The sequence below is a fragment of the Actinoplanes sp. NPDC049681 genome (genome assembly GCF_044465265.1).
Classification (GTDB): Bacteria; Actinomycetota; Actinomycetes; order Mycobacteriales; family Micromonosporaceae; genus Actinoplanes.
Map to the genome: position 1 here is coordinate 146,921 of NZ_JBITLP010000004.1, position 403,223 is coordinate 550,143.

The 403,223-nt window shown below is 71.7% G+C and carries 366 protein-coding genes, 1 tRNA gene, 4 pseudogenes and 1 riboswitch (1 of these 372 cut by a window edge); of the genes and pseudogenes, 181 read left to right on the forward strand and 190 right to left on the reverse strand.

All coding sequences use genetic code 11. From position 1 onward, the window contains the following. Nucleotides 1-1,367, forward strand: partial view of a cobaltochelatase subunit CobN gene (gene cobN, locus ACIBO8_RS15090; protein ID WP_396115778.1) — the 3' portion only. 2,179 nt of this gene lie to the left of the window's left edge; 1,367 of the gene's 3,546 nt are visible here — the last part of the coding sequence; the start codon falls outside the window, past its left edge; its stop codon occupies nucleotides 1,365-1,367. Here the strand turns inward: cobN and cobF are convergent. Together cobF and ACIBO8_RS15100 are read right to left on the reverse strand one after the other, a co-directional pair. Continuing rightward, nucleotides 1,364-2,116 carry a precorrin-6A synthase (deacetylating) gene (cobF, locus tag ACIBO8_RS15095; protein WP_396115779.1) on the reverse strand — a complete coding sequence of 251 codons (753 nt, stop codon included), beginning with the start codon at nucleotides 2,114-2,116 and terminating at the stop codon, nucleotides 1,364-1,366. The two genes, cobN and cobF, sit on opposite strands and share 4 nt — an antisense overlap. A gap of 62 nt (nucleotides 2,117-2,178) precedes the next feature. Further along, nucleotides 2,179-3,279: an ROK family protein gene (locus tag ACIBO8_RS15100; RefSeq protein WP_396115780.1), complete on the reverse strand. Its 1,101-nt coding sequence runs from the start codon at nucleotides 3,277-3,279 to the stop codon at nucleotides 2,179-2,181. 94 nt (nucleotides 3,280-3,373) lie between these two features. On the opposite strand from ACIBO8_RS15100, the gene ACIBO8_RS15105 reads away from it, so the two are divergent. Next, nucleotides 3,374-4,609, forward strand: a complete 1,236-nt coding sequence (locus ACIBO8_RS15105; RefSeq protein WP_396115781.1) for a YbiU family protein — start codon at nucleotides 3,374-3,376, stop codon at nucleotides 4,607-4,609. Here the strand turns inward: ACIBO8_RS15105 and dinB are convergent, their stop codons facing one another. The 3 genes from dinB to ACIBO8_RS15120 form a co-directional block, all read right to left on the reverse strand. Next, nucleotides 4,610-5,800, reverse strand: a complete 1,191-nt coding sequence (gene dinB / locus ACIBO8_RS15110) for a DNA polymerase IV (RefSeq protein ID WP_396115782.1) — start codon at nucleotides 5,798-5,800, stop codon at nucleotides 4,610-4,612. It lies immediately after the preceding gene. A gap of 95 nt (nucleotides 5,801-5,895) precedes the next feature. Further along, nucleotides 5,896-6,270 (reverse strand): VOC family protein, encoded by a 375-nt coding sequence (locus ACIBO8_RS15115; RefSeq protein ID WP_396115783.1) that lies wholly within the window; start codon nucleotides 6,268-6,270, stop codon nucleotides 5,896-5,898. Nucleotides 6,271-6,537: 267 nt separating this feature from the next. After that, complete coding sequence (locus ACIBO8_RS15120; RefSeq protein WP_396115784.1) at nucleotides 6,538-7,869, reverse strand: hypothetical protein; 1,332 nt, start codon at nucleotides 7,867-7,869, stop codon at nucleotides 6,538-6,540. Nucleotides 7,870-7,887: 18 nt separating this feature from the next. Between ACIBO8_RS15120 and ACIBO8_RS15125 the strand changes: the two genes are divergently transcribed. Further along, complete coding sequence (locus tag ACIBO8_RS15125; RefSeq protein WP_396115785.1) at nucleotides 7,888-8,304, forward strand: cupin domain-containing protein; 417 nt, start codon at nucleotides 7,888-7,890, stop codon at nucleotides 8,302-8,304. Nucleotides 8,305-8,307: 3 nt separating this feature from the next. On the opposite strand, the gene ACIBO8_RS15130 is transcribed toward ACIBO8_RS15125, so the two are convergent. Further along, nucleotides 8,308-8,961, reverse strand: coding sequence for a carbohydrate-binding protein (locus ACIBO8_RS15130; protein ID WP_396115786.1), 654 nt, complete (start codon nucleotides 8,959-8,961; stop codon nucleotides 8,308-8,310). A 348-nt stretch (nucleotides 8,962-9,309) separates the two neighbouring features. Between ACIBO8_RS15130 and ACIBO8_RS15135 the strand changes: the two genes are divergently transcribed. Then, nucleotides 9,310-10,500: a beta-1,3-glucanase family protein gene (locus ACIBO8_RS15135; protein WP_396115787.1), complete on the forward strand. Its 1,191-nt coding sequence runs from the start codon at nucleotides 9,310-9,312 to the stop codon at nucleotides 10,498-10,500. A 56-nt stretch (nucleotides 10,501-10,556) separates the two neighbouring features. On the opposite strand, the gene ACIBO8_RS15140 is transcribed toward ACIBO8_RS15135, so the two are convergent. Beyond that, a complete protein-coding gene (locus ACIBO8_RS15140) occupies nucleotides 10,557-11,087 on the reverse strand; it encodes a DUF3558 family protein (RefSeq protein WP_396115788.1) in 531 nt (176 codons plus the stop codon). Nucleotides 11,088-11,163: 76 nt separating this feature from the next. Beyond that, nucleotides 11,164-12,069: a TIGR03619 family F420-dependent LLM class oxidoreductase gene (locus ACIBO8_RS15145; RefSeq protein WP_396115789.1), complete on the reverse strand. Its 906-nt coding sequence runs from the start codon at nucleotides 12,067-12,069 to the stop codon at nucleotides 11,164-11,166. A 234-nt stretch (nucleotides 12,070-12,303) separates the two neighbouring features. Between ACIBO8_RS15145 and ACIBO8_RS15150 the strand changes: the two genes are divergently transcribed. Then, the gene (locus tag ACIBO8_RS15150; RefSeq protein ID WP_396115790.1) at nucleotides 12,304-12,495 is read left to right on the forward strand and encodes a hypothetical protein; all 192 of its coding nucleotides are present in this window, start codon (nucleotides 12,304-12,306) and stop codon (nucleotides 12,493-12,495) included. Then, nucleotides 12,452-13,345: a hypothetical protein gene (locus ACIBO8_RS15155; RefSeq protein ID WP_396115791.1), complete on the forward strand. Its 894-nt coding sequence runs from the start codon at nucleotides 12,452-12,454 to the stop codon at nucleotides 13,343-13,345. Before ACIBO8_RS15150 ends, ACIBO8_RS15155 begins: the two co-directional genes overlap by 44 nt. 42 nt (nucleotides 13,346-13,387) lie before the next feature. Here ACIBO8_RS15155 and ACIBO8_RS15160 read toward each other — a convergent pair whose 3' ends face one another. From ACIBO8_RS15160 to ACIBO8_RS15205, 10 genes are all read right to left on the reverse strand, one after another. Beyond that, nucleotides 13,388-14,062, reverse strand: coding sequence for a DUF6766 family protein (locus ACIBO8_RS15160; protein ID WP_396115792.1), 675 nt, complete (start codon nucleotides 14,060-14,062; stop codon nucleotides 13,388-13,390). Between the two features lie 82 nt (nucleotides 14,063-14,144). Beyond that, a complete protein-coding gene (locus tag ACIBO8_RS15165; RefSeq protein ID WP_396115793.1) occupies nucleotides 14,145-14,540 on the reverse strand; it encodes a hypothetical protein in 396 nt (131 codons plus the stop codon). Between the two features lie 29 nt (nucleotides 14,541-14,569). After that, the gene (locus tag ACIBO8_RS15170; RefSeq protein WP_396115794.1) at nucleotides 14,570-15,283 is read right to left on the reverse strand and encodes a tetratricopeptide repeat protein; all 714 of its coding nucleotides are present in this window, start codon (nucleotides 15,281-15,283) and stop codon (nucleotides 14,570-14,572) included. A gap of 13 nt (nucleotides 15,284-15,296) precedes the next feature. After that, nucleotides 15,297-15,938, reverse strand: a complete 642-nt coding sequence (locus ACIBO8_RS15175; RefSeq protein WP_396115795.1) for an SDR family oxidoreductase — start codon at nucleotides 15,936-15,938, stop codon at nucleotides 15,297-15,299. Between the two features lie 4 nt (nucleotides 15,939-15,942). After that, a complete protein-coding gene (locus ACIBO8_RS15180; protein WP_396115796.1) occupies nucleotides 15,943-16,638 on the reverse strand; it encodes a hypothetical protein in 696 nt (231 codons plus the stop codon). Nucleotides 16,639-16,671: 33 nt separating this feature from the next. Then, nucleotides 16,672-17,718: a LacI family DNA-binding transcriptional regulator gene (locus ACIBO8_RS15185; RefSeq protein WP_396115797.1), complete on the reverse strand. Its 1,047-nt coding sequence runs from the start codon at nucleotides 17,716-17,718 to the stop codon at nucleotides 16,672-16,674. A 97-nt stretch (nucleotides 17,719-17,815) separates the two neighbouring features. Continuing rightward, entirely contained in the window at nucleotides 17,816-19,063 is a 1,248-nt protein-coding gene (locus ACIBO8_RS15190) for a DUF1996 domain-containing protein (RefSeq protein ID WP_396115798.1), read from the reverse strand. 8 nt (nucleotides 19,064-19,071) lie between these two features. Next, nucleotides 19,072-20,763: a discoidin domain-containing protein gene (locus ACIBO8_RS15195; RefSeq protein WP_396115799.1), complete on the reverse strand. Its 1,692-nt coding sequence runs from the start codon at nucleotides 20,761-20,763 to the stop codon at nucleotides 19,072-19,074. A 176-nt stretch (nucleotides 20,764-20,939) separates the two neighbouring features. After that, nucleotides 20,940-21,554: an alpha/beta hydrolase gene (locus tag ACIBO8_RS15200; protein WP_396115800.1), complete on the reverse strand. Its 615-nt coding sequence runs from the start codon at nucleotides 21,552-21,554 to the stop codon at nucleotides 20,940-20,942. 98 nt (nucleotides 21,555-21,652) lie between these two features. After that, nucleotides 21,653-24,391, reverse strand: a complete 2,739-nt coding sequence (locus tag ACIBO8_RS15205) for a putative bifunctional diguanylate cyclase/phosphodiesterase (RefSeq protein WP_396115801.1) — start codon at nucleotides 24,389-24,391, stop codon at nucleotides 21,653-21,655. A 189-nt stretch (nucleotides 24,392-24,580) separates the two neighbouring features. On the opposite strand from ACIBO8_RS15205, the gene ACIBO8_RS15210 reads away from it, so the two are divergent. From ACIBO8_RS15210 to ACIBO8_RS15220, 3 genes are read left to right on the forward strand one after another with little or no spacing between them, the layout of a single operon-like run. Beyond that, on the forward strand, nucleotides 24,581-27,820 hold the full coding sequence (locus ACIBO8_RS15210) for a GH92 family glycosyl hydrolase (RefSeq protein WP_396115802.1): 3,240 nt from the start codon (nucleotides 24,581-24,583) through the stop codon (nucleotides 27,818-27,820). 26 nt (nucleotides 27,821-27,846) lie between these two features. Next, entirely contained in the window at nucleotides 27,847-28,227 is a 381-nt protein-coding gene (locus ACIBO8_RS15215) for a hypothetical protein (protein WP_396115803.1), read from the forward strand. Next, nucleotides 28,227-28,592 carry a DUF488 domain-containing protein gene (locus ACIBO8_RS15220; RefSeq protein ID WP_396115804.1) on the forward strand — a complete coding sequence of 122 codons (366 nt, stop codon included), beginning with the start codon at nucleotides 28,227-28,229 and terminating at the stop codon, nucleotides 28,590-28,592. The genes ACIBO8_RS15215 and ACIBO8_RS15220 overlap by 1 nt, the downstream gene beginning before the upstream one ends. A 610-nt stretch (nucleotides 28,593-29,202) precedes the next feature. Here ACIBO8_RS15220 and ACIBO8_RS15225 read toward each other — a convergent pair. The 4 genes from ACIBO8_RS15225 to ACIBO8_RS15240 all read right to left on the reverse strand — a co-directional run bounded on the left by ACIBO8_RS15225 (nucleotide 29,203) and on the right by ACIBO8_RS15240 (nucleotide 36,354). Then, on the reverse strand, nucleotides 29,203-29,628 hold the full coding sequence (locus ACIBO8_RS15225; RefSeq protein ID WP_396115805.1) for a PPOX class F420-dependent oxidoreductase: 426 nt from the start codon (nucleotides 29,626-29,628) through the stop codon (nucleotides 29,203-29,205). 127 nt (nucleotides 29,629-29,755) lie between these two features. Continuing rightward, a complete protein-coding gene (locus tag ACIBO8_RS15230) occupies nucleotides 29,756-34,015 on the reverse strand; it encodes a GH92 family glycosyl hydrolase (RefSeq protein WP_396115806.1) in 4,260 nt (1,419 codons plus the stop codon). A 413-nt stretch (nucleotides 34,016-34,428) separates the two neighbouring features. Further along, the gene (locus ACIBO8_RS15235; protein ID WP_396115807.1) at nucleotides 34,429-35,286 is read right to left on the reverse strand and encodes an arginase family protein; all 858 of its coding nucleotides are present in this window, start codon (nucleotides 35,284-35,286) and stop codon (nucleotides 34,429-34,431) included. A gap of 30 nt (nucleotides 35,287-35,316) precedes the next feature. Then, complete coding sequence (locus tag ACIBO8_RS15240) at nucleotides 35,317-36,354, reverse strand: MerR family transcriptional regulator (protein WP_396115808.1); 1,038 nt, start codon at nucleotides 36,352-36,354, stop codon at nucleotides 35,317-35,319. Between the two features lie 83 nt (nucleotides 36,355-36,437). On the opposite strand from ACIBO8_RS15240, the gene ACIBO8_RS15245 reads away from it, so the two are divergent. The 5 genes from ACIBO8_RS15245 (at nucleotide 36,438) to ACIBO8_RS15265 (ending at nucleotide 39,801) form a co-directional block, all read left to right on the forward strand. Further along, on the forward strand, nucleotides 36,438-37,493 hold the full coding sequence (locus ACIBO8_RS15245; RefSeq protein WP_396115809.1) for a LacI family DNA-binding transcriptional regulator: 1,056 nt from the start codon (nucleotides 36,438-36,440) through the stop codon (nucleotides 37,491-37,493). 46 nt (nucleotides 37,494-37,539) lie between these two features. Then, nucleotides 37,540-37,893, forward strand: a complete 354-nt coding sequence (locus ACIBO8_RS15250) for a hypothetical protein (protein ID WP_396115810.1) — start codon at nucleotides 37,540-37,542, stop codon at nucleotides 37,891-37,893. A gap of 4 nt (nucleotides 37,894-37,897) precedes the next feature. Continuing rightward, complete coding sequence (gene ligD, locus ACIBO8_RS15255) at nucleotides 37,898-38,869, forward strand: non-homologous end-joining DNA ligase (RefSeq protein ID WP_396115811.1); 972 nt, start codon at nucleotides 37,898-37,900, stop codon at nucleotides 38,867-38,869. A 78-nt stretch (nucleotides 38,870-38,947) separates the two neighbouring features. Then, a complete protein-coding gene (locus ACIBO8_RS15260; RefSeq protein ID WP_396115812.1) occupies nucleotides 38,948-39,385 on the forward strand; it encodes a hypothetical protein in 438 nt (145 codons plus the stop codon). 11 nt (nucleotides 39,386-39,396) lie between these two features. Next, nucleotides 39,397-39,801 carry an MmcQ/YjbR family DNA-binding protein gene (locus ACIBO8_RS15265; protein ID WP_396115813.1) on the forward strand — a complete coding sequence of 135 codons (405 nt, stop codon included), beginning with the start codon at nucleotides 39,397-39,399 and terminating at the stop codon, nucleotides 39,799-39,801. Nucleotides 39,802-39,936: 135 nt separating this feature from the next. Here ACIBO8_RS15265 and ACIBO8_RS15270 read toward each other — a convergent pair whose 3' ends face one another. Then, on the reverse strand, nucleotides 39,937-40,512 hold the full coding sequence (locus tag ACIBO8_RS15270) for a TIGR03086 family metal-binding protein (protein WP_396115814.1): 576 nt from the start codon (nucleotides 40,510-40,512) through the stop codon (nucleotides 39,937-39,939). A 52-nt stretch (nucleotides 40,513-40,564) separates the two neighbouring features. On the opposite strand from ACIBO8_RS15270, the gene ACIBO8_RS15275 reads away from it, so the two are divergent. Continuing rightward, nucleotides 40,565-40,984, forward strand: a complete 420-nt coding sequence (locus ACIBO8_RS15275; protein WP_396115815.1) for a MarR family winged helix-turn-helix transcriptional regulator — start codon at nucleotides 40,565-40,567, stop codon at nucleotides 40,982-40,984. Here ACIBO8_RS15275 and rnhA read toward each other — a convergent pair. Further along, nucleotides 40,981-41,442 (reverse strand): ribonuclease HI, encoded by a 462-nt coding sequence (gene rnhA / locus ACIBO8_RS15280; protein ID WP_396115816.1) that lies wholly within the window; start codon nucleotides 41,440-41,442, stop codon nucleotides 40,981-40,983. The genes ACIBO8_RS15275 and rnhA overlap by 4 nt on opposite strands. Before the next feature lie 62 nt (nucleotides 41,443-41,504). On the opposite strand from rnhA, the gene ACIBO8_RS15285 reads away from it, so the two are divergent. The 15 genes from ACIBO8_RS15285 to ACIBO8_RS15355 all read left to right on the forward strand — a co-directional run bounded on the left by ACIBO8_RS15285 (nucleotide 41,505) and on the right by ACIBO8_RS15355 (nucleotide 58,921). Beyond that, on the forward strand, nucleotides 41,505-42,419 hold the full coding sequence (locus tag ACIBO8_RS15285) for an ABC transporter ATP-binding protein (RefSeq protein ID WP_396115817.1): 915 nt from the start codon (nucleotides 41,505-41,507) through the stop codon (nucleotides 42,417-42,419). After that, nucleotides 42,416-43,177, forward strand: coding sequence for an ABC transporter permease (locus ACIBO8_RS15290; RefSeq protein WP_396115818.1), 762 nt, complete (start codon nucleotides 42,416-42,418; stop codon nucleotides 43,175-43,177). Before ACIBO8_RS15285 ends, ACIBO8_RS15290 begins: the two co-directional genes overlap by 4 nt. A gap of 80 nt (nucleotides 43,178-43,257) precedes the next feature. After that, nucleotides 43,258-44,085, forward strand: a complete 828-nt coding sequence (locus ACIBO8_RS15295) for an ABC transporter ATP-binding protein (RefSeq protein ID WP_396115819.1) — start codon at nucleotides 43,258-43,260, stop codon at nucleotides 44,083-44,085. Then, nucleotides 44,082-44,882, forward strand: coding sequence for an ABC transporter permease (locus tag ACIBO8_RS15300; protein ID WP_396115820.1), 801 nt, complete (start codon nucleotides 44,082-44,084; stop codon nucleotides 44,880-44,882). The genes ACIBO8_RS15295 and ACIBO8_RS15300 overlap by 4 nt, the downstream gene beginning before the upstream one ends. Continuing rightward, a complete protein-coding gene (locus ACIBO8_RS15305; RefSeq protein WP_396115821.1) occupies nucleotides 44,879-45,991 on the forward strand; it encodes a sensor histidine kinase in 1,113 nt (370 codons plus the stop codon). The genes ACIBO8_RS15300 and ACIBO8_RS15305 overlap by 4 nt, the downstream gene beginning before the upstream one ends. After that, complete coding sequence (locus ACIBO8_RS15310; RefSeq protein ID WP_396115822.1) at nucleotides 45,988-46,605, forward strand: response regulator; 618 nt, start codon at nucleotides 45,988-45,990, stop codon at nucleotides 46,603-46,605. Before ACIBO8_RS15305 ends, ACIBO8_RS15310 begins: the two co-directional genes overlap by 4 nt. Before the next feature lie 442 nt (nucleotides 46,606-47,047). After that, nucleotides 47,048-48,562 (forward strand): sugar transferase, encoded by a 1,515-nt coding sequence (locus ACIBO8_RS15315; protein WP_396115823.1) that lies wholly within the window; start codon nucleotides 47,048-47,050, stop codon nucleotides 48,560-48,562. Between the two features lie 64 nt (nucleotides 48,563-48,626). Next, entirely contained in the window at nucleotides 48,627-49,457 is an 831-nt protein-coding gene (locus tag ACIBO8_RS15320; RefSeq protein WP_396115824.1) for a phosphatase PAP2 family protein, read from the forward strand. Continuing rightward, complete coding sequence (locus ACIBO8_RS15325) at nucleotides 49,454-50,395, forward strand: glycosyltransferase (RefSeq protein ID WP_396115825.1); 942 nt, start codon at nucleotides 49,454-49,456, stop codon at nucleotides 50,393-50,395. Before ACIBO8_RS15320 ends, ACIBO8_RS15325 begins: the two co-directional genes overlap by 4 nt. A gap of 142 nt (nucleotides 50,396-50,537) precedes the next feature. After that, nucleotides 50,538-52,514, forward strand: coding sequence for a hypothetical protein (locus ACIBO8_RS15330; protein WP_396115826.1), 1,977 nt, complete (start codon nucleotides 50,538-50,540; stop codon nucleotides 52,512-52,514). 103 nt (nucleotides 52,515-52,617) lie between these two features. Further along, on the forward strand, nucleotides 52,618-54,291 hold the full coding sequence (locus ACIBO8_RS15335; RefSeq protein ID WP_396115827.1) for a hypothetical protein: 1,674 nt from the start codon (nucleotides 52,618-52,620) through the stop codon (nucleotides 54,289-54,291). After that, entirely contained in the window at nucleotides 54,284-55,198 is a 915-nt protein-coding gene (locus ACIBO8_RS15340; RefSeq protein WP_396115828.1) for a glycosyltransferase family 2 protein, read from the forward strand. The genes ACIBO8_RS15335 and ACIBO8_RS15340 overlap by 8 nt, the downstream gene beginning before the upstream one ends. 2 nt (nucleotides 55,199-55,200) lie before the next feature. Continuing rightward, the gene (locus tag ACIBO8_RS15345) at nucleotides 55,201-56,565 is read left to right on the forward strand and encodes an O-antigen ligase family protein (RefSeq protein WP_396115829.1); all 1,365 of its coding nucleotides are present in this window, start codon (nucleotides 55,201-55,203) and stop codon (nucleotides 56,563-56,565) included. Next, entirely contained in the window at nucleotides 56,562-58,037 is a 1,476-nt protein-coding gene (locus ACIBO8_RS15350) for a lipopolysaccharide biosynthesis protein (RefSeq protein WP_396115831.1), read from the forward strand. Before ACIBO8_RS15345 ends, ACIBO8_RS15350 begins: the two co-directional genes overlap by 4 nt. Next, the gene (locus tag ACIBO8_RS15355) at nucleotides 58,034-58,921 is read left to right on the forward strand and encodes a sulfotransferase domain-containing protein (RefSeq protein WP_396115832.1); all 888 of its coding nucleotides are present in this window, start codon (nucleotides 58,034-58,036) and stop codon (nucleotides 58,919-58,921) included. The genes ACIBO8_RS15350 and ACIBO8_RS15355 overlap by 4 nt, the downstream gene beginning before the upstream one ends. On the opposite strand, the gene ACIBO8_RS15360 is transcribed toward ACIBO8_RS15355, so the two are convergent. From ACIBO8_RS15360 to ACIBO8_RS15380, 5 genes are all read right to left on the reverse strand, one after another. Continuing rightward, nucleotides 58,861-59,169, reverse strand: a complete 309-nt coding sequence (locus tag ACIBO8_RS15360) for a hypothetical protein (protein WP_396115834.1) — start codon at nucleotides 59,167-59,169, stop codon at nucleotides 58,861-58,863. The genes ACIBO8_RS15355 and ACIBO8_RS15360 overlap by 61 nt on opposite strands. Further along, a complete protein-coding gene (locus ACIBO8_RS15365) occupies nucleotides 59,166-60,335 on the reverse strand; it encodes a hypothetical protein (RefSeq protein ID WP_396115835.1) in 1,170 nt (389 codons plus the stop codon). The genes ACIBO8_RS15360 and ACIBO8_RS15365 overlap by 4 nt, the downstream gene beginning before the upstream one ends. Nucleotides 60,336-60,360: 25 nt before the next feature. Further along, nucleotides 60,361-61,857, reverse strand: a complete 1,497-nt coding sequence (locus tag ACIBO8_RS15370) for a family 16 glycosylhydrolase (RefSeq protein WP_396115836.1) — start codon at nucleotides 61,855-61,857, stop codon at nucleotides 60,361-60,363. Between the two features lie 114 nt (nucleotides 61,858-61,971). Then, the gene (locus ACIBO8_RS15375; protein WP_396115837.1) at nucleotides 61,972-62,298 is read right to left on the reverse strand and encodes a TfoX/Sxy family protein; all 327 of its coding nucleotides are present in this window, start codon (nucleotides 62,296-62,298) and stop codon (nucleotides 61,972-61,974) included. Between the two features lie 402 nt (nucleotides 62,299-62,700). After that, nucleotides 62,701-63,261, reverse strand: coding sequence for a TetR/AcrR family transcriptional regulator (locus ACIBO8_RS15380; protein ID WP_396115838.1), 561 nt, complete (start codon nucleotides 63,259-63,261; stop codon nucleotides 62,701-62,703). A 259-nt stretch (nucleotides 63,262-63,520) separates the two neighbouring features. Next, nucleotides 63,521-63,600: riboswitch (cyclic di-GMP riboswitch) on the forward strand. Nucleotides 63,601-63,614: 14 nt separating this feature from the next. On the opposite strand from ACIBO8_RS15380, the gene ACIBO8_RS15385 reads away from it, so the two are divergent. Beyond that, on the forward strand, nucleotides 63,615-66,485 hold the full coding sequence (locus ACIBO8_RS15385) for a Calx-beta domain-containing protein (protein ID WP_396115839.1): 2,871 nt from the start codon (nucleotides 63,615-63,617) through the stop codon (nucleotides 66,483-66,485). Nucleotides 66,486-66,549: 64 nt separating this feature from the next. Here the strand turns inward: ACIBO8_RS15385 and ACIBO8_RS15390 are convergent, their stop codons facing one another. The 5 genes from ACIBO8_RS15390 to ACIBO8_RS15410 form a co-directional block, all read right to left on the reverse strand. Beyond that, the gene (locus ACIBO8_RS15390; RefSeq protein ID WP_396115840.1) at nucleotides 66,550-68,472 is read right to left on the reverse strand and encodes an ABC transporter ATP-binding protein; all 1,923 of its coding nucleotides are present in this window, start codon (nucleotides 68,470-68,472) and stop codon (nucleotides 66,550-66,552) included. 29 nt (nucleotides 68,473-68,501) lie between these two features. Continuing rightward, nucleotides 68,502-70,238 carry an ABC transporter ATP-binding protein gene (locus ACIBO8_RS15395; RefSeq protein WP_396115841.1) on the reverse strand — a complete coding sequence of 579 codons (1,737 nt, stop codon included), beginning with the start codon at nucleotides 70,236-70,238 and terminating at the stop codon, nucleotides 68,502-68,504. A gap of 3 nt (nucleotides 70,239-70,241) precedes the next feature. Then, entirely contained in the window at nucleotides 70,242-70,874 is a 633-nt protein-coding gene (locus tag ACIBO8_RS15400) for a TetR/AcrR family transcriptional regulator (protein WP_396115842.1), read from the reverse strand. 71 nt (nucleotides 70,875-70,945) lie between these two features. Further along, complete coding sequence (locus tag ACIBO8_RS15405) at nucleotides 70,946-72,472, reverse strand: glycerol-3-phosphate dehydrogenase/oxidase (protein ID WP_396115843.1); 1,527 nt, start codon at nucleotides 72,470-72,472, stop codon at nucleotides 70,946-70,948. Beyond that, nucleotides 72,469-73,068 (reverse strand): TetR/AcrR family transcriptional regulator, encoded by a 600-nt coding sequence (locus tag ACIBO8_RS15410; RefSeq protein WP_396115844.1) that lies wholly within the window; start codon nucleotides 73,066-73,068, stop codon nucleotides 72,469-72,471. The genes ACIBO8_RS15405 and ACIBO8_RS15410 overlap by 4 nt, the downstream gene beginning before the upstream one ends. Nucleotides 73,069-73,085: 17 nt before the next feature. Between ACIBO8_RS15410 and ACIBO8_RS15415 the strand changes: the two genes are divergently transcribed. Beyond that, nucleotides 73,086-74,588 (forward strand): FAD-binding oxidoreductase, encoded by a 1,503-nt coding sequence (locus ACIBO8_RS15415; RefSeq protein WP_396115845.1) that lies wholly within the window; start codon nucleotides 73,086-73,088, stop codon nucleotides 74,586-74,588. Further along, nucleotides 74,585-75,463 (forward strand): diacylglycerol/lipid kinase family protein, encoded by an 879-nt coding sequence (locus ACIBO8_RS15420; RefSeq protein ID WP_396115846.1) that lies wholly within the window; start codon nucleotides 74,585-74,587, stop codon nucleotides 75,461-75,463. The genes ACIBO8_RS15415 and ACIBO8_RS15420 overlap by 4 nt, the downstream gene beginning before the upstream one ends. A 6-nt stretch (nucleotides 75,464-75,469) precedes the next feature. Here ACIBO8_RS15420 and ACIBO8_RS15425 read toward each other — a convergent pair whose 3' ends face one another. Next, complete coding sequence (locus tag ACIBO8_RS15425) at nucleotides 75,470-75,991, reverse strand: putative immunity protein (RefSeq protein WP_396115847.1); 522 nt, start codon at nucleotides 75,989-75,991, stop codon at nucleotides 75,470-75,472. A 65-nt stretch (nucleotides 75,992-76,056) separates the two neighbouring features. Here ACIBO8_RS15425 and ACIBO8_RS15430 point away from each other — a divergent pair, with 65 nt between their 5' ends. From ACIBO8_RS15430 to ACIBO8_RS15440, 3 genes are read left to right on the forward strand one after another with little or no spacing between them, the layout of a single operon-like run. After that, entirely contained in the window at nucleotides 76,057-76,581 is a 525-nt protein-coding gene (locus ACIBO8_RS15430; protein WP_396115849.1) for a PadR family transcriptional regulator, read from the forward strand. Next, entirely contained in the window at nucleotides 76,578-77,258 is a 681-nt protein-coding gene (locus tag ACIBO8_RS15435; RefSeq protein WP_396115850.1) for an ABC transporter ATP-binding protein, read from the forward strand. Before ACIBO8_RS15430 ends, ACIBO8_RS15435 begins: the two co-directional genes overlap by 4 nt. After that, entirely contained in the window at nucleotides 77,255-79,444 is a 2,190-nt protein-coding gene (locus ACIBO8_RS15440) for an FtsX-like permease family protein (protein ID WP_396115852.1), read from the forward strand. The genes ACIBO8_RS15435 and ACIBO8_RS15440 overlap by 4 nt, the downstream gene beginning before the upstream one ends. A gap of 29 nt (nucleotides 79,445-79,473) precedes the next feature. Here the strand turns inward: ACIBO8_RS15440 and ACIBO8_RS15445 are convergent, their stop codons facing one another. The 7 genes from ACIBO8_RS15445 to ACIBO8_RS15475 all read right to left on the reverse strand — a co-directional run bounded on the left by ACIBO8_RS15445 (nucleotide 79,474) and on the right by ACIBO8_RS15475 (nucleotide 84,474). Continuing rightward, nucleotides 79,474-80,289: an SAM-dependent methyltransferase gene (locus ACIBO8_RS15445; RefSeq protein ID WP_396115853.1), complete on the reverse strand. Its 816-nt coding sequence runs from the start codon at nucleotides 80,287-80,289 to the stop codon at nucleotides 79,474-79,476. 65 nt (nucleotides 80,290-80,354) lie between these two features. Beyond that, nucleotides 80,355-80,876 carry a GNAT family N-acetyltransferase gene (locus tag ACIBO8_RS15450; RefSeq protein WP_396115854.1) on the reverse strand — a complete coding sequence of 174 codons (522 nt, stop codon included), beginning with the start codon at nucleotides 80,874-80,876 and terminating at the stop codon, nucleotides 80,355-80,357. Beyond that, nucleotides 80,873-81,151, reverse strand: a complete 279-nt coding sequence (locus tag ACIBO8_RS15455; RefSeq protein ID WP_396115855.1) for a YggT family protein — start codon at nucleotides 81,149-81,151, stop codon at nucleotides 80,873-80,875. Before ACIBO8_RS15455 ends, ACIBO8_RS15450 begins: the two co-directional genes overlap by 4 nt. Before the next feature lie 153 nt (nucleotides 81,152-81,304). Beyond that, nucleotides 81,305-81,964 (reverse strand): DUF2306 domain-containing protein, encoded by a 660-nt coding sequence (locus ACIBO8_RS15460; RefSeq protein WP_396115856.1) that lies wholly within the window; start codon nucleotides 81,962-81,964, stop codon nucleotides 81,305-81,307. 88 nt (nucleotides 81,965-82,052) lie between these two features. Then, on the reverse strand, nucleotides 82,053-82,712 hold the full coding sequence (locus ACIBO8_RS15465) for a response regulator (RefSeq protein WP_396115857.1): 660 nt from the start codon (nucleotides 82,710-82,712) through the stop codon (nucleotides 82,053-82,055). Beyond that, a complete protein-coding gene (locus ACIBO8_RS15470; protein WP_396115858.1) occupies nucleotides 82,709-83,869 on the reverse strand; it encodes a sensor histidine kinase in 1,161 nt (386 codons plus the stop codon). Before ACIBO8_RS15470 ends, ACIBO8_RS15465 begins: the two co-directional genes overlap by 4 nt. A 26-nt stretch (nucleotides 83,870-83,895) precedes the next feature. Next, nucleotides 83,896-84,474, reverse strand: a complete 579-nt coding sequence (locus tag ACIBO8_RS15475; protein ID WP_396115859.1) for a DUF1684 domain-containing protein — start codon at nucleotides 84,472-84,474, stop codon at nucleotides 83,896-83,898. A 97-nt stretch (nucleotides 84,475-84,571) separates the two neighbouring features. Here ACIBO8_RS15475 and ACIBO8_RS15480 point away from each other — a divergent pair, with 97 nt between their 5' ends. Next, nucleotides 84,572-88,159, forward strand: coding sequence for a family 78 glycoside hydrolase catalytic domain (locus tag ACIBO8_RS15480; RefSeq protein ID WP_396115860.1), 3,588 nt, complete (start codon nucleotides 84,572-84,574; stop codon nucleotides 88,157-88,159). Nucleotides 88,160-88,338: 179 nt separating this feature from the next. After that, nucleotides 88,339-89,325, forward strand: a complete 987-nt coding sequence (locus tag ACIBO8_RS15485; protein WP_396115861.1) for a hypothetical protein — start codon at nucleotides 88,339-88,341, stop codon at nucleotides 89,323-89,325. Here the strand turns inward: ACIBO8_RS15485 and ACIBO8_RS15490 are convergent. Both ACIBO8_RS15490 and ACIBO8_RS15495 read right to left on the reverse strand, forming a co-directional pair. Further along, nucleotides 89,311-90,126 (reverse strand): PrsW family intramembrane metalloprotease, encoded by an 816-nt coding sequence (locus ACIBO8_RS15490; RefSeq protein ID WP_396115862.1) that lies wholly within the window; start codon nucleotides 90,124-90,126, stop codon nucleotides 89,311-89,313. The genes ACIBO8_RS15485 and ACIBO8_RS15490 overlap by 15 nt on opposite strands. A gap of 66 nt (nucleotides 90,127-90,192) precedes the next feature. Next, on the reverse strand, nucleotides 90,193-91,155 hold the full coding sequence (locus ACIBO8_RS15495) for a DUF1152 domain-containing protein (protein WP_396115863.1): 963 nt from the start codon (nucleotides 91,153-91,155) through the stop codon (nucleotides 90,193-90,195). Between the two features lie 24 nt (nucleotides 91,156-91,179). On the opposite strand from ACIBO8_RS15495, the gene ACIBO8_RS15500 reads away from it, so the two are divergent. Continuing rightward, nucleotides 91,180-91,584 carry a VOC family protein gene (locus ACIBO8_RS15500; protein ID WP_396115864.1) on the forward strand — a complete coding sequence of 135 codons (405 nt, stop codon included), beginning with the start codon at nucleotides 91,180-91,182 and terminating at the stop codon, nucleotides 91,582-91,584. A 37-nt stretch (nucleotides 91,585-91,621) separates the two neighbouring features. On the opposite strand, the gene ACIBO8_RS15505 is transcribed toward ACIBO8_RS15500, so the two are convergent. The 4 genes from ACIBO8_RS15505 to ACIBO8_RS15520 form a co-directional block, all read right to left on the reverse strand. Beyond that, nucleotides 91,622-91,879, reverse strand: coding sequence for a hypothetical protein (locus ACIBO8_RS15505; RefSeq protein ID WP_396115865.1), 258 nt, complete (start codon nucleotides 91,877-91,879; stop codon nucleotides 91,622-91,624). 817 nt (nucleotides 91,880-92,696) lie between these two features. Then, nucleotides 92,697-93,959, reverse strand: a complete 1,263-nt coding sequence (locus ACIBO8_RS15510) for a multidrug effflux MFS transporter (protein ID WP_396115866.1) — start codon at nucleotides 93,957-93,959, stop codon at nucleotides 92,697-92,699. Between the two features lie 119 nt (nucleotides 93,960-94,078). After that, entirely contained in the window at nucleotides 94,079-95,704 is a 1,626-nt protein-coding gene (locus ACIBO8_RS15515) for a beta-1,3-glucanase family protein (protein WP_396115867.1), read from the reverse strand. Nucleotides 95,705-95,840: 136 nt separating this feature from the next. Next, on the reverse strand, nucleotides 95,841-97,367 hold the full coding sequence (locus ACIBO8_RS15520) for a ricin-type beta-trefoil lectin domain protein (RefSeq protein WP_396115868.1): 1,527 nt from the start codon (nucleotides 97,365-97,367) through the stop codon (nucleotides 95,841-95,843). A gap of 165 nt (nucleotides 97,368-97,532) precedes the next feature. Between ACIBO8_RS15520 and ACIBO8_RS15525 the strand changes: the two genes are divergently transcribed. Genes ACIBO8_RS15525 through ACIBO8_RS15545 form a run of 5 tightly spaced genes read left to right on the forward strand, consistent with a single transcriptional unit; the run spans nucleotide 97,533 to nucleotide 102,694 of the window. Beyond that, entirely contained in the window at nucleotides 97,533-98,702 is a 1,170-nt protein-coding gene (locus ACIBO8_RS15525) for an NAD(+)/NADH kinase (RefSeq protein ID WP_396115869.1), read from the forward strand. Next, nucleotides 98,699-98,992: a UBP-type zinc finger domain-containing protein gene (locus tag ACIBO8_RS15530; RefSeq protein ID WP_396115870.1), complete on the forward strand. Its 294-nt coding sequence runs from the start codon at nucleotides 98,699-98,701 to the stop codon at nucleotides 98,990-98,992. The genes ACIBO8_RS15525 and ACIBO8_RS15530 overlap by 4 nt, the downstream gene beginning before the upstream one ends. Before the next feature lie 8 nt (nucleotides 98,993-99,000). After that, nucleotides 99,001-100,659, forward strand: a complete 1,659-nt coding sequence (locus ACIBO8_RS15535; RefSeq protein ID WP_396115871.1) for an FAD-dependent oxidoreductase — start codon at nucleotides 99,001-99,003, stop codon at nucleotides 100,657-100,659. Continuing rightward, nucleotides 100,660-102,132, forward strand: a complete 1,473-nt coding sequence (locus ACIBO8_RS15540; protein ID WP_396115872.1) for an ATP-binding protein — start codon at nucleotides 100,660-100,662, stop codon at nucleotides 102,130-102,132. Nucleotides 102,133-102,175: 43 nt separating this feature from the next. Beyond that, complete coding sequence (locus ACIBO8_RS15545) at nucleotides 102,176-102,694, forward strand: VOC family protein (protein WP_396115873.1); 519 nt, start codon at nucleotides 102,176-102,178, stop codon at nucleotides 102,692-102,694. Nucleotides 102,695-102,726: 32 nt separating this feature from the next. On the opposite strand, the gene ACIBO8_RS15550 is transcribed toward ACIBO8_RS15545, so the two are convergent. The 6 genes from ACIBO8_RS15550 to ACIBO8_RS15575 form a co-directional block, all read right to left on the reverse strand. Further along, nucleotides 102,727-103,227: a DUF664 domain-containing protein gene (locus tag ACIBO8_RS15550; RefSeq protein ID WP_396115874.1), complete on the reverse strand. Its 501-nt coding sequence runs from the start codon at nucleotides 103,225-103,227 to the stop codon at nucleotides 102,727-102,729. A gap of 15 nt (nucleotides 103,228-103,242) precedes the next feature. Continuing rightward, nucleotides 103,243-103,995 (reverse strand): hypothetical protein, encoded by a 753-nt coding sequence (locus ACIBO8_RS15555; RefSeq protein ID WP_396115875.1) that lies wholly within the window; start codon nucleotides 103,993-103,995, stop codon nucleotides 103,243-103,245. 41 nt (nucleotides 103,996-104,036) lie between these two features. Further along, entirely contained in the window at nucleotides 104,037-105,359 is a 1,323-nt protein-coding gene (locus ACIBO8_RS15560; protein WP_396115876.1) for a nitrate/nitrite transporter, read from the reverse strand. Between the two features lie 93 nt (nucleotides 105,360-105,452). Then, nucleotides 105,453-107,231 (reverse strand): S9 family peptidase, encoded by a 1,779-nt coding sequence (locus tag ACIBO8_RS15565; RefSeq protein ID WP_396115877.1) that lies wholly within the window; start codon nucleotides 107,229-107,231, stop codon nucleotides 105,453-105,455. Between the two features lie 20 nt (nucleotides 107,232-107,251). Beyond that, nucleotides 107,252-109,027, reverse strand: a complete 1,776-nt coding sequence (locus ACIBO8_RS15570) for an N-acetylglutaminylglutamine amidotransferase (protein ID WP_396115878.1) — start codon at nucleotides 109,025-109,027, stop codon at nucleotides 107,252-107,254. 55 nt (nucleotides 109,028-109,082) lie between these two features. Further along, on the reverse strand, nucleotides 109,083-111,665 hold the full coding sequence (locus ACIBO8_RS15575) for a glutamate--cysteine ligase (RefSeq protein WP_396115879.1): 2,583 nt from the start codon (nucleotides 111,663-111,665) through the stop codon (nucleotides 109,083-109,085). A 304-nt stretch (nucleotides 111,666-111,969) separates the two neighbouring features. Here ACIBO8_RS15575 and ppdK point away from each other — a divergent pair, with 304 nt between their 5' ends. Together ppdK and ACIBO8_RS15585 are read left to right on the forward strand one after the other, a co-directional pair. Then, nucleotides 111,970-114,645, forward strand: coding sequence for a pyruvate, phosphate dikinase (gene ppdK, locus ACIBO8_RS15580; protein ID WP_396115880.1), 2,676 nt, complete (start codon nucleotides 111,970-111,972; stop codon nucleotides 114,643-114,645). Nucleotides 114,646-114,804: 159 nt separating this feature from the next. Further along, on the forward strand, nucleotides 114,805-115,083 hold the full coding sequence (locus tag ACIBO8_RS15585) for a hypothetical protein (protein WP_396115881.1): 279 nt from the start codon (nucleotides 114,805-114,807) through the stop codon (nucleotides 115,081-115,083). 344 nt (nucleotides 115,084-115,427) lie between these two features. Here the strand turns inward: ACIBO8_RS15585 and ACIBO8_RS15590 are convergent, their stop codons facing one another. From ACIBO8_RS15590 to ACIBO8_RS15615, 6 genes are all read right to left on the reverse strand, one after another. Further along, complete coding sequence (locus ACIBO8_RS15590; protein WP_396115882.1) at nucleotides 115,428-119,000, reverse strand: discoidin domain-containing protein; 3,573 nt, start codon at nucleotides 118,998-119,000, stop codon at nucleotides 115,428-115,430. 14 nt (nucleotides 119,001-119,014) lie between these two features. Continuing rightward, nucleotides 119,015-120,604 (reverse strand): glycoside hydrolase family 13 protein, encoded by a 1,590-nt coding sequence (locus ACIBO8_RS15595; protein WP_396115883.1) that lies wholly within the window; start codon nucleotides 120,602-120,604, stop codon nucleotides 119,015-119,017. 22 nt (nucleotides 120,605-120,626) lie between these two features. After that, a complete protein-coding gene (locus tag ACIBO8_RS15600) occupies nucleotides 120,627-121,595 on the reverse strand; it encodes a carbohydrate ABC transporter permease (RefSeq protein ID WP_396115884.1) in 969 nt (322 codons plus the stop codon). Between the two features lie 9 nt (nucleotides 121,596-121,604). Further along, the gene (locus tag ACIBO8_RS15605; RefSeq protein ID WP_396115885.1) at nucleotides 121,605-122,504 is read right to left on the reverse strand and encodes a carbohydrate ABC transporter permease; all 900 of its coding nucleotides are present in this window, start codon (nucleotides 122,502-122,504) and stop codon (nucleotides 121,605-121,607) included. 14 nt (nucleotides 122,505-122,518) lie between these two features. Further along, nucleotides 122,519-123,880, reverse strand: coding sequence for an ABC transporter substrate-binding protein (locus ACIBO8_RS15610; RefSeq protein WP_396115886.1), 1,362 nt, complete (start codon nucleotides 123,878-123,880; stop codon nucleotides 122,519-122,521). 177 nt (nucleotides 123,881-124,057) lie between these two features. Then, nucleotides 124,058-125,068, reverse strand: a complete 1,011-nt coding sequence (locus ACIBO8_RS15615; RefSeq protein WP_396115887.1) for a LacI family DNA-binding transcriptional regulator — start codon at nucleotides 125,066-125,068, stop codon at nucleotides 124,058-124,060. 162 nt (nucleotides 125,069-125,230) lie between these two features. Here ACIBO8_RS15615 and ACIBO8_RS15620 point away from each other — a divergent pair, with 162 nt between their 5' ends. Beyond that, complete coding sequence (locus tag ACIBO8_RS15620; protein ID WP_396115888.1) at nucleotides 125,231-126,304, forward strand: methyl-accepting chemotaxis protein; 1,074 nt, start codon at nucleotides 125,231-125,233, stop codon at nucleotides 126,302-126,304. A 9-nt stretch (nucleotides 126,305-126,313) separates the two neighbouring features. Here the strand turns inward: ACIBO8_RS15620 and ACIBO8_RS15625 are convergent, their stop codons facing one another. Next, nucleotides 126,314-131,509 carry a diguanylate cyclase gene (locus ACIBO8_RS15625; RefSeq protein ID WP_396115889.1) on the reverse strand — a complete coding sequence of 1,732 codons (5,196 nt, stop codon included), beginning with the start codon at nucleotides 131,507-131,509 and terminating at the stop codon, nucleotides 126,314-126,316. Nucleotides 131,510-131,662: 153 nt separating this feature from the next. On the opposite strand from ACIBO8_RS15625, the gene ACIBO8_RS15630 reads away from it, so the two are divergent. Next, the gene (locus tag ACIBO8_RS15630) at nucleotides 131,663-132,172 is read left to right on the forward strand and encodes a methyl-accepting chemotaxis protein (RefSeq protein ID WP_396115890.1); all 510 of its coding nucleotides are present in this window, start codon (nucleotides 131,663-131,665) and stop codon (nucleotides 132,170-132,172) included. Here ACIBO8_RS15630 and ACIBO8_RS15635 read toward each other — a convergent pair. Further along, nucleotides 132,138-132,638, reverse strand: coding sequence for a hypothetical protein (locus ACIBO8_RS15635; protein WP_396115891.1), 501 nt, complete (start codon nucleotides 132,636-132,638; stop codon nucleotides 132,138-132,140). The genes ACIBO8_RS15630 and ACIBO8_RS15635 overlap by 35 nt on opposite strands. Nucleotides 132,639-132,785: 147 nt before the next feature. On the opposite strand from ACIBO8_RS15635, the gene ACIBO8_RS15640 reads away from it, so the two are divergent. From ACIBO8_RS15640 to ACIBO8_RS15665, 6 genes are read left to right on the forward strand one after another with little or no spacing between them, the layout of a single operon-like run. Next, nucleotides 132,786-133,325, forward strand: coding sequence for a YchJ family protein (locus tag ACIBO8_RS15640; protein ID WP_396115892.1), 540 nt, complete (start codon nucleotides 132,786-132,788; stop codon nucleotides 133,323-133,325). Between the two features lie 43 nt (nucleotides 133,326-133,368). Beyond that, the gene (kynA, locus tag ACIBO8_RS15645) at nucleotides 133,369-134,226 is read left to right on the forward strand and encodes a tryptophan 2,3-dioxygenase (protein ID WP_396115893.1); all 858 of its coding nucleotides are present in this window, start codon (nucleotides 133,369-133,371) and stop codon (nucleotides 134,224-134,226) included. Then, nucleotides 134,223-135,452: a kynureninase gene (gene kynU, locus ACIBO8_RS15650; RefSeq protein ID WP_396115894.1), complete on the forward strand. Its 1,230-nt coding sequence runs from the start codon at nucleotides 134,223-134,225 to the stop codon at nucleotides 135,450-135,452. Before kynA ends, kynU begins: the two co-directional genes overlap by 4 nt. Further along, entirely contained in the window at nucleotides 135,449-136,432 is a 984-nt protein-coding gene (locus ACIBO8_RS15655; protein WP_396115895.1) for an amidohydrolase family protein, read from the forward strand. Before kynU ends, ACIBO8_RS15655 begins: the two co-directional genes overlap by 4 nt. Before the next feature lie 2 nt (nucleotides 136,433-136,434). Then, a complete protein-coding gene (locus ACIBO8_RS15660) occupies nucleotides 136,435-137,256 on the forward strand; it encodes an SDR family oxidoreductase (protein WP_396115896.1) in 822 nt (273 codons plus the stop codon). Between the two features lie 31 nt (nucleotides 137,257-137,287). After that, the gene (locus ACIBO8_RS15665; protein ID WP_396116390.1) at nucleotides 137,288-138,157 is read left to right on the forward strand and encodes a serine hydrolase domain-containing protein; all 870 of its coding nucleotides are present in this window, start codon (nucleotides 137,288-137,290) and stop codon (nucleotides 138,155-138,157) included. Here ACIBO8_RS15665 and ACIBO8_RS15670 read toward each other — a convergent pair. Next, nucleotides 138,154-139,173 (reverse strand): Gfo/Idh/MocA family oxidoreductase, encoded by a 1,020-nt coding sequence (locus tag ACIBO8_RS15670; protein WP_396115897.1) that lies wholly within the window; start codon nucleotides 139,171-139,173, stop codon nucleotides 138,154-138,156. The genes ACIBO8_RS15665 and ACIBO8_RS15670 overlap by 4 nt on opposite strands. A 163-nt stretch (nucleotides 139,174-139,336) precedes the next feature. Between ACIBO8_RS15670 and ACIBO8_RS15675 the strand changes: the two genes are divergently transcribed. Together ACIBO8_RS15675 and ACIBO8_RS15680 are read left to right on the forward strand one after the other, a co-directional pair. After that, the gene (locus ACIBO8_RS15675) at nucleotides 139,337-140,158 is read left to right on the forward strand and encodes a methyltransferase domain-containing protein (protein WP_396115898.1); all 822 of its coding nucleotides are present in this window, start codon (nucleotides 139,337-139,339) and stop codon (nucleotides 140,156-140,158) included. A 41-nt stretch (nucleotides 140,159-140,199) separates the two neighbouring features. Beyond that, the gene (locus ACIBO8_RS15680) at nucleotides 140,200-140,871 is read left to right on the forward strand and encodes an enoyl-CoA hydratase-related protein (RefSeq protein WP_396115899.1); all 672 of its coding nucleotides are present in this window, start codon (nucleotides 140,200-140,202) and stop codon (nucleotides 140,869-140,871) included. A gap of 154 nt (nucleotides 140,872-141,025) precedes the next feature. Here the strand turns inward: ACIBO8_RS15680 and ACIBO8_RS15685 are convergent, their stop codons facing one another. The 5 genes from ACIBO8_RS15685 to ACIBO8_RS15705 all read right to left on the reverse strand — a co-directional run bounded on the left by ACIBO8_RS15685 (nucleotide 141,026) and on the right by ACIBO8_RS15705 (nucleotide 146,991). Continuing rightward, nucleotides 141,026-142,135 (reverse strand): lactonase family protein, encoded by a 1,110-nt coding sequence (locus ACIBO8_RS15685; protein WP_396115900.1) that lies wholly within the window; start codon nucleotides 142,133-142,135, stop codon nucleotides 141,026-141,028. 22 nt (nucleotides 142,136-142,157) lie between these two features. Then, entirely contained in the window at nucleotides 142,158-143,660 is a 1,503-nt protein-coding gene (locus ACIBO8_RS15690) for a glycoside hydrolase family 130 protein (RefSeq protein WP_396115901.1), read from the reverse strand. Then, nucleotides 143,657-144,739, reverse strand: a complete 1,083-nt coding sequence (locus tag ACIBO8_RS15695) for a glycosyltransferase (protein ID WP_396115902.1) — start codon at nucleotides 144,737-144,739, stop codon at nucleotides 143,657-143,659. Before ACIBO8_RS15695 ends, ACIBO8_RS15690 begins: the two co-directional genes overlap by 4 nt. Continuing rightward, on the reverse strand, nucleotides 144,736-145,887 hold the full coding sequence (locus ACIBO8_RS15700; RefSeq protein ID WP_396115903.1) for a glycosyltransferase: 1,152 nt from the start codon (nucleotides 145,885-145,887) through the stop codon (nucleotides 144,736-144,738). The genes ACIBO8_RS15695 and ACIBO8_RS15700 overlap by 4 nt, the downstream gene beginning before the upstream one ends. Before the next feature lie 102 nt (nucleotides 145,888-145,989). After that, nucleotides 145,990-146,991, reverse strand: coding sequence for a glycosyltransferase family 4 protein (locus tag ACIBO8_RS15705; RefSeq protein WP_396115904.1), 1,002 nt, complete (start codon nucleotides 146,989-146,991; stop codon nucleotides 145,990-145,992). Nucleotides 146,992-147,052: 61 nt separating this feature from the next. Here ACIBO8_RS15705 and ACIBO8_RS15710 point away from each other — a divergent pair, with 61 nt between their 5' ends. Further along, nucleotides 147,053-148,747, forward strand: coding sequence for an alpha-glucosidase (locus tag ACIBO8_RS15710; protein WP_396115905.1), 1,695 nt, complete (start codon nucleotides 147,053-147,055; stop codon nucleotides 148,745-148,747). A gap of 34 nt (nucleotides 148,748-148,781) precedes the next feature. Further along, nucleotides 148,782-149,690 (forward strand): NADP-dependent oxidoreductase, encoded by a 909-nt coding sequence (locus tag ACIBO8_RS15715; RefSeq protein ID WP_396115906.1) that lies wholly within the window; start codon nucleotides 148,782-148,784, stop codon nucleotides 149,688-149,690. Between the two features lie 3 nt (nucleotides 149,691-149,693). On the opposite strand, the gene ACIBO8_RS15720 is transcribed toward ACIBO8_RS15715, so the two are convergent. Continuing rightward, the gene (locus tag ACIBO8_RS15720) at nucleotides 149,694-150,086 is read right to left on the reverse strand and encodes an EAL domain-containing protein (RefSeq protein ID WP_396115907.1); all 393 of its coding nucleotides are present in this window, start codon (nucleotides 150,084-150,086) and stop codon (nucleotides 149,694-149,696) included. A gap of 160 nt (nucleotides 150,087-150,246) precedes the next feature. On the opposite strand from ACIBO8_RS15720, the gene ACIBO8_RS15725 reads away from it, so the two are divergent. Beyond that, a complete protein-coding gene (locus tag ACIBO8_RS15725; RefSeq protein WP_396115908.1) occupies nucleotides 150,247-152,292 on the forward strand; it encodes an N-acetylmuramoyl-L-alanine amidase in 2,046 nt (681 codons plus the stop codon). On the opposite strand, the gene ACIBO8_RS15730 is transcribed toward ACIBO8_RS15725, so the two are convergent. Beyond that, nucleotides 152,280-152,873, reverse strand: a complete 594-nt coding sequence (locus ACIBO8_RS15730) for a sigma factor (protein WP_396115909.1) — start codon at nucleotides 152,871-152,873, stop codon at nucleotides 152,280-152,282. The two genes, ACIBO8_RS15725 and ACIBO8_RS15730, sit on opposite strands and share 13 nt — an antisense overlap. A gap of 168 nt (nucleotides 152,874-153,041) precedes the next feature. Here ACIBO8_RS15730 and ACIBO8_RS15735 point away from each other — a divergent pair, with 168 nt between their 5' ends. From ACIBO8_RS15735 to ACIBO8_RS15745, 3 genes are all read left to right on the forward strand, one after another. Then, complete coding sequence (locus ACIBO8_RS15735) at nucleotides 153,042-153,296, forward strand: DUF5999 family protein (RefSeq protein WP_396115910.1); 255 nt, start codon at nucleotides 153,042-153,044, stop codon at nucleotides 153,294-153,296. Nucleotides 153,297-153,305: 9 nt separating this feature from the next. Then, nucleotides 153,306-155,648 (forward strand): ATP-binding protein, encoded by a 2,343-nt coding sequence (locus ACIBO8_RS15740; RefSeq protein ID WP_396115911.1) that lies wholly within the window; start codon nucleotides 153,306-153,308, stop codon nucleotides 155,646-155,648. Between the two features lie 65 nt (nucleotides 155,649-155,713). Next, nucleotides 155,714-156,079, forward strand: coding sequence for a VOC family protein (locus ACIBO8_RS15745; protein ID WP_396115912.1), 366 nt, complete (start codon nucleotides 155,714-155,716; stop codon nucleotides 156,077-156,079). A gap of 19 nt (nucleotides 156,080-156,098) precedes the next feature. Here ACIBO8_RS15745 and ACIBO8_RS15750 read toward each other — a convergent pair whose 3' ends face one another. Both ACIBO8_RS15750 and ACIBO8_RS15755 read right to left on the reverse strand, forming a co-directional pair. Further along, a complete protein-coding gene (locus tag ACIBO8_RS15750; protein WP_396115913.1) occupies nucleotides 156,099-156,578 on the reverse strand; it encodes a TspO/MBR family protein in 480 nt (159 codons plus the stop codon). 59 nt (nucleotides 156,579-156,637) lie between these two features. Beyond that, nucleotides 156,638-157,126, reverse strand: coding sequence for a hypothetical protein (locus tag ACIBO8_RS15755; protein WP_396115914.1), 489 nt, complete (start codon nucleotides 157,124-157,126; stop codon nucleotides 156,638-156,640). Between the two features lie 188 nt (nucleotides 157,127-157,314). Here ACIBO8_RS15755 and ACIBO8_RS15760 point away from each other — a divergent pair, with 188 nt between their 5' ends. Beyond that, complete coding sequence (locus ACIBO8_RS15760) at nucleotides 157,315-159,921, forward strand: glycosyl hydrolase (protein WP_396115915.1); 2,607 nt, start codon at nucleotides 157,315-157,317, stop codon at nucleotides 159,919-159,921. A gap of 376 nt (nucleotides 159,922-160,297) precedes the next feature. Here ACIBO8_RS15760 and ACIBO8_RS15765 read toward each other — a convergent pair whose 3' ends face one another. From ACIBO8_RS15765 to ACIBO8_RS15775, 3 genes are all read right to left on the reverse strand, one after another. Then, the gene (locus ACIBO8_RS15765) at nucleotides 160,298-160,942 is read right to left on the reverse strand and encodes a hypothetical protein (protein WP_396115916.1); all 645 of its coding nucleotides are present in this window, start codon (nucleotides 160,940-160,942) and stop codon (nucleotides 160,298-160,300) included. A 289-nt stretch (nucleotides 160,943-161,231) separates the two neighbouring features. Further along, on the reverse strand, nucleotides 161,232-161,606 hold the full coding sequence (locus ACIBO8_RS15770; RefSeq protein ID WP_396115917.1) for a hypothetical protein: 375 nt from the start codon (nucleotides 161,604-161,606) through the stop codon (nucleotides 161,232-161,234). A 439-nt stretch (nucleotides 161,607-162,045) separates the two neighbouring features. After that, a complete protein-coding gene (locus ACIBO8_RS15775; protein ID WP_396115918.1) occupies nucleotides 162,046-162,513 on the reverse strand; it encodes a DUF6896 domain-containing protein in 468 nt (155 codons plus the stop codon). A gap of 288 nt (nucleotides 162,514-162,801) precedes the next feature. On the opposite strand from ACIBO8_RS15775, the gene ACIBO8_RS15780 reads away from it, so the two are divergent. Continuing rightward, nucleotides 162,802-163,413: a hypothetical protein gene (locus ACIBO8_RS15780; RefSeq protein ID WP_396115919.1), complete on the forward strand. Its 612-nt coding sequence runs from the start codon at nucleotides 162,802-162,804 to the stop codon at nucleotides 163,411-163,413. Nucleotides 163,414-163,667: 254 nt separating this feature from the next. Here ACIBO8_RS15780 and ACIBO8_RS15785 read toward each other — a convergent pair whose 3' ends face one another. Beyond that, the gene (locus tag ACIBO8_RS15785) at nucleotides 163,668-163,991 is read right to left on the reverse strand and encodes a phosphotransferase (protein ID WP_396115920.1); all 324 of its coding nucleotides are present in this window, start codon (nucleotides 163,989-163,991) and stop codon (nucleotides 163,668-163,670) included. A 572-nt stretch (nucleotides 163,992-164,563) separates the two neighbouring features. On the opposite strand from ACIBO8_RS15785, the gene ACIBO8_RS15790 reads away from it, so the two are divergent. The 3 genes from ACIBO8_RS15790 to ACIBO8_RS15800 all read left to right on the forward strand — a co-directional run bounded on the left by ACIBO8_RS15790 (nucleotide 164,564) and on the right by ACIBO8_RS15800 (nucleotide 166,902). Continuing rightward, nucleotides 164,564-164,875, forward strand: a complete 312-nt coding sequence (locus ACIBO8_RS15790) for a hypothetical protein (RefSeq protein WP_396115921.1) — start codon at nucleotides 164,564-164,566, stop codon at nucleotides 164,873-164,875. Nucleotides 164,876-164,979: 104 nt separating this feature from the next. Then, complete coding sequence (locus ACIBO8_RS15795) at nucleotides 164,980-165,360, forward strand: VOC family protein (RefSeq protein ID WP_396115922.1); 381 nt, start codon at nucleotides 164,980-164,982, stop codon at nucleotides 165,358-165,360. 495 nt (nucleotides 165,361-165,855) lie between these two features. Then, nucleotides 165,856-166,902, forward strand: coding sequence for a TolB family protein (locus ACIBO8_RS15800; RefSeq protein ID WP_396115923.1), 1,047 nt, complete (start codon nucleotides 165,856-165,858; stop codon nucleotides 166,900-166,902). 86 nt (nucleotides 166,903-166,988) lie between these two features. Here the strand turns inward: ACIBO8_RS15800 and ACIBO8_RS15805 are convergent, their stop codons facing one another. Continuing rightward, nucleotides 166,989-167,711, reverse strand: coding sequence for an aspartate/glutamate racemase family protein (locus tag ACIBO8_RS15805; protein WP_396115924.1), 723 nt, complete (start codon nucleotides 167,709-167,711; stop codon nucleotides 166,989-166,991). A 225-nt stretch (nucleotides 167,712-167,936) separates the two neighbouring features. Here ACIBO8_RS15805 and ACIBO8_RS15810 point away from each other — a divergent pair, with 225 nt between their 5' ends. The 5 genes from ACIBO8_RS15810 (at nucleotide 167,937) to ACIBO8_RS15830 (ending at nucleotide 171,729) form a co-directional block, all read left to right on the forward strand. Then, nucleotides 167,937-168,506: a hypothetical protein gene (locus ACIBO8_RS15810; RefSeq protein WP_396115925.1), complete on the forward strand. Its 570-nt coding sequence runs from the start codon at nucleotides 167,937-167,939 to the stop codon at nucleotides 168,504-168,506. Between the two features lie 57 nt (nucleotides 168,507-168,563). Beyond that, nucleotides 168,564-169,226, forward strand: a complete 663-nt coding sequence (locus tag ACIBO8_RS15815; protein WP_396115926.1) for a bifunctional 4-hydroxy-2-oxoglutarate aldolase/2-dehydro-3-deoxy-phosphogluconate aldolase — start codon at nucleotides 168,564-168,566, stop codon at nucleotides 169,224-169,226. Beyond that, the gene (locus tag ACIBO8_RS15820; protein WP_396115927.1) at nucleotides 169,223-170,149 is read left to right on the forward strand and encodes a sugar kinase; all 927 of its coding nucleotides are present in this window, start codon (nucleotides 169,223-169,225) and stop codon (nucleotides 170,147-170,149) included. The genes ACIBO8_RS15815 and ACIBO8_RS15820 overlap by 4 nt, the downstream gene beginning before the upstream one ends. A 69-nt stretch (nucleotides 170,150-170,218) precedes the next feature. Further along, nucleotides 170,219-170,815, forward strand: a complete 597-nt coding sequence (locus ACIBO8_RS15825) for a cysteine hydrolase family protein (RefSeq protein WP_396115928.1) — start codon at nucleotides 170,219-170,221, stop codon at nucleotides 170,813-170,815. Then, nucleotides 170,812-171,729 carry a GlxA family transcriptional regulator gene (locus ACIBO8_RS15830; RefSeq protein WP_396115929.1) on the forward strand — a complete coding sequence of 306 codons (918 nt, stop codon included), beginning with the start codon at nucleotides 170,812-170,814 and terminating at the stop codon, nucleotides 171,727-171,729. The genes ACIBO8_RS15825 and ACIBO8_RS15830 overlap by 4 nt, the downstream gene beginning before the upstream one ends. On the opposite strand, the gene ACIBO8_RS15835 is transcribed toward ACIBO8_RS15830, so the two are convergent. Next, entirely contained in the window at nucleotides 171,719-173,047 is a 1,329-nt protein-coding gene (locus tag ACIBO8_RS15835; protein WP_396115930.1) for an FAD-dependent monooxygenase, read from the reverse strand. The genes ACIBO8_RS15830 and ACIBO8_RS15835 overlap by 11 nt on opposite strands. Before the next feature lie 76 nt (nucleotides 173,048-173,123). Between ACIBO8_RS15835 and ACIBO8_RS15840 the strand changes: the two genes are divergently transcribed. From ACIBO8_RS15840 to ACIBO8_RS15860, 5 genes are all read left to right on the forward strand, one after another. After that, nucleotides 173,124-173,693 (forward strand): NTP transferase domain-containing protein, encoded by a 570-nt coding sequence (locus tag ACIBO8_RS15840; protein ID WP_396115931.1) that lies wholly within the window; start codon nucleotides 173,124-173,126, stop codon nucleotides 173,691-173,693. After that, nucleotides 173,686-174,786, forward strand: a complete 1,101-nt coding sequence (locus ACIBO8_RS15845) for an XdhC family protein (RefSeq protein ID WP_396115932.1) — start codon at nucleotides 173,686-173,688, stop codon at nucleotides 174,784-174,786. Before ACIBO8_RS15840 ends, ACIBO8_RS15845 begins: the two co-directional genes overlap by 8 nt. A 19-nt stretch (nucleotides 174,787-174,805) precedes the next feature. After that, on the forward strand, nucleotides 174,806-175,723 hold the full coding sequence (locus ACIBO8_RS15850) for a DUF389 domain-containing protein (RefSeq protein ID WP_396115933.1): 918 nt from the start codon (nucleotides 174,806-174,808) through the stop codon (nucleotides 175,721-175,723). Between the two features lie 66 nt (nucleotides 175,724-175,789). Then, a complete protein-coding gene (locus tag ACIBO8_RS15855; RefSeq protein ID WP_396116391.1) occupies nucleotides 175,790-176,836 on the forward strand; it encodes an AAA family ATPase in 1,047 nt (348 codons plus the stop codon). Continuing rightward, entirely contained in the window at nucleotides 176,836-178,626 is a 1,791-nt protein-coding gene (locus ACIBO8_RS15860; protein ID WP_396115934.1) for a hypothetical protein, read from the forward strand. The genes ACIBO8_RS15855 and ACIBO8_RS15860 overlap by 1 nt, the downstream gene beginning before the upstream one ends. Nucleotides 178,627-178,631: 5 nt before the next feature. Here ACIBO8_RS15860 and ACIBO8_RS15865 read toward each other — a convergent pair whose 3' ends face one another. Further along, nucleotides 178,632-179,417, reverse strand: coding sequence for an LLM class F420-dependent oxidoreductase (locus tag ACIBO8_RS15865; RefSeq protein ID WP_396115935.1), 786 nt, complete (start codon nucleotides 179,415-179,417; stop codon nucleotides 178,632-178,634). Between the two features lie 11 nt (nucleotides 179,418-179,428). Then, nucleotides 179,429-180,115 (reverse strand): HAD family hydrolase, encoded by a 687-nt coding sequence (locus ACIBO8_RS15870; RefSeq protein ID WP_396115936.1) that lies wholly within the window; start codon nucleotides 180,113-180,115, stop codon nucleotides 179,429-179,431. A gap of 24 nt (nucleotides 180,116-180,139) precedes the next feature. Between ACIBO8_RS15870 and ACIBO8_RS15875 the strand changes: the two genes are divergently transcribed. Continuing rightward, nucleotides 180,140-181,015 (forward strand): pyridoxal-phosphate dependent enzyme, encoded by an 876-nt coding sequence (locus tag ACIBO8_RS15875; RefSeq protein ID WP_396115937.1) that lies wholly within the window; start codon nucleotides 180,140-180,142, stop codon nucleotides 181,013-181,015. Here ACIBO8_RS15875 and ACIBO8_RS15880 read toward each other — a convergent pair. The 4 genes from ACIBO8_RS15880 to ACIBO8_RS15895 form a co-directional block, all read right to left on the reverse strand. Beyond that, nucleotides 181,012-182,412: a hypothetical protein gene (locus ACIBO8_RS15880; RefSeq protein WP_396115939.1), complete on the reverse strand. Its 1,401-nt coding sequence runs from the start codon at nucleotides 182,410-182,412 to the stop codon at nucleotides 181,012-181,014. The genes ACIBO8_RS15875 and ACIBO8_RS15880 overlap by 4 nt on opposite strands. A gap of 116 nt (nucleotides 182,413-182,528) precedes the next feature. After that, a complete protein-coding gene (locus ACIBO8_RS15885; RefSeq protein WP_396115940.1) occupies nucleotides 182,529-183,167 on the reverse strand; it encodes a LysE family translocator in 639 nt (212 codons plus the stop codon). Between the two features lie 264 nt (nucleotides 183,168-183,431). Further along, nucleotides 183,432-183,746, reverse strand: a complete 315-nt coding sequence (locus tag ACIBO8_RS15890) for a hypothetical protein (RefSeq protein WP_396115941.1) — start codon at nucleotides 183,744-183,746, stop codon at nucleotides 183,432-183,434. 26 nt (nucleotides 183,747-183,772) lie between these two features. Beyond that, on the reverse strand, nucleotides 183,773-184,237 hold the full coding sequence (locus ACIBO8_RS15895; RefSeq protein ID WP_396115942.1) for an NADPH-dependent FMN reductase: 465 nt from the start codon (nucleotides 184,235-184,237) through the stop codon (nucleotides 183,773-183,775). A 196-nt stretch (nucleotides 184,238-184,433) separates the two neighbouring features. Between ACIBO8_RS15895 and ACIBO8_RS15900 the strand changes: the two genes are divergently transcribed. Together ACIBO8_RS15900 and ACIBO8_RS15905 are read left to right on the forward strand one after the other, a co-directional pair. Next, nucleotides 184,434-185,870, forward strand: coding sequence for a cytochrome P450 (locus ACIBO8_RS15900; RefSeq protein WP_396115943.1), 1,437 nt, complete (start codon nucleotides 184,434-184,436; stop codon nucleotides 185,868-185,870). Nucleotides 185,871-186,274: 404 nt separating this feature from the next. Beyond that, entirely contained in the window at nucleotides 186,275-186,847 is a 573-nt protein-coding gene (locus ACIBO8_RS15905) for a winged helix-turn-helix domain-containing protein (protein ID WP_396115944.1), read from the forward strand. A gap of 13 nt (nucleotides 186,848-186,860) precedes the next feature. On the opposite strand, the gene ACIBO8_RS15910 is transcribed toward ACIBO8_RS15905, so the two are convergent. After that, a complete protein-coding gene (locus ACIBO8_RS15910; RefSeq protein ID WP_396115945.1) occupies nucleotides 186,861-187,721 on the reverse strand; it encodes a hypothetical protein in 861 nt (286 codons plus the stop codon). 204 nt (nucleotides 187,722-187,925) lie between these two features. Between ACIBO8_RS15910 and ACIBO8_RS15915 the strand changes: the two genes are divergently transcribed. The 3 genes from ACIBO8_RS15915 to ACIBO8_RS15925 all read left to right on the forward strand — a co-directional run bounded on the left by ACIBO8_RS15915 (nucleotide 187,926) and on the right by ACIBO8_RS15925 (nucleotide 191,685). Beyond that, a complete protein-coding gene (locus ACIBO8_RS15915; RefSeq protein ID WP_396115946.1) occupies nucleotides 187,926-189,188 on the forward strand; it encodes an FAD/NAD(P)-binding protein in 1,263 nt (420 codons plus the stop codon). 205 nt (nucleotides 189,189-189,393) lie between these two features. Further along, nucleotides 189,394-190,437 carry a S1 family peptidase gene (locus ACIBO8_RS15920; protein ID WP_396115947.1) on the forward strand — a complete coding sequence of 348 codons (1,044 nt, stop codon included), beginning with the start codon at nucleotides 189,394-189,396 and terminating at the stop codon, nucleotides 190,435-190,437. A 78-nt stretch (nucleotides 190,438-190,515) separates the two neighbouring features. Beyond that, nucleotides 190,516-191,685 carry a cytochrome P450 gene (locus tag ACIBO8_RS15925; protein WP_396115948.1) on the forward strand — a complete coding sequence of 390 codons (1,170 nt, stop codon included), beginning with the start codon at nucleotides 190,516-190,518 and terminating at the stop codon, nucleotides 191,683-191,685. 9 nt (nucleotides 191,686-191,694) lie between these two features. Here ACIBO8_RS15925 and bla read toward each other — a convergent pair whose 3' ends face one another. The 3 genes from bla to ACIBO8_RS15940 all read right to left on the reverse strand — a co-directional run bounded on the left by bla (nucleotide 191,695) and on the right by ACIBO8_RS15940 (nucleotide 196,604). Beyond that, entirely contained in the window at nucleotides 191,695-192,570 is an 876-nt protein-coding gene (gene bla / locus ACIBO8_RS15930; RefSeq protein WP_396115949.1) for a class A beta-lactamase, read from the reverse strand. Nucleotides 192,571-192,652: 82 nt separating this feature from the next. Beyond that, the gene (locus ACIBO8_RS15935; RefSeq protein WP_396115950.1) at nucleotides 192,653-195,463 is read right to left on the reverse strand and encodes a glycosyl hydrolase; all 2,811 of its coding nucleotides are present in this window, start codon (nucleotides 195,461-195,463) and stop codon (nucleotides 192,653-192,655) included. 208 nt (nucleotides 195,464-195,671) lie between these two features. Then, complete coding sequence (locus tag ACIBO8_RS15940) at nucleotides 195,672-196,604, reverse strand: hypothetical protein (RefSeq protein ID WP_396115951.1); 933 nt, start codon at nucleotides 196,602-196,604, stop codon at nucleotides 195,672-195,674. 101 nt (nucleotides 196,605-196,705) lie between these two features. Here ACIBO8_RS15940 and ACIBO8_RS15945 point away from each other — a divergent pair, with 101 nt between their 5' ends. After that, on the forward strand, nucleotides 196,706-197,641 hold the full coding sequence (locus tag ACIBO8_RS15945; RefSeq protein WP_396115952.1) for a serine hydrolase: 936 nt from the start codon (nucleotides 196,706-196,708) through the stop codon (nucleotides 197,639-197,641). Nucleotides 197,642-197,649: 8 nt separating this feature from the next. Here the strand turns inward: ACIBO8_RS15945 and ACIBO8_RS15950 are convergent, their stop codons facing one another. The 4 genes from ACIBO8_RS15950 to ACIBO8_RS15965 are packed head-to-tail and all read right to left on the reverse strand — an operon-like array spanning nucleotide 197,650 to nucleotide 200,353. Then, a complete protein-coding gene (locus ACIBO8_RS15950; protein WP_396115953.1) occupies nucleotides 197,650-198,240 on the reverse strand; it encodes a DedA family protein in 591 nt (196 codons plus the stop codon). Beyond that, the gene (locus ACIBO8_RS15955; RefSeq protein ID WP_396115954.1) at nucleotides 198,237-199,013 is read right to left on the reverse strand and encodes an MBL fold metallo-hydrolase; all 777 of its coding nucleotides are present in this window, start codon (nucleotides 199,011-199,013) and stop codon (nucleotides 198,237-198,239) included. The genes ACIBO8_RS15950 and ACIBO8_RS15955 overlap by 4 nt, the downstream gene beginning before the upstream one ends. After that, nucleotides 199,010-199,519: a DUF1990 family protein gene (locus ACIBO8_RS15960; RefSeq protein WP_396115955.1), complete on the reverse strand. Its 510-nt coding sequence runs from the start codon at nucleotides 199,517-199,519 to the stop codon at nucleotides 199,010-199,012. The genes ACIBO8_RS15955 and ACIBO8_RS15960 overlap by 4 nt, the downstream gene beginning before the upstream one ends. A gap of 18 nt (nucleotides 199,520-199,537) precedes the next feature. Further along, entirely contained in the window at nucleotides 199,538-200,353 is an 816-nt protein-coding gene (locus ACIBO8_RS15965; protein ID WP_396115956.1) for a YndJ family protein, read from the reverse strand. Nucleotides 200,354-200,452: 99 nt separating this feature from the next. Between ACIBO8_RS15965 and ACIBO8_RS15970 the strand changes: the two genes are divergently transcribed. The 4 genes from ACIBO8_RS15970 to ACIBO8_RS15985 are packed head-to-tail and all read left to right on the forward strand — an operon-like array spanning nucleotide 200,453 to nucleotide 204,677. Next, nucleotides 200,453-201,424, forward strand: coding sequence for a diacylglycerol/lipid kinase family protein (locus ACIBO8_RS15970; RefSeq protein ID WP_396115957.1), 972 nt, complete (start codon nucleotides 200,453-200,455; stop codon nucleotides 201,422-201,424). Beyond that, entirely contained in the window at nucleotides 201,421-202,413 is a 993-nt protein-coding gene (locus ACIBO8_RS15975) for a YihY/virulence factor BrkB family protein (RefSeq protein WP_396115958.1), read from the forward strand. Before ACIBO8_RS15970 ends, ACIBO8_RS15975 begins: the two co-directional genes overlap by 4 nt. Nucleotides 202,414-202,447: 34 nt before the next feature. Further along, nucleotides 202,448-203,893: a phosphatase PAP2 family protein gene (locus tag ACIBO8_RS15980; RefSeq protein WP_396115959.1), complete on the forward strand. Its 1,446-nt coding sequence runs from the start codon at nucleotides 202,448-202,450 to the stop codon at nucleotides 203,891-203,893. Further along, complete coding sequence (locus tag ACIBO8_RS15985) at nucleotides 203,883-204,677, forward strand: endonuclease/exonuclease/phosphatase family protein (protein ID WP_396115960.1); 795 nt, start codon at nucleotides 203,883-203,885, stop codon at nucleotides 204,675-204,677. Before ACIBO8_RS15980 ends, ACIBO8_RS15985 begins: the two co-directional genes overlap by 11 nt. A gap of 320 nt (nucleotides 204,678-204,997) precedes the next feature. Here the strand turns inward: ACIBO8_RS15985 and ACIBO8_RS15990 are convergent, their stop codons facing one another. The 4 genes from ACIBO8_RS15990 to ACIBO8_RS16005 all read right to left on the reverse strand — a co-directional run bounded on the left by ACIBO8_RS15990 (nucleotide 204,998) and on the right by ACIBO8_RS16005 (nucleotide 210,212). Further along, on the reverse strand, nucleotides 204,998-205,738 hold the full coding sequence (locus tag ACIBO8_RS15990; RefSeq protein WP_396115961.1) for a hypothetical protein: 741 nt from the start codon (nucleotides 205,736-205,738) through the stop codon (nucleotides 204,998-205,000). A gap of 227 nt (nucleotides 205,739-205,965) precedes the next feature. Continuing rightward, the gene (locus ACIBO8_RS15995) at nucleotides 205,966-206,826 is read right to left on the reverse strand and encodes an alpha/beta fold hydrolase (RefSeq protein ID WP_396115962.1); all 861 of its coding nucleotides are present in this window, start codon (nucleotides 206,824-206,826) and stop codon (nucleotides 205,966-205,968) included. A 28-nt stretch (nucleotides 206,827-206,854) separates the two neighbouring features. Continuing rightward, nucleotides 206,855-208,444: a GGDEF domain-containing protein gene (locus ACIBO8_RS16000; protein WP_396115963.1), complete on the reverse strand. Its 1,590-nt coding sequence runs from the start codon at nucleotides 208,442-208,444 to the stop codon at nucleotides 206,855-206,857. 124 nt (nucleotides 208,445-208,568) lie between these two features. After that, a complete protein-coding gene (locus tag ACIBO8_RS16005; RefSeq protein WP_396115964.1) occupies nucleotides 208,569-210,212 on the reverse strand; it encodes a fibronectin type III domain-containing protein in 1,644 nt (547 codons plus the stop codon). Nucleotides 210,213-210,289: 77 nt separating this feature from the next. Between ACIBO8_RS16005 and ACIBO8_RS16010 the strand changes: the two genes are divergently transcribed. Next, nucleotides 210,290-211,162, forward strand: a complete 873-nt coding sequence (locus tag ACIBO8_RS16010) for a hypothetical protein (RefSeq protein ID WP_396115965.1) — start codon at nucleotides 210,290-210,292, stop codon at nucleotides 211,160-211,162. Nucleotides 211,163-211,169: 7 nt separating this feature from the next. On the opposite strand, the gene ACIBO8_RS16015 is transcribed toward ACIBO8_RS16010, so the two are convergent. The 4 genes from ACIBO8_RS16015 to ACIBO8_RS16030 form a co-directional block, all read right to left on the reverse strand. Continuing rightward, nucleotides 211,170-211,343, reverse strand: coding sequence for a DUF4236 domain-containing protein (locus tag ACIBO8_RS16015; RefSeq protein ID WP_396115966.1), 174 nt, complete (start codon nucleotides 211,341-211,343; stop codon nucleotides 211,170-211,172). Between the two features lie 66 nt (nucleotides 211,344-211,409). Beyond that, a complete protein-coding gene (locus tag ACIBO8_RS16020) occupies nucleotides 211,410-211,865 on the reverse strand; it encodes an Rrf2 family transcriptional regulator (protein WP_203766310.1) in 456 nt (151 codons plus the stop codon). A 115-nt stretch (nucleotides 211,866-211,980) separates the two neighbouring features. Further along, nucleotides 211,981-212,904 carry an AraC family transcriptional regulator gene (locus tag ACIBO8_RS16025; protein ID WP_396115967.1) on the reverse strand — a complete coding sequence of 308 codons (924 nt, stop codon included), beginning with the start codon at nucleotides 212,902-212,904 and terminating at the stop codon, nucleotides 211,981-211,983. Between the two features lie 185 nt (nucleotides 212,905-213,089). Continuing rightward, entirely contained in the window at nucleotides 213,090-213,521 is a 432-nt protein-coding gene (locus ACIBO8_RS16030; RefSeq protein ID WP_014446635.1) for an SsgA family sporulation/cell division regulator, read from the reverse strand. Nucleotides 213,522-213,838: 317 nt separating this feature from the next. Between ACIBO8_RS16030 and ACIBO8_RS16035 the strand changes: the two genes are divergently transcribed. The 5 genes from ACIBO8_RS16035 (at nucleotide 213,839) to ACIBO8_RS16055 (ending at nucleotide 216,965) form a co-directional block, all read left to right on the forward strand. Next, the gene (locus tag ACIBO8_RS16035; RefSeq protein WP_396115968.1) at nucleotides 213,839-214,252 is read left to right on the forward strand and encodes a TIGR02611 family protein; all 414 of its coding nucleotides are present in this window, start codon (nucleotides 213,839-213,841) and stop codon (nucleotides 214,250-214,252) included. Between the two features lie 58 nt (nucleotides 214,253-214,310). Further along, nucleotides 214,311-214,385, forward strand: a tRNA-Val gene (locus ACIBO8_RS16040). 477 nt (nucleotides 214,386-214,862) lie between these two features. After that, nucleotides 214,863-215,075 (forward strand): hypothetical protein, encoded by a 213-nt coding sequence (locus ACIBO8_RS16045; RefSeq protein WP_396115969.1) that lies wholly within the window; start codon nucleotides 214,863-214,865, stop codon nucleotides 215,073-215,075. Nucleotides 215,076-215,379: 304 nt separating this feature from the next. Beyond that, nucleotides 215,380-216,051, forward strand: a complete 672-nt coding sequence (locus tag ACIBO8_RS16050; protein ID WP_396115970.1) for a hypothetical protein — start codon at nucleotides 215,380-215,382, stop codon at nucleotides 216,049-216,051. Between the two features lie 221 nt (nucleotides 216,052-216,272). Next, nucleotides 216,273-216,965 carry a hypothetical protein gene (locus ACIBO8_RS16055; protein ID WP_396115971.1) on the forward strand — a complete coding sequence of 231 codons (693 nt, stop codon included), beginning with the start codon at nucleotides 216,273-216,275 and terminating at the stop codon, nucleotides 216,963-216,965. Nucleotides 216,966-216,980: 15 nt separating this feature from the next. On the opposite strand, the gene amaP is transcribed toward ACIBO8_RS16055, so the two are convergent. From amaP to ACIBO8_RS16095, 8 genes are all read right to left on the reverse strand, one after another. Beyond that, the gene (amaP, locus tag ACIBO8_RS16060) at nucleotides 216,981-217,556 is read right to left on the reverse strand and encodes an alkaline shock response membrane anchor protein AmaP (protein ID WP_396115972.1); all 576 of its coding nucleotides are present in this window, start codon (nucleotides 217,554-217,556) and stop codon (nucleotides 216,981-216,983) included. Beyond that, nucleotides 217,556-218,092, reverse strand: a complete 537-nt coding sequence (locus ACIBO8_RS16065; protein WP_396115973.1) for a DUF6286 domain-containing protein — start codon at nucleotides 218,090-218,092, stop codon at nucleotides 217,556-217,558. The genes amaP and ACIBO8_RS16065 overlap by 1 nt, the downstream gene beginning before the upstream one ends. Next, nucleotides 218,089-218,526 carry an Asp23/Gls24 family envelope stress response protein gene (locus ACIBO8_RS16070; RefSeq protein WP_396115974.1) on the reverse strand — a complete coding sequence of 146 codons (438 nt, stop codon included), beginning with the start codon at nucleotides 218,524-218,526 and terminating at the stop codon, nucleotides 218,089-218,091. The genes ACIBO8_RS16065 and ACIBO8_RS16070 overlap by 4 nt, the downstream gene beginning before the upstream one ends. Further along, nucleotides 218,523-218,705, reverse strand: coding sequence for a hypothetical protein (locus ACIBO8_RS16075; RefSeq protein ID WP_396115975.1), 183 nt, complete (start codon nucleotides 218,703-218,705; stop codon nucleotides 218,523-218,525). The genes ACIBO8_RS16070 and ACIBO8_RS16075 overlap by 4 nt, the downstream gene beginning before the upstream one ends. Then, on the reverse strand, nucleotides 218,702-219,064 hold the full coding sequence (locus ACIBO8_RS16080) for a hypothetical protein (protein WP_396115976.1): 363 nt from the start codon (nucleotides 219,062-219,064) through the stop codon (nucleotides 218,702-218,704). The genes ACIBO8_RS16075 and ACIBO8_RS16080 overlap by 4 nt, the downstream gene beginning before the upstream one ends. After that, nucleotides 219,061-219,546: an Asp23/Gls24 family envelope stress response protein gene (locus ACIBO8_RS16085; RefSeq protein ID WP_396115977.1), complete on the reverse strand. Its 486-nt coding sequence runs from the start codon at nucleotides 219,544-219,546 to the stop codon at nucleotides 219,061-219,063. Before ACIBO8_RS16085 ends, ACIBO8_RS16080 begins: the two co-directional genes overlap by 4 nt. Before the next feature lie 937 nt (nucleotides 219,547-220,483). Next, nucleotides 220,484-221,485, reverse strand: a complete 1,002-nt coding sequence (locus tag ACIBO8_RS16090) for an Acg family FMN-binding oxidoreductase (protein ID WP_396115978.1) — start codon at nucleotides 221,483-221,485, stop codon at nucleotides 220,484-220,486. Nucleotides 221,486-221,806: 321 nt separating this feature from the next. Beyond that, nucleotides 221,807-222,799: a slipin family protein gene (locus ACIBO8_RS16095; protein WP_396115979.1), complete on the reverse strand. Its 993-nt coding sequence runs from the start codon at nucleotides 222,797-222,799 to the stop codon at nucleotides 221,807-221,809. A 413-nt stretch (nucleotides 222,800-223,212) separates the two neighbouring features. Here ACIBO8_RS16095 and ACIBO8_RS16100 point away from each other — a divergent pair, with 413 nt between their 5' ends. The 7 genes and pseudogenes from ACIBO8_RS16100 to ACIBO8_RS16130 all read left to right on the forward strand — a co-directional run bounded on the left by ACIBO8_RS16100 (nucleotide 223,213) and on the right by ACIBO8_RS16130 (nucleotide 226,325). Further along, nucleotides 223,213-223,713 carry a hypothetical protein gene (locus ACIBO8_RS16100; protein ID WP_396115980.1) on the forward strand — a complete coding sequence of 167 codons (501 nt, stop codon included), beginning with the start codon at nucleotides 223,213-223,215 and terminating at the stop codon, nucleotides 223,711-223,713. A 99-nt stretch (nucleotides 223,714-223,812) separates the two neighbouring features. Beyond that, a complete protein-coding gene (locus ACIBO8_RS16105) occupies nucleotides 223,813-224,268 on the forward strand; it encodes a universal stress protein (RefSeq protein ID WP_396115981.1) in 456 nt (151 codons plus the stop codon). Between the two features lie 127 nt (nucleotides 224,269-224,395). After that, nucleotides 224,396-224,644: a cation-transporting P-type ATPase gene (locus tag ACIBO8_RS16110; RefSeq protein WP_396115982.1), complete on the forward strand. Its 249-nt coding sequence runs from the start codon at nucleotides 224,396-224,398 to the stop codon at nucleotides 224,642-224,644. A 38-nt stretch (nucleotides 224,645-224,682) separates the two neighbouring features. After that, on the forward strand, nucleotides 224,683-225,036 hold the full coding sequence (locus ACIBO8_RS16115; protein ID WP_396115983.1) for a lipopolysaccharide assembly LapA domain-containing protein: 354 nt from the start codon (nucleotides 224,683-224,685) through the stop codon (nucleotides 225,034-225,036). Nucleotides 225,037-225,138: 102 nt separating this feature from the next. Next, nucleotides 225,139-225,594: a DUF5994 family protein gene (locus ACIBO8_RS16120; protein ID WP_396115984.1), complete on the forward strand. Its 456-nt coding sequence runs from the start codon at nucleotides 225,139-225,141 to the stop codon at nucleotides 225,592-225,594. 54 nt (nucleotides 225,595-225,648) lie between these two features. Then, a pseudogene (locus ACIBO8_RS16125) lies at nucleotides 225,649-225,798 on the forward strand (hypothetical protein); the annotation flags it as partial. A 38-nt stretch (nucleotides 225,799-225,836) separates the two neighbouring features. Then, entirely contained in the window at nucleotides 225,837-226,325 is a 489-nt protein-coding gene (locus ACIBO8_RS16130; protein ID WP_396115985.1) for a transposase, read from the forward strand. Here ACIBO8_RS16130 and ACIBO8_RS16135 read toward each other — a convergent pair. The 3 genes from ACIBO8_RS16135 to ACIBO8_RS16145 all read right to left on the reverse strand — a co-directional run bounded on the left by ACIBO8_RS16135 (nucleotide 226,208) and on the right by ACIBO8_RS16145 (nucleotide 229,023). Then, complete coding sequence (locus tag ACIBO8_RS16135; protein WP_396115986.1) at nucleotides 226,208-226,675, reverse strand: ATP-binding protein; 468 nt, start codon at nucleotides 226,673-226,675, stop codon at nucleotides 226,208-226,210. The two genes, ACIBO8_RS16130 and ACIBO8_RS16135, sit on opposite strands and share 118 nt — an antisense overlap. Further along, nucleotides 226,668-228,575, reverse strand: coding sequence for a SpoIIE family protein phosphatase (locus tag ACIBO8_RS16140; protein ID WP_396115987.1), 1,908 nt, complete (start codon nucleotides 228,573-228,575; stop codon nucleotides 226,668-226,670). The genes ACIBO8_RS16135 and ACIBO8_RS16140 overlap by 8 nt, the downstream gene beginning before the upstream one ends. Before the next feature lie 106 nt (nucleotides 228,576-228,681). Continuing rightward, nucleotides 228,682-229,023, reverse strand: coding sequence for an STAS domain-containing protein (locus tag ACIBO8_RS16145; protein WP_396115988.1), 342 nt, complete (start codon nucleotides 229,021-229,023; stop codon nucleotides 228,682-228,684). A gap of 294 nt (nucleotides 229,024-229,317) precedes the next feature. Between ACIBO8_RS16145 and ACIBO8_RS16150 the strand changes: the two are divergent. The 5 genes and pseudogenes from ACIBO8_RS16150 to ACIBO8_RS16170 form a co-directional block, all read left to right on the forward strand. After that, nucleotides 229,318-229,644 (forward strand): annotated as a pseudogene (locus tag ACIBO8_RS16150) (MFS transporter); the annotation flags it as partial. Between the two features lie 25 nt (nucleotides 229,645-229,669). Continuing rightward, complete coding sequence (locus tag ACIBO8_RS16155) at nucleotides 229,670-229,978, forward strand: hypothetical protein (RefSeq protein WP_396116410.1); 309 nt, start codon at nucleotides 229,670-229,672, stop codon at nucleotides 229,976-229,978. A gap of 238 nt (nucleotides 229,979-230,216) precedes the next feature. Continuing rightward, a complete protein-coding gene (locus ACIBO8_RS16160) occupies nucleotides 230,217-230,849 on the forward strand; it encodes a type II secretion system protein J (RefSeq protein WP_396115989.1) in 633 nt (210 codons plus the stop codon). Then, nucleotides 230,846-231,856, forward strand: a complete 1,011-nt coding sequence (locus ACIBO8_RS16165; protein ID WP_396115990.1) for an RICIN domain-containing protein — start codon at nucleotides 230,846-230,848, stop codon at nucleotides 231,854-231,856. The genes ACIBO8_RS16160 and ACIBO8_RS16165 overlap by 4 nt, the downstream gene beginning before the upstream one ends. An 80-nt stretch (nucleotides 231,857-231,936) precedes the next feature. Then, nucleotides 231,937-233,244 carry a hypothetical protein gene (locus ACIBO8_RS16170; protein WP_396115991.1) on the forward strand — a complete coding sequence of 436 codons (1,308 nt, stop codon included), beginning with the start codon at nucleotides 231,937-231,939 and terminating at the stop codon, nucleotides 233,242-233,244. A gap of 607 nt (nucleotides 233,245-233,851) precedes the next feature. On the opposite strand, the gene ACIBO8_RS16175 is transcribed toward ACIBO8_RS16170, so the two are convergent. Then, nucleotides 233,852-234,358, reverse strand: coding sequence for an HAD domain-containing protein (locus ACIBO8_RS16175; protein ID WP_396115992.1), 507 nt, complete (start codon nucleotides 234,356-234,358; stop codon nucleotides 233,852-233,854). A gap of 186 nt (nucleotides 234,359-234,544) precedes the next feature. Between ACIBO8_RS16175 and ACIBO8_RS16180 the strand changes: the two genes are divergently transcribed. Then, nucleotides 234,545-235,594, forward strand: a complete 1,050-nt coding sequence (locus tag ACIBO8_RS16180; protein ID WP_396115993.1) for a hypothetical protein — start codon at nucleotides 234,545-234,547, stop codon at nucleotides 235,592-235,594. Nucleotides 235,595-235,929: 335 nt separating this feature from the next. On the opposite strand, the gene ACIBO8_RS16185 is transcribed toward ACIBO8_RS16180, so the two are convergent. Then, entirely contained in the window at nucleotides 235,930-236,538 is a 609-nt protein-coding gene (locus ACIBO8_RS16185; RefSeq protein WP_396115994.1) for a tyrosine-type recombinase/integrase, read from the reverse strand. 168 nt (nucleotides 236,539-236,706) lie between these two features. On the opposite strand from ACIBO8_RS16185, the gene ACIBO8_RS16190 reads away from it, so the two are divergent. The 4 genes from ACIBO8_RS16190 (at nucleotide 236,707) to ACIBO8_RS16205 (ending at nucleotide 239,263) form a co-directional block, all read left to right on the forward strand. Further along, the gene (locus ACIBO8_RS16190; RefSeq protein WP_396115995.1) at nucleotides 236,707-237,222 is read left to right on the forward strand and encodes a tol-pal system YbgF family protein; all 516 of its coding nucleotides are present in this window, start codon (nucleotides 236,707-236,709) and stop codon (nucleotides 237,220-237,222) included. Between the two features lies 1 nt (nucleotide 237,223). Next, nucleotides 237,224-237,526 carry a hypothetical protein gene (locus ACIBO8_RS16195; protein WP_396115996.1) on the forward strand — a complete coding sequence of 101 codons (303 nt, stop codon included), beginning with the start codon at nucleotides 237,224-237,226 and terminating at the stop codon, nucleotides 237,524-237,526. Between the two features lie 458 nt (nucleotides 237,527-237,984). After that, nucleotides 237,985-238,833: a MerR family transcriptional regulator gene (locus tag ACIBO8_RS16200; RefSeq protein ID WP_396115997.1), complete on the forward strand. Its 849-nt coding sequence runs from the start codon at nucleotides 237,985-237,987 to the stop codon at nucleotides 238,831-238,833. Nucleotides 238,834-238,882: 49 nt separating this feature from the next. After that, entirely contained in the window at nucleotides 238,883-239,263 is a 381-nt protein-coding gene (locus ACIBO8_RS16205) for a VOC family protein (RefSeq protein ID WP_396115998.1), read from the forward strand. A gap of 30 nt (nucleotides 239,264-239,293) precedes the next feature. Here the strand turns inward: ACIBO8_RS16205 and ACIBO8_RS16210 are convergent, their stop codons facing one another. Continuing rightward, a complete protein-coding gene (locus ACIBO8_RS16210) occupies nucleotides 239,294-239,731 on the reverse strand; it encodes a hypothetical protein (RefSeq protein ID WP_396115999.1) in 438 nt (145 codons plus the stop codon). A 54-nt stretch (nucleotides 239,732-239,785) separates the two neighbouring features. Between ACIBO8_RS16210 and ACIBO8_RS16215 the strand changes: the two genes are divergently transcribed. Beyond that, a complete protein-coding gene (locus tag ACIBO8_RS16215; RefSeq protein WP_396116000.1) occupies nucleotides 239,786-240,133 on the forward strand; it encodes a DUF6221 family protein in 348 nt (115 codons plus the stop codon). On the opposite strand, the gene ACIBO8_RS16220 is transcribed toward ACIBO8_RS16215, so the two are convergent. Genes ACIBO8_RS16220 through ACIBO8_RS16240 form a run of 5 tightly spaced genes read right to left on the reverse strand, consistent with a single transcriptional unit; the run spans nucleotide 240,134 to nucleotide 246,316 of the window. Then, nucleotides 240,134-242,479 (reverse strand): bifunctional salicylyl-CoA 5-hydroxylase/oxidoreductase, encoded by a 2,346-nt coding sequence (locus tag ACIBO8_RS16220; RefSeq protein ID WP_396116001.1) that lies wholly within the window; start codon nucleotides 242,477-242,479, stop codon nucleotides 240,134-240,136. Then, nucleotides 242,476-244,095, reverse strand: coding sequence for an AMP-binding protein (locus ACIBO8_RS16225; protein ID WP_396116002.1), 1,620 nt, complete (start codon nucleotides 244,093-244,095; stop codon nucleotides 242,476-242,478). The genes ACIBO8_RS16220 and ACIBO8_RS16225 overlap by 4 nt, the downstream gene beginning before the upstream one ends. Nucleotides 244,096-244,115: 20 nt before the next feature. Further along, the gene (locus ACIBO8_RS16230; RefSeq protein WP_396116003.1) at nucleotides 244,116-245,027 is read right to left on the reverse strand and encodes an acyl-CoA thioesterase; all 912 of its coding nucleotides are present in this window, start codon (nucleotides 245,025-245,027) and stop codon (nucleotides 244,116-244,118) included. Continuing rightward, entirely contained in the window at nucleotides 245,024-245,485 is a 462-nt protein-coding gene (locus ACIBO8_RS16235) for a cupin domain-containing protein (RefSeq protein ID WP_396116004.1), read from the reverse strand. Before ACIBO8_RS16235 ends, ACIBO8_RS16230 begins: the two co-directional genes overlap by 4 nt. A gap of 9 nt (nucleotides 245,486-245,494) precedes the next feature. Then, nucleotides 245,495-246,316: a fumarylacetoacetate hydrolase family protein gene (locus ACIBO8_RS16240; RefSeq protein ID WP_396116005.1), complete on the reverse strand. Its 822-nt coding sequence runs from the start codon at nucleotides 246,314-246,316 to the stop codon at nucleotides 245,495-245,497. A 59-nt stretch (nucleotides 246,317-246,375) separates the two neighbouring features. On the opposite strand from ACIBO8_RS16240, the gene ACIBO8_RS16245 reads away from it, so the two are divergent. Beyond that, nucleotides 246,376-246,789: a RidA family protein gene (locus tag ACIBO8_RS16245; RefSeq protein ID WP_396116006.1), complete on the forward strand. Its 414-nt coding sequence runs from the start codon at nucleotides 246,376-246,378 to the stop codon at nucleotides 246,787-246,789. 9 nt (nucleotides 246,790-246,798) lie between these two features. Here ACIBO8_RS16245 and ACIBO8_RS16250 read toward each other — a convergent pair whose 3' ends face one another. From ACIBO8_RS16250 to ACIBO8_RS16260, 3 genes are all read right to left on the reverse strand, one after another. Continuing rightward, nucleotides 246,799-247,650, reverse strand: a complete 852-nt coding sequence (locus ACIBO8_RS16250) for a PaaX family transcriptional regulator C-terminal domain-containing protein (RefSeq protein WP_396116392.1) — start codon at nucleotides 247,648-247,650, stop codon at nucleotides 246,799-246,801. 108 nt (nucleotides 247,651-247,758) lie between these two features. Beyond that, nucleotides 247,759-250,590, reverse strand: a complete 2,832-nt coding sequence (locus tag ACIBO8_RS16255; RefSeq protein ID WP_396116007.1) for a M36 family metallopeptidase — start codon at nucleotides 250,588-250,590, stop codon at nucleotides 247,759-247,761. Between the two features lie 151 nt (nucleotides 250,591-250,741). Further along, nucleotides 250,742-251,521 (reverse strand): hypothetical protein, encoded by a 780-nt coding sequence (locus tag ACIBO8_RS16260; protein ID WP_396116008.1) that lies wholly within the window; start codon nucleotides 251,519-251,521, stop codon nucleotides 250,742-250,744. Between the two features lie 198 nt (nucleotides 251,522-251,719). Here ACIBO8_RS16260 and ACIBO8_RS16265 point away from each other — a divergent pair, with 198 nt between their 5' ends. Together ACIBO8_RS16265 and ACIBO8_RS16270 are read left to right on the forward strand one after the other, a co-directional pair. Beyond that, nucleotides 251,720-253,960: an ATP-dependent Clp protease ATP-binding subunit gene (locus tag ACIBO8_RS16265; RefSeq protein ID WP_396116393.1), complete on the forward strand. Its 2,241-nt coding sequence runs from the start codon at nucleotides 251,720-251,722 to the stop codon at nucleotides 253,958-253,960. Nucleotides 253,961-253,976: 16 nt separating this feature from the next. Then, entirely contained in the window at nucleotides 253,977-254,285 is a 309-nt protein-coding gene (locus tag ACIBO8_RS16270; protein ID WP_396116009.1) for a hypothetical protein, read from the forward strand. 262 nt (nucleotides 254,286-254,547) lie between these two features. On the opposite strand, the gene coaD is transcribed toward ACIBO8_RS16270, so the two are convergent. The 4 genes from coaD to ACIBO8_RS16290 all read right to left on the reverse strand — a co-directional run bounded on the left by coaD (nucleotide 254,548) and on the right by ACIBO8_RS16290 (nucleotide 258,885). Beyond that, entirely contained in the window at nucleotides 254,548-254,985 is a 438-nt protein-coding gene (coaD, locus tag ACIBO8_RS16275) for a pantetheine-phosphate adenylyltransferase (protein ID WP_396116010.1), read from the reverse strand. A 269-nt stretch (nucleotides 254,986-255,254) separates the two neighbouring features. Further along, nucleotides 255,255-256,235, reverse strand: a complete 981-nt coding sequence (locus ACIBO8_RS16280; RefSeq protein ID WP_396116011.1) for a hypothetical protein — start codon at nucleotides 256,233-256,235, stop codon at nucleotides 255,255-255,257. Next, nucleotides 256,232-257,449, reverse strand: coding sequence for an MFS transporter (locus ACIBO8_RS16285; RefSeq protein WP_396116012.1), 1,218 nt, complete (start codon nucleotides 257,447-257,449; stop codon nucleotides 256,232-256,234). Before ACIBO8_RS16285 ends, ACIBO8_RS16280 begins: the two co-directional genes overlap by 4 nt. Beyond that, on the reverse strand, nucleotides 257,449-258,885 hold the full coding sequence (locus ACIBO8_RS16290; protein WP_396116013.1) for a discoidin domain-containing protein: 1,437 nt from the start codon (nucleotides 258,883-258,885) through the stop codon (nucleotides 257,449-257,451). The genes ACIBO8_RS16285 and ACIBO8_RS16290 overlap by 1 nt, the downstream gene beginning before the upstream one ends. 277 nt (nucleotides 258,886-259,162) lie before the next feature. Here ACIBO8_RS16290 and ACIBO8_RS16295 point away from each other — a divergent pair, with 277 nt between their 5' ends. Together ACIBO8_RS16295 and ACIBO8_RS16300 are read left to right on the forward strand one after the other, a co-directional pair. Further along, on the forward strand, nucleotides 259,163-260,392 hold the full coding sequence (locus tag ACIBO8_RS16295; protein WP_396116014.1) for a S41 family peptidase: 1,230 nt from the start codon (nucleotides 259,163-259,165) through the stop codon (nucleotides 260,390-260,392). 312 nt (nucleotides 260,393-260,704) lie between these two features. Next, nucleotides 260,705-260,875 (forward strand): annotated as a pseudogene (locus tag ACIBO8_RS16300) (ISL3 family transposase); the annotation flags it as partial. A gap of 13 nt (nucleotides 260,876-260,888) precedes the next feature. Here ACIBO8_RS16300 and ACIBO8_RS16305 read toward each other — a convergent pair. Both ACIBO8_RS16305 and ACIBO8_RS16310 read right to left on the reverse strand, forming a co-directional pair. Next, nucleotides 260,889-261,179, reverse strand: coding sequence for a hypothetical protein (locus ACIBO8_RS16305; protein WP_396116015.1), 291 nt, complete (start codon nucleotides 261,177-261,179; stop codon nucleotides 260,889-260,891). A gap of 251 nt (nucleotides 261,180-261,430) precedes the next feature. Continuing rightward, nucleotides 261,431-261,883, reverse strand: a complete 453-nt coding sequence (locus tag ACIBO8_RS16310) for a DUF4396 domain-containing protein (protein WP_396116016.1) — start codon at nucleotides 261,881-261,883, stop codon at nucleotides 261,431-261,433. 218 nt (nucleotides 261,884-262,101) lie between these two features. On the opposite strand from ACIBO8_RS16310, the gene ACIBO8_RS16315 reads away from it, so the two are divergent. The 5 genes from ACIBO8_RS16315 to ACIBO8_RS16335 are packed head-to-tail and all read left to right on the forward strand — an operon-like array spanning nucleotide 262,102 to nucleotide 266,672. Continuing rightward, nucleotides 262,102-263,283, forward strand: coding sequence for a polysaccharide lyase family 7 protein (locus tag ACIBO8_RS16315; RefSeq protein ID WP_396116017.1), 1,182 nt, complete (start codon nucleotides 262,102-262,104; stop codon nucleotides 263,281-263,283). 30 nt (nucleotides 263,284-263,313) lie between these two features. After that, nucleotides 263,314-264,324: a magnesium transporter CorA family protein gene (locus ACIBO8_RS16320; RefSeq protein ID WP_396116018.1), complete on the forward strand. Its 1,011-nt coding sequence runs from the start codon at nucleotides 263,314-263,316 to the stop codon at nucleotides 264,322-264,324. 2 nt (nucleotides 264,325-264,326) lie between these two features. Next, a complete protein-coding gene (locus tag ACIBO8_RS16325) occupies nucleotides 264,327-264,791 on the forward strand; it encodes an OsmC family protein (RefSeq protein ID WP_396116019.1) in 465 nt (154 codons plus the stop codon). Between the two features lie 31 nt (nucleotides 264,792-264,822). Beyond that, a complete protein-coding gene (locus tag ACIBO8_RS16330; protein WP_396116020.1) occupies nucleotides 264,823-265,761 on the forward strand; it encodes a ribose-phosphate diphosphokinase in 939 nt (312 codons plus the stop codon). After that, nucleotides 265,758-266,672: a glycoside hydrolase family 88 protein gene (locus tag ACIBO8_RS16335; RefSeq protein WP_396116021.1), complete on the forward strand. Its 915-nt coding sequence runs from the start codon at nucleotides 265,758-265,760 to the stop codon at nucleotides 266,670-266,672. The genes ACIBO8_RS16330 and ACIBO8_RS16335 overlap by 4 nt, the downstream gene beginning before the upstream one ends. Here the strand turns inward: ACIBO8_RS16335 and ACIBO8_RS16340 are convergent. Both ACIBO8_RS16340 and ACIBO8_RS16345 read right to left on the reverse strand, forming a co-directional pair. Beyond that, on the reverse strand, nucleotides 266,669-268,744 hold the full coding sequence (locus ACIBO8_RS16340; RefSeq protein ID WP_396116022.1) for a response regulator: 2,076 nt from the start codon (nucleotides 268,742-268,744) through the stop codon (nucleotides 266,669-266,671). The two genes, ACIBO8_RS16335 and ACIBO8_RS16340, sit on opposite strands and share 4 nt — an antisense overlap. Nucleotides 268,745-268,826: 82 nt before the next feature. Then, complete coding sequence (locus tag ACIBO8_RS16345) at nucleotides 268,827-269,756, reverse strand: phosphotransferase (protein WP_396116023.1); 930 nt, start codon at nucleotides 269,754-269,756, stop codon at nucleotides 268,827-268,829. A gap of 178 nt (nucleotides 269,757-269,934) precedes the next feature. On the opposite strand from ACIBO8_RS16345, the gene ACIBO8_RS16350 reads away from it, so the two are divergent. The 3 genes from ACIBO8_RS16350 to tuf all read left to right on the forward strand — a co-directional run bounded on the left by ACIBO8_RS16350 (nucleotide 269,935) and on the right by tuf (nucleotide 273,910). Beyond that, entirely contained in the window at nucleotides 269,935-271,653 is a 1,719-nt protein-coding gene (locus ACIBO8_RS16350) for a serine/threonine-protein kinase (protein ID WP_396116024.1), read from the forward strand. Nucleotides 271,654-271,678: 25 nt separating this feature from the next. Then, entirely contained in the window at nucleotides 271,679-272,449 is a 771-nt protein-coding gene (locus ACIBO8_RS16355) for a L,D-transpeptidase family protein (RefSeq protein ID WP_396116394.1), read from the forward strand. A 273-nt stretch (nucleotides 272,450-272,722) separates the two neighbouring features. Continuing rightward, complete coding sequence (gene tuf, locus ACIBO8_RS16360) at nucleotides 272,723-273,910, forward strand: elongation factor Tu (RefSeq protein WP_396116025.1); 1,188 nt, start codon at nucleotides 272,723-272,725, stop codon at nucleotides 273,908-273,910. Here the strand turns inward: tuf and ACIBO8_RS16365 are convergent. Further along, complete coding sequence (locus ACIBO8_RS16365; RefSeq protein ID WP_396116026.1) at nucleotides 273,907-274,308, reverse strand: winged helix-turn-helix transcriptional regulator; 402 nt, start codon at nucleotides 274,306-274,308, stop codon at nucleotides 273,907-273,909. The two genes, tuf and ACIBO8_RS16365, sit on opposite strands and share 4 nt — an antisense overlap. Before the next feature lie 76 nt (nucleotides 274,309-274,384). Here ACIBO8_RS16365 and ACIBO8_RS16370 point away from each other — a divergent pair, with 76 nt between their 5' ends. Next, complete coding sequence (locus ACIBO8_RS16370) at nucleotides 274,385-275,317, forward strand: NADP-dependent oxidoreductase (RefSeq protein ID WP_396116027.1); 933 nt, start codon at nucleotides 274,385-274,387, stop codon at nucleotides 275,315-275,317. A 7-nt stretch (nucleotides 275,318-275,324) separates the two neighbouring features. On the opposite strand, the gene ACIBO8_RS16375 is transcribed toward ACIBO8_RS16370, so the two are convergent. Both ACIBO8_RS16375 and ACIBO8_RS16380 read right to left on the reverse strand, forming a co-directional pair. Beyond that, the gene (locus tag ACIBO8_RS16375; RefSeq protein WP_396116028.1) at nucleotides 275,325-275,729 is read right to left on the reverse strand and encodes a PLD nuclease N-terminal domain-containing protein; all 405 of its coding nucleotides are present in this window, start codon (nucleotides 275,727-275,729) and stop codon (nucleotides 275,325-275,327) included. Between the two features lie 80 nt (nucleotides 275,730-275,809). Continuing rightward, a complete protein-coding gene (locus tag ACIBO8_RS16380) occupies nucleotides 275,810-276,604 on the reverse strand; it encodes an SGNH/GDSL hydrolase family protein (RefSeq protein WP_396116029.1) in 795 nt (264 codons plus the stop codon). A gap of 238 nt (nucleotides 276,605-276,842) precedes the next feature. Here ACIBO8_RS16380 and ACIBO8_RS16385 point away from each other — a divergent pair, with 238 nt between their 5' ends. Then, nucleotides 276,843-277,226 carry a hypothetical protein gene (locus ACIBO8_RS16385; RefSeq protein ID WP_396116030.1) on the forward strand — a complete coding sequence of 128 codons (384 nt, stop codon included), beginning with the start codon at nucleotides 276,843-276,845 and terminating at the stop codon, nucleotides 277,224-277,226. 5 nt (nucleotides 277,227-277,231) lie between these two features. Here the strand turns inward: ACIBO8_RS16385 and ACIBO8_RS16390 are convergent, their stop codons facing one another. The 5 genes from ACIBO8_RS16390 to ACIBO8_RS16410 are packed head-to-tail and all read right to left on the reverse strand — an operon-like array spanning nucleotide 277,232 to nucleotide 280,134. Further along, nucleotides 277,232-277,516 carry a DUF6510 family protein gene (locus ACIBO8_RS16390; protein WP_396116031.1) on the reverse strand — a complete coding sequence of 95 codons (285 nt, stop codon included), beginning with the start codon at nucleotides 277,514-277,516 and terminating at the stop codon, nucleotides 277,232-277,234. Then, complete coding sequence (locus ACIBO8_RS16395; protein ID WP_396116032.1) at nucleotides 277,513-278,223, reverse strand: ferredoxin reductase; 711 nt, start codon at nucleotides 278,221-278,223, stop codon at nucleotides 277,513-277,515. The genes ACIBO8_RS16390 and ACIBO8_RS16395 overlap by 4 nt, the downstream gene beginning before the upstream one ends. Nucleotides 278,224-278,231: 8 nt before the next feature. Then, complete coding sequence (locus ACIBO8_RS16400) at nucleotides 278,232-278,831, reverse strand: sulfite oxidase-like oxidoreductase (RefSeq protein WP_396116033.1); 600 nt, start codon at nucleotides 278,829-278,831, stop codon at nucleotides 278,232-278,234. Nucleotides 278,832-278,869: 38 nt separating this feature from the next. Beyond that, the gene (locus ACIBO8_RS16405; protein ID WP_396116034.1) at nucleotides 278,870-279,616 is read right to left on the reverse strand and encodes a hypothetical protein; all 747 of its coding nucleotides are present in this window, start codon (nucleotides 279,614-279,616) and stop codon (nucleotides 278,870-278,872) included. Further along, entirely contained in the window at nucleotides 279,613-280,134 is a 522-nt protein-coding gene (locus ACIBO8_RS16410; RefSeq protein WP_396116035.1) for a SigE family RNA polymerase sigma factor, read from the reverse strand. The genes ACIBO8_RS16405 and ACIBO8_RS16410 overlap by 4 nt, the downstream gene beginning before the upstream one ends. A 98-nt stretch (nucleotides 280,135-280,232) precedes the next feature. On the opposite strand from ACIBO8_RS16410, the gene ACIBO8_RS16415 reads away from it, so the two are divergent. After that, nucleotides 280,233-280,838, forward strand: coding sequence for a hypothetical protein (locus ACIBO8_RS16415; protein ID WP_396116036.1), 606 nt, complete (start codon nucleotides 280,233-280,235; stop codon nucleotides 280,836-280,838). On the opposite strand, the gene ACIBO8_RS16420 is transcribed toward ACIBO8_RS16415, so the two are convergent. Together ACIBO8_RS16420 and ACIBO8_RS16425 are read right to left on the reverse strand one after the other, a co-directional pair. Next, nucleotides 280,835-281,680, reverse strand: coding sequence for a patatin-like phospholipase family protein (locus tag ACIBO8_RS16420; protein ID WP_396116037.1), 846 nt, complete (start codon nucleotides 281,678-281,680; stop codon nucleotides 280,835-280,837). The genes ACIBO8_RS16415 and ACIBO8_RS16420 overlap by 4 nt on opposite strands. A 22-nt stretch (nucleotides 281,681-281,702) precedes the next feature. Next, nucleotides 281,703-282,875, reverse strand: coding sequence for a glycoside hydrolase family 26 protein (locus ACIBO8_RS16425; protein WP_396116038.1), 1,173 nt, complete (start codon nucleotides 282,873-282,875; stop codon nucleotides 281,703-281,705). Nucleotides 282,876-282,981: 106 nt separating this feature from the next. Between ACIBO8_RS16425 and ACIBO8_RS16430 the strand changes: the two genes are divergently transcribed. The 5 genes from ACIBO8_RS16430 (at nucleotide 282,982) to ACIBO8_RS16450 (ending at nucleotide 287,100) form a co-directional block, all read left to right on the forward strand. Next, nucleotides 282,982-283,269 (forward strand): DUF1540 domain-containing protein, encoded by a 288-nt coding sequence (locus tag ACIBO8_RS16430; RefSeq protein WP_396116039.1) that lies wholly within the window; start codon nucleotides 282,982-282,984, stop codon nucleotides 283,267-283,269. A gap of 128 nt (nucleotides 283,270-283,397) precedes the next feature. Further along, nucleotides 283,398-284,150 carry an NUDIX hydrolase gene (locus ACIBO8_RS16435; protein WP_396116040.1) on the forward strand — a complete coding sequence of 251 codons (753 nt, stop codon included), beginning with the start codon at nucleotides 283,398-283,400 and terminating at the stop codon, nucleotides 284,148-284,150. Beyond that, a complete protein-coding gene (locus tag ACIBO8_RS16440; protein ID WP_396116041.1) occupies nucleotides 284,147-284,875 on the forward strand; it encodes a molecular chaperone DnaJ in 729 nt (242 codons plus the stop codon). Before ACIBO8_RS16435 ends, ACIBO8_RS16440 begins: the two co-directional genes overlap by 4 nt. Nucleotides 284,876-284,890: 15 nt before the next feature. After that, nucleotides 284,891-285,859, forward strand: coding sequence for a hypothetical protein (locus ACIBO8_RS16445; RefSeq protein ID WP_396116042.1), 969 nt, complete (start codon nucleotides 284,891-284,893; stop codon nucleotides 285,857-285,859). Continuing rightward, entirely contained in the window at nucleotides 285,856-287,100 is a 1,245-nt protein-coding gene (locus ACIBO8_RS16450; RefSeq protein ID WP_396116043.1) for an adenylosuccinate synthetase, read from the forward strand. Before ACIBO8_RS16445 ends, ACIBO8_RS16450 begins: the two co-directional genes overlap by 4 nt. Here ACIBO8_RS16450 and ACIBO8_RS16455 read toward each other — a convergent pair. After that, entirely contained in the window at nucleotides 287,051-288,259 is a 1,209-nt protein-coding gene (locus ACIBO8_RS16455; RefSeq protein ID WP_396116044.1) for an MFS transporter, read from the reverse strand. The two genes, ACIBO8_RS16450 and ACIBO8_RS16455, sit on opposite strands and share 50 nt — an antisense overlap. 54 nt (nucleotides 288,260-288,313) lie before the next feature. Between ACIBO8_RS16455 and ACIBO8_RS16460 the strand changes: the two genes are divergently transcribed. After that, nucleotides 288,314-288,823 (forward strand): MarR family winged helix-turn-helix transcriptional regulator, encoded by a 510-nt coding sequence (locus ACIBO8_RS16460; RefSeq protein WP_396116045.1) that lies wholly within the window; start codon nucleotides 288,314-288,316, stop codon nucleotides 288,821-288,823. Nucleotides 288,824-288,865: 42 nt separating this feature from the next. Here ACIBO8_RS16460 and ACIBO8_RS16465 read toward each other — a convergent pair whose 3' ends face one another. From ACIBO8_RS16465 to ACIBO8_RS16480, 4 genes are all read right to left on the reverse strand, one after another. Next, the gene (locus ACIBO8_RS16465) at nucleotides 288,866-290,065 is read right to left on the reverse strand and encodes a glycoside hydrolase family 64 protein (RefSeq protein WP_396116046.1); all 1,200 of its coding nucleotides are present in this window, start codon (nucleotides 290,063-290,065) and stop codon (nucleotides 288,866-288,868) included. A gap of 115 nt (nucleotides 290,066-290,180) precedes the next feature. Continuing rightward, complete coding sequence (locus ACIBO8_RS16470) at nucleotides 290,181-291,323, reverse strand: DUF5925 domain-containing protein (RefSeq protein ID WP_396116047.1); 1,143 nt, start codon at nucleotides 291,321-291,323, stop codon at nucleotides 290,181-290,183. 149 nt (nucleotides 291,324-291,472) lie between these two features. After that, nucleotides 291,473-291,916 (reverse strand): nitroreductase family deazaflavin-dependent oxidoreductase, encoded by a 444-nt coding sequence (locus ACIBO8_RS16475; RefSeq protein ID WP_396116048.1) that lies wholly within the window; start codon nucleotides 291,914-291,916, stop codon nucleotides 291,473-291,475. Between the two features lie 22 nt (nucleotides 291,917-291,938). Beyond that, a complete protein-coding gene (locus ACIBO8_RS16480) occupies nucleotides 291,939-292,850 on the reverse strand; it encodes a hypothetical protein (RefSeq protein ID WP_396116049.1) in 912 nt (303 codons plus the stop codon). 31 nt (nucleotides 292,851-292,881) lie between these two features. On the opposite strand from ACIBO8_RS16480, the gene ACIBO8_RS16485 reads away from it, so the two are divergent. Together ACIBO8_RS16485 and ACIBO8_RS16490 are read left to right on the forward strand one after the other, a co-directional pair. Next, nucleotides 292,882-293,670, forward strand: coding sequence for an alpha/beta fold hydrolase (locus ACIBO8_RS16485; RefSeq protein ID WP_396116051.1), 789 nt, complete (start codon nucleotides 292,882-292,884; stop codon nucleotides 293,668-293,670). Continuing rightward, on the forward strand, nucleotides 293,667-294,302 hold the full coding sequence (locus tag ACIBO8_RS16490) for a 4'-phosphopantetheinyl transferase (protein ID WP_396116052.1): 636 nt from the start codon (nucleotides 293,667-293,669) through the stop codon (nucleotides 294,300-294,302). Before ACIBO8_RS16485 ends, ACIBO8_RS16490 begins: the two co-directional genes overlap by 4 nt. Nucleotides 294,303-294,305: 3 nt before the next feature. Here the strand turns inward: ACIBO8_RS16490 and ACIBO8_RS16495 are convergent, their stop codons facing one another. Genes ACIBO8_RS16495 through ACIBO8_RS16510 form a run of 4 tightly spaced genes read right to left on the reverse strand, consistent with a single transcriptional unit; the run spans nucleotide 294,306 to nucleotide 301,795 of the window. Further along, complete coding sequence (locus ACIBO8_RS16495) at nucleotides 294,306-295,481, reverse strand: VWA domain-containing protein (protein ID WP_396116053.1); 1,176 nt, start codon at nucleotides 295,479-295,481, stop codon at nucleotides 294,306-294,308. After that, nucleotides 295,478-297,826, reverse strand: a complete 2,349-nt coding sequence (locus ACIBO8_RS16500; protein WP_396116054.1) for a DUF5682 family protein — start codon at nucleotides 297,824-297,826, stop codon at nucleotides 295,478-295,480. The genes ACIBO8_RS16495 and ACIBO8_RS16500 overlap by 4 nt, the downstream gene beginning before the upstream one ends. Next, nucleotides 297,819-298,925 carry an AAA family ATPase gene (locus ACIBO8_RS16505; protein ID WP_396116055.1) on the reverse strand — a complete coding sequence of 369 codons (1,107 nt, stop codon included), beginning with the start codon at nucleotides 298,923-298,925 and terminating at the stop codon, nucleotides 297,819-297,821. Before ACIBO8_RS16505 ends, ACIBO8_RS16500 begins: the two co-directional genes overlap by 8 nt. Then, entirely contained in the window at nucleotides 298,922-301,795 is a 2,874-nt protein-coding gene (locus ACIBO8_RS16510; RefSeq protein ID WP_396116056.1) for an SWIM zinc finger family protein, read from the reverse strand. Before ACIBO8_RS16510 ends, ACIBO8_RS16505 begins: the two co-directional genes overlap by 4 nt. An 87-nt stretch (nucleotides 301,796-301,882) precedes the next feature. Here ACIBO8_RS16510 and ACIBO8_RS16515 point away from each other — a divergent pair. Then, a pseudogene (locus tag ACIBO8_RS16515) lies at nucleotides 301,883-302,134 on the forward strand (epimerase); the annotation flags it as partial. On the opposite strand, the gene ACIBO8_RS16520 reads toward ACIBO8_RS16515, so the two are convergent. Further along, nucleotides 302,129-303,337: a DMT family transporter gene (locus ACIBO8_RS16520; RefSeq protein ID WP_396116057.1), complete on the reverse strand. Its 1,209-nt coding sequence runs from the start codon at nucleotides 303,335-303,337 to the stop codon at nucleotides 302,129-302,131. The pseudogene ACIBO8_RS16515 and the gene ACIBO8_RS16520 sit on opposite strands and share 6 nt — an antisense overlap. Before the next feature lie 92 nt (nucleotides 303,338-303,429). Between ACIBO8_RS16520 and ACIBO8_RS16525 the strand changes: the two genes are divergently transcribed. Further along, on the forward strand, nucleotides 303,430-303,921 hold the full coding sequence (locus ACIBO8_RS16525) for a MarR family winged helix-turn-helix transcriptional regulator (RefSeq protein WP_396116058.1): 492 nt from the start codon (nucleotides 303,430-303,432) through the stop codon (nucleotides 303,919-303,921). 128 nt (nucleotides 303,922-304,049) lie between these two features. Here the strand turns inward: ACIBO8_RS16525 and ACIBO8_RS16530 are convergent, their stop codons facing one another. Both ACIBO8_RS16530 and ACIBO8_RS16535 read right to left on the reverse strand, forming a co-directional pair. Then, nucleotides 304,050-305,051: a glutathione S-transferase family protein gene (locus ACIBO8_RS16530; RefSeq protein ID WP_396116059.1), complete on the reverse strand. Its 1,002-nt coding sequence runs from the start codon at nucleotides 305,049-305,051 to the stop codon at nucleotides 304,050-304,052. Between the two features lie 79 nt (nucleotides 305,052-305,130). Beyond that, nucleotides 305,131-305,766 carry a hypothetical protein gene (locus tag ACIBO8_RS16535; RefSeq protein ID WP_396116060.1) on the reverse strand — a complete coding sequence of 212 codons (636 nt, stop codon included), beginning with the start codon at nucleotides 305,764-305,766 and terminating at the stop codon, nucleotides 305,131-305,133. A 170-nt stretch (nucleotides 305,767-305,936) separates the two neighbouring features. Between ACIBO8_RS16535 and ACIBO8_RS16540 the strand changes: the two genes are divergently transcribed. From ACIBO8_RS16540 to ACIBO8_RS16550, 3 genes are read left to right on the forward strand one after another with little or no spacing between them, the layout of a single operon-like run. Next, on the forward strand, nucleotides 305,937-308,051 hold the full coding sequence (locus ACIBO8_RS16540) for a histidine kinase (protein WP_396116061.1): 2,115 nt from the start codon (nucleotides 305,937-305,939) through the stop codon (nucleotides 308,049-308,051). Next, nucleotides 308,048-308,695 carry a response regulator gene (locus ACIBO8_RS16545; protein ID WP_396116062.1) on the forward strand — a complete coding sequence of 216 codons (648 nt, stop codon included), beginning with the start codon at nucleotides 308,048-308,050 and terminating at the stop codon, nucleotides 308,693-308,695. Before ACIBO8_RS16540 ends, ACIBO8_RS16545 begins: the two co-directional genes overlap by 4 nt. 26 nt (nucleotides 308,696-308,721) lie before the next feature. After that, entirely contained in the window at nucleotides 308,722-309,807 is a 1,086-nt protein-coding gene (locus tag ACIBO8_RS16550) for a calcium:proton antiporter (protein WP_396116063.1), read from the forward strand. 25 nt (nucleotides 309,808-309,832) lie between these two features. Here the strand turns inward: ACIBO8_RS16550 and ACIBO8_RS16555 are convergent, their stop codons facing one another. Beyond that, on the reverse strand, nucleotides 309,833-310,312 hold the full coding sequence (locus ACIBO8_RS16555) for a hypothetical protein (protein WP_396116064.1): 480 nt from the start codon (nucleotides 310,310-310,312) through the stop codon (nucleotides 309,833-309,835). Between the two features lie 163 nt (nucleotides 310,313-310,475). On the opposite strand from ACIBO8_RS16555, the gene ACIBO8_RS16560 reads away from it, so the two are divergent. Both ACIBO8_RS16560 and ACIBO8_RS16565 read left to right on the forward strand, forming a co-directional pair. Next, on the forward strand, nucleotides 310,476-310,853 hold the full coding sequence (locus ACIBO8_RS16560) for a VOC family protein (RefSeq protein ID WP_396116065.1): 378 nt from the start codon (nucleotides 310,476-310,478) through the stop codon (nucleotides 310,851-310,853). Between the two features lie 96 nt (nucleotides 310,854-310,949). Continuing rightward, on the forward strand, nucleotides 310,950-311,411 hold the full coding sequence (locus ACIBO8_RS16565) for a phage tail protein (RefSeq protein WP_396116066.1): 462 nt from the start codon (nucleotides 310,950-310,952) through the stop codon (nucleotides 311,409-311,411). A 4-nt stretch (nucleotides 311,412-311,415) separates the two neighbouring features. On the opposite strand, the gene ACIBO8_RS16570 is transcribed toward ACIBO8_RS16565, so the two are convergent. Continuing rightward, nucleotides 311,416-312,474, reverse strand: coding sequence for a LacI family DNA-binding transcriptional regulator (locus ACIBO8_RS16570; protein WP_396116067.1), 1,059 nt, complete (start codon nucleotides 312,472-312,474; stop codon nucleotides 311,416-311,418). 202 nt (nucleotides 312,475-312,676) lie between these two features. On the opposite strand from ACIBO8_RS16570, the gene ACIBO8_RS16575 reads away from it, so the two are divergent. After that, nucleotides 312,677-314,077 (forward strand): DUF1996 domain-containing protein, encoded by a 1,401-nt coding sequence (locus tag ACIBO8_RS16575; RefSeq protein WP_396116068.1) that lies wholly within the window; start codon nucleotides 312,677-312,679, stop codon nucleotides 314,075-314,077. Here ACIBO8_RS16575 and ACIBO8_RS16580 read toward each other — a convergent pair. After that, on the reverse strand, nucleotides 314,062-314,637 hold the full coding sequence (locus ACIBO8_RS16580; RefSeq protein WP_396116069.1) for a DUF305 domain-containing protein: 576 nt from the start codon (nucleotides 314,635-314,637) through the stop codon (nucleotides 314,062-314,064). The two genes, ACIBO8_RS16575 and ACIBO8_RS16580, sit on opposite strands and share 16 nt — an antisense overlap. Nucleotides 314,638-314,709: 72 nt before the next feature. On the opposite strand from ACIBO8_RS16580, the gene ACIBO8_RS16585 reads away from it, so the two are divergent. The 5 genes from ACIBO8_RS16585 (at nucleotide 314,710) to ACIBO8_RS16605 (ending at nucleotide 320,747) form a co-directional block, all read left to right on the forward strand. Next, nucleotides 314,710-317,685 (forward strand): discoidin domain-containing protein, encoded by a 2,976-nt coding sequence (locus ACIBO8_RS16585; RefSeq protein WP_396116070.1) that lies wholly within the window; start codon nucleotides 314,710-314,712, stop codon nucleotides 317,683-317,685. Between the two features lie 43 nt (nucleotides 317,686-317,728). Continuing rightward, nucleotides 317,729-318,103: a VOC family protein gene (locus tag ACIBO8_RS16590; protein ID WP_396116071.1), complete on the forward strand. Its 375-nt coding sequence runs from the start codon at nucleotides 317,729-317,731 to the stop codon at nucleotides 318,101-318,103. 70 nt (nucleotides 318,104-318,173) lie between these two features. After that, nucleotides 318,174-318,863 carry a response regulator transcription factor gene (locus ACIBO8_RS16595; protein ID WP_396116072.1) on the forward strand — a complete coding sequence of 230 codons (690 nt, stop codon included), beginning with the start codon at nucleotides 318,174-318,176 and terminating at the stop codon, nucleotides 318,861-318,863. After that, nucleotides 318,856-320,205: a sensor histidine kinase gene (locus ACIBO8_RS16600; protein WP_396116073.1), complete on the forward strand. Its 1,350-nt coding sequence runs from the start codon at nucleotides 318,856-318,858 to the stop codon at nucleotides 320,203-320,205. Before ACIBO8_RS16595 ends, ACIBO8_RS16600 begins: the two co-directional genes overlap by 8 nt. Before the next feature lie 41 nt (nucleotides 320,206-320,246). Next, complete coding sequence (locus ACIBO8_RS16605; RefSeq protein ID WP_396116074.1) at nucleotides 320,247-320,747, forward strand: hypothetical protein; 501 nt, start codon at nucleotides 320,247-320,249, stop codon at nucleotides 320,745-320,747. Between the two features lie 70 nt (nucleotides 320,748-320,817). On the opposite strand, the gene ACIBO8_RS16610 is transcribed toward ACIBO8_RS16605, so the two are convergent. Both ACIBO8_RS16610 and ACIBO8_RS16615 read right to left on the reverse strand, forming a co-directional pair. Further along, on the reverse strand, nucleotides 320,818-321,594 hold the full coding sequence (locus tag ACIBO8_RS16610; protein ID WP_396116075.1) for a DUF5995 family protein: 777 nt from the start codon (nucleotides 321,592-321,594) through the stop codon (nucleotides 320,818-320,820). Between the two features lie 160 nt (nucleotides 321,595-321,754). After that, complete coding sequence (locus ACIBO8_RS16615) at nucleotides 321,755-324,580, reverse strand: AAA family ATPase (RefSeq protein WP_396116076.1); 2,826 nt, start codon at nucleotides 324,578-324,580, stop codon at nucleotides 321,755-321,757. A 173-nt stretch (nucleotides 324,581-324,753) separates the two neighbouring features. Here ACIBO8_RS16615 and ACIBO8_RS16620 point away from each other — a divergent pair, with 173 nt between their 5' ends. The 4 genes from ACIBO8_RS16620 (at nucleotide 324,754) to ACIBO8_RS16635 (ending at nucleotide 335,384) form a co-directional block, all read left to right on the forward strand. Next, nucleotides 324,754-325,392, forward strand: coding sequence for an adenylate/guanylate cyclase domain-containing protein (locus tag ACIBO8_RS16620; RefSeq protein ID WP_396116077.1), 639 nt, complete (start codon nucleotides 324,754-324,756; stop codon nucleotides 325,390-325,392). A 58-nt stretch (nucleotides 325,393-325,450) separates the two neighbouring features. Beyond that, the gene (locus tag ACIBO8_RS16625) at nucleotides 325,451-330,649 is read left to right on the forward strand and encodes a diguanylate cyclase domain-containing protein (protein WP_396116078.1); all 5,199 of its coding nucleotides are present in this window, start codon (nucleotides 325,451-325,453) and stop codon (nucleotides 330,647-330,649) included. A 137-nt stretch (nucleotides 330,650-330,786) separates the two neighbouring features. Next, nucleotides 330,787-332,844 carry a type IIA DNA topoisomerase subunit B gene (locus tag ACIBO8_RS16630; RefSeq protein ID WP_396116079.1) on the forward strand — a complete coding sequence of 686 codons (2,058 nt, stop codon included), beginning with the start codon at nucleotides 330,787-330,789 and terminating at the stop codon, nucleotides 332,842-332,844. Nucleotides 332,845-332,861: 17 nt separating this feature from the next. After that, nucleotides 332,862-335,384 carry a DNA topoisomerase (ATP-hydrolyzing) subunit A gene (locus ACIBO8_RS16635; RefSeq protein ID WP_396116080.1) on the forward strand — a complete coding sequence of 841 codons (2,523 nt, stop codon included), beginning with the start codon at nucleotides 332,862-332,864 and terminating at the stop codon, nucleotides 335,382-335,384. Between the two features lie 359 nt (nucleotides 335,385-335,743). On the opposite strand, the gene ACIBO8_RS16640 is transcribed toward ACIBO8_RS16635, so the two are convergent. Further along, nucleotides 335,744-336,181 (reverse strand): MarR family winged helix-turn-helix transcriptional regulator, encoded by a 438-nt coding sequence (locus tag ACIBO8_RS16640; RefSeq protein ID WP_396116081.1) that lies wholly within the window; start codon nucleotides 336,179-336,181, stop codon nucleotides 335,744-335,746. Nucleotides 336,182-336,252: 71 nt separating this feature from the next. Between ACIBO8_RS16640 and ACIBO8_RS16645 the strand changes: the two genes are divergently transcribed. Continuing rightward, nucleotides 336,253-336,627, forward strand: a complete 375-nt coding sequence (locus tag ACIBO8_RS16645) for a cupin domain-containing protein (protein ID WP_396116082.1) — start codon at nucleotides 336,253-336,255, stop codon at nucleotides 336,625-336,627. Between the two features lie 400 nt (nucleotides 336,628-337,027). Here ACIBO8_RS16645 and ACIBO8_RS16650 read toward each other — a convergent pair whose 3' ends face one another. Both ACIBO8_RS16650 and ACIBO8_RS16655 read right to left on the reverse strand, forming a co-directional pair. After that, nucleotides 337,028-337,237 (reverse strand): hypothetical protein, encoded by a 210-nt coding sequence (locus tag ACIBO8_RS16650; protein WP_396116083.1) that lies wholly within the window; start codon nucleotides 337,235-337,237, stop codon nucleotides 337,028-337,030. Between the two features lie 59 nt (nucleotides 337,238-337,296). Continuing rightward, nucleotides 337,297-338,127, reverse strand: a complete 831-nt coding sequence (locus ACIBO8_RS16655; RefSeq protein ID WP_396116084.1) for a class I SAM-dependent methyltransferase — start codon at nucleotides 338,125-338,127, stop codon at nucleotides 337,297-337,299. A 102-nt stretch (nucleotides 338,128-338,229) separates the two neighbouring features. On the opposite strand from ACIBO8_RS16655, the gene ACIBO8_RS16660 reads away from it, so the two are divergent. Continuing rightward, entirely contained in the window at nucleotides 338,230-339,495 is a 1,266-nt protein-coding gene (locus ACIBO8_RS16660) for an ROK family protein (RefSeq protein WP_396116085.1), read from the forward strand. A gap of 236 nt (nucleotides 339,496-339,731) precedes the next feature. Here the strand turns inward: ACIBO8_RS16660 and ACIBO8_RS16665 are convergent, their stop codons facing one another. Further along, on the reverse strand, nucleotides 339,732-340,187 hold the full coding sequence (locus ACIBO8_RS16665; RefSeq protein ID WP_396116086.1) for a hypothetical protein: 456 nt from the start codon (nucleotides 340,185-340,187) through the stop codon (nucleotides 339,732-339,734). 255 nt (nucleotides 340,188-340,442) lie between these two features. Here ACIBO8_RS16665 and ACIBO8_RS16670 point away from each other — a divergent pair, with 255 nt between their 5' ends. Then, a complete protein-coding gene (locus tag ACIBO8_RS16670; RefSeq protein ID WP_396116087.1) occupies nucleotides 340,443-340,850 on the forward strand; it encodes a YjdF family protein in 408 nt (135 codons plus the stop codon). Nucleotides 340,851-340,993: 143 nt separating this feature from the next. On the opposite strand, the gene ACIBO8_RS16675 is transcribed toward ACIBO8_RS16670, so the two are convergent. The 8 genes from ACIBO8_RS16675 to ACIBO8_RS16710 all read right to left on the reverse strand — a co-directional run bounded on the left by ACIBO8_RS16675 (nucleotide 340,994) and on the right by ACIBO8_RS16710 (nucleotide 350,693). Further along, nucleotides 340,994-342,397 carry a GH1 family beta-glucosidase gene (locus ACIBO8_RS16675; protein WP_396116088.1) on the reverse strand — a complete coding sequence of 468 codons (1,404 nt, stop codon included), beginning with the start codon at nucleotides 342,395-342,397 and terminating at the stop codon, nucleotides 340,994-340,996. A gap of 69 nt (nucleotides 342,398-342,466) precedes the next feature. Then, nucleotides 342,467-343,477 carry an ABC transporter ATP-binding protein gene (locus tag ACIBO8_RS16680; RefSeq protein ID WP_396116089.1) on the reverse strand — a complete coding sequence of 337 codons (1,011 nt, stop codon included), beginning with the start codon at nucleotides 343,475-343,477 and terminating at the stop codon, nucleotides 342,467-342,469. Beyond that, on the reverse strand, nucleotides 343,474-344,565 hold the full coding sequence (locus ACIBO8_RS16685) for an ABC transporter permease (protein ID WP_396116090.1): 1,092 nt from the start codon (nucleotides 344,563-344,565) through the stop codon (nucleotides 343,474-343,476). Before ACIBO8_RS16685 ends, ACIBO8_RS16680 begins: the two co-directional genes overlap by 4 nt. 3 nt (nucleotides 344,566-344,568) lie before the next feature. Continuing rightward, on the reverse strand, nucleotides 344,569-345,549 hold the full coding sequence (locus ACIBO8_RS16690) for an ABC transporter permease (RefSeq protein WP_396116091.1): 981 nt from the start codon (nucleotides 345,547-345,549) through the stop codon (nucleotides 344,569-344,571). Beyond that, nucleotides 345,546-346,652 (reverse strand): ABC transporter ATP-binding protein, encoded by a 1,107-nt coding sequence (locus tag ACIBO8_RS16695; protein ID WP_396116092.1) that lies wholly within the window; start codon nucleotides 346,650-346,652, stop codon nucleotides 345,546-345,548. The genes ACIBO8_RS16690 and ACIBO8_RS16695 overlap by 4 nt, the downstream gene beginning before the upstream one ends. 78 nt (nucleotides 346,653-346,730) lie before the next feature. Beyond that, complete coding sequence (locus ACIBO8_RS16700) at nucleotides 346,731-348,413, reverse strand: ABC transporter substrate-binding protein (RefSeq protein WP_396116093.1); 1,683 nt, start codon at nucleotides 348,411-348,413, stop codon at nucleotides 346,731-346,733. Nucleotides 348,414-348,622: 209 nt separating this feature from the next. Next, nucleotides 348,623-349,639, reverse strand: coding sequence for a LacI family DNA-binding transcriptional regulator (locus ACIBO8_RS16705; protein WP_396116094.1), 1,017 nt, complete (start codon nucleotides 349,637-349,639; stop codon nucleotides 348,623-348,625). Between the two features lie 193 nt (nucleotides 349,640-349,832). Further along, nucleotides 349,833-350,693 carry an NAD-dependent protein deacetylase gene (locus ACIBO8_RS16710; protein ID WP_396116095.1) on the reverse strand — a complete coding sequence of 287 codons (861 nt, stop codon included), beginning with the start codon at nucleotides 350,691-350,693 and terminating at the stop codon, nucleotides 349,833-349,835. A gap of 76 nt (nucleotides 350,694-350,769) precedes the next feature. Between ACIBO8_RS16710 and ACIBO8_RS16715 the strand changes: the two genes are divergently transcribed. The 3 genes from ACIBO8_RS16715 to ACIBO8_RS16725 all read left to right on the forward strand — a co-directional run bounded on the left by ACIBO8_RS16715 (nucleotide 350,770) and on the right by ACIBO8_RS16725 (nucleotide 353,125). Next, entirely contained in the window at nucleotides 350,770-351,117 is a 348-nt protein-coding gene (locus ACIBO8_RS16715; protein WP_396116096.1) for a hypothetical protein, read from the forward strand. A 169-nt stretch (nucleotides 351,118-351,286) separates the two neighbouring features. Continuing rightward, nucleotides 351,287-351,979, forward strand: coding sequence for a hypothetical protein (locus ACIBO8_RS16720; RefSeq protein ID WP_396116097.1), 693 nt, complete (start codon nucleotides 351,287-351,289; stop codon nucleotides 351,977-351,979). A gap of 105 nt (nucleotides 351,980-352,084) precedes the next feature. After that, nucleotides 352,085-353,125, forward strand: coding sequence for an App1 family protein (locus ACIBO8_RS16725; protein ID WP_396116098.1), 1,041 nt, complete (start codon nucleotides 352,085-352,087; stop codon nucleotides 353,123-353,125). Nucleotides 353,126-353,128: 3 nt separating this feature from the next. Here ACIBO8_RS16725 and ACIBO8_RS16730 read toward each other — a convergent pair whose 3' ends face one another. Beyond that, nucleotides 353,129-353,308 carry a hypothetical protein gene (locus ACIBO8_RS16730; RefSeq protein ID WP_396116099.1) on the reverse strand — a complete coding sequence of 60 codons (180 nt, stop codon included), beginning with the start codon at nucleotides 353,306-353,308 and terminating at the stop codon, nucleotides 353,129-353,131. Between the two features lie 17 nt (nucleotides 353,309-353,325). Between ACIBO8_RS16730 and ACIBO8_RS16735 the strand changes: the two genes are divergently transcribed. From ACIBO8_RS16735 to ACIBO8_RS16750, 4 genes are read left to right on the forward strand one after another with little or no spacing between them, the layout of a single operon-like run. Next, nucleotides 353,326-353,970, forward strand: coding sequence for a hypothetical protein (locus ACIBO8_RS16735; protein WP_396116100.1), 645 nt, complete (start codon nucleotides 353,326-353,328; stop codon nucleotides 353,968-353,970). Between the two features lie 17 nt (nucleotides 353,971-353,987). Further along, complete coding sequence (locus tag ACIBO8_RS16740; protein WP_396116101.1) at nucleotides 353,988-356,639, forward strand: ATP-binding protein; 2,652 nt, start codon at nucleotides 353,988-353,990, stop codon at nucleotides 356,637-356,639. A 35-nt stretch (nucleotides 356,640-356,674) separates the two neighbouring features. Next, complete coding sequence (locus ACIBO8_RS16745) at nucleotides 356,675-357,199, forward strand: YceI family protein (protein WP_396116102.1); 525 nt, start codon at nucleotides 356,675-356,677, stop codon at nucleotides 357,197-357,199. 18 nt (nucleotides 357,200-357,217) lie between these two features. Beyond that, the gene (locus ACIBO8_RS16750) at nucleotides 357,218-357,589 is read left to right on the forward strand and encodes a VOC family protein (RefSeq protein WP_396116103.1); all 372 of its coding nucleotides are present in this window, start codon (nucleotides 357,218-357,220) and stop codon (nucleotides 357,587-357,589) included. On the opposite strand, the gene ACIBO8_RS16755 is transcribed toward ACIBO8_RS16750, so the two are convergent. Further along, on the reverse strand, nucleotides 357,586-359,115 hold the full coding sequence (locus tag ACIBO8_RS16755) for a DEAD/DEAH box helicase (protein WP_396116104.1): 1,530 nt from the start codon (nucleotides 359,113-359,115) through the stop codon (nucleotides 357,586-357,588). The two genes, ACIBO8_RS16750 and ACIBO8_RS16755, sit on opposite strands and share 4 nt — an antisense overlap. A gap of 253 nt (nucleotides 359,116-359,368) precedes the next feature. Here ACIBO8_RS16755 and ACIBO8_RS16760 point away from each other — a divergent pair, with 253 nt between their 5' ends. Further along, nucleotides 359,369-360,211: a sigma-70 family RNA polymerase sigma factor gene (locus ACIBO8_RS16760; protein WP_396116105.1), complete on the forward strand. Its 843-nt coding sequence runs from the start codon at nucleotides 359,369-359,371 to the stop codon at nucleotides 360,209-360,211. Between the two features lie 65 nt (nucleotides 360,212-360,276). On the opposite strand, the gene ACIBO8_RS16765 is transcribed toward ACIBO8_RS16760, so the two are convergent. Beyond that, nucleotides 360,277-360,792 carry a hypothetical protein gene (locus ACIBO8_RS16765; protein WP_396116106.1) on the reverse strand — a complete coding sequence of 172 codons (516 nt, stop codon included), beginning with the start codon at nucleotides 360,790-360,792 and terminating at the stop codon, nucleotides 360,277-360,279. A 163-nt stretch (nucleotides 360,793-360,955) separates the two neighbouring features. On the opposite strand from ACIBO8_RS16765, the gene ACIBO8_RS16770 reads away from it, so the two are divergent. Beyond that, nucleotides 360,956-363,313: a HelD family protein gene (locus ACIBO8_RS16770; RefSeq protein ID WP_396116107.1), complete on the forward strand. Its 2,358-nt coding sequence runs from the start codon at nucleotides 360,956-360,958 to the stop codon at nucleotides 363,311-363,313. A gap of 57 nt (nucleotides 363,314-363,370) precedes the next feature. Here ACIBO8_RS16770 and ACIBO8_RS16775 read toward each other — a convergent pair whose 3' ends face one another. Then, nucleotides 363,371-364,279, reverse strand: a complete 909-nt coding sequence (locus ACIBO8_RS16775) for a sigma-70 family RNA polymerase sigma factor (protein WP_396116108.1) — start codon at nucleotides 364,277-364,279, stop codon at nucleotides 363,371-363,373. 133 nt (nucleotides 364,280-364,412) lie between these two features. Continuing rightward, nucleotides 364,413-365,048, reverse strand: a complete 636-nt coding sequence (locus ACIBO8_RS16780) for a PIG-L family deacetylase (protein WP_396116109.1) — start codon at nucleotides 365,046-365,048, stop codon at nucleotides 364,413-364,415. Nucleotides 365,049-365,160: 112 nt separating this feature from the next. Between ACIBO8_RS16780 and ACIBO8_RS16785 the strand changes: the two genes are divergently transcribed. After that, entirely contained in the window at nucleotides 365,161-365,658 is a 498-nt protein-coding gene (locus ACIBO8_RS16785; protein WP_396116110.1) for a DUF456 domain-containing protein, read from the forward strand. A 13-nt stretch (nucleotides 365,659-365,671) separates the two neighbouring features. Here the strand turns inward: ACIBO8_RS16785 and ACIBO8_RS16790 are convergent, their stop codons facing one another. Together ACIBO8_RS16790 and ACIBO8_RS16795 are read right to left on the reverse strand one after the other, a co-directional pair. Then, on the reverse strand, nucleotides 365,672-366,997 hold the full coding sequence (locus ACIBO8_RS16790; RefSeq protein ID WP_396116111.1) for a D-alanyl-D-alanine carboxypeptidase family protein: 1,326 nt from the start codon (nucleotides 366,995-366,997) through the stop codon (nucleotides 365,672-365,674). Continuing rightward, nucleotides 366,994-367,443, reverse strand: coding sequence for a hypothetical protein (locus tag ACIBO8_RS16795; protein WP_396116112.1), 450 nt, complete (start codon nucleotides 367,441-367,443; stop codon nucleotides 366,994-366,996). The genes ACIBO8_RS16790 and ACIBO8_RS16795 overlap by 4 nt, the downstream gene beginning before the upstream one ends. A gap of 240 nt (nucleotides 367,444-367,683) precedes the next feature. Here ACIBO8_RS16795 and ACIBO8_RS16800 point away from each other — a divergent pair, with 240 nt between their 5' ends. Then, on the forward strand, nucleotides 367,684-368,034 hold the full coding sequence (locus ACIBO8_RS16800) for an Lsr2 family protein (RefSeq protein WP_396116113.1): 351 nt from the start codon (nucleotides 367,684-367,686) through the stop codon (nucleotides 368,032-368,034). A 212-nt stretch (nucleotides 368,035-368,246) separates the two neighbouring features. Here the strand turns inward: ACIBO8_RS16800 and ACIBO8_RS16805 are convergent, their stop codons facing one another. The 4 genes from ACIBO8_RS16805 to ACIBO8_RS16820 form a co-directional block, all read right to left on the reverse strand. Continuing rightward, the gene (locus ACIBO8_RS16805; protein WP_396116114.1) at nucleotides 368,247-369,122 is read right to left on the reverse strand and encodes an LLM class flavin-dependent oxidoreductase; all 876 of its coding nucleotides are present in this window, start codon (nucleotides 369,120-369,122) and stop codon (nucleotides 368,247-368,249) included. Nucleotides 369,123-369,145: 23 nt separating this feature from the next. Then, nucleotides 369,146-369,610, reverse strand: a complete 465-nt coding sequence (locus ACIBO8_RS16810; RefSeq protein WP_396116115.1) for a MarR family winged helix-turn-helix transcriptional regulator — start codon at nucleotides 369,608-369,610, stop codon at nucleotides 369,146-369,148. Nucleotides 369,611-369,681: 71 nt separating this feature from the next. Next, nucleotides 369,682-370,821: a PP2C family protein-serine/threonine phosphatase gene (locus ACIBO8_RS16815; RefSeq protein WP_396116116.1), complete on the reverse strand. Its 1,140-nt coding sequence runs from the start codon at nucleotides 370,819-370,821 to the stop codon at nucleotides 369,682-369,684. Between the two features lie 125 nt (nucleotides 370,822-370,946). Next, entirely contained in the window at nucleotides 370,947-371,348 is a 402-nt protein-coding gene (locus ACIBO8_RS16820) for an ATP-binding protein (RefSeq protein WP_396116117.1), read from the reverse strand. Between the two features lie 233 nt (nucleotides 371,349-371,581). Between ACIBO8_RS16820 and ACIBO8_RS16825 the strand changes: the two genes are divergently transcribed. Together ACIBO8_RS16825 and fgd are read left to right on the forward strand one after the other, a co-directional pair. Continuing rightward, nucleotides 371,582-373,396: a sigma-70 family RNA polymerase sigma factor gene (locus tag ACIBO8_RS16825; RefSeq protein ID WP_396116118.1), complete on the forward strand. Its 1,815-nt coding sequence runs from the start codon at nucleotides 371,582-371,584 to the stop codon at nucleotides 373,394-373,396. A gap of 9 nt (nucleotides 373,397-373,405) precedes the next feature. Next, entirely contained in the window at nucleotides 373,406-374,410 is a 1,005-nt protein-coding gene (gene fgd, locus ACIBO8_RS16830) for a glucose-6-phosphate dehydrogenase (coenzyme-F420) (RefSeq protein WP_396116119.1), read from the forward strand. On the opposite strand, the gene ACIBO8_RS16835 is transcribed toward fgd, so the two are convergent. Continuing rightward, entirely contained in the window at nucleotides 374,407-375,339 is a 933-nt protein-coding gene (locus ACIBO8_RS16835; protein ID WP_396116120.1) for a glycosyltransferase family 2 protein, read from the reverse strand. The genes fgd and ACIBO8_RS16835 overlap by 4 nt on opposite strands. A 128-nt stretch (nucleotides 375,340-375,467) precedes the next feature. Between ACIBO8_RS16835 and ACIBO8_RS16840 the strand changes: the two genes are divergently transcribed. Both ACIBO8_RS16840 and ACIBO8_RS16845 read left to right on the forward strand, forming a co-directional pair. Further along, nucleotides 375,468-376,340: an LLM class F420-dependent oxidoreductase gene (locus ACIBO8_RS16840; protein ID WP_396116121.1), complete on the forward strand. Its 873-nt coding sequence runs from the start codon at nucleotides 375,468-375,470 to the stop codon at nucleotides 376,338-376,340. After that, nucleotides 376,337-376,993 (forward strand): HAD family hydrolase, encoded by a 657-nt coding sequence (locus ACIBO8_RS16845; RefSeq protein ID WP_396116122.1) that lies wholly within the window; start codon nucleotides 376,337-376,339, stop codon nucleotides 376,991-376,993. The genes ACIBO8_RS16840 and ACIBO8_RS16845 overlap by 4 nt, the downstream gene beginning before the upstream one ends. Here ACIBO8_RS16845 and ACIBO8_RS16850 read toward each other — a convergent pair. Further along, nucleotides 376,962-378,146, reverse strand: a complete 1,185-nt coding sequence (locus ACIBO8_RS16850) for an FAD-dependent monooxygenase (protein WP_396116123.1) — start codon at nucleotides 378,144-378,146, stop codon at nucleotides 376,962-376,964. The two genes, ACIBO8_RS16845 and ACIBO8_RS16850, sit on opposite strands and share 32 nt — an antisense overlap. A gap of 84 nt (nucleotides 378,147-378,230) precedes the next feature. Between ACIBO8_RS16850 and ACIBO8_RS16855 the strand changes: the two genes are divergently transcribed. Continuing rightward, on the forward strand, nucleotides 378,231-378,914 hold the full coding sequence (locus tag ACIBO8_RS16855) for a TetR/AcrR family transcriptional regulator C-terminal domain-containing protein (protein WP_396116124.1): 684 nt from the start codon (nucleotides 378,231-378,233) through the stop codon (nucleotides 378,912-378,914). On the opposite strand, the gene ACIBO8_RS16860 is transcribed toward ACIBO8_RS16855, so the two are convergent. Next, nucleotides 378,911-380,746 carry a Xaa-Pro dipeptidyl-peptidase gene (locus ACIBO8_RS16860; protein WP_396116125.1) on the reverse strand — a complete coding sequence of 612 codons (1,836 nt, stop codon included), beginning with the start codon at nucleotides 380,744-380,746 and terminating at the stop codon, nucleotides 378,911-378,913. The two genes, ACIBO8_RS16855 and ACIBO8_RS16860, sit on opposite strands and share 4 nt — an antisense overlap. A 91-nt stretch (nucleotides 380,747-380,837) precedes the next feature. Between ACIBO8_RS16860 and ACIBO8_RS16865 the strand changes: the two genes are divergently transcribed. The 3 genes from ACIBO8_RS16865 (at nucleotide 380,838) to ACIBO8_RS16875 (ending at nucleotide 383,230) form a co-directional block, all read left to right on the forward strand. Next, complete coding sequence (locus ACIBO8_RS16865) at nucleotides 380,838-382,514, forward strand: sodium:solute symporter family protein (RefSeq protein WP_396116126.1); 1,677 nt, start codon at nucleotides 380,838-380,840, stop codon at nucleotides 382,512-382,514. Nucleotides 382,515-382,539: 25 nt separating this feature from the next. After that, nucleotides 382,540-382,860: a hypothetical protein gene (locus ACIBO8_RS16870; RefSeq protein WP_396116127.1), complete on the forward strand. Its 321-nt coding sequence runs from the start codon at nucleotides 382,540-382,542 to the stop codon at nucleotides 382,858-382,860. A 118-nt stretch (nucleotides 382,861-382,978) separates the two neighbouring features. Beyond that, complete coding sequence (locus tag ACIBO8_RS16875) at nucleotides 382,979-383,230, forward strand: hypothetical protein (protein ID WP_396116128.1); 252 nt, start codon at nucleotides 382,979-382,981, stop codon at nucleotides 383,228-383,230. A gap of 27 nt (nucleotides 383,231-383,257) precedes the next feature. On the opposite strand, the gene ACIBO8_RS16880 is transcribed toward ACIBO8_RS16875, so the two are convergent. Next, nucleotides 383,258-384,361 carry a PQQ-dependent sugar dehydrogenase gene (locus tag ACIBO8_RS16880; RefSeq protein ID WP_396116129.1) on the reverse strand — a complete coding sequence of 368 codons (1,104 nt, stop codon included), beginning with the start codon at nucleotides 384,359-384,361 and terminating at the stop codon, nucleotides 383,258-383,260. Between the two features lie 110 nt (nucleotides 384,362-384,471). On the opposite strand from ACIBO8_RS16880, the gene ACIBO8_RS16885 reads away from it, so the two are divergent. The 5 genes from ACIBO8_RS16885 (at nucleotide 384,472) to ggt (ending at nucleotide 394,782) form a co-directional block, all read left to right on the forward strand. Further along, entirely contained in the window at nucleotides 384,472-387,531 is a 3,060-nt protein-coding gene (locus tag ACIBO8_RS16885) for a M14 family zinc carboxypeptidase (protein WP_396116130.1), read from the forward strand. 101 nt (nucleotides 387,532-387,632) lie between these two features. Beyond that, nucleotides 387,633-389,141: an alpha/beta hydrolase gene (locus tag ACIBO8_RS16890; RefSeq protein ID WP_396116131.1), complete on the forward strand. Its 1,509-nt coding sequence runs from the start codon at nucleotides 387,633-387,635 to the stop codon at nucleotides 389,139-389,141. A 39-nt stretch (nucleotides 389,142-389,180) separates the two neighbouring features. Next, entirely contained in the window at nucleotides 389,181-390,968 is a 1,788-nt protein-coding gene (locus ACIBO8_RS16895; RefSeq protein ID WP_396116132.1) for an ABC transporter ATP-binding protein, read from the forward strand. Beyond that, nucleotides 390,965-392,902: an ABC transporter ATP-binding protein gene (locus ACIBO8_RS16900; RefSeq protein ID WP_396116133.1), complete on the forward strand. Its 1,938-nt coding sequence runs from the start codon at nucleotides 390,965-390,967 to the stop codon at nucleotides 392,900-392,902. The genes ACIBO8_RS16895 and ACIBO8_RS16900 overlap by 4 nt, the downstream gene beginning before the upstream one ends. An 86-nt stretch (nucleotides 392,903-392,988) precedes the next feature. After that, complete coding sequence (ggt, locus tag ACIBO8_RS16905; protein WP_396116134.1) at nucleotides 392,989-394,782, forward strand: gamma-glutamyltransferase; 1,794 nt, start codon at nucleotides 392,989-392,991, stop codon at nucleotides 394,780-394,782. A gap of 43 nt (nucleotides 394,783-394,825) precedes the next feature. Here ggt and ACIBO8_RS16910 read toward each other — a convergent pair whose 3' ends face one another. Further along, nucleotides 394,826-395,992: a helix-turn-helix domain-containing protein gene (locus ACIBO8_RS16910; RefSeq protein ID WP_396116135.1), complete on the reverse strand. Its 1,167-nt coding sequence runs from the start codon at nucleotides 395,990-395,992 to the stop codon at nucleotides 394,826-394,828. Between the two features lie 355 nt (nucleotides 395,993-396,347). Here ACIBO8_RS16910 and ACIBO8_RS16915 point away from each other — a divergent pair, with 355 nt between their 5' ends. Beyond that, nucleotides 396,348-396,575 carry a hypothetical protein gene (locus tag ACIBO8_RS16915; RefSeq protein WP_396116136.1) on the forward strand — a complete coding sequence of 76 codons (228 nt, stop codon included), beginning with the start codon at nucleotides 396,348-396,350 and terminating at the stop codon, nucleotides 396,573-396,575. 11 nt (nucleotides 396,576-396,586) lie between these two features. Here ACIBO8_RS16915 and ACIBO8_RS16920 read toward each other — a convergent pair whose 3' ends face one another. The 5 genes from ACIBO8_RS16920 to ACIBO8_RS16940 all read right to left on the reverse strand — a co-directional run bounded on the left by ACIBO8_RS16920 (nucleotide 396,587) and on the right by ACIBO8_RS16940 (nucleotide 402,597). Then, nucleotides 396,587-397,225, reverse strand: a complete 639-nt coding sequence (locus tag ACIBO8_RS16920; RefSeq protein WP_396116137.1) for a hypothetical protein — start codon at nucleotides 397,223-397,225, stop codon at nucleotides 396,587-396,589. Next, nucleotides 397,222-398,625, reverse strand: a complete 1,404-nt coding sequence (locus ACIBO8_RS16925; protein ID WP_396116138.1) for a selenium-binding protein SBP56-related protein — start codon at nucleotides 398,623-398,625, stop codon at nucleotides 397,222-397,224. The genes ACIBO8_RS16920 and ACIBO8_RS16925 overlap by 4 nt, the downstream gene beginning before the upstream one ends. Nucleotides 398,626-398,683: 58 nt before the next feature. Further along, nucleotides 398,684-400,768, reverse strand: coding sequence for an ATP-binding protein (locus tag ACIBO8_RS16930; protein ID WP_396116139.1), 2,085 nt, complete (start codon nucleotides 400,766-400,768; stop codon nucleotides 398,684-398,686). A gap of 202 nt (nucleotides 400,769-400,970) precedes the next feature. Continuing rightward, nucleotides 400,971-401,654: a tRNA (guanosine(46)-N7)-methyltransferase TrmB gene (trmB, locus tag ACIBO8_RS16935; protein ID WP_396116140.1), complete on the reverse strand. Its 684-nt coding sequence runs from the start codon at nucleotides 401,652-401,654 to the stop codon at nucleotides 400,971-400,973. A gap of 70 nt (nucleotides 401,655-401,724) precedes the next feature. Further along, entirely contained in the window at nucleotides 401,725-402,597 is an 873-nt protein-coding gene (locus ACIBO8_RS16940; RefSeq protein ID WP_396116141.1) for a hypothetical protein, read from the reverse strand. Nucleotides 402,598-403,223: the final 626 nt, after the last annotated feature.

A 403,223-nucleotide genomic window follows, 5' to 3' on the forward strand; every position in this document is an offset into this window, starting at 1 on the left:
CGGACATCACGGACGACGCGCAGGTTCGCGAGATCCTGGCCTTCGCCGCCCGGGAGGTCGTGCCGCGGCTCGCGCGCACCACCGACGAGCTGACGAACGTCCTGCACGCCCTCGACGGCGGGTACGTGCCGGCCGGGCCGAGCGGTTCGCCGCTGCGCGGGCTGATCAACGTGCTGCCGACCGGCCGCAACTTCTACTCCGTGGACCCGAAGGCGATCCCCAGCGCGCTGGCCTGGGAGACCGGCCAGGCGATGGCCGATTCGCTGCTCAAGCGCTATCGCGAGGACTACGGCGACTGGCCGAAGTCGGTCGGCCTCTCGGCCTGGGGGACCAGCGCCATGCGCACCGCCGGTGACGACATCGCCGAGATCCTGGCTCTGCTCGGCGTACGCCCCGTGTGGGACGCGGCCTCGCGGCGGGTCACCGGCATCGAGCCGATCAGCCTGGCGGAGCTGGGCCGGCCGCGCATCGACGTGACCGTACGCATCTCCGGCTTCTTCCGCGACGCCTTCCCGCACGTGGTGGCCCTGCTCGACGACGCGTTCGGGCTGGTCGCCGGCCTGGACGAGACGCCGGAGCAGAACTTCGTCCGCGCCCACGCGCTCGCCGACGCCGAGGACGGCAAGAGCTGGCGGCAGGCGACCACCCGCATCTTCGGCTCGCGGCCGGGCGCGTACGGCGCCGGCATCCTCCCGCTGATCGACAGCCGCAACTGGCGCGGCGACGCCGACCTCGCCGAGGTGTACGCGGTCTGGGGCGGCTTCGCCTACGGCCGGGATCTGGACGGGGTCGAGGCGCGCGCGGACATGGAGACCGCGTACAAGCGCATCGAGGTGGCGGCGAAGAACATCGACACGCGCGAGCACGACATCGCCGACTCCGACGACTACTTCCAGTACCACGGCGGGATGATCGCCACCGTACGGGCGCTGACCGGACGCGCGCCGGCCGCGTACATCGGGGATTCCACCAACCCGGACGCGGCGCGGACCCGCAGCCTGACCGAGGAGACCGCCCGGATCTTCCGGGCCCGGGTGGTGAACCCCCGCTGGATCGCGGCGATGCGCCGGCACGGCTACAAGGGCGCCTTCGAGCTGGCCGCGACGGTCGACTACCTCTTCGGGTACGACGCCACGGCCGGCGTGGTCGCGGACTGGATGTACGAGCAGCTCGCGGCGAACTACGTGCTGGATCCGGAGAACCAGAAGTTCATGACCCAGTCGAACCCGTGGGCGCTGCACGGCATCACGGAGCGCCTGCTGGAGGCGGCGGACCGCAAGCTGTGGGAGGCCCCGGACCCGGACACGCTGGCCGCCCTGCAGCAGGTCTACCTGGAGACCGAGGGCGACCTCGAGGGCGACGCCTAGCGGCGGCGCAGCAGGTACGTGTCCATGATCCAGCCGTGCCGCTCGCGGGCCTCGGCGCGGACCCGGCGGATCTCGTCGGCGACCTCCGCCAGCGGCCCGGAGACCAGCAGCTCGTCCGGCGTGCCGATGTACGCCCCCCAGTAGATGTCGACGTTCTCGGCGTCCACCACCCCGAAGGTCTGGTGGGCGTCGAGCATCACGATCACGTCGTCGACGTTCGCCGGCCACTCCTCGGCGAGCCGGCGGCCGGTCGTCACCTGGAACGGCTGCCCGACCCGGTTCACGCCGATCCGGTGCTTGGCCGCCAGCGCCGAGACGCTGGAGATGCCCGGGATGACCTCGTAGTCGAAGCGGGTCCCGCCGCGGGTCAGGATCTCGTCGAGGATGGCGATCGTCGAGTCGTACAGGGACGGGTCGCCCCAGACGAGGAAGGCGCCGGTCTCGTCCTCGAGCAGGTGCTCGCGGATCAGGGCCTCGGTCACCTCCGAGCGGCGGTGCCGCCAGTCGGCGATCGTCCCCTCGTAGTCGGCGGGGGTGCGGTCCCGGTCCGGGTCGCGGCCCTCGGCGATGCGGCGGCCGGGTTTCCCGTACGCCTTGAGCACCCGCCGCCGGAGCTCGATCATGCTCTCCTTGGCCTCGCCCTTGTCGAGCAGGAAGAACACGTCGGTCCGGCCGATCGCCTTGGCTGCCTGCAGGGTCAGGTGGTCGGGGTCGCCGGCCCCGATTCCGATGACGTAGATCTTCCGCACGCCGTGCAGTCTGCCCCACCGGCCTGTGCACCCTCGCCGGAGGTCCGCCGCGGGTGAACCGCTCAGCCGGCGACGGCTGCCGCCCGGGCGTGCTCGACGGCCAGCTGCAGGGCGCCGGCGAGGGCGGCCTCCGTGCCGAGGGTGCCGTGTTCCAGCCGCAGCGGGCCGGGGAACGTCAGGCCGTCGCGGACCCGGGGGAGCAGCGCGGGATGGGTGCCCACCGGGCCGCCGAGCAGCACCAGCTCCGGATCCACGACCGCCGCCACCGAGATGATCGCCCGTCCCGCCGCCTCGGCGAGCACGGAGAGAATGCGTTCGTCGCCGCGGTCCAGCGCCCGCACCACCGCCGCGACGTCGTTGGACGGTGCGTCCGACCTCGCGAGGCCCCGGGATGCGAGGTCCCCGGCGAGCGTGGCGGCCGAGGTGCCGGGCAGGTAGCCGATCTCGCCGGCGAGGCCGTGGGCGCCGCGGATCAGCTGGTCGCCGATGTAGAGGCCGACGCCGAGGCCGGCGCCGACGTAGACGTACGCGAAGCTCGACGCCCCGGCGGCCTGCCCGCAGCGGTGCTCGGCGAGCGCGGCCAGGTTGACGTCGTTGTCCACCAGGATCGGGGCGGAGACCAGGTCGCCGATCATCTCCGTGGGGCTCAGCAGGCCCTCGGGGAACGGCGTCCCCGCCAGCGGCACCGTCTGGTGGGTGACCGGATCGACCGGGTTGGCGACCGAGACGCCGACCGCCCGCAGCGGGCCCTCGGCGCCGGTGATCTCGTCCACCACCGCCCGTACGCTCGCGACCAGCGCATCCACGTCGCCGGGCGGGGTCGGTGGCCGCCGCACCTCCTCGAGGGTGTGGCCGGCCAGGTCGGCGGCGCGGGCGTGCACGCCGGACTGGTCGAGCTCGAGCGCGAGGACCCACCCGGCCCGCGCGCCCAGCGAGTAGAACGTGCCGACCCGCCCGCGACGCCCGGTCTCCTTGAGGCCGGTCGCGTCGAGCAGACCCACCTCGACCAGCCGCCGCACCGCCTCGGACACCGTCGGCCGGGAGTACCCGGTCACGTCGGCGAGCTCGGCCCGGGTAGTACGGCCCTGGCGGATGGTCTCGTCGAGCAGCCGTCGGTCGGTGGCCTCGCGCAGCACGGTCTGCGGCAGGGCCCGGACAGTCACGCGTACCCACCCCTTGTGATCTTCGGCCTTCGCCTCTTACATTAGGTCAAGCTTCTAGTTAGGTCACCTAATCAAATCTGCAGGAGGCAGGACGATGACCACCGCACCGGCCGACATCACCGCCGCGATCCGCGACACGAAGACCACCCTGCGGGCCCGGATCGGCGACTACGCCGGTGCCTTCGCCCGCGCCGAGGAGCTCATGCGCGCCGAGGTGGCCGACCTCGTCGCCCGCCGCGACGCCGGCGAGGAGATCTGGCCCGTCGTGCAGTACGCCGACATCGCCGCCGGCACGGTCCCGGCCGAGCTGATGGAGGCCGTACGCCGCCGCGGCTGCGCGATCGTCAAGGGCACGTTCCCGCGTGAGCGTGCCGAGGCGTGGGATGCGGAGCTCGTCTCGTACCTGGATCGCAACGACTTCGCCGGCACCTACCGTTACCTGGACGACGGCATCTTCGGCGGGCTGGCCGCAGGCAAGCCGTCCATCTTCCCGATCTACTGGTCGCGGCCGCAGATGGAGGCCCGCGAGGACGACGCCATGGTCGCGGTCCGCGGCTTCCTCAACTCCTTCTGGAAGCACGAGTCCGAGGGCCGGGTGTGGTTCGATCCCCACCGCGACACCGCCTACCCGGACCGGGTCCGGCGGCGCGAGCCGGGCAGCAACTCGGCCGGCCTGTCGCCGCACACCGACTCCGGTTCGATCGAGCGCTGGCTGCTCCCGGCCTACCAGAACGTGTTCCGGCACGTCTTCAGCGGCGACGTCGACGCGTACGACCCGTGGGACGGCGCCTACCGCACCGAGGTCCACGAGTACGAGTCGACGGTGATGTGCTCGGCATTCCGTACCTTCCAGGGCTGGACCGCGCTGTCCGACATGGCCCCCACCGAGGGCGTGCTGCACGTGGTCCCGATCCCGGGCGCCATGCCCTACCTGCTGCTGCGCGCGCTGCAGGACGACGTCGCCGACGACGACCTCTGCGGCGCGGCGAACGGCCAGGCCCTGCCCATCAGCGAGCGCTGGCATCCGGTGCTGACGCCCGCGCTGACCCCGATCCCCGCGGTCGAGCCGGGCGACACGGTCTGGTGGCACGGCGACATGATCCATTCGGTGGGCGCGGTCCAGGACCAGAAGGGCTGGGGCAACGTCATGTACATCCCGGCCAGCCCGTGGTGCGAGAAGAACGCCGCGTACGCCGCCGCGTGTGGGCAGGCGTTCCTCAAGGGAGTCAGCCCCAGCGACTTCGCGGCCGAGGACTACGAGGTGAACTGGGTGGGCCGCCCCACCGCCGACGAGCTCACCGCCGTCGGCCGCGCCCAGCTGGGGCTCTGATCAATCGGGCAGGATCGGTACGGACGGGTTCAGCTCGCGCCCCAGCGACGCCGCACGAGTGACGGATCCGGACCCGAACCGGTCGCGTACGGCGTCGAGGGCGGTGTCGAGGCTGTCGTCGTGCGGATCCTCGAACGGCAGCTCGAGCTGCACGGCACCGTCGCTGTCCAAGTTGCCCACCGCGACCCCGACCAGCGTGATGCCCCGCTCCTCGATCAGTGGCCGGGCGGCCACGAGTAGGCTCCGGGCGGTCTCCAGGATCGCCCGGGTCTGCATCGTCGCCTTGAGCAGGCTCCGGGAGCGGGTCGCCCGGGTGAAGTCACCGAAACGCAGCCGCAGCGTCACGGTCCGCCCGGCCCGCTCCGCCGCCCGCATCCGCCGGGTGACCCGGTCGACCAGCGCGGCGAGCGTCGCGTCGATCTCCGCGAACGGCCGCGGCCGCCGCCCGAGCGCGCACTGCGACCCGATCGAGCCACGCCGGTGCCCGACGCGCACCCGCCGCGGGTCGCGGTTGTGCGCCAGAGCGTGCAGGTGCCGCCCGGCGTGCGCACCGAGGATCGCCACCAGGGCCGCCTCGCCGATCCGGGCCACGTGCCCGACCGTGCGGATCTGCCGGTCCCGCAACTTCCCGGCGGTGATCGGGCCGACGCCCCACAGCCGCTCGACCGGCAGCGGGTGCAGGAACGCCAGCTCCTCCCCGGGTGCCACGACGAGCAGCCCGTCCGGCTTGCCGACCCCGCTCGCCACCTTGGCCAGGAACTTGGTGCGGGCCACACCCACGGTGATGGGCAGCCCCACCCGCTCCCGCACCTGCGCCCGCAGCTCCGCGGCGATCGAGGCGGGAGTGCCCCGGATCCGCGCCAGGCCGCCGACCTCCAGGAAGGCCTCGTCGATGGAGATGCCCTCGACGATCGGCGTGGTATCGCGGAACACCTCGAAAACCGCCTTGCTCGCCGCCGAATACGCCTTCATCCGCGGCGGGACGACGATCGCATGGGGGCATAGGGCGCGAGCCTGGGCGATGCCCATGGGCGTACGCACGCCGAAGGCCTTCGCCTCGTAGCTGGCGGCCAGCACCACCCCGCCGCCGACCAGCACGGGACGGCCGCGCAGGTCCGGGTCGTCACGCTGCTCGACCGACGCGTAGAACGAGTCGAGGTCGGCGTGCAGGATGGTCGCCCGGTCAGCCACCGCGCCATCTTAGAACATATGTGCGACAACCCTGGTTCCTGGTGACCGGGGGGACCCGGTCGGGCACACCGTCGAGCGCCCGACCGGGACTCCGATTACAGGTACGGGCGGGTGATCAGTTCGATCCCGTGACCCGCCGGATCCTTCACGTAGAACCCGCGGCCGCCGTGCTCGTGGTTGATCTCGCCGGGGCGGCGCATCTGAGGATCGGCCCAGTGCTCGACGCCATGGTCGCTCAATCGGGCATAGGCCCGATCGAACAAGTCGTCGTCCACCAGGAAGGCGTAGTGCTGCATCTGAATGTCTACCGGCGGTTCGGCGAATTGGAGCAGCACGCCGTCGCTGAGCTGAACGTTCGTGAACGGGCCCCAGGACGGTGCCGCCGCGACTTCCAGGAGGTCCCGGTAGAAGCGGGCGGACTCCTCGCGGTTTGCCGCGGCGATGATCGTATGGTTGAAACTCGCTGCCATGTGGTGTGACCTCTCTTCGATACGACTCTGAAGCAAACCTGGAAGAGTCGATCGCGGGAGGCCCGCGCGCCATCTGAACCGGGTACCGATACGGCACCCCCGGACCGGTCAGCTACCCACCGGGCAACCCGTCTGTGCGTGGCATGTCGCCGGCCCGATGTTCACGGCACGGGATCATACCGGGCGGAGATCGTGGAGTCGGCCGGAGCGCGTCCAGAGGGTTTCACAATTCATGTCGCTCAATGATTCGTGCGTCGGTGTGGTGTGTCACGGCACCGGGACGGAACCTTCCGGCGGGCCGACACAGGCGATCGGCGCCTCGAGGATCGCGGCCATGAGCTCGACGGGCAGGTTCGGGTTGGCGGCGGCGGCCGCGGTGGTCTCCCGTTCCTCGAAGAGCTCCAGCAGCCGCTCCTGGGACAGCCGCGCGTCGTGGGCGACCGAGCTGCGCACAGCGGGTTCCTCGTCTCGGCTGAGGCGTTCGATCAGCTCGGCCGGCGCCCGGCGGTCGAGGACGACGAGGGCACGCGCATTCCGGTCCGGTGAGTCCGCGTAGCGGGTGAGGTCCGCGCCGACGAACGCCGGATGCCGCAACAGTCGGCCCCGGGTGACGACTCGGGCCTCCAGAAAAGTGCGTACGACGAGGTCCGTGGGAACGGCGTCGTGGTTCTCGCACAGCAGCAACCGAACCGGGAAGTCGTCGTCGGCGGCGAGCGTGGCGATCTGGTCCGCGGTCAGCCTCTTGTTGCAGGCGGCGCTTCGGCGCACCCCCGGGTGCGCCGAGGACACACAGCGCTGCAACTGCTCATCGTCGGCGTCGAGGACCCAGTCGAGCGTGGGCAGGCGGTCATCCGTGGATACCTGATAGCCGATCGCGGCGCGTTGCTGTTCGCTGAATTCGGGGCGCATCGACACGGACGTCCGGACCTTCGGGTCGGGATCCGCGGCCAGCGTCGCCACCACGTCGGCGGGCAGGTCCGGCTCGAGCGCGATGGCCGCCCGCTGCCGGGCCGAGTCGCCGGAGGCGATCATCCGGGCCTGCTCGGCGGTCATCGGTTGCGGTTGCGGTTCCGGCTCCCGCGTGGCCCGTGCCCACGAGGCGATCTCGTCGTCCTCGACGTCGGCGAACGCGGCAACGGCCTCGGGCGACACCTCCATCGGGTCCAAGAGCCGCAACCTCCGCTTGAATCGGGGCTGCGCCGCCAGTTTCCGGTACGCCCATGGCGGCAGTGGCTGGGGTTCCCGGATGTACTGCCTCTCGACCAGCGCCATCACCACCCAGAGGTCAGGGTCGTCGACCATCCTGGCTCGTTGCTCGGCGGTCGCCCCGTGGCACTGGGCGAGCATCTCCCGGACGCGGACGTCGGGATGGGCGGCGACGATGTCGAAGAGTTCGTCGGACCACTCGCGCCTGCACGCTACCGCGGCGTCTCTGTCGGCGGCCGGGTGTTTCAGGAGCCGTCGTGCCAGGGTCTCCGGAAGAACAGGGTTGCGGGACAGGCCGCGCACGCGCGCGTGTGTCGTCTCGTGGGTCCAGGATGGGTGGGAGTAGTCGATCAGCAGGGCGTCGTCCTCCTCGCTCGCGTCGGCGACGGGCACTGGGGTAGACCAGGGGCCATGACTATACGACCGCCGCTCGCCGAGGCCCTCGATCTGCAGCCCCACCCCGAGGGTGGCTGGTTCCGCGAGACCTTCCGGTCCGCGGTCGTCTTCCACCCTTCCGGGTACGCCGGCCCGCGCGCCGCCGCCACCGCGATCTACTTCCTGCTCCAGCCCGGCGAATCCTCGGCGTGGCACGTGGTCACGTCGGACGAGCTGTGGCTGCTGCACTCCGGCGAGCTCGAGCTGCGTCTCGGCGGTGCCGGGACGCAGCCGCGGGAGCCCGGTGAGACCGTACGCCTCGACGTGCGCGCTCCTCAGGCGTTGGTGCCGGCCGGGGTGTGGCAGAGCGCCTTCCCGGCCGGCGACGAACCGGTTCTGGTCAGCTGTGTGGTGTCGCCCGGCTTCGACTTCGCGGACTTCCGCATGGCCTGACGGTCAGTGGCTGAAGGCGAAGTAGTTCAGGTTCAGCAGCTCGGTGTCGCTCTCGCTCGAGAACGTGATGAAAAGCGTGTGCATGCCGGTCACCGGTGTGATCACCGTGGACTGGGTCTGCCAGCTCTGCCAGCCGCCGAGGTTGCCCACCGTCAGGCCGCCGATCGCGGGGCTGGACGGGGTGTCGAGGTGGAGCTCCAGCTGCCCGGTGACGCCGTCGCCGACGTCCGACGAGACCCGCGCCGCGAAGTGGGTGGCCGGGGTCGTGCCGAAGTTGATCTGGTCGTAGCGCAGCCAGTCGCCGCGGTTCACCCAGCCGACGTTCCGGCCGCCGCCGTCGTCCTCGGTGTCCTCGTATTCCACGCCCTGCTGGTTGGTGGCGCTCTCCGCCTGGATGGTGCTGTACGCGTCCGTCCCGCCCTCCGGGGCCGGCGGCGGCTCCGAGGACGGCTCCGCGGACGGGGCGGGTGACGCGGAGGAGCCGGCCGGAACCGCGGCCGCGGCGGGGGCCGGATCGGTGGGGCCGCCCTGGAGGCGGCCGATCAGATAGCCGAGCAGGGCGAGCGCCAGCCCGGCCGCGGCGAGCGCGGCCCGGTTGCGGGTGACCCTCGACCGGGAGGTGTAGACCCCCGGCGAGGGTGTGGCGGGCGTAGTCATCGGATCGAGAGAATAACCCAGCACTGTGATGATGAACGAGATAGCGCACAGTGATCAGGCGCGGTTTCGTCCGAATAGTCCCCAGGATGGGTTCTGACCTGCACTCTCATCGAGAGTGCGAAACATTTTTATCTGTGGTACGGGGCGAATTGTATTGGTTGACATCTTTGAACCGGCGGACCACAGTGGGTGAGAGCGCTCTCACGCCTCCTGGCGATGCGGAGCGTGACGGCCAGGACGCATCCCCCTTCCCGCGTCCGCCTCCGAAGCGTTCCTGGCCGGTGCGGGATCCCTTCCGGCCCCGCGGCCGGGCCCGCGCCGAACCGGAGGCCGGACCGTGGAGTGCGTATGCGACTCAATCGGAAAACCTTGCTGGGACTGGCCGTGGCGGTCGTCGCCGTCCCCGCTGCCATCGCGGTCATCCCCGCCGCCCAGGCGGCGACCTTGCCGGACGTCCTCCCGCTGACGGTCACCAACAACTCCGGCCGCAGTGAGGCCGTGCACCTGTACGTCCTCGGCGAGTCCGGGGGCAGGCTGGGCTACGTTACCGAATCCGGCACCTTCACCCCGTGGAGCGGCGGGGCCAACCCGCCCGTACCGGCTCCGGACGTGTCGATCGACGGTCCGGCGAACGGGGCGAGCAAGACCATCGGTGTCCCGCGCGGCCTGTCCGGCCGCATGTACATGTCCTTCGGCGACAAGCTCGACTTCAAGCTCACCCAGGACGGCGGCCTCGTGCAGCCCGCGCCGTGGGCGGCCGGCGACGCCAACAGCGACGTCCTGTTCGACTGGAGCGAGTTCACCTACAACGACGCCGGCGTCTTCCTCAACAGCTCCCAGGTGGACATGTTCGCCGTGCCGCACGAGGTCAGCGTGACGGGCTCGAACGGGCAGACCCTCGCCACCGGCGAGCTGAAGCCCGGCGGCCGCGACGCCGTCGTGGACGCCATGCGCGCCGACGACGAGTTCAGCAAGCTGATCCAGACCGGTTCCGACGGTACGGTCCTGCGCGTCCTCTCACCCGGCAAGGGCGCCGACGGCGGCTCGTTCGACCCCGCGTACCTGGCTTCGTACATCGACGAGGCGTGGGCCACGTACGCCACGACCGACCTGGTGGTGAAGCCGTTCGCCGACCAGCCGGACAAGATCTTCAAGGGCCGGACCGCCGGGGACGTCATGACCTTCAGGGACGCCACCGGCGCGCAGGTCGCCACGTTCACGAAGCCCACCACCGCGAACGTCTGGGGCTGCGACGGCAACCTGGCCGCCCCCAACGACCTGGTCGTCGGCCCGATCGCGCGCAGCCTCTGCGCCGCCCTGCAGCGCACCACGCTGGGCACGCAGGCCTCGGAGCCGAGCACCGACCCGTCCACCTTCTACCGCAACGACCCGACCAACGAGTACGCGAAGGCGATCCACGAGCAGATGGTCGACGGCAAGGCGTACGCGTTCGCCTTCGACGACGTCGCCAACCAGGAGTCGCTGGTGCACGACGGCAACCCGACGTCGATCGGTATCAGGCTCACCCCGTTCGAGTAGGCGAGGCACGGACGGCAGGGGCGGCCGCAAGGCCGCCCCTTTCCCGCGTACCGTCGTCAGATCTTGGGGATCAGGACCTTGGCGATCCGCTTCGCCTTGTCGATGTTCTCCTCGTCGCTGTCGCCGCGCGAGTAGACGTCGATCGAGACCGTGCCGTGCAGGACGTAGAGGTGGCCGGCGAGCGAGAAGGCGTCCTCGCCGACGCCGTCCACCGGCTCGGCCTCGGCGATCTTCACCTCGAAGTCCGACTCGGTGGTGCGGGCCAGGAACACCGCGAGCTGACCGTCCGGCTGCTGCCACTGGCAGAACCGGGAGGCGTCACCCGCCTGGGCGCCGTCCTCGTCCCGCTGGCTGATGCCCCGCCCGGTGAGGCTCTTGACCTCGGCGTCGCTCAGCAGGGTGCAGGGATCCGGGATGTCGCCGGAGTCCTTGCCGGATTCGGCGGAGCTCGAGTCCTTGCCGGAGTCGCCGAGTCCGGAGTCGGAGGACGGGGTCGGCTGGGGACCGGCCGGGGAGCCGGTGGCGGGCAGGGCGCCGCAGCCGGACAGTGCGGCGATGGCGGCGAGGGCGGCGAGGTAGCGCTTCATGGACGCCAGGGTGCGGGGCCGCCGTGACCCCCGGGAAGGGCCGGCGGCCCCGGCTGACACGTATGCGGGAGAAGTTTCAGCCGTTCGGTGCCAGGGCGGTGAGGATCTGCTCGGCGCGCTCGCCCGCCGCGCGAGGGTCGGCGTCCGGCGAACCGATGAACGGATCCCAGTTGAGGTCGTAGAAGAGCTCCGTCACGCCGGCCTCGGCGTACCGCTGCGCGCCGGCGCGGATCTGCTCCCAGGTGCCCGACAACGGGAACGCCTCGTCGCGCAGCCCGGCACGGACCACCCCACGAACGACGATGCGGACCGAGTCAGGGTCCCGGCCGGCGTCCTCGGCGGCCCGGCGCACGATCCGCACGCCGCGCGCGATGTCCTCCAGGCTCGTACGGCTGCTGCTCACCCAGCCGGCGGCGATCCGGCCGGCCCGGCGCAGGGCACTGTCGGCGACGCCCCCCAGCAGGATCGGAGGTCCGCCGCGCTGCACCGGCGGCGGGGCCATCGTGCTCGGCGGCACCCGGTAGAACTCGCCGTCGAAGGTTGCGGCCTCGCCGGTGAACAGGGCCCGCAACACGGTGAGGTACTCCTCCGTACGGCGGCCCCGAGGATTCGGGTCGGAGCCGGTCGCCGCGAACTCCACGTCGGACCAGCCCGTGCCGAGTCCGAGATCGAACCGCCCACCGGAGAGCACGTCCAGGGTGGTGGCCTGCTTCGCCAGGTACGCCGGGGAGACGTACGGCAGGTTGATCACGGCAACGCCGAGGCGGATCCGGGTCGTGCGGGCCGAGGCGTAGGTCAGGGCGAGCAGGGGGTCGAGCACGCTGCGGTAGACCGGCTCCAGGTTCTGGTTCTCCCCGGCGAGCAGTCGCTGGAAGGCCCACATGCCGTGGTAGCCCAGTTCCTCGGCCCGCATCGCGAAGCCGGTCACGGACAGGGGATCGGCCCACACACCGGACACCGGGCACCCGCAACTGATCAACATCCGGCCACCGTACTGCGGCACCGCAGACCGGGCCACCGAGCGCGGCTCGACCGACCACGGTGATCACGGCGTGACCTCGCCATGACGGTCCGGCGCATCGGTCCGGAATTCCTCAGAAAGTGGGGATCGACGGGTGAACCGGAATCGCGGTCCCTCCGTGGGGGTACTCACGCGCCCCGAAATCGCGCCATCATCGGACCAACCGGTCCGATCCGATCGAAGGAGTACGACCGTATGACCGACCCGCCCCGCCCGCAGCGGCAGGATCCGCTGAGCGAGCAGGACGTCGCCGAGGGCGAACAGTACGCCTCGGCGCACGATCCCGGGCCCGCCGAGCAGTACGCCGGTGAGCCCGTCGCCGATCCCTGGGAGGAGGAACCGGATGGCCAGCTGGATTCTGGTGCCCTGCCTGGTCTCCCTGCGTAACGAGTTCAACCGGCTGGCCCCGGGCCGCGACAAGGCCTCGGACGGTTCCATCGGCGACACGTCGCACTCGGCGAGCTCGTCGGACCACAACCCCGACGAGACCGGCCGGACGCCGTACGAGGACAGCGACCACAAGAACGAGGTCCACGCCATCGACGTGGACGACGATCTGCGCAAGCCTGGCTGGACGATGACCAAGTGTGTGGAGATCATCGTCACCCGGCACCGCGAGGGCCGCGACAACCGGCTGCAGAACGTCATCTACAACCGCCGCATCTGGTCCCGGTCCTGGGGCTGGACGGCCCGCAGGTACACGGGCGCGAGCGCCCACACCGAGCACGCGCATTTCTCCGCGCGTTATACGACCGCCCAGGAACGTGACACCCGCGCCTGGGGATTGCTGGAGGCAGACGACGTGACCAAGAGCGAGTTCACCGCCTGGATGACCGAGTGGGCGCGCAGCGCCGCCGGCCGGGAGGCCCTGGCCCGCGCGGTGCTGGCGTACGACCCCGGCAAGGACGCCCATGGGAAGGTTCCGGCCGGGGGCATCGCCAATCCGGGGGCGGACGCTGCCGGCAACCCGACGGTCGGGGCCGCGTGGGCGCTGAACCGGGCGATCGTCGCGTCCATCCTCGGCTACCAGATCCGGGACCGGATCGACGAGCTTCAGGCCGCGGTGGACGCCCTCGCCAAGACGGCTCCCGGGCCGGTGTCGCCGCAGGTCAGCGCGCGTACGGCGCTGGACGCGATCGGTTCCGGCGGCATGACACCGGAGCAGACCGCCGCGGCGCTGCGTGCCGCCCTCGGCGAGGACGGAGCCGCGAGCGTCGGGCGGTTGCTCACGAAGTAGCGCGCCGGCGGGTTCGGGCCGGGCCGCCACCCGCCCGGGCCGTCAGCCCTCCACCCCGGTCGCGGTGTGCGAGGTGCCGACCGGCTTGGACTGCGTCGAGCCCCGCTGGCGCAGATAGATGGCGAGGATGGCCATCGACGCGACCGCGAGCAGTTCGGACTGCCAGTTCTGCAGGGTGCGGTTCCAGAAGTCGGGCGCCACGAGGTACTGCCCCGGGCTCATCGGGTCCTCGAGGTTGCGCAGCTGCTCCTCGTTGAAGGCCGCCCGGCCGGCGATGAACTGCGCGAGCCAGGACACCACGAAGATGGCGCCCATGACGAAGCCGAGCGAGTTCGAGAAGAGAAAGAGCTTGAACCCGCGGGCGCGGGCCCACTTCGGCGAGTCCGGTTCGGCGTACGGGCCGATCTTCTGGTCCTTCTCCGACTCCCGGCCGACCTTGTCGAGGTTCTTCGACTCGGGGGAACCCTTCTGGACCAGCCACACGGTCAGGAAGATGAAGAGGAAGAACTGCAGGTACTCCGACTGCCAGTTCTCCGCCACGTCCGCGGCGAAGCTGGCCGAGGTGATGTAGCGGCCGAGTGAGATCTCCGGCAGTCCCGCGGTCAGCTGCTGCTGGTTGAAGTCGGCCAGGCCGGCGAACGCCTGCCCGACCAGCACCACGAGGAACAGCAGCCCGAAGGTGAGTCCGAGGGCGTTCTCCTTGACGAAGCGCTTCACCGGTGCAGCACCCCCAGCGTGATGAAGTAGGCGAGCCCGGCCGTGACCACGACGAGCACCAGGATGAACAGCGCGCGCATCGTCAGCCTCCCTGCACGGAACAGTTGTACGGCTGGTCGCCGCGGGACGTGCAACCGGCCGCGAGGACGCGCCATCCGCCGGGGAAGGCGGCGAGGAAGAGGGTGTCGTCGGTGAGCCGGACCTGGGCCACCTGGCCGTAGACGTCGGTGCCGGTCACCGTGCCGGGCGAAGGCAGGTCCTCGTCGAGGATCGCCTGCGAGCAGGACTGCCCGGCGGACTCCTCGACCTCGGCGAGGGTGTCCGGGGCCAGGGTGGCGCAGGCGGCCGCCCCGTCCTTGCTCTCGACGGCCGTCAGTAGTCGCAGCGCCACGTCGGCAGCGGCGTCACCGCGTTCGCTCACCGACGAGCAGCCGGCCAGCCCGGCCAGCAGCACCGCGATCAAGATTCGTTTGAGCACGTGGCGCGGTTTCCCCAACCCGCTTGCTTTCAATCATCGGCAGCTGCCGATAGGGAGGCCTCCTCGAGGAAATGCTCGATCCAGCCGATGCGCTGCGGGCTCAGCCCGGCGTCGCGGGCCTGCTGGAGGGCCTGGCGTACGTGGGCGAGCCCCTGCTCCCGCAGCCCGTCGGCCAGCTCGGCGAGGCCCAGCGCCACCGTGCCCCCGGGGATCCAGCGCGGGTCGCCGAGCTCGGCGCGCAGGTCGTGGGAGATCTTGAGGTGGTGCAGGGCGAGATCCGACTGCAGGTCGCTCGTCGTGTGGTAAAAGCCGATGTGCCGGTGCACCTCGGAGCGCAGGAGCAGGTCGCCGTGCTTCTCCGCCAGCTCGAGGGCCTCGCGGTAATACGGCATCGCCGTGTCCCAGTCGCCGCGCAGCACCTGGTGCACGAGCCCGAGGCCGAACAGCGACTCCGCCGTGCCGGCCGCGTCGCCGATCTCCCGGCGGATGCTCAGCGCCTCCTCGAAGAGGCGCTGCTCGGTCTCGGCGTCCGCGTGCGCGAGGTCGCGCTCCAGCGCCCGGAAGTGAGCGAGCATGCCGAGCCGGTCCAGGGCGGCCGCCTCGAGCGCGCGGTCGCCGGACTCGCGGGCCTGCGCCAGCAGGCCGGTGAAGGTCGCCTCCGCCTCGGCGTAATCACCGGTCCGGAACGCGGCCTCGTAGAGCGCTTCGTTGCCGCTCGTCAGTGTTTCCCCCGTTGTGCCCATAAGCGGAGGCTACTCACAGAGCCGCGATCGCGTCGGGGATGGGCGTGTCACCGCCGAAGAGCTCGAACGTCAGCCCGATCGTCGCGGGCGTCGCCAGGACGTGGGCCAGCACCGCGGCCACATCGTCGCGGGGGACGGGACCGCGGCCGCCGAGCTCGCGGGTGACGCGTACCAGGCCGGTGCCCGGGGAGTCGGTCAGCGATCCCGGGCGCACGATGGTGGCGTCCAGGCCCGAGGCGCGGACGTAGTCGTCGGCCTCCGCCTTGGCCAGCAGGTAGGGCCGCATCGCGTCGCCCGCCGACTCCGGCCGGTCGGCTCCGATCGACGAGACCATCACGTAGCGGCGTACCCCGGTCGAGATCGCCGCGTCCGCCAGCTTGACCGCGCCACCCAGATCGACCGTCCGCTTGCGCTCGGGTCCGCTTCCCGGCCCGGCGCCGGCGGCGAACACCACGGCGTCGATGCCTTTCAGGTACGCGTCCAGCGACGCATCCCGCTCCAGGTCGCCGAGCACGGGTACGGCCCCCACGGCCCGCAGGTCGTCGGCGTGCTGCGGGGACCGGACGAGCCCCCGGGCGGTGTGGCCCCCGGCGGCGAGGAGCTTGAGGAGGCGGAGCGCGACCTTGCCGTGGCCGCCGGCGACGAGGATGTCCATGCCCTCAGTCTTCACCCGTCGCGGGCGCGGTGAACGCGACGTCGCTCACGTCGGCGGCTACCTCGGTGAAGTCGGTGCCGTACGCGTCGGGTTCGCGTACGCGCAGGACGAGACAGAACGGCCGTTCGTCGCCGTGCTCCCGCTGGAGACCGCGGTGGTGGTGGGCCAGGTGGCGGGCGGCTGCCAGGTTCCCGTCGGAGCTGAGTCCGCCGAGGAGGAACACCGGCCGGGCCCCGGACGGCGGCCGGAAGCGGGCCAGGACGGCGTAGCGGTGCTCGGTGGTGTTCACATACTTCTCGCCGCCGACGGTGAAGGACAGACCCGCGTAGTCGACGCCGGGCAGGGCGGTGCGCAGGTGGACGGCCGTGCGCGGGTTCGCCGACGGGCCGCCCACACAGAATTCCGTCATCCGCCCGAGCTCGTGCCGCAGGTCGCTGCCGCCGACCAGGTCCGCGCGGGCGCCGCACTCCCGGGCCAGCGTGGTCAGCTCCACCAGGGCGGCGACGTCACGGCGGTGCACGCTCTCGGTGCTGGGCGAGGCGAAGTGCCGGGAGGTGACCAGCAGGCAGGTGGCGCCGTCGGCCAGGCCGAAGAAAGCGCGTTCCCGGTCGAGCCGGCGCCGCCGGATGGCGAACTGTGCCAGCCACACCGCGGTGCCGGCGATCACGCTGGCGAGAAGATTGATCAGGAGGTCGCCCACGCGGTCATGGTGGCCTATCCCGGTACGCGGTGATCAGGCGGACTCGCGGACCACCAGCGTGGGCTGGAAGGTGACCGACCGGGGCAGCCGGCCCGGGGCGGCGATGTGCGCCATGAGCACCTCCGCCATCTCGGCCGCCATGTCCTCGACCGGCTGGCGGATCGTGGTGAGCAGCGGCCGGCAGTCGAGCGCCGCGCTGCTGTCGTCGAAGCCGACCACAGCCACGTCGTCCGGGACGCGCCGGCCGAGATCCTGCACCGCCCGCAGCGCCCCCTCCGCCATCAGGTCGCTGGCGACGAAGAGGCCGTCGATGTCCGGGTGGTCGGCCAGCAGGCGCCGCGCGCCTTCCTCCCCGCCGTGGCGGGTGAAGTCGCCCTCGACCATCGGTACGCCGGGAAAGCCCTGGTCGGCGAGGTACGAACGGAAGCCGTCGAGCCGGTCCAGCGCGGCCGGCATGTCCAGCGGCCCGCTGATGGTGGCGAGCCGCCGGCAGCCCCGGGACAGCAGGCGCTCGGCGGCGAGCCGGGCGCCGAGCCGCTGGTCGACGTCGACGAAGCTGGTCGCCAGCGGCGTGGCGGGCCGGGCCGACACGACCGCCGGGATGCCGAGGTCGTGCACCTGGCGGGGGAGCGGGTCCTGCTCGTGGCTGCTGATCAGCAGCACACCGTCGACGTGGCCCTGCCGCAGGTAGCGCAGCACGTGGTGGTGATCGGTCGAGTCGGTGGGGATGATCACCAGGTGAATGTCGTGCGGTCGCAGCGCGGCGGTGGCTCCGGCGGTGATCCGGCCGAAGTAGGGGTCGGTGAAGATCCGGTTGAGGAACGAGGAGTCGTACGGCCGGTCGGGCTCGGAGATGACCAGCGCGACCGAGTTGGACTTGCGGGTGACCAGCGAACGGGCCGCGACGTTCGGCACGTAGCCGGTCTCGGCGATCGCCCGCTCCACCATCTCGCGGATCCGGGCGTCGACGGTCGGTGCGCCGTTGATGACCCGCGACACCGTGGCCCGGGACACCCCGGCGGCCTCGGCGACCTGGTCCATCGTGGGGTTCTGACCGCCGCGACCGGCCCGGGTGCTCATGGGCTCTGTTATAGCACCGGCCTTGATCTCACAGAGAGCGCTCTCCAGCCCCCCGCCGCCGGTGCCACGTGCAGCCCCGGCGGCGGGTACGGCCATGTCAGGGACGTCCGTCCGTACCGCACTTCACGATGACGCGGATGCAGTCGTTCACCCGCCGTGCCATCTCCTCCACCGGCCACGCGTTGAAGAAGTCGCCGTGCATGGTGTACCCGGCACCGGAGGCGAGCCGGAAGCCGGCCGGGTTCCCGCTGACGGGATAGCGCATGACCTGGCGCAGCTTCGGCACGACCACCGGGTGGGTGGCCGGGCAGGCGTTGTTCACCGGGTACGCCATGTGGCTCTTGTGGTCCGGCGAGTCCAGGTGCACTCCGTCCCAGCAATGCGGGAAGTCCAGGTACGACTCCAGCATCGAGCCGGGCGGGCAGGTCACGAAGTCGTGCGAGGATCCCACCTCGCCCGCGTGCAGGCAGGACCAGCGGGAGATCGTGTTGTCGTCCGGACCGGTGGCCCGCGCGTTGCCGGCCACGATGCGCAGGCCGAACGGCAACGGCTGGGTCTGGGCGATCAGGGCGTCGCTGACGCCCTCGCCGAGGTAGTAGAAGACGCCCGTGGTCGGCTCCACCGGGACGCCGTTGTGGGAGAAGGTCGGGATCCAGTACGACGACTTGTCGATCGACGGGTTGCAGTTGCTGTTCGCGTCGACCAGGTCGGTCACCGTCGTGGCGGCGTTGGTCACCTCGCTGCCGAAGAAGCTGTGCATGTGCGAGGCGCCGGGCATGTTCGGGAACACGATCGGGTCGTCCGGCAACCGGTGACTGAACGGGCAGTCGGCGAGGAATTCCGCCACCCGTACGGCGCCCGGCGGGATGGTCGGGCCGCCGCTCGTCCCGTATACCTGGAATTCGGTGAGCGAGACGCCCCACTGGGTGGCTCGGGCGAGGGACTCGAGCCGCACGTAGCGACCGGAGCCGGCGACGGCGACGGTCTGCCGGCCGCCGGTGCCGGCGACGCCGGCCTTGAGATTCGTCCACGTCGAGCCGTCGGCGGAGATCTGCAGGTTGAAGGTCTTCGAGTACGCGGCCTCCCAGTCCAGCACGATCGACGAGACGGTAGCGGTGCCACCCAGGTCGATCCGCAACCACTGCGGGTCGCTGAAGGCGCTGGACCAGCGGGTCCCCGGGTTGCCGTCGACGGCGTTCGAGGCGGGGAACGCGGCGGACTCGGTGGACGATGCGGTGGCCGTACCCCCCTGGGAGAGCAGGCCGTCCGCGGCGCCGGCACCGACCTGGGTGATGGCAAGGTAAGCGGTCAGGACCGCGACCACGATCAGGCTTCCTTTGCGCATCGGAATCCTCACTGGTAGACGCGGACGTAGTCGACGAGCATCCGGGCGGGGAAGGGAGTGGAGGCGTCGATGGGACCGGGGAAGTCGCCGCCGACCGCGAGGTTCAGGATGATGTAGAAGGGGTGGTCGAAGATCCACGGCCCGCGGGTCGCCTCGACGGTGGCCTTGCTGGCGTAGAAGACCTGGTTGCCGTCGAGCAGGAACTTGATGCCCTTGCTGTCCCACTCGGCCGCCCACACGTGGAAGTCCTGCGACAGGTCCACCGTGGCGTACTTCTGGCCGTAGCCGCCGGCACCGTTGTACTGCGGCGCGTGCAACGTCGAGTACGCCTCACTCGTGTTGCGGCCCAGGACCTCCATGATGTCGACCTCGCCGTTGTACGGCCACGGCCGCCCGGTGAGGAAGTCGGCGCCCATCATCCAGAACGCCGGCCACAGCCCGTTGCCCTTCGGCACCTTGATACGCGCCTCGACGCGGCCGTACTGGACGTGGAACTTGGTGCCGGTGTTCATCCGGGCCGAGGTGTAGTCGCGGCCGTTGACGGTCTCCCGGCGGGCCTCGATCACCAGCTGCCCCTGGCCGTTCGTCTGCGCGTTGTTGCTGTCCTCGGTGTAGTACTGGATCTCGCCGTTCTGCGGGTAGCCCGGGTCGTACGTCCATTTCGCCGGGTTGGGCCTGGTGCCGGCCGGGTCGTTGAACTCGTCCTGGAACACCAGCCGCGTCGCCGGGAACACCGGGTCGGCGGGCCTGGTGGGCGGGGTGTTCGGCGCGCCGCCGGTGCCGTAGACGTTGAAGTCGTACAGCGAATAGCCGTAGGGGCCGGAGCGGGCGGTGCCGTACATCCGGACGTACCGTCCCGAGCCGGAGACGGTGAGGACCTCCTTGAAACCCTTGCCGGTCGTCGTGGAGTAGATGTCGGTCCAGGTCTTCGCGTCCGGAGAGACCTGGATCTTGTACGCGGTCGCGTACGCCGGATCCCACTGAAGTTCCACCCGGCTGATCTGCGCGGTGGCGCCCAGGTCGACGGAGATCCAGCCCGGGTCCACCCAGCCCGTGGTCGAGCTGGTGGCCCAGCGGGTGGCCGGGTCGAGGTCGAAGGCCTTCGCCGCGGTGCACGGGTTGCAGTTGACGTCGTTCTGCTCGCTGGAGGCCAGGCCGGGCTTGTCGTACGAGAGCAGGACCGGGTCGCTGCTGCCGCCGGCGTACACCTGGAACTCCCACAGCGAGTAGCCGTACATGGGCAGGGCCCGCTCGGTGAGGTTCAGCCGCACGTAGCGGGCGGTGCCGGTGACCGGGATGGTCTGTGCGCCCACGTTCCCGCGGAGGGCGCTCGTGGCGTTGGTGAAGGTGGTGCCGTCGGTGGAGAACTGAACGGTGAACGCCGTGGCGTACGCCGCCTCCCAGTTCAGGTCGACCCGGCTGACCGCCATGGCCGAGCCGAGGTCCACCTTGATCCATTGGCTCGCGGAGAACTGGCTGGACCAGCGCGTGCCGGTGTTGCCGTCGGTGGCGGCGGAGGCCGGGGTGCCGGCCCACTCGTCGGACGACGCGGTGGTGGGCTTGCCCTGCGAGACGACCACCTCGGCGGCGGCCGCGTCGCTCACCGAGGCGACGAGGTAGGCGGCGAGCAGGGCCAGGAGTGAGGCGCAGAGGGCGGCCATGCGGATCCGGCCGCTACTTCGGACGGGAGCGGAGCTCATGCGGAAGTCCTCCTTGCGGGGAATCAAGAAGTGAGGGGGATGGGGATGGGGAGGCTGGGAAAGCGCTCCCTCGTAGGCCACTGTGAACGTCCTGTTAACGGGTGTCAATGCCTGCTAGGCGCCCGGGAAGCGCTTTCTCATCGTGCTCCAGGTGGCGGCGCCCGGAATCTCGGAGATCAGCGCGCGGCCGACCGGGCGCCCAGCGCCTCGGCGACAAACCCCGTGACGAGCCGCGTCCAGAACAGCGGCCGGCGCAGCAGCGCGTGGGTCTCACCCGGCACCGGCACGAACGACGCGCCGATCCGGGCGGCGTACACGGCGGAAGCCGCGGGGCTGGTCACCCGATCGGCGGCACCGTGGGCGATCAGCACCTGCGCCCCCGGCCGCGGCTCCGGCTCCCCGGCCTCCAGCCACGGCGCCAGCGCGCAGACACCCACCACGTCCGGCTCCCCGGCCAGCCGCAGTGCGACCCGCCCGCCCATGGAGTGGCCCACCAGCACCACGGGAGCCCCGGGATGCCGCCGCCGCGCCTCGTGAAGCGCCCACCGGCCGTCGACCACGGGATCCTCGGCGGAGCCGTTCCACCCCCGTACGCGGTACCGCAGCAACCAGGTGGCGACGTCGCGGCCGTGCAGCTCGGAGGCCACGGCCCGGACGAACGGGACCATCCGCAGATACGCCATGCCGCGGCGCGCCGGCGCTGTGCTGGTCTCGCTGCCTCCGTGCAGGAACAGGACGACCGCGCGGGCGTCGCGGGCCGGTCCTGAGGCGGTGAGGCGGGGCGTGGTCACGGGCTCTTGCTTACCCGCATCAGCTGTGGCCATCCCCCGGGAAAGCTGAGCTGGTCCTGATCAAGCGCCACCGCCCGGTCTCACGACCGGGCGGCGGGTCATGCGGACGGGCTGACGCCGGCGCCCTCCAGCAGCAGGCGGCCGGCTTCTCCGGCGGGTACCGGGCGGGAGAAGTAGAAGCCCTGGGCGAACGTGCAGCCCATCGCGCGCAGAGCCGCGAGCTGGCCGTACTCCTCGATGCCCTCGGCCACGGTCGACATGCCGAGGCTCTGGCCGAGCTGGACGATCGTGCTGGCCAGGGCCGCGTCGTCGGTCTGCTCGCCGAGGCGCTCGACGAACGAGCGGTCGATCTTCAGCGTGTCCACCGGGAACCGGCGCAGGTACGCCAGGGACGAGTAGCCGGTGCCGAAGTCGTCGATCGCCAGGGTCACCCCGAGCGCCTTCAGGCTGACGAGCTGGGCGAGGTTCTCCTCGGTGTCGGTCATCAGCACGCTCTCGGTCATCTCGAGGCAGAGCTTGTCGGCCGGCATGCCGGTCTCGGTCAGCACCTCGCGGACCACCGCGGCCAGATCGCTGCGGTCGAACTGGCGGACCGAGACGTTCACGGCCATCTTCACCGGCGGCTGCCCGCTGCGCCGCGCCCACTCCATGGTCTGACGGCAGGCCTCGGTGAGCACCCAGCGGCCGAGCGGCACGATCAGGCCGGTGGCCTCGGCGAGCGGGATGAACGACATCGGCGAGATCAGTCCGCGGACCGGGTGCCGCCAGCGCACCAGCGCCTCGAATCCCACGACGCGGCTGTCCACCATGTCGATGGTCGGCTGGTAGTGCACCTCCAGTTCGCCGCGGGTCAGCGCCATGCGCAGGTCGGCCTCGAGCTCCAGGCGCTCCACGAGGCCGGCCAGCATCTGCGGGTCGTAGACCGCGAAGCCGCTGCCGCCACTCGTCTTGGCCCGGTACATGGCCAGGTCGGCGTTGCGCATGAGCTGCTCGGCGGCGTCCTCGTGCTCGTCACCGCCGAGATCCGCGTAGGCCGCGAGCCCGATGCTGCCGCGTACGTGCAGCTCCCGCTCGTCGATGTGGAACGGCTCGTGCAGGCCGTCGACGATGCGCTGCGCCACGCCCTCGGCGTCGCGCGCGCCGAGCTCGGAGCGGATGAGCACGGCGAATTCGTCGCCGCCGAAGCGGGCCACGGTGTCGCCGTCGCGGACCGCCTCGCGGAGCCGGTCGGCGACCTGGACCAGCAGCTTGTCGCCGGCGAGGTGGCCCAGGCTGTCGTTGACCTCCTTGAACCCGTCGAGGTCCAGGAAGAGCACGGTGACGTCGTCGGCGCCGCGGTTATCGAGCGCCTCGGCGACCCGCTCGCGGAAGAGCGCACGGTTGGCGAGCTGGGTGAGCGCGTCGTGGTACGCCTCGTGCACCAGCTGCTCCTGCAGCTCCTTGCGCTCGCTGATGTCGCGGGTGTTCAGCACCAGGCCGCCGACGTTCGCGTCGGTGAGCAGGTTGGTGATGGTGATCTCGGCCTGACGTTGCCGGCGGTCGCGGTGGCGCAGGGTCAATTCCAGGACCGTGCTCGCGTACGGGCGACTGCTGACCGACCGCAGGGCGTCGGCGAGGCGCGCGGCGCTCTCCGGGTCGAAGACGCTCGTGAGGCGGCGGCCGGTGATCACGTGCGCCGGGAATCCGAAGACGCGCTTCACGGATTCGCTCTGGTACAGCACCTCGGAATCGATGCCCACCACGGTCACCACGTCCGAGCTGTGCTGGACGAGGGCCTGGAAGCGCTGCTCGCTGGCGTACAGCTCGGCGGTGCGCTCGGCGACGCGGACCTCGAGGCCGCGCGTCAGGTTGCGGTTCTCCAGCAGGGTGAGCAGCTGGCGTCCGACCATGAAGAGCATCAGGGACGAGGACGTGTACGCGACGAACGCGCCGCTCTGCCCGGTCCGCGCGAACCACACCCCGCTGGTGACCAGGGCGGCGAGCACCGCCACGTAGGGCAGCAGCACGCCGAACGGCTGTCCGGTGTCGCCGGGCGCCGCGGCGCCGGACGCGCCCGGTGCGACGGGGCGAGCGGCGGCGAGGAGGATGAGGCAGAAGCCCGCGAACCAGCCGATGTCGGTGGGCCCGCCCGCCACGTACGCGTCGATCAGGTGCAGGTAGGCGTACCCGATGTCGGAGGCCGCGAATGCCACGCTGCCGGCACCGACCAGCACGAGGTGGCCGAAGTTGTGCCCGCGGCGGCGCTGCAGGGCCAGCATGTAGACGACGATCGTCACGATGACCACGTCGCCCAGCGGATAGGCGAGGCTCACGGAGAGCGCCAGGACGCTGTCGCCACCGGCCGTGATGAGCGGGTCCACGACGAAGATCCACGAGATGAGCATGAGCGCCGCGGCCACCATGAGGCCGTCGAGCACGCTGCGCGCGCGGTTGGCGACGCCCTGGCTGGCGACCGGGAGTGCCAGCAGGCCGGCCGGCGCGAGCACCACCATGCCGAGGTAGCCGATGTCCGCCGGCGAGGGTAGCGGCTGGAAGCCGGCAAACACGTACATCCAGACGCCGTATGCCTGGCCGAGGCCCCAGGAGAGTACGCCGAGGCCGATCAGTCCCCATCCGGCCCGCGCGCGTCCCCGCAGGGTCGTCGCCCGCAGAAGGCAGACGACCGCCGCGCAGATCGCCGCGGCGCACAGGCCCAGGTTGGAGATCGTCTCGGCAATCTTCGGGCCGCCCGCGCCGGTGCTGAGGACCAGCCCGAACATCCCCACCGTCACGGCCACCGCGATGCACAGGCGAGCCCACGGGCGCAGCGCGTCCGGCGCCAGCGGGGTGGGGGCCATCAGCATCTCCGGTCTGCCAGCGCCGGCCCAGGACGGGACGGCCGCATGTGCCGTGATCGGGTCGCCGGGGCCCGAACTTGAGGACTTCCGCCGCTCGAAAAGGCAGCTCACCGGCTATGCATTGACACGGATCTCTGGAACGTGACAACGTTGTCACCGGACGATGACGCCGTTGACCGGAGGTTTTCCATGGTCCGTCGGTTCTCTGCGGCCTCGACCGCCCTGATCATGGCGACTGCGGTGCTGCACGCCGGCCCGGCGGCTGCGGCCGAACCGGCCCCGGTCGACCTCGTGCACCCCTTCGTGGGCACGCAGAACTTCGGCAACACCTTCCCGGGCGCGAGCGCGCCGTTCGGCATGGTCCAGGTCAGCCCGGACACCGGCGGGCAGGGCGGGTACGACTACCAGCAGACCAGCATCTACGGCTTCAGCCAGACCCACCTCTCCGGCGTCGGCTGCGGCGTGGCGGGCGAGCTGCCCATGCTGCCCACCACCGGCGAGGTGAGCACCGTCGATCCGGCCGCCTACCGGTCGCCGTACTCGCACGCCGACGAGGAGGCGTCGCCGGGCTACTACCGGGTGGGTCTGTCGAAGTACCAGACCCGGGCCGAGCTGACCGCCACCGCGCGCACCGGCTGGCAGCGCTACACCTTCCCGGCCACGGCGGCCGCCAACGTGCTGTTCAACACCGGCAAGGCCAACCAGTCCGTCTTCGACTCCGAGATCCACGTCGTCGGTGACCGCACGGTCGAGGGCCGCGTCCACGCGGGCAACTTCTGCGCCGGGAAGGACGACCACACCGTCTACTTCACCGCCAGCTTCGACCGCCCGTTCACGGCGTTCGGTACGTGGCGCGGCTCCTCGATCACCAGGGACTCGCGCGACGCGGCGGGCAGCGGCGGCAACGGCGCCTACGTCACCTTCGACGCGACGGCCGACCGCGACGTGGTCGTCAAGGTGGCGCTGTCGTACACCGGCGCGGACGGCGCCCGCGACAACCTGGCCGCCGAGACCGGTGACTCGTACGACTTCGACGCCACCCGCGCCAAGCTGCGCGACACGTGGGCGGACGAGCTCGGCCGCATCGAGATCGACGGCGGTCCGGCCGACCGGCGCGGCGTGTTCTACACCGCGCTCTACCACTCGCTGCTGCATCCGAACCTCGCCGGCGACGCCGACGGCCGGTACGTCGGCTTCGACCGCCACGTGCACACCGCCGACGGCTACACGCCGTACCAGAACTTCTCGTTGTGGGACACGTACCGGCCGCAGAACCAGCTGCTGGAGCTGCTGGCGCCGGACGTCGCCCGCGACGTCGCGCTCTCGGTCGTGGCGATCGGGCGCGACGGGGGATGGCTGCCCCGGTGGGCGCTGGCCAACAGCGAGACCAACATCATGACCGGCGACCCGGTCACCCCGTTCCTCGTCGAGGCCTGGTCGAAGGGGCTGCTGGCGGGGCACGAGGAGGAGGCGTACGCGCTGCTGCGCAAGAACGCCACCGCGCAGCCGCCGGCGGACTCGCCGTACAACGGGCGCACCGGACAGGGGTACTACGCCGACCGCGGCTACATCCCGTCCGGGCTGGTGCTGGGCAAGGACTGTGCGCACAAGGGCGGCGACAACGACTGCGTCCACCCCGCATCCGCGACCCTCGAGTACGCCGCCGCCGACGCCGCGCTGGCCCTGATGGCGCAGGGGCTCGGCAAGACGGACGACGCGAAGCTGTTCGCCGGGCGTGGCCAGTGGTACCGCAACCTGTGGGACTCGTCGATCAAGCAGTTCCGGCCCCGGACGGTCGACGGTACGTGGCTGACACCGTACGACCCGGTCGCGGCGGCGGAGCAGTTCCACGAGGGCGGGGCGTACCAGTACCAGTGGCTGGTGCCGCAGGACCCGGCCGGGCTCGTGCAGCTGATGGGCGGCCGGGCGGCCACCGAGCAGCGCCTCGACGACTTCTTCGCGTACGACAAGCTGCTCACCGACCCGGCCGGCACCGCGCGTACGGAGTGGATCGCCAGCCCGTACGACTACTACGCCAAGGCCACCTACAACCCGAACAACGAACCCGACCTGCTGGCGCCGTACATGTATCACTGGGCGGGTGACCCGGCGAAGACCGCGACCGTCGTGCGGGCCGCGATGACGCTCTTCACCACCGGCCCCGACGGCATGACCGGCAACGACGACCTCGGCACGATGAGCGCCTGGTACGTCTTCTCGTCGCTGGGCCTCTACCCGACCATGAGCGGCGCGAACTTCCTCGCCGTCTCCAGCCCCCAGTTCCCGGCCGCCAGGGTGCGGACCGGCGGCGGCACCCTCACGATCACCGCCCCGGGCGTCTCGGACAGCAGCCGCTACCTCCAGCGGGTCCGGCTGAACGGCAGAAACCTGGCCAAGAGCTGGGTCGACTGGTCGCAGATCGCCCGGGGCGGCACCCTCGCCCACACCGTCGGCACGACACCGTCCTCGTGGGGCACCTCGGTCGCCGCCGAGCCGCCGTCGGTGAACCAGGCACCGGCGGACGGCCGCACCCACATCGACGCGACCCTGCGCCCGGCGAGCGCCGTCCTGCCGGCCGGTGCGGCTTCTCCGCAGAAGGCGACCTTCGAGGTCGACGTGCTCGCTCAGGCGCCGCTGGCGATCGCCCCGCGGGTGTCCGCGACGGCACCGGCGGGCTGGACCGTGACGGTCGCACCGAAGCTGCCGAAGATCCTGGTGAGCCGCCACCTTCCGGTCGGCAGGACGGCCACGGTCACCGTGCAGGCTCCGGCCGGGGCGACGCTGGGGGCGTACCCGATCGAAGTGCAGGTCGGCGCCCCTTCCGCGAATACCGTCAAGCGGACCGCCACCATCGCGGTAGTGTCCCCGACAACCTGCGTCACCGACGGCGACACCTGCCGGGTCGATCTCTCGTCCGAACGCAACACCGACGGTACGGCCACCGTCACGTCCCCCGCCGAGGGAGACTTCGACGGCGGTGGCTGGAGCTACGACGCCGACCTGCTGCCCCCGGCCGGCCCGGTGACCTGGGCCGGCGTGACGTACCAGGCGCCCGACCCGAGCGGCACGGCGAAGAACTTCGTCCAGGCCCGCGGCCAGTCGCTGCTCCTGCCGGCCGGCGACCACAGCACGGTGAAACTGATCGCCACGACCCACAACGGTCCGGTGACCGCCGCGCTGACCATCGGCTACACCGACGGCACGTCGGCCCCCACGACCCTGACGATCGCCGACTGGTGCGGCAGCCCCTCGCCCGGAACGACCGTTGCACTCTCCATGCCACACCGGATCAAGGCAGGACAAGGAGTGGACGGACCACCGGTGAACCTCTTCGCGGCCTCGCTACCCGTCGCCGCCGGCAAACAGATCCGGTCCGTCACGCTGCCGGACGACCCCCGCTTCCACCTGTACGCCGTGACGCTCGTCTGAGCCGGCCGGAGCGGTATGGTCGGAGCGTGCAGAGGCTGGCCGGAGAAACCCTGACGGCGATCGGCCGGATGACCGTGGCAGCCACCGAGCTCGAACACCTGCTCGCGTGGATCGGCGCCGACCGGGCCGGAGGCGACGCCGCGGCGGTCTTCGCCCACCCCGGCGAGCCGCTCCGGGCCGCCCGAGGATCGGCCGAGTTCGCCCCGCCGGCCCACCGCGACCAGTTCATCGCCCACATCGAAGGGGCCGCTACGCAGCTGGCCCTGAGCCAGGCCGCCCTGCGCGCCCTGTGGCGCGAGGACGGCGGACGGCGGGACCCGGACATGTTCAACGAGATCGCGGGCCGGCTGCTCCGCTGCTGCGATGCCTTGCAGACGCTGCTGCAGGAATCCGTGGGAGGTCGCTGATGGCCTTCGTGGTCAAGAGAGTCCACGAGGAGCCGTCCCCCGAGGACGGTTTCCGGGTGCTGGTCGACCGGCTCTGGCCACGCGGAGTGTCGAAGCAGCGGGCCCGGGTGGATCTGTGGCTGAAGGACGTCGCACCGAGCACCGACCTGCGCAACTGGTTCCATGCCGAGCCCGGGCGCTTCGACGAGTTCGCCGAGCGGTACGAGGCCGAGCTCGAGGACAACCCGGCGGTGGACGAGCTGCGGGAGATCGGTGCGCAGCATCCGGTGGTGACCCTGCTGTACGGCGCCAGGGCGGCACACGACCGCAATCACGCCGCGGTGCTGGCTCGGTTCCTGCTCCCTCCGGATCGCCGCCGCGGCTGAATCCCGCGTGGTCACTCCGGTTTCCGTCCCAGGCTGCGACCGTCGGGTTTCGGCCTCCGGCCACGACCGTCGGGCTTCCGCCCAGGCTGCGACTGTCGGGTTTCGGCCTCCGGCCACGGCCGTCGGGTTTCGGCCTCCGGCCGCGACCGTCGGGTTTCGGCCTCCGGCCACGACCGTCGGGATTCGGCCTCCGGCCACGGCCGTCGGGCTTCCGCCCAGGCTGCGACTGTCGGGTTCGGGCCTCCGGCCGCGACCGTCGGCTTTCGGCCGCGACCGTCGGGCTTCCGCCTCCGGCTGCGACCGTCGGGCTTCCGCCTCCGGCTGCGACCGTCGGTTTTCGCCGTAGGCCGCGACCCTCGGGTTTCGGCCGTAGGCCGCGACCGTCGGGTTTTCGGCCCCAGGCCGCGACCATCGGCGACGTGGCAAGGCCGAGAACTCCGGCCGCGACGTTGGCGAGATGCTCCTCGATCTCCTCGCCGGGGCCGGATCGGCGCTGACCAGCCGTTCTTGGATCTGGTTGACGGTGGCCGCTTCCAACTGATCGCAAGCCGACCCGGTGATCGGGAAGGAGGCGTCGGCGTCGACGAGTCCCGCCTCGGTCATGCGCCGGTCAGGGCATGAGCCAGCCGTAGAGGCGCTCGACCTTCAACCGCAGCACCAACCGCCCGTCGGCCACCATCGCCCGGCGGTAATCCGCCCAGTCCGGGTGCTCCTTTCCGCCGATGAGACGGTAGACCTCGATCAGCTCCTCGACGGTCGCGTCGTGCTCGTCCGCCGCGGCCGGTGAGAACGACGCGGTGGCCTCGGCGACGACGTATCCGCCGCCCGGCGGGCCGACCCGCAGCGTCGCCCGCGGGTCACGGCGCAGGTTGTGGACCTTGGCGAGGGAAGCCCTGGTCGAGGTGCGCAGGATCCGGGTCGCAGGGTCGGCGGTGTAGTTGACGTCGGACAGCTGCGGCCGGCCGTCCCTCTTGATGGTGGCGAGGGTGCACAGGTCGGCCGCGACGACGGCGGACCACAGATCATCGTCGGACATGTCTCCACCCTAGGTCGACGATCGGAGCGCCGCGGTCCCGCCGGGACCGCGGCGCTCATCGGTCAGCAGATCGTCAGAATCTTCCGCATCATTCGGCCATACGATCGAACACGTGTTCGAGAATTCATCAGATCCTGGCGCACTGGCCCAGGCGGACGCCCGTGCCGGAGGTGTGCAGCCCGTTGTTCACCGGCGCCGGCTGGTTGCCGGAGCAGGTCAGGGGGCCGTTCACCGTGTCGGCCGCGACGACGGTCGCCGTGCCGTTGTGCAGCAGCGTCACGGCGCCCTTGATGGTGGACCCCTCGAGCAGGACCGGGCCCGAGCCGGTCACCGTGACCGGCCCGTTGACCGTGGCGTGCAGCAGCGAGACCGTGCCCGCGCCGGTCGCGGTGACCGCCGCGCGCAGGGTTGCCTCGGAGACGAAGAGCGAGGCGCCCTTGGAGACCGTGACCAGGCCGGTCACGGTCGCGCCGTCCTTGATGCAGGTGACACCCGACTTCACCGAGACCGCGCCGACCACCTTGTCGGCGATCGTGGTGGTGCAGGCCGGAGCCGGCTTGCCGAGCAGTTCGATCTCGGCAAGCGTCGTGCTCGCCTCGCCGCTGTTCGCCGTCACGTCGAGCTTGTAGTGCGAGTAGCGGCCCGGCTTGGTGATCTTGTAAGGCTTCGTCTGCAGCCGCCAGTCGAACGTCTGGTCGGCCCGCTCGTCGATCGTCGTCCAGGTCGTGCCGTCGTAGGAGCCGGAAAGCTTCCACGCCTTCGGATCGCCGGGCACCACACCCGAGGTGAGGGTGTAGTAGTCGGCCTGCTCCCCGCCGCTCGCGAATTGGTACTGCCACGAGGAGACGGCCGCGCGGGTGTCGGACGTGTCGTCGACCAGCGCCGGATCGGACGCCGTTCCCTTGCCGGGGCCGGTCAGATCCCGCAGCGGGCTGGGCACGGCGTCCCCGGTCGTGATCGACGGTGGCGCCGCGTCGGCGTCCGTGCCCCAGGCGGACGGCTCCGGACCCATGGCGAAGTCCAGCACCGCGCCGTCGGCGAGCAGCGAGTGGGGCAGCGAGGTCGACGTGTAGGCCTTCCCGTTGACCTTGAGAGACTGCACGTAGACGTTCTTCGCGCTGTTGTCCGGTGCGTTGATCACGATCTTCTTGCCGCCGGGCAGATTGATCGTCGCCTTGGTGAAGAGCGGCGAGCCGATCGCGTAGGCGGGGCTGCCCATCTGCAGGGGGTAGAAGCCGAGCGAGCTGAACACGTACCAGGCGCTCATCTCGCCGTTGTCCTCGTCGCCGGGGTAGCCCTGCCCGATCTCGCTGCCCAGGTAGAGCCGGGACAGCGCCTCGCGGATGATCTTCTGGGTCTTGGCCGGCCGGCCCGCGTAGTCGTACATGTAGGGGATGTGGTGCGACGGCTGGTTGCTGAAGCCCCACTGGCCCATCCGGACGTCGCGGGCCTCGAGCATCTCGTGGATCGTGCCGCCGTACGAGCCGGGGAAGCCGGCCGTCTCCGGCGTGGCGAAGAACGTGTCGAGCTTCTTGGCGAGCTGGTCCTTGCCGCCGTAGAGGTTGGCCAGCCCCTGACCGTCCTGCGGCACGTGGAACGCCATGTTCCAGCCGTCGGTCTCGGTGTAGTCGTAACCCCAGACCCGCGGGTCGTAGGTCGACGGCGGGTTGCGCCACTTGCCCGCGGAGTCCTTGCCCTGGAAGAACTCCACCGACGGGTCGAACATGTTCACGTAGTTCAGGGCCCGGTTGCGGAAGTACTCAGCCTGCTCGGCGTACTCCTGTGCCCTGGGGCCGCCCTTCTTCGCCAGCGCCGCGGCCATGTTGGCGATGCCGAAGTCGTTGATGTAGCCGTCCATGGCCCACGACATCGCCTCGCCCGTGACGTCGCTCGGGGTGTAACCCTTGAAGATCGACGTGGCCAGGCCCTTGCGGCCCACGTTCTGGTTCGGCGGGGTGACGGTCGCATTCTTCACCGCGGCCTGGTAGGCCGTCTCGGCGTCGATGCCCGGCACGCCCTTCAGGTACGCGTCGGCGAATGCGACGTCCGAGCTGGTGCCCACCATCAGGTTGGCGTAGCCGGGCGACGACCACCGGGAGATCCAGCCGCCGTCCCTGTACTGCTGGACGAAGCCGTTGACCATCTCGCCGGCCGCGTCCGGAGTCAGCAGCGAGTACGCCGGCCAGGTGGTGCGGTAGGTGTCCCAGAAGCCGTTGTTGACGTACACCTTGCCGTCCTTGACCGGTGCTCCGGTCTCCGTCGGCGAGCTGGCCGGGCTGGTGACGGCCGACTGGACGGTGTGCTTGTAGGTGGGGTTCTCCGCGGTGCCGGTGTTCTCGAAGGCCGAGTTCGGATAGAGGAACAGCCGGTACATGTTGGAGTAGAGGGTGACGAGCTGGTCCTCGGAGGCGCCCTCCACCTCGGCGGTGCCGAGCTTGGCGTCCCAGGCGGCCTGCGCCTTGTCCCGGATCGAAGCCAGCGTGGCGTCGCCGGGCACCTCGAGCTCCAGGTTGTGCTTGGCCTGGGCCACGCTGATCAGCGACGTCGCCATGCGCAGCTTCACGGTCTTGTCTTGCGCGGTGTCCACCTTGACATAGCCGGTCGAGGGGCGGTTGCCGGCAGGCAGCATGCCGCTCGCCGTGATCGGTGCGTCGACGGTGGCGTAGAGGAACATCCGTGTCCAGCCGGCGGAGAGGCCGCCGCTGTTGACGTCGGACCAGCCGGTCACCGTACGGTTGGCCGCGTCGATGGTCAGCCCCGACCTGCTGTCGACGTTGTCGAAGACGAGGTTCGAGCTGTCGCCGGTGAACGTGAACTGGAACAGCGCCGCGTGATCGGTGGGTGCCAGCTCCGTCTTGATGCCGTTGTCGAACGTAACGCCGTAGTAGTACGGCTTTGCGACCTCGTTCTCGTGCCCGAAGGCGAGCGCCCGGTTGGCGCGGCTGGCGTCGGGGGTGCCGGTGGCGGCGGAGGGCATGACCTGGAACGTCTGCCGGTCGCCCATCCACGGGCTGGGCTCGTGACTCGTGGAGAACGCCTGCAGCGTCGGGCGGTTGGCCGCGTTGTTCTGGCGGTGGTACTCGTACAGCCACGAGGTGGAGCCGGCGTTGGTCACCGGGGTCCAGAAGTTGAAGCCGTGCGGGACGGCGGTCGCCGGGTAGTTGTTGCCGCGGGAGAAGTCGCCCGACGACTGGGTGCCGCGCCTGGTCTCGGCGTACTCGGAGAGGTGGGCCTTGGGCCGCGCCGGCTCGACCTGCGCGATGGTGATGTCGTCGAACCAGGCCCGGAAGCTCGTGGGGCCGTCCGGCTTGTCGTAGCCGACCAGGATCCGGTCGATCGTCTTGCCCTCGGCAACCTTGCCGATGCGGGCGGTCCGCTTGTTCCACTGCGCGGTGTAGAGCGTCTTCGAGGCGCCCTGCGCGGCGGGGCTGAGCACGACACCGTGCTGGTCGACGGCGTGGAGATCCGACAGGTACGTGCCGTCGGTGAACGCCAGGTCGACCGCCGTGTACGTGGCCGGGTTGCTCAGGTCGTCGCGGTTGAACTCGGGCAGCACCAGGTACGACAACTCGGTGTCCGCGGTGACCGCCACGTCGACGTCGAAGACCTTGTTGTAGGAGTAGGCGTGGCCCTCGGCCGTGTGCCGCCCGGCGATCTGGAACGCCTTGAGCCCGGTGTAGCCGACGCCGGCCTTGGCGGTGGGGGAGCTGGCCGGGCCGTTGCCGATCCGGCTCTGCATCGGCCCGGCCGGCGGCGTGGTGACGTTGGCGTCGGCGAGCTCGAGGTCGGCGAGCTGGGTGAGGTTGCCCGACGGGTGGCCCGTGATGGTCAGGCGGTAGAGCGGGAACGACGCCGGGTGCGCGACCGTGTAGGTCTTCGTCTGGAACCGCTGGTCGAACGTCTGCCCGGTCTGCGAGTCGACCGGGGTCCAGGTCGTGCCGTCCGCGGAGCCCTCCAGCGTCCAGTCCCGCGGGTCCCGCTCGGGGGCGTCGTTGGCCGAGGTGAGGGCGTACTTCACCACCGTGGCGGGGGCGTCGAGCGTGTACTGCGCCCAGCTGGTCGGGGTGTCGACGAGCCACTTCGTGGCCGCGTCGCCGTCGTTGAGGTTGCTCACGCCCTCGTTGGGGTTGGGCTGGGCGTTCGCCGCGATCGCGGTGACGTGCTGGCGCAGGCTGCCCGGCATGCCGACGACCACGGTGCCGTCGACGCCGCTGCTGCGGTCGTCCTCGACCGTGTCCGTCCAGGCCGGCTGGGGATCGTCGGCCTCGAAGGAGGACCGGAATGAGGCGGCCGCTGCCGCTTGGGCTGCGCCGCCGGTGGCGACGGCCGCGGCCGCCGCTACGAGGCTCACAGATAACAGGGCGACACCCCATCGTGGCCGGTGCATGCCGTCTCCTTGTCGCAGGCTGGGAAAAGTGGGCTCGGGCACATCCGCGACACATCGTCACGTGCAACTGCATCGATCCGCAAGGCTTCGTTGACATCGATGTCATCGCGGCGCCGTCCGGCCGCGCCGCCGGGGCGTGGCGCAATCCTGAGCACGATCGAAAGAGATCGAAACGTGATCCGCCGGTCCGAGCGCGGGGCGGCGAACCCGCACCGGCTGTCGTAGCCTGCCCGTGCTCCGCCGGAACCGAGGCCGTGCCGGCGAGCCGCGCTCGGAAGGCGGCGATGGGGTGCCGAACGCCGGGCGGATGCTGCGGTATGTGCGGTGGCACATGGGCAGGTACACGGGCGGCATCCGTGCAGTGCTCGCGTGCCAGAGCGTCTACGCCGTCGTCCCGGAAGGAACGCCGCCGCCTAGCCGAGCGCCGTGGCGAGGGCGTCCACGAGCGGCGTCAGGCCCACCTCCGGCGGCACGTGGTCGGGGTTCACCTCGGTCAGCGTCATACCGGCGAATTGGGGGCTGGCCACCAGGACCGACAGGGTCTCGACCAGCTCCTGGAGGGTCAGCCCGGCCGGCTCCGGCACGTCGGCGAACGGCGCCTGCGCGAACGCCAGCACGTCCACGTCGAAGTGGACCACGAAGCTCGGAGCCAGGGCCTCGGCGGCGAACCGGGCTCGGGCCGCCGCTTTCGCCGGGCCGGTGCGGACCTCGTTGGCCGGCACGTACGTCATCGGCAGGCGGTCCAGCAGGACCCGCTCGGGGTCGCTCGGCGGCAGGTCGAAGCCGTACGCGACCACGCGTTCCGGGGGGAGCGAGGCGACCGCCGCCACCGTCGGGTCGCAGCCCGGCAGCCCGATCATGTGTGCCAGGCCCATCGCGTCGAGGTTGCCGTGCGGGCGGGTGTCGGGGGTGTGGAGGTCCGGGCCGCCGTCGATGTAGATCAGCGCGGGGCTGCCCGTGGCCGCCACCAGGCCGAGCGTGACGGTGCAGTCGCCGCCGAGCACCAGCGGTACGCCGGGCGCGGACGCGACGACCTTGGCCACGTCGGTCGCCACCCGGGCGACCGCGGCGGCGTTCTGAGCCGTGGGGCGGGCCGGGTCGGGACGCCACCGGAAGCCGGGGATGTCGCCGAGGTCCTGCACCAGCAGGCCGCGGTCGTCGAGCGCGGACAACAGGCCCGCCGCGCGTAACGCAGCGGGGGCCCGCTCCACGCCGGGCGTCTGCGCGCCTGCACTCGACGGCGCGCCGATCACACTCCACCGGGGAACCATGCGCCCATGCTGCCTGATGGGCCGGGGGAATCACACCGGCACGACGTCGGCGACCACGCAGGCCACGTTGTCGGGGGCGCCGCCGGCGTACGCCGCGTCGATCAGGTGGGACACCGTCGCCTCCGGGTGCGCACCGGCTCGCAGTGCCCCGGCGAGGTCCGGGACGGTCGTCCACACACCGTCGGTGCAGAGCAGGTAACGGTCGCCCGGCAGCGCCGTGCGCAGCGACAGGTCGGCCTCGCCGTCGACGCCGAGCGCGCGGAGTAGCAGCGGCCGCTGGGGGTGCGCCGGCAGGTCGGCGGCGGCGAGCTCGCCGGCGTCGACCAGCTTCTGCACGTACGTGTGGTCGTCGGTGAGGCGCGACAGCTCGCCCCCGCGCAGCAGGTACGCCCGGCTGTCCCCGATGTGCGCCACGCCGATCCGCGAGCCCGACCACACCAGGGCGGTCAGCGTGGTGATCGGGCGCTCCTCGTCCTGGGACGGTAGCGCCCGCACGGCCTTTTCGGCGTCAGCGACGGCTTCTTCCAGCGTACGGAGCAGGTCGGTGCCGCCCGGGAGCCCGCGGAAGACCTCGACGGCCGCGGCGGCGGCCCGGTCCCCGCCCGGCCCGGCGCCGTCCGCGACGGCGAGGAGGGTGCTTCCGGCGTACGCGAGATCCTGGTCCGTCTCGCGAACCTTGCCGATCGCGGACCGTGCGGCGAATCGCAGGCCCAGGCCGGGTGCGTGCTCGGACATGGGCGTTCCCTTCCCGGTGAGGTAGTCGGTGAGGAAGCCGGCGAGCCGGCTGCGGGCCTCGAGTTCCGCTTCGAGCTCCGCCATGTACGCCGTGACCGCCTCCGCCGCGGCCGCCCCGGGAAGCTCACAGGTGGCGCGGATGCGGTCCAGCGGCATGTCGAGGCGGCGCAGCCAGGCGACCAGGCGGGCCCGGCCGAGCTGGCCCGGGTCGTAGTAGCGGTAACCCGAGTCCGCGTCGACGGCGGCCGGGCGCAGCAGTCCGAGCTCGTCGTAGAGCCGCAACGCCTTCGGCGACAACCGGGCGGCACGCGCGAAGGCGCCGATGGTCAGCATGAAGGTCCATTCGGCGCTGCGGCGTCGGTCCGATCCGACATCGATGTCATACTTTCGTCCTCCACCTCTGCAGAACTCGGAGCATGATGTCCGCTTCCCGGTCCGCCGACGCCGCTGTCGACGGGGCGAACCTGCGCCGTCCCACGCTGACCCAGGTCGCCGCGATGGCCGGCGTGAGCCTCAAGACCGCGTCGCGGGCGCTCAACGACGAGCCGAACGTCGCCGAGGCCACCGGCCGGCGCGTCCGCGAGGCGGCGGACGTGCTCGGTTACCGGCTCAACGGCATCGCGCGGGAGCTGCGCCGGGGTGCTACCTCGGCGCTTGTCGGCCTGATCAGCGGGGACCTGACCAACCCTTTCTACAGCGCCGTCGCCAGTGGCATCGAGCGCGAGCTGCGCCAGCACGGGCTCCAGCTGCTGACCGCCAACAACGACGAGGACGCCGAGCTCGAGCGGGCGCTCGTCGACGCGTTCCTGCAGCGCCGGGTCCGCGCCCTGCTCGTGGTGCCCAGTGGTGACCGGCACGAATACCTCGCGGCCGAGGCGAACCACGGGGTGCCGTTCGTCTTCCTGGACCGGCCGCCGGACGGGCCGACGGCCGACGCGGTGCTCATCGACAACGCGGGCGGCGCCCGGGCCGCCGGGGCGCACCTGCTCGCCGGCGGCCACCGGCGCATCGCCCTCGTCACCGACCTGGCCCGGATGGCGCCGCAGCGGGACCGCTACGACGGCTTCGTGCAGGCGATGGCGGCGGGCGGAAACGACGAGTGGCGGCCGTATCTGCGTACGGATGTGCACGACGTGGGCCGGGCCGAGGAGACCGTGCGGGAGCTGCTCGCCCTGGACCCCGCCCCGACCGCGCTGTTCACCACGAACAACCGGCTCACGACCGGCGCGCTGCGGGCGCTGCGGGAGCATCCCGGTTCCCCGGCGCTGGTCGGCTTCGACGACTTCGACCTCGCCGACGTGATCGGCACGACGGTGGTCGCGCACGACCCGGTCGCCCTGGGGCGGGAGGCGGCGCGGCTCGCGTACGAGCGGATCAGCGGTTTCGCCGGACCGGCCCGGACGGTGACGATCGGCACGACGCTGATCCCCCGCGGCAGCGGGGAGCGGCCTCCACCAGCCCCGGAGGAGTGACACGCTCGACGGGCGACGGCGCGCCGCCTCCCCTAGAGTGCTTCTCGTGACGCTGGAGATCGAGCGGTCGCCCCTGACCCGCGCAAACATGGTGCACCGGACCGCCCAGGAGGTCCGGGAGGACCGGCGGGCCGCGGCCCGGCGCGCGGAGGCCGCGCTGCACATCCTGCTCGTCACCTTGCTGTGGCTCGTGTCCGTGCCGTTCCTGCTCGGGTGGGGCCTGCTGGGCGCCGAGCCGGAGCCCGGCACCCTGTTCTTCGCCGCCCTGCTCGCGGTGGTGCTGCCGTTCGTGGGCGCGGTCATCGCCACCCGCAGCGGGCTGTACTTCACCGGCGGGTGCTACGCCGTGCTCACCCTCGTCATGGTGCTTCCCGCGATCAGCATGGTCCGGGCAGGATGAGGCCATGGCGGCCGAGAAGGAAGAACGCGACGGCGTACCCCTGACCAACCTCGACCAGGAGCTCTTCCCCGGCGCCGGCGCGACCAAGCGGGATCTGGTCGACTACCTCGACGCGGTCCGCGACCGGATCGTCCCGGTCCTGCGCGACCGGCCGCTGTCGGTGGTCCGGGTGCTGCGCGGCCAGGACAAGTTCATGCAGAAGAACCTGCCGAAGTACACGCCCGAATGGGTGCCCCGCACCAAGGTCTGGGCCGAGGCGTCGCACCGCGAGGTCCTGTACGCCCTCTGCAACGACCGTAAGACCCTGCTGTGGTTCGCGAACCAGCGGGCGGTCGAGTACCACCCGACGCTCATGACGATCGCCGACCACGACCACCCGACGCACCTCATCATGGACCTCGACCCGCCGGAGGGCGGCGCCTTCACCCTGGCGGTGCAGGCCGCCCGGCTGGTGCGCCAGGCCCTCGCCGACGCCGGCATGGACGGCGCGGTCAAGACCAGCGGCTCCAAGGGCGTGCACGTCTTCGTCCCGCTCGACGGCACCGCCGCGACCTGGGACGTGGCCGCAGCGACCCGGGCGGTGGCGGCCCGCGCCGAACGGCTCGACCCGGCGCTGGCCACGACGGCGTTCATCCGCGAGGACCGGCACGGCAAGGTCTTCCTCGACGCGACCCGGTCGGGCGGGGCCAGCGTGGTGGCCGCCTACAGCCCGCGGGTACGCCCCGGCGTGCCGGTGTCCTTCCCGGTGGCGTGGGACGACCTCGACGACGTCACGCCCGCGGACTTCACGGTGCACACCGCGCCGGCACTCCTCGGTGACCGGGATCCGTGGGCAGCCGCGATGCCCGCGCCGCAGAAACTCGACGCCGGGCTGGTCGAGGAGGGGCACACCATCCCGGTCGCCCGGGTCGCCGCCATGCACGAGGGCAAGCGACGCGCACGGGCACGGCGGACCGGAACGCCCGATTCACCCTGACGGACCACTTGTCGACCGTTCAGGGTACGCCAATCGGGCTATAGCTCCTGGTCGATGCCTTTGGCGAGAATCATGTTCATGACCGCCCCGGCAAACGACGCCCTCCTGATCACGCTCCTCGCCTCGTTCACCGGCTGCGTCGGGTACGCGGCGGGCCGCCTGCACCAGTGGTACCGGACCGGTCTGGACCGCGACGAGGCGTACCGGGACGGCTACGACACCGCCACCCGCAGCGTTTTCAGCATGGCGGCCCGGCTGATCGGTCCCCGGCGCGCGGTCCGCGGTACGGCGGCCGTCACGTCCGCGGTCATCACGACGGCGCCGGCGGTTCCGGGCGGGGATGTCGCTCCGGGCGGCGGGCGGCACCTCGTGCCGGACGAGCTGGTGCAGGGGCCCACGTACCGCCTGACGCCCGATCGGGTCGCACGGGCCAAGGTTCGCGACGCCGAGGTCGCCGACGAGGGCGAGCAGCAGACGACGAGGCTTCCGTCGGTGCCGCGCCCCCGGTCCTCGTGACAAAGTGAGTCATGGTGACGGTCGAACAGGTGAGGGCGGTGGCGCTCCGGCTGCCCCGCACGACGGAGCATCTGATCCGGGACAGGGTGAAGTTCCGGGTGGGAAAGATCGTCTACGTGGCGTTCTCGCGGGACGAGACGGTGATGGGCTTCGGGTTCCCCAAGGTGGAGCGGCAGGCGCTGGTCGAGGCGCGACCGGAGGTCTTCCACCTGCCCCGCGAGTCCGACCTGCGGTTCCAGTGGGTACAGGCATGGATGTCCGCCCTGGATCCGGAGGAGATGGAGGAACTCGTCACCGACGCGTGGCGCATGGTGGTTCCTAAGCGGGTGGCCGCGGGCTATCTGAGCTGGGCGGGCCGGCCTCGATCCGGTGGCGGATCTCCCGCATGCGTTCCGGTCAACGATGGGTCGCACTGAGCACCCGGCGCAGGGACTTCGGCCGTGGTCACACCGCCACCACTTAGATCGGGATGCGTTCCTGCACCGGCCGGCCCACCTCGGCTAGATCGTCGCGGTCCACCCGGTAGTCGTAGTCGGGGCGATGGTGGAACGTCAGCCGGGACGCCGTCCGAGCAGGGTGAGGATCCGGTCGAACGGGCCGGTGCCCGGGTCCGGGACGGCCGGTGCGAAGGCGGCACCGGGCGCCAGCCGGGCGGGACCGCCGGGCACGGCCTCGGCGATCGGGAGGGCCGCCGCCGGCAGATCGTCGTCCGGCTCGTACGGCACGCCGATCGTGCGGGCGACGTCCCAGCCGTGCACCAGGTAGTCGATGAAGTGGAAGCCGATCGCCGTGCGTCCGGGTATCGGCCGCGGGCCGATCTCGGGCAGGTCGAACGGCGCGTCGAGGCGGCCCGGTGCCGCGAAGGCGCTGATCACCGCCTCGGCGGCGGCCGCGTACCCCACAAGGTCGGGCGGTCCCGGCACCCAGGTCTTCCGGTCGCTGCCGTGGCCCTCGGCCGCCGCCGCGAAGCCGCGGTGCTGGGCGGTCATGTGGGCGAGGAGGGCGCCGAGATTCCATGCCGCGCAGGGGGTGGGCAGCGAGAGATCGTCCGGCGAGACCTGGGCGACGAGGGCCACGGTCGCCCGTACCGCGCGGGCGTCGAAGGGGCGTGGATCAATGGTACGCATGTGCTTACGATCTGCCTCCGCGTACGGTAAGTCAAGCGGTATCGTCCCCGCCGTGGCCGACCGCCCCGACCTCGCCGCGATGATGGTGCGGCTCTCGCGCGCCCTCGTGGCGGCCGAACGCCCCGTACTCGAGGCGCACGGGGTGTCCATGTGGGGATATGTCGTCCTCAGTGCGCTCGCCGACGAGCCGATGCGGACCCAGGCGGCGCTGGCCCGGGCGATCGGGGCGGACAAGACGCGGATCATCGCGGACCTCGACGACCTCCAGGAGCGGGGTCTCATCGAGCGCGAACCCGACCCGGCGGACCGGCGCGTACGGCTGCTGCGCCTGACCACGGCGGGGCGTGAGCTGCACGCCGCCGTCCGTGGGGCCATCCGCGCCGAGGAGGACCGCCTGCTGGGCGCCCTGCCGGCGGGGGACAGGCGGCTCTTCCTGCGCAGCCTCCAGGCCCTCGACCCGGGGGTGCCTTAGCGGGCGGCCAGTGCCTCCTGCAGGCCGCGGGCGGCGAGCCGGTCGGCCCGTTCGTTCTCCGGATGCCCGGCGTGGCCCTTCACCCAGTGCCACTGGACGTCGTGGCGGCGCACCGCGGCGTCCAGCCGCTGCCAGAGGTCCACGTTCTTGACCGGCTGCTTCGCCGAGGTCTGCCAGCCGTTCGCCTTCCACCGGGGCAGCCACTTCGTGATGCCGTCGCGCACGTAGATGCTGTCGGTGTAGAGCAGGACGCTGAGCGGCGCCCGGGTCAGGCTCTCGAGGGCCCGGATCGGGGCCATGAGCTCCATCCGGTTGTTGGTGGTCGGGGTCGCCTCGCCGCCGCACAGGTCCTTCTCGGCGGCACCCCAGCGCAGCACGGCGCCCCAGCCGCCGGGCCCGGGATTCGGCACGCAGGCGCCGTCCGTGAAGATCTCCACCGCGGTGACCGAGCCTGTCATGGCGAGCACCCTACCCGGAGGTGAGCGCGGGTCACCGTGGCCGGGCCAGTACAGTTTCGCCCATGGTCGAGGCCGCCGTCGAGGTGCAGGACGTCGTCGTCAGGTACGGCGCCGTCACCGCCGTCGACGGCGTGTCGCTGTCCGTGCCGCGCGGCTCGATCCTGGCGCTGCTCGGCGACAACGGGGCCGGCAAGACCAGCCTGCTGCAGGTCTGCGAGGGGTTCCGCGGGCCCGACGGCGGATCCGTCCGCGTGCTGGGGCTCGACCCGATCGCCGACCATGACGCGCTCATGCCCCGGCTGGGGATCATGCTCCAGTCCGGTGGCGTCTACCCGTGGGCCACGGCGGGGGAGATCCTCCGGCTCTTCGCCTCGTACGCGGCGAATCCGCTCGATGTGGACATGCTGCTGGACCGCCTGGGCCTGCGGAAGTTCGCCAAGACCACCTTCCGGCGTCTCTCCGGCGGCGAGCAGCAGCGGCTGTCCCTGGCGGTGGCGCTCGTGGGCCGGCCCGAGCTGGTGTTCCTCGACGAGCCCACCGCCGGCATGGACGTCGGTGCCCGGCAGACCACCTGGCAGCTGGTCGACAGCCTCCGCGCCGACGGCGTCACCGTGCTGCTCACCACCCACCTGCTCGACGAGGCCGAGAGCCTCGCCGATCAGGTCGTGATCATGAACGGCGGCGTGGTGGCCGCCACCGGCACCCCCGCCGAGCTCACGGCCGCGGCGGGCATCGACCTCCTTCAGGTACGGGCGGAGCCCGGCCTCGCCCTCGCCGGCCTGGCCGCGCGCCTCGACGCGAAGGTCGCCGAGGAGTCGCCGGGCGAGTACACGGTCGCCGGCGCCCTCGGCACGGAGTCGATCGCGGCGGTGCTGGCCTGGTTCGCCGAGGCCGGGGCCCAGGTGACCGCGGTGAACACGAGGCGCCGCACGCTGGAGGACGTCTACCTGGCCCTGACGGCGGGAGTCAACCGATGAGCACCGGCACCTTCACACCCGCACCGGGCCGGGCCCCGATGCGAGCCATCCTGCGCCGGCAGATCCGGATGGAGCTCGTCCTCACGGCCCGCCGCGGCGAGGCCGTCGTGCTCGCCATGGGCGTCCCGCTGCTCGTCCTGCTCGGCGTCGGGTTGACCAAGGCGACCAACGTGCCCGGTGACGACCGCCTCGGCTACGTGGTCCCCGGCGTCCTGGCGTTGACCGTCATGTCCACCGCGTTCACGGGACAGGCGATCACCACCGGGTACGAGCGCAGCTACGGCGTGCTCAAGCGCCTCGGCGCCTCCCCGCTGACCCGGCCCGGCCTGCTCTTCTCCAAGACCGCGGCCGTCCTGTGCCTCGTCGCCCTGCAGGTGCTGGCGCTCGCCCTGGTCGGCGTCGCCGCGGGATGGCGCCCGGAGCTGTCCCGGATCCTGCCGGCGGCCGGCGTGACGATCCTGGCCACGGCCGCGTACTGCGGGCTGGCCCTGCTCCTCGCCAGCCTGCTGCGGCCGGAGACGGTGACGGCCCTGGCCACCCTGATCTACGTCCTCATGATGGCCGCCGGCGGGATCATGTTCGCCGCGCCGGACCTCGGCACCGCCGGCTACTTCCTGCTGCCCCTGGCCGCGCACGCCGAGGCGCTGCGGGACACGCTGACCGGCGGTACGGCCGTGCCCGGCGCCGTCTGGCTGAGCCTCACCCTCTGGGCCGCGGCCGCCCTCACCGCCGCCGCCCGCGCGTTCCGCTGGGAGTGAGTGTCCACCGATCGGTGGACACCGGCTGACCCTCGCCCGGTCGTCCCGCCGGACCCCTTGCGCCCGCGAAGCTCTTTCCCATGACAGCGATCCACGTACGCGGGCTCCGCAAGACCTACGGTGACCACCTCGCCGTCGCGGGCATCGACCTCGACGTCGCCCAGGGCGAGGTCTTCGCCCTGCTCGGCCCGAACGGCGCCGGCAAGACCACCACCGTGGAGATCCTCGAGGGCCACCGCCGCCGCACCGCCGGCGAGGTCCGTGTGCTCGGCGAGGACCCGCAGCGGCCTTCCCCGGGCTGGCGGGCCCGCATCGGCATCGTGCTGCAGTCCGCCGCCGACGCCACCGACCTCACCGTCGCCGAGATCGTCCGGCACGTGGCCGGGTTCTATCCGAACCCCCGCCGCCCCGCCGAGGTCATCGACCTGGTCGGGCTCGGCGACCGGGCGCGGGCCCGGGTCGGCACCCTCTCGGGGGGCCAGCGCCGGCGGCTCGACGTGGCGCTGGGGATCGTCGGGCGGCCTGAGATCGTCTTCCTGGACGAGCCGACCACCGGGTTCGATCCCGAGGCGCGGCGCCAGTTCTGGGAGCTGATCCGGGCGCTGGCCGCCGAGGGCACCACGATCCTGCTGACCACCCACTACCTGGACGAGGCCGAGGCACTCGCCGACCGGCTCGCCGTCGTCGTGGGCGGCACGGTCGTCGCCGAGGGGACGCCCGCGACGCTCGGCGGGCGGGCCGGGGCCGGCGCCGTTGTGCGGTGGGGGGCGTCCGAGGAGGTCCGTACCGCCGACCCGTCCGCTCTCATCACCCGGCTCGTGGCCGAGGGCGCCGATCTGCGCACCCTCACCGTCACCCGCCCGACGCTCGAAGACACCTACCTCAGCCTGATCGGAGAGAACCGATGACCAGCACGCTCACGATCGGCCGGCGGCGCGGTGGCGTGGAGATCCTGCAGTTCGTCCGGGACCGCACCGCGATGATCTTCACCTTCTTCTTTCCGGCGCTGCTGCTCCTGCTCTTCGGCTCGATCTTCGCCGACGACTACGACCAGCCCGGCCTGGGCGCGGCCCGGGTCTTCTCCGCCAGCATGATCGCGTACGGGATCGTGTCCACCGCCTTCATCACGATGGGCGTCGGGATCGCGACCGACCGCGAGGACGGGACGCTGAAGCGGCTGCGGGGCACGCCCGTCACCGCCACGGCGTACTTCCTCGGCAAGCTGATCCTCGTCGCCGCGCTGGCCGCCGCCGAGGTGGTCGTGCTGCTGGCGGTCGGCGTGTTCTTCTTCGACGTGCCGCTGCCGTCGGAGCCCGGCCGCTGGCTCACGTTCGGCTGGCTGTTCCTGCTCAGCGTCGTCGCCTGTGGGCTGCTCGGCATCGCCGCGAGTGCGCTGGTGCGCTCCGCGCGTACGGCCGGAGCCGTCCTCAACGTGCCCGTGGTGGCCCTGCAGTTCGTGTCCGGGGTCTTCATCCACCCGATCACCCAGCTGCCCGGCTGGATGATCACCGTGGCGTCGGTCTTCCCGGTGAAGTGGATGGCGCAGGGCTTCCGCTCGGTGTTCCTGCCGGACTACGCGGCCGGGCTGGAGGCCGGCGGTGCCTGGGAGCCCGGCCGGACCGCCTTGGTGCTGGGCGCCTGGTGTGTGATCGGATTGGTGCTGTGCCTGGCGACGTTCCGGTGGACCGACCGCCGCGACTCATGAGGGACCGGCCCCTCTGGGACGCGTTCTTCGCCGTCGTCGCGGTCGCTGTTGCGGCCGCGGTGGCGGTGCAGGACCAGCCCGGCCGGCCGTACGCGCTCGCGGCCGTCGCGATGGTCGCTCTGCTCTACGCGGCATGGGGGCGGCGGCTCGCGCGGGGCAGCGGGCAGAGCACCGGGTACGTCGCCGCAACCCTCGCCGTCTTCGGCGCCGGGACGCTGGCCGACCCGACCCTCGGCTACCTGCTCTTCGCGATCTGCCCGGTGGTGTTCCTGGTGCTGCCGTTGGGCCGGGCGCTGACCGCTGTCGTGGTCGCCAACGCCCTGCCCCTGGTCGTCGGGATCGCCGTCGGCGGCTCCCACCGGTCGTACCTCGTCCAGGACGGGCCGATCTTCGTCATGGGGGCGGCCTTCTCCTGCCTCTTCGGGATCTGGATCACACGGGTCATCCGGCAGAGTGAGGAACGCGCCGGCCTGATCGTCGAGCTCGAGAGCAGCCGCGCGGAGGTCGCCCGGCTGTCCCACGAGGCCGGGGTGGCCGCCGAGCGGGCGCGCCTCGCCGGCGAGATCCACGACACCCTGGCGCAGGGCTTCACCAGCATCATCACGCTGCTGCAGGCCGCGGATCCGGCGCTCGCCGACGAGCGGCTCGCGCTGGCCGTGCGTACCGCCCGGGAGAACCTGGCCGAGTCGCGGGCCCTGGTCGCGGCCCTGGCACCGTCCGCGTTGGGATCCGGGTCCCTGCCGGATGCCGTACGCCGTCAGGCGGCGCGCATGTCCGAGGAGACCGGGACCACGGCCTCGTTCCGGACGTCGGGGGAGCCCCGGCCGCTGCCGACCGCGGTCGAGGTGGTGCTGCTGCGTGCCGCCCAGGAGGCGCTGACGAACGTGCGGCGGCACGCGAAAGCCGACGCGGTCGGGGTGCTGCTCGCCTACGGGCAGGACTCGGTGCGGCTGGTGGTGCGCGACGACGGCTGCGGCTTCGCCGCGGGCCGCTCGCGCGGTTTCGGGCTCGACGGCATGCAGGCGCGTGCCGGCCAGGTGGGCGGCACGCTCACCGTGCAGAGTGTCCCGGGCGCGGGTACGACGATCGAGCTGGAGGTGCCGGCATGATCCGGATCCTGCTGGTGGACGACCACCCGGTGGTGCGTCACGGGCTGCGCGGCATGCTGGAGGCAGAGGCCGACCTGACGGTGGTGGGCGAGGCGTCGTCGGGCGACGAGGGCGTCGCGAAGGCGGTCGAGCTGGTCCCCGACATCGTGCTCATGGACCTGCGCATGCCCGGCGGGGACGGCGTCGAGGCCACGGCCCGGATCCTGGCGCAGGCTCCGGGCGTACGCGTGATGGTGCTGACCACGTACGAATCGGACCGGGACATCCTGCGCGCGATCGAGGCCGGAGCCGGCGGCTATCTCCTCAAGGACGCGTCGCCGGCGGAGCTGGCCGGTGCGGTACGGGCCGCCGCCCGCGGCGAGACCGTCCTCGCGCCCAGCGTCGCCTCCACCCTGGTCCGGCAGGTGCGCAGCCCGGCGCCGCCGAGCCTGTCGCAGCGGGAAACGGAGGTGCTGCGACTCGTCGCTCGCGGGTCCACCAACGCGGACATCGGCCGGGCGCTGTTCATCTCCGAAGCCACTGTGAAGACACACCTGCTGCGCGCCTTCCAGAAGCTCGACGTGGCCGACCGGACGGCGGCCGTGACCAAGGCGATGTCCCTCGGCATCATCTGACCGCCCGTCCACCACGGACGGTGACGGATCGATGATCACCTGTGCACTATGGCCGCGTTCCGGCCGGCTGTGCTAGTGTGCGACGCCACGCGCCGCCCTTCTCGGCAAATCACAAGCGCCAATGCGTGAAATTCGGGCATTCGACGTCCGGGCGGCAAGCCTTCCGTTACTCGCGGTGTGGCTGATATTTTGTCCGATGTGGACCTGAGTTCACCCGGATTGAGGCGGATGCCGCCCGCACCGGCATCCGAAAAATGGCGGAGGCCGGAGTAAAGATTGCGACACGCGGGGTCGGCATTTACCCGATCCTCGTCTAGCGTTCACCCTCGGGCGTCCTTGCGCTTGTTTGTTGTGGGCCAAGGGGTGTGAGGGGCGGCGTGGAAAGAGTGGTGTGCACGGAATTGCCGAGTGGGCGTGGGGTCTCACCGGAGGCAGAGACGTCGTGACGGCGACGGGAACGGCGGGCAACGCCGATACGCAGGACATTCCTAAAATTGAAGAGTACGCGGACGTCGCCGATGGGGATCTCGGCGGCGCCTGGGGGCGTGGCCACGCGGACCGCTGGGTCTGGGAGGCGCGCTACGTCAAGCTGCTCCTGATCGTCGACTTCGGAGCGACGCTGGTGGCCACCCTGGCCGCCTTCGTGCTGCGGTTCCAGGGCGCGGCCTACGCGAACTGGTATCTGGTCCTGTCGGCGCTCGTGCCGGCGGTGTGGGTGGGCGTGCTGGCGCTGACGCACGCCTACGAACGCCGGGTCCTGTTCGTCGGCGGAGAGGAATACCAGCGGGTCCTGCGCTCCGGCGTGCGCCTGACCGTGGGCATGGCGCTGGCCTCCTACGTGGCCAACGCCGATCTGGCCCGCGGCTATCTGCTCATCGCCCTGGTGCTGACCACCGTGTTGTCACTGGCCGGGCGGTTCGCGCTGCGCAAGGTCCTGCACCGGGCGCGGCGGCGCGGGGCGTGCATGCACCGGGTGCTCGTGCTCGGGCACGCGCCGGCGGTCGCCCAGCTCACCCGGCAGCTGCACCGCCGCTACCACCACGGGCTGCACGTCATCGGCGCGTGCCTGCCCGCCGACCAGCTGGCCGGCGCGGCGCGGACGGTGGACGTACCGGTGTTCGGGGCGCTGGGAGCGGCCGCGAACTCGGCGGCGGCGGCCGGTGCCGACACGGTCATGGTGCTGTCCTGCCCCGAGCTCGACGGCGCGATGCTGCGCCGGCTCGCATGGGAGCTGGAGCGCGACGACATCGACCTCATCGTCTCGTCGTCGCTGGTCGACACCGCGGGGGACCGAATCACGGTGCGCCCGGTCGACGGGCTGCCCATGATGCACATCGAACACCCTCGGCTCTCCGGCGGGCGGCGGCTGATCAAGTCGGTCTTCGACGTCTCGATCGCCGCGCTGCTGCTGGTCCTGCTGGCCCCCGTCTTCCTGGCGATCGCGCTGATCATCAAGCTGGACACCGGGGGGCCCGTGTTCTTCCGGCAGATCCGGGTGGCACGCGGCGGGGAGCTGTTCCGGATGGTCAAGTTCCGGACCATGCACACCGACGCCGAGGCGCGCGTCGCGGCGATGCGGGATCAGAACGAGTTCTCCGGGGTGCTGTTCAAGATCCGCGACGATCCGCGGATCACGCGGTCCGGCCGCTTCCTGCGCCGGTATTCCCTCGACGAGCTGCCGCAGCTGATCAACGTGCTGCTGGGCGAGATGTCGCTGGTGGGCCCGCGCCCGCCGCTGCCTTCCGAGGTCGAGCAGTACCCGCAGGACATGCGCCGGCGGCTGGTGGTGAAGCCGGGGATGACCGGGCTGTGGCAGGTGAGCGGGCGGTCGGATCTGTCCTGGGAGGACTCGATCCGGCTGGACCTGCGGTACGTGGAGAACTGGTCGCTCACGTTCGACCTGGTCATTCTCATGCGGACCGCGATGGTCGTCATGCGGGGCGCAGGCGCGTACTAGACGCGCCGCGGGGTCAAGGGAATCGTGCGGTCGGGACACCGCTCGGGGATATGGGGACAGTTCGGTGGTAGTGCTGTTTGTCGTGGCGGCCATGGCGGTCGTCGTTCCGGCCGTGGCCGGTCCGCTGCTCGCGTACGGGCCGGGCCGCAGACTCGCCGGTGGCCGCCTGGTGGCCAGGACCCGGGAGGCGGTCGCCGGGCTCGTCACGACGCTCGGCCGGCCGCTGACGGCCGTGGTCTTCGTGCTGTTCTGGGCCGCCCTGGTCATCGCGGTCTTCTGGCCGGTCGGCCTGCTCGCCCACAGCCTCGAGGACGCGGTCGACTGGCCGGTCCTGCTCTGGGTCACCGACCACCGCCACGCCGGCTTCGAGGACTTCAACTGGTTCTACACCGCCCTCGGCGATCGGGAGCCGCTGAAGAAGGTCGTGGTCGTCGCCGCGGTCGTGTTCGCCGTGCTGTGGCGCAGGCGCTTCTGGATCCCGCTGACCGCGATCCTGCTGAGCTTCCCGCTCGAGCAGTACGTCCAGGCGATCCTCTCCGGCATGGTCAACCGCGGGCACCCGCCGACCGGGCTGGGGTCGTACCCGTCGGGCGGCATCGCCCGGGTCGTCATGACCTTCGGGGTCATCGCCCTCTTCACCGCCCTGACCTGGCAGCTGAACCGCCGCTGGCACGTCGTGCTCGGCACGGTCGTCCTCGTGATGGCCTGCTACGAGGGCTACTCGCGGATCTACGTGGAGAAACACTGGCTCACCGACGTCATCAGCGGCATCCTCTTCGGCCCGGCCCTCTTCCTCGGCTACGCGATCGCCGTCACCATCCTCGCGGGCCGCTACCCCCGCGAAGCCGCGCCCGTCACGGAGATCCTGCGTGCCGAGGCGGTGCCGGCGGCGTGACGACCCTGCTCGTCGCCTCGACCGGCGGCCATCTGGCCGAGCTCCACGACCTACGGCCGCGGCTGGGCGTCGGTGCGCGCCGGTGGGTGACCTTCGACAGCCCGCAGAGCCGCTCCCTGCTCGAGGGCGAGGACGTCGTCTACGTCCCGCCCACCACCAGCCGGGACGTCGCCGGGGTGCTGCGCGATCTGGTCGTCGCCCGGCGAATGTTCAAGGCCGAGCGCTACGAGCACGTCATCAGCACCGGTGCCGCCGTGGCCATGGCGTTCTTCCTGCCGGCGGCCGCGGCCGGTGTCCGCTGCTCCTACATCGAGAGCGCCACCCGCACCGGCGGGCCGTCGCTGACCGGCAAGCTCGCCGCCCGGGTGCCCCGCATGCGGCTCTACACGCAGTATCCGGCCTGGGCCGGCGGCCCCTGGCGGTACGGCGGGTCCATCTTCGACGCCTTCGAGGCCGAGGCCCGGCTGGAGCCGGCGCCGGTCCGCCGGGTCGTGGTGACCCTGGGTACCCACGAGCGGTACACGTTCCCGCGCCTGCTCCGGCACCTGGTGGGGCTGCTGCCCCCCGAGTGGGACGTCCTGTGGCAGGTGGGGGCGACGGTCATCGATAGGATGCCCGCCGGCGCCCGCAGGCAGGTGCCGGCCGCCGAGATGCGGCAGGCGCTGGCGGAGGCCGACGTCGTCATCTCACACGCCGGGGTGGGCTCGGCGCTGGCGGCCATGCAGGCCGGCAAGCGCGCGGTCTACGTACCGCGGCGCAGAGTCCACGCAGAGCACGTCGACGACCACCAGGTCGAGATGGCTCGGGAGCTGGAAGGCAGGAAACTCGTCGTGGCCCGCGAGGTGGAGGACCTCACCCTCGCGGACCTGCAAACAGCCGCAGCATGGTCGGTGCGGGCCGCCCCCGGTGTCGCCCCGTTCCGGCTGGCGCCCTCATGAACCGTCGATGCCCGGTGCTCGTCCTCAGTGCACCCGGCACGGTGGCCGATGGGCGTCGTCTGTAGTCCGTACGGTCGATAGCGAACCGCCCGGCACCGCATCAGGCTGCGTCAAATCCTTGAAAATCCGATTAGGAGGGCTCGTGTCCTTGAAACGTCGACTCCGGCCACGGCCGTTCACCAGGATCCTGGTGCCGGTCGCGGTGACGAGTCTGACGGTCGCTCTGACCGCCATACCGGCGAGCGCCGTGTTCGTCCCGCCGAGCGAATCGGCCACCATCGTCACGGCGAACCCCGCGGACAACACGCCGCACGCCCAGAACGGCAGTATGCGCGCGTTCGCACAGATCGGTAACACGGTCTACGCGGGTGGGTCGTTCAGCGGTGTCAAAGCGGCCGGCGCCACCGCCTGGTCGCCCGCCAGCAACCTCATCGCGTACGACATCAGCACGGGAGCGATCAAGACAGGATTCGCCCCGTCGCTCGACGGCGCGGTGCAGACCCTGGCGGTCAGCCCCGACGGCAAGCTGATCGTCGGCGGCAGCTTCGGCACGGTGAACGGTGTCGCCCGCAAGAACCTGGTCGAGCTCGACCCGGCGACCGGCGCCACGATCACCAGCTGGGCCGGCCGTGGCGACGGTGGCGTGGTCCGCCGCGCGATCGTGCACGGCAACCAGCTCTACATCGCCGGCGCGTTCCACTGGGTCAACGGCACCGAGCACTCGCTGCTGGCGCGGCTCAACGCCACCACCGGCGCCATCGACGCGACGTTCCAGGTGGACGCGAGCGGTGCCCGCGCCTACCCGAACTCGACCGAGCTGGTGTGGGGCCTCGCGGTCGCACCCGACGGTGACACGGTCGTGGCGGTCGGCAACTTCACCGACGTCAACGGTGCCAAGCGCAACCAGGTCGTCATGATCGACACTTCGGGTACGCCCACCGTCGCGGACTGGAACACCGACCGCTACGTCGCCGGTTGCTACAGCGACTCGTTCCCGTTCTACGCGCGGGACGTCGACTTCTCGGACGACGGTGACTACTTCGTCATCATCGCCGACGGCGGTCGCGGCGACGCGTACTGTGACGCCACCGCCCGTTGGGAGACCGCGGACCGCGGGTCCAACGTCAAGGCGACCTGGGTGGACTTCACCGGCACCGACTCGGTGACCTCGCTCGAGGTGGCCGGCGGCGTCGTCTACGTGGGCGGTCACTTCCGCTGGCAGAACAACGCCAACGGCAACGACTCGCAGGGTGCGGGCGGTGTCAGCCGCTACGGCATGGCCGCGCTGGACCAGCAGAACGGCGTCCCGATGAACTGGAACCCCACCCGCTCGCCCGGCAGCCAGCTGCCCTCCGGCGGCACCAGCTGGGGCCCGATCATGTGGGAGATCTGGAAGGGCCCGTCCGGCCTGTTCATCGGCCAGGACTCCGACGGTCTCGGCAACGAGTACCACGGGCGCATGGGCTACTTCCCGCAGTCGGGCGGGCGCACGATCGGCGTGCAGGACGCCCCGCAGGCCACGTCGGGCTACCTCTACCTCGGCGCGGGCAACGGCCAGGTCACCAAGGTCTCGTACGGCCCGGGCGGCCTCGGCACGCCGGCGACCGTCAGCCAGCCGCAGCTCACCAACGCCAAGGCGGCCTTCGCACTGTCCAACAAGGTCTACTGGGCGAAGACGGACTCCTCGGCGCCGAGCGGAAGCGTGCTGAACGTGTCGACCCTGACCGGCGGCACCATCGGCGCGCCGTGGGTCAGCAGCGGCTACAACTCGTGGTTCACGGCGGCGAGCATGACAGGCGCATTCTTCCTGCAGGGCCGCATGTATTACACGACCTCGAGCAGCAATTCACTTTTCTATCGATATCTCACGCCGGACGGTTCCGTCGTCGGCTGCACCCCCTTCACGCTGCCTACGTCGGGTATTGACTGGCGTACGGTCCGTGGTATGACCTGGGTGGCGGGGAAGCTCGTCTATGGTTCCACCAACGGATCGCTGCGGACGGTCGACTTCGACCCGGCCGCGGCCACCGCGGTCGACGGCTCCGCGGCGACCGTGGTGTCGGCCGGCACGGCGGAGGCCACCTGGAACAACCCCACGCTGTTCTTCGCCACCTCGTAGCGCGGAACGCAGACGTCGGCGTCCCCGGCCGGGCAGCGTGGCCCGGCCGGGGAGGTCGCGGGAGAACCGGAACACAACTGCAGACGTCGGGGAGAGACGACTCATGGACGTGACTGATTCCGTCGCCGCGAGCCGGCAGCGGGTCGTCGGCTTTGCGGACGTCGTAAGGATTCCGCTGCGCCGCTGGCGGATCGTGGTGACCGCCACCGTGGTGGTCACGGTCGCCGTGCTCGCCTACCTGTTGTTCTTCCCGGCCACCTACCGGGCCACCACGGTCGTCGTGCTGCGGCCGGTGGTGACCGACCCGTTCACGCTGCCCTCCAGCGGCGCGGACCGGGCCATCAACATGACCGCCGAGAACGGCATCGCCCTCGGCAACGACGTCATCGACTCCACCGCACGCATCCTCAACCGCGACCCCGAGGACGTCCGCGACGCGCTCACCACCGAGGTGCCCACCGGCGGTCAGGTGCTGCGCTTCCAGTACGCCGACGACACCGAGGAAAGCTCGATCACCGGTGCCAACACCGCCGCGGAGACGTACCTACGGGTCCGCGAGGACATCTACAAGCAGCAACGAGCCGCGCTGATGCTGTCGTACGACAACACCATCAAGTCGGTGACTGCCCAGCGTCAGGCCGCGCAGAAGGACCTGCCGTCCAGGAATTCCAGCTCCGACTCGATGTCGCCGCGGGCCCAGGCCATGCTCGACCAGGTCAACGCGCTGAACGACCAGATCGCCCAGCTGGCGAACGCCCGCGCCAAGGTGGCCTCGGCCGACCTGAGCCCCGGCTCGATCGCGGCCGCCGCCCGGGCGCCGGTGCCCTCCAGCCACGACGCCGCGGCGCTGTACCTGGCCGCCGCCCTGCTCGGCGGCCTGCTCATCGGCATGGTCCTCGCGCACGCCCGCGAGGCGCTGGACCGCCGTATCCGCTCCATCGACCAGGCCGCCGACATCGTCGGGGTGCCGGCGCTCGGCGTGGTCCGGGCCGCCGGACGGCACCACGACGCCGCGGCCGCGGCCGACGCCCGCTACGTCTCCCTGGCCGTCCTCAAGTGGATCGACCGGCATCCGGACCGCAAGCTCGTCGTGCTCTCGGTACGCGACGACGAGGGCCGGACGACGGTGAGCGGCAACCTCGCGGTCGCCCTGGCCGAAGCGGGCCAGGACGTTACCCTGGCCGCGCCGGCGGAGCCTCAGGAGGAGCTGAAGCGCATCCTCTTCGCCGCGCAGAAACGGACACCGCCGAGACCACGGACCATCACGCCGTCCGGCGCCGGGCTCAACGGATCGGCCACGGCCGGCGGTCTCGGCCGCGGCCCGGCCGGCGCGGGCACCGTCGCGGCCCCCGGCGTGACCCGGATCCCGGCGTCGTCCGTGCGCCTCGCGGAGGTGCAGGCCACCTCCCAGGACCCCGAGGCCACACTGATCATGGATACCGCGGGCGGGCGGGTCGTGCCCTCCCCGGCCGACACCCAGCCGGTGCTGACCAAGGCGGACGTGGAGGGCCGGGCACCCGTGGTCGTGCTCATCGGCGGCGGCGTGGTGCGGCTCTGCGCGCTCGGCGACGAGCCGGACTCCGGCGTCGTGGTCGTCGACGCGCCGCCCTCGGACACCGACGAGCGGGGTGTGCGAGCCGCGCAGACCGGCGTCGCCGTCCTGGTGGTGGCGCGCGACCGCACCCGCAACGCTGACCTCAGCCGGCTGGTGGACCGGCTGCGGTCCGCCGGCGCCCAGACGGTCGGCTTCGTCCTGACAGGAGGCCGCGGTGCCTGACAGCTACCCCGTCGTCAGCGTCATCGTCGCCACCCGGGACCGCCCCGGCCTGCTCGAACGCGCCGTCACCAGCATCCTCCAGCAGGACTATCCCGGTGAGATCGAGTGCATCGTCGTGTACGACCACGTCGACGTGCGCGACCTCGACGTCGCGGCCGGGCCGGGACGCTCGCTCAAGCTGATCAACAACACCCACCGGCAGGGCCTGCCGGGCGGGCGCAACAGCGGGGCCGACGCGGCCACCGGCGAGCTGCTCGCCTTCTGCGACGACGACGACATCTGGCTGCCGGCCAAGCTGCGGCGGCAGGCCGACCTGCTCGCCGACCCGGCGGTCGGCGCGGTCAGCTGCGGCCTGCGGCTGCGCGGACCGGGCATCGACAAGGAACGCGTGCTCGATCGGGACGTCGTGACGCACGAGGAGTTCCTGGAGGACCGGGTGATGGAGGTCCACTCCAGCACCATGCTCGTGCGCCGGTCCACCTGGGAGGCGGCCGGGGAGGTGGACGAGCAGATCCCCGGCGGCTACAGCGAGGACTACGAGTGGTTGCTGCGGGTCTCCGCGCACACGCCGATCGCCGTCGTGCGTCAGGCCCTCGTCATCGTCGACTGGCACGGCGGCTCGTTCTACTTCGGCCGGTGGGCGACGATCGTCGAGGCCCAGCGGTACCTCATCCGCAAGCACCCCGACCTGGCGCAGAGTCCCACCGGCATGGCCCGCCTGCGAGGACAGATCGCGTTCGCGCTCGCCTCCGGCAACCGGCGGACCGAAGCGGTGCGGGAGTTGGCGGCGGTGATCCGGCTCAACCCGCGGGAGAAGCGGGTGCTCGTGACCGTACCCGTGATCCTGCGCCTGATGACCGGTGAGCGGGTGCTGCGGATGGCGCAGAAGCGCGGCAGGGGGATCTGAGGTTGGCCCGGACGTCCGTGCGGCCGCGGCGGGTCGCACGAGCGACCGCGCCGGCCCGGGCGCGCGCGGTGGCGGCGGTCGAGCCCGGGGTGCTCGATCCGCGGGCCTGGCGGGTACGCACCGCGAAGCTGCCGGTCTGGCCACTGGTCGTCATGTTCGCGCTGATGCCGCTCTGGTGGGGCCTCGGCGTCTGGTACTTCGTCTGGCCGTTCTTCGGGGTGGTCCTGCTGGCCCTGCTCACGACCCGCGGCGACGTGCGGCTGCCGACCGGGACGTGGCTCTGGCTCATCCTGCTGGCCATCATCGCGATCAGCGCCACCCGGCTCGAGCGCGTGACGTCGCTGTTCGTCTTCGGCCTGCGGCTCGGGCACCTCTTCACGGCCCTGATGGTGGGCATCTACGTCTACAACCTGGCCCGGGACCGGGTGGCGTGGGTACGCATCGCCAATCCCCTCGCCCTCTTCTGGCTGGCCATGGTGGTGCTCGGCTGGCTGGGCGTACTCGCACCCAAGTTCAGCATGGCGAGCCCGTTCCAGATGGTGCTGCCGCACAGCGTGCAGGGCGAGCGCTTCATCACCGACATCTCGCGCCTGGACGCCACCGAGTTCAACCCGTTGAGCCGCAACCCGATCTACCGGCCGGCGGCGCCGTACCCGTACACCAACAACTGGGGTACGGCGTACTGCTTCCTGGTGCCGTTCGTGCTGGCGTACCTGACCTCGGTGCGGCGGGGCCGGATGCGGGTGGTGCTGATGGTGTCGCTGCCCCTGTCCATCGTGCCGGCCTTCCTGACCCTGAACCGGGGCATGTTCATCGGGCTCGGCGCGGGCGTGCTCTACCTGCTGGGCCGGGAGATCGCCCGGGGGCGGGTGCGGCTGCTGCTGCCGATCGCCGGCATCCTGCTGGCCGGCTGGGTGGTCACCCTCTTCATCCCGGTCGTCGACCTGATCACGAACCGCACCACGACGACGGACACCACTTCCGACCGCTTCGACCTGTACGTGCAGACGTGGGCCGCCGTCCTGCGCTCGCCGCTGCTCGGCTTCGGCCAGCCCAATTCGGTGGACACCACGCACGCCGCCGAGCCGCTCGGCACCCAGGGGATGATCTGGCAGCTGCTCTACAGCCACGGGATCCCCGCCACGATCTGCTTCTACGTGATCCTGCTCGTGCTCACCCGCCGGCTGGCCGCCGCCGTGACGCCCAGCGGCCTGTGGCTCAGCTGCCTGCCGGTCATCGCCGCGATCGTCACGCCGTTCTACTCGTACATCGATCCCAACATGTCGGTGCTGCTCTTCGCCGTCGGCCTCGGGCTGGCCGCGGTGGACGGCCCGGTGAACCGCGAACCGAAGGAGTCTCCTGCATGACGGCGGTCACCGAGGTGCGTCGCAGCACGCGCAGCGGCGCGATCGGCCTGGTCGGCGCGGCCGTCAACGGCGCTTTCGGCTTCGTGCTCACCACGGTCATCGTGCGGACGTTCGGCGCGGACGGCTCCGGTGCCCTGTTCAGCGTGATCGGGCTCGTCACGATCGTCGGGGCGGTCTGCTGCCTGGGTGCGGACACCGGGCTGATGTGGGCGTTGCCGCGCCGCCGCGCCGCCCGCCTCCTGCCGCTCGCCGTGCTGCCGACACTGGGCCTGGCCCTGCTGGTCGCCGCGGGCGGGATCGCCGCCGCCGGACCGCTCTCCCGGGCCCTGCTCGACGACCCGGCCGGCGCCGGGCTGGTGCGGCTCGCGTTCGCGGGCGTGCCGGTCATCGTCGCCGCGACGGTGCTGCTCGCGGCCGTACGCGCGACCCGGCCGGTGTCGGCGTACGTCGCCGTGCAGTTCGTCCTGGTGCCGGTTGCCCGGCCGGCGCTGATGATCGCCGCGGTGGCGGCCGGTGGCGGCGTGCTGCTCGGCTTCGGCGGCTGGCTGCTGCCGATGGCGGTCGCGCTGCTCGTGGCGCTCGCCCTGGTTGCCGCGCCCCTCGGGATCGGGGCCGGTGCGTCGCTGCGGCCCGAGCCCGCCGACTGGCCGTGGTTCTGGGGGTTCGCCCTGCCGCGTGCCGCCTCGGTGGCCATCGACGCGAGCAGTATGTGGATCGGCGTGCTGCTGACCGGCGCGCTGGCCACCCAGGCGGAGGCGGGCGTGTTCGCCGCGGTCGGCCGGTACGCCCTCGCCGGCCTGCTCATCATGCAGGGTTTGCGCGTCGCCGTCGCACCGCAGCTGTCCCGCCTGCTCGGGGCCGGCCAGCGGCATGACGCGGCGCAGGTGTACCGCCGGACCACCCTCGGGATCGTGCTGCTGTCGTGGCCGGCGTACCTGATGCTCGCGGTCTTCGCCCCGGCCTTTTTGGCGCTGTTCGGCGCCGAGTTCCGTTCCGGGGCCACGCCGATGGCCGTGCTGGCGGTCGCCATGCTGGTCAACGTCGGTGTGGGACTCGTGCAGACGGTCCTGCTGATGAGCGGCAACAGCCGGGGCCACCTGCTGGCCACGGTGGCCGGGCTGACCCTCAACGTCGTCGCCTGCCTCGTGCTGGTGCCGCGGCACGGCGCCCTGGGAGCGGCGATCGCCTGGTCGCTCGGGATCGTGTGCGAGAACGTCCTGGCCGCCGTGCTCGCCCGCCGAGCCCTGGGTGAGGCGCTGTTCGGCCGTACCCTCGTCGTCTCCGCCCTGGCGGTGACCGGCGCAACCGGCGTCGCCGCCGCGATCGGCACCCTGGTCGCCGGCCGTGGTCTGCCCGGCCTCGCCGTCGCGCTCGGGATCACCGTCGCCGGCTGTGTCGCCCTGCTCGCCGACCGGCGGGTCCGCGCGGCCCTCGCCACCGTCCGCCACCAGCTGAGAAGGAACAATCCATGACCGTCAAGGACCGGATCAAGAGCGTGGCCCCGCGGGCCGCCCGGGAGCAGGTCCGGGAGTTGCTGGTGCGCTACGGCGAACGGACCAGCGACCAGCGGCCGCTGCCCGACTTCCTCGTCATCGGCACGAAGCGCGGCGGCACCACCTCGCTCTGGCGCTACCTGATCCAGCACCCGCTCGTGCCGCGGCTCTTCCCCGCGTGGAACACCAAGACGTCGCACTACTTCGAGGAGAACTGGTCGCGCGGCGAGGCCTGGTACAGGTCGCACTTCCCGACCCGCAGGCAGCGTGCGGCGCTGGAACGCAAGCACGGCGGACCGTCCAAAGTGGGTGAGGCGGCGCCGCTGTACATGTTCCATCCGCTGGTGGCGGGCCGCGTCGCGGACCTCATGCCGCAGGCCCGGATGATCGTGCTGCTGCGTGACCCGGTGGAGCGGGCGTATTCGCACTGGAAGGAGCGGCGGGGCGAGGGCGTGGAGCCGCTCGGCTTCGCCGAGGCTCTCGCGGCCGAGGAAAGCCGTACGGCCGGCGAGCGGGAACGGTTGCTGGCCGAGCCGGGCTACTTCTCCGAGGCGTACGACTGGTACACGTACCGGGCGCGCGGCCGCTACCTGGAACACCTCGAGCCGTGGCTGGACCGCTTCGACCGCTCCCAGCTGCTCTTCGTCGCCAGCGAGACGCTGTACAGGCAGCCGGCCGAGACGTACGCGCGGATCCTGCGGTTCATCGGCCTGCCGGCGTACGAGCTGCCCGCCTACGACGTGTTCAACGACCGTCCCAGCAAGGGCATGGAGGCCGACGTGCGTGCGGAGCTGACGGCGTACTACAAGCCCTTCAATGCGGCGCTGGCCGACCGGCTGGGGATGACGTTCGACTGGTCCTGAGCCGCGGCGTCGACGAGGCGGGCCAGGTGCAGCATCTCGCGGTTGTCCGGATAGCTGCCCGACGGCCGCTGTTCGAGCTCTTCGATCGCGGATGTGAGCATCGACCGCTGCACCGACGTCAGCGTCCCGCCGGAGGAGAGCAGGGCGAGGGCGCTGGCCCGCACCCGGGCCGCCGCCGGATCACCGCGGGTCAGCAGGCGCGCTATCCGTTCCCGGTACCACCTTTCGACGGCGAGCAGCGCACTCATCGGGGCAGGCGGGTCGCGAGCACGTCCAGCAGCGCCGGGTGCAGCTTCGGGTTCCAGCCCGCGCCGCCGCCGGAGAGCTCGTACGTGCGCAGCCACAGCTCGACGAGGTAGGCGTCGGCCACGAAGCGCTGCCCGGCCGCGTCCAGCCCGAGCGCCGGCCCGTGCTCGCGCAGCGCCTCGTCGACCGCCACCGCGCATTCCGCCGCGGGCCGCCCGTAGGTGGACAGCGCGGTCTGGAACGCCTGATGGGCCAGGTCGAAGCCGACCGGTACGCCGGCCGAGCGGTTCTCCCAGTCCCAGACCAGCAGCCGTCCCCGGTGCCGGGCCATGTTCCACGGCACCCAGTCGCCGTGCCAGTCCCCGAACTCCAGCTCCTGGCCGGTGTCCAGCGCGTCGATGAAGGCGTGGATCCGGGCGTCGGCGCCGGCGGCGCGCCGCCGCCAGGTGGTCAGCAGCTCGGTCACCGGGCGCGGGGGAGTGGCCGGCCCGCCGCGCCGGGCGACCGCCAGCATGGCGTCCAGCCGCGGCCGGTCGGGCCGCCGGATGCGCCGGACCGTGCGGGGCATCGGCTCGATCACCGCGATCTCGCGGCCGTGCCACCGGGTGTGCAGGGCCAGCCGGGGCGCCGGCGGGAAGCCGCCGCCCTCCGGCAGGTCGGCCAGGGTGGCGGCCTCCGCCCGGACCATCGCGCGGGTGCCGTCGTTCCAGCCGATCTTCGCGTAGCCGCGCGGCCGGCCGCGGTCGTCGAAGAGCTGCAGGGTCGGCTTGTGGTGCGGGTCCGGCGGGCGAATGCCGATCGCGGCGTGCAACCGGTCCACGCCGAGCTGCCCGGCCAGGAACGTGCTGAGGAGATCAGGGGCGTGCACCGAGAGCACCGGCGCTTTGGTGATGCCGAGCAGCCCCAGCCGGGCGAGGACGCCGACCGCGGCCCGGCCGGCCCGGACCTTCGGGGGCCGCAGCGCGTTGTACGTCAGCAGCGACGCCGCGGTGACCCGCCGCGACGCCAGCGGCAGCAGGAACCGTGGCCTGTCCAGCGACGGGATCACGGCGTACCGGACGGTCGCGGAGGGATCGTCGCCGACCGCGACCGTGACGCCGGGGTTCTCGAAGACGGCCCGGACGACCCAGCCGAGCCCGTCTTCGAGAACGAGAGACTCTTTCAGCACGCCCTAGACCATAGGTGAGCGTCGTTCAGCGTTGATAGACCCGTACGTAGTCCACGAGGAAGTCCGCCGGGAAGTGCGTGCTGCCGTCCGGATCGCCCAGCCAGCCGCCGACCTGGAAGTTGAGCCGGATGTTGTACGGCTTGGTGAACGCCTTGTCGTACCACGGGGTGGTGCTGCGGTCCCGGGTCCAGACGAGCTTGCCGTCGATGTACCACTTGAGCGCGGTGGCATCCCATTCGGTGGTGTACGTGTGGAAGCCGTCCGCCGGGTAGCCGCCCGCGGGCAGATCGATCCGGGTGTCCTGCTTGACCGGGGTGTAGTCCCAGAAGATGGCCGCGGTGGACTTGTCGTACCAGTCCTGGCCGCCGGGGAGCTCGGTGACGTCGATCTCACCGTTGCCGCCGTCGTCGGGGCGCAGCCAGAACGCCGGCCACAGGCCCTTGGACGTCTCCGGCTTGTTCGGCGACTTGGCGCGCATCTCGAAGCGGCCGTACTTCCACGACGCCTTGCCGATGGTGTCGAGATACGACTGCGTGTACTGACGGTTCTGCGAGCTGCAGGACGAGTTCTCCCGTAGTGCTCGCAGCGTGAGGTTGCCGCCGCCGACGAAGGTGTTCTTCGGGTTGTCCACGTTGCAGCCCATGTCGATGTCGCGTCCCTCGCCGTCGCGCAGGTTCCACTTCGACTTGTCGACGCTGCCGCCGTTGAACTCGTCGTTCCAGACGAGCTTCCAGCCGGACGGTGGTGCCGGGGCAGTGGTGGCGGCCGGCGGCTTGGTGGTCGGCGAGGCCGGCGCATCGGTGGTCTTCGTCGGCGCGGGTTTGGTGGTTGGCGGCGTGGTGGCAGGTGCCGTGGTGGGCGGCGGCAACGCGGTCGCCGGTGCGGTGGGTCTGCCCTGCGTCTCGTACGACAGCACGAGCTCGGGGTGCAGGTTGTCCTTGGAGTTCTCGCGCGACGCCCAGTACACCCGGGTGTTCACGTTCTCCTGCGAGAGCGCGAACGTGTAGGTGCCGTTGCGCTGCACCGACGCGGAGACGTCGAACTCGTTGTAGCCCTTCCTGACGCCGTCCAGCGCCTCCACGCTGCCGGCCGTGGCGAGCTGCGCCGGGCTGCTCGCCACCGACAGGTCGCCGGGGAGGGCGCGGGCCAGGATACGGGCGGCGACGTCGTGCCAGGCGTACACGCGCAGCGTCGCCTTGACCTTGGTGGCGTTGACAGGGAGCTTGTCCACCGCGAACTGCAGGGTGGCGTCGCGCCGTCCGTGCGGGTTGTTGTCGCACAGCGCCGGGCAGCTCGCCAGCGTGGTCTTGACGCTGTTGTCCCCGTCCTGCGGCACCTGGGTGATGGTCGTGTCGGCCACCGGGTGCAGCGTGAGCCCGTTGTCGTCGCCGGCGAAGACCGGCACGAGCGTCGCGGCGGTGACGGTCACGACGGCGATCCCGATGACGGTGAGGGACCGCGTGCTGCGGATCCCCCGTCGCGGCGCCGGTGCGTGGGCCGGCTCGTGCGCCCTGCGCAACATCAACTCTCCTTTGTGGTTCGTCGATGTCGGAGCGTATAGGTGCGTGCCCATAGATCACAGCCGCGCACATGGGTCACTAATGCTGGCTTAAGGCTGCCCTAATGCCAATCTCCGCTATTTCGGCGGCAGCGTCGACACGAACGCCCGCGCCCGGCCTACCCAGGCGTCCAGGACGTCGTCGTCCAGCACGGCGCCGTCCACCAGCACCCATCCGCGCATCAGGCGGCCACCGATGTCGCACGGCCGGGCGCCGGGCGCCGTGAGGGCCTGCTCGGCGGCGTCGCGGCCCACGCGGACCATGAGGTCGTCGCCCATCAGCGCGACGGTCAGATTCCCGTCGGTCAGGAACGCGAGACCGCCGAACATCCGCTTGTCGGTGATCCCCGGCACGGACGCCAGCAGGTCGCGGATCCGCTGGGCCAGGGCCTCGTCATAAGCCATGATCCGACCGTACCGGTGGCGGCGGGTTTCCTAGGCTCCGCGCATGCTGCGCGGGATCGCCCGCCGTCGAGGTCACCCTCGTAGCGCTGGTGGCGGGCGTGCGGCTGGTCGCGGCCCTCGACCCCGGACGCGCAGAAGATCTTCCCCGAGGCTATTTCCTCCGGTACGCCCTCTCGGGCCTCGCCGGGCGGACCTCGGCGACGGGCAGGAGGCCCGCTGGGCGCCGGCGCATCCGGAGGCGCCGGCGGCGCAGGCGCCGTTCAGCGCCGGCCTCACCCCGGCGTACGTGCGCGAGCGGTTCGAGGCGTCCTCCGCCGCTCTCGCCGCCGGCCGCTGGTCGCGATCTCGGTGCTCGTCGTTCTCCTGAGCTGGGTTCCGGTGGCTCGCGCGGCGGCGTCGTTCTCAGGTGGTGCTCAGCAGTGCCAGCGCGCGCCGGGCAAGGCCCTGGGCGTCGGCGTCCGAAGCGGGTCCACCTCCGGGCTGCAGGGCGCCGCCCAGCGCCAGTGCGGCGACCCCGTGTACGAGGCCCCAGGCGGCCACCTCCGCCGCGGCCGGATCTGCGCTCCCTTGTGCACGGACGCCGTCGCGCAGCGGTGCGATGGCCGCGGCCCGTGCGGCGATCAGCTCAGGATCGCCGTTGTCCAGGAGGTCGGTGCGGAACATGACGGTGAAGTGGCCGGGATGCTCGAGGGCGAACCGGACGTACGCGACCCCTACGTCGAGGACATCGCCGATGCTCGCTGCCGCGCTCAGCTCGTCGGCGAGCCAGCGGTTGCCCTGGACCGCGAGCGCGTTGAGCACGCCCTCGCGGCTGCCGAAGTGCCGCCGGAACGCGGTGTGGCTCACTCCGATCTCCGCGGCGATGGCGCGCAGGCTGAGCGCGCCGACGCCGTCGCGCGCGATGGCGGAGGCGGCTGCCGAGAGGATCGCATCCCGCAGATTTCCGTGGTGGTAGGCGGCCATGCGGGCGATGTTACCGGCGGTAACCAAGTCGCGCCGGGATCCGCCTGACGTCGGACGAAAAGATGATCATTGCCGACCCGAGTGGCCACAAAACCGCGCGGAGGGGGCTATCCGACCGAAAAGTCCATTTCCCCTACACCGCCGCAAATCCGTGGTTACAGTACGACCGGCGCAGTTCCCAAGTGCGAGCTTTGTCCCCGTGCTTCCGACCGCGCCGTACCGGCTTCGTGGCCGGCGCTTCACCGCCGTCGCGTGCGGCACCGAGAAAAGGCAAACCCGTCGAGAGGCGGGGACGCAAAGCCAGGGACCTCCCGAGCGGGAGGCGGCCCAGCCGCCGAAGGAGACAGAAGTACATGCGCTATCAACCAGCCCATGCGGCGAAGAGCGGCTCGGTTCCGTTCATGCTGCGTGGACCCAAGTCGGTCCGGACGGTCCTCTCGGCCGCCGTCGCCGGTGCGATCGCCTTCGCCCCGGCCGTTCTCATCAGCGCGCCCGCCCAGGCCGCCATCAGCGGCTTCAAGTTCGTCGACACCACCGTCATCGCCGACGAGGGTGACCAGCTCGTTTTCGAGGTGACGCGCGACCTCAGCGACTCTGCGATCAACACGGGCACGGACGTGGACTGGTCGATCGCCGGTGGCACCAGCCTCGGGGACGCGACCGCGGACGAGGACTACACCGACGACAGTGGGACGCTCCACTTCCCGGCTGACACCACGCCCGACGCCGACGGCAAGTACGGTGGCGACACGCTGACCATCACCGTGGACTCGATCCAGGACACGACGGACGAGCCCACCGAGGCGTTCACGGTGAACCTGGAGAGCGGCGGCAGCACCGACAGCGCCGAGGGCCGCATCACCGACGACGACAACGCTCCCGGCTACACCCTCATCGTCAGCGACCCCATGCCCGCCGAGGACCTCGCCGGCGGCAAGGTGACAGTGACGGCCGAGCTGGACGAGGTGTCCGGCAAGGACGTCAGCATCCCCGTCACGGTCGCGGCCGGCACGGCCAAGTCGGGTCAGGACTACACGTTCACCCCGGGCAGCATCACGATTCCCCGGGGCACGAACACCAGCAGTAAGCTCTACGTCAACATCACCGACGACGACCTGTACGAGGCGTCGGAGCAGGACCTCACCGTCAACGGCGGCGCCAGCACCACGGTCACCGGTACCGAGTCCGCCAAGGTGACGATCGTGGACGACGAGGAGGCGCCGCAGATCACGATCGCCGGTACGACGATCGACGAGGGCGGCTCGCTGGTCTTCGACGTCACCTCGACCGGTGCCTCGGAACGGCCCATGACGGCGGCCTGGACCACGGCTGACGGCCCGGGCGCGGACGAACCGGACTCGACGGACGGCACCGCCAAGGCCGGCACCGACTACACCGCGGCCACGGGCACGGTGACCTTCGCGGCGGCCACGACGAACACGCCTGCTGACGCGAGCACCAAGCAGAAGATCACCGTCAAGACCGTCTCGGACACGATCGCCGAGGCTACCGAGGACATGCACGTCACGCTGAGCAACCCCACCATCGGGGTGCTCGGGGACGACAAGGAGGCGACGGGTTCCATCACGGACACGGACCCGAACCCCACCGCCACCCTGTCGCCGACCGCGGCGATCACGGAGGGCAACAGCGGCCGGACGGCGAAGACCTACACGGTCAAGCTGAACAAGGAGTCGGGCCAGGTCGTCAAGGTCGACTACGACGTCGCGGGTTCGGGCCTCAATGCGGCCGACAACGTCTCGGACATCTTCGACACCTCGGGCACGCTGACGTTCCAGCCGGGTGAGACGTCGAAGTCCTTCACGGTGGACATCGTCGGCGACACCACGGACGAGCCGGACGAGACGTTCGACATCGACCTGGACAGCTCGACCGCGGACGTGACGGGCAACGGCACCAGCGGCACGGTGACCGTCACCATCAAGGATGACGACGCCACGCCGACGTACACCGTCGCGCCGATCGTCATGAACGAGGGCGACACGGGATCCGTGGCGGTGTTCCCGATCAAGCTGTCGAACCCGAGCTACCAGGAGTCGACGTTCACGATCGGCTCCATCACCGGCTCCGCGACGGACGACATCGCCGGTGCCCCGGGTGAGTTCGACTACATCGCGCCCACCGGTACGGTCACGATCCCGGCGGGCCAGACCACGGGCTACCTGTACTTCCTCGTCAACGGCGACGAGGTGTTCGAGCCGAACGAGACCGTGACCGTTCCGCTGACCGCGTCGGGCAACATCGACGGGGACGACTCGGACGCGAGCCTGACCATCACCAACGACGACGACATGCCGTCGTTCGAGGTCACCTCGGTCACGGGCAACGAGGGCGACACCGTGGACGTCATGGGCGTCGTCACCGGCGTCGCGCAGGACGACACGTTCTTCAACATCAACTTCGCCGGTGCCTCGGTCAAGGGCAGCACGGCCGCCTCGGCCGACGACTTCACCAACCCGGGCACCAAGGCAGTGAAGATCGACGGTGGCACGCTCTCCGGCACGCCGAAGCTGATCGCCAGCCTCAAGCTGACCGACGACGCCACGCCTGAGGGCCCGGAGACCATCCTGGCCTCCGGTAACGCCGTCAACGGCACGGTCGTCAACGGCGTCGTCACCATCGCGGCCAGTGACGGCGGTGCTCCCGCTCCGGCGCCGACGCTGATGTCGTCGTCGACCTACCGGCTCGGCGTGGGCTCGCTGCGGCTGAGCGGCAAGGTGGCCGCCGGTGCGACCGTGAAGCTGTGGGGTACGCCGATCGGCGCCGACGCGGACAAGCCGTGGCAGGACCTCGGCACCACCACGGCGAACTCCCAGGGTGAGTACAGCTTCTTCCCGCGGTTCACCACGACCGGCTGGTGGTTCCGTACGGCCGTGGGCGACCAGCAGTCGAACGCGATCAAGGTGTACCTCAAGCAGGACCCGGACTTCTACGTCCGCTCCTCCGCCACGGGCACCGCGACGCTGTCGGTCTTCGGTGACCCGCGGGTCGGCGGCCTCTCGGTCCGCCTGCTGCGCGCCAACAGCGACGGCACCTGGAGCACGGTCGGCACCGGCCGGCTGAACTCCGAGGGCAAGTACGTCCGGGTGCTGACCGGCCTCAAGTCGGGCAAGTCCTACCTCTACAAGGCGACGGTCTACGGCGACGGCGACGTCGGCATGCTGACCAACACCTCGAAGAGCGCCCGCGTCACGATTCGCTGAACCTCCAGGCAGTGACGAAGGGGGCGGCCCGCCGGGCCGCCCCCTTCCGCCGTTCCGCCTCCGGTCACTCCACCTCGACGGCCGCCTGCGCGAACTGCGCCGAGTAGAGCCGGGCGTACGCGCCGCCGGCCGCGATCAGCTCGTCGTGGCCGCCCTGCTCGACGATCGCGCCGTCCTCCATCACCAGGATCACGTCGGCGTCGCGGATGGTCGACAGCCGGTGCGCGATGACGAACGACGTACGGCCCGTGCGCAGCGTGTTCATCGCCCGCTGGATCAGCACCTCGGTGCGGGTGTCCACCGAGCTGGTCGCCTCGTCCAGGATCAGGATGCTCGGCTCCGCCAGGAACGCCCGGGCGATCGTGACAAGCTGCTTCTCGCCCGCGGAGACGTTCGAACCCTCCTCGTCGATCACCGTCTCCATGCCGTCGGGCAGGGACCGGACGAAGCGGTCCACGTGCGCCGCCTCCGCCGCCGCCGCGACGTCCGCAGTGGACGGATCGTCCGCGCCGTACGCGATGTTGTCCGCGATGGTGCCCCCGAACAACCACGTGTCCTGCAGCACCATGCCGATGTGCTCGCGCAGCTCCGCCCGGGGCATCGTGGCGATGTCGACGCCGTCCAGCGTGATCCGGCCCGACGACACGTCGTAGAACCGCATCAGCAGGTTGACCAGCGTCGTCTTGCCCGCACCCGTGGGACCGACGATCGCCACGGTCTGGCCCGGCTCGACGGTGAACGACAGATCCTCGATCAGCGGCTTGTCCGGCAGATAGCGGAACGAGACGTGCTCGAAGGCGATCCGGCCCTCGACGCGGCGCATCCCCTGGGATGCCGGATCGGGCGTCTGCTCGTCGGCGTCCAGCAGGGCGAAGACCCGCTCGGCCGAGGCCACCCCGGACTGCACCAGGTTGGCCATGCTCGCCACCTGGGTCAGGGGCTGGCTGAACTGGCGCGAGTACTGGATGAACGCCTGCACCTCGCCGAGCGAGAGGGAGCCGGAGGCCACCCGCAGGCCGCCGACCACGGCCACCAGCACGTAGTTGATGTTGCTGATGAACAGCATGGCCGGCTGGATCAGGCCCGAGATGAACTGGGCGCGGAAGCTGGACTCGTACAGTTTGGCGTTGTGCTTCTCGAAGGTCGCTGCCGCCTCCCGCGAGCGGCCGAAGACCTTGACCAGCGCGTGGCCGGTGAACATCTCCTCGATGTGCCCGTTGAGCCGGCCCGTCGTCGCCCACTGCGCGACGAACTGCGGCTGCGCGCGCTTGCCGATGCGGGTGGTGACGAAGATCGACACGGGCACGGTAACCAGGGCGATAAGCGCCAGCAGGGGAGAGATCCACACCATCATCGCGAGCACGCCGACGATCGTCAGCAGCGACGTGACGAGCTGGGCGAGCGTCTGCTGCAACGTCTGCGCGATGTTGTCGGTGTCGTTCGTGGCCCGGCTGAGCACCTCGCCGCGGGCCTGCTTGTCGAAGTAGGACAGCGGCAGCCGGGAGAGCTTCGCCTCCACGTCCTGACGCAGCCTGTACACGGTCGCCTGGACCACGCGGGCGGTGAGCCGGCCCTGGAGCACGCCGAAGAGCCATGCTCCGACATAGATCGCCAGCACCCAGAGGAGGATGTGGCCGAGCCGCGTGAAGTCGACGCCCTGGCCGGGAACGAAGTCCATGGCGGCGAGCATGTCCGCCCGGTTGTTCTCGCCGCGGGCCCGCAGCAGCGCGACGAGCTGGTCCTTGGAGAGGCCGGCGGGCACGCTCTTGCCGACGACGCCCGCGAAGATGACATCGGTGGCGTGTCCCAGGATGCGGGGGCCCACCACCGACAGCGTCACGCTCGCGATGCCGAGCAGCAGCACGGCGCCGACCAGCATCCGCTGGGGCCGGAGCATGCGCAGCAGGCGCTTGCTCGAGCCCTTGAAGTCCTGCAGTTTCTCGGCCGGCATACCGCCGCCGCCCATCATCGGCCGGGGCCCGCCCATGGGCGCCCCACCCGGCCTGCCGGGAGCCGTCACGCCGCTGCCTCCTGCTCCGTGAGCTGGGAGAGCACGATCTCCCGATAGGTTTCGTTGGTGTCCATCAGGTCGGTGTGGGTGCCGGTGCCGACGACCATGCCCTCGTCCAGCACGACGATCCGGTCGGCGTCGCGGATGGTGCTGACCCGCTGCGCGACGATGACCACGGTCGCGTCCGCGGTCTGCTGGGCCAGTGCCGAGCGCAGCGCCGCGTCGGTCGCGTAGTCGAGCGCCGAGAAGGAGTCGTCGAAGAGGTAGATCTCGGGCCGGTGCACGAGGACCCGCGCGATCGCGAGCCGCTGCCGCTGACCGCCCGAGACGTTCGTGCCGCCCTGGGCGATCTTGGCGTTGAGGCCGCCCTCCATGCGCTCCACGAAGTCGCGGGCCTGCGCCACCTCGAGCGCCGCCCACAGCTCCTCATCGGTGGCGTCCGGGTTGCCGTAGCGCAGGTTCGACGCCACCGTGCCGGCGAACAGGTACGGCTTCTGCGGCACCAGGCCGACGAGCCGCGACAGCAGGCCGGGGTCGAGCTGCCGTACGTCCACACCGTCGACGAGAACCTCGCCGTCGGTCGCGTCGAAGAGCCGTGGCACCAGGTTGATCAGGGTGGTCTTGCCCGAGCCGGTGCTGCCGATGACGGCGGTGACCTCGCCGGGCCGGGCCGTCAGGTGCACGCCGCAGAGCACCGGCGCCTCCGCACCCGGGTAGTGGAAGGTGACGTCGCGCAGCTCCAGTTCGCCGTGCCGGGTCAGCTCGGTGACCGGGCTCGCCGCGACGCGTACGGACGTCTCGGCGGACAGCACCTCCTCGATGCGCTCGGCGCACACGTCGGCCCGGGGGATCATGACGAACATGAAGGTGGCCATCATGACCGCCATGAGGATCTGCATGAGGTAGCTCAGGAACGCGGTGAGCGCGCCCACCTGCATGGCGTCGCTCTCGATGCGGTGACCGCCGAACCACAGCACGGCGATGCTCGACAGGTTGACGATCAGCATGAGGCTGGGGAACATGATCGCGATCAGCTTGCCGACCCGCAGCGAGACGTCGGTCAGCTCGTCGTTGGCGGCGCCGTAGCGGGCCTGCTCGTGCTCGTCACGGACGAACGCGCGGATCACCCGGATGCCGGTGATCTGCTCCCGCATGATCCGGTTGACCTTGTCGATGCGGACCTGCATGCGGCGCACGAGGGGCCGGATCAGGCGGATCAGGATCAGCACCACGATCAGCAGCAGCGGCAGGATCACCAGCAGCAGCCCGGACAGCGGCACGTCCTGCCGCAGCGCGAGCAGGACCCCGCCCACGCACATGATCGGTGCGGAGATCGTGAGCAGGAACCCCATCAGCACGAGCATCTGGACCTGCTGCACGTCGTTGGTGACGCGGGTGATGAGCGAGGGCGCGCCGAACTGCCCGACCTCACGGGACGAGAAGTCCATCACCCGGGCGAAGATCGCCGCCCGGATGTCGCGCCCGGCGCCCATGGCGGTCTGCGCGCCGAAGTAGACGGCCGCGATCTGCGCGGCGATCTGCACCAGGGACACGCCGAGCATCCCCGCGCCGACGCGCATGATGTAGTTGGTGTCGCCGGGCACGACGCCGTGGTCGATGATGTCGGCGTTCACGGTCGGCAGATAGAGCGTGGCCAGCGTGGCGACGAACTGGAAGAACACGACCAGCAGGATCGATCTTCCGTACGGCCGGAGCCGCGCACGCAGTAGTCGGATCAGCACCTGTCAGGCACCCCTCTGATCGGTTGGGGAAGGGACGAGCAGGCCGTCGAGCAGGAGCGAGACCATCTCGTCCCCGTCGAAGCGGTCGGGATCACCGAACGGCCCGAAGGAATTCGCGCCGCAGAAGAGCAGGAGCAGCGCCGCGACCGTGGCCGGTGGGCGCCGCAGGAGGGCGGCGTCGGGCGCGATGAGCTCGGCGAGCACCGCCTGCAGCCGCTCCCGGGAGCGGGCCATCCGCTCGGCCGCCTCGGGATGGCTGCCGGACGCCAGCACCAGCTTGCGGGCGCCGGCCATGAGATGGGCGTTCTCGGCGAAGCGGCCGTTGATGAGCGTGGCCGCGCGGGACAGCCGCTCGCGCAGCCCGGCGCCCGGGTCGATGGCCGCGATGGCGTCCACCGTGGGCTGGGGGTCGAGCGTCTCCAGCAGAGCCGCCACGACCAGCGACTGCTTGTCGGGGAAGACGCCGAAGATGGTGCCCTCCGCGACCCCGGCCGCCTCGGCGATCCGCCGCGTGCTGACGTCGAGCCCGAACTCGTGCAGCAGGGGAATGGTGGCGGCGATGAGGGCGGCCCGGCGGTCGTCGGGTGCCATCGCGGGCACCCGGCGCCGGCGGACCTGCCCGGGCGTGGAACTCATGCCGGGAAGACTACTGAGCGAGCACTCACTCAGCCACTGATATTTGTCATGTCCTTGAGTCGGCTTTCAGCTCAGGCGTCGGCGAGCGCCGTCCGGGCGGCCGGCACGGCGCGCTCCCGGTCCGCCGGGACCAGGCCGAGGCGGGTGCGCCGGTCCAGCAGGTCCTCCTCGGTCACGGCGCCCTCGTGGCGTACCGCGAAGAGCAGCTCGGCGCCGGTCACCTCGACGCCGGGCGCCACCGGCTCCCGCAGCGCCGGATTCTCGCTGCCGAGGGCGTGCACGGCCGGAGCCTCGTCGCCGTAGCGCGCGATCAGCCGGGCCGGCGCGCTCAGGCGGGCCAGCCGGGCGGCCGGCGCGGCCCCCACCAGCGGCAGCCGGGCGGTCCGGCATGGACCCGCGCTCAACCCCGCGTGGGTCACCGCAGCGTCGACCGCGTCGGCCGCCATTCTCCGGTACGTCGTGAGCTTGCCGCCCACCACGGTGGTAACGCCCGCCGCCGAGGTGCGCACGGCATGCTGCCGGGACAAGTCGGCGGTGCTGTCCGCCCGTCCCGCCAGCAGCGGCCGCAGGCCGGCGAACGTACCTACGACGTCGGCGTCGGTGAGGGGAGCCTCCAGCGCGGTGGCGAACACGTCGAGCAGGAAACCGACCTCCGCCGGGCTGGGCTGCGGGACGTCGGTCACCGGACCGTCCACCGGTTCGTCGGTGATCCCGGCGTAGATCAGCCCGCCCGGCTGGGGAAGGGCGAAGACGAAGCGGTTGGTCTCGCCGGGCACGGGTACGGTCAGGGCCGCCGTCGGGTGGCCCAGTGCCGCTGCGCGCAGGACCAGATGGGTGCCGCGGGACGGGCGCAGGTGTACCGAGGGGTCGAGCTGTCCGGCCCACACGCCGGTCGCGTTGACGACGGCCCGCGCGCGTACCTCGTGGCGTTCGCCGGTCAGGGTGTCGCGGACGGCTGCGCCGCGACCATGGAGATCCTCGACGGCGCAGTGGGTCACGATGCGCGCGCCGAAGCCGGCCGCCGTACGCGCCAGCGCCACCACGAGCCGGGCGTCGTCGACCAGCTGACCGTCCCACTGCATCAACCCGCCGCGCAGGCCCGAGCGGCGTACGGCCGGGGCCAGCCGCCGCACCTCGGCGGCCGAGATGCGCCGGGAGCGGGGGAGGGCGGCGCGTGGGGTGCCGGCCGCGATGCGCAGGGCGTCGCCGGCGGCGAACCCGGCCCGCGCCAGCCAGGCCTTCGGCGCCGGGACGAACGGGGTGAGCGGCAGCACGAACGGCAGCGCGCTGACCAGGTGCGGGGCCGTACGCCGCAGCAGCACGTCCCGCTCGGCGGCGCTCTCGTACGCCAGCCCGATGTGCCCCCCGGCGAGGTAGCGCAGTCCACCGTGGACCAGCTTGGAGCTCCAGCGGGAGGTGCCGAAGGCGAGGTCGCCGGCGTCGACGGCCGCCACCGACAGCCCGCGGGACGCCGCGTCCAGGGCGACCCCGGCGCCGGTCACGCCCAGGCCCACGACCAGCAGATCGACCGTCCTGCCGCCGGCCAGCTCGGCGAGGTCGCGGCGGCGGCGGGCCGCGGACAACGAGGTGGCGCTCACGGCTTCAGGTGCCGGTCGAGGAGCAGGCGCAGCTCGTCGTCGAGCGCGTCCTCCGTGATGGCGCCGTCCGCCCCGTCCGGCCCGGTCATCGTCGACGCCGAGATGACGAAGCCGTGCACGGCCAGGACCGCCGTACGCGCGAGCAGCACCGGGTCCTTGCGGCGCAGGGAGCCGTCGGCCTGCCCCTCGCCGATCGCCGCGACGAGGTGCTCGAGGATGGCGTCCTGCACGGTGCCGCGGCGATCCACCAGGTACGGCAGCAGCACCTCGGGGTCGAGCTCGACCACGCGCCGGAACATCGCGTGCCGGCGGAGCGCCCGCGAGCCGCGGACCAGGCCGTCGACGATGCGGTCGCGTGCCGTCTCGCCCTGCGCGTCCGATTCCGCCGCGAAGGCCAGCGTGCTCCACTCGCGGGTCATCAGGTCCGCCATGAGCGTCGCCATGTCCGGCCAGCGCCGGTACATCGTCATCCGGGAGACGCCGGCTCGCCGCGCCACGTCGGTGAGCGTCGTGCGCCGCAGGCCGACCGCGAGCACGCAGTCCCGGGCCGCGTTGAGGAGATCGTCGTCCCCGGGGGTGTTACGAGTTGACGTCATGTGTCACAGTGTAACCCATGACCACCTTCCGCTGGGGCGATCCCGCCGACGCCGTCACGCTGCCGTCCTCCGTGCGCAACCTGCTCGCCGCCGCACTGGGTGTGACCGAGCCGCGGCCGGCGGCCGAGCCGGTGCTGCCCGAACCCGCGCCCCTGCCGGACTTCCCCGGGCTCGACGTCTCACCGGCCGCCCGCCTGGGCCACGCCACCGGGATGTCCACCGAGGACCTCCTCACCGCCCGCGGTGGCGCGGTGCCGGACGCGCCGGACGGCGTCGCCCGGCCGGCCTCGCACGAGGAGGTGCTCGAGGTGCTGCGGCTGGCGGCCGAGCACCGGGTGGCGGTCGTGCCGCACGGGGGGCGTACCTCCGTCGTCGGCGGGCTGCGGGCGGTCCGCGAGGGTTACACCGGCGTGGTGGCCCTCGACCTGAGCGGCCTCGACCGGCTCCTGCGCCTGGACCGGACCTCCCGCACGGCCACCTTCCAGGCCGGGGTGCCAGGGCCGCGCGCCGAGGAGATGCTCAACGCCGAAGGCTTCACGCTGGGCCACTTCCCGCAGTCGTTCCAGTACGCGACGCTCGGCGGTTTCGCCGCCACCCGCTCCAGCGGCCAGGCGTCGGCGGGCTACGGCCGGTTCGACCAGATGGTCGTCGGCCTGCGGGCGGCCACCGGCGCGGGCACCCTCGACCTCGGCCGGGCGCCCCAGTCCGCGGCCGGGCCGGACCTGCGCCAGCTCCTGCTCGGCTCGGAGGGCGCCTTCGGCGTGCTGACCGAGATCACCGTGCGCATCCGCCCGCGGCGTGAGCTGCAGTACGCCGGATGGGCGTTCCCGTCGTTCGAGGCGGGGATGCGGGCGGTCCGGGCGCTTGCCCAGGACGGCCCGCTGCCGGTGGTGCTGCGGCTCTCCGACGAGGCCGAGACGGCGATCAACGCGGCGACCGGCTCGGGAGCGGAGGCCGGTGGCGGCTGCCTCGCCATCGTCGGCCACTTCCCGGGCGCGGACCCGGCCGAACGGCTCGTGGAGTACGGGGGCGAGCCGCTCGGGGAGGAGCCCGGGAAGGCGTGGGAGGCCGGCCGGTTCCGGGCGCCGTACCTGCGGGACGCCCTGCTGGACGCGGGAGCGCTCGCCGAGACGCTGGAGACGGCGACGTTCTGGGACCGTCTGCCGCAGACGTACGCCGCCGTGCGGGACGCGCTGGTCGGCACGCTGAGTGCGGCAGGGACGCCGCCCATGGTCATGTGCCACATCTCCCACGTGTACGAGACCGGCGCGTCGCTCTACTTCACCGTCGTGGCGGCGCAGGCGGAGGACCCGATCGCGCAGTGGCGGGCGGCGAAGGCGGCGGCGGGCGAGGCGATCGTCAAGTCGGGCGCCACGATCAGCCATCACCACGGCGTCGGCCGCGACCACCGCTCCTGGTACGCCCAGGAGATCGGCCCGGTCGGCACCGCCGTGCTGCACGCGGTCAAGCGCGCCGTCGACCCGCACGACGTCCTCAATCCTGGAATCCTGCTCCCGTGAAGCGCGAGACGTTCACCGCGATCGTCAACCCCGCCGCCGGGGCGGGCTCCGCCGCGGCGACGATGATCACTCTCGCCCGGGCGCTGCGGGAGAGCGGGGCCTGGGTGCGCGTCACGTACAGCCGGGGTCTGAAGCATGCGACCGAGCTGGCGGCCGCGGCAGCCGCCCGGGGTGAGACGGTGCTGGCGGCCGGTGGCGACGGTATGGCCGGGGCGGTGGCCGCGGGCCTCGTCGGCACGGACGCCGAGCTGGGAGTGGTGCCGGCGGGCCGGGGCAATGACCTGGCCCGGGCGGTGCCGCTGCCGCGCGACGATCCGGCGGCCTTCGCCGCGGCCCTGCGGCAACACCCGAGCCGGCCGGTCGACGTCGCGATGGCGGGGGAACGCGTCGTGCTCGGCAGCGTCTGCGCGGGCCTCGACGCGGCCGCGAACGCGGCGGCCAACCGCTGGCGCCTGCCTCGGCGGCCGATCGCGTACCAGATCGCGGCGGCCGGCGTGCTCGCCCGCTGGCGTCCGGTCACGTATGACCTGATCGTGGACGGGGAGCCGCAGCGGCTGGTCGGCAACACTGTCGTCGTGGCCAACTGCGCCTGGTACGGCGGCGCGCTGCGGGTCGCACCCGCGGCACGGCTGGACGACGGGTTCCTCGACCTGGTGACCATCGGCGAGATGGGGCGCCGCCGGCTCGTACCGGTCCTCGCCGCCATGCGCCGCGGCGAGCACGTGACCATGCCCGGCATCGCGTCGCGGCCGGTCCGCGAGGTCACCATCGCCACCGACCGTCCGACTCCGTTCTACGCCGACGGCGAGCCCTTGCCGCCGGGTCCGGCGACGGTCACGGTGCGCCCGGGCGCTCTCCGGTTGATCGGCGCCTGAGCGGGATCACCGTAGCGACGCGTCCAGCCGGCGGATCAGTTCTCCGACGCGCCCGCCACCGGGCGGGGCCAGGGGGTACCGCCCCAGGACGTCCACCACGACCGGATCCGCCAGGAGCCGGGCCTGCGCGATGTGCCCGGCTCCGACGGCAGGATCGCCGTCCGCGTCGAGCTCGAATGCCCGGGCGGCGTGGGCGGCCGCGCCCAGGATGTGCTTGACCTGGGTGGCCTTCGCCAGCGGATGCAGGTACGCCGCACCGGCCGCGGCCAGGGCCGCGCGCGCAGCATCGCTCGCCGCGGCCAGCCCGGCATCACGGGTCTCCTGGGCCGCCCGCTGGGCCGCCCACGCGCAGTCACGCAGCGCCTTGGTGCGCTCACCTCCCCGGGCGAACGCCAGCGCGGCGTCGATCGCGGCTCGTGGGCGGCGGTCGTCAGGGCGTACCCGTTCGAAGATCTCCAAGGCCGGCCCCGCACACGCCGCCGCATAACCGGCGACCTCGCGGAGCTCGGACCGGGTCAGGTCGTCCATGGCGTCATCCTTGCGCACGGGAGCGGTATTCCCTCGGCGTATACTCTCAGCGTATAGTCGGCCGCATGACGGTGCCGCTGACCCTTCTGGGGCTGCTCGAACGCGAACCCAGCCATGGCTACGACCTCAAACGCGACTACGACGCCTACTTCGGACGCGGCAAACCGCTGTCGTTCGGGCAGGTCTACTCGACGCTCAGCCGGCTCGCCCGCGACGGCAAGGTCGTCATCAGCGAGGTGGAGCCCGGCGAGGGCCCCGACCGCAAGCGCTACATCATCACCGATGCCGGCGCCACCGAGGTGGACGCGTGGCTCACCGAGCCGGTGGAACCCGAGCCGCACCTGCAGACGACGCTGTTCGCCAAGGTCACGCTCGCGCTGATGCTCGGGCGCCCGGCGGAGGAATATCTCGACACCCAGCGCGCCGCCCACCTGCGCCGGATGCGTGAACTGACCGAGATCAAGCGCACCGGCGGGCTGGTCGACGCGCTGCTCGCCGACCACGGCCTGTTCCACCTCGAGGCCGACCTGCGGTGGATCGAACTCACCGCCGCCCGCCTGGACACCCTCGCCAAGGAGGTACGCCGATGAGCCTCATCGCCGCCCGCGACGTCACTGTGGCGTTCGGGCAGACGCCGGCCCTGCGGGGGGCGAGCCTGTCCGTCGACGCCGGGGAGATCCTCGCCGTCATGGGCCCCAGCGGCTCCGGGAAGTCCACGCTGCTGCACTGCCTGGCCGGGATCCTCACCCCTGACGCCGGGGAGATCCACTTCGACGGCCGCCGCCTCGACACGCTCGACGAGACCGCCCGCAGCACGCTGCGGCGGGACACGTTCGGCTTCGTGTTCCAATTCGGACAGCTGGTGCCCGAGCTCACGGCGGAGGAGAACGTCGCGCTGCCGCTGCTGCTCAACGGCGTACGGCGGGCGAAGGCGGTGGGGGAGGCACGGGAGTGGTTCCCCCGGCTCGGCCTCGACGGGCTCGAGCACCGGCGCTCCGGAGAACTCTCCGGCGGCCAGGCGCAGCGGGTCGCGCTCGCCCGGGGGCTGGTGGCCCGGCCCCGCGTGCTGTTCGCCGACGAGCCGACCGGAGCCCTGGACTCGCTCACCGGCGAGCACGTCATGGACCTGCTCGTCGACGGGGCCCGCGAGCAGGGCACCACGGTCGTCGTCGTCACCCACGAGCCGCGCGTGGCCGCGTACGCCGACCGCGAGGTCGTGGTCCGCGACGGCCGGGTCCACTCCCTCGCCGCCGAGGCCGTCTCATGATCCGCTTCGGACTTCGTCTCACGGTCGCGGGGGGCCGCGAGGCGGTGCTGCGGCTGATCCTGATCGCCGTCGCGGTGGCGTTCGGCGTCGGCATGCTGCTGACCGCCGTGGCGGGGATGTCCGGCGTCGAACGCCAGAACGACCGCTACGGCTGGGCGAACGCCGCCGTCCAGCCGGCCGGCCAGGGCCCGCTCTGGTGGCACCTGCGCGTGGACACGTACGACAAGCGAGCCGTCGGCCGGGTCGACCTCGCCGTCGCCGGGCCGGACGCGCCCGTACCGCCCGGGCTGCCGCGGCTGCCCGGCCCCGGCGAGTTCTACGCGTCGCCGGCCCTGCGCGACCTGCTGGCGACCGAACCCGCGGACCAGCTCGGCGCCCGCTTCCCCGGCCGGATGGCCGGAACGATCGGCCCGGCCGCCCTGCCCGCGCCGGACTCGCTCGTGGCAGTCGTCGGATACACCCCGGCGGAGCTGTCCCAGCGCCCCGGAGCGGTACGCGTCGCCCGCATACCCGACGGTCCACCCGCGAACTGCCCGGGCGGTTGCTGGGCCGGCATCCCGTCGTCCGGGCTCCAGCTCATCCTCGCCGTCGTGGCGGCCGCGCTCATCTTCCCGCTGCTGATCCTGGTGGGCTCGGCAACCCGGCTCAACGCCACGCGGCGCGAACAGCGGTTCGCGGCCATGCGGCTGGTGGGCGCGACGCCCCGGCAGGTGTCGACCGTCGCCGCCGTCGAGTCGACGGTGTCCACCGTGGCCGGGACCGTCGGCGGCTTCGTGCTCTTCTACGCCTTCCGCGACATGCTGGCCGCCATCCCGTTCACGGGCGCGCCGATGTTCCCGTCGGACCTGTCGCCGGGTGTCGGCGGAACACTTGCCGTGGCGGTGGGCGTACCGGCGGCTGCCGCACTGGTGGCGCGGTTCGCGTTGCGCCGCGTCCGGATCTCGCCGCTGGGCGTGAGCCGGCGGGTCACGCCGCGGGCGCCGCGGGCGTACCGTCTCATGCCGCTGGCGCTCGGCGTCACCGAGCTGGCCTTCTTCGTCGGCCGCCGGCCGGAGACCACCGACGGCCAGATCCTGGCGTTCCTGCCCGGCATCCTGATCGTCATGGCCGGCCTCGTCATCGCCGGGCCCTGGCTCACCATGGCCGGCTCCCGGCTGCTGGCCCGCCGGGCCCGCCGACCGGAGTCGCTGATCGCCGCCCGCCGCCTGGCCGACGACCCCAGGGCCGGGTTCCGCGCGGTCGGTGGCCTGGTCCTCGCCCTGTTCGTCACCAGCGTCGCCGTCGGCGTGATGACGACGATCGCCGCCGACCGCCAGCAGCCCGGGGTCGGCTACGACGGCGAACTGGGGCTGATCTTCCGGGACCCGCGGACGGCGCCCACCGGCCCGGTCGCCCCGGCCGGACTCGCGAGCCTGCCCGGGGTCCGCGCGGTGACCGTCGTCCGCATCGCACCGGACGACCTGCCGAGGCCGGCCACGTTCTTCTTCCCGGACGGCCTCGCCGACTGTGCGGACGTCGCCCGTACGCCCGGGGCCCGGCAGTGCGCGCCGGGAGCGAAGGTCGCCTGGGTGTACTCCGACCTGGTCGGACCGGACGAGTTCACCGGTCCCTGGCCCGCCGCGGACGTACCGGTGGCCCGCCTCCACACCCTGCCGGCGATGTCGCTGCTGGCGGACACGGACGGCTCGGCGCCCGTCATCGAGCGCGCCCGTACGCTGATCATCGCCGCATACCCGACACGATGGGGACCGGTCACGCCGGCGGAGTGGGAGGCGGACGCGGCCAAGGTCTTCGACGGCTGGCAGCGCCTGGCCGATGTGGTGGTGCTGACCAGCCTCGCGATCGCGGGCTTCAGCCTCGCGGTGTCCGTGGCGGGCGGACTGGCCGAGCGGAAGAGGCCGTTCAGCATGCTCCGGTTGACCGGGGTGTCCCTCGGTACGCTGCGGCGGGTGGTCGCCCTGGAAAGCCTGACGCCGCTGCTGACGGCGGCGGTGGTGTCCGCCGGTGCGGGGTTCCTCTGTGCGGAGCTGTTCCTCGAGGCGCAGATGGGTTTGACGCTGAGGTCGCCGGGCGCCGGGTATTACGTGATCGTGGCGCTCGGGCTGGGGGTGTCGGTGGCGGTGATCACCTCGATGCTGCCGCTGCTGCGCCGCATCACCGGTCCGGAGTCCGCCCGGAACGACTGACGTCCGGAGACGCTGTGGGGGTTACGCGGTCAGGGGACGCGGGCGACCACGCCGTTGCACGAGACGTCCTCGATGGAGGGACGGGGTTTCGGGGCGCCCTCCGCGCGCCAGCGGGACACCGACACCAGGCCGGGCTCGAGGAACTCGAGGCCGTGCAGCAGCTCGCCGAGACGCTCACCCGTGCGGGGGACGAACCGGCCGTCGCGGTTGTTCGCGGTCAGCTCGGCGACCGCCTCCGGGGTCTGGTATTCCCAGGTGGCGTGCGACGCGACGACGTAGCTGCCCGACGGCAGGGCGCCCACGAGCTTGTCGATGATCGCCTGCGGGTCCTCGTCGTCGCGGATGAAGTGCAGGACCGCGACCAGCAGCAGTGCGACCGGCTGGCTGAGGTCCAGGGTGGCGTGCAGGTCGGGGTGGCCCAGGATGTCCTCGGGGTTGCGCAGGTCGGCGTCGAGGTACGCGATGGCGCCCTGGGGACCGCTCGTGATCAGCGCGCGGGCGTGGGTCAGCACGATCGGGTCGTTGTCGACGTACACCGTGCGGGTGGTGGGCTGGATGGCCTGGGCGACATCGTGGGTGTTGCCGGGGGCGGGGATGCCGGTGCCGATGTCGAGGAACTGCCGCACGCCCTGGCGGGCCAGGAACTCCACGGCCCGCCCGAGGAACATCCTGTTCTCCACGGCCATGAGCCGGATGGTCGGCATGGCGGCCTCGATGGCGTCCCCGGACGCCCGGTCCGCGGCGAAGTGGTCCTTGCCGCCGAGCCAGTAGTTGTACCGCCGGGCCGGATGGGCGATCGTCGAGTCGAACCGACCCGCACCGGACTCCGTATTGCCGCCGCTCACGCTGCCTCCCACCGCCGGACGGGGAAAACGTCCCGTACCGATCTTAATGACTGGATGGCAAGGGATCACGCCGCCCGTTCGTGGACCAGCTCGAGGCCGTCCTCGTCGTCCCACTGCTCGCCCACACGGGTGAAGCCGAAGCGGTGTGCGAGGGCGAGCGATGCCTCGTTGTCCGGGCCGATGCTCAGCCGGACGGTCCGCACGGACGGCTCGCGGGCCGCCCGGTCGAGCAGTGCGGCCAGCGCGGCGGTCGCGTATCCCTGCCGGCGGAACGCCGGGTCGATCGCATATCCGATCTCCACCAGGCCGGACGGCGACGGGCGGCCGTGGAAGCCGGCGCGCCCGACCGATCGCCGGCCGTCCTCGTCCCAGACGATGCCGGTGACCCAGTCCGCCTCGACCGGGTCCGCCGAGACCTGCCGGTGCCGCCGGCGCCACACCCCGGCGTTCTCGGGACCGGCCAGGTACGCCGACAGCGGCACCGGGCTCAGCGCGTTCGCGGCAACGAGGTCCTGCCGGGCGAGAGCCTCGAAGATCGCGCCGGTGAGCTGCACGACCCGGACGCGTACGCCGGCGGAACCCGTCACGGCAGGAGCGAGCGGACGATGACGACGGCGAGGAACACGACGATGAAGGCGAGGTCGATGCCGATGCCGGAGAAGCGCAGGGGAGGCAGCACCCCGCGGACGGGGGCGAGCAGCGGTTCGGTTGCCGCCCGTACGCCGGCGGACAGGCGGGAGCGCACCGAGCCGGGCAGGCTGGGGCCGGCGATCGCGACGGTCCAGTCGAGCACCGCCCGGGCGATCAGCAACACCTGGACCAACAGCAACAGCAGGCTCACGACGGCGAGCACAGGACCCATGGGACACCTCCAGAGAGCCGGCGGGGCGTCTCCACTATGCGGGGCTTTGTTGTGAAATCGCTGAGTCCCGGGTGAGGACCGATGCCGGGGCCATGCCGCCGACCGTAACCGGCCACGTCCACCGGACCTGACCGGCCGCATCAACCGGCCGTATCAACCGGCCGCCTCGACCAGCCGGCGGTCGCGCCGGACGTGCGTTGCGCGGGGGCGGCGGATGATCAGTTCCGCGACCGCGAGGTTGATGACCCAGCCGGCGAGCATCAGGAACGAGCGTGTGAACGGGCTCGGCGTGACGGAGAGGACGAGCCACGGCACGTGGGTGAGGAACTGGGTGCCGGCGCCCAGGCCGATCGCGTAGCCGCGGATCATCCACGCCTCGTGGCCCCGGAAGTCACGGCGGCGCACCGCCGCGAGGCCGAGCAGGAGGGAGGCGAGCATCCCCGAGCCGAAGATCACCCGGTAGACGTTGGTGGCCGCGTCGTCGGCGGCCGGCAGGTCGTACGCGAAGGTCATCCAGAGGCCGGACGCCGCAGTGACCAGCCCGCAGACCACCAGCGCGCGCCCGGCGAGGCGGTGCCAGCGGGGCCACCGGCGCCGGAGCGCCGCGGAGAACTGGAACGCGCCGACGATGCAGAACGGCACGGCTCCGACGATGTGCAGGATCACCGGCAGGGGCAGGTCGAAGAAGCGCTGGTTGGCCTCGGTCACCTCGGCGCCGGTGGCCAGCTGGGTGAGGCGGGCGGCGCCGGCCACCGACGGGACGAGGGAGAGCGCGACGAGTCCGGAGGGTACGAGCCAGGTTCGGGAAGCCATGGACCGATCGTCGCGGGGGAGGGGGGTGCGGCTCATCGGTGCGAAGGCCGGAGCTGCCCCGTACCGGGGACGGAGGCGGGAGCCGTACTTATGGCCGGGTCACGCGGCGGTGCTCGTACGCCCACATCGCGATCTCGACCCTGTTCCGGGCGCCGAGCTTGGCCATCAGGCTGGCGACGTGGGTCTTCACCGTGCTGAGGCTGATGTGCAACTCGTCGGCGATCTCGCTGTTCGTGCGCCCGACCGCCACCGTCGCCAGCACCTCCTCCTCCCGGTCGGTCAGCGGGTCGACCGGCTGCCGCGGTGCCCCGGCGGGCCCGGCCGCGGCGAAGGTCCGCAGCAGGCGTGCGGTGATGCTCGGCGCGATGAGCGCGTCCCCGGCCGCGGCGGCGTGCACGGCCTGGGCCAGCATCGCCGCGCCCGCCTCCTTGAGCAGGAAGCCGCGGGCTCCGGCGCGCAGCGCCGCGTACACGAGTTCGTCGAGGTCGAAGGTGGTGATGACGACGACCGCCAGGGGATCGGCGACGCCGGGGCCCGCGAGCAGACGCGTCGCCTCGATGCCGTCGACGCCCGGCATGCGGATGTCGAGCAGGCACACGTCGGGGCGGAGCTCCCGGGCCAGTTCCACGGCCCGTTGACCGTTGGCCGCCTCGCCGACCACGGTGATGTCCGGGTGGGCGTTGAGCAGCATCGTCAGGCCGGTACGGACGATCTCCTGGTCATCGGCCACCAGCACCCGGACGGTCATCCGGCCGTCCCGGCGAGCGGCAGGGTCGCGGTGACCGTCCAGCCCCGGCCGGGCTCGGGACCCGCCGCGCACGTCCCGCCGAGCAGGCCGGCGCGCTCGACCATGCCGGGGATGCCGTACCCGCCGCCCGGGCGCCCGCGCCCGCCACCACCCGGGCGCACGGGCCCGCCGCCGTCGCCGTCGTCGCTGACCCGCAGGTTGACCGCCTGGGCGCCGGCATCGACCCGGACCTCGATGCGGCTCGCGTGGCGGGCGTGCCGCCGGGCGTTGGTGACCGACTCCTGGGCCAGCCGGTAGACCGCGGCGCCGACCGACGGGGGCACGCCGGTCACGTCCCCGGTGATCCGGACGTCCACTTCCGGGCCCCCACGCGCCTGCCGGGCCAGGGTGGTCACGTCGTGGATGCCCGGGCTGGGCGCCAGGTCCACGGGCTCACCCTGGCGCAGGACGCGGACCATCGCGCGCATCTCGGCGAGCGCCTGCGCGGCTTCGGTCTCGATGAGGCGCAGCGCGTCGGTCGCGGCCCCCGGGTCGCCCGGCGCGGTGGCCAGCCCGGCCTGGGCCCGGATCGCCATCGCGGAGACGTGGTGGGCGACCGTGTCGTGCAGGTCGCGGGCCAGCCGCTCCCGTTCCAGCAGCTTCACCTGGTCAAGCTCCCGTGCGCGAGCGCGGGCACGGTTGCGCAGGGCGAGGCCCAGCGCGGTCACCGCGGACATCACGATCAGGCCGGTCAGAGCGTCGTCGAGCACCAGCTGGCTGATCGCCACGGCGACGATGATCTTGGCGGCGATGACCGCCGCGCCGAGCCCGATCTCCCGGCCCGAACCCCACCTGACCAGCGCGTACGGCAGAAGGAGCAGGTACGCCATGGTGAAGAGCTCGGGACTGATGCCGCCGGTGACCAGCGGGAGCAGGGCCGTGGTCCCGAACGCGACGGCGACCGCCGCCAGGGGCCGGGTCCGCCGCCACAGCAGGGTCGGCAGCAGCGCCAGGAGCAGCGCCGCGCCGGCGATCCGGGCGGGCAGGGCCGGCCGCAGCACCGCCTCGAGCGGGATCAGGACCACGAGGGCGGCCGTCAGCGCCCAGTCGCGCCACACCCGCGCGGGAGCCGCGGGAGGGCGCGGTTCGTCCCAGGCGGAGCGGAACAGTGATCGCACGCTCTGATGGTAGGAGCCGGCCGGCGCTAGTGATAGGTGAGTTCGCCCGCACGGATCGGCACGCTGAGGGTGTTCTCCGGGGGCGGCAGCGGGCACAGCCACGCGTCGTCGTACGCGCAGCTCGGGTTGTAGAGGTAGTTGAAGTCGAGCCGGACCCGGCCGGCCCCGAGCATCTCGACGCCGAGGCCGTGGGTGCCCTTGACCGTGTCCGTCAGGTACCGGCCGCCGCCGTACGTCTCCTTGCCGCTGGTCGCGTCGCGGACCGGGAGGAACAGCCCGCCGCCGTATGCCGAGAGCCACCACAGCGAGAGCGGTCCCCACGGGGTGTCCAGGACCCCGACCCGCTCGTAGTGGCAGACGCCGTCCTCGCCGCCCGTGTCGACGTCGAGGGTGCCCGGGGCCTCGCGCAGTTCCACCTCGGTGACGTACTCGTCGGCGGGCGGGTAGTACTTCAGGCCGCCGAACGGCTCGCCCCGGGGGATCGCCGATTGCGGGTGGGTGGCGAAGAGCGCGTCGCGGCGGGTGCGGAAGTCGGTGAGGTCGGTGGCGGTCAGGTAGAGGCGGGCGACCGCGGCGCGGTAGTCGGCCAGTTCGAGTGCCTGCACGGTTCCACGGTAGCCCCGGACCCTTGAGTGGATCTTGCTTCTCTGCCTACCCTCGAGTGGTCATCATATTGAAACGTTTAAATACATGGAGGTCTGCATGGCACGAACTGGGACGACGAAGGCCGCCGTAGCCGTCGTCGTCGCGCTGTCCCTGTCCTCCGCGCCCGCCGCCGCCAGCCCTGTTGAAATGCGCGTTGAAACGCTGTCCGGCGCGCACTGGATCTGGTTCCCCGAGGGCGATCCCGTCACGGCCGCCCCCGTCGCCACCCGTTACCTGCAGCGCTCGTTCACCGCGCCGGCCGGGCCGTACACCGAGGCCGACCTGCTCGTCGCCGGCGACGACACCGTCGATGTCTGGCTCAACGGCACCTGGCTCGCCGGGTCCCCGCGCACCACCGACTCCTGGAAACGGGCGCAGTCCGTCGATCTCGCCGCGGCGCTCCAGCCCGGCGCCAACACGCTCACCATCGCCGCCCGCAACACCGGCGGCCCGGCCGGCCTCGTCGGGCGGCTGCACGTCGCCTCGGCGCAGGGGGTCGTGGACCTCGGGACCGACGGTGCCTGGCAGGCCGCGGACGCGGTGCCGCACCACTGGGTGCCCGCAAAGGACCTCGGCGCGTACGGCACCGGGCCCTGGCGCTCGGACGTCACGGTGCCCGCCGCGGACGCCGCGTCTCCCGTCACCGTCGGCGGGCTCACCACCGAGCGGCGCACGGACCCGGTCGGAATCGACGCGGCGAAGCCGCGCTTCGGCTGGCGCCTCAGCAGCGCCGCCAACGGTCAGGTCCAGGGCCGTTACCAGGTCACCGTCGGCACGGATCCGGGCGCGACCGACGTCTGGGACAGCGGGCAGGTCGCCTCCCGGCAGTCCGTGGACGTCGCGTACGCCGGACCGCCGCTGGCCGCCAACCGTACGTATCACTGGCGCGTACGGATCTGGGACGCGCAGGGCCGCCCCAGCCCGTGGAGCGCCCCCGCCCGCTTCGACACCGGTCTCGCCGCATGGCAGGCCGACTTCATCGGCGCGCCCGGCACGGCCGGCCTCGCCGGTGCCTCCTGGATCTGGTACCCCGAGGGCGACGCGACGGCAAGCGTCCCGGCGGGTACGCGCTACTTCCGGCGTACGGTCGACGTCGTAACGCCGGGGCGCACCACCCTGGTCGTGACCGGCGACGACACCGCCGACGTCTGGGTCAACGGCGCCCGGGTCAGTGCCTCGCGCCGGGTCACCGACTCGTGGAAACGGGCCACCACAGTGGACGTGACCGCCCAGATCCGGGCGGGCGCCAACACGATCGCGATCGCCGCCACCAACACGTCCGCCGGTCCTGCCGGCGTGATCGCCAAGCTGCAGGGTGCGACGACCGGCGGCACCGACGCGGCGTGGAAGGCGTCGCAGACCGCGCCCGACGGCTGGCAGCAGCCCGGCTTCGACGACCACGCCTGGCCGGCCGCACGGGTCGCCGCCGCGTACGGGTCCGGACCGTGGGGTGACCAGGTGGTCGTGCCCAACCCGGCGCCGCGGCTCGCCAAGACGTTCAGCGTCGGCAAGCCCGTCGCCCGCGCCCGGCTGTTCGCCACCGCCCTGGGGCTGCACGAGACGTACCTCAACGGCGCGAAGGTCAGCGAGGAACGGCTCGCCCCGGGCTGGACCGACTACACCAAGCGCCTGCAGTACCGCGCGTACGACGTGACGGCCGCACTCCGGCAGGGTGACAACACACTGTCCGCGCTCCTGGGCGACGGCTGGTACTCCGGCAGCCTCGGGTTCGCCGGCAGCCGCCGTTACGGCAGCTCACCGTGGTACTCGGCGGACCTCGTCATCGAGTACGCGGACGGTACGCGCGGCGGTGTCCGTACCGATGGATCATGGTCGGCGACCGCGAGCCCGATCGTCTCCGACGACCTGTATCACGGCGAGGATCAGGATGCCCGCATCGCGGGCGGCCCCGCCCAGCCGGTGACCGTGCGCACCGGGCCCGCGCCGCGGCTGGTGGCTCAGGTCGACCCGGGCGTGACCGTGCAGCAGCAACTGCGGCCGGTGCAGCTCACCCAGCCGAAGCCGGGCGTCTGGATCGCCGACCTCGGCCAGAACTTCGCGGGCTGGGACCGGCTGCGGGTCCAGGGGCCGGCCGGCACGACGGTGACCCTGCGGCACGGTGAGATTCTCAACGCGGACGGCACCCTCTACACGGCCAACCTCCGGGCGGCCCAGGCCACCGACACGTTCACCCTGGCCGGCGGCGGCGCGGAGACGTTCGAGCCGCACTTCACCGTGCACGGCTACCGCTACGTGGAGCTGACCGGATTCCCGGGTACGCCCACGGCCGACAGCATCACCGGGCTGGCGGCCTGGACCGCCGGCGCCGAGACGGGCACCTTCAGCACGTCGGACCCGCTGGTCAACCAGCTGCAGCACAACATTCTCTGGGGCGCCCGCTCGAACATGCTGTCCATCCCCACGGACTGCCCGCAGCGCGACGAGCGGCTCGGCTGGACCGGCGACATCGCGGCGTTCGGCGCCACGTCGACGTTCAACTTCGACACCCACGGCCTGCTCGCGAAGTTCGCCGACGACCTGACCGACGCCCAGCACGCCGACGGCGCCTTCACCGACGTGGCGCCCGACGTGCTCGGCGGGGCGGGCAAGGCCGGCTGGGGCGACGCGGGCGTCGTCGTGCCGTACGTGCTCTGGCAGCGTTTCGGCGATCTGTCCGTCGTGGACCAGCACTTCGACGCGATGGCCCGATGGGTGGACTACCTCAAGGCCACCGCCGGTCCCGATCTCGTCCGCAACCAGGACACCTACGGCGACTGGCTCAACGTCAACGACAACACCGCGAACGACCTCACGAGTACGGCGTTCTTCGGCTGGTCGGCACGGCTGGTGTCCCGGATGGCGGCGGCGACCGGGCGTGCCCCGCAGGCGGCCACGTACGGAGACCTGGCCGACCGGATCGCCGCCGCGTTCACCGGCCGCTTCGTCGCCGCCGACGGCACGGTCCGCGGCAACAGCCAGACCGGCTACGTGCTGGCGCTCGCCTTCGGCCTGGTGCCGCAGGAACGCACCCAGGCGGTGGCGGACAAGCTCGCCGCCAAGGTGGCTTCCCGAAACGGGCACCTGTCGGTCGGTTTCATGGGCGTCGAGAACCTGCTGCCGGTCCTCGCCGGACATGGGCATCTCGACACCGCGTACCAGATCCTGCAGCAACCGGACTATCCCGGCTGGGGCTACATGAACTCCCGGGGCGCGACCACGATCTGGGAGCGCTGGGACGGCATCCGGCCGGACGGCTCGCTGCAGGACCCGGGTATGAACTCCTTCAACCACTACGGCCTCGGGTCGGTCGGCGACTGGCTCTACCGCACGGTCGGCGGCATCGCCCCGGGCGCGCCGGGCTATCAGAAGCTGCTGATCGCACCCAAGCCCGGCGGTTCGCTCACGGCCGCGACCACGTCGCTGATGACCGGGTACGGCCAGACGCGTACGCAGTGGACGCGCAGCGGCGGAAAGCTGACCCTGGCCGTCGTCGTGCCGCCCGGCACCACGGCGACGATCGAGGTGCCGGCGCCGGACGCGGCGGCGGTGACCGCCCCGGCGGAGGCCGTGCCCCAGGGCTACGCGGACGGTGCCGCCGCGTACTCGCTCGGTTCCGGCTCGTACACCTTCACCGTGGCCGGCTAGCTGCGGGGACGCCGGCTCGGCGGCGGGCAGGCCGGTCGGATGATCGTGCCGCCCGCCGCCGGCCGGCCGGGAAATCGTCGGACCGGACCGCGGATGCGACATTGTGCATTGCGCCCGGAAGGAGAAACCTGGAGAGGTTCGCGAGGTGGCTCCAGCGCCGGGAGGGGTACAGAGCCTGCATGACCGTCCGTGACGAACGGCCAAGGTTGGCGGAACGCAATCAGGACATCACCGTCCGCAATGCCCGCCCGGTACCCGTGGCACCCCCGACGGGCGCCGACGACTTGCCGCGATATCTCCGTGCCCTGCGCCGGCTGTCGAACGCCGACGATCTCGCGGTCGCGTACGCCGGCTGCTCGCTCGCCGTCGAGGTGGCCGGGCGGGAAGGTACGGCGGCCGGGCTCGTCATGGCGTACTCGGAACGCAGCTCCGCGGCCCGCCGCCTGGGTGACCTGCCCGCCGCCCGCAGCGACGCCGAAGCCGCGGCCGAACTGCTGGAGGTCTCCGGCTCCGACCCCGAAGGCGCCACGGCCGCGCTGCTCACCTCCCGGCGGATCGCGGTCCGCCTCGACCTCGGCGACACCGAGTCGGCGGACGCCCTGCTCGCCGCCGGTCCCTTCGGCGGCGACCTGCCCGACGACACCGAGTTCCTGCTCCTGCGCTACGTCCGCGGCCGCCTGCACTCCGAGGCCGGTCGCCCCGGCGAGGGCCTCGCCGACCTGTACCACTGCGGCGAGCGGGTGGCCGCGCGGCGCTCCGACCACCCGGGGGTGCTGCCCTGGCGCTCCGCCGCGGCTCTCGTCCTCGCCGGACTGGGCGCGGCGGAGGCGGCCGAGCGGCTCGTCGCCGAGGAGGTGGCCCTCACCCGCCGGCACGGCCTGGCCTCGGCCCTCGGGCGGGCGCTGCGGATCCAGGGCCAGGTGCGGCCCGGCCTGGCCGGGATGAGCGCGGCCGAGGAAGCTGTCCGCGTCCTGCAGGGCACGCCCCGGCGCTTCGAACGTGCGGCGGCGCTGGTCGACCTCGGCGGCCTGCTGAACCTGGCCCGCCGCCGCCCGCAGGCCCGCCGGGTCCTGCGGGACGGGCTGGAACTGGCGGAGGCATGCGGATCCCCGGCGCTGGTGGCCCGGGCCCGGAGCTACTACGCCGGGCGTTCACCCGGCCGGTGACTCCAGGGGCTCGCGCGGCGCCCACTGGGTGTGCTCGGCGAAGGCCCGGTAGCGGTGCAGGGCCACGAAGAGCCAGCCCAGGCTCAGGATCGCCAGGACGATGAACGGGATCACGCCGCCGAACGTGTCCCAGGCCGTGTGCATGGCGACGGCACCGATGAACGTACCGATGAAGGCGAGCAGCTTCTTCCCGGTCGGCGTCGCGACGAGCGCCCACAGCGCGCCGCAGGTCAGGCCGGTCCACGCGGTGTGTCCGGCCGGGGCGGTCAGCCCCCGGACGAACAGCGTCTCCTGCACGGCGTTGATGTTCCCCTTCGACGCGAGCAGGGCGGTGAACCCGTACCCCATGGTCTCGAGCGCGGCGAACCCCATCCCGGACGCCACCCCGATGACCAGCCCGTCCGACGGCAGCCGCCGCCTGCGCCGGGCGAGCACCCCGAAGAGCAACACCACCGGAATGATCATCTTCGCCGCCTCCTCGATGACGGCGACGAACAGCATGGGCAACGCCCCCAGCCCCCGCAGCGCGTCGTACTCGAGCGTGCCGGCGACCACCACCCCGATCACGCCCCCGAAGAACGCGGCGACGACCAGGGCTGACGCGGGGACCTGCCATCGTCCGGTCCGGGCCTGGGCGAAGGTCAGGAAGGCCAGCGGTACGACGGTCGCCCCGAGCAGAAGCAGGGACGGCACGAAGTTGGGGTTCTGCGTCCGGACCAGCGTCCTGAGTACGACGATGTAGAGCGCGAGCCCGATGACCAGGACGCCCAGCCAGGCCGAGCGGCGGGGAAGATCTCGCATGCCCGGAGTCTTTCGCACCGCCCGGCTTTCCGCCACCGGCCCCGGCGGGATCCTGGTCGCGACTTCTCAGTGCGGGAAAGCGCGGGGAATGCGCGTCGAGACCTCGTTGCGGAACGCCTCGATGCGTCCCGTCACCTGGCGCCTGCCCAGGGTGTTCTCGAGGCGATCCAGGTACAGACATCGAGCGGCGAGCTTGTCGAGGTCCACGGTGAAGTAGATGGCCATCAGCGGGTTGACGAACAACGGGCTGCCGCTCGTGCGCTGGGTGAACTGAGCGTCGCCGAACGCGCCCCGCGTGGCGGCAGCGATCTGGCCGTTGACGATGCTCGGCCGGGCCGGGGTGGCGGCCTGGGCGTCGGCGACCGCGGCGCGATACAGCGCGGCTTCCCGGCTGGTGTTCGGTATGGAGAGCGCGCCGAGGTAGCCGCCGTCGCGGTCGAGCGCGGCGAGGTTCTCGAGGACCTCGACGTGGTTGACGCCGTCATGGGCGTCTATGCCGAAGCCGAGGCAGCTGACCAGCTTCACCGGCACGTCGAGGCCGGCGACGGCGGCGAGGCTGGCGATGTCCTCGACCGGCGTGCCGAGGTTGCTCTCATCGCCCCGCAGCAGGATGTCGGTGCCGCCGTCCACCAGCACCACGGCGTCGATGTCCAGGGTGCCGACCAGGTGCCGGTAGGCCTCCCGGAGGAGCTGGACGCCGAGTGGCGGGAAGGCGTACACCGTCGACGGCAGATCGTGAGCCGCCAGCCACCGGGCGAGGGTGCCCTCCGGGAAATACCAGTCCGGGCTGGTCGTGTCCGGCGTCACCGCCACGACGTGCTCCGCCACCCACGAGTCGCGGTCGATCAGGACGAGCTCGGAGAACGACAGGTTGGCCAGGTGGACCCGCACACCGCTGCGCCACAGGGCGATGGCCAGCGGGAGGCCGGCGTACACGTCGAAGCCGCCGCCCGCACCGGCGATGAGGACGCTGCGGGCCGGAGCCAGCGCGGCGAACAGGGGAGGAGTGGTCAGCGAGAACTCGGTCAATCAAGCGTCCCTTAGGGTGGGCTGATGGGGTCGGTCAAGCAGTTCCAGGTCACGTTCGACTGCGCACAGCCGGAGCGCGTCGCCCAATTCTGGTGCGAAGTGCTGGGATACGTCGTCCCGCCGCCAGCGGAGGGATTCGCGCCGGAGCAGCAGGGTTCGGCGTTCGCCTGCGTAGACCCGTCCGGGGTCGGCCCACGGCTGTTCTTCCAACGCGTCCCCGAGGGCAAGATCGTCAAGAACCGGGTGCATCTCGACGTACGGGTGGGCACCGGGCTCGTGGGCGAGGAACGCCTGACCGCGCTCGAGGCGGAATGCGCACGGTTGATCCCGCTCGGCGCGACTCGCGTGCAACTGCTGCTCGCCGACGAGGACAACGAGTCGTGCCTCGTGATGCAGGACGTCGAGGGCAACGAGTTCTGCCTCGACTGAGCGGCCGGGACCCGCGGTCCCGCAACGAAGCGCGATCTTATTCCGGGGATACCTCGCCGACCGCGACGCGAAGCCGCGCGTTCATGCCCGCCACTGCGCTGATGGCCTCGCTCGGATCGTCGGACCGGAGGAGTCCTGCCGACCGCAGATCCCTGCGAAGCCGGGCGAGCAGATGCTCCATCACCTCTGCCGGGCCGTCGAGCGTGAGAGCTGCCTCCACGTTCGACAGGATTCCGATCAAAACCCTGAGATCGTCACGGGTCGGTCCCTCTGCTTCGCGTGCGAAAGTGCTCACCAGGCCTCCAGCCGAATGACGATCAGCTTGCGAGACGGCACCAGAAACCATGAGGACGTGACCTCCGAGCCGCCCCTTTGGTTCATACCAGACCTCGAACGGACAGCTGCCATGCGGCCGGAGGTACGCCGCACGGCGGACTGTCCTGACCGGATCCAACTTTGATCGGCCGTCACAAGCAACTCTGGTCCGAGTCCCAGTCGGATCCGTCGGCGTACGCAGCATAGGCCACGGTACACACCGTTGTGATTCCATACTGCTTGGTGTAGTAAAAACGAGGAGCGTTGTAAGCGCCGTTTCTGAATGACCCGCTATGGCTGGACAGGGTCAACCCAAGCGCTGGAGCGGTCAGGCTGCACTGCCAGTTGACGCGCACGCCGGCCCATCCCTAGAACGTGCATTTGTAGGAGTACGTTCCTGTGGCAGAGTCGTATGTCGGCTTCGAGGCCACCGACGCCCCCGCAACGTAAGCCGGCTCCTGTGGGCTGGCGGCCGCTGCGCCAGTCACGTCGATAGCCGGGATGGTCGCTAGAATGATGGCGCACGCTATTGCCGCTGGACGACGATTCATGACTACCCGTGTCCTGTCGTGGGCGATTCGGCTGCTAGGTGGTTTCCTCGGTGCGCACCTGCTTCTTTCTAGCGTCATTCACTGACAGGCTTCAATTAATGTGCTGTGCCAACCTCATGCGCGAGGCAGGATTCATCGCCTTCTAGTTCGACGAATTTCGAGGCGCTCACCCGGGGGTGGGACGATCCGTTTCGCGCCTGCCAGTAGCTCGGTGGTTCGGTGAACCCATGACCCCGGCTGGTGCGGTCAGTGGGCGGCCACCACCGGCTCGGCCGCGGTGTCCGCCGGCAACGACCAGGGGCGGACGACGGCGAGCAGGACGAGGTTGGCGGCGAGCATGCCGCCCGCGATGACCAGGCCCATGCTGACCGCGCCCGTACCCAGGACCCCGACCAGGGGTGCCGCCAGGGCGCCCACTCCGAACTGGACCGCGCCGAGGAGGGCGGCTGCCGTTCCCGCCGCCTCGCCGTGGCGGGACAGCGCCAGGGCCGGGGCGTTGGGGAAGGCCAGGCCCGCCGATGCGAGGACGACCCAGAGCGGGACGAGGATGCCGGCGAGGCCGCCGAAGCCCGTGATGGCGAAGGTCAGCAGGATGACGCCGGCCACCGCTCCCGCCGCCAGGGACGTGACGAGAATGCGGGACGGGCTCCAGCGGCGTAGCAGGCGGACGTTGAGTTGGGTGGCCGTGATCAGGCCCACCGCGCCTGCGCCGAAGACGAAGCCGAACTGTTGTTCCGTCAGGCCGTACTGGTCCTGGAAGACGAAGGACGAGCCTGCCACGTACGCGAACAGCGCCGCCATCGTCAGGCCCGCCACGAGGATGAGGCCGAGGTACACGCGGTCGGTGAACAGCCTGCCGTAGTCCCGGACCGTGCCGGCGAATCCGCCGTTGCGGCGGCGCTCGGCGGGCAGAGTCTCGGGCAGGGCCAGGGCGGTCACCGTGAGGATGGCGATGCCGAAGAGCGTGAGCACGACGAAGACGCCGCGCCAGGAGGTCCAGGTGAGGGTGACGCCGCCGAGGGTCGGGGCGAGGATCGGGGCCGCTCCCATGACCAGCATGAGGCGGGAGAGCAGCTTGGCCGCGGCGAAACCGGTGAAGAGGTCGCGCACGATGGCCATGGCGACGACCGTGGCCGCCGCGGCGCCGAGGCCCTGCAGGACGCGCAGGGTGCCGAGGACCGCCAGGTTGGGGGCGATCACGCAGAGCACCGACGCGAGGATGTGCACCGCGATGCCGGCGAGCAGGGGAGTGCGCCGCCCGAGGGCGTCGGACACGGGGCCGACCAGCAACTGGCCGAGCGCCAGTCCGGCCAGCGTGCCGGTCAGGGTGAGCTGCACGGCCGCGGCGGTCGTCTCCAGTTCCGCCGTGATGGTCGGCAGGGACGGCAGGTACATGTCGATGGTGAGCGGGGCCAGCGCGATGAGGAAGCCGAGCACGAGGACCAGCCGGAGCGGTGCGCGGGTGGGCGGGGCCGTCGGTGCTGCGAGGCGTTCTGGCGCCTGCGTCATGAGAAGTCCCATTCGAGTCGTCCTGGCCGGCCGCCGTACGGCGACCGGCACAAGAACGACAAGTTGGGTGGCTCACCCATGATTCCCCGGAAGCCGAAACGTGACGGCCCCCACGTACGTCAGAACGGCGTCAGCACGATCCCGGCCTGCCGCGGGTCGCCGTCGTGCACCAGCGACTCCTGGTTCTGCACGTCGTCGAAGGCGAACGCGTACGCCTTCCCGTCCGCCATCTGGTCGTGGATGACCCGGGCGTAGTGATTGGCCGGGTCGCCCTTGTAGAAGTCGGCGCCCCCACCGCTGGGCTGGGTGTCGAGCCGGCCCAGCGTGGTGCGCTGCATGGCCGCGCAGAGCGTACGGGCGATCGGGCCCACGACGAGGTCGTTCGGGGCGCCCAGGGCGCCGTCGCAGCCCCACACGTTGGCGGTGGTGGGCTTGGTGAACGAGGCGACCACGCGGCCCGAGCCGTCCGTGAAGTTCATGACGGACCCGCTGGTGCGGCCGAAGTACTTGGTGTTCGGCCGGTCGCCGAAGGGCACGACGGTCAGGGTCTTGGTGGCGTACGCGTTCCACGCCTGGTTGATGTAGGGGTCCAGGTACGTGGGGCTCATCAGGCCCGCGTCCGCCGCCTTGCCGGGGGCGAGCACGCGCAGCACCGTACCGTCGGAACGGGTCTGGACGCTCTTGGCGAAGTCGGGCTGGGCCTTGAGCGCGTTGATCACCTTTTGCCGGCCACCCGGCTTGAGCTCGCCGGTCCTGCGGGTCACGCCGTCGCCGCCCTGGACGCTGACGATGTGCGGGATCGCGAACATGTCGACCTGGGAGCTGTTGAGGAACAGGCCCGAGTTGTCGAGGGTGAACTCGCTCCAGTCGAACAGGATGTCCTTGTTGGGGTCGCCGCCGGCCCACGGCGCGGGCTGGACCAGGCCGTCGTTGCTGAGGCGGAAGTCGAGCTTGCGGCCGAACGCCATGTAGATCCGCCCGGACAGGTTCTTCGGGATCCTGATCGTGGTGCTGGCGCCGTTGCGCGGGCCGGGGATGGACACGTCCGGGGCTGCCACCGGTACGGCGCCGCCGCCGGTCCACGGGGTGAAGGTGCCGCCGGCGTCGACGTGGCCGAGCTTGCCGGTGTTCAGGTTGACGCCGAGGACGTAGAGGTGGACGGCCTCGGGGCGACCGGTGTTGTTGGTGACCTTCACGGGCAGTACGTTGCCCGCCGGCGGGGGCTTCGGGTTGTCGGCCGGTGGTTTGGTGGGGGCCGCGGTCGGCGCCTTGGTGGTTGCGGGGGGCGTGGTCGGGGTGGCCGGCGGCCGGGTCGGCACATAGACCGGGGCGGTCGGCGCGGGCGCGGTGGCCGTACCGGTGCAGGGTCTGCCGTTGATCTTGCAGTTGAGCGGGGTGCCACCGGCGCCGATGAAGCCGAACGTCACCCTGCCGTCGACCGGGACCGCGCCGTTCCACGGGCGGTTGGTGAACGTGCGGTGCCGGCCGGCGGCCACCATGTCGGCTTCCCAGAAACTGCCGACGGTGCCGCCCGCGGGCAGGTCGAACTCGACCTTCCAGGACGTCATGGCCTTCGGGCCGCCGTTGCTGATCGTGACGCTGCCCTGCCAGCCCGTGCCCCAGTCGGAGGTCTTGCTGAAGGCCGCCGTCGTGGCGGCGGCGGACGCCGGCATGGCGATCCAGGCGGTGCCGGCTGCCGCCACCACGGCGGCCACGGAGAGGATGAGTGTTCGCTTGCGGCGCATCGGACGATTATTGGCGAGGCGTGGCGACCGGTCGGCTCGTCGGGGCCACAATTAAAGTTCTTTTCAGGGAAAAGCGCCGCCCACCGGCCGAGGAATGCGTGACCGGCGGGCGATAACACTTTCTCGGAAAAAGATTCTATGAGCGTCGCCACTTCTGATTCGCGGTGCCGGCGCAGTCCCACAACTGCAGCCGCGCGCCGTCGTTGCCGTTCCAGTCCTTGATGTCGACGCACTTGTTGGCCTGCGGGTTCACCAGGTCACCGGCCGCGGAGAGGACGAACTGCTGGGCCGGGTTGCCGCTGCAACCGACGATCTGGATCGCCGCGCCGTTCGCGGTCGAACCCCAGGCGACGTCCATGCACTTGTTGTTGGACGTCTGCAGCGTGCCGTTCACGAAAGTCCACTTCTGCGCGCCCGTGTTGTTGCACACCCACATCTGCAGTTGCACGCCGTCGGAGAAGTTCGAGTTCGGTACGTCGATGCACTTGTTGTTCCAGTTGCTCACCACCGAACTGGTGCTGCCGCCCCCGCCGCTGGTGGTCAGCGACAGCCCGTACGCGCCGAGGATCTCGTTGACGGGCTGGAACCACATCGTGCCCCCGGAGGTGCAGTTGCCGGTGCCGCCGGAGGTGACGCCCTGCGCCTGGTTGCCGGAGATCCAGGAGCCGCCGGAGTCGCCCGGTTCGGCGCAGGCGTTGCTGCGGGCGAGGCCGGAGACGGCGCCCTGGGCGTACACGACGGTCTCGTCGCGGCCGAGGATCGTGCCGCAGCGCCACCCGGTGGTGCGGCCCGAGCGGCAGACCGAGCTGCCGATCGCCGCCTCCTGCGAACCAGCGACCACGACGTTCCCGCCCGAGTAGTTGTTGACCCACGGCTGGGGGGTCCAGTCGCCGTTCGTACGGATCCACGAGTAGTCGTTGCCGGGGAACGACGAGCCGGCGAAGGTGCCCTGGGCCACGTTGTTGTAGCCGAGCGTCGGGCTGTTCACGCCGCCGCAGTGGCCCGCGCTGACGAAGCCGCCCGCGACCGAGAAGCCCACCGAGCACAGGGTGTTGCCGTTGATGACGTACTGGTCGCCGCCGCGGATGTCGTACACGGGCCGGGGCTGCTCGGCGACGTCGACCACCGTGACCGCGCCGGCGCCGCTGTCGGCGGCGAACTTGCGGGCCTGAGCCGCCGCTCCGGGCTTCGCCATCACGACGACGCTGTTGGCCGGGGTGTCGACGTACCAGCCGCGGACGGCGCTGCCGCGGGCCGCGGCGGCGTTGCGGTCCAGCTTGGCGCGGGCCGCGGCGAGGTCGCGGTCGCTGCGGCGGGCGATGACAGGTACGGCGCCGGCGGCGCGGATCTGTGCGGCCCGGCGAGCGTCGGTGGTGGCGACGGTGAGACGGTCGGCGCCGGTGGGGATCCAGGCGCCGGCGAACGTGCCGCCGAGCAGGCCGCGCAGCCGCTTCTCGACGACGGGTGCCGCGGCCTCGGTGGCGAGCCGGGCGGCGATCTGGTCGTCGGTGAGGTGGAGGTCGCGGCGCATCGCCTGGACCATGCCGGGCGCCATGTCGAAACTCGGCGCGGGGGTCTCCGCGGCGAAGCCGTAGGCGGGGATCAGGCCGACGAAGGCCAGCGCGACGGCGCCGACGCCGATCGCCTTGCGGGTACGGGACATGGGGGAGTCCTTCCGCTGATCAGGGGAAATGCGGGAGGAGAGCGCTCTCCATATCGGAGTGTTTCGATTGTTGACAACGCTGTCAAGAAACTTTCACAATTCGCGGACCCGGTACCGGTTCCGGGGATGCTCGCCGTCGTCCCGCCGACGTGGAAGGCTGAACGCATGGGAATGGTCAAGGTCGTCGGACTGGTCCTGCATCCGCGTCGCGACTGCGGCGCGGCGATCGACGCGATCGTGCAATGGGCCCAGGGGCGCGACGTGACCGTGCTCGGCCTGCACGACGAGATCACCCGGATCGACTGCGAGGCCGTGGCGGTCTCCGCCGAGGACATGGTCGAACGGGCCGGGCTGCTGGTCAGCCTGGGCGGCGACGGCACCATGCTGCGGACGATGCGCCTGGTCGAGGGCCGCAAGACCCCGGTGCTCGGCGTCAACGTCGGGCGCCTGGGCTTCCTCGCCGAGGTCGACCTGCCGGACCTGCCCGGCGCGCTTTCCATGATCGACGAACACAGGTTCACGGTCGAATCGCGTACGGCGGTACGCACGGTCCTGCCCGACGGCAAGGAGGTGTCGGCGTTCAACGACATCGCTCTGGTACGGGTGCCCGGCGACGGCCTCGCCCACATCGGCATCAACGTCGAGGGCAGCAACTTCGTGCGGTACGCGGCCGACGCGGTGATCGTCGCGACGCCCACCGGGTCGACGGCGTACAGCTTCTCCGCCGGCGGCCCCATCGTGTCGCCGAACGTCGAGGGCATCCTGGTGAGCGCCTCGGCGGCACACTCGTCGTTCAACCGCTCGCTGATGCTCTCGCCGGAAGAGCAGCTCGAGCTCGAGGTGGCGGCGACCAGCGGCCGCCTCGCCATCGAGGTCGACGGGATCATCCAGGGGTACGCCGGCGCCGGCGACCACCTGAGGATCATTCCGGTGCCGGCCGCCGCCCAGGTGATCCGCTTCGGCCGGACCTCCTTCTACGAGCGGGCCCGGCGCAAGCTGCGGGTCGAGGGCAGCGCCCAGGTGGGCGGCGGGGACCCCGGCGACGCGGTCGTCGTCGACAGCTTCGAGCAGTCCCGCTACGAGATCGTGCTGGGCGGCGAGGTAGCCGGCGTCCTGCACTACCGCCGTCAGGGCGGGCGGATCGAGCTCGCGCACACCGAGATCGACCAGGCCTTCGAGGGCCGCGGGCTGGCCGGCCGGCTGGCCTCCGCGGCGCTGGAGGACGCCCGGCGCCGCTCCACGCCCGTGCTCGTCACCTGCCCCTTCGTGACCGGGTACGTGCAGCGCCACCCCGAATTCAACGACGTGCTCGACAGGGAAGGAACACCCTCATGACCGCTCCCGTCTGCTCACACATCGACCAGGCTCAGGACATCACGCCGTCCGGCGACGGCTGCGTGGAGTGCCTGGCCGCCGGCGGCCGCTGGGTGCACCTGCGCGTCTGTATGACGTGCGGGCACGTCGGCTGCTGCGACTCGTCACCCGGCAAGCACGCGACCGCCCACTTCCACGCCGAGGACCACCCGCTCGTGCAGTCGTACGAGCCGGGCGAGGACTGGTGGTGGTGCTACAAGGACGACGTAGCGTTCAAGGTCGCCGACTCCCCGAACTTCACCTACGGCTGAGGATCTTCATGGGACACCCCGCCATCCTGACCGTCGACGACGACCCCTCGGTGTCCCGGGCCATCGCCCGCGACCTGCGCCGCCGCTACGGCGAGACCTACCGCATCATCCGCGCCTCCTCCGCCGCCGACGCCCTGGAGGCCCTGCGGGACATCAAACTGCGCGGCGGCCGCGTCGCCGTCATGCTCGCCGACTACCGGATGCCGCAGATGAACGGCATCGAGTTCCTGGAGCAGGGCATGGACCTGTTCCCGCACGCCCGCCGGGCCCTGCTGACCGCGTACGCCGACACCGACGCCGCCATCCAGGCGATCAACGTGGTGGACGTCGACCACTACCTGCTCAAGCCCTGGGACCCGCCGGAGGAGAAGCTCTACCCCGTCATCGACGCGCTGCTCGACGCCTGGCAGGCCACCGGCGACCGGGAACTCGAGGACATCCGCGTCGTCGGGCACCGGTGGAGCGGGCCGTCGTACCAGATCCGCGACTTCCTGGCGCGCAACCTGGTGCCGTACCGATGGCTCGGCGCGGACGAGCCGGAGGGGCGCCGCCTGCTCGAGGCGGCCGGGGTCGGCCCGGAATCCATCCCACTGGTCGTCACCGCCGACGGCCGGGCGCTGGCCCGGCCCACCCCGCCGGAGCTGGCCGAGGCCGCCGGCCTGTCCACCGCGCCGAACCGCGACTTCTACGACCTGATCATCGTCGGCGGCGGCCCGGCCGGGCTCGGCGCCGCGGTGTACGGCGCCTCCGAGGGCCTCAAGACGCTGCTCGTGGAGCGGCAGGCGGTCGGCGGCCAGGCCGGGCAGAGCTCCCGCATCGAGAACTACCTCGGCTTCCCCGACGGCATCTCCGGCGCCCAGCTGACCGACCGGGCCCGCCGGCAGGCCGGCAAGTTCGAGGCCGAGGTGCTCAACACCCGGGAGGTCACCGGGCTGCGGCTGGACGGCTCGGCGCGCACGCTGACCTTCGCCGACGGCGGCGAGGTGTCGGCGCACTCCGTCGTGCTGGCCACGGGGGTCGCATACCGTCCGCTGGTCGCCGACGGCATCGCCGACCTGACCGGGTCAGGCGTCTACTACGGTTCCGCCTCGACCGAGGGGCCGTCGTGCGCGGGCAGCGACGTCTACATCGTCGGCGGTGCCAACTCCGCCGGTCAGGCCGCGCTCTTCTTCTCCCGGTACGCCCGCAACGTCACCCTGCTGGTCCGCGGCGACTCGCTCGAGGCGTCGATGTCGTACTACCTCATCCAGCAGCTCAACGGCATCGGCAACGTGCACGTACGGATCCGCTGCGAGGTGGTCGGCGCGCACGGCGACGGGCACCTGCAGGCGCTCACCATCTGCGACAGCAAGAACGGCCTCAAGACGACCGTGGAGTGCGGCTACCTCTTCGTCTTCATCGGGGCGGAGCCGCGTACGGACTGGCTCGGCGACGCGGTGGCGCGCGACGAGAAGGGCTTCGTCTACACCGGCCCCGATCTGTTGACGAACGGCACACGGCCGCGGGGATGGGATCGGGACCGGGATCCGTTCTACCTGGAGTGCAGTGTTCCCGGCATCTTCGCCGCCGGCGACGTCCGGGCCAACTCGGTGAAACGGGTGGCCTCGGCGGTCGGCGAGGGCGCGATGGCCGTCACGCTGGTCCATCGTTACCTGGAGGCACAGTAGATGAGCGACCCTGAGGTCGAGGAAGTCCGCCTGCAGCCCTGCGAACCCGGCAAGCTCACGCCGGTCGAGCTGCGGACGCTGTTCCTCTTCGAGAAGCTGACCGACGAGCAGCTCGCCTGGATCGCCGACCACGGCTGCACGATGCACGCCCCGGCCGGCTCGCTCGTGCTCCGCGAGGGCGATCCGGCGGAGTCGTTCTTCGTCCTGCTCAGCGGCACGATCGCCCTCTCCCGCCGGGTGGGTCAGGACGACGTGCAGACCACGCGTACGGAGCAGCGCGGCGTCTATATGGGCGCGACCCAGGCGTACATCCGCGACGAGGGCGTGGAACGCAAGTACATGGCCACCATGCGCGCCCTCGACGACGCCGACTTCTTCATGCTCTCGGCCGCCGACTTCGGCTGGATGATGCGCGAGTGGTTCCCCATGGCGATCCACCTGCTCGAGGGCCTCACCCTGGGCATGCGCAGCACCCAGGCGGCGATCAGCGAGCGCCAGCGGCTCATGGCCCTGGGCGCGCTGTCGGCCGGCCTGATGCACGAGCTGAACAACCCGGCCGCCGCCGCCTCCCGGGCCACCGGCGCGCTGCGTCAGCGGGTCGCCGGCATGCGTCACAAGCTCGGCATGCTGGCCCACGGCAAGGTCGACCCGGACCGCCTCGACGCGCTGGTGGAGCTGCAGGAGGAGGTCATCGAGAAGGCCGCCAAGGCGCCGGCGCTGACCGCCATGCAGGCCGCCGACCGCGAGGACGAGCTCGGCGAATGGATGGACGAGCGCAACGTCACCGGCGGCTGGGACCTGGCGCCGGTCTTCGCCCAGGGCGGCCTGGACGTCCAGTGCCTCGACGACATCGAGGCCAAGGTGGGCTCACGGGAGCTGCTCGACCAGGCCATCCACTGGATCGGGTACGCGCTCGAGACCGAGCAGCTGATGAGCGACATCGAGGACGCCACCGGCCGCGTCTCCTCGCTGGTGTCGGCCGCGAAGCAGTATTCGCAGCTCGACCGGGCCGCGCACCAGTGGATCGACGTGCACACCGGCCTGGACAGTACGCTGGTCATGCTGAGCCACAAGATCGGCACGGGCGTCAAGGTGGTCAAGGACTACGACCGTACGCTGCCGCAGGTGCCCTCCCACCCGGCCGAGCTCAACCAGGTGTGGACCAACATCATCGACAACGCGGTGCAGGCGATGAACGGTGCCGGCACGCTGACCGTCCGCACGTTCCGCGAGGACGACCACGTCGTGGTGTCCATCGGGGACACCGGCCCCGGCGTCCCCGAGGAGCTGCGCAAGCGGGTGTTCGAGCCGTTCTTCACCACGAAGGCGGTCGGCGAGGGCACCGGGCTGGGCCTCGACATCTCGTACCGCATCGTGGTCAACGGCCACGGCGGCGACATCGTGCTGCAGTCGAAGCCCGGCGACACCCGGTTCCTCGTCAAGCTGCCGCTCGCGGAGCCGCCCTCACGCTGAGCAGCGGTCAGAAACTGACCGCTTCAGCGCCGAGACTGGCCGGATGAACAACGACATCCTGCTCCCGGACCGGTCGGTGCCGGCCGCCGGCCCGGTGCTCAGCCCGTTCGTCATCGTCGACGACGCCGCCGGCTTCATCGACTTCGTGTCCGAGGTGTTCCGCGTGGCGGAGACCACCGGGGCGAGAACCTCGATGCCCGACGGCAAGCTGATCCACGCCCAGTTGCGCCTCGGCGCGGTCGACCTGATGGTCGCCGATCGTCTCGACGGATGGCCGCCGCGCCCCGGCCTCCTCCAGGTCTGGGTGCGCGACGTGGCGGCGGTGTTGCGGCGCGCGGAGGCTCGCGGGGCCACCACCGTCACCGAGCCGGTCCCCTTCTACGGGGGATCGATCCTCGGGAGGATGCTCGACCGCTGGCAGACCATGTGGTGGCTGCGGGCGCCGGCACCTGGCCGGCCCGACCCCGCCCCGGTCTGGGAGGGAGGCTCGGACGTGGTTTTCCGCACCCTCGACACGGCCTTGCGAAGGTTGGCGGGCACCCCGAAGCTCCCGCACCCGTGATGGGTGCGGGAGCGCTGCAGTGCTCGTAACGTCTAGAGCAGACCTCGCACGTAGGCCGCCTGGCCCGCGTGCTGGACGTCGTCGTCGAGGATGCTCACCAGCCGTACGCCCAGCGTGACCGGTGGATCCCAGGCCTCGTCCACCACCCTGTCGAGCTCCTCCGCGGTGAGGCCCGAGACGTAGGCGACCGTGCGTTCGTGCACCGCCCGGTAGTAGTTCGTCAACGCCTCGGCGCTCTGGGGGCGGACGGCGGCGACGTCCTCGGGAGAGTGGCCGTAGCCCGTGTCGTCCGGGTCGGGCTTGCGGCCGAACCGGGACGCCCAGCCGCCGGCGAGGTATATCTGTTCCTCGCCGAGCAGCTCCGCGATGTGGCTGTCCTGGACCCGGGTCAGGTGCCAGACGAGCCAGCCGACCGTATTGCCGCGGCCCGCCGGCGCGGTGCGGAGTTGTTCCGCGGTCAGCCCGTCCACGGCCGTATCGACCAGATCGGGCAGGCGTCCGTACGCCTCGGCGAGCAGTTCGCTGACGTTCACAGTGTCCGCATCTTCCTATTCGGTCGTCGGGTCCTGGTCCTGCTCCTGCTGCGGTGCGATCTGTTGATCGGGTTGCTGCTGATCGCCCGCGGGCGTCTGCTCCGGCGCCTGCGTGGTCGTCTGGGTGGACTCCGGGGTCGGCTCCGTGGTGGCCGGCGTCTGCTCCGGGGCGTCCGTCGCGGGCGTCTCGCTGGGCGAGGTGTCCGGCGTGGACGACTCGTCGTCGGACGGCGTCTCGGAGACCTCGGTCGCCGGTTTGTCGTTCCTGTCGGACGAGTCGTCGTTCTTGGAGACGAGGCTGGTTATGGTCGTGCTGCCGCTCGACTTGTGCCCCGTGAGGGAGGCGAGGGACCGCCCGGCGGTCGCCTCCACCGCGAAGATCGCACCCATGGCGATGAGGAAGACCATGGCCGTTCCCGCCAGGACCGGCTTCCACCGGATCGCCAGCGGGCGCCGTTCCGGCAGCACCGTGTGCGACGGGTTCTCCTCCTCGGTGGCCGCCGCGACCGGCGGGGTGCCCACCGCGGCCGGCGCCTTGATGAAGGCCGGCGCCACCGTCTGCAGGTGCTTGGTGCTGCGCTTCAGGGAATTGTTGAAGATCTCCGTTCCGACCGAGCCGACCACACTGGCCAGCGCAGCCCCGGCCAGGGTGCCGGCCACTCCCAGGAAGGAGCCGAGCACCGCGGCGGCGACCGCCGCGAGCGTGCCGGCGATGACCTTGCTGATCTGGATGCCGGACCACAACCGGTCCGGTGCCTGCTCGCTCATGTCCTCCTCACCTTGCGACTCCGTCGAGTCGGCACAAAGTCTCAGCCTTTACCGAGCCGCTGCGCACTAAACCATCCTCGTTCGGCGAGGATCTCGCGCAGCGGACGTACGTGGATGCCCTCGGCGGCCAGCCGCTGGCGGGCCAGCCGGCGGGTGCGCAGGATGCCCGCCACGCCGATGATGCCGATCGCGTACTGCACTGCCATGGCGGCCTTGAAGTCGGCGATGTCGTAGTCGGCGTGCCCGCCCGTGCGGGCGTCCAGGATCAGGCCGACCAGCATGATCGTCAGCAGCGACGCCACGAAGCCGCCGACGTTGACGATGCCGGTGGCCGTGCCCAGGCGGTTGGGCGGGTTGAAGGTGCGGGCGAACTCGAAACCGATCATCGATCCCGGGCCGCCCAGGCCCAGCGCGATCACCAGCAGCACCACCACGGCCAGTGGCGCGCGGCCTGGCCACGCGATGACCAGCCCCCAGCCGAGGCCGCCGGCGGCGATCACCCCGAGCACGAGCCAGGAGCGGCGCATCGGGTGCCGCTGCACCAGGACCCCGAGCAGCGGGCCGCCCACCATCCCGACGACCACGAAGAGGGTGAGCAGGGTGCTCGCGACCCCCCGGGACAGGCCCTCCCCGGCGACCAGGAACGGATAACCCCACATCAGGGCGAAGACCGTGCCCGGGAACTGGCTGGTGAAGTGCGTCCACAGCCCGAGCCGGGTGCCGGGGTGGCGCCAGGCGGCGGCCAGGTCCGCGCCGAGCCGGCGGAACTCGATCGGGTCTCCCGAGTTGACGCGGCGATCCGGCGTGTCGTGCATCGCCACCAGCGCGACGATCGCCACGAAGAGCCCGGACGCGGAAGCGCAGACGAACGCCGTGGTCCAGCCGGCACCGGCCAGTAGAGCCGCCAACGGCACGGCGCTGAGCACCTGACCGAGCTGCCCGACGATGCCGGTGAGCTGGGTGACCACCGGCACCCGCCCGGACGGGAACCACTGCGGCACCAGACGCAACACGCTGATGAAGGTCATCGCGTCGCCGGCGCCGACCAGGATACGGGCGGCCACCGCGCCGCCGACCCCCTCGGTGAAGGCCATGAGGGCCTGGCCGGAGGCCATGATCAGGGCGCCGGCCACGACCAGCCGCAGCGAACCGAACCGGTCCAGCAGCAGCCCGACGGGCACCTGAAGGGCCGCGTAGACGAGGAGCTGCAGCACGGCGAAGGACGCCAGCGCTCCCGCACCGATGGCGAACCGATGTTGTGCGTCCAGCCCCGCTACGCCGAGTGACGTGCGGTGCAGCACGGCCACCACGTACGCGGAGAGCCCGACGGCCCACACCGCCCAGGCCCGGGCACCGCCCTGCATGAAACCCACTCCGTCCGCTTGCGTGCGTTCCACCCTTCCGCGGACGGCGCAAGACCGCCAACGAGGAGCGTCACAAAACGGACGTGTGCCCGGTCATAGATTCCCCAAACCGGCCGGCACCCCCAGATGCCCGGTCAGCCAGCCGACCGTCTCGCGCAGGTACTCCGCGCGCGACGAGCGGTGCAGCAGCTCGTGCCCCTCCCCGGGGAAGAGCAGGTATCTGTGCGGCACACCACGCGCCGCCAACGCTGTCACGACCTGCTCCGCCTCGATGACCGGGACGTTGCTGTCGTTCTCCCCGTGCACCACCATCAGCGGCGCTCGCAGCCGGTCGATCCGGGTGATCGGCGACAGGTCCCGCAGCAGGTCGGCGTCCTCGACGGGGTCGCCGTACTTGGACACCGCCGCCGCCGCGATCCACGGCTCGGTGTGCTCGTAGAAGGTGGCGAAGTTCGACATGCCGCAGACGTCGATGCCCACCGCGAACAGCTCCGGGTACGTCGTGAGCGCCGCCAGCGTCAGGTAACCGCCGTACGAACGACCCATGCACCCCACCCGCGCCGGATCCGCGACGCCCGCGCCGACGAGGTGCTCGACACAGGCGGCGACGTCCGCGACGGCCGCCCGGCGCAGCGGGCCGTTGTCGGCGTTGACGAAGCTGCGGCCGAAGCCCGACGAGCCGCGGACGTTGGCCGCGAACACGGCGATGCCGCGGTCGACCAGCGACTGGAACAGCGGGCCGTGTCCCGGGCGCTCCTGCGCCTCCGGCCCGCCGTGCAGCCACAGCACCGTCGGGTGCGGGCCGGCAGTTGCGGGTTCGAAGAGCCAGCCGCTGATCTCGAGGCCGTCGTGCGACGGGAACCGGCGCAGCGTCGGGTACACGGTCCCGGGTGCGGCCTCCTCGGCCGAGACGGCCAGCAGCTGCTCGCCGTCCCAGGTCCAGACGCCGTGCGGCTGTCCCGGTCCCTCGGCGGTGAACGCCAGCGTGCTGCCGTCGTGACTCCAGACCGGCCCCGAGACCACCGTGCCCGGCAGGTCCACCCGGGTGACGGTGTCCGCGGAGAGCACGGTCAGCTCGGAGCGGCCACCGTCGACGTTCCAGAGCACCGCCACCTTGGAGCCGTCGGAGGTCAGCGCGAACGCCTCCACCTCCCCGTCCTCGGAGGCGGCGAGGACCTCGGCGCTTCCGGCGCCGGCGCGCAGCAGCACCGGGCGTTCTCCGGCGTCGCCGCGGGCGTAGATCGAGCCGTCCGGCGCGAAGCAGGCCTGCTCGCCGCTGGTCACGTACTCCTCGACGCCGTCCGGGTCGCGCACGACCACGAAGCGGCCGCCACGAGGGCCGCGCCGCAGCAGGGCGCGGCCGCGGTCCGGCGAGACGTCGAAGAGGGAGATCAGGTCACCCTCGGCGACCGTCTCGCGGGTGCCGCGCTCGGCGTCGACGAGGGCGGCGGTGGTGAGGTTCTCGGTCACCGCGAGCAGCGGGCGGCCGGGCAGCCAGCGCACGTTCTCGGCGCTGTCCGCGCCGAAGCCCGCGACCTGGTGCAGCGCCGAGCCGTCCGGGCGGACCAGCCAGACCTCGGTACGCGGCGCGCCGCCGGGCGCGATCACGCACGCCAGCCAGCCGCCGCCCGTGGACCAGTGCACCGACGCGACCGGTTCCTCGCCCGTGTCGACCAGGAAGGTGAGCTCACTGCCGACCGGCTGCACCCAGACCTTGGGCGAGCCGCTGCGGTCGGACACGTACGCCATGTGCCGGCCGTCCGGCGACAACGTCGGCGACCAGCTGCCGCTGGCCTCCGAAGGATAGGACCCCTTCGTCGTCCAGCCCTCGGGCAGCACGGTGACGTCGACGCGGCTGAGCTGACCGGTCATCCGGGTCCTCCTTCGGCTTGCTAGATCCCCTTGTCCTGCAACCACATCTCGAGCAGGGCGAGCTGCCACAGCTGGTTCGCCCCGAGGGTCGTACGAGGAGTGTTCGGGTCGGCCAGTAGCGCGTCAACGTACTCCTTGCGGAAGAGATTCCGCGCGCGGGCCGCCGGTGCGTGCAGCGCCTCGCGGACCATCTCCAGCATCGGCCCTTCCAGGTGCCGGATTCCGGGAACCGGGAAGTAGCCCTTGGTCCGGTCGATCACCTCGTCGGGCACGACCCCGCGGGCCGCGTCCTTGAGGACCCCCTTGCCGCCCTGGGCCAGTTTGAGCTCCGGCGGGCAGGCCGCCGCGAGCTCGACCAGCTCGTGGTCCAGGAACGGTACGCGCGCCTCCAGCCCCCACGCCATCGTCATGTTGTCCACCCGCTTGACCGGATCGTCGACCAGCATGACCTGCGAGTCCAGCCGCAACGCCGCGTCGACCGCGGTGGTGGCGCCGGGCCGGGCGAAGCTCGCCGCCACGAACTCGCGGCTGACGTCCTCGTCGAGGAACCACTCCGGGTTCAGCTGCCGGGCCAGGTCACCGTGGGGGCGGTCGAAGAACTCCTTCGCGTACGCGTCGACGGCCCGGTCCCGGGGCACGTCCTCGAGCGGGGGGTACCAGCTGTAACCGGCGAGGATCTCGTCCGCGCCCTGCCCCGACTGCACGACCTTCACCTGCTGGGAGACGTCCTCGCTGAGCAGGTTGAAGGCGACGCAGTCGTGGCTGACCATCGGCTCGCTCATCGCGGCGACCGTGCGCGCCACCGCCGGCAGGAAACGGTCCTTGCCGATCCGGATCTGGTGGTGCCGGGTGTCGAACTGCTTGGCGATGATGTCGGAGTACGCGAACTCGTCGCCGCTCTCGCCGGCCGCGGACTCGAAGCCGATCGAGAAGGTGGTCAGCCCCCGCTGCCCCTGCTCGGCCAGGAGCGCCACGATGTACGAGGAGTCGAGCCCGCCGGAGAGCAGCACCCCGACCGGCACGTCGGCGACCATCCGCCGCTCGACCGCCGTACGCAACTTGACGTGGATCGCCTCGGCCCACTCCTCGCGGGTGGTGGGGGCGTCGACGCGGGTGTGCGAGGCCTCCCAGTAGACGTTCGAGGTGGACGTACCGTCCGGCTCGATGATGCGGACGGTCGCCGGCGGCAGCTTGCGGACGCCGGCCACGATCGTCCGCGGTGCCGGCACGACCGAGTGGAACATCATGTAGTGCTGCAGCGCCACCTTGTCGATGGACGTGTCGACGCCTCCGGCGGCGAGCAGGGCGGGCAGGGTGGAGGCGAAGCGCAGCCGGCCGGGGGTCTCGGCGAGGTACATCGGCTTGATGCCCAGCCGGTCGCGGGCCAGCATCACCCGGCCGGTGGCGTGCTCGGTGATCGCGAAGGCGAACATGCCGAGGAAGTGCCGCACGCAGTCGGCGCCCCAGCGGTGGTACGCCTTCATGATCACCTCGGTGTCGGAGGTGGAGGCGAAGGTGTAGCCGTGGCCCCGCAGCTCGTCACGCAGCTGCTGGTAGTTGTAGATGCAGCCGTTGAAGACCAGGGTGAGGCCGAGCCGCTCGTCGGTCATCGGCTGGCCGCCGGCCTCGGACAGGTCGATGATCTTGAGGCGCCGGTGGCCGAACGCGACCGCGCCGCGGTGCCACAGGCCCTCGCCGTCCGGGCCGCGCGACTCCAGGCAGGGCAGCATGCGCCGGACGGCCTCGGGGTCGGCCGCCCGGTCGTCGAACCTGAGCTCGCCGCCGATTCCGCACATGATGGATCAACCTCCACGATTTCCGTTTCGGGGGGATTTCTCGGCTGTGAAGGGCTCAGCCCAGCAGCCAGGTGTCCTTGCTGCCGCCGCCGCGCGAGGAGTTGACGATCATGCTCCCGGCGGGGGCGACCCGGGTCAGGGCCGCGGGGGCGACCACCGACTCCTTGCCGGTGAAGACGAAGGCGCGCAGGTCGACGTGGCGGGGTGCGAGCTCCTGACCGTCGAACACCGGATGGGTCGACAGGTTCACCACCTCCTGGGCGACCCAGCGGTGCGGGGCGGTGCGGATCTGCCGGCGTACGGCGGCCAGGTCGCCGGGGCTCGCGTGCGGGCCGATGACGATGCGGTCGCCGCCGTAGCCGTCGACCGGCTTGCAGACCAGCTCCTCGAGCCGGCCCAGCACCTCCGCGCGCTGCTCCGGGATGCCGCACAGGTACGTCGGCACGTCGGCCAGCAGCGGCTTCTCGCCCAGGTAGTACTCGATGAGCTGGGGCACGTACGCGTAGACGGCCTTGTCGTCGCCGATGCCGTTGCCCAGCGCGTTGGCCAGCACCACCGATTCGGCGCTCAGGGCGGTGACCAGGCTCGGGCCCAACGGCATCCCGTCCGCGCCCGGCGAGTGCACCAGGCTGTCCTCACCCATCCGCAGGTAGATCACGTCGACGCGGTGCTTGCGCCCGTTCTCGATCCGGTACACCACGGCGTCGTCGACGAGCAGTTCGGTGCTGCGGACCACGGGTACGCCCATCTCCTCGGCGAGCATCCGGTGCTCGAACCACGCCGAGTCGTCGGGGCCCTGGCTCAGCACCACCACGGCGGGCTCGTCGCCGGCGCCCGGCCCGGCGGCGTCGACCAGTGCCCGCTCGAGCAGCCGCGGCGTCTCCTCGGGGCTGAGCAGGCCGGCGGGGCGGGGCAGCTCCGGCAGCACGGTCTCGGTGAGCCGGCGGTTCTGCATGGCGTACGCGATCCCGGACGGCACCCGCAGGTTGTCCTCCAGCACGCACCACGTGCCGTTGCCGTCGCGGACCAGGTCGACGCCGGCCACCTGTGCCCGGGTACCCGGCCGGCTGACCAGGGCGCCGCTGGGCCGCAGCTCGGGCGAGCCGTCGATGACCCAGCCCGGCACGACCCCGTCGGCGACCACGGCGCGCTCGCCGTACACGTCGTTGATGAACGCGTCGAGGGCGCGGACCCGCTGGATCAGCCCACCGCGCAGCCGGTTCCAGTCCCCTTCGGGCACGATGCGCGGCACCAGGTCGAACGGGAACAGGCGGGTCGCGGCCTCCCCGGCCACGCTGAACGTGATGCCGCGGGCGCGCTGCTCGTCGTCCTTGGCGTCCTCGCGGCGGCGCAGGCCGGCCGGCCCGAGCGCGCTCAGAACGTTCAGGATCGGCTGGTACGCCGGCACCACGTCGCCGGCCGGGAACGCCTCGTCGCCGACCGCCGCGTACGGGGTGAGCCCCGCCGGAACGGTCTGCCCGCCGGGACCGATGCCGGTCGCGCCGCCGCGGGTGTCGGCGACCACCAGGTCCACCACGTCCGAGATGCGGCCGCGGCGGGCCAGCGCGCGCCGCTGCCGGGAGGCCGAGCTGCCCCGGCTCAGGGCCTGGACGGACAGGTCGAAGACCTGCTCCCAGTCGCCCAGCTCCTCCAGCTCCGGGCGCAGATCGCCGACCAGCCGCTCGACCGCCACCGCGGCCGGTACGGGCACCGGCGAGCGCGGCAGGTCGAGCAGGTCGCCCTCCAGGCCCGAGCGGGCGGCGCGCCACATCGCGGCCCGGTGCAGCGGCGGCCGGGTCGCTGCGAGCGGCCGGCCGGCGCGGTGGTCCTCCCGCGCGCGCAGCACCAGGGCGCGGAACAGACCCGCCAGCAGCACCACCGTGTCCGCGTCCGGGCTGGAGTCGGTGACCCGCAGCTCCACCGTCGGCAGGTGGGCCGAGGGGCGGACGTCGAAGTACACCATCTTGGGGTCGGTGATCGTGCCGGAGGCGATGAGGTCGTCCACCAGCGCGTCGTGGTCGGCGGCGTCCCGGACGACCCCGCTGTCGCCGGCGGTCGGCCAGCGCATCCAGACCAGGGAGCGGACGCTGGCGTAGCCGCTGTCCTCACCCATCCAGAACGGCGAGCTCGCGGAGAGTGCCAGCAGCACGGGAAGCGCGGGGGTGACCCGCTGCGTGATGGCGACGGCCTCGTCGCGGTCGGGGACCCCGACGTGCACCTGCGCGCCGCAGATGAGCTGTTCACGGGCCAGCATCTGGTATTCGTCCAGCATTCGCCGGTACCGCGAGGTCGGCGTCACCGGCAGGGAGTCCAGGTCGACGACAGGGACCGTGCCGGCGGCCACCAGGCCCAGGCCCATCGACTCCGCGACCCCGATCGCCTCGCGTCGCAGCGTCACGATGCCGTCACGCAGATCGTCCAGGGTGGCGGCCACCGGGGTGTTGGTCTCCACGACCGAGCGGTGCAGCTCCGCGGAGAAGTTCGCATCGTCGAGCCGGTCGAGGATCTCGGGAGCACGGGGCACGAGCTCGCGCGTACGCAGGTCGACGACGTGCAACTCCTCCTCGACGCCGAGCGTCAGCTCGGTCGCCGTCACGCGGTCCTCGCCGCCCTCGCTGACTCTCAGTGACTCCGTCATCTACAACCCGCCTATGTCGCCTCGTCCGTAGGCCCGGAGCCTCGTGAGCTCATGTGCCGAACCTGTGACGTGCCCATTTCCAGCTCGCGCCAAGCATGAGGTCCGCGACACGGGGGCGGGCGCCGGACGGGCGGGCCCGCGACAGGGGCCCGTGCGCGCGGCTGCTCGAAGGCACGCTCTTCCGCGCCCATCCACGCGAAAGCTTGTGCAATTCTTCACGAAGGCTAGGGCCTCCGGTGGCGCCGCACCTACCCTCCGGGACACCATTAACGAGCGTTCGGCGCGGTGGCAATGGGAGGCGACAATGGCCGGGGAGAAGTACGTCTACGATTTTTCGGAAGGTCACAAGGATCTCAAGGAGCTCCTCGGCGGCAAAGGCGCGAACCTGGCGGAGATGACCCGCCTGGGTCTCCCCGTTCCGGCTGGTTTCACCGTCACCACGCGTGCCTGCCAGGCGTACCTGGCCACCGGGCGTAACCCCGAGGGCCTCGATGCCGAGATCGACGAGCATCTTGCCGCGCTCGAGGCCGCGATGGGCCGCCGGCTCGGCGACCCGGAGGATCCGCTGCTGGTCTCGGTGCGTTCCGGCGCCGCGTTCTCGATGCCGGGCATGATGGAGACGGTGCTCAACGTCGGCCTCACCGACGCCAGCGTCGTGGGGCTGGCCGCCCAGGCCGGCGGCGACGACCGCTTCGCCTGGGACTCGTACCGCCGGCTCATCCAGATGTTCGGCAAAACCGTCTGCGACGTGCCCGGCGAGGATTTCTCCGACGCCCTCGAAGAGGCGAAGAAAGCCAAGGGTGCCACCGACGATCTGCACCTGGACGCGGCCGACCTGCGTTCCCTCGTGGACCGGTACAAGCACATTTTCGCCAAGCACACCGGATATGAGTTCCCGCAGGATCCCCGCGAGCAGATGCGCCTCGCGATGGAGGCCGTCTTCCGCTCCTGGAATGCCGAGCGCGCGGTGCTCTACCGCCGCCAGGAACGCATTCCGGCTGACCTCGGCACCGCCGTGAACGTGGTGGCGATGGTGTTCGGCAACCTCGGCGCCGACTCCGGCACCGGCGTCGCGTTCACCCGCGACCCCGCCTCCGGCGCCCAGGGCATCTACGGCGACTACCTGGCGAACGCCCAGGGCGAGGACGTGGTCGCGGGCATCCGCAACACCGTGCCGCTGGAGGATCTGCAGCGCCTGGACCCGCGCTCCTACGAGGAGCTGCTCGGCATCATGGCCAAGCTCGAGGGCCACTACCGGGACCTGTGCGACATCGAGTTCACCATCGAGCGCGGCAAGCTGTGGATGCTGCAGACCCGGGTCGGCAAGCGCACCGCCGCGGCCGCCTTCCGGATCGCCGCTCAGCTGGTGAACGAGGGCATGATCACCCTGGACGAGGCGTTGCGCCGGGTCTCGGGCGCCCAGCTGGCCCAGCTGATGTTCCCGCGCTTCGACCTGTCCGCCGAGCCGACCGCGCTCACCCGCGGCATCGGTGCCTCGCCCGGCGCCGCGTCCGGCAAGGCCGTGTTCAGCGCCCAGCGGGCCGCCGAGCTCGCCGGCGCCGGTGAGGACGTCATCCTCGTACGCCGCGAGACCAACCCCGAGGACCTGGCCGGCATGATCGCCGCCCGGGGCATCCTCACCGCGCGCGGCGGCAAGACCAGCCACGCGGCGGTGGTGGCCCGCGGCATGGGTCGCACCTGCGTGTGCGGCGCCGACCAGCTGGAGATCGCCAAGGACCAGTTCACCGTGGACGGCCGTACGGTCCACGAAGGCGACGTCATCTCGATCGACGGCACCACCGGCCGCGTCTACCTGGGCTCGGTGCCCGTACGCCCGTCCGAGGTGGTCCAGTACTTCGAGGGCGACGAGGTGGACTCGACGCTGGTCGAGGCGGTGCACACCATCATGAGCCACGCCGACGCCACGCGGCGGCTGGCCGTACGCACCAACGCCGACACCGGCGAGGACGCGGCCCGCGCCCGGCGCTTCGGCGCGGAGGGCATCGGGCTGTGCCGCACCGAGCACATGTTCCTCGGCGACCGCAAGGAACTCGTCGAGCGGCTGATCCTCGCGGCCGGCGACAGCGCCCGCAACGAGGCCCTGGCCGCCCTGCTGCCGTTGCAGCGCGCCGACTTCGTCGACCTGTTCCGGGCCATGGACGGCCTGCCGGTCACCGTGCGTCTCATCGACCCGCCGCTGCACGAGTTCCTGCCGTCGCTGGAGGAGCTGGCCGTCAACGTCGCCGTGGCCCGCGAACGGGGCGAGGAGCACTCCGAGGAGGAGCGCCTGCTCGACGCCGTACGCCGGATGCACGAGCAGAATCCGATGCTGGGCCTGCGCGGCGTACGCCTCGGCCTGGTCATCCCCGGCCTGTTCGCCATGCAGGTCCGCGCGATCGCCGAGGCCGCGGTCCAGCTCGCCGGCGAGGGCCTGAACCCCCGCCCGGAGATCATGGTGCCGCTGGTCGGCGCCGTGCAGGAACTCGAGATGGTCCGGCAGGAGTGCGAGCAGATCGTCGCCGAGGTCGTCGCCGACAGCGGCGTCCAGATCCTCATCGGCACGATGATCGAGGTGCCGCGCGCGGCCCTGACCGCCGGGCAGATCGCCGAGGCCGCGGACTTCTTCTCCTTCGGCACCAACGACCTGACCCAGATGGGCTGGGGCTTCTCCCGCGACGACGTCGAGGGCGCGTTCTTCTGGCGCTACCTCGAGCTCGGCATCTTCGGCATCTCGCCGTTCGAGTCGATCGACCGCGACGGCGTGGGCCGCCTGATCCGCATCGCCGCGGAGGAGGGCCGGGCGGTCCGCCCCGACCTGAAGCTCGGCGTCTGCGGCGAGCACGGTGGCGACCCCGAATCGGTGCACTTCTTCCACGAGGTCGGACTGGACTACGTGTCCTGCTCGCCGTTCCGGGTGCCGGTCGCCCGCCTGGAAGCCGGCCGCGCGGCGGTCACGGGCGGCGACTCCGACAGCCGCTGACCCGATCCGCCCCGGCGGAACCGGCGGGCTGTGTGCCATATCCGCCGGGGGGATTGAGGTCTGCGCGCGTACGGCCCAAGGTGGGACCGTGCGCAGCGGCGCTGAACCTTTGTCCCAGAGGGCGGTTTACGCCGCCCTCCAGCCCGGCATCCAGCAGCCATGACTGACGCGGGTCCGGCGCTGAGGCCGGGCGATGTCGTCCTCGTCGGCCGGGCGGCCAGCGTGCAGTTCACCGGCCGGTCCGGCTTCGCGTTCCGTGTCATCGCCGTCGACGACCGGCCGACGTACGCCGGGTGGGTCTGGCTCGACGGTTACCAGCTCGACCGCCGCGGCCAGGCGGTGGCGCGCCGCCGCATCTTCGTCCTCAAGGCCGGCCTGCGCCGCGCCGGCACGCCGGGCACCTCCCTGCGCATCGACGAACAACGTGGTGGCCGGTAAGAACGAGGATCAGATCTGGCCCAGATCGACCTCGACATGGAACGGCGCGGCCAGCTTGACGACGCCGGTGAAAACTTCGCTGTCGCGGTAGCGGCGGGGGAGACCACCTCGACGACGAGAAGCACATGATCGGGCCGTGTCGGAGTGACGTCGATGGTCTCGGCCCGGTACACCGTCACGTCGGGACGACGGTTGTTCAACGGCACGTCTTGGAGCCGGACGTCGAAGTCCGTATCAGCGTTCCAGTCGGGTCCGGCGGCAACGTCCAAGGCGTTCGCCAGGGAGGGAACCGGCGGGCCCGCGCCCGGGGATCGGCGCGGGCCCTGTTTCCGTTGGGGGAGCGGCTAGTTGCGGATGATGGTGAAGGTGGATGTGGTGTTCTCGATGTCCCGCCAGTTGTTGCTCAGGCGCAGGTTGGTGAAGGTGGCCGAGCCGACCGCCGGGCCCTGGTTGGCCTCCGGCATCGGGTTGGCCCAGATGCCGAAGCCGGACTTGGCGTCGAACTCGTCACCGCTCTTCTGGGCGCCGCTGATCGACACGCTGGTGAAGACCGTGTCCTTGATCGGGTTCTGCGGGCGGCCGGGGCCGTCGTAGTTGGTCTGGAACATGATTCCCGAGTACGTCGGGTCGACGATGTCGACGTTGCTCACCCGGATGCCCTGGAACACCTTGGAGGCGGAGAAGACCCAGATGGCCGGGAAGGTCTGCGCGCCCCAGAAGTGGCCGCCGGCGCGGACGATCGAGATGTTGTCGAAGACCGTCGGCGGGTCCGCGCCGAAGCCGTTCATCGGGTAGCCGAAGTCGAGCGAGCTGATCGTGATGCCCGAGTAGACCAGGGTGTCCGCGATGTAGATGTTCTTGAACGTGTTGGCGTACCCGCCGTAGACCGCGATGCCCGCGGCCCGCCAGGTGAGCGTGGTGGACAGGTTGGAATAGACGTTGTTGATCTCGTCGGCGCCGCCCGCGTCGATCGCCGAGAACAGCGCGAAGCTGTCGTCGCCGGTGGCCCGGGCGTCGTTGTTGTCGACCAGGTTGTCGGTGCTGCCGTTGGTCATGTTCACGCCGTCGGCGAACAGGTTGCGGATGCGCGAGTTCTTGATGACCATGTGGTCGGTGTTCGCGCCCCAGTAGAGGCAGACCGTGTGCTCTGCCCAGATGTTGTCGATGGTGATGCCGGAGACGTTGGCGAAGTCGAACACCTTGCCCGGGCCGTCCTGCCGGATCGTGTAGTTGCCGAAGAAGGCGAAGTTCTTGAACGTCGAGCCGTTCGCGGTGCCGTCGGCGCGGAAGCCCGCGTCCGTCTCCGACTGGTTCTGCGGCGTGAAGAACCTCGTGTACCAGGGGCCGGCGCCGACGACCTGGATCGCCCTGCCGTACACCTGGAACTTGCTGGAGGTCTGGTAGTCGCCCGGCGGCAGGTAGACGCCCGCCTTGCCGCTGTCCATCCGGGCCGCGTCCAGCGCCGCCTGCACGGCCTGCTGGTCGAAGCCGGAGGGGACGACGTACGTTGCCGGGTTGGGGTTGGCGACCGGCGCGGCCTGCTCGGTGTTGATGAAGTCGATCGCGATGTTCCCGCCGTTGCCGGCGTCCTTCTGCAGCTTGATCACGCTGCCGGCCGGGTACGAGCCGGCGAGCAGGATGTTCGCCTCGTCGTAGATGTGCCGGGGACCGGTGCCGGAATTTTGCGGCGCGCTCTCGTTGCCGTAGAGCCACGCGTACCGGGAGCTGAGCGGCAGCGTCTTGTTCAGCGAGCCGTTGACGTAGACGTTGATCGAGCTGGTCGTGCCGTCGGGGATGGAGAACCGTGCCACGACCGTGTTGGTGGCGGCCCGGGTCGTCCATTGCACATACGCGCCGGTGGTGTTCAGCGTGACCGCCTTGCGGCCGGACGCCTCGCCGGCCAGGTCACCGATCTTGCGGTTGGGACCGACGACCTGCGCGCCCCCGCCGGTGGTGCCGTCCTCCGCCTCGTACATGTCGTAGGGCATGTTGGCACCTCGCCCGACGAAGAACGGCTTCTCGCTGGTGTTGTTGGTTTGCTTGACCGGCAGCTCGTTGCCGTCGTTCGCCAGCACCGTCCGCACGGTGTATCTGCCGTTGACCGCCGTCCACGTGCCGAGGTTGATCGCCGGCGAGGAAGCGCCCGGCGCCAGGGTTCCGGTCCAGGAGCCGGTCAGCGTCTTCACGGTCGCGCCGTTGTCGCCCAGGATCGTGACAGTGACGCCGTGAGCGCCGCCCGAGGAGGCGGTGGAACCCTGGTTGCGGATGGTGACGCTGAACGTGACCGCCTGGCCCGCGGACGGGTTCGTCGGCGACCAGCTGACCACCGAGGCGACCAGGTCCGAGCTCGCGACGGGCGTGACCACCAGGTTGGCCGGGTTGGTGTAGGCGTTGTTCGTCTCGTTCTGCTCGATGACGGTGCCGGCCTCGTCCACCTTCGCGCTCAACGGGTACGTGCCCGCGTCGCGTGCGCCGATGGTGGCGGTGACCGTGGCGGATGCCCCGGCGGCGAGGGCCCCGACGTTCGCGGTGCCGGCTCGGGCCGTACCCGTGTAGAAGGTGACCGTGGCGGCCGGGCTGCCGGCGGTGCCGGCGTTGCGGACAGTGGCCGACAGGGTGATCTCGTCGGTCTCGACCGGTGCGGCCGGGGAGAACGCCATGCCCGTGATCGTCAGGTCCGGGTTGGGTGCCGGCTCGCCGATGACCTGGAACTCCGCCACCTGCCCGCTGGGCGCCCCGGAGTTGGCGGTGAAGCTCAGCCGCACGTCCGCCGCCGTGGCGCTGACCGGGACGGTCACCGTGTTGCCGGAGGCCGGGTTGAACGTGTACGTCGCGGAGCCCACGAGCGTGGTGAAGCCGGAGGCGCTCTGCTCCCGGCCGAGGATCGAGAACGTCTGGGTGCGCGTACCCCAATCGGCCGAAGGGTTGAGCTTGACAACGACGGAGCTGGTCGTGGCGTTCGCGCCGAGGGACACGGTCAGGTTCGCCGGATACGCGCTGCCCTCCCAGTAAGTCGCCGTGTCGTTGTCATTGGCGTTCGTCGCGACGAACGTGTAGACGGTCGACGAGGCGGTGATCGGCTTCCCGGCCGCCAAATTCGTGCCGCCCGTGCCGGTGCCGGTACGCGTGACCGTGTTGCTCGCGGCGGAAACGTTGCCCGCCGCGTCGCGCGCCTTGACGTAGTAGGCGATCGTCGCGCTCGCCGGCTGGGTGTCGGTGTACGTCAGGACGTTGCCGGCGACGGTGGTCCGCAGACTGCCGTTGGCGTAGACCTCGTAGCCCGTGACGCCCACGTCGTCGGTGGCGGCGTTCCAGGTCAACCGGATCTGCCCGGACTGCGGCTGCGTGTACGCGAGCCCGCCCGGCGCGCTCGGTGCCTGCGTGTCGCCGGTGGCCGGACCGTAGACCTCGAGCTCCGACACCTGACCGGCGGGCCAGCCGGTGTTGCCGGTGATGTGCAGGCGCACGTACCGGGTGGTCGTCGCGCCGAAGCCGACGGTGACGGTGTTGCCGGTGGCCGGATCGAAGGTGTAGCCCGCTCCGGCCTTGAGGTCGGCGAATCCGGACCCGGTGGTGCTGCCCTGCACGGCCAGCGTCTGGGTACGGGTCTGCCACGCGGCGGCCGGCGGCAGCTTCACGACGACCTGGTCGACGGGGACGGCCTGACCGAGGTCGACCTGCAGCCACTGCGGGAACGCGTTGTTGGCGCTCTCCCAGTAGGTGCTGGCGTTGCCGTCGCCCGCGTTGCCGGCGGCGTACACGTCGGTGACGCTGCTGGCGCTGAAGACCCTGCCGGCGGCGAGATTCGGGCCCGCGGCCGCGGCCGGGGCGGTGGGGGAGGCGGCCTGGAGGACGGCGGTGGCGAGGACGGCGGCTGCTGCCGCCACCATCATCCGCCGCAATCGGGAGATGGCCATGGGGATCCCTTTCGTCAGGTGGCCAGGCGCAGCCAGGCGGCGCCGTCAGGGGGAAGACGGTCGCCGTCGAGGGGGCTGCTGGTGAGCAGGACGGATCGGTGGGCCGGCAGCGGGACCGCGGCCGGAGACATGTTGAGGACGCAGGCGAAGGCCGCGCCCCGGCGGTACGCGAGCACACCCGGCTCGCTCGCCAGCCATTGCATCGGTGGCCGGTGCAGTCCCGGCTCCGCCTTGCGCAGGGCGATGGCGGACCGGTAGAGCTCCAGCATCGAGCTGGGATCGCCGGTCTGTGCCTGGACCGTGCGGTCCTTCCATTCCCGCGGCTGGGGGAGCCACGGCTCGGCGGTGGAGAACCCGAACGGTGGTTCGTCGCCGCTCCACGGAAGCGGCACCCGGCAGCCGTCGCGGCTGTGCCCGCGGCGGGCGTACATGGGGTCGCGCATCCGGTCGGCCGGGATGTTCTCGTTCTCCCAGAGGCCCAGCTCCTCGCCCTGGTAGACGTAGGTGGCGCCGGGCAGGGAGAGGGACAGCAGGGCGGCGGCGCGGGCGCGCCGGGTGCCGAGCTCGAGGTCGACCGGGGTGCCGTCGAGGTTGTCGTCGAAGCTGAACGTGGTGGTGGTCCGGCCGTACCGGGTGACGTGCCGGGTGACGTCGTGATTGGACAGCACCCAGGTGGCCGGCGCGCCGACCGCGCGGTGGGCGTCGAGCGTACGGTCGATGCAGGCACGCATCAGCGCCGGATCCCAGGCGCAGCCGAGGAAGTCGAAGTTGAACGCGGCGTGCAGCTCGTCCACCCGCAGGTAGTTGGCGAAGCGGTCGGCCTCGGGCAGCCACACCTCGCCGATGAGCGCGCGGTCGGGGTAGCCGTCCGCCACCCGTCGCCAGGCCCGGTAGACCTCGTGCACCTCGTCGAGGTCGTGGTACGGGTGCGGGCGGCCCTCGACGACCGGCGGGAGGGCGCGGTCCTTGATGAGCAGCGCCGCCGAGTCGATCCGGATGCCGTCGACCCCGCGGTCGAACCAGAACCGCAGGATGTCCTCGAACTCTGTCCGGACCGCCGGATGGTCCCAGTTGAGGTCGGGCTGCTCCGGCGTGAACAGGTGCAGATACCAGTCGCCCGGCGTGCCGTCGGGGTTCGTGGTGCGGGTCCACGTGGTGCCGCCGAACTCGCCGGCCCAGTCGGTGGGCATCTCGTCGCCGTGCTCGCCGCGGCCGGGGTGGAACCAGAACAGGTCCCGCTCCGGTGCCGCGGGGTCGGCCAGGGCGCGCTTGAACCACACGTGCTCGCTGGAGACGTGATTGGGGACGATGTCGACGATGGTGCGGATGCCGCGCTCGTGCGCCTCGGCGATCAGGGCCTCCGCCTTCGCGAGGGTGCCGAAGACCGGGTCGATGTCGCGGAAGTCGGCGACGTCGTAGCCCGCGTCGGCCATCGGGGACGGGTACCAGGGGCTCATCCAGATCGCGTCCACGCCGAGGCCGGCCAGGTGGTCCAGACGGGCGCGGATCCCGTCGACGTCGCCGACGCCGTCGCCGTCGGAGTCGGCGAAGCTGCGCGGGTACACCTGGTAGATGACGGCGTCGCGCCACCAGGGATTGGGCACAGTGACCTGCTTTCTCGAGGTTTCAGCCCTTGAGGGAGCCCGCGGAGAGCCCGCCGATGATGCTGCGCTGGAAGATCAGGAAGACGACGATCATGGGGAGGCTCGCGATGGCGAGGCCTGCCATGAATTCGGTCGGCGGCACCTGGCTGGTGTTGGCGAGCCGGGCCAGGGCGACGCTGAGCGTCTGGGACTCGGGGTCCTGCAGCACCAGCAAGGGCCACAGGAAGTCCTTCCACATCGCGACGATGATGAAGATGGACGTCACGCCCAGAACCGGGCGGGACAGCGGCAGGACGATCGACCACAGCTGCCGCAGCCGGCCGGCGCCGTCGATGGACGCGGCGTCGAGCAGGTCGTCAGGGATCTGATCGAAGAACCGCTTGAGCACGTAGACGTTGAACGCGTTGGCGGCGGCCGGCAGCCACAGCGCCCACGGCGTGTTCAGCAGATTGACGTGCAGCAGGGGCAGGTCCACGACCGTCTTGTACGCCGGCACCAGCAGCGCCGCGGCGGGGAGCATCAGGCTGGCGAGCATCGCGCCGAGCACGATCCGGCCGAACATCGGCTTGAGCTTGCTGAGGGCGTACGCCACCCCGACGTCCACCAGCAGCGAGATCAGCCAGCCGCCCGTCGCGTAGAGCACCGTGTTGGTGAAGTACTTGGCGATGCGCATGTTCGTCCAGGCGGTCGCGTACGTCTCCGGGTGCCAGGACTGCGGGATGAACGTGGGGGTGCTGCGGGCGTACTCGACCGGCGACTTCACCGCGCTGGTGACCATCCAGTACAGCGGGAAGAGGAAGACCAGGGTGAAGACCACCAGGGTCAGGCCGAGCAGCGCGAGGTAGAGGCGGCGGTGCCGCTGCAGGTCGACGGCGGAGATGAGGGTACGGCCGGCCGTACCGCTGGTGGCGAGCCGCCGCCTGGGGCGCGACGGTGCGGACGCCGGCGCGGGAGCACCGACCGGGGGTGCGGGCGGGGCGGTCAAGGTCATCGGCTCTCCTCAGTCCCCGCTCCGGGTCAGCCGCAGGTACAGCGCTGAGAAGGCACCTAGGACCACGAAGAGCAGCACGCTCATCGCCGCGGCGAGACCGAAGTCGTTGTTGACGGTGAACGCGTAGCGGTAGACCAGCACCATCACGGTGATCGTGTCCGGGTTGGAGGTGCCGGTCAGGGCGTACGGCTCGATGAAGACCTGCATGGTCGCGATGATCTGCAGGAGCAGCAGGACCAGCATGATGAAGCGCATCTGCGGCAGGGTGACGTGTCGTAGCCGCTGCCAGATGCTCGCGCCGTCCAGCTCGGCGGCCTCGTACAGCTCGCCGGGGATGCCCTGCAGTGCGGCCAGGTACATCAGCGTGGCGCCGCCCAGGTTGGCCCAGGTGGAGACCAGCACGAGCGAGATCATCGCGGTGCCGGAGGACTGGGTCCACTGCGACTCCGGCAGCCCGGCACTGCGGAGCAGCGTGTTGAACAGGCCGTTGCCCGGGTCGTAGAAGTACCGCCAGAGCAGCACGGCGACGATCGGCGGCAGCATCACCGGCAGGTAGACGAGTACCCGGAAGTAGCCGCTGAAGTGGCGGAACTCGTTGAGCAGCACCGCGATGAAGAACGGCAGGGCGAAGCCGAAGACGAGCGCCAGCCCGGTGAACAGCAGCGTGTTCCGCCACGCGGTGTAGAACAGCGGGTCGTCGAAGAGCGCCCGGTAGTTGTCGAGGCCCACCCAGTACGGCGGTACCACGAAGTTGTCCTGCTGGAAGCTGAGGATCACGCCCTTGACCAGCGGGTACCACGAGAAGAAGGCGAAGCAGGCCAGGCCCGCGGCCATGAACGCGTACGCCAGGAGGTTGTCGGAGATCTTGCGCCGCAGGCGGCCCGCGCGCGCCGCACGCGCGCGGGCCATCGTGGACACGGCAGTCACTTGACGCTTGCCAGGATCTGGTTGACCTGCGTTTCGGCGTCGGCCAGGAGCTGGTCGACGTTCGCGTTGCGGTCGGTGAGGACTTTCTGCATCGCCACGTCGAGGACCGCGTAGATCTGCTGGGCGTTCGGCGGCTCCAGCTTGACCGGGATCGAGCCCATGCTCGCCACGAACGGGGCGTAGTTCTCCTGCGGGACGTTCGCGTACTTCTTGTCGGCCGCGGCCTGGGTCTGCGCCGCCGCGCCGGTGAAGATGGCCGGCTCGGGCAGGCCGACGGGCTGCTTGGTCTCGCTCGACCACTTGTTCTCGGCCTCGTAGCGGTCCGCTGAGGTGAACCAGAACGTCAGCCACTTGAGGCCGGCCTGGATCTTCTCGGGGCTGAGCCCGGCCTTGAACATGTAGCCCTCGCCGCCGCCCAGCGTCCCCTTGCCGTCGGGGATCGGGCCCAGGCCGTACGTCTCGTACTTGCCCTTGTACTGGTTGACGATCGTCGGGATGTTGTCGGCGGTGGCCAGGTACATGCCGAGCTTGCCGGAGCCCATCTGCTGCAACAGGTCGGCCCACTCGAGCAGTTGCTTCTGGCCCATGGCGTTGTCCGTCCAGCGCATGTCCTTGAGCTGTTGCAGGACCTGCCTGCCCTGCGGGCTGTGGAACGCCGCCTTCCAGGTGCCGCCCTGGTTGACCGCCACCTCGCCGCCGAGCGAGTAGAGCTCAGTGGTGAAGTGCCACCCGCCGGTGTTGTTCTTGCTGTAGTCGCCGTAGCCCACCGTGCCGTCACCCAGGCCGGCGATCTTCTTGGCCGCCGTCCGCACGTCGGCCCAGGTCTTCGGCGGGCTGTTCGGGTCGAGCCCGGCCTTCTTGAACAGGTCGCGGTTGTAGAGCAGACCCATCGAATAGTTCTTGTACGGCAGCCCGTACGTCTTGCCGCCGTCGTCCTGGAACACCCGCAGCACCTCCGGCTTGATCTGCGAGATGACCGGATAGTCCTTGAGGTACTTGCTGATGTCGGAGACCTGGCGCTTGGCGATGAGGTTGGCCGGGTCGGTGAAGTAGACGTAGAAGACGTCCTCGAGCTGCCCGCCGGCGAGCTTGGCCGGGAAGGTCTGCGGGTCCATCTTGCCCTCGCGGGCGTCGATCTTGATGGTCGGGTTCGCCTTCTCGAACTCGGCGACGTTGGCGAGGAAGCGGTCGTGGGTGGCCTTCTCGGTCGCCGGAGGAAGGCCGTTGATCACGAGCGTGACCTTGCCGTCCTTGGACGCCGGGGAGGCGTCGTCGTCGCCGCCGCACGCTGCGGCCGACATGGCCACGCCCGCGACGAGCAGAAGCCCGAGGGCACTGCGCAGCCTGGTTCTGAACATGGGGAGACGCCCTTCCTCGGTTCTGTTTCGTGGCGATGACGATACAAAGACAAACGACGGCCCGCAAGAAGTCGACGAGACTAAGAAAAAACACGACGCAAGTGGCCCAGCGCACAAAGAGAGGGCGGACCCGGTGGGTCCGCCCTGCTGAAGTCGATGAATGTCCTGCTCAGGCCCCTACGCCGGCACCGGCGCCGGCGCGGTCGAGCCGCGCACCACCAGCTCCGGCTCGAAGAGCAGCTCGTCCGTGGTGGCCGCCGCGCCCTCGATCTGGTTCACCAGGACGTCGACCGCGGCCTGCCCCATGAGCTCGATCGGCTGGCGCACCGTGGTCAGCGGCGGATCGGTGCAGGTCATCAGTGCACTGTCGTCGAAGCCGACCACCGAGACGTCGCTCGGCACGTCCAGGCCGAGGCGACGGGCGGCCCGGATCGAGCCCAGCGCCAGCACGTCGCTGGCGCAGATCAGCCCGGTGGCGCCGCGCTGGATCAGGCGGGTGGCGGCCAGCCGGGCGCTCTCCATCGAGAAGCTCGTGCGCTCGACGAGCCATTCCGCCGCGGACCCGGTCCACTGTGCCGCCTCGGCCACCGCCGCCAGCTTGCGCCGCGACGGGACGTGGTCCTCGGGACCCAGCACCATCCCGATCCGTTCGTGACCCAGCGATCGCAGGTGGCCGTACGCCTGCTCGACGGCTACCGCGTCGTCGGTGGAGATGTGCGGGAAGCCGAGGCCGTCCACGCCCGCGTTCACCATCACCACGGGCATCCGCCGGTCCAGCAGCTGCTTGTAGTGCCCGTGCTCGGCGGCGGCCAGCGCGTAGGACCCACCGGCGAAGACGACGCCGGACACCTGGTGGTCCAGCAGCATCTCGATGTAGTCACGCTCGGGCACGCCGCCGATCGTGCGGGCGCACAGGGCCGGCGTGAAGCCACGCTGGGCGAGGGAGGCGGTGACCACCTCGGCGAGCGCGGGGAAGATCGGGTTCTGCAGCTCGGGCAGCACCAGCCCGACCAGGCGGCCGCGTTCGCCGCGCAGCTTGGTCGGCCGTTCGTAGCCCAGGACGTCGAGGGCGGTCAGCACGGAGGCGCGGGTGGCCTCGGACACCCCGCTGCGGCCGTTGAGCACCCGGCTCACGGTCGCCTCGCTGACGCCGGCTTTCTTGGCCACCTCGGCCAGGCGTTTGATCACAGCGGAATCCTACGTCGAAACATTGCAAGATTCGAACTGACTCTTGCATCCGATGACGGATCGCTGCCGTGTCTTGCGGATGCAGTGAGTTTCCGTCGCGGAGAAGCAGGTTTCCATACGCTCAGTAGCGGTGTACCCGCTCTGCACTCAGGAGGAGATCCGATGGTCAGGAAGGGCTCCGCGCGAGCGGGTCAGGACGTACCGGCGCTTCTGCGTTCCCCCGAGATGGTGCTCGCCGCGCTGCATGCCGCTCCGGCCGTGCTGGTCATCGCCGACTCCGCCGGCGACGTCGTGTACCGGAACATCGCCGCTGACCAGCTCGCCCGGCACACCGTCGAGGAATACGGGGAAGCAGTGCTGCTGCACCTGCGGGACGGGCTCAAGAACGTCATGCGGACGGAGACCGAGTTCCCGCTCACCACGCACATCCCGATGGAGGTCGGCGGCAGGAAACTGCACGGCGGCACCACGATCCACCGCTTCGCCGGCGGCTACGTCATCACGTGGTCCGACGAGACCGACAAGGTCGAGGCGACCGAGCTCGTCAACTCTCTGGTCGCCGAACTGAACCGGGCCAGCAACGAACTCGCCGAGGCGGGCCGCCAACTGGCCGAGGCCGCCGGGCAGAGCGCCGAGCGGGCCGACGCGATCTCGCGGAACTCCAGCGAGATGGCCGAGAGCATCCGGGAGATCGCCTCCCGGGTCACCAGCGCGACGTCCAGCACGGACACGGCGGTCGTGTCGGCGCGCGCGACCGCCACCAGCATGGAACAGCTCCAGGGCTCGAGCCAGGAGATCGGCAACGTCACCAAGCTCATCATCGCCGTGGCCGAACAGACCAAGCTGCTGGCTCTCAACGCGCAGATCGAGTCGGCGCGTGCCGGCGCGGCGGGCAAGGGCTTCGCGGTCGTGGCCGGCGAGGTCAAGGAGCTGGCCGGGCGCAGCGCGGAGGCGACCCAGCAGATCATCCGCATGATCGAGGCCATTCAGGGCGAGAGCCTGCAGGCGGTCGACGGCATCTCGGGCATCGTCGGGCTGATCGAGAACATCGCCGAACAGCAGACGATGATCGCGGCCGCGGTCGAGGAGCAGACCGCGACCAGCGCGGAGATGTCCGGCGGCATGCACGCCGTGGCCGAGTCCGCGTCCGCGGCCGCCCGGGGCGCCGAGACCGTGCTTGCCGCGGCGGCGAACCTGCGGGAGCAGGCCGACCGGCTCCGCCGGCTCACCGCCTGAGCATCCGGCTCACGCCGTGGCGACGCGGTTGCGGCCGCCCTCCTTGGCGAGATACAGGCCGTGGTCGGCGCGGGCGACGAGGGTGTCGAGGATGTCGTCGTCGGGGCCGAGGGACGCAAGACCCACGCTGATGGTGACCTCCACCGGGCCCTCCCGGGTCGGCACCGGCTCGGCCGCCACTCCGGCCCGCATGCGCTCGGCGAGCTCCGCGCCGCCGTCCCCGGCCTCCGGCAGGATGATGAGGAACTCCTCGCCGCCGTACCGGCCGAGCACGTCCGACGAGCGGATGACGCCGCCCAGCCGGGCCGCCACCTCCCGGATCACGTCGTCGCCGCAGCCGTGGCCGTACCGGTCGTTGATGCTCTTGAAGTGGTCGATGTCCGCCATGACCGCGGTGAGCGGCCGCCGGCTGCGGCGGGCCACGCCGAACAGCGTCTCGCCCAGCTGGAAGGCGTGCCGCCGGTTGGCGATGCCGGTCAGCCCGTCGGTCGTGGCCAGCCGCTCGACCCGGCTGAACAGCTCCGCGTTGTCGTACGCGCTCATGCCCTGGCCGGCCAGCGTCGACACGACCTGGCGGTGGCCGTCGTCGAACTGCTCGCCGCCGAGGAACAGCACCGCGACCAGCCCCTCGCGGCCGCGCAGCGGTACGACGAGCCACGCCGGCGGGTTGCCGAGCACCTCCGCGACGACGGCTGGCGCGTTCGCCGCCCACCCTCCGGAGACGAGCGAGGTGGTCACCAGGTCCGCCGTCTGGAAGTCGGCGGTGAGCGTCACCTCGTACCCGCAGGCGACCGTGCCCGGGCCCGTCGCCGCCACGACCGTCAGCTTGCCGTCACCGGCGCGCAGCAGACAGCTCCGGCCGGCCCCGGCCTGCCCGACCAGCGTGCCGGCGAGGCGGTGGAGCACCTCCTGCGGATCGAGGATCGCGCTGAGCTCGGCGAGGCTGGACCGCAGCGTCTCGGCCAGTTCCTGCTGCCTGATGGCCACCTGCACCGCGAGCTCGAGCTGCGCCGCCCGGGCCGTCTGGAGCGCCACCGCCACGTGGCTCGTGACGGTGGTGAGCACGTCGATGTCCTCGTCGGTGAAGACGCCGCGGGCCAGGCGGCTGTCCAGGTACACGACGCCGAGCAGCCGTCCCTTCAGCTGTACGGGCGCGACCATGATGCTGCGCAGCCCGTGCGCGACGACGCTGCGCGACCCCAGGGCGGCGCCCTCCTCGGTGCCGGTCAGGACCAGCGGCTCGCCGCTCTCGCGTACCCGCCGCAGCAGCGTGGAGCCGTAGTCGCTGACCGTGTGCAGCTCGTCGCCGGTGGAGTCCAGCCCGGCGTAGAGCTCGAGCTGGTCGTCGTCGCCGACGAGGAAGAACAGGGCCCGCTCCGCGCCGAAGATGCGCAACGTCTCGGCGAGCGTGACCCGGGCCAGCTCGCGCGGCTCGAGCACGGTGGCGGCGGCCAGGGCCACCCGCTGCATCGCCTCGAGGTCGCGCTCCCGGGCGCGCTCGCGGGTGCGGTGGGACGTGCCGCCGGCCGCCGTGCCCGACTCCACGTCGCCGAACTCGGCGCGGATCTGCTGCGCCCGGTGCTCCAGGCCGTAGTAGGTGGCGATGGAGTACGCCAGACGGGCCTGGCGCTGAGCCTCACCCGTCATGCCGAGCGCCCGCAGCGAACGGGCCCGGATCCGGGACGCCTCGAGGGTTACCAGCGGGCTGTCCAGCGGACGGGCCTTCTGCTCGGCCCGGTCCGCAAGTTCCAGAGCCTGCGCCGGGTCGCCGGTGAGCTGGCAGTAGGCCGCCCGGGCCATCTGGTGCCCGATCTTGAGCAGCGGAGTGTCGGCATGCCGGCCCAGGTCCGCGATCGCCCGGCGGGCGACGGCGAGGCGTGCCGCCCGTTCCTCCGCCGGCGCCAGGCGGCACTGAGCCAGGCGACCGTGCGCGAGGAAGAGGAAGAAGTACTTGTGGATGGCCATCATCCCCGAACGGCGCAGCCCGATCGCCTCGAACTCGGCGACCGCCTCGTCGAAAGGCGCCCCGAACTCGCCCTGCTCCACCAGGCTGTGCATGGCCGCGACGGACAGGTTGGCTCGCTGGGCAACCGCTCCGCCGTCGCGGACCGAGGCCCGCATGGTCGTCAGCGCGGCCGCCGCCTCGCCGTTGTGGCCCTGTTGTGCCGGCACCATGACCCGCGCCATGCCGATGCTGGTGCCGTTGATCCGGCCGGCGGTTCCGGGCAGCAGCGACTCGCACTGCTGCAGGGCGGCGGCCGCCTCGAGCGGCCGCCCTCGCAGGAGCAGCCGGATGACCACGGTGCCGAACCCGCCGAGCAGCTGAGCCGGGGCCAGCCAGCGGGTGTGCTTCTCCACCGCCCGCTCCCACGCCCCGCCGTCGTCGTGACCGCCGAAGAGCAGGCCCGTGCCACGGACCCAGTCCACGAAGGCGATCAGCACCGGGTCCGCCAGGTCGCGGGCCGCGGAGGCTGCCAGTGCCCAGCACCGCTCGGCCGGACGGAGTCGGCCCATGAGCGCCGGCACGATGCCGAGCAGCGCATACGTCCGCACGTAGTGCGGCCCAGGCCCGAGACGGTTGACCAGGAACAGCGCGCGCAGCACGTACAGCAGGACGTGCGGGATCCGCATGCCGATGACCGAGCCGTACGCGCACGCCTCGAGCAGAGATGCCCGGATCAGGTACTCCTCGCGCTGCCGGCCGCGTACCGTGCCGAAGCCGATCCCGGTGCGGCGGACGAAGGACCCGGCGATCCCGGCACCGAGGGTGGACAACGCAAGCCGAATCCGGCCGCTCGGCGTCGCGTGGCCCAGCTCCGCCAGCGCCGTGGAGGCGGCGGCGACCGCACGGTCGTCGGCGTACTCGATCGTGTGCACCTCGGCCATCGCGTTCCAGAGCTTCGCGCGCCACCACGGGTCGGTCTCCGTACGCAGGGCCCGCTCGATGCGATCGCGCGCCGCGTCGACCCGTCCCACCCGCAGGGTCGCCGTGACGATCGCGTGGCGAACCTCCGAGGCCACCGGCAGCGAACCCGCCTCGGCCGCCTCCTCCGCCCGCTCGAGGAACCGCAGGGCCTCCGCCGGGGAACCGTCGGCGAGGGCGTTATGCCCGGCCGCCACGAGACTGCGGTACAGCGCCGCCTCGTCGCCGGCGACGGCACCGCGCAGGTAGTGATCGGCGACCGAGTACGCGTGCTCGGCGTCGCGCGTGGCCGGATCCTGGGCCTCCAGCACCTCGGCGATACGGCGGTGCAGCCGGCGTACCCGCTCGTCGTCGGCCGAGTCGAGCAGAGCCGTACGGACGCCGGCGTGCACGAAGCCGTACCGGCCGTCCTCGCGGAGCTCCAGGAGCCGCTGCGCCGTCGCGGCCTCGATCGCGGCCGTCACCTTGTCGTCGGTGTGTCCGGCGGCCGCCGCCAGGACGTCGGCCCGGAAGCGGTTGCCGATGCAGGCGGCCACCACCAACACGTCCACGACCTCCGCCGGCAGGTCCGCGATCCGCGACACCAACAGGTCGTGTCCCGCCGCCGGCAGCGCGTCCAGCCGCGAGTCGTCCAGCTTCCACGTCCCCCAGTACGGCGACAGCAGCGCCTTGTCGACCAGCGCGCGCAGGTACTCGACCACGGCGAGCGGCAGGCCGCCGGTCCGGGTCAGGACGTGCGCGGCGAGCGCGGGATTGACAGCCGCTCCGGGCAGCCGCGAGCTGATCAGCTCCGCCGTGGCGCCCTGGCCGAGTGCACCGGCGACCACTTCGGTGTCGAGCACCGCACCGTACGCGGCACGCAGCGGCGCGGCCGCGGCGCCCTCGACCGCGGTGAGGACCACCAGCATCGGTGTGCCGGGCAGCAGGTCGGCGAGCCCGGTGAGGACCTGCCCCGACCGCTCGTCCAGGTCGTGCGCGTCGTCCAGGACCAGCAGGGCACCCCCGTCGCCCCGGCCCAGCTCGGCGAGGAACACCGCGACGGCCCCGGCGAACTGGTCCTCGCCGGCCGTGGCCCCGTCGGGTACGTCGGCGAGGATCGTGGCCAGGCGGGGGGACAGCGCCTTGAGCAGACCCGCGCCGGCCGCCATCGCCGCGTCGCGGACCCGCCGGTGCGCCGGATGATCGGGTGGCAGGGCAGCCAGATCCGTGAGGTGCTTCTCCACGGCCTCGCGTACCGCCGCGAGCGGCCCGCTCCCGCCGGTGCAGCGGGCGCTCAGCACCGCTGCGCCCGCGTCGGCCGCCAGGTCGGCGAGGGCCTGGGCGAGGTGAGTCCGGCCGCCGCCGGCCGGCCCGCGGACCAGCGCCATCCCGCCCCTACCGGCCCGGGCGGACTCCCATCGGGCTCGCAGGAGATCCATCTCGGCCTGCCGCCCGCACAGCGGCCAGCGGTCCGACGAGCTCACGGGTGCCGCGTCGCCGGCACCGGAACACCGTGCCAGGGCGGCGAGCAGCTCCGGGGTGCCGCGGTAACGGTCGTCGGGATCCTTCGCGAGCAGCCGCGTGATGATGGCGCCCAGCTGTGCACCGGCCTCCGGGCGGAGGCCGCACACGTCCGGTACGGCCTGCACGGCATGCATCCGCAGCAGCTCGCCGACGTTGGCCGCCTGGAACGGCGGTCGCCCGGTCAGGCACTCGAACAGCAGGACGCCCAGGGAGTACAGGTCGGAGCGGTGATCCACCGGCCGCTTGAGCATGCCCGTCTGTTCCGGGGCGGCGTAGACGAAGGTTCCGGTGGCGGTGTCGGCGTCGGAGGGCTGGCTCGCCATCCCGGCGAGGCCGAAGTCGATCAGCTTGGCGGGCCCCACCGGCGGCACCATGACGTTCTGCGGCTTCAGGTCCCGGTGCACCACCCCGCCGCGGTGGGCCGCGGCGAGCGCATCGGCCAGCTCGCGGGCCAGCTGGACCACCCGGTCCACCGCGAGCGGCCCGTTCGCCAGGAGGTTCGCCAGCGACTGCCCCGGCACCAGCTCGGTCACCAGCGCCGGTCGGCCCTCGTGCAGGCCCGACGCATACGTCCGCAGAATCCCGGGATGGTCCAGGCTCGCCAGCAGCGCCGCCTCCCGCCGGAGATCCAGCACCGCATCGGGGGAGTCCGCCGCCGCGCCACGCAGCAGTTTGACGGCGTAGAAATCGTCGCCCCGGCGGGCCCGGAACACGCTGGTGTACGCGCCGCGCCCCAGCTCCGACTCCAGCACCAGCTCGCTGAGATCGGCTACCGCCACGCGCCTCACCATCCCGTCCTCAGCGCTCGTCCCTCCCATCGACCGGAGGGCGTCCCGCCTGAGAAGGATGCGCCCGATTAGCCGGAAACGCCCGCGAACTCCCGGCGCAAGGTGCGATGTTGGTAATCGCGACGAAGGATGGGGCGGGATGCGATGAGTGAGTGGCAGACCGGTACCGAGGAGTGGACCGACGAGGCTCCCCTGGAGACCGGCCAGTACACGACGGACGTGCGAGACTCGGTGCACCGGCTCGCGGACGTCAGCAGCGACATGGCGACGGCGACCCGGTCGGCCGTACGCGCGGCCGAGACTGCCGTCGCGGTCATCCAGCGACTGGACGCCAGCAGCACCGAGATCGGCAAGGTCGTGCAGCTGATCGCCACGATCGCCAAGCAGACCAACCTGCTCGCGCTGAACGCCACGATCGAGGCGGCGCGGGCGGGCGAGGCCGGTCGCGGCTTCGCGGTGGTGGCGAGCGAGGTCAAGGACCTGGCGAACGAGACGGCGACCGCGACCAACGAGATCGGCGGGCAGGTGGGCGGCATCCGGGCCGACACCCAGAACGCGGTCTCGGCGATCGAGGAGATGCAGTCGCTGATCGAGGAGCTGGACCGCTGCCAGAAGGTGATCAGCGGGATCGTGGCGGAGCAGCAGGCGGGCTGACCACGCCCGCCCGCCGGCCCCACGGCTTGTACGTCGACAGCACCGTCTGCAGGATCAGCAGCGAGCTCGAGACGGCCGGCGCGACGACCATGTCGAGCCGATTCCGCCACGGCAGGGCACCGGCCAGGTCCCCGGCCTCGGCGAGGCCGGGGCGCAGCAGGAACAGCACCAGAATGAGCATCAGCGTGGTGAGCACCAGCTTCGCCAGCACCCACCAGTAGCGGGTCAGGCGCCACGGGGTGAAGGCGGCGTTCACCACGCCGATCACCCACACCAGCACGCTCAGCGGGACGAACAGGGTCCGCCCGGCCAGGCTCTGGGCCGGGTAGACCACGGCTGGGTCGGCACCGCTCAGGCCGGCGATGCCGAGCATCAGCAGGACCAGGTCCACCCCGAGCCAGCCCACGGCCGTGATGACGTGCGCCGTCAGGACAAATTTGCGCCACGCGGGCGGCAGGAGAGGCATGCCGCCGAGCATGCCGGGCCCGGCGGTCCCCGTCATGCTCCTGCGGGAGCAATGCGCCGTACGCCCGCCGGCGTACGTCAGGCAGCCGCGTCGAGCCGCGTAAGCAGGCCGTCGTCCAGCTTCAGTTCGGCGGGGATCGGCCGGCGGATGGACGAGCTGACGGCGCAGCGCGCGCACATCCGGGAGAAGATCCGCTACTACGGTCGCTCGACGGGCCGGCTGGGGAAGAATAGGCGGATGGCCCGACGTGCAACGCGGCGCCGCCCGGCGGCCGCGCCCGGAATCGACGAGACCGCACCCTGCCCGTGCGGGCTCGGTCAGCCGTACGGCGAGTGCTGCGGTCCCGCCCACCGCGGCCACGCTCCCGCGACCGCCGAGGCGCTGATGCGCTCCCGGTACGCCGCCTTCGCCCTGGACGACGCCGAGTACGTGATGCGCTCCTGGCATCCGATCACCCGCCCGGCCTCCGTCGAGGCGGACCCGTCGATGCGGTGGACCGGCCTCGACGTGCTCGAGTCCACCGGCGGCGGGCTCTTCGACGCCGAGGGCGTGGTCGAGTTCCGGGCCCACTACCGCGACGGCGGCCGACCCGGGGACATGCGCGAGCGCAGCCGCTTCGTGCGTCATGACGGTCAGTGGGTGTACTGGGGTCCGCTCCTTACCGGCGGGACTCTCGCCAACAGCTGACCTCGTGTGATCTGCTGCAGGGGATCATCGTCAGGAGGTCAACGTGTCGTCGCACCAGCGGCCGCTGGAGCCGGGCATCGTCCGGGACTTCAAGGTCAATCTGTCGTACGGGAAATATCTGGATCTCGACCGGATCCTCTCCGCGCAGCATCCGGTCAGCGTGCCCGAGCACCACGACGAGCTGCTCTTCATCCTGCAGCACCAGACCTCGGAGCTCTGGCTCAAGCTGGTCCTGCACGAGCTGCGCGCGGTCCGGCGGCAGCTGGCCGCCGACGAGCTGCGGCCGGCGCTCAAGGGCCTGGCCCGGGTGAAGCACATCCAGCGCTGCCTGACCGAGCAGTGGTCGGTGCTGGCCACCCTGACGCCCAGCGAGTACGCCGAGTTCCGCAGCTTCCTGGGCACCTCCTCGGGCTTCCAGTCGTACCAGTACCGCGCCGTGGAGTTCATCCTCGGCAACAAGGACCGGCGGATGCTGTCGATCTTCGATGACGATCCGGCGGCCCGCGAGATGCTGGTCGAGGCGCTGGAGACGCCCAGCGTCTACGACGAGTTCCTGCGTTTTCTGGCCCGCCGGGGCCACGCGGTGCCGGTCGAGCTGCTGCAGCGAGACGTGACGCTGCCGTGGCGCTTCCACGCCGACCTGGTGCCCGTCTACGTGACGATCTACGAGAACAAGGACAAGTACTGGGAGGCGTACGAGGCCTGCGAGGAGCTCGTGGACCTCGAGGAGAACTTCCAGCTCTGGCGCTTCCGTCACCTCAAGACGGTCGAGCGCACGATCGGCGTGAAGCGCGGCACCGGCGGCTCCAGCGGCGTGGACTTCCTGCGCAAGGCCCTCGACCTGACGTTCTTCCCCGAGCTGTACGCGGTCCGCACCGAGATCGGGGTGGAGGACCTGTGACGGACGATCTGCTGGAGCGGGCCGAGGCGCTGGACGCCGCCGATCCGCTGGGGCCGCTGCGGGACCGCTTCCTGGCCCCCGCCGACTTCGACGTCGTCTCCTATCTCGACGGCAACTCGCTGGGCCGGCCGCTGCGCGCCACCGAGGAGCTCATGGCACGGTTCCTCCGCGAGCAGTGGGCGGGCCGGCTGATCCGCGGCTGGACCGACGGCTGGCTGGAGTGGCCGCAGCGGCTCGGCGACCGCCTCGGCGAGATCGCCCTGGGTGCCGCCGCGGGGCAGATCGTGGTCGCCGACTCCACCACCGTGCTGCTCTACAAGCTGGTGCGCGCGGCCGTCGACGCCCGCCCCGGCCGCCGCCGCATCGTGCTGGACACCGACAACTTCCCGACCGATCGGTACGTGTGCGAGGCCGTGGCCGCCGAACGCGGCGCCGAGCTGGTCTGGATCGACACCGACCCGGCCGCCGGGATCACGCCGGAACAGGTGTCCGCGGTGGTCGACGACGACACCGCGCTCGTGCTGTTCAGCCACGTCGCGTACCGCTCGGGCTGGCTCGCCGACGTCGCGGAGATCAACCGGATCGCGCACGCCGCCGGGGCGCTGACCCTGTGGGACCTGTGCCACTCGGCCGGCTCGGTCGAGGTCGAGCTCGACGCGTGGGGCGTGGACCTCGCCGTCGGCTGCACGTACAAGTACCTCAACGGCGGTCCTGGGGCGCCCGCGTTCGCTTACCTGCGGGCCGGCCTTCAGGACGAGGTGCGGCAGCCGATCTGGGGCTGGATGGGCCACCGGGCGTCGTTCGAGATGGGAGCCGGGCACGATCCGGCCCCGGGCGCCCGCGCGCTGCTCAGCGGCACCCCGCCGATCCTGGGCATGGTGCCGCTGCACGCCAGCCTGGACCTGTACGCCGAGGCCGGGATCGCCGCCGTACGCGCGAAGTCGCTGCTGCTCACCGACTACGTGATCGAGCTGGCCGACCGCTGGCTGGCGCCGCTGGGCGTCGAGGTGGCCGGTCCGCGGGAGCCCGGCCGCCGCGGCGGCCACGTGACCCTGCGCCGGCCCGGCTTCCAGGACCTGCTCGACCCGCTGTGGGAGCGCGGGGTGATCCCCGACTACCGCCGCCCCGACGGACTGCGCATCGGCCCGGCCCCGCTGAGCACCGGCTTCGCGGAAGTCCACCGGGGACTGAGCATCCTGCGGGACCTGCTCGAGAAGCAGCGATGACATGGTGGGTGCCGGACTCGGTGTGGTGGGACGGGCGGTTGCACACCGGTACGGCGCTGCGCGACGGCGTGCTCACCCGGGTCGGTGACCTGCCGGAGGACGGCGAGCGCGTACGGCTGCCCGGAACCGTGCTGCCCGGGCTCGGCGATGCCCACGTCCACTCCGCGCTGGTGGACGTCGCGACGCTGCGAGCCGGAGGGATCGCCTGGGCGTGGGATCTCGGCGGCGCACCCTGGGCGGTCGCCGCGGTGGCGGCACGGCACCCGTGGCTGCGGTTCGCCGGGCCGTTCCTCACCGCGCCGGGCGGCTACCCCAGCGACCGTGCCTGGGCGCCGGCCGGAAGCTGCCGCCCGGTCCGCTCGGTGGCCGGCGCCGCCGAGGCGGTCGGTGAGGCGCACGCCGGGGGAGCGACGCTTATCAAGGTCACCGCGCACGCCGGCGGGCCGGTCCTGGCTCCGGAGGTGCTGGCCGCCGTCGTCGACGCGGCGCACGCCCGGGACCTGCCGGTGGTGGTGCACGCCGAGGGCCCCGGCATGGTCGCGGCCGCGTACGAGTCCGGCGCCGACCTGCTCGCCCACACACCGTGGACCGAGAAGCTCGACGATGCGCTCGTGCGGGCCTGCGCCGCGCGGATGACGTGGATCAGCACGCTCGACATCCACGGCTACGGCACACCGGTGCCGGAGCGGGCCACCGCCGTCGGCAACCTCCGGCTTTTCCTCGAGTACGGCGGGAAAGTCCGGTACGGCACCGACCTCGGCAACGGGCCCCTGCCGCCGGCGATCAACCCCCGCGAGGTGCGCGCACTGCAGGACGCCGGCCTCACCCCGGCGGAGGTGCTGGCGGCCATGGCCGATCCCGTACGCCCGGAGCTGAGCTGGCTGCCCGGCGGCCTCGACCTCGACCCCGCGGGGTTCGCCGGCTCGGTGGCCACCGCCCGGGTTCTGGGCCCCGAGGTGCGGCCCCGGCATATCGTCTGACCATGTCCATAACAGTGGTGAGCGGTGCGACGGGCCGCCTCGGTGGCCGGGTCGCGGCCCGGCTGGAGCGTCCCCAGCGGCTTCTCGTCCGTGACGCCGCACGCGCCCCGCGCATCCCCGGCGCCGAGGTGGCCGAGGCCGACTACGGCGATCCGGCCGCGGTCCGGGCCGCGCTGGCGGGCGCCGGGACCGTCCTGATGGTCTCGGCGTCGGAGAGTCCCGACCGCGTCGACCGGCATCGCGCCTTCGTCGACGCCGCGGCGGAGGCCGGCGTCGGTCACCTCGTCTACACGTCCTTCGCCGGTGCGCGCCCGGACGCCACCTTCACCCTGGCGCGCGACCACTGGGCCACCGAGGAGCACATCCGCGCCAGCGGGCTGCCCTTCACGTTCCTGCGCGACAACCTCTACGCCGACTTCGTGCCCGGGCTGGTGGGCGAGGACGGCGTGATCCGCGGCCCGGCGGGCAACGGACGGGCGGCGCTCGTGGCCCAGGACGACATCGCCGACGCGATCGTCTCGGTGCTGCGTGATCCGGGCCCGCACGCCGGCCGCACGTACGACCTCACCGGGCCGGAGGCGCTCACGTTCGCCGAGATCGCCGCGCTGCTCGGCGAGGCGATCGGCCAGGAGATCCGCTACCACGACGAGACGGTCGAGGAGGCGTACGCGTCCCGCGCGTCCTACGGCGCACCGGACTGGCAGGTCGACGCGTGGGTGAGTACGTACACGGCGGTGGCCGCCGGCGAACTGGCCACGGTGGACCCCGCGATCGAACGGCTCACCGGCCGCCGTCCGAAGACCCTCGCGGAGCTGTTGCGGTGACCCTAGAGTCGGCGGGGTGAGACACGGCGGCATGGTGCGGCTGGACCGCGGCGACGAGACGCTCATCGGCGCCGAGTCCCCGACCCGCTACCAGCTCGCCTCGGTGAGCAAGCAGTTCACCGCCGCCGCCGTCCTGCTGCTGGCGCAGGACGGCCGGTTACGGCTGGAGGATCCGCTCGACCGCTGGATCGCCGGGTGGCCCGGGGTGACCCTGCACCATCTGCTCGCGCACACCTCCGGGATCGGGCACTGGCACGACTACCCGATGATCGACCTCGGGCGCCGGGTCGGTGCCGCCGAGCTGGTCGAGACCTTCCGCCGGGTGCCGCCGCTGTTCGCGCCCGGTGCCGGCTGGCGCTACAGCAGCCCCGCGTACGTGCTGGCGGCCCAGGTCGTGGAGCGCGTGGCCGACGTTCCGTACCGGGATTTCCTCGCCCGCCGCGTTTTCGGGCCCGCCGGTCTTGCCGCGACCTTCGCCGGCTCGCCCGGCGACCTCGACGACATCGCGCCCGGGCACGACGAGCACGGCGAGCCCCTGCCGTCCTGGGACCTCGACGTGGTCGGCATGGGCGCGGGCGACGTCTGGAGCACCACCGGCGACATGGTCGCGTGGCTGCGCCGGCTGTGGGCCGGCGACGTGCTGCGCGAGCCTCTTCGCACATTGATGCTCACCGAGCGCGCGGCGACGGGCAACGCCGATGACCACTCACGCGGCTACGGATACGGCTGGTTCGTGGGCACCTACCACGGCGAGCCGTGGTTTCAGCACAGCGGGCACAACGCGGGGTACAAGACCTTCGTCGCCTGCCTGCCCGAGTCGGACCGCCGTCTCGTGGTGCTGAGCAACAGCGAGGCGCTGGACCCGGCGTCCATCTTCGCGCTGCTGGAGCGGCTGCTCTAGAGGTCCACGGTCTCGCCGGTCGTGGCGCTCATCCGGGCCGCGTCGAGGACGTCCATGTTCCGCACCGCGTCCCACGGGTCCACCGGCGGCGGCCCCTCACCCCGCACGGCGGCCGCGAACGCCGGGTAGAAGCTGTCCCAGCGGCCGCGCTCGCTGCGTACGGGCGCGCCGGTCGTCCCGCGGTAGAGGCGGCCCCACGCGTGCTCCGGCTCGACACCCCAGCGGTCGCCGAGAGCGGCGGGGGACCGGCCGGCCTTGAGCGCCGCCTCCTGGCCGTCGATGCCGTCGACGATGTACGTGCCGGTCGTGCCGGAGACGCGGAAGCGCGGGCCGGGCGCCGCCTGCCGCCAGCTGCCCCACAGGTGCGACTCGACGCCGCCGGCGTGGTGCAGCGCCACGAAGACGTCGCTGTCGAGGTCGCCGTCGCTGCGCATCTCCGCGTACACCCGGGAGACCGGGCCGAAGAGCAGGTGGGCCTGGTCGACCAGGTGGGCGCCGAAGTCGAGCAATGTGCCGCCGCCCGCGGCCGGCGGCTGCCGCTGCGGGTCCCAGCGCTCGAAACGGGACTCGAAGCGGCGGATCTCGCCGAGCGCGTCCTCCGCCATCAGCCGGCGCACCGTGAGCAGGTCGGCGTCGAAGCGGCGGTTCTGGTAGACGGTCAGCAGCACGCCCCGGTCCGCGGCGATGGTGGTGACCTCGCGGGCCGCCTCGGCGTCGAGCGCGAACGGCTTGTCGACGACCACGGCCAGCCCCTGCGCGATCGCCTCGCGGGCGAGCGAGGCGTGCGTGGCGGCCGGGGTCGAGATCGCCACGGCGTCGGCTCCCGCGGCGGCCAGGTCGGCGATCGAGTCGTACGCCGGCACTCCGGGATGGGCCTTGGCCAGCTCCTCGCGCCGCTGCGCCGAACGGGTCACCACGCCCGCGAACTCGACGCCCTCCGCCGACGCGATCAGAGGCGCGTGGAAGATGCGCCCGCCCGAGCCGTACCCGACGAGGCCGATCCGTGTTGCCGTCATGTTTCGGATCTTACAAACCGCGAACCCGGCCGACCGTGACGCAGGACACCCCTCCGGGCCGCTGGCACCGTGGGCGGAGGGCTGGATACGAAACGTGAACGCGGCGTGTCGGAAGGTTGACGACTGTCCGTCGCGAGGCAGTTCCCGCGCCACCATGGGCGCCATGGAGCCCGCACAGCTGGACCGCACCCCGTTCGCGGACCTCGACCGGATGTCGCCCGACATGTTCGCCATGCTCGTGGCGGCGCTCGAGGCGATGTCCCGCCATCCCGAGATCCGCCGGGTCCGGCACGCGGGCTGGGAGGCGCTGCGCCCCTCGCCCGGCCAGCGGCTGCTCGACGCCGGGTGCGGGGCCGGGGACGTGGCCCGCGAGCTGGCCGCGGCGGTCGTGCCGGACGGCGAGGTGGTCGCCCTCGACTTCTCCGCGGCGACCCTGGCCGCCGCCCGCGACCGGGACACCGGCGGCGCGATCCGCTACGTCACCGGGGACGTCTGCGCCCTCGACTTCGACGACGAGACCTTCGACGGGGTCTGGTGCGAGCGCGTGCTCCAGCACGTCGCCGACGCCGAAGCCGCGATCGGCGAACTGATCCGGGTGACCCGCACCGGGGGCCGGGTCTGCCTGCTCGACACCGACTGGGCGTCGCTGGCCTTCGACGGTGTCGACGGTGCGCTCGCCGGTACGGTCATCGACCACATGCACGGCCGGCTCACGCCGCGGCAGCTCGACATGGGCCGCACGCTGCGCCGCCGCCTGCTCGACCACGGCCTGCAAGACGTCACGGCGACGCCGGTGACCTGCTACTTCCCCGACCCGGGCTCCGCGGCCGTGGTGCTGCCCATGGTCAACCACGAGGTCCCGGAGTCGACCTGGGCGACCCCCGCCGGCCTGCGGGACGAATGGTTCAGCCAGGTGGACTCCGCCGGGGAGCGTGGCGACTTCCTCGCGGTCCTGACCATCTGGGCGGTCGCCGGAACGGTGTGAGAGGCGGTATGTTACCGGCGAGTAGCATCGAGAGGAGTGTCATGCCGACGCTGGACCGCCACGACGACGTCTTCGTCCTCGACCTGGGCGACGGGGAGAACCGCTTCCATCCGGACTGGATCGCCGAGGTGAACGCCGCGCTGGACCGGGTGGAGGCCGCGGGCGGCGCCCGCGCGCTGGTCACCGCCGCCACGGGCAAGATCTTCTCCAACGGCCTCGACCTCGACTGGCTGGGCGACAACGGCGACAAGTTCCAGGAGTACGCGGTCTCGGTGCACGCGCTGTTCGCCCGGGTGCTGTCGCTGCCGCTGATCACCGTCGCCGCCCTGCAGGGCCACACCTTCGCCGCCGGGGCAATGCTGTCGCTCGCCCACGACTTCCGCGTGATGCGCGCCGACCGCGGCTACTGGTGCCTGCCCGAGGCGGACATCGAAATTCCGTTCACGCGCGGCATGTCCGCGCTGATCCAGGCCCGGCTGGCACCGCGCACCGCGCACGAGGCGATGACGACCGCCCGCCGCTACGGCGGCAGCGACGCCCTGGCCGCGGGCATCGTCGACCAGGCGGTCCCCGAGGCCGAGGTGCGCCCCACGGCCCTGGCGATCGCCGCCGCGCAGGCCGGGAAGGCCGGCACCACCCTGGCCACCATCAAGGCCCGCATGTACGCGGGGGTGCTGGACACCCTGCGCGACAAGGACAACCCGCTGGGCTGAATCACTGCGCCCGGCGGAAATGGTGGCGTTTGCGCTCGTCGCGGAGGACGAAATCGAGCCGGGCCAGCTCCTCCCGCGGTAGGCGGCGACCACCTCCGCGGCGGGGACGGTACTAGCGGCGAAAGTCGTCGTCACCCCCGCCAAAGTCGACGGGTCAGAGCAGCACCTGGGCCACACCGGGCACCGGTAGCGAACCCGCGACGCCGCCGGGGATCCCCTCGTCCACGGGCAGCCATGTCACCGTCCCGGAGCGCTGGTTGGCCACGTACAGCCACCGGCCGGTGGGGTCCAGGGCGAGGTGGCGCGGCCAGACCCCGCCGCACGCCGGGTCGGCCACCCGTTGCAGGTGCGTGCCGGAGTCGCGGGTGGCGAAGACGGCGACCGTGTTCGTGCCACGGTTGCTGACGTAGACGTGGTGTCCGTCCGGCGAGACGGCGATCTCGCCCGGGTAGTTCTCCGCGCCGGCGTCCGCTGCCGCCGCGATCACCTGGCCGGGCTTGAGGACGCCGTCGCTCCACGCGCAGACGGTGACGGTGGAGTCGAGTTCGCCGGCGACGTACGCCACCTCGCCGTCGGGGTGGAAGGCGAGATGGCGCGGGCCGCTGCCGGGTGCCAGCGCGGTCCGGGCCACCTCGGTCAGCGTGCCGGCCCGTGCGTCCAGGGTGTACGTGAAGATGCTGTCGCGCCCCAGGTCGACCGCGAGCACGTACGTCCCCAGCGGATCGACCACCACCTGGTGGGCGTGGGACGGCCGGCGATGCGTGCCCTGCGGGCGTACGTCCGTGGCGGCACCCACCGTGCCGTCGGCGCCGATCGGGTGGGTGACCACGGCTCCGGCGCCGTAGAGCGACACGAACAGGAAGCTGCCGCCGGGGTGCACCGCGACGTGTGCCGGTCCGCCGCCGGTCGCCACGGTGTTGAGCACGGTGAGCTCCGGGGTCAGGGCGCTGACCGTGCCCTGGTCCTGCTCGCTGATCGCGTAGAGGATGCTTCCGGCGGGGCTGGTCGCCAGCCACGACGGGTCTCGCACCGCGGCGGTGGTGTTCTCGACCGCGGGCGCGCCGGTCGCCGGGTCGATCCGCCCGCGTGCGATGCCCGGGCCGCCCTCCGACGTGTAGCTGCCGAAGTGGAAACCCGTCAACGCTGCCTCCTCGCCGGCGACCGCGGGCAGGGCCGTGGCGGCACCGGCTCCGGCGGCGGCGGTCGCCGCGGCGGCGCCCCCCAGGTGGAGGAGGGCGCGCCGCGAGATCCTCAGCCCATACACGACTATCAATGTATAGGAGGGGTCAGGGCACGACCACCATGGCGTCCAGCAGGCGGTCCAGCGCGATGCTGGCGAAGCCTACGCGTACGTCGCTCGCACCGTACGGCAGCCACAGCCGGCCGTCGTGCAGCACGCCGCCGCAGGAGTAGACGACGTTGGGGACGTACCCCTCGCGCTCGACGTCGTCCGGCTCCAGCAGGCCGTGCGGGAGGTCGGCGATGACCCGCTCCGGATGGTCGAGGTCGAGCAGCATCGCGCCGATCGCGTACCGGCGCATCGGGCCGACGCCGTGGGTCAGCACCAGCCAGCCCGCCGGGGTCTCCACCGGCGAGCCGCAGTTGCCCACCTGGATCAGGTCCCACCCGCGGTGCGGGATGAGCAGCGGGACGGCCTCCTGCCAGCGGTTGGACGCGTCGCACTCGCTGAGGCCCAGCGTCTCGCCGTCGGAGCGGCACAGCGCGAGGCGGCGCCCGTTGACCGGCCGCGGGAACAGCGCCATGCCCTTGTTGCGAGCCGCGGGCCCGCGCAGTGCCGTCACCTCGAAGTGCCGCAGGTCCCGGGACTGCAGCATGCGCCCGCCGATCTGCCGGCCGTCGTACGCGGTGTAGGTCGCCAGGTACGCCATCCGCCCGTCGGGCTCGGCGACCTGCACGAACCGCGCGTCCTCCATGCCGTTGCTCTCGGCCGGTGCGGCGGGCCAGAGCACCCGCTGGTGCAGCGGCACGGAGGCCGGGAACGTCACCGCGTAGTCCGTGGCGGTGATCTCCCGCAGCACCGCGAGCGTCTCGCCGGTGGTCGGGCGGGCCAGCAGCTCGCCCGGGAGGTGGCCGAGGACGTCCTCGAACTCCTCGTCGGAATACCGCTCCGGCAGCGAGCCCAGGACGCTGCACGTCAGCTCGTTGTCGATGTCGAGCTCGGCGAGGCCGGCGGCGAGCAGGTCGCGCTGGTGCTTGGCATCCGTCCGCTCGCCGATCACGAGCGGGCCGGCGCGGTCCTCCAGCCGGATGGCGTCGTGCGGGCCGAGCACGGCCGAGCAGAAGCCGATCGAGGAGATGTGCCCCTCGCCGATCTGCCGGAGGCTGATGGCCACCCGCAGCTCGCCGGGCTCGAGGCCGCTCTGATCCGGGTGCGGCACCATCGACGGGTTGCACAGCGCCGCCGCCTCGACCGCGAACTCGTGGCTGAAGTACGCGCCGATCAGCGTCCGAGCGTTCGGCGACAGCTCGACCTCCGGCGGCACCCGGTGGTGCACGACGTCGTAGTGATGCTGGAACGTGGCCAGGATGTCGTGGTGCCGGCCGGAGAATTTCTCCAGGACGTCGTCGAGCAGCCGCCCGATCTCGTTCTCGTCGAGCTGCAGGATCCGCTCGATGAGGCTCGAGGCGCGGTTCTGCGCGAGCTGGGCGTCCTCGCCGGGCACGAACAACTTGATCACCACGCGTCGCCCGTCGGGCTGCATGGTGAGCGCATGGCGCTGGACGAGGGTGGTGGTGCGGACCCCGTACGGGTCGATTGTTGCGGTCACGCTAGGCCGCCTGACGGTCGGGTCGCGCCGCGGCCTGCCAACGCACGAGCATGCTGCAACGTGGAGACCAGCGCGAGAGTGGATTCGGCACCTTGGTTCAGATTAGGCCCATCCGGCGTCAAACCGTCATATCCTCCGCCGGTCAGGGGGTCGTACATCACCGTGCCGGTGTCGTTGTCGCCCAGGAACCACGCGATCGCCTGGACGAGCGGCGACTCCCAGCTGTCGTCACCGGTCACAGCGGCGGCGGTGGCGCAGGCGTCGGCGGTGGCGGCGGCCTCGATCGGCTGCTGGTCGAAACGGTGCCGCTCCGCGCCGGGACGCCAGCCGCCCACCGGCACGATCGACAGGTGGCCCTGGTGGTTCTGCATCCGGCACAGCCAGCCCAGCATCCGCAGCCCGTCGGCGAGCAGCGGCTCGTCGCCGAGCAGATCGCCGGCGTGGATCAGGACCTCCGGCAGGGCCGGGTTGGCGTACGTCAGCTCGCGTTCCGGCCAGACCCACTGCGGGTCGCGGCCGGGCAGCCCGATGACCGTGGCGGCGTCGCCGAGCAGCTGCGCCGCGTCGCCCGCCCGCGGATCGGCACGCAGCACCTCGGCCGCGCCCAGCCCCGCGAACGCCATCGCCCGCGGCCACGGCGAGCGCTGCCGGACGGCGACGGCGAACGCCTCGCGGGCCTCCTTGCGGATCCACGGGACCGTGCTGCGAGCCGCGGCGGTGCCCAGGCCCCAGACGGCGCGGCCCCACCAGTCGCCCGTGCTCGGTTCGTCGAGCCAGCGGCGGTCGTACGAGAGCCGGTTGCGGACCTTTCCGTCCGGCGCCGTCGCGTGGTTCAGGAAGGCGAGGTAGCGCTCGGCCAGCCCGACGACCTGCGCGGTCGGCTGCGGTTCCCGGCTGGCGACCACCAGGCCGCGGGCGACGTCATCGACGCAGTAGCCGTGCTCGCGCCGGACGATCGCGTTGCGCGCGTGCTCGAGCAGGCCGGTGTCGTCGGAGAGGCGGGCGACGTGCGACCAGTTCGGCTCGGGCGCATCGATCAGCTGCAGGGGCGGCGGTACCAGCCGCAGGGAGACGCTCACGCGGGCACGGAGGCGGCGACGGGCGTACGGTCCGCGAGCAGCCGGGCGGCGAGGCTCTGGTAGCGGGCGGCCACCGCGGGCCACCGCAGTGTGGGGCCGCCGGTCAGGCCGGTCAGCCGGCTGGCCGCGTCCGGGGCGTCCAGCAGGCGCCGGATGCCGGCCGCCATCGCCTCCGGGTCCTGGTGCGGCACGAGCAGGCCGGGCCCGTCGGCGAGCAGCTCCACCGCGTGCGGGAACTCGGTCGCGACGACCGGAACCCCGGCGCCGACCGCCTCGATGAGCACCCCGGAGGTGACCTGCTCCGTCGAGTCGTACGGCAGCACCACCACGTCGGCGGAGCGGATCAGCCGGCTGAGCGCGGCCTGGTCCAGGTAGACGTCCTCCCACCGCAGATGCCGGGCCACGCCGAGCTCGTCCGCCAGCGCCTTGAGCGACTCCCGGTACGCGTCACCGTGCTGCTCCAGCACCTTCGGGTGGGTACGTCCGGCCACGGTGTACACCGGCGCCGGATCCATGTCGCCCAGCAGGGCCAGCGCGCGCAGCGCCCACTCGATGCCCTTGCCCGGGCCGAGCAGCCCCCAGGTCAGCAGGTGGGGCACTTCGAGCGTCTCGCGGGGCGCGCTGCTGTGGCTGCCGGCGCCGTGCGGGATGACCGTCACCTTGCGGGGGTCGACCCGGTAGCCGGCGGTCAGCCGGTGGCGGGCGGTGTCCGTCATGGTCACCACCGCGTCGGCGGCGGCGACGATGCGCTCGAGCACCGAACGCTGCGTCCGCGAGGGCGTGCTGAGCACGGTGTGCAGGACCACGATCGTCGGCACCTTGAGGGCATGTAGCAGGGGCAGCACCTCGTCGCCGTCGATGCCGGGGTAGATGCCGTACTCGTGCTGCACGACCGCGACGTCGAAGCGGTTCAGGGCGTTCGCCGCGGCGCCCCACCCGCCGGCCGCGTCCGTGTGCCAGGTGTGCACGACCCGCGGGGCCGCCCGATCGACTTCCAGCCCGCCGCCGGCCGCGTCCGCGGAGAGCAGCCGGACCACGCCGCTGCCGGGCGCGCCCCCGGTGAGGTGGGACGCCAATGCCGCATTGAACGTCGCCAAACCGCATTGGGTCGGGGGATAGGTGCTGAGAAAGCCGTACGTGGCGGGCATGACGGGCCCTTTCTGCTCAGGTTTGCTGCCTCCCCGCAGCGTTCTGTGATTTATGGAGAATCACCGCAAATCGGTAACAGAACGGTAACAAGAACGGTCTGATCAGCCGACCAATTCGCGGTAAATCCTCAGGTAGTCGTCGACCATGCGGTCCGCCCCGAAGCGGCTGCGGGCACGCGCCCGGCACGCCGCCCGGTCGATGCGCCCGATGTCCGCGACGGCGGCCACGGCCTCGTCCACACCGTCGACCAGCCGGCCGGTGAGACCCTCGTCCACCACCTCCGGCATCGATCCCTTCCGGTACGCGACGACGGGCGTCCCGCAGATCATGGACTCCACCACGGACAGGCCGAACGGCTCGGCGAACCGGATCGGGTGCAGCAGGGCCGCGCTGCCGCCCAGGATCCGTGCCCGGTCAGCGGGGCCGACCGAGCCGAGATAGACCACCCGCTCCCCGTCGATGTGGGGCTCGACCTGCTCGTGGAAATAGCGCTCGTCCTGGATGATGCCGCACAGGGTGAGCCGGCGCCCCGCGCGACGGGCGATCTCGACGGCCGCGTGCGTGCCCTTGTCGGGGTGGATCCGGCCGAAACAGACGAGGCCGTCGCCGCCGTCCGCGCCGAACGGCAGCTCGTCGAGGTCGACGCCGTGGTAGACGGTGGCGACGTAGTCCAGGTCGGGGGAGCGGTCGGCGTCCGAGATCGAGACGAAGGCCGAGCGGGCCCGCCGGTACGCCGGCAGGATGTTCGGGCCGGAGAAGCCGTGGATCGTGGTGAGCATCGGCGCCCGGCAGTGCCCCGAGAACGCGAGCGGCAGCCAGTCCAGGTGGTTGTGCACGAGGTCGAAGTCGCCGGAGCGTTCCAGGGCGTACGCGACGTGCAGCGCCTCCCACACCCGGCCGTCGATCTCCGGATCCTCCTCGTAGCCGCGCGCGACCACGCCGTCCAGGGTGGCCTTGGTGACCGAGTCGAGCGTCGCGAACAGCGTCACGTCGACACCGCGCGCCGTCAGCCCCTCGGCGAGCAGGCTGGTGACGAGCTCCCACGGACCGTAATGGACGGGCGGCGTACGCCACGCGATCGGACCCAGCAGCGCCACCTTCATGATCCTCAGTATGCGAGGCGATCCGGTGTTTCGTCCGGGGTTCGCGTGTTAAAGAGGGACCATGGAGAACCCCTGGTGGCACAGTGCCGTCGTTTACCAGATCTATCCGCGGAGCTTCGCCGACGCCGACGGCGACGGCATGGGTGACCTGAAGGGGATCATCCGGCACCTCGACCACATCGCCGGTCTCGGCGTCGACGTCATCTGGCTGTCGCCGATCTACCGGTCGCCGCAGGACGACAACGGCTACGACATCAGCGAGTACCAGGACATCGATCCGGTGTTCGGCACCCTGGCCGACTTCGACGAGCTGCTCGCCGCGGTGCACGAGCGCGGCATGCGGCTGGTCATGGACCTGGTCGTCAACCACTCGTCCGACGAGCACGCCTGGTTCGTCGAGAGCCGGTCGGGCAAGGACAGCCCGAAGCGGGACTGGTACTGGTGGCGCCCGGCCCGGGCGGGCATGGAACCCGGCACGCCCGGCGCCGAGCCGAACAACTGGGGATCGGTCTTCGGCGGCTCCGCCTGGGAGTACGACCCGACCTCCGGCGAGTATTACCTGCACATCTTCAGCCGCAAGCAGCCCGACCTCAACTGGGAGAACCCCGAGGTCCGCGAGGCCGTGTACGCGATGATGAACTGGTGGCTCGACCGGGGCGTGGACGGCTTCCGGATGGACGTCATCGACCACATCTCCAAGGACACGTCGCTGCCCGACGGCGCCGTACCCCCCGGCTCGCCCTACGGCGTGGGCGCCCCGCACTACATGAACGGGCCGCGCAACCACGAGTTCCTGCACGAGATGCACGAGCGGGTCTTCGCCGGCCGGGACGCGATGCTGACCGTCGGCGAGATGCCCGGCGTCACCGTCGAGGAGGCCATCCGCTACACCGACCCCGCGCGCGGCGAGGTCGACATGGTGTTCGGCTTCGAGCACGTCTTCGTGGATCGCGGCCCCGATCCGTGGCTGCTCTACCCGTTGCAGCTCACCAAGCTCAAGGCCATCTTCGGGCGCTGGCAGGCCGGCCTCGCCGAGGTCGGCTGGAACAGTCTCTACTGGAACAACCACGACCAGCCCCGGGTGGTCTCCCGCTTCGGCGACGACTCCCCGCAGTACAGGGTCCGCTCGGCCAAGATGCTCGGCGCGGTGCTGCACCTGCACCGCGGTACGCCGTACGTCTATCAGGGCGAGGAACTGGGCATGACCAACGCGCCGTTCGCCTCGATCGCGGACTTCCGCGACATCGAGGCGCTCGGCCAGTACGCCCAGGCGACCCGGTACGAGGGCCGCTCACCCGAGGACGTCCTCACCGTTCTGCGGGCCCGGGGCCGTGACAACGCCCGTACGCCGATGCAGTGGGATTCCTCGCCGCAGGCGGGATTCACGACCGGGACGCCGTGGCTCGCGGTGAATCCGAATCACACCGAGATCAACGCCGCGGCGGCGGTGCAGGACCCGGAATCGGTCTACCACTTCTACCGCCGGCTCATCGAGCTGCGGCACAAGGACCCGGTCGTCGTGTACGGCGACTTCACGATGCTGCTGCCCGACGACGAGCAGCTCTACGCCTTCACCCGCCGCCACGGCGACGCGGAGCTCCTGGTGATCGGCAACTTCTCGGGTGAGCGGGCCCGCGCGGACGTCCCGGACGCCGCGGCGTGGTCGGCGGCCGAACTGGTGCTGACCAACGCCCCGGCGCCGGCCGGCCTCGAGCTGGAGCCCTGGCAGGTGGTGGTCTACCGGCGCACCGCTTGACCTCAACCGGACTTCAACGTGCACAGTGGCGCGCATGAGAGCCGCCGTGTTCGACCGTTTCGGCCCGCCCGACGTCCTGCGCCTCGCCGAGCTGCCCGACCCGGAGCCGGGGCCCGGCCAGGTCAGGGTGCGCGTTCACGCCGCGGGCGTGCAGCCGTTCGACGTGGGCGTACGGCGCGGCCGCATGGCACCGGTCCCGGTCCGCTTCCCGCAGCAGGTCGGCCAGGAGTACTCGGGGGTGGTCGACAAGCTCGGTGCAGGCGTGACCGGGACCGGCCTCGTCGCGGGGGCCGCGGTGCTGGGGTCGACGATGATGAACGGCCAGGCGACGCACGTCGTGGTGGACGCGACGACCGTCGTACCGAAGCCGCCGGAGCTGGACTTCGCCACCGCCGCGGCGCTGGTCGCGGCGGCCCAGACGGCCTCCGGCGCGTTGCGGGAACTGGGCGTCGGCGAGGGTGACGTCCTGCTCGTGCATGCTGCCGCCGGCTCGGTGGGCACCATCGCCACCCAGCTCGCCCGGCTGGCAGGGGCCTCGGTGATCGGCACGGCGAGTCCTGGGAACCACGACTACCTTCGGCAGCTGGGCGCCGTCCCGGTCGCGTACGGCCCGGGGTTGGTGGCGGACGTGCGCGCGATCGGCCCGGTGACCGTAGCCCTGGACGCCGCCGGCCGGGAGGCGATCGCCCAGTCGGTGAAGCTGGGCGTTCCCCGGGACCGGATCGGCACCATCGTCGACGACAAGGCGGCGGCCGAGCACGGCGCCCGGGTCGTGCGGCCGGCGCGGTCGCCCGTACGGCTGGCGGAGGTCGTCGGGCTGGCGGCTCGCGGCCTGGTCACCATGCCGGTCCGGCCCTATCCGCTGGCCGAGGTGGTGCAGGCGCACGCCGCTGTCGAGTCGCGGCACGGGCGCGGCAAGGTGGTGCTGATCGTGGAACCGTAGGGGTCAGGCCACGGTGGTGCGGCGGATCAGACCCGCGTGATCCGCCGGCGGCTGCGGGCGGCCGAACAGCCGGCCCTGGGCAAGGTCGCAGCCCTGCTCGCTCAGCCAGTCGCGCTGGAGCTCGGTCTCCACGCCTTCGGCGACCACCCGCAGGTCCATGGCCCGGGCCATGACGAGCACGGCGCGCACGATGGATTCGTTGGCGCCGTGCCGAGGCCCGGGTGACGGCCGCCCAGGAGGGCGAGTGCCATCAGCGGGGTGCGCAGCCATACCGGCCCGGCGGTCAGCAGACCCAGCAGGATCCCGGCGGCACCCAGGTACGACCAGGCCACTGCGACGCTGTGCCGGGGTAGCGCGGAGAACACATCCTTGATCGGCAGCCGGTACGCCGGTCATTAACCATCCGTCTCGTCTACCCCGGAAAGGGTCACACGACCCCGCGGAGACGCGTACGTTTTCTCCCTATCTGAGCCGGTCCGAAGTCTTTCGCGGGGGGATACGCGTGAAGCGAGTGCACAGGCGAGTCGTCAGTACGGCTCTGGGCACAGCCGTCACTTTGAGCGGCGCCATGGTGGTGCTCGGCAGCGGGGGTCCGCTGCCGGCCGAGTTGACGGCCGCCGTGGCCGGGACGGAACCGACGTTGCAGACCATCGGCCTCGACCCGGCCGGAGGTTCCTCGCCGACCGGGCGGGCGTTCTCGGCCCCCGGCGCGCTGCGGGCCGAGTCCGCGGCGGCCGGGCGGGCCGTCGCACCGCGTGCGACCGGGCGGTTCGGCCTGATCGGCGCGACCTGGACCGACCCGGCGCGCCGGCTCACCGGGGCCGTGCAGGTGCGGACCCGCTCGCTCTCCGACGGCACGTGGACGCCCTGGCAGTCCCTGGAGGCGGACGAACCGAACCCGGCTGAGCCCGGCTCCCAGGACGCCGAAGGTGCGCGGGGCAGCACCGACCCGCTCTGGGTGGGTCCCTCGGACGCGGTCGAGGCGCGCGTCGCCGCGGACGCCGCGCGCACCACGCCGCTGCCGCCGGGTCTGCGCCTCGACCTGATCGATCCAGGAGAACCCGCCGCCGCGCCCGTGCCCAAGGCGTACGAGCGCGCCGCCATTCCGGCCCGGCCGGTGCCCAACGTGGTGACCCGGGCCCAGTGGGGCGCGAACGAGAAGATCGTGCGCGGCGCGCCCGAGTACACGACCGACGTGCAGGTCCTCTTCGTGCACCACACGGCCGAGAGCAACAGCTACAGCTGCTCCGATTCGGCGGCCATCATCCGCGGCATCCAGGCGTACCACATCAAGAGCAACCACTGGAACGACATCGGCTACAACTTCCTGGTCGACAAGTGCGGCACCCTCTTCGAGGGGCGGCGCGGCGGGATCACCCGGCCCGTGCTGGGGGCGCACACGCTGGGCTTCAACTCCCACAGCGCCGCGATCGCCGTGCTCGGCAACTACAGCTCGCGCGGGGTGTCCGCCAAGGTCCGTACGGTCATCGCCCAGGTGGCCGCCTACAAGCTGGGGGCGTACGGAAACACGCCCGCCGGCCGGACCACGCTGGTCTCCAGCGGGAGCGACCGGTACGCCGAGGGCAGCCGCGCGGTGCTCAACCGCATCTCCGGTCACCGCGACACCGGCAAGACGGAGTGCCCCGGCACCACCCTCTACGGCCAGCTCGGCTCCATCCGCGGCATCGCCTCGGCGGCGCCGGCCGACCTCGCGGTGTCGAAGATCAACGGCGCCACGCGGATCGGCGGCACGTACTTCACCCGCGGCACCATCCGCCCGTTCTGGCAGGTGGACACGGCGACGACGCTGATGAACCGCTACGACGTGTACGTCGACGACACCCTCACCGCCTCCGTGCCGGCCGCGCAGCGCCAGCAGCTGCTGCGGCTCACCCCGGGGCGGCACACCGTACGGGTACGGGCCGTCGCCCTCAACGGCCGCGTTGCCGTGACGGACACCGCCGTGTACGCCGACCAGACGCTGCCCGAGTTCACCAGCGGCCCGACCGTCACGCTGCGGCCCGGCTCGCTCAGCGGCATCGTGCCGGTACGGCTGCGCTGGGCGGTCCGGGACGCGGGCGGGCTGCGTACCGTACGGCTGACGACCCCGGCCACAGCGGACCTGAGCACCGCCGCCACGGCCTGGGCCGGGTCGGTGAAGCCGGGCGTGGAGACCACGTACGGCCTGCGCGCCACGGATCGGGCGGGCAACGCACGCTCGGTCGCGGCGGTCCGGACGGCGGTCATGGTCGCGGAGACCCGGGCGGAACGCGACGGCACGTGGCGATCCGTCGGCGGCTCCGGCTACCTGGGCGGTTCGGCGCTGCGGGCGACCGCCAAGGGCGCCTCGCTGAGCTGGTCCTTCACCGGCCGGTCCGCGGCGCTCGCGGTCAGCCGCACGTCGGTGTCCGGCCGGGTCCGGGTGTTCGTGGACGGTGAGCCCGCCGGCATCGTCGACCTGCGCTCGCCGGACGCCCTGTACCGCCGCGCGGTGTGGACCCGCTCGTGGAGCTCCAGCGACCGGCACACCGTGAAGATTGTCGTGGAGGGCACCGCGGGCCGCCCGGGCGTCATCTCCGACGGGCTCGTCTACCTGCGGTAACCGTCGGTCTGCCGGTCGAGGACGACCCGCAGGGCACGCATGGCGAAGTACAGGCCGGACTTGAGGTCGCTGACCGGCACGCCGCGCGCCTCGGCGGCGTCCTCGAGCGAGACGCCCTGGAAGAACAGCTCGAGCAGGATCTCGCGGTGCGACGCCGCGAGATCCTCCATCGCCCGCACGATCGTGGTCTGCGGGCGGGGGGACGGCGAGCGCTCCGCCGGCGCGACGACGGGGCGGTCGTCGTGCCCTGCAGGAGCGGAGCGCTCGCCGTCGCGCAGCACCGTACGGGCCGTGAGCACGAGCCACGGCCGTACCGCGGAGGCCCGCGGGGGGTAGCGGGCAGGATCCTGCGCTGCGCGGTAGAAGGTCTCCTTGAGCACGTCCGTGGCCGCCGCCTCGTCGCCCCCGGTCAGGCGCAGTACGTACGCCTCCAGCGCCCGGCGGTGCGGCGCCACCAGCTCGTCGAACGCGTCGGCCGCCCGCTCCCGTGCCACCCGCTCGGCGGAGCTGCCAGGCGTCGGAGCGAAGAGGTCGGCGTGCATCGGCGGCCTGCCGGGCCGGTCGGCCGCGTGGCGGCCCATGGGTGCCCCTTCCCTCGGTGATCGGTCGAGGGGTCCCATCGTGATCCACGAGTGTGCCGGCGACACCGGGAGAAGTACCCGCGTCCGGGCATTCGGGTATCACCCGGGTAGTTTCCCGGTGTCCGCCGGGCGTGTCGCGACGAACTCTTGCTGCCGGAAGGGAGCGAGATGCTGTGCAGTCACGTGCCGCCCTGCCCGCAGGCGGCGGACACCGACCATGAGGCCGCGCGGGTGGTGGCCACCCACCCTGAGCAGGGCTGGAGTCTGCTCTGCAACGGCGTGGTGACCTTCGACGACTCGGGCGAGCTGATGCCCGACGGGCGTGCCGTGGCCGCCCGGGCCGCCGCCGGCCTCGCGCTGGCGGCCCGCGCGGGCGCGTCGGTGGGTATCCGCCGGACCGCAATCGGAGGGCGTACGCACTAACGTGCTCGTATGAGCACCGCCACGAGCGCGCGCGGTTCCCTCGGCAACCTGCCCGCCGAAGTGACCAGCTTCGTGGGCCGGCGCCATGAGATGACCGGCGTGCGGCGGATGCTCTCCACCAACCGGCTCGTCACGCTGACCGGTGCCGGCGGCGTGGGAAAGACCCGGCTGGCCCGCCACGTCGGGCTCGAGATGCGCCGCGCGTTCCCGGACGGAGTCTGGTTCGCCGAACTCGCCGAGCTGCGGGACCGCGATCTGGTCGCGGTGACGGTCGCCGAGGCCTTGGGCGTACGCGAGGAGTCGGTCAGTCCGGACGCACCGGGGCTGGCCACCTTCCTGGCCGACCGCCAGGCCCTGCTCATCCTCGACAACTGCGAGCACCTCGTGGCGGCCTGCGCGGATCTCGCCGAGACCCTGCTGCGCGCCTGCCCCCGCCTGCGCATCCTGGTGACCAGCCGGCAGGCCCTGCGGATCGCCGGCGAGGCGACGCTGACCGTGCAGCCGCTGTCGGTGCCGGAGGCCGACCGGGAGTGCACCCCCGCCGACCTGGCCCGGTACGAGGCGGCGAGCCTGCTGGTGGAGCGGGCGACCGCGGTGCAGCCGGGCTTCGAGGTGACCGACGCCAACTGCGCCACCGTCACCGCTCTCTGTCAGGCGCTGGAGGGCATGCCACTCGCCATCGAGCTGGCCGTGGCCCGGCTGCGGGTGCTGTCGCTCGACCAGATCCTCGACCGGCTGACCGATCGCTACCGCCTGCTCACCAGCGGGGCCCGCAACGCGCCCGCGCGGCAGCAGACCCTGCGCGCGCTCATCGACTGGAGCTGGGACCTGTGCACCGGCCCGGAGCGCCGGCTCTGGTCGCGGCTGTCCGTCTTCTCCGGCGGCTTCGAGCTGGACGCGGCGGAGCAGGTCTGCGCCGCCCCGCCGCTGGAGGCGGAGTCGATCCTGGACCTGCTGGCGTCCCTCGTGGACAAGTCCGTGATCTTCCGGGTCGGCGACGGCCCGCGAGCCCGCTACAAGATGCTCGAGGTCGTCCGCGAGTACGGCGCCGCCCGGCTCGTGGAGGCCGGTGAGCAGCACGATGTGGCGCAGCGGCACTGCGACTGGTTCGCGGAGCTGGCGCACTACGGCGACCTGCACTGGGCCAGCCCCGACCAGGCGGCCATGATGCAACGCCTGCGCCACGAGCAGGCCAACCTCCGCGTCGCCCTGGAGTACGCGGTCAGCTCCGCCCCGCCGGAGGTGGCCCTGCGCTTCGCCGCCGACCTGCAGAACCACTGGTTCGTCCGCGGCTTCCTGTCGGAGGGGCGGCACTGGCTGGACCGTGCCCTCGCGATGCCCCCGCCCCGGCACTGGACCCGCGTACGCGCACTCCGCGTGGCGTCCTGGATCGCCTGCGTGCAGGGCGACCGGGCCCGGGCCTCGGCGCTGCTGGCCGACTGCAAGGATCTCGCGGCCACCCTGCCGCCCTCGCCCGAGCTGGCCTTCATCCCGGTGGTGGAGGGCAACATCGCGATGTTCGCCGGCGACCACGCGGCCGCCCTCCCGCTCTTCGAGCAGGCACTCGCCGGCTTCCGCGCCCTGGGCGCCCGCAGCGGCGAGCTCTGGTGCCTGGCGGTCCTCGGACTCGCCCGCGGCCTCGCTTCGGACACACCCTCCGACGGGTACGCCGACCTGACGGCCTGCCAGGAACTGGCGGCGGCCAACGGAGAGGTGTGGTGGCGCTCGTTCGCACTGTGGGCGCTGAGCGTGCTGCGCTGGCGCGCGGGCGACAACCGGGGCGCCGCCGACGCGGCCAAGGAGAGCCTGGAGATCGGGACGATCGTCGAGGGCGAGCAGTTCACGGTCGGCCTCTCGCTGGAGGCGCTGGGCTGGGTGGCGGGCAGCGAACGCCGCGACCAGCGCGCGGCGCAGCTGCTCGGCGCGTCCGACCGCATGTGGCGGGCGATGCACGCGTCGCTGGGGTCGTTCCGCAGCCTGCGCCACTTCCACGACGAGGCGGCCTCGCAGGTCCGGGCCCGCCTCGGCGACCGCGCATTCGACGCGGCGTTCGGCCGAGGCACCGCCCTGCCGACCGCCGAAGCGGTATCGCTGGCCCTGGAGAAGGTGCCCGCGCCGCGTACGGCCCCCACGGCGGCGACGGAACCGGCCCGGCTCGCCGACCTCGGCCTCACCCGCCGAGAGCAGGAGGTCGCGTCGCTGATCGCGGAGGGCCTGACCAACCGCGAGATCGCGGCGCGCCTGGTGGTGGCCCAGCGCACGGCGGAGGGACACGTCGAGAACATCCTGAGCAAGCTCGGGTTCACCTCCCGCGCCCAGGTGGCCGCCTGGCTCGCTTCCCGGCGTACCTGACAGAGGTTGTCAGGTTTTGCGGGCAGGATCTCCGGTGACACATCGGCATCGAGAAGAGGACCACCATGCCCGGCTTCGCCACACTGGCAATGCTCAACCTGGACGCCACCGACCCGGCGGCCCTGGCCGACTTCTACTCCCGGATCCTCGGCTGGGACGTGCTGCACAGCGACACCGACTACGCCATGATCGGCGACGGCTCGACCAGCATCGGCTTCGGTCGCGTGCCCGGATACTCGGCTCCGGGCTGGCCGCAGGAGAGCGCGCCGAAGCGCTACCACCTCGACTTCTACGTCGACGACCTGGACAAGGCGGAGGAGCAGGCCCTGGCCCTGGGCGCGACCAAGCCGTCCGACCAGCCCCAGCCGGACCGCTGGCGCGTCCTGCTCGACCCGGCCGGCCACCCGTTCGACCTCTGCCGGCGCTCCTGACCGGAGCGATCGCTCGCGGTCAGTTGGCCAGCCAGATCGCCGCGTTCAGCGCGGTCGCGAACGAGACCCACGCCCAGTACGGCAGCAGCAGTCCCGCCGCGAGCCGCGAGACAGGGCGGAACAGCAGCACCGTGACACCGATCGCGAGCCACAACACCACGATGTCCACGAGCGCCAGGCCGTAGCGGCCGAAGCCGAAGAAGATCGGGGTCCAGAGCGCGTTGAGGACGAGCTGGACCGCGTACGCCGTCAGGGCGGGCGTCCACCCCGACCGGCGCCACACCAGCCAGCCCGCGAGGGCGATCATCGCGTACAGGACGGTCCAGACCGGGCCGAACAGCCACGGCGGTGGTGCCCACGCGGGCTGGTTCAGGCTTCGGTACTCGGCCGAGGTGCCGGCGACGCCCAGGCCGCCGATCAGCGCGGCCGCCGCCACGGCGGCTCCGAACGGGGCGATGCTCCACCAGGACCTGGGCCGGCCCGCGACGTGGCTGCTCATTCCCCGCGACTACCCGGTGAGTCCCGCGATCATGCGCCCTCTGCCGGTGGGCTGACGGATCAGGTCACACTGCGCACGGCGAGCCCGTGCTCGGCTTCGCATCCGGGCGGTACGGCGACGGGCCGGCCTCGCACGGTGATCGTCTGTCCGTCGGTGAGTTCGCCGGCCGGTGCGCCGACAAGTGCCCAGCGCCGTCCCCGTGCCACGAGTACGACGCAGGAGCCGGCAGCGTCCACGGTGCCGGCCAGCACGATCGGCGGCCCCACCAGATCGCGTGGGTTGTCCGGATCCCCTCGGGACGCACGGGGGGACGAACTCCTCGACGGGTGGTGAGGCGGCACGGCGGTCTGGGTCGGCTCGGCCGTCGGGGACGGCTCGGCGGGGACGGACGGCTCGGGCGCCGGTGTGGCGGACGCCCCGTCGACCGGGCTTGATGCGGCGGAGCCGGCGGTGGAATCCGCCGGGCCGCCACACCCCGCCGCGAGCATCAGCATCAGCAGCAGCGTCGCCGCGGCGCAGGCATGTCTACGCATCTGATTGGGACGCATGGGCGGCTCCTTCGGATCCGTGTGCCTTCCACATCGACCGGTTCGGATGGTTGCGCCAACTGCCTGCATCGTGAAGATTCTCTTGAGCGTGCCCGCCATCGATGACGCGCTCGTCCCAAGGGGAGGTTCAGGCAGTGTCGCCTTTACACACGCTACCGACGAAACGATTACTGACGGCTGGAGCGGCGGTGATCGCCGCCATCGGGCTCATGCCGGCCGGAGGCGCGACCGCAGCCGCCCGCAAGCCGCGCCCTGTGCCGTACCAGCACCACGTGCAGATCGCCCAGCAGCGGGCTGCGCACCCCGATGCCGCCCTCCGGGCGCTGAACGCCGAAGGGGACGACGACGGGGGCGCGGAGGATCCCGAGGAGATCGCCGAGCAGGCGGAACAGTACGCCGAAGCGCGGTCCGCGCCGGGAATCGTCGCCCCGGGCGCCTACACCGCCGCGTGGCGGGCGTTGAAGACCATGCCGGTGACCCGTGGCAGCTGGCAGCACGTCACCGACCTGCCGTACGACTCGGACGACCCGCGCTACCGCGACATCAACAGCAACTCCTCCGGAGGCGCGGGGCGGGTCACGGGACGCGTCACCGGGCTGGCCGCCGACGACTCCGGCTACGTCTACGCCGGCGCGGCCAACGGCGGCGTCTGGCGCTCCCGCACCGGTGGTGGCCACTGGAAGCCGATCGCCGACCGGTTGCCGTCGCCGTCCACCGGCGACCTGCGCCTCGACGGCCGGGGCCGGCTCTGGTACGCCACCGGCGAGGCCAACACCGGCGCGACCTCGTTCGTCGGCAGTGGCGTCTACGTGCTGGCCAAGCCGCGAACGGGCAGCTTCTCCCCGCGCGACCGGGTGGGCGGCACCGAGCTGGAGAGCACCATCATCCGGTCGCTGCGGATCTTCGGCGACACGGTGTGGGTGGCCACCAACCGGGGCGCGTACAGCCACTCGGCCAGTGACCTCTCCGGACACTGGAAGCTCGAGTTCGCCCCGAACCCGGACTTCCTGCCCGGCGGTTCCCAGGCCGCGGACGCGAACGCGCCGTACAAGAACATCATCAACGACTTCGCCGCCGACCCGAAGGACCCGTCGCGGGTGATCATCGCGGCCGGCTGGCGCAGCGGTGACACGTACAACGGCTTCTACACGCGGGTGGCGGGCACCTGGCAGCGCACCACCCTGACCGGCGACATCGCCTCCGACGCCGCGAACGTCGGCGCGGTGACCTTCGCCGCGTCGGCGGACGGTTCCCGCTACTACGCGATCGAGCAGTCACCGACGCTGCTGGCGACCAACCCGGACAGCACCCTGCAGGGCATCTACGTCTCCAAGTCGGGCTCGCCGTTCGGGCCGTGGACGCTGTCGGCGGACTATCACAAGCTGGCCGCGTCCGGCTCGGCGCTGACCGACCCGGGATACATGCCCGGCGTGCAAGCCTGGTACAACCAGTTCCTGCAGGTCGACCCGACCGACCCCGACCACGTGTACATGGGGCTGGAAGAGGTCTTCGAGTCGGTCAACGGCGGCACCACCTGGCGGGTGCCGGGCCCGTACTGGAACTTCGGTTTCCCGTGCTGGGACATCGACCCGAGCAAGCAGACCGGTGACTGTTTCCAGACGACCCACCCCGACCAGCACGCGATCGCGATCGGCTCCAACCACGGCAAGAAGTACGTGGTGGTCGGCAACGACGGCGGCGCGTACCGGCGTCCGCTGCGCGGCGTCGTGGACACCGGCGGGCACGCCCGCGACTGGACCTCGCTCAACGACGGCTCCATGGACGTCCTGCAGTACTACTCCGTCGCCGCGGGACGCGACCGCAACGGCCTCGCGGTCTCCGGCGGTCTGCAGGACAACGGCCAATCGATCCTGCGACCGGGCGACCGGGTGATGGGCTCGAACTTCGGCGGCGACGGCGGCGACACCATCGTCGACCCGGCCAACGGCTGCAACATCGCCGAGGAGTACGTCTACCTCGACGTCTGGGTCACCAACAACTGCGCGGTCAACGACGGCGCGTGGACCACCGATCCCACCAAGGCGACCAGCTACAACGTCGCGCCGCCGGACAACGAGACCGGCGAGGCCCGCTTCATCGCCCCCCTCAACCAGGACCCGCGCAACGCCAAGGTCTGGGTCGCCGGCGGCCGCCATGTCTGGCTCAACACCAAGGGCTACGCGATCCGCTCCACCGCCGACTGGACCGACCTGTTCGACCTCGGCGAGGGACACACCGCAACCGCCGTGGTGACCTCCGGCGGCATGGTCTACGCGGGCTGGTGCGGGCCGTGCAACAACCAGGGCTTCACCCGCGGCATCGCGGTCGGGCACACCGACGGCACGGGCTGGCACCAGCTGACCCTCCCGATCGACGGCCCGATCCCCAACCGCTACGTCTCCGGCTTCGACATCGACCCGGCCGACCCGAACCACGTCGTCGTAGCCATCAACGGCTTCTCACGCCGCTGGACCGAAGGACCGGGCGCCGGCATCGGCCACATCTTCGAATCCCGCGACGCCGGAGAGCACTGGACCGACATCTCCACCAACCTGCCCGACATCCCGGCCGACACCGTCAAGTTCGTCCAGGGCGGAGGCCTCGTGGCGGGCACCGACAATGCGATCTTCCACCGGGGCGCTCACTCCCGCACCTGGTACGTGCTCGGCAAGAACATCCCGACGACCACCACACTCCAGATCAGGACCGACCCCACGGGCCGTTTCCTGTACGCCGCGACGCACGGTCGTGGCATCTGGTCGTACGACCTGAACCAGCTGCGTACGCACCACTGACAGCCGGATGAGCGACGGGGCCTGGTCCGCTCGGACCGGGCCCCGTTCGCATGCTCCGAACGCTCTCCGTCCGGGCGATCACCGATGCTAATCTCGGTCGATGGCTGTCGTTCGTTGTCGGCGTGGCGGGCTGTTCGAGACCAAGTGGATTCCGTTCGTTTCTTTCAAAGCGGTCCGCTTGGGGAGCCGCCGACTTCAACGCTGTCCGGTTCATGGCCGGTGGGAAACCGTCGAGCCGGTGGATCCGGCCACGCTCTCGGAGAGTGAACGGCAACAAGCCGCTCGCTTCCCGGCGGGCCGTATCCCGTGATTCAGGCGCGCTTTCCCTGCCGCAGAAGGTGGCTGAGCGGCCGGCGAACGTCAGAGGCAAGATGAGTCAGCCGTACCCTCCGCAAAGATCGACGGGAATGCGGCGGGTGACCTGCATGGTCTTCGGGTCGAAGGCGACGGAGATGGAGCCGGCTTCGGTGGCGATGCGCATGGAACCGGCTTCAACCGACTGGATCGCGTGGTAGCTCGCGGAAGCCTCCGAGAAGAGGCATCCGGCGTACGCCTCGGTGCCGCGCAGGCCGTCCCGGCGATAGATGACGATGTCCCAGCCGGGCTCGCCGAGCACCGCCTGCCAGGAGAACACCTCGACCTGGTACCGGCCGTCCGCCGACGACAGGACATTGACCGGTTCACTGTGTCGGCCGGGCGGCCCGGCGCCGAAGAGGGAGGCTGCGAGACCGGCGCAACCGGTGAGGAGAACGGCGAGCCCGGTACCCCCGACCGCCCATGCGATGGCGGATCGGCCGCGGAGGTCGGACGGGATCAGCATCGTGACGGACACGGCGAGCAGGACCCAGAGCGTGGGCCAGAAGATCGATGCCGGGAGCGGGTGGTCGTGCAGGACCACGAGGTCCGCCGCATTCCAGTACACCGACACCAGCAGGGCTGCCGACAGCAACGCGACGCTCGCGCGTACCGGGGCCCATTTGCGCGGCGGCGACGGTGCCATGTTCTGCTCGATCTCGCGCATGGGCTCTCGACCCGGATCACTCGACAGCATCGAGACCAGGTATCCGCATGGGGGTTGATCCGGGCAACTCCAGGGGCGGCGGCACCCGCAGAGCTTAAAAGTGTCGAGCTCCCGGCACGTCAGCCATTCCGCCCGACGCCATCACCGCTGGTGGTGTACCACCGTCCGGTCGGCCGGACTCGCCGTGTTCCCGCAGGCCCTGAGACCGCCTTCGGCGGCGCCTGGGCGATCTGGGCGCCGGCGTCCTGTCTGCGGCAGAAGAGTGCGTCGAGTCGGATGCACCGGGGGTCTATCGGAGGTTCCACTCGGCGCTGGGCGTGCGGCCGCCGATGGGAAGCGCGATGTGCAGCCGGATCAGTGTGGCCTCCTTGGGTACCGGGAATCCCGCGGTCAGGTCGATCTCCCAGCCCGGTTCGAGCTGTGGCGGGTCAGCGGACATATCCACCATGTCTGACCGCATGTAGTCACCCGGATGGCTTTTACCGGCCGAGTCGAGGACCCAGGCGTCCGAGGTGAGACGCGCGAGGATGGGCACCGTTCCGGTGTTGTGGACATGCACTTTGAAGAAGACCAGCCGCCGGCTCGGGTCGTCGAGTGAGGGTTGCTCGAGGTCCAGCTTGGCGCCGACCTCGACACGGGTGCCCCTGTCGTCCGTCAAGGCCACGCGCTCATCCCGGTCGACTGGTCCCGGTACGGTCACCTGCACGTACATGCCGTGCGGGCCCGGGCTCCGGGTTGTCACCATGTGCGGTGCCACCAGTCGGCCGCTGGTCGACGGTTTGGTGGCGACGGCGACAGTGATCGCCAGTACGACGACGCCGGCCGCGGCAACGGCTATCCGGACGAGCGGGCGTCCCGGTGTGAGTCTGTCTACGGCCGATGGCACGGGCGGCAGCGAGATAGCCAGTTGAGGGGCCGCCTCTGGTGGTGTGGGTCGTTTGCCTTGGTGTCTACGGGCAGCGAGCGCCCAACCGACGACTCCTCCGGCCACGGCGTAAAGAGCGATCCAGGCGATACGGCGAGGAGTACCCACAGGAGGCGCTATCGGTAAGCGGACCGCGTATCTGAGCAGTTTCCGCGGCCACAGGTGCGCCAGTCGCGGCTCAATCCACCGGTAAGATCTTGTCGACCGATTTATTGATGTGCTCGGGTAGCGCGTACCAGCGGCCTGCGACGACCTCACATAAGAGCCCCTGCCTTGCTTGTTGCGCACAAGCTGCAACGATCTCCTCGTTGCTGAACCCGTCCGGGGCGGCCTCGTCGAGGAACCAGCGGATTCGCCAGGAGTCGAATGCTTCTACTCCACGACGGAATCTCGGATCGGCTACCACGTCAACATCGACCGCGCGACCGTCAGGTGCCTCCATTCGGCATCCTGCACCGTGAACGCTGTATTTGATACCGCTACTCGTGACACCTTCTCGGGAAAGCTCCCGTCGCGATCGGACTGCAGCGTGCAGATCAACTACGCTAGCGATCGGAGCCAGGTCGTCAAGCAGGCGAGTACGGACCTCCAGCAGCGAAGCCACGAAGCGCTGGACTGCGACGACCGGCGATGAATCCTTGGGCACGAGTCTCAGTATGGGGGCAGGCGGTTCTCTTCGATCATTGGCGGAACCCGCGCAGGTAGCGCGGCTGCGAGCAGGTCACCGCATCTTTCCGCGTCGGTCACCGAACGGAGCCGCCACCGGCCGATGCCGTCGTCGAAGCCGGGGAACGGTTCGAGGCGACCCCACCATTGGCTCAGGGGCGTTTTCGGCAACCGGAACGCGCGCGCTCGGCGGCAAATGAGTGCGTGGCCGACCCCTCCATCAAGGGCGCCCTGCGGTCGTGTCATTCCGCGTGACTACCCTGCGACCATGGCTTTGACTCCGGATGAGTTTTACCAGCACGCGGTCGCTGCCACGGACAGCGAGCACCGTCTTCCCCTTTCGCGTATGACGGGCTGGGAGATCAGCCCCTTCGTGCAGGACGGTCTGCGTGTCACCCCGCTCCGGCCACCGGTGGTACCTGAGCCGCCGCGGCACGGCGAGGACCCGGCGGAGTGCACCATCTGCGGCGACCGGGACAAGGGAATCTGGTTCAACGAGCGCTGGCGGCTGGACCGGATCTCCGGCGTCGGGCTGCCGCTGATCATGATGCTCTACCCCCGTGATCACTACGACCTGGCCGACCTGCCCGACGTGATGGCCGCGGAACTCGGCCTGTTGAGCACCCGCATCGTGCGACACATACAGGCGGTGCCGCACGTCGCACGGGCCCACATGTATCGCTTCGGCGACGGCGCCGTCCATCTGCACCTATGGTTCTTCGCCCGGCCCGAAGGCCAGGCCCAACTGTACGGATCATGGCTGCCGGTCTGGGACGACCTGCTGCCCGAGTACCCGACAGACCTGGCCGACGCAGACGCCGCCAGGGTCGCCGATGCCCTGGTCGCCTCCTCTGGTGGTTCCCGTATGCCCACCGTCTGAGCTCGTAACGAATACTTGGATCAACACCAGCCGCCCAGGGACGTGGACCGCCGCCGGCGTCGGTGATCCTCCCCTTGCACCAGCGGTCCGCGACGGATGCGGAATGCGGCAGATCCGGATGCCTGACCAGCGGTGATGCTGAGCCGAACGGCCTGATGGCGGCTCGATCGAGGCGGAGGCACTCAGATGAGCTCGGCGATTGCTGCTCGCGCCATGAGGCGGCCGTGTTCGGCCATGCGGGGAAAGGTGTGCCGTTAATTGTCGATGCCGGTCGGCGATGGAGCGAGGGCCCAGCCGCAGGCGCGACGCCAGGTGGCGTCGTCGTAACCGACTGCCTCCCGGTAGGTATCGCGGACTGCACCTGTGAAGGTCCACAGCGCTGCAGCAACGTCCGGAGCCGGATCGCCGAGCCCGAGTGCGCCGAAGTCGATGACGGCGGCGAGCCGGCTCCCGTTAATGATCAGGTTGCCTGGCTGCAGATCACCGTGGATCCACAGGGGAGCTCTGTCCCAGTCCGGAGCGGCGCAGGCAGGCGTCCCGGGCCGCCTCCGCGGCGGCCACTTCTCAGCCATCGTCATGGTGGGCAAGTTTCGTCGTCCATTGTCAGCGCCTCCAGATCACCGACGAATCGCCTGCCGATTTCAGCGCTCGAACTCAGCTGACAGTTCGTTGCCCAGGCGCTGACGGCTGGCGCTCGACTAGCGGCTCCTTTGGTGCTCTTTATCGAGCTTATGCCCAATCCACATATTGATCCCGGCGTAGCCGCATCCGCATATCACTATCATCGCTACCGCGATTCCAGCAATCCATGCAAGAATCTTGCGCCCGCTAACCTCCGACGGCTGCCAGGGCGGTACTAGTTGATCGTCTTCGGGCGAAGGCACGTTTTCATGATATCGGTATCGAGTGGGATCGTGACGCCTTTGCGCGATCACTTCTCTCCGCAGTTAAGGCCGTCGGGCGGAGCGGTGGGCGGTTCGCCGGGTGTGGCGACGCTCGGCGGGTCGGCGCGCACGGACGGGCGGCATGACAGCGCGACCCCAGGTCCAGGCGGCGCTGAGTTCGGCCAAGGGCCGGGCAAATGTTCCGAAGTGCTGCATCCTGCCTGGAGGATCCAACGGCCGTACCGTCACGATGAGGGGAGAACGCAATGGGCCCTGACGAGAACACCTATGTGCGGGATCAGAATGCCCGCGTAGACCCGATGCTCGCACTTGGGACGATCACCGTCGCCGGCCTGCGGTCCATCCTCGCCGACCTGCCAGACGAAGCCATCGTCGTCGTCGCGAGCGACGGAGCAGGTGGAGACGACTGTTCACCACTGGCCGACGTGGAGGAGGTCTGGTACTTCCCGACAGCCGGCGAGTCCGCTCCGCTCGGGCGCGACTCCGATGGCAACGTCCACGAGCCCGGGTCCCGTGACCTGTATGCCGTGCTGCTACGTCCTGCTGACCGCCGGTGAGGGGGTCCGCTCAGCGCCCATTGTCAGCGGTAGATGAGCGCGGGCAGCGAAAGTGGGCGGTGGCGGGTAGGTTGGGCGCCAGTCCACGCCGCGGAGGTCAGCAAATGCTCGGTTCGGCAGCACCCATCGCCTTCCTGCCATCTCTTGATCTCGACCGATCACGCCATTTCTTTGCCGACCGGCTCGGACTTACCGTTGAGGAGATCACCCCGTTTGCCTGCGTTCTCCGGGTCGGCACCACAATGCTTCGGGTGACCAAGGTCGATCAACTCCGCGTGCAGCCCTTCACGGTCTTCGGTTGGGAGGTTCCCGACATCCATTCGGCCGTGGCAGGCTTGTCCGAAAACGACGTGGAGTGCCTCCGGTACGACGGTATCGATCAAGACGACGCCGGCGTCTGGACGACGCCGGGAGGCGATCGCATCGCGTGGTTCTCCGATCCGGACGGGAACACGCTGTCGCTGACCCAATTCGCCGTGCATTAGCGAAGGGCGAATCCCGGGAAGGATGAACGTACTCATCTCGGTCGAGGGCTCGACGGTGCGACCCGCGAGCAGAAAATCGGGTGCCAAGTGGTGGCGGTCGCCGTCCGGCCCGGGAGCGGGGAGGCGACGATGCGGCCACTACAGCGGATTGTGCTGACCGGATGGTTGAGGTGGAGCCGTCGCATGAAAGAGGACGCTGGTGCATGACACGGCTCCGGGACGCGAACAGCGACCTTGATTCACTTGGCCCGCACCACCCACATTTCCCACTACCGGCCCACCTGGAGGATCACGTATCAACGGTCGCCACGATCGATCGGTTCGATCGGGACACGTCACGCGAGCGACGGTCCAAAGGAGATGACCATGAATCGGCAATCGATACCCGTGCTGAGAACCGGGCCGGCCCGCGACGCCCGCACCGTCCCGCCCGGATGGCAGGCGGACTGTGCCCCGCGATCCGAACGGAAACGGTGTGGCAAGAGCACCGCCGGCTTGCGAGCCCTGACGGCGTCGTCTGTCCTCGCCCTGCTCGTCGCGGGGCTCACCGTACCGGCGGCCCCGGCTCAGGCAACATTCCGTGGCGAGAACGGCCGCATCGCCTTCCGCCGCTTCCTCAACGAGGAGCGCACCTGGGGCGCGGTCGTCACCATTCGCCCGGACGGCTCCGGTGAGCGGCAGATAACCCACCCTTCGTACGGCTACGTCGACCGCAACCCCGACGTCTCGCCCGACGGCCGCCGGATCGCGTTCCAGCGCGAGGGCGTCGACTGCGGTCCCGATTGCAGCTACAGCGAGGTGTTCGTCGTCAATGCCGACGGAACCGGCCTCACCCAACTCACCCGCAACGCCCCTGACCAGAATTGCGGCAGCGGCTACGGCGGCTTCTGCAACGGCTCACCCGCCTGGTCACCCGACGGCCGCCACATCGCCTTCAGCCGCGCATCCGGCCCCGTCGTGGACGACCTGATCGAGAACGTCGGGATCTACATCATGAACGCGGACGGCTCGCGCATGCACCAGCTGACCCAGCGCACGCGACCGTCAAACGGCGAGGACACCGACCCCCAATGGTCGCCGAATGGCCGGACCATCGTCTTCGAGCGCGACAACGTGCGCGACGCAACGCCGGCCGACGGTATTGCCCTCTGGACCGTCGACCTTGTCTCCCGGCGTGAGCACCGGCTGACCCCGTGGTCGCTACGAGCCGGTGACACTCCCGATTGGTCTCCCGACGGCCGCCGGATCCTCTTCCACTCCAACGAGAGCGGCCCGCCCGACATCTCGGCCAACCTGTATACGATCCGCCCCGACGGCACCGGCCTGCGCCAGCTCACCTTCGCCCAAGGCGGCACCGTCAACTACCTCGGCTCCTCCTACTCACCCGACGGGCGGAAGATAACCGTCGGACGACGCCCGGAAACCGGAGGCACCAACGCCGACGTCCTCGTGATGAACGCGAACGGGACCCGGATCCGGAACATCACTCACACCAGCCTGTACGACAGCTACCCCGACTGGGGCCCCGTACCTCAGCACTGAGAAACCAACGTCGGCGAGTTCCCGCAGTCTCGACCTGGACCGTCGGACTCTGCCCGGCAGAAGCGCGAGAGGACGGCCGTCGTGGGCTACGGTGCGCCGGGTTCCCGCCGTGCGGTGTCGTCGTTCAATGCGGCGCTGACGGCGGCTTCGACGTGCAGCCGGGAAGTCGGGAAGACGGGAACCGGGCTGTCGGCCGGTGAGATCAGCAGCTCGATCTCCGTGCAGCCGAGGATGACGCCCTGCGCGCCGGACCGGATGAGGCGGTCGATGACCTCGCGGTAGGTCTGCCGGGATGCCTCGCGTACGTCGCCGAGGCAGAGCTCCTCGTAGATGATGCGATGCACCTCGGCGCGGTCGTCCGGTTCCGGGACGATCACGCGCAGGCCGTGGCGGGCGAGTCGCTCGCGGTAGAAGTCCTGCTCCATGGTGAACGACGTGCCGAGCAGACCCACCGTGTGCAGGCCCGCGGCGGTGACCGCGTCGGCGGTCGTGTCGGCGAGGTGCAGCAGCGGAATGGTGACGGCGGCCTGGACCTGGTCGGCGACCTTGTGCATGGTGTTGGTGCAGAGCAGCAGCAGGTCGGCGCCGGCGGCCTGCAGCGCGGCGGCGCCCCGGCCGAGGAGGTGGCCTGCCTGTTCCCACTGTCCGGTGCTCTGGAGGTGCTCGACGTCGGCGAAGTCGACGGAATACAGCACGCACCGGGCCGAGTGCAGGCCGCCGAGGCGCTCGCGGACCAGCTCGTTGGCCAGCCGGTAGTACTGGGCGCTGGATTCCCAGCTCATGCCGCCAATCATCCCGATCATGAGCATGCCCCCTTTCTACCACCGCGCCCGGAGCGCGATCACCGGTCGGAGGGCGGCGAGGCCGCGGCACTGCGTCGCGGCGCCGGGCCGACGGTGTCGCGGGGCCGGGTGGAATCGGCGTCCGGTCCGGTGGGCGACGCCGCCCACCCGGACCGATGCATCCGGCGGACGGCCGGTCACGATCTGGGGCAGGCGGGGGCCGGGTGGCCGGGGCATCGCTACGGTGGTCGGGTGTCTGAGATCCCGTGGTGGGGCCTGCCCCTCATCGCCGCCGTGTTCGCCCTGGTCGGGGCGGGTGTGACGGTTCTGGTGTCGGCTCGCGACAACTATCTGCGCCGGCGTGCGAAGCGGACCCGGCGGTGGTACGCCGAGCGCCGGGACGCCTACGTGGCGTTGCTGACGCAGTTTGAGCGTGCGACGTACCGGGCTCGTGCCGCCCTGGATGCGGGCCGGCCGCTACCCGGGCCGTTCGCATATCTGGACGACGTGGGTCCGGCGCTGATGCAGGTGCGCCTGCTGGCCTCGGGCCAGGTGCGCAGCGCGGCGCTGGCCGTCCATCTGCTGCTGGAGAAGCTGTACGGGGAGCGCCCGACCCCGCCGCCGGGGGTGGATCCGGCCAAGTCCGCACGGGAGATGCTCGGGCATGTGCCGCTGGTGATGCAGCAGCTGGAGGCGGCGATCCGGGAGGAACTGGGCATCGAGGCGACGCCGCCGCCCTCGCCGGCCGAGCAGGCGCCGCGGTCTCTGCGGTCGTACATGAAGCGGGGCACGACGTCCCAGGAGTCGAGCGTCACTGGCTGATCCCGGCCGCAGCGCGGGATGATCGGGTCAGGCACGGGAACTCGTGGGGAGGCGTCCATGTCGGACTTGTCGGTTGCCGGCGGCCACGACCATCCGGCGCAGCAGGTCACGGAAGCGGTGGTGCGTAGCGGCGTCGTGGCGGTGCTGCGGGCGCCGACCGCGGACGCCTTCTCCGCCGTCAGCGACGTGCTCGTCGAGTCGGGCATCACCGCGCTGGAGGTGACCCTCACCTCGCGGGGTGCGCTCGAGGCCCTCGCCGGGCTGCGGCGACAGCTGCCCGGGCACGTCGTGGTCGGCGCGGGCACCGTGCTCAGCGCCGACGATGCCAAGGCGAGCGTCGACGCCGGCGCCGCCTTCCTCGTGTCGCCGGTGGCCGTGCCGGGGCTCGAGGGGTTCGGCGTGCCGGTCTACCCGGGTGCGTTCACCCCGAGCGAGATCTTCGCCGCCTCGCGCACCGGCGCGCCGCTCGTCAAGCTGTTCCCGGCCTCGGCGGTGGGTCCGCGCTACCTCAAGGACCTGCACGGGCCGCTCCCCGGCGTGCGGATCATGCCGACCGGTGGCATCGAGATCGCCGACGTGGCCGCCTGGCTCTCCGCCGGTGCCGCGGCGGTGGGGCTGGGCGGTCCGCTACTCGGCGACGCCGCCTCCGGGGGCAGCCTGGCCCAGCTGGCCGACCGGGCCCGGCGGGCGGCCGACGCGGTCGCGTACGCGCGGTCATGAGCGGTCTGCTCACGTTCGGTGAGACCATGGGCCTGGTCTCCGCGGACGGCATCGGCCCGTTCGAGCACGCACGCGGCTTCGGGTTCGGCATCGGCGGCGCGGAGAGCAACGTCGCGATCGGGGTGGCCCGGCTCGGCCTGCCGGCGAGGTGGATCGGGCGGGTCGGGTCCGACGCGACCGGTGACCTGATCGCCCGGCGGCTGCGCGCGGAGGGCGTCGACGCCGTGGTCATCCGCGACTCGTCGTTCACCGGGCTCATGGTGAAGCACCGCCGCACGGGCGCCCTGCTGCACGTCGACTACCACCGGGCCGGCAGTGCGGGCTCGCGGCTCGCGCCCTCCGACATCCCGGTCGACGCGCTGCGCTCGGCGGCGATCGTGCACGTCACCGGCATCACGCCGGCCCTGAGCGACTCCGCCCGCTCGGCCGTCTTCCAGGCCGTGGAGACCGCGCGGGCCGCGGGCGTACCGGTGTCGGTGGATGTGAATTACCGGGCCAAGCTGTGGTCCCGGTTCGACGCCGGGCCGGTCCTGCGCGACCTGGTCTCGCGGGCGGATCTCGTCTTCGCCGGGCCGGACGAGGCGGCTCTGTTCGTCGACGGCCCGCCGCTGGACGGCCTGGCCGCGCTGGGTCCGGTCGAGGTGATCGTCAAGGACGGCGCCCGCGGCTGCACCGCTCTCGTCGACGGCGAACGGCATTCCGTGAAGGCGCTCGACGTCACCGTGGTCGACCCGGTCGGCGCCGGCGACGCCTTCGTCGCCGGCTACCTCGCCGACCGCCTGGCCGGCGCGGCGCCGGCCGCCCGGCTCACGACGGCCATCGCGGCGGGGGCGTTCGCGGTGACGGTTCCGGGCGACTGCGAGGGCCTGCCGACCCGCGAGGATCTGGCGGCCCTGACCTCGGCCGCCGACGTGACTCGCTGACCGGATCGTTCCGGTACGGGGCGCGTCCGTGCCTTACCCCGGCGACCCCCGAAGCCGCAGGATCGTCCTATGACCAACGCGCTCATCGTCATCGACGTCCAGGAGTCCTTCCGTGCCCGCCCGCTGTGGCAGGCCGTCAGCAACCCCGAGCTCGCCGCCCGGGTGCAGCGGCTCGTCGACGCCGCCCGGGCCGCCGGCGACCTCGTGGTGTGGGTGCTGCACGCCGAGCCGGGCAGCGGCGGGGTCTTCGACCCGGCGAGCGGCCACGTCCGCGTCTTCGCCGAGCTGCCGCCGCGCGCCGGGGAGCCGATCATCACCAAGACCTCGCACAACGCCTTCACCACGACCAATCTGCAGCAGCTGCTGACCGCCCGCGGCGTGCGGCACCTGACGGTCTGCGGCATCCGTACGGAACAATGCGTCGAGACCACCACCCGGGTCGGCTCGGACCTCGGGTATGCCGTCACGTTCGTCACCGACGCCACCGCCACCTTCCCGATCCCGCACCGTGACGCCCCCGTGGACCAGACGTTCGAGGAGCTCCTGGCGGACCCGCGCACCCTGCCCGCCGAGGACGTGGTCGCGCGTACGGAGTACGCCCTCGCCGGCCGCTTCGCTACCATCGCCACCGTGGCCGAACTGACGGGGGAGCTGACCGGATCGTGAGCCGGGTCGTGTTCGTCCTCGTGCCGGGGCTGCACCTGCTGGACCTCGCCGGTCCGGCCCAGGTGTTCTCGACCGCGGCCGACGCCGGGCACGACCACCCGCTGTTCTACGTGGCCGACCGGTCCGACGTCGCCACCCACCAGGGCGTCCGCCTGCACGCCGAGACCGGCTGGCCGGAGCTCACGCCGGACGACCTGGTGGTGGTGCCGGGCTGGCGCTCGCCGCAGCTGGCCGGCAGCGGCCACCTGGAGCGACGGACCCTGGACCGGATCGCCGCGCACCACGCGGCCGGCGGGACGGTGGCCAGCATCTGCGCGGGCGCCGACGCCCTCGGCCGGGCCGGCCTGCTCGACGGCCGGCGCTGCACCACCCACCACGACGTCCAGGAGGAGCTCACCCGGCGTTATCCGCGGGCGCACGTGATTCCCGACGTGCTCTACGTCGAGGACGACCGGGTGGTCACCTCCGCGGGCATCGCCAGCGGCATCGATCTTGCCCTGCATCTGGTCGCCGTGCGTCACGGCCCGGCGGTGGCGGCCCGGGTCGCGCGTCAGATGGTCGTGTACGCCCGCCGCAACGGCCACGAGCAGCAGTCCAGCGCCATGCTGCGGCACCGGGCCCACCTCAGCGACGCCGTGCACCGGGTGCAGGACCGCATCGACGCGAGCTTCACCGAGCAGTTGCCGCTGGCTGAGCTCGCCGCGGCGGCCGGGGTGAGCGAGCGGACCCTGACGCGGCGGTTCGAGGCGGCCACCGGGCAGACGCCGCTGCGTTACCAGCAGCTGCTGCGGGTGGAACGGGCGGAACACCTCATCGGGCACGGCGCCACGGTGGAGGCGGCCGCCCGTGCGGTGGGTTTCGGGGACGCCCGCATGCTGCGCCGGCTCCGCTCCCGGGTGCCCGTCACACGCTGAGCGCGGTGCTCCGGCGTACCAGATCCGCCAGCTCGTCCCGGGTGGGTGCCGAAGGCACCGGCGGCCGCCAGCCGCCCGCGTAGATCTCCCGCGCCCGCGGTTCCACCTCGGCCAGGGTCGCCGGAAGTGTCTTCATCGACAGGTACGGCCCCACGACCCGCATCAGCGACGGGTCGGCCTGCGCGGCGGCGACGATGTGGCCGGAGGTCAGCGGGCGGCTCAGGTCGACGTCCTCGCCGTCCCACTGCCGGATCTCGTCGGCGTCCCAGGCCACGTGGTCGTCGAACCAGGGCCGGATGTGGTCGGTGCACCACTCGTCGAGGCCGACGGCTGCCGATTCGGCGTCGTCGCCCAGCGTCCGGACGAACTGCCGGGCCTGCATGAGCGAGGTCGCGATGCCCCGGCCGGCGGTGGGGTTGGTGGTGCAGACCGCGTCGCCGAGATGCACGAGGCCGGGCAGGGGGATCCTGCCGCCGGCGTCGAGCTGGCCGCGGTACGTGTTGTGCAGCCGGCCGCCGGCCAGCACCGGCGTGATCGGCCGGGTGCGGTCCGGCTCGGTCCACTCGGCGATGCCGGGGAGGATGCGTACGGCCGCGTCGAACGCCTCCCGGTGGCGCAGCCCGGCCAGGTCGCGGTCGGAGCTGAGCCGCGCGACGAACACCGACACGGTCCGGTTGTCCTGGAGGAACACCCCGGCCAGGAAGCCGTGGAAGCGGGTGATCAGCCCGAGCGGCGAGTTGGACGGCCCGGGTTCCCGATCCGGCAGCAGCGCGTAGTGGCGGGACACGTAGGACATCCCGCAGTCACCGCCCACCTTCGGCGCGCGCAGATCGTCGGTGACCCGCCCGGCCCGCCCGGAGGCGTTGACCACCAGGTCGGCCGCCAGCTCGCCGCCGTCGACGCGCAGGCCGGCCGCCCGTCCGCGGACCCGCACCACGTCCTCGGCGTTGCCCTGGACGAGGGTCACGCCGGCCTCGGCGATCGCGGCCTCCCGCAGCACGCGCTCGAAGACCATCCGGCGGCAGCGCAGCCCGACCGCCATGGCGGGGCGCCCGTCGGCCGCCGGCAGGATGGACCGTTCGGCGCCGGCCTTCTGGAGGGCGCTCTCGACCTCCGGCATCTCCGCGCGAATCGCCTGGAGGACCTGCTCGCGGATGCCGTGCGGATGGTGGAACTGCATGACGCCGCGCCGCGGCCAGCTGCCGTCCGCCGCGGGGCCCGGATCGCGGTCGACCACGACGACCCGGTGTCCGCGGCGGGCCAGGGCGATGGCGGTGAAGAGCCCGGTCGGTCCGGCGCCGACGATCGCTGTCCTCATGCGCCGACAGTAGGCAACGGGGCAAATCCCCGTCGTCGATGAGTCGGGTTGCCGTCATGGGGATACGCTCGCCGGCATGGAGATCGCCGGGCTGGTCCTCGCCGCCGGCGCCGGGCGACGGTACGGGATGCCCAAGGCGCTGGTGTCCTGGCAGGGAAGCCTGCTGGTGGAACACGTGGCCGCGATCCCGGCCGCCGCCGGGCTGAGCCGGACGATCGTCGTGGTGGGAGCCGAGGCTGCCCGGGTCCGGGCCGCGGCACCCGGCCTCGCGTACGTCGAGAACCCCGCCTGGGCGACCGGGATGGCGTCGTCGCTGCGGGCCGGCCTCGCCGCGCTGGACGGTACGCCGGCCACCGCGGCCGTGATCCTGCTGGTCGACATGCCGGGCGTGACGGCCGCCGCGGTACGCCGGGTCGCCGCCTTCGCCTCACCGGCCGCCCTGGTCATGGGCGGGTACGCCGGCCGCCGCTCCCACCCGGTCCTGCTCGGCCGCGACCACTGGGCCGGGGTGGCCGCCGCCGCGACCGGCGACCGCGGCGCCCGTCCTTACCTGCGCGAGCACGCCGCCGACGTCCTGGTGGTCCCGGTGGAGGACGTCGCGGACGACGCCGATCTCGACGTGCCCGAGGTGAGCGGCCGTGCGTGAGGTCCTCGGCGAGCTGCTGCGCGCCTGGCGTGCGGGCCGGCCGGCGGGGCTGGCGACGGTGACCGCGACCTGGTCCAGCGCGCCTCGCGGCCCCGGCGCCTCGATGCTCGTCCTGGAGGACGGTACGACGGTGGGCAGCGTCTCCGGCGGGTGCGTCGAGGGGGCGGTGCACGACCTGTGCCGCGAGGTCGCCCGCACCGGGGTGGCCCGCACGACGCGGTACGGCGTCAGCGACGACGATGCGTTCGAGGTCGGGCTGCCCTGCGGCGGCACGATCGAGCTCTTCGTCCAGCCGGCCGGCTTCCCGGAGCTGCCGGTGCTCGCCGCCGCGGTGGACGACGGCCGGCCGGTGGCGCTGCTGACCTGTGTGGAGGGTCCGCCGGAGCGGGTCGGGCGGCACCTCGTGGTGACCCCGGACGGCCGGCAGGGCTCGCTCGGGGCTGACCGGGTCGACGACGCCGCCACCGACGACGGCCGGGGCCTGCTGGCCGCCGGGCGGAGCGGGCTACTGCACTACGGGCCGGACGGTCAGCGGCGCGGCACCGGGCTGACGGTCTTCGTCACCTCCTTCGCACCCGCCGCGCGGATGCTCGTCTTCGGTGCCACCGACCACGCCGCCGCGGTCGCCCGCATCGGGGCGTTCCTCGGTTACCGGGTCACCGTCTGCGACGCCCGGCCGGTCTTCGCCACCACCGACCGCTTCCCCGGAGCCGACGAGGTGGTGGTCGACTGGCCGCATCGCTACCTCGCCGCCGAGGCGTCGGGCGGCCGGCTCGACGAGCGCACGGTGGTGTGCGTCCTGACCCACGACCCGAAGTTCGACGTGCCGGTGCTCGAGGTGGCGCTGCGGCTGCCGGTGGCGTACGTGGGCGCGATGGGCTCCCGGCGTACGCACGACGACCGGCTCAAGCGGCTGCGCGAGGCCGGGCTGGGGGAGGCGGAGCTGGCCCGGCTCTGCTCGCCGATCGGGCTCGACCTCGGTGGGCGTACCCCGGAGGAGACGGCGGTCAGCGTGGCCGCCGAGATCGTGGCGCTGCGCTGGAACGGCACCGGCGAGCGGCTGACCCGCACCTCCGGGCCCGTCCACGGCTGAAGGATGGTTCGATGACCGGGTGCTGCATCTCCGGATCATCTCGCCGCCGGCCACCACCGAGGCCGTCGAGAAGCTGCTGACCGCGGACGAAGCGGTGACGCACGTGGTCGTGCTCGCGGGCACGGCCCGGGACCCGGTCGGCGACCTCGTGCTCTGCGACGTCGTCCGGGAGGGCGCGAGCCACCTCATCGAGGGGCTGCGCGAGCTGGGCATCGAGCGGGACGGCTCGATCATGCTGGAGCGGGTGGACACCGCACTGTCGGCGGCCGCCGCCCGGGCCGAGAAGCGCGTCCCCGGCCTGGGCGTCGACGCGGTGGTGTGGGAGGAGATCGAGCACACCACCGCCGCCGAGAGCGAGCTCTCCGGCGCCTTCCTCACCTTCATGATCGTCGCGACCGCGATCGCCGGCATCGGCGTCCTGCTGGACCAGCCCATCCTCATCGTCGGCGCGATGGTCGTCGGCCCCGAATTCGGTCCGCTGGCCGCCCTGTGTGTCGGGGTCGTCCGCCGCCGGTGGAGCCTCGTGCGGCGAGCGCTCGCCGCGCTCGCCGTGGGCTTCGCCGTGGGCATGGTGGTCACCGTGGCCACCACCTGGCTGCTGGACGCGCTGGGCCTGGTGCAGAGGTCGATGCTGCTGGACGACCGGCCGCTGACCAGCTTCATCTGGCAGCCGGACGCGCTCAGCTGGGTCGTCGGCTTCCTCGCCGGCATCGCCGGGATGCTCTCGCTGACCTCGGCCAAGGCCGGCACCCTGGTCGGGGTGCTGATCTCGGTGACCACGGTCCCGGCCGCGGCCAACGCCGCCGTCGCGCTCGCGTACGGGGTGACGAACGAGGCCGCCGGCTCCGCCCTGCAGCTGCTCATCAACGTCGCCGCGATCGTGGCCGCGGGGGTGCTCACGCTGCTCGTGCAGACCATCGGGAGCCGCCGCCGCTGATCGATATTGGGGTGCGCCGCCGCGGTGCGGGCCCGCACACTTCCGGGTGTGCACTCGGCCTTCACCGTGACCCCGGCCCGGCTGCCCGACCTGCTGCTGCACGTGGCGGTCGTGCGGCCGGTCTTCGTGTGGGGTGCGCCGGGAATCGGCAAGAGCTCGCTGGTCCGTGACTTCGCGGCCGCCCTCGGGCTCGAGTGCGTCACGCTCGTGGGTACGCAGCTCGCCGCGGAGGACCTGATCGGCGTGCCGGAGCTCCGGAACGGCCGCAGCCGGTTCGCGCCGCCGGAAACCATCGCACGCGACGAGCCGTACTGCCTGTTCCTCGACGAACTCAACTCCTCCGGCGCGGACGTGCAGAAGGCGTTCTACTCGCTCATCCTCGACCGCCGGATCGGCGCGTACGAGCTGCCGCCGGGCTCGATCGTCATCGGCGCCGGCAACCGTGCCGCCGACAACGCCCTCGCCCGGCCGATGGCCTCCGCGCTGGTCAACCGGCTGGTCCACGTCCACCTGCGGGCGGCGTACACGGACTGGCTGGGATGGGCCACCGGCGCCGGCATCCATCCTTGGGTGCTGGAATACCTCGCCGAGCGGCCCGGGCACCTGTGGTCCGCGCCGCCGAAGACCGAGGAGGCCTTCTCCACCCCGCGCAGCTGGCACATGCTCTCCGACGCGCTGCACTCGTACGGTGACGACATCGACGACGACACCCTGCGCCTGCTCGCGGCCGGCACCTTGACCCCCGCGCACGCGTCCGCGTTCTGCGGCTACCTCAGGATCGTGCGCAACCGGTACGGCCTGGAGGCGATCCTGCGCGGCGACGTCCCGTGGCCGCGCGCGGCCACGGACCGTGACCTGCTGTACTACCTCGCGGAGACGTTCCGCGAGCGGCTGGTCAAGGACCTGCCGCGCGACAAGGACCACGCACCCGCCACGGTCCGCCACTTCGCCCACCGAGCCAAGGCGCTGCTGGTCGAGCTGGCCGAGATCTCGCTGGAGTGCGCCCAGCTGGTGGTGGCCGCGGACGACGACGGCGCGCCGGTGCTGCCGGCCTGGTTCCTCGTCGAGGTCAGCCGCGACCTGCCCCGGCTGGTCGCGGCCCGGGCCGCCTGATGGCGCGCAAGCCGCCGGCGCAGCTCGACCCGAACACCGCGGCCTTCCACGACGGGTGGCGGGCGGTGTGTGCGCACCCCATGTTCGCGCCGCTGACCACGGCGGACCGGCCGCGCCCGGCCGCCCACGCCCGCCTCGTCGACGACTCCGCCCTCGGGCTCGCCATGGTCGGTGCGGACGGCGGGATCCGCGCCAACGCCGGGCGCCGGCTCGACGCCGCGCAGTGGGAATGGGTGCTGGCGCACTGCCTGCTGCACCTGGGCTTCGGCCACCTCGGCGCGGCCGGGCACGACGGGGCCTTCCAGGCCGTCGCCTGCCTTGCCGTCACGCGGTTCCAGCGCGCGGTGAAGGTCGGCGCCGAGCCCGTACCGTTCCCGGACGAGCTGCCGACCACGGACGAGGCCGCCCTGCTGCGGCGCTGGCGGCGCGACGGCGTACCGCCGGAGTTCGCCGGCTGCGGCGCGGGCGCGCCCGACCTGGACCCGCTCACCGGCGACCGCCGGCCACCGCACGATCCGAAGTGGCCGGACCGCTTCGCGCTGGGCCTGTCGGCGGCCGCGACGGCGGCGGTCGACGTCGCCGGGGGAGCCCGCAGCTCGCTCACCGACGCGGCCGCCCGGCGTCGTCCGTGGGAGCGGGCGATGAGCTGGTTCACCGGCTCGTACCCGCTGCTCGGCGGGCTCGCCTCCGGGTTCACGTTGGTGGCGGACGCGAGCCTGGCCCGGGACCGCGACATCGCGATCGCGGCGGTCTCCGCCGAGGCGGGCGAGATCTACCTCAACCCGCTGCGGCGGCTGGACGAGCAGGAATGGCGGTTCGTCCTCGCCCACGAGATGCTGCACGCCGCGCTGCGCCACGGCGACCGGGCCGGGCCGCGCGACCCGTACCTGTGGAACGTCGCCTGCGACTACGTCGTCAACGGCTGGCTCGTCGAGATGGCGGTGGGACAGCTGCCCGACGGCGTGCTCTACGACCCGCGGCTCGCCGGCGCCTCCGCCGAGGACGTCTACGACCGCATCGCCGGCGACCTGCGCCGCATGCGCAAGCTGGCGACGCTGCGCGGCCGGGGCGCCGGCGACATGCTGGGCGAGCCGTTGCCGTGGCACGGGCCGCGATCCGGCGCCGTCGACCTCGACGACTACTACCGGCGGGCGCTGCTCACCGGGTACGCGTACCACCGCGGCAGCGGCCGTGGCCTGCTCCCCGCCGGACTGGCCGCCGAGATCCGGGTGCTCGAGCATCCGCCGCTGCCCTGGGACGTGCGACTGGCACGGTGGTTCGACGAGCACGTGCCCGCCCCGGAGCCGAACCGCAGCTACGCCCGCCCGTCGCGGCGCCAGGCGAGCACGCCGGACATCCCCCGCCCGGGCCGGCACCACCCGCAGGAGTCCGTACGGCGCAGCACGTTCGGCGTCGTCCTCGACACGTCGGGCTCGATGGATCACCGGCTGATGGGCAAGGCACTCGGAGCCGTCGCCTCGTACGCGACCGCCCGCGACGTGCCCGCCGCCCGTGTGGTCTTCTGCGACGCGGCCGCGTACGACGCCGGCTACCTGCCGGTCGAGGACATCGCGGGACGGATCCGGGTACGCGGCCGTGGCGGCACGGTCCTGCAACCGGCGATCGACCTGCTGGAACAAGCCGCCGACTTCCCCGCGGCCGGGCCCATCCTGGTGATCACCGACGGCGGGTGCGACGTGCTGCGGATCCGGCGTACGCACGCCTTCCTGATGCCGCGCGGTGCCCGCCTGCCGTTCGCTCCCCGCGGTCCCGTCTTCGAGGTCCGCTGAGGCACCTAGCCGGCGTTCTGCTCGTCGCGCCAGGCTAGCCAGCGGCGCAGCTCGGTCGTGTCGTGATCCGGGCCGTGGGTGAGCACGGTGAACATCCCGACGCCGTGGCCGCGAAGCTGCGGGCCGACGGTCCACGGGTCGCCGTCCACGAACGACGAGCGTTCGATCTCGGCGGGGTCCCTCCCCAGGTCGCGGCAGTAGCCCTCGAGCCGGGCCGTCTTCTCGGCGAGCGCGTCGCCCTTGGCGAAGGTGTGCCAGATGTCCGCGTACCGGGCCACCGAGCGCAGCGCGTTGGGTCCGTCGGCGGCGACAAGGACGGGAATCCTGCGCGTCGGCGGTGGGTTGAGTGCGGCCAGGCGACGCTCGATGCGGTCCAACGCGTTCCGGAGGTCCTCGACGCGCTGGGCCGGCGAGCCGAACTCGTAGCCGTACTGCTCGGCCTCCCACCCGCGGAAGCCCGCGCCGACACCCAGGATCAACCGGCCGCCGCTGATGTGGTCGACGGTACGGGCCATGTCGGCCAGCAGGTCGGGGTTGCGGTAGGCGACGCAGCTGACCAGGGTGCCGATGTCGGCGCGTCGGGTGGACTCGGCCCACGCGCCGAGGGTCGTCCAGCACTCGAAATGCTTGCCGGTCCGGTCCTTGCCGAGCGGGAAGAAGTGGTCCCAGGTGAAGATCGCGTCGGCGCCGAGCTGGTCCGCCTCGTTCGCCGCGTCCCGGATCCGCGCATAGTCCGCGCGTTCCGGTGCGATCTGGACCGCCACCCGTACCCTGCCCGGCCGCATCCCCATGATCGAGAATGTTAGATCGACGTCTCGTTCAGCAGGGGCCCGAGGTCTCGCAAAGTGGTGAGGCGGGTGGGCTCGCCGGGCGGCCCGGTGCCGAGCCGGTCCAGGTGGGCGGCGCGCAGCCCGGCCGCCCGGGCGGCGACCACGTCGAGCGCGTGATCGTCGCCGACGCTGAGCACCTCGGCCGGCGGCACGCCCCAGCGGGAGCAGGCCAGGGTGAACGCCGCCGGATCCGGTTTGGCGGCGCCGAGGTCCTCGAGGGTGAACACCGGCCCGACCCGGCCGCCGAGACCGGTACGTTCGAGCTTCTTGCGCTGCTGCACCGTGGAGCCGTTGGTCAGCACCGCGGTGACCAGGCCCGCGCCGGCGATGGTCCGCAGCGCGTCGGCGACGTCGTCGTAGGCGCGCCAGGCCGCCTCGTAGTGGCTCAGGTAGCGGGCGTATATCTCGTCCAGCTCCTCGTCGGCTGCGGCCGTACCCAAGTAGTCGCGCAACCGGCGACGGCGCTGTTCCGCGAAGGTGATCGTGCCTGCCCGCCAGGCCGCGAGGTGGGGTTCCTGGATCGTCGTCCAGCGGGCGATCGCGGCGTCGGTCGCGTCCCGGCCGATCGTCGGCAGCCAGGCCCGCAGCCCGGCGTCCACGGCCGACGCGTGATCCACGAGGGTGCCGTCCAGGTCGAGCAGCACACCCCGCAGTCGCACGCCCGGCATCCTATGCTCGGCAGCGTGGACGTCACGCCGATACCCCTGGGCAGCTGGCCGACCCCGCTGGAGCCGGCCCCGCGGCTGGCCGCGGCGCTGGGCCTGGACGAGCTGTGGATCAAACGCGACGACCTCACCGGGCTCGGTGGCGGCGGCAACAAGGTCCGCAAACTGCAGTACACGTGCGCCGAGGCGGTACGAGCGGGCGCGACCAGGCTGGTCACCACCGGGGCCGCGCAGTCCAACCACGCCCGCCTGACCGCGGCGGCGGCCGCGCGGCTCGGGCTGGGCTGCACGCTGGTGCTGCGCGGCGAGCCCCCGGCGACCGTACGCGGCAACCTGATCTTGGATGAACTGGCGGGCGCGTCGGTGGTCTGGGCCGGTACCGACCCGCTGGACGAGGTCGCGGCAGCGCAGGACGGCTACGTCATTCCGTTCGGCGGCACGTCGCCGGTGTCGGCGCGGGGATACGTCGACTGCGCCCAGGAGCTGCTGACCCAGCTGCCGGACCTGGCCACGGTGGTGGTCGCCCTGGGTTCCGGCGGCACGATGGCCGGCCTGGTCGCCCACCTGGGACCCCACCGCGTGTACGGGGTGGACACCGGTGCCCTGCCCGACCCCAGGGCGACGGTCGGCGCCCTGCTCGACGGCATGGGCGTGAAGGCCGACCCGGCCGAGCTGCAGATCGACGAGGCGCATGTGGGCGCGGGATACGCGGCGCTGACCGACCCGGTCCGCTCGGCCCTCGTCCTCGCGGCCCGCACGGAAGGCCTGTTCCTCGACCCGACCTACACCGGCCGGGCCCTCGCCGGCCTGCGGGCGACCCCGCCCGACGGCAAGGTGGTGTTCCTGCACAGCGGGGGCCTTCCCGGCCTGTTCGGCCACCCCGCGCTGGGTTAGCGGACGGCGGCGGGCAAGCCCCGCAGGGCAGCCAGGCCGAGGGCACTGCGGGGCTGATACGCGACCCGCCACAGGCCCCCGTGCGCGGCCCCGGCCGTCTCGTCCTGCCAGGCCTGCGGCGCGGCCGGGCGCGGGTTGCGGAGCTGGTGCACGAGCAGCGCCGCCATGAGCTTGGCACTGGTCGCCGGTTCGAAAATCTCCACACCGAACAGATGGGCTCCCGCGTACGCCGCGGCGAGAAGGCGGTTGCTCGTCACGGATCGCGTACGGGTGGGCGGCGCGACGGAGAAGCTCACCGTCGTGCCGGCGTGCCGGGCCGTCGACGCGCGCCACCGCTGGATGCGTTTGGCCAGGGCGTAGTTCGGGCCCTGCTGCGGCACCAGGCTGTCGGCGATGCCGGGGTCGGCGCCGGGCGGATAGTGGGGTGTCAGCAACCTTTCCGCGGAGAACACGTGGGCGAGGCGCGCCGCCCTGGAGCGCCGGCGGTAGCGCTCGGTCGCCTGAGCGACGGCATCGCCCGGCACCGCGAAGACGTCGGTCGGCGTGGCGAGGAAGGCCAGGGCGGTGTCCGGACGTTCCGCGGTGAGGCGGACGGTCAGCGCGTCCACGGCCGCGGAGAGCCGGGCGTACGCCGCGCCGGGGGCGTACACGTAATTGCCGAGCACCAGCCGCCCCCGGACGTCGAGCAGCCACCGCGCGACCTCGGGCAACCCGCTGAGCAGGTCCGCTCCGGCGGCCTCGATCGAGGTGCCGGGCGCGACGAGCGTCCCGGCGCTGCGGCGGGCCGTCGCGGCCACCCGGGACCACACGGCGGGCCGGGGCAGATCCACGCCGACGACAGTGCCGCCCCAGCCCAGCACCGCCGGCAGCGGACCCATCTCGCTGCCCGCGCCGAGCACGACCAGGCGCACGTCCGAGAGGTCCAGCCAGCCCGGGTCGGCGGCGACCGCCCGGACCATCTCCGCGCACGACGCCTCGATCGTCCCGGCGGCGACCCATGTGTCGAGCTGCCGGTGCAAGCTGTCCCCGCGGAGGATCTCGCCCCGGTACGGCACCGTCAGCTCCCGCTCCGGCTCGCCCTCGCCGGTGATGGTCGCCGTTGCGAGCGGTGCCGGGTTCGCGTCGAAGACCTCGGCGATCGGTACGTCGTCCTCGCGTTCCACCCGCATCCGCTCGTGCACGGATGCCAGGCCGGCGGCCGCCACGGCGTACCCGTCACCGGCCTCGACCAGGGCCCGGAAGTGGCGCAGGTAGCCCTTGCGCCAATCACGCTCCGCCGCCGCGGCGTCGGCGGCCGCCGGGTCGGCCACGCGCAGCGCGTCGGCGACCACCTGACGGCCCAGCTCCGAACTGCTGCGCCGGCCGTTCGCGGCGCGGGGGAAGACCACCTCGTTCACGCCCGCCAGTATGGCCACCCGCGCGGGCCGGGTCCCCGTCAGCATGATCAAAGGCCGGGAACCCGTGGCGGCGGGTTCCCGGCCCTGCGGGCTCCACGGTATCGCGGATCGGCCGGTCAGGCGGGCCGGACGCGGTCGGTGGCGAGGTGGACGGCGAGCGCGCCCAGGACCGTACCCATCACCCGGCGTTGCATCCGCAGCCAGCCCGGACGGCGGGCGAGGAACACCGCGACGGTGCCGGCCGCAGAGATGATCACGAGGTTCACCGTCAGGCTGACCAGAATCTGTACGCCCCCCAGCACGAACCCCTGAGCCAGCACATGTCCCGCCTCGGGCCGCACGAACTGCGGGATGAGCGACAGGTAGAGAATCGCGGCCTTGGGATTGAGCAGGTTGGTGAGCAACCCCATGGTGAACAACCGGCGCGACGAGTCGACCGGCAGCTCACCCGGCGCGAACATCGACGTCCCGCCCGGGCGCAGGGTGCGGATGGCAAGCCAGCCGAGGTACGCCGCCCCGGCCAGCTTGACCGTGACGTACGCCTCGGGCACGTGCACGAAGATGACCGACAGGCCCAGATTGGCGGCGGTGAGATAGGCGAGGAACCCGAGCGCGACGCCGCCCAGGGACACGATGCCCGCCCGGCGCCCCTGGGTGATGCTGTGGGAGACCAGGTACATCATGTTGGGCCCGGGCGTCAGCACCATGCCGAGTGCGACCGCGGCGACCCCGAGCAGCGAGCCAACGGTGATCATCCGCCCAGCCTGCCGGGACCGCCGTCCGATCACGAGTGCCAATGCGGCGCCCGTGGCCCGTCGTTCGGGCGGCGACGTCCACCAGGTCGCCGTTGTTCAGTACGTTGCGCAGGGCGCTCAGGTCCACGCCGTTCTTCTGCAGGAGCCGGACCAGGTCGGACGCGCCCGTGGCCCGGCTGGCCCAGCTTCTCGGCGACGGCGGCCATCGGGTTCCGACGCTCGCCGCGTCCGGGCGGCGGCGTGCGGTACGTGCTTCCCCACGGCTCACTCGCCGACGCGGGCCTTGATCGCGTCCACCGCCTGCTTCGCGGTGAGCAGGTCGGCGCCCGTCTCGGCGCGGTAGGCGCGCACGGCATGGACCGGTCGTCCCTGCCGCACCAGTTCCTCGACCGCCGGGTACCGCGGTTCGGGCACGGTCACGCCGAGGTGAGCGATTACCGCGTCGAGCTTGTGCTCGATGTCGGCGACACGCGCGGCCGTACGCCGGCGGTCGCGGTCAGCTGATGCCGACGCCGACCACACCGCCGTGATGAGACCGAGGATGAGCAGGACCAGCGGGGTGACGACCAGGAACTCCATGCCCCGATCCTGACAGGCGACGTCGGTCAGCCGGGCAGCGCTGCGGCGTACTTGCCCGCGATCCCCTCCGACTTTGGAAGGTCCGCCTCCACCACGGGCAGCGGCGGCAGGACCGTGGCGCCGAGTTCTCGGAGGAGCTGTGCCAGGAGGGCTGCCGCGGCCTCGGCCTGGGGGGCTACACCGGCGGTGACCACGGGTACCGCACGTTTGCCGGCGAGCGCGTTCGCGGGCAGGCGGTCGAGCAGCACCTTCAGCACCCCGGTGTAGCTGCCCTTGTACGTCGGCGTGGCGACGACCAGCAGGTCGGCCCCTTGCACGGTGGCGGTGGCAGCGGCGGTGGCCTCGTCGTCCGGCGTGAGGAGCCCGGCGCCGAGCGCGCCGACGTCGATCACGGCGGTGGCGCCGCCGAGGGCGGTGCCGACGGCCGCGGCCAGGGTGGAGGTGCGTGATCCGGCGCGCGGGTTGCCCGACACGACGACGATTCCGCTCATGCTTCGGCTTCCGATCTTCGGCTTCCACCGGGTGAAAGTGGGGGCGGGAGCCCCACCGTGCGCTGCTCACGGGCGGGGTGTCAACGCCGTCCCATATCCTAGTAAACCTATGGGCTATGGTTGACATGGCGGGTCGTCATCCGGAAGTGTCGGCGCCATGGTGCACATCCGGGCGGTCAACCACGACACTGGATGCATGGTGGACACCAGCCGAACCTCCGCGCCCGTTCGTACCGTCGGCGATCTTCCGGGTCCCCGGCCTCTTCCCCTGCTGGGCAATCTGCCGGAGTTCGTCCGGGGCGGTGTCACCAACCGCGTGCTGGAACGGTGGTGCGACACCTACGGCCTGACCTACCGTTTCCACCTCGCCCGGCAGGAAGCCGTCGCCACCGCGGACCCGGCGGTGGCCGACGTCGTGCTGCGGCGCCGGCCCGGCGACTTCCGGCGCAGCGCGGTGATGTCTCGGATCATCGACGAGATGGCCCCGCACGGGGTGTTCACCGCGGAGGGGGAGCGCTGGCGCCGCCTGCGCAAGGTGGCCGCGCAGAGCCTCAATGCCGCCTACCTGCGCCAGTACTTCACCACGATCACCCGGGTGACCGAGCGGCTGGAACGGCTCTGGCGCGCGGCGGCGGACTCCGGTGAACCGGTCGACGTGCTCGACTGCACGATGCGTTACACGCTGGACGTGACGGTCGGCCTGGCGATGGGCCACGATCTGAACGCGCTGGAGCACACCGGGGACGGGCTGCACCGGCGGCTGCCGATGCTGTTCCCCGAGCTCGCGCGGCGGATCCAGGCCCCTTTCCCGTACTGGCGGTACGTGAAGCTGCCGCGTGACCGGCGCCTCGACGCGACCGTGCGTGAGATCGAGGACCTGGTCCGCGACCGGTTCGCCGAGGCGCGGGAGCGGATCGCCACCGGTGCCGCGCCGGCCACGTTCCTCGAGGCGCTGGTGAAGCCGTTGGAGAACGAGCCGGCCGCCACCGACGAGGAGGTGTTCGGCAACGTCCTCACCATGCTGCTCGCGGGGGAGGACACCACCTCGTCCACCGCGGCGTGGGCGATCCACTATCTCGCCGAGAACCCCGCCGAGCTGCGCCGGGTCCGCGCCGAGGCCGATGAGGTGCTCGGCGGGACAAGGTTCCCGGCCGATCCCGCCACGGTGAGCCGGCTCCGGCACGCGCAGGCCGTGGTCGATGAGACGCTGCGGCTGCGGCCGGTGGCGCCGTACCTGGTCCTGCAGCCGACCGCCGACGTCACGCTCACCACTCAGGACGGTCCGCTGCGGGTGCCCGAGGACAAGCTGATCTTCGTGCTGACCTCGTACGGCGCGCTGCGGGATCGCGTACGTTTCCCCGATCCGGACGTGTTCCGCCCGCAGCGCTGGCTGGACGGGCAGCTGCCGGCGGAGTCCCTGCCGTTCGCGCCCTTCGGCACCGGCCCGCGGTTCTGCCCGGGCCGTAACCTCGCCCTCATCGAGGCCGCCGTGATCGTCTCGGTACTGTCCCGCGCGTTCGACCTGGTGCCGGAGCGCTCGGCCGGACCGGTCACCGAACGGACGACCTTCACCTCCTTCCCGCAGAATCTGAATGTCCGCGTGCGGCACCGCGCGGAACGGTCGGAGGCGTGATGCGGAATGGTCAGATGTGCCCACCATCACATTTCTGGATGTCGATGATCAACCGTTGTGTTTTCGGGAGAAAATGCTCCCGCATCGTGGATTTGTTTTGACCCGGATGGACGCGAGGACAAGGATCGAAGACATGCGGTTGCGCGACGTACGACTGACGTCCCGCCTCGCCATCGATCTCCTCCGGTGTGCGAGCGCCCGGTGTTGCGCAATCGGGCCGACCCGGTGAGCTGAGCTCCCGGATGCTGTGCTCGGGGCCGGCGATGACGCCCTTCCCGGCCGTTCCCTCTTTCGCGTGAACCTGTGCGCATCGATGCGCCACTAAACCTATCCCATACATGGGAGAAGTATTGTTCAACCGCCGCCGAGATCCGGCAGCGGTGACACCCTCCGGAGGCACGTAAATGTCCGTTCTCGCCGTTGCCGATCTTTCTCTCAGCCGTACGGCCCCCGGTCGTCGCGGCCCCGCCGGCCGTCCGCGTGTCACCCGGCTGCGCCCCATCGCCGCGGGCAACGCCTCGTCCGTGACCGTCACCATCACCCTCGGCTCGCCGGGATCCGAGGAGAGCGAGCGGGTGCTCGCCGCGCTGCGCGACCTCGTGGAAGCCGCGGGCCCCGGCGCCGACGTGGCCCTCGAGCCGCCCGCGCCGGTCGTGCCGGTCCGCCCCGAACCGGCGTCCGCCGGCCTGCGCCTGGACGTGCGCCCGCGCAGCGCGACGCTCAACGGCCGGACCCTCGACCTCAGCCGGCTGGAGTACGAGCTCCTCGTCTTCCTGGCCCGCAACCCGCGGCAGGTCTTCAGCCGCAGCCAGCTCCTGGGCCACGTGTGGGGTCACACCCACACCACCGTACGGACGGTCGACGTGCACGTGAGCCGGCTGCGTACCAAGCTGGGCGACCCGGACTTCGTCACGACCGTGTACGGGGTCGGCTACCGGCTCTCGGAGGACGCCGCGATCACCATCAACGAGTCCTGATCGTCCGGGGCGCTCAGCCGGTGCGGTGGTGCTTGCGCACGAAGGTGTAGCCGGGGGCGAGGGGGTCCGCGACCTCTTCCTCCTCGACCGCCCGCTCGTGCAGCGACACCTGCCGCTCCGACGGCTGGGCCCCGGGTGGAAGCCTGCGGACGAAGCCGTTGACCCAGTGCTCCCGGCGGTCCGGGTCCGACGCGTCGTCGTCCGGATAGGGCGCCGGCTCCACCAGGGGCGCGTAGAACAGCATCTCGGCGGGCTTCTGCCCCTCGACGGCGGGGTAGGACGGGTATCCCGCCGAGTCGAGGCTGCCCGGCACGCGGGTCAGGTAACCCTCGCGGATGAGCTGGTCGACGGCGTTGCGCAGCAGGAAGGTGCCCCGGGCGCCCCGGCCGAGCCCGCAGTGCGCGGCGAGCCCGGCCTCGGGCAGGACCGCACTGCCGTCCTCGAAGATGCGGCCCAGCTTCCGCACCGCGTGCAGCACCTTGCCGCGGTTGGATTCGTCCGCCACGAACTCGCGGGTGACGACGCGCGGGTCGTACTCGTGGAAGTAGTCGATGCCGTCCACCCGCATCGGCTCGTCCAGGGCGGTCGTACGCACCAGGATCTCGTCCCTGCCGGCCTGCCAGGAGACGCTGACCAGCACTCCGGGTCGTACGTCGGCCGGCCAGGCGATCCCGCTGAACTGCCACTCCACGTCCTGCTGCAACGCGGTCTCGAAGACCTCCCGCGTGGGCGTGATGCCGCGGTCGCGGTGCTCGAGCACCAGCGTGGTGCGCTCCCGGTGGCGCAGGCTCTCGACGCATTCCTCGGGGGCGGCGCACACGCCGCCGTCGAGATCTGCCTGCCAGAGGGCTGAGCGACGGGTCACCCTCCCCATGATCCACCTCCCGGAGCCGGCGGCGCGCACCGAAGATACCTCGCCGCTCGCCGGGCGCGTCGCCGCAGGGTGAGGGGCCGACGAGTACCCCGCGGCGCCTTGGCGGATGGTGGGACCGGATGGCGTACGGTGACGGATCCGGCGTGCTCCCTGGCGCCCCAAGGCGGTTTTCCCTATCGTGTCGATAGGAGATAGGGAGGTGCCATGCGGCGCACGGTGGCGGTGGTCGGAGGCGGGTGCTCCGGCGTTCTGATGACGCGGGAGCTGCTGCGATGCAGCGACGACGCCGTCGTCCTCGTCGAGCCCGGCACGCCGGGCGGCGGGGTGGCGTACGGCAACGCCCAGCCCTGGCACGTGCTCAACTCGCGAGCCGGTGCGATGAGCGCCGATCCCGGCGACGCCGGCCACTTCGTGCGCTGGTCCGGTGCCGCCCCCGCGGAGTTCCGGCCGCGCCGCGAGTACGGCCACTACCTGCGCGAGGTCTTCGAGGAAGCCGTCGCCGGCGAGCCCGGGCGGTTCGACCTGCGCCGCGGCCGGGCGGCGCGCATCGTGCCGGACGCCGACGGTGGCACGGTCGTCCTGGACGACGGTACGGCCGTGCACGCCGACCACGTCATCCTGGCCACCGGTGGTCCCGCCGCCGCCCGGCAGCCCCTGGAGCACCCCCGCTTCATCGACGATCCCTGGGCGCCCGGCGTGCTGGAGTCGCTGCCGTCCGACCGGCCCGTACTGCTGGTCGGCACGGGCCTGACCGCCGTCGACGCCGCGCTCACCCTCACCGCCGACGGACGCCGCAGCGCCCCGGTGGTGGCCGTGAGCCGGCGTGGGTTGCTGCCGCTCACGCACACCGCCGAGGCCACTCCGCCCGCCGCCCCGGCGCTGGACGACTGTGCCACGCTGCGCGACGTCGTCCGGGCCGTAAGGTCAGCCGCGGGGGAGGCGGGTGACTGGCGGCCGGTCGTCGACGGGATGCGGCCGGTCCTCGACCGGCTCTGGACCGCGCTCACGCTGGAGGAGCAGGACGCCTTCCTGCGGCACCTGGCCCGCGCCTGGGAGTGTCACCGGCACCGGATGGCGCCCGAGATCGCGGCGCGGGTGGTCGCGCTGCGCGAGGCGGGGCTGCTGGAGATCCGCCGCGGCGGGGTCGCCGCGTGGCCGGGCCTCGCGGACTTCGCCGCGGTCGTGAACTGTGCCGGGCCGGGGCGGCTGCCCGGCGCCGCGGGCCCGCTCGTCGGCGGCCTGCTGGACGCCGGCCTGGCGCGGGTGGGGCCGCACAGCCTGGGGCTGGACATCGACCCGGCCGGCCGGCTGGTGGGCGCCGACGGCCGCCCGCACGAGCGGCTCTGGGTCATCGGCCCCCTGCGCCGGGGCGCACAGTGGGAGACGACCGCGGTGCCGGAGATCCGGGCGCAGGCCCACCGCCTCGCCACCGATCTGCAGGCCCGCCGGGTCCCGGTGGCCGTATAGCAGACGATCGTTAACGACTGTCGGCATCCCGGTTTGGTGATAACCCGATGCTATGGCACGGATGAATTCCCAGGTCAGGGTCGGTTTGATGGCTGTCTAGGCGACTCTCGCGCGTCTTGAGTTGTCATAGATAGTTCTCAATACTGCGGATGGCACTCGGTACGCCGGGCTTCCGGCGTACCCCCCATCCCCCTGGGAGGACCCCGTGCGTAACCCCGGCTCCAAGCTCGGCCGACCGATCGTCGGCCTGGCCGCCCTCCTGCTCGCCGGCAGCGCCTTCGCGTCACCCGCGTCCGCCGCCCCGGCAGGTCCCGCCGCCGACCCCTCGTTCGCCCCCTCCGCCCTCGCCACCAGCCTCGACGCCCAGCTCGGGACCAAGGCCGCCGGCTCGTACGTCGACTCGGCCGGCAAGATCGTCGTCAACGTGACGGACGCCGCCACGGCCGCCTCGGTCACGGCCGCCGGTGCCACCCCGCGCTACGTGGCGCGCAGCGGCGCCGCGCTGGCCGCCGCCGACTCCACGCTCAGGCAGACGCTCAAGACCCCCGGCACCTCCTTCGCTCTCGACCCGGTGAGCAACCAGATCCTGGTCACCGGCGACAGCACGGTGACCGGCGCGAAGCTCGCCACTGTCAAGGCCGTCGTGGCCAAGCTCGGCGACAAGGCCCGCTTCGAATCGGTGCCCGGCACGCTCCGCCCCACGATCGTCGGCGGTGACGCCATCTACACCGGCGGCGCCCGCTGCTCGCTCGGTTTCAACGTGCGCAGCGGCAGCACCTACTACTTCCTGACCGCCGGTCACTGCACCAATATCGGCTCCTCCTGGAGCAACGGCTCCACGACGATCGGCAGCCGGGCCGGTACCAGCTTCCCGGGTAACGACTACGGCATCGTGCAGTACACCAACGCCAGCATCTCGCACCCCGGCTACGTCGGAAACCAGGACATCACGGGCGCCGGCACGCCTGCGGTCGGCAGCACGGTCTACCGTCGCGGCAGCACGACCGGAATCCACTCCGGCCAGGTCACGGCGCTCAACGCGACCGTGAACTACGCCGAGGGCTCGGTGTACGGCCTGATCCGCACCACCGTCTGCGCGGAACCCGGCGACTCGGGCGGCTCGCTCTACTCCGGAACCACCGCGCTGGGTTTGACCTCCGGCGGCAGCGGTAACTGCTCCTCCGGTGGCACCACGTTCTTCCAGCCGGTGACCGAACCGCTCGGCGTGTACGGCGTCTCCGTCTACTGAGCCTTCCTCCACCACAGAAAGGCCCCGGCCGCCCGCCGGGGCCTTTCTGCGTCCTGATCGACCATTGACAATGTGTTCATGACCGCTGAGACGCCGCTCGCCGCGCACCGCAAGATCGCACGGGGCGAGCTCGCCCCCGGCTGCCCCGTCCACGCCGACGCCGACGGCGTGTGGCACGTCCAGGACGTCGCGGCCGCCCGGGCGATGCTCCGCAGCACCGAGACCCGCCAGGCCGGCTTCAACGCCGAGAACGCCGCGAAGCTGGAGGGACGCATGCGGTTGCCCGTGCTCTACCGCGACGGGCCCGAGCACCGCGAGAACCGGCGCCAGACCGCGAAGTACTTCACGCCGCGCCGCGTGGATACGGCGTACCGATCACTCATGGAGCGTCTCGCCGACGAGCAGTGCGCGGTGCTGCGGCGCCGGGGTGAGGCGGACCTGTCGCAGTTGTCCTTCGCGCTCGCGGTGGCCGTCGCCGCGGAGGTCATCGGGCTCACCGAGAGCGGCTCGATGGCGGCCCGGCTGAACCGCTTCTTCGAGGGCACCGCGGCCCCCAACCGGTTGGCCGAAGTGCTCAAGGAGGTGCGCTCGAACGCCAACATGGCGCTGTTCTACTGGCGCGACGTGCGCCCGGCCATCGCCGTGCGGCGCCGGGAACGCCGCGACGACCTGATCTCGCACCTGCTCGACGAGGGCTGCACCAAGAGCGAGATCCTCGGCGAGTGCGTGATGTTCGCGGCGGCCGGAATGGTCACGACCCGCGAGTTCATCACGGCCGCCGCCTGGCACCTGCTCACCGACGACGAGCTGCGTGCCGCCTTCACCGGCGGCGACGAGAAGCAGCGGGCCGCCATCCTGCACGAGCTCCTGCGCCTCGAGCCGGTCGTCGGCAACATCCTCCGGCGGACCACGGCCGACGTCGCGGTGCCCGGTGCCGTGATCCCCGCGGGCGCTCGGGTCGACGTCGGTGTCGCCGCGGCCAACCTGGACCCCGGGGCGATCGGTCCCGATGCGGGCCGGATCTGCCCGGGACGCGCGATGCCCGACGGCGTGGGGGACGCGGGCATGTCCTTCGGGGACGGTCCGCACCGCTGCCCCGGGGCGTACATCGCCATCCAGGAGACGGACATCTTCCTGAGCAAGCTGCTCGCGATGCCGGGCCTGCGGATGGTGTCACCGCCGAAGGTCGGCCTGCGGCCCGAGATCGCCTCGTACGAGCTGACGAACCTGCGCCTCTCCGTCCGGTGAACCGTCCACTCAGAGCCGCCCGAGCGTGCGGACGAGGGCGGTGGCCGTACGCGCGATGAGGGTGTTGTCGAAGTCGGCGTCCGCAGCCGGCCGGTTGGTGTAAACGGCCAGCACCAACGGCGCACCCGTCGGCGGTTCGACCAGCGCGATGTCGTTCGCCGCGCCGTACGCGTCCGACGAGCCGGTCTTGTCGCCCACGGTCCAGTCGGTCGGCAGGCCGGCCCGGATGCGGGCATCGCCGGTGGTGTTGGCGCGCAGCCAACCGGCCAGGCGGGCGCGATCGTCGCGGTGCAGTGCCGTGCCCAGGGTCAGCGCCTGCAGGTTGCGTGCCATGGCCTTCGGCGTCGTGGTGTCGCGGATCTCGGTGGGCGACCAGTCGTTGAGGTCGGTCTCCCACCGGTCGAGGCGGGTGACCGGATCGCCGAGACCGCGGGCGTAGCGGGTCACGGCTTCCGGGCCACCGAGCTGCCGCAGCAGGAGATTGGCGGCGGTGTTGTCGCTGTAGGTCAGCGCCGCCTCGCACAGCGCGGCGACGGTCATGCCGTCCCCGACGTGCAGGCTGGTGATCGGCGAGTACTCCACGAGATCCCCGCCGCCGAAGTGGATCACCCGGTCCAGCAGGCCGGGGTCGCACGTGCGGGCCCGCCGCAGCACCGCCGCCGAGGCGAGGGCCTTGAACGTCGACAGCAGCGGAAAGGTCTCGCCGGCGCGATGCTGGAACGTACGGCCGTTGCCGGTGTCGAGGGCGAAGGCTCCGATCCGTGCGCCGTAGGTCCGCTCCAGCTCCGCCAGGCCGGATGTCGCACGGGCAGCACCGGGAAACAGGAGGAGCGCGGCCGCGGTGGCGCCGCCGGTGAGCAGGGTTCGCCGGGAAAAGTCACGCATGAGCGCCACCCTGCCGGTTTGTCCGTCAAGTACACGTGAAACGGCGGCCCTCCCGCCCGGGAGGGCCGCCGTTGCCGCGCTGCTAGTCGGTGCCGCAGCCGGCGTACACCTTGAACTCCCACAGTGAGTAGCCCCACGGCGTGCCGCGCTCCGTGCCGCTCATCCGGACGTAGCGGGCGGTGCCGGTGATCGGCACCGTCCGGGTTCCGGCCGCGCCGTCGGTCACCGTCGCGGCGGTGGTCCAGCTCGTGCCGTTCGTGCTGGTCTGGATCTGGTACGCCTTGCCGTACGCGGTCTCCCAGTTCAGCTCGACCCGGCCGAGCTCCTGCGCGGAACCGAGGTCGACCTGCAGCCACTGCGGGTCGGCGAAGGCGCTGGACCACCGGGTGGCGGCGTCGCCGTCCACGGCCGAACTCGCCGGGTAGGCGGCCGACTCGGTCGACGACGAGGTGGCCGTGCGGCCCTGCGAGAGCAGCGGTCCACCGGTGCACGGGGTCTCCGGGTCGGCCGGCGGGGTGGTGGTGCCGCCCCCGGTCGCGTTGCCGCCGGTCCAGTTGGTGGCGCCGGTGGCGACCGTACGCCCGCCGGGCACGTTCAGCGTCCTGCCGTCGGAGAAGGTCACGGTCAGCGGGGTGTTGGTGATGTTGGCCGCCACGTACGTCCGCGCACCGTTCTTGGTGAAGACCTTGGCGAGCGGGTGGTTCGCCGTCACGCCGGTGTCGACCTGGCCGAGGGCGGCGAGGTTACGGATCCAGTGGAACGTGTGCGCCTTGCTCTCGCCCTCCTCCGGCGTGTACGAGCCGGCGGCCTGCAGCTTGGCGAGCGCCGCGTCCGGGTCGCCGAGGGCCAGGTACTGCCAGAGGATGTCACGCCAGGTGGTCGGCTCACCGCCGTTGTTGCGGACCATCTCGGCGTACGTGTTGCGGACGGCGGCCGGGTAGTCGCCGAGGTAGAGCTGGCCGCCGGTCATCGGCAGCATGTTGATGCCCACGACCATCGCGTGGTCGGAGGAGAACCACGTCGCGTACGCGCCACCCGAGCCCCAGGCGATCGCCGAGTAGTTGTGCCCCCAGGTCGCCGGGAAGTTCTCGTTGTGGACGTCGAACCAGTACTCGTTGATGGCCGCGGCCTGGGTGGTGTGCAGCCAGATGCCGGCATCGCGGATCTTGTTGTTGCCGGTCGCCTGTCCCCATTGGATGAGCGCGTTGGCGAAGTTCTGGCCCTCCGACGACGACTCCTGGTTGTTGCCCGCCCCGAAAGCGCCGTGCCCGGACGCCCAGTCGTGGCCCTCGTAGATGTCGAAGTCGCGCAGGTACGGGAACCGGGTGTCGCCGCGGTCGTAGTTGTTGGCGTCGCGGATGAGCAGGTCCACCATGCCGCCGTACCGGGCGCTCGAGGCCCACGACGGGTCGAACTTGGCGAGGGTGGCCGCCGCGGCGACGTAGTAGCCGTAGTGGAAGTGGTGGTCGTTCAGGTCCTCGTCGGAGGCGTACGACGCGGGGTAGCCGATCAGCGTGCCCCAGTTCTTGTCGTAGTAGAACACCCGCGACGTCTTGCCGGCCGAGGCGGTGAACCAGTCCGTGAGCCGCGTCCGGATCTCGTTCAGCGCCGAGTCGCGGACCGAGGTCTGGTTGAGCTGGTCGGCGATCTCCGCGATCCGCGCTGCGCGGCCCAGGCCCTTACCGGTCCAGTACGTGTCGTCGCCCCGGAAGTCGGACGGGTTGTTGAGCTCGTTGCCGAGGTACGTGGTGATCTGCGACAGGTCGGTGCCGCCCGAGTCGCCCACGGCCGGGATCTCCGGGAGCACGCCCGTGTACTTCATCGACGTGCTGAACGACGTACCCGTGACGATCTTCATCGCTCCGCGCGGCGAGACGTAGGTGCGGTCCAGCGGGGAAGCGCCGGTGAGGTAGCGCCACTGGTGGGGATACAGCGCGATGACCGTGCCCGAGCCGCTGCCCTCGCGGGCCGTCGTGGTCACGGTGTAGGTCGTGTTCACGGTGCCCGCGGCTTGGTTGTACGTGTACGACACCCGGGTGCCGGTCACGTGGTTGTGCGCGTACTGGCCGAAGGTGTCGGCGAGGGCGACCTTGTCCGCCGTGCTCGCGCTCGACAGGGTCGGCAGCACCGCGACGGAGAAATAGCCCTTGCCCGCCAGGCTCGAGCGGATCGTGCTGCCATCGACCGTCCACGTCGAACCGGACGGCCCGTACGCGACGTAGTCGTGCCCGCCGATCGAGAAGCCGACCCGGTTGCCGCTGTTCTGCCACGTGGTCGGCGGCCCGGTGATGGTCAGCAGCGCGTCGCCGCCCGTCGCCTGGTAGTACGACATCGGCAGGCCGTGGCCGATGGTGGCCTTCAGGGTGCGCGTCCCGTCGTTCCACGAGGGCGTCACCGTCCAGTCGGTCCACCCGTCGACGAGCGCCTGCGAGGCGTTCAGCCCGGCGACCCCCACGACCACGTGCTGCGCGTACGGGTAATGGAACTCGCCCAGCCCGGTCGGGCTCCCGCTGATGGCGGCATCGGTCTGGTACGACAGCCCCAGCCCGCTCGCCACCGGCCGGTAGGCGGCCGGCCCGGCGAACAACGGCTGCGAGAAGTTGCAGTCGTCGCCCTTCTTGAACAGCAGCGACGACCACCAGTCGTTGGTCGGCACGGCGCCCGCGGGGGCGTTCGGGGTCACGTACTGCCGCGGGTTGGTCGCCAGCGAGCCGCAGCCGTTGGGGAGTTTGGCGCCTGCCGGCAGCGTCTCGGTGTAGCTGCCGGCGCCGAGGGTCGCCGCGTCGGCGGGCCCGGCGACGGAGACCGCCAAGATGCCGGCGCCAAGCGTGACGACAGCAGCGGTGGCCAGGCCGGCGAGGCGGCGAGAGCGGTGGGGGAGCGGGGAATGCATCAGGTGCCTCCGGTGGGTTCGGGGGTCGCCCTGAACCGCGGTGGGGGACTCCGCGGTGAAGGGTGTGAGAGCGCTCTCTCACGGTGCCGTGAGATTAACTGTCACACTCTTTTTTCGTCAATGTTAACGACCATCTATTGACGTGGCGGATCCACGCCCCCGGCGGAAGCTCCGCGACACGGGCTTCAGCTGGGATAATTCCGCGGGTTCAGCCCTCTTCGGCCACGCGTTCCTCGCCGCGCCGGCGCAACATCTTGAGGCCGGGCAGACCGATGATCGCCAGGTGCAGGTCGTTGGTGACCTCCAGCAGGGCGTGCAGATCCGGTCCCACCTGATCCAGCTTGCCGAGCAACGGCATCACGTCGTGGCTGAGGTGCTCCCGCAGGCGGGGGAGCTCGTCGATCATCTTGATCGCCGCCGTGACCTCCTCGGGCGTCAGCTCCTCGATGAACCGGGCCGCCAGCGGTGCCGCCCGGCGCAGCGTGGGCGCGTAGCCGTCGAGCAGCTCCCGGGCCTGCGCCGATGTGGACTGCGCCTGCTCCACGACGCCGGCCGCCGAGCCGGTGATCCGGGCGACCTCCTCGACCGCCAGCGCCACCGCCGCCAGAATCGCCTTGGTCTCCCGGATGGCGTCCGCGGCGTCCACGACCGTGCCGCCGACGCCAGCCACCAGCGTTCCCGCCTCACCCGCGGTGCGGTCGACCCGCCCGATCAGGCCCTCCGCCGAGATCGCCGTGCGATCGACGCGCCCGATCAGGTCCTCCGCCGCGATCGCCGTGCGATCGACGCGTCCCACGAGCGTCTCCACGCCGGCCGCGGCGCGGTCGACCCGGGCCACGAGCGTGTCGGCCTCCGCGGCCGTGTGGTCGAGGCGGGACATGAGGGTCTGCGCGCCGCCGACCGTGCCGCCGACGCGGGCGATCAGGGACTCGGCGTCGCCGACCGCGCGCTCGACCCGCTCGATCAGGCCGTCGGCGCGCTCGGCCAGCACGGTGATCCGGCTGACGAGCAGTTCCGTCTGGCCGAGCAGGCTCAGCAGCCGGATCGGCACCGTGGCGACGGTGGCGGCGGTCTCCACCACCTGCCCGACGGCATAACGGGAGAATTCGACCAGGGCGGCGGGGGAGGGCAGCAGGGCCATGCCCACCATTGTGCCCAGAACCCTCGTGACCAACCGTGTACGTGATCATGCCGAGAGTCGACCGGTTTGGGATCTCGCCCGCGGCACGGCACTATGCAGGGGTGCGACCTACCCGACTCTGGATCTTCGCGGTGGCGGCGGTGGTGATCGTGGGCGGCGGTGTCCTGATCGGCCTGGGCATGCGCGACGGCAGCGGCGGCACCGGCGGCGGTTTCCTGCCCAGCTCCCTGACGTTCGGCAACAACGCCGGCACGCCGAGTGCGGCCCCGTCCCCGACCGGCCCGAGCCCCGAGGAGCTCGCGAAGGCCAAGCGGGCGGCGCAGGCCAAGAAACTGGACGCGGCCCTCAAGAAGCTGGCGGCCACCGCGCCCGAGTTCTCGGTCGCCGTCCTCGACAGGAAGACGGGCGAGCGCTACTCCTACAGGGGCTCGGAGCGCTACGACACCGCCAGCATCGTCAAGGCCCAGGTGCTGGCCTGCCTGCTGCTGAAGTCGCAGGACGCCGGCCGGGAACCGACGTCCGGCGAGATGAACCTGGCGCGGCCGATGATCCGGCTCAGCGACAACAACGCGACCACCTCGCTCTTCCAGCACCTCGGCGGCCGCGGCGCGATCACGAAGTGCAACACGCGGCTCGGCCTGACCCAGACGACGGTCAACACCGCCTGGGGCCTGACCAAGACGACCGTCAATGACCAGGTCAGGCTGCTCTCTCAGCTGGTCGATCCCAAGGGTCCGCTGGACGCCCGCTCCCGCAAGACCGCCTTCACCCTGATGAGCTCGGTCGACGACGCCCAGGACTGGGGGATCCCGTCGATCGCCCGGGCCGGCGAGGCGGCGACCGTCAAGAACGGCTGGGACACCCGATCGGCGGACGGCGGCCTCTGGGCGATCAACACGATCGGGCGAGTGGTCTCCGACGACGGGGACACCGACGTCTCGGTGGCCGTGCTGTCGCACAACAACCGGTCGATGGAGGCGGGCATCTCGCTCGTCGAGAAGGTCGCGAAGCTGACCCGCCAGCACCTCGACTACTGAGCGCAGCGTCAGGCGTTCTCCGGCGCATCGCCCGCTTCGGCGCGGGCCGACCTGCGCTTGTTCACCATGCTGACCACCTGGCCGATGACCACGACGAGGATGATCGCCGCCACCACGCCCTGCCACGGTTCCGGGAAGATCGAGCCGCCCGCCACCCCGATGCCCGCGTACACCACCGACCAGAGCGCGCAGGCCGGCAGGTTGGCCACGACGAAGGTGCGCCAGCTCAGGCCCAGGAAGCCCGCCGCGAGCAGGACCGGTACGCGGCCACCGGGCAGGAGCCGGGAGACGAGCAGGACCGGGATCTGACTCCGCTGCAGCCGTTCCTGCACCGCACCGAGATGTTCCCCGTCGCGCAGCCAGCGCAGCCGGCGTGCCAGTTGTTCCCCGCCGGCGCGGCACATCGCGTACATGACCAGGTCGCCCACGTAGGCGCCGGCCGCTCCCGCGGCGACGACGAGGACGATCAGGAACGGGTTGTTGTGGAACGCCAGCGCCGCCGCGCCGCTGACGGCCGCGCCGGTCGGGACGATCGGGACTATCGCGCCGAACGACACGACCACGAAGAGCCAGCCGAGGGCGGTCAGTTCGGAGATCACGCGGCCGGCTCGATCGTGAGGGTCTCACCGTGGCCCAGGACCCGCACCCGGGCGTCCGGGGCGGCCAGCGCAGCCCGGCGAGCGAATTCGGTGCCGGGCTCGCGGAACATGTGGGTACGGATCCGGCCCATGCCGACCGGCCAGAACGTGCCGTAGTGCACCGGCACGGCCCAGGCGGCCTTGACCCGGCGCAGGGCCTCCGCGCCGTCGGCCGCGTCGAGGTGCCCGTGGGCGGCGAGCGTGGGACCCCAGCCGCCCACCGGGATCAGCGCCAGGTCGAGCGGGCCCAGGTCGGCCATGCCGTCGAAGAGGCCGGTGTCGCCGCCGTACCAGGTGCGGGCGGCGCCCTCGACGACGAAGCCCATCGCCACCGACCGTACGCGCGACCAGGGGCCACGGCCGCCGTCGTGGGCCGCCGGCACAGCCCTCACCGTCACCGCGCCGACCGACGTCTCCTCGCCCGGCCGGAGTTCGACGCAGCGGTCCCCGTACCCGGGTCCCAGGCTCTTGGCGACGAAGGCCGCCGCCCCGCGCGGCACGATGAGCAGCGGCGAGCCGGGAACGGCCTTGAGCGACGGCAGGTGGAAATGGTCGGCGTGCAGGTGCGAGAGGAGCACCGCGTCGGGCGCCCCGGGCAGCACCGGCGTCGGGCCCGCCATCCGGCGCAGGTGGATCAGCCGGTCGGTGAGCACCGGGTCGGTGAGCAGCGACGTCCCGGAATCGGCCAGCCACATCGTGCTGTGCCCCCACCAGGTGACGCTCGCCTCGCTCACAGATCAACCGTACGGGAGTATGCGCACAGCTTCTTGAGAGCGCGGCCGCAGAGGCGCGCGTACAGGTGCTGGGCGACGACCGCCAACGGCCCGCCCAGCCGCATCAGGGGGCGGGCGGGACGGCTGAAGGCGGTCACGGAGAACCACACCCGGCCCCGGGCGTCGCGCTCGACGGTGAAGGCCTCCTCACCGCTGGCCTGGTGACCGGGGAGGGTGCCGTACCCGAATCCGGCCCGGTCCTTCTCCTCGGCCGTCCAGACCACCTCGCAGGGGACGCTCAGCGGCCCGGCACCGACGGTGAGCCGGACGCCCGGCGCCGCCCGCCCGGCCGCCGTCCGGATGCGGGCACCGGTGCGGCGGTGCATGCCGAACGTCAGGATGGCCTCGGCCGCGCGGTCGAAGACCTCCTCGCCGCCCACGTAGGTGCGGTAGTGCAGGTGCCGGTAGCCGGCCGGCAGCGGTTCGTGCAGTGTCGCGCCGACCTCGGCGTACGTGAACCCGGTCATCGTCGTCCTTTCCCTTTGCTAGACCAATGCCCCGGCGCGGCGCCAGCCCACCATGCCGCACACCGCGAATCCGAGGGCGTTCGCCACCCCGTGCGTCGCGGCCATCCAGGCGAGCGACGGGTGCGGCAGCCCGGTGGCCTCGCCCAGCGCCCACGCCACCGCCAGCACCATCGAGCCGGCGAGCACCAGCGCCGAGCCCCTGAGCAGCGCGGCGGTGAGCCGGTCGGGCGCGCCGGTGCGGGCGTGCCGCCAGGTGAGCCAGCCGACCACCCACATGCCGGCCGTCAGCACGAGCGCGCCGGCCAGCTCCACCCCTTCGGCGGTGAAGTAGCCCAGCAGCACCAGCAGCGTGCCGGCCGGGACGGTGAGCGCGGCGGCGTCCGCGGCCCGGCCCGGCCGCACGCGGGTCTGCAGGCCCGCGATCAGCGCGGCGGCGAAGCCGGCGAAGTGGAAGTGCGCCACGGTCAGGCTGAGCACGCCGAGCTCGAACCCGAACAGGTGATATCCACTGCGCTCGGCGACCAGGGCGCTCGCCGCGACGGCCGGGCCGATCAGGGCGGTCAGCACCGCGGCCTCGGCGGGCCACTCACTCCTCGGGCGGGCCGGTCTGCTGATCGCGTACGCACAGAGCACCGCGGCCGTGATCGCGTACCCGGTGGCGAAGGCGGTGGCGACGCTGCCGCGCGGCAACCACAGGCTGATCACCCCGGCCGCGGCGCCGAAGGGCCAGAGCCGCCGGGCGAGCCCGGCGGCGGGATCGGCCAGCAGCCGCAGTCCGGCCGGCACGACGACCAGCATCCCCACCGAGATCAGGAGGTTGACGAGCACCCGCATGGCGATCACCCCATATTTGAACGTGTTCAAGTCTAGGGGCCACTGTAACCCCTCCGTGCCGGGGTTTCCGAAGGGAGGTCCGCTGGGCACACTGACGCCGTGACAGGACCCCGTACCGCCGTCGTCGTGAATCCCGTCAAGGTGCCCGATCTCGACCTGCTCCGGCGCACCATCGTCGAAGGCCTCGCCACCGCCGGCTGGTCCGAGCCGCTCTGGCTGGAGACCACGCCGGAGGACTCGGGCCGCGGCCAGGCGCAGCAGGCGATCGACGAGGGCGCCGAGCTCGTCTTCGTCTGCGGCGGCGACGGCACGGTCATGGCGGTGATCTCGGCGCTGGCCGGCACCGACGTGGCGCTCGCCGTCATCCCGGCCGGCACCGGCAACCTGCTCGCCGCCAACCTGGGCCTGAACGGCGACGCCGCCACCGGCGTGGAGATCGCGCTGGAGGGCGGCCGGCGTCGCATCGACGTGGGCGTGTGCGGCGACAAGTGCTTCGCCGTGATGGCGGGGATGGGCTTCGACGCGAAGATGCTCGAGGGCACGTCCGAGACCGCGAAGAAGCACATCGGCTGGATCGCGTACGTGGGTGGCGCGCTGAAGCACCTGCGTGACAAGCCGATGCCCGTCGTGATCTCGCTGGACGGCAAGCCCCCGCTGCGGCGCCGGCCCCGGACGGTCATCGTCGGCAACGTCGGGCGGCTGCAGGGCGGCGTACGGCTGCTCAGCGAGGCCGACCCGGCGGACGGCCGCCTCGACGTCGCGATCCTCAGCCCCCGCAACCTCGCCCACTGGGCGGCGCTGGGCTGGGCGGTGATCCGGCGCCGCGAACGCGTACCGCGGATGGAGACGTACACGGCGGAGCGCATCGAGATCCGCAGCATCCGGCCGCAGCCACGGCAGCTCGACGGCGACCTGATCGAGCCGGGCGCCGCCATGTCGATCGGCGTGCGGCACCGGGCCCTGCTGCTCTGCGTGCCCCAGCCGGACAGCGACCCCGACCTCGCCTACGACAGCGGTGCCGCCGAAAGGGCCGCCGAGGAGGTGCGCGCGGCGGCGGAGGAAGCCAAGTGAGCAGCACCTCGCCCGTACCCGAGACCAAGATGATGCCGGGGGACGAGCTCTCGGCGGACGACGCTTTCCTGGCCCTGAAGCACTACGGTCGCTGGCACCTGCTGCGCGACGCGTTCGTGCGGTTCCGCTACGGCGACGGCTTCAGCCACTCCCGGGCGCTCGCGCTGCAGCTGTGCCTGGCCATCGTGCCGTTCATGATCGCGCTGTCCGGCCTCGCCACGGACCTCGGCGTCGAGGAGGGCGGGCAGGTCGTCGCCGACACGGTGCTCGCCTTCACCCCGGGCGCCAGCGAGCCGCTGGTGCGGGACCTGCTCAACGACGACGAGGGCACCGAGGACGCCGGCGAGCTGGCCCTGGTGCTGGGTCTGCTGACCGGCCTGGTGGCGCTGACCACCGCCATGGCCCAGATCGAGCGGGGCGCCAACCGCATCTACGGCGTCGAGCGCGACCGCAAGGCGCTCGAGAAGTACACCCGTGCGGCGGTGCTGGCGATCGTCGCCGGCCTGCCCGCCCTTTTCGGCTTCCTGCTGCTGGTCGCGGGGCACGCCACCGGCGACTCGATAGCCCGGCACTTCGGGTGGGGCTACGGCTTGCACCTGACCTTCGACATCGTGCGCTGGCCGGTCAGTCTGCTGCTCATCGTGTTCGCCGTCGGGCTGCTCTTCCGGCACTCGCCCCGGCGCCGCCAGCCCGGCCTCACCTGGCTGCTGTTCGGCGCCACCCTGTCGACCGTGCTGTGGTGGGTCGCCAGCCTGCTGCTCGCCGGGTACGTGCTGGTCAGCGACGGCTTCGGCGCCACGTACGGGCCGCTGACGGCGATGATGGCGCTGCTGCTCTGGGCCAACCTCACCGGCGTCGCCCTGTTCCTCGGGATCGCGTTCGCCGCCCAGCTGGAGGCCCAGCGGGTCGGCGTCACCCGGCCGGCGCTGCGCGACCACTGGAAGCCGGGCACCGAGGAATCCGGTGTACCGCAGAAGCGCGCCGGGTAAATCCGGCGCACCCCCGAGAGCCCAGGAGCCCGACATGGTCACGGACCAGCAGCAGAAACCGGCCGCCGAGGAACCCGTACGCCGGCGCCCGTTGATGCACTTCGCCGAGCGCAGCATGCTGGGCCTGCTCGTGGTCGTCGCGCTCGGCCTCGGCTTCGGCACGCTGCTGCTGCTCGTCCGCTCGCACTGGGGTCCCCTGGACCGCCTCGACCACGGCGTCGCCGACGCACTGAACCGGCTCGTGGCCCCGCACCCCGCGGTCGTCGACGCGCTCGAGTTCGTGGCCCGCCTCGGCGGCCGCCCGATCATGCTGTGGCTGGTCGTCATCGCCGCCGTGGCCCTGCTGATCCGCAAGCGGATCCGGCTCGCCGTCTACCTCGTGATCACCGGCATCGGAGCCCTGCTGCTCGACCCCTCGCTCAAGGCCCTGGTCGCCCGGGTACGCCCGGTCGTCGAGGCGCCGGTCGCCCACGCCCCCGGCAACAGCTTCCCGAGCGGCCACGCCCTCGGCTCGATGATCGTGTACGGGGCCCTGCTGCTCGTCTTCCTCCCGGCCGTCTCGTCGCGGCACCGCAAGTGGTTCGTGACCGTGATGGCGGTGATCGTCCTCGCGATCGGGCTGACCCGGATCTCGCTGGGCGTGCACTACGTGTCGGACGTGCTCGCCGGCTGGTTCCTCGGCGCCGCGTGGCTGGGTGTCACCGCGTACGCCTTCCGGGTCTGGCGCCGCGAGGTCGGCCGACCGGAGGTGCCGCTGGAGGACGGCCTGGAGCCGGAGGCCGCCGCCGACGTGCGGCCGGGCACCCCCGACGAGCGGCTGCTCCCGCACCCGTGGGCGGGCGCGATGGAGATCGTCGTCGGCTGGGTCCTGCTCTTCGGCGTGCTGTACGCCCTCGGCTGGACGCTGACGAACCACATGCCGTCCTGGCTGGAACGCTTCGACGACGGCGTGCCGCGATGGCTGCAGGGCTTCCGCACCCCCGGATGGGACGACGTCAGCTACGCGTGGAGCAAAGCCGGCGACACCCACGCGATCCTGCTCGTCTCGCTGGTGTTCTGCCCGATCGCCCTGGCCGTCTGGCGGCACTGGCGCATGGTGCTCTACGTCGTCCTGGCCATGTTCGGCGAGCTGACGCTGTTCCTGTGCACGGCCGCCGCGGTGGGCCGCCCACGCCCCCCGGTGGAGCAGCTCGACGGCAAGCTGCCCACCTCGTCGTTCCCGTCCGGCCACATCGCCGCGACGATGTGCCTCTACGCGGCGATCGCGGTGCTGGTGGTGCCGCGGCTGCGGGCGTACTGGTGGCGCTGGATCTTCGTGGTCCTGGCCGTCGTCATGCCGCTGGGCGTCGCGATCTCCCGGATGTATCGCGGCATGCATCATCCGACCGACGTGCTGGGCGCGGCGGTGCTGACCGCGGGGTGGCTCACCGTCCTCTACTTCTCGATCCGCCCGAACGCGGACGTGCGCCGTGACGCATAGCCTGCTCACCTGGAACATCAAGACGGGCGCGGGCGGAGGCCGGCTCGACGCGGTCGTGGCGCTGCTCGTCCGCGAGCGCCCGGACATCGTGGCTCTGCAGGAGCTGCGGGACTTCCAGCGCCACGACGGCCGCCGGATGCGCGAGGTCGCGGACGCGTTGGGCATGGTGGCGCACCTCGCCCCCTCCGCCTTCGGCCAGCCGGTCGCCGTTCTGGTACGCCCGCCCCTGACGATCGCCGGCCGATCCACGGTCCGCTGGCGCCTGCACCACGCCGCGGCCGCCGTCGAGGTGCCCACCCCGGCCGGCCCGCTGACCGTCGTGAGCACGCATCTGAACCCGTTCCGCCCGTACCGGCGGCAGCGCGAGGCCGGCTGGCTCGCCCACCGCCACCGGGCGCCGCTCACCCTGATCGCCGGCGACCTGAACGCGCTGGACCCGGACACCGCCCACACCGAGCGCCTCGCCCGGCTGCCGGAGCTGTACCGCCGCCGGCACCTCGACCGCGACGGCCGTCCCGACACGGCGGCGATCGGCGCGCTGCGCGCCGCGGGCTTCGTGGACGTCTGGCGTGCGGCGGGGGAGGGCGACGGCCTGACCGTGCCGACCACCAAGGGCGGCGGCCAGGAGTTTTCCAACGCCGGCATGCGGCTGGACTACGTCATGGCGCGACCGGAGCTGGCCGCCCGCGCCTCTCACGCCCGGGTGATCCACGGCGACGAGGCGGAATGGGCCTCGGACCACTACCCGCTCGCCGTGGAGCTGGACCTCACAACACCGTATTGAGCAGCACCGTCAGCAGGATCGACAGCAGGACCGACACGACGATCATCGCCAGGCAGCCCGGCCCGCCGCCGAAGACCCGGACCTCGGTGTTTCCGATACGCATAGCTCCCGACTACCCCGTCGCGCCGGAAGCACACCACCCCCGCCGCCCCGCGCGAGCCAACGCCGGTCCACGACAACGGCCCGTACGCCGGGCCCGCTGCGGCCGGGCGCAGTTCGACGCGTGGGCGGGCAACGGCAACAGGTCTACCAGCACTCACCGACGAAGAACGCTCAGCGCTCGGAGGCGTCGGTGTAGCAGGGGAGTCGCAGCAGCACGTCTAGGAGACGCTTACGTGTCCTACGCCGGCGCTGGACTGCCCGACCCATCGTGACCAGCCTCGCGATTCGAAGACGACGCCGTACCAACCGCTCGCGGGGGCCGTGTAGGTGAAGCTGTAGGTCTGCTGGTCCGTGTCGGCCTTCGGCATCTCCACCGACAGCGCCGCAGCCCCTCGAGTACGCGTCCAGGTCGTGGGATCGGGCGTGCTCTGCAGCACGGTGACAGAGTCGATGCTGTCGAGACCACGCACGGTGAAGGTGACCGTCCTGCCCGCCTGCAGGTTGATGTCACGCACGTCGACCAGCCACGGACCGTTCGCCATGCCGACGACCGACTCTGGCTGGGAGGCCGCCAGCACCTTGTCACCCCCGACGAACTGCGTCAGGTGTGTGGTCGGACGCCCCCCGTCGGTGGTCGAGGTGACGTCGGCCGTGTACGCGCCCAGCGGGTGACGCCCGCTGTTGTTGTCAACGGCAACCCAGTCCACGGTTCCGAAACCCTCGGCGGAACGCCCGACGGTGGTGCCGGTCGGCCCGGAGAGGGCGATGTCGCTCTGGCCGCCCTGGTAGCCGACGGTAGCGACGACCGACCAGTACGACGTCGCCATCGACACCGCGTAGGACTCGCGGACGCCCGTGGTGACCACCGCCGTGCCGCTGCCCAGCGCAGTGGCCGCCAGCGCGCTCCCGGGCGTCGCGGTCAGGAGAATGGCGAGCACGGCGGTCGCGGCAACTGCCACGGACGACAGTCTCCCGGTTCGACGGGTGGCGAAACGAAGCATCGACGTACTCCTTGATCGGCGGCGTTGCGCGAAGCATAGGGCAACGGCGCTGCCCCAGGCCCGCCCGCGGGGTGGCGGGTCCGGCGTTGTAGCCCCGATCCCGCCGCACCATCCGTCGGCTGATCCGCTGCCGGGTCCATGGCGCCTTTCTCAAGGTCCTGCGGGACGCGGGATAGCCCGTTCACTCAGGCCGGCGGGTCTTCCGGCTGTCCGATCTGCATCGTCGCCGTTCCCCTCGCGTCCCTCCGGAGCTCCGGGAAGACCGGGGAACCGGCTTCGAGGTGAGCCGCGATCGCGTCCGCGGCCGCCGGGCCGGCGGTCGTCAGCGCGTTGTGGGCGGCCCCGGGCAGGGTGGCCGACACGCCGCCGGTGAGCTGCGCGACCCGGGTACGCCAGGCGAGCGGTGCCACCGTGTCCCGGTCGCCGCCGAGGACCAGGGTCGGGGCCGTCACCCGGCGCAGGTCGTCCTCGACCCGGTTGCGCACCGAGTGGCCGATGGTCGCCCAGACCCGCCACGGCCGCGCGTCCCACACGTCCCGGGCCAGGATCGCCGCCTGGCGCGGGTCCTCGGCGGGCAGGTCGGCGAACCAGCGCCCGATGAGGCCGCGCCGGCTGCGGGCGGCCGGGTCCGCCGTCGGGCCGGCCAGCACGAGCGCCGCCACCGCGTCCGGGCGCAGGACGGCCAGCGCCGCCGCGACCTCCGCGCCGAACGAGTGCCCGGCCACGGCGATCCGGGACAGCCGGTGGGCGTCGAGCCAGGCCGAGAGGAACCGGGCGTGCCGCGGCACGTCGAAGGCGACCGGTGGTTTGGTGCTGAGCCCGAAACCCGGCAGGTCGGGTACGAGCACCGGGTGCCGGTCGGCGAGTGCGTCGGCCGTGGGCATCAGGTAGCGATGGGAGACCGCGAGGCCGTGCAGCATGACGACGGGTAGCCCGGCCATCGGGTCAGCGGGGACGCGTACGTGCATGCGGACCCGCCCGATCGTGGACCAGTGGCTCACCCAGCCCCGGCGGGGTCTCGGCGCGGACAGGGCGAGGGGCAGCATGATCCCGTGATACCCGCGCCCGGGCCGCTCAGACGTCGGCGACGACCCGGTCCCGGCCTTCGCGCTTGGCGACGTACAGGTTGCGGTCGGCCAGGCACAGCAGCGCGGACGCCGAGCCCCGGCCGTCGTCCGAGGTCGTCACCCCGATGCTGGTGGTCACCGGGAGGGTGCCGGTGATCGGCTCCCAGGCGTACGCCCGGATCCGCAGGCGCAGCCGCTCGCAGCGCTCGCCCGCCTCCTCGGCGGTCAGGCCGGGCATGATCAGCAGGAACTCCTCGCCGCCCATCCGCGCCGCGACCATCGACTCGCTTGCCGCTTCCAGCAGGAGCTGCGCCACCTGCTGGAGGACCACGTCGCCGGCGCTGTGCGACAGCGTGTCGTTGACCCGCTTGAAGTGGTCGAGGTCGAGGATCGCCAGGGACAGCGGCGTCCGCCGGAGCAGTGCCTCACCGAGCAGGGCGGGCAGGCGCTCGTTGACGTAGCGGCGGTTGTAGAGACCGGTGAGGGCGTCGCGGTGCGCCATCTCGCGGAAGTGCTCGCTGGCCCGCCGGGCCTCGGTCGCCTCGAAGACCGCCTGCAGCGCCCGGGCCCGCGCGTCACGCTGGGCGGAGTGCAGCGCCGACGCCGCCTTGTGGAACGCGCGGTGCTCCTCGTACGCCTCCCGGAACCGGCCGGTCGCGGCGTACAGGGCGGCCTGCTCCTCGCGGGCGTGGGCCCGTACCCGGTCCAGGCCGCGCTCTTCCGCCATCCGGACGGCCTCGTCGAGGGCTTCCTGGGCCGCCGCGTAGCGGTGGTCCAGCCGGCGCGCCTCGGCGAGGGTGAGCAGGCACACCGCCGGCGCGTCGCCCTCGTGCGCCTCGACCTTCGACTGGCCGTCCTCGAGCATGACGTGCAGCGTCTCCTCGGCTGCGCCGTAGTGACCGCTCATCATTTCGATGCGGGCGATCGTGTCCAGCTCGAGGGCGCTGAAGTTGCGCGGGCTGCGGGCCTGCACCTCCCGCATGTGGGCGACCAGCTCCCGGGCGCCGGCCTCGTCGTCGTTCTCGAAGGCGGTGTACGCCATGTTGTTGAGGATGTTGAGGGTCAGCTCGAAGTCGCCGATGGCGGTGGCGATCTGCAGCGCCTCGCGGAACCGCCGGTCGCCCTCCTGGGTGGACCCGCTCTCGTCCAGGGCGACGGCAAGCGTCATCAGGTGCCGCGCGCGGATGCTGGGCGGTTCGTCGTCGGTCAGGTGCGCGAAACACTGCACGGCGTGCGTGAGCCCCTCGGCGATGTCGCCGACCTGCCGGTAGAAGTTGGACAGGATCCGGTGCGAGCGCGCCAACAGGTAGGGGTGCTCGTGCTCCTGGGCCCAGGCCAGCACCTGGTGCGCCCACTGCCCGCCCCGCTCGGAGCGGCCCTCGCGGATGAGGACGTTGGCCCGCAGCAGCTTCGCGTGCATGACGAGGTCGTGGAGACCCAGGGTGGCGGCCCGTCGCTCGGCGGCCGCGGCGGGAGCGGAGACGCTGCGGAACTTGGACGTGGGGCGCGCCTCGAGCTCGGCGAGGGTCGCCTCGAGCGAAGCGCGGTCCTCCGCGACCAGGCTGGAGCCGACCTCGGTCACCGCCTCGGTGGTCACAAGCGTCCCCGCCTTTCCCGGTCGGTCCCCGGCGGGGTCCTCGGCAGCCGTCTCCGATCGGGCGGCGGGGGTGAACGCTGAGGTGTTCCCGGGGAGCAGTTCGGTTGCCGGCGCCGCTCGGGCGCTATTTGCGTGTGGTGCAGACCGGTTGCGAGGCGGCGACCTCGTCGACGGTGTAGACCACTGCGACGGTGAAGCAGTAGTCGTTCTGCTCGTTGAGCCCGTAGACGACGTAGTCGGTGGTGCCGGCGGCCAACTGCTGGAAGGCGCGTTGCTCCTGACCGCGGCGGCCGCCGGAGATCAGCACCGGGCCCTCCGAGCCCTTCGGATAGCGCCAGGTGAGCGAGACGCTGTCGCGGTTGTCCCGCAGCTTGACGTCGATCGGTGCGCGCGGGTCGATGCTCGCGGACGGGCTGGGTGCTGCGGACGGCGCGCCGCCCGCGGTGGTGCCGGTCGCCGGCGCCGGCGGGGGAGCGGTGCCGGCCCGGTCGCCGCGCGGCAAGGTCACCGCGACGACCGCTGCGGCGGCCGCGACCCCGGCCACGAGCACGGCGGCCAGGATGAAGGGCTGCCGGCTCGTGGGCTGCTCCACGGGTACGGGCAACCGCCGCTCGACGACGGGGGCGCTGGCCCGGTCCACGGGCAGACGGGGGCCGGGCGGATACGTGCCGGGCGCGGCGACCGTTGCCGGTACGGAGTCCGGCGGGAAGGGACCGGGCGGATCGGTCCGCGGCGTACCCACGGCCTCCCCGTGCCCGGCGAGCACCTGGGCGACGTGGCCCTGAGCCGGCCATTCCGCGGCGGGCGTGCCCGGCCGTTGCTGCGCGGGCGGGAAGTACACCGGTGCCGCCGGCGGCACCGGTTCGCCCGGCGCGGGCCGGGCCGGGGCGGGGGACATCAGCGGCAGCGGGATCGGGGGCTCCGGGCGGGCGTGCCGCCCGGTGGGATCACCGGGTGCCTCGGGCGCCTGCCGGGCGGGCAGGGCATCCGGGGCGGTCGCCGGTACGCGGGTCACGCCGGCGACCGGTCCGTCCGGGTCGGGGCCGGTCGAGCGCTGCACCCGGCCGCAGCGGTGGCGCCCCGACGGCGGGCTGCCGGCGAGCCGGGCGACCTGCTGCGCCAGGGAGTGATCGGCCGGCAGGTACCGGGCGCAGAACTCCTGGGCCAGGGTCAGGTGGGCGGTGGCTTCGCCCGGCCGGGAACACTCGCGTTCCATCGCGCCCAGCCGGGCCAGCATCTTGATGCCGCCGGCGGTGGCGTCGCCGTACACCTCGCGGTAGCGGGTCCACGTGTCGGTGAGCCGGGCTCGGGCGGCCGTGCAGTGCCCGGCGGCGTGCTCCGCGATCGCCAGGTCGGCCTCCGCGGCGAGCACCCGGGGCGACAGTCGCCCGTCCAGCGCGGTGAGCTCGCCGACGAGGTCGTGGTAGAGCTGGGCGGCGCGGCCGTGGTTGCCCACGCGGTGCAGGACCGCGGCGTGGGTGGCGGCCGCGGCGATCGTGCGCTCGTCGTGCGGGCCGTGCAAGCGTTCCTCGGCCGCGTGCGCGAACCCGGCCCAGACCCGCGCGGCGTGTGCGTCGCCGAGCGCGATGAGGATGCGCGCCTGCAACGCGGCGGCGAGGGCGAGGTCGGGCGAGGCACGCTGCGGGTCGGTCTCGGCCGGGTCGAGGACGCCGGCCAGCACGGCGCGGGCGCCGGCCAGGTCGCCCTCGGCGGTCAGCGTCTGCGCCTGGGCGGTCAGGGCGGCGAGCGGAGGGGGCACGTGCCTCATAGTGTCTGCTCGGCCACCGTAGGTACAAGTCCTGTGGCGCGTACCCGTTGTGGCGCCGTACACGGTAGAACTCGAGCATGAGCGCCGACAGCGTCAAACGCGAGATCCTCGTCCGCCACCTCGAGGCTTGGGCGCCGGCCGCGCTGCACCGGGCCCGCCGGGCCGTCTACGCCCACGGGTACGCCGACACGACCCGTCCCCTCGCCGAGGCGGCGCTCGGCGTCTTCACCGACCAGTCCGACCTGGTCAGGGGCAGGGAGCTGACCGTGGTGGCGGTCGGCGGCGAGTGGGGCGCGGAGGCCGGGGCGGCCGGGCTCAACGTCCACAGTGTGCCGGGTCCGACCGGGGACACGTGGGCGGCGGCCCTGAAGGCGGCGGGTGCTGTGCGCGTACCCGTGCTCGGTTTTCTGGATGCCGCAGCCGCCGGCGAACCGCCCGGCGCGCCCATGCTCGCCGCCCTGGCCGCGGGCAGACCGGCCGAGGTGCTGATCGTGCTCCCCGCCTCGGCCCCGGTCCCGCAGACCCGCACCGCCCTGCGGGACGCCGGCTTTCCCCTCGTCGCCGCCGTGGAACTGGCCGACTCCGACGAGCCGGGCGAGGTGCTGCTCTACGCGACGACGCTGGGCCGCAGCCTCGAGGTGTTCAAGGATCTGCTGTGGGCGGTCGACGAGTACGCCGGCGTCCGCTACCGCGATCCCGGCGACCCGGAGCGGCACCTGATCGACATCTCGCTCACCCCGCACCCGGGCCCGCTGCGCCGCGAACTGCTGGCCCATCTGGCCGAGGTGGGCGAGGCGACGGTCACGGAGCTGCGGACGTTCGCGCTGACCGAGACGGTCTACCGCGCCGCGGACGTCACCCGCGTGCTGCACACCTTGCTGGACGCCGGGACGGTGGCCCGGCGCCCGGAGCACGGCCGGCTCGGCGGCGACGTGGTCATCTCCGCCTGAGGTTGCCTCAGGACTTGTCCTGCTTCCAGGAGAGCGGGCCGGGCAGGTCGACCCGGTGCGCCTTGGCCTTCGAGTTCCAGGACCAGGGTCCGATCTTGAAGGTCCAGGAGGAGAGGCCGCGCTGCGTGAAGTTCAGGATCAGCGGTCCGAACTTCTTGCGGCTGCGGTACATGATGCCCATCGGGGGTTCCTTCCATGGATGACCAGATGATCCACGGATTCCCGATGACCGATTTTCCGAAACCGCCTAGCGGGGCTGCCAGGCGTCCGGGCGGGTGGTGAGCTTGCGGACGTGCGCCGGCATCCGGCCGCTGATCAGCTCGGCGAGGCTCACCTCGTCGACCACCTCGCGCACCGCCGAGCGGACGGCGACCCAGAGGTTGGGAAGGTTCTCCGCGGCGCCGGAATACTGCGTCTCCTCGGGCCGCAGACCCCGCACCCCGGCCAGCGGGCCGTCGACGGCGCGCAGAACCTGCCCGATGGTGACGTCGCGTGGCGACTGTGACAGCGTGTAGCCACCCTCCGCCCCGCGCTGGGCGCGGACCACCCCGGCACGGCGGAGATCCGCCAAAACGGCCTCGAGGAACTTTCTGGGCATGTTCTGGTCCTGGGCGATGGCCTGGGCGGACATCAGGGCCGGGTAGGCGTTGGCCAAGCTCAGCGCCGCCCGTACCGCGTAGTCGCCGCGCGCGGAGATCTGCACCTGACCATCATGCCCCGTCCGTGCTCGTCTTCCTCGTCCACCCCAGGAAATATGGGAATTCGGACATCACTCAGCGTCAACGCGCGGTGGCGAGTTCAGCCTTTCGGGTTCTTGCTCACTCGGCGGCCAGGCGTTGGGTGGGCACCCGGGCGCCGATGTCCGCGACGTCGTCCGGGACTTCGGCCGGCATCGGCGCGGCGGCCCCGGCCCGGAACGCCCCCGGGCTCATCCCGACCTCGCGGTGGAAGAACCGGCCGAAGTTGGTCGGCTCCCCGAAGCCCAGCCGGCGCCCGATGTCGGCGACCGACAGATCCGTGCACGCGAGCAACCGCCGCGCCTCCAGCGCCACGCGGTCGTCGACGACCTGTTTCGCCGTACGGCCGGTCACCGCCAGGCTCGCCCGGGTCAGGGTGCGCACCGAGCAGCCGATCCGGGCCGCGTAGTCCTCCACCCGGCGGGTGTGCGGATGGTCGTCCTCCAGGTCGCGGCGGAACCGGGCGAACGTCCGCGCCTCGGCGGTGGAGGCGCCCCGGTGCTCGCCGCTCAGCAGGGCGATACGCAGGAGCAGCACCGCCAGCTGGTGTCGCAGCAGTCCGGCCGCGACGGCTCCGGAGGGGTGCCGGGCGCAGTCCACACCCAGCTGCGCGACCTCCGTGATCACCGCGTCCTCGTCCTCGCCGGCCAGCTGCCAGCGGGTGGGACCGGGCAGGTCGTCCAGGGGTACGCCGCGCACCTCCGCCGCCGACAGCAGGTCCCGGCTCCAGGTGACCAGGGAGGCGTCCAGGCCCGGCTCGACGCCGAACCGCAGTGCCTGGCCGGGCCGGATCCAGAGCAGCGTGCCCGGCCGTACCGGAAGGAGGTCGAAGTCGATCTCGACCGTGCCGTGTCCGGCGGTGGTCAGGGCGAGCAGGTGGTACGGCAGTCGCCGGGGCCGCGGCTGCTCGGCGGTCAGGTCGGTCTCGGACAGCGTGCAGGTGCCCACGCCGGCCCACTGCGGGGCGGGCGCCGACCTGGTGCGCTGCTGTCCGGGGATGACCATCGAGGGCGACGGTATCCGCCCGTGACCTGGGATGCACGTGGGAGACCCGAGGTCAGCGGATATCCGGCAGACGATCCGGAAAACGAGCTTGTAAACGGACAAATAAGACGTGAATAGGGACGCGAAAAAGCGACCCGCACGGACCGGCAGTGTCCGCGCGGGTCGCCCCGTGAATTTCGTTGTCGCTATCGACCGGCCAGCAGCCGGTTGACCGCGGCGTCCACGTCCAGGTGATCGGACTCCCGGCCCCGCGGAACCACCACATAGGTGCGCCGCAGGAACCGGACCAGAACGCTGCGTGGTACTTCGAACAGCGCATTGCCGTCGGGCGACGACAGTGCAAGGGCCACGAAGTCGCCCCGCGGCGTGGCCCACGGCCACACCCGGACGTCTCCGATACCCGCGGGCTCGTCGAGCCCGGTCACGAGAAGTTCCCGCGCAAAGGACCAGCTCACGGCTTCCCCACCGGCTGATTCTGCGTGGAACAACACGTGGACCGCGTACGGGTCGGCTGGGTCGTACCGCAGACTGGCGCGCACGGGCAGGGCCGTGGCATCAGGCGCTACGAGCCGCAGCGATGTTTCGACCTCGACGGTCGTTGGACGAATGGTACTCATGGACGAACTCCCCCCGGCACCGCTGCGAGGCTGGTGAACCCCGCGTTTCCCATACTCAGGTGATCCCTGTCATTACGCTCCGCCATACGCTGATCTCACCCAGTAGTGGGAAGACGGTTCCGATAAGCTCACCGAACGAGCCGTTAAACGGTATCTTGTCCTGTTCTGCCCATGTACTCGGTTCCGCCCGGCGTCGGGTGGTCCAGCAGTTGACTCACTCCGGTAACGTCCATTCCTCCCGGGTAGTGACGGGGAGGCGGAACACTGGGGGATGAAATGACCGGGAGCGCGCGATCTTTGCCGGGAAAGTGAACGAGATGTCCCAATCCGACTCAGTGACCGATACCCGTACGCCCACCGGCGTCCTCGACAAGATCAGGTCCAACCCGACCGGCCGCCTCGCTCTCAAGATCGGCGTCGGCGTCCTGGGCGGCCTGGTGGTCGCCCTCGGGATCGTCCTGATCCCGTTCCCCGGCCCCGGCTGGGCCATCGTGATCCTCGGCCTCGCCATCTGGGCCGTCGAATTCGTCTGGGCCCGCCACCTCCTGCAGTTCACCAAGCGCCACGTTCAGGGCTGGACCCGCTGGGTCCTCGAACAGAGCCTCCCGGTGCGCGCCCTCATCGGCCTGGCCGGCTTCGTCTTCATCTGCGCGGTCGTCTGGCTGTCGGTGAAGCTCACCATGCACATCGACCTGGCCGTGGTCATCAAGGACTTCCTCACCGGCCGGTGACGCGCCGACCCCTGGTTCGCGCGGGAGGCGAGGGGTCCGGTACAGTCTGTCGCGGCAAGGGCGATTAGCTCAGCGGGAGAGCGCTCCGTTCACACCGGAGAGGTCACTGGTTCGATCCCAGTATCGCCCACCAGAGTTTCAGAAGGTCAACGGCTCGTTACCGGTTCTGGGGTAACGAGCCGTTCGCTTGTTGCTCCTTACGTCCGGAGCAAGGCAAGAGTGCAAGATCAACATTTCGCGGTCCCGGGTGCCGCGACCCGCGCGCACCGCCCCGCGGACGCCGATCTACCGAACCTAGGGTCTGTAGCCCGAGTCGGCGATACGGGTGCTGGCTGGGGGCATAGCCCAGGCCGGCCATGCCCACGGCGATCTTTCCTGCCCGCGCCGGCGTGGTCGGCCTCGGCGTCCTCCCGCGGCGCGCGGCGGACTCACCACCTGAGCCCTCATTCGCTGGAATTGTGCCGATGGTCGCCGGCCGCGTGCGGCTCCATGGCCACGGGCATTCAGGAGGTCGTCTACCTGCGCCCCTCAGCGCTGGTCGGTGTCGGGCCGGCGCACGTCCTCCTTCACCGGCTTCCCACGGCAGGGCGGCCCGCTGCGATCTGTCGGGGTGGACGCGGATCAGGCCGTCGCCGAGGTGAGTCTTGGTTTCGGCGAGTTCGCCCCAGCGCATGCCGGTGTAGGCGGCGGTAATCACCAGGATCTGATCACTGCGGCGGGGGATGCGATCGACGATGCGGTTGATCTGCTGGGTGGTGGCTGGGGTGCGTTCGGGGCGGTGGCCGGTGGTGACTGTAGCTGTCGTAGTGACCCGTTTCGCTGATCCGGCCTCGTGTGCCTCTTTCCACATAGTCGCCCCTTCGGCGAGGGTGATCCGCCCGGAGTTGCTTGCAGCGCAGGTCGGCGACGGTGCCGTCGTCATTGCGGTACCGGACAGTTGCTCCCCTCGGGATCCGGTGAGCCAGGCGGAACCGATGAGAAGGTCTGCTCGACGTCACGCTGCGATACATTGCGCTCGTCATCTGGAGCTCACCCTTCGCGGACGCCCGGTGCGGGGGCTCCTGAGCGTCGCTTGTGGGGGGTGTGACCTGATGGCTTTGGCTCATCGCTCTCAAAGGACGCCCTTCATGCCCTCGTACACCATCACCATCGCGCCGAACGATGACAGCGGAACCACCACCACCCTGATCGTGGACACCTCCGACACGGAGGTCCGGATCACCGACGTGCACCTGCACGCCGACAACGGTCTTGTGGGCGGCCAGATGCCCACCGTGGACGTCGGCTTGCTGCTGCAGGCGGTGAACCCGTCATCGCCTGTGCCGCCGCCGCGCCGGGCTGCCTCGGCCGATCAGCGTGCCGCCGCCATCCCGACGCCCGGCCCGGTCCGCGCGCTTGAGGCGCCCCCGGCGCCGGCCAACGGAACCGTCCCGGACATGCCGGTCGCCGCGCCGGCCAAGCGCCGCCGAGCGGCGAGACCAGAGGCGGCCCCGGGCAAGTCGGCCCGTGCGCGCCGGACGGCGACGCCGGCGAGGGCTACCGCCGTGACAGGGGAGACGGCCGTACCCACCAAGGCCGCCGCAGGGCGCAGAAAGGCCCCCAAGGCGGCCCCGGCGGAGAAAGTCGCCGCCCGCGCGGCGAGCGACGGCAAAGGCCGGGTGTACCGACGTACGCCGGATGACCTGGCCAAGGTGTTGAAGAAGCTCGGCACTGCGAGCGCGGTCGCCGATCACTACGGCGTACCCGGGTACACAGCGCAGGGATGGATTCGGCGTCTGCGCAATAGCAGCGCAGTGTGAGCATGATGCGCCAAGTGACCTGTCTCTGAGATTGGCGGTCATCTCTTCGCGCTCGCCGTGACACTCCCGAGCCGACCTGGGACACGTACCGCTTCTCCGGGTCGGCTCGGGAGCCTGTTGTCAGGGCTGGGTGGGCGGCAAGCCGGCGCTCTCGGCCGGAGCACCCGGCAACATCACCTCAGGCGCGGCTGTCGCGGAGGGGGGAGCGAGGCCTGATCACGGTGCTCGAGCCGGTGACCGCCACGGCGACGATCAAGCTCGGCTTCATCGTCGTGCGCATGGTGAAGCGGACCGCCGACCGTCGCTTGCTGAACTTCCGGATCGGCGCCATCGAGACGGCGCTCGGGCACGTCGAGGAGCGGCTCGACCAGGAGGCGCTCCTCGACGTCCAGGTGGGATTTGGCCATCTGGCCACGGCACTGTCCGCCACGCAGCGGGCGGTGCGTGACGATGCTCTGGCCCTGGCCCGCGGATGCTTCGCCCGGCTGACGGTCCGCTCCGCCGGACCGGACGAGCATCGCGCGCTCGACCGCAGTGCGCTGATGTTCCCGGAAAGCCTTCTCCAAGCCGTACGCGAGCATGCGCCGCAGCGAGATCGAGCAGTACCTGGTCAACCCGGAGGCGGTCCGCAAGGGCCCGTTGATGAGGGGCCGCCACGGTGGTGGCTGGCGCGCAGTCGGCCGCCGCGAGAACCACGGCGTTTCCGGTTGGCGATCTGGTCGCTGGGTTCCGGGATCGTCGCGCGGACCTGCTTGTCCCGCAGGGCTTGCCGGTTCGCCCGCGAGCAGTACGCCTTGTCAGTGGCTGTCACGACCGGCTGTGCGCCGGCGCGTCGCGGTCGGGACGCCAGGCGCAGGCGTTGGAACCGTTCGTCAGATTCGTCATGGCCGACTACTGCCTGGGGATGCGGGTGAGTGGCCGAGGACGGTTCAAGCGACGCGGCTGGACTTGCGGCTGCCGACAGTAATGTCGAGGACGATGGGTAGGTCGGGCCGGTCGAGGGCCTGGCGGATGTGGGCGAGCGCGTCGTTCTCGATGCGGTGTTGTATGACGGCGATGTCCGCGTCTTCGTCAGTGCGCACGGTGATCGCGAGCCGGGGATCGGTGGGGCTCCCGTAGACCATGGTGTGGCTGGTGTCGATGCCCCGATAGGAGTTGATCTCCGTGGTGACGGCGTCGGCGAGGGCGTCGGCGTCCAGTGTTGTGCGGCCGGCGGATCGGTCGGTGGCAATGGTGATGTCGGCGGCGCGCGGACGTGGGGTCAGCACGGCGATCAGCCAGCGGAGGGCGAGTACGGCCGCGATCACGCCGGCGAGGGCGGCGGCGGGCCAGAGCCAGGCGCTGTTGTCGCCGGCGTACCGGGCGATCGGGTTGTCGGTCAGCGGCCGCCCGGCGAGGTAAACGCCGAGGACGTCGGTGCCGGCGAGGATTCCGACGGTGCCGGCGGCGAGCAGGACCATGCCGAGCAGGGTGAGCAGGAGGCGGGTGGTGCGGTCGGCGTACATCAGCGCTCCCGGGTGGTGACCCGGACCGAGAGGTTCGGTGGGCGCCTGAGGTGCAGGGCGTTGAGCCTTCGTCGGGCGGTCTCGGTCAGGGTTGTGCCCAGCGTGCCCGTGCCGGATTCGCCGCCGGCGCCGGTCGTGGCGCGGATCCGGGCGCGGTGTCGCCGGACGGTGACGTCGGCGTGGCTGACGCCGTCGATGGCGGTGACGGCTCGGCGCAGGCTGTGCGCAAGTCCGCTGCGGGTGATCGCCGCGTCGGTGGCGGGGTTGGCGGCGGCGATGGGGAGCCGGGCAGGACGCCGGGGTTTGAGTTGGGCGATGAGCAGCAGCAACCCGGTGACGATCAGTGCGATGCTGAGCAGCCGGACGGAGGCGGCGCCCCAGGAGGTGCGGGTTCCCCATTGGTAGACGCCGGGCCAGTTGAGCAGCACGGGGTCGTGGTGGGCGCGTTGCGCGATCACCTCAATCACCCCCACGGTGGCGGCGAAGATCACGCCGACAGCGAGTAGCAGCGCCAGCAGACGGTTGAGGACTCTCACGGTCGTACTCGATCGGTGGCGGCGAGGCCTGTGATCAGTCCCGTGATGGTGATCCGGATCTCGACCACGGTCAGCCCGGTCAGGTCATGGACCCGGGTGCGGACATGCTCGCGCACCTGGGTGCTGACCTGGACGAGAGAAACGGGCCAGCGGGTACCGATGGCCAGGTCCAGGTAGACGGTCCGGCCGTCGACGTCTGCGGTGGCCTTCGGCGCTTGGCGGAGGCCGGTGCGGCGGATGCCGAAGTGCCCGGCGCCGGGCATAGCGTGGCCGAACACCCGTGGTGCGGCGCCGCCGGCGTCGGGGACCTCCAGGACGGCCTGTGCGGCGATCTTCTCGACGACCCGGTCGGCGATGATGATCCGTCCGATTTCGGCGCCAGCGGCCTCAGGACGGTTGCCGTCGAGTTGGTTCAGTTCGGCGGTGAGTGTCATCGGTTGCTCCGCCGACCCTGCAGGTAGCCGCTGAGGTCGAGATCGCCGGCGAGGACTCGGGCGACGGCGAAGCCGAGGCCGCCGAACAGGGCGACGATGAGCATCTGGCCGAGGCCGCCGAAGGCGAGGGCGAAGCCCAGCGCCAAGCCGACGATGGTGCCCAGGAACATGCGGTTCATGGCGTTCTCTCTTCCAGCCCGTTGCCTCGCGGGGGCGTCCGGAGGAGTGGCGGGTCTTCGATGGCGGCGACGATCACATCGACGCGGTGCAGCGGCGTCACCGCGCCGGCTGCGCAGCGGATCTGCGCGGCAAGTTCGGTGGCCGGTTCCCAGCGGCTGCGGACCTGTATCAGGACCGTGCCGGCGGTGACGGTGATGCCGTCGATCCGCCGGCCGGGGAGATAGGTGGCCACGCCGGAGGGTGGGCCACCGACAAGGTCCGCCACAGCCGGGCAACGGCGTACCGCGGCGGCGACGAGGTCGACGTCGACCCCTTCGACGATCGCGTCATGCGGCCCGGCCACGACGGTGACGGTCATGAGACGCGAGACTCGGGACGGTTCTCGGGCGCGTCGGGCATGTGTACGTCGTCGACGCTGACGTTGACCTCGACAACGTCGAGGCCGGTCATCCGCTCGATCGCGTTCTTGACGTTGCGCTGGATGCTGCGGCCGAGGTCGGCGATGCTGATGCCGTACTCGACGACGATGTCCAGGTCGATCGCGGCTTCGGTCTCGCCCACCTCGACGCCGACGCCCTGGGCCACGTTCGGGCCGTTGCTGCCCGGGATGCGCTCGCGGAGCGCGCCGAACGCCCGGGTGCTGCCGCTGCCCATTGCCTGGACCCCGGACACCTCGCGGCAGGCGATTCCAGCGATCTTCTGCACGACGTTCTCTGCAACGATGATCTTGCCTTCGGCGCTGTTGAGCCGGCTCTGCCGCGGCACTAGTACCGCCTCGGCCGTGCTGCGAGCCGGTGTCGTCGGAGTGGTTGGCTCGTTGTTGGTCAGTGCCGTTGTCATCAGCACACCTGCTCTTTCGTATGCGGCGCGATGGCGCGCCTGCGGCTTAGGTGCAGCGTCGATCGCTGCAGTCGAACCTGACCCTCGCGAACTGCCCGGCAACAGCGGTCGTACGGCCGGCCCGGGGAGGAACCCACGGTTGTCGTCGTCATGTGACCGGCGTCGTCGGGGTCTGAGCGCGCACTCAAGGCCGGTGTCGGGTAGCGGCATTCCCGTGTGGATCGGCGATGACGACCATCGCGCTCACGTTCCTTCACGTACCGTCGAGCAGACGCCGCGGGTGAGACGACCCCGAAGTTCCCGAGGACGGTGAATCGGTGAGAGGTCTTCCGTCGGCATCACTGGCGAACCATTAGCCAGGTGCGGCGTCTGATTGACGGCCCGTCACGCGGCTCAGGACGCTCCAGCAGCGCATCACACTCGAGTAAAGCTGGAGGATCGGATCACCGGGGACCAGGGCGAGAACTTCACTCTACGCCGCATTGGGCCGCCCGGCGGCGGGCTGATGCCGCCCAGTGCGAATCGGTTCAATCCAGGCGGCCGGCAAGGTGGTCGGGATCGGCCTGGGATTGACCGCCTCCCGGTCGGGCCGCGGCACGCATTCGATGCCGACCAATCGCCGCGATCGACCACATCCCCGCAGGTGACGACCGAGGGCAAGCGGCCGATGTCGGTCGGATTCTGCTCCGGCTCATCGCCGTCGACCAGCCGCGCGACGGTCCGGTTGCGGCAAGCGGGATGAGCACGACCGGATTCTGCAACTGCGCGGCTTTCTTGCGCCATGGCGGTGTGGGCTGCGGTGACGGCAGCACGTCGTCCCCGTCGTGGCCCAGCCGCGCCGCAGGCTCCGGTGCGGACTGGAGCTCGGATGCGATCATCCCGATCGCCGCCTTCCCGATCGCTCCGGCCCCTTGCGACCCGAGAATGTGGGCGGTCCTCAGGCCCGTTCGATGATCTGGTTGGCGGGTAGTCGCGGTGTGTGCGGGGCCGGGCCGTCGGCCGGGTCGTGCGCGCCGAAACGCAATACCAGGTACGGGTGATCCAGGTCGGCGAGCAGGTGGCGGATGAACGCCCGGGTGGCGGTCACCTCGATGGTGGCGCTCAGGGGCAGGACGGCGACGCCGAGTTCGGTGGCGGTCAGCCATCCGGCGGACAGCGCCTCGCCCGCGCGCAGCCAATCGAGGGTGGTGTCCTCCGTTCCGTAGAGGATCGCGAAGACAGCGTTGCGGTCGTGCGCGTCGGAGACGAGCAGGTTTCCGTGGTGGCCGAAGTCGCGGCCGGGCACGGTGGTCTGCGGGGTGTGGTGGGGAATGGCGGCGTCCGGGATGCCGCTGCCGAGCGGCCGGGTGCCGCCGGTCCAGTGCTGCAGTTCGGCCTGCCAGGCAGCTTCGTCGGCTTCGGTGTGCTGGGCGTGGTCGGCGGCGGTGGCCAGGTCGTACACCTGGTCGGGGCGCAGCACGTGCAGGCCGGCGCCGGCGGATGCGACCGCCGCGACGATGACGCGCAGCTTGTCGGCATCAACCGTGGCGCTCGAGGTGGGTCTGCGGTCGGTGTGCCGTAGGCCGATGGTCTGCAGGTGTCGTATCGCTGTGGGGGTGACCGGGATCCGGTGGTCGAGACGTAGTTGCGCGAGGTGGTCGGGGTTTTCCGCATCGGGCAGCCGGGCGAGGGCGACGTGCCAGCCGGCGGCGGCGAGGCTGACCAGCGCGTGGTGCACGGCGGCGCCGCAGCTCAGGATGGCGAGGCGGGAGTCGGGGTCGGTGACCTCCAGGCCACGGCTGTGATCGAGGTGAAGGTCGAGTTGGTTGTCGGTGAGGCGCCAGTGCCAGGGTTGGGTGTTGTGGATCGATGGCGCCTGGCCTGCGGTGGTAGCGGCGGCGGACAGAGCTCGGGCCTCCGCGCGGGTGTCGGCGGCTCGGATTGCGGCGGCGGTGGTCATGGTCGGTTCCCTCCAGGAAAGCTGAACGTCGGGCCGGGTCACGGCGTGTTTGCCCAGGCCCAGTCGCGGATCTCCGGCATGTCTTCTCCGGTACGGCGGACACAGGCGCGGTGTTGGGTGCGTTTGTCGACGATCTGCCGGCGCAGCACGGCGGCCTAGCGGCCGAGGCCGGGTATCCGGTCGATGACGTCGTCGGCGCCCAGCGGCTCACCCGCCACCGAGGGAAGGATGCCGGTGTCGTTCGGGGCTGGGGTGCGGGTCGCGGTCATCGGGAAATCGCCGCCTTCCTGTCGATGTCGGCATGGCGGGAGTGCGGGACTGTCACGGGGTGGGGGTTACCAGCGGTGTGCCGTTGACGGCCGGCGGGGCGCCTTTGGCAGAACCGGGCGACCGTACAGCGGACGCCGCGCTGTTCTCGCGGGCGAGGAAGGTGCCGAGTTCGCCGATGGTGCTCATCAGCGGCGCGGGAAACACGACGGTGCTGTTCTTGTCGACGCCGAGTTCGACAAGGGTCTGCAGGTTGCGCAGCTGCAACGCCAGCGGGTGGGCCATCATGATGTCCGCGGCCGAACCGAGAGCGGCGGCGGCTAGCGCCTCACCCTCCGCAGCGATGATCTTCGCGCGCTTCTCCCGCTCGGCCTCTGCCTGCCGCGCCATCGCCCGTTTCATGCTCTCCGGCAACTGAATGTCCTTGAGCTCGACCAGGGTGACGACGACACCCCATTCGGCGGTCGCGACGTCGAGGATCTCCCGGATGCTGACGTTGATCCGGTCGGTCTCGGACAGCGTCTCATCCAGAGTGTGCTGACCGACGACCTTGCGCAGGGTGGTCTGGGCGATCTGGTTGATCGCGGCGCCCACGCTCTCGATCGCCACGACCGACTTCTCGGCGTCGACGACCCGGAAGTAGGCGACGGCGGACACGTCGACGCTGACGTTGTCGCGCGTGATGATGCCTTGCGACTGGATCGGCATGGTGACGATCCGCAGACTCACCCGGTGCAGCACGTCGACGAAGGGAATGATCACGGTCAGCCCGGCCTTCCGGACCCCGATGACCCGGCCGAGCCGGAACAGCACGCCCTGCTCGTACTGCTTGACGACTTTCAGGGCGAGTGAGGCCAACGCGAGGAGCAGCAATACGATGACGACGATCCACAGATACGACATGGTGGGATCCTGACTTCGGCCGCAGCCGGATATTCGCGCTCGAGAACAGTCTGCGTACGGAACGCACCTGATCGCTGCGGAGGCGAAGGAGCGCCGGGATACCCGCAACGGCCAACTACCGGCCACCGAGGTCCAGGGCGACACCTCGACCCTACGCCTGTGCACCACATCCGCCGGTGCGCGCCGTCCAGCCGCTTTCGCAGACCGCAAGATATGCGCGTACGGTGAAAGCGTCGCCCGAGACCCCGGTGGCGTGAGCCCTCCGCCGCCTTCAACGCCTCCCGTCAGCCATGGATGACCCGCCCCTACTGGGGCGCGTCGAACCGCGCACATGCCGCGGTTGCAGTCCTTGAGCAGGAGCGCCGCTGTCCGATCCATCCGTGGGCGCGCTGAACGCGCGACCGACCTGCGTCACAGACAACTGAAGGAATGTGAGCGCGATGGTTAACATCGCCAACGATCACGGAACCTCTGCCCCGGCGGCCCCCCTGGCGGCCACGGAACGGTCGGAACGGGGCGCAAGGCATTCGGCCGCCGTACCCCGGACTACGTTCTCGATGACCGGACGGACGGCCACCGCGACGCGGTACCTGCTCGCCGGCATCCGCCTGGCGCTCGGCTGGGTGTTCCTGTGGGCCTTCCTCGACAAACTATTCGGCCTCGGGCATGGCACCGCCGCCGCGAACGCCTGGTTGGAGGGAGGCAGCCCCACCGCCGGTTTCCTGGGCAAGGCCGCGACCGGCCCGTTCGCCGGGCTCTACCACTCGATCGCGGGGAACGCCGCCGTGGACGTGCTTTTCATGGCGGCCCTGTTCGGTATCGGCGTAGCCCTGATCCTCGGCATCGGCATGCGCATCGCCGCGGCCGCGGGCGCCCTGCTGACCGTGATGATGTGGACCGCTGTCCTCCCGCCGGAAACCAACCCGTTCATGGACGACCACCTCGTCTACGCCGCCGTACTGGCCCTCCTGGCCTTGCTCAGTGCCGGAACCACCTGGGGATTCGGTCGCCGGTGGGCAGCGATTCCGCTCGTGCGGCGCAACGCCTGGCTGACGTAGACCCATCGGCGTGCGCGTTCGTCGGCCCGGGCAGGCCCGCCGCCTTCACCTCGAGCCCGCTCTGTCGAGTAGCGGGGTTCCTCACCTCAGGAGTTCCTCATGAACGATCACGAAGAGGTACACGACCGCCGCATCGTCGTCGGCGTCGACAACTCCGCCAACTCCCGAGAAGCGCTGCGGTGGGCGCTCGCCCAGGCACGGCTGACCGGCGCCACCGTCGACGCCGTCACTGTGTGGCAGGTGCCGCCGATGTACGCCTACGCCTACGGGTGGACGGCCGCCGGGATCGATGACGCCGACATCGGCAGGTACGCAGAGAAGGCCCTGGCCGAGACGGTGGCGCAGGTGCTCGGCGGGGAGAACTATCCGGTGCAGGTCGCCACCCGGGTTGTCCAAGGGCCAGCGGCGCAGGTCCTGCTGGCTGCCGCCAAGGGAGCGGAGCTGATGGTCCTCGGCAGCCGTGGTCACGGTGCCTTCGCCGGGATGCTGCTTGGTTCGGTCAGCCAGCACTGCGTCCAGCACGCCGCGTGCCCCACGGTCGTCATTCCGGAATAAGCCGACGGAGGCCGTGCGGCCCCACGCATCAGTATTGTTCGCCAACGGCAGTTGAAGGGCTCGACGATGACCACGTCAACGAAAACGCCCGCCGGCATCATCTCGGTCGGCAGCCCCGATACCGAGCGTGTACGGACCCAATGAGGTGGTCCGGCGCACCGGCCGGCGCTGGCCCGGCGAGCTGCTGTCGCAGTTCACCCAGCCCCTGGCGATCCTGCTGGCGGTCGCCGCCGGTCATCCCGCCCGTTCCCGAGGCTCGCGGAACTTGATATGTCCGGCTAAAACCCGCCGTCACTCCACGGCGGCGAGCCCCGACCGCTTCGAGCCGAACAGGCGTACGATGGTGATATCCCGGAATCGACGACATCCACCTTGAGGTGGCCGCCACACCGGCCCAACCCCCTGGAGGATGTCATGTCCATCCGTCTCCGCCCCACCCTGAACGCGCCGAGCGACCCGCCCACCGCCGTACCGCCCCTGAGCCCGGCCGAGCCACTTGCGACGTCGCTGGGGAGTCGAGTGCCGCGTACCCGCACCGGCGCGGCCTGGTTGGGTATCTGCGTTGCCGCGGTGCTGTTCGTGGTGCTGATCGTCTTCATGCTGGAGAACACCAGCAGGGTCCAGGTCAGCTTCGTCGGCATGCATGGCAACCTCCCGCTGGCCATGGCCCTGCTGGTCGCGGCTGTCGGCTCCGCGATCCTGACCATGGTGATCGGTGCCGCCCGAATCACCCAATTGCGCCGCCTCTCCCGGCGCCAGCGTCGCTGAGCAACCCGGACAGTCGTCCGGCCCGTCAACTTCGCACACCCGATCTGCGTGCCGCCCGGCCAGGTCGCCGACTGGTGACAGCCGAGGGCGGGAGGAGTCAACATGACCCACAGCAGCACCGCCGACCGCCTGACCGTTATCTCGCCGACGCCGCCGTCCGTACCCCGCCTGCGGATGGAACCCACCGGGTCGTTGCACACCCTCCTCGACGGAAGCTGGTGGCCCCGTTCCACCGATCCCCTCGCGGAGCTACCCGGCCTGATCTTGGCCATCGATACTCTTCGCGGACCCGTAAGCCGACTCGTCCTTGCCGCCGCCGGTTGGGACAGCCGCCCCAGCCGTCTCGGCGTCAACGGCCGCGTCTTGCGCCTGGGCTACTTCAGCAGTCAGCCCACCAGCCTGCTCACCGCACTGTGCGCCGACGGTGACCGCGTGGACCTGCTCGTCATTCCGCCGGACACGGCCGGCGACACCGCCGACGAATCGGCCGAAGCTGCGTGGGATAGCGAAGGCGGTCACGCAAGGCCCGTCCGGCATCACCCGACCTTCGTCGAGTAGGGTGCCGATACGACGACGTCCAGGCACCGTCGAGGAGCAGCCTGCTCGAGATCGTCATCCCGGGTGCATTCGCGCTATGGACGGACCTTGACGGACGCGCCAGTTGCCGGGCAGCCGGCACGGATCTCGCAGAAGGTGCGACGGTTCTTCTGTGACGCCCGGACTGCCGCAGTAAGACCTTCGTCGAACAGGCCGACGGGCTGACCCGGCGCTGGTCACGTGTGAGCGAGGGGCTTCGTCGGATGGGGACGGCGATCGGGCTCGCGCTGGCCGGCCGGGCGGGTGCCCAGCTGGGCGCAACGTTGGGCATGCCGACCGGCCGCGATCGCCTCCTTCGCCTGGCCCATGCGTTACCCGATCCGCCTGTCGGTGACATCGCCGTGCTTGGAGTCGATGACTTCGCGATCAAGCGTGGCCATCACTACGGCACCGTGCTGATCGATTGCGAGAATCACAGGGTCGTGGATGTATTGATCGGCCGGGATGCCGAACCTCTGGCGGCATGGCTGCAAAACCATCCAGGCCCGGCGGTGATCTGCCGGGATCGAGCAAGAGCCGGTGGCGGTAGCTTCGTTCGCGTGATTGACCATCGGCTCTGTCGCGCCGTGCTCGCTTACCGGCGTGCCGATCGGCCTGAATGTCCACCGGCTGGTGGCGGTGAGAGCGGGCACGTCAGCGTGACGGTGGTGCCGTGGTTGTCGCTGGTCCAGGTGAGGTCGCCCGCGTGCTGAGCGAGCCACAGGCCGCGCCCACTCAGTGCGTCGCGGGCCGGGCGGTCAGGGGGATGCGCGTACGGGATGCCCGGCCCGTGGTCGCTGATCTGGCACCGCAGCTGGTGGCCGGCACGGTGGAGTTTGAGGTGTCCGTGGCCGCCGCCGTGACGGACCGCGTTGGTGGCGAGTTCGTGCACGGCGAGCACGAATCGGTACAACTCAGGGTCGGTGAGGCCGTTGTGTTCAGCGAATCGAGTCACGTCGTGGCGCAGCGTGTCGAGATCCTCGTGGGCGAAGTCGCGAACCGGTGGTGCGTTGTCGGACTCCGTGTGCAGGTGGCCGTTCGAAAGGCGGTGGCGGTCAGGCATCGTTACCTTCGGGTGAATCAGGTGACTGGGTTGGTGCCGAGGGGTGGTGTCGTACGGCGAGGATGCAGGTGTCGTCGTCGGGGTTGGCCCGGCGCAGTCGTGCCAGCAGGTCGGCCAGTGGCTGCCGGCTGCTGGAGATAGCGATGTCGTTGAGCGTGGCGATGACGGGCGCGAGTCCTTCAGCGAGGGTATGCCTGCGGTGTTCGATCAGTCCGTCGGTGTAGAACAGCAGCAGGTCGGCGGGGGTGAGACTGACCGTGGCGGTGTCGTAGTGGGCCTCGCGGACGGCACCGAGCAGCTGCCCGCGCGGCCGGGCGAGTTCGGTGGTGGTACCGGCGCGGGTGTGCAGCGGTGCCGGGTGTCCGGCCTGCGCCCAGGTCACCGATCCGGTCGGCGGATCGAATCGGGCCACCGCGGCGGTCGCGGTGGTGGCGCTGGAGTAGAGCAGCCGGTTGAGGTGCCACAGCAGTTGCGCCGGGTCGGTGGTGGTGGTCACGGTCAGGCCGGCGAGCATGTGCCGTAGCTGGGCCATCATGGTCGCGGCGTGCATGCCGTGGCCGGCCACGTCACCGACGGCGAGCACCACGCTGCCGTCGTCGGCGCTGGCGGCGTGGAACCAGTCGCCGCCCACCCGGCTCGCCTCCTCGGCGGGAAGGTAGCGGACGGCGACGCGTAGCCCGGGCAGGTCGAACGGCTCGGCGGGCACGGGTAGCACGATCTGCCGCAGCTGGGCGGCGAGTTCGTGCTCGGCGGCGAGGCTGTGCTGGTGTTGTTGCAGCAACTGTTCTGCCTCGGCCAGCGCCGCCCGGGTGGTCTGCTGGGCGGTGACGTCCTGCACGATGCCGTAGACCTTCACCGGCCGGCCTTGCACGTCGCGGACGGCGTCGACGACAGTGCGCACATGCTTGATCCGCCCGCCGACGCGGATGCGGGTGGTGATATCCACGGTGTCTCCGCGGCCGAAGCCCTCCGCCGCCTGGCGGCGGATCGGTTCGTCCTCGGGCAGGGTCAGGGCGTTCTGTTCTTCGCTGGGCATCGGTCCCAGGGCCGGGTCACGCTCATAGATGCGATACAACTCGTCGGACCACACGATCTGGCCGGTGACCAGATCGGCTTCGCCCCAGCCGAGCTGGCCCAGCCGTTCGGTTTGCGCGATCCGTTCGGCCTGCCGGGTTTGTTCGTCGTGGCGCACCCAGCGGCTGAGCACTCCCGGCCCCACCGGCGACACCCATGCGGTCATCAACACGTTGGCGGGTGAGCGGTCACTCGTGCCCACATACGAGAACGGCCCGACCTCGCGGGCCCGCCCGTCAGCGAGCACGTCGCGCCAGGCATGCCACACCGGCGTGTCCACCGTGGCGGGATATGCCTGGGTGATGCGCCGGCCCACCGCCCGGGCCACGTCATGGCCGGAGAAGTCGGGAGTGTCCTGACTCACCGCAACGATCGTCCAGTCGGTGATCTCGCTGTTGTCCCCGACCACCGGTGACAGCGCCATGTGGTTACCCGGCATCGCGTCGAGCACTTGCTGGACCAGCGAGTTCCAGTCATCGACCACCCGTGAGGGAGCGTGCGCCGGAGCCCGGCGTTCCGGCGCCGATCCCCGGCCCTGCGGGCGTAGCGCCTGGTCAACCTCCGCGTCCAGGGCCGAGGACCCGGACCCCGGCCGGCCCTGCAAGGCAGCCAGGAGATCCCCGGCCACCGCAACCACCGGGCGACCCTGCTGCGCCGCCCGGTTCAGCAGATAGGTGTGGGCCTCGTCGACTTGGCAACCGACCCGGCCGGCCAAGAGCCCCGCCGCCCGGTTCACCTGCGCCGCGGGATCCAGCTGCGCCCGGGCCACCGTCTCATCGAGAGCGGCAAGCCGCTGCCGGTACTCGTGATGCTGCCCGACGCTCATCGCGCCTCCCGCGGCGGTCCGCAACGATCCGCCCGGTCAGGCCGATCACGCCGGCATTTCACCAGTGCGGGTCCCTGCCCGGCCAGTCTGCCGGCACGGTCGTTGCTCACCGCCCGGCACCGCCACGACCACTATCGGCGTCATCCACACCGAATAATTCCACCAGGCCGGCGATCTCGAATTGGCCGTACACGTTGGCGTTAGGACGCTCCACCCGGAAGCTGGCACCGCAATCCGTGGCGGCGCGCAGCGCAGCCACCAACGCTCCGAGACCGGAGGAATCCAGGAACGTCACCTCGGCCACGTCCACCAGCACCAGCTTCGGCCGGCCCTGGACCATCGCGTCCCGGATCGCCTGTGTGATCGACGCCGAGTTGGCGTAGTCGATATCGCCGCGCAGCGAAATACAGAGCGTCTCCCGGTCCAAACTCATCGAAAACGGACCCATACCCGCCACCTTCCCGCGACAAGCTGCCGAGACCCGCCGCTACCGCTACTCCCTGACGGCCTACCGGAGACCCGCCGACCGAAATATGGTCTCACCGGTTGCGGATTCCACACATTCACCCGCACGGTACGCCGCGGTCCTGACCGGCCGGATGCCTCCGGAGCGGTTCCAGTACATGGCTCGGGATTACAGCGCACTCGTGGGCGGTTCGAGGACGTGGCGGGCGTCCCGTGGCCATCGCCTCGCCGAACATCCAGGCCGAGCTGTCGCTGAGGCCAGAACGGCTCACGCTGGGTGGTCAACGTCTACCTCCTGGCGCTGGCCACCACGTTCACCTTCGGCGGACGACTCGCCGACGTCTTCGGCCACCGCCGGATGACCACCGTCGGGATCATCGGCTTCGCCACATTCTCGCTGCTCTGGAGCCTGGTCCCGACGAACGGTGTCGCCGAGGCCCGAATGATCACATTCCGGGCGCTGCAGGGCGTATCCGGCGCGATCATGATCCCGGCGGCGCTCGCGGTGGTGGTGGCCGCGTTCCCGGTCGGCGAGCGGGGGCGGGCCCTGGCGATCTTCTTCGGGGTCAGCGGCGGTCTGACCGCGGTCGGCCCGATAGCCGCGGCTTGGACCGGTGGTGGGCGTACAAGTGGGACCCGCGGGAATGGTGGGACTGACCGCCGCCGGCGCCGAGGCCCGGCTGCGGCGTGGCGAGGCCGTCCTCGGCCGCTACGGCGACGCGCTCGTCAGCGTCGGCCTCGACCTGATCAACCCGGCCCTGAGCGCGGTGCAGGAGATCCGGGCCGAACCCCAACTCGACCGCCTGCGGCTTCTCGACCGGGCCGCGGTGATCGTCATGCGGGACGGCCGGGAGACCGGCGTGGCGGCGGACGCGGTCGTGCAGGGCGATGTGCTTCGCGTACGCGCGGCTGGTGCGTCGGCGGCGTCATGGACGTAGGCGCCGGCGGCCGCCGTGGTTCCCATCCAGGGCGCGAGGAATCGGGTGTCGGCCGGCTCCGAGCGCACGACGATGTCACCGGCGCGACCGTTCACGTAGTGATCGGCTGCTCGCCAGCGCCGGTCATCGCAAAACTCTTACCTTGCGCTCTGCCCGCCCGATCTGAGCGGAACACCTCGGGTGCTCCTAGGTGCCCGACCGCAGGTCGAGCACCGGCTGACTGTGAAGGACGCGACGGATGGGCTGGGCGGTGCACGGTAAGTGCGCTTCGGAGCGGTGCTCTCACCTGCGGGTGGGCGGCGACGCCGGGTTCACGCTGCTCGAGCTGATGGTCTCGCTCGCGATCCTGTCCGTGGCGGTATCGATCTTCATGACCGGCCTTGTCCAGATCTTCCGGAGCACGTCGAAGATCGAATCCGCCTCCATAGCGCAGTCGCAGGTGGAAACCGCGTACGACCGTCTGGACCGCGAGGTCCGCTACGCGTCGGCGCTCAGCATCCAGGACGTGGTCAACGGGGACCCCTACATCGAGTACCGCACGGAGAACAGCGGCGCCTCTCTGTGCACAGAGCTGCGGTTGCACGTTGCTGATCAGCAATTGCAGCGCCGTACCTGGGTCGACGGGCCCGCGCCGATCACGCCGACCCCGTGGGTTCCGCTGGCGTCCGGCGTCAGTGGCGCGCATCCGTTCACCTCTTTTGACGCGGACGGCACGAACGACTGGCAGCGGTTGACGATCGATCTCACTGCCGTTGCGGGCGGCGAAGGCGGCGTCACCTCGAAGTCGCTCACGGTCACGTTTACCGCACTGAACACGTCGCGCAACACGTCGCGCATCGGCGTATGCGCCGCAGGACGGACGGTCCCATGATTCTCCGGCCTTTGTTCCAGGGCAGGGACCGCGACGACGCCGGGGCCCTCTACATGTACGTGCTGCTCACGCTGGTCGGCACGACGCTCAGCGCCCTGCTGCTGCCCATCGTCCTCGCCCAGGTGAGCTCGGCCCGTCGTGCGACGCAACGCGACCATGCCCTGCACGCGGCTCAGGCCGGCCTGGACGTGGCGATCGGACGCATCCGGGCGGCGCACGACCCAACCGGCACCGGCGTGAAGGCAAAACTGCCGTGCGGGCCATTGGTCGGCAACGTGGATCCCACCGGAGCGGCCCAGTACGACGTCACCATCGTTTATCTTCCCAGCGATCCGCAGGGCCGACCCGAGAGCTGGATCAGCACCAACAAGATGTTCTGCGTGGAGGGCAGCGGCCCCTCATCGGTTCCCGGCTTCGCCCTGCTGATCTCCAAAGGCACCGACCGGGGCCGCGGGGCCCGCACACTGCGCGGCACGTACGTGTTCAGCACCAACACCAGCAGCCCGGGCGGGATCGTACGGGCGTACTCCTCGAACCCCTCGGTTCTGTGGTGCCTGGACGCCGGCTCGGGTACCCCGGCGGCGGGTGATGCGGTGAACATACGGAAATGTCTCGCCGGCTCCCCGGCGCAGCTGTTCGCCTACACCGACGATTTCACCCTCGTACTGGTGGCGTCCAAGACCGCGGCCAGGCCACTCGGCATGTGCCTGGACACCCTGGATGGCAAAGCGGCGTCCGTCGAGGGCAATGTGATCCGTTTCCAGCCGTGCGGCGCCGCCGTTCCGCCGTACCAGCAATGGAGCTACCGGGACGACTCCCGCACCTTCCGTGGCACCAATGACGGCCACTCGATCAACTCCTTCTGCCTCACGGTGCAGTCCCCGAACACGGTCGGCAGCCGGCTGGTCCTCGGAAGTACGTGCAGCCCGCTCGCGAACCCGCAGACGACGTTCTGGCCGCCGACCAACCTCACCACCGGGCCACTGAAGGACCTCGCCGAAAACTAGGCGGATCGCGTTCAGCTTCGGCGGTGAGTCGCCGATAAACATCGAGCGAGCCGACGGGTCTCGCTCAGAGCGGAGGGGTGATGTCGACGGGTTCTGAGCCCGGCGCGGTAGCTCAGCGGACGCCGCCCCCCGGTGATGATGCCGGATTCACCCTGGTAGAGGTCGTCGTCGCCATCGGCCTGCTCCACGTCCTGCTGGTCGCACTGACCATGTTCTACATCAGAAGCAGCGCCGTCGATCAGCACCACGGCCGCCGCCAGCAGGCGGCGCGCATCGCCGCCGACGCGATGGAGAGGGTACGCGCCCTCGGCGGCAGCTCGGTGTGGCACAACCGCGACGACAAGAGCGTCCACGAACAGCCTTGGGCTCAGGGCGTCGATGCGTACGTGTCGAAGGTTGACGACCTCGCCGTGGATCCTGAAGCCGCGGTTGGTGCCGGCGCCAGCGCCCCTGTGCCCACCAGTGTGGTCACGGTCTCGCAGTCCGGCACCGATTTCGAGCAGCACTGGTATGTCGCCAGGTGTTGGCAGATCGGCACGTCCACCGACTGCAAACCCACCAACGAGGGCGCGTCCACCGCCGTACCGTTCCTGCGCGTCGTCGTGGCAGTGACGTGGCACGACAAGGAGTGCGCCGGTGGGATCTGCGACGTCATTTCTTCGACGTTGGTCAGCGACGATGCCGACCCGATCTTCTACGTCGCTCCACCGCATACCCTCACCAAGCCGGACATCTATTTCCTCGCGGACACCACCGGCAGCATGGGGTCGGCGCTGAAGAACGTGGCCCTGAACGCCGGGCAGATCCTCGACCAGGTCGACGCGGTGGCGACCGAGCCGCGCTACGGCGCCGGACAGTACCGGGACTTCCCCGTGCAACCGTTCGCCTACCGCACGGACGCTCCGATCCCCGCGACGGATGACCGCGGCGCGTCCGCCAAGGCCGCGATCAACACCTGGGCGGCCTCCGGGGGTGGCGACACCCCTGAGGCGAACCTGTACGCCTTGCACAAACTCGTGTCGGACGCGAAGTTCCGCACCGATTCCAGCCGGATCGTGGTCTGGTTCGGCGACGCGCCCGGCCACGACCCGGTGTGTTCAGCCGTCTCCGGCCAGGCCACCGTGACGGAGGCGTCGGTCACGGCCGAACTGGTCAGTGCGAAGGTCAAGGTGATCGCTGTTTCCACCACCACGGGCCCACCGGACGGCCTCGACGACAACCCGGCCAGCGGAGCCGGAAACGGCTACCCCTCCAAGTGCGGCAGCGTGGGCGGCAAACCGGGCCAGGCAAGCCGCATCGCGGCGGCGACCGGCGGCCGGTTCTTCAAGGACGTACAGCCGAAGGACGTGGCAGACACGATCATCGCCGGCATCTCGAGCCTGCGCTGACGGTTGGTCGCACGAGGCGACATGGTGGTGGGCCCCGTTAAGGACGACCGCGAATGCGGCGACTTCGACCGACAACCCGTCACCTGAACCGTCAGCATCGGGTAGTGCGGGGGTCGAATATCGACCTGGTCGCGGCGGCGTCAGCGGCCGGGGCGACCGCCGGTGTAGAAGACACCGGCTCGGCCCGCGGCGCGCGATGCGTACGGCGGGTTCACGAGCAGGGTCCAACCATGAGACCGACAAAGGCACGTGGATGACCCGCATCGGCGGCGAGCTGACGATCTCGTCGGTACGGCGGAGGGCGTGCAGGTGTGTAAGGCTGCGATCGATGTGGCGAAGCACGCGCCTGAACGTCGGGCTGCGATGATCCGCAGGCCGGTGACCGTCCGCGGGAGTCGCTCGCTGCCCTGCACGGCAGACACCCGGCTACTTACGTTCGCGCGATGGTCTCCGCCCTTCGGTCGTCGACGCCCGCCTCGGCGTGAGTGTGCGAGGGATCCGGTGACTTGCCCCGGCGAACTACACAGAGGCGGCGATGGATTGACCACAGTTCACGGTCGTTTCGACACGGACCGCGGCGTGAAGACGCGTCCGATAATGCAAGGGTTCATCGCGCTGCAACCCATCGGCGAACTACGGCAAAGTCCGCGTCGGTAAGACCGATGAACGGGTCGATGCGGTGTAACAGAGCCCTACCGCGATAGTGGGCGTCAACCCACCGGCGGTCAGCGTCACCGATCTCGTCGTCGAGCCAGACGAACGGGCGCCCACCAGCCCACTCGGTAAGGCATCGTGTCTTCCAGTGCCGCCCGTGCTGAGGCTCTTCCTCGTCGTCTGGAAACTCAACGACAGGTAACTCCGGGAGCCCAAGCCTTGGCGCAACTACCGTGTTCGCGTCCGTCATCCACGTCGTCGCCCACACCAGCCGGCACCCCAGCGCCAGCAGCCTGCGCCCGTCCGCCGGGTTGAGCCGACCTATCAGCGGGTTGCCAGAGGTGTTCTCACCTGCCGGGCCCCGATCGAATGCGACCGCAGGTTCCGCTGGCCGCGCCCGGAAGGGGATCAGAGGGCCGTCTACGTCCAAGAACAGCAGCGGGTCATCAAGGGCGGCCATTGTCCTGGCAACCTACCGCGCTGAGGCACGACAGCATCACCCTGCAGGCGCGCGGTCGGCGGCAGATCAGTGCATCCGCTCAGGAACGTTCCGTCGGCCAGGAATTTGAAGCGCTCGCGCCTGTTGAGGAACGTTCCTGGGGTCGACGACCAGAGAACTGTTAGTGTTCGCACTTCGCGTTCCGCTATGGCGACAGCCGCGCAGACCGACCTGTTAGCCGATTCTCTTGCCGCGGGCAGCGGGCACGTAGCAACGTTCTGGCAACTCAGTTTCGCTACATGCAGTCGTGTGACTACCGATGGTTCGCACCGTCCCCAGATCATTCCCCGGACGGAGCGCCGCCACATGCGTCAACGTCGACTGACCGCCGCTGTTCTGTCCGCTGCTGCGGGCCTCACCGTCACTAGCCTGCTCACCGGTGCTGCCAATGCCTCGAGCGTGTCGTCGCCCGGCAAGGAGGCCCCCACCGGTACGCCGACAAAGTCGAGCGACTCGCCCACCCTGCCCCCTTCGCCCACGGCGATCCCCCGGCCGGCACTGATCAGTGGTCAGATCACCGCGGTCGACGCGACGAACGGCACCATCTCGATTGCCACCGTGCTGAACGGCAAGAACGTCACGATCACTCTGAAGGTCGGCGTGAACACCACGGCCCTGGTCGACGGTGTGCCGACCACCCTGGCGAACGTTCCGGTCGGTGCGCAGGTGCAGGTCGGCGGCAATGACGGCGGTCCGCTGTTGAGGGTGACTTCGCAGCCCAAACCATTGCGGTGGGAAGGCACGCTGATCAGCGTGGACGGCACCGGCGGCACCGTGAGCGTGAAGCTGGCGACCGCGGCGGTGACCCTGCCGGTGGGCGCGGGCGCGAAAGTCCTTCTAGACGGCACTCCCGTTGTTCTGGGCGCGCTGCCGGTCGGCGCGATGCTCCGGCTTTCCGGAACGGAGACCGGCACGGTGCGGTTGATCACGATGATCGAGGCCCGTTCGGCGCAACCCACTGCAACACCGAAGCCGACGACGTCGGAACCTCCCAAGCCGGCTGTGACGGCTGCTCCCAAGCCGAAGACGTCCGAGCCTTCGAAGCCGGCCGCGACGACTCCGCCCAAGCCCACCACCTCCGAAACTCCCAAGCCGGCTGTGACGGCCGCTCCCAAGCCGAAGACGTCCGAGCCCTCGAAGCCGGCCCCGACGATCCCGCCCAAGCCCACCACCTCCGAAGCTCCCAAGCGGAAGTGACCGCACTTCCCGACAGAGCCTGGCGGGCTGCCACCGCAACTTCATCGAGACCCGGACCTGCGTGATCTGGCCCGGACGTCATGGCGGGGGTCATGGGCGAACTAGCGGCAGATGGGGACGCCTGACCACGCGGCGACGTGCTTTAGTCGGCGGTTCAATACGCCAGACTGCTGAGGACGCCGACCGTCAAGCGTGACGGGCCTCGTCTGCCAGCGGGCGCAAACGGTGGCTGTCCTGCGACTCAATCTCATCGGCATGTCCGGGTGGGCGGGCGAGTCGCTGCCGGTCCTATGCCCTGCTGACGGGAAGTGCTGATGTCGGCAGGCCTCGGGGTCTCAGGTCCCGGAGGCCATGGAGGCGGAAGGATGTCGTTGGGGTGCCGGTCGAGGTTTTGCGGGCACGGTCGTAGCGCATCGTGGTTTCGGGTCGGCGTGCCGGGCGGCGATTTGGACGTCGCGGAGGCTGACCCCAGCGTCGAGCATGGTTGTGACGAAGGGGTGCCGCAGCACGTGCGGGTGCATCCGTGGCATCCGGATCCCAGCCGTATCGGACAGCTGCTGAAGCCGTCGGGTCGCGGCGTGCCGGTCCATCCGCCGGCCAACGGTGTCGCGCAGGATCGGCCCCTGCGCCTGGCCTTCGATGGCGTGCTCGATCGCGCAGGCGACCGCCGGCGGCAGCGGGGTCAGGACGGTCTTGTCGCCCTTGCCGCGGACTTTCAGGACGCGGTGGCCCATGCTCTTCGCCGAGGTCGGCGATGTCCGCGCCGCAGGCTTCGAAGATGCGGAGCCCGAGAAGACGAAGCATCGCGATCGGGCGAAGTCGTTGCGGTTGGCTGACAGCCGCGCGGTGGTTAGCAGGGCCTCGAACTGCAGGTGCCCGAGGCCAAGGGGGAGTGAGTCCGTCAGGATCTGGTCGATGATGCAGACTCGGTCGAAGCCGACCACGATTGACAGCCGCCCGGGAGACGGTCGAGGGCTGGTAGCGGCGGTGATGCGGACGGCGATGGTGAATCGTGAGCAGTGCTCTGGTCCCGGTCCTCGATAAGCGGCACTTATCGGCGGATGCCGCACTCGTATTGGACTCGGTCCGCCTCCCGGCTCGACGCTGTGTGCATGATCGGTGATCGGGAGGCCCATGTGGCGGGCGGTGCAGGTGGTCCGTTGGCGCTGCTGCGGACGGGGGCCGCGGCGGCCGCCCGCGACGATCGGGAGGCGGCCGAATCGGCCTACCGGGCGGCCGCGGCCGCGGGGCATCCCGATCACACCGCCAACGCCTGGTTCAACCTTGGCACGCTGTACCAGCGGCACGGTGACGCCACGATGGCCGTCACCGCGTACCGCGTCGCGATCGGGCTGCGGCATCCGCAGTTCAGCCCTAAAGCGGCGGTCAACCTGGGCTACGTGCTGTTCACCGAGCTCGGCGACATCGCCGGGGCGCGGACGGCGTTTGCGGCGGCGATCGCCTCCGGCCATCCGGTGCAGGCGCGCCTTGCCGCCGACAACCTTGCGGCGATGGAGCAGATCGCCGCCGCCGACCACCTGGAGCCCCTCGACGACGGCGTCAACGTCGCCGACGGGCGCGGCCCGGGCAGGCTGAAGTTCCGGATCTGGCGCCGGCCCGAGGAATGACATGTGGATCGCCGTCGCTGCCATGATCATCTCGACGGTGTTGACTGGCGTGCTCCTGCTGGGATCATGGCCCGACCCCGGCCGCCGCGCGACCTACAACGGGATCGTGGTTGGCAAGGAGACCGAATTCCAAATCGACATCACCTACGGAGGCGAAACGGTGTACGTGCTCATGCTCGATGTCGGCCGCCCCAGGCCGATCGGTCGCCTCGTGCCGCAGGATCTGTACGACCGTGCCCGCCACGGCGACCGGGTAATCAAACTGCCGGACGCCCAACCCGTACTCGTGCGGCGTCGCCGATGACGGCGATGCGCTCCCCCGGGGCGGCCGCCGGCCGGGCGGTCGCATACGCGCGAAGCGGCGCAGCCGGTTCAGCAGCCAATCCGCGCGGCCGCCGGCGCGACTCCGTACAGCCACACATCGAAGCGGGCCGGGACCGAAGCGGGCTGGTACCGCTGCCAGCCCAGCTTCGCCGTGTCCGCCTGCGGAAGCACGAAGTCGACCGACGAGGCGGAGGAGGAGCAGGCCGCTCGGGAGGAACGGCCGAAGCTACGGTGCCTGGCCGCGGCGGCGGCCGGAGGCCTCCTGCTCGGCGGGCTGGTCACCGGCATCACGATGACCCTGCGGTCACACGCCCGAGCCAAGAAGTCCGCGGCAAAGAGGACGTCGCACGACGGTACGCCGATCGCGGCGCCAAAAGCGCGGACGGCTGTCGTCGACCGGGCTCGCCTGTTGTCGGTTGACTCTCCTCTTACGGGAGGGTGCAAGCTGTCCGGGTGGCAGAGCTACTGACGGTCGGGGAGTTCTCCCGGCTGACCCATCTGACGGTCAAGGCGTTGCGTCACTATCACGATGTCGGAGTGCTGCAGCCGGCGTGGATTGATCCGTCGACGGGCTACCGCTACTACACGGCGGAGCAGGTGGAGCCGGCTCAGTTGGTGCGCCGGCTGCGCGAGGTCCGGATGCCGGTGGACGGCGTACGACGGGTGGTGTCGGCGGCCGATCCGACAACTCGGGACTCGGTGATCGCCGATCATCTCGACTTCCTGCGGCAGGAGCTGGCCGTGACCGCGGCGGCGGTCGGGTCGTTGCGGGCGCTGCTGACCGGCGGTTCCGCCGGTGACCTGGTTTTCCGGCAAGCTGACGAACAGCAGTGTCTGATGATCGACAGTCATGTTGATCAGGAGGGTCTTACTGCGTGGTGCGCACTGGCCTATCCGTTGCTGTACGCCGTGGCAGGCCGATGGGGTCTGACGCCGGGTGGGCCCTGTGGTGCCCTGTATGCCTTCGAGTGGTTCCAAGTGGGGGGCCAGGTGACGGCGTTCCTGCCGGTCACGGCGCCCGTGGACGGCGAGCGCGTCGGGCGTCCGGACGGCGGTGGGGTGCGGTGGGGTGTGCTTCCCGCTCAACGGTTGGCGGTCGCTGTACACGCCGGGCCGTGTCGCGATCTGGACCGCACCTACGGCGCTCTGGGGCGTCAGGTGCTCGAACGCGATATCGGTGCCGCCGGGCCGGTCCGTGAGCTCTACCTGGTCACGTCTGCCGACACCGACGATCCGAGCCAGCTGCGGACCGAGGTGTGCTGGCCCGTCATCGGCCAGTCACTCTGAGCACCCCCGCGTCGTACGTCAATCAGCAACCTCGTTGAAGGAGCCCCTGATGCCCCTGTCGATCGTACAAATCGTCATTGACTGCGCTGACGCTCAGAAGTTGGCCGACTTCTGGGCACAGGCCCTGGACCGTCCGGTGGACCCGGCCGCCAATGCGGACTTCGCCACCATCGGTCACGGTGCCTCAACCAGTGGCAGCGCCCCGGCACTGATGTTCATCAAGGTTCCTGAGCCGAAGCGCGGCAAGAACCGTCTGCATTTCGATCTGGCCGCTCGTCAGGTGCCGGACTGGCAGAGCGAGGTCGAGCGGCTGCTCACCCTCGGCGCCACCCGAATCGACGAACATCGAGAATTCGGCTGGCACTGGATTACCATGCGTGACCCGGAAGGTAACGAGTTCGACCTCGGTGCCGGCGCCGCGACCGCATAGCCTATCGACGCCGGCCCACGCTGTGCTCGGTCATCCCTTGCGGCGGTGGGGGGCGCACAGTTTGTAGGTGCCGATGAGGCTCGCGATCAGCAGCGCCATGGTCCAGGGCATGAACAGCACCGGGAAGATTCCTTCCTCGAGCGGCCCGATCTGCCGGCCGGAGTCCGGTTCGCGGGCGGCCCGCAGCGTGAAGACGGCGGCGAACAGGCCCAGAACGAACGCGAGTGCGGCAGCAGTCCGCGCGGCGGGGTGGCGTGGGCCGTGGAATCCGCGGATACCGGGGACGGCGGTGAGCAGGACGAGCGCTCCGGTGCCGTATCCGCCTGCTGCCCCCAGGTAGTCGCCCCGGGTGTAGTTACCTGCCATGGCCGCGGACAGCCAGACGGGGAAGTAGCCGACGATCAGGCCGTTGAGCGCGGTGCTGGGAATGAGGACCCACCACCACACCGATCGCTTCGGTCGTTTCACTCACCACTCATCGTCGTAGCCCGTCGCGACCTGTGCGATTTCGGCTATGAATGCATGGTGGATGACCTTGTGCAGTGGCTGCGGCAGCAGCTCGACAACGACGAGCGGTCGGCCGAGATCGTGGATGGGCTGGAGCTGGGCCTGCCGGACGCGCCGGAGGGGCACGGGCCGATGTTCATGTCGCCCGAGCAGTACGTGAACGCTCTCGGCCTCCTCTCCGGGGAGCGGATCCGGGCGGACGTGGCGGGCAAGCGGCGCATTCTCGACCGGCATGCCGAATGCGGCACCGGCCACGGGTATTGCGACAGCCGACACCGCAACACCCCGGCCTGCCCTGACCTGCTCGATGTCGCGGCCACCTTCGCGTACAGGCGAAGTTTCCGGCCGGAGTGGCTGCGCTGATCAGCTCGGGGGCCGACGGTGTGGCGTCCAGCGGACGTGGACGGGCTGGTCGGTCTCGTTCCGGAGCAGTGCCAGGCGCGGGGGGATCTTGTCGGTGCGGGATGTCGGGGGCTTGCGGCTGCCGGCCTGGAACTGGACGGGCCATGCGGCTGCCTCGCCGCGGTAGTTCTGGTCGGCGGCGGCGTGCAGGGTCCACTGCGGATCGTAGAGGTGGGTGCGGCCGAGGGCGCACAGGTCTGCCCGGCCCGCGAGCAGGATGGAGTTCACGTCGTCGTACGAGGAGATGGCGCCCACGGCGATCACCTTCGCGCCCGCCGGGGCCGCTACGAGCTGGCGGATCCGGTCGGCGAACGGGGTCTGGTAGGAGCGGCCGTACGCGGGTTGCTCCTCCTCGGTGACCTGGCCGGACGAGACGTCGATGGCTGCCGCCCCGTGTTCGACGAAGGCTCGGGCGATCTCGACGGCGTCGTGTTCGGTGTTGCCGTCGGGGACCCAGTCGGTCGCGGAGATGCGTACCGTGACCGGGATTCGCCCGGGGACGGCCGCGCGGACGGCGTCGAAGACCTCCAGAGGGAAGCGCAGGCGGTTGGGCAGTGGGCCGCCGTACTCGTCGGTGCGCTTGTTGGCGACGGGGGAGAGGAACGAGGACAGCAGGTAGCCGTGCGCCGCGTGGACCTCGACCAGGTCGAAGCCTGCGGAGACGGCGCGCCGGGCGGCGGCGACGAAGTCCGTGACCACCTTGTCCAGGTCGGCGCGGTCGGCCTCGCGGGGCAGGTGGCAGCTCTGACCGTACGGCAAAGGCGACGGGCCGATGACCTCCCAGTTGTTCTCGGTCAGGGGCTGGTCCATGCCCTCCCACATGAGGCGGGTGGAGCCTTTGCGGCCGGAGTGGCCGAGCTGGACGCCGATCTTTCCCGTCGTCCGCGAGTGCACGAAGTCGGTGACCCGCCGGTACGCGTCCCGCTGCTCGTCGTTCCACAGGCCGGTGCAGCCGGGGGTGATCCGGCCCTCCGGGGAGACGCAGACCATCTCGGTCATGACGAGCCCGGCTCCGCCGAGGGCCTTGGAACCGAGGTGGACCAGGTGGAAGTCGTCGGGTAGGCCGTCGGTCGCCGAGTACATGTCCATGGGGGAGACGATGATCCGGTTCTTCAGGCGCAGCGGCCCGATGGTGACCGGCTGGAACATCGCGGGTACGGCCTCCCGGGCCCCCGCCGCCTCGGCGAACGCCGACTCGATGCGGCGCGCGAAGTCCGCGTCGCGCTCCTTGAGGTTCTCGAAGGTGATGCGCCGGGATCGGGTCAGCAGGTTGAAGCAGAACTGGGCGGGCTCCTGGCCGGCGTACATCCCGATGTTCTCGAACCATTCGAGCGAGGCCTGCGCCGCGCGCTGAGTCGACTCCACCACCGGCTTGCGTTCCGTCTGGTACGCCTGCAGCGCCTCCGCCAGCGACGGCTGCTCGTGCAGGCATGCCGCCAGGGCCAGGGCGTCCTCCATCGCCAGCTTCGTGCCCGAGCCGATGGAGAAATGCGCGCTATGTGCCGCGTCCCCGAGGAGGACGACGTTGCCGTCGTACCAACGCTGGTTGCGTACCGTGGTGAAGTTGAGCCATTTCGAATTGTTGGTCTGGATCTCGTGCCCGGCCAGCTCGGTGGCGAAAGTGTCTTTGATCTTCTTGATGGCGTGGTCGATGTCCAGCGCGTCGAATCCCGCGCGCCGCCACACGTCCTCGTGCATCTCGACGATGAAGGTGGACCCCTTGTCGGAGTACGGGTACCCGTGGATCTGCATGGTGCCCCACTCCGTCTGCTTGACGAAGAACTGGAACGCCTCGAAGACCAGGTCGGTGCCGAGCCAGATGTACTTGTTCGCCCGGTGGTCGAGCGTCGGCGCGAAGGTGTCCGCGTACTTGGTCCGGATCTTGGAGTTGATGCCGTCCGCGGCCACCACGAGGTCGTAGGACGTGCGCAGCTGGTCGGCGTCGGGAGCCTCCGTCCTGTAGTGGACCGAAACGCCGAGGTCAGCGGCGCGCTGCTGGAGCAGGTGCAGGAGGTCCTTGCGGCTCATGGCGGCGAAGCCCTGGCCGCCGACCGTGAACGAATGCCCGTCGACGTCCACGTCGATGTCGGTCCAGCGGGCGAAGCGGCGGGCCATCTCGTCGTGGATGAACGTGTCGGCGTTCTCGATGCCGCCCACCGTCTCGTCGGAGAAGACGACGCCGAAGCCGAAGGTGTCGTCGGGGGCGTTGCGTTCCCAGACGGTGATCTCGTGGTGCGGGTCCAGCTGCTTCATCAGGGCGGCGAGGTACAGCCCTCCAGGGCCGCCGCCGGCAATGGCGATTCTCACGCGGGCTCCTGCTCTCGTTCGACCTGCTGCCGCAGGACGTAGCGCTGCAGCTTGCCGCTGGCGTTGCGGGGGAGCGACTCGCAGAAACGGATCTCGCGGGGGTATTTGTACGGCGCGAGCTGCTGCTTGACGTAGTCCTGGAGCTTCCTGGCCATCGCCGCGTCACCGTCGACGCCGTCGGTCAGGACGACGAAGGCGCACACGATCGAGCCGCGGTCGGCGTCGGGCTTGGCGACGACCGCGGACTCCGCGACGTCCGGATGGGTGTTGAGGGCCGACTCGACCTCCGGCCCGCCGATGTTGTACCCCGAGGAAACGATCATGTCGTCGGTCCGCGAGCAGTAGTAGAAGTAGCCGTCCTCGTCGGTGTAGAACGTGTCGCCGGTGACGTTCCAGCCGCCGTCGACGTAGCCGGCCTGGCGTTCGTCGTCGAGGTAGCGGCAGCCGACCGGGCCGATCACGGCCAGCCGGCCCTTGACGCCCGGCGGCAGTTCCTCGCCCTCCGGCCCGAGGATCGTCGCCCGGAAGCCCGGCACCGGCCTGCCGGTCGCGCCCGGCCGGATGTCGTCACCGGCCGCGGAGATGAAGATGTGCAGCAGCTCTGTGGCACCGATACCGTCAATGATCTTCAGCCCGATGGCGGCTTCCGTCTCGTCGCGGACGCTGCGCGGGATGTGCTCGCCCGCGCTCACGGCCACCCGGAGGCCCCGCAGCCGGTCGATCTTGCCGGCCTTCAGGATCTGACGGTACGCCGTCGGCGCGGTAGCCAGCGCCGTGATCCCGTGCTCCGCGACGAGATCGGCGAGCTGTGTCGGAGTCGCGCTCTCCAGCAGGAAGACGCAGGCGCCCGCCCGGAACGGGAAGACCACGAGCATGCCGAGCCCGAAGGTGAACCCGAGCGGGGCCGTACAGGTCACGACGTCGTCGGCGGTGAGCTTGAGCACCTCCTGGCCGAAGGTGTCGTCGATGGCCAGCAGGTCGCGGTGGAAGTGCGTCGTGATCTTGGGTGTGCCCGTGCTGCCCGAGGTCGGGCCGAACAGGGCGACGTCGTCGGCGGCGGTCCGGACGTCCGCGAACTCGCCCGACTTGGCGGCACAGCGGGCGGTGAGGTCGTCAGCGCCGGTGCCGCCGAACGGCACCACCGCGACGGCCTCCACGTCCGTCGTGAACCGGTGGTCGACCAGCGCTATCGCCGGTCGGGCCTTGGCGATGACCGGGGAGAGGTCGCGGGCCCGCAGCGCCGCCATCGTCGTGACGGCGATGCCGCCGGCCTTGAGCACCCCGAGCCAGCAGGCCACCAGCCAGGGGTTGTTGGGCCCTCGCAGCAGGACGCGGTTGCCCGCGACGAGGCCGAGGTCCTCGACGAGCACCTGGGCCACCTGGTTGGCCCGTCGCCGGAGTTCGCCGTACGTCCACATCTCGCCCTTGTCGGTGCGCAGCGCCGGGCGATCGGGACCGAACCTCGCGACCGCGACATCGATGAGCTCGGTGGCCGCGTTGAGGCGCTCCGGGTACCGCAGGCGGTCGGTCGTGAACTCCAGCCGCGGCCACCGGTCGAACGGCGGCAGGTGATCCCGGGCGAAGGTGTCGGTGTGTGCGGTGGGTGAGAGCTGCATCGGGGGTCCCTTCCAGGGGGTCAGGACGCGCGGATCATGCCTTCCTGCACGACCGTCGCCAGGTGTTCTCCGTCGCGGGTGAAGAAGCTGCCCTGGCCGAGTCCGCGCCCGGAGCCGGCCGGCCCCGCCTGCTGCGCGTAGAGCAGCCAATCGTCGAGGACACCCTCGCCCGGGGCGCGGTGGAACCACATCGCGTGGTCCAGGCTCGCGGTGACCAGCCCCGGCCTGGCCCAGGGCAGGTCGAGCACGCGCAGCACCGGTTCGAGGATGGTGTAGTCGCAGACGTACGCCAGGGCCGCCAGGTCGCGCTGGGTACGGGTCAGACCCTCGACCGGCCGCAGGGCGTCGTACGGCTTGACCCACACCGCCTGGTACGGCGCCCGCTCCCCGTCGACGGTCAGGTAGACCGGCCCGGGCAGGTGCCGCATGTCAAAGCTGCGCCCGCCGCTCCAGTACGCCTTCGACTCCTCGGTCATCGTCCCGCCGTCGCGCGGGGCGAGGTATTCCGCCGAGGTGGGCAGCGACTCGGGGCCGGGAACATCGGGCGGCCGTACCGCGAAGCTGCCGCCCGGTTCTCCCTTGGCGAAGGAGGCCAGGGCCACGTACACCGGCTTGCCCGACTGGAAGGCGCGCACCTGCCGGGTCCCGTAGCCCCGGCCGTCGCGCAGCAGCTCGACCTCGTAGCGGACCTCGGCACCGATGTCGGCCGGGCGCATGAAGTACGAGTGCATCGAGTGCAGCGTCTTGCCGTCCTCCGCGCCGTCGGGAACCGTTCGCATGGCGGCCGCGGCGGCCGCCGCCACGAGGTCGCCGCCGTACGCCTTGGGCCACGGGCAGGGCTGGGTGACCGCGGTGAAGGCCACGTCGTAGTGCTGCGGCTCGGTCTCCTTCAGCGTGATGGCGGAGGTGAACGTCGCCGAGGTCGCGGTCACGGGCGCTCGGTCCAGTCGATCAGCGCCTCGTCCGCGACGTCCTCGAGGTTCACGACGATGTTGTCCGGCGTACGGGTGGTCATCCAGGTGAGCGGCCGGTTGCGGTCCAGGTTGCATTCGACGTGGGGCATGAAGGGCGGAACGAAGACCCAGTCGCCCTCCGCCATGTCGATGTAGTCCTGGAACTTCACTCCGAAGTAGATGCGTGCGCGGCCGGACAGGACGAATCCGCCGGTCTCCGCCTCGCCGTGGTGGTGGGGGACGGACCGGAAGCCGGGTTCGTTGCTGACCTTGCCGAACCAGAGGCGTCGCGCGGGCGTGTGCTGAGGGCTCACGCCCGCGATCCGCGTGGCGCCCGCCGACTGACCGGTCAGGCTGGACTCGAGGCCTCCCCGGGTCACCACCGGCACGACCAGGCCGCCCTCGGTGGCGTACATCGAATTGTCGGTCGGCTGCATGCTCGACTCCTAGTCGTTGTGGAAGACGATCCGGTTGCGCAGGACGCCGATCCCGGTGATCTCGGTTTCGAGCACAGCGCCGTCGGCGAGGAAGGCGGGAGGCGTCATACCCATTGCCACCCCGCCGGGCGTGCCGGTCAAGACCAGGTCGCCGGGGCGCAGGCGGGTGAAGGTCGACACGTACGCGACCAGCGCAGCGGCGTCGAAGACCAGCGACCTCGTGTCGCCCCGCTGGCGCTCCGCCCCGTCGACCCGGCAGACGACCTCGCAGCCGGCGGCCGGATCGATCTCGTCGGCGGTGACGACCACCGGGCCGATCGGCGTGCTGCGATCCCACGCCTTGCCCTGGAACCATTGCAGGGTCCGCGTCTGCCAGTCGCGGACCGACACGTCGTTGGCGACCGTGTAACCCCAGACGGCCGCTTCCGCCTCGGCCCGGCCGCCGCCACGGATCTCGGCGCCGACCACCACCGCCAGCTCGGCCTCCCAGTCGACCTGCAGTCCGGCCGGAAGCTCGATGTCGTCGGTCGGCCCGGTCAGGGTGTCGGCGTACTTGGCGAAGAGGGTGGGATGAGTGGGCAGTTCGCGGCCCATCTCGAGGATGTGGTCGGCGTAGTTCAGACCGCAGCAGATCACCTTGCGGGGCGAGGGCAGGGGCAGGGTCATCCCGGCCGGCTGCACCGGCTCGCCGATCAGGTCGGTCACGGCCCGCCCGGCGAACTCGTCGAGGTACGCGGAGAGGTGCGGCGCGGGCAGCCGTCGCCAGCCGTCGCCCGGGTCGGCCGCGGCCGTCGTACGGCCGTCGGACCCGGTCACCGTCGCGAGCCTCATGTGCAGTTTTTTTCACGCTCGTCAGCTAAAGTCAATAGACCAGACCCGACGGAGGCCCGATGACCCCCATCCCTGTCAATCCCGCCGCCCTGCCGGCCCCCAGCGGCTACTCGCACGGCACCCTGGCCGGCAACACGCTGTACCTGGGCGGCCAGACCGCCCTCGACCAGGACATGAAGATCGTCGAAGGCGGGATCGTCGAGCAGTTCCGTCAGGCGTTCGGAAATGTCCTCACCACGCTGCGGGCGGCGGGGGGCCGGCCGGAGGACCTGGTCACCATCACGATCTATCTCACCGACATCCCGGACTACCAGGCGCACGGCAAGGAGATCGGCAAGGTCTGGCGCGAGCTCGCCGGGCCGGTCTATCCGGCCATGGCCGGCATCGGCTGCACCGCGCTGTGGCAGCCGGAGGCGCTGATCGAGATCCTGGGCGTCGCCGTCATCCCCGACGAACGGCTTGTCCGGCCGTGACGGCGCCCATCACGTCGTGACCCCGGTCATCACCGAGCCGGCGAAACGGTGCGCGGGCTCGGTGAGCCGGTCCTTCAGCGCGTCGAACAGGGCGGCCGCGCGGACCCCGTTCCAGTCGCGCGGCAGCAGCTCCGGCGGCAGCCCCGGATCGAGGAAAGGAAGCCGCCGCCACGCGGTCAGCGCCCGTACGTAGTCGTCGAACGCCTCCCCGTCGCCGCCCGCGGCGCCCCTCTCCCAGCGGGCCAGCACCGGATCGAACGAGTCCAGGAACTCGCCGTAGAGCGACTGCAACCCGTCCAGGTCCCACCAGCGGCCCACCAGCTCGGCGACGTCCCCGAAGGCCAGGTAGTCGGCGTCGAACAGATCCACGTACGCCGAAAGCGCGTAGCGTTCCAGCACCTCGCGGGTCTCCTGGCGCAGGTGACGGGGGGCGATCCACACCCCCGAGGCCACCGTGCCGAACCCCAGCCAGCTCAGCCGTGAGCGCAGCACGTGCCGCTGCTGGCGCTGAGACTCGGGAACGCTGAAGACGGCGAGCAGCCAGCCGTCCGCCAGCTCGGCCCGCTGCCGGCCGAAGATCCGCTGGTCACCCTCGTCCAGGATGCCCCGCGCCTGGTCGGACAGGCTGTACCCGGCCGACCCGCCCACCTTGCGGGCCTCCAGCAGCCCCCGCCGCTTCAGCCGCGAGATCGCCGATCGCGCCGACGACGCGTCGATCTTGAGTCGCTCCATCAGCTGGATCAGGGCGGACACACTGATCCAGCCGCCGGCTTCCCGCGCGTACAGCCCGTAGATCGTGACGATGAACGCGCGGGGCCGGGTCGACTTCGGCTCCGCGTCCTCGGTCGCTGCGTTCACCATCGTCACGAGGACACCATAAGGGCCGCGGGTCGCGGCCGTTGCGGGCCCCGGCGAACCGGCCCCGTCGTGGGCGATCGGCACCGACCGCCCACGACGAGGTCGTCATGGTCAGGCAGCGGCGCCGTAGACGCCGACCTCGACCGTGTCGACGAAGGCGCAGCCGCCGGACTGGCTCGGGCAGCTGCCGCCCTCGTCGGCCACCTGCGTACCGAGCATCGTGTAGCGCACGAACTTCACGCCGGCAGTGCCGGCCGTCAGGCTCACCGGGTTCATCTTGTCCCGGTTGGCCGGCCCGAAGTGGCCGGTGGCCGCCACGGTCCAGGCCGTACCGTCGGGCGACGTCTCCACCCGGTAGTCGCCGGTCGACGCGCTCGGATCGTCACCGCAGTTGCCGGTGGGGTTGATCTCGACCGCCGACACGGTGATCGTCGCCGGCAGCTGGATCGTGACGAACCGCGGCTCGATCGCCGTACCGCTGGTGATGACGGCGTCCGTGCTCCAGCCGGTGCCCTGCGACATGTCGATCACCTGCGACGGACCGCAGCCGAAACCGCTGTTGTCCACGCCGTTGAAGTCGGTCGGCTGGGCACCGCCCTGGGACGCGGCCCAGTCCCGGCGGACGGTCCAGTTGACGGTGGCCGGCTTCCTGGTCACCTTGACGGTCTTGACCTGCCGGTCGAACCCGGCCCCACCGGCCGAGACCTTCTTGTACGTACCGATGAAGACGTTCTTGATCTTGTAGTGGCCACGGGCGTCGGTGACCGCGGCGTAGGAGCCGGCGAACCCGGAGCTGTGCCCGCCGAAGGTGACCGCGACCCCGGCCGCCGGGTGTCCGCTGTCCCGCTCGGTGATGGTGCCGGAAACCGAACTCTTCGCCGAGTTCCGCGTGGGCGGCATCGAGAAGTTCTCCACCGGCGCGGTGTCCGAGCCGTCCACCACGGCGGCGAAGAAGCCCATGCCGCGGTGCGCGAAGGTCTTCCAGATGGCCTTCTGGTGCCGGCCACCGGCCACCACCCGGTCGGCGATCAGGATCGCGTTACGCATGTCCAGGAACGACGGGTCGGCGGGGGAGAGCTCCATCGCGCGGGTCACCAGCGACTCGGAGAGCTTGGAACCGAGCGCGGCGCGCAGGTCCCACAGGGTCTGCGCCCAGATCTCACCGTCGGCGTGCACCTCGGGCCCGCGGCGCGAGATGTGGCCGAAGTCGCCGAACGTGTAGCCGCCCGAACCTGCCGTCGGCGTGCCCGGGCACACCGCGGCGGGAGCGCCCACCGAGCAGTCCAGCGGCTCGGTACGGATCGTGTTCGCCCCGGCCGTGGAGTACTCGAAGACGACCAGTTCACCGGGCGCCCGGGTGTCCTTCTCCAGGCCGGCGTTCTGCAGGTAGTCGTACGCGTACCAGTCGCTCCACGCCTCGCCCATGGCGCCGGAGTGCGGGCCGTTGAGGGTGGACACGCCGGCCGCGTCGACGACGAGCCGGTTGGACAGCCCGTGGGTGTACTCGTGGTAGACCGAGGACGCCTCGTTGCCGGTGTCCGACGGGATGTACGGGTCCTCCTCCGGCGTGGAGTTCGCCGCCGGCTGCAGGTACAGCTGCATCGTCGGCGAGGTCCCGTCCGGCGGGGTCGACATGTTGGCGTTGTCGACGTGGGCGTCGTCCGGCAGGCCGTCGGCGGTGTTCGCCCCGTCCAGGTCGTTGACCTGCACCGGGTCGCCGTCGCGGGTCTCGAAGTTGCCCGCGGCGCGGGTGAACCCGATCGGCGCGTCCCGCAGGTGATCGTGGAAGACCGAGGTGAAGTACAGGGCCTGGGTGGCGTCCATGGCACGGTTCGCCTGCCACGAGAACGGCGTCTTCGGATCCCACGTGCACCGGAACTGGGCCGAGCACAGGCCGCCGACCTGCTGCGTGTAGTCCTTCATCGGGTACCGGAAGTGACCCGGCGAGCTCTGGCCGACCTCCTCACCGGGGTCGGCAAGGTTGTTGTCGTTCACGTCGGTGAACACGTGCGACGAGTTGCCGGTGAGGGTCGTCGCGTACGGGGACACCCACTTGCGCAGCGAGACCCGCCGCTGCTTACCGCCGGCCGGGGCGCCGGGGTAGTTGTCCCAGACCAGCGCGTCCGGGCCGGCGTCCTTCTGCGTGAGGCTCTGCCGGTAGAGGATGCGGCCGGTCTGCGCGTCCACGACGTGCAGGTAGCCGGACTGCATGGTCAGGGTCTGATATCCCAGGCGCAGGCCGGAGGCGGTCTGGAATGCGACCAGCTGGGCCTTGTCCCTGGTCGTCGACCGGGCCTCCCGCGCGTCCTGCCGGGCCGCGTCCAACGCCTGCTTGCCGGTCAGCTTGGCTCCGGCCAGATCGGCCGGCACCTGCCGCACGGGCGAGCCGGTCATCTGGATCAGCGCGCCGTTGCGGGCGACGTCGGCCCGGATGCCGTTGCCGAACACCGGCACGGAGCCGACCCGCTGCAGGAAGCTCAGGTGGTGGGTACCGGCGATGTCGACATAATCGCGCCGCAGTCGCAGCGTCGCCGGGTCGACGCCGAACAGGTCGGCGTGCGCCTTGAGGTAGGCCCGGGCGACCTGGACAGCCGGCTTGTGCGACGGCCCGGTGAGGAAGCCGTCGAGCTTCGCCACCTGCCGCGGCGTGCCGGTCAGCGGGTCCATGTCGACGATGCCCTGGTCGCCCAGCTCCGAACGCATGCGGTGCAGCGACGCCGGCGGCCTCGCGGCGAGCATCGCGGCCCTAGTGCTCAACGTGCCGGCGAGCGCGGGATCATGCCGCGCGTCGTAGTTCTCCGGAGCGGCGGTTTTCGCCGCCGTCCGGTCGGGATGCGGTGCTGCCGGGGCAGCCGACGCGGAGGTGGCGCTGACTGCACCCGGCATGATTGCCACGGCCAGCGTCACGCCTATGGCGAGGGTACGTCTTGTGTACGTCTTCACCCGAGCAGCCTGGCAAAACGAGCGATCTAAATCAACGGATCTATCGGTCAGTGTTGATCACTATCCGGTACCGTCCGCGGATCCGTGTCCCCTCGCCGGCATTTCGTCCGCATTGCCTGGCGACGGCCCGGTGCGGCCGGCAGGGCTCCGGTCAGACGCCGGCCGGCTGTTGCTCCTGCCCGAGATCGACCAGGTGGATCCGGGGGTCACCGTTGAGCCGTACCTCGTACGCCGTCGGCGGCCCGCTTCCCGGCCAGCGAGCGCCGACCACCGTGGCCGTACGCCTGCTGAGGCTGATCTGCGTCCCGGGCAGCTTGAGGCGGTGTGCTGCGAGGAGCACCGCGTCGAGGGTCTGCCGGGCGCCCGGCACAGAACCCCGCAGGCTTACCGTCCGGAGCTCCCGGCCGAGGGTGATCGTCGCCTCGCTGCGGGGGTCGCCCGCTTCGAGGGCTTCCTCGACCCGGCTCCACAGCCCCCACGGGTCGTCGTCGAGCAGCAGGCGGGCGGCCCGGTCCAGAGCCGCGCACGTGATGTCGACCGCCGTCTCCTCGCCCAGCTCGGCCACCCATGCCAGCTCATCGGGCGCCGGCAGCAGGTGCGGCGACTCGTGCGCCGCGACCGCGTACAGCATCGCGAGCACCGTCCGCCGGTCGCGGCCGTCGTAGAGCCGGCCCGCAGGCGTGTGCAGGCGGGGGAAGCGGGCAGTCAGGTGGGCGGCGCGACCCAGTGGGACAGCGGCCGCATCCCGGGTGTCGCGAACCCGGGCGTGGAACGGGCGTTGTTCGCGGTGGGCGAACAACAGCGCGCGATGCGGGTCGGCGATCAACCGCGCCGCGACCGAGTAAGGCACTCCCATCTGGGCGGCGAGGGCCCGGATGGCGCGCCTGCGGGCGCGATCGTTGGCCTGGCGGCGGTACTCGGCTCCGGTCATGACGGCCCCTCCCTCGGGCCATCGTAGATTCTGCGAGGTACGTTGAGGGGGCAGCCGCGCCTGCACGAGCGTGCGAGCCCCCCACGCGGGTTCGCGTCGACGCCAAGAGGCTCTGACTCAGCGCACACCACCCTTACGCACGCCCGCGTGCGCCGACGGGTGGGGTGCGTGGGGCCTCGCCGCGAGGACGTGAGTGTCGTGTTCGACCGGTTCACCGATCAGGCTCGCCGGGTTGTCGTCCTGGCTCAGCAGGAGACCCGGCTCCTCCACCACCATGACATCGGCACCGAGCACCTGCTGCTCGGCCTGGTCGGCGAGGGCGAGAGCGTCGCAGCGCAGGCCTTGAGCGACCTGGATGTGACGCTCGAGATGACCCGGGCGAAGGTGGCCGAGACCCTCGGCGAGGGACGGGAGGCGCCGGGCCTGCACGTCCCGTTCACCCCCGACGCCAAGAACGTTCTCGAGCTCGCCCTGCGTGAGGCGCTCAAGCTGGGGCACAACCACATCGGCCCCGAGCACATCCTGCTGGCACTGGTCCGGGAAAGCACGAGCGTGGCAGCTCAGATCCTGGTCACCCTGGGTGCCGACCCCCGGCGGGTACGCGAGAGAGTCCATCAGCTGCTGTCCGGGCATCCCGCCCTGGCCGGCCCGCCGACGACCACCTCCGGGCTGCTCGACCAGTACGGCGAGAACCTCACCGAGCGCGCCCGTGACGACGGCCTGGACCCCGTGGTCGGCCGCGACGGCGAGATCGACCGGATCATCGTGGTGCTGTCCTGTCGTACCAAGAACAACCCGGTCCTGGTCGGCGAGCCGGGCGTCGGCAAGACCGCCGTCGTGGAGGGCCTGTGCCGGCGCATCGTGGCCGGCGAGGTGCCCCGGACGCTGCGCGACAAGCACGTGTATTCCCTCGACCTGAGCTCCCTGGTGGCCGGCTCCCGTTACCGCGGCGATTTCGAGGAACGCCTCAGGAAGGTGGTCAAGGAGTGCCGCACCCGCGGCGACGTCATCCTGTTCATCGACGAGATCCACACGTTGGTCGGCGCGGGCGCGGCCGAGGGCGCGATCGACGCGGCGAGCATCCTCAAGCCCATGCTCGCGCGTGGCGAACTGCAGACGATCGGCGCCACCACCACGGCGGAATACCGGCGGTACTTCGAGAAGGACGCCGCACTCGCCCGCCGCTTCCAGCCGGTTCCGATCGAGGAGCCGACCTCCGCCGAGGCCGTCGAGATCCTCAAGGGCCTGCGCAGCCGGTACGAGAAGCACCATCACGTCTTGTACACCGACGTCGCCCTCGCCACCGCCGTGCGCCTGGCCGACCGCTACGTCACCGACCGGTTCCTGCCCGACAAGGCGATCGATCTCCTCGACGAGGCCGGCGCCTGGGCGCACGTCCGGCCGCGCGGCGACGGGCAGATCGGCGGCGAGCAGGTCGCCGAGGTCCTGGCGAACCGGACGGGCATCCCCGTGCAGCGCCTGACCGAGGAGCAGACGTCCCGGCTGCTGCGCATGGAGGACGAGCTGCACCAACGGATCATCGGGCAGGAGGAGGCGGTCCGCGCGGTCGCGCGCGCGATCCGGCGTACCCGGGCAGGGTTGAAGGATCCGAAGCGGCCGTCCGGATCGTTCATCTTCGCCGGCCCGTCCGGCGTCGGTAAGACGGAGCTGTCCAAGGCTCTCGCGGAGTTCCTGTTCGGCTCCGAGGACGCGCTGATCCAGCTCGACATGTCGGAGTTCCACGACCGGCACACGGTGTCGCGCCTGGTGGGCGCGCCGCCCGGGTACGTGGGCCACGACGAGGGTGGCCAGCTGACCGAGAGGGTGCGGCGCAGGCCGTTCTCGGTGGTGCTGTTCGACGAGGTCGAGAAGGCCCATCCGGACGTGTTCCACACGTTGTTGCAGATCCTCGAGGACGGCAGGCTGACCGACGGCCAGGGCCGGACCGTGGACTTCAAGAACACGGTGATCATCCTGACCACCAACCTGGGCACCCGTGACGCCTCCAAGCCGCTGTCGCTCGGCTTCCAGCCCGCTGACGGCGCGCAGGACCGGATGGCAGCCAAGGTGCAGGACGCACTGAAGCAGCACTTCCGCCCGGAGTTCCTCAACCGCATCGACGACACCGTCGTGTTTCCCCGGCTCACGGAAGCCGACGTACTGGCCATCGTCGACGTGCTGCTGGCCCGCGTCGACCTGCGGCTGCGCGACCGGGACATGGGCATCGAGGTCACCGCCGCGGCCCGCCGCCACCTCGCGGCGAAAGGCTTCGACCCGGCGCTCGGCGCCCGCCCGCTGCGCCGCGCCATCCAGCGCGAGGTCGAGGACATCCTGGCCGAACGCATCCTGCTGGACGGCCTTCGCCCCGGCCAGGTCGCGGTCGTGGACTGCGAGGACGAGGCACTGGTCTTCCACGTACGAGCGGAGGTCTTCGGCTGATCGGTACGATCGGCAGGTGCAGACGACGGATCCGACCCGGCCGCTGAAGTGGTACGCGAGCCTCGCCGCGGTACTCTTCGGCATCCTCCCGACGGTCATGGTGGCCCTGCTGGTGGCCCGGGGCAACACCCCGCGCCCGGTCGGACTGCTGCTGATCGGCGGGGTGCCACTGGTAGCGGCCGGGTGGATCAGTCTGGTGCGCGGCTTCCGGGCAACCGACCCGGAAACCGCGGCGCGCCGGCTGAACCTCGCGATGGCGTGCATCGCCGGGGCGGACGTGCTGCTGCTGGGCGGAAACGCCCTGATCCGCATGGCCACCGACTGACCGTCACCGATCGAGGTCATCGCCGGACCGCCGCGTTCACGGCACCGCGCCTGTTCGCCGGCCGGGAACCGATCACCGCCCTCGGACATGTGCCGCTCGGTGGGCAGGATCTGGACTTCGGCCGCCGCCGGACGCGTACCGGGAGGCTTACGACGCGGACCGCACTGCCGCTGGCCAGTCTGAAGAGGCTGCGCTGCCCGACCTGCGACGCGTCGCCGCGGCCAAGGCGAGGCTGATTGTCGGCACATCGGGGTGACGTCGTTCAGGTTCGCAGAGCCCGCACCGCGGTGGAGGACGTCGTTGCCAGCTCCGGCCGCGCGGGTAGGAGCAAGGTCGCTATGCCCAGCGCTTCGTTCATCGCTGCGAGTTCGTACTCGTGCCGCCAGTCGGTCGAGGTTCTGACCCCTCGGACGATCACGTGGCTCTCATGGCTTCGGCAGTGATCCACGGTCAACCCGTGCCAGTCGGTGACCGAGACATTTTCCCAGCCCGCTGGTAGTGAGGCACGGATCTCCGCCGCCCGTGCGGCAGCCGGCTGGGACGGCCGTTTGCTGTCGTTGACGGCGACCAGGACGGTGACGTGCTCGAACAGGCGGCGTGACCGGGCGACGATGTCGAGGTGACCCGGGGTGAAGGGATCGAACGTTCCGGGATAGACCGCTCGAGCCGAGCCGGGACCCCCAGCGGACGCATGACGCATCGAGCCAGATTAAGCGATGTCGCGTAACTCGAGGCGGGCGTTGCGCGTGAGTGCTCGATCCGACAGGTCAAGCGACCGCCTGCACCCATCGCTGGTGACCCACACTCCGAAGCGGACCGTCACCGGGTCATGAGATATCAATGGGGGCATCGCATGGCTCGATCAAGTACTCCCGGAAGATCCGCTCCTATGAACCGGAGCCGATGATCCACCCATCGGCTGCCCGGAACCGGTCAGGACCAACGCCTCCGCCGAGTGACGAGACATGCTCAGCCCGGCGCAGATGCCGGTAGGTCAACGGCTTTCACCGGGTCCGCCTTCCATCTCGACGGTGACGACGCGCCCGCGGCGATGAGCTTCGGGCTGCCCGTGCCGTCCGCCGGAACGGACCAGATGCCGCCGTCGCGGCCGTAGGCGACGGTGTTGTCGTCCAGCCATTCGATCTGGTCGTCGAAGGGCTTGGTCTCCGCGAGCCGCGTGACCGTCTTCGTCGCCAGGTCGATCACCGCTGGATACCACTTGCCGCCGGCCTTCAGTTTGTACGCGATCCGTCTCTCGTCCGGTGACAGCGACGGGCACTCGACATCCGGAGCCACCGAGTCGGCTCGCCACTGGTCCAGGTCGCCGCGGATCAGCCAGGTCTTGTCGCCGTAGCCGACCGTCGCGTAGAAGAAGGTGTCGTCGACGAAGGTGATGCCCCAGTAGTTGAGGTCCGGCGCCGTGAAGCGTCTGCCTTGGATGTAAAGGGCGATCGTCTCCATGGTTGTCACCAGGTAGCCGGTTTCGATGCTGTAGAAGGACGTACGGGTGCTGAAGGTGCCCTTCGCGTACGTGTCGCCGAGGGTGAACCGGGTCCATGCCACGACCCGGCCGGACGGTGACACCCGGGCCCGGGTCGGCACCCCGGGGAAGCGGATCTCCTTGAACTGCCGGCCTTCGTCGTCGTACAGGGTCATCAAGGTCTGGGGTCCCGCCACGCCGGGCACGGCCCGCAGGCAGATCATCGTTCCCGCGGCCTGGTAGGTCCGGTCGCAGGCCGGGCCGCCGGCAGTGCGCACGCCGCCCTTGATCCACGCCGCCCGGCCGGTCGCGGTGTCGCGCACCAGGAGCTCTCCGGCCGGGCGCCAGCGGGCACTGCCTTGCGCCGCCGGGCCGGTGGCCGGGCGCGACATGATTGTGTAGGTCGTCGCGGCGATGACGAGTGCCAGGGTTCCGGCGATGGCGGCCACCCATCGGGTGCGGGGCGTCATGCGTCCACCCGGCCCAGCAGCATCATCGACCCGCCGAGTGCCGCCACCAGGCCGGCCGCCGCGACCATCAGCGCCCGGCCGGGTCCCCAGGCGGTCCAGGCGGCGCCGAAGCCGATGCCCGCGGCCAGCCGGGCCACCGCCTGCGCGGTCTGCACCGTCGCGAATCCGGTCGTCGCCGACTCGGCCGGCAGGGTCGGGGCCAGAAGCGCCATCAGCACTCCGTCCGTCGCGGCGTAGAAGGTGCCGTGCAGCGCCAGGACGAGTACGGCGGAGACGATGCCGGCGGCGGGGCCGAGCAGGACGGCGTACACGAGAAGCAGGGCGAGGTGACCCGCGATGAAGATTGTCCGGCGGCCGAACCGGTCCGCGAAGCGGCCGAAGGGCACCGCCAGAAGCAGGAATCCCGCGGCCGTGCCCACCGGCAGCAGCGGGAACAGGGTGGGCGGCAGGTTCGTCCGCTGCTGGAGCAGCAGGTAGACGAAGGCGTCCCCGATCGTGACCGCGCCGAGCAGCCCCGCGGCGGCGCACGCCCGGCGGACCGGCGGGGTCCAGGCCCACGGCACCGCAGCTCTCGGTGTCGCCGGCGCTGGTGGTGGCTGGTCACGCACGAAGAGCGCCAGCAGCAACACCGCGACCATCGCGATGCAGAAGCTGGCGACGAACACCGTGTCGTAGCGGTTTCCGGTGATCGCCAGCAGGCCGACGGCAACCAGCGGTCCGGCCAGCGCGCCCATGGTGTCCATCGCCCGGTGCACGCCGAACGACCTGCCCACCATGCCGGGTGGGCTGCTGGCGGCGATGAGCGCGTCGCGGGGCGCCGTACGGATGCCCTTGCCGGCGCGGTCGACGGCGAGCACCCCACCGAGCATCGGCACGGCGGCGCCGGCGGCGGGCAGCAGCAGTTTGCAGACGCCGGAGAGGGCGTAGCCGATGCCGGCGACGAGCTTGCGTCTGCGGGTGCGGTCCGCGGCCCGGCCGGCCGCGATCCGGACGATCGCCGTCACGCCTCCGTAGAGGCCGTCCAGGAAGCCGAACTGCAGCGGGCTCAAGCCGAGGCCCAGCACCAGGTACAGCGGCAGGACGGCGGTGACCATCTCGGAGGAGACGTCCGTGACGAGGCTGACCGCCCCGAGCGCCAGGATGTTCGCGGCTACGCGGCCGCGACCACCGGACGCCCGGAGGCGGTCGGTCGTGTTCTGCTGGGCGAGGTACATCAGTGGCACGTGTACGTCGGACTGCGATCGAGCGGGGTCTGGCTGGTGCCCGTCGGCAGGAAGTCCCACCGGAAGGTGTTCACGCCGAACTGCAGCTTCACCACGCCGAGCTTGCCGTAGACCGTCTTCTGGCTGTTCGGCGCACTTGCGTCACCCGGGTCGTAGAAGGGTGCGCCGCCGGCGCCGTTCACCAGCTCGACGATGCCGTCGGTGGTCGCCCTGCCGTTGGGGTCCTGCGGGCCGAGCCGCTCGTACGAGTGGTCGTGACCGTTCAGGAACAGGTCGGCCCGGGCCGCGTAGAGCGCGTCCCAGTACGGCTTCATCCCGCTGTTGTTGCCGTGGTCGCCGGAGGAGAACCGCGGATGGTGGGCGAACGCCGCGATGCACGACTTGGTGGTGGCGGCCAGGTCCCTCTTCAGCCACTCCAGCTGTTTCTTCGAGTCGACGTCGCCCCCCTCGTCCTCGATGAAGTTGGAGTCGATCGCGATGAAGTGCCAGTTCTCCTTGTCGAAGCTGTACCAGGTCGTACCGCCCGGCCCGGTGCCCTTGCTGCCGAAGTACGCCTTGAAGCCGTCGTAGCCCTCGTCGTCGTACAGGTCGTGGTTGCCGACGACGGCTCTGGTCCGCGACTTCAGCCGGCCCCAGGTCTTGTCGTAGTAGCTGTTGTAGAGCGTGAGGTTCGAATCGTCGTACTGGGCGTCGCCCATGACCAGGACCAGGTCCGGGTTCTCGGCAAGGGCCCGGTCCGAGGTCAGCTTGTGCGCGCAGTCGGAGGCCGTCGGTGTCTTGCACTTCTTCAGGACGGCCTCCTCGGCGGAGTCGCCGGGCTTTTTGTCGGGGTCGACGGCCACGTCGCCGACCGCGATCGCGGTGAACGGCTCGGCGTCGCCGCCGCCGGGAGGCGGGCTGGATGCCGTCGGGCTCGGGGAGGAGGGAGGCGGGGTGGCGATGCTGCCGTACGCCTCGAACTCGAACATCGAGTAGCCGTAGCCGGTGGCGCGCTCCTGCGCCAGGATCCGGACGTAGCGCCCGGTCGCCGTGAGGCCCGACTTGGTGTCGACGCCGCCGTCGCCGGCGCTCGTCGACCAGACGCGGGTCCAGGTCAGGGAGTCGTCCGACACCTCGAACCGGTACGCCTTCGCGTACGCGGCTTCCCAGACGACCCGCAGCTCGGTGACGGTGGCGGTCCGGCCGAGGTCCACGGCGATCCATTGCTCGCCGCCGCCTTCCTTGCTGGCCCACCGGGTGGAGGTATTGCCGTCGACGGCCTTGCCGGGCTCGAACCCGGCGCCTTCGGTGGACGACGCCGTCGCGGGGCGCCCCGCGGTCAGCAGGGTCTCCGCCGCTTCGGCGGAATGAGCCAGCACCACACCGCCGGCCACGGCGAGCGCGGCCACGGCACCGGTGCCGATGAACGATTTCCAGCGAGCAACCACGTCGCCTCCTGGTCAGGGGATCCACTTCGCCGGGGTAGCGAGCAGGAGGCGGGAACGACTCTGGGGGACCCGGCCTCCAGCCACCGCACCTGCGGTGACAGCACTCGTCTCCCAGCGCCCACGTGACGCGGGCATGGCAGACGTGCGACGGCCGGGTCAGAACGAATTCACTGAGCGCGTCACACCCCTGAGCCGGGGGCCGCGCCGAGCCGTGCCGGTGATTCAACCCAATTCGATAGGCATCTGTCAATGAGCCCGGGCGGCTTACCCTTCCCCGGTGGGTGATGACGGATTCGATGGTGACAGGCGGGATGCGGCGCTCCGGCATGTCGCTGCCCTGCTTCGTGAGCGCTACGTCCTGCCCGCGGCGGTGGACGGGATCGTCGAGCGGCTGGAGGCCGGCGCGCGTGCCGGACGGTACGACCTGGCGGAGCCAGGACTCTTCGCCGAGGTGGTAGGTGCTGATCTGAAGGAGGCCTCGGGGGACAAGCATCTCGGGGTGCGGTTCGACCCCACGGGCAATGCGGCGTTGCGGTCGGCGCGAGAGTCCGACGATGCCGCGCTGGAGGCCGTGAAGCGCAATCACTACGGACTCGTCGAACAGCGGCTGCTGGAGGGCAACGTCCGGCTGCTGCGGCTCACCGACTTCGACTGGGTGCCCGGCGCGACCGATGTGGCCTACGACGGTGCCGTGCGGTTCCTGCGCGACGCCGATGCCGTGGTGATCGACCTGCGGGGAAACCTCGGCGGGGAGCCGCTCGCGGTGCAGTATCTGGTGAGTCATTTCCTGGAGCCGGATGTGCCGGTGATGACGTTCGTCGAGGCGGGGTCCGAGACGAAGGTCCGGTCCCTGGAGTCGCTGCCGGCAGGGCGGCTCGTCGGGGTGCCGCTGTACGTCTTGACCGACGCGCACACCTATTCGGCCGGCGAGGCGTTCGCCTATCACGTGCGGGAGTTCGGGCTCGGCGAGGTCATCGGCGAGACCACGGCCGGGGCGGCGCACGTCAACGAGCGGCTGCCGGTGGGAACCGAGTTCGTGCTCAGCGTTTCGTACGGCCGTCCGGTGCATCCCGCGACGGGCACGAGCTGGGAGGGCACGGGAGTCGCCCCCACGATCGAGACCCCGGCGGGGGAGGCGCTCGACGTGGCGCACGCGCTGGCGTTGGAGCGGCTGGCCGCGGCGGCGTCGAGCGAAGAACTGCGCGCCGAGTACCTGTGGGCCCGCGTTGCGGTCGAGGCGCGCCGCAGTCCGCCGGCGCCGCCGGACGAGGCGACGCTCGCGTCTTGCGCGGGGTCCTACGGGTCGGCCGATGTAGTGCTCAAGGACGGGCGGCTGTGGCTGCTGCGCCCCGGACGTCACGACTTCTGCCTCGATCCCCTGACTGCCGACGGCCTGTACGGCGCGCGGGGCAACGGCCGGCTGCGCGTACGGTTCGAGCCGGGCCGGATGCTGCTCCATCCCGGACCCGGTGCGCAGGCGCTGGAGTATCGACGGACCGGGGACTGATCAGGCGCACGTGCGTGCCGGAGCCGGCACGCACGTGCATCCGGGCTACAGGCGAAGAGGCGCCGTCGGCGAAGGACGCGTCAAGGTCAGCACCCGGTATCGCGAGATCACCGCTCGAGGCTTCACCGGCAGCTACCCGATCCTCCGCAAGTTCGTCGAGCAATACCGCAGCAAACCCGACCTGACCACTGCACCCCGCCCGCGGTCGGTGCGGCAGGTGACCGGATGGATCTGCCGGCACCCGGACAACCTCGTCGACCGCGACACCGAGCAGCTCCGGCAGATCCTGGATCGCTGCCCGGGATCAGCCGCTTCGCCACCGGCCTGACCGCCGACCTCGCCGCGGTCACCGCCGGGCTGAGCCTGCCCTTCAGCTCCGGACCGGTCGAAGGCAACGTCGACCGCATCAAGATGATCAAACGGCAGATGTACGGCCGAGCCGGCTTCGACCTGCTGCGCAAGCGAATCCTGCTCGCCTCGTGACCGAGCGGCTCGATCAATCACCGCAGAACCAAAGATAGAGATGTTGGCCGTCTCCAACCACGGTCGAGAACCGGCGAATCTCGGCAAGAACCGGCTCAGGAATCAAGCCGACCGGGAGTCGCTCCAGCTCCGCCAGCAGCATGGGGATCTGTCGCTGGTTGAAGACGGTATCGAGATAGGCACAGAGACCGGCGAGCATCGGGAACACCGCAGGGTCGAGGTCAATGAGCTCTTGGGTCCATTCAAAGCCGCGTGAGCTCGCCACGACCTGGCCAGACTCCTTACGCACCTGGAGGTCGATCACCTCGTCACGATAACGGCACGCACCCATCCAAGATCAATGACGGTGTTCGCGCCGGTGCCGCCCGGACGCGGCGGGATGACGACGCTGTCGATGTGGCTCTGCGTCAGGGGGTTTGAACGAAAGACCTCAGCAGGTTACGAGCGCGACGATTTCCCGGGCAGAATCACGCGAATCGCACAGGTTTACCCGTCGATCCTTCGCCGGGCCGGGCGACACTTTGGGGCCGCGCCGATGACGCGGCGGCAAGGACCTCAGTGGGCGTGGTGGTAGTGATGGACGACCGCGTGTCCTCGTCCGCGGGAGATCATCCAGCGGTTGAGCGGAGTGGTCAGCAGGAAGGCGACCGCCAGCGATCCCGCGAGCGCGCCCCAGAACAGCGCGTTGTCCAGCCCGGCCTCCATGGCTCCCGGTATCGCGACGATGACCGCGTTGTCCGCGACCTCCATCACCGCGATCGAGACGGTGTCGGCGGCCAGCGCCACCTTGAGCGCCGCTCGGAGGTCGACGCCTGCGCGGAGGACGCCTCGCATGGTGAGGGCGTAACCGAACACGAACGCCAGGGCGACGGACAGGACGACGGTGGCGGCGTTGTGCAGTCCCGCGGCGGTGCCGATCACCATGCCGAGGACTTCGCCGATGGCGCAACCGGTGAGGCAATGCAGGGTGGCGGCGGCCGCGGCGCGCCAGGTGACGGAAGTCTTCATGGGGCAAAGATACCCCCGGGGGGTATCTGTCGCAAGGGCAAGATTGACTTAATTTAAGTTTATGAATTCGGCCCTGACCTGCGGTTCCCGCAGGTCAGGGCCATGGGATGGGTTGACACCGGTCGACGCCCGGAGTTAATTGTTCGCTACCTTGCCTATTCCGGCCCGGCCCCCACCTTCCGGCCCGGTTCGGCGCATCCCCCACTGGAAGGTTCCCCATGAAACGCCGTACCACTCTCCTCGCCAGCCTTGGTTCGGCCGCCGTCGTCGCAGCCCTCGGGGTTCTCGGTATCACCGACGCCGGCGCCGCGGCGGCCGGTGCCATCACCGGGCTCGGCGGCAAGTGCGTCGATGTCGCCGGCGCCAGCACGGCCGACGGTGCTCGTGTCCAGCTCTACGACTGCAACGGATCGGCGGCCCAGACCTGGGCCACCGACGCCTCCGACGCCACCTTCCGGGCGCTCGGGAAGTGCATGGACGTGACCGGCGGCTCGACCGCCAACGGCGCCAAGGTGCAGCTCTACGACTGCAACGGCACCGCCGCGCAGAAGTGGACGGTCTCCGGCGGCTCCCTCGTCAACACCGGCTCCGGCAAGTGCCTCGACGCCGCCGGCGGGAGCTCGGCGAACGGCACGCAACTGCAGATCTGGACGTGCACCGGCGCCGCCAACCAGGCCTGGACCCTGGCCGGCGGTGGCGGCGGCGGCCCGCTCGATCCGAACGTCGCCCCGGGCGGCAACTTCAACCTCTCGATCTGGTCGCTGCAGCTGCCGATCGGCTCGCCCGGCGCGCCGACCACCATCCCGCCGTCGCAGCTCAAGGGGCCCAACGGGTACACGCATCCGGCGTACTTCTTCACGGACCGCAACGACGGCGCGATGACGTTCTTCGCGCCGGAGAAGGGCGTCACGACGCCGAACTCGAACTACGCTCGCTCAGAGCTGCGGGAGATGAACGCGAACGGCAGCGCGGCCGACTGGCCGCTGGCGGGCACCCACACGTTGAGTGCCGGCCTGCGCATCACGCAGGTGACCAAGAACGTCTGCGTGGGGCAGGTGCACCTGGGCTCCGGCGGTTCGTCGACCAAGCCGCTGCTCGAGCTCTACTACCGGCCCAACGGCGACATCTTCCTCGGCACGGAGAACTCCCCGTCCGGCGGCCAGACCCTGCATGCGGTCGGCAACGTCCCGCTGGGCACCCGGTGGAGCTACGTCATCAACGTCACGGGCAACAAGATCAACCTCACCGTCAACGGTACGCGGACCAGCTACTCGATCCCGTCGTCGTTCAACCCGTACAAGCAGTACTTCAAGGCCGGCTCGTACAACCAGAGCTCGTCGGAGAGCACCACGAACGGCGCGAAGGTGAAGTTCTACAGCCTGACCGTCTCGCACGGCTGATCACTGGTCGGTGGGGCATAGTGGAGTGCCGTGACACAGACACCCGCTATGCCCACCTGCCCCGTCATGACCCGGCTCTACGAAGGCGGCGGGGTGGTGGCCGAGGGCTTCGGCGCGGCCGAGATCTCCCGGGTCCTGGGCGAGCATCCCGACGCCGTGCTCTGGTTCGACCTGCTCGACCCCGACGAGGAGGACCTACGGGCCGTGGCGGCCGAGTTCCGGTTGCACCCGCTGGCCGTCGAGGACGCCGTGCACGACCATCAGCGGCCCAAGCTCGACCGCTATCCCGGCCACCTGTTCATGAACGTGTACGACGTGCACGTCACCACGGGCGGCCCGGTCCCCGAACTGGACAAGACGGAGATCAGCGCCTTCATCACCGACCGGGCGCTGGTCACCGTGCGCAAGTCGGCGAGCGACGTCTCCCGGTTCGTCGAGCGCTGGGACGCGGACGCCGAACTGGCCAAGCACGGCGGGGTCGCCTTCCTCGTGTACGGCCTGCTCGACGTCGTCGTGGACGGGCAGCTCGCCGCGGCCCGTGCGCTGGACGAGGCGATGGACAAGACCGAGGACTCCATGCTCGAGGAGGGCGGCGCGCCGCGGTCCGTGCGGATGTACGGCTTCGGCCTGCGCAAGGCCGTCGCCGCGCTGCGCCGGGCGGTGGCGCCCATGGCGGACCTCGTCGCCGATGTGCTGCGCCTCGAGGACGCGCTCGTCGACGCGCGACTGGCGCCGTACTACCACGACGTCGACGACCACGCGCGCCGGGCCACGGAGACCATCGACGGCGCCCGGGACCGCATCAACGGGTTGCTCGAGGCGGACCTCAACGAGCAGAGCAACGCGCTCAACGACGTCACTCGCAAGCTCGCCGCGTGGGCCGCCGTCATCGCCGTACCCACCGCGCTGACCGGCTTCTTCGGCCAGAACGTGCCGTACTGGGGTTACGAGCACTTCTCCGGCTTCCTCGCCAGCACCCTGCTGATCGTCGTCTCCGCCGGCGGGCTGTACGTCTACCTCAAGCGCCGTGGTTGGCTGTGACCGTGGAGAGACTCGTGCACCGGGCGCGGCTGGAGTGGGACGGCTCGACGGGAGAGGGCTACCGGGCGTACCCGCGGGCCCACAGCGCGACCGCCCCGCCCGCGCAAGCCTCGCTGCGGCTGAGCGCCGACCCGCACTTCCGGGGCGACGCGGACCTGCTGAACCCCGAGCAGCTCGTCGTGCTGGCGGCCAGCTCGTGCCAGCTGCTCTCGTTCCTGTCGGTGGCCGCCCGCAAGCACGTCGACGTGCTCCGGTACGCCGACGACGCGACCGGCCACCTCAGCGAGGACCTGCGCGGGGCCCGCATCGAGCTGATCGAGCTCAACCCGGTCGTGCACGTCGCCGCGGGCACCGACGAGGAGCTGGTGCTGCGGCTCGTCGACCAGGCGCACGACGAGTGCTACATCGCCAACTCGCTGAACTCCACGGTCACCGTCCGGGCGACGGTGGTGGGTGGTCGCCCGTAAGTGTCCGGGGCCGGAACATTAGGGTGAGCCCGTGCGTGACATCGCCGTGTTCACCGGAAGCGCCCATCCCGAATTGGCGGCGGAGATCTGCGAGCACCTCGGCGTGCCGCTGCTGCCCACGAAGACCTCGCGGTTCGCCAACGACTGCATCGAGGTGCAGTTGCAGGGCAACTGCCGCGAGCGCGACGTGTTCCTCATCCAGCCGCTGGTCCCGCCGGTCCAGGAGAACCTCGTCGAGCTGCTGTTCATGCTCGACGCCGCGCGCGGTGCCTCGGCCGGCCGGATCACCGTCGTCCTGCCGCATTACGCGTACGCCCGCAGCGACAAGAAGGACGCCCCGCGCATCTCCATCGGGGGCCGCCTCGTCGCCGACCTGCTGCAGACCGCGGGCGCGCACCGGATCCTCGCCATGACTCTGCACTCCCCGCAGGTCCACGGCTTCTTCAGCATCCCGGTCGACCACCTGCACGCGCTGCGCGAGCTGGCCCACCACTTCCGCGGGTACGACCTGAGCAACACCGTCGTGGTCTCGCCGGACCTGGGCAACGCCAAGGAGGCGGCGGCGTTCGCGCGGATGCTCGGCATCGAGGTGGCCGCCGGCGCCAAGCAGCGGTTCGCCGACGACAAGGTGGTGATCAGCTCGGTCATCGGCGAGGTCGCCGACCGTGACGTGATCATCCTGGACGACGAGATCGCCAAGGGCAGCACGGTGTTCGAGCTGCTCGGCCGGCTGCGCGAGCGCGAGACCCGCAGCATCCGGGTCGCGTGCACGCACGGCCTGTTCGCCTCGCAGGCGGTGCAGCGGCTCTCCGACGAGAAGGACGTCGAGGAGATCGTCTGCACCAACACCGTCCCGATCCCGGCGGCGAACCGCACCGACAAGCTGACGGTGCTCTCGGTGGCGCCCGCGCTCGCCGAGGCGATGCGCCGGATCCACAACGGCGAGTCGGTCAGCGCGCTGTTCTCATGACCGAGGCGGTGCTCACCGCGCTGCTGGCGATGCAGCGCCAGTCGTGGGAGCAGGGGGTCGCCGCGCAGGCCGCGCTCGATCTGGGCCGCGACGACCTGGCGGTGCTGCTGGCCGAGGCCGCAGTGGTACGCCAGTCGGCCGACGGGCGCCTCGGCAACGTCGAGGACGAGGTGGGCGCGGTCAACGGTGCCGCGTGCGGGGAGGCGGTGCTCGCGGCGTACCGGCGTACCGGAGATGCGGTCTTCGCCGAAGCGGCCCGCCGGCAGCTCGCCTGGCTGGTGTCCGACGCACCCCGGGCTGCCGACGGCACGCTCTTCCACCTGATCGGCGGCCGCGAGATGTGGGCAGACACGGTCTACATGGTGGTGCCGTTCCTGGCGCTGAGCGGGCGGCCCGACGTGGCCTGGCAGCAGGTCGAGGGGCATCGCGACCGGCTCTGCCGCGACGGCGTCTACTCGGCGATCTGGTCGGAGGAGACCGGCTCGCTGCGGCGGGCCGACCGCTGGGGCGGCGGGAACGGATGGGTGGCGGCGGCGGTCGCGCGCACCCTGCGGCTCGTGCCGGACTTCCCCGAGCGCGAGCGGCTGGCGGCACACGGTCGCGAGGTCCTCGACGCCTGCCTCGCGCTGCGGCGGCCGGACGGGCTGTTCCACGACGTGCTGGACGACCCGGCGACGTTCCGGGAGACCAATGCGGCGCAGATGTTCGCCTACGCCGCCCTGACCGGTGCGGCCGACGGGTGGCTGCCTCCTGACTACGCCGGTGTCGGCCGTGACCTGCTCGCGGCCGCCACCCGGGAGATCGGCGAGGACGGCGTGGTGCGCGGCGCCGCCGGCTCCCCGCGCTTCGACCGGCCCGGCACCTCGAGCGAGGCCCAGGCCTTCCACCTGCTCGCCACCGCGGCCGCCTAGCTGTTCGGCCCCCGAGCCGGCTGCGGCCCGCAGAGGGTACGGATCGCGCCCAGCAGTGTCGAACGGGTGAACGGCTTCTCCACCAGCATGCTGTTCTCGTCGAGGTGCAGCTGCGGCCCCAGCGACGCCGCCGTGTAGCCGGACATGTAGAGCACCGGCAGGTCGGGCCGGTGCGTACGCAGCGCCGCGGCCAGCTCGGGGCCGGTCATCGTGGGCATCACCACGTCGGTGATCAGCAGGTCCGGCTGGGCGCCCGAGGCGACCTGGGTCACCGCCTGCAGCGCGTCCGTGGCGACCGTGATCTCGTAGCCGGCGGGCTCGATCAGCCGCTGCACGAGCTGCGCCACCTCGGGCTGGTCCTCCACGATGAGCACCCGGCCGATGACCGCGGGCGTGACCCGGCGGTCGACGGCCGGCGCCGGGCGTTCCTCGGCGGCCGGCAGGTAGAGGTGCACCGTCGTGCCCATCCGCGGCGCCGACTCGAGTTCGATGTGGCCGCCGATGCCCTGCACGATGCCGGCGGTGGTGGCCAGGCCCAGCCCGGCAGCGGTGGGCCGGGTGGTGAAGAACGGCTCGAGGGCACGCTTGCGGGTCTCGTCGCTCATGCCCACGCCGGTGTCCTGGATGACCAGGTGCACGCACCGCCCGGCCGGTGCGCCCTCGGCGAGTTGGCCGGGCTGGACCACCTCGTTGGTGGCGGCCACCCGCAGCATGCCGCCGTGCAGCATCGCGTCGCGGGCATTGGCGGCCAGGTTGACCAGGGCCTGTTCCAGGGGGCCGCGCTCCGCGCGTACCGGCCAGACGTCCGGGCCGAAGGCCAGGTCCAGGCCGATGCGCTCACCGAGGGTCCGGCTGAACAGGCTCTGCACGTCGGTGAGCAGGTCCGGGATGGGGATGATCTCCGGTCGGTTGCCTTCGGTACGCCCGAAGGCGAGCAGCTGATGGGTCAGGGTCCGCCCGGTGGCGACCGCGTCCAGGATGTCCTTGGCCATCTGGTGCTGCGGTGTGCCCTCGGCCGTCGTCGTGGCGATCATGTCGGCGGAGCCGGCGACCACGGTCATCAGGTTGTTGAAGTCGTGCGAGATGCCGCCGATGAGCTGGCCCATGCTGTCGAGCCGGCGCAGGTGGTCGAGCTGGCGCTTGAGCCCCTTGGCATCGATGTGGTCGGTCGTGTCGGTGACCATGCAGAGCACGCCGCAGGGCCGGCCGTGCTCGTCCTCCAGCGGCATCATGCTCATCCGGACGCTGCGCTGGGAACCGTCGGCGCGCAGCAGCTTGGTGGCGCCGACCGTGGAACGCCCGGCCTTGCACTCGGCGAGGCGCCGGGTCAGCTCGGCCTGGCCGTGCTTGTCGAGGAAGCCGCGCAGCGAGACGCCGACGAGCTGGTGCCGGGGCAGGCCGAGGACGACGCCGATGGGCTCGTTCGCGTACGTGGCGACGCCGTCGTCGTCGAGCTGGAGCACGCCCTCGGGAATCGTCTCCAGCACCCGGCGCAGGCGTTCCTCGCTGGCGCGCAGCCGTTCCATGGCCCGTGCGCTGGACAGGGCCAGGGACAGCTCGCCGGCGATGTCGCGGGCCAGCTCCACCTCGGCGGGGGAGTAGATCGCGCCCGGCGTCGAGCGGGTCAGCACCAGGTAGCCCGCGTACGTGTTGTCGACGATCACCGGGCACAGCACCGCGGCGTGCACCTCGGGCGCCGGCTCACCCGGGTCGACGTGCGGCGCGTGCCGCGGCCGGGGCAGCTCGGTGATCGGCCGGCCGGCCTCCCCGGCGAGCACGAGCGGGCGCCGGCTGGCGGCGAGGCTGGTGGAGAAGTCGTCGTCGGGCAGTTCGCCGGCGCGGTCGAGCAGGTGGCCGTACGCGGGAGCCAGCTGGTCGTCGGCATGGTGGTAGGTGATCGCGTCGTAGCGTCCGTCGTCGCCCAGCAGTTGCACGCCGGCGCCCTCGCCGAGCATGTCCGCGGCGGCCCGGGCGGCGGTCGAACGCACCTGCTCGGTGTCCTCGGCGACGCGGCTGAGCGCCAGCGCCAGGTCGGCCAGTGCGTACCGGAGGGGATAAGCCATGACACCCATGTGGCAACTATCGGCGTAACGGCCGCACGGTGCGGGCGGTTCAGGAGGAATGCAACCGAGCGGCCGAGTTCCGTCCCATGGGTCACATCGCGAACCAGCGCTCGGCGAGCGCGTCGAACGTGGGTTCCACCGGGGCGGGCATCCGCTCCAGGAAGGCGGGCAGATTGCTGTAGTAATGCAGCAACGTCCAGGCCATCAGGCGGCGGCGCAGATCGGCGTCCGGCCGGATCCCGTACGCCCGCACCATCCGTCCGTAGACCCGGGTGTCCCCGCGGGCCAGGAACACCGCCGGGCCGACGAAGTCGTACTCGGCCGCACCCCGCATCGCCGGCTCGAAGTCGACCAGCCCGGTCAGCCGGCCGTCGCGCACCAGCAGGTGCTCGTCCATGATCTCGGTGTGCAGCAGCACGGCCGGGGCGGTGAGCCGCACCGAGGCCAGGAAGTCCGGGATCTGCGCGGCCCACGCCGGGGCGAGGCCGAGCGCCCGGTGCCGCCCGGCACAGCCGGCGACCTGGTCGGCCACGAACTCGTCCCAGTCCTGCGGCCACCACTCCTCGATCGCCGGCGGCGCGACCGCGTGCAGGGCGGCGATGCCCTCGCCGAGCTGCTCGGCGATCCCGTCCCGTTCGGCATCGGTCAGCCGTGGCCAGGCGCGGCTGAGAGGTTCACCCGGAAGCCGGTCCATGAGCACGTAGCCCCAGCCCTCGAACTCGCCGGACGCGTGGACACCCGGCGTCGGTACGGGCAGCCGCCCGTGCACCGCCGCGAGCACCCCGGCCTCGACCGGCCGCTCCTCCGCGTGCACCGGCGGGTAGAGCTTGAGCACCACGTCGCCGATCGCGTACACGGGTAGTGAGCCCGTCGGGAAGCGCGCGGGCGCACCGGGCACACCGAGCCGGTCGAGCAGCGTGCGTACCCCCGGACCGAGGGCCTCCTCGTCGCGGGCAACGAGGTCGAAATCTTCCTCATCTTCGGCGTCCGGCCACAGGGTAGCGATGTTTTCGCAGCTCAACGAGGGCTCCAATGCGTGGAACGACGGGACGGGGATCCGGTGACGGGTGGCGCCGGACACCTACCTCACGTGCGAACTCCGACGTGTAGGGTTGCGCATTGATACGGACAAACAGCATCATTCCGGTCGGCCAGTCGGATGTCGCGGGACCGCGGCGGGCGGAAGGGCACGACCACAGGTGGACCAGGATCCCACGAGCAGCGGCGCACGGGCGGATTCCGACGGCGCGTCGACCCTCGATCTGAGCGGGCGGTGCGTCGGCAGCTCGTACATCCTCATCCGCCCGATCGGCCACGGCGCGACCGGAACGGTGTGGCGCGGCGTCGACCGTGCCACCGGCGAGCCGGTGGCCGTCAAGCTGCTGCACGAGAGCCTGTTGCGCCAGCCCAAGCTGGTCACCCGCTTCGTGCAGGAGCGCACCATCCTGCTGATGCTGCGGCACCGCAACGTCGTACGGGTCCGTGACCTGTTCAGCGTCGGCGAGTCGCTCGGCCTGGTCATGGACCTGGTCCCGGGCGGCAGCCTGCGCGACTACCTGCGCGAACAGCCCACCCTGACGCCCGGCGAGGCGGCCCGGCTCGGCGCCCAGGTCGCGGCGGCGCTCGCGGAGGCGCACGGGCTCGGCATCGTGCACCGCGACCTCAAGCCGGACAACATCCTGCTGCACCGCGAGGACGGCCGGCTCGACATCCGGCTGACCGATTTCGGCATCGCCCGCGTGCTCAACACGCCCAGCCTCACCACCACCGACGCGGTCGTCGGCACCCCGCACTACATGGCACCCGAGGCCTTCCACAGCTCCTCGACCAGCCCGGCGGCCGACGTGTACGCCCTCGGCGTGCTGCTCTACGAGTTGGTGTCGGGGCGACCGCCGTACGACAGCGACACGGTCACCGACCTGATGCAGCTGCACCTGCGCGGCTGCCCGGAACGCCGGCCCGGCATCCCCGACCCGCTCTGGGACCTCATCGCCGCCTGCCTCGAGCAGAAACCCCGCCTGCGCCCGGACGCCGGCGAGCTCGTCGTGGATCTCGGCACCGTGGCCCGTTCCCTGGCGGACGCCCCGGCGCTACCCGCCCCCGAGTCCGCCAAGGCGGCCCGGCCCCGGAAGTCCCGGACCCCCGACCCGGAACCGCCGCCCGCCCCGCCGAGCCCTCATCCGTCGCTGGCGAGCATGCGCAAGCTCGCCGTGCCCCGGCGGCGCAACCAGCCCGCGAGCTGGCGATGGGCCCGGCCCTGGGCGATGATCGCCCTGGTCTGCTCCGCGATGCTGGCCTCCGGGGTGGCGACCACGGCGTGGCACCTCGGCCGCGAGGACGAGTCGCCCGAAGGGAGCCCGGCCGTCGCCCAGGCGCGGCAATCGCAGCCCGCCACGGTCGCCTCCGCGACACCCGTCCCGTCACGGGCCGCGCGGACCCGCAAGGGTTCCGGAGCATCGGTCACGAGCCCGCTGCACGCGAGGGCAGCCGTTCAGGCGGTGACGACTCCTCGCCCGCGAACCAGTCCGGAGACCCGTACCGAGGCGCCTGTGGTGGAGAAGACCTACGGACCGTGGGACTGCAACCAGCAGTACGCGCTGAGCTACGACAACGCGATGGCGGTGAAGCCCTGCCACAAGGTCGGGAAGAAGGTTCAGCTCACGGCCACGCTGACCGCGCCGCGCGACGGCACCGCCTCGATCTCGCTCGCCCTGCGGGACCTGGCCACGGGCAGCAGCCTCCCGGCGAAGACGTGTGACGACCTGGTCTTCCGGGAAGGCGCCCGTTCGCAGGACTGCGGTACGGCCACGGTGAACCCCCGGTCGGGACGCCGCTACCAGGTGGAGATGTCGTGGCGATTCGCCCGCGACGGGAGGGTGGAGGCCGGATCGGCGAGGGGCCACGAGTTCACGTTCTGATTGGTAGGGTCCCGCCGTGCGGAAGATGCTGGCGGCGGGGCTTGCGATCGCTGCTCTCGTCCTCGGGCTCGGCGTTTTCCGTGCTTTGTCCGCCGATGCCTCGGACGTACCCCCGTACCACCCCTCGAGGCTGCGGAACATCGGCGAGTCCCAGCAGGTCGTCGTCGTGACCGGCAACGGGCGCACCTCGTCGTACGCGACGCTGCGGGCGTACCAGAAGAACAGCAACGGCAGCTGGACCCAGCAGTTCCCCGGCATGCCGGCCCGCAACGGGTACGCGGGGTGGGCGTGGGCGTCCTCGCGGGTGCAGAACACCGGCACCACGCCCAGCGGCACGTTCCGCATCACGACGGCGTTCGGGCTCAAGGCGAACCCCGGCACCAGGATCCCGTACACGCACGCCGGCAGCGACGACTACTGGGTCGGCGACAACCGGGACCCGAAGACGTACAACCTGTTCCAGCCGAGGGCATCCAGCACCCGGACGTGGCGCAAGGGCGAGTCCGAGCGGATCGCCGCCTACCCCACGCAGTACGAGTACGCCGCCGTCATCAACTTCAACCGCCCGCTGGGCTCGACGGTCAGCTGGAACGCCGCGCACGGGCAGTACGAGACCAGCCGGCCGAAGAACGTGCGGCTCGGTTCGGCCATCTTCCTGCACATCAACGGCGCCGGCTCGACGGCCGGATGCGTCTCGCTGCGCCGCGCCGACCTGCTCGCCGTGCTGAAGTGGCTCGACCCGGCGAAGACGCCCCGCATCGTCATGGCGCCGCTGGCCGACATCGGCCGCGCGTGAGATGCGGTCGCGTCTCTCAGCGTAGGGACTTCAGTCCGATTTTGGGTGGCGGGCGCGGCGGTCGGATGGGTACCGTGATCGCCATGTTCGCGCCCGGTCTGCAGCTGCCCGCGGGGTTCCCCCTGCCGGCCGCTCCCGCGTGCGTTCTTCCCGGCGCCGATACCCGAGGCTGACCCTTCCCCGGTAGCAGCAGAACCCAGGGGGAGGGTGGCTCGACCCTGCGCGGGTTCTGACGTCCTTTTTCCGTTTCTTACATCCAGTAGGGACATACCCATGGCCAAGAGCCAGTTCATCCGTACCAAGCCGCACCTCAACATCGGCACGATGGGCCACGTCGACCACGGCAAGACGACCCTGACCGCCGCCATCACGAAGGTCCTCGCCGACCGCGACCCGGCAACCAACCGGTACGTCGCGTTCGACGGGATCGACAAGGCCCCGGAGGAGCACGACCGCGGTATCACCATCAACATCGCCCACGTCGAGTACGAGACCGAGCACCGTCACTACGCCCACGTCGACATGCCGGGGCACGCCGACTACGTGAAGAACATGATCACGGGGGCGGCGCAGGTGGACGGCGCGATCCTCGTCGTCTCGGCCCAGGACGGCGCCATGCCGCAGACCCGCGAGCACGTGCTGCTCGCCCGGCGGGTCGGCGTGCCGTACCTGGTGGTCGCCCTGAACAAGAGTGACGCCGTCGAGGACGAGGAGCTGCTCGACCTCGTGGAGCTGGAGGTACGCGAGCTCGTCGGCGAGTACGGCTTCCCGGGCGACGAGGTGCCGGTGGTCCGCGTCAGCGCGCTCAAGGCCCTCGAGGGCGACCCGCGCTGGACGGCGTCCATCGTGGAGCTCCTCGACGCGGTCGACGCGTACGTGCCGGTCCCGCCGCGCGAGCTGGGCGAGCCGTTCCTGATGCCGATCGAGAACGTGCTCACCATCAGCGGGCGCGGCACCGTGGTGACCGGCAAGGTCGAGCGCGGCACCCTGCGCGTCGGCGAGCCGGTCGAGGTGGTGGGGCTCGGCCCGACCATCGCCACGGTGGCGACCGGGCTGGAGACGTTCGGCAAGTCGCTGCCGTCCGCCGAGGCGGGCGACAACGCGGCCGTCCTGCTTCGCGGCATCAAGCGCGACCAGGTGCAACGCGGCCAGGTCGTGGCGCTGCCGGGCAGCGTCACCCCGCACCGCAGCTTCCGGGCCCGGATGTACGCCCTGACGAAGGAGGAGGGCGGACGGCACACGCCCTTCGTGGCGAACTACCGCCCGCAGTTCTTCTTCCGCACCACGGACGTGTCCGGCGCGATCGACCTCGGCGGCCTGCCGATGGTCATGCCGGGCGACACCGTGGAGCTGACAGTGCACCTGGGCAAGGAGGTGCCGATGGACGCCGGGCTCGGCTTCGCGGTGCGCGAGGGCGGGCGTACGGTCGCCGCCGGCACGGTGACGCAGCTGCTCGACTAGCGGCCGCCCGCGTCGTAACGGGCGCGGGCGGCGTGGACCTCCGGGATGTGGGTCTCCGCCCACTCCTTGACGGCCCGCTGCAACGGCACCAGCGCCGCGCCGAGCGGCGTCAAGGCATAGTCCACCCGGGCCGGCACGGAAGCCGTGACGGCCCGGGTGACCAGCCCGTCGCGCTCCAGCTTGCGCAGGGTCTGGGTGAGCATCTTCTGGCTGGCGCCGGCGACGGTACGGGCGAGCTCGGCGTGCCGCAGCGGGCCGTCGGCGAGCGCGCTCACCACCAGGGTGAGCCATTTGTCGCTCAGGGCGGACAACAGCTCGTGCCCCGGGCACTCGGCCAGATTGGCGTTGTAGGCGCGGCGCGCCCGCTCGCGGCGCTCAGCGGCGGAAACGGTGGCCATGCGGAACCTCCGGGTACCCCGGGCACTCCAAGGTGCCTCCTTACCGGTGCACCCTATTCTTTCTAGCCTTTCCGGCATGCAGGCAGTGATCGTCCGCCGATTCGGCGGCCCCGACGTTCTCGAACTGGCCGAACTCCCCGCGCCGCGCCCCGGTCCCGCGCAGGTGCTGATCCGGGTGGCCGCCGCCGCGGTGAACCGCATCGACCTGTCCACCCGGGCGGGCCGGATCACCGAGGCCGGACTGCTCGCTCCGGCGCCCGTCGTCGCGCTGGGCTGGGACGTCGCCGGCGAGGTGGCCGCGACCGGCGCGGGCGTGACCCGCTTCGCCGCCGGGGATCGGGTCATCGGGTTGCGGGATCTGCTCTCCGCACCGGGGACCCAGGCGGACGAGGTGGTGCTGGACGAGACTGCGGTCGCTCACGCGCCGGCCGGCGTCGGCGATGCCGAGGCCGCCGCACTGCCCCTGGCCGGGCTGACGGCGGACCGCTCGCTGGAGCTGACCGGGCTCCGCGGCGGGCAGACCCTGTTGGTCACCGGCGCGGCGGGTGTGGTCGGCGGACTCGTGCTGCAGCTCGCTGCGCTGCGCGGCATCCGGACCGTGGCGGCTGCCGACGCGGCGGACGAGCCCCTGCTGCGGGCCCTGGGCGCGGAGCACGTGGTGGCCCGGACGGACCGGCTCGGCGAGGCGGTGCGGGACCTGGTGCCGGGCGGCGTGGACGCGGTGATCGACGCGGCCGTCCTCGGCATCGGCGCGCACGAGGCGCTGCGCGGCTGCGGAGTCTTCGTAGCGCTCGTCGCTCCGTTCGCACCGCCGCCGCTGCGGGGCACCACGGTGGTGGTGCAGGAGGTTTACGCCGACGGTGCGCGGCTGGCCGGGCTGGCGGCGTTGGCCGCGGCGGGAGACCTCACGCTGCGCGTCGCCGGAACGCTGCCCCTGGCCCGGGTGGCCGAGGCTCATGAGCGGCTCGCCGCCGGTGGCGTACGCGGCCGGCTCGTGCTCGTACCGTAGGACCTCGTCAGTCCTGCTCGTCGCGCTTGCGCAACTCCTCCTCGCGGCGGCGCAGGTCCGCCTCCCATTTCCGCATCATCGCCTCGTCCTCCTTCAGCGACGCGGAAAGGTTGCGAAGGAACGCAGGATCGTCATCGGGGGCGAGCGGCCCCTTACGTGCCGGCCGCTCGTTCTCGGGGAAGCCCCCGCCCGGGCGCCACATCTCTCCGTTGCTCATGCGGATGGCCCGGGGCGGGCGGCCGGCGACGAACCAGGCGATCGCTCCGATCGGGGAGAACAGCAGGATCAGGAACACCCACGCGACGCGCGGCAATGCCCGGATCGCGAACTCCTCGGCGGAGAGGCAGTCGATGAGCGCGACGACCAGCAGGGCGACGTCGAGCAGCATGAACAGCGAGTAGAGGCGGATCATGGCCGGAATGGTCTCAGACCGCCGCCTCGGGCGCGACGACCCGGCGGGTGGTGGATCCCGCCGGGTCGTCCACGCGAGGGTCAGCCGAGTGCGGATTCCAGCGCCGGCAGGTAACCACTGCGGTGGCCGGTGCCGGTGGGGTGGAAGGAGTCGGTCGGCGGGAGCAGTTCCAGGCCGTGCAGCCACGGGCTGGGTCCGCAGACGCCGTGGCCGGCGAACTCGTCGGTCACGTCCGACCAGGTGAAGCCGGCCGCGCGGGCGCGGTCCGCGATGACCTTGTTCAGCTCCACGGCGCCGTTGTTGATGGTCTTGCGCTTGGGGATGCTCATGCCGGCGAAGCCGCAGCTCGGGGCGGACTCGTCGAACAGGATCGGGTAGCCGAGCACGACGACCTTCGCGTGCGGTGCCTTGGCGCGGATGTCGCGGTAGGTGGCGTCGAGGGCGGCGGGCACCTCCTCGTCGAGGAGTTCCATCGCCTCGGCGACCTTGGCGGCGCAGCCGCTGTCACTGACCAGCGTGCACGTGATCATGGTCGACGCGAAGCCGACGTCGTTCCCGCCGATCGTCACGGTGACCAGGTCGGTGCCGGACGAGAGGGCGGAGAGCTGGCTGGAGCGCAGCGAGCTGGTCGTGGCGCCGCTGCAGGCGACCGACCGGAACGAGGCCGGCGAGTGGGCGGTGTTCCACAGCCCGGGGTACGCGTTCGAACTGCGCATGCAGGTGCCGGTCTGGCCGGACGTGCCGACGCCGGACGAGTACGAGTCGCCGAGGGCGATGTAGTCCCAGTCCGCCGGGGACGCGGCGGCGGGGGTTGCGGTGAGGACGGTCAGCAGGACGGACGAGACGAGACAGGCGAGAGCAGTGGTACGTCTCATCGGGGGGCCTCCGGATCCACGAGGGATGTGGGGGCCGAAGCGCTTCGGTTACCGAAGAGTAAGTCAAGGGCTTGCGGAAAGAAATACAGTGATTTTATGGATACCTTGTAGTAACATACGTCGATGTGACCTGCATGTATGTCATGCAGTGATTCCTTGCGCGCGCATTGTTAAATGACTCATGGTCGACACAGCCGGCGTACAGGGTGCGCTCAGGTCGGCGGATTAGCGTCGCGGCATGGATGAGCAGAGGGCCCGCCGGGTGGTGGAGACATTGCGCGGGCGCAACGTCTTCGCGCACGTGAAGCTTCCCCACGCCGGCATCACCCAGTACGGGATCCGGGTCGTCCTGCCGGACGGCCGCGAGGCGATCTGGGACAACGACGGCACCGCGGGACTGGAGGCGCAGGTCATGCGCAACGGCGTCCTGGTCGGCTTCGTACCCTCTATCCCCGGCTCCGAGAGCTTCGGCGACGAGCAGATCGTCGAGGCGATCGCGGCGGCCGACTACGACCAGCCGATCGGCCGCTCCCGGCCGGTCGCCGCGGGCCGGCGCCCCGTGCCCGCCGCGCCGCGCCCGCCCGGACTCGCCGAGCGGCTGCGCCGCACCTTCCGCGACTGAGTTCGTCAGCGGGCCGGGCGTTCGGGCGGCAGCGGGACGCACAGGCTCACCGCGCCGCGCAGATCGAGCCACGCCTGCTCCGGCCCGCGCACCAGCCGCAGGATCACGTCCTGACAGGACGGACACCGGGCCACGAGGCCGGGCGCGGGTCCCCACAGGCGCAGGGTGGCGACCACGTTCGCCTGCCCGCATCCGGCGCAGGTCGCCACCGCCTCGGTCAGGTCGACGGCGAAGATCTCGCCCAGGTCCCCGCCCAGGGCGTTGCCGTCGAGCTCGAACTGGGACGTCATGCCGTACCCCCGAATCGCTCTGTCTTGATCTTCGTCGGATCGTGGCTCAGGGCGATCAGGATGTCCGCGGCCGCCTCGACGAAAACCGTGGGACCGCACACGAAGACGTCCGGTGCGAAATCGGGCGGCCACCCATGGGTGTTCAGCGTGGCCACGCCGAGCCGGCCCGGGCGGCCCGGCCGCCCTTCGGGGAGCTCGCGGGTGTAGACGTGGTGCACGTCCAGGCCCGGGTCGTCGCGGACGCGGCGGGCCAGCTCGGCGCCGTAGAGCGCGTCGCGCGGGGTGCGTACGGAATACACGAGCCGGAACGGCTGCCGGCCCCGAACGTCGCCGCGCGCCCGGATCATCGCCATCAGGGGGACGAGACCCGAGCCGCCGGCCACCAGCAGCACCGGCGCGGGGGTGTTGCGCCACACGAACCAGCCGCCGATCGGGCCGCGCAGCTCGAGCTGCTGCCCCGGCTCGACCACGTCGGTCAGGTAGGAGGAGACCTCGCCGTCCTCGACGCGCTGGACGGTCAGCTCCACCGGCCCGCCGTCGCGCCACGAGGACGCGATCGAGTAGCTGCGCTGGGCCGAGTAGCCGTCGGCGGCGGTCAGGCGCAGGTCGACGTGCTGGCCCGGCAGGTGGCCCGGCCAGTCCTGCACGTCCAGCACGAGGGTACGCGCGGACGCCGTCTCCCATCGCGCCTGCACCACGGTGGCCACCCGCCAGGTCAGTCGCCCTGGTATCGCTGCTCGCGCCACGGGTCCCCGTACATGTGGTAGCCGGCCTCTTCCCAGAAGCCGGGTTCGTCGTGCTGGAGCAGCTCGATGCCGTTGACCCACTTGGCGGATTTCCAGAAATAGAGCGCCGGCACGACCAGCCGCGCCGGCCCACCGTGCTCGGGATGCAACGGCTCGCCGTCGAACGTGTGGGCGATCCACGCCTTGCCGTCGAGCAGATCCTCCAGCGGTACGTTCGTCGTGTAGCCGCCGTAGCTGTGCACCATCGTGAAGTCGGCCGTGGTCTCGATGTCCTCGAACAGCGTGTCCAGCGAGACGCCGCGCCACGACGTGCCCACCTTGGACCACTTGGTGACGCAGTGGATGTCGGCGGTGAAGGTCTCCTGGGGCAGCGCCTGGAACTCCGCCCAGCTCCAGCTCGTCTGCCCGCCGGTCTCGTCGGTGACGGTGAACGACCAGCGGTCGACCGGCACGCGAGGCGTCGGCCCCGCGGAGAGCACCGGGAAGTCGGGCGTGAGGTACTGCCCGGGTGGCAGGTCGGGCCGCGACGAGCGCCGCCGGCCGCCGAATCCCGGAGAAATGATGCTCATCCTCAGCAGTAAACTCCAGGAATCCCGCGGGCGACAGGTCAGCCGACGGCGAACCCGGTGCCGTGCCCCGGGAGTGCCTTGCCGTCGGCGTCGTAGGCGGTGAGCTTCGTCAGCCTCGCACCGGGCGCCACCTGGGCCGGGTCGAACCAGAAGGCGATGATCGAGGGATCGCCGCTCCACGGCGCCAGGGACGCGTCGACCCGGTGTCCGTCCGCCAGCACGGTGATCCTGGCCGCGTGCGCACCCGAGTAGTAGCCGAAGGCGGGCGAGTCGAAGCCGTCGACCTCCATGGGCGCCTCGGTGGCGTGGAAGCCGGGAGCCTTGTCCGACCCCTCGCTCTCATTGGTGAGAACCTCGCTCTTCAACGCCCCGCCCGCGGTGCGCCGTCCGACGGTGAGCCCGAAGGAGGTGCCGGGTATCGCCTCGTCGTCGATCGGCTTGAACCAGAGCACGACCGGCTCGCCGGTGGAGGTCGTCAGGCCGGTGGCGATCACGTCGCCCAGCACGTCGCCGGTGGGTTCGGCCGAGACCGGGCCGGACGGCCGGGCGGCGGCGACCTGCGGCCGCGCGGGTCCGGTGCCGTGGTCCTCGCCGCCGAGGCGGGTCAGCTGGCTGCCGCCGACGAGCAGCACGAGCACCGCGGCGGCGGAGGTGGCGGCCACCGCCAGGCGCCGCCGGCGGCGCAGGCGGCCGCCCGCGGCCATGACCGCGCCGAGGTCGAGCGGGCGCGGCTCGAAATCCGGCGGCGAGTGCATGGCGTCCTTCAGGTCGTCGAGATCCGTCATCGTGCCGCTCCACTTTCAAGCCCCTGGCGGGGGGACGGGATGGAGATCCGGAGCTTGGCGAGTGCCCGGGAGTTGAGGCTCTTGACCGTGCCGAGCGAGAGATTCAATTCGCGGGCCACGTCGACCTCCGTGATGTCGAAGAAGTGGCGCATGACGATGACCGTGCGTTCCCGCGGCGAGAGCGCCTTGAGCGCCCCGACCAGCCAGCGCCGCCGGGTGACGTCGTCGGCCACGTCCCGGGCCACCGGCCGCTCGGGCAGCTGCTCGGTCGCGTACTCCCGCAGCGGCCGGCGCCACTGGTCGGTGATCAGGTTGGCCAGGACCGTGCGGGCGTACGCGTACGGGTCCTTGCGGCGCACCCGGCCCCAGGACGCGTACACCCGCACGAGCGCGGCCTGGGCGGCCTCCTCCGCCTGGTGCCGGTCGCCGGTCAGCAGATACGCGGCGCGTTGCAGCCGCGCCGAGCTCGCGCGAGCGAACTCCACGAACTCGTCGTCACCTCGTCGGCCTGGTCCCACGTCAGCAATGACGGACGGGGGCCGGAAAAGGTTGCGGCAACCTTCCGGCGTTCTCGCCCGTCTCGTTCGGCATCCGCCCATCATGAGGGAGCTGAACGATGAACCTGTCCTCGAACCGCTGGATCGTGGCCGCCGGGGTGACCGGCGCCGCCGTGGCGGTCGCGGTGACCGGCGCCGTGGCGGCGAACGCGGCCCAGGAACCGGCACCGGTGGCACGGGTGTCCACTCCCGACGAGCCGCCGGCCGCACCCCCTGCGGTCGGCGCGGTCATCGACACCGGAATCGCCGCGAAACGGGGCACATGGGTGCTCAGTTTCGTCGCGATCCGCGACGCCGCGATCCCGCGGACCGACTTCGGCGTCATGGCCGGGCGCCGGCAGAGGAGCGGGGCCGTCACCGCCGACGTCATGACCAACGAGTTCGACGGGCCGGCCAAGGCGCCCGGATTCCACGCCGTGCAGGGCGCCATGGAGGTGGACGGGGAGCCGGCCCCGGCCTTCGGCTACTACGTCGGCGACGCGAGGCGGATCACGGCGAAGGCCGGCGGCAGGACGGTCACCGCGTCGCTGGCGGCATGGAGCGAGGACGCATCGGTCAAGGCGTTCTGGTTCGACCCGAAGATGACCGCCGTGTCGGATCTGCGGGCCTTCGACGCCTCGGGCGAGGCGCTCGTCACCGGCCGCAACGGAGTCGGCGTGGGCTAGGAGAGGCCCTGGTCCCAAGCCGTCCGCACCCGCTCGGCGACCTCCGCCGCCTGCGCCCGGCCCGCCTCGGCGGCCGCGGCCCGGCGCGCCGGGTCGAGCGGGTTGCGGCCGATCGCGGTCAGCGCGGCGTCGGTCGGGCTGACCACGGCCGTACGCACGCCGGGTCCCAGCGCCCTCGCCTGCGCGGCCGGCCGATCGGTACGACGGGCGGCGGCGACGATGGGCGCGATCACGACGACCCGGTCATGCCCCCGAGCCAGGTCGACGTTCGCGACGGATCGGACGCCGCCGTCCACGTACCGCCGTCCCGAGACCGTCATGGGCGGCCAGACCAGCGGCACCGCGCAGCTGGCCGCGACCGCGTCGATGAGCGAGACCCCGCTGTCGCGGTCGAACACCTTCACCTCGCCGTTCAGGGCGTCGACCGCGGGCACCAGGACACGGGCGGCCGGCCAGTCGTCGCGCCGGACCCGGGCGGCAATGGCGGCGCGGCGCTGGGATTCCGGCATCGTGCGGGCCCGCAGCGCGGCACGGCCGAGGCGAGCCCGCCCCTTCGCCCGGTCGCCCGGCCACAGTGCGGCGAGCACGAAGCCGAGCAGGACCCGGGTGCCGATGGCCGCGCTGGTGTCGCCCGTGGTGTCGGCGAGCTCGTGGGCGTACAGGTCGGCCAGCGGGGTGCCGCTCGTCAGCTGGGCGGCCACTACAGAGCCCGCGGAGGTGCCGACGAACAGGTCGGCCCCGGTGAGGTCGATGCCTCGTTCCGCAAGCCCGTGCAGGAGTCCGATTTCCCATGCGACGCCGGTGACGCCGCCACCGCCGAGGACGAGTGCGCGCTTTTCCATGCGCCCACTATGCCGATCGCGGCTAGGTGCCGAACAGGGATGCGTAGCGGGCCGCCGAGGCGGGATTCCGGCGGCACTGCTCGTCGGTGCGGAACAGGCTCGACTGCACACCGCCCTCGCCGCAGTCGGAGAAATACGCCTCGTATGCCAGGTGTGAGGCGTGCGCCGCGAACCACTCGTGCATCCACGACACGTAGTCGGGGTTCTCCCGGCCCGCGTCCCCGGTCGGCACCACGCCCCACTCGCCGACGGCGAACGACTTGCCGTGGCCTCGGGCGAAGTCGTAGAGCCACGTCAGACCCTCGGGGCGGGCGGCCGTACGGTCGAACACGGCCTTGGTGGGCGACCACGGGAAATGGTCGTAGTTGTCGATGCCGACGATGTCCACGTAGTCGTCGCCCGGATAGCAGTTGGTGCTCACCCCGCCGCAGACGCCCGCCGGGGTGTTGTGGGCGTTGATCGTCCAGTCCAGCAGGACCTGTGGGTTCGCCGCGCGGATGGCGTCGGCCGCCCGCCGGTAGCAGGCGATCCAGGTCTGCGGATCGTCCGCGCGCCAGGACGACGTCTTCTCGTTGAACTCCCAGCCGAGCCGGACCACCGAGTCGCCGCGATCGTGGCTGCGCATGAGCGTGCCGAACGCCCGCCAGTCCGCGTCGTGCTCGCCGCGGGCGCAGGCGGCCAGGTCGGCCTGGGCGCCGTTCGGCACGAGGCCCTGCGAGACCACCAGCATGCCGTCGAAGCCGGAGAAGAATTCGAACGTCCAGCCGGTGCCTCGCGTCATCGACTCCCATGACGTGCGGTCGGTGTAGGTCTGGGCGATCCGGCAGGGCCGCCCGCGGGCCGCGCAGAAGGCGTTCACGTGCGCGGTGTCGAAGGTGGGGTCGCCGTTGACGCCGGAAAGTCCGTCGGCGCCGGGCCATGAGCCGTCGGTGCGGGGCAGGGCGATCAGCTGCCGGGCCGATCGGGGATCGGCGGGCTTGCGGGTACGGGGGGTGGCGCGCGGGGAGGCGCGCGGGGAGGCAGGCGGCGAAGCGACCGACGGGGACGCGGAAGCGGCGAGCGAAGGGCCGGGCTCGGCGGGGGCCTCGCCGGCGTCCGTGGCCGCCGCCCCGACGGCGAGGCCGGTCAGCACCACGACCGTCGCGAACGCGGCCAGCAGCAGCGACCGCCGGCTGCCCGGTCGTTCCTCGGCCATGCGTGTTCTCCCGGAGGTTTGGCTTACCTAATGGCTCGGCCATTTTAGCCGCATCACCGAATGCCGTGCCGCGCTGGTTTATCGTCACGGAAAAGGAGGCGGACAAATGACACAGATGATGGAGATGCCGCGCGTTCAGGTGTGCACGGTCAGCGGCTGCGGTTACAACCACGACGGCTGCACGGCCTTCGCCATCACGATCGGCCGGGCGAGCTCGGAGTGCGACACGTTCGTCGAGGGTGAGCGGGGTGGCATGGGTCAGGCCATGGCTCAGGTGGGTGCGTGCAAGCGGGCCGAGTGCGTGCACAACACCGATCTGGAATGCCACGCTCCGGCAATCACCGTGGGCGCCGCGCACGACCGCGCCGACTGTCTTACTTTTCAGGCTCGCTAAACGTTCTCGCTGAGAGGCTGCCGCCCCTTTTCCGCCGGTGGCGGCCTTTTTTGCCCTCAGGGTTGACCTCAGGGTGAGAAGACGCTAAGTTCTTCTCAGATCGAGTTTTACTCACTCTGAGAGGGACCGTGGTGGACGAGCAGACCTTCCTCGACGGCTACGAGCCGGCGCAGTTCCCGGCCGCGGCGGTGACGGTCGACATCGTCGCGCTGACGATCCGGGACGGGCGGCTGCACGTGCTGCTCGTCGAGCGCGGTGGGCACCCCTTCGCCGGCTGGCGCGCACTGCCGGGCGGCTTCGTCCGCGACGAGAGCCTCGACGCCGCCGCCCGGCGTGAGCTGGCCGAGGAGACCGGCCTGCGCCCCGGCGAGGGCCGGCTCGACCGCGTCCATCTGGAGCAGCTGCGCACCTACGGCGACCCGGGCCGCGACCCGCGCATGCGGGTCTTCTCGGTGGCGTACCTCGCCTTCGCCCCGAGCCTGCCCGACCCCCGGGCCGGCAGCGACGCCGCCAGTGCGTTCTGGGCGCCGGTGGACGAGGTCGGGGAGCTGGCCTTCGACCACGCCGCGATCCTCGCCGACGGCCTCGACCGCGCCCGCGCCAAGCTCGAGTACACGCCGCTCGCCACCGCCTTCGTCGAGCCGGAGTTCACCATCGCCGACCTCCGCGCCGTCTACGCCGCCGTGTGGGGCGAGGAGCCGCACGCCGGCAACTTCCATCGCAAGGTGCTCTCGGTGCCCGGCTTCGTCGAGAGCACCGGCGAGACGGCCGCGCGGGCGGGGGAGCGCGGCGGTCCCCGGCCCCGGCTGTACCGCGCCGGCGACGCCCGGCTGCTGCACCCGGCGCTGCTGCGGCCAGACCGGGAGGACTCCGTCCGATGACATCACTCGTCGCGAGCGGAGACGTCGCCGAGCTGTACGCGGCCGGCGACGCGCTCCTCAAAGTACCCAGGCTTCCGGCCGACAACGATCTGATGCGGGCCGAGGCGCGGGCGCTGATCACGCTGCACCGCGACGGCGATCCCCGGCACCGCGCTTACGCCCCGCGCCTCCTCGAGACCGTGACGCACGAGGACGCCGGCGGGATCCGGCGTACGGCCAATGTCCTGCACCGCCAGTCCGGCTTCGTCCCGCTCACCGGCCTCGAGCACCGCCTCGACCCGCGCGACGTCGCCTGGATGTGGCGGCGGCTGCTGACCGGCTTGGGCTGGGCGCACCGCGCCGGCGTGGTGCACGGCGCCCTCCTGCCGGAGCACGTGCTCATCCACCCTGGCGAGCACGGCGTGGTGCTCGTCGACTGGTGCTACAGCGTCACGCCGGGTGCGAGCATCCCCGCCCTCGTCGCCCGCCACCGCCACGCCTACCCGCCCGAGGTGCCCGCCCGGCAGGCGGCCACCCCGGCCACCGACATCTTCATGGCGACCGGCCTGATGCTGCGGCTGATGGACGAGCCGCCGGCCGCCCTGCGGCGCTTCGCGGCGGGCTGCCGCTACGCCGCGCCGCGGATGCGCCCCCAGGACGCGTGGCGGCTGCTCGCCGAGCTCGACGAACTGCTCGAAGACCTGTACGGCCCCCGCCGGTTCCGCCCCTTCGCGCTGCCGGCCTGATGGAAGGACACCACCATGGGAAGCGGACGCTGGTCCACCGACGTCTACGCCGCCGCCGCGGGTTACCGCGCCGCCACGGGCACGAGCGCCTTCGCGTACAGCGACAGCGGCGCCCGTAAGGCGCACCCGGCCCTCGATCCGAACGGCGTGACCGTGCGCGAGAGCCGCGACAGCGGCGAACACCCGCAGAGCACCCCGATCGCCGTCCTGTTCGACGTCACCGGCTCGATGGGAACGGTGCCGCGGGTGCTGCAGACCAAGCTCCCGCAGCTGCTGGGGCTGCTCACCCGCAAGGGCTACGCCACGGATCCGCACCTCATGTTCGGTGCCGTCGGCGATGCCACCTGCGACCGCGTGCCGCTGCAGATCGGGCAGTTCGAGTCCGACAACCGGATGGACGAGGACCTGGCCCGGATCGTCCTGGAGGGCGGGGGCGGCGGGCAGCGTACGGAGTCCTACGAGCTCGCCATGTACTTCATGGCCCGGCACACCGCCCTCGACAGCGTCGCGCGGCGCGGCCGGCGCGGCTACCTCTTCCTGATCGGCGACGAGATGCCGTACGCGCGGGTGAAGCCCAAGGAGGTCAAGCGCTTCATCGGCGACGACCTGCGCGAGCCGATCGCGGTCGAGGCGATCCTCGCCGAGCTGCAGCGCACGTTCGACGTCTACTACATCATTCCCACGGCCGCGGGCTGGGGCGGTGACCCGGAGATCCTCGCGTACTGGCGGCGGCTGCTCGGCCAGCAGGTCATCGAGCTGGACGACCTGGACGCGGTCTGCGAGACCATCGCGCTGACCGTCGGGCTCGGCGAGGAGGCGATCGACCTCGACGGCGGGCTGGCCGACCTGGCCGACGTCGGCTCGACGGCGGGCGCCTCGGTCGGCCGCGCGCTCGCCCCGGTCCGCACCGGGCGGCCCGCGCTGGTCCGGGCGCCGCTGGCCCTCGGCCCTTCCCGGGGCGTCAGCGGCAACGAGCGGCTGTGACCGGCGGGCACGTCGCCGTGGTCGACCTCGGCTACGGCGACGCCGGCAAGGGGACGGTCGTCGACGCGTTGTGCGGCACCGGTCCGGTGCGTGCGGTGCTGCGCTTCAACGGGGGAGCGCAGGCCGCCCACAACGTCGTCGCCGGCGGCCGGCACCACACCTTCGCCCAGTTCGGGTCGGGCACCTTTCACGGGGTGCCCACCCACCTCACCCGGTTCGTGGTCGTGGACCCGCTCGCGCTGGCCGCCGAGGCGGCCGCGCTGGGCAATCCGTTCCACCTGCTCACCGTCGACGGGGACGCCCTGCTCGCCACTCCGTGGCATCGCGCCGCCAACCGGGCCCGCGAACGGCGGCGCGGCGGGGATCGGCACGGTTCCTGCGGCATGGGCATCGGTCAGACCATGGAGTACGCCCTCAGTCACGCCGACGCCCCACGGGTGGCGGACACCCGCTCCCCCCGCACCCTGCGCCGGCGCCTCGCCGCGGTCCGGGACAGGCTGACCGCCGAAGCCGGCCCGCTCGACGCCCCACCGCTGGACGACGTGGTGACGGCGTTCACCGCGTTCGGCGCCGTGGTGTCCATCGTGGACGCCTCGTTCGTCGCTCGGCTGTTGCGCGAGGGCCGGTGCGTGTTCGAGGGCGCGCAGGGGGTGCTGCTCGACGAGTGGCGCGGGTGGCATCCGTTCACGACGTGGTCCACCACCACCTTCGACAACGTGGCGGCGCTCTGCGACTCGTTCGAGCGGCTGGGGGTGGTGCGGACGTACACGACCCGGCACGGCCCGGGTCCGTTCGTCACCGAGGCGCCGCTGGATCTGCCGGAGGCGCACAACGGAGCGGGGGAGTGGCAGGGTGTCTTCCGGGTCGGTCACTTCGACGCGGTCGCCCACCGGTACGCGGTCGAGGTGGCTGGTGGCGTCGACGCGCTCGCCGTCACCCATCTCGACGTGCCCGCCCGCTGTCCCGAGCTGCGGGTCTGCACCGCGTACGAGGCCGGGGGCGTACACGTCAAGGGGCTCGAGCCGGGCCCGGCTCGGGACCTCGCTCATCAGGCGCGGATGACGTCGATGCTGACCGGCGCCCGGCCCGCGACGCTGTACCGCCCCGCGGACTGGGCGCACGAGATCGCCGAGCTGCTGGCCGCGCCGGTGCGGATCGAGTCGTACGGCCCCGGCCGCGCCGCCAAGCGCTTCAGGCCGGAGCCGCGACCGGCTCGTGCGCTGGTGCGGGGCCGCGGGTGAGCTCGCGGGTGCCGCGGGCGAAGAGCGGGATGACGCCGGCGACGAACAGGACGACCGCGCAGACGGCCAGCACCGGATCGATCCCGAACGTCGCGGACAGCGGCCCGGCCAGCGCGTTGCCGATCGGCATGGCGAGGAACGACGTCAGCACGTCCCACGAGCAGACCCGCGCGAGCACCCGGTGCGGCACGTGGTCCTGCAGCGCCGTCTCCCAGGCGACCCCGTAGAAGTTGAGGCCGGCGTAACCGACGACCGCGCCCAGCAGCACGGCGGTGAGGGTGCCCGGCCACACGAAGGCCAGGGCCCAGAGCGGCATCAGCAACAGGGTCATCCACCCGGTACGCAGCGGCCGGGCCGGCCGCCACCGCAGGGCCACCGCGGCGCCGATCACGCCGCCGAGGCCCTCCGCGGCCGCGACGAAGCCAGCGGCCCGCGCCCCGCCGAGCCGCTCGATGGCGACGACCTGGACCAGCACCAGCAGGACGCCGTTCGCCACGTGGTACAGGGTGGCGGCCAGCACGCCGGAGAGCAGCCAGTCCCGCCGCCGGATCTCCCGCCAGCCCTCGCCGAGCTCGCTCAGCATCCCCGCGCCCGGCACCCGCGCCACCCGGGCGCGGATGAGCAGCGCCGCGACACCCGAGGCGACGAAGCTCGCGGCGTTGACCCCGAATCCGGCCGTCGCGCCGAACTGCGCGACGGTGAGGCCGCCCAGCGCGGGCCCGACGACCCGGCTGGTGGTCTGGAGCAGGCTCAGTGTCGCGTTGGCGTGCTGCCGGCGTGCGACCTCGACCAGCATCGGCCGGAGCGCGGTCATGGCCGGCTCGAAGAAGGCGCCGGCGCCGGCGGAGACGGCCGCGAGTGCGCAGAGCGCCCGCAGGTCGTACGTCCCGGCAGCGAACATCGCGGCCATCGCGGTGGTGGCCAGGAACCGGACCGCGTCGGAGAGCACCATGATCCGCTGGGGCTGGACCCGGTCGGCCCAGACGCCGCCGAACAGGGTGCAGAGCAGCATCGCCATCACGGAGCAGGCCATGACCAGCCCGAGATCCCCCGCGCCGCCGCCGGCCAGCAGCACGGCGACGCCGAGGGCGACGGTCTGGAAGCCGTTGCCGAGCCAGGACAGCGACATGCCGGTGGCGAGAAGGCGGAAGTCGGTCACGGCCATACGATAGTTCAGCGTCTAACTATTAGACAATGAATTATGATGGCCGGCATGGCGAAGCAGCTCAGGGACGTTGTCGACGACCACGTGACGCGCTGGTCGGCCCTGTGGGAACACGACCCCGAGGCGGCCCCCGAGATCGAGGGCGCGCTGGTGCGGATGAAGAACATCCTGCGCCGCTCGCAGCGTGGTGACGCCACTGCGTTCCCGGATGCGGGATTCACGCTCGAGGACTACCAGACGCTGCACGTGCTGATGATCCAGCCGTACCCGACCGAGGCCACCCCGGCGCAGCTGGCCGAGGCGGCGCGGGTCACCCGGGCCGCGATGACGGCCCGGCTGGAGCGCCTGGCCAGGGCGGAGCTGATCACCCGCGAGGTGGAGCCGCAGGACCGGCGCCGGGTGATCGTGCGACCCACCGCGGCCGGCCGGGCCGCCTGGGAACGGCACATCCACGCCGGCATCGCCCGGGACCGGGAGCTGCTGTCCGCGCTGACCACCGCGGAGCTGAAGCAGCTGAACGCCTTGCTCCGCAAGGTGATCCTGTCGTTCGACACGTGAGCGGGCGGAGGCCCTCCACCCCCGCCCGCCCGACCGCGCCGCTCAGTTGAACGGATCGAGGGTGATGTACGCCGCCTGCGGGCTGCCGTCGTGCACCAGCGACTCGTTCGCGCCGACGTCGTCGAAGGCGAACGCGTAGGCCTTGCCGTCCGCCATCTGAGCGTGGATCTTCCGGGCGTAGTGGTTGGTCACCACGTCCTGGTAGAACGCGGACGGCACGTTGTACGGCTGGTTGGCGCTGGTGAGCAGCGTCGAGCGGTTGAAGCCCGCGCACAGGGTCCGCGAGATCGGCCCGCGCACCAGGTCGTTCGGCGCGTCGAGGAGCTTGTAGCAGCCGAAGATGCTGTCCGAGTCCGGCTTCTGGAAGCTGGTGACGACCTGGCCGGAGCCGTTGGTGAAGGTCATGACGTTGCCCGAGACCCGGCCGTAGTACTTGGTGTTCGGCTGGTCGGCGAAGGGGGTCACGGTGAGCGTCGAGGTGCTGTAACGGGCCCAGACGCGGTTGACGTAATCGTTCATCACGCCGGCCGGGAGCCGACCGGCCTCGATGCCGTGGCCGGGTGCCAGCGCGCGCAGCACCGTGCCGTCGCTGCGGGTCTGGATCAGGTTGGCCCAGCCGCCGGGCTGGCCGCGCAGGGCGTTGAAGAAGCCGTTGTACCCGCCCGGCTTCAGGTGGCCGGTGCTCCTGGTCGTGCCGTTCGGCTGCTTCACGCCGACCGCGTACGGCGCCGAGAACATGTCGACCTGGGTGCTGTTGATCCACAGGCCGTCGTTGTTCAGCGTGTACTCGGACCAGTTGAAGAGGATGTTCGCGTTGGGGTCGGTCGGATTCTGCACGGCGGGCTGGACGAGGCCGCCGGTGGTGACCTTGAAGACGAGCTTCTGGCCGTACGAGAAGTAGACGCGCCCGGAGAACTTCGGCATCCGGATGGTGATGCTCTGGCCGTTGGCCGGACCGGCGATGGAGGCGTCCGGGGCGGGGCTCGGCGGGTTGCCGCCGGGCGGCCAGGCGTGGAACGTGCCGCCGGCATCGGCCCAGCCCTGCTGTCCGGTCGCGAGCAGGGTGCCGAGGTTGTAGATGTAGACCTTGTCGCCCCGGCCCGAGTTGTTGGTGATGGTGAGCGGGATCGTCGCGGCGGTCACGGAAGCCTGGGCGGGCGGGGTCGTGAGCACGGCGAGGGCGGTGGACGTCGTGACGGACAGGGCGGCGAGGACGGCCGCGAGGACGGGTTTTCTGCGCATGGCAACTCCGATGAAGAGCGTGCTGAGGGCGCTCTCACGCCTCGGTGGAAGGCGTGAGAGCGCTCTCAGCGTTCATCGGATAGTTAAGTTTGTCAATTGCTAATAATGTTTCGGCTCAGAGGTACATGCCCGTCGCCGGCTCGGCGCGAGGGACGGTGACCGGCTCCGCGCCGGTCCGCAGGGCGTACAGCTCGGCCAGCGTCGCACCCTCCGGGCCCACGCCCTTCGAGCTGCCCAGCCACGCGGCGGCTTCCGCGTACGGCAGCCGCCCGACCTCGATGCTGGCCAGGCAGCGCCCGGGCCGGACCACCGCGGGGTGCAGCGAGGCCAGGTCCTCGTTCGTGGTGATCGCGATGAGCGCGTTGCGGCCCTGCCCGAGCAGCCCGTCGGTGAGGTTGAGCAGGCGCGAGAGCGACTGCCCCGCGCTCGCCTTGGCGTCGCCGCTGATCAGCTCGTCGCAGTCCTCGAGCATCAGCAGCCGCCACCGCGGCTCGTCGTCGTCGCCGCTGCCCAGGGCCACGCTCATCAGGTACGCGGGGTCACCGAACATCCGCTCCGGATCCAGCACGCAGTCCACCTGGCACCACGAGCGCCACTGCTGGGCGAGGGCGCGCAGAGCCGTCGTCTTGCCGGTGCCCGGCTCGCCGTGCAGCAGCAGGAGGCGCCCGTTGACCGCGGACTCGTCGATGGCCATCAGGCGTTCCAGCGTCTGCGCGACCGGATCGGCGTAGTTCCCGCGGATCTTGGCCCACGGCGCGGCGTCGATCTCGCGCTGCACCCGGCGCGGGCCGTGCGGCCCGAAATGCCAGAAGCCGATCGGCACGCTGTCGGCGGCGGGCTCGGGCTCCTCGACGGCGTTCGCCGTGGCCGTGGCGAGCACCGACTCGGCGAGCTCGGCGCTCACAGCGGTCACCGTGACCCGGGCCCGGCGGCTCTGCTTCCACCGCGTCACATGCAGCGTCCAGCCGTCGCCGACGCTCAGCCGGCCGTGGCTGTCCTCCTCGACGGCGTCGCGTACCACCCGCGCGTCGTCCGTGGTCAGCGCGGCGTCGGCCCGGACGTTCTCCAGATAACTGGTCCGGCCGAACGGCTCGCGCCCGGTGACGAAGGCGTCCAGGGCGAGCAGGTCGACGACATCCACCAGCCGGTCGCCGTCGTCGACGGAGCCGGACAGCGGCAGCGGATGGGCGGGCGCTGCGGCCGCCGTCTCCACGGGACGGCTGCCGAGCCGGTCGACGGACTGGTGGGGGGCGCGCATTACCCCATGATCGCCGCGAAGTGGCGGAGGAGCACCCGGTTTTCGCGCAAGATGGTCCGAACGGGACCGCCGGCGGGCTGCCGGGGTTCCCGCTCCGCCCGGCCGGCGGTCAGCCTCCCGGGCGGCGGGTCAGTCCTCCGGCCGGCGGGTCAGTCCTCCGGCCGGCGGGTCAGCACGAAGACCGGGATGACGCGGTCGGTCTTCGTCTGGTAGTCCGCGTACGCCGGCCACACCTCGACAGCCCGGTCCCACCACGCGGCCCGTTCCTCGCCGTGCACCTCGCGCGCGTCGTAGTCGTGCTTCTCCGCGCCGTCCTGCAGCTCGACGTGCGGGTTCTGCACCAGGTTCCAGTACCAGACCGGGTGCGTCGGCGCGCCGCCGCGGGAGGCGACGACCGCGTACTCGCCGTCGTGCTCGACCCGCATGAGCGGGGTCTTGCGCAGCTTGCCGGACTTGGCGCCCACCGAGGTGAGCAGGATGATGGGCACTCCCTGCAGCGTGTTCGCCTCCGCGCCGTGGGAGGCCTCGAACTTCTCTGCCTGCTCGCGGGCCCAGTCCGAGGGGCTGGGCGCGTACTCGCCGGTCAATGGCATGCGGAATCCCTTCGGGCGGTCGTCACCCGTGAAGCCTAGCCAGTGTCGCGGCGAGTTCGGCGTTGCGACGGGCGAACGCGGCCCAGTGCGGCGGTGCCGGTGCCGCCGGGCGGGAGGTCCGGCGCTGGGTCCAGGTCCGCAGCCGCCCGCCGGACATCGCGAACGAGACCAGCACGCCGTCGGCCCAGCCCTGCACCGCGAAGTCGCCCGGCTCGTCCGTGGTGACCTGCTGCGGCGCCGTCACCCACGCGAGGGCTCGCAGCTCGTCCTGGATCCGGCCGGCGAGCTCGAACGCGAGGGCTCCGGCTGCTCTGTCGCGTACCCCCGCAAGGGTTTCCGTGGCGCTCGCGACCGCGAGCGGATCGCGGCGCAAGACCGACGCGACGGCCTCGGCCAGGTCGTCCCGGTCGGTAGCGGTCACCCCGCGCTGCGCGGCCAGGTCACGCTCTGCGCCGGTCAGGCCGGTCCTCGCGTACGCGAGCGGGTGCACCCGGTGCAGCGCGGCGATCGCCTGCCGGGCGCGCAGACCACCCAGGTACGGCCCGAACACCGTCACCCCGGCCGCCGGCGTCCCGGGCTCGTGCACCATGCGCACCCCGGCCGTCGCGCGCCGCCGGTCGAGCAGCAGATAAGCCGCAACCTCCTGACCGCCGGGCGTCCGGTTCCAGCGGGGCAGGCGCTCCTCGAGCAGGTTCCGTTCCAGCCAGGCGGCTTCGTGAACCGAATCACACGACACCGCCTCGACGGCCGCGATCCGCGCGACCATCCGGGCCAGGTGCCGCCGGTCGCCCAGATCGCCCCAGTACGAGGCCACCCGCGCCCGCAGCTCGGTGGCCCGGCCGACGTACAGGGCCCGCCCGGCGCCGTCGCGGAAGCGGTAGACGCCCGGCGCGGCCGGCAGCGCGGCGATCATGCGGCGGATCGGGGACCCCATCGGACCATTATCGGCCGGTAAGGTTCCGGCCATGCCCTCGATCGTCGCCGGTGGCGTCACCCTCCACTACGAGGAGTCCGGCAGCGGGGCACCCGTGCTCCTCGTACCGGGCACCGGCTCCCACGGCCGCACCTGGTCGCTGCACCAGGTGCCGGCACTGGTCGCGGCCGGCTATCGGGTGATCACTCCGGACCACCGCGACGCGCAGCCGGGCCTCACCCTCGCCGACCTGATCGACGACACGGCCGCGCTGGTCGAGCGGGTGGCCGGCGGTCCGTGCCGCCTGGTGGGCACGTCGATGGGGTCGCTGATCATTCAAGAGCTTCTTCTCGTACGCCCGGAGCTGGCCGTCCGAGCCGTCCTGATGGCGTCCCGCGCCCGACCGGATCCGGTGTCGCTCGCCCTGGCGGCGGCGGAACGGGAGCTGGCGGACTCCGCGGTGTCACTGCCGCCCGGCTACGAGGCGGTCGTCCGGGCCCTGCAGAACCTCTCCCCACGCACGCTCGCCGACCCGCGCGCCGCACAGGACTGGCTGGACCTCCTCGAGATGTCACCCACCGATTGGAAAGATCCGGGGCTGCGCGCGCAGATGGACGTCACTGTGGACACCGACCGGCGCGGCGCGTACGCGAAGGTGAGTGTGCCGACCCTGGTGCTCTCGTTCGCCGATGACCTGATCGCCCCGCCGGCCCGCGGTCGTGAGCTGGCCGCGGCGATCCCCGGTGCGGCCTACGAGGAGATCCCCGGCACCGGCCACTACGGCTACCTCGAACGGCCCGAGGCGGTCAACGACGCGATCCTGCGGTTCCTGGCGACATGATCGAGCGCATCCTGCCCCCGTCGGTGCGGTCGGCGTACGCCCGCGAGGACCCGCCTGCGGCCACCCTCTTCCCGGAGGAGATGCCGCTGGTGGCGAGGGCGGTGGCCAAGCGCCGTGCCGAATTCACGACGGTTCGGCACTGCGCCCGCTCGGCGCTGGCGTCGCTCGGTGTGGCACCGGGCCCGCTCCTACGCGGCGAGCGGGGCGAGCCGCTGTGGCCCGCGGGCATCGTCGGCAGCATGACCCACTGCACCGGCTACCGGGCGGCGGCCGTGGCCCCGGCCCGCGAGGTGACCGGCGTCGGCATCGACGCCGAGGAACACGGGCCGCTCCCGGCCGGCGTGCTCGACCTGGTGTCCCTCCCGGAGGAGCGCGAGCATCTCGCCGCCCTGACCCGCGAGAATCCGGGGACGTGGTGGGAGCGGCTGCTGTTCAGCGCCAAGGAGTCGGTGTACAAGGTGTGGTTCCCGCAGACCGGCGAATGGCTCGGGTTCGAGGAGGCGTCCCTGACCTTCGACCCGGACGCCGCGAGGTTCACGGCGCGACTGCTGCGGCCGGGGCCCTTCCCGGAACTGCGGGGACGGTTCCTGGTCGAGGACGGCATCGTGCTGACGGCTATCGCACTGGACTGAGCGTCACCCCTTCCCCCACCGCTGCGCGAACGCCATCAGGTCCCGGCGCTCGACGGCCGCCGCCATCAGCTCCGGGAACGCATCCGGCGTGCACGCGAACGCCGGCACCCCCATCGCCGCGAGCGCGGCCGCGTTGTCGTGGTCGTAAGCCGGCGCGCCCTCGTCGGACAGGGCCAGCAGCACCACCACCTGCACGCCCGCCGCGGTCATCTCCGCGACCCGGCGCAGCATCTGCTCTCGGACGCCACCCTCGTACAGGTCGCTGATCAGCACGAAGATGCTGTCGCGGGGGCGGGTGATGAGCTGCTGGCCGTACGCGATCGCCCGGTTGATGTCCGTGCCGCCGCCCAGCTGGGTGCCGAACAGCACCTCGACCGGATCGCTCAGCTGATCGGTCAGGTCGACCACGGCGGTGTCGAAGACCACGAGAGAGGTCTTCAGCGAGCGCATCGAGGCGAGCACGGCCGCGAACACCCCGGAGAACACCACCGAGGCGGCCATCGAACCGGACTGGTCGACGCAGAGCACCACGTCGCGATGGATCGCCGTCGCGCGGCGCCCGTAGCCAACCAGGCGTTCCGGCACGACCGTCCGATGTGCCGGCTGGTAGTGCCGCAGGTTGGCGCGGATGGTCCGGTCCCAGTCGATGTCCGCGGGCTTCGGCCGGTTGATCCGCGCCGCCCGGTTGAGGGCACCGCTGACGGCCGCGCGGGTCTTCTGGCTGATCCGCTGCTCGAGCTCGGTCACCACCTTGCGGACGACCTCGCGCGCCGCGTCCTTCGTACGCTCGGGCATCACGCGGTTGAGGGAGAGCAGTGTGCCGACCAGGTGGACGTCCGGCTCCACCGCGGCCAGCATCTCCGGCTCCAGCAGCAGGCGCGTCAGATCGAGGCGTTCGATGGCGTCGGCCTGCATCACCTGCACGACCGTGCTGGGGAAATACTCGCGGATGTCGCCGAGCCAGCGCGCCACCTTGGGCGCCGAGCCGCCGAGCCCGGCGGAGCGTGAGCTGCGCCTGCCCTCCTCGTCGTCGCCACCGTCGTACAGGGCCGCCAGGGCCGCGTCCATGCGGGCGTCGCGGCCTTCCGCCGTACCCAGGGACTCCTCGGCGGGACCGCCGAGCACGAGCCGCCACCGCCGCCGTCGCTCACGCTGCCCGGGATCGTCCATGTCCGTCATCCGACCTCCCTGCCCAGCAGGACGCTCACCGTCGGCAGCACCCGTGCCGCCCGCTCGTGGTCCAGCACCGCAGGCTCCGCCCGCGCGACGCCCGGCCCGCCGGCGACCCGTTCCCCGATGGCCCGGCGCTCACCCGTGGCGAAGGCGCCGAACGTCCGCCGCAGCAACGGCAGCACGTCGCCGAAGGCCTCCGCCGGGATGTCGGCCAGCCACTCGTCGATCAGCTCCAGCAGGGCGTCGTCGTGCACGAGCAGCAGCCCGCCACCCGCCAGGAACCCCTCGACCCACGCGGCGCCGTGCGCGGGCGCCGTACCGACGGTCAGCGGCAACCGCAGGCGCCGGCGCACCTCGGCCCCGTCGAGCCGCCCGGCGTCGAGCAGCAGCCGGGTCAGCCGGCCGGCGAGCAGCCCGTGCAGGCCGGGACGCCGGGCCACCGAGTCCAGCGTGCCGAGCCACCGGTCGCGCAGCTCCTCGTCGTCGAGCAGGCCGATCGCCTGGTGCACGCCGTCGACGTACCCGCGCAGCTCCCGCGCCGCCTCGTCGGACAGCGAGCCGACCGCCGCCGGAAGCCCGGCACAGACCCGCGTCAGCAGGCTCGCCGTCAGCGTGGCGAGCCCGGACACGTCGGTCTGCCGCACGTCGCCGTAACGCAACGTGCGAGCCAGCGCGGGAATCGCGGCCATGAGATGACCGATGTCCGAGTCCAGCGCGGCCCGGGTGTCCAGCGCGGCGAGCACCGGCGGAAACGCGTCGCCCAGCTCGGCGAGCAGGCACACCTCGACCAGCGCCGTCACGTCACCGAGCGTCGCCGCCTCCCGGGCCGCGTCGGTCACCTTCGTGGTGGCCGCCGCGACGACCGTGGTGCCGTACATGCTGCCCTCGACCAGCTGCACCGCGAAGTCGGGCAGCCACCGCAACCGCCACTGCTCCCGGAAGGTGCCGGTGCCACGCCGGGCGGTCTCCGGCTCACCCCACGGCACGCCGATCGCGCGCATCCGGTGCAACAGCCGGCTCCGTGCCCGGTCGATGTCGCGGCGCAGGTCCAGCTCCAGGACCCGTTCCAGGGCCTCCGGCTTGAGGCGTACGGCCCGCTGCTGCGCGGCGAGATCCCGGGCCAGCGGTACGGCGGGCATCTCGTCCGGCACGCCCCCGAGCCGCTCGCCGACGACCAGCCGCCGCCCGATGAGCTCGACCCGCAGCGGCTCCCCGTCGCACATGACGGCCTCGGCGGCCTCGGTCACCTCGGCGAGCCCGGCGAGCGGCCGCCCCCGCAGCGCGGCGAGCGCCTCGGCCAGCCGGGTCGCCTCGATGACGTGGGCGGACGAGGTCGGCACCCCCTCGGCGCGAAGCACCCCGGCCGCGTCGACGAGCCACCGCGGCACGACGTCACCGCCGGCGGTGAAGAGGTGGTGGTACCAGCCGGGGGAGCGGACCCCGGCCCCGTACCCCGACCACGAGGCCAGCCGCCCGTACGTCCACGGCACCCACGTGAACGCGACCTTGGCCTTCTTGCGCCCCTTGAGCAGAGCGGCGTCCTCCTTCGCGGTGACCTTGCGGCTGAGCGCGGGCACGTGCCACGCGCCGCAGACCACGGCGATGTTGTCGTGCGTGCGGCGTACCTCGCGGAGGACGGTGCGCATGTACGCCTCGCGGACGAGGTCGTCGGGGTCTTCGGGGGAGGTCTCGCGGATCGCGGCCATGGCCTCGGCGATCGCTTCGAAGGCCGGCATGCCCCGGTGCTCGACGACGTCCTCCCACCATCGCTCGGGATCGTCGTAGCCGGCGGCCCGGGCAAGCTCCCCGATGGGATCGACGGGCCGCACCCGCTTCTGCCGCCCGGCGTCGTCCGGGTCCGGGTCGGTGGTGCCGGGGTGGGGTCCGGCCACTGGGGGATCGGCCGGGGTCGAGCCGGCGGGCGGCTCAGCGCCCGGTTCTGCCCCGCCCGGCCCCGCGGCGCCAGGTTCAGCCTCGCCCGGCGGCGAAGCGTCGCCCGGTGCTGCCTCGTCGGCCTTGACCGGCCTCCGGGAGTCGGTGAGGCGATATGCGTACGGCAGGTCGAAGAACCGCACCGGGACGTCGTTGCGCACCGCCCACCGGATGGCCTGCCATTCCGGGGAGAAGACCGCGAACGGCCAGAACGCCGACCGCCTCGGGTCGTCCGTCGCGTAGCCGAGCAGCGCCACCGGCGGTTCGAGGCCCGGGTCCGCCACCCAGCGCACGAGGTCGTCGGCTTCCGGGGGGCCCTCGACCAGGAGCAGGGTGGGGCGCTGCCGGTCGAGTTCCTGGACCACCGCGCGGGCCGAGCCCGGGCCGTGGTGCCGGATGCCGTAGAGCCGTTCAGGCATCGCGGGCGGCGCGGTAGAAGTCGCGCCAGTCGGTGCGTTCGCGGACGACCGTCTCCAGGTATTCGCGCCAGACCACGGTGTCGGAGACCGGGTCCTTGACGACCGCGCCGACGAGGCCGGCCGCTACGTCGCTCGGGTGGAGGCGGCCGTCGCCGAAGTGGGCGGCGAGTGCCATGCCGCTGGTGATCACGGAGATGGCCTCGGCGGTCGACAGGGTGCCGGTCGGGGATTTGAGTTTCGTGCGGCCGTCCTCGGTCATGCCGTTGCGCAGCTCGCGGAAGATCGTGACGACGCGCCGGATCTCCTCGAGGGCGGCGGGCACCTCGGGCAGGTCGAGGGAGCGGCCGAGCTGGGCGACGCGGCGGGCCACGATCTCCACCTCGTCGTCGGCGGAGGCGGGCATCGGCAGGACGACCGTGTTGAACCGTCGCCTCAGGGCGCTCGACAGCTCGTTGACGCCGCGGTCGCGGTCGTTGGCGGTGGCGATGAGGTTGAAGCCGCGGCGGGCCTGCACCTCGGTGTTGAGTTCGGGCACCGGCAGCGTCTTCTCGGACAGGATAGTGATCAGCGCGTCCTGGACGTCCGAGGGCATCCGGGTCAGCTCCTCGACGCGGGCGATCGTGCCGGTCTCCATGGCTCGCATCACGGGGCTCGCGGTCAGTGCCGCCTCGCTCGGGCCCTCGGCCAGCAGGCGGGCGTAGTTCCAGCCGTACCGGATCGCCTCCTCGGTCGTGCCCGCCGTGCCCTGCACCAGCTGGGTGGAGTTGCCGCTCACGGCGGCGGCGAGGTGTTCCGACACCCACGTCTTGGCCGTTCCGGGCACGCCGAGCAGCAGCAGGGCACGGTCGGTGACCAAGGTGGACACCGCCACCTCCATGAGCCGGCGCGGGCCCACGTACTTGGGGGTGATCTTCGCACCGTCGCCCAGCAGGTAGGTCACGACCGCGTGCGGGGACAGCCGCCAGCCCGGCGGCCGGGGCCGGTCGTCGGACGCGACGAGCAGCGCCAGCTCGTCCGCGTATTGCTCCTCGGCGTGCGGGCGAAGCGCGGTTCTGGGGTCGCCGGCCGCCGGCAAGCGCGGTTCGGTGCGGTCGGTCACGTGAACTCCTGCAGCATCTCGTGGCGGAAGGTGAGGGTCCGGGCCAGGTCGGCGACGGAGCGGATCCGGGCCGCGTCGGCCGCGTCGTGGTCGAGCTGGGCGGCCAGCCCGGCGACGACCGTCGCGTACGTGGGCGGCATGGCGGTCGCGGCGGCGCGGCACAGCTCGGCGAGCTGCCAGCTGTGCCGGTCCGTACGCGCGCGGTGCGCGATCGTCTCGACGACCGCGACGGCGAGCTCGTCCGGCCAGACGCCGGGGTGCACGGCGAGCAGCCGGTGGGCGAGGTGGTCCTCGCGGCGCAGGAAGTCGGCCGCTATCCGGGCCAGATCGGCCGGCGGCAGCAGCAGGTGCAGGTCCCAGCGGACCGCCTCGCGCAGCCCGGCCGCGCTCTCCCGGGCGTCGTTGCGCACGAGAGCGGAGGCCCACTCGGAGTCGCCCTGGGCGATCGCCGCCTTGGCCCACCCGTGCAGAAGGGCGGTTTCCCAGTCGTTGGCGCGGGAGAGGTCGACGACGGCCGCAGGGCTGCGCCCGAACGCTTCCGTCCAGGTGGCGAGCGGGGTGCCGGCGATGACCTCCTCGAGCAGCCAGGCCTGCACGCCGGTGCCCCTCGACGGCTGGGCCGACACGCCGTCGCGGCGCAGCTCGGCGGTGAGCTCGACGGGCGGGGTGACGCTGAGCCGGTCCCGTCCGAGGGTGCGGCGCTCGAGGGTGACGGCGGCCAGCGCGCGTGCGGCCATCCGCCGGCCGAGGCTCGAGCGGGGCAGTCGCCGCAGCAGCTCCAGGGCGGCCTCGCGCACCTCCTTGCGCCGGTCGTCGAGGACGCTCTCCAGGAACGCGTCGTCGGCCGGGGACAGGCCGGTGGCCAGAGCGCCGACGAACCGGGCCCGGTCCTCCGGCGCCTCGGCGGCCCAGGTGCTCCGCAGCAGGGCCAGGCCGGCGGCGGGGTCGGTGCCGCGCAGCCGCGTGAGGTGGGCGAGGCGCTCTCCGCCCGTACCCGTCTCCCAGATCGCAGGGTCCGCCGCGGCGGCCGCGCCCGGTGCCTCGTCGCGCAACCACCGCCAGTCCGGCCGCATGGCGGCCAGCCACCGGCCGCGTTCGCCGGCCACCCGGCCGATCGACGGCCGCACGACGCTGTTGCGGCGGCCCGCCTCGAGCAGGGCAGGCAACGATTCGGGCGGAACGTGACCGCCGTGCGCCGCGGCCGCCGTCAGCCATTGGGCGAGCAGCTCCTGAGCCTGCTGGGTGCCGCCGGGAGCGCCCCCGTCGGTCAGCAACCGCAGCAACCGGGCGCCCGCCGCGGCCGGCAGCGGCCGCTCGATCTCGGCGGGCGCGGGCTCGACCGGGGGATGCGCGGTGGCGGGCGTGGTTCCCGCCCGCCGATACAGCAGGGCCACCGCCGCGGCGTCGAGCAGCGAGGCGCCCGCCCCGAGCTGCAGCGGGCGGCCGCCGACCTCCACGGTGGCGGCGGTGAAGGGCCGCCGGGCCGTGCCGACCAGGGCGGAGGCGAGCAGCGCCGGTGGAAGCTCGGGCGAGCGCGGGCGGCCGCCGTCAGGAACCGCGGGAGCGGCCGGCACGAACCGGCCTTCCACCCAGGCGGCGAGCGGCCGCAGGCCCGCCGGCGACCACTCCGCGGCGACCGTCGCGGGCGCCCCGCCGGCGGCGGCCAGCAGCCACCACGGCTCGCGATGGCCGGACGCGAGCGGGAGGGAGTCGCCGTCGGTGCCGGTGAGGAAGCCGTCGGCGGTGGGCGCGACACCGTCGAGCAGCACCGGGGCGTCCAGGCGCCACGGCTCGGCGGAGAGGACCGCCGCCCAGCCGCCCAGGGCTTCCCGGACGGTCGTCGCGCCGCTGGGCGATTCGAGCGGCCGTGGGGTGCCCTGACGATCTTTGACGAGCGCGCGCAGCGGTGCGGCGCCGGGATAGAAACAGAGGTCGCCGTCGAAGCAGGTGCCCGGCACGAGGTCCGCCGCGAGGGTCTGACCGGGGGCCGCGAAGGACAGGTGAAGAGCGAACCGTCCACTGTCCACGCCCCGCAGCCAGGTGCGCCGGGTGGTGATCGTGCCGTCGTCGCTGTCCGTCTGGCCGAGCACCTGCCAGTGGTCGTGCACCGGCGGAGTCGCCAGCACGTCCTCGGTGGAGACGGGGAAACCGATGCGGGAACGCACGGTCGCGGCCAGCGCCGGGCTCAGCGTGCCGAGCCGCTCGTGACCGCGGACGAGCAGACGCAGCATCGCCAGATCGCCCAGGAGCCGGTCGGCCCACTGCGGCCCGATGCACGCCACGCCACCGAGGCGGCGCACGGCCGAGGCGGCGGCGGGTGCCTGCGCGTCGACGAGCCGGGCGGCCATCGCCTCGAAGGGCGCGAAACCCGCCCGCTCCGCGCCGGCCAGGCCCTGCTGGATCTGATCGTCGAGCCAGCGTGACAGCTCCGCCATGCCGGCGGCGACCCGCTCCTCTCGCTGCCGGGCCCGCTTGCGCGCCGACTCGGGATCCACCGGCCCGGCGGACCGCGGCGTGGCGGCCCGGGCGGCCCGCGCGGCGCGGCTCGCCTGCCACTCGGCGACGAACGCGGGCGGATCGGCGGCCGGGCCGGGCACGGCGCCCTCGGCCCACATGAGGAGCAGGCCCAGGGCATGCTTGCAGGGGAACTTGCGGCTCGGGCAGGTGCACTTGTACGCCGGCCCCGAAAGATCCACGCATACCTGGTACGGCGTCCTGCCGCTGCCCCGGCACAGCCCCCACAGCACGTCGCCGAGCAGCCCGGTCGCCTGCCACGTGCCGGGCGACGCGACGCTGCGCGCACCCTTCAGCGAACCGGCGTCGGGGGCGACGGCGGTGACCTGAGCGGTGGACCAGCGTTCGACGGGCACCGGAGCACTGTAGAAGCCGGGTATGACGTTTTCGGACAGCGGGCGGAGGGACGAACGATGAAGGTGATCATTTTCGGCGGGACGGGCATGGTCGGCCAGGGCGTGCTCCGGGAAGCCCTGCTGGCCCAGGACGTCGACGAGGTGCTCACGGTGGGGCGCAGGCCGACGGGCGTACGGCACCCGAAACTGACGGAGGTCACGCTCGTGGATCTGGGCGACCTGACCCCGATCGAGGACCGCCTCGGCGGGTACGACGCCTGCTTCTACTGCCTCGGCATCTCCTCCGTGGGTGTGGACGAGGAGACCTACACCCGCGTCTCCTACGACTACCCGCTAGCGGCCGCACGCATCCTGGCGAAGCACAACCCCGGCCTGACCTTCGTGTACGTCTCCGGAGCCGGCACCGACCCCGACGGCCGGGCGATGTGGTCCCGCGTCAAGGGCCGGACCGAGCTGGAGATCATCAAAGCCTTCCCGAGGGGGTACGCCTTCCGCCCCGGATTCATCCAGCCCACGTACGGCGCGACCTCCCGCACCCGCCTGTACCGCGTGATCTACGACCTGATCGCCCCCGTGACGCCGCTGATCATCCGGTACGCGCCCCGGTACGCGACGACCACCGACCGGCTGGGACGGGCGATGCTGCGCGCGGCGCGTACCGGATTCCCGACGCGCGTCGTCGAGAACGCCGACCTTCGCTAGGCGGTTGGAGGGCGTCGTCCCGGCCAGGACCGCGCCGAAGGCGACGACCATGCCCAGCAGTTGCACCGGGGTCAGCGCCTGCCCCAGAACGGCCCACCCCACGACCGTGGCCACCAGCGGGGACAGCAGCGCGAGCAGGGAGACCTGGGCGGCCCGCAGCCGGCTCAGACCCCAGAACCAGATCGTGTACGCCGCAGCCGTGCCCACCAGCGACAGGTATGCGTAGCCGGCGATGCTGCCGACGGTCAGGGCGGGCGGGGGTCCTTCGACCAGCAGGGCGACGGGTACGAGCAGCAGGCCGCCCGCCGTCAGCTGCCAGCCCGTCGAAGCCAGCGGGGATCCTGTGCCCCAGCGCTTCGTCAGCACCAGTCCCACGGCCATCGACGCCGTTCCGGCCAGCCCGGCGAGCAGCCCGACGGGGTCGAGCCGGACGGTGGCGCTCAGCACGGTGAGCGCCACACCCGCCGCACCGATCACGGCGCTGATCACCGTACGCAAAGCCACCCGCTCCGCCAGCAGGAGCACCGTCAGCCCCGCGACGATCAGCGGCTGGCCGGCGCCGAGCACCGCGGCCATCCCTCCGGGCAGCCGATAGGCGCTGACGAACAGCAGCGCGAAGAACACCCCGATGTTGAGTGCGCCGAGTACGGCGGACCGCCACCACCAGTCGCCCCGTGGCAGCCGCCTGGTCACCGCAACGAGGAGCAGCCCGGCGGGGAGCGCCCGTAGCGCGCCCGCGAGCAGTGGCCGGTCCGGCGGGAGGAATTCGGTGGTGACGGCGTATGTGGTGCCCCAGACGGCGGGGGTCAGCGCGGTGACCAGCAGGACCGGTGGACGCATGACGACTCCCTCGACGCAAAGTATCTCGACATCAAGAGATTCGTCCGTGACTCTCTTCTTGTCAAGAAGCTTGACATCGAGATAATTGACACGTGACTGTTGACGGCGTCGATCGCATCATCGAGCAGTGGCGGACCGAACGGCCCGACCTCGACACCACCGCCATGGCTGTCTTCGGCCGCATCTTCCGCCTGTCCCGGATCGCCGGGGACGCCGTCGAGCGCGCCTACGCCCCCTCGGGCATCGGCCGCCCGGAGTTCGACGTGCTGGCCACCCTGCGCCGCGCGGGTGAGCCCTACCAGCTCTCGCCGGGCGCTCTGGCCGCCTCGATGATGCTGAGCACCGGCGGCACCACCGCGCGCCTGGACCGCCTCGAGAAGGCGGGGTTGGTCGTGCGCATCCCGTCGCGTACCGATCGCCGCAGTGTCCTTGTGCAGCTGACGCCGAAGGGCCGGGAGGTCGTCGACGGTGCGGTCGGGGCCGGCCTCGCCGAACAGCGGCGGCTGCTCGACCATATGCCGGCCGACCGTCAGCGACAGCTCGGAGAGCTCCTCCGCGAGGCCCTGGCCCGGGGCGACCAGTAATGGCCTCGCCGGAACCGGTGTCCCTCCCGACTGTCGGCCGCCGGTGCCGACCGGGGGAGAGATACCGGTGATCGCCGGGAACGTCGCAAGTGCGCATCGCATTGCGCCTGAGTGGCCGCCGAAGGCAACTAGGTCCCGTGCCCGGCCGCCACTTCCTCGCCCGCCTTCGGCGGCGGAGGCGGGGTTCCGTCACCGAAGGGCCGCCCGCCCAGCTTCTCCCGGCCGTGCTCGCTCAGCCATCCCGACAGCTCCGGGCCCGCCGGCACGATGCCCGTCGGGTTGATGTCGCGGTGCACCTCGTAGTAGTGCCGCTTGATGTGCACGAAGTCGATCGTGTCCCCGAAGCCCGGCGTCTGGAACAGGTCCCGCGCGTACGCCCACAGCACCGGCATCTCGGTCAGCTTGCTGCGGTTGCACTTGAAGTGGCCGTGGTAGACCGGGTCGAACCGCACCAGCGTCGTGAACAGCCGTACGTCGGCCTCGGTGATCGTGTCCCCGACCAGGTAGCGCTGCTCGCTCAGCAGCTCCGACAGCCGGTCGAGGCGGTCGAAGAGGCGGTGGTACGCCTTCTCGTACGCCTCCTGCGAACCCGCGAAGCCGGCGCGGTAGACGCCGTTGTTGACGTCGGCGAACACCACCTTGTTGATCGAGTCGATCTGGTCCCGCAGCTCCGGCGGGTAGAGCTTCGGCGCGCCCTCGCGGTGGTGTGCCGTCCATTCGAGGGACATGTCGATGGTGATCTGCGCGAAGTCGTTCGTCACCACCTGCCCGGTCGGTACGTCCACGATCGCCGGCACCGTGATGCCCTTGTCGTAGTCCGGGTACCGCTTGAGGAACGCCTCCTGCAGCCGCTCGATGCCGAGCACCGGATCGCGGCCGTCCGGGTCCAGGTCGAAGGTCCAGCTGCGCTCGTCGTGCGTCGGGCCGGCGACGCCCATCGACAGCACGTCCTCGAGGCCCAGCAGGCGCCGGACGATGATCGCGCGGTTGGCCCAGGGGCAGGCCCGGCTCACGACCAGGCGGTAGCGGCCCGGCTCGACCGGGTAGCCGTCGCGGCCGTCGGCGGTGATCCGGGTGGCGATGTAGCGCTGGTCGCGGGTGAACTCGCCCGACGTCGAGACGTATGCCATGCGCCCATCATTCCCCGTTGCCGCGCGATGAAAAGACGAAGACCCGGCCCGAAGGCCGGGTTCCTCGCCGTTCGGGTGCTCAGTCACGAGCACCGGTGAGGTGCGGGCGCAGCGCCAGCAGCAGACCCAGCGCGACGTAGCCGACCAGCAGGTGACCGGCGCCGACGTACCGGCCCGCCGAGGCGCCGAGGATGCCGAACGCCGGGACGCTCACGACCGCCCAGCTCTCCGCGACGAGCGGCCAGAACCGGGCCGGTCCCCGCCAGCGACCGGCGAAGGCGATCTTCACGCCGATGATGAACATGCCGAGCATCGACAACGGCCAGAACGCGTCCAGGACAGCCAGCCAGGCGTCGTCGCGGAAGGAGGGCACGAGGCCGTGGAAGACCGTCCAGAGGGTGGCGAGGGTCAGCAGGCCGTACTCGGTTCTGAGCATGCCCCGGGCCACCCGCGAGGTGCCGGTCGCCGCCGTCCGCAGCTGGGCCGTGACCAGCGCGAAGAGCGAGAGCTGGAAGGGGATCGCCCCCAGGTCGGTGATCATGATGCCGAGGTTGTCCGTCGTCTGGGGGTTGACGGCGATCATCGAGGCGGACCAGATCAGCGAGCCGGCGGCGACGAAGGCACCCGTACGGCGGATCTGCCGGTCGGTTGCGGCGACCGGCGCGGGGGCGGTGACGTCGGTACGTGCCTGGGCCGGCGTGGTGGTGATCGTCATGGCGTTCTCCCTGCGGAAGTGGTGTTCGTGGTGACGGGGAGAACTCTGCCGAGGACGCGTCCCGGGCCGGCAGGGCCGCGCGCCCCCGGCCCGGTCCCGGTGAATGTCCCGGGAAATCCGGGACACCGGTCCTCGGGCCCGCGGGACATCCGCACTGCGACGATGGGCCGGTGACCTCGCACGCACCTCCGCGCCCGCGCGTGACGCCGGCCGTCGCCCCCGCGCCTCGGCGGGTCCTTCCGGCGGTCGTGGGCGCCACTGCCGTGGTCCTCGCGCTCGCCGCGGTCACGACCGCCGCGATCATCGACACCGCCGTGCCCGCCTCGCACCGTGCCGTCACCCAGCTGGACCTCGGCTGGGTCGCCGGCGGCGCCGGGGTGTTCCTGTGCGCGCCCGGGGCGTTGCTCCTGCATCGCCTGCCGCGTCATCCGGTCGCGTGGGTCCTGCTGATCACCGGTGTCCACTGGGCGCTGGACGGGGCGGCGTGCGCGTGGCTGGCCTACGCCACCCTCTCCGACCCGGCACGTCCGGGGGCCGGCCTGGCGTTCTGGCTCTATCAGCGGCTCGGCGCCTCGCTGCTGCTGTCGTTGCCGCTGATCCTGCTGCTCTACCCGGACGGGCGCCTGCCGCGCGGGCGCTGGCGGGTGGCCGCCCTGGCCGGCCTGGCGAGCACGGCGCTGCTCCCGGGCGTGCTGCTGTTCGCCCCGTCCGATCTGGCCCAGGCCGACGCCGGTGGTCCGCTGCCCGCGCCGTTCGCCGGGCTGAACCTCGACCTGACCACCATCCCGCTGCCCGCCGCGGTGTGGAACCCGCTGCTGGCCCTCGCCGGGGCGCTGGTGCCGGTCAGCCTGATCGTCCCGTTCGCCGTGGTCGTGGGCCGCTACCGGCGGTCGGCGGGCGACCCGCGTCGCCGGGCCCGGATGCGCTGGCTGCTCTGGGCCGCCGTCGTCGACGTCCTCGTCATGCTGGCCACCACCGTGCTCCCGGTCGCCTGGACGTCCATCGGGCTGACCGTCGCGGTCTCGCTGACCGGTGTCGCCCTGACGGTCGGCATCATCGCGCCGCAGCTGGTCGACATCGACCGCCTCCTCGGCGGCACCGTGCTGTATGCCGCCCTGGCCCTCTCCGTCCTGGTCGTGGACGCCTGCGTGCTGGGAGTGGCCAGCGCCGTCCTGGGGGAGCGGCTCGCCGAACGCGACGCCGCCGTGCTCGCCATGCTGCTGGTCACCGCCGGGTACGGCCCGCTGCGCCAGCGGCTGTGGACCCTGGTACGCCGGCTGGTGCGGGGCCGCCGCGACGACCCGTACGGCGTGGTGTCCGGGCTGGCCGAGCAGCTGGAACGCCGGGACCGCCCGGAGGAGCAGCTCGTCGCCGTCGCCCGCAGCGTCGCGGCCGCGTTCCGGGTGCCGTACGTGGCCGTCGAGGTCGACCGGCCGGGCGGGGAGAGCGTCGTGGCGGCCTCCGGGGTGGCGCCGGCCGACACCGAGGTGCTGCCGATCGCGTACCGGGGCGAGACGGTCGGGCGGCTGGTGCTGCCGTCGCGGCGGGCCTCGCTGTCGGCGCGGGACCAGCGGCTGCTCGGCGACATGGTGCGGCAGGCGGCGATCGCGGCGCGGACCGCTTACCTGGCCTCGGAGCTGCAACGAGGGCGGGAGCGGATCGTGGCGGCCCGTGAGGAGGAGCGGCGCCGGCTGCGGCGGGATCTGCACGACGGGCTGGGTCCGACCCTCGGCGGTGTCGCCCTGCGCATCGACACGGCCCGCAACCTCGCCACCCGCAAGCCCGAGGAGGCGGACCGGCTGCTGCGCCAGGCCCGCGAGGACGTCACGGCGGCGGTCGCGGACGTCCGGCGGCTGGTGCACGACCTGCGCCCGCCGGCCCTGGACGACGTCGGGTTGCTGGGCGCCGTACGCCAGCAGGCCGAACGCCTCCGCGCACCCGGCCTGACCGTCACCGTCGAGGGCGACGACCTGGAGGGGCTGCCCGCGGCGGCCGAGGTGGCCGCGTACCGGATCGTCTCGGAGGCGCTCACGAACGTGGCCCGGCATGCCCGCGCGGGCACGGCCCGCGTCCGTCTGTCCCGGTCCGGCGGCGACCTGGTGGTCGAGGTCGCGGACGACGGCGCCGGCATCCCCGCGGGTACGCCGTCCGGCGTGGGCCTGGTCTCGCTCCGCGAGCGCGCCGCCGAGCTGGGCGGGGATTGCCGGATAGAGTGCCCGGACGGTGGCGGGACCGTGGTCACCGCCCGCCTGCCGCTGAGCGCCGATGCGGAGGTCAGCTCATGACGGAGCCGGTACGGGTGCTGGTCGCCGACGATCACCCGATCTTCCGGGACGGGCTGGCGATGCTGCTCGCCTCGGTCGACGGCCTGGAGGTGGTCGGCACGGCCGCCAACGGCCGCGACGCGGTCGCCGACGCGGTACGCCTGCAGCCCGACGTGGTGGTGATGGACGTGCAGATGCCCGAGCTCAACGGCGTCGAGGCGACCCGCGAACTCGCCACCCGCGCGCCCGGCGTCGGCATCCTGGTCCTGACCATGTCCGAGGACGACGGCACGGTGTTCGCGGCGGTACGCGCCGGCGCCCGCGGTTACCTGGTGAAGGGCGCCGAGCAGGAGGAGATCGTCCGCGCCATCACCACGGTCGCCTCCGGCGGCGCGGTGTTCGGCGCCACGCTGGCGGCTCGCATCGCCCAGTTCTTCGCCGCCGGGCCGCCCACTCGGACAACCGCCTTCCCGCAGCTCACCGCCCGGGAGCGAGAGATTCTCGAGCTGCTCGCCGCGGGCCGCTCGAACGGTCAGATCGCCGCCGCGCTCTACCTGTCGCCGAAGACCGTACGCAACAACGTCTCCAACGTCTTCGCCAAGCTTCAGGTGGCCGACCGGGCCGAGGCGATCGTGCGGGCCCGTGAGGCCGGTCTCGGGCGGTAACGCCGCAGTTCTGGCAGGGTTGACGGATGAGATCAAGGATCGGGTGGACGACCTTCGTGCCGGCCGCCGCGGTCGCCACGCTCCTGCTGACCTGGGGCCGTCACCTGCCGCCGCCGCTGGTCGTGGTCAGCGCGCTGCTGCTCGCGGGGGCGGTGCTCGCCGCCGTGCACCACGCCGAGGTCGTCGCCCACAAGGTCGGCGAGCCGTTCGGGTCGCTGGTGCTCGCGGTCGCCGTGACCGTCATCGAGGTGGCCCTCATCGTCACGCTGATGATCAGCGGCGGCGAGAAGACCCAGGCGCTGGCGCGGGACACCGTCTTCGCCGCGGTCATGATCACCTGCAACGGCATTCTGGGGCTGTCGCTGCTGGTGGGCGCGGTCCGTCGCCGCATCGCGGTCTTCAACCCCGAGGGTACGGGTGGAGCCCTGGCGGCCGTGGCCACGATCGCCGCCCTGAGCCTGGTGCTGCCGAGCTTCACGACCAGCCGCCCGGGTCCCCAGTTCTCACCCGCCCAGCTCGCTTTCGCCGCGGTCGCCTCGCTCGGCCTCTACCTGCTGTTCGTGCTGGTCCAGACGCGCCGGCACCGCGACTACTTCCTGCCCATCACCACCGCCGGAGAGGTGATCGACAGCGAGGAGCACGTCGATCCGCCCACCACCCGCGCGACCCTGGGCAGCCTCGGCCTGCTGCTGGTCGCCCTGGTCGCCGTGGTCGGCCTCGCCAAGGGCGTCTCTCCGGCGATCGAGCGGGCGGTGGCCGGTGCGGGGCTGCCGCAGGCGGTGGTCGGGGTCGTCATCGCCCTGCTCGTCCTGCTGCCGGAGACGATCGCCGCCGTCCGCGCGGCGGCCCGGGACCGGATGCAGACCAGCCTCAACCTGGCGCTGGGCTCGGCCATGGCGAGCATCGGCCTGACCATCCCGGCGATCGCGGTGGCCATGATCTGGCTGGACGGCCCGCTGCTGCTCGGCCTGGGCGGGACGCAGACGGTCCTGCTGGCGCTGACCGTGGTGGTCGGCACGCTCACCGTGGTGCCGGGCCGCGCCAACGTCCTGCAGGGCGGCATCCACATGGGGCTGCTCGCCGTGTTCCTGTTCCTGGCGGGCAGCCCCTGACGAAGGTGGCTGGTCTACCGGTCGGTCAGCACTGGAACCAGGCGCCCCAGCCCGGGCCGGCGTTGCGGGTCGAGCACCAGATGCTGTTCGAGCCCGCGACGTAGACGCTCACGCCGCGCCGGCCGTCGCCGGAGTAGTACGCGGTCCACGTGTCGTCGGCACGACCGTTGTTCGGCATCTGCTTCCACCCGCCGGATCCCGGCCAGGCGTGCCAGATGGTCCGGCTGGGGGCGATGCCGAAGCATTCGTCGACGGCCGAGTCGGCGTCCTCCCAGTCGACCAGCAGGACGTCCGACCCGTCCTTGAACGTGCCGGTGTAACCGAAGCAGGAGGCGTTGTAGCTGCGGGTGCCGACACCTCCCGACACCGGAACCTTGGTGACGTGCGGGGCGGCGCCCCCGGCCGCCGGCCTCGGATCCACGGTGACGCCCGCGTGCGCCGCGGTCCCGGTGGCGAGCATCGCACCGATCAGCGCCACCGCCGTCATGACTCGCGCCATCGTCATTCTCATACTGTCCCCGTTCCTGTTGTCGTCATCGAATCGACAGACGTCACTGTAATCCGACAGTCCACATTGCACTAGCAGTGGGTGCGAATGTCGTCAGGGCGACAGCGCGACCGTATTCAGCGGTCGTGTTCTGACCGCAATGGCGGGCACGATGGATCGCATGACACCGACGTGGAAGATCGAACTCATCCCCGTGCCGGTCACCGATGTGGACCGGGCCAAGGCGTTCTACCAGCGGATCGGCTTCACCGCCGACCACGACCACGAAGTGCGTGCCGGCCTGCGGTTCGTCCAGCTCACGCCGCCCGGTTCGGCCTGCTCGATCGTGATCGGCACCGGCATCACCGACAAGGTTCCGGGCACCCAGGAGATCCAGGTGGTAGTGCCTGACGCCGGCGTCGCTCGCGAGCAACTGGTGGACGCCGGCGTCGAGGCCGGTGACGTCGATGTGCAGCCGTGGGGCCATTTCGTCTATTTCCGGGACCCCGACGGAAACAGGTGGTCGCTGCAGGCGGTCCAGTCCCGGCCGAACGGCTGACGGAATCCGAGAGAACGACCGATCGCGCCGCTACGCTGGGGTGCAGGCCTGGACGCCCAGGACGGGACGCCGAGGACTGGACGCGGAGGAATTGTCATGCCCTATGCGGTGGACTTCGGCACCGTTTCGACCGTCGGCCTCGAGTCGTCCCCGGTCGCGGACGCGCTTGCCGGCCTGCGGGCGAACGAGGCCCGGTATTTCAAGAACAAGTACGACCACACCTTCACGGTCGAGCCTGCGAGCGACGCCCGGGCGACCGTCGACTGGGTGCACCGCATCCTCGAGGAGGAACGCGGCATCGTCATCGCCTCCCGCCCGCTCGAGGCGACCGCGTTCCAGGTCGAGAACATCAAGATGGCCTACGTCTTCTACGAGAGCGGCCTGTCGATCAACGTCATGTACACCGTCGACGACGGCGGGAAGCGGGCGGTCGGATTCAAGCTCGCCGACGGGATGGACGTTCCCGACGAGCTTTCGTCGTTCAAGTTCGCCCGGCAGAAGTCGAAGCTGGCCGGGACGATCCGCGGCTCCTACTTCGTCATCAAGAAGGAATACTGAGCCATCAGGCGGACCGGCGCAGCACCAGGCTCGGCTCGTAGATGACCGACGACACCCGCATGCCGGGGTCGTCGATGCGGGTCATGAGCAGCCGGGCCGCCTCGGCCGCCATGTCCTCCAGCGGATGGCGGATCGTGGTCAGGGCCGGCTCGGCCGCCGTCGCGGCGCTGCTGTCGTCGAAACCGACCACCGCGACGTCCGCGGGCACCGCGCGGCCCGCTTCGCGCAGCGCCGCGAGGGCGCCGAGCGCCATCAGGTCGTTGGCGACGAAGACGCCGTCGATCTCCGGCTGGTCGGCCAGCAGGGTGCGCATGGCGGCCTCGCCGCTCTCCCGGGTGAAGTTGCCGGGAACCAGTGGTACCCAGGCGTGCCCGTGCCGGGCCATGGACCGGCGGAACCCCGCGATGCGGTCGCTGCTCGCCGGCACGTCGGCCGGGCCCGCGATCATTGCCACTCGCCGGCAGCCGCGCGCGGTCAGGTGGTCGGCGGCGAGGGCCGCGCCGGTGTCGTTGGCGAGGTCGACGTAGTTGATCGGTACGGGGTCGCCGGGGCGGCCGATCATCACGGCGGGCACGCCGGCGTCGGTGAGTTTCCGGGGCAGCGGGTCGTGGGCGGGGAGGGAGAGGACGACAACCCCGTCCGCCTGGCCGTGGCGCAGATCGCCGACCAGCCGGGTGCGCTGGTCCTCGGTGCCGACGATCTGCAGCGCCAGCTGGATCCCGGCGGTGCGCAACACGCTCATCAGGCCCCCGACGACCCGCCCGAAGTACGGATCGGCGAAGAAGCGGCCCATGAACGGGTCGTCGTCGTGGCTCTCCGAGTCGGACACCACCAGGGCGATGGTCCCGGTGCGCCGGGTGACGAGCGAGCGGGCGAGCCGGTTCGGCACGTAGCCGGTCCGCCCGACCGCCTCCCACACCAGCTCGTGCAGCTGGGGGTCGACGTTGCGGATCCCGTTGATCACCCGTGAGGCGGTCGCCCGGGAGACCCCGGCGATCCGGGCCACGTCCTCGAGCGTCGGCAACCGTTCGCCCATCGGCAGGCGTCCGCCCGTCGTGGTCATAGGAAGGCGCTCCGCGTCTGCATGAGGCCTTTATAGCACGCGCGGAAAGCGCTCTCCGGTGATGGTCTATTTGTCCGTTTCCCAGGAGCGGAAGGGCCGGCGCCGGTTCCGGAACCATGGGAAAACATTGACCGCCGTGCAACACCGGCGTAACACTCGGAAAGCGCTTTCCGTCCCCGAAGCCATCCCCCTGGAGATCGTGATGACAACTCCGTACAAGCTCAGACGGCTGGTTGCTCCGCTCGGTGCCGCCGTCCTGGGCGGATCCCTGCTGGCGGCCGGCATTCAGCAGGCACACGCCGCGGACACCCTGCTCTCACAGGGCCGGCCCGCGCTGGCGTCGTCGCTGGAGAACGGCGAGTCGCCCGCCGCCGCGGCGGTCGACGGCCGCGCCGAGACCCGGTGGGGCAGCCAGTGGTCCGACCCGCAGTGGCTTCGCGTCGACCTCGGCGGCACGGCGTCCGTCACCCAGGTCGTCCTGCAGTGGGAGACCGCGTACGCGAAGGCCTTCCAGATCCAGACCAGCCCGGACGGCAACGCCTGGACCGGCATCTACAGCACGACCACGGGCACCGGCGGCACCCAGGTCCTGACCGTCGCCGGCACCGGCCGCTACGTGCGCATGTACGGCACCCAGCGCGGCACTGGCTACGGCTACTCCCTCTTCGAGTTCAAGGTGTACGGCTCCCTCGTGAGCACCCCGCCGTCCGCGGGGGACGGTTACGTCTATGCGAACCCGCCGGTCACCGGAGTGGTGCCTTCCACGGCCGTGCCGCCGGTGACGAACCCGCCCACCACGCACCACGAGTTCCAGGCGAACTGCTCGGTGAGCCGCTCGAACCTGCCCGACGATCCGATCGTCTTCCCGAACCTGCCGGGCGCCTCGCACTCCCACACGTTCATGGGCAACACCACGACGAACGCCGCCACCACCCTGGCCAGCCTCCAAGCCGGACAGACATCGTGCATCACGCCGGGGGACAGGACCGGCTACTGGATGCCGACCCTGCTCAATGGCGACACCCCGGTGCAGCCGGTCGGGCGGCAGGTCATCTACTACAAGAGCGGCGTGATCGACTACCGCAGCGTGCGCCCGTCCCCGCCGGGCCTGCGGTACGTGGTCGGCAGCCCGTCGGCCACCCTGGCCGAGTTCCGCGACGCTCCCGGGGCGGTGGAGGGCTGGGAGTGCGGCGACAGCGTCCGCAACTGGGACTTCCCGGCGTCCTGCGTGGTCGGCAGCCAGCTCAACATCCGCTACCAGGCACCCAGCTGCTGGGACGGCATCCACCTCGACACGCCGGACCACAAGAGCCACATGGCGTACCCGGTGGTCGGGGTCTGCCCGGCGAGCCACCCTGTCGCCGTACCGATGATCGAGTTCAAGATGGCCTTCCCGGTCAGCGGCACCATGGCGGACGTACGGCTGGCGAGCGGGCGTGGTTATTCGTTCCATTACGACTTCTACAACGCGTGGGACGCGCCGACGCTGGCGGCGCTCGTCACGCACTGCATCAACGGCGGGCTGCAATGCGATCCCCGCGGTTTCGATCAGTACAAGCCCGACCGTGGGGCGGCATTGAACGAGAACTACGAACTTCCGTGACGCAATTCCCGGAGCTCTCTCAGGTAGGTCCGCCGATTCTCGATCATCTGTCCGGCAAGGGTCCGCGTCCGCGGTTCGACGCCGGAGCGGCGCTCGCTCTCGGCCAGCTTCACGCCCTGGTCGAGATGTGCGGTGAGGTGCCGCACGACCAGGGTGTCGAAGGCCGGACCGCGGGTGGCGGCCGCCTCGGTGACCTGCTGCGGGGTCACCATCCCGGGCATCGGCATGCCCTTGTGCGGGTTCTCGGCCGGGAGTCCTGCCTGGTCGTGCAGCCCTCGCAGGGCCGCCAGCTCACGCTCGTGCACGGCGCCCACCCGGTCTGACAGGTCCTGGAGCCGGGCGTCCGCGCCGTTGGCCGGCACCAGGGCCAGCAGCGGCAGCAGCTCTTCGTCCATCGCGATGGTGATCTCGATCCAGGCCCGGTCGGTGCCGCCGAAGACCGCGGTGGACGGGGCCGGAGCGGGCGTACCCGGGGCGGGCGTGCTGTCGCAAGCGCAGATTCCGGTGGCCATGGCGACCGCGAGCAGAAGTCGAGCCGTGCGGAGAAAGGGGGGACGCACACGGTGAGTCTCAGATGACGTTCCCCACGTGTCAACGGGCCGTTCCCTTCCCCCGAACTTCTGGAGTTCTTCGTGCATCCCCTTCCTTCCCGGCGATTGTTCCGCCGATTCGTGCCCGTGGTCGTGCTCGTCGTCGCCGCGTACCTCTGCGTCGCCCAGCTGACCGCCCACGCCGCTGACACCCTGCTGTCGCAGGGCAAGCCCGCCCTCGCCTCGTCGCAGGAGGGCACCGACGTCGGGGCCGCCAACGCGTTCGACGGCAATGCCGGCACGCGGTGGTCGAGCCAGTTCGCCGATCCCCAGTGGATCCGCGTGGATCTCGGGGCCACCGCCACGCTCACCCAGGTCGTCCTCCAGTGGGAGACCGCGTACGGGAGGGCGTACAAGATCCAGACCAGCGCGGACGGCACCACCTGGACCGACGTCTTCAGCACCACCACCGGTGCCGGAGGCACCGAGACTCTCACCGTGAGCGGCTCCGGACGCTACGTCCGGCTCTACGGCACCAGCCGCGGCACGGGCTACGGCTACTCGCTGTGGGAGTTCAAGGTGTACGGCACGACCCCGGCCGACACGTGGACCACCCTCTGGACCGACGACTTCTCCGGTGCCGAGAACACCTCGCCGAGCGCCGCCGGCTGGCTGCTGCGCACCGGCACGCATTACCCCGGCGGCGCGGCCAACTGGGGGACCGGCGAGGTGGAGACCGCGACGGACTCCACCGCGAACGTCGCCCTGGACGGCAGCGGAAGGCTCGCCATCAGAGCCGTCCGCGACGGCGCCGGCAAGTGGACCTCCGGGCGCCTCGAGACGCAGCGCACCGACTTCGAGGCGCGCCCGGGCGAGCTGCTGAAGTTCAGTGCGATCCTCAAACAGCCCGACGTCGCGAACGGGCTCGGCTACTGGCCCGGGTTCCGGGCCACGGGCGCGGCCTACCGGGGCACCTACACCAACTGGCCCGGAGTCGGCGAGACCGACATCATGACCGACGTCAACGGGCGCGGCCAGCTGTCGCAGACCCTGCACTGCGGCACCGCGCCCGACGGCCCGTGCGCCGAGTACAACGGCCGGGCGAGCGGGTTCGCGAGCTGCTCCGGCTGCCGGACCGGCTACCACGAATACGCCCAGGTGATCGACCGTACGAAGACCGACGAGGAGATCCGCTTCTCCCTCGACGGGCGGCAGACGTGGGTCGTCCGCGAGTCGCAGGTCGGCGTCGCCGCGTGGAACGCCGCCGTGCACCACGGCTTCTTCCTGCGCCTCGACCTGGCCGTCGGCGGGTCGCTGCCGAACGCGGTCGCCGGCTTCACCACCCCCACGCCGGAGACCACCTCGGGCGGAGTGCTGTCGGTCGACTCCGTCACGGTCGCGCGGGCCACGGGCACCATGCCTGCGGCCATGACGGATCCGGCCACCCCGGGCGGGGCGTCGACCGTACGGATCACCGGCACGCAGGGCAACTGGCAGCTGAACGTCAACGGCTCGCCGTACGAGATCAAGGGTCTGACCTACGGCCCGCCGCAGGCCGCGGCCGACGGCTACATGCGCGACCTGAAGGGCATGGGCGTGAACACGATCCGGATCTGGGGCGTGGACGACGCCGGCACGCCGACGCTGCTCGACCGGGCCGCGCAGCAAGGGCTCAAGGTGATCGTCGGGCACTGGCTCAACCAGGGCGCCGACTACGTCGACGACACCACGTACAAGAACGCCGTGAAGGCTGAGATCGTCGCCCGCGTCAACGCGCTCAAGAACCGGCAGGGCGTGCTGATGTGGGACGTCGGCAACGAGGTCATCCTGACCATGCAGGATCACGGCCTGCCCGCGGCGGAGGTCGAGGCGCGGCGCGTCGGGTACGCCAAGTTCGTCGACGAGGTGGCCCGGGCGATCCACGCGGCGGACCCGAACCACCCGGTCACCTCGACGGACGCGTATACCGGGGCCTGGCCGTACTACCAGCGGTACGCGCCCGACCTGGACCTGCTCGCGGTCAACTCGTACGGCGTGATCGGCAGTGTCAAGCAGGACTGGATCAACGGCGGGTACACGAAGCCGTACATCGTCACCGAGGGCGGGCCGGCCGGCGAGTGGGAGGTGCCCGCGGACGTCAACGGCGTACCGGCCGAGCCCACCGACCTGCAGAAGCGGGTCGGCTACACGAGCAGCTGGAACGCGATCAAGGCGCACCCGGGCGTGGCGCTGGGCGCGACCGAGTTCCACTACGGGCTCGAGAACGACTTCGGCGGGGTGTGGCTCAACACCTTCACCGGCGGCTGGCGGCGGCTCGGCTACCACGCGCTGCGGCAGGCGTACACCGGGCAGCCCGCCGCCAACACACCGCCGGAGATCACGTCGATGGCGGTGAGCAGCCAGACCGCGGTGCCCGCCGGCGGCACCTTCACGATCACCACAGCGGCGAGCGACCCCGACGGCGACCTGGTCCGCTACAACCTCATGTACTCGGACAAGCACATCACCGGCAACACCGGCCTGACCAACGTCGTCTTCACCGACAACGGCAACGGCTCGTTCACCGCCCGCGCGCCCGAGCAGCTCGGCGTCTGGAAGGTCTACGTGTACGCGTACGACGGCCAGGGCAACGTGGGCATCGAGCAGCGCTCGTTCCGGGTGGTACCGCCGGCCGTACCGGGCACGAACCTGTCGCGGGGCCGGCCGGTCACCGCGTCCTCGTACCAGCCGACCGGGACGAACGGGCCGCAGCTGCCGGCGTACGCGGTGGACGGCGACTACGGCACCCGGTGGGCCAGCGAGTGGGTCGACACCGCGTGGCTGCAGGTGGACCTGGGCGCGGTGCAGTCCTTCGACCACGTGCAGCTCGCGTGGGAGAACGCGTACGCGAAGGCGTACACGATCCAGGTGTCGGACGACGGTTCCAGCTGGACCACCGTCTTCAGCACCACCAGCGGCAACGGCGGATTCGACAGCCTCGATCTGCACGCTTCCGGGCGCTATGTCCGGGTGAACGGCACGGTCCGGGCCACCGGATACGGATATTCGCTGTGGGAGCTCGGTGTCTATCGAGGGTGAGAGGACTAGCGTCAGCCGGGCAGACAACCCTTGAGGAGGGGCGATGGACAAGGTGGTCCACTTCGAGGTGCCGTTCGACGACGCCGAGCGCGCGCACGGCTTCTACCGCGAGGCCTTCGGCTGGCAGCTGGCGACGATGCCGGGCATGGGCTACACGCTGGTCACCACCACGCCGACCGACGAGAACGGCCGGCCCGGCGAGGTCGGCGGGATCAACGGCGGCATGCTGGCCCGGCAGGGTGCGATCACCGGACCGGTGATCACCATCGGGGTCGAGGACCTGGACGACAGCCTCGCGCGGATCGAGAAGCTCGGCGGGAAGGTCGAGATCGGCCGCCAGCCCGTCGGCGACATGGGCTTCTCGGCGTACGTCCGCGACACCGAGGGCAACCTGATCGGCCTCTGGCAGAACGCCTGACGCGGCCGATCACGACGACCCGTACACGATCCGAACAATAGGGCCGGGCCGGCGCGGGCAGAATGGGGCCGTGAGCGACGCACCGGCCAAGGGGCTCGTCCTGGTCGTCGAGGACGAGCGGCCCATCGCCGACCTGGTCCGGATGTATCTGACCCGCGACGGCTTCGGCGTGCACGTCGAGCACGACGGCGCCGCGGGACTGGCTGCCGCGCGCCGCATGCGGCCGGTCGCCTGCGTGCTCGACATCGCGCTGCCCGGCATGGAAGGCACGGAGATCTGCCGCAGGCTGCGCGAGGACGGCGACTGGACCCCGGTGGTGTTCCTCACCGCCCGCGACGACGAGGTCGACCGGATCCTCGGCCTGGAACTCGGCGGCGACGACTACATGACCAAGCCGTTCAGCCCCCGCGAGCTCGTCGCACGGGTGCGCGCGCTGCTGCGCCGCGCCGCCGGGCCGCCCGATGGCGGGCGGGTACGCACCCTCGGGCCGGTGGCGCTGGACCCGGCCCGCCGGCGCGTCACCGTCGACGGGGCCCCGCTGGCGTTGACGCCGACCGAGTTCGACCTGCTCGGCCACCTGCTGAACCGGCCGGGGCGGGTCTTCACCCGGGAGGAGTTGCTGGCCGGCGTCTGGGGATACGCGTCGCACGCCGGCACCCGTACGGTCGATGTCCACGTCGCTCAGGTGCGCGCCAAACTGGGGCCGGCGGCCGGCTTGATCCGTACCGTGCGCGGGGTCGGCTACACCGCTGATGCGTAGGTTCTTCGCGACCCTGGCCGGGCGGACGGTCCTGGTCACCGCCGCCACCGCGGTCGTCGCCGTGATCATCACCGCCATGGTGGCGCTGCCGATCGCGGTCCGCTCGGCGAACAACGCCGCCCGCACCGAGCTGGTGGAGAAGTCGGCCCTGGCGGTGGAGCTGCTCACCACCGAGCGGCCCGCCGCGCGGGAGCGCATCGTCGACCGGCTCCGGCAGGACGGCATCGCCGTCTACCTGATCCGGCGCGGGATCGCCGACCGTCCGGGACTGCCGGAGCGGGTGGTCACCCAGGTGGCGGCCGGAGCCGTGGTGGACACGCGCGGCCGGGTGGCCGACCGTACGGTGCTGATCGCCGGCCGTCCGCTGCGGGGCAACGACAGCGGGGTCGTCCTCACCCGCGACGCGGTGTCCGGCACCGCCGCCCGGGTGCTCAAGGGGGTGTGGGTCGCCCTGCTGGCCGGTCTGCTGGGCGGCGTCGGCGCCGGTGCCCTGCTGGCCCACTTCACCGCCCGGCCGCTGCGGCAGGCGGCGCTCGCGGCCGGGCGTCTGGCGGCGGGGGACCGTTCCGTGCGCCTCGCCGTCCGGCCGCCGGCCGAGGCCGCGGAGCTCGCCGCGGCGCTCAACCAGCTCGGTGCGGCGCTGCAGATCAGCGAGGGCCGGGAGCGCGATTTCCTGCTGTCGGTCTCCCACGAGCTGCGTACGCCCCTGGCCACGATCCGCGGGTATGCCGAGGCGCTCGCCGACGGCGTCATCGCCGAGGACGGCGCGGCCCGCGCCGGGGGCACCATGCTGGCCGAGGCGGACCGCCTGGAGCGGCTCATCTCCGACCTGCTCGTCCTGTCCCGCCTGGAGGCCGCGGACCTGCCCGTCACCGTCGTCCCGGTCGACCTGGTCGAGCTGGTCGGCGCCGCCGGAGAGGCGTGGGAACCGCGCTGTGTCCCCGACGGCCCACGACTCTCCGTCGAACTCCCCGCGGGCCCGGTGACCGTGGACACCGATCCCGACCGGATCCGCCAGGTCGTGGACGGGCTCTGCGAGAACGCCCTGCGGGTGGTGCCGGCGGGGGCACCGCTCGTGCTCGCGGTCCGGGCGGGGGAGCGCGGTGGGATCGTGGAGGTACGCGACGGCGGGCCCGGCCTGGCCGACGAGGACCTCCCGGTGGCGTTCCAGCGAGGCGCGCTGCAGCAGCGCTACCGCCACGTCCGCAAGACCGGCAGCGGCCTCGGCCTGGCCCTCGCCGCGCGCCTGGTGACCCGGCTGGGTGGCGGCATCGAGGCCGGGCACGCGCCGGAGGGCGGGGCGATGTTCACGGTGACCCTCCCTTACACGACCCGAACATGACGCTGACCGGGTCCGAGCGGGACGGGCGGAGGCTGAGCCGCATGACACGTACCCGTATCGCGATGACCCTGACCACCCTCGGCCTGGCCGCCTCCCTCGGGCTGACGGGATGCGGCGCCGGGACGCCCGCCGCGGATCTCACCGACGAGGCGTACGCACTCACCACGGTCGGCTTCGAGGCCGACCCGGCCCCCGCGGCCTCGTCCTCGTCCTCGGCCGAACCGAGGCAGCGGCGGCCCGGGCTGCGCAAGCACCTGCGCAAGAACACCCTGCACGGCGAGGTCACCGTGCAGCGCAAGGACGGCGTGAAGACGATCGTCGTCCAGCGCGGCACGATCACGGCGGTCGACTCGGGGACGGTGAGCGTCAAGTCCACCGACGGCTTCACCCAGACCTGGACGTTCGGCGACAAGCTGCGGGTCCGGCAGGACCGCAAGGCCGTGGAGCGCACCGCCCTCAAGACGGGCGCCGAGGTGGGCGTGGCCGGCCAGAAGGACGGTGACCGGGCGGTGGCCCGGTTGATCGTGCTGCCGCAGGGCTGAGAAATGGGTCAGGGCCCGCGCTCGTTGCCGACGAACGCGGGCCCTGCCCCGCCCCCAGGAGGAAAGTCCGTTACTGCAGGATCGACCCCATCGGCGAGAGCAGCAGCCTGCCGAACGCCTCCGCGGTGTGGTCCAGCCGGGCCCGCTCGCGGGCCACGGCCTGCAGGTCGTGGCGTACGGCCCAGAGCTTCTGCGCGTTGCGCCAGGCGACGTTGCGGGTGTAGTCCACCAGTTCGCCCTGCCACCAGTCGTCGAGGTCGCCGTTCATCACGTCGATGAGCAGCTGCCACTTCTCCAGGTAGCCGCGCCGCAGGCCGGGGATCTGCTCGGCGAAGATGTCGTTGATCTGCAGGTAGTCGTGGTGCTGATCGCTGTCGTCCACCGGGTCGCATTCCTGGTGGTCGAACGTGGTGACCAGGGCGAACGGCAGGTCGTAGTTGATGTGCGCGTTGACGCCGGCCGCGGCGGACGGCAGCGGGCGGGCGTCCGGTCCGGGGATCCGGTGGAACAGCACCGCCCAGGCCTTCGGGCAGCCGGCGCTCATGTCGGACCACTGGCGCAGCGCGTCGAAGTAGCGGGCGGCGAACTCCACGTCCAGGCGGGCCAGGAAGGCCGGGTCGGCGAAGCGGCCGGCGTACAGGCGCTCGAGGACGCACGTCGTGATCGTCAGGTAGAGCTTGTTGAAGTCGGCGAGCGGGTTGCTGGTCAGCAGCGGCGGGACCCGTTCCAGCACGTCCTGGAGCTTGGTGAGCTGGTCCACCACGGCCGGGACGTCGTCGGGGTGACCGGACAGTACGTCGGCCATCTCCCGTTGCGCCGGCCCCCACACGGACGACTCGGTGATCATCGGATCCTCCACAAACTCCTGCACGGCGGAGGCCCTTCAGCACCGCCCGGCGACGCCGGCCGCCGGGCGGTGCTCCCCCGAACGACAGTCAGCCTTTCACCGGAGGACTACGTAGGGATCGGTAGAACGACGTATTCCGGGTACGTAGATAACGGAACGGTCACGCCGCGCGGAGGTAGACCCGGCTGGCCTGCACCCGGGTGCGGACCTGGAGCTTGTCGAAGATGTGACCCACGTGGACGCCGACCGTCCGCTCGCTGATGAACAGCGCCTGGCCGATCTCGCGGTTGGTGAGGCCCTCGGCGACCGCGGCCAGCACCTCCCGTTCGCGCTCGGTCAGCATGCTCAGGGCGTCGTCGGCGGGCTGCGGCGCCGCGCTCACCCTCGCCTCGTCGTCCGTCAGGGCGACGCGGGCCCGCGCGGCCACCTGGATGATCTCGGTGGCCAGCGGCTGGGCGCCCATCGCGCGGGCGGTCGCGTACGCCTCCCGGACCGCGGTCGTGGCCGCGGTCCGCCGGGTGCGCCGGGCGAATGACGCCTCGGCCTGGCGCAGCCGTGCATAGGCGGCCGGATAGGGCTGCTTGCGCCGGTCCCAGGCCTGCGCGGCCCGCGCCCAGACGTCCGGGTCATTGCGCTCGTCGATCCGGCTCAGCTCAGCGGCGCACAGGTCCAGGTAACCGTCGACGACCGCGCGTACCGGCGGGGCCGCGTTGCCGGCGCCCCGCGCCACCCGCTCCACCACGGTCTGCAGGCGCCGGACCGCCGCCCGGTCCACCGGCACCTCCCCGCCGGCCTGCGCCTCCGCCTCGGCGCGCAGGCCGTGCCAGGCCAGCACCCCGAGCAGCACCAGGTCGTCGGAGCGAGTCTCGGTCAGGCCGCGCTGCACGGCCGCCCGGGCCTCGTCGTGCCGGCCCTGCCACATGGCTCGGCCGGCCCGCAGCGTCAGCATCGGCAGCACGTGCCGGGCGCCGCCGCCGGCCAGGATCGTGGCCGCCGCGTCCAGGTCGCGGTCGGCGGCCTCGAGCTCGCCGAAACCCACCCAGAGCCGGCAGCGGGAGAGCAGGATCTCCACCGCGTCCGCGCCCGACGGGCGGTGGCGCATGGCGTCGTCGAGGACCTGCCGGGCCTCGGCCCACTGGCCGACCCGGAAGAGCCCGTTCGCCGCGATCGCGAGCAGCCGCGTCTGGTACGTGCGCCCCTGCCCGATCGCGGCGAGCTTCTCCGCGCCCCGGCGGGCGACCAGCACCCCCTCCTCGACGTTGTTCAGAGGGTTGGTGAGCAGCTCGGCCAGGTGCAGGTAGGCGCAGCCGATGTCGTCCGGATGCCCGCTGCGCTCGGCGATCTCCACCGCCTGCCGGATCACGGCGAGGCCGGCGTCCGGATCCTCCCGGAACGCCAGGCTGAACCCCAGCGCGGCGCTGGCACGTACCAGGTCGGCGGTCGAGCCGTCGGCGCCCTCGGCCAGCTCCAGGGCCTCCCGGGCGCGGACCCCGGCGTCGGCGTACCGGCCGAGGTGCACGAGCAGCTCGGCGAGGTTGGCGGCCGCGCTGCCCTTCTCCGCGGGGCTGCACTCGGGCGCCGCCAGGGCACGTTCGTACTCCATCTCGGCGGTGGCGGCGCGCCCGGCCGCGGCCAGGTAGCGGGCGCGGCGCAGGTGGATCTCGCAGACTCCCGGGCCGTCGGCGCGGGCGGCCAGCTGCTCCAGCGTGCTCAAGGCCCGCTGGTGCTCGCCGCAGCGATGCGCCGACTCGGCGGCATGCCCGAGCAGCTCCGTACGCTCCGGGCAGTCGTCCGAGGTCAGGGCGAGGGCCAGCGCCCAGTGGCGGTACGCCTCGGCGTAGCCGTACAGCTGCTCGGCGGCGCGGGCGGCGGCCACCACCGACGGCAGCGCGCGGATCGGCTCGCCGGCCTGCTGCCAGTGGTGAGCCAGCCGGGCGTGGTCGGGCTCGCCCGGCGCGGCCTCGATCGCCTCGGCGTAACGCCGGTGCCGGGCGGCGTGCTCGGCGGGCAGCACCTCGTGTGCCAGCACCTCGGCGACGACCTGGTGGCGCAGCCGGTAGCCGTCCGCCGCGCTGGTCAGGAAGCGGTGCGCGACGGCGGCCCGGACCGCCTCGATGAGCTCGGCCTCGGGCAGCGGCAGCACCCGTGCCAGCAGGGCGTGCTCGACCGGTTCGACGCCGGCGGCGACCGCGTGCACGACGTCGTGCGCGTGCTGCGGCAGTTCGTCGACGCGGGACAGGAAGATCTCGCGCAGGGTGTCGGACAGCTCCACCCGGCCGTCGCGCAGGTCACGGGCCAGTTCCTCGGCGACGAACGGGTTGCCGCCGCTGCGCTTGAAGACCCGGTCGGCGTCCTCCGGCGCGACGCCGTCCCCGGCGATGGCCATCACGAGCTCGGCGGTCGCGTCCTGGTCCAGGGGGGCGAGGTCGAGCACGCGTACGGAGCGCAGTCGGCGCAGCTCGGCCAGGACGCGGCGCAGCGGGTGGGCGCCGTGCAGCGACTCGGAGCGGACCGCCGCCAGCACCGACAGGCTGATCTCGCCGAGGCCGGCCAGCAGGTACAGCAGCATCTGGCGGGTGCTCCGGTCGGCCCACTGCAGATCGTCGAGGACCAGCAGCAGCCGGCGGCCCCGGGCCAGCGAGCGCAGCTCCTGGGAGACCCGCTCGAGCAGGGCACCCGCGCCGTCCTGGGCGGGATCGGCCGCGGCCGGGCCGGGCTGGGCGCCGGCCTGGCGCAGGGCCTGGAGCACGGGGTGCAGCGGGGAAGCGTCGCCGATGTCCAGGCAGGCGCCGGAGAGCACGGCGGCCCCGGCCGCCCGCATCGCATCCGCGGCTTCCCGCAGCAGGCGGCTCTTGCCGACGCCGCTCTCGCCGGTGACGAACACCGCCGCGGTGCCGCCGGGACCGGCGGCGAGCAGATCGGCCTGGATAGACGTCAAGATGTCGGTACGTCCGACAAGTGGCGCCTCATCCCCCTCGCTGGCCATGCGTGGCAGCCTAGTAGGCGGGGGGCTATGACGTTCTCGTCGGTTCGGACTGTTCTGCGTCACAAATAACCGACGACACGGCCGCTGTCATAGATACGTCATTCTGCTGATCCGCTGTCTTGTCCCCGCCTGGCACCGTTCTCTTCGCCATCGCAGCGAAGGGAGCGTGGGACATGAACTCCGTGTCCGCCGGCGTCAGGTGCCGGCGACAGACAGTGACGGTGCTCTTCGTCGACATCGTGGGCTTCACGAGCCTCGTCGACGAATTGGACTGTGCCGATGTGCGGGATCTGCAGGTCGACTATTTCAGGACCGTCTCGGCGGTGGTCCACGCCGCCGGCGGCGTGGTGGAGAAGTTCATCGGGGACGCCGTCATGGCGGTCTTCGGCGTGAGCGGCCCCGGGGCCGGTACGCCGGACCAGGCCGCCGACGCCGCCGCCGCGGCGGTCCGGGCCGGGCTCGGTATCCAGGAGGCGCTGCGGGGGCGTCTTCTGGCCGGGCGCTTCCCGGTACGGACCCGGGTGGGGCTCGCCACCGGTGACGCCATCGTCGACCTCGACGCGGCCCGTGACGGCGGGTACGGCATGGTCAGCGGCAGCGTCGTGGCCACGGCGTCCCGGCTGCAGGCGTACGCACCCCACGACACGGTGGTGGTGTGTGCGGCGACCCAGCTCGCCTCCGAGGCCGCCGTCGCCTACCAGGAGCTGCCCCCGGTGTCGGTGGCCGGCAAGGCGTTGCCGGTCGAGCTCTGGCGTGCCCTGCACCCGCAGACGACCCCTGTGCGGGCCCGCGACCTCCAGCCGTGCGGCTGACAATCCTTCAGCGAACGCCGGATACGCCGATAAAGGCGTCGTGGGTGCCTCGCCTTCCGTGCCGGCTGAGCCGGCTGCGGTGCAGTCGGAGCTCGGCGACGCCGCCGGGCTCGAAGTGCTGGGCGAACTCGGCCGCGGCGCCCAGGCGGTCGTGTATCGGGTACGGCGGGCCGGCACCGAGTACGCCCTGAAGATGCTGCTGGAGGAGCCGCATCCGGAGGGCCTGCGCGAGTTCCGCCGCCAGGCCGCCCTGCTGGCCTCGGTCGACAGCCCGAACGTCCCGCGGGTGCACAAGGCGGGCGAGGCCGGGGGCCGCCCCTACGTGGTCATGGACCTCGTGGACGGCGAGTCCCTGGCGCGCCGGCTGCTGCGGGGCCCGGTCCGTGAGCGGCACGCCGTCTCGATCGGCGCCGACGTCGCCGCCGCCCTGCGCGCCGCCCACGAGCACCACCTCGTGCACCGCGACGTCAAGCCGGAAAACATCATGATCACCAGCGCGGGCGCCGCCCACCTGGTGGACTTCGGGCTGTCCGCGGCCGCCACCGGCGCCGGCCTGGGCCCCGACGACCCGATCGCCGGGACGCTGACCTACAGCGCACCCGAGCAGACCGGCATGCTCAACCGGCCCGTCGACAACCGCTCCGACCTGTACGCCCTGGGCGCGGTGCTGTTCGAGTGCGTCACGGGCGCCCCGCCCTTCGCCGCGGACGACGTCGGGGAGCTGCTGCACCTGCACGCCACGGCGCCCGTACCGGATCCGCGGGCCCTGGCACCGGGCCTCGGCCCCACCCTCTCGGCGATCATCGTCCGGCTGCTGGCCAAGGACCCCGACGACCGCTACCAGAGCGCCGCCGGCCTGCTGGCCGACCTGCGCCTGCTCGGCGCCGACCCGGCCGCGGTGTTCCCCCTCGGCGAGCACGACGGGCCGAGCGCGCCGGTCGAGGCGACCCTCACGGGCCGTGAGGCCGAGCTCGACACGTTGCGTGAGCGCTGGACCGAGGCGACGTCCGGCCGCGGCGGGATCGTGCTGCTGCACGGGCCCACCGGCTCGGGCAAGAGCCGGCTTGCGGCCGAGCTCGACGCCCTGGTGCGGGACGCCGGCGGCGTGGTATTGCGCGGCGGCGCCTCGTCCAGCGACCGCCGGCCGATGGCACCGCTGCGGGCCGCGGTCGACGCGTACGTGAAGGGCCTGCTGAAGCAACCCGGCGGGCGCGTCACCGCGCCGGCCACCCTGCGGGCCGCTGCCGGGCAGAGCGCGGGCCTGGTCACCAGCCTGTCGCCGGCTCTCGCGGATGTCCTCGGCGTGCCCGAGGTGGCCGGGGAGATCGGGCTCGGCCGGCACGCCGCGGCCGTCGCCGACCTGCTCACGGGCCTGACGCGCGCGGCCGGCCCGGTGCTGCTGCACCTCGACGACGCGCAGTGGTTCGACGACGGCACCCTGCGGGTCCTCGAGCAGCTCGCGGAGGGGGTGTCGGGCGTACCGATGCTGGTGGTGACGACCGGGCGTGAGCCGGCTCTGCCCGTACGCATCGACGCCGGCCGGGTCACGGACATCCCCGTGCCGCCGCTGACGAGCGAGGACGTCGCCACCCTGATCTCGTCGCTGTCCGGCGGCATGCGGGTGAACGAGCGCAGCGCCACCGCCATCACCATGCTGACCGGCGGCAACCCGCTCGTGACGCTCGCGTACGCCCGCGCCGTGATGGACGCGGGCCTGCTGTCACCCGACTGGGGGTCGTGGCAGGTCGACTCGGAGGGCGTACGCGATCTCGCGCTGCCCTCGGACTCCGCGCAGCTGGTCCTGCACCGCATGGGCGCCCTCGACGTGGACAGCCGCCGCCTGCTCGCCATCGCGGCCGTCGTCGGGACCTCGTTCACCCCCGGCCTCGTCGCCGAGGCCGCCGGTGCGGACCGGCACCGGGTGATCGACGTGCTCTCCGACGCCGGCCGCCACGGCCTCATCGCACACGGCGACGGGCCGTACCGTTTCCTGCACGACAGCATCCGGGTCGCGCTGCTCGCCGAGCTCGACGAGGACGAGGTCCGCGACGTGCACCAGCGCATCGCGGAAGTCCTCGACCGCCGCCCCGACAAGGACGTGTACGCCCTCGCCCGGCACTACACGCTGGGCCACCCGAGCCTCGAGCCGGCCCGCGTGCTGCGCGCGTGCACCACCGCGGGCGCCCGGGCGCTGGCCGAGCACGCCCCGGACACCGCGCTGACCTACCTCGAGTCCGCCCGGGACACCGGCCTGCCCCTGGACAGCGCCTTCCTGCAGCTGCTGGGCACGGCGTACCACCAGAACGGACGCTTCGACGAGGCCCTGGCGACGCTCGGCGAGGCGCTGGCCCGGACCGCCGACCCCATCGAGCGCGCCCGCATCCACCTGCTGCAGGCCCTCGTGCACGAGAGCAACTGGGGCGGCGCCGCGCAGCTGCGGTCCGTCGAGCTGGGGCTGGCCGAGCTGGGACGGCCGTTGCCGGCCAATCCGATCTTCCGGGCGCTCTCCGGCCTGTGGTTCTTCGTGCTCGGCTGCCTCACCCGGATCACCCGGCTCGGCTACGGCACCGCCAAGGGCGAGCAGCGCGACCTGCTGCGGCTCGAGGCGACGCTGCACCACTACGGCGCCTCCGGCAGCATCCGGAAGTTGCGGCCGGCCGGCTCGCTGTACCACGCGCTGCGCATGGTGTACCCGATCAACCGGCTGGGCCGGTCCCCGGAGCGCGCCCGCGACCTGGTCGCGCTGACCATGGTCCTGCGGATGGCGGGCCTGCAGGGGCTCTCCGACCGGATCACGGCCACCTCGTCGCAGGTGGGCGAGGAGCTGGGCGACCCCACCCTGGTGGCCCGCATTGATTGGATGACGGCGATCGCCGTGCACGGCAGCGGCGCGGACTCCGGGGAACGGATCCGGCGGGTGCTGATGGAGCGCGACCGCTTCCTCGACGTCGGGCTGATCCTCGACTGCTACGCCGTCCTGGGCTGGGACTGGCTGCTGCGCGGCGAGATCACTGAGGCCGAGGCGGCCGCCTCGGGCCGGCAGCGCTGGCTCGACGCGGCCGGCCAGGCCAACCGCAGCGCCATGGTGGCGATCGACGCCGGCATGCTCGCCATGCGCGGGCGCGCCGGCGAAGCCATCGCGGCTCTCGGCCGGGCCGGCGACACCAAGGAGATCCACCAGCTCGTCGACATGATCGTCGCGAGGATGATCTCCGCCATCGAGCGCGACGACCTCGGCAGCGCCTTCGACGATGCCGTGGCGGAGTTCGACGGGCTGGGACTGCGCCCGCTCGACCTGCTGCCCGCGCAGCAGTCGTACTTCGTGTACCGCGCGTACGGCCGGATCGAGCAGGCCCGCCGCGCCGCGCCGGCCGACTTCGACCGGGCGCTGGCCGTCGCCGAGGCCGCCGTCGGCACCCTCGGCCAGGTGACCAAGCGGCCGCTGGTGGCCGCGCACCACCGGATCGCGAAGGCGGCCCTCGCCGTGCTCAAGCCCGGCCACGCCGAGCGGGCGCTGGACATCCTCACCAAGGCCGAGAAGCTTCTGCGTACGGTGGACGCGCCGCTCCTGGCGTTCGAGGCCGCCCTCGTGCGCGCCCGCGCGCTGACCGTCCTGGGCGTCACCGGCGAGGCGGACCGCCAGGCTCGCGCGGCAGCCGGCATCGCCGAGGACCGCGGCTGGCCGCACCGTGCGCGCCGGGTCGCCGCGGAGTTCCGGCTCGACGCCGGCCGGCGCAACCGGGTGCCGGTCGTCGCCGCCCGCGGCCGCGCCGGGCAGCGCTGGGCCGCGCTGGAGCAGCTCAGCAACGCCTCCTCGCGGGTCATCGACCCCGACCGGCTCACCCGGGTCGCCCTGGACGAGACCGTACGGCTGCTCGGCGCGGAGCGCGCCCTGCTGTTCCTCATGGACTCCGACAGCGGGGTCCTGGCCCCGTTCGTGGGCCGCGACGCCGCCGGGAACGACCTCACGGAGCTCACCCGCTACAGCACCACGGTCGTCGACCGCGTCCGGCACCGCCGCGAGCCCCTCGTGGTCACCGGCACGGAGGAGGGCGCCGCCCTGGGCGCGGTGAGCGTCGTGCAGTACGGCCTCCGCAGCATCCTGGTCGCCCCGCTGGAGCTGGACGACCGCCTCCTCGGCGTGGTGTACCTGGACAGCCGCGTCGCCAAGGGCGTCTTCACCGTCGACGACGCCGACGTGCTGACCGCCATCACCCACCACATCGCGGTCGGCCTCGAGACGGCGCGCGCCGCCCAGCTCGAGGTGGCGGTGGCCGCCGCCAACCGCCAGCGAGACCTCGCCGAGACGCTGCGCCGGGCGATGGCACGGCTCAGCGGCACCCTCGACCCCGAGCTGGTGCTGCGCCGGCTGCTGCTCACCGCGCGGCAGACGCCCGGCGCGGAGCGCGGCTGGCTGCTGCTGGCCACCCCGTCGTCGGACGAGATCACCGTGCTGAGCGACGCGGCCGGCTCGTTCACCCTGCGCCAGGCGGACCACCCGGAACTGCGCGCGCTGCTCGGCACGCGCCAGGCCGACCTCATCGCGGGTACGCCGTCCTGGGCGTCCACGCTCGGCGACTACACCGGCGGCAGCTGGCTGACCGTCACGCTCGACGACCGGGAGGGCCCGGTGGGCGTGCTCGTGCTCGCCTCGGGGCGGCCGAACGCGTACGCCGCCGCCGACCTGGGTGTCGCCGCGGCGCTGGTGGGTCAGGGCATGGTCGCGTACGACAACGCGCGGCTGTTCAGCCGGATCAACGAGCTGGCGACCACGGACAGCCTCACCGGGGTCGCCAACCGGCGGCGGTTCTTCGAGCTCGCCGAGCGGTCCCTGGCCGCGGCGCGGGCGGCCGGGAGCCCGGTCACCGCCCTGATGATCGACATCGACCACTTCAAGCGGATCAATGACACGTACGGCCACCAGACGGGCGACGACGTGATCCGCTCGGTCGTCGCGCGGCTGCTCTCCTGCCTGCCGCCGGACGGTCTCGTCGCGCGGTACGGCGGTGAGGAGTTCGCCGTGCTGCTGCCCGGGGTGCGCGAGGACGGCCCCGCGCTCGCCGAGAAGCTGCGTGCGGCGCTCGACAGCACGCCGGTGGACACGCGTACGGGACCGATCCCGGTCACGATCAGCGTCGGCCTGGCCCACCTGCGGTCCTCGGACGCGACCCCGGACGCCCTGCTCGGACGCGCCGACGCGGGTCTGTACGCCGCCAAGCAGGCCGGCCGGAACCGTGTCATGGCTCACGACGAGTAGCATTCGTCCCTTTCGTGCCACTTATGGTCGAGGCGTGCCCGGTCGGCCTCACGGAACTCGTCGTACCTCCCCGGTAGGCTCGCCGCGTCGTTGACGGCTGCCATCGCTGGACCCATTTGCTGGAGGAGTAGGACCTCGTGACTGCGCAACAGGAGATCCTCTACGGCGCCGACGACCTCACGCACCTCGAAGGTCTCGACGCGGTGCGCAAGCGTCCGGGCATGTACATCGGCTCGACCGACAGCCGCGGGGTCAACCACCTGGCCAACGAGATCATCGACAACGCCACCGACGAGGGCGTGGCCGGCCACGCCGAGCGGGTCGAGGTCACCCTGCACGCCGACGGCTCGGTCCAGGTCGACGACGACGGCCGCGGCATCCCGACCGACATCAACGCCAAGTCCGGCCTCAACGGCGTCGAGCTGGTGCTCACCCGGCTGCACGCCGGCGGCAAGTTCGGCGGCTCGGGCTACAAGACCTCCGGCGGCCTGCACGGCGTGGGCGCCTCCGCGGTCAACGCGCTGTCGCTGCGCTTCGACGTCACCGTCAAGCGCGACGGCAAGGTGCACGAGCTCTCCTTCCAGCGCGGCGTGCCCGGCGTCTTCTCCGGCGACGGCCCGGCGGCGAAGTTCCACGCCGAATCCGGGCTGCGCGTCGTGCGCAAGATGAAGCGCGGCGAGCGCTCCGGCACGTCCATCCGCTATTGGTACGACGCCCGCTACTTCGAGACGGGCGCGCGGCTCGACGCCGGCATCGTGCGGGCCAAGCTGCGCAACACCGCGTTCCTCGTTCCCGGCGTCACGTACGTGTTGCGCGACTTCACCGGCGAGGCGCCGGTCGAGGAGACGTTCCACTACCCGAACGGGCTCGGCGACATGGTCGAGTTCCTCACGCCGGCGGCCGACAAGCCGGTCTCCGGGCTCCTCATGGTCACCGGCGAGGGCACCTACAAGGAGAACGCCGCCGACGCCAACGGCGTGATGCAGTCCAACGTCGAGCGGCGCGCCCAGGTCGAGGTCGCCTTCCGCTGGGGCACGGGCTACGAGCGTACGGTCGAATGCTTCACCAACACGATCCGCAACATGCACGGTGGCACCCACCGCAAGGGCTTCGAACGGGCCCTGGTGCGCGCCCTGAGCGAGGCGGTCCGCAACGCCCGTGGCCTGCTCAAGCCCAAGGAGGACGCCCCGGTCCTGGACGACTACCTGGAGGGCCTGACCGCGGTCATCCACGTCCGGGTGCCCGAGCCGCAGTTCACCTCGCAGACCAAGGACGAGCTCTCCACCGCGGGCATCACCCGGGTCCTGCAGGGCCTGGTCGAGCAGCACCTCAAGCAGTGGATCGACGACCGGCGCACCAAGAGCGAGGCTCGCACGGTCCTGCAGAAGGTGGTCGACGCGGCCCGCGTGCGGCTCACCCAGAAGCAGCAGAAGGACGCGGCCCGGCGCAAGACCGCCCTCGAGGGCGCCTCGATGCCGCCCAAGCTGGTCGACTGCCGCTCCACCGGCATCAGCCGCAGCGAGCTGTACATCGTCGAGGGTGACAGCGCGCTCGGCACCGCCCGGATGGCCCGCAGCTCGGAATACCAGGCGCTGCTGCCGATCCGGGGCAAGATCCTCAACGTCCAGAAGGCCGGCCTGCAGCAGGTCCTCGACAACGCCGAGTGCTCGGCCATCGTGCAGGTGCTCGGCGCCGGCTCCGGCCGGACGTTCGACATCAGCGCCATGCGCTACGGCCGGGTCATGATCATGGCGGACGCGGACGTCGACGGCTCGCACATCCGCACGCTGCTCATCACGCTCTTCGCGAAGTACATGCGCCCGGTGATCGAGGCGGGCCGGCTGTTCGCCGCGATGCCGCCACTGCACAAGGTGAGCACCAAGGGCCGCAACTCCGAGACCGTGTACACGTACACCCAGCAGGAGATGGAGGCGACCGTCGCCAAGCTGGAGCGGTCCGGCAAGACCGTCTCCAAGCCGGTGCCCCGGTTCAAGGGCCTGGGCGAGATGGACGCCGACGAGCTGTGGGACACCACCATGAACCCCGCCACGCGTACGGTCCGGCGGATCACGCTCGACGACGCCGAGCGGGCCGAGGCCACGCTGGAGCTGCTCATGGGGGAGCGGGTCGAGCCGCGCAAGAACTGGCTGATCGAGGCCGCCGGCCGGATCGACCAGGAAACGATCGACGCCTGAGGGACGGGTCAACAGACATGGCACGCCGCAAGAACGAGCAGTCCCGGGTGGACCTGTCGGCCTTCGACCAGGCCGGTGCCCGGGTCATCGACAACCCGATCACCACCGAGGTCGAGGATTCCTACCTGGAGTACGCCTACTCGGTCATCCACTCGCGCGCCCTGCCCGACGCCCGCGACGGGCTCAAGCCGGTGCACCGCCGCATCCTCTGGTCGATGCAGGAGCAGGGCTACCGCCCGGACCGCGCATACGTGAAGTCCGCGCGCGTCGTCGGCGACGTCATGGGTAAGTACCACCCGCACGGCAACCTGGCGATCTACGACGCGATGGTCCGCCTCGCGCAGGACTTCTCGCTCAACGTCCCGCTCATCGACGGCCACGGCAACTTCGGCTCCCCCGACGACGGCCCGGCCGCGGAGCGATACACCGAATCCCGGATGTCGCGCGAGGCGATGCTGCTGGTCGGCGAGCTCGCCGAGGGCACCGTCGACTTCAAGCCCAACTACGACGGCTCCGAACTCGAGCCGAAGGTGCTGCCCGCGGCGTTCCCCAACCTGCTGGTCAACGGCACGTCGGGCATCGCGGTCGGCATGGCCACCAACATGATCCCGCACAACCTCGGCGAGGTCATCGCGGCGGCGCGGCACCTCATCACCGACCCGGAGGCCGATCTCGACGCGATCATGCGCTTCGTGCCCGGCCCCGACCTGCCCACCGGCGGCCAACTGCTCGGGCTCGACGAGGTGCGCCGGGCATACGAGACGGGCCGGGGCGTGGTCCGCATGCGCGCCCGCGCCCAGACCGGCCCGCTCGAGGGCGGCCGCGGCCGGCAGGCCATCACAGTCGTCGAGCTGCCGTACGGCGTGGGCACCGAGAAGATCATCGAGGCGATCACCGACGAGGTGAAGGGCAAACTCATCACCTCCGGCCCGCGCAAGGGCCAGCGGCAGGCCGCCCGCCTGCAGGGCATCGCCGACGTCAAGGACCTCACCGACCGCGAGCACGGCACCCGCCTCGTGATCGAGTGCAAGGTCGGCGTCAACCCGCAGGCGTTGCTGGCCGACCTCTACCGGCTCACGCCGCTGGAGACCTCGTTCGGCATCAACAACCTCGTGCTGGTGAACGGCCAGCCTCGCACCCTGGGGCTCAAGGAGCTCCTCGAGGTGTTCCTGGCACACCGCTACGAGGTCGTCACCCGGCGTACGACGCACCGGCGTACCAAGCGGCAGGACCGGCTGCACCTCGTCGACGGCCTGCTCATCGCGCTCATCGACATCGACCGGGTGGTCGCGATCATCCGCGGCAGCGACGACGCGGCGGCCGCCAAGGCGAGCCTGATGAGCGAGTTCGGTCTCACCGAGATCCAGGCCAACTACATCCTGGACACCCCGCTGCGCCGGCTGACCCGCTTCGACCGCATCGAGCTGGAGACCGAGCAGCAGCGGCTCAACGAGGAGATCGCCGAGCTCTCGCGCATCCTCGACAACGTGGACGTGCTCCGCCAGGTCGTCTCCGACGAGCTCGCCGCCGTCGCGGCCGAGTTCGCCACCCCGCGGCGTACGACGCTGATCGACGGCGACCTCAAGGAGGTGCTGGCGGCGTCCGCCCCGGCCGGCCCGCTCGAGGTCGCCGACGACCCCTGCCAGGTGATCCTCTCCGCCACCGGCCTCATCGCGCGCACCGCGGCGGAGAGCGAGGAGGCGACCGAGGCCCGGCGCCGCAGCGGCCGCGTCAAGCACGACGCCGTCCGCGCGGTGGTCCACTCCACCGCCCGCGGCCGCGTCCTGCTCATCACCAGCGCCGGCCGGGCCTTCAAGACCGACGTGCTGCCCCTGCCGGTGCTGCCGGAACAGTCCGGCACGGTCTCCCTGCGCGGCGGCATGTCCGCCTCCGAGCTGATCCCGCTCGAGAAGGGCGAACGCGTGGTCGGCCTGGCCCCGCTGAACGCCGACGGCTCACCGGGCCTCGCCCTCGGCACCCGCCAGGGCGTCGTGAAGGTCTGCGCCCCGGAATGGCCCGTACGCTCCGACGAGTTCGAGGTCATCACGCTCAAGGACGGCGACGAGGTGGTCCAGGCGACCTGGCTGACCGACGGGGCCGAGTCCCTCGTCTTCGTCACGTCCGACGCGTCCCTGCTGCGTTTCCCGGCGAAACTCGTGCGGCCTCAGGGACTCAAGGGTGGCGGCATGGCCGGCGTCAACCTCGGGGCGGATGCGCAAGTGCTGTCCTTCAACGCGATCGACACCAAGGACGAGCAGCACGGTGAGCCGATGGTGGTGACGTCGACCGGGACCCAGGTCAAGGTCACGCCGTTCGCGGCGTATCCGGCCAAGGGGCGGGCGACGGGCGGGGTTCGGGTGCAGCGGTTCCTCAAGGGTGAGTCTCAGCTGGCGGTTGCTTGGGTCGGGCCTCGGCCGGTGGGGGCCAGCAGTACGGGGGATCCGGTGGATCTTCCGGATCCGGATGGTCGGCGGGACGGGTCGGGGGAGGCGGTTCTCATGGGGCCTCAGATCGTTGGTCATCTGATCGAACGCGGCTGAACCGGTCTTTCGCTTGCGGTTTGACGGTGGGGGGCCGGGGTGACCAAGACGGCTGGTGGGGCGTTTTATGCCGTTCTTGGTCACCCCGGCCCCCCACCTTGCGTGGTTTCATGCTGCGGGATCGTGGTGGTTCCTCGCTGCTTTCGTGCATGGGTGAGCCTCGCGGTCGCCTTGCGGTGGGTGGTCTGGCTGCCGCGCGGTGGTGACGGTTCGCGGGTTTGTCCGGCAGGCCCGGGTCCGTGGGGGTCAGGCGGACGCACCGCGCCGGTTGCGGTCGCGTGGGCGGCGCGATGACCTTCAGGCGGGCGCACCGCGCCGGTTGCGGTCGCCTGGGCGGCGCGATGACCTTCGGGGCGGTGTCACCAGGTGGGGCGTAGGCGGCCGGGGGTGGCGAGTTTGGCGAGGTCCTGGCGGAGGGCTGTGAGGCGTTCGGGTCCCAGGTCGTCGGCCCACGGGCGTAGAACCTCTTCTGCTGCCTCGTCGGCGGCGCGCGTGCAGGCCCGGCCTTTGCCGGTGAGCACGATCAGGCGGGCGCGGGCGTCCGTCGGGTGTGGGCGTCGTTCCACGTAGCCCTTCTGTGCCAGTTCTTCCACCATCTGGCTGGCTGCCTGCTTGGTGACGTCGAGATGCTCCGCCAGTTGCACCACCGTGGCGCCTTCTCCGGCCAGGCGCGCGAAGGCGAAGCCGTGCGCCGGTCGCAGGTCGGTGAAGCCGCGCGCGCGGACCCCGGCGTCGATGCCGTCCACGAGCGCTCGCGCCGCGCTCAGCAGGAGGACCGGGAGGTCGAGGAGGTTCACGCGATCAGTTTGACATACAAGTCAAGGTGCTTGACTATATAGTCAAGCTGCTTGACCAAGGGGAGGTAAAGATGACTGTGATTCGGGAGCATGACGCCGTGGAGCACCGCTTGCACGGGGCGACGTTCCATTCGTTCCTGGCTCCGTCGCGGGGGAGCCGGGAGCTTTGTGCCTGGCGGCTCGAGATTGCCGACGGGACCGTGGGCGTGCCGCATCGGGTCAGCCGGGAGGAGGTTCTTCTCGTGCTGTCCGGAGAGGTGACCACAGCCATCGACGGGGAGACCGCCACGGTGCGGGCCGGGGAAGCCGCCTTCGTGCCGGCCGGGGCGGAGTTCGCGATCGACAACACGTCCGGCGGTCCGGCCACCGCTTGGGTGACCACGAGCGTCGGTCTACGGGCCACCCTCGCCGACGGGTCGGAGATCAGCCCGCCCTGGGTGGCCTGACCGCCGTCGTGGGTGGTTTGACCTGCTGGGCGGCGGCCTGACGTGCGGGCTCTGGACGGCCTGATCGGCCAGTGGGCGGTCTGACCGCATGTCGGGGAGGAGGCAGTCTGCTGTGGACCGGCTCCATGCGGAGTGCGGTTTCCAGCGCCGCGTCCACGTGTCGGGCTGCCTGCTCGGTGGCGATCCGGGATGTCACCGCCGCGGTCGCTGTACTGCCGGAGTTCGTGATTGCGTCCGCGCCGTTGCGCCAACGGCCGGTGCGCCGGTCACGCCAGGCAGCAGGCTGCGGCCGGCGAAGCGAAGAATGGGGTACGGGGAAGAGCGACGGGTTTCTCCGTGGCGGGGACCTGATCGATCCCCGCTGCTGGAGTTCCGTGGTGGTGCCTGCTGTACCGGGGTCCTACTTCGACGGCTCGGGGATATCGCACTTGATCTTGGGGTTGACGCCGAGCCAGTTCAGCGGGCCGGCCACCACGGTGACGACGACCGTGCCGGCTTTGGCGCAGCTGGCGTCGCCGGTGTCCTTGAAGTAACCGCGCTCGAACGCGGCGACGGCGCCGAGCACGAGCCAAAGGATGACGATGATTCCGCCGATCGATCCTGCGCGCATCGGGGGCTCCTAAACGATGTGGGGGAGTGGCCCGCGAGATACCCCGTACCCGTTGATCTCTAAACGGCCGCGCGCACCGCCTGGAGGGTGTAGCTGTGCGGCAGCCGCCGCGGGCGGTCCGTGACCTGCCACTCGCCGCCCGGGAGGCGGGTCATCGTGCCCGGCAGTGCCTCCCACGGGACGGTGTCGTGCTCGACCAGGCCGGTGATCGTCATGCCGGCCGCCAGCAGGGCGGTCACGATCTCGCCCAGGCCGTGGTTCCACGAGTGGGTGGTGGTGTGCTGGAACGTGCGGTCCGTGTCGACGTACGTGCCGCCGTCCTCCCAGATCAGCGGCTCCTCGTGCTCGAAGTACGGGAATTCGAGCACGAGCAGGCCGTCCTCCCGGTCGTCCTGCAGCGACCACAGCACCGGGTGGCCCTCGCGGATGAACAGCCGGCCTCCCGGCCGCAACAGGGTCGCCACCACGTTCGCCCAGCGGCGGATGTCGGGCAGCCAGCCGATCGCCCCGATGCCGGTGTACACCAGGTCGAAGGCGCCGGCGCCGAGCACGTCCGGGGCGCCGTACACGTCGGATTCGACGAAGTCGACCGGGGTGCCGGACGCTGCCGCGAGCCGGCGCGCCTCCGTGAGCGACGCCGGGGAGAAGTCGAGGCCGGTCATGGTCGCGCCCAGCCGGGCCAGCGACACGGTGTCGGTGCCGATGTGGCATTGCAGGTGGACGCCGCGGAGCCCGTCGATGTCGCCGAGCAGCGGCCGGTCGAAGGTGACGACGTCGCTCAGATGGTGTGGATCACGGGCGAAGGCGGCGACGTTGTAACCGGCGGAGGCGGCGTGGGCTGGTGCCCGTTCGTCCCAGTTGGCGCGGTTGACGTCGCGATAGTCCGTCATGATCTCCGACCGTAGAGCATGCCGCGCGTGGTTTTCGGCGCCGGTCTGGCACATCATGGTGAGGGGCCAGTCGACACGGGGGACGGAGAGGCGGGTGCGGGGTTGGAGACCAGGCGTACGACGGTGCGGGACGTCCGCCGAGCGAACCGGGCCAGCCTGCTCACCGACCTCTTCCACGGCGGGCGCCAGAGCCGGCAGGAGCTCGGTGACACGACCGCGCTCAGCCAGGCCAGCGTCAGCAACCTCATCGGCGAGATGATCGAGGAGGGGCTGGTCGAGGAGGCCGGCCTGGTCGGCTCGGACGGCGGCCGGCCGCGGGCGCTGCTGCGCGTCGCGCCCGGCTTCGGCTACGTCGCCGGTGCCGACGTCGGGGAGAGCCGGGTCACGGTCGAGCTGTACGACCTGGCGATGTCCCGCCTCGGCTTCGCCCAGATCCCGATCGCGACCGGTGCTGCCGGCGGCCCCGATCCGGAATCCGCCGCCGAGAAGCTGCTCGAGGGACTCGACGCGGTCGTCGCGGAGGCCGGCATCGAGAAGTCCGAGGTTCTCGGCTTCGGGGTGGGCGTCGCCGGCGTGGTCGACCAGAGCGGGGAAGCGCCGGTGGTGCACTCGCAGACGACCGGCTGGGACGGTGTGCCGCTCGGGCGGATGCTGCGCGACGGCACCGACGTCCCGATCTTCGTGGAGAACGGCGCGAAGACCGTCGGCCAGGCCGAGATGTGGTTCGGCGCCGGCCGCGGGGCGCGGCACGCGGTCATCGTCATGGTCGGTACGGGCGTCGGCGCCGCAGTCGTGATGGACGGCCGGAGCTACCGCGGCGCCCACAGCAACGCGGGCGAATGGGGCCACACCACCCTCGTGTACGGCGGGGACGTGTGCCGTTGCGGGGCGCGGGGGTGTCTGGAGGCGTACATCGGTTCCGACAAGGTCATCGCCCGGCTGGCGGAGGTGACCGGGCAGGAGCCCGACCCCAAGCTGCTCAACCGGGTGCTGGCCGCGCAGGGGGAGCTGGAGGAGGGGGTGGCCGAGGTCATCCGGCAGACGGTCGGCTACCTGGGCGCCGGGATCGCGGGATTGGTCAACCTTTTCTCGCCCGAGCGCATCGTGCTCGGCGGCCCGGCGGGCTTGGCGCTGGGAGAGCGCTTCCTTCCGGACATTCGGGATGCGGCTGCGCGGAATGCTCTGCGGCATCCGTACTCGCGTACCCGGATCGACCTCTGCCAGCTGGGGCCGGACGCGGTGGCGATGGGCGCGGCCACCCTGCCGATCGCCCGGCTGCTCGCCGACGGCGGCCTGCCGGTCACGGCGGGCCCGGCGCCGATGTCCCGCGCCGCCCACCGCAGGTCCCTGAGCCGCGGCCGGCCGTGAGCCGGCACTGAGCCGCGGGCTGGGTGCGCTGAGGGGCTGGCCGTGGCTGGTGCGCTGAGGGGCTGGCCGTGGCTGGTGCGCTGAAGGGCTGGGCCGTGGCTGGTGCGCTGAAGGGCTGGGCCGTGGCTGGTGCTCTGAGGGGCTGGGCCGTGCCTGGAGGGCTGGCGGGCGGGGGACTGGGTCGCGGCCGGCCGAGTGAGGGCTCGGTCGTTGCCGGCCGGGCGAGTGGGAGAGTGCTATCCGGCAGTCACGTCGCGGGCCCACGGTGGGAGGGACGGTGACGACACCGTTACGGCGACGGTAGCGGGTTCCGGCTCCACGACGGGCGGCGGCACATGGCTGGTGGACCGGCCGGCGGCCACCTCGTCGGCTCGCAGCGGCCAGTCGCGGTGCGGGAGGTAGGCCGTCCGCCAGATGATTTTCAGCAGGAGCGGCCCGCTCGGCATGGCCGACGGGCCCATGGTCAGCAGGATGAGCGCATCGCGGCGCCGGTAGGAAACCTTGGGCGCGATCCACGTTCCGAACAGGCAGGGCAGAATGCCGCTGACGAACCACCCGAGATACTTGCTGCCGGTGATCTCGCTGACGAGCGTCTCGGGACCGACCGAGGCGAGCAGCAGGGCGACGCCGAGCACCGCGGCCACCGCGATGCGGGCCGCGCGCCCGCGCGGTGGTGTCCTGGACCCGATCACGGTCGGAGCGTAGAGCCTCCTTGATCGTTCCGGGCCCACGGTCCGGGCCGCTTTTTGTGGCGGTTCGGCCGGACGGATTCGCGGATGCGGCCACCGGCGGGTCCTGATTATGCTGGCGGTGCGCGAAAACACTGCCCCGTCGGTAGTCGGGGCGCCGTCCGTGCCGGGCGGCCCGTCTCCTGCCGGTCGCGTCGCCGACCGGTTGTCCAGCGCAGGCCGAACCATGCCTGCGCCCAGGAGACGACGATGGCAACGATGACGGTTTACTACGACGATCCCTTCTGGGTCGCTGTGCTGGAAGTGCTCGACGGCGACCGGGTCCGCGCGACCCGGCACGTCTTCGGCGCCGAGCCGACCGACGCCGAGCTCTATGAATTCCTGCTCCGCCACGGTGGCGACCTGTTGGCGTCCGCGCAGCAGAGCCCGGCCGTGTCATTCGATCAGGCACCCCCGCCGCGCAATCCGAAGCGGATGGCTCGTGCCGCCGCCCGCGCCGCCGCCGAGGCGCGGCCCAGCACCGCCGCGCAGGAGGCCGTGAAGAAGGCTATGGAGCTGCGCAAGCAGGCGTCGGCGGAACGCGGGCGCGAACATCGGGCGGCGCACGCGGAGCATCGCCGGGAGATGCGCCGCGCCAAGTCCCGGGCCCGGCACCGCGGTCATTGACCCGACGTGCCGAGGCGGCTCGACAGGCCTGCCGCCTATCCGGGCCCGGGTGACGGGGCGGCCGCCGGGCGATGCCGGCCCGAGTGGGCGCGGACACGGAGCAGGGCGCGACGGACGTCGCGCCCTGCGTACGGCGAAAGGTGTCAGGCGTTGCGGTGGCGGCTGATCGTGTCGCGGTACCACAACGCCGACTGCTTCGGGGTGCGCCGCTGCGTCGTGTAGTCCACGTGCACGATGCCGAAGCGCTTCGCGTACCCCTCGGCCCATTCGAAGTTGTCCAGCAGGGACCAGGCGAAGTACCCGCGTACGTCCGCGCCCTGCTCGCGTGCCGCCGCCACCGCGGCGATGTGCTCCGCCAGGTAGGCCGTGCGGTCCTCGTCGGCCACGGCGCCGGATTCGTCGGCCGTGTCGTCGAAGGCCGCGCCGTTCTCGGTGACGACGAGCGGCAGGCCGGGGTAGTCCTGGTGCAGGCGGACCAGCAGCTGGGTGAAGCGCTCCGGCGTGATGGGCCAGTTCATCGCGGTGCGCGGGCGGTCCGGGAGGATGGCGCGGACCACGGGGTTGCCGTCGGGGTCCACTGTGCTGCCGTTCTCGTCGGTGCCGCTGAAGTCCTGGCCGAAGTAGAAGTTCACGCCCAGCACCTCGATCGGCGTCGAGATGATGTCGAGGTCGCCGTCCTGGATCGGGAAGGCGGTGCCGCGTGCGGCCAGGTCGTCGACGATGTCCTGCGGGTAGGTGCCCTTGTGCAGCGGGTCCAGGTAGATGCGCAGGCCCATGCCGTCGGCGCGGCGGGCGGCGTCGCGGTCCGCCGGCGAGTCGGTCGCCGGGTCGGCCGTACCCATGTTCAGGGTGATGCCGAAGGTGTGCTCGCGCGTCGCCGCCGCCTTCATCGCCCGGGTGGCGAGGCCGTGGCCGAGCAGCAGGTGGTGGACCGCGGCGACGCTCGCGTCGAAGTCCTTGCGGCCCGGGGCGTGCACTCCGGTGGCGTAGCCCAGCCAGGCCGAGCACCAGGGCTCGTTGAGCGTGGTCCAGGTGTCGACGCGGTCGCTGAGCTTGTCGAAGACCATCATCGCGTAGTCGGCGAACCGGTACGCCGTGTCCCGGTTCGGCCAGCCGCCGGCGTCCTCGAGCTCCTGCGGCAGGTCCCAGTGGTAGAGCGTGACCCAGGGGTCGATGCCCGACGCGAGCAGCTCGTCGGTGAGCCGGTCGTAGAACGCGAGGCCGGCGGGGTTCACCGGGCCGCGGCCGCGCGGCTGGACCCGCGGCCAGGCCACCGAGAATCGGTACGTGTCCACGCCCAGGCTCTTGATCAGGGCCACGTCCTGGGGCATCCGGTGGTAGTGGTCGCACGCGACGTCGCCGTTGTCGCCGCCCACGACGGCGCCGGGCACCCGGCAGAAGGTGTCCCAGATGGACGGTGTCCGCCCGTCCTCGGCGACGGCGCCCTCGATCTGGTACGACGAGGTGGCGACGCCCCACTTGAACGACGGGGGGAAGTCGGCTGCGGGCAGCAGCAGTCCGGGGGCGGAGCTGGCGGTGGGGTTCATGCTTCTCCTGGTGGGGATGGATAGGAGACGGCCCCGGCGAGGAGGGCCGGGGCCGTCGAATCTCCGTGCCTAACCGACCGGTTGCTTGACCGGGTGGAGCCAGCAGGCCACGGTACGGGTGGTCCCGTCCGGGGTGTCCGGGTTGCCGAGCACCGGGATGTTGTCGGCGCACGGGTCGAACACCTTGGGGCAGCGCGGGTGGAACGAGCAGCCCGTGGGCATGCCCTTGAGGTCCGGCGGCGAACCGGGGATGCCGCTGAGCTCGCGGCGCGGGCCGCGCAGCGCGGGGAAGGATCCGAGAAGGCCCGCGCTGTACGGGTGCAGCGAGTCCCGGTACAGCGTGGGGGCCTGCGCCTCCTCGACGATCCGGCCGCCGTACATGATCGCGATCCGGTTGGAGAACTCGACCAGCAGGGACAGGTCGTGGGTGATGAAGATGACCGAGAAGCCCAGCCGCTCGCGCAGCTCGATGAGCTGGCCCAGGATCTGCCGCTGCATCACCACGTCCAGGGCGGTGGTCGGCTCGTCCATGATGACCACCTGGGGTTGCAGGATCAGCGCCATGCCGATCATCACGCGCTGGCGCATGCCGCCGGAGAGCTGGTGCGGGTAGGCGTCCATCCGGTCCGGCGAGATGCCGACCAGCTTGAGCATCTCGCGGGCGCGGGCGTTGCGGCTGTGCGCCGACATCTTCGGGTCGTGGGCCTGGAGGACATCGGTCAACTGCGTCGAGATCTTGTGTACGGGGTTCAGCGAGTTCATCGCCCCCTGGAACACGATCGCCGTCTCCGCCCACCGGAACTTGCGGAGTCCCTCGTCGTCGAGGCCGAGCACGTCGTACGGCTCGCCGTTCTCCGGATGGTAGACGACCTCGCCGCCGGTGATCACGCCCGGCGGTGCGAGCAGGCGGGTGAGGCCGTACGCGAGAGTCGACTTGCCGGAGCCCGACTCGCCGGCCAGGCCGAGGACTTCGCCGCGGTGCAGGGTGAGGTTCACGTCGCGTACCGCGTGCACCGCCTGATCGCCGAGGCCGTAGTCGACGTTGAGGTTCTTGATCTCGAGGACGGGCTCGCCGCTCACTGCGTGGCCTCCTTGCTGCCGCGGTTCACCGGCGTCGCCGCCGCTGTGTTGATCGTGGGGATCGGCCGCGCCTGGGTGTGCGGCGCCGGCGAGTTGCTCAGCACCGGGGTGAAGCCGACTCTCATCCGTACCGTATGGCCGGAGGCGGTCTTGACCTTGGTCTTGCCGGCGCTGCGCAGGCGGGGGCTGACGAACTCGTCGATCCCGAAGTTGATCAGCGCCAGGGCGGTGCCGAGGAAGGCGATCGCCAGGCCGGCCGGGACGAACCACCACCAGGCGCCCTGGGCCAGCGCCTGCTGGCTCTGCGCCCAGAACAGGATCGTGCCCCAGTTCCACGTCGAGACCGACCCGATGCCGATGAAGGCCAGGGTGATCTCGGAGGTGACCGCGAAGATGACCGTGCCGACGAAGCCGGAGGCGATGATGGCGGTCAGGTTGGGCAGGATCTCGAAGAGGATGACCCGCCAGGTCGACTCCCCGTTGGCGCGGGAGGCCTCGACGTATTCGCGCCGGCGCAGCGACAGCGTCTGGGCTCTGAGGATGCGGGCCCCCCAGGCCCAGGACGTGAAGCCGATGATCAGGGCGACCAGCGCGTCGCCGCCGCCGGGCGCCGCCGCCGTCACGATGATGATCAGTGGCAGGGCGGGGATGACCAGGAAGACGTTGGACAGCGCGGAGAGACCGTCGTCCCAGCCGCCGCCGAGGTAGCCGGCGGTGACACCGATGAGGACGGACAGGATCGTGGCGATGACGCCGGCCGAGATGCCGACGAGCATGACGCCGCGGGTGCCGACCAGCACCTGGCTGAACACGTCCTGGCCGAGGTGGGTGGTGCCGAACCAGTGGTCGGCCGACGGCGGCGCGGTCAGGGCCGGCCCGCGGGCGTCCGGGTCGTACGGCGCGATCCACGGCCCGATGATGGCGAAGAGGAGGTAGAGGCCGAGTACGACCAGGCCGGTCGTGGCCTTCGCGTTGGCGACGAAGCGGAACCGCTTGCGCTTTCCCTTGACCGGCTTCGCCGGCTCGGGCTGGGCCATCGCCCCCTGTCCGGGGATGACCTGCTCGACGCTGGAGGTGGGGATGGTCACCGGTCAGCCCTCCTTGCGGGTACGCGGGTCGAGCAGCAGGTACACGATGTCGGCGAGCAGGTTCGCGACCAGCACCGAGATGGTGATGACCAGGAAGATGCCCTGCATCAGCGGATAGTCCTTGGCCCCGACCGCCCGGAAGAGCAGGAAGCCGAGCCCCGGGTACGAGAAGACGATCTCCACGAGCAGCGTGCCGCCGACGATGAAGCCCAGCGACAGCGCGAAGCCGGACACGTTGGGCAGCAGGGCGTTGCGGGCCGCGTAGCTCAGTGCCACCCGGCGGTCGGAGAGGCCCTTGGCGTGCGCGACGGTGATGTAGTCCTCCGCCGCGACGGTCACCATCATGTTGCGCATGCTGAGGATCCAGCCGCTGACCGAGGAGATGAGGATGGTCAGCGCGGGCAGCAGGCTGTGCTGGATGGCGCTGGGGATGAAGTACTGGTCCCACGCCGGCACCAGGCCCGGCTCGTAGCCGCCCGAGGAGGGGAAGAAGCTGTCCGGGCCGGCCAGCAGGTAGATCGCCAGCAGGCCGAGCCAGAAGTACGGCACGGACGACAGGAACGTCGTGGTCGGCAGCAGGCCGTCGATCCAGGAGCCGCGCCGCCACCCGGCGAGCACGCCGAGGCCGGTGCCGATGAAGAAGCTGATGATGGTGGTGATGCCGACCAGCGCCACGGTCCAGGGCAGCGCGTCGCTGATGACCTCCGAGACGCTCGCCGGGAACGCGGTGAACGACAGACCCAGGTCGCCGTGGAAGAGCTGCTTCCAGTAGTCGACGTACTGGCTCCAGAGGCTGGCGTTCTTGTCGAGGCCGAAGAGCACGTAGAGGGAGTCGATCGCGTCGGTGCTCATCTGCCCCTGGAAGCGGGCGAGCAGCGACTTGACCGGGTCGCCCGGGATCATCCGGGGGATGAAGAAGTTGATGGTGATCGCGGCCCACGCCGTGAAGACGTAGAACAGGATCCGCTGGAGCAGGTACCTCATCGGGCGCCCTCCACCTTCACGATTCCGGCCGCCGCGGCCGATCCGGGCTGCTGCGTGGCGACCGTCGCCTCGTCGTAGAGCCAGCAGGCGGCCCAGTGACCGGGGGCGTCACCGATCTCGAGGCGGACCGGCAGGTCGGTCGTGCAGCGCGGCATCGCCATCGGGCAGCGTGGGTGGAAACGGCAGCCGGCGGGCGGCCGGATCAGGCTGGGCGGTTCGCCGTTGCCGCGGTCGCCGGTGTCCTCGAGCATGTTGTGGATGCGGTCCGGGTCCGGCGCCGATTCGATCAGGAGCCGGGTGTACGGGTGAGCCGGCGACTGAGTGACGCTCTCGCTGTCGCCGCCCTCGACCATCCGGCCGGCGTACATGACCAGGGTCTCGTCGGCGAAGTAGCGGGCCGACGCGATGTCGTGGGTGATGTAGAGGATCGCGAGGTTGAGCCGTTCCTTCAGGTCGCGCAACAGGTTGAGCACGCCGAGGCGGATCGAGACGTCCAGCATGGACACCGGCTCGTCGGCCAGCAGGGCCTCGGGGTTCGCGCCGAGGGCCCGGGCGATCGCGACGCGCTGGCGCTGGCCGCCGGACAGCTCGTGCGGGAACTTGTCGAGGTAGCGCTCGGGCGGGGTCAGGCTGACCCGCCGGAGCAGGTCGGCCAGGGCGTTCTCGAGGTCCTCGGCGGACCGGCCGGCGTTGCCGTGGATCTTCAGCGACCGGGTCAGGTGGTACCGGATGGTGTGCACCGGGTTCAGCGACGCGAACGGGTCCTGGAAGATCATCTGGACCCGCCGGACGTACGACCGGAACTGCCGGCCGCCCTTGACCCGCGTCGACTCCCCGTGCAGCTGGATGTCGCCGCCGGTGCGCGGGTACAGCTGCGCGAGCAGGCGCGCGACCGTGGACTTGCCGGAGCCGGACTCGCCGACGAGCGCGACCACCCGACCACGCCGCAGCGTCAGGTTCACGTCGTCGACCGCGTGCACCGCGTCGTGCTCGCGCTTGAACAGGTCGCGCAGCTTCCGGCGGACGGGGAAGTGCTTGGTCAGGCCGATCGCCTCAAGCACCACCTCGCGGGCCGGCGCTGTCGCGTCGGGGCTCAACGTCATGCCGAGTTCCTTCGAAGAGGGGGCGGAACCGCCGCGGTGCCGCCCCCGGGACGCGGATCCCGGGGGCGGCGGAGCGGATCAGGAGTTGGCGGGCTTGAGGTGCAGGACGACGTCCAGGGCGTTGGCCTGCGTGGGCTGGCCGGCGCCGTAGGGGTTGGTGTCGTCGGGCCAGCCGACCCAGTTCTTCGTGCTGTACGCCATGCCGACGTTGTCCGCGCCGACCGGGATCATCGGAGCCTGCTCGACGAAGACCTTCTGGAGCGTGTTGATGGCGGTGGTACGCGCGGCGTCGTCCGAGGCGTTCGCGTAGTCCTGGATCGCCTTGGTGGCCTCGTCGTTCTTGAAGCGGCCGAAGTTACCCGCCGGGGAGGCGGTGCCCACCGGCTTGAGGAGCTTGCCGTCCATGACCGTCTGGTAGATGTCCCACGGCGTCGAGCCACCGTTGGTCCAGCGGAACGTGGCGTCGAAGTTGCCCTCCTCGACGTTGCGGAACCAGGCGTCCTGGTTGGCCTTGTCCACGGTGGCCTGGATGCCGATCTCGGCGAGGTTGCTCTTCACGATCTCGAGCGAGGTCTGGTAGTCGGACCAGCCGCTCGGGTCGGTCAGGGTGATCTTGACCGGCTTGCCGCTCGGGTCGGTCAGCGTGGTGCCGTTGAGCTTGTAGCCGGCCTGCTCGAGCAGGGACTTGGCGCCCGCCACGTCGACGGAGTGGGTCTTGCCCTTGTACTCCGGCGCGATGAACGCGTCACCGGCCGGCGTCGGCAGGCCGGTCACGCTGGTGACCAGCGGGTGGAAGTAGCCGGCCTCGGCCTGGTTGAAGATGTCCTCGCGGTTGACGACCATGTTCATCGCCTGGCGCAGCTTCGGGTCGTCGAACGGCTTCTTGGTGGTGTTGATGTAGAGGCCGTGGATGCCCAGCACCGGCGGCGCCCAGACCTTGTAGTGCGCGGGGTCCTTGTCGAGGAAGACCGTCTTGTAGTTGGGGATGAAGACGAAGCTCCACTCGTTGGAGCCGTCCGACAGGGCCGTGGTCTGCGCGTTGTTGTCGGTGTACGACGTGTAGCGCAGCTCCTTGACCTGGGGCAGGTCCTGCCAGTAGCCCCCGGTGCGCACCGACAGCGTGGTGGTCTGCGGGGTGAAGGACTTCAGCGTGTACGGGCCGGAGCCGATCGGGTTCTTGTTGGCGTCCTTGCTGGGGTCGCTGATCTTCTCCCAGATGTGCTTGGGCACGATCGGGGTCTGGCCCAGCCACTTGTCCTTGTAGACGAACATCGAGCTGGTGAACGTCACGGTGACCGTGTTGCCGCTGGCGGTGATCTCGCCGTACGGGGTGGCGCCGGTGTTGAGCGCCTCGTTGCTCTTGATCAGGTTGAAGGTGAAGGCGACGTCGTCACCGGTGACCTTCTGCCCGTCCGACCAGGTCGCGTTGTCCCGTACGGTGATCGTCACCTTCTTGAAGTCCGGCGACCACTCCGCGCCGGTGGCCAGCCACGGCTTCGAGGGGTCGGCGGGCTTCACCGGGTTCCACATCATGAGGGGCTCGTAGATCATCCAGCGGTAGCCCAGCGAGGCGCCCGCGGACGTGCTCAGGAACGGGTTGTGGTTCTCCGTCTGCGGGCCGTTCGGCATGCCCACGGTGAGGAAGGTCTTGCCGCCCGACGCGTTCTTGTTGCCCGCGTTCGGCGAGTCGCTGCAGGCGGCCAGCCCGCCCGAGGCGAGCACGCCCGCCAGGGCGACCGCGAACAGTTTCCTTCTCTGCATCTCTAGATCTCCTCAGGTATTGCGGATTCGGGTGAGAGGGGTGCCCGAGGAAGGGCGGCGGTGCGGCCGGTCGCTTCGTGTCCGGCGAGTGAGAGCGGTTTCTCGGTAGGGGTGGCGGTGCGGCCGGACGCCGAGGCGGCCGGCGGGAGAGGTCGGTCTTCAGTCCGCTTGTGGGTGGTGGCGGGGTGGTCGGACGGGCGGAGAGGTGTTCAGCCGGTGGCCGGGCCGGCTCCGGTGGAGCCGCGGGCCATGAACGTGGCGGGTATGACGGTCGGGCGGTTGGGCAGGGGTGAACCCTCGAAGTGGGCGAGCAGCGTGCGTGCCGCGGCCTCGCCCATCTCGCGCAACGGTTGGTGCACGGTGGTGAGCGGCGGCTGGGTGTGCGCCGCCAGCGGGATGTCGTCGAAGCCCACCACCGCGACGTCCTGCGGGATGCGCCGGCCGCTGTCGAGCACGGCCTGCATGGCGCCGGTGGCGGAGAGGTCGTTGTGGGCGAACACGGCGTCGAAGTCGAGTCCCGCCTCGATCGCGGCGTTCACGCCCTCGAAGCCGCAGGCGATGGTGAAGTCGCCGGGCAGCAGGTGGCTCGCGGGGATCGGGTGGCCGGCCTCGGCGAACTCGGTGGCGAAGCCCTCGAGGCGCTGGACCGTGCAGCCGAAGCGCTCCGGACCGGCGATCACCAGCGGCTTGTGGCGGCCGATCTCGAGCAGGTGCCGGGCGGCGGCGCCGGCGCCGGTGAAGTTGGTGGTGCCCACGCTCGGGATCTGGCCGGGTTGCACGTCCCGGTCGTCGATGAGCACCACCGGCAGGCCGCGGGCGTGCAGCGTGGCGATGTAGTCCAGGGTGCCCTCGGGCTCGATCACCAGCAGCCCGTCGAAGCTCTTGGCCGACACCTGCGCGCCGAACTGGCGCATCGACTCCTCACCGCGGTTGCAGGTGAACAGGAGCAGCCCGTACCGCTCGGTCTCGAGCACGTCGACCGCGCCCTGCAGCACCTCGCCGATCCACGGCCAGGTGAGGGACGGCACGAGCATGCCGACGACGCGGGTGCGGCCGCGGGCCAGCCCGACGGCGCGCGAGCTCGGCACGTAGCCCAGTTCCTCGATCACCGCGCGGACGCGGGCGGCGGTGGACTCGTCGAGTTCACCCTTGCCGTTGAGGACGCGGGACACCGTGGTCTTGCTGACCTTGGCCCGGGCCGCCACATCGGCGATGGTGATCGGCAACGTGTCCTCCGACGATGTCGACGCGGTGAACCGCAGGTTCGGAACCGGTTTCGGGACCGGTTCCGGCAGTAAACTCCGGTGACCCCGGTCACGTCAACGCGTCGACGTCTTTATTTAGGTTTCGAGACGGTAACCACGTGAGAGCGCTCTCGTCAAAGGGTGCATATCGACCGCCGTCGACCGGACGGGTGGCTCAGAACCGGACGGCGGCGTCCTCGATCCGGCTGACGATCTCCGGCAGGACGCGGCCCAGCGGGGCGTCCACGACGAGCTGGGCGTACGGCTCGCCGCGCGTGACGCCCTGGTTGACGATCGCCACCCGGATCCCGTCCTTGGCGGCGCGCAGCACGAACCGGCGGCCGGACATGACGGTGAGCGAGGACCCCAGCACGAGCAGGGTCCGGGCCCCGGCGACCAGCTCGAAGCTGCGGCTGACCCGCTCCGGCGGCACGGTCTCGCCGAAGTAGACGACGTCCGGCTTCAGCATGCCGCCGCACGCCTGGCAGTCCACCACCGTGAAGCCGTCCAGCTCGGCGTCGTCGATCTCCACGTCGCCGTCCGGGTTCACCGCGGACACGGCGGCCGCGAAGCCGGGGTTGGCGGCGTCGAGCCGCTCCTCCAGCTCGGCACGGTCCGTACGGTGGCCGCAGTCGAGGCAGATCACCCGGGCGAGGTTGCCGTGCAGCTCCACGACGCCGTGCGCGCCGCCGGCCTGGTGCAACCCGTCGACGTTCTGGGTGATGAGGCCGTCGAGCCGGCCGAGCTCCTGCAGGCGCGCGACCGCCCGGTGACCGCCGTTGGGGCGGGCGTCCCCGATCGTGCGCCAGCCCAGGTGGCTGCGGGCCCAGTACCGGCGGCGGGCCACCGGATCGCGGGTGAATGCCTGGTACGTCATCGGGGTCGCGCGCCGGGCGGCACCCGAGGGGCCCCGGTAGTCGGGGATCCCGGACTCGGTCGAGAGCCCCGCACCGCTGAGCACCACCACGCCGCCGTCGCCGACCCATCCGGCCAGCTCGTCCACTCGTTCCACCCCTCCATCGTCCCTCGCCGCCATCACCCGCCGGAGTGGGACGAAGTACTCAGTCGATGCGATCTGTGCACGGACCTGCGGATCACGGTAAGTTGATCGGGTGGCTGTCGTCGCGCGCCTGCTTCCCCGTCTCTGGGACGGGCGCCGCCTGCTGCAGTTCCTCACCGGCCTGGCGCTGATCGCCCTGGCCTTCGCGGCCCCCGCCCTGGCCGCCGCGCCCCAGCCGCCCGCCCCCGCCGTGGTCGTCACCACCGTGGATGCGCCGGCCCGGGGCGCCGTCACCGAGCGGATCGCCGAGGCGGCTCCTGCCGAGCCCGCCGCCGACCCCGCCCCGGTCGTCCTCTCCGCCGACCGGGCCGAGCCCACGCCGCTCTGCGACCGCCACGCGCCGCGCCCCGCCGGCGTGGTCCAGCGGCCCTTCGCCGGTCGCGGCCCGCCGCTCGCCTGAGCCACCCCAACCATGACCCGTGCCGCTCACGGGGACCGCCGCGTGCGCCCCTGCGGCCCGTGCCGGACGCCGTACGCGTACCGGCGAAGTCCTTCCCACAACCGAAAGCGATCCCCCCGACGCACGAGAGAAGCCGGTGTCAACCGTGGAAACCGCTGCCGTCCTTTGGATGACCTTGTTGCTCGCCGTCGCCGCCGCGACGGCCGCTTTCGCCGTCCCGCGCCGAGCGTCGAGAAGCGCGGCGCCCGGCCGTGACCTCACGCCCCTGCGTGACGCCGACCGCTATGCCGACCAGGTCGCGGCGGCGGCGGCACTCGCCGCCGAGACCGCCCTGCGCCGGCGCCTGGCCTGGGAAAGCGCACAGGAGGAGGTCGACGAGGCGTGGGCCGCGTTCGACCGGGCCGACCAGGTGGCCCGCCGGTGCACCGCCGCAGCGGCCTTTCCCGTCCTGAGGCAGCGGCGCACCCGGGCCGAGATCGCCGACCGAACGCGTTTCCTGCACCGCTCCGCGCTGGCCGCCTGCCGCCACAAGGAGCTGTCGATCGGCCAGCTCAACGAGGTCCTCGCACACCGCGACGGGTGGAATCCCCGCAAGCACCCGGTGGCCCAGGAGACCGCGCTGCGCGGGGCCGTCCGCGAGCACCGCTTCGCCGCGTACCGGGCGGCGACCGAGCGCGAGCGGGCCGCGTGGACGGAGGCCGAGAAGGCGGCCGCGGCCCTGCGCAGTCTTCGTGCGGAGGCGGTGGCCGCACGCCTGCGCGCCGGGCGCGACGTACGGTCGCAGGACGCTCCGCGGCGTGCCGGGCAGTGGAGCCCCGCCGAACCGGTCGCCCGCCCCGCCGCCACCCTGGCCGTGCACTGACGCTCCAGAGTGGACCAGCGCCGGCCGTTCACCCGTTGAGACGCGGGATACAGGCAGGCCAGGTACCGTCACAGGGGCGTTGACGTGAGACAGCAGGAGGCCGAAGTGTCTGGGACCCCGGCGGGCGGGCTGCCCGCCGTACGGCTGCACCACGCCGCACGGATCGAGGACGCCGTGCACGAGATCGTCGAACGCCGGCTGCGGCAGCGCGGCTGGCAGCCGGTGATCACGGCGTACACGGGGTACGGCGCGCCGGGCTGGGCGCGGGTCATGGCCCGGGTCGTGCTGACCCGCCGTACGCAAGCCCGCAAGAAGCTCGAGAAGGTGCGGGGCTGGCGCAGCTTCACCACGTCTCCGGTGAACAACGCCGCCGTGCAGATCCAGATCGGCGACCGGGTCCACGAGACGCGCACGGACCGCAGCGGCTACGTCGACACCCGGGTCACCGGCGACCTGGAGCCGGGCTGGAGCTGCGTCCGCCTGGTCACCGAGGGCGCCGAGCCGGTCGAGGCGCCGATCCGGGTGGTCGATCCGGCCAGCAAGTTCGGCGTCATCAGCGACATCGACGACACGGTGATGGTGACCGCCCTGCCCCGCCCGCTGCTCGCCGCGTGGAACACGTTCGTCCTCGACGAGCACGCGCGTACGGCCGTCCCGGGCATGGCGGTGCTCTACGAGCGGCTCGTCACGGCGAACCCGGGCGCACCGGTCTTCTACCTGTCGACCGGCGCCTGGAACGTCGCCCCCGCGCTGACCCGCTTCCTGTCGCGCCACCTCTACCCGGCGGGACCGCTGCTGCTGACCGACTGGGGGCCGACCCCGGACCGCTGGTTCCGCAGCGGCCAGGAGCACAAGCGCAACACCCTGGCCCGGCTCTCCAGCGAGTTCCCGGACATCCGGTGGCTGCTCATCGGCGACGACGGCCAGCACGACCAGGAGATCTACTCCGAGTTCGCCCGGGCGCACCCGGACAACGTCGCCGCGGTCGCGATCCGCCGGCTGTCGCCGACCCAGGCCGTGCTGGCCGGTGCCATCCCGGGCCCGTCGGGTCAGGCGGAGGCGGTCGGCTCCGGCGGCAAGACCTGGTTCTCCGCACCGGACGGCGCGGGCCTGTGGTCGCTGCTGCGGGACGCCGACGTTGTCTGACCGTCAGCCCTCGTCCGCCGTCGTGGCAGGACTCTGCTCCGCCTCCGCGACCCGGGCGTGCAACCGCTCCCGGATCTCGTCCGGCGTGTACGCCCGCCGCCTACGCTCTTGCCGTGCCAGCACCGCACCCGTGGCGGCGACCCCTGCCAGCCCGGCCAGTCCCGCTACTTTCCACCAACGCATCTGCCGAGGATAGACACGTGGTTGCCGACATCAGTCTCGAAGAGGCCATCGATCTGACGCGTACGGGTGACATCTGGCTGTTCCGCGGCCGCTCCGGACCCGACCGCGCGATCCAGGCCATGACCAACAGCCCGGTCAACCACGTCGGCATGTCCATCGTGATCGAGGACATGCCGCCGCTGATGTGGCACGCCGAGCTCGGTAAATCGCTGCCGGACCTGTGGTCGGGGACCTTCCAGCGCGGCGTCCAGCTGCACGACCTGCGCGACGCGGTCACGGTGTGGGCCCACCGCTACGGCCAGCGCGGCTGGCTGCGCCAGCTGGACAAGCCGGCGACGCCGGCCATGGAGGACAAGGCGCTCAAGACGGTGGCCCGGTTGGACGGTACGCCGTTCCCGTCCACCGCCCAGCTCGCGTGGCGCTGGGCCCGCGGCCGGGTGCCGCAGCTGCGCCTGCCGTGGCAGCGTGGCGAGAAGACCGACAACGACCTGGAGACCGCGTACTGCGCCGAGGTGGTCGCGGTGACCTACGAGGACATGGGGCTGCTGCCCCGGGGCAAGCAGCCCAACTGGTACGACCCGGGCCGCTTCTGGAGCGGCGACGACCTGGAACTCTGCGACGGCCACCGGCTCGGCCAGGAGATCGCCGTCCGCATCCCCTGAGGGCCTACGCTGTCGGCGTGGGTCTGGTCGCCCGGGTGCCCGAGGTCGTCGCCCTCGACCGGCTGCGCGCCGCCGCGGCCGCCGGGGCGGGCGCTGCCGTGCTCGTCACGGGCGAGGCCGGGATCGGCAAGACGGCCGTGGTCGAGGAGGCGGTGGCGCGGGCCGCGGCGGCCGGTGCCACGGTGCTGACCGGGCGTGCGGTGCCCGACGAGGGCGCTCCTGCATGGTGGCCGTGGCTGCGCCTGCTCGAGGCTGCGCCCGTACCGTCGGATCTGCTCACCGCCACACCCGCCGAGGGGGAAACTCCGGCAGCGACCCGCTTCCGGGCCGCTCAGCGGACCGTGCGGGCCTTGAGCGATGCCGGCCACCTCGTGCTCGTCCTGGAGGACCTGCACTGGGCCGACGCCGCCTCCCTGGCGCTGCTCCGGCTGCTCTGCGCCGACATCTCGTCGTCGCGGTTGCTCGTCGTCGGCACCGCCCGCGAGGCCCCCGACCTGCCCGGCGCCGAGGTGCTGCGGCTGGAGCCGCTGAGCCCGGCCGCGGTGGGCGCCTGGCTGGCGGACCGGGCGCCCGGGCCGGTCCATGGTTCCTGGGCCGCCGAGGTGCACCGGCTCACCGGCGGCAACCCGCTGTTCGTGCGCGAGGTGGTGCGCCGCCTTATCCGCGCGGACCGGCTGCGCCGCCCGGCCGGGCCGGTCGACTTCCCGGCCGAGCTGCAGCGGCTGGTGGAGCGCCGGATGGCGGACCTCGGCCCGCAATGCCGCGACCTGCTCGGCGGCGCGGCGGCCCTGGGCGCGGAGATCGACGTGGCGGTGCTGCGCGCCGCCGCGCCCGCGCCGGACGCGGTCGACGACCTGCTCGCCGAAGCCCTCGAGGCCCGCGTGCTGTCCGAGGACCCGTGGCGGCCGGCGCGCCTGCGGTTCGCGCACGAGCTGGTCCGGCAGGCACGCTACGCCGGTCTCGCCCGCGGCGAGCGAATCGCGTGGCACCGCCGCCTGGCCGACGCCTTGGAACCGGTCGCCGAGCCCGCCGAGGTGGCCCGCCACCGCGTGCGGGCCGCGGTCGACCCGCCATCCGTCGCCGCGGCGGTGGCGGCCTGCCGGCACGCGGCGGCCGCGGCCACCCGGGGGCTCGACTTCGCCGAGGCCGTGCGCTGGTACGGCCACGCCGCCGACCTCGGCGCGGACCCCGCCGACCGGCTCGCCCGCGCCCAGGCCGCGTACGCCGACGGCAGCCTGGACCTGGCGACCGCCGACTGCGCGGCCGTGCTCGACGCCGGCGACCCCGCGCTGGCCGTGGAGGCCGCCCTGGTGGTGCGCGGCGTCGCCACTCCCGCGGTGCTGGTGCTCTGCGAGAGGGCGCTGGCCCTCGCCGGCCGCCATCCTCGTGTCCTCGCCCAGTACGCGTTCCAGCTCGCCGAGGCGGGCGACCTGGAACGCGCCCATGCCATCAGCGCGGAGGCGATGGCGCTGGCCGAGAGGTCCGGGGCTCCGCAGGACGTGGCCGCCGCGGTGCACGCCCGTCACCAGGTCGTGGACCCGTACGAGGATCCGGAGCAGGCGCACGCCCTCGCCGACCGCGGCTGCGCGCTGGGCCTGCCGGACGCGGAGCTGTGGGCCCGCAACTGGCGCATCGATCTGCACCTGATGGCCGGCGACCAGGCGGCCGTGGATGCGGAGACCACCCGGCTCTCGGCGCTCACCGACCGGCTCGGCTGGCCCCTCGCCCGCTGGCACCTGCTGCGGGCCCGGGCGACGCGGGCGCTGCTCGCCGGCCGCTTCAGCGAGGCCGAGCGGCTCGCTCTCGAGGCCCGGGAACTTGCCGTGCGCATGCAGGACCGGGCCGCGGCGGACGTGTTCCACGCCTTCACCGCTGACCTGTCGTTCCACACCGGACGCAGCGAACGCTTTCTCGCGGAGGCGGTGAAGTTGCGGGCGGTGATGCACGAGGTGCCGATCGCTGCCGCGCAGTTCGGCCGGATCGCGATGGACGCCGGCATCGCGGACATCGCCGCGGAGAGCTGGCAGTGCCTGCGGCCGGCGCTGGCCGGCCTGCCCGCGGACGGCAAGCGGACGTACATCCTCGTCACCGCCGGAGAACTCGCCTCGTCGCTCGGCGACCATGCGGTGGCCCGGGAGTGTTACGAACGGACGGCGCGCTACGCCCACCTCTACCTGAACACCACGACCAGTTGTTACGGCGCGGCGGCACGAGTGCTGGGGACCATCGCCTCCCGGCTGGGGGAGCACGACGCGGCCGTCGCGCACCTGGACGCCGCGGTGGCCATGGAGGCGGGGTCGCCCCCGTTCCTCGCCCACGCCCGGCTCGGCCAGGCCCGTGCACTGGTGGCGCGCGGGGCGTCGGGGGACCGGCAGCGGGCCCGCGACGCGGCCGGGCAGGCGGGGGCCATCGCGCGCCGGCTGGGCATGGCCCGGATCTCGGCCGAGGCGCGGAAGCTGGTGGACGAGGCCGGTGTCCTGACCGCCCGCGAACGCGAGATCGCCGAACTCGTCGCCCAGGGGCTGGCGAACCGGGCGATCGCCGAGCACCTGGTGCTGTCCGAGCGGACCGTCGAGACCCACGTGCGCAATCTGCTGGCCAAGCTGGGGCTGACCAACCGGACTCAGGTCGCGGCCTGGCTACGTACCGTTTCTCAGCACTGGCACTGAGGCTTTCCGGGCTTGCGCCGACGAGGCTCGGGGGCATGACTGACACCGTGCGCCGCGAGGGCGCGATCACGCCCGGCACCTACCGCATCGACGCCGGCCGCTCGACGGTCCGGTTCACCGCCACCCACGCCTTCGGCCTCAAACCGGTCGACGGGACGTTCGCCGTACGCTCCGGGACGGTGGTCGTGGCCGCCGAACCCGACCGGTCCACCGCCTCGGTGGAGCTGGACGCGGCCTCCTTCACCACCGACGACCCCCGCCGCGACCGGGACGTCCGGGGCCGGCGTTTCCTCGCCGCGCAGACGTACCCGGAGATCGGGTTCCGCAGCTCCGGCATCACCCGCACCGCGCAGGGCGTCCGGCTCGACGGCGTGCTCAGCGTCCGGGACGGGTCCGCGCCGATGAGCCTGACGATCGCCGAGGTGACCCCGACCGTGGACGGCTACCGCTTCCGGGCGACCGCCACCGTCGACCGGGTCGCCGCCGGCGTCCGGGCGGGCCGGGGCATCATCGGCCGGCAGGTGGCGGTGGTCGTGGACTGTTGTGTGACCCACGCCTGAGCCGGGTACCGGGAGTCGATGACCAGTCGCATCGCCCAGTGGACGCTCGACGTGCGGAATATCGACGTGATGTCCCGGTTCTGGTCGGCGGCGCTCGGCTACCGCGTCGAGGCCGGTGACGACGGCTCCGCCAAGCTCTACCCGCCGGACGAGGCACTGCCCGGGTCGCTGCCCGTGTGGCTGCAGGCGTCGGCCGGGCCGAAGTCCGGCAAGAACCGCAACCATCCGGATCTCGTCAGCCCGGACGGCGACCACGCGGCCGAGGTGGACCGGCTGCTCGCCCTGGGTGCCCGCCGGGCCGACGTGGGCCAGACCGGCGAGGAGGGTTTCACCGTCCTCGCCGATCCGGAAGGCAACGAATTCTGCCTGCTGAAGAGCCCGCCGGTCTAGCGGCCCCGGCGCCCGCCGACACGGGAGCCGGCCGAGAACGCGGCGGCCCCTCCGCCGGACTGCGTGGTGTGCACGGGCGTCGATCCGGTGCCGCCCGACCGCCGGGCCCGAGGCTGCCCGCCGCCCTGACCGCGGGCCGGCTGGGCGCCCCGCGACGTCTGGGCGCGGCCGCCCTGCGACTGGCCGCCCGACTGACCCCGGCCGCGGCCACCGCCGGTGGCGGGAGCGGCCTGGTCGTGTCCGGCACCGGTGGGCCGGCTCGCCCCGCGGCCCCGGCGCGGACGACCCGTGCGCGTGCCACCGGCCGGCGTGGCGGCCTCTGCGGCGACCGGCGCCGGTGGAGCGGTGAAGCTGCGCTCGCCCGGCGCCAGCGTGGCCAGCAGGGCGTCGCCCGGCCGCGCCTTCGTGGTCGTCGGCTTGATGCCCGCCTTGCGGGTCAGGTCGCGAACGTCGCCCTGCTGGTCGTCGGTCATCAACGTGATGACGGTGCCCTGCGCGCCGGCCCGGGCCGTACGCCCCGAGCGGTGCAGGTACGCCTTGTGCTCCACCGGCGGGTCGGCGTGGATCACCAGCGCGACGTCGTCCACGTGGATGCCGCGCGCGGCGATGTCCGTGGCGACCAGCGTCTGGGCGCTGCCGTCCGAGAACGCCGACAGGTTGCGGTTGCGGGCGTTCTGCGCGAGGTTGCCGTGCAGCTCGACCGCCGGCACGCCCGCGGCCACGAGCTGGCGGGTCAGCGTCTTCGCGCGGCGCTTCGTACGCGTGAACACCACCGTGCGGCCCGGGGCGGCGACCAGGTCGACCAGCACCGGGAAGCGGTCGTCGTGGCGTACGTGCAGGACGTGGTGCGCCATCTCGACCGGAGCCTCGGCGGCCGCGTCCACGTGGTGCGTGACCGGCTTGGTCATGAAGCGCTTGACGAGGACGTCGACGCCGCCGTCGAGGGTGGCGGAGAAGAGCATCCGCTGGCCGTCGCGCGGGGTGGCGTCCATCAGCCGCCGGACCACCGGCAGGAAGCCGAGGTCGGCCATGTGGTCGGCCTCGTCCAGCACGGTGATCTCGACCGAGTCGAGGCTCGCGTGCCCGCTCTGCAGGTGGTCGGCGAGCCGGCCGGGGCAGGCGACCAGCACGTCGACGCCCGCCCGCAGACCCTTGATCTGCGGGTTGGCGCCGACGCCGCCGAAGACGGTCAGCGTGCGCAGACCCATGGCGGTCGCGAGCGGGGCGAGGGTGGCGTCGATCTGGGTGGCGAGCTCGCGGGTCGGCGCGAGGATCAGCGCCCGCGGCCGGCCCGGACGGCGCGGCGTGCGGGAGCGGGCGAGGCGGGCCACGACCGGCAGGACGAACGCGTATGTCTTGCCCGAGCCGGTGCGGCCGCGGCCGAGCACGTCCCGGCCCGCCAGGGAGTCGGGCAGCGTCGCGGCCTGGATCGGGAACGGGGTGGTGATGCCGAGGCCGGCGAGGACCTCGGTGAGCTCAGTGGGCACGCCGAGGTCGGTGAACGAGGGCTCGGTGAAAGAGGGCATTGAGATGAGAACTCCGAACGTCTGAAGGGGTCGTCCTGCCCGGCGCAGACCTCACGGGTCGCGGCGCGTGGTGGTCGATCCGTACGCGGCCCGAGGCAGAACTGGTCGTGACCGCGAGATCAAGTGTACGCGCCCGCCGACCGCAACCCCGCTGCACCCGACTGTGACCCGTCATGCACCCGGCGGATCGCACCGTTTCTCCTCAGTGCCGGTGTCTCCCCCCGACCCGGCCAGGTACCGGAGGAGACCACCCATGAGCGGTGCTGTTGAGGTCGACCGCCGTCGCGAGGACACCGTACGGGCGCACATGCCGCTCGTCGGGCACCTGGTCCGCGAGATGCTCGCCCGGGTGCCGGCCCACGTGAACCGGGATGACCTGCTCTCGGCCGGCTACGCGGCGCTGGTCGCGGCGGCGCGCGGCTTCGACGACTCCCGGGGCGTGCCGTTCGCGCGGTTCGCGGCGGCGCGGGTCCGGGGCGCCCTCCTCGACGAGCTGCGCGGGCTGGACTGGGCCAGCCGCTCGGTGCGGCAGCGCGCCCGCCGTACCGACTCGGCGCGCCAGGAGCTGACGGCCGAGCTGGGCCGCACGCCGAGCGTGGCCGAGGTCGCCGAGCGGCTCGGCTGCACGGTCGAGGACATCGAGGCGGCGGACGACGACGTGCAGCGCGCGGTGGTGTTCAGCCTGCAGGGCTTCGCGACCGCGGCCGCCGACGACATGGTCACCGAGCCGAGCGCCGGGCCGGAGGAGATGCTGATCCGCCGCGAGCGCCTCGGCTACCTGCGGCACGCCGTGGACGTGCTGCCGGACCGGCTCCGCGCCGTGATCGTCGGCTACTTCTTCGAGGAGCGGCCGATGGCGCAGATCGCCACCGATCTCGGCGTCACCGAGTCGCGTGTCTCCCAGCTGCGGGCCGAGGCGCTGTCGCTGCTGAAGGACGGCCTGAACACCCACCTGGAGCCGAGCCTGGCCGCCACGGCCAAGGACGGGTGCGTGGCGCGGCGGCGGGCGGCGTACTTCGACCAGATCGCGACCCGCGGCACGCTGCGCGACCGGCTCGCGGTCACCGGGCCGGACGGCCTCCCGGTCGCGGCCTGAGCTCGCGCGCGAGGCCCGGTCACCGCTCCTGCGTGCGGTGACCGGGCCTCGCGGCGTCGACGGGGTCAGGCGTTGGCGCAGGTACCGGCCTTCTTCTGGATGGCGATGGCCTTGTCGGCGCCCTTGGCGTAGAGCGCCAGGCCCTCCTTGGCCGGCTCGAGCCGCCAGGCGTTCTGCTCGTACACCATCGTGTACGACTGGGCGGCGACGAGCTGCTTCGCGATGACGACAGCCTTGTCCGTGCCCTCCATGCGGGCGCTCGTCAGCTGGATGGCCAGGCCCTTGCGCGAGCACGCCTCGTTGAGCTTGACGTAGTCGGCCTTGCTGATGGCAGCCTTGCCCGCGGCGGTGTACATCTCCCACGCGCCGCCGAAGTCGCCGCCGCTGAAGCGGTCGAACACGGTCTGGGCGGCGGCCTTGGCGCCCTCGAGGGTCTTCGGCTCGGGGCCGCCGGCCGCGGCCGCGGCGGCGTTGCCGGCGGGGGCGTCACTGTCGTCGGAGCAGGCGGAGGTGAAGGCGAGGGCGGCGACGGCGACGAGGATCAGGGCGCCGGCACGCCGGAACGGGTGGTTGTGGTTCATGACCCGGTTCAACCCGGCACCAGGCCGCACGTAACGGCAAGGGCCGATGATGACGGATTCCTGACAGTGCCGGATTCGGCCGTAACCTCGCCCACGTGGTCGCCCGGCGAAACAACCATCGGCTATTCTGAGCGTTTCCACCGCAACAAAAAAAGCGGCTCTAATGGCCGCTGATTTCGGAATGCTACCACAACAGGGAGTGGTTTTGTCAAGCTCCGCCGACGGTACGGACACCTTGCGGAACGATGACATCGAGTCCGAACAGGCCTATCTGAGCGCCCTCTACGCACGCCTCGACGAGCTGCGTGAGCAGGCGGCAGAACGGTTGCGCGCCATCCTGCTCGAGGCCGGTGGCACGCCGCAGGGACGCTCGCAGCGGGAGGCCACCCGTAGCCACTGGGCCGAGCAGGTCGCCCAGATGAATGCCGTCGAGAACGGGTTGTGTTTCGGCCGCCTGGACTTCGCGGAGGGCAATCCCCGTTACATCGGCCGCCTCGGAATCTTCGCCGAGGACCGCGACCGCGATCCGCTGCTGATCGACTGGCGGGCCCCCGCCGCGCGGCCGTTCTATCTGGCCACGGCGGTGTCGCCCGAAGGGGTCACCCGCCGCCGCCACCTGCGGACCAAGGGCCGCGAGCTCACCGGGATCGACGACGAGGTGCTCGACCTCGACGCGGGCGGCGCGGGCGGGCGCGAGGACGTCACGGGCGAGGCGGCCCTGCTCTCGGCGCTCACCGCCGGTCGCACCGGCCGGATGCGCGACATCGTCGAGACCATCCAGGCCGAGCAGGACGAGGTCATCCGGTCCGGTCTGGCCGGCGTGATGGTGGTCCAGGGCGGCCCGGGTACGGGTAAGACCGCCGTCGCCCTGCACCGGGCGGCGTACCTGCTCTACACCCACCGTGCCCAGCTCACCCGGCAGGGCGTTCTGATCCTGGGTCCGAACGCGACGTTCCTGCGCTACATCTCCCAGGTCCTGCCGTCGCTGGCGGAGACCGGCGTGCTGCTCGCCACCCTGGGCGACATGTTCCCCGGTGTGACCGCGCGCGGCAGCGAGCCGCCCGCTACGGCCGCGCTCAAGGGCCGGCTCACCATGCTCGACGTGCTGGAGCGTGCGGTGGCCGACCGGCAGACCGTGCCGCACGACTACGTCGTGGTGGACCATGACGGCTATCCGCTGCGCATCGAGCGGGCGGTCTGCGAGGACGCCCGGGCCGCCGCCCGCGCGTCCGGCCGGCCGCACAACGTGGCTCGGCAGCTGTTCGTCACCGAGGCCATCCACGCCCTCTCGCTGCAGATCGCCGAACGGATCGGGGCCGACCCGCTGGGCGGCGACAACCTGCTGGAGGAGGCCGACCTGGCGGAGACCCGCCGGGAGCTTCGCGAGGACGAGGATGTGCAGCGGGCACTCTTCGAGCTCTGGCCCGTGCTGACCCCGCGGCAGGTGCTGCGCGACCTGCTCAGCGATGCCGACCGGCTGGAGTCCGCGGCGCCCGAGCTCAGCGCCGACGATCGGGCCCTGCTGCTGCGGGACCGGTCGGCGCGCTGGACCCCGGCCGACGTCCCGCTGCTCGACGAGCTCGCCGAGCTGCTCGGTGTGGACGAGACCCTGAAGCTGCGGGCCGCCGAGCGCGAGCGCCGGCAGGCGATCGAGTACGCCGAGGGCGTGCTCGAGATCGTCGAGGGCTCCCGCTCGCTCGACTTCGAGGACGAGGAGGAGGAGATCCTCTCCGCGGTGGACGTGGTGGACGCGAGCGCCTTCGCGGAGCGGCACGAGGTGATCGACACCCGGACCGCGGCCGAGCGCGCCGCCGCCGACCGTACGTGGGTCTTCGGCCACGTGATCGTCGATGAGGCGCAGGAGTTGTCGCCGATGGCGTGGCGGCTGCTGATGCGCCGCTGCCCCAGCCGGTCGATGACCGTGGTCGGTGACGTGGCGCAGACCGGTGAGCTGTGCGGGACGACCACCTGGGACCAGGTCTTCGAGCCGTACGTGGGGCAGCGGTGGCGGCTCGCCGAGCTGACCGTCAACTACCGCACGCCCGCCGAGGTCATGGCCGTCGCCGCGGACGTGCTGGCCGCCGTCGACCCGTCGCTGCAGCCGCCGCGGTCGGTGCGGGAGTCCGGCTGCCTGCCCTGGGCCACCCGGGTGCACCCGGACGAGCTCGCCGCCGACCTGGTCGCCGCGGTGCGCCGCGAGGTGGCCACGGTGCCGGACGGCCGGGTCGGTGTGCTGGTGCCCACCGCCCTGGAGGGGCCGCTGGGCGACGCGCTCACCGAGGCGGTTCCCGGTGCCGCGGTGGGGGAGCAGCCCGACCTGCGCAACCACGTCGTGCTGATGACCGTGCGGGAGGCGAAGGGCCTGGAGTTCGACAGCGTGCTGGTGGTCCAGCCCGACGAGATCATCGCGGAGAGCCCGCGGGGGCTCAGCGACCTGTACGTCGCGGTGACCCGGGCGACGCGCCGGCTGGGCGTGCTCCACACGGCGGACCTGCCCAAGGTGCTCAACGCCCTGGTGTGAGACGCGGAAGAGGGGCCGGCGCGTGTGCGCCGGCCCCTCTTCGCTATCGACGAAGTGTCACGCCGCGCCGGCGGCGTACGGGGTGTGGCCGTAGGAGTTGGTCATCGCCAGCCGCGAGTTCATCGTGGTGTTGCCGGCGATCGCCGCGTAGTAGCCGGCGCGGCGGCGGGCGGTGATGCTCTCCGGGTTCTCCGGCACCGGCGCCAGGTGCGGGTCGAGGTGCGTGTTGAGGCCGTCCTTGAGCAGCGCGAGCGCCTCGGCGCGCAGCTGGGAGATGCGGCTCTCGGTGACGCCCAGGTCGGCGGCGATCTCCGCCATCGGGCGCTCCTTGAGGAAGTACTCGGTGATGACGTACTGCAGCCGCTCGGGCAGCGAGTCGATCGCGTGGTGCAGGTAGCCGATCTGCTCGCGGCGCAGCAGCATGTCCTCCGGGCCCGGGGTCGGCTCGGTGACGAGGTCGTCGGCGCTGCTGGTGGTGAAGCCCTGCAGCGACAGGACGGTGGCACGCTGCACGTCGTTGTCCGTCTGGTGCAGGTCGCTCGTGGTGGTGCCCAGCGCCTGCGCCAGCTCCTCGGCGGTGGGGGTCCGGCCGAGCGTCGTGGTCAGGTTCTGGCGGGTGGTGTCCGTGGCGCGGGCCTTCGTACGCACCGAGCGGGTGGCCCAGTCGAGCGCACGCAGCTCGTCGAGGATGGCGCCGCGGATGCGGGTGGTCGCGAACCGGTGGAACGGGATGCCGCGGGTCGGGTCCCAGCCGCGGGCGGCGGTCACGAGTGCGTGCAGGCCGGCGCTGGTGAGGTCGTCGCGGTGGATGTGGTTGGGGATGCGGGTGAGCATGTCGCGCACCAGGTGGCCGACGAGCGGCATGTGCGTACGGATCAGCTCTTCCTGCTCCGCGGCGGACAGGGCCGGCACGGCGGTCGCGGTGTCGGCGTCGAAGTCGGCAGCGGTCGTCATGGTGCTGGTCATGTCGTTTCCCCCGGTTGTTGTCGGTGGCCCGCGGCTGGTGGGCGGCACCGGCTGACAGGGAGAAACTCTGGGTGACGGCGGGTACAGGTTTCGGTGGCGGAGAGTTGCCGCCTGGTTGCTTCGTCTCTTTTCCTCAAGCGGCCGGAAAGAGGTCCCACAGGAAGCGCTCCGGCACGAACGCCTCGGCGTAGCGCACGCGGGCCTGGGCGCCGTAGTGCCGGGCCGTGGCGGTGGCCAGCTCCGCGTCGTCCACGACCATGAGCTTCTGGTCGAGGTGGGCGGTGATGTCGACGTAGAAGGCGGGCGCGAACCGCATCGTGGACTCGCCCGGGTAGTGCAGGATCCGGCGGCTGTGCCGGGCCGCCGCCACCGTGGCGGCGGCCGCCGCCCGCCGGCCGGGATCGGCGTCCTCGGCCGCGGGTGCGTAGATCAGGTCGGCGTCGACGCCGGTGAGCACGTTCTCGATCGCGGCGACGTCGGCGCCGTCCCAGATCGCCTGGTCCCGGGAGCGGCGGTCGCCACCGCGGACCCGGCTGCGCCGGTCGGCGGTACGCCGGCGCTCGGCCGCCTCAGGACCCCAGACCAGCAGGCAGTCGAGCTCGCGGGCGGACGCCTCGCTGCGCCGGGTCAGGGGGTGGTCGGGGCCGTCGCAGGAGAGCACGAGCATGGTCACGGAGTCGCCGGCCGCCCGGTGCGCGGCGAGGGCACCGGCACAGCCGTGCTCGAGGTCACCCGGGCGGGCACCGACGGCGAGGACGCTGCGTGCCATCGGACCCTCCTCCGCTGCTCGGGCGCCGGGCCGGGGCGGGCGGCGCTGAGTGTCCATCGGCCGCCGCCCGCTCCGCTTGAGGGTTGTGGCGCGACTGCGGCAGGCTGGTCCCATGGACCTCGGCGACACCGGTACGACCGTCACCCTGATCGCCGGCGTCGCCATGCTCGCGGGTGTGCTCGGCGTGGTGATCCCGGTGCTGCCGGGCTTGCTGCTCTGCTGGGCGGCGGTGCTGCTGTGGGCGCTGCTGGGCGACGCGTCCGGCGGCCGCTGGGTCGTGCTGGCGCTGGCCACCCTGGTGACGATCGCCGGCACGGTGGTGAAGTACCTGTGGCCCGGCCGCCGCCTGAAGAGCACCGGGGTGCCGACGTCGTCGCTGGTCGCCGGGGGAGTGCTCGGGCTGATCGGCTTCTTCGTGGTGCCGGTGGTCGGCCTGGTGCTGGGCTTCGTGCTCGGCGTCTTCCTCGCCGAGCGGCTGCGGCTGGGCCCGGGTCAGGCCTGGCCCTCCACCCGGCAGGCCCTCCAGGCGGTCGGCCTGTCCCTGCTGGTCGAGTTCGCGGCCGCCCTAGGCGTCGCCGTGATCTGGGTCTTCGGCCTGCTCGCGACCTGACGCGCCGGGATCGCTACAGCGCCTGCGGCCGCCGGATGCGGCGCCGGACCCGCCGGCGGCGGCGCTGGGTCAGCAGGAGCAGCAGCGGCGTGGCGGCCAGGATGACGGCGATGGCCGCGGCCGCCGCCAGGGGCAGTCCCGGACGTGCGGCGGTCCGGGCGGCCGCGGGCACCGGGCCCTTCGCGGACCGGGGGACCGCCGAGGTCACGGTTGCGTCGGTGGCCGTACCCGGGGCGTCCGGGCCGTCGGGGGCCACCAGCTTGCCCACCGAGGCGTCCCGGGGCAACGAGAAACCCCAGTCCAGCAGCGCGGCGCCCTGCTGCCAGCCGCGCAACGGGCGGGCCTCGGCGCCGAGCAGGGTCGCGACGAGCCGCCGCCCGCCGCGCTCGGCGCCGCCCACGTAGCTGTGCCGGGCGAGCTTGGTGAAGCCGGTCTTGCCGCCCAGTGCGCCCGGATAGTTGAAGATGAGCTTGTTCTCGTTCTGGATCTGGAAGCCGCCCTTCTTGAGCTGCTTCTGCGCGGGGATCTGGGCGGTCCTCGCCAGCGCGTACTTGCGGAAGTCCCGCAGGCCGAAGCACTTGCGCGCGATCAGAGCCAGGTCGTAGGCACTGGTGAACTGCCCAGGCCCGTCCAGCCCCGACGGCGTCACCGCATGCGTCTGGTACGCACCCAGCCGCTTGGCCTCCGCGTTCATGGCCGCCACGGTGGCCGGGACGCCACCCTCGCCGCCGCCGAGCCGGGCCAGGGCGTTCGCCGCCTCGTTGCCGGAGTTGAGGAGCAGGCCGAGCCAGAGCGTGGCGATCGTGTACCGGCCGCCCTTGAGCAGCCCGACGGCGGAGCTGCCGGGCTCGATGGCCAGGTCGCCGTCGGTGATCGTGATCGTCTTCTGGGGGTCGAGCCGGTCCATGACCGTCGCGGCGAGCAGGAGCTTCTGCACGCTCGCCGGGGTCCCGTACACGTGCGGGCCGCAGCTGCCGAGCACCTCGCCGGTGTCCAGGTCCGCGACCAGCCAGCTGGTCGCGGTGAGCGCCGGCGGCTGCTTGGCGCCGGACGGGATGACCAGCCCGTCCGTGGCCAGGTCGTCGCCGCCGACGGCGCGCAGCACCGGATCGTCCTTGGGCGGCGTGGGGCGCGGCGGCCGGCCGGGCGGCGGCTTCACGTCCGGCCGGGGGCAGGGCACGGCCGGTGCCGCCGCGCGCACAGCGGCCGGCCGGGCCGCGGCGGGGTGGGCCGAGGCCGGCGCGGGACCGGTCAGGGCCGCCGTGGCCAGGGTGCACGCGGCAGCGAGGGACGCCGCCAGACGGCGCGGGGTCGGGAACGGGGTGTCGCCAGGGCTCACGGCCAGACGGCTCCTGCTTCGAGACGGCGCTCCAGCAGGAGCGTGAGGGGGATGGTCTCGCCGTCGCCGCCGCCCGCGCCGACGACCAGCCGGGGGGTGCTGGGCGGCACATCGGTGCCCGAGAACCGGGCGCGCAGCGACGAGGGCACGGTCAGGACGTAGTACCGGCCGTCCGCACCGACGGCCACCGACCGGTTCCTCTTGAGATACCAGCCGCGCAGCGTGGTGCGGTAGGTCGAGCGCCCGTCGAACGACGTCGCCCGCAGCGGTCCCGGCGGCAGGCCCCGGCCGGCGGCCCGGCGCACGAAATCGGCGAGCAGCACGCCCGCCTCCTGAGCCTCGGCCGCTCGGCCCGCCTCGAGCGCGGCCGCGTGCCCGGCGGCCGGTGTCGGGGCGGTGGGCCGGCGCGGGGCGTGCCGGGCGGCACGGTCGTCGTCGGCGTCCATGGCGACGACCCTAACGCTGATCACCGGGCCGAGCCCAGCGCGGGTTGTGATCGTACGGTGACGCATCTGCGCTCCCGCCGTGGATTGTGCGCAAATAACGGTGCCGCATTTACTCGGTCCATGCCTCGATAATTGCCCGGCGTCGGCGATATTCTGTGAACTCCGGGAGAACTGTTGCGCGCGGAGTGCATCGCACGCCACACTGAGCCCGGTTCTTCGGATTTCTTCTCAGGAGTCGTTATGGCGCGGCAGGTAATCACCACCCTCATCGACGACATCGACGGAAAGCCGGCCGACCGCACGGTGGAGTTCAGCCTCGACGGCACGGCGTACACCATCGATCTGTCCGAGGCCAATGCCGGCAAGCTCCGCAAGGCGCTGGACCCGTTCATCGCCGCGGGCACGCGAATCGGCCGTTCCTCGACGGGGCGTGGTGGGGGCGGCCGGACCGCACCGGCGCGCACGGCGGGCAGCCGCGACGAGAACAGGCTCATCCGTGAGTGGGCGGCCAAGCACGGGCACCAGATCTCGGAGCGGGGCCGCATCCCGCAGAGCGTCAGCAGTGCCTACCGGGCGGCGCACGGGCGTTGACCGGATCCCGGCCCCGGGCACGTCGTTCCGGGGCCGGGCCGCAGGGGAAGACGAAGACCCCGCGACGGTGTGAGCGGTATCAGAATGCGGCGGTGAGGGGACCAGGTTCGTGTTAACGAGCCGGCGGCCGCGACGGTAAAGCGGAGGGCGGGGTCCTACGCAGAAAGGCCTGTACCTTCCGCAAGGATAGGACCCTTTACCGGTTCGCCCCTTCAGCCCTCATGCAGCCGCGGCAGCATCTGCGCCACCGTTTCCAGCACCTTCTCGTCGCCCGCGTACCAGCTCGTCGCGCGTGGCCAGTGCACCATCACGTCGGTGAATCCGAGCTCGCGTGCGCGGCCCACCGCGTCCTCGAATGCCTGCGGGCTGCTCAGCGAGTACACCGGCGACGAGTCGAGATTCAGATAACGGTCGGCGTGCGTGCGGCCCGCCCGCTCCAGCGCCGCTCCGAATCGCTCGCCGGCCTCGCGTACGGACCGCCACCATGCCTGCTCGTCGTCCGCGCCCTGCGCGCCGGTGGTCACCCAGCCGTCGCCGTGGCGGGCCGCCAGGGCGAGCGAGCGCGGACCGTTCGCCGCGACGATCAGTGGCGTGCGGGGCTGCTGGACCGGTCCGGGCAGCGTACGGGCGTCCACCGCGCGGTAGTAAGCACCCGCGTACGAGACGTGATCCTCCGTCAGGAGCCGGCCGAGCAGCTCGACGAACTCGGTGAAGCGGTCTACGCGCTCGCGCGGCGTGAGCGGCGCGGCACCCAGTACCTCGGCGTCGAAGCCGATGCCGCCGGCGCCCACGCCCAGCAGCAGCCGCCCGTCGGACACGTCGTCCACGGCCAGCACCTCGCGCGCGAAGTGCACGGGGTGGCGGAAGTTCGGGGAGGCCACGAAGGTGCCGAGACGGATGGTCTCGGTCACCGTCGCCGCCGCCGTCAGCGTCGCGACGGCGTCGAACCAGGGCCCGTCGACGAGGTCCCGCCATCCCAGATGGTCGTAGGTCCAGGCGTGGTCGAACCCGTACTCCTCCGCGAGGCGCCACCGGTGGCGCGCCGAGGACCAGCGTTCTTCCGGAAGGATCACGATGCCGATACGCACCGACGGACCGTACCCCAGACGATCTAGGCAGTTCGCAGGCCGTCGCTGTCGCCGGCCGACACGGCGGTGGCCGCGTCGTCGAAGGCGGCGAGCGCGCGGACCAGATCGGCGCGGCGCGCCGGGCTCATCCGCTCCATGACGTCGGCGATCGCGGCCGTGCGGCGCTCGCGCAGCTCCTCGAGCAGGCGGCGGGCGGCGGGTGTGGGCAGCAGGCGCACCTCCCGGCGGTCCCGCGGGTCGGGCACCCGGCGCAGCAGCCCGGTCGCCTCCAGCCGGTCGCAGAGGCGGCTCGCCGAGGACGGCACCACGTCGAGGGCCTCGGCCAGCCGGTTCATGTTGGTGTCGTCGTTGCGGGTGATGATCGTCAGCACCCGGAGCTGGGCGGGTGGCACCGCCGGTGAGTGGGCCAGCCGGGCGCTCTCGAAGACGCCCAGCAGTGGTTCCACCGTCGATTCCACCGCCGCGGCGACGTCCGTGAGGCGCTCCATGCCGGTCCTCTGTACGCAGGAACTGAATACGTTGCAGCCGGCCTCTACCCGATCTCCGCCGGTCCGAAGCCTCACCGCCGCCAATCGAGGCAGACGGTGACCGCGTCGTCTTCCGGCTCACTATCCCCGTGGTATTCGCGCAGCCCGCGCATCACCGTACCCACTGCCTCGGTCGCAGGCTGCAGCCGCGTCCTGCGCAACGCGGCCAACAGTGCGGATTCACCGTACGGGGGGCGTCCGCCGGGCGTGGCGGCGTGCACCCCGTCGCTGACGACGAGCAGGCGGTCGGCCGGTTCGAGCGCGAAACGCTGGGTCTCGTACCGGGTCTCGCCGAACATGCCGAGGGGGAGTTGCTGCTCGAGGCTGATCGTGCGGCATTCCCGGTCCCGGGCCACGATGGCGCGCGGCGAGCCCGCGTCGACCGCCTCCACCCGGCCACTGACGAGGTCGATCTCGAGCAGCAGGGTGGCGGCGTGCGCGGCGCCTCCATAGCGGGCGTAGAGCGCGTCCGAGGCGAGCTCCGCCTGCTCGACGATGTTGGCGCCGGTGCGGCGGGCATTGCGCATCGCGTTGACCGCGACCGTGGTCAGCAAGGCCGCATCGAGGCCGTCGCCGTTGCCGTTGAGCACCGTCACGGTGAGCCGGTCGCCGGTGAGCGACCAGTCGAAGTGATCGCCGAACACCGCGTACGCCGGCTGGAGCTGGCCGGCGATGAGGAACCTCTCGTCCCCGAGCGACCGCCCCGGAAGCAGCTCCCACTGGAGCTCGGCGGCCATGGTGAGGCGTTCCCGGCGCCCGGCCCGGCGGTAGCGGTCGGTGATCGGCTCGGCGGCCCGCAGTGCCACCGCGAGCTCGTCCGCGGCCGCGGACAGCTGCTCGAGGTGGCCGTCGCCGGCGGCCGGCGAGGTCTCCACGACCAGCACGCCGAGCCGCTCGCCCCACACGCTGAGCGGCAGGTACGCCCGGTTGCCGTCCGCCGCGACGTCGACGACCGGGCGCTGGCTGCCGAAGCACCGCTGGGCCAGGGGGTCGCCGGCCGGATTCTCCCCGTCGAGCAGCGGCCGGAGGCCGGTGAGCGTGAGGTCGCCGAGGAGGATCTCCACCCGGCCCGCACCGTGGTGCCGGCGCAGGTGCTCGGCCATCACCTCGGGCAGCCGGTCCGGTGGTGCCGCACGCAGCAACGCGCCCACAGCTGTCGGACGGTCGGACAATGGACCCCTCTTTCCCGGCGGGACGGCGGCAATATTTGCTGTACAGCAAGAATGATAGGAAACGCGCACAGCGGTGCCGCGCCGGGCCGCTCGATGCGCCCGTACGGGTGTGTGAGGGTCTGCAGTCAGCGCGCCGCGGCGAACGACTTCTCGAAGTGGATCAAGCTGCCGCGGCGTGGGGTCGACTGCATCCGGACGTTCTCGCTGAGGGCCTTGATCAGGAACAGCCCCCGGCCCCGGTCGCTGCGCGCGTCCGGCTTGCCCACCGCGTCGGCGTCGAAACCCGTGCCGTTGTCGCACACGTCGATCGCACAGCGGTCCTCGGCCAGGTCCAGGCTCACCTGGATGCAGTCCGCCCCGGAAGCGTGGTGCACCACGTTGGCGCACGCCTCGGTCAGGGCGACCTCCAGGTCGTGCCCCGCCTCCCGGTCGACGTGGAAGACGGCCAGGGCGCAGCGCAGCAGCCGCCGTACGGCGGGGACGCTCCCGACCTCCCGCGGCAGGTTCAGGTGGACCGAGATGCGCATACGACCCGACTCCCTCCGCGGCCGGTGCGCCCCTCCGGCGCCCTCCACCGAAATGTTCCCGGGGTCGGGCCGGGTTAATCACGCACGGTGCCCGCATCCCTCTTCCGGCGTTCCGGGAACGCCCGGCCGAACTTCCTGTTATCCCGGTCCGTTCGGCCGGTCTCCCCTCCCGTGGTCGTCGAATCCGCGGCCGCGAGCAATGATCGATGCTCCACGGAGAGGCCCTCACACCCATGGCGTTTCAACCGGACACCGCCACAGTCGTCGCCGCGCGCGCCGGCGACCCGGCTGCGGTCGACCGCCTCGTCGCGGGGTACCTGCCGCTCGTCTACACGATCGTCGGCCGGGCGCTGGACGGGCACGCGGACGTCGACGACGTCGTGCAGGACACGATGCTCCGGGTGCTGCGCAACCTCGGCGACCTGCGCGATCCCGAGGCGTTCCGGTCCTGGCTCGTGGCGATCACCGTGCGCCAGGTGCGGGAGCGCTACCGGGCTCGCCGGGCCGCCCCCGACGTTCTGCTGCCCGACGACATCCGGGACCCGGGCGCCGACTTCACCGACCTGGCGATCACCCGGCTCGAGCTCTCGGGGCAGCGCCGGGAGACCGCCGAGGCGACCCGCTGGCTCGACGAGGACAACCGGGAGTTGCTCTCGCTGTGGTGGCTGGAGGCGTCCGGCGAACTGACCCGCGACGAGATCGTCGAGGCCATCGAGGTCACCCGGCAGCATGCGGCCGTACGGATCCAGCGCATGAAGGGCCAGCTCGAGACGGCCCGCGTGGTCGTACGCGCGCTCGCCGCCCACCCGCCCTGCCCGGAGCTCGCCGTGGTGACCGCCGGCTGGGACGGCCGGCCGGGCCCGCTCTGGCGCAAGCGCATCGCCCGTCACTCCCGTGACTGCCGGCAGTGCTCGCCCGCGTGGTCCGGTCTGGTGGCGGCGGAGAAGCTGCTGGTCGGCATGGCGCTCGTGCCGCTGCCGCACGCGCTCGGCGGGGGCCTGGCCGGCCTGGGCGCGCACGCCGCCGGCGGTTCCGGCAAGGCTCTGGCGACGAAGATCGCCGTCAAGGGTACGGTCGGCGTCGGCCGCAAGGTGCTCACGGCGATGCTGGCCACCGGTGCCGTGGCCGGCGGCGGCACGGCCGCGGTCGTGTACGTGAAGGACGACAAGCCGGCCGCTCACGCCGCGGTGGTGTCCACAAGGGCGCCGGCGCCCAGGCTCTCCCTGCCGCCGTCGCCGGAACCGAGCGCCAAGCCGTCGCCGCCGAAGCCGCCGAAGCCGACGAAGAAGAAGACCGCGGCGCCGACGGCCGGTACGTCGGCGAAGAAGGGCGTCGGGACCTGGCAGTTCAGCGGCATCAAGGGCGCGCTCGACGACGTCGGCGCGGGCTGGTACTACAACTGGTCCCCGGACGACGACACCATGCCGGGTCCCGCAGGCGTCGAGTTCGTGCCCATGATCTGGGGCAAGGCCAACGTCACGGACGCGACGCTGGCCAAGGTGAAGCGCGAGGGCGACGTGCTGCTCGGCTTCAACGAACCGGACATGGCGGGCCAGGCGAACATGTCGGTCGAGGACGCCCTCGCGGCGTGGCCGAGATTGCAGGCGACCGGGCTGAGGCTGGGCAGCCCGGCGGTCGCGTACGGCGCCGACACCGCCGGCGGCTGGCTCGACCGCTTCATGAAGGGCGCGGCGCAGAAGAACCTCCGCGTCGACTTCATCACCCTGCACTGGTACGGCTCGGACTTCAGCAATGCGGCGGCCGGGCAGTTCCTCGGCTACGTGGACGCGGTGCACAAGAAGTACGGCAAGCCCATCTGGGTCACCGAATACGGCCTGATGAACTTCGGTGGCAGCCCCAAGTATCCCGCCGCGGCCCAGGAGGTGGCCTTCATCAAGGGCAGCACCAAGGGCATGGAGTCGCGCTCGTACGTCGAGCGCTACGCCTGGTTCGGCCTGCCCGCCGTCGGGGACAGCGTCGACTACGGCCTCTACAAGGACGCGAGGACTCCGACCGAGGCGGGGAAGGCGTACCGGGCTGCGGGATAGGGTCGAACCATGATTCGGTTCGGCTACAAGGCATCGGCGGAACAGTTCGCCCCGCGCGAGCTGCTCCGCTACGGCATCGACGCGGAACAGCACGGATTCGACAGCGTGTTCGTCAGCGACCACCTGCAGCCGTGGCGGCACGACGGCGGCCACGCCCCGGCCGCCCTGCCCTGGCTCGGCGCGCTCGCCACCAGCACCGAGCGGGTGCTGCTCGGCACGAGCGTGCTGACCCCGACCTTCCGCTACCACCCGGCGGTGGTGGCCCAGGCGTTCGCGACGCTCGGCTGCCTCGCGCCGGGGCGCGTCATCCTGGGCGTCGGCTCCGGCGAGTCGCTCAACGAGGTGCCGCTGGGCCTCGCCTGGCCGGAGGGCAAGGAGCGCTTCGCCCGGCTCAAGGAGGCGGTGGCACTCATCCGCCGGCTCTGGACCGAGGACCGGGTGACGTTCGAGGGCACGTACTACCGCACCGAGCTCGCCACGATCTACGACAAGCCGGAGCAGCCGGTCCCCATCTACATCGGCGCCTCCGGCCCGGCCGCCACCCGCCTCGCCGGGCGCGTCGCCGACGGCTTCATCACCACCAGCGGCAAGGGCCACGAGCTCTACACCGACACCCTGCTCCCGGCCGTACGGGAAGGGGCGGAGAAGGCGAGCCGCTCGCTGGACGACATCGATCTCATGATCGAGGTGAAGGTGTCCTTCGACCCCGACCTGGAGAAGGCACGCAACGACACCCACTACTGGGGTGCGCTCGCCCTGTCGCCGGAGGAGAAGACCGGCGTGGAGGACCCGATCGAGATGCAGCGCCGGGCGGACGCCCTGCCGGTCGACCGCACGGTGACCCGCTGGATCGTCTCCTCGGACCCCGACGAGCACGCCGCGAAGGTCGCCGAGTATCTCGACATGGGCTTCAAGCACCTGGTGTTCCACGCGCCCGGCCCGGATCAGGACCGCTTCCTGCGCGTCTACGGCGACGAGGTGCTGCCCCGGCTCCGCGAGCGGATCAAGGGTTAGGACCTGTCCCGGCCCTCGCCGCGGATGACGCGCAGATCCGAGCGGCGCCGGGTGCGCGACGGGGGCACGGGACGGGCGGCGTGCCTGCCGGTCGGCCGGTCGGCGCCCGGCTCGGGCGTCAGGGAGCGAGGATGCGGTTCCGGCCGGTAGGTGGCCGCCGGGGGGACGCGGCGCCAGCGGCGGGCGTACTCGGTGGCCACCGTGCGCAAGACCCGCAGCGCCGACGGCAGCAGGCGCCGCGGGCGGTCGCCGTGGATCCGGGGGTAGCCGACCGTCGCCACCTCCACCACCCGCAGGCCCCGGGTCGCCATGCGAATGGTGATGAGCGTTTCGACCTCCGGCCCGTCGCCCCAGGCGAGCCGGCCGCGCTTGAGCCCGGGTACGTCCGGCCCGGGCAGGTCGAGCACCGGCAGCAGCTCGCGCCAGTAAGCGTTGAAACCACAGCTGAGGTCGGTGAACCGGGTCCGGAACAGAACGTTGACGAGCCGGCTCAGCACCGCGTGCCCGAGGCGCTCGGCCGGCAGGGCGTCGCGGTGGTCCCCGCCGTAGCGGAAGCGTGAACCGTGCGCGGCCTCGGAGCCGGACAGCAGCGCGTCGACGAACCGGGGGATCTCGCCCGGGTCGGTGGAGCCGTCGGCGTTGAGGGTGACGACGATGTCACCGGTGGCGGCGGCGAAGCCGCACGCGAGGGCGTTGCCCTTGCCCGAGCGGGTCTGGCGCACCACGACGACGTCCGGGCGGACCTCCCGCGCCACGGCCACGGTGTCGTCGTCGGAGCGACCGTCCACCACGACGACCTCGTCCACGGGCGGGAGGTTCTCGAGCACCAGGGGAAGGTTGTGCTCCTCGTTCAGGGCGGGGATGACGACGGTCACGGTCGGTGACGACGCGGCGTGGGACGGCGCCGGGCGTCGCGGCGAGGGAGGCATGGCGGTGGCTCCTCGACGGCGGGGATTGCGGGGGCGGGTCACAACTTACCAACTGGTTACGTTCGGTCAACCGGACCGCCCGCCGCAGTAGGGTTCGTGGGGAAATCGACCACGGAAGGGGTCCCTGCGTGAAACTGGGTCTGCACATCGCCGACTTCACCTGGCCCGGCGGCGCGGCACGGCTGGGTCCGCAGCTCGCGGACGTCGCCGCGGCCGCCGACGACGCCGGTTTCGACCGGATCAGCGTCATGGACCACCTCTGGCAGATCGGCGTCATCGGGCCGCCCGAGCACGAGATGCTCGAGGCGTACACGGCGCTCGGCTTCATCGCCGCGCACACCCGGCGGGCGAAGCTGCTGACGCTGGTCACCGGTGTGACGTACCGCGACCCCGGCCTCCTCGCCAAGGCGGTGACCACTCTGGACGTGCTGTCCGGCGGCCGGGCCATGCTCGGCATCGGAGCGGCCTGGAACGAGGAGGAGTCGCGGGGACTGGGCCTGTTCTTCCCGCCGACCGCCGAGCGCTTCGAGCGGCTCGAGGAGACCCTGCAGATCTGCCACCGCATGTTCCACGGCGAGGAGGAGCCCTACGAGGGCCGGCACTACCGGCTCGGCCGGCTGCTCAACTCGCCGGCGCCGCTGTCGCGGCCACACCCGCCGATCCTCATCGGCGGTGGTGGAGAGAAGAAGACACTGCGCTTCGTCGCCAAGTACGCGGACTCCTGCAACCTCTTCGACGGCCCGGAGATCGAGCACAAGCTCGACGTGCTCCGGCGGCATTGCGAGAACGAGGGCCGCAACTACGACGACATCGAGAAGACGGCGCTGGTCCGGCTCGACCCGGGGGAGAAGGGAGAGAAGGTGGACGCGATCGTCGCCTCCCTCACCCGCCTCGCCGGGCTCGGGTTCACGGTGGGGCACGGCATGGTCGCCGGCGTCACCGACCTGGGCCGCATCGAGACCCTGAAGAGTCAGGTCATCCCCGCGATCGAGGCGCTGTGACGATCGAGGCGGTGGTCTTCGACCTGGACGGCGTCATCATCGACACCGAGGAGGTCTGGGAGGAGGTCCGCCGCGGTTACGTCGCCGAGCACGGCCGGGAATTCCTGCCCGACAGCCAGGCCCGGATGATGGGCATGAGCACCGGCGAGTGGTCCCGGCACCTCAGCGAGGACGTCGGCGTGCCGCGCGCGCCCGAGGAGGTGGCCGCCGACGTCCTGGGCCGCATGGCCGGGCGCTATCGCGAGGCCCTGCCCCTGATTCCGGGTTCGGTGGCGGCGGTCCGCCGGCTCGCGGAACGGTTCCCCCTCGCGCTCGCGAGCTCGTCGGCGCGGATCCTCATCGACCAGGTGCTGGACTCGGCCGGGCTGAGCGACGCGTTCCGGACCACTCTGTCCACCGAGGAGGTTGCCCGGGGCAAGCCGGCGCCGGACGTCTATCTGGCCGCTGTGGAGCGTCTCGGGTTCGATCCGCAGGCGTGCGCCGCGGTCGAGGACTCGAGCAACGGTCTGCGGGCCGCGGGCGCCGCCGGGCTGGCGGTCGTGGCCGTGCCGCACGGCGTCTACCCGCCCGCGGCCGACGCGCTGGCGCTGGCGAGCCTCGTCATCGAGAGCCTCGACGAGCTCACCGTGGAGGCCGTGGAGAAGCTGCGCTGAGCCCGATGTAGTCGGGCAGGTCGATCCTCGCGCTGCGGTCGCCGGCCACCTTCATGGTCATGCGCAGGAACCAGGCGCGGTTGTGCAGCCAGTTGCGCATCCGGATGCCGCGTGCGGTGCGCGGCGCGAGGAATCGGCCCGTCATCTCCCCGCCCTGCTGTGCCCGCCGGGCGAAGTCGCCCACCAGGGCCTCGTATCGCGGGAACGCGACGGCGTGGTCCCCGCCCGCCGCCGCGAGCTCGCCGGCCAGGGCGTAGGCGGCGACCACGGCCGTGCCGTTGCCCATGCCGCCGATCGTGGCGCCGCTCGCCGCGTCGCCGACGAGTGCGATCCGGCCCTTCGTCCAGGGGCGGACGTCGACCCGGCAGATCTGGTCGAAGTAGAGGTCGGTCGCGTCGTCGAGCGCGGCGAGCAGGCGCGGCACCTCCCAGCCCAGCCCGGCGAACCGGTCCCGGATGATCCGCTTCTGCGCGTCCAGGTCGTGCCGGTCGTAGGCGATCTCCTCCGGTGACGAGAACGCCACGAACGCCTGTCCGTCGCCGATGGCCGCGAGCCGGCCGGGCACGTTGTAGTTCAGCGTGTCGCGGCCCGGTCCCGGATCGCCGGGCAGGTCCCAGCCGGCGACGTAGTAGCCCAGGTGCCGGACGTGGTCGCGCTCCGGGCCGAAGGCGAGGCGCCGCACGGTCGAGTGCACGCCGTCGGCGCCGACGACGAGGTCGAACGTGCGCCGGTTCCCGCTGCGGAACGTCACGTCGACCCCCGCGGTGGTCTCGGTGAGGGCCGTGATCGTGTCGCCGAAGATCCACTCCGTGCGGTCGCCGCTCGCCTCGCAGAGGATCCGTGACAGGTCTCCCCGCAGCACCTCGAGGTCTCCGCCGGCGAAGTCGGCCGGCATCTCCATCAGCACGCGCCCGTGCTCGTCGACGAATCGCATGGCGGTGCCGCCGGTCTGCGCCTCGCGCAGCCGGTCGAGTACCCCCATGCGCTCCAGCAGCCCGAGATGGACGGGCCCGCGGTAGTCGACGGCGTTGCCACCGGTACGGAGCGCCGGCGCTATCTCCACGACGGTCGGGTGGAAACCGTGGCGGCCCAGCCAGTAGGCGAGAGCGGGCCCGGCGATGCTCGCCCCGCAGATGAGCACGGTCCTGGTCATGGCAGCTCCAAATTGTGTCCGTCGGAATCAGTTCTTTCTGTGTACGGTAGAGACAGTTCTGGCGCGAGCGCAAGGGGAAAACCGATGACGGTCGAGTTCCTGTGGGGCGGCCGGGCCCGGCCCACCCGCGGCCCCAAGCCGGCCCTGACGCTGGAAGGCATCGCCGACGCCGGCATCGCCGTGGCCGATGCGGAAGGGCTCGCCGCGGTGTCGATGCAGCGCGTGGCCGCCGACCTCGGCTACACGAAGATGTCGCTGTACCGCTATCTGCCTGGCAAGGCGGAACTGGTCGCGGTCATGGTCGAGAGGGCGATCGGCGAGCCGCCCGCCCTGACCGCATCCGGCTGGCGCCCGGCGCTGGAGCAGTGGTCCCGGCTGCTGCTCGGCCGGTACGTCGCCCACCCGTGGACGATCGAGGCGACGGTGGGGCGGCGGCCGCTCGGGCCGTACGAGATGGGCTGGATGGAATGCGCACTGGCCCGTATCGCGGATCTCCCGCTCGGCGGCGCGGAGCGGCTGGACACCATCGCGGTCCTCGCGGGGCACGGCCGCATGCTCGCCCAGCAGGCCGCCGCCATGATGGGCGAGGCGGACATGGGTACGGCCATCGCCGCGGTCCTGCGGGAGCACGGCGAGCGTTTCCCCCAGCTGACCACCGCGCTGTCCGGTGCCGGCGAAGGGGGCCCGGACCAGGCCTTCGAGTACGGCCTGGCCCGGATCCTCGACGGCGTGGAGGTGCTGGTCAGAAGCCGCAGCCGAGCCGGTTAGGGAATCAGCCGCTCGGGGCGCTTCCCGGCCGTGACGCCGTTGCGCGTGCGCGGCGCCGACGTCGAGGGTTCGAGGGTCGCCGAGCCGGCGACGGGCAGGACCAGCCTGCTGCGGGCCAGGTCGACCTCGACCGTCGCACCGGTGTTCGCCGCTTTGGTGTATTCGGGATCGCTCTGGGTCAGGACCAGTCCGAGGGTGTGGCCGGCCGGGACGACGGCGTCGTCCGCGCTGACCGCAACGGTGATCGGGTACCACCGGCCCGGCTGCAGCGGGGTGGTGAAGCGCAGGGAGACGTGGTGTGCGGCGTCCTGCCAGCCGCGCGTCAGCACCTCGTGGTCCGTGGTGGCCACCCGTTCCGCCACGTCGAAGTAGCAGGCGTCGTCGGCCGCGGTCGACCGGCCCCAGCACGACTCGGTGGTCAGGGTCCGTACGCCCTCACCCTGGTCGTACTGCACCCGGTCGGCCGTGCCGTAGTCGACCAGCCGCGCCGTGAGTTGCGTCGTCGGGCGGTCCACGCGGACGCGCAACCGCACCGACGGTGAGCCGGAGATGCGCAGGGAAGCCGTGAGGGGCCCGTACAGGAAGGCCAGTCGCCCGGGGATCTGCGCGGCCGGATCGGCCACTGCCCGGTCCTCCGGCAGCGACGCATCGGTGTACGACGCGACGCCGGTGCCCAGGCGTACCGTGAGCGGGCGGGTGCCGGGCAGCGGCCAGTCGCGGGCGTCGGTGAAGACACCCGGCGCGGTCTCGATCGTGGCCCGGGGTGCCCGGTCGATGCCGTTGGGCAGGCCCTGCAGCCAGCGGTCGAACCACTGGTGCAGGGTGTCCACCCAGGCGTCGCGCCGCACGTCGAACGGGTCGACGTGGCCGGTCCGGTGCAGCCAGATCTTGCGGGGCACGCCGAGGGCGGCGAGCTCGTCCCACCACTTCGCGAACTGCGGCGTGGTGACGTTCAGGTCGTTGACGCCGTGCACGACGAAGACGCTGGCGTGCACGCGCGAGGCCGAGCGGCGGTAGTCGCGCTCACGCCAGAAGGCGTTGTAGTCGCCGGTTGCTTCCGCGCTGTCGGTCGCCAGGGACTCGGTCACCGCCGCACACTGCGCGATCCGGTCGCTGACGAAACCCTGCAGGAAGGTGGGGTAGCCGGAGTAGCGCAGGGTGCCGTTGAAGCGCATGTAGTCGTACCAGCTCGAGATCGCGGAGATCGGCACGATGGTCTCGAGGCCCTCGACGCCCGTCGCGGCGACGCCGTTGGCGATCGAGCCGTCCCACGACTTCCCGATCATTCCGACCTTGCCGGTGCTCCACGCCGTCGCCGACACCGGCGTGCCGTCGGCCGTGAAGCCGGGCGCCCGGCCGTTGAGCCAGTCGATCGCGGCCTTCGCGCCGGCCACCTCGTGCCGGCCACCGACGTCCTCGCAGCCGGTGGAGCGGTTGGTGCCGGTCAGGTCCACCGCGGCGAAGGCGTATCCGCGCGGCACGAAGTAGTTGTCGTAGAAGAGCGGCTCCTTGCTGATCACGCCGTTCGGGTCGTACTCCTTGAGCTCGCTCTCGTTGCCGCGGCCGCAGCAGGCGTAGTAGGGCGAGGCGTCCATGATGACCGGCACCTTGACGCCGGGCCCGGTACGCGGGCGCACGAGGTCGACCGCCACCCGATCGGGGACGCCGTCCTCGTCGGCGTCGTCGGGTGTCTGCACCCACACGCTCTCGCGGATCGCGGTGGCGTAGTCGTAGACGGGGACGGTCTCGCCGCCGCGGACGTACGGCCGTCCACCGGGTGCGGCGTGGGCCGGTGACGGCGCCGCCAGCACGGCGACGAGGGCGGCGAGCACGACTCTAGAGATACATGACCATCAATGGTATCGGACCAGGTGTGAAAGATCTTCGGCTCGGGTACGACGCCTGCGACACCAGGAGGTGCCCATGGGCGTGTTCGCGGCCGAAGGGCCCGGGCTCCGGCTCGATCTCGACGTATTCGACTACCTCATCCTCGTGATCTACTTCGCGACGGTCCTGGGCATCGGCTTCGCCGCGCGAAGAGCGATCAGCACGAGCGCCGACTTCTTCCTCTCCGGCCGCTCGATGCCGGCGTGGGTCACCGGCCTCGCGTTCGTCTCCGCCAACCTGGGCGCCCTCGAGATCATCGGGATGGCGGCCAACGGCGCGCAGTACGGCCTGATGACCCTGCACTACTACTGGATCGGCGCCGTGCCGGCCATGGTCTTCCTCGGCATCGTGATGATGCCCTTCTACTACGGCTCGAAGGTCCGCAGCGTCCCGGAGTTCCTGCGGCTGCGCTTCAACCGCCCGACGCACCTGCTCAACGCGGTCATCTTCGCCGTCGCCCAGGTGCTCATCGCCGGCGTCAACCTGTACGCCCTGGCGCTGATCCTGGACGCGCTGCTCGGCTGGCCGCTCTGGGCGTCGATCGTGATCGGCGCGGCGATCGTCCTGACGTACATCACGATCGGCGGGCTCTCCTCCGCCATCTACAACGAGGTGCTGCAGTTCTTCGTGATCATCGCGGGCCTGCTGCCGATCACCATCGTCGGTCTGGTCAAGGTCGGCGGCATCGACGGGCTCTTCGACGCCGTCCGCGCCAGCGACCTCGGTGACGCCGCCCTGCACGCGTGGCAGGGCACGGCCGGCTCGCAGAACCCGCTCGGCGCCAACTGGATCGGCATCGTCTTCGGCCTCGGCTTCGTCCTGTCGTTCGGCTACTGGACGACGAACTTCGCCGAGGTGCAGCGCGCGCTCTCCGCCAAGGACATGAGCGCGGCGCGGCGTACGCCGATCATCGGTGCGTTCCCCAAGCTGGTCATCCCGATCATCACGGTGATCCCGGGCCTGATCGCCATCGTCACCGTCAAGGGGCTCGGCGCCAAGACCGGGGACTTCACGTACAACAACTCGATCCCGCTGCTGATGCGCGACCTGCTGCCCAACGGCGTGCTCGGCGTCGCCGTGACCGGGCTGGTGGCCTCGTTCATGGCGGGCATGGCGGCCAACGTCAGCGGCTTCAACACCGTCTTCACGTACGACCTCTGGCAGTCGTACGTGCGCAAGCACCGGTCGGACGACTACTACCTGCGGGTGGGCCGGATCGCGACCATCGCCGGCATCATCATCAGCATCGGTACGGCCTTCATCGCGGCCGGCTACGACAACATCATGAACTACATCCAGGCGCTGTTCTCGTTGATCAACGCTCCGCTGTTCGCGACGTTCATCGTCGGCATGTTCTGGAAGCGGATGTCCGCCTGGGCCGGCTTCTGGTCGCTCCTGCTGGGGACTCTGGCGTCGCTGACGCTGTACCTGCTCTACCTGGGCGACGTCGTGACGTTCAACTCCGACCTGGAGGAGAGCTTCTGGGGTGCGGGCCTCGCCTTCGTCACCGCCGTGGTGGTCGCGGTGATCGTCACTCTGGTCACCCGGCCGAAGCCCGAGAACGACCTGCGCGGCCTGGTCTACGGCCTGGCCGGCGCCTCCACCTCCGGCGAGGCGGTGCTGGCCGCCGACAAGGTCTGGTGGCGTAACCCGGTCCTGCTCGGCGGCATCGCCGTCGTGCTGGCCTTCCTGTTCTACATCCCGGTCTGGTGACCGGCGGCACGCCTGAGGAGGAGCGATGAACGAGGACGTGAACCGTCCCGAGGACGAGATGCTGGCCGAGGGCGAGGAACTGGAGAAGCGGTCCGCGGCTGCGCGCCTCTTCGACGTCCGCCGGGTGATCGGCGGCCTGTTCGTCGTGTACGGCGTGATCGTGACCCTGCTGGGGATCTTCGATTCCGGCAGTGAGATCGAGAAGGCCCAAGGCGTACGGATCAACCTGTGGATGGGCCTCGCCATGCTCGTGCTGGGCGGCTTGTTCCTGTTGTGGCAGTGGTGGCGACCGACTCGGGTACCGGCGGCCGACGAGCTGAGAGCGGCCGAAGAGCACGCAGAGTAACCGACCAGCAACCGTGAAGGGGGGTCCGGGGAAGATGTAAGTGCGAAACGGGTGCAGCTCGGTAGCACACCCACCCCGAACCTTCCGATGGTGGCCTCACGCTTCCGATACTCGTGGCATGGAACCCGTCGCCTCAGTGAGCCTCGCTCCCGGAGCGTCACCACGCACCGGTGGCTGGCAGATGCAGCTTCGTGTCGACTACGTCGTCAACAAGGTCATGCAGACGCATCGCGGGCAGTCCGAGGATGAAGTCGCGCAGGCCATCAACGATCAGCTCCGCAGTTTCGGCGTGGTGCCGAACGGGCGGCAGATCGCCCAGTACGCGCAGGTGATCAGCAACCTGCCGCTGCTGCCGCCGAACAACCATTGACGACCTGCGGTTCCCCGTCCGACCCCCTCACCGGGCGGGGAACCGCAGGATCCGGTCGTCGCCGTCGCGCACGTCGCCGCGCCCGTCGGTGTTCGACGTGGTGAGCCACAGAGCGCCGTCCGGTGCGACCGCCACGGTCCGCAGCCGGCCGTAGCGCCCGGACAGCTCCGCCTCGGGATCGCCGCCGCGCAGCGGTACGGTCCACAGCCGCTCACCGCGCAGCGCCGCCACGTACAGCGTGTCGCCCGCGATCGCCGCCCCGGACGGTGACGCCTCGTCGGTGGTCCAGGTGACCAGCGGGTTCACGTACCTGCTGTCGTTGCCCTTGCCCTCGACGTCCGGCCAGCCGTAGTCGCGGCCCGGTTCGATCTTGTTCACCTCGTCGAAGCGGTTCTGGCCGAACTCGACCGCGTACATCGTGCCGTCCGCCGCCCAGGCGAGGCCCTGCACGTTGCGGTGGCCCAGGCTCCAGACCGGCGAGCCCTTCCGCGGGTTGCCCGGTGCCGGCTCGCCGTCGGGGGTGAGGCGCAGGATCTTGCCGTTGGTGTCGTCCGGGTTCTGCGCGGCGGAGCGGTCGCCGGCGTCGCCCGTGCCGGCGTAGAGCATGCCGTCGGGGCCGAACGCGATCCGGCCGCCGTTGTGGATGCCGGCCTTGTCGATCCCGTCGAGGAGCACCTCCGGGGCGGCGTGGCCGCCGAGCTTGAACCGTACGATCCGGTTGTCGTGTTCCGCGGTGTGGTACGCGTACACGAAACGGGTCTTCGCGAAGTCCTTCGCCACCGCCAGCCCGAGCAGCCCGCCCTCACCGGCGGCGGAGACGCCGGGCACCCGGTAGACCTCCCGGGGCTCGCCGCCGCCCGCCGAGACCTGAAGCACCCGAGCGCTGTCCCGCTCGGCGACCAGCGCGCTGCCGTCGGGCAGGAAGGCGAGGCCCCACGGCGTCTTGATGCCGGTCGCCACCGTCTCCGCAGTGCCCAGGTCGGGCGTGCCCCCGGTCGGCGAGGGCACGACCGCGGACGAAGCCCGCGGGATGGTGGAAACCCCGCCGGAACCGTCCTCTTCCGAGCATGCGGTGAGGAGGGCGACACTCACCGTTGCGGCGGCAATTCCCCAGCGTAGGGCGGAAGTCATCCGCTTAATCTGCCTCGGCCGCCTGTGAGAAAACTGAACGCGGTGCTTGACAGTGTCTCCGGCGGTCGCGAAGGTCCACTCACGACTTCCCATCCATGGAGGCCTTCACCATGAGACCTGCCCGCTGGGCGACCGCCTGCGCACTCTCCCTGGCAACCGCGGCCGCCGCGGTCCTGCCCGGGATCGCGCCGGCCGCCGCGGCTCCCTCCGACGACACCCTTGGGGTGTACGTCGGCACGCTCGACGCCGCGCAGCTCCAACGGCTGCGCACCGCCGGGCTCGACCACGACGAGAGCGCGGTGACCGCCGCCGCGAACGGCAAGATCGCTGTCGAGACGATCCTCGGCCGGCGCCAGGCCGATCGGCTCGTCGCGGCCGGCGTACCGCTGACCCCGAAGCGCACCACCGCCCGGATGCGGGCCGAGGCTGCCCAGGCGCCGACGGTCTTCCGGCCGTACGCCGCGCCGGGCGGCATCCGCGACGAGCTGGCGGCCACGGCCGCGAGCCACCCCAGGCTCGCCAAGCTGGTCACGATCGGCAAGTCGCTCAGGGGCGTGCCGATCCAGGCCGTGAAGGTGACCCGCGACGCTCGCCGTGTGCCCGACGGGCGCCGGCCGGCGGTCGTCTACATCGGTGGCCAGCACGCCCGGGAGTGGATCACCCCGGAGATGACCCGCCGGCTGCTTCACCACGTCCTCGACGGGTACGGCACCGACGCCACGATCACGAGCACGCTGAACACCACGGAACTGTGGTTCGTGCCGGTCGCCAACCCTGACGGCTACGACTTCACCTTCACCGAGGGCCACCGGCTGTGGCGCAAGAACCTGCGCGACAACAACGGCGACGGCGAGATCACCGCCGGCGACGGCGTGGACCTCAACCGCAACTTCGCGGAGAAGTGGGGCTACGACAACGAGGGCTCGTCGGCCGACCCGGCCAGCGAGACCTACCGCGGCACCGGCCCGAATTCCGAGCCGGAGACCAAAGCCCTCGACGGGCTCTTCAAGCGGGTCGGCTTCGAGTTCCTCGTCAACTACCACTCCGCCGCCGAGCTGCTGCTCTACGGCGTCGGATGGCAGGTGAGCACGCCGAGCCCGGACGACCAGATCGCGGTCGCGCTGGCCGGTGACGACGCGCACCCGGCGGTGCCCGGCTACGACCCGGACATCTCGGCCGAGCTGTACACCACCAACGGCGACACGGACTACCACGCCCAGGTGCGTACCGGCACGATCGGCTTCACGCCGGAGATGAGCACCTGCGAGACGATCTCGGGGCTGGACCCGGACGACCAGTGGGACCCGGCCGATTGCGAGAGCGGCTTCAACTTCCCGGACGACGAGAAGCTGATCCAGGGCGAGTTCGTCAAGAACCTGCCGTTCGCGCTCTCGGTGGCCCGGTCCGCCAAGAACCCCGCCGAGCCCGTGTCGTCCGTCGGCCGCCGCACGCCCGATCTCGTGGTGGACGCGTTCGACACCTCGTACGGCTCCCGTCAGCAGGTCGCCGTGACCGCCAAGCGCAGCCTGCGCGCCGTCACCCTGCACTACTCGGTCAACGGCGGCCGCGCGCGTACGGTGCGCACTGCGGAGTGGCGGGGCGGCGAGCGCTACGGCGACGTCCTCGACAAGTACTTCGCCGAGCGCCGTGGCACCGTCCCCCGGGCGCGTCCCCGCGACAAGGTCAAGGTCTGGTTCACCGCCCGCAAGGGCGTGGCCACCGTCACCTCGGCGAGCTTCACGTACACCGTCGCCGACAAGATCGGCGGCGACGTGCTGGTCCTCGCGGCGGAGGACGTCACCGGCGTCTCGCCCGCGAGCACCGACGGCGCCACCAGCGCCCGGTACGCCGACGAGCACGTGGCCTCGCTCAAGAAGGCGGGTTACTCGGCCGACGTCTACGACATCGACACCCACGGCCGCAAGGCGCCGCACCCGCTGGGCGTGCTGTCGCACTACGACGCCGTGGTGTGGGAGACGGGTGACGACGTCATCCCGCGGGCGCCCGGCCAGCCGGCCGGCACCGTGGCCCGCTCGGCGCTCGAGACCGAGCTCGCGGTGCGCGACTATCTCAACGAGGGCGGCAAGCTTTTGCTGGCCGGCAAGTACGCGGGTTACGCCCAGGCCGCCAACGGGGCGTACCGCTACCTGCCCGACGGCCCCGGGGAGTGCACCGACCCGCAGAACCCGGCCTGCCTGCAGATCTTCAACGACTTCCAGCAGTACTGGCTGGGGGCGTACTCGTACGTCGACGGGGCCGGCACCGGACCTGACGGCAAGCCGTACCCGGTGGTCGGCACGGCCGGCAAGTTCCAGGGCTACTCCGCCACGCCCGGGGACGGGCACACCGCCGCTTTTCTGGCGACCTCGAGTTTCCTGCCGCCGAAGCAGTTCCCGCAGTTCGCCGACTCGGCCGCCCCGCTCGACTGGAAGCTGCCCGGCGCCGCGCCGTACGACCCGTACGACGGCGACTGGTACGTGTGGAGCGGTCAGGCGGACAGCTCGTACAAGCGGCTCACGAAGACGATCGACCTCACCGGCGCCCAGGCCGCGCACCTGAAGTTCCGCACCTCGGTCGACGTCGAGGCCGACTGGGACTTCATGTTCGTGGAGGCGCACGTGGTGGGCTCCGACGACTGGACGACCCTGCCGGACGCCAACGGGCTGACCACGACGAGCACCGGGGAGAGTTGCAAGTCCAACCTCGTCGGGCTGCACCCGTTCCTCGCCCACTACCAGGGCGCGGACTGCACGCCGAAGGGGACCACCGGCACCTGGAACGCCGTCACCGGCTCCAGCGGCGGGTGGAAGGAGTTCGACGCGGACCTGTCGGCGTACGCCGGCAAGCAGGTCGAGGTCTCGATCAGTTACATGTCGGACTGGGGCACGCAGGGCCTGGGCGTCTTCCTGGACGACGCCCGGGTCGAGATCGGCGGCTCGGTGGCGCAGCGGACGTCGTTCGAGAGCGACCTCGGCGGCTGGACGGTGGCCGGCCCGCCGCCCGGCTCGGGGGTCAACAGCACCGACTGGTCGCGCAGCCGGCTCGCTTTCGACTCCGGGGCGGCCGTGACCACCAAGGACAGCGTGTACGTCGGCTTCGGCCTGGAGACGCTGACCGCGGCGGAGCGGGACGCCTTCGTGAAGCGGGCGCTCCAGCACCTGGGAGTTTAGCCCTTTCGGGGTGAATGTCCCCGATCGGTGGATTGCGCCGCGCGCTTCGTCTAGACATGAGGCGCGCGGCGCGCTGCCGTGCAGGGCGGAGAGACGACGCGGTGCGAGCAACCACCCGGCCGATCCTGGCCGCGTTCCTGGCTGTCCTGACGCTGGTGACGCCGGCCGCCGCGAGCCCCGCTCAGGCCGGCCGTGACCGCGGCACGGTGTGGAAGGCCTGTGCCGATGACCGGACCGCGCAGTGCATGACCCTGCGGGTGCCGGTCGACCGGTCCGTCCCGTACGGGCCGACGCTGAGCATCGCCGTCGCCCGCCGCCCGGCCACCGACCCGAAGCACCGGATCGGCACGCTGATCGTCAACCCCGGCGGTCCCGGCGGCTCCGGGGTCGACTTCGCGCTGGACAGCCCCTGGTTCTTCAGCGAGCAGCTGCGGCGCCGCTTCGACATCGTCGGCTTCGACCCGCGCGGCGTGGCCCGCAGCAATCCCGTCGTCTGCTCGGCATCGCTGCTCGCCGCCGGGCCGTCCGTGCTCGTCGACAGTGCCCAGGTGTACGCCGAGACGGTCGCCTACAACCGCAGGCTGGCCGCCGACTGCGCCCGGCGCTCCGGCCCCGTCTTCGGTCACGTGGACACCATGAGCGTGGTGCAGGACATGGACAGCCTCCGCGCGGCCCTCGGCGAAGACAAGATCAGCTTCTACGGCGCGTCCTACGGCACCCTGCTGGGCGCCCAGTACGCCGAGCGGTACCCGAGTCATGTCCGCGCGCTGGTCCTCGACAGCGTCATGGACCACAGTGGTGACACGGACGCCTTCCTCGACGCGGAGACCGGCACGGCGCAGGACTCCTTCGACGAGTTCGTGGCCTGGTGCGCCCGCAGCACCGACTGCGCCCTGCACGGCCGGGACGTCCGCCGGATCTGGGCCGCCCTGCTCGCCCGGGCCGGGCGCGGCACCCTGCGCGACCCGTTCGACCCGTCCTACCGGATGACGGTCTACGACCTGCTCGGCGTCGCGTTCGGCTCCTTCTACGACCCGCAGTGGCACTCGCTCGCCGTCTACCTGCGGGAGGCCGCGACGCCGTCCGGGCGCCGCGCGCGCGGGGCCGTCACGGAGGTGGAACACAGCTTCCCGGCCGTCTTCTGCGACGACTGGGCCATGCCGGTGGGCGGCTGGGCCGGGCTGCGCGACCGCCTCGCCGGGCTGGCCCGGGCCAACCCGCAGATGCCGGTGTCCCCGCTGGCGATGGCCTCGGTCACGGGGTGTCTCGGCTGGCCGCTGCCCCCGGACAATCCGCAGCGGGTGCCGGACCCGGTCCGGACCGGACCGGTGCTGCTGATCAACAGCCGGCACGATCCCGCGACCCCGTACGTCTGGGCCCGCACGGTGGCGGCGCAGCTCGGGCCGCGGGCGACGCTGGTGACCTACGACGGGTGGGGGCACGTCGTCTACGGCCGCAGCGACTGCGTCACCTCGGCCGTGGACCGCTACCTGCTGACCGTACGCCCGCCGGCGGCCGGCACCTCCTGTCCGGGTGTGGAGCCGGTCGCCGGCGGGGTGGGCAAGCGTCCCACCGGGCGGCGGGATCCACGGGCCGCGGGGTATCGTTAGCCTGGCTAACTACCCCACCCCCCGGGAGGAGGGCGCTCCTTGAGCCGTCGCGCGCCCAGAGCGTCCATCGACCCGGACACCGGCAAATCCTGGCTCCGCCGCGCCCTGCCGCTCGTCAAGGCGCACCGGGCACTCCTGATCACCTCGCTGGTGCTCTCCTTCGCCGGCCTGGTCGTGCAGGTGCAGATCCCCAACCTCGTGCGCATCGGCATCGACGACGCGATCGTCGAGCGCAGCGCGCACCTCGCCACGTACGTCTGGTGGATCGTCGCCCTGGCCCTCGTCCAGGGCGTCGTCAACTACCTGGCCCGGCTCTACCTGTTGCGCACGGCGTACGAGCTCGAGTACGACCTGCGCAACCTCGTCTACGCGCACCTGGCCCGGATGCCGTTCGGCTTCTTCGACCGCGTGCAGTCCGGTGAGCTGATGTCCCGCTCGGGCTCCGACATCCGCGCGGTGCAGATGTACCTCTCGTTCGGCCCGTCGATCCTGGTGCAGTGCCTGATCGCGGTGGTCGCGTTCGGCCTGATGCTCTCGATCAACGTGCCGCTCGCCGTGGTCGCCATGGCCACCATGCCGGTCATCGGGGTCCTGGGCGTGGGCATGCGCAAGGCGATCTTCCCGGTGTCGTGGCTGATCCAGGCCCGGCTGGCCCGGCTCGCCACCGTGGTCGACGAGAACATCCAGGGCGTCCGCATCGTCAAGGCGTTCGCCGCCGAGGGACGCCAGCTGGGCACGCTCGCCGAGGCCGCCGACCGGGTGCGGTGGGCGTACCTGCAGGACGCCCGGATCCGCAGCCGGTGGACACCGGTGCTGGACAACCTGCCCAGGCTCGGGCTCGCCCTGGTGCTGCTCGTCGGCGGGCTGATGGTGATCGACGGCCGGACGACCGTCGGCACCGTCGTCGCGTTCAACTCCTACGTCCTCATGCTTCAGCCGCCGTTCCGCCTGCTCGGCATGATGATCATGCTGGGGCAGCGGGCGTCGGCGTCGGCCCGGCGGATCTACGAGATCCTGGACACCCCCAGCGAGGTCGTGGAGGCCGCCGACCCCGTCGACGCCACGCTGCGCGGCGACGTGTGCTTCGAGAACGTACGGTTCGCGTACCCGAACGGCACCGTGGCCCTCGACGGCCTGGACCTGCGCATCCGGCCGGGCGAGACGGTCGCGGTCGTGGGCGCGACCGGCAGCGGCAAGTCGACGCTGGGCCGGCTGATCGCCCGCTTCTACGACGTGACGAGCGGGCGCGTGACGATCGACGGCCACGACGTGCGCACGCTGCGCCTGTCCGGTCTGCGCGACCAGGTGGGCATCGTCCCCGACGAGCCGTTCCTCTTCTCGCTGTCCCTGCACGACAACATCGCGTACGGCCGGCCCGGCGCGACCCGCGACGAGGTCGAACGGGCGGCCCGGGCGGCCGGTGCCGACGAGTTCGTCCGGGCCCTGCCCGACGGCTACGACACGGTCGTGGGCGAACGCGGCTACACGCTCTCCGGCGGCCAGCGGCAGCGCATCGCGATCGCCCGCGCCCTGCTGGTGAACCCGCCCGTGCTGGTCCTCGACGACGCCACCAGCGCGATCGACGTGACGGTCGAGAAACGCATCCACGAGTCCCTGCGCGAGCGGATGCGCGGCCGCACCACCCTCATCGTCGCCCACCGCCTCTCCACGATCGGCCTCGCCGACCGGGTGATCCTCATGGAGGCCGGCCGGGTCGTCGCCGACGGCACCCACACCTCCCTGCTGGCCACCGAGCCGCGCTACGCCCGCGTCCTCGCCTCTTCGCAAGATCTCCCTTCGCAAGACCTGCCGGAGGTAGCCGCATGAGCATGTTCGGTGGCGGGTTCGGCGGGTTCAACGCCGGCGGGCGGCCGTCGGTCGGCGCGGCCGGGCGCAAGGGCAACGGCCTGCCCTTCTCCGGCATCCCCGACGACCTCGCCGAAGGTGTGGCGAAGCTGGAGGCGCGCGAACCCGACCACGGCGACCCGCAGGCGTCGTACGACCCGGTGGCCGACCGCGGCAGGCGGGTGACGCTCGCCCGCCTGCTCACCGGCCGCCCGGTGCTACTCGCCGCCGCCACGGTCGCCGTGCTGGTGGAGACGCTCCTGCTGCAGGCCGGCCCGTACCTGGTCCAGGTCGGTATCGACCACGGCATGGGCGGCCGCGACCTGCGGGTCCTGATCGGGGCGACCGCCGCCTTCGTCGCGGCGGTACTGCTGACCGGGGTCGCCACCGCGGCCCGCATGCGCCAGACCGGCCGGATGGCCGCGTACGCCACGCGCGACCTGCGGATCCGCCTGTTCGCGCACCTGCAACGCATGTCGCTGGACTACTACACCCGCGAGAAGGCCGGCGTCACCATGACCCGGATGACCTCGGACGTGGAGGCGCTGCAGAGCCTGCTCGCCGACGGCTTCGCCCAGTTCGGCATCCAGGCGCTCACCATGGTCCTCGTCACCGGCGTGCTGTTCCACTACAACGCCGATCTGGCCCTCATCACGCTGCTCCTGGTCGTGCCGCCGCTGACCGCGGCCTCGCTGTGGTTCCGCCGGGCCGCCGACCGCGGCTACAACCGCCAGCGCGACACCATCGCGGCCATGTTCGCCGACCTCGCCGAGAGCCTCAACGGCGCCCGGGTGGTCACGGCGCACAACCGGCAGGAGCGCAACATCGTCGCGCACCGCGAAGTCGTGGGCGGCTATCGCGACGCGAACGACTTCACCGGCCGGATCAACGCGCTCTACGGCCCCGGCACCTCGGTCATCGGCCTGATCGGCATGGCGGCCCTGCTGCTCGTCGGCGGCCGCATGGTGCTGCGCGGCACGCTGAGCATCGGCGAGCTGACCGCCTTCGTGCTCTACCTCAACTCGTTCTTCCAGCCGGTGCAGCAGCTGGTCCAGCTCTACACGCAGTACCAGCAGGGCCGGGCCGCGGTGGCGAAGATCAACGGTCTGCTCGCCACCGAGCCGTCCGTCCGCGAGACCGAGAACGCAGGGCCGCTCCCGCCCGTACGGGGCGAGATCGTCTTCGCGGACGTCAGTTTCGGCTACCTCGCGGACCGCCCGGTGCTGGACCACGTCGACCTGACCATCCGCCCGGGGGAGACCGTCGCCTGCGTGGGCCCGACCGGCGCCGGCAAGTCGACCCTCGCGAAGCTGGTCACCCGCCTCTACGACCCCACCGCCGGGCGCATCCTCATCGACGGCCACGACCTGCGCGACGTCACGCTCGCGTCGCTGCGCCGTCAGATCGGCGTGGTCCCGCAGGAGCCGTTCCTCTTCGCCGGGACGCTGCGCGACAACATCGCCTTCGCCCGCCCGGACGCCACCGACGCCGAGGTCCGCGCGGCGGTCGATGCGGTCGGCCTCAACGACCTGGTCGACCGTTCGCCGGAGGGGCTCGAGACGCCGCTGCACGAGCGCGGCCAGTCGGTGTCCTCGGGCGAGCGGCAGCTGCTCGCCCTGGCCCGCGCGTTCCTGGCCGAGCCGCGGGTGGTCGTGCTGGACGAGGCCACCTCCAGCCTGGACCTGCGCAGCGAGCTGCGGGTCGAGGCGGCGCTGGACCGGCTGCTGCAGGGCCGCACGGCGATCCTGGTCGCGCACCGTCTCTCCACCGCGCGCCGCGCCGACCGGATCATCGTCGTGGACGACCACGCCATCGTCGAATCGGGCTCCCACGACGAGCTGGTGGCGGCCGGAGGCCGGTACGCCGCCATGTACCGGACCTGGGCGACCCACGGCATCACCAATCACGCAGCGTGATAAGCGTGTCTCGGGTTGTGCAAGGTCGCCGGTGCCGGTAGGCAGGGAGGGACTGTCCACTCTCTCTCGATCGCGCCGGAGGCACGATGCGGTTCACTCTTGCGCTCGCCACCACCGCCACCCTCGCCCTGACATCGGCCGGCCTGGTGCCGACCGTCGCGAACGCCCATGTCCGCAACGGCGGACCCACGGCGGTGGGCTTCGGCGGAGCGGTCTCCACCGTCGACCCCACCGCCACGGCCGTCGGCCTGGACGTCCTGCGCCGCGGCGGTAACGCCGTCGACGCCGCCGTCGCCGCGGCCGCGACCCTCGGCGTCACCGAACCCTTCTCGGCGGGCATCGGCGGCGGCGGCTTCTTCGTCTACTACGACGCGGCACGCGGCACCGTCAGCACCATCGACGGCCGCGAGTCCGGGCCGGCCACGATGACCGAGGACACCTTCATCGACCCGGCCGACGGCAAGCCGTACGACTTCCAGGAGGCCCGCGTCAGCGGCCTGTCGGTCGGCACCCCCGGCACCCTCGCGACCTGGGAGGCCGCGGCGAAGAAGTGGGGCACCCGGTCGCTGAGCAGCCTGCTGCTGCCGGCCGCCCGGGTCGCCGACCACGGCTTCACCGTCGACGCGACCTTCCACCAGCAGATCGCCGACAACGCCGCCGCGTTCGGCCAGTTCGACTCGACCCGGGAGCTCTACCTGCCCGGCGGGGCCCCGCCCGCGGTCGGCGCCGTCCAGCGCAACCCCGACCTCGCGGACACGTACCGGCTGATCGCGAAGCGCGGCACCGGCGTCTTCTACCGCGGCTCGATCGGCGCCGACGTCGTCCGTACCGTCCAGCACCCGCCCGTCGCGGACGACCCGACCGGCACCTGGGCGTACCCGATCCGCCCCGGCGACCTGACCCGCTCGGACCTGGCCGGCTACCAGGTGCGCTACCCGGCACCGACCCGCTCCGGCTACCGCGGCCTGACGGTCTACGGCATGTCCACCCCCTCCAGCGGCGGCACGGCGGTGGGGGAGGCCCTCAACATCCTCGAGCAGACCGACCTGTCGAAGGTCTCGATCACCCAGGCCCTCCACCGGTACGCCGAGTCGACCGCGCTGACCTTCGCCGACCGCAACCGTTACGTGGGGGCGTACACCCCGCAGCCGGTGCTGGACAAGCTCATCAGCGACGGCTGGGCCACCCAGCGCGCCTGCCAGATCAACCCCGACCACGCCCTGACCAAGCCGGTCCCGCCCGGCGACATCACCGCGACCGGCTGCACGCCGGCCCGCGCGGGCGCCCCGGTCGAGCAGGGCCAGAGCACCACCAACCTGACCGTCACCGACCGGTGGGGCAACATCGTCGAGTACACCCTGACGATCGAGCAGACCGGCGGCAACGCGATGGTCGTACCGGGCCGCGGCTTCCTGCTCAACAACGAGCTGACCGACTTCAACTTCGCACCCACCCAGGGCACCGCGCCGGACCCCAACCTGCCCGGCCCGAACAAGCGCCCCCGCAGCTCGATGTCCCCGACCATCGTCCTCAAGAGCGACAAGCCCTTCCTGGCTCTCGGCTCCCCGGGCGGCGCGACCATCATCACCACGGTGCTGCAGATCCTCATCAACCGGATCGACCTCGGCATGACCCTCCCGGAGGCGATGGCCGCCCCGCGGGCGTCGCAGCGCAACACCCCGGGCATCCAGGCCGAGCCGGCCTTCCACCAGCAGTACGGCCCCGGCCTCGAGGCGCTGGGGCATACGTTCAGCGCTGACGTGCCGGAACTCGGCGCGGCGACGGCGATCGAATTCACCCGCCACGGCGGCCTGATCGCCACCGCCGAACCCGTCCGCCGCGGCGGCGGCTCGGCCGCGGTCGTCCGGCCGCGTCGCTGATCGCCACAGAGGGGGCGGGCCGCGGGTCCGTCCCCTCGTCGTCTCAGCCGATCGAACGCAGCGCGTCCCGGAAATCGTCGGCGGACGACTCGCCGGGGAACCGCCGATGCAGCTCCACATCCAGCTCCCCGGCCACCATCAGAAGCGACGGCAGCGACTTGCGCCCTGCCCCCAACGCGCCGATACCGGTAGCCACCGCCTGCTCCAGATCACCCGCTCGCGCGGCCACCGCGGCCAGCGTCAGCCGGGCCTCCGCCATCCGCATGGGTGCCTTTTCGCCGTCCGGTCCGGCGCCCAGGGCCAGGACCGTCCGGGCATGGTGGGCGGCCAGCTCGTCGTCCCCGGCCAACCGATACGCATCCATCGCGTAGAAGTCCCACTTGGCGGGGTCCACGACGAAGTGGTGATCTGGCCGGTCCGGTGCCGCCATCCGGTCCAGCAGCGCGCGGCCCCGCGCCAGCGCATCCCGTACCGCGGCGACGTCACCCAGCCGTGCGAAGGCCTTCGCCTCCTGACCGGCGAGTTGCACGGCCGCCGATCCGTCGGGCGCTGCCGATCGGCCGGCCTCGGCTGCCGTCAGGACGCCTCGACAACGGGACTGGGTGAGCGCGAACCATGCCGCCATCTCGTGCGACCACGCCGCGATCTCGGCGTGCCCGGCTTCGTCGCCCAATTGCCGGGCCGCCACCCGCGTGGCCTCCGAACCGGTTCGCATGCCCATGTCGTACTCGGCACAGCCGGCCACCAGAGCCAGCCATCCGGCGGCCACCAGGAGCTCCCGGTGCGCAGCGAGACCGGTCGGCCGGTGCAGCAACCGTGCGACCTCGCGCATCCATCCGTGAGCCTCGGCCCGAAGGTCGGCTGCCGGTTGCCTGGCGTACTGGCAACACAGCTCGAACACCGTCGCGTGCAAGGACTCCAGTGTCGCCGGTGTCGCGTCGTTCGCCTGCACCCGCCGGAGCAACTCGGCCGTCTCCCAGGGGCGGGCATCATCCGCGGCCACCGCATCGAGATGAACCGCAGCCACGATGTCACCCCGCGCGCCGAGCACATCGTCCAGCCGGCGCGCCAATTCCGCCGTCGGCCGGCGCCCGCCGTTCTCGATCCGCGACAGGTGCCCCTTATCGCAAGGAACCGCGGCGGCCGGATCCGCCAGCGACCGCCCACGTTCCGTCCGCAGCGCGCGGAGCCGTTGCCCGAATGCCGCCACGGCGACCTCCCCGGACCACCTGTTGCGGGGGGTTGCCGATGCCACCTGGGCAACCCGCAACCGCTTCCACCCGCCACCGTACCGGCCCACGGTGGACCCCGGAGACACGGTCTTTGACCGGAGCACATCACCGAGGGGGGAAACCATGCGCTGGCCGAGCCGGCTTCGCCGGACAGGACGACACCGGGCCGCCGACGTCGCTGCGGCGGCTACCGCCGAACGGGTTGTCGCCGTACAACGCGCTGACGACCTGGAACACCGCCACCCGTGGCCCGGATGGGATGCGCCCACCGCTGAATACCGGCCGCTGATGACCCCTGGCCAGGCGGGCCCGCGGGCATGGCGGACGGATGTCATGACCGGCGGACCGGCCGACGCCGTCGTGACCCTCCGGGACGCCGACGAACCGCGCCCGCTTGCCGGTCGGCTCGTCGGGACCGCCCATCGGTATCCAGACGGATGGTCGTTCTTCATCCCGCACGCGGACGTGAGGACCAGACACGAGACGGTCGACGATGCCGTGGCGGCCTTTGCCCGTAGCGCGGGCGTCCGGCACGTGCTGATGCTCTGGACCGAACTCTGATGCCGCCGCACTCAGGTTGTCAGCGCGATCGTCAGTGCTCCGGCCGCGACCATCACCGCCGCCCACAGCTTGTCCACGTTGAACCATGCCCGCCGCAGGACGCTCAGACCGACGAACTCGTAGACCGCGACCGCGCACACCCCCATCACCGCGAACATCGCGACCGTGTGCACCCCGGCCGCCAGCAGCCCGGTCAGCGCACCCGCCGGCGCAGCGTTCATCGCATGAGCCATGTGCCCACCTGCGGGCGGCGGCGTCGTCGCCAGGACGGGAAGCAGCATCAGTCCCGCCCCGTGTGCGGACGACATGAGGAACGACCAGCCCGCGAGCTGCCCCTGCGACAGCCGCATTCCCGCCCACCGGAAGTGCCGCTGAGACAGCAGCCGCCACAGGCCGAAGCCGACCAGCAGTACGCCGCCCGCGATCGCGACCACGTTGCCGGCGAGCACCGATTCCGTCGCCGAGACCACGGCCGCCACGATCGCCACCGAGGCCAGGTGGCCGGCGGCGATCGGGGGCAGGGACGTGAGCAGCACCGTACGGCTGCCTTCCTGCATGCCTCGCGCCACCGCGAAGAGCCAGCCCATCGCGGGGTTGAGGCCGTGGAAGGCGCCGAGGGCGGCGAGGGCGGCCAGCTGGCCGGCGGTCACGGGAAGCAGTACGAGTCGGACGACGCGTCGCCACCCTGGAGCCGGGTCTGGTGCACCCGGAGTCCGCGGAAGTCGTCGCCGTGCGGGAAGAAGCGCTCGTCCAGCGTCATCCCGCCCGCCGCGGTGTCCACGTCGATCTTCGCCATCCAGGCGCCCACGCCGTCGGGGTAGAACTGGTCGTCCCAGGAGCCGTAGAGCGAGTTGGTCACGTAGACCCGCTTGCCGTCGCGGGAGATCTCCACCATCTGCGGTCCGCCGGCGAGCCGTTCGGTGGGGGAGGCGGGGTGGGCCACCCGGCCGACGACGCCGCCGAGGCGGATGGAGCCGGTCTCCCTCGGGCGGAACGGGTCGGAGACGTCGAACTGTTTGAGCTCGCCCGTGCCCCAGCAGGAGACGTAGAGGAAACGGTCGTCGACGGACAGGTCGATGTCGGTGACCAGCGGCGGGACCGCGCCGAAGGGTTGCAGCGCCGGCGGCAGATGGGCGGCGTCGGCCGGCTCGGCGGGGATGTCGATCACCTTGGTCACAGCGAACTCCCCGCCGTTGCGGTGCCACACCCACACCGACGCGGACAGGTCCTCGACGCTGGTGACCACGCCGACGAAGCCGTACTCCTTGCGGGGGTCGTGGGCGGGACGCAGCTCGAGCGGCATCTGGTACTGGTCGTCGAGGTCGACGCTCTGCACGAGGGTGCGCTTGGCCAGGTCCCAGAAGTGGATATGGTGGCCGTACTTGCGGCCGACCAACAGCTCCGGGTTGAGCCCGTCCTCGATCATGGACGGTGTGCCCCACTCGGACGACACCAGCACGTCGCGGGTCAGGTGCCACCAGAAGTCGTACGCGAAGTACTGGTCCCCGCGGTCCTGCTCCCAGGGTCCGCGTACCTCGAAGGTGGTGTGGTCGAGGACCGCGATGCCGCCGGGACCCTCGGCGGAGCCGCCGCCGAGCGCGGACACGTAGATCCCGTCCGGTCCGCAGTGGATCGTGTGCGGGCGCGAGTAGCCCGCCTTGCCGGCGAGCTCCTCGGCGGCGATCTCCTTGACCAGGACCGGGTTGCGGGGGTCGTCCTTGGTGTCGAGTACGTACAGCCGCGACGACCGCAGGCCCGGCACGATCAGGTAGCGCCGTTCCACGTGCGGATGCGGCGCGGTGGGGCACAGCGCGCTGCTGCACGCGTTCCAGCCGAAATGATGGACTTCGTCGCCGGTGTGCGGAAGATCGGTCCAGCCCACCACCTTCCCGTACGTGTCGGAAGCCGGATCGGTGTCCAGCACGGCGATGGCGTCGGGCCGGGTGGCGGAGCGGTCGAAGGCCGCGACGTACGCCAGTTGCTCGGCGGGCGCGGTCAGCGCATCCCGCGGGGAGGCGTAGAAGGTGGGGTCGGGGGTCCAGCGCGTCATGCCGCCATCCTCGCCGCGCGAACCGGCTGTGAACAGGGTCACAGATGTCAACAGGTTGTCAACGCGTCTCCAGCGGTAGCCGGACGACCACCGTCGTGCCCGGACCGTCGTGCTCGGTGAGCTGGATGGTGCCGTGGTGACGCTGCACCACCGCGCGGCTCAGCGTCAAACCCAGACCCGACCCGGGGATCGCGCGGTCGCGGGCGCGGCTCGTGCGGTACAGCCCGGTGAACATCTTCTCCCGCTCCTCCGGGGCGACGCCGATCCCGGTGTCCGAGACGGACAGCTCGGCCGCGCCCCCGTCGGTGCGCAGCGTGACCGTCACCCGCCCGCCGTCCGGGCTGTACTTGACGGCGTTTCCGACGAGGTTGTCGACCACCTGCCGCAGCCGCCGCCGGTCCCCGGGCGCCACGAGCTGGTCGGGGAGATCCTCGGCGATGACGAGCGGCTCGCCCTCGATCGCCGCGCGGGTGGCCGCCACCGCCTCCCGGACCAGTTCGGCGAGGTCGACCGGCGCGAGCTGCACGGCGGCGTGGCCGGTGTCCAGGGCGGACAGCTCGAGCAGCTCGCCGATGATGTGCCGCAGCCGCGTGGTGTTGCGGTCGATGACCTCCAGCATCGCCGGCCCGTCCTCGACCAGCGTCTTCGGATCGGCCTCGCGCAGCAGCTCGGTGTACGCGCCGATGGAGGTCAGCGGCGTACGCAGCTCGTGCCCGATCAGCGCGAGGTACTCGTCCCTGGTCCGGGCCAGCTGCCGCTGCAGATCCTCGACCATCCGCCGCTCGACGAACTGGCCGATGTGCGCGGCGATCCCCGACATCAGGGCGACGAGCTCGTCGTCCGGGCTCTCCGCGGAACCGGCGAAGACGCTGAGTACGCCGAGCGGCTCCAACCCGTGCCGAACGGGTATCGCCAGCGCGGCGTGCAGCTGCGACTCCCGCGCCGTCTCGGGCGAGATGAGGCTCTGCGGCAGGCTGACGTCGCGGATCCACAGCGGCTTGCCCGCCTGCCAGGCCCGGCCGGCGAGTCCCGTCCCGTACGGCAGCTCGGCCGGCACCTCGATCTCCGCGGTCCACCCGGGCGCATGCCAGTGGGCGACCGAGCGGACCACCCCGGCGGCGTCGTCCACCAGCCAGAGCTCGGCGTGCGTCCAGCCCAGCGTGCCGACGATCGCCTCCAGCACGCGGGGACCGGCGGCCTCCACGCTGGGCGCGTCGGCGAGCGCGGTGATCACGTTCAGTTCGCACGTACGGAACCGCTCGGCCCGCTTGCGCCGGGTGACGTCCTGCACGGCCTGGACCGCGCCCGCGGTGACCCCGTCGGGCCCGATGATCGGCTGAGCGTCGACGACGAAGTGGCGCGTCGGGCAGCCCGGCTGGGACAACACCAGCTCGTGACCGCGCAGGTGCTCACCGCGGAGCGCCCGGTACAGCGAGATGTCGCCGGGCTCGATCGGCTTGCCGTCACGGTCGGTGAGCCCGGCGACGGCCCCGTCCCCGTCGAGCTCATCCGGGATCCGGGCCGCCTCCCACAGCTGCTGCATCCGGGCGTTGACGAGTACGACCCGCCCGTCCGCGTCGCACGCCGTCACGCCGTCGTGCAGGCTGTCGAGCACGGCGTCGAGGAACCGCCGCTGCCGGTCCACCTCGTGGCGGGCGAGCTGCTCGGTGATGAGCAACGTGCCGACCTGCGCGGCGTCGGCGACCACGGCCCGGTCGTCGGCGCTCCACGTCCGGGGCTTCGAGTCGAGGGCGCAGCACACGCCGAGGATCACCCCGTGCTCGTCGCGGATGGGCCGGCCCAGGTACGCCCCGGTCAGCCCGTACCGCCGCAGCGGGGAGCCGGCCGGAACCCGATCGTCGCTGGTCAGGTCCTCGACGGCCAGCTCCTCGCCGGTCTCGACGACGATGCCGCCCAGCGTGTCCCCGATCGGGATGTCGGCCAGCTCCTCCCGGGGCACCCGGAGGCCGTACCCGCCGTAGAGCAGCAGCCGGTCACCGTCGATGAAGTGCACCAATCCGCAGGCCGAGCGCGCGGCGCGGGCGATCAGCGCCGCGACCTGGTCGGCGGCACCGCTGGTCAGGACGTTGCGCGCCGGCACGGCGGGACGCCCGTCGGCGCAGGACCGCGACGCACCGGTCATCCACGGCGCTTGCATGCCGCCGCCCGCCCCCGGCGGGCTCCCGATCGTCGGAGGTTCCCCCGCGGCAGCACCGGGGCCCGCGCCCGGATGCCTGGGAGAACCGTGGCCCGCCGGGCGGTCGAGGCCAACATCGCTTCGTGGCATGCTCCGCCCTCCGCTGTCCAGCGTACGGGCGCGAAAGCCATAAAACCGGCAAACCAGCTCAGCGTCGCCGGTACACCAGGTCGAAGATCTCCCGCCCGGCCCGTACGCCCCGCTGCTCGAACTTCGTCACGGGGCGATGCCCGGGGCGCGGCGCGTACCCGCCGTACACATCCTCCAGGCCGGGATCGGCCCGCAGCGCAACCGCCATCGCCTCCGCGTAGTGCTCCCAATCGGTGGCGCAGTGCAGCGTGCCCCCGGGCCGGAGCCGCTCGCGCAGCAGAGCGACGTGCGCCGGCTGGACCAGCCGCCGCTTGTGGTGCCGCGCCTTCGGCCACGGATCCGGGAAGAAGGAATGCACGGCGTCGAGGCTGCCGAGAGGAAGGCGCCGGACCAGCTCCATCGCATCGCCGTGCGCCACCCGGACGTTGGTGAGGCCCCGCTCGCCGACGAGCGCGAGCAGGTTGCCGATGCCCGGCGTGTGCACCTCGACCCCGAGATAATCACGCCCCGGATCGGCCGCGGCCATCGCCGCGGTCGCCTCACCCATCCCGAAACCGATCTCCAGTACGCGCGGAGCATCGCGCCCGAAGAGCTCCCGGAGATCGAGCGGGGTCCGGTCCCCGTCGACGACGGTCAGCCCCAGGCGCGGCCACAGCTCGGCGAAGGCATCGGCATGCCGGTTGCTCATCCGGCCCCGCCGGGGGTGAAAGGTCCGGATAGCCCGTTCGGTCGTGTCGCTCATCAGGCGCTCCACGATACGCATCCGCCCGCCCGGATCCCGGGCGGGCGGAGGTGGGACGGCTGCCCCGGCCTCAGCGGGCGGGCTGGACGCTCGGCTGCGAACCCTGGTGGAACGGCGTCCGCGCACCGGTGGCCAGGTTGACCACCATCACCCACGAGCCACCCTTGTACGTGCTGGTCGCGACCCCGCGGCTGTTGTCGACGTAGGCCAGTTCCCGGTCCTGACTGGCACCGACGGTGCGCTTCGCCCCGGTCGCCACGTCGTACTCGACGACGTGCACCGGCAGGTCCTCGGCCGCCGTCTCACCCTTCTGGTACGCGGTCCAGGCGAGCTTCGCGCCGTCCCGCCGCCAGCTCGGCACCACGGCGAAACCCGAGGTCTGCCGGCTGCCACCGCCGTAAGCGTCGACGGTCTTCTCGCCGCCGGTCGCCAGCGTCCCCACGGTCAGGCACGCGTCGTAGATCGACTCGCAGTCACCGCCCCGGAAGGCGACCTTCGTGCCGTCGGGCGACCACGCCACCGCATCATCGGTACGCAGCCGCTCGCTGAGCGACCCGGACGTGGCGGCCTGCGCGGCGGGCTCGGCGGGCAGCTCCTCCTCCCGGCAGTACGAGGGGAACACCACCGACGGCGTGGCCCCGGCCACCGTGGCGGAGATCGTGTAGACCCCCGGCCCACCCGAACAGGACAGCGAGGCGAACGCGATCGACTTCCCGTCGGCCGACCACGAGGGCCCGGCGGCGGCCCGCGTCGTCAGCCGCCGCTTGCCGCTGCCGTCGGCCTTCATGGTCCACAGCTGGCCGCCCTTCAACAGCGCGATGGACCGGCCGTCCGGCGACCACTGCGGCCGCGACCAGCCCCCGCCGGTCGTCACCCGGGTCTCGGCGGCGCCCTTGCTCACGTACACATCCCCGCTGCGCACGTAAGCGACGAGGGTCGGCATGCTGGGCACCGAAGCCGCGGAGGCAGGCGCCGGAGCCGCCAGAGCGACCCCGGCCGCACCCGCTGCCGCCACCAGAAGATTTCCCGTAACCCGGCCGACCACCGACATGACCAACGCCCCCCGACGTGTTGCCCCCGCTTACACCCGAAGACATCGTCGCAACCGGCCTGCACCTAAGAAGTTCCCACACCGAAACCAGAAGAATTCCGGACCGTTCGGGCGACCCGGGCCCGCGTTCGGTCCACGCCCGTCCACCGGTACGGAGAAACGTCCTCGGATGGTTCCGAGTGTCCCGATGGGGGTGGCGCCTGGTCGCGGAGGCCGCTCGGCGACAGCCGGGCCGCCGGCTGGTGGGAAAGCCGGCAGCTGCCCGTGGCAGGCGTGTGCCGCAAGCGCGGTGCCCGTGTGGCAGGCGGGTGCCGCAAGGCTTCGGGTTCGCGTGCCGAGGTACACCGGAAGGGCTGCCTGCGTGCCGCGGACGGCGGGTGCCGCCTCGGGGCCCGGAGTCCCGGACGGCCCGAGTCCCGGACGGCCCGAGTCCCGGATGGCCCGAGTCCCGGATGGCCCGAGTCCCGGATGGCCCGAGTCCCGGATGGCCCGAGTCCCGGATGGCCCGAGTCCCGGAG

Coding starts and splice junctions, on each gene's coding strand:
- ACIBO8_RS15240 (WP_396115808.1), bottom strand. CDS start 36,354: ATGCTGACCATCGGCGCCTTCGCGCGTGCCGCCCGGTTGTCGCCGAAG.
- ACIBO8_RS16135 (WP_396115986.1), bottom strand. CDS start 226,675: ATGCCTGACCGCCACCGCCTTTCGAACGGCCACCTGCACACGGAGTCC.
- ACIBO8_RS16090 (WP_396115978.1), bottom strand. CDS start 221,485: ATGACCACCGCCGCCGCAATCCGAGCCGCCGACACCCGCGCGGAGGCC.
- ligD (WP_396115811.1), top strand. CDS start 37,898: ATGGCGGCCGAGAAGGAAGAACGCGACGGCGTACCCCTGACCAACCTC.
- ACIBO8_RS16355 (WP_396116394.1), top strand. CDS start 271,679: ATGCTGGCGGCGGGGCTTGCGATCGCTGCTCTCGTCCTCGGGCTCGGC.
- ACIBO8_RS15680 (WP_396115899.1), top strand. CDS start 140,200: ATGCCGACGCTGGACCGCCACGACGACGTCTTCGTCCTCGACCTGGGC.
- ACIBO8_RS16280 (WP_396116011.1), bottom strand. CDS start 256,235: ATGACGCCCCGCACCCGATGGGTGGCCGCCATCGCCGGAACCCTGGCA.
- ACIBO8_RS16405 (WP_396116034.1), bottom strand. CDS start 279,616: ATGACGGATCTCGACGACCTGAAGGACGCCATGCACTCGCCGCCGGAT.
- ACIBO8_RS16855 (WP_396116124.1), top strand. CDS start 378,231: ATGACGGTCGAGTTCCTGTGGGGCGGCCGGGCCCGGCCCACCCGCGGC.
- ACIBO8_RS15305 (WP_396115821.1), top strand. CDS start 44,879: ATGAGGGACCGGCCCCTCTGGGACGCGTTCTTCGCCGTCGTCGCGGTC.
- ACIBO8_RS15895 (WP_396115942.1), bottom strand. CDS start 184,237: ATGAGCGGAATCGTCGTCGTGTCGGGCAACCCGCGCGCCGGATCACGC.
- bla (WP_396115949.1), bottom strand. CDS start 192,570: ATGCGTGACTTTTCCCGGCGAACCCTGCTCACCGGCGGCGCCACCGCG.
- ACIBO8_RS15245 (WP_396115809.1), top strand. CDS start 36,438: ATGATGTCCGCTTCCCGGTCCGCCGACGCCGCTGTCGACGGGGCGAAC.
- ACIBO8_RS16650 (WP_396116083.1), bottom strand. CDS start 337,237: ATGCGCGCAGGATCGATCGGCGGAATCATCGTCATCCTTTGGCTCGTG.
- ggt (WP_396116134.1), top strand. CDS start 392,989: ATGCGGTTCACTCTTGCGCTCGCCACCACCGCCACCCTCGCCCTGACA.
- ACIBO8_RS16080 (WP_396115976.1), bottom strand. CDS start 219,064: ATGACCGTCACCGTCGTGGCCGGGCCGCATGACGCGATCGTCGAAGGG.
- ACIBO8_RS16795 (WP_396116112.1), bottom strand. CDS start 367,443: ATGGACGCCGACGACGACCGTGCCGCCCGGCACGCCCCGCGCCGGCCC.
- ACIBO8_RS15825 (WP_396115928.1), top strand. CDS start 170,219: ATGACCAACGCGCTCATCGTCATCGACGTCCAGGAGTCCTTCCGTGCC.
- ACIBO8_RS16025 (WP_396115967.1), bottom strand. CDS start 212,904: ATGGTCATCCCCGGACAGCAGCGCACCAGGTCGGCGCCCGCCCCGCAG.
- ACIBO8_RS15710 (WP_396115905.1), top strand. CDS start 147,053: ATGGAGAACCCCTGGTGGCACAGTGCCGTCGTTTACCAGATCTATCCG.
- ACIBO8_RS16190 (WP_396115995.1), top strand. CDS start 236,707: ATGATCGGTGATCGGGAGGCCCATGTGGCGGGCGGTGCAGGTGGTCCG.
- ACIBO8_RS16535 (WP_396116060.1), bottom strand. CDS start 305,766: ATGACGATCACCACCACGCCGGCCCAGGCACGTACCGACGTCACCGCC.
- ACIBO8_RS15520 (WP_396115868.1), bottom strand. CDS start 97,367: ATGTCCCGTACCCGCAAGGCGATCGGCGTCGGCGCCGTCGCGCTGGCC.
- ACIBO8_RS15700 (WP_396115903.1), bottom strand. CDS start 145,887: ATGCCCGCCACGTACGGCTTTCTCAGCACCTATCCCCCGACCCAATGC.
- ACIBO8_RS16075 (WP_396115975.1), bottom strand. CDS start 218,705: ATGAACCGCATGTTCCTGGGCACCATCGTCGGCTTGGCGCTGGGCTTC.
- ACIBO8_RS16010 (WP_396115965.1), top strand. CDS start 210,290: ATGAGCGCCGACAGCGTCAAACGCGAGATCCTCGTCCGCCACCTCGAG.
- ACIBO8_RS15270 (WP_396115814.1), bottom strand. CDS start 40,512: ATGCGTACCATTGATCCACGCCCCTTCGACGCCCGCGCGGTACGGGCG.
- ACIBO8_RS16695 (WP_396116092.1), bottom strand. CDS start 346,652: ATGACGTTGAGCCCCGACGCGACAGCGCCGGCCCGCGAGGTGGTGCTT.
- ACIBO8_RS15210 (WP_396115802.1), top strand. CDS start 24,581: ATGGTCCGTCGGTTCTCTGCGGCCTCGACCGCCCTGATCATGGCGACT.
- ACIBO8_RS15175 (WP_396115795.1), bottom strand. CDS start 15,938: ATGGACATCCTCGTCGCCGGCGGCCACGGCAAGGTCGCGCTCCGCCTC.
- ACIBO8_RS16170 (WP_396115991.1), top strand. CDS start 231,937: ATGTCGACGGGTTCTGAGCCCGGCGCGGTAGCTCAGCGGACGCCGCCC.
- ACIBO8_RS16645 (WP_396116082.1), top strand. CDS start 336,253: ATGACTGTGATTCGGGAGCATGACGCCGTGGAGCACCGCTTGCACGGG.
- ACIBO8_RS16820 (WP_396116117.1), bottom strand. CDS start 371,348: ATGCGCATCTCGGTCCACCTGAACCTGCCGCGGGAGGTCGGGAGCGTC.
- ACIBO8_RS15335 (WP_396115827.1), top strand. CDS start 52,618: ATGGACGTGACTGATTCCGTCGCCGCGAGCCGGCAGCGGGTCGTCGGC.
- ACIBO8_RS16240 (WP_396116005.1), bottom strand. CDS start 246,316: ATGAGGCTCGCGACGGTGACCGGGTCCGACGGCCGTACGACGGCCGCG.
- ACIBO8_RS15430 (WP_396115849.1), top strand. CDS start 76,057: ATGACGGTGCCGCTGACCCTTCTGGGGCTGCTCGAACGCGAACCCAGC.
- ACIBO8_RS15785 (WP_396115920.1), bottom strand. CDS start 163,991: ATGACGATGGCTGAGAAGTGGCCGCCGCGGAGGCGGCCCGGGACGCCT.
- ACIBO8_RS15530 (WP_396115870.1), top strand. CDS start 98,699: ATGACCGCTCCCGTCTGCTCACACATCGACCAGGCTCAGGACATCACG.
- ACIBO8_RS15960 (WP_396115955.1), bottom strand. CDS start 199,519: ATGACCGGGTTCACGTACGCCGAGGTCGGCGCGACACTGCACGAACCG.
- ACIBO8_RS16380 (WP_396116029.1), bottom strand. CDS start 276,604: ATGAGACGTACCACTGCTCTCGCCTGTCTCGTCTCGTCCGTCCTGCTG.
- ACIBO8_RS15500 (WP_396115864.1), top strand. CDS start 91,180: ATGGGGTCGGTCAAGCAGTTCCAGGTCACGTTCGACTGCGCACAGCCG.
- ACIBO8_RS15890 (WP_396115941.1), bottom strand. CDS start 183,746: ATGGAGTTCCTGGTCGTCACCCCGCTGGTCCTGCTCATCCTCGGTCTC.
- ACIBO8_RS16140 (WP_396115987.1), bottom strand. CDS start 228,575: ATGAGCGTCGGGCAGCATCACGAGTACCGGCAGCGGCTTGCCGCTCTC.
- ACIBO8_RS16390 (WP_396116031.1), bottom strand. CDS start 277,516: ATGACGTCCCAGTTCGAGCTCGACGGCAACGCCCTGGGCGGGGACCTG.
- ACIBO8_RS15790 (WP_396115921.1), top strand. CDS start 164,564: ATGGGCCCTGACGAGAACACCTATGTGCGGGATCAGAATGCCCGCGTA.
- ACIBO8_RS16490 (WP_396116052.1), top strand. CDS start 293,667: ATGATCGAGCGCATCCTGCCCCCGTCGGTGCGGTCGGCGTACGCCCGC.
- ACIBO8_RS16635 (WP_396116080.1), top strand. CDS start 332,862: ATGGCACGCCGCAAGAACGAGCAGTCCCGGGTGGACCTGTCGGCCTTC.
- ACIBO8_RS16605 (WP_396116074.1), top strand. CDS start 320,247: ATGACACGTACCCGTATCGCGATGACCCTGACCACCCTCGGCCTGGCC.
- ACIBO8_RS15285 (WP_396115817.1), top strand. CDS start 41,505: ATGGTCGAGGCCGCCGTCGAGGTGCAGGACGTCGTCGTCAGGTACGGC.
- ACIBO8_RS15510 (WP_396115866.1), bottom strand. CDS start 93,959: ATGACGCAGGCGCCAGAACGCCTCGCAGCACCGACGGCCCCGCCCACC.
- ACIBO8_RS15220 (WP_396115804.1), top strand. CDS start 28,227: ATGGCCTTCGTGGTCAAGAGAGTCCACGAGGAGCCGTCCCCCGAGGAC.
- ACIBO8_RS15910 (WP_396115945.1), bottom strand. CDS start 187,721: ATGGGGAGGGTGACCCGTCGCTCAGCCCTCTGGCAGGCAGATCTCGAC.
- ACIBO8_RS16700 (WP_396116093.1), bottom strand. CDS start 348,413: ATGCAGAGAAGGAAACTGTTCGCGGTCGCCCTGGCGGGCGTGCTCGCC.
- ACIBO8_RS16335 (WP_396116021.1), top strand. CDS start 265,758: ATGACCGAGGCGGTGCTCACCGCGCTGCTGGCGATGCAGCGCCAGTCG.
- ACIBO8_RS16545 (WP_396116062.1), top strand. CDS start 308,048: ATGACGGAGCCGGTACGGGTGCTGGTCGCCGACGATCACCCGATCTTC.
- ACIBO8_RS16500 (WP_396116054.1), bottom strand. CDS start 297,826: ATGCCTGAACGGCTCTACGGCATCCGGCACCACGGCCCGGGCTCGGCC.
- ACIBO8_RS15465 (WP_396115857.1), bottom strand. CDS start 82,712: ATGACCGTCCGGGTGCTGGTGGCCGATGACCAGGAGATCGTCCGTACC.
- ACIBO8_RS16375 (WP_396116028.1), bottom strand. CDS start 275,729: ATGATCCGCCTCTACTCGCTGTTCATGCTGCTCGACGTCGCCCTGCTG.
- coaD (WP_396116010.1), bottom strand. CDS start 254,985: ATGCGTCATGCGTCCGCTGGGGGTCCCGGCTCGGCTCGAGCGGTCTAT.
- ACIBO8_RS16885 (WP_396116130.1), top strand. CDS start 384,472: ATGAGACCTGCCCGCTGGGCGACCGCCTGCGCACTCTCCCTGGCAACC.
- ACIBO8_RS15390 (WP_396115840.1), bottom strand. CDS start 68,472: ATGGGCGGGCCCCGGCCGATGATGGGCGGCGGCGGTATGCCGGCCGAG.
- ACIBO8_RS15225 (WP_396115805.1), bottom strand. CDS start 29,628: ATGTCCGACGATGATCTGTGGTCCGCCGTCGTCGCGGCCGACCTGTGC.
- ACIBO8_RS15115 (WP_396115783.1), bottom strand. CDS start 6,270: ATGGCAGCGAGTTTCAACCATACGATCATCGCCGCGGCAAACCGCGAG.
- ACIBO8_RS16250 (WP_396116392.1), bottom strand. CDS start 247,650: ATGGTGAACGCAGCGACCGAGGACGCGGAGCCGAAGTCGACCCGGCCC.
- ACIBO8_RS15300 (WP_396115820.1), top strand. CDS start 44,082: ATGACCAGCACGCTCACGATCGGCCGGCGGCGCGGTGGCGTGGAGATC.
- ACIBO8_RS15745 (WP_396115912.1), top strand. CDS start 155,714: ATGCCCGGCTTCGCCACACTGGCAATGCTCAACCTGGACGCCACCGAC.
- ACIBO8_RS15435 (WP_396115850.1), top strand. CDS start 76,578: ATGAGCCTCATCGCCGCCCGCGACGTCACTGTGGCGTTCGGGCAGACG.
- ACIBO8_RS16430 (WP_396116039.1), top strand. CDS start 282,982: ATGACACAGATGATGGAGATGCCGCGCGTTCAGGTGTGCACGGTCAGC.
- ACIBO8_RS15995 (WP_396115962.1), bottom strand. CDS start 206,826: ATGCTGCCCCTCGCCCTGTCCGCGCCGAGACCCCGCCGGGGCTGGGTG.
- ACIBO8_RS16570 (WP_396116067.1), bottom strand. CDS start 312,474: ATGACCACGACGGGCGGACGCCTGCCGATGGGCGAACGGTTGCCGACG.
- ACIBO8_RS16310 (WP_396116016.1), bottom strand. CDS start 261,883: ATGAAGACTTCCGTCACCTGGCGCGCCGCGGCCGCCGCCACCCTGCAT.
- ACIBO8_RS15780 (WP_396115919.1), top strand. CDS start 162,802: ATGGCTTTGACTCCGGATGAGTTTTACCAGCACGCGGTCGCTGCCACG.
- ACIBO8_RS15885 (WP_396115940.1), bottom strand. CDS start 183,167: ATGATCACCGTTGGCTCGCTGCTCGGGGTCGCCGCGGTCGCACTCGGC.
- ACIBO8_RS16720 (WP_396116097.1), top strand. CDS start 351,287: ATGACCTTGTTGCTCGCCGTCGCCGCCGCGACGGCCGCTTTCGCCGTC.
- ACIBO8_RS16225 (WP_396116002.1), bottom strand. CDS start 244,095: ATGCAGCTCTCACCCACCGCACACACCGACACCTTCGCCCGGGATCAC.
- ACIBO8_RS16800 (WP_396116113.1), top strand. CDS start 367,684: ATGGCGCGGCAGGTAATCACCACCCTCATCGACGACATCGACGGAAAG.
- ACIBO8_RS15655 (WP_396115895.1), top strand. CDS start 135,449: ATGACATGGTGGGTGCCGGACTCGGTGTGGTGGGACGGGCGGTTGCAC.
- ACIBO8_RS16620 (WP_396116077.1), top strand. CDS start 324,754: ATGAACTCCGTGTCCGCCGGCGTCAGGTGCCGGCGACAGACAGTGACG.
- ACIBO8_RS16655 (WP_396116084.1), bottom strand. CDS start 338,127: ATGACGGACTATCGCGACGTCAACCGCGCCAACTGGGACGAACGGGCA.
- ACIBO8_RS16370 (WP_396116027.1), top strand. CDS start 274,385: ATGCAGGCAGTGATCGTCCGCCGATTCGGCGGCCCCGACGTTCTCGAA.
- ACIBO8_RS16385 (WP_396116030.1), top strand. CDS start 276,843: ATGGATGAGCAGAGGGCCCGCCGGGTGGTGGAGACATTGCGCGGGCGC.
- ACIBO8_RS15295 (WP_396115819.1), top strand. CDS start 43,258: ATGACAGCGATCCACGTACGCGGGCTCCGCAAGACCTACGGTGACCAC.
- ACIBO8_RS15905 (WP_396115944.1), top strand. CDS start 186,275: ATGTCCGTTCTCGCCGTTGCCGATCTTTCTCTCAGCCGTACGGCCCCC.
- ACIBO8_RS16215 (WP_396116000.1), top strand. CDS start 239,786: ATGGTGGATGACCTTGTGCAGTGGCTGCGGCAGCAGCTCGACAACGAC.
- ACIBO8_RS15915 (WP_396115946.1), top strand. CDS start 187,926: ATGCGGCGCACGGTGGCGGTGGTCGGAGGCGGGTGCTCCGGCGTTCTG.
- ACIBO8_RS15360 (WP_396115834.1), bottom strand. CDS start 59,169: ATGAGTGCGCTGCTCGCCGTCGAAAGGTGGTACCGGGAACGGATAGCG.
- ACIBO8_RS16475 (WP_396116048.1), bottom strand. CDS start 291,916: ATGCCATTGACCGGCGAGTACGCGCCCAGCCCCTCGGACTGGGCCCGC.
- ACIBO8_RS15675 (WP_396115898.1), top strand. CDS start 139,337: ATGGAGCCCGCACAGCTGGACCGCACCCCGTTCGCGGACCTCGACCGG.
- ACIBO8_RS16760 (WP_396116105.1), top strand. CDS start 359,369: ATGAGCGGTGCTGTTGAGGTCGACCGCCGTCGCGAGGACACCGTACGG.
- ACIBO8_RS15375 (WP_396115837.1), bottom strand. CDS start 62,298: ATGGCTTATGACGAGGCCCTGGCCCAGCGGATCCGCGACCTGCTGGCG.
- ACIBO8_RS16120 (WP_396115984.1), top strand. CDS start 225,139: ATGACCCACAGCAGCACCGCCGACCGCCTGACCGTTATCTCGCCGACG.
- ACIBO8_RS16875 (WP_396116128.1), top strand. CDS start 382,979: ATGGAACCCGTCGCCTCAGTGAGCCTCGCTCCCGGAGCGTCACCACGC.
- ACIBO8_RS16770 (WP_396116107.1), top strand. CDS start 360,956: ATGGCCGCTGATTTCGGAATGCTACCACAACAGGGAGTGGTTTTGTCA.
- ACIBO8_RS16205 (WP_396115998.1), top strand. CDS start 238,883: ATGCCCCTGTCGATCGTACAAATCGTCATTGACTGCGCTGACGCTCAG.
- ACIBO8_RS15610 (WP_396115886.1), bottom strand. CDS start 123,880: ATGTTCAGAACCAGGCTGCGCAGTGCCCTCGGGCTTCTGCTCGTCGCG.
- ACIBO8_RS15265 (WP_396115813.1), top strand. CDS start 39,397: ATGGTGACGGTCGAACAGGTGAGGGCGGTGGCGCTCCGGCTGCCCCGC.
- ACIBO8_RS15290 (WP_396115818.1), top strand. CDS start 42,416: ATGAGCACCGGCACCTTCACACCCGCACCGGGCCGGGCCCCGATGCGA.
- ACIBO8_RS15570 (WP_396115878.1), bottom strand. CDS start 109,027: ATGTGCGGAATCGGCGGCGAGCTCAGGTTCGACGACCGGGCGGCCGAC.
- ACIBO8_RS16235 (WP_396116004.1), bottom strand. CDS start 245,485: ATGCAGCCGACCGACAATTCGATGTACGCCACCGAGGGCGGCCTGGTC.
- ACIBO8_RS16900 (WP_396116133.1), top strand. CDS start 390,965: ATGAGCATGTTCGGTGGCGGGTTCGGCGGGTTCAACGCCGGCGGGCGG.
- ACIBO8_RS15935 (WP_396115950.1), bottom strand. CDS start 195,463: ATGCATTCCCCGCTCCCCCACCGCTCTCGCCGCCTCGCCGGCCTGGCC.
- ACIBO8_RS15555 (WP_396115875.1), bottom strand. CDS start 103,995: ATGAGCGAGCAGGCACCGGACCGGTTGTGGTCCGGCATCCAGATCAGC.
- ACIBO8_RS15815 (WP_396115926.1), top strand. CDS start 168,564: ATGTCGGACTTGTCGGTTGCCGGCGGCCACGACCATCCGGCGCAGCAG.
- ACIBO8_RS16400 (WP_396116033.1), bottom strand. CDS start 278,831: ATGAGCATCATTTCTCCGGGATTCGGCGGCCGGCGGCGCTCGTCGCGG.
- ACIBO8_RS15540 (WP_396115872.1), top strand. CDS start 100,660: ATGAGCGACCCTGAGGTCGAGGAAGTCCGCCTGCAGCCCTGCGAACCC.
- ACIBO8_RS15630 (WP_396115890.1), top strand. CDS start 131,663: ATGAGTGAGTGGCAGACCGGTACCGAGGAGTGGACCGACGAGGCTCCC.
- ACIBO8_RS16420 (WP_396116037.1), bottom strand. CDS start 281,680: ATGGAAAAGCGCGCACTCGTCCTCGGCGGTGGCGGCGTCACCGGCGTC.
- ACIBO8_RS15575 (WP_396115879.1), bottom strand. CDS start 111,665: ATGACGGAGTCACTGAGAGTCAGCGAGGGCGGCGAGGACCGCGTGACG.
- ACIBO8_RS16165 (WP_396115990.1), top strand. CDS start 230,846: ATGATTCTCCGGCCTTTGTTCCAGGGCAGGGACCGCGACGACGCCGGG.
- ACIBO8_RS15925 (WP_396115948.1), top strand. CDS start 190,516: ATGACCGCTGAGACGCCGCTCGCCGCGCACCGCAAGATCGCACGGGGC.
- ACIBO8_RS16100 (WP_396115980.1), top strand. CDS start 223,213: ATGACCGGACGGACGGCCACCGCGACGCGGTACCTGCTCGCCGGCATC.
- ACIBO8_RS15515 (WP_396115867.1), bottom strand. CDS start 95,704: ATGCGCCGCAAGCGAACACTCATCCTCTCCGTGGCCGCCGTGGTGGCG.
- ACIBO8_RS16930 (WP_396116139.1), bottom strand. CDS start 400,768: ATGACCGGTGCGTCGCGGTCCTGCGCCGACGGGCGTCCCGCCGTGCCG.
- ACIBO8_RS16880 (WP_396116129.1), bottom strand. CDS start 384,361: ATGACTTCCGCCCTACGCTGGGGAATTGCCGCCGCAACGGTGAGTGTC.
- ACIBO8_RS16835 (WP_396116120.1), bottom strand. CDS start 375,339: ATGCCTCCCTCGCCGCGACGCCCGGCGCCGTCCCACGCCGCGTCGTCA.
- ACIBO8_RS15205 (WP_396115801.1), bottom strand. CDS start 24,391: ATGGCCCCCACCCCGCTGGCGCCGGACGCGCTGCGCCCGTGGGCTCGC.
- ACIBO8_RS15355 (WP_396115832.1), top strand. CDS start 58,034: ATGACCGTCAAGGACCGGATCAAGAGCGTGGCCCCGCGGGCCGCCCGG.
- ACIBO8_RS16160 (WP_396115989.1), top strand. CDS start 230,217: ATGGGCTGGGCGGTGCACGGTAAGTGCGCTTCGGAGCGGTGCTCTCAC.
- ACIBO8_RS16915 (WP_396116136.1), top strand. CDS start 396,348: ATGACCGGCGGACCGGCCGACGCCGTCGTGACCCTCCGGGACGCCGAC.
- ACIBO8_RS15230 (WP_396115806.1), bottom strand. CDS start 34,015: ATGCACCGGCCACGATGGGGTGTCGCCCTGTTATCTGTGAGCCTCGTA.
- ACIBO8_RS16550 (WP_396116063.1), top strand. CDS start 308,722: ATGAGATCAAGGATCGGGTGGACGACCTTCGTGCCGGCCGCCGCGGTC.
- ACIBO8_RS16690 (WP_396116091.1), bottom strand. CDS start 345,549: ATGAGGTACCTGCTCCAGCGGATCCTGTTCTACGTCTTCACGGCGTGG.
- ACIBO8_RS15860 (WP_396115934.1), top strand. CDS start 176,836: ATGGCGCGCAAGCCGCCGGCGCAGCTCGACCCGAACACCGCGGCCTTC.
- ACIBO8_RS16130 (WP_396115985.1), top strand. CDS start 225,837: ATGGGGACGGCGATCGGGCTCGCGCTGGCCGGCCGGGCGGGTGCCCAG.
- ACIBO8_RS15820 (WP_396115927.1), top strand. CDS start 169,223: ATGAGCGGTCTGCTCACGTTCGGTGAGACCATGGGCCTGGTCTCCGCG.
- ACIBO8_RS15635 (WP_396115891.1), bottom strand. CDS start 132,638: ATGCCTCTCCTGCCGCCCGCGTGGCGCAAATTTGTCCTGACGGCGCAC.
- ACIBO8_RS16520 (WP_396116057.1), bottom strand. CDS start 303,337: ATGCGTCCACCGGTCCTGCTGGTCACCGCGCTGACCCCCGCCGTCTGG.
- ACIBO8_RS15385 (WP_396115839.1), top strand. CDS start 63,615: ATGCGCTATCAACCAGCCCATGCGGCGAAGAGCGGCTCGGTTCCGTTC.
- ACIBO8_RS15135 (WP_396115787.1), top strand. CDS start 9,310: ATGCGACTCAATCGGAAAACCTTGCTGGGACTGGCCGTGGCGGTCGTC.
- ACIBO8_RS15865 (WP_396115935.1), bottom strand. CDS start 179,417: ATGGGGATGCGGCCGGGCAGGGTACGGGTGGCGGTCCAGATCGCACCG.
- ACIBO8_RS16030 (WP_014446635.1), bottom strand. CDS start 213,521: ATGAGTACCATTCGTCCAACGACCGTCGAGGTCGAAACATCGCTGCGG.
- ACIBO8_RS16865 (WP_396116126.1), top strand. CDS start 380,838: ATGGGCGTGTTCGCGGCCGAAGGGCCCGGGCTCCGGCTCGATCTCGAC.
- ACIBO8_RS15195 (WP_396115799.1), bottom strand. CDS start 20,763: ATGAGCTCCGCTCCCGTCCGAAGTAGCGGCCGGATCCGCATGGCCGCC.
- ACIBO8_RS16555 (WP_396116064.1), bottom strand. CDS start 310,312: ATGACGATGGCGCGAGTCATGACGGCGGTGGCGCTGATCGGTGCGATG.
- ACIBO8_RS15105 (WP_396115781.1), top strand. CDS start 3,374: ATGACCACCGCACCGGCCGACATCACCGCCGCGATCCGCGACACGAAG.
- ACIBO8_RS15835 (WP_396115930.1), bottom strand. CDS start 173,047: ATGAGGACAGCGATCGTCGGCGCCGGACCGACCGGGCTCTTCACCGCC.
- ACIBO8_RS15740 (WP_396115911.1), top strand. CDS start 153,306: ATGAGCACCGCCACGAGCGCGCGCGGTTCCCTCGGCAACCTGCCCGCC.
- ACIBO8_RS15370 (WP_396115836.1), bottom strand. CDS start 61,857: ATGTTGCGCAGGGCGCACGAGCCGGCCCACGCACCGGCGCCGCGACGG.
- ACIBO8_RS15145 (WP_396115789.1), bottom strand. CDS start 12,069: ATGTTGATCAGTTGCGGGTGCCCGGTGTCCGGTGTGTGGGCCGATCCC.
- ACIBO8_RS15490 (WP_396115862.1), bottom strand. CDS start 90,126: ATGCGAGATCTTCCCCGCCGCTCGGCCTGGCTGGGCGTCCTGGTCATC.
- ACIBO8_RS16745 (WP_396116102.1), top strand. CDS start 356,675: ATGACTGACACCGTGCGCCGCGAGGGCGCGATCACGCCCGGCACCTAC.
- ACIBO8_RS16070 (WP_396115974.1), bottom strand. CDS start 218,526: ATGACACTCACCGCCGAACTGAACCAACTCGACGGCAACCGTCCTGAG.
- ACIBO8_RS15310 (WP_396115822.1), top strand. CDS start 45,988: ATGATCCGGATCCTGCTGGTGGACGACCACCCGGTGGTGCGTCACGGG.
- ACIBO8_RS16145 (WP_396115988.1), bottom strand. CDS start 229,023: ATGGGTCCGTTTTCGATGAGTTTGGACCGGGAGACGCTCTGTATTTCG.
- ACIBO8_RS16750 (WP_396116103.1), top strand. CDS start 357,218: ATGACCAGTCGCATCGCCCAGTGGACGCTCGACGTGCGGAATATCGAC.
- ACIBO8_RS16470 (WP_396116047.1), bottom strand. CDS start 291,323: ATGCGCGCCCCCCACCAGTCCGTCGACCGGCTCGGCAGCCGTCCCGTG.
- ACIBO8_RS16730 (WP_396116099.1), bottom strand. CDS start 353,308: ATGCGTTGGTGGAAAGTAGCGGGACTGGCCGGGCTGGCAGGGGTCGCC.
- ACIBO8_RS15965 (WP_396115956.1), bottom strand. CDS start 200,353: ATGCGGGTGCTCGTCAACCTCCTGATCTCGGTGGGGATGCTGGTCGTC.
- ACIBO8_RS15730 (WP_396115909.1), bottom strand. CDS start 152,873: ATGGGCCGCCACGCGGCCGACCGGCCCGGCAGGCCGCCGATGCACGCC.
- ACIBO8_RS15840 (WP_396115931.1), top strand. CDS start 173,124: ATGGAGATCGCCGGGCTGGTCCTCGCCGCCGGCGCCGGGCGACGGTAC.
- ACIBO8_RS15440 (WP_396115852.1), top strand. CDS start 77,255: ATGATCCGCTTCGGACTTCGTCTCACGGTCGCGGGGGGCCGCGAGGCG.
- ACIBO8_RS15805 (WP_396115924.1), bottom strand. CDS start 167,711: ATGCTCATGATCGGGATGATTGGCGGCATGAGCTGGGAATCCAGCGCC.
- ACIBO8_RS15565 (WP_396115877.1), bottom strand. CDS start 107,231: ATGACCGGTCAGCTCAGCCGCGTCGACGTCACCGTGCTGCCCGAGGGC.
- ACIBO8_RS16560 (WP_396116065.1), top strand. CDS start 310,476: ATGACACCGACGTGGAAGATCGAACTCATCCCCGTGCCGGTCACCGAT.
- ACIBO8_RS15980 (WP_396115959.1), top strand. CDS start 202,448: ATGGTCACGGACCAGCAGCAGAAACCGGCCGCCGAGGAACCCGTACGC.
- ACIBO8_RS15140 (WP_396115788.1), bottom strand. CDS start 11,087: ATGAAGCGCTACCTCGCCGCCCTCGCCGCCATCGCCGCACTGTCCGGC.
- ACIBO8_RS15660 (WP_396115896.1), top strand. CDS start 136,435: ATGTCCATAACAGTGGTGAGCGGTGCGACGGGCCGCCTCGGTGGCCGG.
- ACIBO8_RS16675 (WP_396116088.1), bottom strand. CDS start 342,397: ATGAACCCCACCGCCAGCTCCGCCCCCGGACTGCTGCTGCCCGCAGCC.
- ACIBO8_RS15755 (WP_396115914.1), bottom strand. CDS start 157,126: ATGCGTCCCAATCAGATGCGTAGACATGCCTGCGCCGCGGCGACGCTG.
- ACIBO8_RS15705 (WP_396115904.1), bottom strand. CDS start 146,991: ATGAAGGTGGCGCTGCTGGGTCCGATCGCGTGGCGTACGCCGCCCGTC.
- ACIBO8_RS15600 (WP_396115884.1), bottom strand. CDS start 121,595: ATGACCTTGACCGCCCCGCCCGCACCCCCGGTCGGTGCTCCCGCGCCG.
- ACIBO8_RS15185 (WP_396115797.1), bottom strand. CDS start 17,718: ATGAGCACCCGGGCCGGTCGCGGCGGTCAGAACCCCACGATGGACCAG.
- ACIBO8_RS15150 (WP_396115790.1), top strand. CDS start 12,304: ATGACCGACCCGCCCCGCCCGCAGCGGCAGGATCCGCTGAGCGAGCAG.
- ACIBO8_RS15640 (WP_396115892.1), top strand. CDS start 132,786: ATGGACGAGCTGACGGCGCAGCGCGCGCACATCCGGGAGAAGATCCGC.
- ACIBO8_RS15460 (WP_396115856.1), bottom strand. CDS start 81,964: ATGGCTTCCCGAACCTGGCTCGTACCCTCCGGACTCGTCGCGCTCTCC.
- ACIBO8_RS16940 (WP_396116141.1), bottom strand. CDS start 402,597: ATGCCGACCCTCGTCGCTTACGTGCGCAGCGGGGATGTGTACGTGAGC.
- ACIBO8_RS15400 (WP_396115842.1), bottom strand. CDS start 70,874: ATGAGTTCCACGCCCGGGCAGGTCCGCCGGCGCCGGGTGCCCGCGATG.
- ACIBO8_RS15715 (WP_396115906.1), top strand. CDS start 148,782: ATGAGAGCCGCCGTGTTCGACCGTTTCGGCCCGCCCGACGTCCTGCGC.
- ACIBO8_RS16610 (WP_396116075.1), bottom strand. CDS start 321,594: ATGATCACCGAGTCGTCCGTGTGGGGGCCGGCGCAACGGGAGATGGCC.
- ACIBO8_RS16825 (WP_396116118.1), top strand. CDS start 371,582: ATGGCGTTTCAACCGGACACCGCCACAGTCGTCGCCGCGCGCGCCGGC.
- trmB (WP_396116140.1), bottom strand. CDS start 401,654: ATGAGCGACACGACCGAACGGGCTATCCGGACCTTTCACCCCCGGCGG.
- ACIBO8_RS16775 (WP_396116108.1), bottom strand. CDS start 364,279: ATGACCAGCACCATGACGACCGCTGCCGACTTCGACGCCGACACCGCG.
- ACIBO8_RS15525 (WP_396115869.1), top strand. CDS start 97,533: ATGGGAATGGTCAAGGTCGTCGGACTGGTCCTGCATCCGCGTCGCGAC.
- ACIBO8_RS16035 (WP_396115968.1), top strand. CDS start 213,839: ATGTCCCAATCCGACTCAGTGACCGATACCCGTACGCCCACCGGCGTC.
- ACIBO8_RS15425 (WP_396115847.1), bottom strand. CDS start 75,991: ATGGACGACCTGACCCGGTCCGAGCTCCGCGAGGTCGCCGGTTATGCG.
- ACIBO8_RS15665 (WP_396116390.1), top strand. CDS start 137,288: ATGGTGCGGCTGGACCGCGGCGACGAGACGCTCATCGGCGCCGAGTCC.
- ACIBO8_RS16780 (WP_396116109.1), bottom strand. CDS start 365,048: ATGGCACGCAGCGTCCTCGCCGTCGGTGCCCGCCCGGGTGACCTCGAG.
- ACIBO8_RS16195 (WP_396115996.1), top strand. CDS start 237,224: ATGTGGATCGCCGTCGCTGCCATGATCATCTCGACGGTGTTGACTGGC.
- ACIBO8_RS16260 (WP_396116008.1), bottom strand. CDS start 251,521: ATGACCGGAGCCGAGTACCGCCGCCAGGCCAACGATCGCGCCCGCAGG.
- ACIBO8_RS15350 (WP_396115831.1), top strand. CDS start 56,562: ATGACGGCGGTCACCGAGGTGCGTCGCAGCACGCGCAGCGGCGCGATC.
- ACIBO8_RS15455 (WP_396115855.1), bottom strand. CDS start 81,151: ATGGGTCCTGTGCTCGCCGTCGTGAGCCTGCTGTTGCTGTTGGTCCAG.
- ACIBO8_RS15125 (WP_396115785.1), top strand. CDS start 7,888: ATGACTATACGACCGCCGCTCGCCGAGGCCCTCGATCTGCAGCCCCAC.
- ACIBO8_RS16175 (WP_396115992.1), bottom strand. CDS start 234,358: ATGGCCGCCCTTGATGACCCGCTGCTGTTCTTGGACGTAGACGGCCCT.
- ACIBO8_RS15900 (WP_396115943.1), top strand. CDS start 184,434: ATGGTGGACACCAGCCGAACCTCCGCGCCCGTTCGTACCGTCGGCGAT.
- ACIBO8_RS15380 (WP_396115838.1), bottom strand. CDS start 63,261: ATGGCCGCCTACCACCACGGAAATCTGCGGGATGCGATCCTCTCGGCA.
- ACIBO8_RS16245 (WP_396116006.1), top strand. CDS start 246,376: ATGACCCCCATCCCTGTCAATCCCGCCGCCCTGCCGGCCCCCAGCGGC.
- ACIBO8_RS15585 (WP_396115881.1), top strand. CDS start 114,805: ATGACTGACGCGGGTCCGGCGCTGAGGCCGGGCGATGTCGTCCTCGTC.
- ACIBO8_RS16670 (WP_396116087.1), top strand. CDS start 340,443: ATGACGGTTTACTACGACGATCCCTTCTGGGTCGCTGTGCTGGAAGTG.
- ACIBO8_RS15560 (WP_396115876.1), bottom strand. CDS start 105,359: ATGCAGGGCGGTGCCCGGGCCTGGGCGGTGTGGGCCGTCGGGCTCTCC.
- ACIBO8_RS16925 (WP_396116138.1), bottom strand. CDS start 398,625: ATGACGCGCTGGACCCCCGACCCCACCTTCTACGCCTCCCCGCGGGAT.
- ACIBO8_RS16530 (WP_396116059.1), bottom strand. CDS start 305,051: ATGGCATACGTCTCGACGTCGGGCGAGTTCACCCGCGACCAGCGCTAC.
- ACIBO8_RS16590 (WP_396116071.1), top strand. CDS start 317,729: ATGGACAAGGTGGTCCACTTCGAGGTGCCGTTCGACGACGCCGAGCGC.
- ACIBO8_RS16050 (WP_396115970.1), top strand. CDS start 215,380: ATGCCCTCGTACACCATCACCATCGCGCCGAACGATGACAGCGGAACC.
- ACIBO8_RS15485 (WP_396115861.1), top strand. CDS start 88,339: ATGACCGTCCGTGACGAACGGCCAAGGTTGGCGGAACGCAATCAGGAC.
- ACIBO8_RS16365 (WP_396116026.1), bottom strand. CDS start 274,308: ATGGCCACCGTTTCCGCCGCTGAGCGCCGCGAGCGGGCGCGCCGCGCC.
- fgd (WP_396116119.1), top strand. CDS start 373,406: ATGATTCGGTTCGGCTACAAGGCATCGGCGGAACAGTTCGCCCCGCGC.
- ACIBO8_RS16285 (WP_396116012.1), bottom strand. CDS start 257,449: ATGTACCTCGCCCAGCAGAACACGACCGACCGCCTCCGGGCGTCCGGT.
- ACIBO8_RS16615 (WP_396116076.1), bottom strand. CDS start 324,580: ATGGCCAGCGAGGGGGATGAGGCGCCACTTGTCGGACGTACCGACATC.
- ACIBO8_RS16425 (WP_396116038.1), bottom strand. CDS start 282,875: ATGGCCGAGGAACGACCGGGCAGCCGGCGGTCGCTGCTGCTGGCCGCG.
- ACIBO8_RS16495 (WP_396116053.1), bottom strand. CDS start 295,481: ATGACGGACATGGACGATCCCGGGCAGCGTGAGCGACGGCGGCGGTGG.
- ACIBO8_RS16870 (WP_396116127.1), top strand. CDS start 382,540: ATGAACGAGGACGTGAACCGTCCCGAGGACGAGATGCTGGCCGAGGGC.
- ACIBO8_RS16415 (WP_396116036.1), top strand. CDS start 280,233: ATGAACCTGTCCTCGAACCGCTGGATCGTGGCCGCCGGGGTGACCGGC.
- ACIBO8_RS15765 (WP_396115916.1), bottom strand. CDS start 160,942: ATGCGCGAGATCGAGCAGAACATGGCACCGTCGCCGCCGCGCAAATGG.
- ACIBO8_RS15940 (WP_396115951.1), bottom strand. CDS start 196,604: ATGGCCCTGCTGCCCTCCCCCGCCGCCCTGGTCGAATTCTCCCGTTAT.
- ACIBO8_RS16440 (WP_396116041.1), top strand. CDS start 284,147: ATGACATCACTCGTCGCGAGCGGAGACGTCGCCGAGCTGTACGCGGCC.
- ACIBO8_RS15605 (WP_396115885.1), bottom strand. CDS start 122,504: ATGGCCCGCGCGCGTGCGGCGCGCGCGGGCCGCCTGCGGCGCAAGATC.
- ACIBO8_RS16810 (WP_396116115.1), bottom strand. CDS start 369,610: ATGGAGCGCCTCACGGACGTCGCCGCGGCGGTGGAATCGACGGTGGAA.
- ACIBO8_RS16600 (WP_396116073.1), top strand. CDS start 318,856: ATGCGTAGGTTCTTCGCGACCCTGGCCGGGCGGACGGTCCTGGTCACC.
- ACIBO8_RS15735 (WP_396115910.1), top strand. CDS start 153,042: ATGCTGTGCAGTCACGTGCCGCCCTGCCCGCAGGCGGCGGACACCGAC.
- amaP (WP_396115972.1), bottom strand. CDS start 217,556: ATGTACGCCGACCGCACCACCCGCCTCCTGCTCACCCTGCTCGGCATG.
- ACIBO8_RS16445 (WP_396116042.1), top strand. CDS start 284,891: ATGGGAAGCGGACGCTGGTCCACCGACGTCTACGCCGCCGCCGCGGGT.
- ACIBO8_RS15170 (WP_396115794.1), bottom strand. CDS start 15,283: ATGGGCACAACGGGGGAAACACTGACGAGCGGCAACGAAGCGCTCTAC.
- ACIBO8_RS16485 (WP_396116051.1), top strand. CDS start 292,882: ATGCCCTCGATCGTCGCCGGTGGCGTCACCCTCCACTACGAGGAGTCC.
- ACIBO8_RS15535 (WP_396115871.1), top strand. CDS start 99,001: ATGGGACACCCCGCCATCCTGACCGTCGACGACGACCCCTCGGTGTCC.
- ACIBO8_RS15590 (WP_396115882.1), bottom strand. CDS start 119,000: ATGGCCATCTCCCGATTGCGGCGGATGATGGTGGCGGCAGCAGCCGCC.
- ACIBO8_RS15190 (WP_396115798.1), bottom strand. CDS start 19,063: ATGCGCAAAGGAAGCCTGATCGTGGTCGCGGTCCTGACCGCTTACCTT.
- ACIBO8_RS16340 (WP_396116022.1), bottom strand. CDS start 268,744: ATGGGTGTCATGGCTTATCCCCTCCGGTACGCACTGGCCGACCTGGCG.
- ACIBO8_RS15795 (WP_396115922.1), top strand. CDS start 164,980: ATGCTCGGTTCGGCAGCACCCATCGCCTTCCTGCCATCTCTTGATCTC.
- ACIBO8_RS15545 (WP_396115873.1), top strand. CDS start 102,176: ATGAACAACGACATCCTGCTCCCGGACCGGTCGGTGCCGGCCGCCGGC.
- ACIBO8_RS16565 (WP_396116066.1), top strand. CDS start 310,950: ATGCCCTATGCGGTGGACTTCGGCACCGTTTCGACCGTCGGCCTCGAG.
- ACIBO8_RS16180 (WP_396115993.1), top strand. CDS start 234,545: ATGGCGACAGCCGCGCAGACCGACCTGTTAGCCGATTCTCTTGCCGCG.
- ACIBO8_RS15410 (WP_396115844.1), bottom strand. CDS start 73,068: ATGACGTCAACTCGTAACACCCCCGGGGACGACGATCTCCTCAACGCG.
- ACIBO8_RS16850 (WP_396116123.1), bottom strand. CDS start 378,146: ATGACCAGGACCGTGCTCATCTGCGGGGCGAGCATCGCCGGGCCCGCT.
- ACIBO8_RS16005 (WP_396115964.1), bottom strand. CDS start 210,212: ATGAGGCACGTGCCCCCTCCGCTCGCCGCCCTGACCGCCCAGGCGCAG.
- ACIBO8_RS16755 (WP_396116104.1), bottom strand. CDS start 359,115: ATGCCCTCTTTCACCGAGCCCTCGTTCACCGACCTCGGCGTGCCCACT.
- ACIBO8_RS16785 (WP_396116110.1), top strand. CDS start 365,161: ATGGACCTCGGCGACACCGGTACGACCGTCACCCTGATCGCCGGCGTC.
- ACIBO8_RS15480 (WP_396115860.1), top strand. CDS start 84,572: ATGGCACGAACTGGGACGACGAAGGCCGCCGTAGCCGTCGTCGTCGCG.
- ACIBO8_RS16480 (WP_396116049.1), bottom strand. CDS start 292,850: ATGGGGTCCCCGATCCGCCGCATGATCGCCGCGCTGCCGGCCGCGCCG.
- ACIBO8_RS16105 (WP_396115981.1), top strand. CDS start 223,813: ATGAACGATCACGAAGAGGTACACGACCGCCGCATCGTCGTCGGCGTC.
- ACIBO8_RS16115 (WP_396115983.1), top strand. CDS start 224,683: ATGTCCATCCGTCTCCGCCCCACCCTGAACGCGCCGAGCGACCCGCCC.
- ACIBO8_RS15155 (WP_396115791.1), top strand. CDS start 12,452: ATGGCCAGCTGGATTCTGGTGCCCTGCCTGGTCTCCCTGCGTAACGAG.
- ACIBO8_RS16465 (WP_396116046.1), bottom strand. CDS start 290,065: ATGCGCAGAAAACCCGTCCTCGCGGCCGTCCTCGCCGCCCTGTCCGTC.
- ACIBO8_RS16085 (WP_396115977.1), bottom strand. CDS start 219,546: ATGACAACGGCACTGACCAACAACGAGCCAACCACTCCGACGACACCG.
- ACIBO8_RS15130 (WP_396115786.1), bottom strand. CDS start 8,961: ATGACTACGCCCGCCACACCCTCGCCGGGGGTCTACACCTCCCGGTCG.
- ACIBO8_RS15620 (WP_396115888.1), top strand. CDS start 125,231: ATGGTCAGGAAGGGCTCCGCGCGAGCGGGTCAGGACGTACCGGCGCTT.
- ACIBO8_RS16710 (WP_396116095.1), bottom strand. CDS start 350,693: ATGGCGGCGAGGGACGATGGAGGGGTGGAACGAGTGGACGAGCTGGCC.
- ACIBO8_RS15235 (WP_396115807.1), bottom strand. CDS start 35,286: ATGGTTCCCCGGTGGAGTGTGATCGGCGCGCCGTCGAGTGCAGGCGCG.
- ACIBO8_RS15260 (WP_396115812.1), top strand. CDS start 38,948: ATGACCGCCCCGGCAAACGACGCCCTCCTGATCACGCTCCTCGCCTCG.
- ACIBO8_RS15750 (WP_396115913.1), bottom strand. CDS start 156,578: ATGAGCAGCCACGTCGCGGGCCGGCCCAGGTCCTGGTGGAGCATCGCC.
- ACIBO8_RS16765 (WP_396116106.1), bottom strand. CDS start 360,792: ATGAACCACAACCACCCGTTCCGGCGTGCCGGCGCCCTGATCCTCGTC.
- tuf (WP_396116025.1), top strand. CDS start 272,723: ATGGCCAAGAGCCAGTTCATCCGTACCAAGCCGCACCTCAACATCGGC.
- ACIBO8_RS15720 (WP_396115907.1), bottom strand. CDS start 150,086: ATGACCGGCGTACCGGCTGCCGATCAAGGATGTGTTCTCCGCGCTACC.
- ACIBO8_RS15415 (WP_396115845.1), top strand. CDS start 73,086: ATGACCACCTTCCGCTGGGGCGATCCCGCCGACGCCGTCACGCTGCCG.
- ACIBO8_RS16015 (WP_396115966.1), bottom strand. CDS start 211,343: ATGGGCATCATGTACCGCAGCCGCAAGAAGTTCGGACCGCTGATCCTG.
- ppdK (WP_396115880.1), top strand. CDS start 111,970: ATGGCCGGGGAGAAGTACGTCTACGATTTTTCGGAAGGTCACAAGGAT.
- ACIBO8_RS16460 (WP_396116045.1), top strand. CDS start 288,314: ATGGCGAAGCAGCTCAGGGACGTTGTCGACGACCACGTGACGCGCTGG.
- ACIBO8_RS15670 (WP_396115897.1), bottom strand. CDS start 139,173: ATGACGGCAACACGGATCGGCCTCGTCGGGTACGGCTCGGGCGGGCGC.
- ACIBO8_RS16575 (WP_396116068.1), top strand. CDS start 312,677: ATGACAACTCCGTACAAGCTCAGACGGCTGGTTGCTCCGCTCGGTGCC.
- ACIBO8_RS16315 (WP_396116017.1), top strand. CDS start 262,102: ATGAAACGCCGTACCACTCTCCTCGCCAGCCTTGGTTCGGCCGCCGTC.
- rnhA (WP_396115816.1), bottom strand. CDS start 41,442: ATGACAGGCTCGGTCACCGCGGTGGAGATCTTCACGGACGGCGCCTGC.